383 protein-coding genes, 8 tRNA genes, 8 rRNA genes, 4 pseudogenes, 6 CRISPR repeat arrays and 15 riboswitches (1 of these 424 cut by a window edge) are annotated in these 461,373 nt (G+C 50.3%); of the genes and pseudogenes, 333 read left to right on the forward strand and 70 right to left on the reverse strand.

Annotated elements, in window-relative coordinates:
* The first annotated feature begins 28 nt into the window (after positions 1-28).
* The 40 genes and pseudogenes from rplB (at position 29) to SPTER_RS00505 (ending at position 25,548) form a co-directional block, all read left to right on the forward strand.
* Positions 29-853: a 50S ribosomal protein L2 gene (gene rplB / locus SPTER_RS00305; RefSeq protein WP_144348533.1), complete on the forward strand. Its 825-nt coding sequence runs from the start codon at positions 29-31 to the stop codon at positions 851-853.
* A gap of 105 nt (positions 854-958) precedes the next feature.
* The gene (gene rpsS, locus SPTER_RS00310; RefSeq protein WP_144348534.1) at positions 959-1,240 is read left to right on the forward strand and encodes a 30S ribosomal protein S19; all 282 of its coding nucleotides are present in this window, start codon (positions 959-961) and stop codon (positions 1,238-1,240) included.
* Positions 1,241-1,290: 50 nt separating this feature from the next.
* Positions 1,291-1,623 (forward strand): 50S ribosomal protein L22, encoded by a 333-nt coding sequence (gene rplV, locus SPTER_RS00315; protein WP_144348535.1) that lies wholly within the window; start codon positions 1,291-1,293, stop codon positions 1,621-1,623.
* A gap of 25 nt (positions 1,624-1,648) precedes the next feature.
* The gene (gene rpsC, locus SPTER_RS00320; protein ID WP_144348536.1) at positions 1,649-2,326 is read left to right on the forward strand and encodes a 30S ribosomal protein S3; all 678 of its coding nucleotides are present in this window, start codon (positions 1,649-1,651) and stop codon (positions 2,324-2,326) included.
* On the forward strand, positions 2,326-2,802 hold the full coding sequence (rplP, locus tag SPTER_RS00325) for a 50S ribosomal protein L16 (protein ID WP_144348537.1): 477 nt from the start codon (positions 2,326-2,328) through the stop codon (positions 2,800-2,802). Before rpsC ends, rplP begins: the two co-directional genes overlap by 1 nt.
* Entirely contained in the window at positions 2,792-2,989 is a 198-nt protein-coding gene (rpmC, locus tag SPTER_RS00330) for a 50S ribosomal protein L29 (protein ID WP_144348538.1), read from the forward strand. The genes rplP and rpmC overlap by 11 nt, the downstream gene beginning before the upstream one ends.
* Complete coding sequence (gene rpsQ, locus SPTER_RS00335; RefSeq protein WP_144348539.1) at positions 2,989-3,288, forward strand: 30S ribosomal protein S17; 300 nt, start codon at positions 2,989-2,991, stop codon at positions 3,286-3,288. Before rpmC ends, rpsQ begins: the two co-directional genes overlap by 1 nt.
* An 82-nt stretch (positions 3,289-3,370) precedes the next feature.
* Positions 3,371-3,739 carry a 50S ribosomal protein L14 gene (rplN, locus tag SPTER_RS00340; protein ID WP_144348540.1) on the forward strand — a complete coding sequence of 123 codons (369 nt, stop codon included), beginning with the start codon at positions 3,371-3,373 and terminating at the stop codon, positions 3,737-3,739.
* Between the two features lie 18 nt (positions 3,740-3,757).
* Entirely contained in the window at positions 3,758-4,096 is a 339-nt protein-coding gene (gene rplX / locus SPTER_RS00345) for a 50S ribosomal protein L24 (protein WP_144348541.1), read from the forward strand.
* Between the two features lie 30 nt (positions 4,097-4,126).
* Complete coding sequence (gene rplE / locus SPTER_RS00350) at positions 4,127-4,669, forward strand: 50S ribosomal protein L5 (RefSeq protein ID WP_144348542.1); 543 nt, start codon at positions 4,127-4,129, stop codon at positions 4,667-4,669.
* Between the two features lie 124 nt (positions 4,670-4,793).
* Positions 4,794-4,979 (forward strand): type Z 30S ribosomal protein S14, encoded by a 186-nt coding sequence (locus SPTER_RS00355; RefSeq protein ID WP_075752846.1) that lies wholly within the window; start codon positions 4,794-4,796, stop codon positions 4,977-4,979.
* Between the two features lie 31 nt (positions 4,980-5,010).
* Positions 5,011-5,409, forward strand: a complete 399-nt coding sequence (rpsH, locus tag SPTER_RS00360; RefSeq protein WP_144348543.1) for a 30S ribosomal protein S8 — start codon at positions 5,011-5,013, stop codon at positions 5,407-5,409.
* A gap of 131 nt (positions 5,410-5,540) precedes the next feature.
* Entirely contained in the window at positions 5,541-6,092 is a 552-nt protein-coding gene (gene rplF, locus SPTER_RS00365; RefSeq protein ID WP_144348544.1) for a 50S ribosomal protein L6, read from the forward strand.
* Between the two features lie 38 nt (positions 6,093-6,130).
* Entirely contained in the window at positions 6,131-6,493 is a 363-nt protein-coding gene (gene rplR / locus SPTER_RS00370) for a 50S ribosomal protein L18 (RefSeq protein ID WP_144348545.1), read from the forward strand.
* A 17-nt stretch (positions 6,494-6,510) separates the two neighbouring features.
* Positions 6,511-7,011 (forward strand): 30S ribosomal protein S5, encoded by a 501-nt coding sequence (gene rpsE / locus SPTER_RS00375; protein ID WP_144348546.1) that lies wholly within the window; start codon positions 6,511-6,513, stop codon positions 7,009-7,011.
* Between the two features lie 12 nt (positions 7,012-7,023).
* Positions 7,024-7,209: a 50S ribosomal protein L30 gene (gene rpmD / locus SPTER_RS00380; RefSeq protein ID WP_144348547.1), complete on the forward strand. Its 186-nt coding sequence runs from the start codon at positions 7,024-7,026 to the stop codon at positions 7,207-7,209.
* Positions 7,210-7,254: 45 nt separating this feature from the next.
* On the forward strand, positions 7,255-7,695 hold the full coding sequence (gene rplO, locus SPTER_RS00385; RefSeq protein WP_144348548.1) for a 50S ribosomal protein L15: 441 nt from the start codon (positions 7,255-7,257) through the stop codon (positions 7,693-7,695).
* The gene (gene secY, locus SPTER_RS00390; protein WP_144348549.1) at positions 7,696-8,952 is read left to right on the forward strand and encodes a preprotein translocase subunit SecY; all 1,257 of its coding nucleotides are present in this window, start codon (positions 7,696-7,698) and stop codon (positions 8,950-8,952) included.
* A 13-nt stretch (positions 8,953-8,965) separates the two neighbouring features.
* Positions 8,966-9,619, forward strand: a complete 654-nt coding sequence (locus tag SPTER_RS00395) for an adenylate kinase (protein ID WP_144348550.1) — start codon at positions 8,966-8,968, stop codon at positions 9,617-9,619.
* Positions 9,616-10,362, forward strand: a complete 747-nt coding sequence (gene map / locus SPTER_RS00400; protein WP_144348551.1) for a type I methionyl aminopeptidase — start codon at positions 9,616-9,618, stop codon at positions 10,360-10,362. Before SPTER_RS00395 ends, map begins: the two co-directional genes overlap by 4 nt.
* A gap of 319 nt (positions 10,363-10,681) precedes the next feature.
* The gene (gene infA, locus SPTER_RS00410) at positions 10,682-10,900 is read left to right on the forward strand and encodes a translation initiation factor IF-1 (RefSeq protein WP_084577080.1); all 219 of its coding nucleotides are present in this window, start codon (positions 10,682-10,684) and stop codon (positions 10,898-10,900) included.
* Positions 10,901-10,990: 90 nt separating this feature from the next.
* Positions 10,991-11,104 carry a 50S ribosomal protein L36 gene (gene rpmJ, locus SPTER_RS00415; protein WP_094607412.1) on the forward strand — a complete coding sequence of 38 codons (114 nt, stop codon included), beginning with the start codon at positions 10,991-10,993 and terminating at the stop codon, positions 11,102-11,104.
* A 26-nt stretch (positions 11,105-11,130) separates the two neighbouring features.
* The gene (gene rpsM, locus SPTER_RS00420) at positions 11,131-11,502 is read left to right on the forward strand and encodes a 30S ribosomal protein S13 (RefSeq protein WP_144348553.1); all 372 of its coding nucleotides are present in this window, start codon (positions 11,131-11,133) and stop codon (positions 11,500-11,502) included.
* 14 nt (positions 11,503-11,516) lie between these two features.
* The gene (rpsK, locus tag SPTER_RS00425) at positions 11,517-11,909 is read left to right on the forward strand and encodes a 30S ribosomal protein S11 (RefSeq protein WP_144348554.1); all 393 of its coding nucleotides are present in this window, start codon (positions 11,517-11,519) and stop codon (positions 11,907-11,909) included.
* A 24-nt stretch (positions 11,910-11,933) separates the two neighbouring features.
* Positions 11,934-12,566, forward strand: a complete 633-nt coding sequence (gene rpsD, locus SPTER_RS00430) for a 30S ribosomal protein S4 (protein WP_144348555.1) — start codon at positions 11,934-11,936, stop codon at positions 12,564-12,566.
* Between the two features lie 64 nt (positions 12,567-12,630).
* Positions 12,631-13,590 carry a DNA-directed RNA polymerase subunit alpha gene (locus SPTER_RS00435; protein WP_144348556.1) on the forward strand — a complete coding sequence of 320 codons (960 nt, stop codon included), beginning with the start codon at positions 12,631-12,633 and terminating at the stop codon, positions 13,588-13,590.
* 14 nt (positions 13,591-13,604) lie between these two features.
* Positions 13,605-13,943 carry a 50S ribosomal protein L17 gene (gene rplQ, locus SPTER_RS00440; protein ID WP_144348557.1) on the forward strand — a complete coding sequence of 113 codons (339 nt, stop codon included), beginning with the start codon at positions 13,605-13,607 and terminating at the stop codon, positions 13,941-13,943.
* 90 nt (positions 13,944-14,033) lie between these two features.
* Positions 14,034-14,864 (forward strand): energy-coupling factor transporter ATPase, encoded by an 831-nt coding sequence (locus SPTER_RS00445; protein WP_144348558.1) that lies wholly within the window; start codon positions 14,034-14,036, stop codon positions 14,862-14,864.
* Positions 14,855-15,724, forward strand: a complete 870-nt coding sequence (locus tag SPTER_RS00450) for an energy-coupling factor transporter ATPase (protein ID WP_144348559.1) — start codon at positions 14,855-14,857, stop codon at positions 15,722-15,724. The genes SPTER_RS00445 and SPTER_RS00450 overlap by 10 nt, the downstream gene beginning before the upstream one ends.
* The gene (locus tag SPTER_RS00455) at positions 15,714-16,523 is read left to right on the forward strand and encodes an energy-coupling factor transporter transmembrane component T family protein (RefSeq protein ID WP_144348560.1); all 810 of its coding nucleotides are present in this window, start codon (positions 15,714-15,716) and stop codon (positions 16,521-16,523) included. Before SPTER_RS00450 ends, SPTER_RS00455 begins: the two co-directional genes overlap by 11 nt.
* Positions 16,520-17,260, forward strand: a complete 741-nt coding sequence (truA, locus tag SPTER_RS00460) for a tRNA pseudouridine(38-40) synthase TruA (protein WP_144348561.1) — start codon at positions 16,520-16,522, stop codon at positions 17,258-17,260. The genes SPTER_RS00455 and truA overlap by 4 nt, the downstream gene beginning before the upstream one ends.
* Before the next feature lie 184 nt (positions 17,261-17,444).
* Positions 17,445-17,882: a 50S ribosomal protein L13 gene (gene rplM / locus SPTER_RS00465; RefSeq protein ID WP_144348562.1), complete on the forward strand. Its 438-nt coding sequence runs from the start codon at positions 17,445-17,447 to the stop codon at positions 17,880-17,882.
* A 23-nt stretch (positions 17,883-17,905) separates the two neighbouring features.
* Complete coding sequence (gene rpsI / locus SPTER_RS00470) at positions 17,906-18,298, forward strand: 30S ribosomal protein S9 (protein ID WP_144348563.1); 393 nt, start codon at positions 17,906-17,908, stop codon at positions 18,296-18,298.
* Between the two features lie 360 nt (positions 18,299-18,658).
* On the forward strand, positions 18,659-19,600 hold the full coding sequence (locus tag SPTER_RS00475) for a Bug family tripartite tricarboxylate transporter substrate binding protein (RefSeq protein WP_425474312.1): 942 nt from the start codon (positions 18,659-18,661) through the stop codon (positions 19,598-19,600).
* Between the two features lie 363 nt (positions 19,601-19,963).
* Complete coding sequence (locus SPTER_RS00480; protein ID WP_144352674.1) at positions 19,964-20,935, forward strand: Bug family tripartite tricarboxylate transporter substrate binding protein; 972 nt, start codon at positions 19,964-19,966, stop codon at positions 20,933-20,935.
* Between the two features lie 115 nt (positions 20,936-21,050).
* Positions 21,051-22,010: a Bug family tripartite tricarboxylate transporter substrate binding protein gene (locus SPTER_RS00485; RefSeq protein ID WP_246105589.1), complete on the forward strand. Its 960-nt coding sequence runs from the start codon at positions 21,051-21,053 to the stop codon at positions 22,008-22,010.
* Positions 22,011-22,668: 658 nt separating this feature from the next.
* A pseudogene (locus tag SPTER_RS00490) lies at positions 22,669-23,617 on the forward strand (Bug family tripartite tricarboxylate transporter substrate binding protein).
* A gap of 136 nt (positions 23,618-23,753) precedes the next feature.
* Positions 23,754-24,866 carry a recombinase RecA gene (recA, locus tag SPTER_RS00495; protein WP_425474313.1) on the forward strand — a complete coding sequence of 371 codons (1,113 nt, stop codon included), beginning with the start codon at positions 23,754-23,756 and terminating at the stop codon, positions 24,864-24,866.
* A gap of 393 nt (positions 24,867-25,259) precedes the next feature.
* Positions 25,260-25,466 (forward strand): DNA-directed RNA polymerase subunit omega, encoded by a 207-nt coding sequence (rpoZ, locus tag SPTER_RS00500; RefSeq protein ID WP_144348565.1) that lies wholly within the window; start codon positions 25,260-25,262, stop codon positions 25,464-25,466.
* Positions 25,467-25,472: 6 nt separating this feature from the next.
* Positions 25,473-25,548: transfer RNA gene (locus SPTER_RS00505), tRNA-Met, on the forward strand.
* A gap of 147 nt (positions 25,549-25,695) precedes the next feature.
* Here SPTER_RS00505 and SPTER_RS00510 read toward each other — a convergent pair.
* Entirely contained in the window at positions 25,696-26,490 is a 795-nt protein-coding gene (locus SPTER_RS00510; protein ID WP_342787111.1) for a transglycosylase domain-containing protein, read from the reverse strand.
* A 102-nt stretch (positions 26,491-26,592) separates the two neighbouring features.
* Between SPTER_RS00510 and SPTER_RS00515 the strand changes: the two genes are divergently transcribed.
* The 18 genes from SPTER_RS00515 to SPTER_RS00600 all read left to right on the forward strand — a co-directional run bounded on the left by SPTER_RS00515 (position 26,593) and on the right by SPTER_RS00600 (position 47,652).
* Complete coding sequence (locus SPTER_RS00515; RefSeq protein WP_144348566.1) at positions 26,593-27,309, forward strand: N-acetylmuramoyl-L-alanine amidase family protein; 717 nt, start codon at positions 26,593-26,595, stop codon at positions 27,307-27,309.
* A gap of 91 nt (positions 27,310-27,400) precedes the next feature.
* The gene (gene amrB / locus SPTER_RS00520) at positions 27,401-28,234 is read left to right on the forward strand and encodes an AmmeMemoRadiSam system protein B (RefSeq protein WP_144348567.1); all 834 of its coding nucleotides are present in this window, start codon (positions 27,401-27,403) and stop codon (positions 28,232-28,234) included.
* A gap of 12 nt (positions 28,235-28,246) precedes the next feature.
* Entirely contained in the window at positions 28,247-28,762 is a 516-nt protein-coding gene (gene amrA, locus SPTER_RS00525) for an AmmeMemoRadiSam system protein A (RefSeq protein WP_144348568.1), read from the forward strand.
* Between the two features lie 19 nt (positions 28,763-28,781).
* Positions 28,782-29,771: an AmmeMemoRadiSam system radical SAM enzyme gene (amrS, locus tag SPTER_RS00530; protein WP_144352677.1), complete on the forward strand. Its 990-nt coding sequence runs from the start codon at positions 28,782-28,784 to the stop codon at positions 29,769-29,771.
* Positions 29,772-30,014: 243 nt separating this feature from the next.
* Positions 30,015-31,055: an N-acetyl-gamma-glutamyl-phosphate reductase gene (gene argC, locus SPTER_RS00535; protein WP_144348569.1), complete on the forward strand. Its 1,041-nt coding sequence runs from the start codon at positions 30,015-30,017 to the stop codon at positions 31,053-31,055.
* A gap of 12 nt (positions 31,056-31,067) precedes the next feature.
* Positions 31,068-32,279, forward strand: a complete 1,212-nt coding sequence (argJ, locus tag SPTER_RS00540) for a bifunctional glutamate N-acetyltransferase/amino-acid acetyltransferase ArgJ (protein ID WP_144348570.1) — start codon at positions 31,068-31,070, stop codon at positions 32,277-32,279.
* A 106-nt stretch (positions 32,280-32,385) separates the two neighbouring features.
* Entirely contained in the window at positions 32,386-33,291 is a 906-nt protein-coding gene (gene argB, locus SPTER_RS00545) for an acetylglutamate kinase (RefSeq protein WP_144352678.1), read from the forward strand.
* Between the two features lie 34 nt (positions 33,292-33,325).
* Positions 33,326-34,480, forward strand: coding sequence for an acetylornithine transaminase (locus SPTER_RS00550; RefSeq protein ID WP_246105590.1), 1,155 nt, complete (start codon positions 33,326-33,328; stop codon positions 34,478-34,480).
* Between the two features lie 21 nt (positions 34,481-34,501).
* The gene (gene argF, locus SPTER_RS00555) at positions 34,502-35,434 is read left to right on the forward strand and encodes an ornithine carbamoyltransferase (RefSeq protein WP_144348572.1); all 933 of its coding nucleotides are present in this window, start codon (positions 34,502-34,504) and stop codon (positions 35,432-35,434) included.
* 330 nt (positions 35,435-35,764) lie between these two features.
* Complete coding sequence (locus SPTER_RS00560) at positions 35,765-36,988, forward strand: argininosuccinate synthase (RefSeq protein ID WP_144348573.1); 1,224 nt, start codon at positions 35,765-35,767, stop codon at positions 36,986-36,988.
* A complete protein-coding gene (argH, locus tag SPTER_RS00565; protein ID WP_144348574.1) occupies positions 36,981-38,396 on the forward strand; it encodes an argininosuccinate lyase in 1,416 nt (471 codons plus the stop codon). The genes SPTER_RS00560 and argH overlap by 8 nt, the downstream gene beginning before the upstream one ends.
* Positions 38,397-38,432: 36 nt before the next feature.
* The gene (locus SPTER_RS00570) at positions 38,433-39,506 is read left to right on the forward strand and encodes a branched-chain amino acid aminotransferase (protein WP_144348575.1); all 1,074 of its coding nucleotides are present in this window, start codon (positions 38,433-38,435) and stop codon (positions 39,504-39,506) included.
* A gap of 358 nt (positions 39,507-39,864) precedes the next feature.
* Complete coding sequence (cdaA, locus tag SPTER_RS00575) at positions 39,865-40,680, forward strand: diadenylate cyclase CdaA (RefSeq protein WP_144348576.1); 816 nt, start codon at positions 39,865-39,867, stop codon at positions 40,678-40,680.
* Positions 40,680-41,621, forward strand: coding sequence for a CdaR family protein (locus SPTER_RS00580; RefSeq protein WP_144348577.1), 942 nt, complete (start codon positions 40,680-40,682; stop codon positions 41,619-41,621). The genes cdaA and SPTER_RS00580 overlap by 1 nt, the downstream gene beginning before the upstream one ends.
* A gap of 15 nt (positions 41,622-41,636) precedes the next feature.
* Entirely contained in the window at positions 41,637-43,232 is a 1,596-nt protein-coding gene (locus SPTER_RS00585) for an NAD(P)/FAD-dependent oxidoreductase (protein WP_144348578.1), read from the forward strand.
* Positions 43,233-43,279: 47 nt separating this feature from the next.
* Entirely contained in the window at positions 43,280-44,620 is a 1,341-nt protein-coding gene (gene glmM / locus SPTER_RS00590; RefSeq protein ID WP_144348579.1) for a phosphoglucosamine mutase, read from the forward strand.
* A 426-nt stretch (positions 44,621-45,046) separates the two neighbouring features.
* Positions 45,047-46,876, forward strand: coding sequence for a glutamine--fructose-6-phosphate transaminase (isomerizing) (glmS, locus tag SPTER_RS00595; protein WP_144348580.1), 1,830 nt, complete (start codon positions 45,047-45,049; stop codon positions 46,874-46,876).
* Positions 46,877-47,001: 125 nt separating this feature from the next.
* Positions 47,002-47,652, forward strand: coding sequence for a trimeric intracellular cation channel family protein (locus tag SPTER_RS00600; protein ID WP_144348581.1), 651 nt, complete (start codon positions 47,002-47,004; stop codon positions 47,650-47,652).
* A 33-nt stretch (positions 47,653-47,685) separates the two neighbouring features.
* Here SPTER_RS00600 and tsaA read toward each other — a convergent pair whose 3' ends face one another.
* Positions 47,686-48,165, reverse strand: a complete 480-nt coding sequence (tsaA, locus tag SPTER_RS00605) for a tRNA (N6-threonylcarbamoyladenosine(37)-N6)-methyltransferase TrmO (protein WP_144348582.1) — start codon at positions 48,163-48,165, stop codon at positions 47,686-47,688.
* A gap of 141 nt (positions 48,166-48,306) precedes the next feature.
* On the opposite strand from tsaA, the gene SPTER_RS24445 reads away from it, so the two are divergent.
* The 5 genes from SPTER_RS24445 to SPTER_RS00625 all read left to right on the forward strand — a co-directional run bounded on the left by SPTER_RS24445 (position 48,307) and on the right by SPTER_RS00625 (position 53,673).
* Positions 48,307-48,450: a hypothetical protein gene (locus SPTER_RS24445; protein ID WP_170233079.1), complete on the forward strand. Its 144-nt coding sequence runs from the start codon at positions 48,307-48,309 to the stop codon at positions 48,448-48,450.
* A 33-nt stretch (positions 48,451-48,483) separates the two neighbouring features.
* Positions 48,484-49,257 carry a polysaccharide deacetylase family protein gene (locus SPTER_RS00610; protein WP_144348583.1) on the forward strand — a complete coding sequence of 258 codons (774 nt, stop codon included), beginning with the start codon at positions 48,484-48,486 and terminating at the stop codon, positions 49,255-49,257.
* Between the two features lie 543 nt (positions 49,258-49,800).
* Positions 49,801-51,093 carry a dicarboxylate/amino acid:cation symporter gene (locus SPTER_RS00615; protein ID WP_144348584.1) on the forward strand — a complete coding sequence of 431 codons (1,293 nt, stop codon included), beginning with the start codon at positions 49,801-49,803 and terminating at the stop codon, positions 51,091-51,093.
* A 211-nt stretch (positions 51,094-51,304) separates the two neighbouring features.
* Complete coding sequence (locus SPTER_RS00620; RefSeq protein WP_144348585.1) at positions 51,305-52,207, forward strand: NUDIX hydrolase; 903 nt, start codon at positions 51,305-51,307, stop codon at positions 52,205-52,207.
* Positions 52,204-53,673, forward strand: coding sequence for a nicotinate phosphoribosyltransferase (locus SPTER_RS00625; RefSeq protein ID WP_246105428.1), 1,470 nt, complete (start codon positions 52,204-52,206; stop codon positions 53,671-53,673). Before SPTER_RS00620 ends, SPTER_RS00625 begins: the two co-directional genes overlap by 4 nt.
* Before the next feature lie 93 nt (positions 53,674-53,766).
* Here SPTER_RS00625 and SPTER_RS00630 read toward each other — a convergent pair whose 3' ends face one another.
* From SPTER_RS00630 to SPTER_RS00645, 4 genes are all read right to left on the reverse strand, one after another.
* The gene (locus SPTER_RS00630; protein WP_144348587.1) at positions 53,767-55,176 is read right to left on the reverse strand and encodes an amino acid permease; all 1,410 of its coding nucleotides are present in this window, start codon (positions 55,174-55,176) and stop codon (positions 53,767-53,769) included.
* Between the two features lie 214 nt (positions 55,177-55,390).
* Entirely contained in the window at positions 55,391-56,713 is a 1,323-nt protein-coding gene (gene gabT, locus SPTER_RS00635) for a 4-aminobutyrate--2-oxoglutarate transaminase (protein ID WP_144348588.1), read from the reverse strand.
* 186 nt (positions 56,714-56,899) lie between these two features.
* Positions 56,900-58,111, reverse strand: a complete 1,212-nt coding sequence (locus SPTER_RS00640; RefSeq protein WP_144348589.1) for a PucR family transcriptional regulator — start codon at positions 58,109-58,111, stop codon at positions 56,900-56,902.
* Between the two features lie 39 nt (positions 58,112-58,150).
* Positions 58,151-59,569, reverse strand: coding sequence for an aldehyde dehydrogenase family protein (locus SPTER_RS00645; RefSeq protein ID WP_144348590.1), 1,419 nt, complete (start codon positions 59,567-59,569; stop codon positions 58,151-58,153).
* A 588-nt stretch (positions 59,570-60,157) separates the two neighbouring features.
* Between SPTER_RS00645 and SPTER_RS00650 the strand changes: the two genes are divergently transcribed.
* From SPTER_RS00650 to SPTER_RS00670, 5 genes are all read left to right on the forward strand, one after another.
* Positions 60,158-61,696 carry a glycosyltransferase family 39 protein gene (locus SPTER_RS00650; RefSeq protein ID WP_170233080.1) on the forward strand — a complete coding sequence of 513 codons (1,539 nt, stop codon included), beginning with the start codon at positions 60,158-60,160 and terminating at the stop codon, positions 61,694-61,696.
* Between the two features lie 24 nt (positions 61,697-61,720).
* Positions 61,721-62,653, forward strand: a complete 933-nt coding sequence (locus SPTER_RS00655) for a glycosyltransferase family 2 protein (protein WP_144348592.1) — start codon at positions 61,721-61,723, stop codon at positions 62,651-62,653.
* 113 nt (positions 62,654-62,766) lie between these two features.
* A complete protein-coding gene (locus SPTER_RS00660) occupies positions 62,767-62,946 on the forward strand; it encodes a hypothetical protein (protein WP_211367378.1) in 180 nt (59 codons plus the stop codon).
* Positions 62,947-63,218: 272 nt separating this feature from the next.
* The gene (locus tag SPTER_RS00665; RefSeq protein WP_144348593.1) at positions 63,219-63,692 is read left to right on the forward strand and encodes an acyl-CoA thioesterase; all 474 of its coding nucleotides are present in this window, start codon (positions 63,219-63,221) and stop codon (positions 63,690-63,692) included.
* Positions 63,693-64,156: 464 nt separating this feature from the next.
* Positions 64,157-64,909, forward strand: coding sequence for an ATP-binding protein (locus SPTER_RS00670; protein ID WP_144348594.1), 753 nt, complete (start codon positions 64,157-64,159; stop codon positions 64,907-64,909).
* A gap of 59 nt (positions 64,910-64,968) precedes the next feature.
* Here SPTER_RS00670 and SPTER_RS00675 read toward each other — a convergent pair whose 3' ends face one another.
* The 5 genes from SPTER_RS00675 to SPTER_RS00690 all read right to left on the reverse strand — a co-directional run bounded on the left by SPTER_RS00675 (position 64,969) and on the right by SPTER_RS00690 (position 68,696).
* Positions 64,969-65,358: a hypothetical protein gene (locus SPTER_RS00675; RefSeq protein ID WP_144348595.1), complete on the reverse strand. Its 390-nt coding sequence runs from the start codon at positions 65,356-65,358 to the stop codon at positions 64,969-64,971.
* Positions 65,359-65,413: 55 nt separating this feature from the next.
* Positions 65,414-65,542, reverse strand: a complete 129-nt coding sequence (locus tag SPTER_RS25515) for a hypothetical protein (protein ID WP_281289484.1) — start codon at positions 65,540-65,542, stop codon at positions 65,414-65,416.
* A 47-nt stretch (positions 65,543-65,589) separates the two neighbouring features.
* Positions 65,590-66,573, reverse strand: a complete 984-nt coding sequence (locus tag SPTER_RS00680) for a PdxA family dehydrogenase (RefSeq protein ID WP_144348596.1) — start codon at positions 66,571-66,573, stop codon at positions 65,590-65,592.
* Positions 66,574-66,726: 153 nt separating this feature from the next.
* Positions 66,727-68,238: a tripartite tricarboxylate transporter permease gene (locus SPTER_RS00685; RefSeq protein ID WP_144348597.1), complete on the reverse strand. Its 1,512-nt coding sequence runs from the start codon at positions 68,236-68,238 to the stop codon at positions 66,727-66,729.
* A 14-nt stretch (positions 68,239-68,252) separates the two neighbouring features.
* Complete coding sequence (locus tag SPTER_RS00690; RefSeq protein ID WP_144348598.1) at positions 68,253-68,696, reverse strand: tripartite tricarboxylate transporter TctB family protein; 444 nt, start codon at positions 68,694-68,696, stop codon at positions 68,253-68,255.
* 599 nt (positions 68,697-69,295) lie between these two features.
* Here SPTER_RS00690 and SPTER_RS00695 point away from each other — a divergent pair.
* The 6 genes from SPTER_RS00695 (at position 69,296) to SPTER_RS00720 (ending at position 75,587) form a co-directional block, all read left to right on the forward strand.
* A complete protein-coding gene (locus tag SPTER_RS00695) occupies positions 69,296-71,212 on the forward strand; it encodes a sigma 54-interacting transcriptional regulator (RefSeq protein WP_144348599.1) in 1,917 nt (638 codons plus the stop codon).
* A 291-nt stretch (positions 71,213-71,503) separates the two neighbouring features.
* Complete coding sequence (locus tag SPTER_RS00700) at positions 71,504-72,226, forward strand: 4Fe-4S dicluster-binding protein (RefSeq protein WP_144348600.1); 723 nt, start codon at positions 71,504-71,506, stop codon at positions 72,224-72,226.
* A 2-nt stretch (positions 72,227-72,228) separates the two neighbouring features.
* Positions 72,229-72,855 carry a hypothetical protein gene (locus SPTER_RS00705; protein ID WP_144348601.1) on the forward strand — a complete coding sequence of 209 codons (627 nt, stop codon included), beginning with the start codon at positions 72,229-72,231 and terminating at the stop codon, positions 72,853-72,855.
* A gap of 52 nt (positions 72,856-72,907) precedes the next feature.
* The gene (locus SPTER_RS00710) at positions 72,908-73,900 is read left to right on the forward strand and encodes a Bug family tripartite tricarboxylate transporter substrate binding protein (RefSeq protein ID WP_170233081.1); all 993 of its coding nucleotides are present in this window, start codon (positions 72,908-72,910) and stop codon (positions 73,898-73,900) included.
* 60 nt (positions 73,901-73,960) lie between these two features.
* Positions 73,961-74,812, forward strand: coding sequence for a 3-methyl-2-oxobutanoate hydroxymethyltransferase (panB, locus tag SPTER_RS00715; protein WP_144348603.1), 852 nt, complete (start codon positions 73,961-73,963; stop codon positions 74,810-74,812).
* A 79-nt stretch (positions 74,813-74,891) separates the two neighbouring features.
* Complete coding sequence (locus tag SPTER_RS00720; protein ID WP_144348604.1) at positions 74,892-75,587, forward strand: TerC family protein; 696 nt, start codon at positions 74,892-74,894, stop codon at positions 75,585-75,587.
* Here the strand turns inward: SPTER_RS00720 and SPTER_RS24450 are convergent.
* The 3 genes from SPTER_RS24450 to SPTER_RS00730 form a co-directional block, all read right to left on the reverse strand.
* Positions 75,584-75,787 (reverse strand): hypothetical protein, encoded by a 204-nt coding sequence (locus tag SPTER_RS24450; protein WP_170233082.1) that lies wholly within the window; start codon positions 75,785-75,787, stop codon positions 75,584-75,586. The two genes, SPTER_RS00720 and SPTER_RS24450, sit on opposite strands and share 4 nt — an antisense overlap.
* Before the next feature lie 29 nt (positions 75,788-75,816).
* Positions 75,817-76,047 (reverse strand): helix-turn-helix domain-containing protein, encoded by a 231-nt coding sequence (locus SPTER_RS00725; RefSeq protein WP_246105429.1) that lies wholly within the window; start codon positions 76,045-76,047, stop codon positions 75,817-75,819.
* A 371-nt stretch (positions 76,048-76,418) separates the two neighbouring features.
* The gene (locus SPTER_RS00730) at positions 76,419-77,063 is read right to left on the reverse strand and encodes a LexA family protein (RefSeq protein ID WP_144348605.1); all 645 of its coding nucleotides are present in this window, start codon (positions 77,061-77,063) and stop codon (positions 76,419-76,421) included.
* Between the two features lie 146 nt (positions 77,064-77,209).
* Between SPTER_RS00730 and SPTER_RS00735 the strand changes: the two genes are divergently transcribed.
* From SPTER_RS00735 to SPTER_RS00760, 6 genes are all read left to right on the forward strand, one after another.
* Complete coding sequence (locus SPTER_RS00735; RefSeq protein ID WP_144348606.1) at positions 77,210-77,419, forward strand: helix-turn-helix transcriptional regulator; 210 nt, start codon at positions 77,210-77,212, stop codon at positions 77,417-77,419.
* Between the two features lie 164 nt (positions 77,420-77,583).
* A complete protein-coding gene (locus tag SPTER_RS00740; RefSeq protein WP_144348607.1) occupies positions 77,584-78,711 on the forward strand; it encodes a hypothetical protein in 1,128 nt (375 codons plus the stop codon).
* A gap of 421 nt (positions 78,712-79,132) precedes the next feature.
* Positions 79,133-79,636, forward strand: coding sequence for a hypothetical protein (locus SPTER_RS00745; protein WP_144348608.1), 504 nt, complete (start codon positions 79,133-79,135; stop codon positions 79,634-79,636).
* A 33-nt stretch (positions 79,637-79,669) separates the two neighbouring features.
* Entirely contained in the window at positions 79,670-81,166 is a 1,497-nt protein-coding gene (locus tag SPTER_RS00750; protein WP_144348609.1) for an Nramp family divalent metal transporter, read from the forward strand.
* Between the two features lie 558 nt (positions 81,167-81,724).
* Positions 81,725-82,960, forward strand: coding sequence for a group II intron reverse transcriptase/maturase (ltrA, locus tag SPTER_RS00755; RefSeq protein ID WP_144348610.1), 1,236 nt, complete (start codon positions 81,725-81,727; stop codon positions 82,958-82,960).
* Positions 82,961-83,286: 326 nt separating this feature from the next.
* Positions 83,287-84,036 (forward strand): Bug family tripartite tricarboxylate transporter substrate binding protein, encoded by a 750-nt coding sequence (locus SPTER_RS00760; RefSeq protein ID WP_170233083.1) that lies wholly within the window; start codon positions 83,287-83,289, stop codon positions 84,034-84,036.
* Positions 84,037-84,179: 143 nt separating this feature from the next.
* Here SPTER_RS00760 and SPTER_RS00765 read toward each other — a convergent pair whose 3' ends face one another.
* Complete coding sequence (locus SPTER_RS00765) at positions 84,180-84,590, reverse strand: hypothetical protein (protein ID WP_144348612.1); 411 nt, start codon at positions 84,588-84,590, stop codon at positions 84,180-84,182.
* Positions 84,591-86,116: 1,526 nt separating this feature from the next.
* Positions 86,117-86,544: a CRISPR direct-repeat array (repeat unit 30 nt; unit sequence GTTTTTAGGCTACCTATGAGGATTTGAAAC).
* A 73-nt stretch (positions 86,545-86,617) separates the two neighbouring features.
* Here SPTER_RS00765 and SPTER_RS00770 point away from each other — a divergent pair.
* From SPTER_RS00770 to SPTER_RS00850, 17 genes are all read left to right on the forward strand, one after another.
* A complete protein-coding gene (locus SPTER_RS00770; protein WP_211367380.1) occupies positions 86,618-87,622 on the forward strand; it encodes a DUF6602 domain-containing protein in 1,005 nt (334 codons plus the stop codon).
* 23 nt (positions 87,623-87,645) lie between these two features.
* Positions 87,646-89,229: a Cas10/Cmr2 second palm domain-containing protein gene (locus tag SPTER_RS00775; RefSeq protein ID WP_144348613.1), complete on the forward strand. Its 1,584-nt coding sequence runs from the start codon at positions 87,646-87,648 to the stop codon at positions 89,227-89,229.
* Positions 89,186-89,914, forward strand: a complete 729-nt coding sequence (locus tag SPTER_RS00780) for a hypothetical protein (protein ID WP_144348614.1) — start codon at positions 89,186-89,188, stop codon at positions 89,912-89,914. Before SPTER_RS00775 ends, SPTER_RS00780 begins: the two co-directional genes overlap by 44 nt.
* A complete protein-coding gene (locus SPTER_RS00785; protein WP_144348615.1) occupies positions 89,892-91,544 on the forward strand; it encodes an RAMP superfamily CRISPR-associated protein in 1,653 nt (550 codons plus the stop codon). Before SPTER_RS00780 ends, SPTER_RS00785 begins: the two co-directional genes overlap by 23 nt.
* Entirely contained in the window at positions 91,522-92,334 is an 813-nt protein-coding gene (locus tag SPTER_RS00790; RefSeq protein WP_144348616.1) for an RAMP superfamily CRISPR-associated protein, read from the forward strand. The genes SPTER_RS00785 and SPTER_RS00790 overlap by 23 nt, the downstream gene beginning before the upstream one ends.
* Positions 92,331-92,972 carry an RAMP superfamily CRISPR-associated protein gene (locus tag SPTER_RS00795; RefSeq protein WP_170233084.1) on the forward strand — a complete coding sequence of 214 codons (642 nt, stop codon included), beginning with the start codon at positions 92,331-92,333 and terminating at the stop codon, positions 92,970-92,972. The genes SPTER_RS00790 and SPTER_RS00795 overlap by 4 nt, the downstream gene beginning before the upstream one ends.
* Positions 92,969-93,400 (forward strand): hypothetical protein, encoded by a 432-nt coding sequence (locus SPTER_RS00800; protein WP_144348618.1) that lies wholly within the window; start codon positions 92,969-92,971, stop codon positions 93,398-93,400. The genes SPTER_RS00795 and SPTER_RS00800 overlap by 4 nt, the downstream gene beginning before the upstream one ends.
* Positions 93,387-95,687 (forward strand): hypothetical protein, encoded by a 2,301-nt coding sequence (locus SPTER_RS00805; protein WP_144348619.1) that lies wholly within the window; start codon positions 93,387-93,389, stop codon positions 95,685-95,687. The genes SPTER_RS00800 and SPTER_RS00805 overlap by 14 nt, the downstream gene beginning before the upstream one ends.
* 294 nt (positions 95,688-95,981) lie before the next feature.
* Positions 95,982-96,339: a CRISPR direct-repeat array (repeat unit 30 nt; unit sequence GATTTTAGGCTACCTATAAGGAATTGAAAC).
* A gap of 288 nt (positions 96,340-96,627) precedes the next feature.
* Positions 96,628-97,434, forward strand: coding sequence for a MetQ/NlpA family ABC transporter substrate-binding protein (locus tag SPTER_RS00810; protein WP_144348620.1), 807 nt, complete (start codon positions 96,628-96,630; stop codon positions 97,432-97,434).
* A gap of 134 nt (positions 97,435-97,568) precedes the next feature.
* Positions 97,569-98,120 (forward strand): 4Fe-4S dicluster domain-containing protein, encoded by a 552-nt coding sequence (locus SPTER_RS00815; RefSeq protein WP_144348621.1) that lies wholly within the window; start codon positions 97,569-97,571, stop codon positions 98,118-98,120.
* Positions 98,117-99,553, forward strand: coding sequence for an anaerobic carbon-monoxide dehydrogenase catalytic subunit (locus SPTER_RS00820; RefSeq protein ID WP_144348622.1), 1,437 nt, complete (start codon positions 98,117-98,119; stop codon positions 99,551-99,553). The genes SPTER_RS00815 and SPTER_RS00820 overlap by 4 nt, the downstream gene beginning before the upstream one ends.
* Entirely contained in the window at positions 99,550-100,791 is a 1,242-nt protein-coding gene (locus SPTER_RS00825) for an NAD(P)/FAD-dependent oxidoreductase (protein WP_144348623.1), read from the forward strand. The genes SPTER_RS00820 and SPTER_RS00825 overlap by 4 nt, the downstream gene beginning before the upstream one ends.
* An 11-nt stretch (positions 100,792-100,802) precedes the next feature.
* On the forward strand, positions 100,803-101,543 hold the full coding sequence (locus SPTER_RS00830) for a 4Fe-4S dicluster domain-containing protein (protein ID WP_144348624.1): 741 nt from the start codon (positions 100,803-100,805) through the stop codon (positions 101,541-101,543).
* A gap of 3 nt (positions 101,544-101,546) precedes the next feature.
* Positions 101,547-102,185: a hypothetical protein gene (locus SPTER_RS00835; RefSeq protein ID WP_144348625.1), complete on the forward strand. Its 639-nt coding sequence runs from the start codon at positions 101,547-101,549 to the stop codon at positions 102,183-102,185.
* A 455-nt stretch (positions 102,186-102,640) separates the two neighbouring features.
* On the forward strand, positions 102,641-102,880 hold the full coding sequence (locus SPTER_RS00840) for a hypothetical protein (protein ID WP_144348626.1): 240 nt from the start codon (positions 102,641-102,643) through the stop codon (positions 102,878-102,880).
* A complete protein-coding gene (locus SPTER_RS00845) occupies positions 102,859-103,473 on the forward strand; it encodes a DUF6036 family nucleotidyltransferase (RefSeq protein ID WP_144348627.1) in 615 nt (204 codons plus the stop codon). Before SPTER_RS00840 ends, SPTER_RS00845 begins: the two co-directional genes overlap by 22 nt.
* A gap of 439 nt (positions 103,474-103,912) precedes the next feature.
* Positions 103,913-104,677: an aminoglycoside phosphotransferase family protein gene (locus tag SPTER_RS00850; protein ID WP_144348628.1), complete on the forward strand. Its 765-nt coding sequence runs from the start codon at positions 103,913-103,915 to the stop codon at positions 104,675-104,677.
* A 445-nt stretch (positions 104,678-105,122) separates the two neighbouring features.
* Here the strand turns inward: SPTER_RS00850 and SPTER_RS24455 are convergent, their stop codons facing one another.
* A complete protein-coding gene (locus tag SPTER_RS24455; RefSeq protein ID WP_170233085.1) occupies positions 105,123-105,443 on the reverse strand; it encodes a hypothetical protein in 321 nt (106 codons plus the stop codon).
* A 945-nt stretch (positions 105,444-106,388) separates the two neighbouring features.
* Positions 106,389-106,879: a CRISPR direct-repeat array (repeat unit 30 nt; unit sequence GTTTTTAGGCTACCTATAAGGATTTGAAAT).
* A gap of 630 nt (positions 106,880-107,509) precedes the next feature.
* On the opposite strand from SPTER_RS24455, the gene SPTER_RS00865 reads away from it, so the two are divergent.
* From SPTER_RS00865 to cas2, 15 genes are all read left to right on the forward strand, one after another.
* On the forward strand, positions 107,510-108,517 hold the full coding sequence (locus SPTER_RS00865) for a DUF6602 domain-containing protein (protein ID WP_211367382.1): 1,008 nt from the start codon (positions 107,510-107,512) through the stop codon (positions 108,515-108,517).
* Positions 108,518-108,533: 16 nt separating this feature from the next.
* A complete protein-coding gene (locus SPTER_RS00870; RefSeq protein WP_144348630.1) occupies positions 108,534-110,087 on the forward strand; it encodes a Cas10/Cmr2 second palm domain-containing protein in 1,554 nt (517 codons plus the stop codon).
* Positions 110,047-110,775 (forward strand): hypothetical protein, encoded by a 729-nt coding sequence (locus tag SPTER_RS00875; protein ID WP_144348631.1) that lies wholly within the window; start codon positions 110,047-110,049, stop codon positions 110,773-110,775. Before SPTER_RS00870 ends, SPTER_RS00875 begins: the two co-directional genes overlap by 41 nt.
* Complete coding sequence (locus SPTER_RS00880) at positions 110,753-112,405, forward strand: hypothetical protein (RefSeq protein WP_144348632.1); 1,653 nt, start codon at positions 110,753-110,755, stop codon at positions 112,403-112,405. The genes SPTER_RS00875 and SPTER_RS00880 overlap by 23 nt, the downstream gene beginning before the upstream one ends.
* Entirely contained in the window at positions 112,383-113,828 is a 1,446-nt protein-coding gene (locus SPTER_RS00885; RefSeq protein WP_144348633.1) for an RAMP superfamily CRISPR-associated protein, read from the forward strand. The genes SPTER_RS00880 and SPTER_RS00885 overlap by 23 nt, the downstream gene beginning before the upstream one ends.
* Positions 113,825-114,232 (forward strand): hypothetical protein, encoded by a 408-nt coding sequence (locus SPTER_RS00890; RefSeq protein WP_144348634.1) that lies wholly within the window; start codon positions 113,825-113,827, stop codon positions 114,230-114,232. The genes SPTER_RS00885 and SPTER_RS00890 overlap by 4 nt, the downstream gene beginning before the upstream one ends.
* A gap of 16 nt (positions 114,233-114,248) precedes the next feature.
* Positions 114,249-116,360, forward strand: a complete 2,112-nt coding sequence (locus tag SPTER_RS00895; protein ID WP_170233086.1) for a TIGR03986 family type III CRISPR-associated RAMP protein — start codon at positions 114,249-114,251, stop codon at positions 116,358-116,360.
* Positions 116,361-116,666: 306 nt separating this feature from the next.
* A CRISPR array of direct repeats spans positions 116,667-117,291; the repeat unit is 30 nt; unit sequence GATTCTAGGCTACCTATTAGGATTTGAAAC.
* A gap of 320 nt (positions 117,292-117,611) precedes the next feature.
* Positions 117,612-118,301, forward strand: a complete 690-nt coding sequence (cas6, locus tag SPTER_RS00900; protein ID WP_211367384.1) for a CRISPR-associated endoribonuclease Cas6 — start codon at positions 117,612-117,614, stop codon at positions 118,299-118,301.
* A 167-nt stretch (positions 118,302-118,468) separates the two neighbouring features.
* A CRISPR array of direct repeats spans positions 118,469-118,760; the repeat unit is 30 nt.
* Between the two features lie 416 nt (positions 118,761-119,176).
* Positions 119,177-121,228 (forward strand): hypothetical protein, encoded by a 2,052-nt coding sequence (locus SPTER_RS00905; RefSeq protein WP_211367386.1) that lies wholly within the window; start codon positions 119,177-119,179, stop codon positions 121,226-121,228.
* Positions 121,215-122,165 carry a CRISPR-associated protein gene (locus tag SPTER_RS00910; RefSeq protein WP_144348638.1) on the forward strand — a complete coding sequence of 317 codons (951 nt, stop codon included), beginning with the start codon at positions 121,215-121,217 and terminating at the stop codon, positions 122,163-122,165. Before SPTER_RS00905 ends, SPTER_RS00910 begins: the two co-directional genes overlap by 14 nt.
* Before the next feature lie 12 nt (positions 122,166-122,177).
* On the forward strand, positions 122,178-122,864 hold the full coding sequence (gene cas5 / locus SPTER_RS00915) for a CRISPR-associated protein Cas5 (protein WP_144348639.1): 687 nt from the start codon (positions 122,178-122,180) through the stop codon (positions 122,862-122,864).
* Positions 122,852-125,281, forward strand: a complete 2,430-nt coding sequence (gene cas3 / locus SPTER_RS00920) for a CRISPR-associated helicase Cas3' (protein WP_144348640.1) — start codon at positions 122,852-122,854, stop codon at positions 125,279-125,281. The genes cas5 and cas3 overlap by 13 nt, the downstream gene beginning before the upstream one ends.
* A gap of 36 nt (positions 125,282-125,317) precedes the next feature.
* Positions 125,318-125,827 carry a CRISPR-associated protein Cas4 gene (gene cas4 / locus SPTER_RS00925; protein ID WP_144348641.1) on the forward strand — a complete coding sequence of 170 codons (510 nt, stop codon included), beginning with the start codon at positions 125,318-125,320 and terminating at the stop codon, positions 125,825-125,827.
* Positions 125,828-125,844: 17 nt separating this feature from the next.
* The gene (cas1b, locus tag SPTER_RS00930) at positions 125,845-126,840 is read left to right on the forward strand and encodes a type I-B CRISPR-associated endonuclease Cas1b (protein ID WP_144348642.1); all 996 of its coding nucleotides are present in this window, start codon (positions 125,845-125,847) and stop codon (positions 126,838-126,840) included.
* A gap of 61 nt (positions 126,841-126,901) precedes the next feature.
* Positions 126,902-127,165 carry a CRISPR-associated endonuclease Cas2 gene (gene cas2, locus SPTER_RS00935; RefSeq protein WP_144348643.1) on the forward strand — a complete coding sequence of 88 codons (264 nt, stop codon included), beginning with the start codon at positions 126,902-126,904 and terminating at the stop codon, positions 127,163-127,165.
* Positions 127,166-127,310: 145 nt separating this feature from the next.
* Positions 127,311-127,605: a CRISPR direct-repeat array (repeat unit 31 nt; unit sequence GTTTTTAGGCTACCTATGAGGAATTGAAACC).
* A gap of 157 nt (positions 127,606-127,762) precedes the next feature.
* Here the strand turns inward: cas2 and SPTER_RS24460 are convergent.
* From SPTER_RS24460 to SPTER_RS00945, 3 genes are all read right to left on the reverse strand, one after another.
* Positions 127,763-127,924: a hypothetical protein gene (locus tag SPTER_RS24460; protein WP_170233087.1), complete on the reverse strand. Its 162-nt coding sequence runs from the start codon at positions 127,922-127,924 to the stop codon at positions 127,763-127,765.
* A gap of 82 nt (positions 127,925-128,006) precedes the next feature.
* The gene (locus SPTER_RS00940; RefSeq protein WP_246105430.1) at positions 128,007-128,339 is read right to left on the reverse strand and encodes a Coenzyme F420 hydrogenase/dehydrogenase, beta subunit C-terminal domain; all 333 of its coding nucleotides are present in this window, start codon (positions 128,337-128,339) and stop codon (positions 128,007-128,009) included.
* A 407-nt stretch (positions 128,340-128,746) separates the two neighbouring features.
* Complete coding sequence (locus SPTER_RS00945) at positions 128,747-129,787, reverse strand: M48 family metallopeptidase (protein ID WP_144348645.1); 1,041 nt, start codon at positions 129,785-129,787, stop codon at positions 128,747-128,749.
* 185 nt (positions 129,788-129,972) lie between these two features.
* On the opposite strand from SPTER_RS00945, the gene SPTER_RS00950 reads away from it, so the two are divergent.
* A complete protein-coding gene (locus SPTER_RS00950; protein ID WP_144348646.1) occupies positions 129,973-130,734 on the forward strand; it encodes a transposase in 762 nt (253 codons plus the stop codon).
* Positions 130,735-130,753: 19 nt separating this feature from the next.
* Here SPTER_RS00950 and SPTER_RS00955 read toward each other — a convergent pair whose 3' ends face one another.
* Together SPTER_RS00955 and SPTER_RS00960 are read right to left on the reverse strand one after the other, a co-directional pair.
* Positions 130,754-131,743: a pyridoxal-phosphate dependent enzyme gene (locus SPTER_RS00955; protein ID WP_144348647.1), complete on the reverse strand. Its 990-nt coding sequence runs from the start codon at positions 131,741-131,743 to the stop codon at positions 130,754-130,756.
* 165 nt (positions 131,744-131,908) lie between these two features.
* Complete coding sequence (locus SPTER_RS00960; protein WP_144348648.1) at positions 131,909-132,802, reverse strand: LysR family transcriptional regulator; 894 nt, start codon at positions 132,800-132,802, stop codon at positions 131,909-131,911.
* A 205-nt stretch (positions 132,803-133,007) separates the two neighbouring features.
* Here SPTER_RS00960 and SPTER_RS00965 point away from each other — a divergent pair, with 205 nt between their 5' ends.
* The 3 genes from SPTER_RS00965 (at position 133,008) to SPTER_RS00975 (ending at position 137,471) form a co-directional block, all read left to right on the forward strand.
* On the forward strand, positions 133,008-134,222 hold the full coding sequence (locus tag SPTER_RS00965) for an MFS transporter (protein ID WP_144348649.1): 1,215 nt from the start codon (positions 133,008-133,010) through the stop codon (positions 134,220-134,222).
* Between the two features lie 271 nt (positions 134,223-134,493).
* Positions 134,494-136,617, forward strand: a complete 2,124-nt coding sequence (locus tag SPTER_RS00970; RefSeq protein ID WP_246105431.1) for a TonB-dependent receptor — start codon at positions 134,494-134,496, stop codon at positions 136,615-136,617.
* Positions 136,618-136,688: 71 nt separating this feature from the next.
* Entirely contained in the window at positions 136,689-137,471 is a 783-nt protein-coding gene (locus SPTER_RS00975) for a TonB family protein (RefSeq protein ID WP_144348650.1), read from the forward strand.
* A 42-nt stretch (positions 137,472-137,513) separates the two neighbouring features.
* Here the strand turns inward: SPTER_RS00975 and SPTER_RS00980 are convergent, their stop codons facing one another.
* From SPTER_RS00980 to SPTER_RS00995, 4 genes are all read right to left on the reverse strand, one after another.
* Positions 137,514-138,065, reverse strand: a complete 552-nt coding sequence (locus tag SPTER_RS00980) for a flavodoxin family protein (protein ID WP_144348651.1) — start codon at positions 138,063-138,065, stop codon at positions 137,514-137,516.
* Between the two features lie 196 nt (positions 138,066-138,261).
* Positions 138,262-139,254, reverse strand: coding sequence for a D-cysteine desulfhydrase family protein (locus SPTER_RS00985; RefSeq protein ID WP_144348652.1), 993 nt, complete (start codon positions 139,252-139,254; stop codon positions 138,262-138,264).
* Positions 139,255-139,404: 150 nt separating this feature from the next.
* Entirely contained in the window at positions 139,405-140,769 is a 1,365-nt protein-coding gene (locus SPTER_RS00990; protein WP_144348653.1) for a uroporphyrinogen decarboxylase family protein, read from the reverse strand.
* Between the two features lie 50 nt (positions 140,770-140,819).
* Positions 140,820-142,004, reverse strand: coding sequence for an MFS transporter (locus tag SPTER_RS00995; RefSeq protein WP_144348654.1), 1,185 nt, complete (start codon positions 142,002-142,004; stop codon positions 140,820-140,822).
* Positions 142,005-142,887: 883 nt separating this feature from the next.
* On the opposite strand from SPTER_RS00995, the gene SPTER_RS25810 reads away from it, so the two are divergent.
* From SPTER_RS25810 to SPTER_RS01020, 4 genes are all read left to right on the forward strand, one after another.
* Complete coding sequence (locus SPTER_RS25810) at positions 142,888-143,127, forward strand: group II intron maturase-specific domain-containing protein (protein ID WP_144348655.1); 240 nt, start codon at positions 142,888-142,890, stop codon at positions 143,125-143,127.
* Positions 143,128-143,550: 423 nt separating this feature from the next.
* Positions 143,551-143,997 carry a nucleoside diphosphate kinase regulator gene (gene rnk, locus SPTER_RS01010; protein ID WP_246105432.1) on the forward strand — a complete coding sequence of 149 codons (447 nt, stop codon included), beginning with the start codon at positions 143,551-143,553 and terminating at the stop codon, positions 143,995-143,997.
* A 97-nt stretch (positions 143,998-144,094) separates the two neighbouring features.
* On the forward strand, positions 144,095-144,385 hold the full coding sequence (locus SPTER_RS01015; protein WP_144348656.1) for a hypothetical protein: 291 nt from the start codon (positions 144,095-144,097) through the stop codon (positions 144,383-144,385).
* 197 nt (positions 144,386-144,582) lie between these two features.
* Complete coding sequence (locus SPTER_RS01020; protein WP_144348657.1) at positions 144,583-146,091, forward strand: GGDEF domain-containing protein; 1,509 nt, start codon at positions 144,583-144,585, stop codon at positions 146,089-146,091.
* A gap of 42 nt (positions 146,092-146,133) precedes the next feature.
* Here SPTER_RS01020 and SPTER_RS01025 read toward each other — a convergent pair whose 3' ends face one another.
* The 3 genes from SPTER_RS01025 to SPTER_RS01035 all read right to left on the reverse strand — a co-directional run bounded on the left by SPTER_RS01025 (position 146,134) and on the right by SPTER_RS01035 (position 149,938).
* Positions 146,134-147,012, reverse strand: coding sequence for an AEC family transporter (locus SPTER_RS01025; RefSeq protein ID WP_144348658.1), 879 nt, complete (start codon positions 147,010-147,012; stop codon positions 146,134-146,136).
* 64 nt (positions 147,013-147,076) lie between these two features.
* A complete protein-coding gene (locus SPTER_RS01030) occupies positions 147,077-148,984 on the reverse strand; it encodes a sigma 54-interacting transcriptional regulator (RefSeq protein ID WP_170233088.1) in 1,908 nt (635 codons plus the stop codon).
* Between the two features lie 111 nt (positions 148,985-149,095).
* On the reverse strand, positions 149,096-149,938 hold the full coding sequence (locus SPTER_RS01035) for a methyl-accepting chemotaxis protein (RefSeq protein ID WP_144348660.1): 843 nt from the start codon (positions 149,936-149,938) through the stop codon (positions 149,096-149,098).
* 631 nt (positions 149,939-150,569) lie between these two features.
* Here SPTER_RS01035 and SPTER_RS01040 point away from each other — a divergent pair.
* The 9 genes from SPTER_RS01040 to SPTER_RS01080 all read left to right on the forward strand — a co-directional run bounded on the left by SPTER_RS01040 (position 150,570) and on the right by SPTER_RS01080 (position 159,153).
* The gene (locus SPTER_RS01040) at positions 150,570-151,892 is read left to right on the forward strand and encodes an MFS transporter (RefSeq protein WP_144348661.1); all 1,323 of its coding nucleotides are present in this window, start codon (positions 150,570-150,572) and stop codon (positions 151,890-151,892) included.
* A gap of 39 nt (positions 151,893-151,931) precedes the next feature.
* A complete protein-coding gene (locus SPTER_RS01045) occupies positions 151,932-153,140 on the forward strand; it encodes a CaiB/BaiF CoA transferase family protein (RefSeq protein WP_246105433.1) in 1,209 nt (402 codons plus the stop codon).
* A gap of 42 nt (positions 153,141-153,182) precedes the next feature.
* Entirely contained in the window at positions 153,183-154,085 is a 903-nt protein-coding gene (locus tag SPTER_RS01050) for a hydroxymethylglutaryl-CoA lyase (RefSeq protein ID WP_144348662.1), read from the forward strand.
* Positions 154,086-154,158: 73 nt separating this feature from the next.
* Positions 154,159-154,362, forward strand: coding sequence for a 4Fe-4S dicluster domain-containing protein (locus tag SPTER_RS01055; RefSeq protein ID WP_144348663.1), 204 nt, complete (start codon positions 154,159-154,161; stop codon positions 154,360-154,362).
* An 18-nt stretch (positions 154,363-154,380) separates the two neighbouring features.
* Positions 154,381-155,445, forward strand: coding sequence for a 3-methyl-2-oxobutanoate dehydrogenase subunit VorB (locus tag SPTER_RS01060; RefSeq protein ID WP_144348664.1), 1,065 nt, complete (start codon positions 154,381-154,383; stop codon positions 155,443-155,445).
* A gap of 1 nt (position 155,446) precedes the next feature.
* Positions 155,447-156,196 carry a thiamine pyrophosphate-dependent enzyme gene (locus SPTER_RS01065; RefSeq protein WP_144348665.1) on the forward strand — a complete coding sequence of 250 codons (750 nt, stop codon included), beginning with the start codon at positions 155,447-155,449 and terminating at the stop codon, positions 156,194-156,196.
* Complete coding sequence (locus SPTER_RS01070) at positions 156,193-156,741, forward strand: 2-oxoacid:ferredoxin oxidoreductase subunit gamma family protein (protein ID WP_246105434.1); 549 nt, start codon at positions 156,193-156,195, stop codon at positions 156,739-156,741. Before SPTER_RS01065 ends, SPTER_RS01070 begins: the two co-directional genes overlap by 4 nt.
* A gap of 126 nt (positions 156,742-156,867) precedes the next feature.
* A complete protein-coding gene (locus SPTER_RS01075; protein WP_144348666.1) occupies positions 156,868-157,554 on the forward strand; it encodes a P-loop NTPase family protein in 687 nt (228 codons plus the stop codon).
* 360 nt (positions 157,555-157,914) lie between these two features.
* The gene (locus SPTER_RS01080; RefSeq protein ID WP_144348667.1) at positions 157,915-159,153 is read left to right on the forward strand and encodes a M20 family metallo-hydrolase; all 1,239 of its coding nucleotides are present in this window, start codon (positions 157,915-157,917) and stop codon (positions 159,151-159,153) included.
* Positions 159,154-159,199: 46 nt separating this feature from the next.
* Here SPTER_RS01080 and SPTER_RS01085 read toward each other — a convergent pair whose 3' ends face one another.
* Entirely contained in the window at positions 159,200-159,619 is a 420-nt protein-coding gene (locus SPTER_RS01085) for a CBS domain-containing protein (protein WP_144348668.1), read from the reverse strand.
* A gap of 197 nt (positions 159,620-159,816) precedes the next feature.
* Here SPTER_RS01085 and SPTER_RS01090 point away from each other — a divergent pair, with 197 nt between their 5' ends.
* The gene (locus tag SPTER_RS01090; protein WP_144348669.1) at positions 159,817-160,635 is read left to right on the forward strand and encodes an RMD1 family protein; all 819 of its coding nucleotides are present in this window, start codon (positions 159,817-159,819) and stop codon (positions 160,633-160,635) included.
* A 243-nt stretch (positions 160,636-160,878) separates the two neighbouring features.
* Here SPTER_RS01090 and SPTER_RS01095 read toward each other — a convergent pair whose 3' ends face one another.
* Positions 160,879-161,427, reverse strand: coding sequence for a site-specific integrase (locus tag SPTER_RS01095; protein ID WP_144348670.1), 549 nt, complete (start codon positions 161,425-161,427; stop codon positions 160,879-160,881).
* A gap of 301 nt (positions 161,428-161,728) precedes the next feature.
* Here SPTER_RS01095 and SPTER_RS01100 point away from each other — a divergent pair, with 301 nt between their 5' ends.
* A complete protein-coding gene (locus SPTER_RS01100) occupies positions 161,729-163,417 on the forward strand; it encodes a methyl-accepting chemotaxis protein (RefSeq protein ID WP_144352686.1) in 1,689 nt (562 codons plus the stop codon).
* Positions 163,418-163,514: 97 nt separating this feature from the next.
* On the opposite strand, the gene SPTER_RS01105 is transcribed toward SPTER_RS01100, so the two are convergent.
* Genes SPTER_RS01105 through SPTER_RS01120 form a run of 4 tightly spaced genes read right to left on the reverse strand, consistent with a single transcriptional unit; the run spans position 163,515 to position 167,244 of the window.
* Positions 163,515-163,964 (reverse strand): DUF441 domain-containing protein, encoded by a 450-nt coding sequence (locus SPTER_RS01105; protein WP_144348671.1) that lies wholly within the window; start codon positions 163,962-163,964, stop codon positions 163,515-163,517.
* 20 nt (positions 163,965-163,984) lie between these two features.
* A complete protein-coding gene (locus SPTER_RS01110; RefSeq protein WP_144348672.1) occupies positions 163,985-165,010 on the reverse strand; it encodes a phosphoglycerate dehydrogenase in 1,026 nt (341 codons plus the stop codon).
* Between the two features lie 16 nt (positions 165,011-165,026).
* Positions 165,027-166,037 carry a 2-hydroxyacid dehydrogenase gene (locus SPTER_RS01115; protein WP_144348673.1) on the reverse strand — a complete coding sequence of 337 codons (1,011 nt, stop codon included), beginning with the start codon at positions 166,035-166,037 and terminating at the stop codon, positions 165,027-165,029.
* Positions 166,038-166,053: 16 nt separating this feature from the next.
* Positions 166,054-167,244 (reverse strand): pyridoxal phosphate-dependent aminotransferase, encoded by a 1,191-nt coding sequence (locus SPTER_RS01120; protein WP_144348674.1) that lies wholly within the window; start codon positions 167,242-167,244, stop codon positions 166,054-166,056.
* Positions 167,245-167,871: 627 nt separating this feature from the next.
* On the opposite strand from SPTER_RS01120, the gene SPTER_RS01125 reads away from it, so the two are divergent.
* The 5 genes and pseudogenes from SPTER_RS01125 (at position 167,872) to SPTER_RS25525 (ending at position 172,531) form a co-directional block, all read left to right on the forward strand.
* Positions 167,872-169,191, forward strand: coding sequence for an FAD-dependent oxidoreductase (locus SPTER_RS01125; protein ID WP_144348675.1), 1,320 nt, complete (start codon positions 167,872-167,874; stop codon positions 169,189-169,191).
* Entirely contained in the window at positions 169,188-170,570 is a 1,383-nt protein-coding gene (locus tag SPTER_RS01130; RefSeq protein WP_144348676.1) for a hypothetical protein, read from the forward strand. Before SPTER_RS01125 ends, SPTER_RS01130 begins: the two co-directional genes overlap by 4 nt.
* 154 nt (positions 170,571-170,724) lie before the next feature.
* Positions 170,725-171,438, forward strand: coding sequence for an FCD domain-containing protein (locus tag SPTER_RS01135; protein ID WP_144348677.1), 714 nt, complete (start codon positions 170,725-170,727; stop codon positions 171,436-171,438).
* A gap of 297 nt (positions 171,439-171,735) precedes the next feature.
* A pseudogene (locus SPTER_RS25520) lies at positions 171,736-172,212 on the forward strand (SDR family NAD(P)-dependent oxidoreductase); the annotation flags it as partial.
* 70 nt (positions 172,213-172,282) lie between these two features.
* Entirely contained in the window at positions 172,283-172,531 is a 249-nt protein-coding gene (locus tag SPTER_RS25525) for an SDR family oxidoreductase (RefSeq protein ID WP_281289485.1), read from the forward strand.
* Here SPTER_RS25525 and SPTER_RS01145 read toward each other — a convergent pair whose 3' ends face one another.
* From SPTER_RS01145 to SPTER_RS01155, 3 genes are all read right to left on the reverse strand, one after another.
* A complete protein-coding gene (locus SPTER_RS01145; protein WP_144348678.1) occupies positions 172,532-173,557 on the reverse strand; it encodes an ABC transporter substrate-binding protein in 1,026 nt (341 codons plus the stop codon). It lies immediately after the preceding gene.
* Positions 173,558-173,611: 54 nt separating this feature from the next.
* Complete coding sequence (locus tag SPTER_RS01150; RefSeq protein WP_144348679.1) at positions 173,612-174,712, reverse strand: FecCD family ABC transporter permease; 1,101 nt, start codon at positions 174,710-174,712, stop codon at positions 173,612-173,614.
* Between the two features lie 181 nt (positions 174,713-174,893).
* Positions 174,894-176,822 carry a TonB-dependent receptor plug domain-containing protein gene (locus SPTER_RS01155; protein WP_246105435.1) on the reverse strand — a complete coding sequence of 643 codons (1,929 nt, stop codon included), beginning with the start codon at positions 176,820-176,822 and terminating at the stop codon, positions 174,894-174,896.
* A 990-nt stretch (positions 176,823-177,812) separates the two neighbouring features.
* On the opposite strand from SPTER_RS01155, the gene SPTER_RS01160 reads away from it, so the two are divergent.
* From SPTER_RS01160 to SPTER_RS01170, 3 genes are all read left to right on the forward strand, one after another.
* Entirely contained in the window at positions 177,813-179,315 is a 1,503-nt protein-coding gene (locus tag SPTER_RS01160; protein ID WP_144348680.1) for a methylenetetrahydrofolate reductase C-terminal domain-containing protein, read from the forward strand.
* Positions 179,316-179,461: 146 nt separating this feature from the next.
* Entirely contained in the window at positions 179,462-181,690 is a 2,229-nt protein-coding gene (locus SPTER_RS01165) for a vitamin B12-dependent ribonucleotide reductase (RefSeq protein ID WP_144348681.1), read from the forward strand.
* Between the two features lie 72 nt (positions 181,691-181,762).
* Complete coding sequence (locus SPTER_RS01170; RefSeq protein WP_144348682.1) at positions 181,763-183,769, forward strand: molybdopterin-dependent oxidoreductase; 2,007 nt, start codon at positions 181,763-181,765, stop codon at positions 183,767-183,769.
* Here SPTER_RS01170 and SPTER_RS01175 read toward each other — a convergent pair.
* A complete protein-coding gene (locus SPTER_RS01175) occupies positions 183,766-184,728 on the reverse strand; it encodes an ABC transporter substrate-binding protein (RefSeq protein WP_246105436.1) in 963 nt (320 codons plus the stop codon). The genes SPTER_RS01170 and SPTER_RS01175 overlap by 4 nt on opposite strands.
* 461 nt (positions 184,729-185,189) lie before the next feature.
* Between SPTER_RS01175 and SPTER_RS01180 the strand changes: the two genes are divergently transcribed.
* The 20 genes from SPTER_RS01180 (at position 185,190) to SPTER_RS01275 (ending at position 209,663) form a co-directional block, all read left to right on the forward strand.
* A complete protein-coding gene (locus SPTER_RS01180) occupies positions 185,190-185,378 on the forward strand; it encodes a Com family DNA-binding transcriptional regulator (RefSeq protein WP_144352689.1) in 189 nt (62 codons plus the stop codon).
* A gap of 205 nt (positions 185,379-185,583) precedes the next feature.
* Positions 185,584-186,267: an energy transducer TonB gene (locus SPTER_RS01185; RefSeq protein ID WP_144348683.1), complete on the forward strand. Its 684-nt coding sequence runs from the start codon at positions 185,584-185,586 to the stop codon at positions 186,265-186,267.
* 43 nt (positions 186,268-186,310) lie between these two features.
* Positions 186,311-187,288 carry an ABC transporter substrate-binding protein gene (locus tag SPTER_RS01190; protein ID WP_144348684.1) on the forward strand — a complete coding sequence of 326 codons (978 nt, stop codon included), beginning with the start codon at positions 186,311-186,313 and terminating at the stop codon, positions 187,286-187,288.
* Positions 187,285-188,289: a FecCD family ABC transporter permease gene (locus tag SPTER_RS01195; RefSeq protein WP_144348685.1), complete on the forward strand. Its 1,005-nt coding sequence runs from the start codon at positions 187,285-187,287 to the stop codon at positions 188,287-188,289. The genes SPTER_RS01190 and SPTER_RS01195 overlap by 4 nt, the downstream gene beginning before the upstream one ends.
* Positions 188,286-189,092, forward strand: a complete 807-nt coding sequence (locus SPTER_RS01200; RefSeq protein ID WP_144348686.1) for an ABC transporter ATP-binding protein — start codon at positions 188,286-188,288, stop codon at positions 189,090-189,092. Before SPTER_RS01195 ends, SPTER_RS01200 begins: the two co-directional genes overlap by 4 nt.
* A complete protein-coding gene (locus SPTER_RS01205; protein ID WP_170233089.1) occupies positions 189,064-189,825 on the forward strand; it encodes an ABC transporter ATP-binding protein in 762 nt (253 codons plus the stop codon). Before SPTER_RS01200 ends, SPTER_RS01205 begins: the two co-directional genes overlap by 29 nt.
* On the forward strand, positions 189,822-190,559 hold the full coding sequence (locus SPTER_RS01210) for an ABC transporter permease (RefSeq protein WP_144348688.1): 738 nt from the start codon (positions 189,822-189,824) through the stop codon (positions 190,557-190,559). Before SPTER_RS01205 ends, SPTER_RS01210 begins: the two co-directional genes overlap by 4 nt.
* Positions 190,560-190,581: 22 nt before the next feature.
* Positions 190,582-191,100: a flavodoxin family protein gene (locus SPTER_RS01215; protein WP_144348689.1), complete on the forward strand. Its 519-nt coding sequence runs from the start codon at positions 190,582-190,584 to the stop codon at positions 191,098-191,100.
* A gap of 7 nt (positions 191,101-191,107) precedes the next feature.
* Positions 191,108-192,514, forward strand: coding sequence for a heme anaerobic degradation radical SAM methyltransferase ChuW/HutW (gene hutW, locus SPTER_RS01220; RefSeq protein WP_144348690.1), 1,407 nt, complete (start codon positions 191,108-191,110; stop codon positions 192,512-192,514).
* Between the two features lie 99 nt (positions 192,515-192,613).
* Positions 192,614-194,596 carry a TonB-dependent receptor plug domain-containing protein gene (locus tag SPTER_RS01225; protein WP_144348691.1) on the forward strand — a complete coding sequence of 661 codons (1,983 nt, stop codon included), beginning with the start codon at positions 192,614-192,616 and terminating at the stop codon, positions 194,594-194,596.
* A gap of 31 nt (positions 194,597-194,627) precedes the next feature.
* A complete protein-coding gene (locus SPTER_RS01230; protein ID WP_170233090.1) occupies positions 194,628-195,491 on the forward strand; it encodes a ChaN family lipoprotein in 864 nt (287 codons plus the stop codon).
* A 473-nt stretch (positions 195,492-195,964) separates the two neighbouring features.
* Positions 195,965-197,554 carry a PAS domain-containing protein gene (locus SPTER_RS01235; protein WP_170233091.1) on the forward strand — a complete coding sequence of 530 codons (1,590 nt, stop codon included), beginning with the start codon at positions 195,965-195,967 and terminating at the stop codon, positions 197,552-197,554.
* Positions 197,555-197,826: 272 nt separating this feature from the next.
* A complete protein-coding gene (locus tag SPTER_RS01240) occupies positions 197,827-198,882 on the forward strand; it encodes an HD-GYP domain-containing protein (RefSeq protein WP_144348694.1) in 1,056 nt (351 codons plus the stop codon).
* An 11-nt stretch (positions 198,883-198,893) separates the two neighbouring features.
* A riboswitch (cyclic di-GMP riboswitch) is annotated at positions 198,894-198,983 on the forward strand.
* Between the two features lie 115 nt (positions 198,984-199,098).
* Positions 199,099-201,132 carry a methyl-accepting chemotaxis protein gene (locus tag SPTER_RS01245; RefSeq protein ID WP_144348695.1) on the forward strand — a complete coding sequence of 678 codons (2,034 nt, stop codon included), beginning with the start codon at positions 199,099-199,101 and terminating at the stop codon, positions 201,130-201,132.
* Positions 201,133-201,279: 147 nt separating this feature from the next.
* On the forward strand, positions 201,280-202,611 hold the full coding sequence (locus SPTER_RS01250) for an SGNH/GDSL hydrolase family protein (RefSeq protein WP_170233092.1): 1,332 nt from the start codon (positions 201,280-201,282) through the stop codon (positions 202,609-202,611).
* A 259-nt stretch (positions 202,612-202,870) separates the two neighbouring features.
* Entirely contained in the window at positions 202,871-203,230 is a 360-nt protein-coding gene (locus SPTER_RS01255) for a CidA/LrgA family protein (RefSeq protein ID WP_144348697.1), read from the forward strand.
* A gap of 5 nt (positions 203,231-203,235) precedes the next feature.
* Positions 203,236-203,928, forward strand: coding sequence for an LrgB family protein (locus tag SPTER_RS01260; RefSeq protein ID WP_144348698.1), 693 nt, complete (start codon positions 203,236-203,238; stop codon positions 203,926-203,928).
* 535 nt (positions 203,929-204,463) lie between these two features.
* Complete coding sequence (locus SPTER_RS01265; protein ID WP_170233093.1) at positions 204,464-206,263, forward strand: diguanylate cyclase domain-containing protein; 1,800 nt, start codon at positions 204,464-204,466, stop codon at positions 206,261-206,263.
* Positions 206,264-206,544: 281 nt separating this feature from the next.
* The gene (locus SPTER_RS01270) at positions 206,545-208,878 is read left to right on the forward strand and encodes a hypothetical protein (RefSeq protein ID WP_144348700.1); all 2,334 of its coding nucleotides are present in this window, start codon (positions 206,545-206,547) and stop codon (positions 208,876-208,878) included.
* A 14-nt stretch (positions 208,879-208,892) separates the two neighbouring features.
* Positions 208,893-209,663 (forward strand): amino acid ABC transporter ATP-binding protein, encoded by a 771-nt coding sequence (locus SPTER_RS01275; protein ID WP_144348701.1) that lies wholly within the window; start codon positions 208,893-208,895, stop codon positions 209,661-209,663.
* Between the two features lie 51 nt (positions 209,664-209,714).
* Here SPTER_RS01275 and SPTER_RS01280 read toward each other — a convergent pair whose 3' ends face one another.
* The 3 genes from SPTER_RS01280 to SPTER_RS01290 all read right to left on the reverse strand — a co-directional run bounded on the left by SPTER_RS01280 (position 209,715) and on the right by SPTER_RS01290 (position 213,014).
* Positions 209,715-210,317, reverse strand: coding sequence for a TetR/AcrR family transcriptional regulator (locus tag SPTER_RS01280; protein ID WP_246105437.1), 603 nt, complete (start codon positions 210,315-210,317; stop codon positions 209,715-209,717).
* A 159-nt stretch (positions 210,318-210,476) separates the two neighbouring features.
* Positions 210,477-211,253: an ABC transporter ATP-binding protein gene (locus tag SPTER_RS01285; RefSeq protein ID WP_144348703.1), complete on the reverse strand. Its 777-nt coding sequence runs from the start codon at positions 211,251-211,253 to the stop codon at positions 210,477-210,479.
* A 33-nt stretch (positions 211,254-211,286) separates the two neighbouring features.
* Positions 211,287-213,014, reverse strand: a complete 1,728-nt coding sequence (locus tag SPTER_RS01290; RefSeq protein WP_144348704.1) for an ABC transporter ATP-binding protein — start codon at positions 213,012-213,014, stop codon at positions 211,287-211,289.
* A 251-nt stretch (positions 213,015-213,265) separates the two neighbouring features.
* Here SPTER_RS01290 and SPTER_RS01295 point away from each other — a divergent pair, with 251 nt between their 5' ends.
* From SPTER_RS01295 to SPTER_RS01360, 16 genes are all read left to right on the forward strand, one after another.
* Entirely contained in the window at positions 213,266-214,201 is a 936-nt protein-coding gene (locus tag SPTER_RS01295; protein ID WP_144348705.1) for a hypothetical protein, read from the forward strand.
* A 153-nt stretch (positions 214,202-214,354) separates the two neighbouring features.
* The gene (locus SPTER_RS01300) at positions 214,355-215,770 is read left to right on the forward strand and encodes a sigma-54 interaction domain-containing protein (RefSeq protein WP_144348706.1); all 1,416 of its coding nucleotides are present in this window, start codon (positions 214,355-214,357) and stop codon (positions 215,768-215,770) included.
* Between the two features lie 295 nt (positions 215,771-216,065).
* The gene (locus tag SPTER_RS01305) at positions 216,066-217,478 is read left to right on the forward strand and encodes a hypothetical protein (RefSeq protein WP_144348707.1); all 1,413 of its coding nucleotides are present in this window, start codon (positions 216,066-216,068) and stop codon (positions 217,476-217,478) included.
* A 41-nt stretch (positions 217,479-217,519) separates the two neighbouring features.
* Positions 217,520-218,974, forward strand: coding sequence for a 4-hydroxyphenylacetate 3-hydroxylase family protein (locus SPTER_RS01310; RefSeq protein WP_144348708.1), 1,455 nt, complete (start codon positions 217,520-217,522; stop codon positions 218,972-218,974).
* Positions 218,974-219,255, forward strand: a complete 282-nt coding sequence (locus tag SPTER_RS01315; protein WP_144348709.1) for a NifU family protein — start codon at positions 218,974-218,976, stop codon at positions 219,253-219,255. The genes SPTER_RS01310 and SPTER_RS01315 overlap by 1 nt, the downstream gene beginning before the upstream one ends.
* Positions 219,242-219,583: a hypothetical protein gene (locus tag SPTER_RS01320; RefSeq protein ID WP_144348710.1), complete on the forward strand. Its 342-nt coding sequence runs from the start codon at positions 219,242-219,244 to the stop codon at positions 219,581-219,583. The genes SPTER_RS01315 and SPTER_RS01320 overlap by 14 nt, the downstream gene beginning before the upstream one ends.
* Complete coding sequence (locus tag SPTER_RS01325) at positions 219,552-220,847, forward strand: acetyl-CoA hydrolase/transferase family protein (RefSeq protein WP_144348711.1); 1,296 nt, start codon at positions 219,552-219,554, stop codon at positions 220,845-220,847. Before SPTER_RS01320 ends, SPTER_RS01325 begins: the two co-directional genes overlap by 32 nt.
* Positions 220,848-220,881: 34 nt before the next feature.
* Entirely contained in the window at positions 220,882-221,490 is a 609-nt protein-coding gene (locus SPTER_RS01330; RefSeq protein WP_144348712.1) for a hypothetical protein, read from the forward strand.
* Complete coding sequence (locus SPTER_RS25530) at positions 221,460-221,588, forward strand: hypothetical protein (protein ID WP_281289486.1); 129 nt, start codon at positions 221,460-221,462, stop codon at positions 221,586-221,588. The genes SPTER_RS01330 and SPTER_RS25530 overlap by 31 nt, the downstream gene beginning before the upstream one ends.
* Before the next feature lie 69 nt (positions 221,589-221,657).
* Positions 221,658-221,825, forward strand: coding sequence for a hypothetical protein (locus tag SPTER_RS24465; RefSeq protein ID WP_170233094.1), 168 nt, complete (start codon positions 221,658-221,660; stop codon positions 221,823-221,825).
* A gap of 9 nt (positions 221,826-221,834) precedes the next feature.
* Positions 221,835-223,016, forward strand: coding sequence for an acetyl-CoA C-acetyltransferase (locus tag SPTER_RS01335; protein ID WP_144348713.1), 1,182 nt, complete (start codon positions 221,835-221,837; stop codon positions 223,014-223,016).
* Positions 223,017-223,096: 80 nt separating this feature from the next.
* Positions 223,097-224,236 (forward strand): acyl-CoA dehydrogenase, encoded by a 1,140-nt coding sequence (locus SPTER_RS01340; RefSeq protein ID WP_144348714.1) that lies wholly within the window; start codon positions 223,097-223,099, stop codon positions 224,234-224,236.
* Positions 224,237-224,278: 42 nt separating this feature from the next.
* Positions 224,279-225,064: an electron transfer flavoprotein subunit beta/FixA family protein gene (locus SPTER_RS01345; protein WP_144348715.1), complete on the forward strand. Its 786-nt coding sequence runs from the start codon at positions 224,279-224,281 to the stop codon at positions 225,062-225,064.
* A gap of 14 nt (positions 225,065-225,078) precedes the next feature.
* Positions 225,079-226,278, forward strand: coding sequence for an electron transfer flavoprotein subunit alpha (locus tag SPTER_RS01350; RefSeq protein WP_144348716.1), 1,200 nt, complete (start codon positions 225,079-225,081; stop codon positions 226,276-226,278).
* Positions 226,279-226,304: 26 nt separating this feature from the next.
* Complete coding sequence (locus SPTER_RS01355) at positions 226,305-227,159, forward strand: 3-hydroxybutyryl-CoA dehydrogenase (RefSeq protein ID WP_144348717.1); 855 nt, start codon at positions 226,305-226,307, stop codon at positions 227,157-227,159.
* A 24-nt stretch (positions 227,160-227,183) separates the two neighbouring features.
* On the forward strand, positions 227,184-227,969 hold the full coding sequence (locus SPTER_RS01360; protein WP_144348718.1) for a short-chain-enoyl-CoA hydratase: 786 nt from the start codon (positions 227,184-227,186) through the stop codon (positions 227,967-227,969).
* A 118-nt stretch (positions 227,970-228,087) separates the two neighbouring features.
* Here SPTER_RS01360 and pruA read toward each other — a convergent pair whose 3' ends face one another.
* A complete protein-coding gene (pruA, locus tag SPTER_RS01365) occupies positions 228,088-229,719 on the reverse strand; it encodes an L-glutamate gamma-semialdehyde dehydrogenase (protein WP_144348719.1) in 1,632 nt (543 codons plus the stop codon).
* Between the two features lie 276 nt (positions 229,720-229,995).
* Complete coding sequence (locus tag SPTER_RS01370; RefSeq protein WP_144348720.1) at positions 229,996-230,916, reverse strand: LysR family transcriptional regulator; 921 nt, start codon at positions 230,914-230,916, stop codon at positions 229,996-229,998.
* A 260-nt stretch (positions 230,917-231,176) separates the two neighbouring features.
* On the opposite strand from SPTER_RS01370, the gene SPTER_RS01375 reads away from it, so the two are divergent.
* The 3 genes from SPTER_RS01375 to hpsH all read left to right on the forward strand — a co-directional run bounded on the left by SPTER_RS01375 (position 231,177) and on the right by hpsH (position 235,650).
* Complete coding sequence (locus SPTER_RS01375) at positions 231,177-232,040, forward strand: 4Fe-4S dicluster domain-containing protein (protein ID WP_144348721.1); 864 nt, start codon at positions 231,177-231,179, stop codon at positions 232,038-232,040.
* Between the two features lie 162 nt (positions 232,041-232,202).
* Complete coding sequence (gene hpsG, locus SPTER_RS01380; RefSeq protein ID WP_144348722.1) at positions 232,203-234,680, forward strand: (2S)-3-sulfopropanediol dehydratase; 2,478 nt, start codon at positions 232,203-232,205, stop codon at positions 234,678-234,680.
* Positions 234,681-234,717: 37 nt separating this feature from the next.
* Positions 234,718-235,650 carry a (2S)-3-sulfopropanediol dehydratase activating enzyme gene (hpsH, locus tag SPTER_RS01385; protein WP_144348723.1) on the forward strand — a complete coding sequence of 311 codons (933 nt, stop codon included), beginning with the start codon at positions 234,718-234,720 and terminating at the stop codon, positions 235,648-235,650.
* A gap of 98 nt (positions 235,651-235,748) precedes the next feature.
* On the opposite strand, the gene SPTER_RS01390 is transcribed toward hpsH, so the two are convergent.
* Positions 235,749-235,913 carry a DUF1540 domain-containing protein gene (locus tag SPTER_RS01390; RefSeq protein ID WP_144348724.1) on the reverse strand — a complete coding sequence of 55 codons (165 nt, stop codon included), beginning with the start codon at positions 235,911-235,913 and terminating at the stop codon, positions 235,749-235,751.
* 227 nt (positions 235,914-236,140) lie between these two features.
* On the opposite strand from SPTER_RS01390, the gene SPTER_RS01395 reads away from it, so the two are divergent.
* The 12 genes from SPTER_RS01395 (at position 236,141) to SPTER_RS01445 (ending at position 247,862) form a co-directional block, all read left to right on the forward strand.
* Positions 236,141-236,227 (forward strand) — tRNA-Leu (locus SPTER_RS01395).
* A 63-nt stretch (positions 236,228-236,290) separates the two neighbouring features.
* Positions 236,291-236,367: transfer RNA gene (locus SPTER_RS01400), tRNA-Pro, on the forward strand.
* 24 nt (positions 236,368-236,391) lie between these two features.
* A tRNA-Val gene (locus SPTER_RS01405) sits at positions 236,392-236,468 on the forward strand.
* 289 nt (positions 236,469-236,757) lie between these two features.
* A tRNA-Gly gene (locus tag SPTER_RS01410) sits at positions 236,758-236,832 on the forward strand.
* A 62-nt stretch (positions 236,833-236,894) separates the two neighbouring features.
* Positions 236,895-238,546, forward strand: a 16S ribosomal RNA gene (locus tag SPTER_RS01415).
* Between the two features lie 505 nt (positions 238,547-239,051).
* Positions 239,052-242,101 (forward strand): 23S ribosomal RNA (locus SPTER_RS01420).
* A 303-nt stretch (positions 242,102-242,404) separates the two neighbouring features.
* Positions 242,405-242,521: ribosomal RNA gene (gene rrf / locus SPTER_RS01425) — 5S ribosomal RNA — on the forward strand.
* Together the 16S, 23S and 5S rRNA genes with 4 tRNA genes alongside form the textbook arrangement of a ribosomal RNA operon.
* Positions 242,522-242,928: 407 nt before the next feature.
* Entirely contained in the window at positions 242,929-243,741 is an 813-nt protein-coding gene (locus tag SPTER_RS01430) for an SDR family NAD(P)-dependent oxidoreductase (RefSeq protein WP_144348725.1), read from the forward strand.
* A 241-nt stretch (positions 243,742-243,982) separates the two neighbouring features.
* Complete coding sequence (locus SPTER_RS01435; protein ID WP_144348726.1) at positions 243,983-244,924, forward strand: AEC family transporter; 942 nt, start codon at positions 243,983-243,985, stop codon at positions 244,922-244,924.
* A gap of 358 nt (positions 244,925-245,282) precedes the next feature.
* Positions 245,283-245,948 carry a formimidoylglutamase gene (locus SPTER_RS25535; protein WP_281289487.1) on the forward strand — a complete coding sequence of 222 codons (666 nt, stop codon included), beginning with the start codon at positions 245,283-245,285 and terminating at the stop codon, positions 245,946-245,948.
* Entirely contained in the window at positions 245,945-246,292 is a 348-nt protein-coding gene (locus tag SPTER_RS25540) for an arginase family protein (RefSeq protein WP_281289488.1), read from the forward strand. Before SPTER_RS25535 ends, SPTER_RS25540 begins: the two co-directional genes overlap by 4 nt.
* Before the next feature lie 679 nt (positions 246,293-246,971).
* Positions 246,972-247,862 carry a Bug family tripartite tricarboxylate transporter substrate binding protein gene (locus SPTER_RS01445; RefSeq protein ID WP_144352690.1) on the forward strand — a complete coding sequence of 297 codons (891 nt, stop codon included), beginning with the start codon at positions 246,972-246,974 and terminating at the stop codon, positions 247,860-247,862.
* A 305-nt stretch (positions 247,863-248,167) separates the two neighbouring features.
* Here the strand turns inward: SPTER_RS01445 and SPTER_RS01450 are convergent, their stop codons facing one another.
* On the reverse strand, positions 248,168-248,368 hold the full coding sequence (locus SPTER_RS01450) for a hypothetical protein (protein WP_144348727.1): 201 nt from the start codon (positions 248,366-248,368) through the stop codon (positions 248,168-248,170).
* Positions 248,365-248,553 (reverse strand): hypothetical protein, encoded by a 189-nt coding sequence (locus tag SPTER_RS01455; protein WP_144348728.1) that lies wholly within the window; start codon positions 248,551-248,553, stop codon positions 248,365-248,367. Before SPTER_RS01455 ends, SPTER_RS01450 begins: the two co-directional genes overlap by 4 nt.
* A 142-nt stretch (positions 248,554-248,695) precedes the next feature.
* On the opposite strand from SPTER_RS01455, the gene ilvD (SPTER_RS01460) reads away from it, so the two are divergent.
* The 28 genes and pseudogenes from ilvD (SPTER_RS01460) to SPTER_RS01600 all read left to right on the forward strand — a co-directional run bounded on the left by ilvD (SPTER_RS01460) (position 248,696) and on the right by SPTER_RS01600 (position 286,234).
* Entirely contained in the window at positions 248,696-250,360 is a 1,665-nt protein-coding gene (gene ilvD, locus SPTER_RS01460) for a dihydroxy-acid dehydratase (RefSeq protein WP_144348729.1), read from the forward strand.
* 80 nt (positions 250,361-250,440) lie between these two features.
* The gene (gene panB, locus SPTER_RS01465) at positions 250,441-251,274 is read left to right on the forward strand and encodes a 3-methyl-2-oxobutanoate hydroxymethyltransferase (RefSeq protein WP_144348730.1); all 834 of its coding nucleotides are present in this window, start codon (positions 250,441-250,443) and stop codon (positions 251,272-251,274) included.
* 26 nt (positions 251,275-251,300) lie between these two features.
* Complete coding sequence (gene panB, locus SPTER_RS01470; RefSeq protein ID WP_144348731.1) at positions 251,301-252,155, forward strand: 3-methyl-2-oxobutanoate hydroxymethyltransferase; 855 nt, start codon at positions 251,301-251,303, stop codon at positions 252,153-252,155.
* A 409-nt stretch (positions 252,156-252,564) separates the two neighbouring features.
* A complete protein-coding gene (locus SPTER_RS01475; RefSeq protein ID WP_144348732.1) occupies positions 252,565-253,845 on the forward strand; it encodes a nickel-dependent lactate racemase family protein in 1,281 nt (426 codons plus the stop codon).
* Between the two features lie 34 nt (positions 253,846-253,879).
* A complete protein-coding gene (gene larAH10 / locus SPTER_RS01480; protein ID WP_170233096.1) occupies positions 253,880-255,175 on the forward strand; it encodes an NPN-dependent 2-hydroxyacid racemase, LarAH10 family in 1,296 nt (431 codons plus the stop codon).
* A 450-nt stretch (positions 255,176-255,625) separates the two neighbouring features.
* Entirely contained in the window at positions 255,626-257,194 is a 1,569-nt protein-coding gene (locus SPTER_RS01485) for a histidine kinase (protein ID WP_144348734.1), read from the forward strand.
* Positions 257,195-257,232: 38 nt separating this feature from the next.
* A complete protein-coding gene (locus SPTER_RS01490) occupies positions 257,233-258,798 on the forward strand; it encodes a response regulator (protein ID WP_144348735.1) in 1,566 nt (521 codons plus the stop codon).
* A 39-nt stretch (positions 258,799-258,837) separates the two neighbouring features.
* Positions 258,838-259,731, forward strand: coding sequence for a dihydrodipicolinate synthase family protein (locus tag SPTER_RS01495; RefSeq protein ID WP_144348736.1), 894 nt, complete (start codon positions 258,838-258,840; stop codon positions 259,729-259,731).
* 121 nt (positions 259,732-259,852) lie between these two features.
* Positions 259,853-260,638, forward strand: coding sequence for an IclR family transcriptional regulator (locus SPTER_RS01500; protein WP_144348737.1), 786 nt, complete (start codon positions 259,853-259,855; stop codon positions 260,636-260,638).
* Between the two features lie 93 nt (positions 260,639-260,731).
* Positions 260,732-261,613, forward strand: coding sequence for an acetaldehyde dehydrogenase (acetylating) (locus SPTER_RS01505; protein WP_144348738.1), 882 nt, complete (start codon positions 260,732-260,734; stop codon positions 261,611-261,613).
* A complete protein-coding gene (gene dmpG, locus SPTER_RS01510) occupies positions 261,613-262,626 on the forward strand; it encodes a 4-hydroxy-2-oxovalerate aldolase (protein ID WP_144348739.1) in 1,014 nt (337 codons plus the stop codon). The genes SPTER_RS01505 and dmpG overlap by 1 nt, the downstream gene beginning before the upstream one ends.
* Before the next feature lie 22 nt (positions 262,627-262,648).
* Entirely contained in the window at positions 262,649-264,328 is a 1,680-nt protein-coding gene (ilvD, locus tag SPTER_RS01515; RefSeq protein WP_144348740.1) for a dihydroxy-acid dehydratase, read from the forward strand.
* A gap of 79 nt (positions 264,329-264,407) precedes the next feature.
* Positions 264,408-266,138, forward strand: coding sequence for a dihydroxy-acid dehydratase (gene ilvD / locus SPTER_RS01520; protein WP_144348741.1), 1,731 nt, complete (start codon positions 264,408-264,410; stop codon positions 266,136-266,138).
* A gap of 304 nt (positions 266,139-266,442) precedes the next feature.
* Positions 266,443-267,771: an MFS transporter gene (locus tag SPTER_RS01525; RefSeq protein WP_144348742.1), complete on the forward strand. Its 1,329-nt coding sequence runs from the start codon at positions 266,443-266,445 to the stop codon at positions 267,769-267,771.
* A 76-nt stretch (positions 267,772-267,847) separates the two neighbouring features.
* Positions 267,848-268,620: pseudogene (locus SPTER_RS25155) on the forward strand (SDR family NAD(P)-dependent oxidoreductase).
* Positions 268,621-269,126: 506 nt separating this feature from the next.
* Positions 269,127-270,395 (forward strand): TolC family protein, encoded by a 1,269-nt coding sequence (locus tag SPTER_RS01540; protein WP_144348745.1) that lies wholly within the window; start codon positions 269,127-269,129, stop codon positions 270,393-270,395.
* 21 nt (positions 270,396-270,416) lie between these two features.
* Positions 270,417-271,520 carry an efflux RND transporter periplasmic adaptor subunit gene (locus tag SPTER_RS01545; protein WP_144348746.1) on the forward strand — a complete coding sequence of 368 codons (1,104 nt, stop codon included), beginning with the start codon at positions 270,417-270,419 and terminating at the stop codon, positions 271,518-271,520.
* A gap of 33 nt (positions 271,521-271,553) precedes the next feature.
* A complete protein-coding gene (locus SPTER_RS01550; RefSeq protein WP_144348747.1) occupies positions 271,554-272,237 on the forward strand; it encodes an ABC transporter ATP-binding protein in 684 nt (227 codons plus the stop codon).
* Between the two features lies 1 nt (position 272,238).
* Positions 272,239-273,456 carry an ABC transporter permease gene (locus SPTER_RS01555; RefSeq protein WP_144352691.1) on the forward strand — a complete coding sequence of 406 codons (1,218 nt, stop codon included), beginning with the start codon at positions 272,239-272,241 and terminating at the stop codon, positions 273,454-273,456.
* 460 nt (positions 273,457-273,916) lie between these two features.
* Entirely contained in the window at positions 273,917-275,785 is a 1,869-nt protein-coding gene (locus SPTER_RS01560; protein ID WP_144348748.1) for a sigma 54-interacting transcriptional regulator, read from the forward strand.
* Positions 275,786-275,997: 212 nt separating this feature from the next.
* Positions 275,998-277,401, forward strand: a complete 1,404-nt coding sequence (locus SPTER_RS01565; RefSeq protein WP_144348749.1) for an FAD-binding oxidoreductase — start codon at positions 275,998-276,000, stop codon at positions 277,399-277,401.
* Positions 277,402-277,416: 15 nt separating this feature from the next.
* Positions 277,417-278,721, forward strand: a complete 1,305-nt coding sequence (locus SPTER_RS01570; RefSeq protein WP_144348750.1) for a (Fe-S)-binding protein — start codon at positions 277,417-277,419, stop codon at positions 278,719-278,721.
* A gap of 35 nt (positions 278,722-278,756) precedes the next feature.
* Complete coding sequence (locus SPTER_RS01575; RefSeq protein WP_144348751.1) at positions 278,757-280,022, forward strand: SLC13 family permease; 1,266 nt, start codon at positions 278,757-278,759, stop codon at positions 280,020-280,022.
* A gap of 29 nt (positions 280,023-280,051) precedes the next feature.
* Positions 280,052-280,819 (forward strand): sugar phosphate isomerase/epimerase family protein, encoded by a 768-nt coding sequence (locus SPTER_RS01580; protein ID WP_144348752.1) that lies wholly within the window; start codon positions 280,052-280,054, stop codon positions 280,817-280,819.
* Between the two features lie 187 nt (positions 280,820-281,006).
* Entirely contained in the window at positions 281,007-281,996 is a 990-nt protein-coding gene (locus tag SPTER_RS01585) for a GGDEF domain-containing protein (protein ID WP_144348753.1), read from the forward strand.
* Positions 281,996-282,823 carry an HD domain-containing phosphohydrolase gene (locus SPTER_RS01590; protein WP_211367388.1) on the forward strand — a complete coding sequence of 276 codons (828 nt, stop codon included), beginning with the start codon at positions 281,996-281,998 and terminating at the stop codon, positions 282,821-282,823. The genes SPTER_RS01585 and SPTER_RS01590 overlap by 1 nt, the downstream gene beginning before the upstream one ends.
* The gene (gene feoB / locus SPTER_RS01595; RefSeq protein WP_144348754.1) at positions 282,820-284,841 is read left to right on the forward strand and encodes a ferrous iron transport protein B; all 2,022 of its coding nucleotides are present in this window, start codon (positions 282,820-282,822) and stop codon (positions 284,839-284,841) included. Before SPTER_RS01590 ends, feoB begins: the two co-directional genes overlap by 4 nt.
* Positions 284,842-285,079: 238 nt before the next feature.
* Positions 285,080-286,234: a cation:proton antiporter gene (locus tag SPTER_RS01600; protein WP_144348755.1), complete on the forward strand. Its 1,155-nt coding sequence runs from the start codon at positions 285,080-285,082 to the stop codon at positions 286,232-286,234.
* 48 nt (positions 286,235-286,282) lie between these two features.
* Here SPTER_RS01600 and SPTER_RS01605 read toward each other — a convergent pair whose 3' ends face one another.
* Positions 286,283-287,668, reverse strand: coding sequence for an NAD(P)/FAD-dependent oxidoreductase (locus SPTER_RS01605; protein ID WP_144348756.1), 1,386 nt, complete (start codon positions 287,666-287,668; stop codon positions 286,283-286,285).
* 354 nt (positions 287,669-288,022) lie between these two features.
* Here SPTER_RS01605 and SPTER_RS01610 point away from each other — a divergent pair, with 354 nt between their 5' ends.
* Both SPTER_RS01610 and SPTER_RS01615 read left to right on the forward strand, forming a co-directional pair.
* Positions 288,023-288,421, forward strand: a complete 399-nt coding sequence (locus SPTER_RS01610; RefSeq protein WP_170233097.1) for an ATP-binding protein — start codon at positions 288,023-288,025, stop codon at positions 288,419-288,421.
* 558 nt (positions 288,422-288,979) lie between these two features.
* On the forward strand, positions 288,980-289,567 hold the full coding sequence (locus SPTER_RS01615) for a class I SAM-dependent methyltransferase (protein WP_144348758.1): 588 nt from the start codon (positions 288,980-288,982) through the stop codon (positions 289,565-289,567).
* A 351-nt stretch (positions 289,568-289,918) separates the two neighbouring features.
* Here the strand turns inward: SPTER_RS01615 and SPTER_RS01620 are convergent, their stop codons facing one another.
* Positions 289,919-290,773 (reverse strand): SAM-dependent methyltransferase, encoded by an 855-nt coding sequence (locus SPTER_RS01620; RefSeq protein ID WP_170233098.1) that lies wholly within the window; start codon positions 290,771-290,773, stop codon positions 289,919-289,921.
* Between the two features lie 2 nt (positions 290,774-290,775).
* Positions 290,776-291,384 carry an FmdE family protein gene (locus SPTER_RS01625; protein ID WP_144348760.1) on the reverse strand — a complete coding sequence of 203 codons (609 nt, stop codon included), beginning with the start codon at positions 291,382-291,384 and terminating at the stop codon, positions 290,776-290,778.
* Between the two features lie 479 nt (positions 291,385-291,863).
* On the opposite strand from SPTER_RS01625, the gene SPTER_RS01630 reads away from it, so the two are divergent.
* A complete protein-coding gene (locus SPTER_RS01630; RefSeq protein ID WP_144348761.1) occupies positions 291,864-292,286 on the forward strand; it encodes a DUF3842 family protein in 423 nt (140 codons plus the stop codon).
* A gap of 102 nt (positions 292,287-292,388) precedes the next feature.
* On the opposite strand, the gene SPTER_RS01635 is transcribed toward SPTER_RS01630, so the two are convergent.
* The gene (locus SPTER_RS01635; RefSeq protein WP_144348762.1) at positions 292,389-293,246 is read right to left on the reverse strand and encodes a class I SAM-dependent methyltransferase; all 858 of its coding nucleotides are present in this window, start codon (positions 293,244-293,246) and stop codon (positions 292,389-292,391) included.
* 345 nt (positions 293,247-293,591) lie between these two features.
* Positions 293,592-293,774: riboswitch (cobalamin riboswitch) on the forward strand.
* A gap of 283 nt (positions 293,775-294,057) precedes the next feature.
* Here SPTER_RS01635 and SPTER_RS01640 point away from each other — a divergent pair.
* The 25 genes and pseudogenes from SPTER_RS01640 (at position 294,058) to SPTER_RS01765 (ending at position 337,034) form a co-directional block, all read left to right on the forward strand.
* Positions 294,058-296,049, forward strand: coding sequence for a diguanylate cyclase domain-containing protein (locus tag SPTER_RS01640; RefSeq protein WP_144348763.1), 1,992 nt, complete (start codon positions 294,058-294,060; stop codon positions 296,047-296,049).
* Between the two features lie 141 nt (positions 296,050-296,190).
* Positions 296,191-296,369, forward strand: a riboswitch (cobalamin riboswitch).
* Positions 296,370-296,718: 349 nt separating this feature from the next.
* The gene (locus SPTER_RS01645; protein WP_144348764.1) at positions 296,719-297,651 is read left to right on the forward strand and encodes a sirohydrochlorin cobaltochelatase; all 933 of its coding nucleotides are present in this window, start codon (positions 296,719-296,721) and stop codon (positions 297,649-297,651) included.
* A 228-nt stretch (positions 297,652-297,879) separates the two neighbouring features.
* A riboswitch (cobalamin riboswitch) is annotated at positions 297,880-298,061 on the forward strand.
* A 494-nt stretch (positions 298,062-298,555) separates the two neighbouring features.
* Entirely contained in the window at positions 298,556-299,530 is a 975-nt protein-coding gene (locus SPTER_RS01650) for a TIM barrel protein (protein ID WP_144348765.1), read from the forward strand.
* Positions 299,527-300,492, forward strand: coding sequence for an ABC transporter substrate-binding protein (locus tag SPTER_RS01655; RefSeq protein WP_144348766.1), 966 nt, complete (start codon positions 299,527-299,529; stop codon positions 300,490-300,492). Before SPTER_RS01650 ends, SPTER_RS01655 begins: the two co-directional genes overlap by 4 nt.
* A 208-nt stretch (positions 300,493-300,700) precedes the next feature.
* Positions 300,701-304,417, forward strand: coding sequence for a cobaltochelatase subunit CobN (gene cobN, locus SPTER_RS01660; protein WP_144348767.1), 3,717 nt, complete (start codon positions 300,701-300,703; stop codon positions 304,415-304,417).
* 6 nt (positions 304,418-304,423) lie between these two features.
* Positions 304,424-305,503, forward strand: a complete 1,080-nt coding sequence (locus SPTER_RS01665) for a radical SAM/SPASM domain-containing protein (protein WP_144348768.1) — start codon at positions 304,424-304,426, stop codon at positions 305,501-305,503.
* Positions 305,472-306,248, forward strand: coding sequence for a carbon-nitrogen hydrolase family protein (locus SPTER_RS01670; RefSeq protein WP_144348769.1), 777 nt, complete (start codon positions 305,472-305,474; stop codon positions 306,246-306,248). The genes SPTER_RS01665 and SPTER_RS01670 overlap by 32 nt, the downstream gene beginning before the upstream one ends.
* A 76-nt stretch (positions 306,249-306,324) precedes the next feature.
* Entirely contained in the window at positions 306,325-307,434 is a 1,110-nt protein-coding gene (locus SPTER_RS01675; RefSeq protein WP_144348770.1) for an adenosylcobinamide amidohydrolase, read from the forward strand.
* A gap of 28 nt (positions 307,435-307,462) precedes the next feature.
* Positions 307,463-308,491, forward strand: coding sequence for a magnesium chelatase ATPase subunit I (locus SPTER_RS01680; protein ID WP_144352692.1), 1,029 nt, complete (start codon positions 307,463-307,465; stop codon positions 308,489-308,491).
* A gap of 19 nt (positions 308,492-308,510) precedes the next feature.
* Positions 308,511-310,379 (forward strand): VWA domain-containing protein, encoded by a 1,869-nt coding sequence (locus SPTER_RS01685; RefSeq protein WP_144348771.1) that lies wholly within the window; start codon positions 308,511-308,513, stop codon positions 310,377-310,379.
* A 39-nt stretch (positions 310,380-310,418) separates the two neighbouring features.
* Positions 310,419-311,054, forward strand: coding sequence for a MotA/TolQ/ExbB proton channel family protein (locus SPTER_RS01690; RefSeq protein ID WP_144348772.1), 636 nt, complete (start codon positions 310,419-310,421; stop codon positions 311,052-311,054).
* Positions 311,041-311,451 carry an ExbD/TolR family protein gene (locus tag SPTER_RS01695; RefSeq protein WP_144348773.1) on the forward strand — a complete coding sequence of 137 codons (411 nt, stop codon included), beginning with the start codon at positions 311,041-311,043 and terminating at the stop codon, positions 311,449-311,451. The genes SPTER_RS01690 and SPTER_RS01695 overlap by 14 nt, the downstream gene beginning before the upstream one ends.
* Positions 311,451-312,176, forward strand: coding sequence for an energy transducer TonB (locus SPTER_RS24480; protein ID WP_170233099.1), 726 nt, complete (start codon positions 311,451-311,453; stop codon positions 312,174-312,176). Before SPTER_RS01695 ends, SPTER_RS24480 begins: the two co-directional genes overlap by 1 nt.
* Positions 312,177-312,286: 110 nt before the next feature.
* Positions 312,287-312,469, forward strand: a riboswitch (cobalamin riboswitch).
* A gap of 197 nt (positions 312,470-312,666) precedes the next feature.
* Positions 312,667-313,674 carry an ABC transporter substrate-binding protein gene (locus SPTER_RS01705; protein ID WP_144348775.1) on the forward strand — a complete coding sequence of 336 codons (1,008 nt, stop codon included), beginning with the start codon at positions 312,667-312,669 and terminating at the stop codon, positions 313,672-313,674.
* Positions 313,649-314,680 carry a FecCD family ABC transporter permease gene (locus SPTER_RS01710; protein WP_144348776.1) on the forward strand — a complete coding sequence of 344 codons (1,032 nt, stop codon included), beginning with the start codon at positions 313,649-313,651 and terminating at the stop codon, positions 314,678-314,680. Before SPTER_RS01705 ends, SPTER_RS01710 begins: the two co-directional genes overlap by 26 nt.
* Positions 314,681-314,714: 34 nt before the next feature.
* The gene (gene cobN / locus SPTER_RS01715; RefSeq protein ID WP_144348777.1) at positions 314,715-318,440 is read left to right on the forward strand and encodes a cobaltochelatase subunit CobN; all 3,726 of its coding nucleotides are present in this window, start codon (positions 314,715-314,717) and stop codon (positions 318,438-318,440) included.
* A 91-nt stretch (positions 318,441-318,531) separates the two neighbouring features.
* The gene (locus SPTER_RS01720) at positions 318,532-320,478 is read left to right on the forward strand and encodes a TonB-dependent receptor plug domain-containing protein (protein ID WP_246105591.1); all 1,947 of its coding nucleotides are present in this window, start codon (positions 318,532-318,534) and stop codon (positions 320,476-320,478) included.
* A gap of 365 nt (positions 320,479-320,843) precedes the next feature.
* Positions 320,844-321,019, forward strand: a riboswitch (cobalamin riboswitch).
* 344 nt (positions 321,020-321,363) lie between these two features.
* Positions 321,364-325,152: pseudogene (gene cobN, locus SPTER_RS25780) on the forward strand (cobaltochelatase subunit CobN).
* A 41-nt stretch (positions 325,153-325,193) separates the two neighbouring features.
* Entirely contained in the window at positions 325,194-327,218 is a 2,025-nt protein-coding gene (locus SPTER_RS01735) for a putative cobaltochelatase (RefSeq protein WP_144348781.1), read from the forward strand.
* A gap of 18 nt (positions 327,219-327,236) precedes the next feature.
* The gene (locus SPTER_RS01740) at positions 327,237-328,271 is read left to right on the forward strand and encodes a magnesium chelatase ATPase subunit I (RefSeq protein WP_144348782.1); all 1,035 of its coding nucleotides are present in this window, start codon (positions 327,237-327,239) and stop codon (positions 328,269-328,271) included.
* Positions 328,272-328,373: 102 nt separating this feature from the next.
* A riboswitch (cobalamin riboswitch) is annotated at positions 328,374-328,554 on the forward strand.
* A 412-nt stretch (positions 328,555-328,966) separates the two neighbouring features.
* On the forward strand, positions 328,967-329,995 hold the full coding sequence (locus SPTER_RS01745) for a FecCD family ABC transporter permease (protein ID WP_246105439.1): 1,029 nt from the start codon (positions 328,967-328,969) through the stop codon (positions 329,993-329,995).
* Between the two features lie 7 nt (positions 329,996-330,002).
* Positions 330,003-331,262, forward strand: a complete 1,260-nt coding sequence (locus SPTER_RS01750; protein ID WP_144348784.1) for an ABC transporter ATP-binding protein — start codon at positions 330,003-330,005, stop codon at positions 331,260-331,262.
* 170 nt (positions 331,263-331,432) lie between these two features.
* Entirely contained in the window at positions 331,433-332,677 is a 1,245-nt protein-coding gene (locus SPTER_RS01755) for an efflux RND transporter periplasmic adaptor subunit (RefSeq protein ID WP_144348785.1), read from the forward strand.
* On the forward strand, positions 332,674-335,787 hold the full coding sequence (locus SPTER_RS01760; RefSeq protein WP_144348786.1) for an efflux RND transporter permease subunit: 3,114 nt from the start codon (positions 332,674-332,676) through the stop codon (positions 335,785-335,787). The genes SPTER_RS01755 and SPTER_RS01760 overlap by 4 nt, the downstream gene beginning before the upstream one ends.
* Positions 335,788-335,876: 89 nt before the next feature.
* Positions 335,877-337,034 (forward strand): adenosylcobinamide amidohydrolase, encoded by a 1,158-nt coding sequence (locus SPTER_RS01765; RefSeq protein ID WP_246105440.1) that lies wholly within the window; start codon positions 335,877-335,879, stop codon positions 337,032-337,034.
* Positions 337,035-337,104: 70 nt separating this feature from the next.
* Positions 337,105-337,286, forward strand: a riboswitch (cobalamin riboswitch).
* 567 nt (positions 337,287-337,853) lie between these two features.
* Here SPTER_RS01765 and SPTER_RS01770 read toward each other — a convergent pair.
* Positions 337,854-338,390, reverse strand: coding sequence for a flavin reductase family protein (locus SPTER_RS01770; RefSeq protein ID WP_144348787.1), 537 nt, complete (start codon positions 338,388-338,390; stop codon positions 337,854-337,856).
* Positions 338,391-338,671: 281 nt separating this feature from the next.
* Positions 338,672-338,853, forward strand: a riboswitch (cobalamin riboswitch).
* A 330-nt stretch (positions 338,854-339,183) separates the two neighbouring features.
* Positions 339,184-339,361: riboswitch (cobalamin riboswitch) on the forward strand.
* A gap of 219 nt (positions 339,362-339,580) precedes the next feature.
* Here SPTER_RS01770 and SPTER_RS01775 point away from each other — a divergent pair.
* From SPTER_RS01775 to cobO, 16 genes are all read left to right on the forward strand, one after another.
* Complete coding sequence (locus SPTER_RS01775; protein ID WP_144348788.1) at positions 339,581-341,551, forward strand: TonB-dependent receptor plug domain-containing protein; 1,971 nt, start codon at positions 339,581-339,583, stop codon at positions 341,549-341,551.
* A 188-nt stretch (positions 341,552-341,739) separates the two neighbouring features.
* Positions 341,740-341,922: riboswitch (cobalamin riboswitch) on the forward strand.
* Between the two features lie 218 nt (positions 341,923-342,140).
* Positions 342,141-344,102, forward strand: a complete 1,962-nt coding sequence (locus tag SPTER_RS01780; RefSeq protein ID WP_170233100.1) for a TonB-dependent receptor plug domain-containing protein — start codon at positions 342,141-342,143, stop codon at positions 344,100-344,102.
* Positions 344,103-344,166: 64 nt separating this feature from the next.
* A riboswitch (cobalamin riboswitch) is annotated at positions 344,167-344,350 on the forward strand.
* A 206-nt stretch (positions 344,351-344,556) separates the two neighbouring features.
* Positions 344,557-345,219: a redox-sensing transcriptional repressor Rex gene (locus tag SPTER_RS01785; protein WP_170233101.1), complete on the forward strand. Its 663-nt coding sequence runs from the start codon at positions 344,557-344,559 to the stop codon at positions 345,217-345,219.
* Between the two features lie 196 nt (positions 345,220-345,415).
* A riboswitch (cobalamin riboswitch) is annotated at positions 345,416-345,600 on the forward strand.
* Between the two features lie 164 nt (positions 345,601-345,764).
* Positions 345,765-346,655 carry a sirohydrochlorin cobaltochelatase gene (locus SPTER_RS01790; RefSeq protein WP_144348791.1) on the forward strand — a complete coding sequence of 297 codons (891 nt, stop codon included), beginning with the start codon at positions 345,765-345,767 and terminating at the stop codon, positions 346,653-346,655.
* A gap of 5 nt (positions 346,656-346,660) precedes the next feature.
* Positions 346,661-346,894: riboswitch (cobalamin riboswitch) on the forward strand.
* Positions 346,895-347,256: 362 nt separating this feature from the next.
* Positions 347,257-348,069, forward strand: a complete 813-nt coding sequence (locus SPTER_RS01795) for a nucleotide-binding protein (protein WP_144348792.1) — start codon at positions 347,257-347,259, stop codon at positions 348,067-348,069.
* On the forward strand, positions 348,056-349,351 hold the full coding sequence (locus SPTER_RS01800) for a nitrogenase component 1 (RefSeq protein ID WP_144348793.1): 1,296 nt from the start codon (positions 348,056-348,058) through the stop codon (positions 349,349-349,351). Before SPTER_RS01795 ends, SPTER_RS01800 begins: the two co-directional genes overlap by 14 nt.
* Complete coding sequence (locus SPTER_RS01805; RefSeq protein WP_144348794.1) at positions 349,344-350,636, forward strand: nitrogenase component 1; 1,293 nt, start codon at positions 349,344-349,346, stop codon at positions 350,634-350,636. Before SPTER_RS01800 ends, SPTER_RS01805 begins: the two co-directional genes overlap by 8 nt.
* A 99-nt stretch (positions 350,637-350,735) precedes the next feature.
* Positions 350,736-351,476, forward strand: coding sequence for an ABC transporter permease (locus SPTER_RS01810; RefSeq protein WP_144352694.1), 741 nt, complete (start codon positions 350,736-350,738; stop codon positions 351,474-351,476).
* Between the two features lie 9 nt (positions 351,477-351,485).
* Positions 351,486-353,138 (forward strand): MptD family putative ECF transporter S component, encoded by a 1,653-nt coding sequence (locus tag SPTER_RS01815; RefSeq protein WP_144348795.1) that lies wholly within the window; start codon positions 351,486-351,488, stop codon positions 353,136-353,138.
* Positions 353,139-353,141: 3 nt separating this feature from the next.
* Positions 353,142-354,833: an ABC transporter ATP-binding protein gene (locus SPTER_RS01820; protein WP_144348796.1), complete on the forward strand. Its 1,692-nt coding sequence runs from the start codon at positions 353,142-353,144 to the stop codon at positions 354,831-354,833.
* Positions 354,796-355,683 (forward strand): energy-coupling factor transporter transmembrane component T family protein, encoded by an 888-nt coding sequence (locus tag SPTER_RS01825; RefSeq protein WP_144348797.1) that lies wholly within the window; start codon positions 354,796-354,798, stop codon positions 355,681-355,683. The genes SPTER_RS01820 and SPTER_RS01825 overlap by 38 nt, the downstream gene beginning before the upstream one ends.
* Positions 355,684-355,690: 7 nt before the next feature.
* Positions 355,691-357,109 carry an outer membrane protein assembly factor BamB family protein gene (locus SPTER_RS01830; RefSeq protein ID WP_144348798.1) on the forward strand — a complete coding sequence of 473 codons (1,419 nt, stop codon included), beginning with the start codon at positions 355,691-355,693 and terminating at the stop codon, positions 357,107-357,109.
* A 63-nt stretch (positions 357,110-357,172) separates the two neighbouring features.
* A complete protein-coding gene (locus SPTER_RS01835; protein WP_144348799.1) occupies positions 357,173-357,850 on the forward strand; it encodes an ABC transporter ATP-binding protein in 678 nt (225 codons plus the stop codon).
* A gap of 262 nt (positions 357,851-358,112) precedes the next feature.
* Positions 358,113-358,556: a flavodoxin gene (locus tag SPTER_RS01840; RefSeq protein WP_144348800.1), complete on the forward strand. Its 444-nt coding sequence runs from the start codon at positions 358,113-358,115 to the stop codon at positions 358,554-358,556.
* Between the two features lie 77 nt (positions 358,557-358,633).
* Positions 358,634-358,814: riboswitch (cobalamin riboswitch) on the forward strand.
* A 475-nt stretch (positions 358,815-359,289) separates the two neighbouring features.
* On the forward strand, positions 359,290-359,787 hold the full coding sequence (locus SPTER_RS01845) for an HD-GYP domain-containing protein (protein WP_170233102.1): 498 nt from the start codon (positions 359,290-359,292) through the stop codon (positions 359,785-359,787).
* Between the two features lie 103 nt (positions 359,788-359,890).
* Positions 359,891-360,424 (forward strand): cob(I)yrinic acid a,c-diamide adenosyltransferase, encoded by a 534-nt coding sequence (cobO, locus tag SPTER_RS01850; RefSeq protein WP_144348802.1) that lies wholly within the window; start codon positions 359,891-359,893, stop codon positions 360,422-360,424.
* Here cobO and SPTER_RS01855 read toward each other — a convergent pair.
* Positions 360,421-362,184 carry an ABC transporter ATP-binding protein/permease gene (locus tag SPTER_RS01855; RefSeq protein ID WP_144348803.1) on the reverse strand — a complete coding sequence of 588 codons (1,764 nt, stop codon included), beginning with the start codon at positions 362,182-362,184 and terminating at the stop codon, positions 360,421-360,423. The genes cobO and SPTER_RS01855 overlap by 4 nt on opposite strands.
* A gap of 146 nt (positions 362,185-362,330) precedes the next feature.
* On the opposite strand from SPTER_RS01855, the gene SPTER_RS01860 reads away from it, so the two are divergent.
* The 35 genes from SPTER_RS01860 to SPTER_RS02020 all read left to right on the forward strand — a co-directional run bounded on the left by SPTER_RS01860 (position 362,331) and on the right by SPTER_RS02020 (position 402,575).
* Complete coding sequence (locus SPTER_RS01860; RefSeq protein ID WP_144348804.1) at positions 362,331-363,290, forward strand: ABC transporter substrate-binding protein; 960 nt, start codon at positions 362,331-362,333, stop codon at positions 363,288-363,290.
* A gap of 651 nt (positions 363,291-363,941) precedes the next feature.
* Positions 363,942-365,594, forward strand: a 16S ribosomal RNA gene (locus SPTER_RS01865).
* Positions 365,595-365,765: 171 nt separating this feature from the next.
* Positions 365,766-365,841, forward strand: a tRNA-Ala gene (locus tag SPTER_RS01870).
* A gap of 116 nt (positions 365,842-365,957) precedes the next feature.
* A 5S ribosomal RNA gene (gene rrf / locus SPTER_RS25815) occupies positions 365,958-366,071 on the forward strand.
* Between the two features lie 339 nt (positions 366,072-366,410).
* Positions 366,411-369,749: ribosomal RNA gene (locus tag SPTER_RS01875) — 23S ribosomal RNA — on the forward strand.
* A gap of 263 nt (positions 369,750-370,012) precedes the next feature.
* Positions 370,013-370,088: transfer RNA gene (locus tag SPTER_RS01880), tRNA-Asn, on the forward strand.
* Positions 370,089-370,285: 197 nt separating this feature from the next.
* Positions 370,286-370,440 (forward strand): 5S ribosomal RNA (gene rrf, locus SPTER_RS01885).
* 525 nt (positions 370,441-370,965) lie between these two features.
* Entirely contained in the window at positions 370,966-371,100 is a 135-nt protein-coding gene (locus SPTER_RS25545) for a hypothetical protein (protein WP_281289489.1), read from the forward strand.
* A 29-nt stretch (positions 371,101-371,129) separates the two neighbouring features.
* Complete coding sequence (locus tag SPTER_RS25550) at positions 371,130-371,489, forward strand: hypothetical protein (protein ID WP_144348805.1); 360 nt, start codon at positions 371,130-371,132, stop codon at positions 371,487-371,489.
* Positions 371,490-371,503: 14 nt separating this feature from the next.
* Entirely contained in the window at positions 371,504-371,776 is a 273-nt protein-coding gene (locus tag SPTER_RS25175; protein WP_144348806.1) for a methyl-accepting chemotaxis protein, read from the forward strand.
* Between the two features lie 65 nt (positions 371,777-371,841).
* Complete coding sequence (locus tag SPTER_RS01900) at positions 371,842-372,975, forward strand: uroporphyrinogen decarboxylase family protein (RefSeq protein WP_144348807.1); 1,134 nt, start codon at positions 371,842-371,844, stop codon at positions 372,973-372,975.
* Between the two features lie 118 nt (positions 372,976-373,093).
* The gene (locus SPTER_RS01905; RefSeq protein WP_246105441.1) at positions 373,094-374,554 is read left to right on the forward strand and encodes a sigma-54 interaction domain-containing protein; all 1,461 of its coding nucleotides are present in this window, start codon (positions 373,094-373,096) and stop codon (positions 374,552-374,554) included.
* A 314-nt stretch (positions 374,555-374,868) separates the two neighbouring features.
* Positions 374,869-376,443: an acyl CoA:acetate/3-ketoacid CoA transferase gene (locus SPTER_RS01910; RefSeq protein ID WP_144348808.1), complete on the forward strand. Its 1,575-nt coding sequence runs from the start codon at positions 374,869-374,871 to the stop codon at positions 376,441-376,443.
* A gap of 6 nt (positions 376,444-376,449) precedes the next feature.
* Positions 376,450-377,595, forward strand: a complete 1,146-nt coding sequence (locus tag SPTER_RS01915) for an acyl-CoA dehydrogenase family protein (RefSeq protein ID WP_144348809.1) — start codon at positions 376,450-376,452, stop codon at positions 377,593-377,595.
* Positions 377,596-377,625: 30 nt separating this feature from the next.
* The gene (locus SPTER_RS01920) at positions 377,626-378,765 is read left to right on the forward strand and encodes an acyl-CoA dehydrogenase family protein (protein WP_144348810.1); all 1,140 of its coding nucleotides are present in this window, start codon (positions 377,626-377,628) and stop codon (positions 378,763-378,765) included.
* A gap of 72 nt (positions 378,766-378,837) precedes the next feature.
* Positions 378,838-379,614 (forward strand): electron transfer flavoprotein subunit beta/FixA family protein, encoded by a 777-nt coding sequence (locus tag SPTER_RS01925; protein WP_144348811.1) that lies wholly within the window; start codon positions 378,838-378,840, stop codon positions 379,612-379,614.
* Between the two features lie 18 nt (positions 379,615-379,632).
* Positions 379,633-380,565 carry an electron transfer flavoprotein subunit alpha/FixB family protein gene (locus SPTER_RS01930; protein WP_144348812.1) on the forward strand — a complete coding sequence of 311 codons (933 nt, stop codon included), beginning with the start codon at positions 379,633-379,635 and terminating at the stop codon, positions 380,563-380,565.
* A gap of 37 nt (positions 380,566-380,602) precedes the next feature.
* Positions 380,603-381,886 (forward strand): FAD-dependent oxidoreductase, encoded by a 1,284-nt coding sequence (locus SPTER_RS01935; protein WP_144348813.1) that lies wholly within the window; start codon positions 380,603-380,605, stop codon positions 381,884-381,886.
* The gene (locus SPTER_RS01940) at positions 381,883-382,173 is read left to right on the forward strand and encodes a ferredoxin family protein (RefSeq protein ID WP_144348814.1); all 291 of its coding nucleotides are present in this window, start codon (positions 381,883-381,885) and stop codon (positions 382,171-382,173) included. Before SPTER_RS01935 ends, SPTER_RS01940 begins: the two co-directional genes overlap by 4 nt.
* 133 nt (positions 382,174-382,306) lie before the next feature.
* A complete protein-coding gene (locus tag SPTER_RS01945; RefSeq protein WP_144348815.1) occupies positions 382,307-383,584 on the forward strand; it encodes an MFS transporter in 1,278 nt (425 codons plus the stop codon).
* A 55-nt stretch (positions 383,585-383,639) separates the two neighbouring features.
* On the forward strand, positions 383,640-385,100 hold the full coding sequence (locus SPTER_RS01950) for an S-layer homology domain-containing protein (RefSeq protein ID WP_144348816.1): 1,461 nt from the start codon (positions 383,640-383,642) through the stop codon (positions 385,098-385,100).
* Between the two features lie 113 nt (positions 385,101-385,213).
* Positions 385,214-386,509: an MFS transporter gene (locus SPTER_RS01955; protein ID WP_246105442.1), complete on the forward strand. Its 1,296-nt coding sequence runs from the start codon at positions 385,214-385,216 to the stop codon at positions 386,507-386,509.
* A 331-nt stretch (positions 386,510-386,840) separates the two neighbouring features.
* Positions 386,841-388,265, forward strand: a complete 1,425-nt coding sequence (locus SPTER_RS01960; RefSeq protein WP_144348817.1) for a sigma-54 interaction domain-containing protein — start codon at positions 386,841-386,843, stop codon at positions 388,263-388,265.
* A gap of 371 nt (positions 388,266-388,636) precedes the next feature.
* Positions 388,637-389,275 carry a corrinoid protein gene (locus SPTER_RS01965; RefSeq protein WP_144348818.1) on the forward strand — a complete coding sequence of 213 codons (639 nt, stop codon included), beginning with the start codon at positions 388,637-388,639 and terminating at the stop codon, positions 389,273-389,275.
* Positions 389,276-389,290: 15 nt separating this feature from the next.
* Positions 389,291-390,091, forward strand: coding sequence for a methyltetrahydrofolate cobalamin methyltransferase (locus SPTER_RS01970; protein ID WP_144348819.1), 801 nt, complete (start codon positions 389,291-389,293; stop codon positions 390,089-390,091).
* A 33-nt stretch (positions 390,092-390,124) separates the two neighbouring features.
* Positions 390,125-391,342: an NAD/NADP-dependent octopine/nopaline dehydrogenase family protein gene (locus SPTER_RS01975; RefSeq protein ID WP_144348820.1), complete on the forward strand. Its 1,218-nt coding sequence runs from the start codon at positions 390,125-390,127 to the stop codon at positions 391,340-391,342.
* A gap of 51 nt (positions 391,343-391,393) precedes the next feature.
* On the forward strand, positions 391,394-392,818 hold the full coding sequence (locus SPTER_RS01980; RefSeq protein WP_144348821.1) for a trimethylamine methyltransferase family protein: 1,425 nt from the start codon (positions 391,394-391,396) through the stop codon (positions 392,816-392,818).
* Positions 392,819-392,835: 17 nt separating this feature from the next.
* Positions 392,836-393,627, forward strand: a complete 792-nt coding sequence (locus SPTER_RS01985; RefSeq protein WP_144348822.1) for an aspartate/glutamate racemase family protein — start codon at positions 392,836-392,838, stop codon at positions 393,625-393,627.
* A gap of 344 nt (positions 393,628-393,971) precedes the next feature.
* Positions 393,972-395,306, forward strand: a complete 1,335-nt coding sequence (locus SPTER_RS01990; protein WP_144348823.1) for an MFS transporter — start codon at positions 393,972-393,974, stop codon at positions 395,304-395,306.
* Positions 395,307-395,368: 62 nt separating this feature from the next.
* Positions 395,369-396,220, forward strand: a complete 852-nt coding sequence (gene panB, locus SPTER_RS01995) for a 3-methyl-2-oxobutanoate hydroxymethyltransferase (protein ID WP_144348824.1) — start codon at positions 395,369-395,371, stop codon at positions 396,218-396,220.
* A gap of 228 nt (positions 396,221-396,448) precedes the next feature.
* Positions 396,449-397,879 (forward strand): trimethylamine methyltransferase family protein, encoded by a 1,431-nt coding sequence (locus SPTER_RS02000; protein WP_144348825.1) that lies wholly within the window; start codon positions 396,449-396,451, stop codon positions 397,877-397,879.
* A gap of 253 nt (positions 397,880-398,132) precedes the next feature.
* A tRNA-Trp gene (locus SPTER_RS02005) sits at positions 398,133-398,208 on the forward strand.
* 315 nt (positions 398,209-398,523) lie between these two features.
* Positions 398,524-400,163, forward strand: a 16S ribosomal RNA gene (locus SPTER_RS02010).
* A 513-nt stretch (positions 400,164-400,676) separates the two neighbouring features.
* Positions 400,677-401,753 carry a S41 family peptidase gene (locus tag SPTER_RS02015; RefSeq protein ID WP_144348826.1) on the forward strand — a complete coding sequence of 359 codons (1,077 nt, stop codon included), beginning with the start codon at positions 400,677-400,679 and terminating at the stop codon, positions 401,751-401,753.
* A 447-nt stretch (positions 401,754-402,200) separates the two neighbouring features.
* Complete coding sequence (locus SPTER_RS02020; protein ID WP_144348827.1) at positions 402,201-402,575, forward strand: hypothetical protein; 375 nt, start codon at positions 402,201-402,203, stop codon at positions 402,573-402,575.
* Positions 402,576-402,788: 213 nt separating this feature from the next.
* Here the strand turns inward: SPTER_RS02020 and SPTER_RS02025 are convergent, their stop codons facing one another.
* A complete protein-coding gene (locus SPTER_RS02025; protein WP_144348828.1) occupies positions 402,789-404,417 on the reverse strand; it encodes an L-lactate permease in 1,629 nt (542 codons plus the stop codon).
* Positions 404,418-404,570: 153 nt separating this feature from the next.
* Here SPTER_RS02025 and SPTER_RS02030 point away from each other — a divergent pair, with 153 nt between their 5' ends.
* Genes SPTER_RS02030 through SPTER_RS02040 form a run of 3 tightly spaced genes read left to right on the forward strand, consistent with a single transcriptional unit; the run spans position 404,571 to position 407,424 of the window.
* A complete protein-coding gene (locus SPTER_RS02030) occupies positions 404,571-405,299 on the forward strand; it encodes a (Fe-S)-binding protein (RefSeq protein WP_144348829.1) in 729 nt (242 codons plus the stop codon).
* Positions 405,296-406,720: a LutB/LldF family L-lactate oxidation iron-sulfur protein gene (locus SPTER_RS02035; protein ID WP_211367394.1), complete on the forward strand. Its 1,425-nt coding sequence runs from the start codon at positions 405,296-405,298 to the stop codon at positions 406,718-406,720. The genes SPTER_RS02030 and SPTER_RS02035 overlap by 4 nt, the downstream gene beginning before the upstream one ends.
* Positions 406,717-407,424, forward strand: coding sequence for a LutC/YkgG family protein (locus tag SPTER_RS02040; protein WP_170233103.1), 708 nt, complete (start codon positions 406,717-406,719; stop codon positions 407,422-407,424). Before SPTER_RS02035 ends, SPTER_RS02040 begins: the two co-directional genes overlap by 4 nt.
* Positions 407,425-407,512: 88 nt before the next feature.
* Here SPTER_RS02040 and SPTER_RS24490 read toward each other — a convergent pair whose 3' ends face one another.
* Both SPTER_RS24490 and SPTER_RS02045 read right to left on the reverse strand, forming a co-directional pair.
* The gene (locus SPTER_RS24490) at positions 407,513-407,686 is read right to left on the reverse strand and encodes a hypothetical protein (protein ID WP_170233104.1); all 174 of its coding nucleotides are present in this window, start codon (positions 407,684-407,686) and stop codon (positions 407,513-407,515) included.
* Positions 407,687-407,777: 91 nt separating this feature from the next.
* Positions 407,778-408,683 carry a LysR family transcriptional regulator gene (locus SPTER_RS02045; protein ID WP_144348831.1) on the reverse strand — a complete coding sequence of 302 codons (906 nt, stop codon included), beginning with the start codon at positions 408,681-408,683 and terminating at the stop codon, positions 407,778-407,780.
* A 565-nt stretch (positions 408,684-409,248) separates the two neighbouring features.
* On the opposite strand from SPTER_RS02045, the gene SPTER_RS02050 reads away from it, so the two are divergent.
* The 6 genes from SPTER_RS02050 to SPTER_RS02075 all read left to right on the forward strand — a co-directional run bounded on the left by SPTER_RS02050 (position 409,249) and on the right by SPTER_RS02075 (position 415,293).
* On the forward strand, positions 409,249-410,514 hold the full coding sequence (locus SPTER_RS02050; protein WP_144348832.1) for a helix-turn-helix transcriptional regulator: 1,266 nt from the start codon (positions 409,249-409,251) through the stop codon (positions 410,512-410,514).
* A 237-nt stretch (positions 410,515-410,751) separates the two neighbouring features.
* Positions 410,752-411,936: an ABC transporter substrate-binding protein gene (locus SPTER_RS02055; protein WP_144348833.1), complete on the forward strand. Its 1,185-nt coding sequence runs from the start codon at positions 410,752-410,754 to the stop codon at positions 411,934-411,936.
* Between the two features lie 96 nt (positions 411,937-412,032).
* Positions 412,033-412,893 (forward strand): branched-chain amino acid ABC transporter permease, encoded by an 861-nt coding sequence (locus tag SPTER_RS02060; protein ID WP_144348834.1) that lies wholly within the window; start codon positions 412,033-412,035, stop codon positions 412,891-412,893.
* 22 nt (positions 412,894-412,915) lie between these two features.
* Positions 412,916-413,839: a branched-chain amino acid ABC transporter permease gene (locus tag SPTER_RS02065; protein ID WP_144348835.1), complete on the forward strand. Its 924-nt coding sequence runs from the start codon at positions 412,916-412,918 to the stop codon at positions 413,837-413,839.
* Entirely contained in the window at positions 413,826-414,596 is a 771-nt protein-coding gene (locus tag SPTER_RS02070; RefSeq protein WP_144348836.1) for an ABC transporter ATP-binding protein, read from the forward strand. Before SPTER_RS02065 ends, SPTER_RS02070 begins: the two co-directional genes overlap by 14 nt.
* Positions 414,589-415,293 carry an ABC transporter ATP-binding protein gene (locus SPTER_RS02075; RefSeq protein WP_144348837.1) on the forward strand — a complete coding sequence of 235 codons (705 nt, stop codon included), beginning with the start codon at positions 414,589-414,591 and terminating at the stop codon, positions 415,291-415,293. The genes SPTER_RS02070 and SPTER_RS02075 overlap by 8 nt, the downstream gene beginning before the upstream one ends.
* A gap of 137 nt (positions 415,294-415,430) precedes the next feature.
* Here the strand turns inward: SPTER_RS02075 and pdxK are convergent, their stop codons facing one another.
* On the reverse strand, positions 415,431-416,240 hold the full coding sequence (gene pdxK, locus SPTER_RS02080) for a pyridoxine/pyridoxal/pyridoxamine kinase (RefSeq protein ID WP_144348838.1): 810 nt from the start codon (positions 416,238-416,240) through the stop codon (positions 415,431-415,433).
* A gap of 161 nt (positions 416,241-416,401) precedes the next feature.
* Between pdxK and pdxR the strand changes: the two genes are divergently transcribed.
* From pdxR to SPTER_RS02130, 10 genes are all read left to right on the forward strand, one after another.
* Entirely contained in the window at positions 416,402-417,811 is a 1,410-nt protein-coding gene (gene pdxR / locus SPTER_RS02085; RefSeq protein ID WP_144348839.1) for a MocR-like pyridoxine biosynthesis transcription factor PdxR, read from the forward strand.
* Between the two features lie 134 nt (positions 417,812-417,945).
* Complete coding sequence (locus SPTER_RS02090) at positions 417,946-418,818, forward strand: DMT family transporter (protein ID WP_144348840.1); 873 nt, start codon at positions 417,946-417,948, stop codon at positions 418,816-418,818.
* 525 nt (positions 418,819-419,343) lie between these two features.
* Positions 419,344-420,924, forward strand: a complete 1,581-nt coding sequence (gene serA / locus SPTER_RS02095; protein ID WP_144348841.1) for a phosphoglycerate dehydrogenase — start codon at positions 419,344-419,346, stop codon at positions 420,922-420,924.
* Positions 420,925-421,086: 162 nt separating this feature from the next.
* Entirely contained in the window at positions 421,087-422,229 is a 1,143-nt protein-coding gene (locus SPTER_RS02100; RefSeq protein ID WP_170233106.1) for an FAD-binding oxidoreductase, read from the forward strand.
* Positions 422,230-422,250: 21 nt separating this feature from the next.
* Complete coding sequence (locus SPTER_RS02105; RefSeq protein WP_144348843.1) at positions 422,251-423,519, forward strand: (Fe-S)-binding protein; 1,269 nt, start codon at positions 422,251-422,253, stop codon at positions 423,517-423,519.
* Positions 423,520-423,529: 10 nt separating this feature from the next.
* On the forward strand, positions 423,530-424,906 hold the full coding sequence (locus SPTER_RS02110) for an FAD-binding oxidoreductase (protein ID WP_211367396.1): 1,377 nt from the start codon (positions 423,530-423,532) through the stop codon (positions 424,904-424,906).
* A 37-nt stretch (positions 424,907-424,943) separates the two neighbouring features.
* On the forward strand, positions 424,944-425,129 hold the full coding sequence (locus SPTER_RS02115) for a 4Fe-4S binding protein (protein ID WP_144348844.1): 186 nt from the start codon (positions 424,944-424,946) through the stop codon (positions 425,127-425,129).
* A gap of 27 nt (positions 425,130-425,156) precedes the next feature.
* Positions 425,157-426,293 carry a 2-oxoacid:acceptor oxidoreductase subunit alpha gene (locus tag SPTER_RS02120; RefSeq protein ID WP_144348845.1) on the forward strand — a complete coding sequence of 379 codons (1,137 nt, stop codon included), beginning with the start codon at positions 425,157-425,159 and terminating at the stop codon, positions 426,291-426,293.
* Between the two features lie 15 nt (positions 426,294-426,308).
* On the forward strand, positions 426,309-427,127 hold the full coding sequence (locus SPTER_RS02125; protein WP_144348846.1) for a 2-oxoacid:ferredoxin oxidoreductase subunit beta: 819 nt from the start codon (positions 426,309-426,311) through the stop codon (positions 427,125-427,127).
* 1 nt (position 427,128) lies between these two features.
* Positions 427,129-427,650: a 2-oxoacid:acceptor oxidoreductase family protein gene (locus tag SPTER_RS02130; protein WP_144348847.1), complete on the forward strand. Its 522-nt coding sequence runs from the start codon at positions 427,129-427,131 to the stop codon at positions 427,648-427,650.
* 150 nt (positions 427,651-427,800) lie between these two features.
* Here SPTER_RS02130 and SPTER_RS02135 read toward each other — a convergent pair whose 3' ends face one another.
* Together SPTER_RS02135 and SPTER_RS02140 are read right to left on the reverse strand one after the other, a co-directional pair.
* A complete protein-coding gene (locus tag SPTER_RS02135; RefSeq protein ID WP_144348848.1) occupies positions 427,801-428,217 on the reverse strand; it encodes an EamA family transporter in 417 nt (138 codons plus the stop codon).
* 151 nt (positions 428,218-428,368) lie between these two features.
* Positions 428,369-429,193, reverse strand: a complete 825-nt coding sequence (locus tag SPTER_RS02140; RefSeq protein ID WP_144348849.1) for a serine hydrolase — start codon at positions 429,191-429,193, stop codon at positions 428,369-428,371.
* Positions 429,194-429,487: 294 nt separating this feature from the next.
* On the opposite strand from SPTER_RS02140, the gene SPTER_RS02145 reads away from it, so the two are divergent.
* The 3 genes from SPTER_RS02145 to SPTER_RS02155 all read left to right on the forward strand — a co-directional run bounded on the left by SPTER_RS02145 (position 429,488) and on the right by SPTER_RS02155 (position 433,841).
* Positions 429,488-430,879 carry a hypothetical protein gene (locus tag SPTER_RS02145; RefSeq protein WP_246105443.1) on the forward strand — a complete coding sequence of 464 codons (1,392 nt, stop codon included), beginning with the start codon at positions 429,488-429,490 and terminating at the stop codon, positions 430,877-430,879.
* A gap of 233 nt (positions 430,880-431,112) precedes the next feature.
* On the forward strand, positions 431,113-432,075 hold the full coding sequence (gene pfkA, locus SPTER_RS02150) for a 6-phosphofructokinase (RefSeq protein ID WP_211367562.1): 963 nt from the start codon (positions 431,113-431,115) through the stop codon (positions 432,073-432,075).
* Between the two features lie 284 nt (positions 432,076-432,359).
* Entirely contained in the window at positions 432,360-433,841 is a 1,482-nt protein-coding gene (locus tag SPTER_RS02155; RefSeq protein WP_144348851.1) for a methyl-accepting chemotaxis protein, read from the forward strand.
* Positions 433,842-433,843: 2 nt separating this feature from the next.
* Here SPTER_RS02155 and SPTER_RS02160 read toward each other — a convergent pair whose 3' ends face one another.
* Both SPTER_RS02160 and SPTER_RS02165 read right to left on the reverse strand, forming a co-directional pair.
* Positions 433,844-434,179 carry a cupin domain-containing protein gene (locus SPTER_RS02160; RefSeq protein WP_144348852.1) on the reverse strand — a complete coding sequence of 112 codons (336 nt, stop codon included), beginning with the start codon at positions 434,177-434,179 and terminating at the stop codon, positions 433,844-433,846.
* Between the two features lie 114 nt (positions 434,180-434,293).
* On the reverse strand, positions 434,294-434,578 hold the full coding sequence (locus SPTER_RS02165) for a hypothetical protein (RefSeq protein ID WP_144348853.1): 285 nt from the start codon (positions 434,576-434,578) through the stop codon (positions 434,294-434,296).
* A gap of 217 nt (positions 434,579-434,795) precedes the next feature.
* Here SPTER_RS02165 and asnB point away from each other — a divergent pair, with 217 nt between their 5' ends.
* From asnB to SPTER_RS24495, 8 genes are all read left to right on the forward strand, one after another.
* Positions 434,796-436,640 (forward strand): asparagine synthase (glutamine-hydrolyzing), encoded by a 1,845-nt coding sequence (gene asnB / locus SPTER_RS02170; protein ID WP_144348854.1) that lies wholly within the window; start codon positions 434,796-434,798, stop codon positions 436,638-436,640.
* Between the two features lie 416 nt (positions 436,641-437,056).
* On the forward strand, positions 437,057-437,977 hold the full coding sequence (locus SPTER_RS02175; RefSeq protein WP_144348855.1) for a hypothetical protein: 921 nt from the start codon (positions 437,057-437,059) through the stop codon (positions 437,975-437,977).
* A 402-nt stretch (positions 437,978-438,379) separates the two neighbouring features.
* On the forward strand, positions 438,380-439,216 hold the full coding sequence (gene panB, locus SPTER_RS02180; protein WP_144348856.1) for a 3-methyl-2-oxobutanoate hydroxymethyltransferase: 837 nt from the start codon (positions 438,380-438,382) through the stop codon (positions 439,214-439,216).
* An 84-nt stretch (positions 439,217-439,300) separates the two neighbouring features.
* Positions 439,301-440,248 carry a bile acid:sodium symporter family protein gene (locus tag SPTER_RS02185; protein ID WP_144348857.1) on the forward strand — a complete coding sequence of 316 codons (948 nt, stop codon included), beginning with the start codon at positions 439,301-439,303 and terminating at the stop codon, positions 440,246-440,248.
* Between the two features lie 193 nt (positions 440,249-440,441).
* Positions 440,442-441,374, forward strand: a complete 933-nt coding sequence (locus SPTER_RS02190) for a ketopantoate reductase family protein (protein ID WP_144348858.1) — start codon at positions 440,442-440,444, stop codon at positions 441,372-441,374.
* 65 nt (positions 441,375-441,439) lie between these two features.
* A complete protein-coding gene (locus SPTER_RS02195; RefSeq protein WP_144348859.1) occupies positions 441,440-442,702 on the forward strand; it encodes a nickel pincer cofactor-dependent isomerase, group 22 in 1,263 nt (420 codons plus the stop codon).
* A 113-nt stretch (positions 442,703-442,815) separates the two neighbouring features.
* A complete protein-coding gene (locus tag SPTER_RS02200) occupies positions 442,816-443,592 on the forward strand; it encodes an IclR family transcriptional regulator (RefSeq protein ID WP_144348860.1) in 777 nt (258 codons plus the stop codon).
* Positions 443,593-443,779: 187 nt separating this feature from the next.
* Positions 443,780-443,953 carry a hypothetical protein gene (locus SPTER_RS24495; protein ID WP_170233111.1) on the forward strand — a complete coding sequence of 58 codons (174 nt, stop codon included), beginning with the start codon at positions 443,780-443,782 and terminating at the stop codon, positions 443,951-443,953.
* A 117-nt stretch (positions 443,954-444,070) separates the two neighbouring features.
* On the opposite strand, the gene SPTER_RS25820 is transcribed toward SPTER_RS24495, so the two are convergent.
* The 7 genes from SPTER_RS25820 to SPTER_RS02235 form a co-directional block, all read right to left on the reverse strand.
* On the reverse strand, positions 444,071-444,262 hold the full coding sequence (locus SPTER_RS25820) for a hypothetical protein (protein WP_425474341.1): 192 nt from the start codon (positions 444,260-444,262) through the stop codon (positions 444,071-444,073).
* Positions 444,241-445,077 (reverse strand): ABC transporter ATP-binding protein, encoded by an 837-nt coding sequence (locus tag SPTER_RS02210; protein ID WP_425474342.1) that lies wholly within the window; start codon positions 445,075-445,077, stop codon positions 444,241-444,243. Before SPTER_RS02210 ends, SPTER_RS25820 begins: the two co-directional genes overlap by 22 nt.
* Positions 445,078-445,084: 7 nt before the next feature.
* Entirely contained in the window at positions 445,085-446,122 is a 1,038-nt protein-coding gene (locus SPTER_RS02215; RefSeq protein WP_144348861.1) for a FecCD family ABC transporter permease, read from the reverse strand.
* Positions 446,122-447,174 carry a FecCD family ABC transporter permease gene (locus SPTER_RS02220; RefSeq protein WP_144348862.1) on the reverse strand — a complete coding sequence of 351 codons (1,053 nt, stop codon included), beginning with the start codon at positions 447,172-447,174 and terminating at the stop codon, positions 446,122-446,124. The genes SPTER_RS02215 and SPTER_RS02220 overlap by 1 nt, the downstream gene beginning before the upstream one ends.
* 23 nt (positions 447,175-447,197) lie before the next feature.
* The gene (locus SPTER_RS02225) at positions 447,198-448,922 is read right to left on the reverse strand and encodes an ABC transporter ATP-binding protein (protein WP_246105444.1); all 1,725 of its coding nucleotides are present in this window, start codon (positions 448,920-448,922) and stop codon (positions 447,198-447,200) included.
* A gap of 143 nt (positions 448,923-449,065) precedes the next feature.
* Positions 449,066-450,034: an ABC transporter substrate-binding protein gene (locus tag SPTER_RS02230; protein ID WP_144348863.1), complete on the reverse strand. Its 969-nt coding sequence runs from the start codon at positions 450,032-450,034 to the stop codon at positions 449,066-449,068.
* Positions 450,035-450,136: 102 nt separating this feature from the next.
* On the reverse strand, positions 450,137-450,967 hold the full coding sequence (locus tag SPTER_RS02235; RefSeq protein ID WP_144348864.1) for an AraC family transcriptional regulator: 831 nt from the start codon (positions 450,965-450,967) through the stop codon (positions 450,137-450,139).
* A 290-nt stretch (positions 450,968-451,257) separates the two neighbouring features.
* On the opposite strand from SPTER_RS02235, the gene SPTER_RS02240 reads away from it, so the two are divergent.
* Positions 451,258-453,474 (forward strand): TonB-dependent receptor, encoded by a 2,217-nt coding sequence (locus SPTER_RS02240; RefSeq protein ID WP_144348865.1) that lies wholly within the window; start codon positions 451,258-451,260, stop codon positions 453,472-453,474.
* Positions 453,475-453,599: 125 nt separating this feature from the next.
* Entirely contained in the window at positions 453,600-453,743 is a 144-nt protein-coding gene (locus SPTER_RS24500; protein ID WP_170233069.1) for a hypothetical protein, read from the forward strand.
* 518 nt (positions 453,744-454,261) lie between these two features.
* Here the strand turns inward: SPTER_RS24500 and SPTER_RS02245 are convergent.
* A complete protein-coding gene (locus tag SPTER_RS02245; RefSeq protein WP_144348866.1) occupies positions 454,262-455,071 on the reverse strand; it encodes a hypothetical protein in 810 nt (269 codons plus the stop codon).
* A gap of 498 nt (positions 455,072-455,569) precedes the next feature.
* On the opposite strand from SPTER_RS02245, the gene gcvT reads away from it, so the two are divergent.
* Complete coding sequence (gene gcvT / locus SPTER_RS02255; protein WP_211367398.1) at positions 455,570-458,212, forward strand: glycine cleavage system aminomethyltransferase GcvT; 2,643 nt, start codon at positions 455,570-455,572, stop codon at positions 458,210-458,212.
* A 440-nt stretch (positions 458,213-458,652) separates the two neighbouring features.
* On the opposite strand, the gene SPTER_RS25180 is transcribed toward gcvT, so the two are convergent.
* On the reverse strand, positions 458,653-458,994 hold the full coding sequence (locus tag SPTER_RS25180; protein ID WP_144348867.1) for a hypothetical protein: 342 nt from the start codon (positions 458,992-458,994) through the stop codon (positions 458,653-458,655).
* Between the two features lie 162 nt (positions 458,995-459,156).
* Here SPTER_RS25180 and SPTER_RS02270 point away from each other — a divergent pair, with 162 nt between their 5' ends.
* From SPTER_RS02270 to SPTER_RS02280, 3 genes are read left to right on the forward strand one after another with little or no spacing between them, the layout of a single operon-like run.
* On the forward strand, positions 459,157-459,537 hold the full coding sequence (locus SPTER_RS02270; protein ID WP_170233070.1) for a hypothetical protein: 381 nt from the start codon (positions 459,157-459,159) through the stop codon (positions 459,535-459,537).
* 35 nt (positions 459,538-459,572) lie between these two features.
* Entirely contained in the window at positions 459,573-460,352 is a 780-nt protein-coding gene (locus SPTER_RS02275) for a hypothetical protein (RefSeq protein ID WP_144348869.1), read from the forward strand.
* Between the two features lie 16 nt (positions 460,353-460,368).
* Complete coding sequence (locus SPTER_RS02280) at positions 460,369-460,827, forward strand: hypothetical protein (RefSeq protein WP_144348870.1); 459 nt, start codon at positions 460,369-460,371, stop codon at positions 460,825-460,827.
* 162 nt (positions 460,828-460,989) lie between these two features.
* Here the strand turns inward: SPTER_RS02280 and SPTER_RS02285 are convergent, their stop codons facing one another.
* Positions 460,990-461,373: the 3' portion of a cation:proton antiporter domain-containing protein gene (locus SPTER_RS02285; protein WP_144348871.1), read on the reverse strand. The gene runs 1,899 nt beyond the window's last position; only the last 384 of its 2,283 coding nucleotides appear in the window; its start codon lies beyond the right edge, outside the window — the gene reads right to left on this strand; the stop codon is at positions 460,990-460,992.

Raw genomic sequence — 461,373 nt, forward strand, 5'->3', positions numbered from 1 at the left:
CACAATTTCCTAAAAAGGAGGGGCACACATGCCAGTTAAAAGTTTTAAACCATACGCTCCTGGCAGAAGATTTATGACGGTAGCCGATTTTTCGGACCTTACCACAGATCGTCCCGAGCGTTCTTTGACCGAGCGTCTCCAAAAACACGCCGGTCGCAATCAGCAAGGCCGTTTGACTGTGCGGCATCAGGGCGGCGGTCATAAGCGCCTATACCGTGTGATTGACTTCAAGCGCAATAAAGACGGTATTCCTGCCAAGATTGCATCGATTGAATATGATCCTAACCGCTCAGCCCGGATTGCTCTGTTAAACTATGCTGACGGCGAGAAACGTTATATTCTTGCACCTAACGGTCTTAAGGTGGGCGATACCATCATGAGCGGTCCTGAGGCTGATATCAAGCCAGGCAATGCTCTGGCCCTTAAAAATATCCCGGTAGGTACCCAACTGCATAATATTGAACTGAAAATCGGCAAAGGCGGCCAGATGGTTCGCTCAGCCGGTGCTTCCGCCCAGCTTATGGCAAAGGAAGGCACCCATGCACTCCTCAGACTGCCATCAGGCGAGCTGCGTAAAGTTCATATTAACTGCCGGGCTACTATCGGTCAGGTAGGCAACCTTGAACATGAAAATATCACCATCGGGAAAGCCGGCCGTTCGCGTTGGCTCGGTATCCGTCCTGCTAACCGCGGTGTCGCAATGAACCCGATTGACCATCCGCATGGCGGTGGTGAAGGCCGTTCGCCTATCGGTCGGAAACATCCGGTTACTCCGTGGGGCAAATGCGCAATGGGTGCGAAAACCCGGAGAAGCAAAGCTTCTGACAAGCTGATTGTTAAGAAACGGAAGTAATTTCGATTGATCGATAGGTCGAGGTTCGGTTGTTCGAGAGGATTGGCCGTAGGGCGAATTCACGAATTAACGAATCCGCTAACGAAGCGAAAGGAGGCTATTTAAGTGTCAAGATCAATTAAAAAAGGACCTTATGTGCATGAAAGCCTGATCAAGAAAATTGACGCGCTCAATGCTAAAAATGATAAAAAGGTTATTAAGACCTGGTCGCGCAGCTCGACGATACTGCCAACCTTTGTCGGCCACACCCTGGCTGTCCATGACGGCCGCAAACATGTGCCGGTATATGTTACCGAAGACATGGTTGGCCATAAACTTGGCGAATTTGCGCCGACGCGGACTTATAAAGGCCACAGCGGCTCTGAACGGTCCACTGGGGTAAGATAACATACGCTTTGCAAAAATCCGGGATTAGAGGCCGGAAGGGGGTTAAATATATGGAAGCTAAAGCAATTGCCAGACATATTCGCATTGCACCCCGCAAAATCCGCATCGTGATTGACTTAATTCGCGGCAAAAATGTGGGCGAGGCTTTTGCGATTTTAAAATACACTCCGAAAGTTGGAGCGGAAGTTCTGGAAAAAGTGCTGAAATCAGCTATCGCTAATGCTGAACACAACTATGACCTGAATGTTGATGCTCTCTATGTGTCACAGGCGTTTGTTGATCAGGGGCCAACCTTGAAACGTATTCATCCGCGCTCACGCGGGCAGGCGTTCAAAATTTTAAAGCGTACCAGCCATGTAACATTGGTTGTGAAAGAAAGATAAGCTAACGACGAAGGAGGGAAATTTAGTGGGTCAAAAAGTTAATCCGCATGGTCTTCGTCTTGGCATTGTGAAAACCTGGGATGCGAAATGGTATGCCGACAAAGATTATGCAAAAAATTTGCATGAAGATATTAAAATGCGTGATATGCTGAAAGAAAAACTTTATACTTCCAATGTGTCGCAAATCATTATTGAACGTGCGGCTAACCGGGTTAAAGTTACTATTCACACTGCTAAGCCTGGTATGGTGATTGGTCGTGGCGGCAGTGGCATTGAAAACATTAAGAGATGGCTGAAAGACCTTACCGGCAAAAATATTGAAGTCAATATTGCCGAGATTAAGCAAGCCGAACTTGATGCGACTTTGGTCGCTGAAAACATTGCCGCTCAGCTTGAGAAACGTATTGCTTTCCGCCGGGCAATGAAGCAATCGGTAACCCGTACCATCCGTATGGGCGCCAAAGGGATTAAGGTAATGGTCGGCGGTCGTTTAGGCGGCGCTGAAATTGCCCGTACCGAAAGCTACCGTGAAGGCAGTATTCCCCTGCACACCTTGCGGGCCGATATTGATTACGGCACTGCCGAAGCTCATACCACCTATGGCCGGATCGGTGTAAAAGTCTGGATTTACAAGGGTGAAATCCTGCCTGAGGCTAAAAAGACTGTTGTCGCCGCTGCCGCCGTTGAAGGGGGCGAGAAATAATGCTGATTCCTAAGAGAGTGAAACACCGCAAGCAATTTCGCGGACGGATGAAAGGCAAAGCCACTAAAGGCAATATGGTTTCTCACGGTGAGTTCGGCCTGGTCGCTCTTGAACCGGCTTGGATTACCAACCGGCAGATTGAAGCAGCCCGTATTGCCATGACCCGTTACATTAAGCGTGGCGGTAAAGTCTGGATAAAAATATTTCCTGATAAACCGATTACTGCTAAGCCCGCCGAAACCCGCATGGGTAGTGGTAAAGGCTCACCGGAATACTGGGTTGCTGTCGTGAAACCCGGCCGCGTCATGTTTGAAATGGATGGCGTGCCGGAAGAAACAGCGCGTGAAGCAATGCGTCTTGCTGCTCACAAACTGCCGATTAAGACCAAGTTCGTTACGCGGGAGGAAACCGCGGATTTGGACATGGACGCACCTGGTGTCAATGCTAAAGCAGGTGGTGAAGTAAATGAAGGCTAAAGATATCCGCGATATGAGTGCAGCCGAACTTGAGCAAAATTTTACGAAGCTGAAAGAAGAACTGTTTAACCTGCGGTTCCAACATGCTACCGGCCAGCTGGATAACCCGATGCGGATTCCGGCCGTCAAGAAAACAATTGCCCGCATTAAAACTGTTCAGCGCCAGCGTGAACTTAAGGCTCAGTAATGGACCATGTTAGTGAGTATGAAGGGAGGCAATGCAGAGTGACCGTTGAAAGAAATGAGCGTAAAGTCCGGATCGGTAAAGTAGTTAGCGATAAAATGGACAAAACTGTAGTCATCGCGGTTGAGCGTTTGGTACGTCATCCGCTGTATCATAAATCAGTTAAACAAACGGTAAAGTTTAAAGCTCATGATGAGAATAACGAAAGCCATGTTGGTGATACCGTTAAAATCATGGAAACCCGCCCGCTGTCTAAGGAAAAACGCTGGCGTGTGGTGGAAGTTCTCGAGAGAGCAAGATAGTTGTTCCGCACAGTCAAGCAAGCTTCTAAAGCTCGAGGTCTTAAGCTGGCATCGAGTCACATAAGGAAGGAGGATAAGCACTATGATTCAACAACAGAGTATACTGAATGTTGCTGATAATACCGGCGCAAAGCAAATTATGTGCATCCGCGTACTGGGCGGCTCATATCGCCGCTATGCCAACATTGGCGACGTTATCGTGGCCGCTGTTAAAGACGCTACACCCGGTGGCGTTGTCAAGAAAGGCGATGTAATTAAAGCCGTTGTTGTTCGTTCCAGTAAGGGATTACGTCGTCCGGACGGTTCGTACATCAAGTTTGATGAAAACGCTGCCGTTGTTATAAAAGAAGATAAAAGCCCGAGAGGTACACGGATATTTGGACCTGTTGCCCGCGAACTCAGGGACAAAGATTTCATGAAAATTATCTCACTGGCGCCTGAGGTTATCTAGATTAAGGAGGTGTCCGGAGTGTCCGAAGCCCAAAAATTGCATGTAAAAAAAGGCGATAAAGTTGTTGTGTTGTCTGGTAAAGATAAAGGCAAACAAGGTAAGATCGTAGAAGCGCTGCCTAAAAAAGGCAAGGTTGTGGTAGAAGGTATCAATAAAGTAAAACGCCACACAAAACCCAGCCAAAAAGCGCCTCAAGGCGGTATTCTGGTAAAAGAAGCGCCGCTTGCTTCTGCCAAAGTTATGCTGGTATGTCCGGCATGCAGCAAACCTACCCGTATTAAAAAAGCCCAGGTTGCCGGCGGCGCATTTGCCCGTGCCTGCAAACACTGCGGTGAAGTTATCGATAAAGACAAGTAAAAACCATCTTCCCTGAAAGGAGGTTAACTTATGGCTACAAGGCTTAAAGAAAAATATATAAATGAAGTAACTAAAGCGATGATGGAAAAGTTTGGTTACAAAAATGTTATGGAGATTCCTAAAGTCGAGAAAGTAGTAATCAATATGGGGGTCGGTGAAGCAGTTGGCAACCCCAAAGTTCTCGACGCCGCAGTAGGCGATATGACAATGATTTCCGGGCAGAAACCGGTAATCACCAAAGCTAAGAAATCCATCGCTGCTTTTAAAATCCGTGAGGGTATGCCGATTGGTGCTAAGGTAACCATGCGCGGCGAGCGGATGTACCAATTCCTTGACAAACTCTTCAACATCTCGCTGCCACGGGTACGTGACTTCCGCGGTATAAGCCCTAAATCCTTTGACGGACGCGGCAATTACACACTGGGTATTAAAGAACAACTGATTTTTCCCGAGATCGACTACGATAAAGTAGATAAGATACGCGGCATGGATATCATCATTGTTACCACAGCCAAGACTGATGAAGAAGCCAGAGAACTGTTACGATTGATGGGGATGCCGTTTACGGCATAAGACTTCTGCCCGGTGACGCCCACCTGCGTCGTAAGTTTCAGGACATTGTCTGAGCCGCGGCGCGGCAGCGTCTTGCGGCTGAAACCTGTTTATAGTCAACAGTGGATAAAAAGGAGGGAATTCGGTGGCCAAAAAGGCTTTAATTGAGAAATGGAAAAACGAGCCTAAATTTAAAGTGCGTAAGTACAATCGCTGCAAAATATGTGGTCGTCCGCACGGATATATGCGCAAATTTGAAATGTGCCGGATTTGTTTCCGGGAACTGAGCTACAAAGGCGCCATTCCTGGAGTAACAAAGGCAAGCTGGTAAGCAGCAACATATAGGAAGGGGGTTCTAAACCATGGTAATGACCGATCCGATTGCCGACATGCTTACTCGCATTCGCAACGCCAACTCGGTTTTTCACGATAAAGTCGAGATTCCAGCATCCAACATCAAGAAAGCCGTAGCCCAGATTCTGAAAGACGAAGGTTTTATCAGAGACTACGACACACTGCAAGATGGCAAACAGGGAATGCTGCGGGTTAGCCTTAAATACGGGCCGAACCGCGAAAAAGTAATTACTGGCATTAAGCGCATTTCTAAGCCCGGTCTGCGCGTTTACGCTAAGAAAGAACAGCTGCCCCGCGTACTGGGCGGTCTCGGAATTGCGATTATCTCAACATCTAAAGGCATTATGAGCGATAAAGCCGCCCGTAAAGAAGGTCTTGGCGGCGAAGTACTGGCATACGTTTGGTAAAAATCGCGAGTTCGCTGAGTCGAGGTTCGAAGGTTCGAGAAACCATACATTTGGCTTGCATAGCAAAGTCAACGTAAGCCGAATTATCGAACATGCGAACGTAGCGAGCCCACGAAAACAGGAGGTGCAACATGTCTAGAATTGGTAGGAGTCCCATCACTGTTCCTGCTGGTGTTACCGTAACCATCGGCGACAGCAACCTGATAACAGTCAAAGGCCCGAAAGGCGAGCTGACCCGCCAACTCCATCCCGATATGATTATCGAAAGGGAAGGCGATATCATTAACGTCAAACGGCCTACAGATAACAAGCAACACCGTTCGCTCCACGGGTTAACCCGGACCCTTGTCAGCAATATGGTAACAGGCGTAACTAAAGGCTTTGCAAAGACTCTGGAAATTGCCGGTGTAGGTTACCGTGCCGCTAAATCCGGTCAGAAACTGGCCCTCACCTTAGGCTTCTCGCATCCACTGGAGGTTGAGCCGCCGGCAGGTCTGGCAATTGACGTTCCGGCACCTAACCGTATTGTTGTTTCTGGTATTGACAAAGAAGCTGTCGGCGCACTTGCTGCAAAAATCCGCGGCTATCGCGAACCAGAACCGTACAAAGGCAAAGGGGTCAAGTATGAAGGGGAAGTTGTTCGCCGCAAAGTTGGTAAAGCTGGCGGTAAAGGCAAGAAATAAACTTGTCAGAGGTAATTCAAGCGAAAGGAGTGAACACCTTGCTGCGTAAACCAAGTAAAAACATCGGGCGTCAAAAGCGTCAACTGAGAGCCCGGAAGACTCTGAACGGCAGCATCGAACGCCCTCGTCTCAACGTATTCCGTAGTTTGAAGCATATTTATGCTCAGATTATCAACGATAAAAATGGCACTACTTTAGTAGCGGCCAGTACCCTTGATAAAGACTTACAGGTTGAGTATGGTGGTAACATTGATGCGGCTAAAGCTGTAGGCGAGGCAATCGCCAAGCGGGCCCTGGAAAAAGGAATCACGAAAGTGGTATTTGATCGTGCCGGCTATATCTATCACGGCCGCATCGCCGCCCTGGCTGCTGCTGCTCGCGAAGCCGGACTTGAATTCTAAGAAAAGGAGGGAAATAAATGGCCAGAATTGATTACACCGGTCTTGATCTTAAAGAAAAAGTGGTATTCATTAACCGGGTCGCCAAGGTAGTAAAAGGCGGCAGGCGTTTTTCTTTCAGCGCTCTGGTAGTTGTCGGCGATGGCAACGGCCATGTAGGCTTCGGTTTAGGCAAAGCTGCTGAAGTACCGGAAGCTATCCGTAAAGGCGTGGAAGACGCTAAAAAAAGCCTGATTAAGGTTCCCATTGTCGGCACCACTATTCCTCATCAAATCTTGGGTGAGTTTGGCGCTGGCAGAGTGTTATTAAAGCCTGCTTCCGAAGGCACAGGCGTAATCGCCGGCGGCCCAGCCCGTGCTGTGCTTGAACTTGCCGGTATTCACGACATCCTGACTAAATCGCTTGGTTCGTCTAACGCCAACAATATGGTCCGGGCTACCATTGCCGGTCTCAGCCAGCTTAAACGGGCTGAAGAGGTTGCCAGCCTGCGTGGCAAAACCGTTCAGGAACTGTTGGGTTAAGGAGGTAACACAATGGCGAAGCTTAAAATTACTTTAACTCGCAGTCTGATTGGCAGACCTGAAGACCAACGTGCAACAGTAGCTGCATTGGGCCTCAGGAAAACCAACAGCACTGTAGTCAAGGAAGATAGTGCGGCAATCAAGGGTATGGTTCGCAAGGTAGAACACCTTGTTACCGTAGAAACAGTTGCAGAATAAAGCAAACAACAATAACCAATATATTAGTTCAAGGAGGTGCTGTTAATGAAATTACATGAATTAGCTCCAGCGCCTGGTTCAAAAAAGGTTCGCACCCGTATCGGCCGCGGTCTTGGTTCCGGTCTTGGCAAAACTGCCGGTAAAGGCCATAAAGGTCAGAATGCCCGTGCCGGCGGCGGTGTGCGTCCAGGTTTTGAAGGCGGCCAAAAGCCCTTGTACTTAAGACTGCCGAAACGCGGCTTTACCAATATCTTCGCTAAACAATACAGCGAGATTAACGTGGAAGTTCTCAACCGTTTTGACAACGGTGCGGTTGTGGATCTGGAAGCGTTGGTAGATGCCGGTGTAGTCAAAAAAGTGCTTGATGGTCTTAAAATTCTGGGCAATGGCGAGCTTACCAAGGCTTTAACCGTTAAAGCCAATGGCTTTACTAAGTCGGCCGCTGAAAAAATTCAGGCTGCCGGCGGTACAGTCGAGGTGATTTAATTGCTGTCACAGCTCTCGAACATTTTTCGGATTACTGAACTGAGGCAAAAAATTGCTTTCACCTTGGTCATGTTCTTGGTATTCAGGTTGGGTACACATATCCCGGTACCGGGAGTAAACGCCGCCGTTATCGAGCAGCTGTTTACCAGCGGTAATCTGTTTGGGCTGCTAGATCTGTTTTCCGGCGGTGCTTTGAGCAAATTCTCCATATTTGCCATGAGTATTACCCCCTACATCAATGCTTCGATTATTATGCAGCTACTCACCGTAGTTGTGCCGAAATTCGAACAATGGGCCAAAGAAGGCGATGAGGGCCGCAAGAAAATTACCCAGATTACCCGGTATGGTACTGTTGGTCTTGGCTTTATCCAGGCAATAGGAATGGCATTCGGTCTAAAAGCAGCAATTATTAACCCAGGTATTGGCTCCATATTACTTGTAGCGCTAACATTGACTGCAGGTACGACTTTTCTTATGTGGTTGGGTGAACAGATCACTGAAAAAGGTATTGGTAATGGCATATCACTCATTATCTTTGCCGGTATCGTTTCCAGTCTTCCCAGCGGCCTGTATACAATGTATGAATATGTCAGCGCCGGCACAATTAATATTTTCAACGTCTTTCTGTTCCTGATCATCGCTCTTGCTATGATTGTTTTCGTAATCGCGATACAGCAAGGTCAGCGCCGCATCCCCGTGCAGTATGCCAAGCGGGTAGTTGGCCGGAAAATGTATGGCGGTCATTCCACGCATATACCGCTTAAGGTTAACCAAGCGGGTGTTATTCCGATAATCTTTGCGTCATCTGTGCTGATGTTCCCGGTAACTATTGCCCAGTTTATTGAAGTACCCTGGGTAAAAACAGTGGCAGGGTGGTTTGCGTGGGGCACGCCGGTGCAAACGGTGTTGTATGCGCTGCTAATCGTGTTTTTTACGTACTTCTACACTGCGGTTACTATGAACATATCAGATATGGCAGAGAACATGAAAAAACACGGCGGGTTTATTCCCGGTATCAGGCCGGGTAAACCTACCGCCGATTATTTAGACCGGGTTATGACCAGAATTACTCTGGCCGGATCAATCTTCCTGGCCATAATCGCAATACTGCCGAATTTTGTTGGTGCAGTAACCAACGTCCAAGGGGTATACTTTGGCGGTACTGCCCTCTTAATCGTAGTAGGTGTGGCTCTGGATACCATGAAGCAAATAGAGGCGCTGGTACTCATGCGCCACTACCAAGGCTTCATGAAGTAGGAGGTAAGTGGTCATGTTTATTCTCTTAATGGGTCCGCCTGGTGCCGGCAAAGGCACGCAGGCGGCCAAACTGGTAGAAAACTTTAAAATTCCCCACATCTCAACCGGTGATATGTTCCGGGCGGCCGTCAAAGAGGGCACTGCGCTTGGCAAACAGGCGAAAGCCTGCATGGATGGCGGACAGTTGGTGCCAGACAGTGTGACCATCGGCATAGTAAAAGAACGTTTGGCTAAAGACGACTGCAAGACGGGATTTATCCTTGACGGTTTCCCCCGCACCATCGCCCAGGCCGAGGCCCTTGACCGCACCCTGACCGAACTTATCATCAAACTTGACCGGGTTATCAATATTACTGCCCCGGGGTCTGAGCTGGTTGGCCGTATGACCGGGCGGCGGATTTGCAAAAGCTGTGGCGCTACCTACCATGTAACCTTCAATGCCCCGCAAGCGATCGGTGTGTGTGATAAGTGCAGTGGTGAGCTATATCAGCGTGATGACGACCGGGAAGAAACAGTGACTCACCGTCTGGCGGTATATCAGACGCAAACCCAGCCGCTGATTGAGTACTATCAGGACAAAGGCCTGTACACCGAAATCAACGGTTTGCAGCCCATCGATGATGTCCTGCAAGACATTGTCAATAGCCTGAGAGGCGGGCAAGTATGATCATATTAAAATCACAAAGGGAATTAAACTACCTGCGTGATGCCGGGCGGATAGTGGCAGAGACGCTTGTTGAAGTTAAAAAAGCGGTAAAACCTGATGTCACTACACTGGCGCTTGACAGGATTGCTGAGCAGTATATCAAAAGCAAGGGCGCAGAGCCGGCCTTTAAAGGGTATCATGGCTTTCCCGGCAACATTTGCGCCTCGGTTAATGATGAGGTAGTTCATGGCATTCCTGGATTAAAAAGGTTAAAAAATGGAGATAATGTAAGTATTGACATCGGTGCCATCATCAATGGCTATTGCGGCGATGCTGCGATTACAGTGCCGGTAGGCGACGTGGATGCCGAAGTCGGAAAACTTATCGAAGTTACCGAACAGTCGCTATATAAAGGGATTGAGAAAGCTATTGCCGGCAGCCGTTTAGGTGACGTTTCGCATAGCATTCAAGCCTACGCTGAAGAACATGGTTATGGGGTAGTGCGTGACTTCGTCGGGCATGGTATCGGCAGAAATATGCACGAAGATCCGCAAATACCTAACTATGGGCTACCTGGACGCGGCCCGCGCTTAAAATCTGGTATGACATTAGCCATAGAGCCTATGATTAACGCAGGGACTCATGAGGTTAAGACCTTGAGCGACAACTGGACAGTAGTGACTGCTGACGGCAAGCGTTCGGCTCATTTTGAACACACGATTGCCATCACGGCCGATGGTCCGGAAATATTAACAAAACTATAGGAGGAGACGGCTTGTGCCGGATGGAACTATTAACCCGGGGCACATTGTGGTATCATTAGCAGGACGTGATGCAGGTCATGCTTATGTGGTACTAGGGTGGTCTAAGCCACAAACTCTTCTGATAGCTGACGGACGCGGACGTAAGGTCATAAGCCCTAAGAAAAAGAACGTTAAGCACGTAAAAAGGCATTCTATCGCTAACGATGTGGCGGAAGCTTTAACCGGCGGTTTAAAACCCACTGATGAAGAACTCCGTCAGGCCCTCGCTCACATCGGGGTGCCAGATAAGCTGTTAAAAGCGGACGAGGAGGGATAGCTCATGTCTAAACAAGATGTAATTGAAGTAGAAGGTACGGTCATTGAAGCGTTGCCTAACGCCATGTTTCAGGTAAAACTGGAAAACGGTCATATTGTATTGGCGCATGTATCAGGTAAAATCCGTATGAATTTTATCCGGATTCTGCCAGGTGATAAAGTTACCATTGAACTTACACCATATGATTTAAAACGCGGCCGTATTACCTATAGGTTTAAATAGCATGTGTTTGTGGGTTCGTAAGTTCGTTAGTCAAGTCGATGTGCGAACGCGGACTGGCGGGCGGCGGGCACACGATAAGGAGGTTTAATTATGAAAGTAAGGCCATCGGTTAAGCCTATATGTGAAAAATGCAAAGTCATTAAACGACATGGCAGAGTAATGGTGATTTGCGAAAATCCCAAACATAAACAAAAACAAGGCTAATGAAAAGATAGGGGGTGGATTAAACCATGGCACGTATTGCCGGTGTAGACTTACCGCGTGACAAACGCATTGAAATTGCTTTAACATATATATTTGGTATTGGTCTGACGATATCCAAAGAAATCCTTGCCAAGACCGGGATCAATCCTGATACCCGTACCCGGGATTTAACTGAGGAAGAAGTTGCCAAACTCCGTGAAAGCATTGATAAAAACTATCGCGTTGAGGGTGACCTTCGTCGTGAAGAAGCTCTTAACATTAAGCGGCTCATTGAGATCGGCTCTTACCGGGGCAAACGGCACCGCATGGGTCTGCCAGTACGCGGTCAGCGTACCAAGACCAATGCCCGTACCCGTAAAGGCCCGAAAAAGACTGTTGGCGCGAGGAAGAAGAAGTAAAGGAGGGATAACCATTGGTTGCTAAAAAAGTTGCCAGACCTAAACGTAAAGAACGTAAAAATATAGAACATGGTGTTGCCCATATCCGTTCCACTTTCAACAACACCATCGTAACCATCACTGATACCAGAGGCAATGCTATCTCCTGGGCTAGCGCCGGTGGCCTCGGCTTCAGAGGCTCGCGTAAAAGCACCCCGTTTGCTGCGCAAATGGCTGCTGAAACTGCTGCTAAGGCGGCTATGGAACATGGTCTTAAGCAAATCGAAGTATTTGTTAAAGGCCCTGGCGCCGGCCGCGAGGCTGCTATCCGGTCACTGCAGGCTGCCGGCCTGGAAGTAAACATGATAAAAGACGTCACACCCATTCCTCATAATGGATGCCGTCCGCCGAAAAGAAGAAGAGTTTAGGGAATTGGGAGGTGTTTGGTAAGAATGGCTAAATATACAGGTCCTGTTTGTAGATTATGCCGCCGGGAAGGTGCAAAACTGTACCTTAAAGGCGATAGATGCTATAGCGATAAATGCTCCTTTACAGGGCGCAGTTTTGCACCCGGCCAGCATGGCGCCGGTCAAACCCGCAAGAAAGTTTCCGAATATGGTATTCAGCTCCGGGAAAAACAAAAAACCCGTCGTATCTACGGCGTGCTTGAGCGTCAATTCCGGAACTACTTTGAAAAAGCAGAGCGCCAAAAAGGCATTACCGGCGTAAACCTGTTGGTTATGCTGGAAAGAAGACTTGACAATGTTGTTTACCGCATAGGGCTGGCTGAAAGCCGCAACCAGGCAAGACAACTGGTGCGTCATGGCTTAATTAATGTTAATGGACGCCGCGTGGATATTCCCTCTTTCCTGGTTAAAGCTGACAGCGTTGTTGCCGTACGGGAAGAGAGCAAAGAATCACCAATTATGAAGAAAATCGCTGAATCTCTTGGTCATAAGCAAGCTCCAGCTTGGATCGAACTTACGGCTGCCGATATGAGTGGTAAAGTTACGCGCTACCCCACCCGGGAGGAAATTGATATTCCTATCCAGGAACATCTAATTGTAGAATTGTACTCGAGATAATCTGCCCTCAACCGTGGCGAGGCGTAATCTAAGAGTTTGCGCAAATGAGGAGGGTTTTTTCCGGATGATTGAAATCGAAAAACCGAAGATCGAAATAGTGGAAGTAAGTGAAGACAACCGTTATGGTAAATTCGTATGGGAACCGCTTGACCGGGGCTTTGGCATTACGCTGGGCAACAGTTTAAGAAGGGTACTGTTATCATCATTGCCTGGTGCGGCTGTAACTTCGGTGAAGATTGATGGTGTTCTTCACGAATTTGCTACTATTCCCGGGGTTCGGGAGGATGTCACCGACATTATTCTAAACCTAAAAGAACTGTGTCTGAAAATGCATAGTGACGAGCCCAAGGTTTTATTGGTCGAAGCGTTTGAAGAAGGCGAAGTCACTGCCGGCGATATCAGAGCCGACGCCGATATTGACATCTTAAACGAAGACCTTCACCTGGCAACAGTTGGTGCGGGCGGCAAGCTCCGCATGGAAATCATGGTGGAAAAAGGCAAAGGTTATGTACCGGCTGACAAAAACAAAAAACCCGACCATGTAATCGGGATTATTCCTATTGACTCCATCTTCTCGCCCATTGTACGTGTCAACTATAACGTAACCGATACTCGTGTCGGTAACGTTACCAACTATGACAAGCTGACACTGGAAGTATGGACAGATGGCAGTATGCGTCCTGAAGAAGCGGTCAGTAAGGCGGCTGGCATAATGGTGTCGCACCTGAAATTGTTTCAAAATATTGCCGGAGAACCTCCTGAAGAGGATGAGGGTCAGGGTTTAGTCTCAGAGGAACCTGCAGAAGGTAAAAACAGGACCATGGAAATGACCATTGAGGACCTGGACCTTTCCGTGCGTTCTTACAATTGTTTAAAGCGGGCTGGAATCAACACCGTTTCCGAGCTTGTCCAAAAGAGTGAGGAAGATATGATGAAAGTTCGTAACCTAGGCCGCAAGTCCCTGGAAGAAGTTAAGAAGAAAATTGTTGAGATGGGCCTGGCACTTGCGGAACACGAAGAATAAGGGAGGGAAGAGTTGTGGCCTACAGAAAGTTAGGACGGGATACCAGCGCTCGTAAAGCGCTGTTTCGCAGTATGTTGACTTCCTTCTTTGCCTATGAGCGTATTGAAACAACAGAAGCTAAGGCGAAAGAAATCAGCGGCCTGGCCGATAAAATGATTACTTTGGCCAAGCGGGGTGACCTGCATGCCCGCCGCCAAGTGTTATCAAGCCTCTACGACGAAGAAGTTGTCACAAAACTGTTTGACGTAATTGCGCCGAAATATGCCGAGCGTCAAGGCGGTTACACCCGGGTGCTAAAACTGGGACCGCGCCGGGGCGATGCTGCTCCGATGGCGATTATCGAATTAGTGTAACAGGTTCAGAGACAAGGGCGACCCGGCGGGTCGCCTTTATTCTTACAATAGTTTTGGTTGTATTATTGGTAAAGGGGTGTGCAGCCTCATATGGGAGAAATTATTAAACTTGAAAACTTGCGTCATACCTACCAGGGCTATGAAGGTCAGGAGGTTATTGCGCTTACTGATATTAGCCTGACGGTAAGTCAGGGAGAATTTGTTGCCGTCATTGGTACCAATGGTTCAGGCAAATCGACATTGGCCAAGCACCTCAATGCTCTCATCCTGCCAACCAGTGGCAAATGTCTCGTAGGGGGCCTGGATACGGCTGATCCGGCTAAGGTTTGGGAGATACGGCAGCAAGTCGGGATGGTGTTTCAAAATCCCGATAACCAGATTGTGGCGGCAATTGTCGAAGAAGACGTAGCCTTTGGACCGGAAAACCTGGGTGTGGCTCCGGCTGAAATCTCCCGGCGTGTAACCGAAGCATTGGCCCTTGTCAACATGTCCGATTACCGGCATCATGGACCACATCTCCTGTCCGGCGGCCAAAAACAGCGGGTGGCTATTGCCGGTGTCCTGGCAATGCGCCCCAAGTGCCTGGTCCTGGACGAGCCGACCGCCATGCTTGATCCCCGGGGCCGCAAAGAAGTGCTTGATACTGTTTCCCGGCTTAACCGAGAAGGGATTACCGTTGTCTATATTACGCATTTCATGGAAGAAGCGGTTTCGGCTCACCGGGTAGTGGTTATGGAACAGGGCCGTCTTGCCCTGCAGGGGACCCCGGCTGAGATATTCAGCCAGGTGGACAGGCTAAAAACCATGGGGCTTGATGTTCCGGCAGCGGCTGAGGTGGCAGCCTGCCTGCGCAAACAGGGTCTGGAACTGCCAACAAATATAATAAGTGATGAACAACTGGTGGTGGCTTTATGTCCATAATCTTTGACAACGTTACCTACACTTATATGCCGGATACTCCCTACCAGCGGACAGCCATACAAAATATAAACCTGACCATCAATAAAGGCGAATTTATCGGGATTATTGGCCATACCGGTTCGGGAAAATCAACGCTTGTTCAGCATATGAACGGCCTGATTGCACCAACCACCGGTCAGGTTACCGTAGATGGGGCCGATGTCAAAGCCAAAAACGAAGCGGCCCGGAATGCCCGCCGGCGGGTAGGGATGGTTTTCCAGTATCCTGAGCATCAATTATTTGAAGAAAGCATTTATGAAGATATTGCCTTTGGTCCCAAGAATTTAGGGGTGCCGGCAGCCGAGCTGGAGGACCGTGTCCGGCGGGCTATGGCTTTTGTCGGGCTTGATTACCAGCTGTTTAAGGACCGTTCCCCCTTTAACCTCAGCGGCGGCCAGATGCGGCGGGTGGCCATTGCCGGGGTGATTGCCCTTGAACCTGATTATCTGGCATTGGATGAGCCGGCAGCGGGCCTGGACCCCCGCGGCCGGGATGAAATATTCGGTCAGATTGACAAGCTGCATCAGACCACCGGGATTACTGTGATCCTGGTATCTCACAATATGGAGGACATTGCCCGCTTTGCCAGCCGGGTACTGGTCATGAACGGCGGTCAAATCAGCCTTGACGGTACACCCCGGGATATTTTCGGCAGTGGCCGGTCGGCACTGAGGGCGGCCGGTGTTGATGTACCGCCGCTGACGGCGCTGATTGACCGCCTCCAGGCTAAAGGCTTACAGATTACCAATAGCGCGCTGTCGGCAGAGGCTGTGGCTGAGGAAATAATGGCAGCTGTGAGGGGGCGCAGAAATGTTAACTGATATCACCCTGGGTCAGTACTTTCCGGGCCGCTCACCTATACACCTGCTCGATCCCCGCACCAAGATTTTAAGTGTTATTACCTATATTTTCACCATTTTTTTAGCTGAGAATTACCTGGCCTATGGGATACTGGCTGCTTTTGCCGCGATGATTGTCGGCATTTCGGGAATTCCTGCCAAGATGGTGATCAGGTCACTCAAACCATTGTGGATTATTATCCTGTTGACGCTTGCCATTCATATCTTCAGTACCCCGGGCACCGTCATCTATCACCTGGGCCCGTTGTCTGTCACCCAGGAGGGCCTGCGCATGGGCATCCTCATGTCTCTGCGGCTGGCACTCTTAATTGCCGTATCATCCTTATTAACCTTCACAACATCCCCTATCGCCTTGACCGATGGCATCGAGCGGCTGCTTAATCCCTTCCGCCGGCTAGGGGTTCCTGCCCATGAACTGGCGATGATGATGACAATTGCCCTTCGCTTTATCCCCACCCTGCTGGAAGAAGCCGACCGGATTATGAAAGCTCAGATGGCCCGGGGCGCAGATTTTACCTCAGGCAATATTCTGCGCCGGGCCAAAAACATGGTGCCGCTGTTAGTGCCGCTGTTTATCAGTGCTTTCCGCCGGGCTGACGAACTCGCCGTTGCCATGGAGGCCAGGTGCTACCGGGGCGGGGAAAACCGCACCCGGATGAAAGAGCTAAGGCTGGGCAGCCGGGACATGGTTGCAGCAGCAGCCCTGGCAGGCTTGATTGTGGTGTTAGTGCTTGTAAGGGTATATAACCTGGCAATATGAGAAATATTAAACTGATACTGGCCTATGATGGAACTGCCTACCATGGTTATCAACGTCAGGCCAACGCCGCAATGACCATTCAGCAGGTGGTGGAAGAACGGCTGAGTCCAATATTTTGTCAGCCCATTAAACTTAACGGCGCTGCCCGTACCGATGCCGGGGTGCATGCCTATGGTCAGGTTGTCAGCTTTATTACGACCGGGACAATACCGGCAGAACGTATTGCGATGGCGGCCAAAGCCGTGCTGCCGCCAGATATTGTTATTGTCGGCGCCAGCGAAGAGCCTATGGACTTCCATGCCCGCCGTTCAGCCCAGAGTAAAATCTACCGCTACCGGATTTTAAATACCCGTCCCCCTAATCCATTTGAGCGCAACTATACATGGCATTGTATTGCCAAGCTTGACACGGCCTTGATGCACCAGGCGGCCCAGGCTGTTGTCGGCACCCATGACTTTTCTGCTTTCCGCGCCACCGGCGGGGCGCCGGTCAGCCCTGTGCGGACAATGCTGTCGGTCTCGTGCCGGGAAATGGGCAGCGCCATTATTGAGTTTGAGTTTTGGGGAACAGGCTTCTTATACCATATGGTGCGAAACCTGGTGGGGACACTGGTTAAAGTCGGGCAGCACCGGCTGACACCGGCGGATTTTGCCGGTATACTGGCTGGACGTGACCGCCGTGCCGCCGGGATGACCGCACCGCCGCAAGGCTTATTTCTGGTTGAAGTAAGGTATTAATACAAAGCAGACAAAATAATTTTGCCATGACAAGGGATAACGCTTGACATCCTTTAACTAATTTATTACAATAGTTTTATGAGTTTTTTGCCATGCATTCCATTAGCCCCGGAATTCAAGGTTAAATAATCTTAACTTGTCTCTCATAATTTTTATTCCTTTAGCTTGTATGAGGAGGATAGACATGAAAACTTTTATGGCAAACCCGGCCGACATTAAGCGCAAGTGGTATGTCGTGGATGCTGAGGGCCAAACCCTTGGTAGATTGGCCGTTGAAGTCGCGAAAGTTCTTCGCGGCAAAAATAAACCGATTTATACCCCCCATGTTGATACCGGTGACCATGTAATTGTGGTTAACGCTGATAAAATTGTATTAACTGGCAAGAAGCTGGAACAAAAGACTTATTTCCGTCATTCCGGCTATCCGGGCGGCACGACCTTTACCCCGGCCGGCAAAATGCTGGCCGACAAGCCTCAGCGCGTTATTGAGCTGGCTGTTAAAGGCATGCTTCCCAAGAACAGCCTTGGCCGTCAAATGTACCGTAAACTGAATGTTTACGCTGGTGCTAACCATCCGCATTCCGCGCAGCAGCCGGAAGTGCTGGAACTTAATATTAGGTAATACCGGAAAGGAGGAACATATATATGGCATTGGTTACTTACTACGGCACAGGTCGCAGAAAAACCTCGGTTGCCAGAGTTCGTCTGGTTCCGGGTGAAGGCAAGATCATCGTTAACAATCGTCAGCTTAACGAGTATTTCGGATTGAAAACCCTTGAGCTGATTGTGACTCAACCGCTTAACATTACCGACACTGTCGGCAAATATGATGTTCTGGCAAAAGTTGAGGGCGGTGGTGTATCCGGCCAGGCTGGTGCAGTCCGTCATGGCATTTCCCGCGCACTCTTAAAAGTTGACGGTGAATTCCGTCCGGCGCTTAAGAAAGCAGGTCTCTTAACCCGTGATCCGCGCGAAAAAGAGCGTCGTAAATACGGCCTCAAGAAAGCCCGTAAAGCCTCCCAGTTCTCGAAACGTTAATATTTACGAGAAACAAACCCCTGCAAACTCAGTGTTTGCAGGGGTTTTTGGTATTTTAAGAAAGCTCTGCGAATTGTTTTCTGTTTACAATATTAATGTTTATGGTTGGAATATGGTTTTATATGAAGTATGAGAATTCCAAATGTATATAGACTGTCTGCAGCTGAGCAGACAGTTTTTTCGTTTATGCCCTAAATGACAATTTATGACATGGAAATTATCATATAATTTATTTATAGTTTGTCTGAATTGTAGTATTTTGCAGAACGAGGAGGTAAGCGTGTAGTGCGGAAAAGAGTACTGGTCTTACTTGCAGTAGCATCCTTGATGATTTCTATCATAATAGGGGGTTGTAGTGAGGTGGAAAAAGTAGCAATACCTGTTCAAAAATATCCCGAGAGGCCTATTAATGTAATCGTTGCCGCCAGCGCTGGCGGCGGTATGGATTTGACAGCACGGTCATTAGAAAAATTCGCAATTAAGCATTTGGGACAACCCTTGGTTATTATTAATAAGCCCGGTGGCTCAGGCACGATTGGCTGGAATGAACTGGCGGGATCAAACTCAGATGGATATACTGTTGGTATAGTTGCCATTGATATAGTATTATCATCGCTTTATGATTCAAGCAAGTATTATTACTTAGGTGCACTAGGCCCGATAGCCCAAGTAACGTCAGTCCCCCTGTTGCTAGCAGTACAGGCCGATCAACCATGGCATACGCTGAATGACTTGGTTAAATATTCCAAAGATCATTCAGCGCAATTAAAATTTGGGAATGTAGGCGTGGGATCATTTCCGCATATACTTATAGAAATGCTTAATCGTGAGGCCGGAATTAATATTGAGCAAGTACCTTTTTCCGGCGGGGGTGAGACGGTACCCGCATTATTAGGTGGTCATGTTCAACTTATCTTGGTTAATCCCGTATCCATCAAAGAGCATGTAAAAAATGGTACGGTAAGAATCTTGGCCGTAACGGGTGAACCCCGCATAACTGACCCGGTATTTTCCCATGTGCCAACTTTTAAGGAACAAGGTTTTGACATCACTATAAATAACTGGCATGGAATCGCAGTTCCCAAAGAGACGCCGGTCGCGATAAAAAATAGGCTGGCAGAAGGGTTAAAGGCTATCATAAATGACCCCGAATTTAAGGCGAATATGGAGAGGGTCGGAAATCAGGTCGAATATTTAGGCCCCCAAGAGTCAACAGATAGATGGATTGCTGATAAACAAAAGCTTGAGAAAGCATTGCAAGAAAGCGGTATATTGGAGCAGATTAAGGCTCAGAAAAGATAAAAATTTATCGGCACTAGTCGAATGCGCCTTCCTCATCCTTCGGGGTAGAGCGGCTTTTAATTTCTGCATTTACAGAACATTGTTCCTGTAACTACAGGGTGCTCAGTTCTCGAAACGTTAATTCTGAAAAACCTGGAACCCCTGCAAACTCCGTGTTGGCAGGGGTCTTTACTTTTTAAGAAAGCTCTGCGAATTGCTGAGCAGACAGTTTTTTAGTTTATGCCCTAAATGACAATTTATGACATGGAAATTATCATATAATTTATTTATAGTTTGTCTGAATTGTAGTATTTTGCAGAACGAGGAGGTAAGCGTGTAGTGCGGAGAAGTGTGAGTATTTTATTAGCAGTAGCATTATTGGTTATGCCTATCATAATAGGAGGCTGTGGCGAGGTGGAAAAAGTAGCAATACCTGCTCAAAAGTTTCCTGATAAGCCTATTACTGTAATTGTTCCTTTTAGCCCTGGCGGAGGTTTGGATTTGACGATACGTTCATTAGAAAAATTCGCTTTTAAGCATTTAGGACAACCATTAGCCATTATTAATAAGCCAGGTAGTGCCGGAGCTCTTGGCTGGAACGAACTGGCGGGATCACCTCCAGATGGATATACCATAGGTGCGACTTCGGGTGAAATGCTGTTATTATCCCTCTACGGTTCAGGTAAATACAATTACATAACAGCATTAAGCCCGTTAGCACAAATAGCATCAGTGCCGATGCTGCTGGCAGTCCAGGCAGACCAGCCATATCAAACACTGAACGACTTAGTTGAATATGCCAAAAAACACCCAAAGCAATTAAAGTTTGGCAATGGAGGCATGGGATCATTATCTCATGTGCTGTTAGAAATGCTTAATCATGGTGCTGGCATTACTATTGAGCAGGTTCCTTTTTCCGGCGGCGGTGAGACGATACCCGCATTACTTGGAGGACATGTTCAGCTTATATTTATTAACCCTGTACCAATCAAAGAACATGTGAAAAGTGGTAAAGTGAAAATTTTGGCCGTCACTGGCGAGCAGCGTATAGCAGACCCCGTGTTTGCCCATGTTCCCACCTTTAAGGAACAAGGCTTCGACATTACTATAAACAACTGGCAAGGAATTGCAGTCCCAAAAGAAACGCCGGTTGCGATAAAAAATAAGCTGGCAGAAGGTTTCAAGGCTATCATAAATGATCCTGAATTTAAGGAAAATATGGAGAAGTTCGGAAATCAGATCGAATATCTAGGACCCCAAGAGTCAACAGATAAATGGATTGATGATAAACAAAAGCTAGAGAAAACATTGCAAGAAAGCGGTATATTGGAGCAGATTAAAACCCAGAAAAAATAATAACACCAACGGTTCGCGAGATTGGTAATATTTTTCAGAATGAGGAGGTAAGGGAGTAGTGCGGAGAAGAGGGAGTGTCTTACTAGCAGTAGCAGCATTGGTTATTTCTATCATAATAGGGGGGTGTGGCGAGGTAGAGGTAGTCGCGTTACCTGTTCAAAAATATCCCGAGAAGCCTATTACTGTAATTGTTCCCTACAATGCCGGGGGCGGTCTGGACCTGACAGCAAGGTCATTGGAAAAATTGGCTATTAAGCATTTAGGACAACCATTGACCATTATTAATAAGCCCGGGGGCGCTGGTGCCATTGGCTGGAATGAGGTAGCGGCCGCGCCGACTGATGGCTACACCACTGGCGCAACTGCGAGTGAATTGTTATTATTATCGCTATATGAGTCAGGTAAATACAATTATATAACCGCATTAAGCCCGCTTGCGCAGGTAACCGCAGTACCAATGCTGCTGGCGGTACAAGCCGATCAACCCTGGCAAACACTGAGCGACATGGTTGAGTATGCCAAAAAACACCCTGGGAAGCTAAAGTTTGGGAACAACGGCAGCGGATCATTTCCGCATATACTGTGTGAGATGCTTAATCATGACGCCGGAATTCAAATTGAGCAGGTTCCCTTCTCCGGTGCGGGTGAGACAATACCCGCATTGCTAGGTGGTCACATTCAGCTTGCTTTTGTTAGTCCTGTGCCTATCAAAGAGCATGTAAAAAGTGGCAAGGTAAAAATCCTGGCCGTGACCGGTAAGCAGCGTATGGATGATCCCTTGTTTGCTCAGGTACCAACCTTAAAAGAGCTAGGCATTGACATCACTATCGACAATTGGCATGGAATCGCAGTTCCCAAGGAAACGCCGGTTGCGGTTAAAAATAAGCTGGCAGAGGGGTTAAAGGCTATTATAAATGACCCTGAATTTAAGGAGAATATGGAGAGGGTCGGAAATAAGGTAGAATATCTGGGCCCCCAAGAGTCAACAGATAAATGGATTGACGATAGCCAAAAGCTCCAGAAAACATTGCAAGAAAGCGGTATATTGGAGCAGATTAAAAAACAGAAAAAATAATAGCTTTGTATGCCGGCAATCATCGGGTGATGCTGTACCCCTAACTGCGCCGTAATCGGCTGAAATACGGCCCTGCAGTAGTAATCATAACCTATCTGCTACTTTTTCCTGGGGTGACGATTAAATACGCTGTAGTGGCCTTAAATCGCCGTTTAAGGAAGGCAGGATCTTGGCGTTAATAGTACAGTCGATTTTGACCGGCTGGAAAAAAAGAACCCCAGGCAGTAGCCTGAGTAGTGCAGCCTGCGGGTTCGTCTTGTTGACTGAAGAAATTTTTATAAAAAAAGACAAAAATGGGTAAAGCTGCAAAATGTATGAAATTGGGACAAATAGTTGATGCTGAGGTAACAGTATTGACCAAGGTGACGGTGGATATCTAGCAGGTTGTCCCACATGCGGTAGTACGAAGTTATTATATGGATTACTTCCCCAGTGAAGCAGAGAACTCGGCTGTCTGCAGTTGCGCAGACAGCTTTTTGTTTCTATGCCTTAAATGACAATTTTTGACATAAAAATTATCATTTAATTTATTTATAGTTTGTCTGAATTGTAGTATTTTGCAGAACAAGGGGGTAAGCGTGTAGTGCGGAGAAGAGTACTGGTCTTACTATCAGTAGTAGCATTGGTTATTTCTATTATAATAGGAGGTTGCAGCGAGGTGGAAAAAGTAGCAATACCTGCGAAAAATCAAAAATATCCCGAAAAGCCTATTACTGTAATTGTTCCCTACAATGCCGGGGGCGGTCTGGATCTGACAGCACGGTCATTAGAAAAATTGGCTATTAAGCACTTAGGACAACCATTGACCATTATTAATAAGCCCGGGAGCGCCGGGGCCCTTGGCTGGAATGAGGTAGCGGCCGCGCCGACTGATGGCTACACCATTGGCGCAACTGCGAGTGAATTGTTATTATTATCGCTTTATGGCTCAGGTAAATACAATTATATAACGGCGTTAAGCCCGCTTGCGCAGGTAACAGCCGTACCACCGCTGCTGGCGGTACAAGCCGACCAACCCTGGCAAACACTGAACGATCTGATTGAATATGCTCGAAAGCACCCAGGACAATTAAAGTTTGGCAATGTAGGCACAGGCTCATTTCCTCATATACTGTGTGAGATGCTCAATCATGATGCCGAAATTGATATTGAGCAAGTTCCTTTCTCCGGTGGGGGGGGAGACAATACCCGCATTATTAGGTGGTCATATTCAGCTTATTTTTGTTAGTCCTGTGCCCATTAAAGAGCATGTAAAAAATGGTACGGTAAGAATCTTGGCCGTGGCCGGTAAACACCGCATGGCTGATCCAGTGTTTGCGCATGTACCAACTTTTAAAGAACTCGGCATTAACATCACTATAGATAATTGGCATGGAATCGCAGTTCCCAAAGAAACGCCGGATGCGGTTAAAAATAAGCTGGAAGAAGGGTTCAGAGCTATCATAAATGACCCTGAATTTAAGGAGCATATGGAGAGGGTCGGTAATCAGGTCGAATATTTGGGTCCCCAAGAATCAACAGACAAATGGATTGCTGATAGCCAAAAGCTCCAGAAAACACTGCAAGAAAGCGGTATATTAGAGCAGATTAAAGCCCAGAAAAAATAATATCGGTATTAAGAATAGTCGAATGCGCCGCCCTCATCCTCCGGGGAGGGTGGCTTTTTTTAATTTCCCCTATTTACAGAACGTTTGTTCTGTGGTATATTGGTATCAAACATATGTTCTAACAGGGGGATTGGGAATGGCTGATAAAACAAAGGACTTTGAAAAGAACCGGGAAATGGATAAGTTTAAGGCATTGGAAAATGCAATGCGCCAAATTGAAAAAGACTTTGGTGCAGGTGCTATTATGAAGCTTGGGGAAGCTGCCGCAAAAATGCAGGTTGAGATTATCCCTACAGGCTCGTTACCGCTAGACATCGCTCTCGGGGTAGGCGGGGTACCGCGTGGCCGGGTTGTGGAGGTATTCGGCCCAGAGTCGTCCGGTAAAACGACAGTAGCCCTGCATATTATTGCTGAGGCGCAAAAATTAGATGGGATTGCCGCCTTTATTGACGCTGAGCATGCCCTTGATCCCAGCTATGCAAAGAAGATCGGTGTTGATATAGACAACTTGCTAATTTCTCAGCCAGATAACGGTGAGCAGGCTTTAGATATTGCTGAGGCGCTGGTACGCAGTGCAGCTGTTGACATTATTGTTATTGACTCTGTGGCGGCCCTGGTGCCTAAGAATGAGATTGACGGTGACATGGGAGACTCGCATGTTGGCCTGCATGCCAGACTGATGTCACAGGCATTGCGTAAACTTACCGGTATTATTAGTAAATCGCGCACTAGCGTTATTTTTATTAATCAAATCCGGGAAAAGGTCGGTGTCATGTTTGGCAATCCGGAAGTAACTACCGGCGGTAGAGCCTTGAAGTTCTACGCATCGGTTCGTCTCGATGTGCGCAAAAAAGAGAGTTTGAAGCAAGGTAATGATGTTGTGGGCTCGCGTACCAAAGTTAAGGTTGTAAAGAATAAAATAGCTCCACCATTTAAGCAGGCTGAATTTGATATTATGTACGGAGAAGGTATCTCACGGGTTGGCAGTTTAATTGATTTAGGTGTCGAATTGGATATTATCGATAAAAGCGGTGCATGGTTCTCGTATCAGAGTCAGCGACTCGGTCAGGGCAGAGAAAATGTAAAAGCAACGCTAAAAGAAAATGCTGAAATTGCCAATCAAATCGAGCAGGCTATCAAAGATAAAATTGCGGGCGGCACCGCGGTGCCTATTGTGGTATCTTCGTCTGCTGATGGTATTGAGGAAGAATATGAAGACGTTCCGTTCAGCCTGGCGGCGGAGGCGTAGGAAGTTTTTTTACAGCAAAGTTCAGATAGTCTTTTAGGAAAAGTTTTCATCTGAGCTTAGATCGATATCTTCTGACATATTAATTATTGTCCTTTTCCTTTAGTAATGATTAAGCGGTTGTACAATACATAGTATGAGAAAATAGTAATGTTAGCCAATGAAGACAGTTTTTCCTATTTGTATTAAACACTGGTTGTAACTAAATACAAGGACAAGGATATTGGCCAATAGAGTCAGCACAAAACGATTCTGGCAGGGTTTTTATTTTAAACAATTAAGATAATTCTCGGCGATGTGTGTTATACTATATATAAGAGCATGTTGCTATCAAGACTTAGAAATAATATAAGAGGTGCAACTGGTTTAGAGGAATAACGAAATGAGGCAAATAGAATGATTAATCCACCATTAGAGGTCCTGTTAGACAAGGTTGGTGACAAATATACTCTTTCTGTTTTAGCGGCCAAACGCGCTCGGCAAATAATACAATGCGGCGAAATCTTAGTAGATGGAAAACCGCTAAAACCAGTTAGCGTTGCTTTAAAGGAAATAGCTTCAGGGAGAATCACTTTTGAGCGAACTAAAGTGGGTATTAAATAAAATTATCGCGGGGTAGAGCAGTTGGTAGCTCGTCGGGCTCATAACCCGAAGGTCACAGGTTCAAGTCCTGTCCCCGCAACCAGAAGGTTTGAGCCGTATCTATGGGTACGGCTTTCTTTTATTTTTTACGTGTACCGGCAATTTTACGCTTGAGAAAGTAAACTGATCCCTGTTGCCGCAGGGCTAGCTCAATAAGAAAAAGGATCTGGTCTATGCCAGATCCTTTTTCTTATTGAGCTAACAATATCGGGGTTAATTTAGCTTCCTGCGCCTGAACAGGGCCGATATAGCCGTTGCGGGCCATAGCCGCAAGCACAACAGCCTGACGTTGCTTCGCAGCCGCAAAGTCAACATAGGGCGAGGTAAGTGAGGGGGAATTAGGCAATCCTGCCAGCAGGGCACATTCGGCCAGATTCAAATGAAAGGGCTGTTTGCCAAAATAAATGGTCGCGGCTTCACCAACTCCATAAGCTCCGGATCCGAAATAAATAGAATTGAGATACATCTCAAGAATTTCCTCTTTGGAATAACACAGCTCAATGTCAATGGCCAGGACAAACTCTTCCAGCTTACGGCTCAGGGTACGTTCCTGGGTCAAGAATAAATTTTTAATAAGCTGCTGAGTAATTGTGCTGCCACCTTCAGAATAAGAACCTGTCTGGACATTGACCAGGGTTGCCCTGACAATTCCCTCAATATCAAACCCCACATGCTGATAAAAACGATTATCCTCGACCGCAATAATGGCCTGTTGCAAGGCCAGCGGCGTATCATTCAGGCTGACATAGCTTTTTTTGTCTAAGGCAGCATCAACAGCCTTTTTAAGAAATATGATCCGGTGGACTCGTTCCCATACGCTGACAGCCTCAGAAACCACCACCCCAGCTGCTGACGGCAGCACCGGCGTTTTGGGAATTACCGAACGCAGCATTAAATCGCCGCCGGCCCACCAAAACGTGATGGCAAAAATAATGAGCAATAGGGCTAATAATCGACCAAGCCGCACACGTTTACCGTTCACCATTTCACCTCCTGGCATAACCTTACCTATATTTTAGCATTTAATCAGGCAATAGAGAATACAGTGTAAATAGCAAAAGGTCATGAAAGAGGGGCAGGGGATAACATGCGTATATTAGTGGTACCACGGCGGCGATTAGTGAGTGCGGTGGTTTTCAGTATTGCCGTAGTAGTGTTAAACCTCCTGACATTGCATTATCTGGTATTGGACGATATTGAAAATACCAACATGTCAGTTCTTGCCGGCAAAATAGTTGCTATTGATGCCGGCCACGGCGGCATTGATGATGGGGCAAAATGGAATGGGATCGACGAAAAAAATATAAATCTGGCAATTGCTGTGAAATTAGCCAATATTCTGGCTGCAAACGGTGTAACACCGGTACTGACCCGGGAAGGGGATATTGATTATTACACTAAGGGGAAAGGCGGTAAACGTAATGACCTGCTAAAACGGGCTGAAATTATTGAGGGATCGGGGGCACATGCGTTTATCAGTATTCACTGCAATGCCATCAAAGGGGCTAACTGGTCTGGTGCCCAGGTTTTTTACCATCCCAAGCTGGCGGAGAACAAACAACTGGCGGAGACAATGCAGCATGCATTAAAAAATTTTCCTCCAGGAAACAAACGTCAAATCAAGCAGGATTCTGATATTATTATATTGAAATCTGTAAGTGTGCCAGGTGTACTTGTTGAAACCGGCTTTATCAGCAATCCGGACGAGGCAGTACGTCTTAACAGCGATGCTTATCAGCAAAAGCTGGCCGAATATATGGCCAAAGCCTTGGCGTATCATTTTACCCAAAATGTGGGAAGATAAGATAAGACTTGCTTCTACCGAGCCTGCGGGCAAAGGCAGAAGCTTTAGTCGTTCTTACAAGAATGCACCACTAACTTAAGGGAGCGATTATATGGACAACCTGATTGGCTGTGCGCTTATGCCGCACCCGCCGCTCATGATCCCGGAAGTGGGAAAAGACGAGTTACAGGGAATTAAAACTACTGTCGAAACAGCTAGCCAGATCGCTGAGCTATTAAAAGAAAGCAATCCGCAGACTATTGTCATCATCAGCCCCCATGGGCCTGTGTTTGAAGATGCGGTTACAGTCAGCATCCATCCCCGCCTGCGGGGGAGTATGGCCAGTTTTGGTGCTGCCGATGTAACCCTCGGCTTTGAGACCGACAATTTATTAATTAAGCATATTATCCGCAGCTGCCAGCGGCTGGGTATTAATTTATTGGAACTGACTGATGATATGGCGAAAAATCACCGCACCTCCTTAACTCTTGATCATGGTGCGTTTGTGCCGCTTTATTATCTGGCCAAAGCCGGGTTTAAAGGCCAGATCGTCAACTTATCGATCGGGATGCTAGCTTATGAAGAGATGTATACCTTCGGGAAAGCAGTGCAGGCGGCTATCGGCAATATGGACAAACGAGTTGCCGTCATTGCCTCCGGTGATTTGTCTCATCGCCTGACACCTACCGCTCCGGCCGGTTATAATCCGCGTGGGGCCGAGTTTGACCACCAGGTAGTGGCAGCTCTCAAAAATGCCGATGTCAAAGCTTTACTCAATATGGACCGAAAGCTGATTGAAGAGGCCGGAGAATGCGGACTCAGGCCGATCTTCTTTCTGCTGGGTGTTATGGGCGGTCTTGACGTTGAAGCAACCAATCTCTCGTATGAAGGCCCATTTGGCGTCGGTTATGCTGTTGTTCTTTATAGAATAAAAGGAAAAAAATAAAGAGGTGACAGTATGGTTGGACAACACCGAGTGCCGGCTCTTGCCCGGGAAAGTCTTACTTATTATCTGCGTTCTGGCCGGCTCATGGATAAACCGGCTGCCCTGCCCGATATCTTAGCGGGGCGCGCCGGGGCTTTTGTTTCCTTTAAGAAAGGCGGACAGCTGCGGGGCTGTATCGGTACTTTTGCCCCTACCCGGCCGACAATAGCGGAAGAAATTATTCAAAACGCCGTAAGTGCCGGGACTGAGGACCCGCGTTTTCCGCCCATTGCCTTGTCAGAAGTGCCAGAGCTTGAGATCTCAGTAGATATCCTGGCGGCGCCGGAGCCGATCGCCGGTATCGAGGCGCTTGATCCCCAAAAGTATGGCGTCATTGTGCGCAAAGGACGGCGTTCCGGCCTGCTGCTGCCTGCTCTGGCCGGCGTTGATACTGCCGCCGAGCAGGTGGCGATTGCCAGGGAAAAAGCCGGCATCGCCCCGGAGGCAGCGATTGATTTATATCGCTTTACCGTGACCAGGTATAAGTAAGGCAAAGCAGGTGAAACAGGTGCGCGAGGCGCTCTATTACAGGCAGGACGACAAGGGGATTGCCTGCAGCCTGTGCCCGCAAGGCTGCATACTTTCTGAGGGCCAGACCGGCCTTTGCCGGGTACGCCAAAATACCGGCGGTACATTATATAGTCTGAACTATGGCCAGGCGACAGCCCAGGCCCTTGACCCCATCGAAAAAAAACCGCTCTATCACTTTTATCCTGGCAGCCGCATCCTGTCATTGGGGTCCTGGGGCTGTAATTTTGCCTGCCGGTTTTGCCAAAACTGGCCGATCGCCCACGGCAGTCCACCGGTAACCAGCCTGCTGCCCGCGGCGGCGGCGGCACTGGCCGGGCGGCTGACCGGCAGGGGGAATATAGGGGTAGCCTATACCTATTCAGAGCCTAGTGTCTGGTATGAATATATCCTGGATGCCGCCGGTCTGGTACAGGCCGCCGGTCTCAAAAACGTACTGGTTACTAACGGCTTTATCAACCCGCAGCCCTTACAGCAATTGCTGCCATATATTGCGGCCATGAATATTGACGTTAAAGCGTTTAATAATCAATTTTATCAGCAAATATGTGCCGGCCAGCTTGAACAGGTCAAACAGACCGTCGAACTGGCGGCCCGGCACTGCCATGTAGAGGTTACCACCTTGATTGTGCCGGGGCTTAATGACTCGGCCGCCGAGATTAGTGCTTTGGCCGAATGGCTGGCAGGAATTAGTCCGGATATACCACTCCACCTCTCCCGCTATTTTCCCAACTATAAGCTGGACATCCCGCCCACCCCTGTCAGCACCCTGGCGCAGGCCTGCAACATTGCCCGTCAGGCACTTAATTATGTTTATCCCGGCAATGCGGGCAGCGAGGGATTGGCCACCTATTGCCCGGGCTGTGGCTGTCAGGTCATTGACCGCCTGCAGGCGTTGAGCCGGTTAAACGAAAAAAACTGCCCCCGGTGCGGGCGCAGCATACCGATTACCGGCGAAGTCAGGTTTTGAAGGCAGGAGGCTAACGGCGAATATCTGGGGCCTCTTTTTTTCTTTATAAACAACTATACCAATGTATTATAATTGCAGCGGCAAGCATGGTGATTAGGGCAATAGCCAGGTAGCAGTCCCCGCAGGGGGCTGAAATCAATTGCCACAGGTACCTCGAAAAAATTAATGTATACAAAACACGAAAATACTTGCATTAATATTCACTTATAATGTATTATTATAACATACGAAGGAGTGAGGCCGATGAAAATAAGCATTATAGGCGCAACCGGTTACACCGGTGCGGAACTTTTGCGAATTTTGGCATCCCATCCGGCGGCGGAAGTGCTTTATATTACCTCCGAAAGCCAGCCGGGTACTGCCATTAATGAAATATATCCTCATCTTACACGATTTTACAGCAAAAAACTAGTGAGTTTGGCTGAACTGGAGCAGATAGCAAAGCAGAGTGAGGTTTTATTTATCGGCTTGCCTCATGGTCATGCCATGGAGGTTGGCCGTAAGGCAACAGCTGCTAATCCGGATATAAAGATTATTGACCTTGGCGCCGATTACCGGTTTAAGGATTATGCTGTATATGAACAGTGGTACAAAGTTGCCCATACCCACAAGGAAGCACAAGCCGTGTATGGGTTGACAGAATTAAAGCGCAGCCAGGTCCGTGGAGCGTCAATTATCGGTAACCCCGGCTGCTACACAACCGCCAGCATCCTGGCACTGGCACCGCTGGTGCAGCACCGGCTGATCGACCTGGCTACCATCATCGTTGATGCCAAATCCGGGGTTTCCGGTGCCGGCCGTGGTTTGAACCTGGGGGCGCATTTCACCGAGGTATTTGAAAACGTCAAGGCTTACAATGTCGCCGGCCACCGGCACACGCCGGAGATTGAGGCGGTGCTGGGCGAACTGGCAGGCGAAGACCTTGTCATTAGCTTTACACCCCACCTGATCCCGGTGGCCAGAGGCATTTTAAGCACTTGTTATGCTACCCTGAAACAAGGAGTTACGGCTGCGGCTGTTGACAAAGCCTACAACTCACTGTATGGTGACGAATATTTTATCAGGCTGTTAGGTCCGGGCGGGTATCCTGCCACTAAAAACACCCGCGGCACCAATTTCTGTGACCTGGGCTGGCATATTGACCAACGAACCGGCCGGGTAGTTGCTGTTGCCGCTATCGATAACCTGGTTAAAGGGGCTGCCGGCCAGGCTGTGCAGAATATGAATGTACTGTTTAAGCTTGAGGAACGGACCGGGCTCGACAACGCGCCCTTATATCCGTAGGAGGGAACTGTAATGTTAACTAAAATCACCGGTGGCATTACCGCGCCACAAGGGTTTACAGCAGCCGGTGTTCATGCCGGTATAAAAAAGAATGGCCAAGAAGATGTGGGCATTATCTACAGCACAGTTCCCGCCGCCGCCGCCGCTCAGTTTACCACCAACAAGATGGCAGCGGCGCCGGTGCTTGTCTCCCGCCAGGCGATTACCCAGGGCAAGACCCGTGCCATTGTTATCAATTCCGGTTGTGCCAATGCCTGTACCGGCGACCAGGGGCTGACTGATGCAAGGACAATGGCTCATACAACAGCCACCGCCCTCAACCTGGACGACTGTGAGGTTTTGGTGGCTTCAACCGGGGTCATTGGTGTTAACCTGCCAATGGCTAAAGTCATTGCCGGCATCAATCAGGCCGCCGGCAGTTTAAGTGAGGCTGGCCACGAACCGCTGCTGGCCGCCATCATGACTACCGACACCTTTGCCAAGGCCTGTGCCTATCAGTTTACCCTTAACGGCAAGCTCTGTAAAATTGCGGGAATTGCCAAAGGGGCAGGCATGATCCATCCCAATATGGCAACAATGCTGAGCTTTATTACCACCGATGCTGCCATTGCTCCATTAATCCTAACACAGGCGCTCAGCCAGGCGGTCGAGTTGTCCTTTAATATGATTACTGTCGACGGCGACACCAGTACCAATGATATGGTAGCGGTAATCGCCAACGGGGAGGCCGGCAATGCGCCGGTCACCACAACTGACAGCCAAAGCTACCAGGAGTTTTTTACGGCCCTTAAAACCGTATGTACCGAACTGGCCCAGCTGATTGTACGGGACGGGGAAGGAGCGACTAAGTTTCTGGAGATTAACGTTACCGGGGCGGTGTCCTTTGCGGAAGCCAAATGCGCCGCAATGGCCATTGCCAAGTCGCCGCTGGTCAAGACCGCTTTTTTCGGCCAGGACCCAAACTGGGGGCGTATCTTGTGCGCAGCCGGTTATTCCGGCGCCCGGAGCCAGCCGGATAAAACCTCGCTGGTCATTGGTGGCTTAACCATTGTTGTCAATGGGCAGGGGGCTGTCGGCTTTGATACCGAGAAACTCAAAGCAGTCATGGCCGCTAAGGATATTGCCGTGACCCTCGACCTGGGGCTGGGGACGGCGGCGGCGACCGTATGGACCTGTGATTTTTCCTATGAATATGTTAAGATTAACGGCGAATACACCACCTAATATTTGGGGGCGGTTCTGCTGACATAAATGTTCGATTTTGATCTGTGTCAGAAGAACCGTCCCCGTGACAGCGATAGCAAGGTTAAAAGGGGAAGGGATGATGAATATGATTAATTCGGTAGAAAAAGCGGCTGTACTGATTGAAGCGCTGCCCTATCTGCAGCGGTTTGCCGGCAATACTATTGTGATTAAATACGGCGGCAACGCCATGCTCAATGAGGAACTCAAGAAAAATGTAATACAGGACATTATCTTTCTTAAATACGCCGGTATCCGGCCGGTGGTTGTCCACGGCGGGGGACCGGAGATTACCGGTATGCTGAAGAAGCTTGGCAAAGAATCGAGCTTTGTCAGCGGCCTTAGAGTCACAGACGCCGAGACTGTAGAGATTGCGGAGATGGTGCTTGTCGGTAAGATCAACAGCGAAATCGTTAAACTGTTGAACTTCCTCGGGGCCAAAGCGGTTGGCCTGAGCGGCAAGGATGCCGATCTGATTATGGCGTCCAAGCATCTGGCTAAGGTGCGTGAAAATGGCCAAATCAAAGAAGTAGATATCGGCTTTGTCGGCGATGTGCTGAAATTAAATACCAGCATTGTTGAGAAGCTGCTGGACCAGGGCTATATCCCGGTTATTTCACCGATCGGGGTTGGCAAAGACGGGGCTACGTACAATATTAACGCCGACTATGTGGCCGGTGAACTGGCAGCGGCCCTGGGGGCTGAGAAACTGGCCCTGATTACTGACGTGGAAGGGATTTATCGCGATTATAGCGATAAGAGCACCTTTGTTTCCACCCTGTCGCTGGCTGAGGCGCAGGAAATGATCAAATCAGGCAGTATTGAGGGCGGGATGATCCCGAAAGTGGAGGCCTGCGTAAAAGCATTGGCCGCCGGGGTAGCCAAGACCCATATCATTGATGGCCGCAAACCGCATTCGCTGCTGCTGGAAATCTTCACCACCGAGGGGATCGGGACCGAAGTGGTTAAATACAGGAGGTATATCAGTGGATAAGCAAACGGTAATTGATGTTGACAACGCCTGTTATATGCCGGTATTCGCCCGGTATCCCCTTGTCCTCAGCCACGGTGAAGGTCCCTATGTTTATGACAACGAAGGCCGTAAATACATAGATTTTCTCGCCGGCATTGCGGTTAATGTTCTGGGCCATGCCCATCCGAAGCTGGTGGCGGCGGTGGCGGAACAGGCCGGCAAGCTGATTCACTGCTCTAATCTTTACTATACAGAGGCGCAGGCCACCCTGGCCCGGACCCTGGTAACCGCCAGCGGTCTCGGCAAAGTCTTTATCGGCAACAGCGGGGCCGAAGCCAACGAAGGGGCGATTAAGCTGGCCCGCAAATACGGCAAGGCAATTCAGGCCGACAAGGTGCAAATCATTACGGCCGAGCAATCGTTTCACGGCCGGACGCTGGCGACCCTGACCGCTACCGCCCAGCCTAAATACCAGCAGGGCTACGAGCCGCTGCCAGGCGGCTTTACCCATGTACCATTTAATGATATCACTGCCCTGGAAGCCTTGATATCTGACAAAACCTGTGCCGTAATGCTGGAGCCCATCCAGGGCGAAGGCGGGGTTAACCTGCCTGATCCGGATTACTTTAACAAAGTGCGGGCACTGTGTGACAAATACGGGGCGCTCTTAATCCTGGACGAGATCCAGACCGGGGTTGGCCGTACCGGCAGGATGTTTGCCTATGAGCATTTGGGTATTACCCCTGATATAGTTACCCTGGCCAAGGGGTTGGCCGGCGGTGTGCCGATCGGCGCCTTTATCGCCACCGATAAGGCTGCCGCTGCCTTTGGGCCCGGCGACCATGGCTCCACCTTTGGCGGCAACCCGCTGGCCTGCGCCGCTGCCAATGCGGTTCTCGATACCATTCAGGCCGAGCAACTGCTGGCCAATGCCCGGGAGATGGGCGGATACCTGATGGCCCGGCTTAATCAGCTCCGGGAAAAATATCCGGCCCTGATCAGCGAGGTCCGGGGCCAGGGTCTGATTGTTGCTGCCAAACTCACCCAGCCGGGGCGGGATATTGTTAACAGCTGCATGCACCAGGGGGCCATTATCAACTGCACCGCCGGCGATGTACTCCGGTTTGTACCGCCGCTGATTATCAACAAAGGTCATGTGGACGAATTGACCGCCATATTAGATAAAACACTGGCGGCTGTACAACTATAATCATGGGGGAGTGTATGAGGTATGAGCCTTAAAGGAAAAGACTTTCTGTCAGTACATCATCTAACTGTTGATGAGATATATCAAATTTTTGATTTTGCCAGGATCTTAAAAGCCAAACAAAAGGCCGGTGAACCACACCCGCTGCTAAAAGGCAAAACGCTGGGCATGATATTCCAAAAAGCTTCGACCCGTACCCGGGTATCGTTTGAGGTCGGCATGTGGCAGCTGGGCGGTTCGGCGCTGTTCCTTTCCTCCAACGATATGCAGATTGGCCGGGGCGAGCCGGTCAAGGACACGGCCCGCGTATTATCCCGTTATGTTGACGGCATTATGATCAGGACCTTCTCGCACCTGGAGGTGGAAGAACTGGCCGAGTATGCCACCGTGCCTGTCATTAATGCCCTGACCGACCTGCTGCATCCCTGCCAGGCCATGGCGGATATTTTTACCGCCCTTGAACATAAGGGCGAGCTGAAGGGCCGCAAGCTGTGCTATATTGGCGACGGCAACAATATGGTCAACTCGCTCCTGCATATCTGTGCCAAGGTCGGCATGGACATCAGTGTGGCTACCCCGGCCAACTATGCGCCGGATGCCACCATTGTCGAGCAGGCCGCTGTGGCCGCTAAATTGTCAGGCAGTAAAATAACCATTTTGGATGACCCGTTGGCTGCGGCCCAAGACGCTGATGTATTATATACCGATGTGTGGGCCAGTATGGGCAAAGAGGGCGAACAGGCCATCCGCAAACAGGCTTTTGCCGGCTTCCAGATTAACAATACCCTCCTGCAGGCTGCCAAAAAAGACACTATTGTTATGCATTGCCTGCCGGCGCACCGCGGGGAGGAAATCACCGAGGATGTCATCGAAGGCCCCAACTCGGTGGTGTTTGATGAGGCGGAAAATCGCTTGCACGTGCAAAAAGCCATAATGGCCCTTCTCATGGCTGATTAGCTTAGTACAATAGAACTTGTTATAAACGCCCATCTGCTTCGTTGCTCCTCAAAACGATTGCTTGCGTACGCCAGTACGCGGCGCTGCCCGTTTTTCCGGTGCGCCTCGCATCTGGACATTTCTAACAAGTTCCGGCTGTTCGCGACTTTTTGGTTACGGGGGTACGCGAGAGTAGGCGGGAGTGTGTCAGGGGGACGGTTCTCTTGACACACCCGGAAAACAAGCGCACTTTTCAATTTCCTTTACCATATAGACAATTACACCCGGTTCCTGTAAACTTTACAATAGGAAAACCCCGGGAAACCATATCAACATAGGAGGCAATTTATAATGAGTGAAATCAAAAAGGTGGTCCTGGCCTACTCCGGCGGCCTGGATACCTCGGTTATTATCCCCTGGCTGAAAGAGAACTATCAGTGCGAGGTCATTGCGATGTGCGCCGATGTCGGCCAGGGCGATGAACTGGCCCCGGTGCGGGAAAAGGCCATTAAATCCGGGGCCAGCAAGGTATATATCGAAGATCTGACGGCTGAGTTTGTGGAAAGCTATGTCTGGCCGACCCTCAAGGCCGGTGCTGTATATGAAGGCAAATACCTGCTGGGAACCTCGTTTGCCCGGCCGATCATTGCCAAGGCCCTTGTGGACATTGCCCTGAAAGAGGGCGCTGACGCTATCTGCCACGGGGCGACAGGCAAAGGCAACGACCAGGTCCGCTTCGAGCTGACCGTCAAAGCCCTGGCTCCCCAGCTTAAAATTATTGCTCCCTGGCGGTTGTGGGACATCCGTTCCCGTGAAGACGCGATCGATTATGCGGAACAACACGGTATTCCTGTGCCTGTTTCCAAAGCCCGCCCCTACAGCATGGACCGCAATATCTGGCATCTGAGCCATGAGGGCGCTGACCTGGAAAACCCGGCCAATGAACCGGCCGCTGATGTGTATCTGATTACCACCCCGCCCGAGCAAGCGCCGGATAAGCCCCTCTACATTGAAGTAGGCTTTGAAAAAGGTACCCCGGTGTCGGTGGACGGCGTTAAACTAAATGCGGTGGCTCTCCTGACCAAACTCAATGAACTTGGTGCCGCCAACGGCATCGGCATTGCCGATATTGTCGAAAACCGGCTTGTGGGCATGAAATCCCGGGGCGTATACGAAAATCCCGGTGGCGCCATTTTGTATTTTGCTCACCGTGAATTAGAGTATCTGACTTTAGACCGGGCCACCATGCATTATAAGGAGCAGATTGCCATCAAATATGCCGAACTGGTTTATGACGGCATGTGGTTTGCGCCGCTCCGGGAAGCCCTTGATGCCTTTGTTGATTCGACCCAGCAGACTGTTACCGGTACTGTCCGCCTGAAGCTGTACAAGGGCAACATCATGAGTGCCGGCGCCACCTCGCCTTATTCGCTCTATAACGAAAAGATCGTAACTTTTGGTGATAGCGAGCAATTATATAACCATGGCGATGCCGAGGGCTTTATTAACCTCTTCGGCTTGCCGCTCAAGGTCCGGGCCATGATGAAAGCTGAGGCCAAGAAAACCAATGAGTAAATTATGGGGCGGACGTTTCGCCAAAAACACGGATGTTATGGTGGAGGAGTTTACCTCCTCCATTTCTTTTGACAGCCGCATGTACCGGCAGGATATTGCCGGCAGCATTGCTCATGCCAGGATGCTGGCCCAATGCGGCATCATCAGCCAGGACGATGCCAGGCTGATTACCGATGGGTTAAACGATATTCTCGCCGATATTGAAGCAGGCAACTTCAGTTTTGAAGTGTCGCTAGAAGATATCCATATGAATATTGAAAAACGCCTGACCGAACGCATCGGTCCGGCCGGCGGGCGTCTGCATACAGCCCGCAGCCGCAATGACCAGGTGGCGCTTGATACTCATATGTATGTGCGGGAGCAGGTGGCCGCAATCGGCGGGCTGTTATTTGACCTGGAGCAGGCCGTTCTCGACATTGCCAATAAATATCCGGAGACCATCATGCCCGGCTATACCCATCTGCAGCGGGCCCAGCCCATCCTGTTCGCTCACCACATGCTGGCTTATTTCTTTATGTTTGAGCGTGATTTCCGACGCCTGGGCGGCGTGTGGGAGTCGGCCGATATTATGCCCCTCGGCGCCGGGGCGCTGGCTGGTACCACCTTTCCCATCGACAGAGAGCTTGTTGCCAGTGAACTCAAGTTTGGCCGCATCTATGAGAACAGTATTGATGCCGTCAGTGACCGGGACTATATCCTGGAATTTTTGTCGTTTGCCTCTATTCTGATGATGCATTTGAGCCGGTTAAGCGAAGAGATCATTTTGTGGTCGTCAACCGAGTTCTCCTTTATTGAGCTTGACGATGCCCACTGTACCGGCTCGAGTATTATGCCGCAAAAGAAGAATCCGGATGTCGCCGAATTGGTGCGCGGCAAAACCGGCCGGGTTTTTGGTCACCTGATGGCCATGCTGACGGTGGCAAAAGGTCTCCCCCTGGCATACAACAAAGATTTGCAGGAGGATAAAGAGGGGCTGTTTGATACCATCGACACGGTAAAATTCAGTCTGACCGTGTACGCAGCCATGCTGCGCGGGCTGAAGGTAAATTCCGGTATTATGCGGCAGGCGCTAAAAAACGACTTTTCCAATGCCACCGATATGGCTGATTATCTTGTTAAAAAAGGACTGCCGTTCCGGCAAGCCCATGAAGTTGTTGGCAAATGCGTAGCTTATTGCCTAAATGAGCACAAAACGCTGGCAGATTTAAGCCTGGCCGAGTTTAAACAATTTTCGCCACTGTTTGACATGGATATTTTAGAGGCCATTACCATTGAAACCTGTGTTGCCGCCCGTAATTCTCTGGGTGGAACATCGCCCGCTCAGGTTAGACAGGCTGTCACTGTTGCTAAGTCCATTATGGAGAAACAGCAAAAACACCTTGACATGTATACAAAAATCAAACTATAATATCCATAAATATACAACCCAAGGAGGCCTGTTAACATGGCTGATATTGCTGTTACACTGGCTGATAAACGCGGCACTCTTCCGGCAGACGACAAACTTGGTTTTGGCAAGATTTTTACCGATCACATGTTTGTCATGGATTACGAAACAGGAAAAGGCTGGTTTGATGCCCGCATCGTCCCGTATGGCGATTTTGACATTTCGCCGGCAGCTATGGTGCTGCATTACGGACAAGCCATTTTTGAAGGCATGAAAGCCTTCCGCACGGAAGATAACCGCATCGTCGTGTACCGCCCTGTTGATCATCTCAAACGTTTCAATAATTCAGCTGACATTTTAAGCATCCCGCAAATGGATGTTGATTTATTACATGCCGGTTTGAACAAACTGATTGAAATTGACAAGGACTGGGTGCCGCAATCGCTGGGAACATCGCTGTACATTCGCCCCTTTGTTATTTCGGTCGATCCCTTCGTCGGCGTAAAAGTTGCCGATGAATACAAGCTGCTTATTATCCTCTCGCCGGTCGGCGCCTACTACGCCTCTGGATTTAAGCCTGTCAAAATCAAGGTGGAGGAGCATTTTGTACGGGCCGTCAAGGGCGGTCTGGGCGAAGCCAAGACACCGGCCAATTACGCTGCCAGTCTTAAGGCCTCGGAAGAAGCTCAAAAAGAGGGGTATACCCAGGTTTTGTGGCTTGACGCCCTGGAACAGAAATACATTGAAGAAGTCGGCACCATGAATATCTTCTTCAAGATTGATGACGAGATTATTACCCCCGAGCTAAACGGCAGTATTCTCAATGGTATTACCCGCCGTTCCGTCATTCAGGTGGCTCAGGACTGGGGGCTGAAAGTGACCGAACGCCGGATTTCGATTGATGAGGTATATGCTGTGCATGCTGAGGGCCGGCTGCAGGAAGTATTCGGTTCCGGTACGGCGGCAGTTATTTCCCCGGTGGGCGAGTTATCCTGGAAAGGCAAAAATATTGTCATTAATAATAACCAGACCGGGGCAACCTCCCAAAAGCTGTTCGACTATATTACCAGCATCCAGCAGGGCCGCGTAGCCGATAAATTTGGCTGGATTGGCGAAGTAACCAAAATATAATTTACAGCCCTGAAAATGGTATAGCGGAAATATTAGGCTTGTGCTGTGGGCACAAGCCTAATTTAGTCATTAGGACCAGAGTACCTTGATCACATTATTTTTTAGCTTGATGACGGCCAAAATGGCAAATGGCGGCGCCAGCCCCGCCTAGCAGACCCCTGCCGGTATGCGCCGTCGGTGCGTGCTTGCCCTTTGCCATTTTGTCTCGCCCTAAAACCAAAATCTAAAATGGTCAAGATACTAGGACTTTTACTTTATTTTTTTATAATGGACAATTATCTAAAAGGTTTTCCTGATATTGGGTAGAATAGAATTATAGTTATATTGGGAATTTTAACTCCTGTTTGAGGTGTGCAGAATGTTATTGCAAATACGGGGAATAATCTCTACAATTAGTTTCCTGGATATTATCGACATTGTAATTGTTGCCTATTTTTTATACAAACTCTACATTATGATTAGCGGGACCAGGGCTGTAGCCTTATTGAAAGGTCTTGTCGTGCTGCTGGTGGCTACGCTGATCAGCAAATGGCTGGAACTCAATGTGATTAACTGGCTGCTGCAGAAGACAATGACGGTTGTGCTTGTAGCCCTGCCGGTTGTTTTTCAGCCGGAACTCCGGCGCGCCCTTGAGCATCTGGGGCGGGGCCGCTTTTTCCACAACAGTGCCCAGCTGAACGCGGAGGAGAAAGCCAGCCTGTTTGATGAACTGGGGAGAACAGTTACCGATCTGTCTAAAAACAAGATTGGGGCCCTGATGGTTCTGGAACGGGAAACAGGGCTTAATGATTATATTGAAACAGGCATTAAGGTGGATGGTTTAGTCTCAAGCGAGTTTTTAATCAATATTTTTATTCCCAATACGCCCCTGCATGATGGTGCTGTCATTATCCGCGGGAACCGGGTACAGGCGGCAGGCTGTTTGTTGCCGCTGTCTGATGACCGCAGTCTCAACAAGGAGCTTGGCACAAGACACCGGGCGGCGATTGGCATCAGCGAGCAAACCGATGCAGTTGTTATTGTTGTCAGCGAAGAAACCGGTATCATTTCGCTGGCCAGGGGCGGCAGACTGCACCGGTATATGGATGCCGACAAGCTTAGGGAACAGCTTGCGCCGCTGTTTATAGCGAAAAGCACTTCCCTTAGCGATCTATTTAGCTGGAGGCCGTCATAATGTTTGATAAGTTTTTTAAATCACCGGGAGAAACAAAAAATATTACTCCGAAAATTTTGGCCGTTATCCTGGCGATTGTGTTATGGTTGTATGTCATAAATGAGCAAAATCCGCCCATTGAGTCATCGTTCACCATTCCGCTGGAAGTCCGCAATGCCGCCACTTCCTACGTTATTGTCAATGTGCCTGACTCAGTCCGGGTAAAAATTCGCGGTCCGCGCAGTATTGTTGCCGGTGTGCTCAATAAAGATCTTAAGGCCTATATTGATATCAAAGGTCTCACAGAAGGCAATCACGATCTTAAGGTCAGCGCCGCCATCCCGTCCAGCCTGGAATTGGTCGAGATCAATCCGGACAAAGTCCAGTTCAGGCTTGACACTACTGTAAGCCGCCAGGTACCGGTTGAGGTCAGACTGACCGGTGCTGCCGCCAAAGGGTCGGTGGTGGGCAACCCGGTGGCGGCCTATGAGCAGGTGACGATTGAAGGGCCCAAAAATATTGTGGGTATTGTTGAAAAAGTGATCGCTACCGTTGATCTGGCCGGAAAAAACGCCGAGTTTACGGTAGGGGCGCCACTGGTACCGGTTACCCAGGCCGGTAAGGGAGTCGAAGGGCTAACCATTTATCCGGAGAAAACCGGCGTTACGGTGAATATAACTGCCGGGCTAACCAAGAAGATACTTGATGTAAAACCCATGATTGAGGGGGAATTGCCGGCTGGTCTGGCTATAAAGAGTATGAGCACTAAGCCGGACAAACTGGAATTGCGGGAGCTTACAGCCGGCACGGGCCTTGACAAGCTTGAGGCTGTATATACCGAACCGATTAGCCTTAACGATATCAGCCAGAATATCACCAGGGAAGTAAAACTAATATTGCCGGAGGGTCTGGCCAGTACCCAGGAAACCGTCAGTGTTACCATCCAAGTCGGCCCCCGTTAAAGGAGACAGCGGCTATTGCTTAAAATCAGTAACTTTCGTATACCCTTAACTGAAGAAACACCCCTTGCGTATCTTGTTGCCAGACGTTTGCGGCTGGCACCGGAGCAGGTAAGCCAAGTGAACATTATCCGCCGGGCGATTGATGCCCGCCGGAAACATAGTATTACCTTTGTCTATACCCTGGCAGTCGAGCTTCTCATCCCGCCAGGGCAGGCATTATCCCGGCTGGCCGGTGACAAGGATGTCGTGCTCATAACGCCGGCGGCCGCCGAGGATATTGTGTTTGGTGCGATACCGCTGAATAACCGGCCGGTAGTGGTAGGGTCAGGACCGGCCGGTTTATTTGCTGCCCTGATGCTGGCCAGGTATGGCTATAAGCCGCTGCTGATTGAGCGGGGGCGGGATGTTGAACGGCGGGCCCGGGATATTGCTGATTTTTGGCGGACCGGCCAGTTGGCTGAAAATAGTAATGTGCAGTTTGGGGAAGGCGGGGCCGGCACCTTTTCCGATGGTAAACTTACCACCCGGGTTACGGATCCGCGGATGGCGGCGGTGCTTGACATTATGATAACAGCCGGAGCGCCGGCTGAAATAAAGTACCTTCATAAACCCCATATTGGTACTGATAAACTGCGGCAGGTTGTCAGGAATATCAGAACCGAGATTATTAAACTGGGCGGCGACGTTGAGTTCGAAGCCTGCCTTACAGGTATCGCCACTAAGGCGGGACAGCTCACCGGCATTACCGTAAATGGTAGCCGCCATATACCCTGCGAAATATTGTTTCTGGCCATTGGCCATAGTGCCAGGGACACCTATCAGATGTTGCATGAACACCAGGTGGCCATGGCAGCCAAACCCTTTGCGATTGGTGTCCGGATTGAGCATCCCCAGGAACTCATCGATACAGCCCAGTACGGTGTTGCGGCCGGTCATCCCCGGCTGGGACCGGCTGATTATGCGCTGGTGTACCAGGATAAGGCGGCAGGACGGGCGGCCTATTCGTTTTGCATGTGCCCGGGCGGACTGGTGGTGGCGGCCGCCTCGGAAGCGGGGGGAGTCGTGACCAACGGCATGAGCCTGTACAAACGGGACTCGGGCCTTGCCAACAGTGCCGTGGCTGTAACTGTGAATCCGGCTGATTATGGTCCTAATGTTCTTGACGGTATCGAATTCCAGCGCCGTTATGAACGGCTGGCCTTTGCCCTGGGCGGGAATAATTACAATGCGCCTGTGCAGACAGTAGGCGATTTCCTGACCGGAAAAAGCGGCAGTGCTCAATATCTGGCCGCATCCAGTTATCGTCCCGGCACAACACCTGCCGATCTCCGGCAATGCTTGCCAGGGTTTGTAGCTACTACACTGGCGAAGGCTTTGCCTGATTTTGGCCGTAAGCTGCGAGGGTTTGATCATAGGCAGGCCGTACTTACCGGCGTTGAAACCAGAACCTCAGCGCCGGTGCGGCTGGTGCGAGGGCCGGATTTTGTGTCAATTAACACAACCGGCGTATACCCTATTGGTGAGGGTGCCGGTTATGCCGGCGGCATTATGAGCGCTGCCCTGGACGGGGTAAATGCAGCAATTAGTTTTGTGCAAGTCTATAAGGCCTGATCTTTGTATAAATGTACACTTACAATTTGGAAGGAGCATTTTCATATATGGCGAGACTGTTTGGAACAGACGGCGTGCGGGGGTTAGCCAACGTCGAACTTACGCCTGAACTGGCTTTTAAGATGGGGCGGGCAGCCACCTATTACTTTGGGAAAGAATCGAAACGGCCGGTATTTTACATTGGCCGCGATACCCGGGTTTCCGGACAGATGCTGGAGGCGGCCTTAGCGGCAGGCATTTGCTCGGCCGGCGGCGAGGCCGTACTGCTGGGTATTGTTCCTACCCCGGCTGTTGCTTATTTGACCAGGCAGCACGGCGCTCAGGCCGGTGTTGTTATTTCAGCATCACATAACCCTTATCCTGATAACGGTATCAAATTTTTTGCCGGTACCGGCTACAAACTGCCTGATGCCGTAGAAAATGAGCTGGAAGAGCTTATCGACGCCGCACCGGACGGGATGCCCCGGCCTACGGCCGACAGCGTTGGTTTTATAACTACCAGGCATGATCTGCTGACAGAATATGTGGAGTATGCCGTTAGTACTGTTGAACAGTCCCTGCAGGGTCTTAAGATTGTTTTAGACTGTGCTAATGGTGCGGCCTACGAGGCGGCTCCCGCCGCTTTCCGGCAGCTGGGGGCCGACGTTATTGTCCTTAATGACTGTCCTGACGGTATTAATATTAATGCCGGCTGCGGCTCAACCCATCTGCAGCAGCTGCAGGCTGCCGTAGCTCAGCATCAAGCCGATCTGGGACTGGCCCATGATGGCGATGCCGACCGTTGTCTGGCTGTCGACGAAACCGGCGAAATGATTGACGGTGATCAAATTATGCTGATTTGTGCGCTGGAAATGCTCAAGCAAAATACACTGACGGAAAAAACGCTGGTAGCCACCGTGATGAGCAATATCGGGCTGCATCAGGCCATAAAAAATGCCGGTGCCAAAGTCCTGGTGACACCGGTGGGGGACCGCTATGTACTGGAAGCTATGTTAAAACATAACCTGGTATTGGGCGGTGAACAGTCCGGCCATATTATTTTCAGTCAATACAGCACAACCGGCGACGGGCTGATTACGGCGCTGAAACTGGCGGCCGCGCTAAAACAAAGCGGCCAGAAAATGTCGGCTCTGGCTAAAGTAATGACAAGATTTCCCCAACTGCTGGAGAATATCCGGGTTAAGAGTAAAGCCGGCTGGGAAACCAATGCGAATATCGCTGCTGCCATTAAGGCCGGTGAAGCCGAACTAGGTGATAATGGCCGGATACTTGTCCGCCCTTCCGGCACTGAGCCGCTCATCCGGGTAATGGCCGAAGGCCCGTCCCTGCCTGACCTTGAACGTATCGTTGGCAGTATTGCCGAGGTTGTCAGACAGGAACAGGATTAAACGCCAATACCGGTTATTGACCAATGCTATAAACTGTATTAAAATAAGATAGATATGGCAGGAGCACTATATAGTGCTCCTTTGCATATCTATGATTATTAAGGGAGGTGAGAATATGCCAAGTACAGGATAATAACAACTGCGGCCGCAAAAACTATCTACAGCGCTGGTGCTTGACGTTAAGTCAAGCAGACGAGGAAGAGGTTCATCGAGCAGTCAGCGGATACCTCTCGGCACCTGCAGCCGTGAGCTGGCCGACAAAACCACAGGGTGACCTGCGGGACAAAACGGCAGCGGCAGAAAAGAACAATGGGAAGTTGCTGAAAACGTGATAAAGGGTTAGATGCCTGGCGATGCTCAGCGCGGCCGCTCCGGCCGTATGCAGATGAGCGTTTATTAGTAGTGTAATTTAGGAGGTTTATATATATGTGTGGTATTGTTGGTTATATAGGTCCTGATCAGGCGGCACCATTTTTGCTGGAAGGTCTGAGCAAACTTGAATACCGGGGCTATGACTCGGCCGGTATTGCCGTGTTTGACGGCGATAAAATTCATGTGACTAAAAGCGTGGGCCGGTTGAATGTGCTGGCGAAGAAGGTAGAAATCAGTCCCCTTCAGGGCAGTCTTGGCATTGGCCATACCCGGTGGGCGACCCATGGCCGTCCGTCTGATGCCAACTCCCATCCGCATACGGATTGTGCCGGTAAGTTTGTTGTTGTCCATAACGGCATCATTGAAAACTATATGCACCTCAAGGAACAACTGATTGCCCAAGGCCATACGTTTACCTCGGAAACGGACACCGAGGTTGTGGCCCACCTGATAGAAGAGTGTTATGCCGGTGACTTTGAAGCGGCAGTTAAGCAGGTACTTGAACAGATCGAGGGTTCTTATGCGCTGGTGTTTATGTGCCAGGATGAGCCGGGAAAACTGATCTGCACCAAGCAGGACAACCCGCTGGTTATCGGCCTGGGCGAAGGGGAAAACTTCATTGCCTCCGACATCCCGGCGATCATCAGCCGCACCCGGAAAACCTATATCCTAAGCGACGGCGAAATGGCCATTGTAACCGCTGATTCGGTATGGGTCATGAACCGTCAGGGGATACCGGTAACCAAAAAAGTCTTTGAGGTTAACTGGGATGCGGAAGCAGCTGAAAAAGGCGGCTATGAGCATTTCATGATTAAAGAAATCTATGAACAGCCCAAGGCCGTCCGGGAAACAATGACCAGCCGTGTGGCTAAAGATAACAGCGGCATAACCTTTGAAGAACTCAACTGGACCAAGGATGATGTTTCCCCCATTAAAAAGATCGCCATTATTGCCTGCGGTACCGCCTATCATGCGGGGATTGTGGGCAAGTACCTGATCGAAAACCTGTCCCGGATTCCGGTGGAAGTGGATGTGGCCTCAGAATTCCGCTACCGCTCACCGCTGATTGATGAACAGACGCTGGCTATTGTTATCAGCCAGTCCGGCGAAACCCTGGATACACTGGCGGCCCTGAAAGAAGCTAAAAAATTGGGGGCCCGCACCCTTGCTGTTACTAATGTTGTCGGCTCCTCCATCGCCCGTGATTCTGATCAGGTTATCTATACCTGGGCGGGACCGGAAATTGCAGTAGCCTCTACCAAAGCCTATACTACTCAGCTTGTGGTTATGGCGATGCTGGCCATTTATATGGGAGCAATTAAAGGCACTTTGACCACGGATAAAGTGCAGGCACTGTGCCAGGCCCTGCGTGAACTGCCGGCCCAGGCCTATGAAGTGTTAGAGGATGTTGAGCCGATTAAAACCTTCGCCCAGCAATACGGCTTTAATGAAGATGTGTTTTTCATCGGCCGTTCCTTAGACTACGCCGTGGCCCTGGAAGGCTCTTTGAAACTAAAAGAGATATCCTATATTCATGCTGAGGCTTATGCGGCCGGTGAACTCAAACACGGTACCCTGGCCCTTATCATTGAGGGGGTACCGGTCATTGCCCTGGCTACCCAGCAGGATGTATACGAAAAAACACTCAGTAATATTAAAGAAGTCAAAGCCCGTGATGCTGTAGTTATTGGGCTTGGTCTCAAAGGTGATCAGCAGCTTGAAAAATATGTTGACCATACTATCTTTATTCCTGCCACCAATAAATTCCTCACGCCAATCCTGTCGGTCATTCCGCTGCAGCTGTTAGCTTACTACGCGGCAGTTACCCGGGGCTGCGATGTTGATAAGCCCAGGAATTTGGCCAAGAGTGTGACCGTAGAGTAGAATAAACAAAAAAATATAGAGCAGAGACCGGATTATAGAATAATAGCCAGCAGGAAACCCCTATAACACGCTGTGGTTATAGGGGTTTCCGTACCTGTACAGTTAATTTTAGGAGAGAATAAACAATGACTGCCTGGAGTGTATTTGAGATTACAGGGATTATCGCTTTCGCCATCTCCGGCGCCCTGACCGGAATACAAAAGAAGCTTGATGTTTTTGGTGTTTTGGTACTGGCGATTACGACCGCTATTGGCGGCGGTATTCTGCGGGATGTGATTATCGGCAATACCCCGCCGCTCACCTTTCGCGATCCCACTTTTTTTATTATTAGCGCCATAGCCACGATTGGCGTTTGTTTTACCTATCGCTGGCTTGATAAATTCAAACATACTATTCAAATATTTGACGCCATCGGCCTGGGGGCCTTCACGGCGACCAGTGCCAAACTGGCATTACACCAAAATCTTGATTCGGTGGTTATCGTAACAACAGTGGCCGTCATCACCGGTATCGGCGGCAGCATCATGCGGGATGTATTTGTCAAAGAGATTCCGTATGTTTTCCGGCAGGAAGTCTACGCCATCACGACCATTGCCGGGGCGATCAGCTTTTATTATTCGCAATTTTATTTTACCGGCAATATTCCCTTGTATCTCTGCTTTGTCATTACCACCGGCCTGCGCATCTGTTGCATCAAATACGGCTGGAACTTCCCTGTTATCGGTATCAGCGCCGGGAAAAAAGCGCCACCGGACAATCAGCAGCCAGGCACATAGATAAAGAATTTTATGTATGAAACCGGTGTTGGGTTATTTTATGAATCTCCCGTCATCTCTGGTAGCAGGCAGCTTATGAACATTTTTTTCAAACCAGCCGTTTTTGGCAGTGGGTCTGCAATCAAATTCCGGCACATAGGGCTTAATATCCAAAAGCGGGGTTTTGTCAATAATATCCACATCCAGGATATGGAGCCTGTTGGCGTCAATTTTGTCAAGACGTACTACGGAAAAGCCGATAAAATTCGGCCTGGCCGGTGAACGGGTGGCAAAGATTCCGTGCAGTTCCTTGTCCAGAAACGGTTTTACTAAGAGCGAAGAATTTTTTACCAAATGAAAATGGTAAATTAGAATCAAATGAGAAAAACCTTCTAGATCTTTCAAGCCGGCAGCATATGCGGGATTGATTTCAATGATGCCGGCAACATCCAGTGCGGCTGTCGGCTGAATGGGTGTGCCCTGAGGTTCTTTAAAGGGCGAGTGAATAATGCCAATGGGCGTATAATTGATCATAATTGCACCTCTTTTACTAGTGTTGCAGAATATAGGTAGCATTCTCTTGCCGCCGGATAATTTCCTGTGTATACTCCGGTTGTTCTTGCTTGCTTAACCGTTGTAATCTTTGGGCCGGCAAAAAAATCGGCATAATCGCTGATGCCTATTCGTACATTTATACCGGAGCAGTTTTTTTATCCTGCTGCCCAAAAGACGGTAAGGGTAAAAATGGGCGACAAGCAAGTTAGTATAATCAGTGACAGTGGGCTTTATATGCGTAAAATAGGGATAGCTTATGAGTAATTTGGACTTCCAGCAGTTGAGGAGATGTATGTAATGATTACCAGGCGTAGGTTTATAACAGGGGGACTAGGCGCGATCACAGCCCTGTTTGGCCTGTCTTTGGTTCCGGAATATAAAATTATTGATCAACTCGTTAACAGTATCCCGGTGCTGCTTTATCATCGTGTCGGCCCGGAAGCAGATGACCTGACAATCAGCACCACCCGGTTTGAGCAGGATATGGCAAGCCTGGCCGAAGAGGGGTATCATACCCTGTCTCTTGCCCAGGTTGCCCGGCGTTTGCAGGAGCAACAGCCGCAGCTGCCGGATAAACCGCTGATTATTACCTTCGACGACGGGTATCTCGACAATTACACCAATGCCTTGCCGGTGCTGCAAAAGTACTCTATGAAAGCCAGTTTCTATATAATCACCGGGATGATGGGCGACACGGACCGCCTGACAGGGGCCCAAATCCGGGAGATGGCGGCGGCCGGCATGGACTTTGGGTCCCATACCGTTACCCACCGGCAATTGGCAGAGCTAACGCCGCAGGAGGTTGCCGATGAGCTGCATCAGTCTAAATTTGCTTTGGAGCAGACGCTGGGCAAGCCGGTGAATTTTATCGCCTATCCCTGCGGCAGCTACCGGCCGGATACGATCCAGGCTGCCGGTCAGGCCGGCTATATCGGCGGCTTTTCCACTCAATGCGGCTTGGCCATGTTTAATAATCATTTCACCATCAAAAGAATCCCCGTATTCCATTTTGACCGCTCGATTGCCTATGTACTATTAAGAAAAGGCTTAATCCCCAGTATGCTGGGCTAACCGATAACACAACCCCAATCATGCTTAATGGGAACAGGAGCGGCGGCCTGATTGTATATTTAATAGCGCTGCTATGCCTTATTCTGCCGCTTTACCGGTATGTATCGGCCGTGTAGACCCAGACCCCGGATGCCCTGCTGTGCCGGACATAATCTTGGGTTGTGAGCAATAATGCCGGCAGCGGATCAGTAAAAAGCTGATCTGTTTTTTTTTGTAAAAAAAAACTTAAAAATTTAATAAATATACAAAAGTAGTGAAGGAATTTAGCCCCCTATTGCCGAATGGAAATCTCTTACTATTCAAGGAAGGAGGATAGCTGGGTTATTTGCAATTGCACAGCTGGAGTTGTGACGGTAACATCGCGAAGACGCGGCAACATAGCCGCAGGAAGACCCTGTGTTGACCGCTGAAGCGCCATCGATGGCTTCACGACAGGATGTGCAAGTGGTTCCAAGGGTCGACCATTCTAATTTACTTATAAATTAGTGGTTGGTTCCCCGAAGACCGTTATTGTTAGCCAACATTAACAAGGGAGGAACAACTATGAAACAACCATGGTATAAAATCCTGTATGTTCAGGTGCTGATGGCAATTACAGCCGGAGTGCTGCTGGGGCATTTCTATCCTGCCGCCGGCGCCAGCATGAAACCGTTGGGAGACGGGTTTATTAAACTCATTAAGATGATTATTGCCCCCATTATCTTTTGCACAGTTGTCCTGGGGATAGCAGGCATGGGCGATATGAAAAAAGTGGGCCGCGTCGGCGGCAAAGCCTTGCTCTATTTTGAGGCCGTATCCACCCTGGCCCTCATCATCGGCCTGACGGTAGTCAATCTGGTGAAACCCGGAGCGGGGATGAATGCCGATATCAGCACTTTGGATACCCAAGCAATCGCTAACTATGCCGCCAAAGCGCAATCACAAAGCACTACTGATTTTCTCCTGAACATCATCCCCAACAGTGCGGTGGATGCTTTTGCGAAAGGGGATATCCTGCAGGTACTGTTCTTTTCTATCCTGTTTGGCACCGCCCTGTCTCTTATGGGGCAACGGGCAGGCAATATCATTAAAATTATTGACGAAGTGTCCCACGGCTTTTTTCAGGTTGTCGGGATTATCATGAAAGCGGCACCGATCGGGGCTTTTGGAGCGATTGCCTTTACGATCGGGCAGTATGGGCTGGCCTCCCTGATCCCGCTGGCGAAACTGATGGGCAGTTTCTATCTGACCTGCCTGCTGTTTATCTTTGTCGTGCTGGGCCTGATTACGAGGATCGCCGGCTTCAGCATTATTAAATTTATCGCTTATATCAAAGAAGAACTGCTCATTGTCCTGGGGACCTCCTCTTCTGAGAGCGTGTTGCCGCGCATGATGGATAAAATGGAAAAACTGGGCTGCTCCAAGTCGGTGGTGGGGCTGGTTATCCCCACCGGCTACTCTTTTAACCTGGACGGAACCTCGATTTATCTGACGATGGCCGCTGTGTTCGTGGCGCAGGCGACGAACACAGACCTGACTATGGTGCAGCAGCTGACGATGCTGGCCGTGCTGCTTATCACCTCCAAAGGGGCGGCAGGTGTTACCGGCAGCGGATTTATTACCCTGGCCGCAACCCTGTCGGTGATTCCGACCGTGCCGGTAGCCGGTCTGGCTCTGATTTTGGGCATTGACCGGTTTATGTCCGAGGCCCGGGCGCTGACGAACCTGATTGGCAACGGGGTGGCAACCGTTGTTGTTTCGCGCTGGGAGAATGAGCTGGATGCCCGGCAGCTGGCCCTCGGCTTAAACAAAGGCGACCTCGAAACCGGGCGGATTGAAGAACAAATCGGCGGCTAATAGCTTGTCAACCTTAACACTGTAGGATAATGTCTCCCGTCAGTATCCACAGGATTAGGGTTGTCAAGGTACTAGCAACATGCCGGCGGCACAAACGTGTCTCCGGCATGTTTTTTCTATTTTTCGACAAACTTTACTTGACAGAGTAAATAGATATTATTAAAATGATATTAACATTTAGATAATATTAACAGGCAAAGGTGAATGGTTGATGAGTGAGACCAATAAGCAGGGCCTTACGGAAGAACAATTCCTGGCAAGCTATGACGCCAGCCAGTATGACCGCCTGTCAGTTACGGTGGATATGCTGATTTTTACTGTAACAGAAGAGGAGGAAAAGAATTACCGGCGGTTACCGGAAAAATCATTGCGGTTATTGCTGATCCGGCGGAGCAATCACCCCTATAAACATCAGTGGGCGCTGCCCGGCGGTTTTGTGCAGCTGGGGGAAAGTATTGATGAGGCGGCAAGACGAAAGCTGAAAGAGGAAACCAATATCGGCGACATCTACATGGAACAACTGTATACCTGGGGGGATGTGGCCAGAGATCCCCGTACCAGGGTTATCTGCGCTTCTTATATGGCGCTTGTCGATCATGCCAGCCTGCAAATTGAGGCCAGCCGGCAAGTGGCCGATGCGGCCTGGTTTACGGTTGGCTGCAAACTATATCAGGAACAAAAAACAGTTACGCCCACAGGTTATATTTTACAGCAGCTATTCCATCTGACGCTGTCTCAGGCTGATCAGCAGCTTGCCGCTACAATAAAAACAGTAAAAAAGGTAGAGACTAAAGTAACGACGGTAACAAGAGAGATTGTCGAATCCAGCGGTATTGCTTTCGACCATGCAAAAATTATTGAGTATGGTATCCAAAGGCTGCGCAACAAGATTGAGTATACCGATATTGCTTTTAATCTGATGCCGGAACGGTTTACACTGACGAAACTGCAACAGGTTTATGAAGTCATTCTTGATACGGAGCTGCTGAAGGCAAATTTTAGAAGAAAGATCGCCGACATGGTGGTTGAAACAGACGAATATACCAGGGATGCCGGGCACCGGCCTTCTAAGTTATTTAAGTTTAACCCCAAATGGATGAAGATTATCGAATGAGAGGGGAAGAGGGCATGGGGGACGCAGACGGGAAAAGAATGAACCTGACGATGCTGACTGACTTCTATGAGATTACGATGGGCAACGGGTATTTTCAAAACAAGTTACAAGACAAAATCGCCTATTTTGATATGTTTTTCCGCAGAGTTCCCGATGGCGGCGGCTTTGCCGTAATGGCCGGGGTCGAGCAATTGATCCTTTATCTGCAGGAACTAAGCTTTACTGACGCCGACATCGAGTTTCTGAGCAAGAAAAATCTGTTTAATGAGGAGTTTCTGAACTATCTCCGGCATTTCCGGTTTAGCTGCGACGTTTGGGCCGTGCCTGAGGGCACGCCGATTTTCCCCAATGAGCCGATCGTTACCGTGCGAGGGCCGATTATTGAAGCCCAATTGGTGGAAACCATGATCTTGCTGACAATCAATCACCAGAGCCTGATTGCGACCAAGGCCAACCGGATTGTACGCGCTGCCCAGGGCCGGGCGGTTGTGGAGTTTGGCTCAAGGCGGGCCCAGGGGTATGACGGGGCCATGTTTGGGGCGCGGGCGGCTTTTATTGGTGGCTGCGCCGGCTCGGCCTGCACAATCGCCGAACGGGACTTTGCCATACCGGCTGTGGGGACTATGGCTCACAGCTGGGTGCAGACCTTTGATCACGAAATCGACGCCTTCCGGGCTTATGCCCGGACCTATCCCGAAAACTGCCTGCTGCTGGTCGACACCTATAATGTGCTGAAATCCGGTATCCCCAATGCCATTCAGGTATTTAACGAAGAGGTGGTCACCCGGGGGTTCCGTCCCAAAGGCATCCGGATTGACAGCGGCGACATTGCCTATCTGTCGAAAAAAGCCCGGAAGATGCTGGATGATGCCGGCTTCCCCGACTGTAAGATCCTGGTCTCCAACTCGCTGGATGAGTATATTATTCGCGATATTCTCGTACAAGGGGCCGAAGTGGATTCATTTGGTGTCGGCGAACGTCTCATTACCTCCAAATCCGAACCTGTTTTCGGCGGCGTGTATAAGCTTGTTGCCATTGAAGACAATGGACAAGTTATTCCTAAAATAAAACTCAGTGAGAATGTCGAAAAAATTACCCTTCCCGGCCGCAAGCAATTGTGGCGGTTGTTTGAACAGGGCAGCGGCAAAGCTATTGCCGATGTCATAACCCTCGCTGACGAGACGATTGATGAGACTTATGTAATATTTGATCCCGTACATACCTGGAAGCGTAAGACAGTCACCGGCTTCTTCGCTAAAAAACTGTTGATTCAGATCTTTGATAAAGGGACCTGTGTGTATAAAAATCCTGACTTAAAAACAATTCAGAACTATTGCCGGCAGCAGATTGAAACCCTGTGGGACGAGGTGCTGCGCTTTGAAAATCCCCATAACTATTACGTCGACTTATCCCAGGCCTTATGGGATGTCCGGGAAAAGCTGCTTGTCGATTGTTCGGTCAAGTAGCAGTACCTTCCTTATAGCATTGCCCAGGCAGAGCGGTCAATGACAGATGAGGCCGGGAGCAACCTCCCGGCCTCATCCTGTTTATGCAGCTGCTTACCACTCGGTGCGGATATTCAGATCCGCTTTTTGCTGGGCTTCCCCGATTTTGAATAACCGGTAAAGAATATACAGGGAAGCGTACCAGGCCGGGGCCACATACAAGGCTACCAGATTATCCTGGTCGTAGCCCATGCCGAGGGTTACCGCCAGCATAAACGCGCCAACAACATAATTAGCATACGGATAACAGGGCATCGGATATTTCAGCCTGGCAAGCTGCTCACTTGTCAGGTTTTTTCGCCATTTATACTGAATATACATAATCAGCGACCAGGTCCACATGCAGCCTGTTGTTGTAATCGCCGACATGTAATAGAATACATTGTCAGGAGAGAGGTAATTTAAATAAACGCCGATCAGACAAACCGCACCGGAAAATAGAATCCCATTGGCCGGTATCTGGCTGGCCGACAGCTTGCCCAGAAAGGCCGGGGCCTCATGCCGGAGCGCCAGGCCATAGAGCATCCGGCCGCAGACATAAATGCAGCTGTTAAGGCAGGAGGCGGCCGAAGACAGAATAACCAGGTTGATGATAGAGGCCGAATAAGGAATACCTGCTTTCTCGAAGATCAGGACAAACGGGCTGACCCCTGAGGGCAGGGTTTCATAGGGGAATATGGCTAAGATCGCCACCATCGAGCCGACATAGAAAATCAAGACCCGCCAGAAGACCTTGTCAATCGCTGATTTGAGAGAGCGCTCGGGATCAACCGCCTCACCGGCGGTAATGCCGATTAGCTCGACCCCGGAATAGGCAAATACGACCATGACCAGGGCCATGGCCACCCCGGTCCAGCCAAAGGGCATAAACCCGCCATGAGCCCAGAGATTGGAGAACCCGATCGCCACACCGCCGTTGCCAAACCCGAACAGTATCATCGCAAAACCGACTGCCAGCATGGCAAGAATCGTAACCACCTTAATCAAAGCAAACCAAAATTCAAACTCCCCATAGTATTTAACGGCAATGAGGTTGACGGCCATGATAACACCCAGACAGACAAGGGCCGGAATCCATTGCTCAAGGTCCGGCGCCCAATATTTCATATACATACTGACCGCCGAGATCTCGCACATAGCCAGAACAACCCATTGGTACCAGTAATTCCAGCCGGTAATGAAGGAAACCAGGGGGCCGCAGAAAACCCGGGCGTAGCCGGCAAAGGATGAGGCTACCGGGTTTTCCACAGCAACCTCGCCCAGGGCCCGCAGCACAAAGTACATGACAACCCCGCCAATCGCGTAGGCCAGCGTGAGCGCCGGGCCGGCCAGTCTGCTGGCCTGGGCGGAACCCATAAACAGGGCAACGCCGATCACGCCCCCGATGGCGATCAACTGTATATGCCGGTCTTTGAGATCCTTTTTGAGATTTTCTTTTGCCAGGTCGAGCGTATTTGCTTTCATTTGCCTTGCCTCCTTTTGTAGCTACAGAAAAACCCTGGCTTATGCCAGGTCCACTTGAGGACGCCGGCAGCAGGCCAAGATAAGAAAAGATTGGCTTGTGCCAAGCCTCTCAGGGACGTCGGCGGAAACCGATATACTTTCCGAGCATGTAAAAAAGCGCCGGCCGGCAACCTTCTGGTTGCCGGCAAGCGCCTTTGCTTGCAATTATCTTGTTTTAACAGGCTTCGGCTGCTGCCCGCAGGATACTCTGCTCCAGCACTGTCAGCCCCCGGTCCAGCTGTTCATCCGTCACTACCAGTGGTATCAACAGGCGGATTACGTTGCTGAAAATACCGGCACTGATCAATATGACCCCCTGGTCTAAACAGTATTTTACTACCTTTGACGTCAGCTCTTTGGCCGGTTCTTTGGTATTCCTGTCTGTAACCAGCTCAATACCGATCATGGCCCCAAGTCCCCTGATATCGCCAATGACCGGACACTGTTCCTGCAGGATTTTCAGTCTGGTCATCGTGGTGCGGCCAATGGCATCGGCCCGGCTGCACAGCTGGTAGTCCTCAATATACCTGATTGTCTCCAGGCCGGCCACACAGGCCAGCGGGCTGCCGCCATAGGTGCCGCCGATATTGCCGGCCTCGGGTGCATCCATATACTCAGCCTTGCCTGTGACCGCACTTAGCGGAACGCCGGCAGCAATTGATTTGGCCGTAGTCATGATGTCCGGCTCGACCCCCCAGTTTTCCACCGCAAACATTTTGCCTGTACGGCCAAAACCGGTTTGCACCTCGTCGGCAACAAACAAGATACCCTTCTGCTCGCAAATGGCCTTAAGCCCTGGCAAAAATTCCGGCGGCGGCACGATAAAGCCGCCTTCTCCCTGGACCGGTTCGATAATCATGGCCGCAATATGTTCGGCGTCAATTTCCGCGGTAAAAAACCGTTCGAAGTTTTCCAGGCAGTGCAGGCCGCAGGCCGGATAGGCGGAACAATAATGACAGCGGTAGCAGTAGGCGGAAGGGACCTTATAAATCTCGGGCGCCAACGGGCCAAAGCCATATTTATACGGCTTTACCTTACTGGTAAGGCTCATGGTCATAAAGGTCCGTCCGTGAAAAGCCGCCTCAAAAGCGATAATGCCTGTTCGCCTGGTTGCATGGCGGGCAATCTTAACGGCATTCTCGACCGCTTCCGCGCCGCTGTTGGCAAACATTGTTTTTCTGGGACCGGAACCAGGCATCAGCGCATTCAGTTTTTCGGCCAGTGCCACATAAGGTTCATACATGGCAATGGCAAAAAAGGAATGGAGCAGTTTGTCTGCCTGGTCCTTAATTGCCTCGACCACCGGCTTAGGACAGTGACCCACATTAAGCACCCCGACACCGGCATAGAAATCGAGATACTCCCGGCCGTCCACGTCAGTAATGACAACACCGTCGGCTTTTTCCACAAACACACCGGTGGAATTGGCAATTCCCCGGGGAACGGCATTATTTTTTCTTTGTATCAGTGCGGCTGATTTACCTTGCGTATTACTCATCGTCATGTGCCTCCCTGGCCTGAATCATCAAAAAAACGCTGAGTATATATATCCTGTGATATATACATTCAGCGCCTTTGCCAAATGAATAATTCAGCGTTTGTTTATAATCACATAGTAACAGATGCATGGAAGTGCGTCTATGTGAGCATATCACAAGCTATACCGGCCGGCATTGTGAGATCGTTATAGCTCCAGCTGCCGGCCAACAATAACGCCTAACTGCAACGTCAGGCGATCATAGGGATCAGATAAATTTCTGCCCGAGATTTCCTCGATTTTCTTTAGCCTGTAATCCAGGGTATTGCGGTGGACAAACAGACGCTTCGCCGTCTTCACCGCATTGCCGTTCTCCTCAAAATACACAAACAGAGTGTCCACCAGCTCCATCTGCTGTTTGGCATCATAGGCCAGCAGCGGTTCAATGACCTCCTGGTGATAGGCAGCCAGTTTGCCGGGGTCCATTTCAAACAGCAGCTTATAGATGCCTAGCTGCTCGTAGACGTGGATCTGTCTGGCGGCCGGCTGCCGGGCAGAAAAACGCAGGACCTTGACCGCCTGGAGATAACTGCCTCTGGCATCAGGCAATTGCTCAAACCGGCCGCCGACACCGGCGACAACTGCTAACCCCGGTATTTTTACGGCAAGCTGTGCCAGTATTGCCGACAGTAACTCAGTATTCGAACAGGTGCCGCCGGTTTTGTCCTCACAGGGCATCAGCAGGATAATATCATCGACCCGCAGCAGGGACAGAATCTTTTGCGGGCATATTGCCGTCACATCACGGACAATTTGCTCAAAACGGATCTTGAGGGCAACCAGGTCTTTTTCGGCTTTGGTTTTCTGACTTTGCACAAACTCCAGCAAGCGGACCGGGCTGATAATGGCTACCTGATGGGGTTGGGTTAGATCATAGCCATAATAAGCGGCCCGATGGCTGATGACGTCCGGATCAGAGGAGGGCTGAAACAATAATTGCTCCAGAAAATCGCTGATTGACCGTTCCTCAGTTTGTTTCATAATAATATGCCGGCAGATGTCGCCGGTGACCTCGACCAGCTTTACCTCCCAGGGCAGCTCAAAAACCGGGAATTTTGCCTGATCGGCCAGACTGATAACCTCAGGCGGCACTGTTTGGATATAAGGACCGACATTTACAATCAGCCCGGCCAGCTTTTTTTTGATAATGCCGCGCACGATCGCTTGCAGCTTATGTACATCCCCGTTTAAACCGATGCCGGTGATGATCAGCAGCTCGCCGCCCTGCACCCAGGGAATAACATCAGGCAAATCGATAAAATGCACCCACCGTAGCCGGCGGTCTAAGCCTGCTTTGCCGGCAACAAGGGTCAGTTTTTTTAGGGAAGGCAATGTAAACAGTTCCTGGCAGCTGATCATAGCTGGCAGCCTCCTCCCGGTTTGACGTGGCTTTATATGCTAAAATTTAAAGACAACCAGTTTTTCCTCAGTCATTTCTTTTACCGCATACTGGGGGCCCTCACGGCCAATGCCACTTTCTTTGATGCCGCCGTAAGGCATGTTATCTGTGCGGAAGGTGGCGCCGTCATTGATGATAACCCCGCCTGTCTCCAGCTTCAGGGCACATAAGCGGGCAATCTCCAATGAACCGGTAAACACCCCGGCCTGCAAGCCGTAGACAGAATCATTGACCATGGCAATCGCCTCTTCAATAGTATCATAAGGGATGATCGAGAAAACAGGGGCGAAGGCCTCCTGGCAGACAATACTCATAGTGGCGTCCACATCGGTCAGAATGGTTGGCTCAAACCAGGCCCCGCGCCGGTTGCCGCCTGTCAGCAACCGGGCTCCCCGGGCCACGGCCGCCTGCACCCAGGTTTCTGCCCGGGCGGCCTCCTGCCCGCTGATCATGGGGCCGATGTCAGTGGCGGGATCAAGCGGGTCACCCATAACCAGCTTCCGGGTATAGGCTACTGCCTGGTCGCAGAATTCACTATATACACGGCGCTGCACATATACCCGCTGGCAGGATATGCACACCTGGCCGGCATTGGCGAAGGCATATTGGGCACACAGCCCGGCCGCGGCCGGAATGTCGGTATCGTTGTGGACAATATTAGCCGAGTTAGAGCCTAATTCAAGGGCTACCCGCCGGAAGCCGGCATTCCTGAGTAAATCTTTGCCGACCGCGGGACTGCCGGTAAAGCTGTAAAAGCCGATCCGTTCCTCCGCGGTCAATAGTTGTCCCAGTTTGCCGCCTGCGCCTGTTAGCAGATTCAGGTGGCCGGCCGGTAAGCCGGCCTCGGCAAAGATCTCGCACAGCAATACCGCCGATAAGGGAGTTGCCGTCGCTGGTTTGTACACGACCGTATTGCCCGCGGCTATGGCCGGGCCCAGCTTATGGCAGGCCAGATTGAGCGGGAAGTTGAAGGGCGTAATGGCACAAACAATGCCCACCGGCTGCCGCAGGGTAAAAGCCCAGCGGTTTTCACAGCCCGGCGCCCCGGCCAGCGGTACCATCTCGCCGGTCAGGCGTTTGGCTTCTTCCGCCGACAGAATCAGCGTCTGTTCCGCCCGGGCCACCTCGGCCAGGGCTTCCTTGATCGGCTTGCCGACCTCCTGGGTAAGAAATTCAGCCATTTTTGTCTGGTTTTGCCTGAGCAGCCGGCTGGCTTTCAGCAATATCTCATAGCGCCGGTACGGCTCCAGTTTACCTGTTTTAAACGCTTGTTCAGCCGCATCAACCGCCTTTGTTACCTCGGCGGCGCCGGCGGCGGAAATCCGGGCAATTTCCTCACCTGTGGCTTTATTGAGAACACTGATTTTTTCCCCGGTTGTACTCCAGACTCCATCGATGAATAAACCATATTCCTGCATGAACGTACCTCCTTAGTGATGACTGAGTTGCCGTATAGCAATGAAGACTGGAATGTAATGCCGGCGGCGCATTACATTCCAGTCTTCATTGACTAAGCATTCCTAACCGGAATGGGATGACTATTCTCAGAATAACAAACTTTCTATAGCCAGTCAATACACAGGCATTGTGAGATATTCACAATTTATTTCATTGGATTTATGCATTGTTTACAATACATCTCCGGCAAAAACGGCTGGCAGATACAGGCCGCGCCGGCGCGGCCGCCAAAAAAGCTGCCAAAGATATTGGCAAGAGAGCGGGATATTAGAACAGATCAAAGCACAGCGGCAATAATCATCTGGATACAGTACGCCGGCCGCTTCAGCCTTAGGACGGCGGCACTCATTATCATTGCTCATAACAAAACAAATTCCCTGTCCCCCTGTTTTATTTTGTCCCCCTGTTTTATTTTCAGAAGGGGAGGGCTTTACCGCCGGCATGGAGAATTATGCTAATAGCAGCCGGATTTATTACGGTTATTAGTTTCGTATGGAAGATGACGGTAACGGTGATATTAATGACAGGAGAGGATGTTAGCAAATTTTATGCAAAATAATTATTGTAATTTGTTTACATTAACAAATAGGTCAGACCGGTACTGGCAGCTAGGCTATGCAGGGCTGTTGCTCGCAGGGCTTGTATTTTTCGTCTCCTGTGCCTTTTATAAGGAAATGTGGTTTGATGAGGCGTATACAGTGGCCATGATCAGGCATGATTTTTTTAGAATTTGTGAAATCACAGCCCGGGATGTCCATCCGCCTTTGTATTATATGCTTGTTAAGCTGGCTTCGTTAATCTGGGGGCAGGACATCGTAGTCTACCGGCTGGTGTCGGCAGCCGGGATGATGTTATTCCTGCTGCTGGGTTTTTTTCATATCCGCAGGATCTGCGGGAACGCAGCCGGCTTCTACTATACCTTTTTTGCGGTATTCTTGCCGGTAATGCTGGAGTATTCAGGAGAAGCCAGAATGTATTCCTGGGCCATGTTTTTTACTACCAGTGCCGGAATATACGCTTATCTGGCCTACCGGCAAAACCAGCGGCAGCATTGGGTACTGTTTGCCGTTTTTTCGCTGTGCAGCGCCTATACCCATAACTATGCCCTGCTTGGCGCTTTTTTCATTAATCTGAGCCTATTAACCACTGCATTTGCCAGGAAAAGATATTTGCTGAAACCCTGTCTTTTGACGATTCTGGCGCAGGTGATTCTCTATCTGCCGTGGCTGCTGGTATTAATCAGCCAGGTAGTTTCGGTGACCAAAGAATACTGGATTGTCATCAATTATCAGCACCTGCTGCGGGATCTGCTAGTATTCTATTTTGCGGAAAATTTGCCGGGCATTGCCGTCAAGCTGCTGAGTTTTGGCTGGCTGGCTGTCTGCGGCTGGGGGCTGTACACGGCTCTTACGCAGAACCGGCAATATGCCGGGCTGGCGCTTATCAGCCTGGCTGTTTATCTGGCCGTGATTGGTTTGGCCCTGCTGTTATCCCAGGTGAAGCCAATTTTTATCACCCGGTATTTAATGCCGAATTCGGGCTTTTTATTCATTGCCCTGGCTTGCGGGCTGGCGGCCGTCAGGCGGCAGAGAGTGGCTGTTGCCTTATGCACGGCGATTTTTATTGCTTCCTCCGTTAACTTTTATTTGCATTACGATAAAATTTACAGCCCCCGGAACAATGCCTTGCGGGCTGATATTACTTACAGCCTCAACCCTGACGATATCTTTTTGTACACCGACATTCACCCGGCGGGGATCTATATGGTTGCCTTTCCTGACCATCAGCACTATGTGTTTTTGCCAGGCGGGCAGGAAGACTCCAAACCCAATCCCTTCCAGCCGGAGCTTAGACTTATCTATGATTTAAACGTCCTGGCAGACTACAAAGGGCGGATTTGGCTGATCGAAAGCGCCAATTCCCAGCTGTTGTACGGCCATTTGGGCAAAAGCGAACCCCTGTTTACGGTTATTGATTTTGCCCGTATTTACGATATGCCCTATTTAAGTCACAAAGGCTTTGTATTTGTCGGATCACTGCTGCAAAAAGAACCGGGGCCGGTGCCGCCATTGCCTGCCAAGGAGTAATACAGATGCCAAGGAGGCTGACGAATGAAACCCTTAATTTCCATTGTTGTGCCCATGTATAATGAAAGCCAGAACATAGACTTTTTTTATCAAAAAATATCGGAGGTAATGAGCGGGTTACCCGCTTATGACTATGAAATCATATGTGTCAATGACGGCAGCACGGATAATACACTGGAAAAAATTGAGCTGCTGGCCGGGCGGGACAGGCAGCTCAAGGTAATTGAACTGTCCCGCAATTTCGGCAAGGAAATCGCCCTGACTGCCGGCATCTGTGAAGCAAAGGGCGACGCCGTCATCCCCATTGATGCTGATCTGCAGGACCCGCCGGAACTAATCCCCGCTTTAATAAAAAAATGGCACGAAGGCTATGATGTTGTTTACGCTACCAGGCTGGTCCGGGAAGGCGAAAGCAGTCTCCGGAAAGTGACCGCCTTCCTGTTTTACCGGGTCATGCACCGCCTTGCCAAAGTGGACATACCGCCCGATACCGGCGATTTCCGGCTCATGACCAGGCAGGTGGTGGAGGCCGTCAACCAGTGTAACGAATACCACCGGTTTATGAAAGGGCTGTTTAGCTGGGTAGGGTTCAGGCAGACCAGCATTCCCTACCTCCGGAACCGCCGCCATAAGGGAACAACCAGTTTCAACTACTGGAAACTCTGGAATTTTGCCTTGGAGGGGATTACCTCTTTCTCCTTTGTTCCATTGCAGCTGGCAACCTATGTTGGCTTTCTGACAGCGTTGTTTTCCGGTGTGTATATCAGCTATATTATCGTGAAAACCTGGCTGTTTGGCGATCCGGTACCAGGTTATCCCTCCACAATGGTGGCAATATTCTTCTTTGGCGGCACTCAGCTGATGACCTTGGGGATCATTGGCGAATATATCGGCAGGATCTATAATGAGTCCAAGCGCCGGCCCCTATATTTTATCAGGAAGAAGACCAACTTCTAACACTGACAGGCTGGCAATCAACTCTGTAAATCAGGCGGCTTCCTATCCAGCATTTGGCCGGAGCGGGAGCCTGAAACAAAGTCCCTGTCCCCGAGTTTCTCAGCTATATTATCGTGAAAACCTGGCTGTTTGGCGATCCGGTACCAGGTTATCCCTCCACAATGGTGGCAATATTCTTCTTTGGCGGCACTCAGCTGATGACCTTGGGGATCATTGGCGAATATATCGGCAGGATCTATAATGAGTCCAAGCGCCGGCCCCTATATTTTATCAGGAAGAAGACCAACTTCTAACACTGACAGGCTGGCAATCAACTCTGTAAATCAGGCGGCTTCCTATCCAGCATTTGGCCGGAGCGGGAGCCTGAAACAAAGTCCCTGTCCCCGAGTTTCTCACAAACAAGGTTTCCGTGTTTGGCCCTAATGGGCATTAATTTAATTAGAAGCAGGATCAATTTTTAGGATATAATAGTATAATAGTCGTTAGAGGGCTTTTTTCTTATCAGCATACAATGATACAAGGGATGCAAAAATTTTGGCAGTTATTAAGAAGGAGCGTAGTGAATATGAAAAAATCATCGTCTGATTCGCGGTTGGTTATCAGTGAGGTTATGATGCCCAGCCAGGCCAATGTCGCCGGCAATATCCATGGCGGCGAGATTATGAAGCTAATGGACTCCACCGCCTATGCCGCTGCCAGACGGTATGCCCGTTCCAACGTGGTTACCGCCCGGGTGGACGAGCTGGAATTCCATCTGCCGATTTTTATCGGCGATCTGGTGATCTGCACAGGGCAGGTGGTGTTTGCCGGTAAATCCTCAATGGAGGTGGCGGTCACCGTTGAGGTTGAGGATTTGGAGTGCGAAGACCGGAAAAAGGCGCTGTCGGCATTTTTTACCATGGTGTCACTGGATAAAAAAGGAAGACCCAATCTTGTCCCGGAACTGATACTGGATACGGCGGAAGAAAAAGCTGCTTTTGAAGAGGGGAAACGCAGATATGAGGCCGGCAAAACCAAGAAACAGGCACCGACCAGTTAGCTGGCCGGGCCCGGAGTATATTGCACGCCTAAAATCTGCGTGAAAAGTAAAATAGTCGAACCGGCCAGGGGGCCTCTTTGGCTGGCTGCGCTGCCGGCCGTTAAAAATTTTGCCCGTGCTGGCTTACCATCCTTACATACCCCTAAGTAAATAACGGCCGTATTCCAATGTACACTGGAATACGGCCGCTTGTTCTCCAACCGGTCAGCAATGGTTTGATCTAATTTTTACAGCCTCTCAGTATGCTTGGCAAAATTGTCATTTTTTCTGCTGCCATCCTTATTGTTGGCCTGGAATGCTCAGTGATGCGGAAAAGTTGATATTCAACAGGCAATTTTGCTATAATGAATGCAAACACAAAAGGCAGAATAGTTAGGCATGTTCCTAAGCTGAACTGCCGGATACATCTGTCAGGATATCTTTGTTTGTAGAAAGAGAACGTTTTTTTTATGGGGGGACTTTAAATGATCAAGAAGATAGCTGTAGCCGGCAAGGGTGGCGTTGGCAAAACAACATTCACTGCCTTGCTGATTAAAGAATTGATCCGGCAGGAAAAGGGCATGATTTTAGCGGTTGACGCCGACCCCAACTCGAATTTAAACGAGGCGCTGGGGCTGGAGATAAACGATTCTATCGCCAATATCCTGGAGGAAGTCAGAATCGGCGAGGATATCCCCGATGGCATGGGGAAGGATTCCTACACCGAATTCCGCTTAAGCCAGGTCATTCAGGAAGCAAAAGGGATGGACCTTATTCTGATGGGGCTGCCCCAGCAAAATGGCTGTTACTGCTATCCCAATAATCTAATCAGGATGTATCTGGAACGGCTCCAGAAAAACTATGAATATGTTATCATTGACAACGAGGCGGGCATGGAGCATTTAAGCCGGCGGATTGTTGCCGATATTGATATGCTGTTCATCATCAGCGACACCTCGGTCCGCAGTATCCGTTCGGCGGCCAAGGTAGCTGAGCTTATCCGGGTATTGAAAATCACAATCCCGGAAGTGCACCTGATCATAACCAAAACCGGCGCCGCAGGCATTGACGGCCTCAAAGCGGAAATCGCCAAAACCGGTTTACCTCTAATCGGTACGATTCCCTATGATGAACAGGCCGTTGCCTTTGATGCGGCCGGCAAACCATTAGTTGAGTTGCCTGATGACTCGCTGTCGGTCATAGCGGTTAAGGACATCCTGCAAAAAGCCGGTGTTTGACGCAGTTAACCGCTGCAATAGTTATTTGGCAATTTACTGAAACCGCCCCTGTTGCATGTTTACAAGCGGAATCGCTGGATGGCATTTTGCAATTCCTGCGCCATTTTGGCCAGGGCTGCGCTGGCAGCGGCGATTTCTTCCATAGAGGCCGATTGCTCTTCCGTGGCGGCCGAGACAGTCTGGGTATGGCCGGCGGCAGCTTGGCTGACTTTGTCGATGGCGCGTATCGAGTCGACGATTTGCTGGCTGCCGCCGGCCAGTACCGCTGCCTCTTCTTGCTGGAGCTGCCGTAAAGGAATGACTTTCTCGCCGGCAATGATATCAAATTGTTCATCTAGTTCTTTTAATTCAGCTATGAGTTTTCTGTCTGCCTCCGTTTTGGCACTGGCCAGTAAGTCTGCCTCCAGTTTCGTATTCTCAATACTCAACCGTTGGTAGTTGAAGAGCATTTCCTGCGTTCCGGCCGTGATAAAACCGCGAACCTCAGCCGCCTGGGTAGCGGTATTAAACTTCGCTGATTTGATAGCCGGTGATTCCTAACCCAATGGCATTGACCAGGACAACCAGCAGGAAAAAAGCAATGGTTTTGATTTGCAAACTTATTTTCATAATTTTAATTTTTTCCTCTCCCATACTCATTCACCCTGGCAGCCAGAGCGGCCGGGGCAGCAGCACTGGCCTCAGCCGGACAGCTTGGCGGCAATCATTACGGCTTGTTCGGTTGCCGCCGGATTGGCAATACCCTGACCGGCAATATCAAAGGCGGTTCCATGGGCCGGGGTCGTAATGGCGTATGGCAAACCGGCAGCAACCGTCACGCCAAACTGGAAGCCCATCAGCTTCAGCGCAATCTGCCCCTGGTCGTGGAACATAGTAACCACCGCATCATAATGGCCCTTAAAAGCGTTAATGAAAATGGTATCCGACGGATAGGGACCCAGGGCGTTTATGCCGTCCGCCCGGGCCAGCCGGACCGCCGGAGCGATGATCTCAATTTCCTGGCGTCCGCACAGGCCCTCCTCGCCCGCGTGCGGGTTTACGGCGGCGACAGCAATACGCGGCTCCTGGCAGCCTGCCTTTTGCAGGGTTTGCCGGGCTATGCGGATAGCTGTCAAAATGCTGTCAATGGTTAGACTGGCACATACCTGCGCCAGCGGAATATGGCTTGTCACCCGTGAGGTCCATAAATTCTTTAAGACATTCATTTCGCTGCTCGGACCAGGCCAGTCCAGATAATGGGCAAATAGTTTTTGCTCATCCTCGAAATCATAGCCCCCGTATTGCAGCGCTGCTTTATGCAGCGGGGCATAAACAAAGCCGTCAAGATCGCCCCGGCGTAGTAAATTTATTGCGGTAACCAGCATATCGCCGGTGACTTTTCCGGACAGCTTGTTGATTTTCCCTAATATCAAATTAGCAGGATCAAGGTTTCTTTGGTCTAATAAAGGAAGGCCGTCAGCCCAGCTGGCCTGAGCTATATCATCAATTACAACTACCGGGAAGTCTGCTTTGGCAATCTTTTTTCCCAGCGCCAGCACCCGCAAATCGCCAATCAATACCGGCCGGCAATACGCTTGCAGCGTAGCGGTATTACATACCTTGGCAACGAGCTCCGGCCCGATTCCTGTTGCATCACCTAATAAAATACCTAACAACGGTTTCATTGCTTTATCCTCCTCAATGAGCTGTTTCGTATTAAATAACAGGGACTGAGATCCGTAAGCGGATACCAGTCCTTGCAGTCTCTTTGCTGTTAGCCAGCCCGTATATTTTGTATAGCCAGATTACGGTATGGCAGATCTTAATACGGCTATAGGCTACATGTCTGTTTTTATCAAGCAGGTTTTGCCAAATTTGAAACATGGGGGCACAACGAAGAAGAGGAAAATAGCAGCTAAAAATGCCAGTGAAATTGGTTTTTCAATAAAAATCATCGCATTGCCATTAGAGATGTCAAAAGCCTGCCGCAGCGATGTTTCCAGCCGGGGCGTCAGGATAAAAGCCATGAGAAACGGGGCGACCGGGTATTTGTAGCGGTTAAAGAAGTAGCCGACAATGCCGATGGCAATCATCACCCAAATATCGAACAGGCTGTTATTGACAGCGTAGGCGGACACAATACAGATTACAATGATAATCGGGGTCAGGATGGCGGGGGGAATCCGCAGCGCATGGACCATCAGGGGAATGCTGAGGGCCGCGATGATCATACAGACGACGTTGCCGGTGTACATGGAGGCAATCAGGCCCCAGGCCAGGTCCGGGTGGTCGGTGAACAGCAGTGGTCCCGGCGTAATGCCCCACATCATCAAACCGCCCAGTAATATGGCTGCCGTGCCCGAACTGGGAATTCCCAAAGACAGCAAGGGGGCAAAAGCCCCGGCCGCCGCCGCATTATTGGCCGCTTCCGGCGCGGCTACCCCTTCCAGCGCTCCTTTGCCCATGTTGTCTTTATTCTTGCCGGTACGTTTTTCGAAAATATAGGCTAAAAAAGAGGCGGTTGTCGTGCCTGCGCCCGGAATACAGCCGACGAAAGTTCCCATGAAGCTGCTGACAATGGTTGGCCGGAAGATTTGCTTAATTTCCTGCCAGTTAAGATAGTTGCTGCGCAAAGACAGCCTTTCGGTTGTTTTCATCTGATAGCCGCTTTTATTCAGGGCCATGGTGATAATTTCGTTTACCCCTAACAGGCCGATAACCAGGGGGATGAAGTCAATGCCGCTTAAGAGTTCATTTACACCGAAGGAAAAACGGGGCATCGCGACAGCTAAATCGAGTCCCACCGTCGCCAGCAAAATTCCCGTGCAGGTGGAAAGCAGCCCTTTGCGGGGCTGGTCGCCCAGCAGCCAGGCAATCGCCATAATTGCCAGCAAAATAACCGACGCCATTTCGGCCGGCCCAAAAGCCAGCCCCACGTTGGCCAGCAGGGGACCCATAAAGGTAAGGATGACAACACCGATAAAGCCGGCGACGAAAGAAGACCAGTTGGACACCGCCAGTGCTTTGCCAGCCTTGCCCCTCAGTGTCAGCTGATAGCCGTCCATGGTGGTCATTACCGCCGGCGGATCGCCCGGGATGTTGATTAAGATCGCCGTAAATGATCCGGCATACATGGTTGAGTAGTATAAAGCGGCCAGCATAATAATCGCTGTGGTTGGATCCATTTTGAAAGTCAGCGGCAGGAGCAGGGCAACTCCCATCACCGAACCGATACCGGGCAAAGCGCCGACAAACATACCCATAACGGCCCCGGCCAGGGCGGCCAGCAAATTGTTTTCTGTCAATGCGAGCGCAAAGCCGTTTAGCAAATGCGTAAATATTGCTTCCATAATCTAGCTCCTTTCTATAATAATGATTTTATCAGGCCGCCGGGAAAGGGCACTTGCAGCCAGCATTCAAAAATTCCCCAGATGAGTCCGGTCGTTATTGCGGCCAGAGAAACGGAAAAAGTACGGGAATACGAACCCTGAGTGACCAGCCAGATGACCATAAACAAAAATACGGTAGCCAAAAAGCCGATGATACTGACACAGCCGGCAAAAGCAATCATGGCGGCAATCGGCAGTATCGCTTTTATGTCTACCGGCTCGGCCTCTTTATCATAATTTACTGCTTGTGCAGCAGCGAGAACACATGTTGCCAGACCGATAATCACCGGAATAAACCCCGGACCGGGGCCTTTATTTACCCAAAAGCCGTAATTAAACCAGCCGGCATAGGCCCAGAATCCTCCCACAAGGCCACAAATAATTGCTATTACCCGATCCGCGTTCAGAGCAATCCTCATAATCCTCTCCCCCTCGTAAATTATTTTTTGATATCAATGAATATTGTGCCTATTCACCTCCCTTTGCGTACTAATGCCGGACAAGCGCCGCTATAACCGCTGTATAAGCCTTCAGCTCTCAGGGGAATATTCCCGGTGAATAGGCGCGTACTGATACGGTGATAATTATTTCTTATGCATAAACTATGCCGGCGTTAAAATAAAAAAGAAAAACGTGAAAATACTGACTTATTTGACAAATAATATACAAAGGCTGTTTGTTCAAAAAAAATTCTATGTTTCAATGAAACAATTTGTTCTATTTGTTGCAAGCAAAATCTGGGCCGTACTGATGCCGGCAGCGTCCTTGGGGCATTATCGACAAGGATTTGCAAATTTTTTATCGAAATTATAGCAATATTCAGAGTTGTTCTGGCAGCTGCAGCTGTTGAAATGGAACAAAATGCCGATAACTTACAGCCGGTTGGGTATTATGACGCTTCCTTTGGGTAAATCAAAACAAAAAACAGATTTTTTCGACAATTATTATTAAAAATTTGACGTTTAGTGTCGAAATCCTACTTGATGTGTGTTAAGGTGCAACTTAATGGGGTGAAAAAATGGCTAAAATCACTTTTATGGTTCCGTACTCAGACATTTTTGAGGATATTCAAGAGGTTTTTACCCAACAAAACGATTGTAACTGGACGATTGAGCTTGTGGCCATCGACGGGGTACCGCGGCGGATTGACTACAAAAAAATCAAAACAGATGTTGTTGTTGCCCGGGGGATTACGGCATCGCTGGCCGAGCGGGTTATGGAGGATATTCCGGTGATTCGCCTGCCTGTCAGTGGTTATGATGTTATCCGGGCGGTTTTGGAATGCCGGACCCGGTATAAATCGCAGAAAGTGGCTATTGTCGGTACGGAAGACATGGTGTATGGCGCCCGCAGCATTAATGAAATCACCGGCATTGAGATTGTCACCAGCATTGTAGACAATGAGGAAGATGCGCGCCGAAGCTTAACAGCCATTAAAGATGACGGCATTACTATCATCTGCGGCGGGGTTGTGTCAACCTGTATTGCCGATCAGATCGGTCTGCAAACGGTTTTCATAAAAACCGGGCGGGAAGCGATTTATCAAGCTCTGATTGAGGCGAAAAGGACCTATTTTGTCAAAAAGCAGGAACAGGAACGCAGCGAGAGATTCCGCACGATTCTTGATTATTCCATCGAAGGCATAGTGGCCGTAAATGAACAGGGCAATATCAATTTAATCAATGCGGCCGCAACGGACATAACCGGCTTAAAGGGCACCATGGAAGGGAAAGCGGCAGATAAGGTTTTTCCCGAATTGCGGCTGGGCAGGGTTTTGTCGACAGGAACAGCCGAAGTCGGCGAAATTAAAACCTTGAGCGGCCGGCAGGTAGTAATCAATAATGCCCCCATTACTGTTAAAGGCCAGGTCGTAGGCGCTATTGCCACGTTTCAGCCGGTTGCGAGCATTCAGGAAATGGAAGGAAAAATAAGACGGAAGATTTACCCCCGGGGGCACAGCGCCAAATTTTCATTTTCTAATATTTTTGGTAAAAGCAAGGCCCTTCAACGGGCGATTGGGATCGCCAAAGAATACAGTACAGTTGACTCTAATGTTCTTATTGTCGGCGAAACCGGCGCCGGCAAGGAAATGTTTTCCCAAAGCATCCACAGTGCCAGTGACCGGGCCGCCGGTCCGTTTGTAGCGTTTAATTGCGCGGCGCTGCCGGAAAATCTGCTCGAAAGCGAACTGTTTGGGTATGTCGAGGGAGCATTTACGGGCGCGGCCAAAGAAGGCAAGGCCGGTTTATTTGAACTTGCTCACCGGGGGACTATTTTTCTTGACGAAATATCAGAAATTTCAATTAAAGTGCAGGGGCGGCTGCTGCGGGTACTGCAGGAACGGGAGATCATGCGGCTGGGGGATCGTAAGATTATTCCGATAGACGTACGGGTCATAGCGGCCACGAACCGTGATCTGGGGGAATTGATCCGGGAAAAGGCTTTTCGCTCCGATCTTTACTACCGGCTGGATGTGCTGGAACTGCATGTTCCGCCGTTGCGGGAACGGACCGGGGATGTACTGCAGCTGTTTGCATATTTTCTGCACTCCTATTGCTCACGCTTTGGTAAACCGAACAAAAAGATTGAGCCGGAGGCGCAACAACTGCTGGACCGGTATTCATGGCCGGGCAATGTCCGCGAGTTGATGAATATTGCCGAACGCCTGGCGGTCATTGCCTACAGCGACAGGATCACAAAAGAGGATGTGTTATCGGCCTTCAATCCGGAGAAGGACGCCTTGACTGCCGGCCTGGCGGTAAAAAGCTCCAACCGCAGTGAGAACCCGGCCCATACCGGCACCAAGCAAAAACTGGATAAAGCCGTTCTGCTCGCGGTTCTCCAGGATGTAAATTATCATTATGCCAAAGCAGCAGCCAAACTTGGCATCAGCCGGACGACACTGTGGCGGTGGTTAAAGGAACTGGAAATGTAACATAGTGAACAGATTAAACAAAAAGTTGCGAACTAGCCAGGATATATAGTCAGTCTTTTGCGATAATTTTGTAAATTAAATCAATATAAATAGGAGAAGCCGGCAACTGCCGGCTTCTCCTATTTATATTGGCACGGATTTTGCAATCCAGTGCTACTGAGCCCGTGGACTGATGCCAACTGCGGTAAGATGCATAAGGTGTGTACTGAATTTTATTAAAGGAGGCGAGCCATTCCCGGCCAAGCTGCTGCCGAACCGGCAGACATTAAATTTTAAAGAGGGGATGATCCAATGGAAATTAACAAAGAAACATGCATCAACTGTGGTTTATGCATAGCAAAATGCCCGGTTGCAGCGATTGGGAGAGACGCAGCCAAGCAAGTGCAGATTGAATTTGATGAGTGTGTGGAATGCGGGGTGTGCCGGCGGTTGCGAGTATGTCCGACCGACTCCCTTTATCAGCAGGAGCTAACCTGGCCACGGACGATCCGGAGCATTATGAGCGATGTGCTTACTATTGCCGAGGAATCCCAGATATCCGGGCGCGGCACCGAGGAAATGAAGACCAATGATGTTACGGGCCGCTTTAAACAGGGCTGGGTCGGCATCGCTATCGAACTGGGCCGCCCGGGCGTTGCCACCCGGATGTATGATGTGGAAAAAGTAGCTAAAGCAGTTGCCCGGGAAAACGTTGAATTTGAAAAAGAAAACCCGATTACCAGTATGATGGCTGATCCGGCTACCGGCAAGTTTAAAGACGAACTGCTCAATGAAAAGGTCCTTTCCGCCATTATTGAATTTGGCGTGCGGGAAGAGCAAGCGCCGGTCATTTTGCAAATCCTTAAGGACGTGACGCCGGCCCTGGATACGGTGTTCAGCCTGGATATCTGTTCCAAGGTCAGCGCTGGCGGCGTTGTCCCCCATGTAAAAATCGTTGAAGAGAATGGGCTTTGGCTGTCGCCTAACGGCAAAGTAAATATTGGCCTTGGCCGGCCGCTAGTGAGGGAGGCATAGTCATGACACATACACTGCACCGGGTAGGAAGCCGGGAAAGCCTGCAGGGAGACTGGGTTTTTCTCTGTATGCCCAGCAAGGATATCAATCACGAACAGTCAGGGCCCAAACTCAGAAGATTTCTGGAGTTATGCCTGAAAAACAACTGTGTGACGTTAGGCGATTGCCGGAAGGGGAATGAATATCACCAGCTCAGCCGGGAAAATATGCTGAATAATGTGGAAGACCGTGCTGTTGTTACCGCAACCTTTAATAATAAGGATGCAGTAATTGCCATGATTGAAGACTTAAAACAGGCCGATCTGGGGCTTTCCATCGTAATTTCCGGCTTAGTGGATGAGGTGGGAGAATGTTGTGCGCAAACAGGCCTTAAACCACATACCGTAGAACACTCGCTGGGCAGATGGGGAAAAACAGAAAAGCTGCCACCCCAGGCAATACTGGAGATTGCCACCATGTGCGGGCACTCGATGATAGCGGTGAATTTTATTAATGAAATGATCGAAAAAGTAAAAAAAGGAAAAACAACGGCGCCGGCGGCAGCAGCCGAATTATTTAAACCCTGCATGTGTGGTATATTTAATACAGACCGTGCGGCCAAGCTTATCGCCGAAATGGCCAAACGCTAAAGCACGGTTTTTCTTAGTGATCTTTATTATAAGCATTACGAGGAGGATGGACATGAAAAAGTGGTTGGCAGTAGTATTGGCCTGTCTTATGTTGGCTGGATTGGTGGCTGGTTGTGGTTCGCAGGAAAAGGCGGCGGACAAGCCGGCCGCCTTTACTCCTAGCAAAAACACGGAATTTATTGTCCCCTACGCTCCCGGGGGCGGCAGCGACCTGTTTGCCCGTATCCTGGCCGATATTATCCAGAAGAACAAATTTGCTGACGAAGCGCTGATGATTGTCAACAAACCGGGTGGGGCCGGCGCGGTCGGCGATGCGTACACCTTTTCAAAAAAAGGGGATAATCATGTCATTACCGCTTACGTTTCCGGGCAGATGACCTCCAATCTGATGAATAAGACAGCTGTAAGCTACGACAAGCTGACTCCCATCGTCAACCTGGCCTTGGATGAATACCTGCTTGGCGTGTTGGCGGGCAACTATAAAGCCTTCGATGAACTGCTCGCCGCGGCTAAAGCCGCTCCCAATGAAATCACCATCGGCGGTTCGGGCAAAGGTACTGAAGATGAGTTATGTGTCGGGCTGCTTAACAGGCACACCGGGGCCAGGTTTAAGTATGTTCCCTTTAACAGCTCCGGCGAAGTCATGAGTGCCATGCTGGGCGGGCACATAAAAGCCGGCATATTCAATCCCAATGAATGCAATGCCCAGATAGCAGCGGGAAAAGTAGCCACGATAGGCGGGTTTGGCGTAAAGAGACTGGCCAGCGTATTTAAGGATACTCCCACCTTTGGGGAGCTTGGCTATCAAGAGGTGGTCTTTCAACAGTTCCGTGGCATAGCCGGGCCGCCTGACATGTCGCCGGCGGCGGTCAAATTCTGGGTTGAAGCCTTCAGAAAAGCAACTCAGACCGCCCAGTGGCAACAAGACTATCTGGCGAAAAACAGTTTAACCGAGCATTTCCTGGAGCCGGAAGCCTTCAAAAAGTTTTTGGGCGAGGAAAACCAAAAATATGCCGACATTCTTAACGATATCGCCGCCCAATAACCAAAGTTGAAACGGCCGGCAATACAGCCGGCAAATTAAACAAGGAAAGGAAATAAAATAATGGCTAAAAAAACGATTTTGGATTTTCAAAGCATGGTCAGCAAAGGCGAAAAAATTGTTTATCTGACCGCTTACGATTATCTCACGGCCAAGATGCAGGAAAAAGCAGGCGTGGACATGATTCTGGTCGGGGATTCCCTGGGGATGGTTTCCCTGGGCTATGATACCACTTTGCCGGTAACCATGGCGGATATGATCCGTCATTGCCAGGCTGTCCGCCGGGGCGCTCCCCAGACGTTCATTATCGGCGATATGCCCTACATGTCTTATCAGGCTGCCGATGTTGCCGCTATTGAAAATGCGGGCCGGTTTATCAAGGAGGCCGCCGCGGATTGCGTTAAGCTGGAAGGCGGCGGCCCCAGGATTTTAAACCGCATCCGGGCGATAAGCGAGGCCGGGATACTTGTCATGGGGCATATCGGGCTTACGCCGCAATTCATGGGCCAGATCGGCGGCTATAAAGCCCAGGGAAAAACGGCGCAGGCGGCAATGAGCCTCATCCGCCAGGCTAAGCTGATTGAAGAGGCGGGCGCCTGCAGTATTTTAGTGGAAGGGGTGCCCACCGCTGTTGGCAAAGCAATTGCTGACAGGGCGGCTATTCCCATCCTCGGCATCGGCGCCGGCTCGTTTACCCACGGGCAACTGCTTATATACGCCGATATGGTCGGCCTTTATGACAACTTTACCCCTAAATTCGTTAAGAAATACGCCAAGGTGGGTGAGATCCTGACCACTGCTTTCCAAGAGTACACACTGGAGGTACGGGCCGGAAAATTCCCGGTCGATACTGAGCATACCTATACGATGGAGGCGCAGGAAATTGCCGAACTGGATAAGCTGTTAGCTCAGTAAAGAAGGCGGGCTTGTTTTAAACCAGGCCCGGCAGCCGGTACAGGCGGCTGAAGCAAGCATGATAAAAGGAGGGCAGTACATGGACTTTTTAGTAGCGCTGGCCGGTATCATGATGGTCAACATCGTGCTTAGCGGCGACAATGCAGTGGTTATTGCCATGGCCAGCCGTTGTTTACCGCCGCAGCAGCAAAAAATGGCTATCCTGTGGGGCAGCGCGGGCGCAATCGGGCTACGGCTTATTTTAACCCTTGTGGCCGTGGTCCTGTTGCAAATACCCTATGTGCAGTTTGCCGGCGGTTTTCTGCTGGTCTGGATTGCCGCCAAATTGCTTATGGAAGAAGACAAGTGCGAAGACATTGCCGCCGGCGCTTCTTTTGCAACGGCGATTAAAACAATCATTGCCGCCGATTTGGTTATGAGTCTTGACAATACCCTGGCGATTGCCGCGATCGCCAAGGGCGATTATGTGCTGCTTGGCTTAGGTCTGGCTTTCAGTATTCCGCTTATTATCTTTGGCAGCCAGATTATTATTAAAATTATGGATAGATATCCGGCGGTTATCTATGCCGGGGCGGCGCTTATAGCGTGGACAGCCGGTGAAATGATGGTTGGCGATGCTAAAATCGGCCCTGTAATTGACAATATTCTTCCGGGCTGGTTAGTGCCGGTTGTCATTACCGCCGGTGTATTGTCCATTGGCTTTTGGCGCAATAAGTCGCAGAAGGAGCAGCGCCATGACCGGCGCCAAACCAAGCAGGCCGACACACCAAACTAAATCAGCCCAAACGCCAAAAGACACCGTTTTGCAACGGCGTCTTTTGGCGTTTGCCCGGCATGGGCAAAATCCAGGCGGTGAAATTCCTTTATAGGCTTGAAGTGGGAACCATCTGGCAAGGGTGTCCAGCGTGGGGAGAATCTGAAGGGTTTATAGTATACTGTCACCATGGTGGTAAGATGTCCGTGTTCTTTTTTCATCTGATTGGTCCGGCTGTTATTACTCTCTGTTATTTCCGATTGCTTTGCGCTTCATCTGACCTGCCCACTAAATAATCAAGCGAGACGCCAAAATAGTCGGCTAGCGTGATAAGAGCTGGCAGCGGCGGGGTATCCTTACCATTTTCATAGTATGAGATCTGCCGTTGACTGACGTTTAATAGATTAGCTAAGACCGTTTGATTGATTTTATGCTTATTGCGCAGAGTTTTCAGCCGGTCTGAAAAAAATATTACATACAACCCACCTTTAATACTTGGCTTTTAGAAGCAATACTTCTAAAATAGAAATAAAGATAATTGTAGGCCAACCCATTTTTAGAATTTAAAGCCAACGAGGGGGAGAAAAGGAGAAAGATTTGTTTGCCGGACTGCCTGTGCGGAAACACAGACATAAGTCTGCCTAAAACTGTGTCATCGAGACACCTGTCGCTCATTGTCACACAGGCCTGCGCTGTAGCAGCAACGGAAAACAGGGGGGTTCCGTGCGATTTGTTTCCATTATAGTATAGCGCGGCAGACAAGTGTCTTCAAGGCACTAAGTAAAAGTCTGTGCCTAATGGCAGCGATTTGGTTAGAATGACAATTACCTGCCCGCTTGCTTGGCGGGTTTGTTAATTATGCTGCCGGTAGGTCATTGTCAGCAAGCCGTAGATGCGGACCTTGCCGCGGGCGACCTTTTTGCGCCTGTACTTAGGGTTGTCAGGCACCAGCTCCACAAACTGCTCATCAAGATCATACACGTATTTCAGGGTTGCGTATTCCTCTTCATCGCCGGCAATGCCGACCGCGCAAATCTGACCATTGTCAAAACAGCTTTGCTTGCGGATGAGGGCTTTATCGCCGTCAAAAATTCTGGCGCCCTCCATGCTGTCGCCGACCACACGCAAAATGAAAAATTCCTCCGGGTGGTTGCTCAACCAGGAGCCGGGAATATCCTCGTAGCTTTCGAAACTCTCCAGGGCCAGCACCGGACAACCTGCCGGGATGCGGCCAATGACCGGCACGCGGTAAAAGGCCGGCTGGTCATCGGCGTTAAGGGGGATGGCCGGTAGTTTCCCGGTCTCCTCGACCCCGAATAAACGGCTGAGGGGGATATCGAAAAGAGCCGCCAGCGTGGGGATCAGGGCCGTATCCGGCATGGCCTTGCCTGCTTCCCATTTAGCGACGGCCTGCTGGGTAACGCCGACAATTTTACTGAGTTCCTCCTGCGTAAGTCCTTTTTTTGTGCGTTCTGCTTTAATAATTGCCGCCAACATCTTATCACCTACTTATCTTCATATTACAACTGACTGTTGTAAAAGAAAATAGCAACAACTAAACTTTGTGGAAACAATTGACAACAACATGCGGTTGTATTATCATAAAAGAGACATGAACAACCAGAAGTTGTCGGGGTGAGCATGTGAGAACAAAGCTTATCGAATTTCGCAGCGGGCGGACCCAGGCGGAAATGGGGGCCCGGTACGGTGTGTCCCAACAGTCCTGGAGTTATTGGGAGCGCGGCGTCAAGTGCCCTTGCCCGTTTATCATGAAAAAGATTGCCGATGATGCGGGCGTGCCGATGGAGATTATTTTCGGCGATGTGTTTAACAATAGAAAGTTGTTAAAATGAACTGAGCAGGTTGGCCTGCCGGCGGAGGGAGGAGTCTGTCCCGAAAGTGTCATTATGACACTTTAGGTTGAGGATGTAGTTTTCACGACAACAGCTATCATAACACTGGCCTGCCGGTCGACCCGGGCGGGGCTCAAAGCAATCATCTGGAGGAGGGTTGGTAAATGCCAAAGGGAGATTTGGATACTATGGCCTGGCCGGCGCTGAATTACCTGTATGGTGCCGTACCTGCCGGCAATTATCTTCATACTATTGACTATGCCGGTGGGGCCATTGTCACTGTGGCCATGGCCGGCAATGCCTTTGCGGAAGCGGGAACGATGCCTTTTCCGGCGTACTTTAACGCCAGCGAGGGCCCTGACCGCCCGCCGCTGGCGCCGGCCGGCCAGCAGCACAACGGGGTGGCCCTGCTGAAGGTGGGCAATTCCCTGCTGGCCCTCTTTACCAGCGTGGATGAACCCTGGGGCGCGGCTGCCTACCAGGCCAGTACGCTTGTCAGGCTGCGTATTGAGCCCACGACCGGCGCTCTCAGCTACACCGCCGGCGACTATGTCAAAGTCGGCAAAAATGCCCTGGCTCTGGAGCCGTTTGCCTTTACCTTTAATAACGGCGACTACAACAACATCTATGTTCCCTGTATTGGCGGCCCCCAGCACTTCGGCCGCCATAATCCCGACTCCCGGCTGGACATCGTTGATCTCAGCACCATGACTGCCAGGACTGTCTTCCAGGCGGGACCGGCCGGCAGTACCAGCGATCAGTTGGACTTCCGCGACATTGTCATCGGTAACCGCGGCGACACGTATATCCTGGCCGGCCGCTATAACGAAGACTATGCGACCTTCCGGGGCCGGGTATACAAAACCACCGCCGCCGTCCTCCAACTGCAGGTCAATTCCTCGCCGGCGCCCGCCTTGCTCAGCCAGCTGACGGAAGCGGTGGATGAGATGGCAGCCGCTCCCGGTTTCCTCTGGGCGCTGCTGTATGAGAATGCCCTGCCTGTAAACAATGACCGGTTATGGTTTGTCAGAGGCAACCAGATCGACATCTACAACCCGCCGCCGGCCAGCCTCAAAGACGCACCTTGCCGAACCCTGAGACCGGCGGCTGACCTGGGTTTTGCCAATATTAACTCCGTGACCCCCCTCTGGCAGCCGCCGCTCATCCGGAGCACACAACACCAGGCTTCCCGGTCGCTGGCCGCTCAGGCCCGGCTGGCCTGGCAGGCCCGGGCGGCGGCGCTGAAAGCCAGGGGGGAGCTGCGGACGGACGCAGAAAACAAATCTGTATAGGAATAATAGGTACAGGCGAGGAGGGAGTTATAATTTGTGGGCGAATCAGGTTGCTGACAAAGAAAACACAGCTCATGCAGCCAGGTAGAGGCCTGACTGCATGAGCCGTACTGTTTATTGGACTGTTTGCCTGTGCAGGCGCTAATCATGGCTTGAACATTGGCCGGTTTGGCATTGTCTTACTCTTTTTTTTATATTTACACTATTACAAAAAATACTGCTTGCATTTTTCACATTTTTGTATTAATTTAATATTATCATATAATTAAAAATATTATAATTATATTAAAAGATTTTTCATTACTCTGTTGAGTCCGTTATATTAAATAACTTTTCCTCCGATTGGGAGGAAAAATTATTGTTCTAATGTATGAACACTGTTCTTATATATGTATTTAAATAACTTTGGAGGAATGACGGTATGATTTTTAAAACTATTAGTGAACGCTTAAAAGGACAACCGCAGGGGCAGATTGCTGCACGCAGTATTGCAATTACAGGTTTTGCAACACTTACAGCCATGGCAGTCCTGGAGAAAAATGTTGTTTTTGCACCCTTGTTCTTTTTGCTTTGCCTGTATTATCTTCGAAAATTATTATCAAAAAAACCGCACTTCCCCAAAGATCCTTCTATGAGCTCACGGCCAGTATCCAGCTCTGCGGAGACTAAAGAAGAACTTTTACATATGCTTGGTTACTATAGAAAGCTATTGAATAGCTGGAAATGGATAGCAGTTTTTGGGTGGGTCCTTTCCCTTTGCTTGCTCATTTATGCCCGAAGTATAGTAGTCATACTTCCCATAGGACTTGCCTGCTATTCCACATATGCACTCTTCAGATGCCACCAGGCTGTACATCTGATTGTGACATCACCATCAATGATGGAGAGGAGAGAGGAGGGGAAAAGGCTGAGGCGTCAGCACTAAGTCATTAGTTTAAAAAAAATTGGAGGTGTAATCATGCCCGACACTAAAATTGTTATTAACCCAAGACCTGCAAATCCTGTGACTCCTGCATCAGCTAATGACCCCAAAGAAGCTTTGTTTAGTTATCCTGAACCTGACAAAAAGCTATTATTAGGCTGGAGAGGGCTATTAGGATTTCTTGGGCCTGGTATTATACTTGCTTCAGCAACTGTCGGCTCCGGTGAAGTATTTTTTGCCCCCCGCGGAGCTGCAATATTTGGTTATAGCATTCTTTGGTGCCTATTATTAGGTGCTCTTTCCAAAGGCTTTATGAGTTACACCGGTACCCGTTATATTGTTTTAACAAGTGAGCATCCCATCACCCGCTGGGGACGTATTTTCCCCGGTCCCAAAAACTGGTTTCCTATCTTACTGGGTGTATTAGCGGTGCTAAGTATGCCTTCCTGGGTTGGCGGAGTAGCTAATTTACTTGCCAATATGATGATGTACCTCACGAACGGGGCATTATCTGTTCCGATATGGGCAACAATCTATATCGTGGGAACTCTTGCCATCGTGGCATCAGGTACCTACCAGCATGTTGAGACAACACAGACCTACATTGTAATTGCCAAAGTGATTACATCATTTGTAGCTCTTTTTGCCGTTAACCCTGACTGGGGTCAACTTCTGCTTGGACTTATTCCCAACATGCCGACTTATGAGCCATGGATAGCCACCAAATACCCAGAAATCGCCAGTCGCAGCATTGGTATGGAAATGGTGGCATATGTGGGTGCCATAGGTGGTGGCACTTATGATTACATAGGTTATGTCGGGTTGTATCGTAACAAAGGCTGGGGCGCAATGGGTTTGCCTAATCAAAAAGAGATTGAAGAGAAGCTCCACATTATTGAGGGCCAGTTCCCCTTGCCTACATCCAAAGGAGAAATTGCCAAAGCCAAAACCTGGCTTAAGGCCGCACAAATTGATACTATTGTCAGTTTTGGTACATTACTCTTAATTACTGTGGTTTTCACAGCTCTCGGTTCAGCAGTGCTGCATACGCAGCAGCTCATACCTTCCGGCATGAAACTGCTTGAACATCAAAGTGCCTTCCTTACGGTTATTCACCCCGGACTTGTTTACCTGTACTGGCTGGCAGTATGGTGTGCATTATGGGGAGTTCTCTCCAGCATTTATGAGCTATACCCGTCAACCGTCTACGAAGCCTTCAGACCCGCCTCCAGCTGGGTACGAGAGAAAGGCAAGACCGGTGTCGCCAAATATGTCTGGATCTATATGAGCCTTGGTGGTTTAGCCTATAATTGGGCAGGTTTCAATGTGGTCACAATTGTAATGGTCGGCTCAATCCTTGGCGGGGCATTATCTTGCGGGCTTTGGTGCTTAGCACAAATTTATGCTGAACGCAAAGTATTGCCGCCTGAATACAGGATGTCTTCCTGGGTTGTAGTTTGTGTAGCATTATCAGGTATCTTCCTAATTGCAATGGCTGTCTTCTCGGTTCTGGATCAATTCAAGTTAGTTTAAGCGCTGGGACAAGTGACCTGTCGTGCGCCACGAAGGCGATGGTTGAGAACAACAAGCATCGCTAAGCTTAACTAGAGATGGAGGAAGGCCCTCCGAACCGCCATTCAGGTGGAGGACTCAAACCACCGTAAGCTGCTGTGGACAAAAGCCATGGTAGTGAGCGTTACGGAAAAGGCGAACTGAGAGTTTGTCAGGTAAGTGCCAATGGAGACGAATAAAAATGAACCGCTGTTGAAGTATCGAAACTTGCAGGAGTCGTCAAAACCAGGAGCAGACAGGTATCCTGGGAAGAGTCTGGAGGAAACCTGATTACCGACCAGAGGGCGACCGGTATAGAGGCGGCGTGAATGTGGTACAGGCTTTAGTTAGGAACGTGGGAACCTACGACCCTGATGAGAAAGGAAAACTCCAAGCGGAGACCCCGCAAGGAGGAAAGTACGGATGCGGGGTATAGGGGCGGAATAGCTCGTAGTAGTGAGGAAACTTTTGTAATGAAAGCAGAGCGAAGGAGCTATGTTATCTGGTTTTGAAAATTGGTCAACCAATAGGGAGGAACTAATGGACAAAACAAAATCGTTTGTAATTCCCCGAGAAGCAGTAAAACAAGCATACGAACAGGTAAAAGCGAACAAGGGGTCAGCCGGTGTTGATGGGCAATCCATAGAAGGATTTGAAGAAAACCTGTATAAGCTGTGGAACAGAATGTCCTCTGGAAGCTACTTTCCACCGCCAGTCAGAGCGGTAGAAATACCGAAAAAGAGTGGCGGGAAAAGAATGCTAGGAATACCGAGTGTAAGCGACAGAATAGCACAAATGGTCGTGAAAATATACTTGGAACCCATGGTAGAACCACATTTTTGTCAGGATTCGTATGGCTACAGACCAGGGAAATCGGCTATAGATGCAATAGCGATAACCAGACAGAGATGTTGGAAATACGATTGGGTATTGGAGTATGATATCAAGGCATTATTTGACGCGATAGACCATGAGCTACTCATGCGGGCAGTAACGAGACATACGGATTGTAAGTGGATAATATTGTACATCAGGAGATGGTTAGCAAGCCCATTTCAAACAAGAGATGGAAAAATAATGGTGAGAAAAGCGGGAACGCCACAAGGCGGGGTAATTAGTCCGGTACTAGCGAACCTATTTTTGCATTATGCATTTGATAAATGGATGGCGCGAAACAATCCACAAAATCCATGGGCAAGATATGCAGATGATGGAATAATCCACTGCAAAACCAAAGAAGAGGCAGAAAAGCTACTCAATAAACTAGACCAGCGATTCAGAGAATGCGGACTTGAACTTCATCCAGATAAGACGAAGATTATTTATTGCAAAGACAATAAACGTACAGGGAATAATCAGGAAATAACATTCGATTTTCTAGGATACACCTTTCGGCCAAGAAGCGCTCAAACAAGAGAGGGAGAGCGGTTTCTTAACTTTTTACCAGCAGTCAGCAGGAAAGCAAGCAAAGCCATGCATCAGACGATACGCGGGTGGAAACTTCACCGGAAAACCGATAAAGAACTTGCTGATATAGCCAAAGTAGTAAATCCAGTAATTAGAGGCTGGGTTAACTACTATGGCCGCTTCTACAGGTCTGCGATGTATCCAATCCTGCGAAAATTAAACCAGAGCTTAATTAGATGGGTAGCAAAGAAGTACAAGCGAGTCAATGGCCGCCAAAAGCAAGCGCAAAACTGGTTGGCAAAAATAGCGCAGTGTGAACCTAGTCTTTTTAGCCACTGGCAAATGGGAATTATTCCAATGATTAGATGATGGGAGCCGTATGAGTCGAGAGGCTCAAGTACGGTTCTGAGAGAGCCTGGGGGTGGAACTCCTCCGGGCTACTTACCCCCTTGTCCCGGCTCAAATAGCCCGGCAGGCCGAATCGGCCGTCACCGGCAAAATCCGGATAGGGATTTTAGATAGGTTGGAGTACCAGCTGTTATCTAAGGTGCTGAAAAGCTTTAGAAGAAAATATCCCAATTGAGCAGACAGTTTTTGTTGTGCGCCCGGCATGGGCGGAGTCTAACAGGTGAAAGTCCTGAGCGCGGGTAGATAGTGCCAAGCGCATAGCTAAAGGCAAGGGTGTCCATCGCGAGGTGGAATCTGAAGGAAGCCGGCGGCAAAACTCTGGCCTGACGAACAGAAATCACATAAAAGGCAGAACCAGACTGGGTAAGATTGCGACACAAATCAAAGCCCAAAACTATCCGAAAGTCTGTTCAGTCCCCCTGTTGCTGGCAGTACAGGCCGATCAACCCTGGTATACGCTGCAGGACTTGGTTGAATCTGCCCAAAAACGGCCGGGACAAGTAAAGTTTGGGAATGTAGGCATGGGTTCCTTTCCCCATATACTTGTGGAAATGATTAATCGTGAGGCCGGAATTAATATTGCGCAAGTGCCTTTTTCCGGCGGGGGTGAGACGGTGTCCGCATTATTAGGTGGTCATGTTCAACTTATTTTGGTTAATCCCGTATCCATCAAAGAGCATGTAAAAAATGGTACGGTAAGGATTTTGGCCGTAACGGGTGAACGCCGTATAGCAGACCCGGTGTTTGCCCAGGTGCTAACTTTTAAGGAACAAGGTTTTGACATCACTGTGAATAACTGGCATGGAATCGCCATTCCCAAAGAGACGCCGGTGGCGATAAAAAATAAGCTGGCAGCAGGGATAAAGGCCATCATAGATGACCCCGAATTCCAGGCGAATATGGAGCGGGTTGGCAATCAGGTCGAATATTTAGGCCCCCAGGAGTCGACAGATAAATGGATTGCTGATAGCCAGAAGCTGCAGAAAACATTGCAAGAAAGCGGGATAATGGAGCAGATTAAAGCTCAAAAAAAATAATAACTTAATGATATTTGTGTATTAAGCCCCAACAGGGATTAGAGAGGGAAGTGCAGGCCAATAAAATGCAGCAGGCAATTTTTTGTCTGCTGCATTTTATTGCCGGGGTTTCCGGCGCGACGGCCTGCCGGCGCCGCTGCGCTTCAGTCCTGCTGCTGCTGGAGATAGGCCATAAACTCCTGGCGGAGCTGGCTGCTGTCCCGCAGCCCCTGCCTGTAGGCGATTTCCGCCGCCTTGCCGGACTCCAGTCCGGCCCAAGACTCGAAATCCATGACCAAACCGAGCATTTCCGGCTGCTGGGTCTTCAGCCTGCGGGCCAGTGCCAGCAGCCGGTCCAGGGCGTTGCTGGCATCCTTGACGGTTTGCCGGTAGCCGTCATCATCCGCCTCGGCCAGGCTGAGGATATGGTCGACCCTGGTAAAGACGTACTGATCAAAAGTCTGCGCTAAGACACTTTTTAGCCCGTCGCCGGCGTCCCCGGCCTGCTGCCTGACGCCTGCGGCCAGGGCAGTGTGGACCGTTGGCCTGAGCCGGGTTGTTTTTTCGTGACCCACATGTATACCCCCCCTATAGTAAGGCTGGGGCAGGCTGCTGCCGGTCAGCCCTGCCGCCAGCTTTTACAGGGAAAATCAAAAGCGCATGCGAGGTTGTTACCCTACACATGCGCTTGGCTTCGATGGTTGCTAAAGCCTCAATACCCAATAAGCCGGACCAGGCCGGCCAGGACAGCTGGTCAGACCTGGCGGTCAGGCTGGCCTGCCGCCGCTAATGGCTAGAGAGGAGAGAAGCAATGTGCTGCTGTGTTTAGTCGCACTCACAGCCCGCCCGGCCACCGCCTTTATCGCCGCGCGCTCCCGCTTGTGCAGCGGCGAAAGCCCGGTGTATAATAGACATGTCGTCGTGGACAGCTTGGCTGTTACGTGTAGGTGTTGTACTCACCTTGCGCGGGCCTGGAAGTGCTGGGAACACTTTCAGGTCACGGCGACTTTTGAATTTCCACCTATTTTTAATTGTGCGCACGTGGTGCGCTTCATATATATTTCATAGAAATCATCGCTCCTGCGTTGCGATGTAAGACAACCGACTTACCTTATGCGAAAGCCGCTGGGGGACAATAGCATGTCGGTAAAGTCAGGATTAGACAGCAATTGCTATCGAGTAGCCTGGCGAGTCAGGCCATATATGGTAAAGCCTGTGGGCTGAATCCGGGTCTGTGGCTGTATAGGCGCTGCCGGACGCAAACTCCGGTATCAATGGGTATCTCCAATATTAATTAGATTGGGTATAAGCAGGCCTATTGACGCACCCGCGGTAAGCGGGGTAAACGACCAACCGGGTACCTACGTATGGAGACACTATATGGAGCTGTCAAACGTGACCTGCCTAAGTACCGGCTGACGGTATATGGCAGAGAGCCCTAATAGTAGCCTAACGGCCTTCTGTAATGGAAGGCACATGGTGAAGGCGGGCAGTATTCCAAGTTCCAACCTTGAAAGGAGTTGCTTTGGATGGAGCAATCAAAACTCATGGAAAGACTGGAAGGTTATCGTCGTCGGAATAACGCTGACGATCAACCGGCGTCAGATACCCTTATGCAATCCCTGTTTTGCCAATGTCGAAACCAACAGGTTTCAGCTTAATCAACTCAGTCGACGATAACTCATTTGGAATATGGAGAGCCGTATGCGGTGAAAATCGTTTGTACGGTTCGGGAAGGGGCGGATTTCTAATCCGCCTATTTCATATAGCTTGTCTGCGGGAATTTGCAAGTACAGACCGGCTCGGCCGACCGGGGTTTTTCTGGGGGGCGAGGAAAGATGAGCCGTAAATATGCGAATAGTTCGGGAATTTTTATTTTTTTGCAGGATTTGCCAGAGTAAAGTCGAAAAAACCAAAAATAACCACAACGTTGATCTAAGCCCTGCCAGCCGGGAAGTTTGTCGTCGATCAGTAATAGCGTAAAAATGCCTGGAGAGCGACGACAAGATACTTAGCGGGAAATAAAGGTTTTGCGCCGCTAAGACCGCATATGGTTTTAAAGGCCTGATTATAAAAGGCCGATTCCAGGCGGTGAAGATGGGTTTTTAGGCTACCTATGAGGATTTGAAACATTAAACCAGCAGAAACGGTAATTACATTGTCACCCGTTTTTAGGCTACCTATGAGGATTTGAAACATACGTATGCAACTCTAAAAATAGATCATCTGGAAGTTTTTAGGCTACCTATGAGGATTTGAAACTTATGGATTCCAACTATGCGCAACGAAGCGAATTAGGAGTTTTTAGGCTACCTATGAGGATTTGAAACCCGATATAGGGCATCCGCAGCAGCCTGTGCGCGTCAGGTTTTTAGGCTACCTATGAGGATTTGAAACCTGTAGTAAATCACTATGGTCTGCCATGTGTTTTACCGTTTTTAGGCTACCTATGAGGATTTGAAACGCAAACACGTCAGATATTTCATTTTGAGTGAGTCCGTCTTTAGGCTACCTATAAGGACTTGAAATTATCCGAATAATCTATTTTAACCCCTCTTTTCCATTTTAGCCTGATTATAAGACGTTATATTGCAGCTTTCCGGTGAAAAGGGGTAAAGCGAGGGATGAAGCATTGGCAGATGAGAAGGAAGAAACGAAAGAGCTGAGTGGAAGGGAAGTTTTTGAAAAAATTTATGAGAACTATCAGGATTTGAACCGGAAGATGGTGAATGAGCTGAAGCTGTCCTCGATACAAGGTGGTTTGACCGGCCATTGCCGGGAGGAAATGTGGCTTAAATTTTTCCGGGATATTATTCCGCAGAAGTTTTCTCTGTCCCAGGGGGTAATCATTATTGATTCCTATGGCAATGCATCGCGGGAAGTGGATATCGCCGTTTACGACGAACAGTATACGCCCTATGTGTTCCGGTATAACACGCTGAAGTTTATTCCAATTGAGGCGGTGGCGGTAGTCATTGAATGTAAGAGCGTTAAGCCGGGGAGTACACAGTTGACGAAGTGGGTGGAAAGAATTGACGCTTTACGGACATGCCAGGCAGGCATTGCCAGAATAGCGACCGGTTATGTTATGGGTTTGAACAATCGCATACAGACCGGGACCCGTCCAATCAAGATTTTAGCCTGTTTGCAGAAAGGTTACGGAACTAAAAAATTGCAGCAAGCTTTTGATTTTATTATTACCAGAAAAAAGGACGAGGCTGTTCACTTTCAGCTTAATGTTGCCAATAAGCGGAAAAGCTTGGGTTGGTGGGGGCAGCAGTTAAATTGCACCGGTTCTGCGGACAATGATTCACAGTGCCTTGTTTTAAAAGAGGCGGCTATATCTAACAATGATCCCGATTCCTGGCAGGGGCTTAATTTCACGAATGAATCTAATGAGATAAACAATACTCTTGCCGATTTAGAAATTGAAGATAACCCGGTATTGTCACTGAATTTACAGCTTAACCAACTGCTGATGCTGATTAATAACCCGATGCTTTTTCCTCATTTTGCCTATGCGCGGCAATTTAACAAAATAGCCGGAATAATCAAGGAAAAACGCCGCAAACAGCCGCACTGTGAAGTAGAACAGAATGATGCGTAGCGTAGGGAAGAAGGAGGTTTTTTATGGCCGTCTATGCCTATATTGATGTCGCCCGTAAGCAGGAGTTTATCTACAAGAATAATAAGCTGCGGGACAATCTGCATAATTCGTTTATTATTAAGGCCATCACGGAAGAACTGGACCAACCGGAACGGCCGGAGGGGTTTTGTCTCAGCGCTTATTTAGAGCAAGCGCATCCGGGACAGTTTACGTTTGTTTATTCCGGCGGCGGCAACAGCATTATCCGCTTTGCTTCACCGGATATAGCGGAAGTATTTGTCAAGAATTTTTCCAGAGAGGTTCTCTGCCGGCATCCGGACCTGGAGCTTTATATCAGTCTGGTTGGGGACGACGAAGTTCCTGACCGGTGCCCCGGCAATGATAAACAACTGCTTGAGAAATTGCATAGGGCGGCAGATAAACAAAAAAACAGGCGCCGGTCCCGTTTCCGGCGATGGACCTATGGTGTGGAGAAAATTGATGAAACCGGACAGGCCGTGCGGCGTGAAGCGAAGAGTTCCCCGGAAACGAAAGCAGCCCGGGAGTATTTAAAGGAGAAATTCCAGGCGCTTGTATCGTCGCAGCATTTTGTTGTTACCACCGAGCTGAAAGATTACCAAAAGGCGGAAGAGGGAAAAAGCTATATCGGCGTCATTGCCCTTGACGGCAATAAAATGGGTGAAATGGTCGCAGGCGCCGGCTGCTTTGCGGAGATAAAGGAATTAAGCACTACCATCGAAGCTATCTATAAGGAAGCGGTCAGGGAAGCTCTGTGTACCTGTGCTGCTAGCTTCCGGGAGCAGGGCCGGCCGATTTGCATCACTCCGGTGCTGATGGCCGGTGATGATATATGTCTGATTGCGGAGGCGGAGCATGCTATTGCAATCGCGGCCGCTATTCTCCAGTCAATCCAAACGGTTTCCGGCCGGCAGAAACAAAATAATGCCCTGTTGGGCCGGGTGATAGCGGGTGGTTATCTGACGGCCTGCGCCGGAGTGGCGATTGCCCGCTATCATTATCCGTTTTTTGAATTGGTGCAGGCAGCGGAAGGCTTGTGCAGCCGGGCAAAGGAAGGACTTTATCATGTTCCGGCCGGCAATGGCAGCTTTATCGACTGGGAGGTGCTGCAGGGGCCGGTGCCGGTTGCTCAGCCTTATAAGCAGTGCCGGCGGCCGGGTCCGGTGAAGGAAATCTTCCATGTTAAGCCCCTGCGCGTGGACCGGTCAGAGCCGGCGGCGCCGGTAACGGTCCAGGGGATTTGTCATTATGATGCGTTTATTGACTTTTTGCGGAACGTCCGCAAGCATGTCAGCACTTCGCTGCTGGCGGAGTGCCGCAAGCATTTTTATTGCGGCTGGGAACCGTACCGTCTGTTTTTTGAGTCTCACCGGGACAGTGGTAAGCTGACGGAGCTGGCCGAGCGGATTTTTGGCTCACACGCCGGAGTCTGGGAACATGCCGTTCTGACTACCGCACAAGAGGGTGTGCCGTTTTCCCGGACCTATATCTTGCCCGATATTTTGGAAATCAGCCCCTTTATCGCTGTACAGGAGGAGGAAGCATATGGCGGAAACAACCTATCAGATCGAGGTGCGGCTTCGCAGTGAAGCAATCTTCAGCAGCGGGGAAAAGGAAAGCAATCAGGTGCAAGACCGGGTGCTGACCGACCGGTACGGGCTGGTATATTTACATGCCAAAACTTTAAAGGGCCAGTTAAAACGGCAGGCCTTTTGGCTCCTGGAGCGCTACCGGAGTTTTGATCAGGCCCGGGCACAGGCGTTTTTGAAAGCTATGGCTGTTTTATTTGGCATGAACGGGGAAGAGGCTTCCCTGACAGGCCTTTCACCGGACCGCCGGCTTTTGTATCAGCCGGGCATTATGCAATTAGGGCATTTGGCGCTGGATGAACGGCTCCGGCAGTATCTGATTGGTTTGCAGGACGGCGGCGGGGAGGGCCTTCTTGGCCCGCTGGATTTAATTGAGGCCCAGACCCATATCCGGACAGGCATTCAGCTTGAGGAAGGAACGGCGAAGGAGGGGCGGCTGACAACCTATCATACGGTAAAACCAGGGTTGACATTTTATGCAACTGTTCGGTTTACGGCCGACCCGGAGCCGTACTTGGACGACTTACAGCGGATTATCTGTTCGCTGAAAAGACTGGGGGCGGGCATCCACCGGGGACGGGGCCTGGTGGATTCACGGTTGTTGCTCAATGGGCAAAGCGTACCGTTCACAAGCGGTAAAGGCCGGGAAACGGAGGTGCATCATGGAATGTTATCTGGTTATTGAGATTATTAATCAGGAACCGCTCAAAATCGGGGCCGGCGGTAGTAAGGCCAGCCAGCGGGAACCGGCGAAAGACTATATACCCGGCTCGACCATTCGCGGCGCCTTTATTGGACGTTTAAAACAGCAGGGCTTGTTTGCGTCCGCCTGGCAGGACATTTTGCTTAAAGCAGCCTGCCATAATGCGTATCCCTACCGCAACGGCCGTCTCTATTTGCCGGCACCGCAGCATTTGCGGCTGAATAAACACGACTGGCGGCGGCAAAAGGCGCTTGGCGACCAGACGGCACAAAGGGCGGCGGTTGTCCAATTAGCGGCCGGGCCGGCAAAGGACCGGAAAAACACCCTGCCTTACCGCTTTTTGGCAACTTATGACGGGGTAAGCCTGAGCGGGCTGCAAGTGGCTAAGGAATACCGGCTGCATCACAATACAAGCAGGAACCCGGACCGGGAGGAACGGGACAATCTCTTCCGTTATGAGGCGATCGCCGCCGGCCAGGTTTTCCGTACGGTGTTTCGCTGCGACCAGGTGCTGGCGCCTTTGTTGCCGGCGGTATTTCCGGAGGAGGAAACGACGATCTATCTGGGCGGCTCCAAAAGCTCCGGCTATGGCCTGTGCCGGTGGAAAAAAATCGACGATGTGCGTGAGCGTTATCAGGATATCAAGCCGTTGCTGGGGCTGCCGGCTCAGGACCGGCCGCAGGCGCCGGGGCAGGAACTGTGGCTTACCTGCCTGTCGGATGTCCTGGTGCGCAACCGCTATGGCCAGCCGGAGAATGATATACCTGCTGCGTATATCGAGAGCATCAGCGGTGAGCCGGTCAGTCCGGCAGAGCACTTTGTCCATACCGGCATCAGCGAGGGCTACAATGCCACCTGGCAGGCCCGGTATCCGAAGGAGACCACAATAAAGGCCGGCTCAGTACTGCATTATACTTTTGACCGGGAACTGCCGGGAGAGCAGCTGCAAGCCATTGCGGATCAATTGGAAGGCCGGCTGGTGGGAGAACGAACGCAGGACGGATTTGGCTGGTTAGGCGTCAATCTTTTTTATCCGGAGGCATTGCAGATTGCCGAGCAGGCGGCAGAGAAGGAACCGGACAGCAGCGGGGTTCAGGCAAGCTGGCGGCAATTGGCGGCTGCCATGGAAGAAAATGAACATGTCCGGAATACGTGGAAGCTTCTGGCTGCCGGGTTAGACCGAGCAAAAAAACGCTGGCTGCAAAAAATCTTTTTGACGGATGAACAGACGCAGGAACCGGCGGCAGATCGCTTTCTGCTTTCCCCGCAATTAAAAAGACATCATCTGCAAAATATGAACCAGCGGCTGAACAGACGGGATTCGTCGCCAGACCGGCCCTATATGCAGGATAGCCGCCTGTGTTCTATAGCAGACTGCCCTTTTATCGCTGTATTGGCTTACGTGACCGGAGCGGAGAATGCAAAGCTTGCCTGTTATGGGCAGCGTTATTTGCAAACTGCATCGGGGCAGTTGTTTTATGCCGGGGAAAGCGAAACCGCGGCACCTGGAAGCGATAAACAGCGCGAAAGAAAGTTCATCCTGGAACTGCTGGCAATGGGGCTGGCGATCCGTATAGGGAGGAAAACCGATGTGGCAAAGGCTGATTTTTGAGTTTGCAATCCGGGCTGTTTCCCCGGTCCGCTGCGGCGCTGTCGAGAGCGAGGTGGTCAAAGATCCGAACGGCAAGCCGGTGCTTTTGGGGAATTCACTGGGTGGGGCGCTGCGGGACTACTTGCGGCAGGGGGGTGTAGGAAAAGAGGCGATTGAAAAAATAATGGGCGGCGAGGGCGAACCCGGGAATAGAAAGGGCTTCAAGCCAAGCTCTATTCACATCAGCGACGGGACAGTGGAAAATTATGCGGATGAGGAAAGCGACCCGCTTCCCCGCCGGCAAGGGACAAAAATCAACCCTGTTTATGGCGCGGCTGAGCAAAATCAGAAATATGAATTGGAGTATTTGCCGGCAGGGACAACGGTCAGCTTTACAATTGAGAGTGATGTGTGGGCCGGCCATGAAGCTAAGGCCGGGCTGCAGCTCCGGGAACTGGAGAAGGTTGTTGCCACCTGGGCCAACGGATTTGCCGGCGGGGCGATAGTGCTGGGAGGACGAAAAAGCAATGGTTTTGGCCGGTTTACGCTGGACTCGCTGCAAAAGAGGGTATTTTCTCTGAGCAGCAGCCAGGCGCTGGACAGGTTTATTTTTGACGGCGATGAAAGCCGGCCCCGGAGGAGGTGCTCTGGCAGACGCTGCCGCACTATACCTTGTTGCCCAGGAGAGCCGCTACTTTCACTTTGCAGGGCGAGTTTCCCTACGGCGTGTACCAGGCTTTTCCCCTGGCGGATACGGATGCAGGCGCCCGGGCGGTGGGTTCCGGGCGCGGACCGCTTACCGGTTTGTTGAAAAAAAGAGATCGGGCTAATGGCGGTCGTACGGCTGGCGCGGAGTATTATATTCCGGCCGCCAGTTTGAAGGGTGTGCTGCGGCATGAGGTCCGCCGTCTGCTTGGACGCATGGCGCATGCTGCACCGGCGATGGCGGCGGACCAGTTGCCCGGCAAGATTGAGAAACATCTGGCGGATTTGTTTGGCAGTACCGACAGTACCGGTAAACTGACCGTACATGATATAGTGGTTACAGGGACCCCGGTCACCGTAGCCCGGGACAGTTCGCAGACAGACCAGCCTGTTTATACTAAAATTGACCGGCTGACTGGCGGCAGTTATGTTAGCGCGCTGAAGCGGCAGCAGGAAATTCAGGGAACGGCTGTCATCAGCCTGGAACTGGCCGTTAAGCCTGCTGCAGACGGATATTTTCACTATATATTCCCGCTGGTTTATGTCCTGCGGCGTCTGGGGGCAGAACTTGTGCCGCTGGGCGGCCGGACGGTGGCCGGTCTGGGGCAGTTTAAGGCGCCGACGGTGAATATTGACTGTGGTGGAGAAACCTGGAATATAGAAACGGGTCCCGATTTGTCGGCCGGCAATCGCCGGCAACTGGAAGTATGGTGGGAAGCTTTTGCAGGGTGGTGCAGGCAATGAATGAACTTGCCGCTTTTGATATTACCAGGCTGGCTATGGATGATGATTATTATTTTATTGCCCATACGCTGGACTGCGTGCTGCTGGGCCGGCCGGGGGAGTCTGATCACCGCAGACTGCTGGCAGCCATACAAAACGGAACGCTTCTGGAAGCGCACTTTTTTAATGCTGCCGGGGAAATCTTTGTGACCCGCAGCCAGGACCGGCTGGTGCAGTATGAGCCGCTGCTGCATGACCGGAATGGTTTTGCGGCAGGCGAGGTTATTGCCCGCGAATATGAGCTGGAGGAGAAGTTCCGGCAGCAGAGCGGATATCACTCGCTGACGGTAAAGGAATACATTAAATATGATGAGGACCATTTGGCTTATGTGGAAAAAACGGTGCTGTTTACATTGAATAAGGCAGGTGATGCGCATGGCGGAAAATAGGCGCGGCAGCAGAGCCGGAAAGGCAGATAAGCTGCTTCCTTATGACTTTGTTCCCTTTGCCGAAACCGCATACTATCCCTATCAAAAGCCAGGGACAGAGAACAGGCCGGATGGCCGGGGCGGCGATCTTCCCGGGCATGACTGCAGGCAGAACGATAAGCTATCCGGCTTTATTGAATACACCCTCACCCCTTATTCGGACCTCGCACTGGAGATCCGGCAGCGGCTGGGCGGCGGCTATTTCATGAGCGGCAGTCAGATCCGCGGCCGGGTAAGGGCGAATCTGGAAATTCTGAGTGCCAGCTATCCGGAGTTTATTGACACGACACCGTTGCTGTACCGGGACTTAACAGGGAAACATAGCAAGGACTATAGAGAAAGAATCAATCCTGACAGTGAGCAAAGAGGCATCGAGTATGCTGTGCAGGCCGGATTTCTGGTTAAGGAAGACGATGCTTTTTACATCATTCCTGCTCCTAAGATTGGCGAAAAATATTTTCTGTCTATTAAAGAGCACCGTTTACTGCAAATGGGAATGGCTCAGCCGGGGAAATGCTTCCGTTCCTTGTATTGCTGGGAACCGGAAATGCTGGAGCGTTTTCGGCAATTGCAGGAGCAAATTGATGCTTTTACCAAAACCATTAAAATGCTGCGAGCCCGGTTAAAGTCCGCATTGCAGCCCATTGAGGGCAAGATAGCGGATAAATTCCGGAGCAACTATGGTTTTCAGCAGCGATTAAAAAATATTCTATATGACATTAGAGCCAAGAAAAATTATTCCTTGCCTGACGAACTGGCAGGATTTAAGCGGAAACTGCTGGCAGAGCTACGGCCTGTGGGCGGGCAAGGCAATGTAGAGGAGTTTTTCCAGAAGCTGGTTGACCGCTGGGGATTGAAAGCAGAGCTGTACATTAGCTATCAGCAGTTAAGAAAGAATCGGGATTTTCGCCCTTATCAGCAGAAAGTTTTTTTGCAAAAAGATGAAAATCAGGGAATTATAAAAATCTCTTATCAGACTGGGCCGGAACCTGCTTATTTATTCAACTCCACCAATGCTTCCTCCAAAAGAAGCCATTATTTGGTGCTGGCACCCGGCAACAGTGGCAGCCTGCCGGAATCCTACAAGGTACCTGCCCACGTCATTGCCGCTTATAGGCGGAATCTGGATAAATTCCGGCAAACGGACAAAAATACATCAGTAAAAGAGTTTTACAATATTTTTGAAAAATATGATGAAGTTTGCCGGCAGAATAACGCGCTGGCAGGGCTTATCGTATTTTTCCAACAGGAGCAGGGAGAGGTGCGTCACGTTGGCCGGACCCCTTATTTTAAAATTCCTTACCGGCATCAATTAACCACTCTGCTGGGGCGGCGTGAACCGGAGAAAGTGGATTACGCCGGTGCCTTATTCGGTTTTGTTGCAGAGAAGACGGCAGCTGAGCCGGCAGAGCGGCAAGCTCAGGCCGGTTTAATCACTGCTTATAAATCACGCTTGCGATTTACGCCGGTAGATATTGAGCCTGGCGATACGCAAACCCCGGACTTGCACAAACCGCCATTGCAGCCATTCCTGCTGCCAACGCCGCGTGCATCGGCTTGTGCCATGTATCTTGAGCAACCGGCAGGGGGAGACTTGCAGACTTATGAGCAATTGGAGCGCCCACGTTTAAATGGGTATAAATACTATCATATTTTTCCGCCAACGTTAAAAAAAGGGAAACCGGAAAATTGGCTGAATCCCGGTATGCTGAGCAATAAACCGATCATCCAACGCGATAGCGTGAAGTTGCTGCGAGGGAAGATCTATTTCCATAATCTCACCCAAGCGGAATTGGGTCTTTTGCTTCTCAGCCTGGAACCTAAACAACTGTTAAAAACCCGGCAGTATGGCCCGCAGGCGGAGCAATACCGTTGTGAGTTGGAACAGGCGTACGATCTCATTGGTGGGGCCAAGCCTTATGGGTATGGAAAGGTAAAAATTGAAGTGCGGAAACTGGAACTTGAGAAAAGCGGCTGTGATTTTGCATCGCTGGTTCTGGATACGGAAGAGATAATTGCCGCCGGCACCTGGGGTGAGTATATTGACACCTTTATTGCAGGCATGGGGGGCAGCAAATACTTTGATACCGTCCATTTCCGCCAATACCTGCAAAGTAAACTGGAACTGCCCGATGACAATGAACTGATCACCTGGGACCAACTGCCGACAAAAATAGCGGAAGAAAAATCCTCACAGGTTGGCTATCCGAAACATTGGCGTTTGCAGAGAATAGGGAAAAAGCATTAACTTAATTTACGGATTTGGATTGTACAGTAACTGGCAGGATGGGAAGAATGTATAATACTTACATATTTATGCAGGACCTGAGCTTATACAAGCCGAAAATAGTAAAAATGTGTTTTATGTACTCAGTGATTAGTTTTTTGCCTAGTTAAAAACTGTCGTCGATGTCCAGTAAGGTAAAAATACCCGGAGATCGACGACAGAATAATCTGCGTAAAGCAAGGCTTCTTTAGCAATGGTGTATTATGCATCTCTAAATCTGAATTTAAAAACGCTTATTTCATGCGGTAAAAATGGGATTTTAGGCTACCTATAAGGAATTGAAACGACTTACCCGGCTTATGAAGACACGATAACACAAGTCGATTTTAGGCTACCTATAAGGAATTGAAACCTGCGTCACCCTCTTTTGCATCCGGCAGGGCCAGGATTTTAGGCTACCTATAAGGAATTGAAACCCGGACTGCGTATAACGAACCTCAACATCTTTTCCGATTTTAGGCTACCTATAAGGAATTGAAACCAAAAATGGTCAGAACCCTGCAACAGCCCAAAAGAGGGATTTTAGGCTACCTATAAGGAATTGAAACTCAATTGTAACTGCAAGATGTTTAGCATCTTGAATGATTTTAGGCTACCTATAAGGAATTGAAACTGGACAAGTGGGACCGTGACGAAACCATAGACCGCGATTTTAGACTCCTATAAGGAGCTTGCAGGCTACGTACCATAAACAAGAGAATTTCTCTTAAGGTGAAGTAGTAGCCTGTCTTTTCTATGCCTGCAGGGACCGGCACTTGATAACATAAAATGTCTTGACAAGTTTGACCAGAGCGAATAGAATAATAATCAGATTGACTGACTGGAAAACCAGAGGTGAGTAGCAGGGGGCTATTCGCCTTTTTTTGTTTCTATTATTAAATCTAATACATAGGGGGATATCATGAAAAAGTTACTTGCTCTATACCTGGTAATCATTGCGGCCCTATTCCTCGGCGGCTGCGGTTCGGCCGAAGCTCCCCAACAGGAGGCTAAGATTCTTAAGGTCGGCGTCACCTCCGGGCCCCATGCGGAAATCCTGGAACAGGTTAAAACTGTGGCAGAACGCGACGGGCTCAAGATTGAGATCGTGGAGTTCAACGACTATGTGCAGCCCAATACGTCCCTCGATCAGGGCGAAATTGACGCTAACGCCTTTCAGCACCAGCCTTTCCTGGACAATCATGTAAAAGACCGGGGCTATAAGCTGGTATCGATCGCCAAAACCGTTATTTTGCCGATGGGCATCTATTCCGATAAAGTGAAAAAACTGGATGAACTCAAGGACGGCTCTGCGGTGGCGATACCCAATGACCCGTCCAACGCCGGCAGAGCACTGCTGCTATTGGACCAGGCCGGTTTAATCAAGCTGAAGCCGGGAGTGGGCGCGGCGGCGAGTGTCCTGGATATTGTGGAGAATCCGAAAAATCTTAAGATCAAAGAACTGGAAGCGGCTTTAATCCCCCGGGCGATCGCTGATGTGGATATTGCGGCGATTAATACCAGCTATGCCCTTAAGGCGGGCCTGGTGCCGGCCCGCGACGGCCTGGCGCTGGAGAACTCAAGCTCGCCGTACACGAATGTTCTGGCAGTCAGGGAAAAAGACAAGGATAATCCCGTGTTCCAGAAACTGATCAAAGCCTATCATTCGGAAGAAGTCAAAAAATATCTGGTGGAACACTTTCAGGGGTCGATTCTGCCGGGCTGGTAAGGCCGCGGTAAAATATCCCGCAGTTATAAATAGCAAAAAAAAGCCTTGGTTGAGTGCTGAATTTCCGGTTCCTCAATCAAGGACTTTTCTGTTATTATCTATATACCACACGCTGAAGGGGAAGGGAGCAAGGTATGAAACGAATTTGGATTGACCGGGAAAAATGCCTGGGCTGCAAATCCTGTGAACTGCAATGTGCGATCGAACGTGATTCGGTCAGCAAAACGCTGCTGGGGGCCGTACAGGAAACCCCTAAGCCCATGGCCAGGGTAAGTGTGGCCGGCAGGACCGGCCGCAGCTTTCCCCTCCAGTGCCGCCAGTGCCAGGACGCACCCTGTAGCCGGGCCTGTCCGGCCGGCGCCCTGCAGCGGGAGCCCGGAACCGAGGTCATATTCCTGGACCAGGCAAAATGCCGGGGCTGCTGGATGTGTGTCATGTCCTGCCCCTTCGGGGTAATCGTTCCGTCCGATACTTACAAAGTGGCCGTCAAGTGTGATGCCTGTATTCACAGGGAAGAACCGGCCTGTGTCAATGCCTGTCCCACTGGCGCTCTCAGTCAGGGGGATAGTGCTGATTTTCAGAAAATACTATTGAAAAAACGGGGACGCCTGGCGCTGTTTGCGTTGCAAAACGCCGAACCGGGCCAGGTTAGTCTGGAGTTTGCCGGAGAGGATGACAAGCTATGAAAGCCGTACATAAAAAATCAATCGATCCTGCTGTCAATCAGGTATTGGTGGCAGCCTACCGCAGCCAGACGCCCCTGATCTGGGACCGGGCGGAGGCGCTGCAGCCGCAGTGCGGCTTTGGCCGGCTGGCTATCTGCTGCAGCGACTGTCAGGAGGGGCCCTGCCGGACGAATCCGTTTGCGCAGGAAACGCAGCATACCATCTGCGGCCAGGATAATCAGGCTTTGCTGACAGGCAAGTTCCTGAAAAAAGCGGCCGACGGCGCTGTGGCGCTCACGCAGCTCGCCGGCCAGTCCGGCAGCGGTTTCGGCGCCGAAGCCATTCGGCAGCTGGTGGTAACTGATGATGAAATGCCGGTGTTTACGGATGGGCCCGGGCGGCTGCAAACCATTGGCCGCTGTACCAATGCGGCCCTGGCGGAGCTGGGCCGGTATCAGCGGGAAACCGGCGGGGCCTGGCAGCCGGCGGTTGTCGGGGTGAATCTGGGTGTATTGCCGGCTGATACTGTCAATATTGTGTTTCACGGCCATGTGGACCGGCAAGTCGTGGCCCAATTCAAGGCGGCTGCCCAGGCTGAAAATATCGCCGTTACCCTGGCCGGGATGTGTGGCAACGAATTTAGCGGCAGCCTGCAGCTGCCGGTGGTAACCAATTATGATTCGCAGGAGGCGCCGCTGCTGACCGGTCGGGTCGACCTGCTGGTGCTCGGCCGCCAGTGCGTGCTGCCGTCACTCCGCCAACTGGCCGGACAGCAGGGCATTGCCGTTCTCCAGGCCACACCGGCCATCGACTATCAGGCGGCTGTGCATGCGGCCCGCCAGGCCAGCCGGCGCCGCCCACGGGCCGCTACGGCACCGTCTGCTGTTACTGAGGCCTGGATCGGCTATACGGCTGATAACAGTGCGGCCCTGCTGGCCCGGGTGGCGGAGCAGTACGAACAGGGGCAGCTCCAGGGAATTGTGTACCTGGGCGGCTGCGGGCTTGTGGCCAATACCCAGGATGAGCAGCCGGTCAAACTGGCGGCCGCCCTCGTTGCCGCCGGTTATCTGGTGGTAACCGCCGGCTGTGCCGGCACGGCCCTGGCCAAAGCCGGCTTGTGCCGGCCTGACTGGCGCCACGGCGATTATCCGCTGCAGGCGGTGTTGCCGGCTTCTGTGCCGCCGGTGCTGCATCTCGGCTCCTGCCATGACGCGGGCGAACTGCTCGGCCTGGCGGCGGTGCTGCCGCCGCGCCTGCCGCTGGCTGCGGTTTTTCCGGAAATCAATCACAATAAAGTGCTGGCAACAGCCGTCGGTTTTGCCGCGGCCGGCATCCCGGCCTGGCTTGGTTACGATGCTATCCCCGGCAATGCCGCTCTGCCGGGAAGCAATATCCGGCCATTGCCGGCGGTGCCGGAGTTATTGCAGGCGCTGGCGGCAGCGGCCGGGAAATGATGAATACAGGGAAGGCCAAACCCGCCTGGCTGATCATCGGCCAGGGCGCCGCCGGGGCGGCGGCGGCCAATGAATTAAGGCGGCTGGACAGTGAGGCGGCGATTACGGTAATTGCCGGTGAACAGGCCGGTTTTTACAGCCGGATTGATCTGCCGGATATCATCAGCGGCAAACGCCGGCCTGAAGAGGCGGTACTGCAATCGCCGGCGCAGTTTCAGGCAGCAGGCATCCGGTGTCTTACCGGCGTGCAGGCCGTCACTATCCGGCCGGAGGACCACTACGTTGAGCTGGCCTCCGGCCAGCGGCTGCCCTATGACCGGCTGCTGTTAGCCACCGGGGCTCAGCCTGTGCTGCCCGGACTGCCGGGCATGACCGCAGCCGGTGTGTATACATTGTGGACGCTGGAACAGGCGGCGGCCATCGCGTTGGCTGCCGCCGGGGCCCGGGCGGCCGTGGTGATCGGGTCGGGTCTGATCGGCTTAAAAACAGCCCTGGCCCTCCGGCAGCGGGGCCTGCAGGTGACGGTTATTGAAAGAATGAACCGGGTCCTGCCGCAGCAGCTGGATGAAACCGGGGCGGCGCTCCTGGCAGCTGCTCTCAGGAACAGGGGGATTGAGGTATTGACCGGTGTGCAGGTGGCGGCGGTGGCAACAGGCGGCGGCAAGGTTGCCGGTATTCAAGCCGGTTCAAGGCTGGTGCCCTGTGAACTCGTGCTGTGCGCTGCCGGCGTAAGGGCCGATACGGCTCTGGCCCGGACGGCCGGGCTGGCAATCGGGGCCGGGATTGTGGTCAACGAATTTTTGCAGACCTCCCAGGCCGATATCTATGCCGCCGGCGACGCGGCCGAGGTAATAGCCGTATTGGCGCAGCAGCGCTGCCTGTCGGCCGGCTGGCCGGCAGCGGTCGAACAGGGGATCATTGCGGCCCGCAACCTGTCAGGCCGCTCAACAGAAGCCTATGGCGGCTATCTGGCGAAAAACAGTGTGGAAATCGCCGGGGTCCCGCTGGTGTCAGCCGGCAATGTGCAGGGCGGCGACGGGGCTGAAGTCCTGATCCGGCGAACCGGCCATGGCTATAAACGGCTGGTCATTAAGAATAACCGCCTGCGCGGCTTTTTATTAATGGGCGATATCCGGCAGGCCGGGGTACTGGCCGGGGTCATGGCCCGGACGGACGCCGGCGGCTATGGAGACGCAGCCGGCGCGGCCGGCAGCTATGTTGACCTGCTGGCATTTTAAGGAGGGCTGAAATGCGAATCGATAAAGATAAATGTGCCGGCTGCGGCCAGTGTACGGAGTTTTGCACCCTCGGCCGGATCGCCGTTTGCCGGCGTGATCCCCGTACGGGCAAGCTGTATTATGAGATTAATGAAGATGAATGTGTGGACTGCGGCGTTTGCCTGCGGGCCGGGGTGTGTTCGGCCGGGGCCCTGTATATGCCGGCCTACGCATGGCCCCGCACCGTCCGGTCGGCCTTTAGCGATCCGACGGTCGAGCATCGCGATACCAAAGTCGCCGGCCGGGGTACGGAAGAGATCAAAACCAATGAGATCACCGGCCGGATTAAGCGGGGCTTTGTGGGCATTTCCTGTGAAATGGGCCGCCCCAGCGTCGGCGCCCGCTTCTATGATATAGAGAAGGTGGCAATGGCCCTGGCGCGGCTGGGGGTGGAGTTTGAGCCCAATAATCCCTGCACCCGGCTGATGGCCGATCCGCAAACCGGCCGCTACAAGGCAGAAGTCCTTAACGAAAAGGTCCTGTCGGCGATTATTGAGATGATTATCCCGCTCGCACAGCTGCCGGCGGTCCTGACCGCTATCCGCGGCGCTGCCGCCGGGGTGGACTGTGTTTTTTGCGTTGATCTGATTACCGTGCTGGAACCGGGGAATGCCATACCGACCCTGCCCCTGCTGCAGTCGCTGCAGTGGCCGGTTTCCCCAAACGGCAAAATGAATACCGGCCTTGGCAGGCCGCTGGCAAAGGAGGGGTAACCCGTGTCTCATACCTTGCACCGGCAGGGAACGCCGGCAAATCTGGATAATGATTTCCCCATGCATGCCTTACCGGCCCGGGGCTTCAACCATGAAGGCGCCTTGCCCAAGCTGAAGCAATTCCTGGCGATTGCCCATAGGCATAATCCGGTTAACCTGGGCGATGTTAAGCTGGGAAATAAATATGTGACAGCGTATGACGAGCTGTATGAGCAGCTGACCACCAGCAGCACTCATGCCGTTCTGGCCGACAAAGACGACCTGACGGCGCTGCTGGCCGAGGTAAAAGCGGCTGATCTGGGCATGTCGCTGACTATTTCCGGCTTGTTTGCCAGACTGTTCGCCTGCTGCGACCAGGCCGGGATTCAGCCCCATGCCGTGGAGCACTCCCTGGGCGTCCTGGGCAAAACGGAGCAAATGCCGGAAGCGGAGATAGCGCAGATCACGACAATGTGCGGCCATGCCATGGTGGCCCAGGGCCTGGTCCGCCGGCTGATCGGCAAGGTGAAAAAGGGCGAAATGACACCGGCCGAGGCCGGTATTGAGCTGGCCAAGCCCTGCCGCTGCGGCATCTTCAACCCGGCCCGGGCGGCTATGCTTATTGATGAATACTGTGCCTTGTTTACAGTTACGGTTAGGTAACGGGAAGGCTCTCGGGCGCTTCTCTGTTTTTCCCGGCAGGACTTGCCGGCGATCCTCGGCGAAAGCCTTATAGACAGCGGCTTGATGCCCCTGTTGTGAACAATTGCATTATGACCGGCTGCACTTGGAAAATATTGAGAGAACCCTTGAATAGGCTGGGTTTGTGAGATTGTGCTGTTTTGAAGAAGTCAGTATTTCTCTTGGGGCAACGAACACATTAGATGTATTTTTACCTAAATTTGGTTACGATAAATATAAGCTGTAATAAAGAGTAGTATAGGTAGAATAGTGATTTGCCGAACAGTAACCTTGCCCCATAATCCTGCCGTTTTTTGGGGAATTAAAACAGCCGCTTTGGCGGATTCTTTTATTTTAAGAACAGGTTTAGAAGGAAAAAATGTATTAAATTACGAACAATTATTTATTCTCTTAAACACCCGGGAAGGAGGTCCGGTATGATAAAAAAACCAATAAGTTTGGACATTGCCATTCAGGAAACACGTAAGCGGTTTAACCAAATTCCTCCCTCATTGCGGCCGAAAAAAAATAAACGTCCAGCCGGCAGACGTTCTGAGGAGGAAGCTACGGCTTTAGCTCGGTCAGTGTACTATTCGGTTAAAAAAGCGGAAGAAGAAGGCTATATTCAAAAAAATTCAGGAGGGTATCGAATGCTATGGACAGCCGTGCAAAAATAGTCCTGGCGGCGCAAATAGAAGATCCCTTAAAGCGGCAAATGCGCGTTGCCGCTATTATTGCTACTGAATTGGAGCAGAAAGGCACACAGGCAGTATTGGTGGGGGGTTCGGCAGTGGAGTTCTATACTGTGGCCAATTATTTAACCCGTGATATTGATTTTGTTGTGACTAAGCCCGATCATATCGGTGAGGTAATGACAGGACTAGGCTTTAAAAATGACTCCGGTACATGGTACTTACCCGAGTATCAACAGGTGGTAGTCGAATTCCCGAAAGGCCCGCTGGATGGCAGCTGGGAGCGGGTACAGAAGGTTATTGGCCCTGATGGAACAAGTGTCAATATTATCAGTGTGGAAGATATATTAATAGACCGTGCTTCAGGAATTAGGTTTTGGAACGACCCGGATGAATGGGTAAAATATATTATGGTGGGAAACTATGACCGTATTGACTGGGAATACCTTGAGCAACGCGCCCGGGATTTGCAATGTGATGCTGTGATTCAAACTAGCAAGGAATGGGCTAAAGAAAAACGAGAAATTTTTCGGCAAGATTCGGGTGATCTGCAGGCGGAGGCAGAAAAGAAATCATAGGGAATAACGGGCGGATGCCGAAATAATGGCCTAATGTAAAAAGAGTAGTTTTAGGGACTGCTCTTTTTTTATTGGTTTTTCCAGGCAGGACTTGCGGGCCAGGCCGGCGAAAGCCTTATAAATAGCGGCTTTATGAGACTTTTTTATTGAAGCTGCAAAATGACCGGCTGCGCTTGGAAAAACACTGAGAAAACCCTTGCATATGCTGGGTTGCGGAGATATTACTGTTTTGAAGAAGCCAGTATTTTTCTTGGGGCAACGAATACATTAGATGTAATGGGGATAGAGCCATTTTGTCAGAAGCTTACTAATCCATGTAATGCAAAGAAACGTAATTGGCCGCTGAAAGCAGGACCTCTGCTGCAATATCATTTCTAATTTTTTATGAGAACAGGCAATTCGACCAGCACTACCAAAACTATAGATCGGATGCTAACCTATGAGAATTAATGATTTGGTAAATAGAATTGGCTTTGGCAGTAAAGCAGTTGTCTTCCGGCATGAAAACAAAGCAATTAAGCTTTTTGAACCTGGATATTTAGAGACTAACGCATATTTTGAAGTGAAACTACAACAACTGGCTTTAAATGCAAGCCTTCCTGTACCAATGGTCTATGGTGTAACAGTAAGTAATGACCGTGTTATGATTGAAATGGAGTATATCAAGGGAAAAACACTTGGCGATCGTATGCTTGCTGATATGCGGCATATTGCTGATTTTATAAGCAGATCTGTTGAGTTGCAAATTGAAGTACACAAAGTAAAAGCAAAAGATTTTCCTTCTCAGAAAGATAAATTAATGCGAGATATTGAAGCTGCAAAGTTGCTTAATAAAAATCAGAAATTAACCTTGCAAAATATGTTACATAGTTTTATATCAGAGGATTTGCTTTGCCATGGAGATTTTCATGCTTTCAATATTATTCAGTCCAATCAAGGCTTAGTGATCATTGATTGGGTAGATGCTACTTGCGGTTGTATCGCAGCTGATGTTTGCCGGTCATTTCTTCTCTATTTACTTACGAATAAGGAAGTTGCTAACCTCTATTTACAACATTATTGTGAAAGATCAACATCTGTAACTAAAGAAGAAGTGCTAAAATGGTTACCTATCATTGCAGGAGCAAGATTATCTGAAAATAATTTACATGATGCTGTTAATGTTCTTCTTCATATTGTTGAAAATGGAAGGTTGCCTTCTTAAATTAATGAAAAGCTTTTTTGCTGGATAAACAAGGAACAGGGATATTTTTTCAAGTTTTTGAGGAAAAGTATCGCGGTAGAACTTCTTTCTGATGTGAATCAGAAGCGTTAGACGACTGCTGGCGGCAGTCGTCGTTATTATAATCATCGTCGTATTAAGGCAAGTATTAAAGGGAATGAGTCCTGTAAACGACAGGACTCATTCCCGGAAAATTGTTTAATATAATTAAATTATGCCTAACTTTTTTTGGTCATTTTACTATCAAATGAGATTGATCGCGGAAAACTATGTGTAAGCCCAGCCGTGTCGTCGATACCAATAGCGCAAAAAAAACTGGAGACCAGCACAGGATAGGATAACTTCTAGACATAGCGCGCCTTCAACGGGTTCTTATCCTACCTATAAGAATTTTATAAGCGAGGAGTCCTGGCGGAGCCGTTGGCCTTCAATCATATTGCTGCTGCAGGAAGGTCATAAACTCCTGGCGGATCTGACTGCTGTCCCGTAACCCCTGTCTATAGGCAATTTCCGCCGCCTGGCCGGACTCCAGCGCCGTGAGCGCCTCGAAATCCATAACCAGATCGAGCAGCTCCGGGTGCTGGGCCTTCAGCGCCCGGGCCAGGGCCAGCACCCGGTCCAGGGCGGCGCTGACCTCCCCGCCCGTCTTAGTGTAACCGGGGTCATTGGTACCGGCCAGGTTAAGGATATTATCCACCCTGGTAAAGACGTACTGATCAAAAGCCGCATGCAACATCCCTTTTAGCACAAGCCCGTCCTCCTGTCCTGTCCCGGGCCGGCAGCGTGGCCGGCCAGCGGGGACGCGGCGCTTTGGGTACTGGGCAGTTGGCAGGAGCCGGGTTCCTGGTTTGCAAGACATATGTATACCCCCTATATTTAGGCTGGGGCAGCACGCTATGGGCACTGCCGCCAGTTTTTTACAGGGGGAAATTAAAAAGCATGCGAAGGTTTTACCCTACACATGCTTTTGCTTCGATGTCTGTTACAGCCTCCATGCCAATAAGCCGGACAAACCCGGCCGGGTCAGCGAAGCGGTCACCCTGGCAAGCCAGGTTATTCCTGGTGCTGACCATTGGCGAGTGAGGAGATCCTGAATGCTTTGCTGCGTCTTGTCGCCCTCACAGCCCGGCGCCGCGGCAACGTCTATTAAGCCCGCGTCCCGCCGGCTTGTCTTGCGGCGGAGGACCGGTGTATAATAGAAATGTCGTCGTGGACAGCTTGACTGTTACGTGTGTAGGTGCTGTATTCACCTTGCGCGGGCCTGGAAGTGTTGCCGCACTTTCAGGTCACGTCGACTTTTTAATTTCCACCTATTTCTAATTATAGCCTGTTTGCGGTAAATTGCAAGTGCGGATCGGCTGGCCGGCCGGGATTTTCTGGCGGGACGGGGCTGAAAGGCGCACTGTAAGCATGGGAGTATTTTGGTAAATTTGTATTTTGGGCAGGATTTGCAAGAGTAAAGTCGAAAAGACCAAAAATAACCAAATAACCACAAGATTGATCCACCCGTGAGATAAGCGGCGGCTATATGCCCTGCCTGCTGTGAAGTTTGTCGTCGATGGGTAATAGCGTAAAAACGCCTGGAGAGCGACGACAAAAAAATTAGCGAAAATAAAGGCTTTGGCGGCCGGTAAGACCGTGTATGGTTTCATAAGCTTGCTTATAAAAGGCTGATTCTAGGCGGTGAAGATGGGTTTTTAGGCTACCTATAAGGATTTGAAATCAGAATAAAGCTATCGGTCAGGATGCACTGCTGGCGTTTTTAGGCTACCTATAAGGATTTGAAATCCGCTCATGAGAAAATGGCCAATGCCGCGGAGGCCGTTTTTAGGCTACCTATAAGGATTTGAAATGCTTCTGCTACTGCGACTGCCAGCATTTCAGCATTCGTTTTTAGGCTACCTATAAGGATTTGAAATGGATATCGCCTGTATCTGCTATAGCCAACGTCAGGAGTTTTTAGGCTACCTATAAGGATTTGAAATTAAATATGAATAATCGTAGACGCAATCTATATCGTGTTTTTAGGCTACCTATAAGGATTTGAAATCTGTAACTTGCGGACGTACTGTAAATTCCACCTTCTGTTTTTAGGCTACCTATAAGGATTTGAAATGCAGCCAGCTCGCGCATGAATTCCCGTTGAGTTCGACCGTTTTTAGGCTACCTATAAGGAGTGGAACTGTGTGGGCAATAGCCTTGCAGAATTAGCCGAAAGTAACCACAACTTATTAAGCAGCAAGTTGTGGTTACTTGCTGCTTAATAAGTTGTATTTCCGGCTCTGTTGACAGAGTTGATATCAAAGCAGAATTCTGTTCCGGCATTGGCGAAAAAGAAAAATGGATTCGCTTGATGAAGCGTTTAGCTTTTAGTTCGAATAATGAAATGTAGCGGGCAATCTTTGCCTGCTACATTTCATTTAGGGTGTTTCAAGCGCAACGGCCTGGCGGGCGCCGTTGCGCTTTAATCAGATTACTGTTGCGGGAAGGCCATAAACTCCTGGCGGATAGACTGTTGTCCCGTTTGTAGGCAATTGCCGGCGCCTGCCCGAATCTAGCGTCGTAAGCGCGTGAGCCATGGCCAGACCGAGCCATTATGAATGTAACAATGCAAGAATTTTTGTAAAAATTGTATTTTATTGCAGGATTTGAGAGCATGAAGTCGAAAAACCAAAAAATAATCATATGGTTTGAATGTTTTTTAGTACCTATAAGGAATTGAAATTACTCAATAATCTATTTAAACCCCTCTTTTCCATTTTAGCCTGACTATAAGGCGTTTTATTACAACTCTCCGGTGAAAAGGGGGAGAAAGTGAGGGCTGAAGCATTGGCGGATAACAAGGAAACAAAGCAAGAACCGGACGGAAGTGAGGTTTTCGAAAAAATCTATGAGAATTATCAGGATTTAAACCGAAAAATGGTGAACGAGCTGAATTTGTCCTCTATCCACGGCGGTTTAACCGGTCATTGCCGGGAAGAAATGTGGCTTAATTTTTTCCGGGGCATTATTCCGCAGAAGTTTTCTCTGGCCCAGGGAGTAATCATTATTGATGCCTATGGCAATGCCTCGCGGGAAGTGGATATCGCCGTTTATGACGAACAGTATACGCCGTATGTATTCCGGTATAATATGTTGAAGTTCATTCCGATTGAGGCGGTGGCAGTAGTCATTGAATGCAAGAGTGTTGACCCGGGGAATAAACAATTGACGGAGTGGGCAAAAAGCATTGATGCTTTACGGACTTGCCGGGCGGGCATTGCCAGAATGGCGACCGGTTATTTTGCGGGCTTGAACAATCCCACCCAGACCGGGACCCGTCCAATCAAGATTTTAGCCTGCTTAAAGGAAGTAGTCCGCGACGGGACCTGGGAAGCATGCTGGCAAGAATTACAGCAATCTTTTGACTTTATTATTGCCAAGAAAAAGGATAAGGATAAGTACTTTGAGCTTGTTGTTGCCAATAAACAGAAAAACCTGGGCTGGTGGGGGCAGCAGCTAAACGGAATCAGTTCTGCAAGCAATGATTTGCAGGGCCTTGCCTTGGAAAGGGACATACCTGAAAGTGATCCCGATTCCTACAAAGGGCTTATCTTTGCAGCTGATTCCTCTACCTTAGTAAAAAACACTCTTGCAGATTTGGAGATTGAAGGCAATCCTATATTGTCTTTAAATTTACAGCTTAACCAGCTGCTGATGTTGATTAATAACCCGATGCTTTTTCCTCACTTTGCCTATGCGCAGCAATTTAACGATATAGCCAACTTAATAAAGGAAAAACGCCAAAAACAGCCGCACTGTGAAGCGGAACAGAATGCCTAGGAGAAGGAGGCTTATCATGGCTGTCTATGCCTATATTGATGTGGCCCGTAAGCAGGAGTTTATATACAAGAATAATAAGCTGCGGGACAATCTGCATAATTCCTTTCTTATTAAGGCCATCACGGAAGAACTGGACAGACCGGACCGGCCGGAGGATTTTTGTCTCAGCGCTTATTTAGAGCAAGCGCATCCGGGACAATTTGCGTTTGTTTATTCCGGCGGCGGCAACAGCATTATCCGCTTGGATACGCCGGATATAGGCAAAGAGTTTGTTAGAAAATTCTCCAGTGCCGTTCTCCGCAGGCATCCTGATCTGGAACTCTATATCAGTCTGGTTGGGGACGATGGTACAGATAAACAACTGATTGAGAATTTGCATAAGGCGGCAGATGAACAAAAAAACAGGCGCCGGTCCCGCTGCCGGCGGTGGACCTATGGAGTGGAGAAAATTGATGAAACCGGCCAGGCAGTGCGGAAGGAATCAAAGAATTCTTCGGAAACGAAAGCAGCCCGGGAATATTTAAAGGAAAAATTCCAGGCCCTTGTGCCACCGGCGCATTTTTTCATTACCACCGAGCTGAAAGATTACAAAAAGGATGAAGAGGGGAAAAGTTACATCGGTGTCATTGCCATTGACGGCAATAAAATGGGCGAAATGGTTGCCGGCGCCAGTGGCTTTGCCGAGATAAAAGAATTAAGCAATACCATCGAGGCCATCTATCGGGAAGCGGTCAGGGACGCTTTGTTTTCCTGCTTTGCTCCCGATAGGGAGCGAACCAGGCGGATCTGCATCACCCCGGTGCTGATGGCCGGTGATGATATATGCCTGATTGTTGAGGCCGAGCAGGCCATTGAAATCGCTGCCGCGATTCTCCGGTCAATCCAAATGGTTTCGGGCCGGAAAAAACAAAATAATTCTCTTTTAGGCCGATTGATAGCGGGTGATTATCTGACCGCCTGCGCCGGAGTGGCGATTGCCCGCTATAATTATCCGTTTTTTGAATTGGTGCAGGCGGCGGAAGGGTTGTGCAGCCGGGCGAAAGAAGCGCTATATAAAGTACCGGCCAACAAGGGCAGCTTTATCGACTGGGAGGTGCTGCCGGGGCCGGTGCCGGTTGCCCGGCCACAGTACGCACGGTCCGGCCCGGTGAAGGAAATATTCCATGTTAAGCCGCTGCGCGTGGACCGGACAGTACCGGCGGAGCCGGTAACTGCACAGGGGATCTATCATTATGATGCGTTTATTGACTTTTTACGTTGTGTCCGGCAGCAAGTCAGCACTTCGTCGCTGGCGGAGTGCCGCAAGCATTTTTATGCCGGCTGGGAACAGTACCGTCTGTTTTTGGAGTTTCACAAGGACAGTGGGAAGCTGACGGAGCTGGCAGAGCGGATTTTTGGCGCAAAAGCCGGAGTTTGGGAATACGCCGCTCTGACTACTAAGCAACAAGACGTGCCATTTTCCCGGACCTATATCTTAAACGATATTCTGGAAACCAGCCCATTTATTGCTTTGCAGGAGGAGGAAGAATATGGCGGAACCGACCTATCAAATCGAGGTGCGGCTTTGTAGTGAAGCGATTTTCAGCAGCGGGGAAAAAGAATGCAATCTGGTGCAAGACCGGGTGCTGACCGACAAGTACGGGCTGGTATATTTACATGCCAAAACCTTCAAGGGTCAGTTGAAACGGCAGGCCTTTTGGCTCCTGGAGCGCTACCGCAGCTTCGATCAGGCACTGGCGCAGGCGTTGCTGGCGAATATGGCTGTTATATTCGGCATGAACCAGGAAGAAACGTCTTTGGCCAGGCTTTCGCCGGATCGCCGGCTTTTGTATCAGCCGGGCATCATGCATTTAGGACATTTGGAGCTGGATGAACGGATTCGGCAACATCTGATTGGTCTGCAGGCCGGCGGCGAGGCAGCGCTTCTCAGTCCGTTCGATTTAATTGAGGCGCAGACCAATACCCGGACAGGCATTCAAATTGCGGATGGAGCAGCCAAGGACGGGCGGCTGACAACCTACCATACCGTAAAACAAGGAATGGTGTTTTATTCAACGGTTCGGTTTACGGCAGATCCGGAGCCGTATCTGGCTGACTTACAGCGGATTGTCTGCTCGCTGGACCGGCTGGGGGCGGGAATTCACCGGGGGCGCGGTCTGGTGAAGGCGCAGTTTTTGATTAATGGGCAACGCATACCGTTAACAAGCAGCAAAATCCAGGAAACGGGGGCGCCGCATGGAATGTTATCTGGTTATTGAGATTATTAATCAGGAACCGCTGAAAATCGGTGCCGGCGGCAGTAAGGCCAGCCAGCGGGAACCGGCGAAAGACTATATACCCGGATCGACCATTCGCGGCGCTTGGATTGGACGGTTAAAACAGCAAGGCTTGTTTGCGTCAGCCTGGCAGGATATTTTGCTTAAAGCAGCCTGCCACAATGCTTATCCCTACCGGAACGGACGCCTTTATTTACCGGCGCCGCAGCATTTGCGGCTGAATAAACACGACTGGCGACAGCAAAAGGTGGTTTGCGCCCACGCGCTACAAAGCGCGGCGGCGGTTGTCCCATTAGCGGCAGGGCAAACAAAGGAGCGGAAAAATACCCTGCCTTACCGTTTTTTGACAACGTATGACGGGAAAACGCTGAGCGGGCTGCACGTGGCTAAGGAATACCGGCTGCATCACAATACCGGCAGGAACCGGGACCGGGAGGAAAGGGACAACCTGTTCCGCTATGAGGCGATCGCCGCCGGCCAGGTTTTCCGCACGGTGCTTCGTTGCGACCCGGCGCTGGTGCCTTTGCTGATGGCAGTGTTTCCGGAAGAGGAAACACCGGTCTATCTGGGCGGCTCCAAAAGCTCCGGCTATGGTCTGTGCCGGTGGAAAAAAATCGGCAATGTGCTTGCGTGTTATCAGGAGGCCAAGGTATTGCTGGGGCTGCCGGATCAGGACCGGCGGCAGGCACCGGGGCGGGACCTGTGGATTACCTGTCTGTCTGATGTTTTGGTGCGCAACTGCTACGGCCAGCCGGTGAATGCTATACCGGAAGAATATATCGAGCGCATCAGCGGCGAGCCGGTCAGTCTGGAAAAACGTTTTATCCACACCGGCATCAGCGAGGGCTACAACGCCACCTGGCAGGCCCGCTATCCGAAGGAAACCACATTAAAGGCAGGTTCAGTGCTGCATTATACCTTTGCCGGGGAACTCCAGGGAGAGCAGCTGCAAGCCATTGCGGACCGCTTGGAAAGCCGGCTGGTGGGAGAGCGGGCGCAGGACGGATTTGGCTGGTTAGGCGTCAATCTTCCCTATCCGGATGTGCTGCAGATTGGTGAACGGCCGGCAGAGCAAGAACCGGAGCGGATGTTTGAGTCCAACTGGCGGGAATTGGCGGCCGCTATTGAAGGGGACGAACATGTCCGGGATACGTGGGAGCTTCTAGCCGCCGGTTTGGCTGGAGCAAAAAATCGCTGGCTGCAGAAAATATTTTTGATGGATGAATTGGCGCAGGGTCCGGAGTCGGAGCGCTTTATTCTTGCCGCGCAATTGAAAAAACATCATCTGCAAAATATGAAGCGGTGGCTGAACTGCCGGGATTTGTCGCCCGACCGGCCCTATACACGCGATAACCGCCAGTGTTCCATAGCAGGCTGTCATTTTGTTGCTGTGCTGGATTACCTGAACGGAGCGGAGAACACACAGCTTGCCTGTTATGCGCAGCGGTATTTGCAAACCGCGCCGGGGCGGCTATTTTATGCCGGGGAAAAAGAACAGGCAGAAAGGACAGAAGTAACGGGGAGAGAAAAAAGGTTTATTTCTCAGTTGCTGGAAATGGGCTTGAAGATCCGGATAGGGAGGAAAGCCGATGTGGCAAAGACTGATTTATGAGTTTGCAATCCGGGCGGTTTCGCCGGTCCGCTGCGGCGCCAACGAGACCGAGGTGGTCAAAACGCCGGATGGCAAGCCGGTAATTTTGGGAAATTCTCTGGGCGGAGCCCTGCGGGCATACTTACAGCAGGGGGGCGTACGGACAGAAGACATCGAAAAAGCGATGGGCGGCGAGGTTGAGTCGGCAGAGGAAAAGAAGAAATTCTTGCCAAGTCGTATTTATATCAGTGACGGTATGATAGAAAACTACTCTGATGGGGAAAAACAGGGGCTTCCTCGCCAAGAAGGAACTGCGGTCAATCCTGTATATGGCGCGGCGGAGCCCCATCAGAAATACATGCTGGAATATTTACCGGCAGGCACAACGGTTAATTTTAAAATTGAAAGTGATGTATGGGCGGGAGCGGGCAAGGAACATAATGATGCGCTGCAGCCTGCGGAACTGGAAAAGCTTGTTGCCACCTGGGCCAACGGGTTTGCCGGCGGCCAACTATTGCTGGGCGGGCAAAAGAGCAATGGTTTTGGCCGGTTTACGCTGGATTCGCTGCAAGCAAGAGTAGTTTTCCTGGACAACAGTCAGGCGCTGGACAGGTATATTTTCGGCAGCCGGGAAAAGCCGGCCATGGAGGATGTACCCTGGCAGGCAATGCCGCAATATCCTTTAGTGCCACAGTGTGCGGTTACGTTTACTTTGCAAGGAGTTTTTCCTTACGGCGTCTATCAGGCTTTTCCAGTGACTGCAGATGCAGGTGCCCAAGCGGCAGGGGCCAGGCGCGAGCCGCTTACCGGTTTGTTAAAAAAAAGAGATAATAAGGATAACGGCAAACATAAGGAAGGGCAGGAGCAGGCGTATTATATTCCGGCCGCCAGTTTGAAAGGAGTGCTGCGGCACGAGGTTCTTCGTCTGCTTGGGCGTATGATGAGCGACACGGCCGACCAGGGGTGCGGGAAAAACCTGACGGACTTGTTTGGCGGCACCGGTAGCCCCGGCAAGCTGACCGTGCACGATATCGTGGTTACAGGAACCCCGGTCGCTGTAAATAGGGATAGCCGGCAAACAGACCTGCCCATATATATTAAAATTGACCGGCTGACCGGCAGCAGTTACGATAGCGCACTTAAGCGTCAGCAGGAAATTCAGGGAACGGCTGTCATCAGCCTGGAGCTGGCCGTTAAGCCTGCTGATGACGGATATCTGAACTATATATTCCCGCTGGTTTATGTCCTGCGGCGTCTGGGAGCAGGCCTCATACCGCTGGGCGGCCGGACAGTGGCGGGACTGGGGCAGTTCCTGGCGCCAACGGTGAATATTGGCGCTGGTGAAGAAACTTGGCAGATAGAAACTGGTCCGGAATTGTCAACAGGGAATCGCAGGCAGCTGGAGATGTGGTGGGAGTCTTTTGCAGGGTGGTGCAGGCAGTGAATGAACTTTCTGCTTTTGATATTGCAAAGCTGGATATGCATGATGATTATTATTTTATTGCCCATACGCTGGACTGTGTGCTGCTTGGCCGGGCGAAGGAGCCGGCTCACGGCAGGCTGCTGGCAGCCATACAAGGGGGAACACTGCTGGAAGCACACTTTTTTGATACGACCAGGGAAATCTTTGTGACCCGCAGCCAGGACAGGCTGGTGCAGTACGAGCCGCTGCTGCATAACCAAAATGCCTTTGCGAAAGACGAGATTGTTTCCCGCGAATATGAGCTGGAGGAGAAGTTTCGGAATCAGAGCGGGTATTACTCGTTAACAGTAAAAGAATATATTAATTATGATGAGGACCATTTGGCCTATGTGGAAAAAACGGTGCTATACTGCCTTGGACGGTGAAAGGGATGGGGATAAAATGGAAAATGAGAGGCCGCGAAATATGGATAATAGGCTCAATCAGTTAAAGGCCTATAAAGAGGTCATACTTCCTTATGACTTTGTACCTTTTTCTGCAACGACATACTATCCTTATCAAAAAACGCGTACTGGTTCTAAGGGCAATCGTCAGGCCGGCAATCTCCTTCCCGGTCATGATCGTAAGGAAAACAACAATGTATCCGGCTTTGTTCAATACACATTGCAGCCCTGCTCTGATCTGGTACTGGAAACCAGGGAAAAGCTGAAAGGTGGCTACTTTGTGAGCGGCAGTCAGTTTCGTGGCAGGATACGGGCTAATCTGGAAATTCTGAGTGCTAGCTACCCGCAGTTTGTTAACACGACGCCTTTGTTGTACCGGGATTTGGCGGGAGATCTCAGTAAGCTTTACAGAGAGAAACTGGGATTAGTCAAAAATAAGGGAATCGAGCATGTGGTTCAGGCTGGATTTTTGATAAAAAATGAAAATGATTTTTATGTGATTCCAGCGCCCAAAATAGGTGATAAAAATTTCTTATCTATTAAAGAACACCGGTTGATCCAGATGCAAATAGACAAATCAGCTAAACAATTTTCTCCCTTGTTTTGTTGGGATAGTAACAAGATAAGCACATTTGCCAGGATTCAGAAACAGATTGATGATATGAACGAGAAGGTTTTGCAGCGGAGACAACTGCAATTTGAAATGAAGAAGAAGTATTTTGGTCTGGTGCCGAATGATTCTTTTATTCCTTATCAACAGCGCTTATTTGCCCAAGTTAATGAGAATCATACAGTTGATAACCTTTCTTTTGCCAAGCTGCCCGAAGAAAAGTGTCATTTGGCCTATTTATTTAACTCGACCAATGCATCATCAAAAAGATCCCATTATTTGGTATTGGAACCTGGACAAAATGACAGGAATAGAAATCATTCCAACCAATACAAAGTATCTGATGCTTTGATTGCTGCATATCAGCAGAATCTGAAAAAAAATCGCGCATTCGATGAAGAAACAGAAATAGGAATTATGAAAAAGCAATTCTATGATATTTTTGGCAGCTATGATAATATTCTGATGAGGCATAGTGGTTCTGTTGGTCTGGTTGTGTTTTTTCAATTAGACGGAGAAAAACTGAAAAATATCGGCCGGACGCCATATTTTAAAATTCCCTGCCGACATCAATTGACCAGCTTATTAGGAATAAGAAAACAGGAAAAAGTCGATTGCGCTAGTGCTCTATTCGGATTTACAGCGGAAAAGGAGCCCGCGGATCAACGCAAGGATGTTTCAATTGACACGATACCCTCGTACAAATCCAGGCTCCGGTTTACTTCGTTGGACATTGAACTCGCCGATGCACAAACGTTAGAATTGCAAAAACAGCCATTCTTATTACCGACGCCTTACGCCTCGGCCTGTGCCATGTATCTTGAGCAGCCGGAAGGGAAAAGTCTGCAGACTTATGAGCAGCCGGCGCGTCCGCAATTAAATGGCTATAAATATTATCATATCTTACCCAAGCAGTTAAAAGTTCAGAATCAGGCGGATTGGCCGAATCCCAATATGCTAAGCTATAAACCGGTCATCAAATACGGCAGTGTGAGGCTGTTGCGGGGGAAGATTTATTTTCATAACCTCACCAAAGCGGAACTGGGGGTTCTGCTTCTCAGTCTGGAACCTAAACAGCTGTTAAAAACCCGGCAATATGGCCCGCAAGCCGAACAATTCCGCAGTGAACTGGAACAGGCTTACGATCTCGTTGGCGGGGCCAAGCCCTATGGGTATGGAAAAGTAAAAATCGAAGTGCGGCAACTGGCGCTGGAGAAAAGCGGCCGCGATTTTACATCCCTGGTCGTGGATACGGAAGAGATAATTGCTGACGCCACCTGGGGCGAGTATATCGATGCTTTTATTGCAGACATGGGGGGCGGCAACTATTTTAACACCGTCCATTTCCGTCAATATCTGCAAAGTAAACTGGAACTGCAGGATGCCAGCGAGCTTATCACCTGGGATCAACTGCCGAAAAAAATAGCAGCAGAAACAAATTCCTCACAGGGTGGTTATCCAAAACATTGGCGCTTGAAGAGAACAGGGAAAAAAAGTTAACTTAATTTACGGATTTGGATTGCAGAGCAACTGGCAGGATTGGAAGACTGCATAATGTTTACGTATTCATGCAGGACCTGGGATTATACAAGCCGAAATATCAAGATGAAATGTATTTTATGATCAATATAGTAACCGATTAGTTTTTTTGCATAGTTAAAAATTGTCGTCGATGTCCAGTAATGTAAAAATACCCGGAGATCGACGACAAAAGAATCTGCGTAAAGCAAGGCTTCTTTAGAAATGGCGTACTATGCATTTCTAAATTCCCAATTTAGAAACACTTATTTCGTGCGGTAAAAATGGGATTCTAGGCTACCTATTAGGATTTGAAACAACTAAATCCGGAGTATTGCGCTATGGCTGAACGAGATTCTAGGCTACCTATTAGGATTTGAAACTCTGTGTACGGAAGAACAGAGCCTACTGGTCCTCTGGATTCTAGGCTACCTATTAGGATTTGAAACCACATCCGGTAGGACGATGATAATTTTCCTGTTACGATTCTAGGCTACCTATTAGGATTTGAAACTAGAAATAAAGGAAAAGTGTAACACTTATCTGTTTTGATTCTAGGCTACCTATTAGGATTTGAAACCACGCCTATGTACGTTTGGGCGTGATTTTATCTAAGATTCTAGGCTACCTATTAGGATTTGAAACTCTATACCTGAAATTCCAAGCATTGAGGGGCTATGCGATTCTAGGCTACCTATTAGGATTTGAAACTCATGCTCAGTAAAGGCGATGATTTAAGTATAGATGTGATTCTAGGCTACCTATTAGGATTTGAAACTCAGTACAGAGGCGGCGGCCGTGCAGGTGGTGGTGAGGGATTCTAGGCTACCTATTAGGATTTGAAACAAGTAATCTTTCTGGTTTTTCACCTGCTCCTGATCCGATTTTAGGCTACCTATAAAGAATTGAAACTTAATATCAGAAAGACCAAGTATTGAGAGACTTATGCGTTTTTTAGGCTATTTATTAGTTTTGTCAATGCAAAAGTTGACCACCCTTGATTTGCTTTGCCGGGGGACAGTATTGGGAAGGTTATGGCCTTTTTACGATCTATTCCCGCGTGAGGCTTTAAGGCTATCAACAATGCCGCTTGGCTGCGTTTGGGAATAATATTGGGCCGGTCTAAGTAAATTCTTTAATGAAAAGAACAGCCAGAATTTATCAAGTGGATACAAGGAGCGGTATGCAATGCATTTGGATATTCATTTTAAACCTGCCGGCGGGAGGTTGGTTTTGCCTATTAGCTATAATTATCTTTTGCAGGGGGCTTTATATCATTCTCTCCATAAAGAACTGGCAGCCTTTTTGCATGAGAAAGGCTACACAGATGGGAAACGCAGTTTTAAACTGTTTAGCTTCTCTTTGCTGCAAGGAGTTTATCAACTGGACCGGGTTAAAAAAAACATTGCCTTTGACGGCGAAATAAAGCTGACAATTTCCTCGCCTATGCAGGATTTTTGCCACTCTCTGGTCAATATATTGCTTGCTACGGGAAATATGCGCCTGGGAACGCAGGCAACGGAGATAGAAAAAATTAATGTCAGGCAGTTAAAGGTTACCGGAGATCAGGCTGTAGTAAAAACCTTGTCGCCGGCTGTGCTTTACAGCACTTTGCTCAGGCCGGACGGCAGGAAATACACGGTATATTTTCAGCCGGGGGAAGCAGATTACGGGCGTTTGTTTAGTGAAAATCTACAAAAAAAATACCGGGCTTTTTGGGGCACCGATGCACCGGCAGGGAACGTGACGGCCAAAGCGCTGGGCTTGCCAAGGCTAAAGGTGGTTAATTATAAAGATATAATCATTAAAGGATACGCTGGCAAGCTGTTGGTAACCGGGCCGCAAGAACTGCTGCAATTAGCCGTGGATGGTGGCATCGGCAGCAAGAACAGTCAGGGATTTGGCTGTGTGGAGTTGCAGTAACCATCAGAATTAAGCTTGTAATTTTGTCGTCGATATCCAATAGCGCAAAAATCCCCGGAGACCGACGACAAACCCAATATAGACCTATCGCGGGTTTAAGGGAATGATGATAATTCGAGAGCTCAGCATGAGTGGGAAAAACCTCAACAATATCGCACTTTCAATGGGTTTTTAGGCTACCTATAAGGATTTGAAACTGAGTAATTTCTTATGAGCGGCGCTGCCAACGAACTCGTTTTTAGGCTACCTATAAGGATTTGAAACCCCTTAGTCCGGGCCTGACAGTTATCACCGGTCCGGTTTTTAGGCTACCTATAAGGATTTGAAACCCGTCTGATTCTATAGCAAGAAACTGAACATCACCGTTTTTAGGCTACCTATAAGGATTTGAAACATAGCGACCAGGGAAGCAACCAGCGCGTTCATGGCGTTTTTAGGCTACCTATAAGGATTTGAAACCGACATACCACAGTCTTCTCTCCTCGTCCATGCTACGTTTTTAGGCTACCTATAAGGAATTTGAGGCCGTGGGATTGGGAGCTTTAGGGCAATCAGAAAAAACGGATTTAAATAGGGTAACTTACATAGGTAATAATTACCCATGTTTATAAAACGTGGCTAATTTTACCAAAGGTGGTGGTCAGGGTCAAGTCGGCTGGGAGGACTGGGTTTTCTCAACTGGATGGCATTGAAATACTAGGTTGGGAGTTAAAATTGGCAAAAAATTCTTAATTTGTAAAATAATGAATATTCATGCAGGAAATGGATGAAATTTCCCGAAAAAAGACAAGGATAAAAAAACTAAAGTTTTGTCTTTTTTTAATTCATTATGTAAGTTCAGCGGTTACTCATTGCTAATTGAAATCAACAAGAAGGTGATACAATTGCTCGCTGAGTCAATCATCCGCATAGGCCGTCCCATAAAAGACGGGGGGATGCCCTGCCGGGAAAAAATCCGGCTTCTTACCGACGTGAGCAGTGAAAACTGCAAAAACTTTTTTCGCCATGTATTCTTAATTGAATTGGCTGGAGGGGATAGCTGTTTACAACAGCTTGAATTAGGGGATATGGCTTTGGAGAACAACAAAGAAACCTTTACGGTAGATTCTCAACGCAATGTGACGTTTCCTATTTTTTATCCTAACGGCGGCAATCCTCTTCATGCCCAGGGAATTTATCCTTTGCCATGCTACCTTCTGTACGATCCTCACCTTAAGGCTTTAGGCGAGAAGGAGCAGTTTAAAAAAGAGTTTCTTAGTCCTCGCTTGAACAATACACTGCAGTACAGAGATATGACACTGTCTGAAAAGGAATTGCTGGCAGATCAGGTTGCTGTCTTATTGGCAGCGCAGGCAACTGAATTTATTAGTGAAGACAAGCAGTTAGGGATCCTGATGATTTATGATGCAAGGTTGAATGTATTCCAGGAAAAACAAGACTGGATGGGTGAGGATGAAACCCTCATGTGGATTAACGAAAGCCGGTTGCAGCCTGGCCGGCAGCTTTATTTAGACGGGGAAGAGGTACTGCAATGCATTAATCAGGCCAAATTTTATGAGGCGGCTGAGTTGGGCAGTGAAAAAAATGCAGTATCCACTTTCTCCAACCAACCGGCAGCGGAAGTGGTATCTATCTACAACAAAGCCTGGCTTTGGCTGTCCCCGACCTGGGACATGCCCCGCTCTATCTATTGGCAGGATGATGAATGGACGAAAGGCATCAAAGTAGATGCGGAAAGTTATGCTGCCTATTTCTATGGGGTGCAGTTCCTGAAAGAAATTCAGGTTCCCGTTGCCAGCGCGGTACTAAAAGAAATGTTTGCCCCTGTTACCAGTGTAGAAGCCAAAAAGAATATGAAAGCAACAAGCTTTGAGTCAATTTATGGCATCCCGCTAGTCTTGCCGCTGACGGACGGCGGATCGCAGCAGCTTTTCGCGAACTACCGGCGCATGCTGAAAAAGGACAGTGAGAAACAGAGTAACAGTGACCTGCACTTGAAGGTGCTGGCCGGAATTGACCGGGTTGTTCCTGAAATAGGGGATGAGCACCGTCTGACTATCCTGTATTACTCCGGGGATTTGTCCCGGGGGAATATGCATATCCGGGCAGTGATTGAGGATATTGTGCCCAGTGTGGCCGGAAAAATTGAGCAAATATTGCATGATCTTAAAGTGAGTGAGACGGGAAAAATTCAGCTGGCTTTTGGGGTTGCAGAACAGGCGGTTTATAAAACCCAGACCCTGCCGGCGCTGCTGGCCAATGCCTTTGGACCGGGATATGTGTGGGAAACTCTGCAGGCCGCCTTGCACAAGGAACCGTTGCGCCTAGAGCGGCTGCGGCTGACAACCGCCCGGCGGTTGAATGAACTGGCCAATAAGGAAGACACCTGGCAAATGGTGCAGGAACTGATCTTCTATTATAGCTTTCTGTATTTTTTACACCAATATGAACAGAAAATTTTACAGAAACAAGGGGGCGTGATGATATTGTCAGACTGGGATGAATTTAAGGCTCTATACAGCCAGGGCCGGCTGGACCTTTGTCATCTGGCATCGGTAGAGCAATTGGGCTTTACGGCGGGGTTATTGCTCAGACAGTTTCATAATTCGTATTACCAAAAGACCGGCAAAGATTTTGTTAAGCAACGGGTGATGAAATTCGGCAGTAAGCTGACCCCGGCGATGATCTGGAAGAATGGCTTATTGCGCTGTGAAGAACTGGCTCAGCAATGGAATATGAAGCTTGGCGCCAATTTTCGTCCGGTACTGGCCCAGGCGTTGCTGGGCTTTCTGGCAAAGCAGGATCAGCTGGTGCCGGAAAAAGATAGTTTTATGACGGCCTTTTGGTCCGGGTACTTACTCTATAAAGCCGATAAAAAGAATGATAAAACGGAAGAGGATGGAGGCAATGACAATGAACAGCAGTGAAATCTTATTTATTAAAGCGGTAAAAGACGGCATTCCCAACCGGGACCCCTTAAATGACAGTGATGCCAGAAGATTATTTCCCGAGGAGGACGGACGGATCTCCTTGAGCGATGTCAGCATAAAGCGGGATGTGCGGGACTTTGTCATTGCCTATGAGAATAACGGCGGGGCAACGCAGAAAAACCATATCTTTGTCCAGGAGAAGATAAATGATAAGGGCAAGCTTTTGGGGCGGGGCAGTCTGGCCGAATTGATTGCCAGAAGCGTGGGCGCCGAAAAGCAAGCCAAGGATGACATGAAAAGTGTCCTTAAAGATCACTGCTTTGATGTCCGCACCTTCGGTATTGTATATTCGGTTAAACCGAAATTCCATTTGACCGGTCCGGTGCAGTTCGGCTGGGCTCACTCCCTGCACCCGGTTGACACGCAATATGTGCAGGGCACGGTGGTTATGCCCAGTACCGACTCCAACGACGAGGGCGAAGGAAAAACCCAGGGGACGATCTGGACGAGCTATACCCTGCCGTTTGCCGTGTTTGCCATGCCGGCGGTGATTAATGCCAAGGCGGCCGAGCATTCCGGGATGACGACGGCGGATCAAGAACTCCTGCTGCGGGCTTTATGGCAGGGAACGCAGCATCGCCAGGCCCGCGGCCGGGGCCAGCAGCAGCCCCTGATTTTAGTACATATTGAGTATAACGATCCTTTTTACCGCATCGGTTATCCGGAGGATTTGATTGCAATGGCGCCTGACGCAGCCGCCTGGAAGGCAGCCGGTAAACAGCCCTCTTCTCTGCAGGACGTAGTGTTTGATCTGACTAGACTTTTGGCAGTTGTTGCCGAAAAGCGCGAGAAAATCGCCCGCTGCCGGATTTGGCTGCATCCCGGGGTGAAAATCAGTGGTACTGTTGAGCCGTTTGTGCAGCCATTGTGGTAAGAGGAGGAGACCATGAAAGGACTAGCATTTGATGTCAGGGGAAGTATCGGCCATTTTCGCCGCCCGGATACAACGGCAACGCAAATGACCTACCCTTTTATCACGCCTACTGCCGCCAAAGGCCTGGTGGGCGCGATCCTGGGCGTTGAGGATTTTGTGACTGCCGATCAGGTAGGGATCGAACTGTTGCGCCCGGTGCGGACGGTAGCCCAACAGATGTCCATGCTGGGCAAGGGTACCGGGGCGGCTTTCAACCGGCCCACCACCATTGAACTCTTGGTCAATCCGGCTTACCGCATTTACTATACCGGCGAAGAATATACGGAGCAACTGGCAACAGCGCTGGCTGAGGAGCGGTCTGTATATACGACCTATCTGGGAGCCGCTTATGCACTGACAAAACCGGTACTACACCGGATTTATCCGGAGGTGGTCCGGGCGGCGGCCGCAGAACAGGAAATTGAGAGTAAATCAGTTGTGCCGACCGCGCTGATCAGGGAGATTTCTTTAAAGACCGACCGTTACTATTGCCGGGCCGGCGGCTATTTACGGCACTATAAAGGTGGCCGCACCTTTGAAAAATCAGTTGATTTTCTCTATGAAAAGGATGGAAAATCAATAACATTTATCCCCAGGGCGGATGCGTCACCTGAGCTTATGCTGGCCAAATTCGGGGAGGAGTTCATATGCCTGATTTAGTTCCCTTTGCCCAATGCATCGCCCGACCGGAGGAGCAGGGAAACCAGAACTGGCTGACAGACCATTTGCTGGGCGTAAGGGCTGCGGTCGAAACCAGGTTAAAGCAAGGCAGATCCCCCTTTGCCAAGGATCAACTGAGTATCCGGCTGGCCGGTTTGGCCGGAATTTGTCATGACCTGGTAAAATCCCATGTCCAGTGGCAGCTATATATCAGAGGCAAGCGTGGCCGGGGGCCTAATCACGCCCCGGAGGGGGCTTTTCTTTTTTCCTATTTGGGTTATCATTGGCTGCAGGCTGAAAAGCGGTGGCCCGAATATGCCGGCATCTGGCTGTGGTTAATCAGGGATATTGCCGATCACCATGGCGCTTTAAAACGCTTTGGTGAAGAACAGTGGCTGCGGGCCGGGCAGTGGGATAAAATGGACTTACCGGGCATGGCAGCTTTTCTCCGGCAAGTCTATCCTGAGTTTACCATACCGCACCTAGCGGCAGAGCCCCTGGTGCAATGGGCAAAAGACCTGTATCACATTAAGAAAGATGCGGCAGATAGGCTGGATGCCGGGTATTCTGCTAGCCCCCTGGAATTAATGAAGCAATTAAGCTGCTGGCGGGAAATGACTACTGCCCTGATCGCCGGGGACCGTTTTCATGTTACACCGACAGAAGGGGGCAGCTTCCATAAGCAGGACCATGCCAGGCATGACCGGTTGCTTGACGATTTTTGTCAGGCGGCTGGCGATAACTCCATGGCGGTTGTCCGCAATAATGCGCAGCGGCAAATCCTCAGTCAGCTGGCCGGTGATCCCTGGCGCCGTGTGTATACATTGGAGATGCCGACCGGTTACGGCAAGACAATCACCGCTTTGCGGCTGGCGATCTGGCTGGGGAAGGAGCAGGGGTATGAAAAAATTATTTATGTGGCTCCCTATCTGTCTATCCTGGAGCAAACCAGCAGTGTGATTGAAACCGTACTACAGGCTTCGGTGCTGGAACACCATTCTTTAGCTGTTCTGCCTATTGATCAGACTGAACAGGCAGATAAGGAAATGGAAGCGGTAGAGGAGGAAGGAAAGCTGCATTCCGGACAACTAATCATGGAGGCCTGGGCCAGTCCTATTGTTTGCACCAGCTTCCAGCAATGGTCGAAAGCCTTGTTTCCGGGGCGAGCCCAGGATACTCTGCGGCGGGCCTTTTTGCACAACAGTGTGGTGATTATTGATGAACCGCAGATTTTTGCCGCAGCCAGCTGGAACGTTTTTTTATGCGGCCTGGAGTCGCTGGCGGAGCTGTATAACCTGCGTATCATCTTTTTGTCTGCGACTATGCCGCCTTTTGCCTATGGTCTGTCCAAGCAAAACCTGCCTGGCTGCCTGGCCGTTAAACCTGTTGAGAGACTCGAACGCTATCAGGTTAAGCAAGCGGGCGAGATGGATGAGCAAGCGGTTGCCGATTATTTAACCGGCTATTTACCGGGCAAAAACAATTTATCGCAGGCGGCTATTTTAAATACGATTACAGACGCCTATCTGGTGTATAAAAAACTGGCGGCCAAGGTGGAAGGTTCGGCGTTAAAGTTCCTGCACGGACTGATGATTCCCCTTCATAAACGGGTGGAAATTGAAAAGATTAAAAGGTTCCCTAACAGGGAAAAGCCGGAACGTTTGTATGTGGTCTCCACGCAAATCATTGAAGCCGGCGTTGATCTGAGCTTTAACCATATCATGCGGGCCCTGCCGGTCCTGCCTTCGATCGTACAGGCCGCCGGACGGGTTAACCGGAACTTTGTTGGTGATTTAGGGCTTCTGACCTTGATGCTGTTTTTACGGAATGGGGAGAAAAACACCCGGAGCAGCATTTATGATGTGTGTTTGCAGAGACTGACCGATAATCTGTTACAAGAAAAAGAGGTATGGCTGGAATCAGAACTGCTTGAACTTATAAAGGTATATTATCAAAGAATGTTTGCCCGTAATTCCTACGAGACAGGTAAACAAGCCATTCAGGCTGCCTATGAAGGTGACTGGCCTGCACTGGGGCAGCAGTTTAAACCTTTTGGCGAGGATTATTATAAATTACCGGTGTTTGTACCCTGGCAGGCGGGCGAGGGTGATGCAATTTGTTTTCCCGAACGGTTTGTAGAACTGCAGCGCCGTTTGCAGCTTGATTCGCCGGCGCGCATTTATGAACTCTATGAGGATCGGGATTATTATTCGAAAATGTCATTTCAGAGCAAGAAAGAATTTATGATTCTGATGAACCACTATGTGGTTAATGTTCCGGCCAAACTGGCCTTTTCCCTGGTAGGTAAGGAGCCGTATCTTGCCAACCGGATACCTTGCCTGCTCAATAATAGTGATTACGATCCTGTGGCCGGATTAGCAAAACGGAATGTGGAAGGTTTCGATCAATTTATATAGGCCGCAAAGTTACACAACAGGCAGGTGAAGGAAAGCGTGGACGACTTTGAATTTAATATCACCGGCACGCATATCTGGTACTATTACTGCTGTCCCCGGGAGGTCTGGCTTATGCTGCATCAGGTTAATCCGGATGAAGATGACGCCAATATGGACCTTGGACGCTTTATTCATGAGATGACATATGGCCGGGATAAGAGCAAGGAGATTTCTTTAGGTAACATCCGTCTGGATATTGTGCGCCAGGATAAAGAGGGCCTGGTGATTGGGGAGGTGAAGAAAAGCTCCAAATACCTAAAAAGCGCCCGGATGCAATTGGCTTTTTATCTAGCAGAACTCAAACGGCGGGGTATTGAAGCCACCGGGGAGTTGCTTTTTCCGAAAGAAAAGAAAAAAGAATCAGTTACATTAACAGCGGACATAGAAAAGGAGTTAATGAAGGCTATCGCGGCAATTCATTGTATTGCGGCGGAAAGCCGGCCGCCGCAGGCGCGAAAAATAGGGCTATGTAAAAACTGTGCGTACAAAGAGTTTTGCTGGGCCTAAGAGAAGGGGGCAGATCAATGAAAAAGACATTGTATATCTTTTCCAACGGGCAGTTAAGGCGGAAGGATAATACCATCTTTTTTATGAATGAGGAGGGGGAGCAAAAATATATTCCGGTTGAGGATACCGCCGAGCTTATGGTATTCGGGGAGGTTGATATTAATAAACGGTTTCTGGAATTTTGTTCTCAACAAGAAATCATCGTTCATTATTTTAATAATTACGGCTATTACAGTGGGACATTTTATCCCCGCGAGCACTATAATTCAGGGTATATGATTTTGCGGCAGGCGGAGGCTTATCTGAACATGGAGTCCAGAGTTAGCCTGGCACAAAAATTTGTCACCGGCGCAGCTCAGAATATCCGGCAGGTTTTGAAATACTATCAAAACCGGGATAAAGAAGTAGGGCGGCAACTGCAGGAGATTGAGGAACTTAGCACCAAAATAAAGGAAACGTGCGATATTTCGGTATTAATGGGCATTGAGGGGAATATCAGGGAGTATTATTACAAGGCTTTTGATGTGATTCATGGGCAGAGTGAGTTTGTTTTTGAAGGAAGATCCAAGCGACCGCCTCAAAATGCGATGAACACATTGATCAGCTTTGGCAACTCCATTGTTTATTCAACGGTGTTAAGCGAGATTTACAAAACCCATCTCGATCCCCGCATCGGCTATCTGCATGCGACGAATTTCCGGAGATTCAGCCTGAATCTGGATATTGCTGAAATATTTAAGCCCATTCTGGTTGACAGGGTTATTTTCACTTTGATTGGCAAGAAGATGATTAGCAAGAGGGACTTTAAAAAAGACTCAGGCGGGCTGATGCTGAAGGAAAATGGGCGGCGTGTGTTTGTTGAGGAACTGGAAAACCGGCTCAAAACGACGATTACCCATCGGGGGATTGGCAATCCTGTATCCTACCGAAGGTTGATGCGGCTTGAATTATACAAATTAGAGAAACATCTGATGGGAGAAAGTGTTTATGAACCTTTTGTTACGCAATGGTAATGTCAAATAGAGTTGTAAATAGTTTAATGGACTTTGTAAAAGATTGATATGAGGTATAGCTATGTTTGTTATTGTGGTATATGATGTAGGTGAAAAGCGTGTGGTAAAGGCACTGAAGCGATGCCGTAAATATCTGAACTGGGTACAAAATTCGGTTTTTGAAGGGGAGATATCGGAGGCGAATTTGACTAAGCTTAAAATGGAACTAGACAAGATTATTGTGCCTGACGAAGATTCGGTTATTTTTTATACTTTAAGAAGCACCCGTTATTCCGACCGTCAAATTATGGGGTTGCGTAAAGGCGGGCAGGATTTGATTATCTAAAACTTGTCGTCGATCGGTAATAGCGTAAAAATGCCTGGAGATCGACGACAGCAGATTTGGCCTAAACAGCAGGTTTGCGGCTAGAAAGTGTTGTATGTTTTTCAATGGGACTATTAAAAAGTCTTATTTTATGCGGTAGAAATGGGTTTTTAGGCTACCTATGAGGAATTGAAACCGGTGTAAGGCTTACCACATATAGTACATAGGTCTGTTTTTAGGCTACCTATGAGGAATTGAAACCTTTCTGAACAGTGGATACCGCGAAAGCATTGGATTGTTTTTAGGCTACCTATGAGGAATTGAAACTTAGTAAGGAAAAGGCCGGGAAGATCAAAGCTCTGGTTTTTAGGCTACCTATGAGGAATTGAAACTTCTCCTATATGTGCTAAAGCTGGCCAGTAATAATTCCGTTTTTAGGCTACCTACGAGGATTTAAAAACCCGTATTGCTTAAAGGATAGCTTATCGGCGCGATTTTGTTGCAGCAAAAGCAATTGCCGCCGATTAGGCGGCTAAAGCGGCTTTCCTGGCTTCCACTGTTTTGCAGCCTGTCCTCTGGATGGGGCGCTGTTTATTTAGTCTTTCATTTTTCTTAGCTTTAACGCAGCCAGCGGCTGCAGTCTGTCCAAATGGCAGTGCCAATAAAGCCGCCGATAAAGAGTCGCTCCCAGTTGAGGCCGCTATAGCACTGGTCAATAAGTATAAATACTACGATGATAATACAGACAGAGCTGCAGGCGCGCATTGGTTTTCCTTCCAATGAAGCAGTGTGGGGCCGTTGGTTCTTCGCTGAAACATGAGAGCAAGAAGAGGCCGGCGAACTTGTTATTCCAGTTTCCCAATCACATATTCATAGCCGAAACGTCGGTAATCCTCCCAAAACAGGCTGCGGTTTTCAGGCAAGGGGGCGGGTTCACGCAGACGTTTTTGTCGTTCAGTGTTTCTTCCTTGGGCCGCTCTTCCGTATGCAGGTCTTGCCGGCACTGCGCAAACAGGGCTGCCCCTTGCGGCGAGTTTACCAAAATCACCGACACCCCCAAGAGGTCAAACCATGCCGGGCTGTATTTCTCGATCCCGAAATAATCGGCCATCGTCAGATCGGCAACACGGTGAATATCGGTAAAACGGCACTGCGAGCAGCAAGGGCGGGCGATAGTACCAACTGTAATGAACAACCGGTGAAACCGGTCATCCTCATGGATTTCTGGGCTTTTGTCGGTAGTAAAGAAACCCCTTATATTCTTCCCAGATTAACGGGCTGGGAATACTGTGACAGATCAAATCGCAAAGATACAACCGCTCCATAAACGGTGATGGGCCCAGAAAGCCGCGCAAGCCCGCTGCCTAGCACGGGGTGCCGGTAAAAGAACCATGCGCCTCTGCAGCCTCGTAGAAACGCAGGGACAGGGAGAGTGTTTTAGCTTTAAGCATATTGCTGGAACAGAAAGGAGATAGTTGTAGTATGGTCAAACTACAACTATCTCCTATTAAAATTAAAAAGTCCCTTCCGGCTTAAAACAAAAACCGGAAGGGGACTTGCGCCGTTAAGCGCAGCTCATATTTTTTCTCAGCCGGCGGCCTTTTAGCGTTTGGGCGCCCATTCCTTCAGCTTGCTTATGAACTCATTGGTCAGTTGGTTCAGCGTCAGGCCGCGGGCGGCTGCGTCCTCGGGGCTGAGGGTGGTGATTTTTTGGTCTTTGTAATAGATGACAGCCCCGGCAGCGGTGTGGGTAACAGTAAAACGGCTGCTGCTAAACCCTGGATCGGCTGCTGCCAGGTACAGGGCGCCGGCTGTAAAGTAAGCACGGTAAAGCGGCTTATACCCATTGAGGCTGACAGTGAAGGCCGGCAGCCGCCAGCCATTATCGACCACTTCGGCTTTTTTGCCGTCTGTAATCACCTCGGGGGTAATCTTAGCATCCTTCATATACTTTTGGACCAGCTTTACGCGGGCTCCCGGTTCGGGATGGCTGGAGAACAGCCCGTAGGAGCCTTTGTTGGGCAGATCATCGAGTTTTTGCAGGGTGAGCAGCATGCTGTAGGGGTTATAACCGGCCAGATGAGTTTGCTTAAAGCCCTGCTGGTCGGCTTCCCGTTCGTCTTTACGGCTGTACCCGGCCATAATGGCATTTTGCGCAAGGTTTTGCAATAGCGGTCCGCGGTCACCGAAGGCAGCCCCGAATAACACACTGACAGCCAGGGATTTTTCAATTTGTTTCACACTGTGGCGTCTGACAATATGTCCGATTTCATGGCCAATGACCCCGGCCAGCTCCTCATCGGACGGCATATAATCTACTAGACCTTTAAATATGTAAACAAAGCCTCCCGGCGCCGCCAGTGCGTTCACGTCTTTGGAGTTAAGCACTTTAAAGGAATATGTTAAGTCTTTACGTTCCGATACGGCCACCAGTCTGGTGCCAATCCGGGCTATCCGTGCCTGCAGGGCGGCATCATCAACCAGCCCGTGCTTTTTTTCCAGTTGCTCGGCAACCTTCGCGCCGATCGATATCTCCTGATTTGTGCTGATGATCGCGGCCGCCGCCAGCGGCAAGCCGTATATATTGATCATAATGACAAAACAGATCAGGAGGCCTGTGATCCGGCGGAGATAAAGCGTCATCACCAGTCCCCCCAGTTATCTAACATATTTGGGTTTTAATAGGTAGTTCGACCTAATTGTTATAAAATCCTGTTTTTAAATTCTGGAAGGTACAAAAGATTCCCCCCTGACAGCGAAAAAAACAGGGGGACAGGGAATTGTTTTGGTTAACCGGCCATGGTATAATTTGGCCAGAGGTGAGGGTTATGGCCAGAAAGCCGAGAGAAAAAAGCAGCAGCGGCATCTATCATATCTTACTGCGGGGGATTAACCGGCAGAGTATTTTTGAAGAGGACGAAGACCGGCTGAAATTCCTTGAATCGCTCGTAAAATGCAAGGAAATCAGCCAATGCCGGATTTTTGCCTACTGTCTGATGGATAATCATATCCATATTCTGCTGCAGACCGGCCGGGAGCCTCTGGGGCGGATGGTCCAGCGGCTGAGTTCCAGCTACGTGATCTGGTATAACGGCCGGCATGACCGGTGCGGCCACTTATTTCAGGAGCGGTTTAAGAGTGAGCCTGTAGACACCGACAGCTATTTCCTGACGGTTTTGCGATATATCCACCAGAACCCGGTCCAGGCCAAAATTGTCGGCGATGCGGCTGCTTATCGCTGGAGTAGTTATCATGAATATACCGGCGACAAGCAGTTTGTGGACCGGGAATATGCCCTAGCTATGTTCGCAGACACGACCGCCGCGGCGATTGCGCGCTTTGTGCGGTTTTCGAACACCGCCAACAGCGACAGCTGCCTTGAACTTCCTGCCAGCAAAATCAGCGTGAGTGATGATGATTTCCGCAATATGATCAGGCAGCAATTTGGCATTGAGCCTATCCAGGTCGCCCGGCAAACCAGAGAACAACAGGATGCGATCCTGCGGGCGTTGAAAGCGGTGGAAGGCGCAAAAATCCGTCAGCTGGCCCGCATTACAGGCCTGGCGGCCACACGGGTCTGGAAAGCCTGAGTCAGGCCTTGGACGGCACCTATTTTTTTAAGCCGCTGCCTGTTAGGGGGACGACGATTTTTAGGTCCTTATCATGCCCTGTTGCGAAGTACTGAAGCATACCGGCGACAGTTACGCCGGCCGTAGGCTCCACATAGATCCCCATTGCGCCCAGCCTGGCCTGGGCTGCCAGCACCTGCTCATCGCCAACGGCAATAAAATCGCCGTTGCTGGCCTTCACGGCCGCAATCATTTCGTGCAAACGCCGGGGTTCCCGGATGGCAATGCCCTCGGCCACCGTCGGCGCGAAGTCTTCGGCCGGATGGCCATGGAAACGGCTCACAACCGGAGCGCAGTTCCGGCTTTGCACGGCGATAATCCGGGGCAGCCTGCCCAGCTCCCTGAAGCCGATATAGGCGCCGAGCAGCATGGTGCCGTTGCCGGCCGGCACAAAAATATAATCAGGGACGCCGATCTGCTCCCAAATTTCGTAAGCCAGGGATTTCGTTCCCTCGAAAAACAGCGGATTATATACATGGGAGGCGTAGTAAGCGGTTTGGGCGGCTTGTAAAATCGCCCGGGCCGTATCGTCACGCGTTCCCGGCACTTTGACAATGTTGGCCTTATAGGCCGCGGCCTGTTTAATTTTACCGGCCGAGGTGTCGGCCGGCAGGTAAATGCTGCATTTGATGCCGGCGGCGGCACAGTAGCCGGCGATAGCGGCCCCGGCATTGCCGGAAGAGTCCTCCACCACCTCCCGGATACCGAGTTCCTGGAGTTTGTTAATCAGTGTGAACGCGCCGCGGTCCTTAAAAGAGCCGGTTGGCTGCAGATAATCCAGTTTCAGGTACACTTCCGTATGCAGCAGTTTTCTTCTCAGGACAGGGGTGGGCATTTCCCCCAGGGACACGCGGGTCCTGACCGTTTCCCCCGGCGCTTTCATCAGGTTAAAGAGGCCGCCGCACCGGCACTGGTAATCCAGGCCGGCCAGCGGATACTGCTGACCGCAGTCCGCACAGTAAAAGTTCATTCAGCATGCTCCTTTGCTATATTGATCAGGTACGATAGGTATCGTGCTTTTTTATTGCCTTTTACGGGCAACGGGGTCTCAGCCTGGTTGGTTTGCGTAATTGCTATAGCGTTACGCTTAGGGTTGAATATCCCCGGCGGCATTAGTGTCAGACTGCTAAGCAGTTTACCGCTTGTCCGGGTTTGCCGGAAACGAACTGAGCACAAAATCGCGGAATTGCAGGGTGGCCGGGGCGGCATAGCGGCCCTTAATCCAGGCTAAGCCGATTGTCCGGTAGCAGGGCGGGGAAGAGATCGGCAAAAAGGCCAGCCGGCTGTTGCTGAGCCCAGGCAGGCGGGGAATAACAGCCACGCCAAGTCCGGCTTCCACCAGGCCGGCGACAGTGGGAATCTCCTCCCCCTCAAAGGTGATATCAGGCGTCAGCCGTGCTTCCCGGAACAGCTGGTCTGTTAAAATCCGCAGGCTGAAATTGCTTTTCAGGGTGATAATGGGTTCGGGGGCGATTGCGGCCAGGGCAATGCTTTTTCGCCCGGCCAGCCGGTGGTCGGCAGGCACAACAACAAATAATTCTTCCGTATATAACGGGGTCCATTCCATATCCTCCCTGCTGCCCGGCGGCGTGGACAGGCACAGATCAATATCGCCGGCCTCCAATTGCTCCAGCAATAGGTAGGAAGGATTCTGATAGAGCCTGAACCGGATATTGGGGTGTACAGCGCGAAACCGGCCCAGGAGGTCAGGCACAATATGGGCCCCCTGGGAATGTAGAAAGGCCAGGGAAACGGTTCCCTGATCAGGATGGATAATGCTTTCGATTTCCCGTTTGGCTGCGCGGATTTCCTGCATGGCCTGGCTAATGTGTTGTAAAAAAATTTTGCCAAACTGGTTTAACCTGATATTTTTGCCCCGCCGCTCGAATAAAGGCACTCCCAGTTCAGCTTCCAGCCTGGCAATAGAGCGGCTTAATGCCGGCTGGGAGATGGAAAGCTGCCCGGCTGCCCGCGTGAAGTGCTGCAATTGAGCAACAGTCAGAAAGTATTCCAGTTGATGCCACTCCATGGATGTTAAACCACCTTTGTCAACAGGCTATTGGTTATATATGGATTATCATAACCCGGTTCCCTGACAGCGTCAACTAACTGACGGCAAAATTTTATGATCTGAAATGCATCGATTTTATTAAAATGATGCATTGGACAGATGGCAATAGGGCGGTTATTATAAGAGAAGAAGTTCAGTTATTGTTGGGGGAGAGGAATATACTATGCAGTCTATTCAAGATAAAAATCAAATTCCTTGGCCGACCATTTCCGCCCTTTTTTTAGGCAGCTTTGTGACTTTTGCCTGCCTTTACAGTACGCAGCCGCTCATTCCGCTGTTTTCCGAGCAGTTTCAGGTCAGCCCGGCGGCCGCCAGTCTGTCTGTTTCGCTGGCAACCGGCTTTATGGCGGTTTTTATGCTGATTGCCTCCTGGCTTTCTGATGCCAGAGGACGCAAGGTGATCATGGGCGGCTCCCTGCTGGCCACCGCGGTGCTGCAGGTCTTTATCGGCTTTAGTCCCAATTTTACCTGGCTGCTGGTACTGCGGGCCGTACAGGGAATCATGGTGGCCGGTTTTCCGGCCATCGCCATGGCTTATATTGCGGAAGAGTTTGATCCTGCCATCAGCGGCCTGGTCATGGGCATTTATATTAGCGGCAATTCTGTCGGCGGGTTGACCGGCAGGATGGTCGTCGGGGCTGTGACCGATTTTTTTTCCTGGCAGAGTGCAATGCTGAGCCTGGGCTTTATCTGTTTGGCCGCCGGGCTGTGGTTTTGGTTTACACTGCCGGATTCGCATAATTTTTCGCCCCGGCCCCGAGCGGTGCTGACAATCCTCAGGGTAATGGGGAACACGATCAGAAAGCCGCCGTTGCTGCTGCTTAATCTGATTGGTTTTCTGGTAATGGGCAGCTTTGTTACGGTCTATAATTATATTGGCTACCCGTTGATGGCGCCGCCTTACAACTTAAGTCATACGGTTGTGGGCCTGATTTTTGTCATTTATCTGGTCGGTACCTTTAGCTCAACCTGGCTGGGGCGTCTGGCCATTACCTGCGGCAGGGCCAGGGTCTTGCTGCTGGCTATTGGCATTATGGCAACAGGCGGCCTGATTTCGTCAGGCACTGGTCTGGCTTTGAAAATTGGCGGGGTGGCGGTGTTCACGTTTGGTTTTTTCGGCTGCTATTCTGTGGTCAGCAGCTGGGTAGGGCAGTGTGCCGGCAACGATAAGGCCGCCGCTTCCTCCTTGTATTTGCTTTTCCACTATACAGGGGCCAGTGTGATTGGCGCCTGGGGCGGGCAGTTCCTGGGCGAGTATGGCTGGAACGGCATTGTGGCCCTGACGGTCGCGGCTTTGCTGCTGGCTTTGTTGCTGTTGGCTGTATTATTCTTATATACCAGGAAAAAGGAGGCTGCCGTTTATCCTCAATTAAGATAGGGTGAAATTTTTTCAACAATCAATTGACAATGATTATCAATTTCATGTATTATTTAATTAAGGACATAGAGGGCCGGGAGCTCCTTCACTAACTTAGCGTAGAGAGGGGGCTTTTTTGTTTTGTAAAAAAATGGCTATGATAAATGAGTTTGCTGGTCCAGGGTCACTGATGCCGGCTAAACTAAAGCGGCAGCGTGAATTGTTTAAAGCCGGAACGGTCGTGTAACCGAAGCATGATAATTAAAAGGGTAGACCATACAGGAGGTATATTATGAAAAGAAAGATGGTAGTTCTTGCGGCAGCCATCATGATGGGGATTTGCGGACCGGTGTCGCCGGCTTCTGCAGAAGAAACAACGATTGAACTGCAGGATTTATATGTGAATCCGGATTACGTGGAGATTGAGCGTTTAAGAGATACTAAACAAATTATTGTCATCAAAAAGGAAGAGATCCGGGAAAAAGGCTATAAGGGGGTCTCCGATGTTTTAAAAGATATCCCGAGCATCTCCGTAGGGGCAACGGGTTTGGGCGACATTGATATTCGCGGGCAGGGATCGGACCAGTCGGTAAGAAATATCCAGGTTTTGCTGGATGGAGCGCCGATCACAACCTTTGTCAGTCATCCGTTAAGCACAAATTATGACGTTGTTCCGATTGAGCAGATTGAAAAAATTGAAATCATTCTCGGCGGCGGTTCGGTTCTTTACGGCTCGGGCGCTGCCGGCGGAATTATCAATATCACGACGAATCTGCGCAGTATGAATAAACAGAACAAGACAATTTCGTCAGAATGGAATACAGATGGCTATCGCCTCAATTTCAATTACGGTGAGAAAATCAATGATAAACTGACGACAGAAATCGGCTATTTCAAGCAGGACAGGGATTTATATTTTAAAGATACGTATAAGGACAGCGAGTATTTTTCCGCCGGCGTTCAGTATGACGCCGGCGAGGGTCAGCGAATAACGTTTCGGATGAGCCATCTGGCGGAAGAAGGTCAGTATATTGCCAATATCCAGCCCTACAAAGTGGCGCAGGCGGGAAGAGGCTATGTGCCTGATTATGAAACCTATACCATTGGTTTGGATGCGGACGGACACAAAATAACGGCAACAAGGAGGCCCTATTTATTTGCCGACAGGTCAATGGATTCATACAACCTTGGCTATCAAAAGAATTTAAGCAGAACGTGGAAATTCAGCAGCGATCTTTTTTACAATACCGGCGATTTCATGAACAGCAAGTATGAAGATAAAAGAATGGATCATGAAACCAAAGGGGCAAGACTTAAATTTGACCATGCCTATAGCGAAAAAGGCAACCTGCTGTTTGGGCTGGATATTTACGAACAAACGGCAGAGATTGGCTATAACGACTATAAGCTTGTCAGTTCGGCCCAGAAGACTTATCGGGCAGTTCCTTTATCTTTTAATTATAATAAAAAAACGAATGCAGCTTATCTGTTACATAATGCAACCAGGGGAAAATACACGTTCACGCAGGGGCTGCGGCGAGAGAAAATAGACTGGAATTTTGATAAAGTTGGCAATAACATTGACGGGGCAGGAACCTCCGAGCGTTGGAATACGGCTAAAGAGCTGTCGCTGGCTTACCATTACAATGATACGGGCCGGGTTTATGCCCGGTATGAAAGAGGCTATACCACGCCGGACGGAATCCAGATTACGGACGAAGTAAGGGTTAATGGCAGCAAAAAATACGTTGGCACCGCGGCCAAAGATGAAATTTTTGATCTCTATGAAATTGGCTTGCGGGATAAGCTTGGCATATCCACTGTTAATCTGACTCTGTTCCATTCCAATACGGACAACCAAATGAATCGTCTATACCTTTTTGATGCCAACGGGTCGCTGACGATGCAGACGCTTAATATGCTGCAAACCAAGCGTAAAGGCCTGGAACTTTCCCTGCGCCAAAGCTTTGGCAAGCTGGCTGTGCAGGAAGGCTATGCTTATTTGCATGGACAAAGCGATTACACCAGCTTCGGCCGCAATTTCCTGGAAGAAAATAACGGGAGTATTATTGACTGGACTAAAAGTGGACTTAAAAAGGTTCCCCGGCATAAAGGCATATTGAAAGCCGATTATGCGTTTGACGATAAGTTGGCGGTAGGGCTTAAATATACCTATTTCGGGAAATACAACAATTTTCTTAAGGATGCCGACAAAGCGGACGGCGGAGTTATGCAGGCCCATTCGCTGGTTGATCTGGATATGAAATATAAGGTTAGCGAAGATACGGAAGTATATGGCGGCGTAACAAATCTTACCAACCGCAGGTACTATGAATATGCGGGTGATTCTTTTGGCACGATTGTTCCAGGCTCTGAGCGTACTTATTATCTCGGCCTGAAATATGCTTTTAATTAGGCAAACAGGAGTAAGATAGGCACGGGATAATTAAATTTCGATTGTTACTGATAGTAAGTAGGTGGTATGTTATGGTGGAATGTGGACACTGGAAGAAATCTTTTTTGTTTTCCTTAGGGCTGCATGGTGTGGTTATTTTCTTGCTCGCCGGGCTTGGTTTTCCATTTTCGCCGCCGAAAATCAACAATACCGGGGAAATTAATATACAGTTTATCCATGTAGGCGAGGAAAGCATGGATGGCAATGGCGGCCTTGCGGAACAGGCACAACATGTTGCCGCTCCGGTCATAGGCAGGCGTGCTGCAGCACCAACCACGGTTCCTGGGCATGAAACAGAAAGCAGGGAACGCTTCATACAGCCGGACAACGGAGCGGAACCGGTTCCGCCGGCAGAAAAAAATGCCGGCGCCGGTGAAATAACCGGCACTAACGCAAATTCAGCCGCGGCAGCAGGCCTATATACCGGTGGCGAAGCGGGAACCGCCACTCAAGCCGGGGGGCAGGGTGCGGGCAAGGGAATTTTTGGCAACGGCAATTTTTTGGCCAATGGCGATGGCAGTTATACGGCATTGCAGGCCGAAGGAATATCGTATACGATTATCCGCGATGCTGATGCCAAGTATCCGGAAGAGGCCCGTTCTATTGGCTACAGCCGTGTTGTAAGTGTCCAGGCGAAAATTTTAGTGGGCTTGGACGGCTATGTGGAAAATGTAGAAATATTAAATTCCGTTCCCAACCTTGGCTTTAAGGAGTCCGCATTAAAGGCCCTGCGGAGCATGCAATTTGACCCGATTTATTACAAAAGTCATAATGTGAAAATGTATTTTACTAAAAAGATATATTTTCAGCCTTAAGATAAAAGCCGCCGTTTATTCTCTTGCAATAGGGCAAGACAATTAGATCTCTGCTCCCAGCTTTTCCGCCTGCTTCAGGGCCTCGGTATGAACAATAGCACCTTTGGCGGACACGCTGGGGACAGCCAGTATGCCTTTATCCTGCCATTTCATATAATCGACAATGCCCTTATAGGTTTCGATGGCACCGGTAAACACGCCAAGGCCTTCGTCGGCGCCGCAGATTAAAAGCAGGCTTTCTTTAATCTTCAGCGGCCGCTTACAGCCAGGCCTGGTATAGGCATAAAACTTATCAATCGCCGCTTTCAAATGTGACGATACCCCAAACCAGTACAAGGGGGAGGCCAGCACAAGGGTAGCGGCGCTTTCCAGCAACGGCTCCAGTTCGGCAAAATCGTCCTGGATCGAACAGGCGGTGTTTTTGCTCCAGCAGGCCTCACAGGCCCGGCAGCCGCCAATCTTCTTTGCTGCTGTGGCGAATTTGGCTACCGTATGCCCGCCGGCCCGGGCGCCTTTAATAAAAGCATCGGCCAGCATGTCGCTGTTGCCGCCTTGTCTGGGGCTGCCGGTGAGAACAAGAATATTTTTGCCCATAGTAATCGCTCCTTTAATAATGGAATTTGTTTCCTGCTGGCATTATTATAACCTTTTGTTGATGAATTTTAAAGTACGCACATTTACCTTCCGTACAGTAAAAAAATCCATACTATCGTTAATGATAGTATGGATTAAAATGAAAAACAGCCCAGCCTGTTTTTCAGGGGCCGGTATTGGTTCGGACCGGCATAAGTCAGCCGAGCTCAAATTCGTGTCCCTGCGGGAACAGGCCAAATAAACCGCCGGTGTGGATAAACAGGAGGGTATTCAGCTCCCGGCAATGGCCTTTTTTTATTTCCTGCACCAGTCCGTAGAAGGCCTTGCCTGTATAGACCGGGTCCAGCAGGATTCCTTCCAGTTTTGCCAATTCATGAATAAACTGTCTTTCCTCCGGCCGTCCCAGTGCATAACCGCGGCCAACATAACCGTCGATAATATGCGTATTTCTGGCGGCGAAGGGGACCGGCGCCGCCAGATAAGCACTGCTGGCCTGCAGTATTTGTTCTACTTCGTGCCGGAAATAGGCGGCATCATTGCAGACATTGAACCCGATGATCTTATGCTCTGTTTGCAGCAGTTCCCTGGCCAGTAACAGGCCGGCATAGGTTCCGCCTGAGCCGACGGCTACTACTATGGCGTCAAACCTTACCTTTTGTTCCTGTTCCTGCCGAATGATTTCCGCCAGGGCGGAATAATAGCCGAAGGCCCCCAGACCGCTTGAGGCCCCTTCGGGGATGACATAGGCGTTATGTCCTTGCCGGCTTAGTTCAGCTTTGATATTGTCCATAATGTCATGCCGGTGGTCCCGGTACTCAGCCTCGGTTACCCACCGGATGTCAGCTCCCAGCAGCCGGTCCAGCAACAGATTGCCGGCAACGGCGGCAGCGGGGCTGCCCCTTAATACCAGGGTGGCCTTTAGGCCGAGCCTGGCAGCGGCAGCGGCGGTGGCCCGGCAATGGTTGGACTGAACACCGCCGCAGGTAATCAGCGTATCTGCCCCCTGCTGCAGTGCTTCATGGATAACGTACTCCAGCTTTCTGACCTTATTGCCGGAAAGTTCGCTGCCGGTTTGGTCATCCCGTTTCACATAGATTGTGGGGCCGCCTAATTGGGCGGATAATCTCGCCAGCTTGTCAATGGGGGTAGGTAAATTCGCCAGGTTTATGCGTTCCGGAATTTTGGTCATGAGAGTTCACCCCTTATGCATTATAAATTAAGCAGATTATAGTTCATTCTCCCCTGACCGTCAATCAATAATTTCCAGCTCGCCCGAAAAAAGGGAAACCCCTGCTGCCGTGATAGGACAGAAGGGGTTTTGTTTGTTGCGGGTATAGACTTACATAGACCAGGACCATAACCAGTTAAAGGCCATGCCTTCAATAGTTTCCCAGGGTTTCCGGATAAGCTCCTCATCGCCAAGGACGCCGCCCATTTCAGCATTCTTAACCGCCCAGGGGGTAAGGACATGCTGCTCGCCCAAGCCGGGTATCTGACTGCTGACAGGCAGGGGCGGCAGCGGGCGGGCTTTAATGCTCTTATCATACCAGCCGTATTTCATTACTGCGTCCACCATGGCCCGGACGTTTTCCGGTTTGGAGTTTCCTGGCAGATAGCAGCCGCCGCCCATGATGTAGCCGCCGCCTGGGCCCAGTTTTTCGCAGAGGAGTTTGACCCGGGCATCGATTTCTTCCGGTGTTCCCAGAATGAACATCCGGCTGAGAATGCCGCCGGCGATACACATATGATGGCCAATATCCTCTTTGGCTTTAAAAATATCTCCCTGGTCATCAATATCACAGAGGATCGTGCCTTTCGGCAGCTCTAACACATGATGCCAGTGTTTGCCCCAGTCGCCTTCCATATACATTCTGATTTTATAGCCGGCAGCGATAATCATCTCCATTGTTTTCTTAAACGATGGCCAGTAGAAGGTGTCAAATTGTTTAGGCGACATGAATGTGGGCTTATGGGTCGGCACAAATATCGGGTAGCGGCGCAGCGGATCTGCCGTCGACAGGGCGAACCGAGCCATAATGGGGGCCAGAACATCGCACGCCTCCAGTACTTTGTCAGGGCAGCGGCGGATATCACGCAGCACTCCGGTCAAACCGCGCAGCACATCGCCGATCGCGTCAAAGGGAGCGAGAAATGCCCCGGTGACCGGTTGCGGCATGCCGCACTGATTTTGTAATTGAATGCTTCTGTTGCGCATGATCTCGGCATACATGCCCTGGGCTAAACCGGCTTTGAGGAAGGCGAAATGAGAGCGGGCCGAGTCTTTGTCCATTTCACTAAATACCCGTGGTAAAAATTTTTCCAGCATAAACTGGCCCGGATTGGCAATTAAGGCATCATATTCGTCGGCAAGCATATATTCAGACTCTACAAACTGGGTAGCAACATGGGGAGCCAGGTCGCGGCCGGGGAACTTGTAGGTTCTGACCCCCAGCGCATCATACATGGGGGCCCAGAAGCGATTATTCCGCAGGGCATCAAATTCGGGAAAATCCCGGACAAAGTCCAGCTCGCTCTGCAGCCATTTCTGTGGATTATAGATGACTTCCTGCAGGCTGGCCGTATAGGATTCGGCAAAATTATTACTGCCGATGGCAATGGGAATCCGGTCAACCGGTTGCAAGGCAATCGCATTTTGATATCTGCCAAGGCGTTCCTCATAAAGTTCTTTAACATCGTTGCTCATGTACATCACTCTTTCTTTATAAATTTTTAATCAGCACTGCTACCTGGTGGCTATACCTGGTTTGTCAGCGGACGTAATGGCAGGAGGGCCAGGATGCCGACTATCGGACCGGCCGCCATCATGTACCAGACAGTACTGAAGTTGCCGGTTAAGTCAATGACGCCGCCAAGTACCAAGGGGCCAATCATGGAGGCCAGCTGGAAGATAAAGTTTGTTATGCCGTTAGCCGTGGCTGCCCACTCTTTGCCGGCAAACTCCGAAACCATAAGGCTTAAATGAGGATTGGCGAGGTAGGAGCAGAAGCCGTAAACGAAACCGGCCATATTCAGCATGGATAGGGTGGTTTGGGAGCCGAAATAGACAGTTAAAGGGGCACTGATGAGATAGGCCGCAATTACCAGATGTTTGCGGTTGCCCAGCCGGTCTGATACCCAGCCTGATATGACCGGCGCAATTACACCGCCGACACTGTACCAGATGAGAACAGTTCCGGCTTCTTTAACAGTAAAGCCAAGGTTTTTAATATACACATTCGCCCAGGTGGCCACCCCTAATTCCATCCACATCAGACAGAAACCGGCAACAGCTACCAGGACGATATTCCTGTTGGCAAAGAAAACTTTAAAGCCGCCGAAAAATGACTTTTCCCCTTTGGGTTCATCTGAAGTCTTGACCAGCAGGTAAATTAATACCCCCAGGATGGCGGTGGCAATACCAATACCCTGAAAAGCTCCCTGCCAGGAAAATAGGGCATTGAGTGTCGGCACGATATAGTTTGCCAGCAGTAACCCGCCGGATGGCGCTGCCAATAGCAAGCCAAAGGCCGTTCCTCTTTCGTGCGCCGGAAACCATTCCATTAGCGCCCGTGCGCAGCAGGCCATAATTGCGCCTGCCCCCAGGCCGGTCACAACCCTTAACACGAAGCCCATATCAAAAGAGGTGATTGAGCCCATGGCCCAGGTTGAAATTCCTTCAATCACTAAACTGACACCGAGAATCGTACGTACTCCAAACCGGTCGGCAAGCATACCTGCGGGTATTTGAGTAATTACATAACCGATATAAAATGCCATCATGTAGGCCCCGGCCTGCGACATATTCATATTCAGCACCGGAACAACCACCGGAATGAGTGGCGGCCATGCAAAACGGGCCAGAAAAGTTAAGACAAAACTGGAAAACATTAACAACATAATTACCCAACGATATTGGCTGTACTCTTGTTGACGTTCCATACATTCCCTCCTTTTTTATGCTCTCGTTGCAGCTCCTTGTGTATTCGCCTATACGTCTATACAAGTTGTATTCTTCATTATTACCCAAGTTCCTGCCTGTCATTGCACCAATTTTAAAATTATTTTAAACTTTCTCATATTAGGCAGCGAACATGTCAAGGGGACGGTTCTTTTGACATTGCTTTTCCCCGGGCCTTGACAATTCATTATTCGGGGGCAGTGCAAAGGCGATAGATTGATGAACATAGATAGACTTGCAGGAGCTGCCAGTGTTTACAATTGCGCCTTTTGTTATGGCGATGCCCGGACCAAACACGTTTATATGTCATTAGCCGCGGGGTAACTCAAGGCAAAGAGCTGCGCTGATCTCGGCGTTTTGTGCAAGTCTGAGCCAGCTCTTATATGTAGTATCTACAGCTTTAGGGTTGATTATAATTCTACAGCAGCCGGCAACTGCCTATAATGTGATCAAAATATTTGGGGCCTTATTTCTGATAATGTAAAACAAGGAACCTGTCGTGCGCCACGAAGGCGATGGTTGAGAACAACAAGCATCGCTAAGCTTAACTAGAGATGGAGGAAGGCCCTCCGAACCGCCATTCGGCAAGATATGCAGATGATGGAATAATCCACTGCAAAACCAAAGAAGAGGCAAAAAAAGCTACTCGGTAAACTAGACCAGCGATTCAGAGAATGCGGACTTGAACTTCATCCAGATAAGACGAAGATTATTTATTGCAAAGACAATAAACGTACAGGGAATAATCAGGAAATAACATTCGATTTTCTAGGATACACCTTTCGGCCAAGAAGCGCTCAAACAAGAGAGGGAGAGCGGTTTCTTAACTTTTTACCAGCAGTCAGCAGGAAAGCAAGCAAAGCCATGCATCAGACGATACGCGGGTGGAAACTTCACCGGAAAACCGATAAAGAACTTGCTGATATAGCCAAAGTAGTAAATCCAGTAATTAGAGGCTGGGTTAACTACTATGGCCGCTTCTACAGGTCTGCGATGTATCCAATCCTGCGAAAATTAAACCAGAGCTTAATTAGATGGGTAGCAAAGAAGTACAAGCGAGTCAATGGCCGCCAAAAGCAAGCGCAAAACTGGTGGCAAAAATAGCGCAGTGTGAACCTAGTCTTTTTAGCCACTGGCAAATGGGAATTATTCCAATGATTAGATGATGGGAGCCGTATGAGTTGAGAGGCTCAAGTACGGTTCTGAGAGAGCCTGGGGGTGGAACTCCTCCGGGCTACTTACCCCCTTGCTTTCCCATTGGTTTTCCGGGCAAAACAGTTTGGGCAGTACTATAAAAATAAACCTGTGAAAAGGTTTATGTGTCAAAAGAACCGTCCCCTTGACAATTATACGTTATCTTGCTTGCAGCTTTACTTGTTAGGAGAAATATCTTATAATGGATATAATTGGATTATTCCCAGCTGTATATTACTTGAATGTCAGAAGCTATGCAGCATTGTTTGGATACGATGACGACTATCTTATTACAGGTAGTCGTTCTATCTTTGTTATATATGGACAGGCTGAGTGCGTAAAATAACAATGAAAGGGCTGATCCGGGTGTCAAAAACCATATTTATTACCAGTTCGGATAAAGAGAAACTACTGAAAATGATTGGTTTGGAAAAAGAATTCCATGTCGGCGACAAAGATTATCTGCAAAACCTGGGGCGTGAGCTGGAGCAGGCTGTTGTCGTGCAGCCTGAAGAAATCCCCGGTGATGTGATTACCATGCGGTCCCAGGCGGTCCTGCAGGATCTGGATAATGATGAGCAGATGACCTGGACACTGGTCTACCCGGCAGAAGCCGATCTGGCGGAAAACAAAATTTCGGTATTAGCGCCGGTCGGAACGGCGATGTTAGGGTACCGGGTGGGGGATGTGGTTAACTGGGAGATTCCCAGCGGCCTGATTCGCCTGCAGGTGAAGGAAATATTATTCCAGCCCGAAGCCAGCGGCAATTTTGAACTATAACGCAAGCTTAGCAGCTGGTGCCGGCGGTTAAGCAAAAGGCCTGATCATAAAATCGGGTCTTTTATTTGATTGGCTGGCTGCCCAGAGGTCATTAATCATGGCTGGACAAAGCAGAATAATTAAGGAAAGTAAAGCCGGGGTCATGGACCTGGTTCAGGTGGCCGCGTCCCAGCAGGCTCCGCCTCGCTATATTGCTCCGCCATTGGGTTTATCTCCGGTATTTTTAGGCTGGGGGACAAATGCCCGGCCCGGGGTTGCCGGCATCATTAATAAGCATTATTGCGGCTTTGCCGGCGCATATCTGTTTGGTGCCAGTTGTATGGTATCTGTCCGGCTTTGTGTTTTTTCCTTAAGTGAAGGCCTGAGGCCGTCTCTCCGTGGTAGCTGACCTGATTCCGGCGCTTAAGCGGGCGGAGAACCGGCAACCCAATTGCTGCATGGGCGGCTGGTTTTTTCTCGGCAATTTTATTTCCAGAACCGGGTATAATTTGTTATAATAAGCAATCATATATATATAATATATTTCTGTAACCGCAGCTTTATAGGCGGATACAGAGTCAAAATTTCCGGGAGTGGAGTCGTGCAATGCGCTTTTTACATAAGTTTACGCTATTGCTTAGTATATTGATTATCGCCAGTAGCTTTATTCAGTTTGGTATTTTTGAGCGCTCGTTTATCGCTACTACTAATTCTTTATTCTTGGCAACAAATGAAAAAGCAGCATTTAATGTCGGAGAGCAGCTTGTTGCTTATTTTAATAAGATTGAGACTTCGCTGAAGGCGATCGCCACCAGTAAACAAATTAAAAATAATCAGGTGTTGTTTGATGATGTTAATTCTTTTATCCCGGAATTGGATCTGATCTTTATTATTGACAAACAAGGCCGTGTTTTGCTGGCCAGCGGGGTGGACGGGGACCGGACCGGTTTTGACGTGTCCCAGCGGGATTACTTTCAGCAGGCCATCCAGGGGCAAACCTACATCAGTGGTGTTTTTGCAGCCCAGAGCGGGCGGAAAGTGATCTCCATTGCAACTCCCATCATTGAGAACGGCAGCATTACCGGGGTGGTGTTTGGCATTGTCCGGCTGCATGGCGATACATTAGCGTCCATGTTTGATGATAAATCATTCGGCCGGGGCGGGTTTATTGCTATTTTAGACAGACAGGGGACTATCGTTTACCATAACGATAGGAGCCGCATCGGCCAGCAGGGCCGGGATTTTTTGCAGCTGCAGGACGTGACCGGCTCGGCAATTATGCAGTACGATTCAGGTGCCGATTATTATCTTGGTTACAGCAAGGTGCCTGGGTTGGACTGGACTGTGATTGTGAATACCCCGGCGGCAGAGATGACACTGTTGCGCAATAGGATTATTTATGAGATTCTGGCGGTATCCTCCTTAGTGATTCTTGTCATTATTGCGATCGGCAGCTATACTGTGCGCCGTTATACCAAACCGCTTGATAAACTGGTGGAAGCCTTCAGCGCCGTCCGGAAAGGGAAATATAAGAAGATTGCGCCTTACGGCTATGCAGCCGAATTTAGCGAGATGATTCAGGTTTATAATGATACCATTGAAAAGCTGGAAGAGGTGCATGCCGCACTGGAAGATGCGGCCGATATAGATGAGCTGACCAAGGTGTATAACCGGCGGTCTTTTGATAAAATACTGGGTATTATTGAGAGTGAGATCAAGGCCAATTCGCTGGAAAGCATCGGCATTATGATTCTGGATATTGATAATTTTAAGCTGACAAATGATACGCAGGGGCATCTGGCCGGCGATGAGGTGCTGAAAGAATTTGCGGCGATTATTGTGTCTGTCGTGGGGGGGCGGGCCGTATTCCGGTTTGGCGGGGACGAATTCGCAGTTATTGTGCGGAACTGTACCTGTGAACGGATTGCCTTCATGGCTGAGGAAATCCGGCTGCGTTGTGAAGAATCTTTCCATGGTTACACGGTAAGTATTGGTACCGCCGTTTATCCCGATAATGCTGATTCGGTCGGGGCCTTACTGGAACGGGCCGATAAAGCCCTGTATATCAGTAAGGAGATCAGGAACAAAGTAACCGCCTATAAAGAGGGTTATTAAGAAAAAAAGGCAGCCGGTGAGCCGGCTGTCTTTTTCTGACGGTTACGGGAACAGCAGTGTTGCCGAATACACGACCAAGGTTAAGGTGATGCTGCTGAGTAAGGTGGTTACCAGTACAACCTGGGCGGCAAATTCGGGCTCATTGTTATATTCCAGGGCCAGGGCAGCACTGTTGCGGGAGGTTGGCATGGCACTGGCAATCCACAATGCCTGGGCGATAACCCCCTGTAAATGGAGCTGGCTGATCAGGAAAAAACCAATAACCGGCGCGATAATCAGCCGGATGAAGCTGCTGGTTAGTACGGTTGCCGTGTTCTGATTCAGGTTTATGCGGGCAATCTGGGCCCCGATCGAGAGCAGCGCCATCGACAGCATGCCATTGGCGATCGTGTTGACCGGTGTCCAGATAAAGCCCGGCAGCTGCAAATGAAACAGGTTGAAACTCAGGCCGGCAACAAAACAGAAAAAAACCGGTGTTTTCAGAAAACGGACGGCTGTTTGCTGCAAACCGGTGCTGCTGGCGCTGGTATTCAGAATACCAAAGGTAAAGGTGACGAAAATTTCAAAGAGCACAACCACCATTTGCACTGACATAGCCAGCGGATTGTGATGAAAAACCAGGTCATTCACCGGAATGCCGATGTTGCCGTTGTTCGAAAGGACAATGCTGTTGGTGAAACTGGCCGTCATGGGGCTGCTTAGTCGGCGGATGCCGGCAATGATCCGGGAAAGTGAGTACAGGATAATAAACTGCATGACCAGGAAACCAAAGACCAGCAGCAACAGTGTCGCTGATGTTTTTGCCTCGTAGATTTTTATAAAAGTAAGGGCGGGAATGTAGTAATAAAAGAGAAGCTTGGAAAATGTCCTCATCTCAAAATTAAAGGTCCGGTGCAGGATGATTCCCAGCCCGACCAGCACAATTACCGGGAAGATAACCTGCTCAAGGATGTCCAGGAGAACCAGCGGGAACCACCTTCATTTCTTAGATTGTTAGCTGCTTTTCACGAATGCTTTTTAGTTTGCGGGTCAGTGTTGACCGGCCGATGCCCAGATAGGCCGCTGCTTTTTCCAGCGTGTCGTGTTCGGCAACCGCCCTGAGGATCAATTCATGCTCAAGATCTTTTACCTGCGGGCGAATCTGATGGCTGTCGTCAACCGGCGGGATTGACAATGCGCTTAAAATATTGGGGGCTACTAATTGCAGATAGCCTTCGATATCCTGCTCCTGTGCAAAGGAATCGACGAAGAAGGCAAACCGCTGCACAATGTTTTGCAGTTCACGGACATTGCCGGGCCAGCTGTATTTTTCCAGGTAAGGCAGTGTTTTGGCGATAATCGGCAACAGCTGCTGTTTCTTGCCGGGGGGCAAAAAGTGTTCACAAAGATGTTTAATGTCTTCCCGCCGTTCCGACAGGGTCGGAACCTCTAACCACAGTACATTAAGCCGGTAAAACAGGTCCTCCCTGATCATATTTTTGTTTAATAAATCTTCCGGACTTTTATTGGAGGCGGCGATAACCCGGATATTTACAGGAATAATGGATTCACCGCCAATCCGCAGGACCTCCCGCTCCTGCAGCACACGCAGAAATCGTCCCTGCACCTCCAGGGGCAGGGCGTCAATTTCATCGAGAAAGATTGTGCCGCAGTGCGCCAGTTCAAACAAGCCGTATTTGCCTTTGCGGCGGGCGCCGGTAAAGGCTCCCTCCTCGTAACCGAACAGTTCGCTTTCCAGCAGGGTGGGAGGCAGGGCACCGCAGTTGACGGCCACAAAGGGATTGGCATAGCGTTCGCTGGCATTATGGATACTCTGGGCAAACAGCTCTTTGCCGGTGCCGGAAGCACCGTAGAGCAGGATCGTCAGGTCGGACTGGGCAAAGTTTGCCGCCACTTTTTTCTTAACTGCCAAAATTTTGGATACACCGATGATGTCTGAGAAGGTGGCCTTAGCCCTAAACTGGCTGTTGCCTGTTAATTCTTTGCGGATTTTATTCTCGGCTTGTACCACTTTGGATGATTCCTGAAAGGTGGCTACTGCGCCCACAATTTCCGAGTCGCATTTGACCGGTACCCTGTTGGTGAAGATCCGGGCGTGCCCGGTATCCTGCAGTTCGCCGATTTCAGCCAGACCTGTCCGGAGGATGTGATCCAGGCGGGAGTTGGGGACAACATCGGCGATGTTTTTACCGATGACACTGGCGGCATCGAGTTCAAGCACTTTTTCGGCGGCCTGATTAAAGATCTCCACTGCCCCGCTGGCATCAACAGCAATGATTCCGTCATAAGTTGCATCAAGTATGGCCTCCAGGCGGCGTGACTTGCGTGATTCCTCCTTGCGCAGGGTTGCCAGCTTGTCGGCCTCCAGAAAAGCGGAGTGCAGTGTGGTCCGGTTTGTCCGGAGAAAAACGTTAGCCAGCCCGTAATTCTTTGCGTACTGCACAGACGGTCCTCCACCGACAACGCAATACTCGCCTGAATGGGCAAGAGCCCGCACTTTTTCCTCCAGATCTTCCAGGCTGTGAAACAAAAGTTCGGTAATGGAAATGCCAAGGACTTTTTCCATGAGATCCAGTCCCAGCAGCGGGGCGTCGAAGGTGGTTATGGCAATATTTTTATTAATCTGCCTGGCTTCGTCTAACCCTTCCAGAATATCATAAGGACTGGTGTTGACCCGGACAACCGGGACTGTGAAGGTGTTGGCCAGATACTTGGCCGTTCCGCCCCGGCTGATGATTACATCAACGGGGGGACCCTCCAGTTTCCGGAGTATTTCGGCGGCCTCTTCCAGCCAGCCTTCATAAAACTCAACCTCTAAGTCGATCCCGGCTGCGACGGATTGTGCCAGAGTGGATAAATCCCGGTAAGGAGAAACAAAGACAATACGATTCACAATACCCCGCCCTTTCATAAATAGTGAGCAAACGGTGCTGCTGATGTGCTGTGGCTGTAAAAATTCAGATAGCTGCTTAGGCAGTGATATCAATATTCTTTTATCCAATCATTAGAGATCGTTCAATTCTTTGGTGACAAGGTCCAACTCATTAGCCAGCACACAAACTTGCTGGCTAACGGCAGACAGGTTCGTCATGGCATTGGCTATCACGGTTACGGCCTGGTCGACGGTGTGCACCTCAGCTGTAATTCTGGTGCTGTTGGACTGAATCATACCGACGGTGGTAACGCCGCTTTTTACGGATTCAGCTCCCTGGCCGGCAAGTTTTCTCATTTCTGCAGCAACGACGTGAAACCCTTGTCCGAATTTTCCGGCTCTTGCTGCTTCAATACTGGCATTTAACCCCAGCAGGTTGGTCTGACTGACAATTTCTTTCAGGGAGAATAACAAATCTCCCGTATTCTTAGCATATGTCTGTGAACCCTGAACTATTTGCAATAGTGTTTTAATGACGGCGGCAATTTCTTCGGCCTGGGCAGCCACGTTTTCACAGGTTGCGGCGATGCAGCGCATCTGCCTGTGAAGTTCGGTGGACATTTCCCGGGTCTTTTCATATTTATCGACAGGCAGGGAGATGGCATAGGCGCCTACCACCTCGCCGCCATTGTCGATAATCGGGTTTGCACAGCCAATATAAGGCAGGCCACGGGCTGATTTATCCACTTTCATAAAAATTTTCCGTTGTTCCTTCATAGCCCTGTCAACTAAGCTGCCTTCCCGGATCGGCTGGCCTACCGGGATTTGCAGATTAAGGTTTTCAGGCGGCACAAAGGCCAGGTATTTTTCCCGGTCAGTAATGGTTACGCCGATATTATAGGGGAGGGTCTGCAGAAAAATTGGGTAAGTGCGCAAAACGGAGGCCAGGATATCTTCTTTAGTGTTGGGTTGCATTATTTTTCCTCCAGGTTAATACTTCCTAATTATATAATTTTAATGCAATTTTTATGCCAATATTCAGAGAATAAGCCTGCTCCCGCTTGCGAAACAATCGGGATTGAGGCGGGCTCCTGGCGAAAATAACAGAATATTAATGTTTTTAATCAGTTTAATGGCTTGAAAAAAAGCTAAGTATTCACTGGCTGTAAGCTAAAAACTCCTGGTTATGCTGTACTGCCCACAGTCATTTTTGCACATGTTAGCTCATATGTGAGCCTGAATTAGCCAATTTCAGGCTCGCATATGAGCTGGTTTTTTTAACTTTGCCGATCTTCGGCCGATTAACGAGAGTGAATTTGAAGCTAGGCTAACCTGGAGAGGCAGCGCAGCTTTTACCGGGCGAAGTTCACAGGCGAGCCTAATGCTGGCGCAGGAGGCTCAGATATAAGCCTGATTGCCGGTTGCAGATCAGCGAAAAACGGCCTATATTAGGGAAGTTAGATGATTGGCACAATTCTTGCTAATGGTATTGGCGTGAGCAAGAGCTATTTGTGATGGAGGGAGGGATAATTGGTCAGTCTAAGAACACCACATACTCAGAGACGTTGTCGATACGGTAACTAATTATCAATAGGAGGGATTTTGAATGAGTGGTAAGACAAGTAAATATCGTTGGTTTGTATTGGCGTTGCTTTTCATTCTCTATACGGTGGCTAATGCCGACCGGGCAAATATTGGTTTTGCACTGCCTTATCTCCGGAAAGAATTTGCAATGTCGAATACGGAAGCCGGAGCCATCATCAGTTTGTTTTTTATTGGGTACGCGGCTTTGCAAATTCCGTCAGGTTTTCTCGTCAAGAAGTTTGGGGCCAGAAAGATGTTTACCCTGGGCATGCTTCTGACATCAGTATTTACAGGGATGGTTGGTATGGCGAATTCTGTATTTGCCCTTAAGGCCCTGCGGATGGGGGTTGGCGTTGCCGAAGCGCCGGTTGCCATTGCTTGTACGGCGACAATCAACAGTTGGTTTCCGGCTAAAGAGAAAGGCACGGCTTCCGGCATTTTTCTGGCCGGTTCCAAACTCGGGCCCCTGATTGTTCCGCCGCTGTGCGCCTGGATTATCTCGGTCTGGGGCTGGCGGGAGATTTTCTACTTCTTTATGATCCCGGGAATGCTGCTGGCGATTGTCTGGTTCTTTCTGGTCGCTGACAAACCAGCTGAGAGCCGGTTTGTCTCGGCGGCGGAAGCTCAGTATATTGCCAATGAGACTACTGATGCGACTGTAAAGCAAAACCAAGGGAACAAACGGGAATACAAACTCTGGTGGTTGGATAAAATCGTCCGCGCTAAAAAGGTCGAGCCCCTTGTCAGCTCGGCCCAGGTCTTCCGGTCCTGGGATATTTTTGGGGCTGCTTGCGGTTATTTCTTTATGGTTGGTATTGTCAGTGTACTGATGTCCTGGCTGCCGACCTATCTCGTAACAGTCAAACAATTTGCGATTATGAAAACAGCTTTTGTTTCGGCCGCGCCTTTTGCCGGGACGGTTGTCGGCAATTTCTTCGGCGGCTGGGTGTCGGACAATGTTTTAAATAAGCGCCGTAAACCGCTCATGATGATTACCGCCCTGTCAACAACGATTATGATGTATTCGCTGATTAATGCACCGGCTGACCCTTATGCCCTGGCTTTTCTGTTGTTTATTACCGGTGTTCTGCTTGCCTTGGGGTATTCGGCGTTTATGGTGTATCCAATGGGCCGTACCAATAAAGAAACCTATCCGGTTGCTTTCGGTATTGTCAATACCGGCGGTCAGCTTGGCGGTGCCGGTGCCCCGCTGTTTGTGGGGATGATCCTGGACAAGTTCAACTGGGATGCGGTGTTTTTGTCTTTGGCCATTGGTTCATTGATCTGCCTGGCTGTTGTGGCCACAATTGTTGAACCTGTGGAAGACCCGTTAGAACGGGCTTAACTATTTAAATAATTAGAATCAATCAGAGGAGGAATAGGGATGTTGGAAAATTCAACTATGCCAGGAGCTTTACAAGGAATTACAGTACTTGACCTAACACGGGTTTTGGCAGGCCCTTTCAGTACGATGATGTTGGCCGATATGGGGGCCAATGTCATCAAAATCGAGGAACCGAAAAAGGGAGATGACACCCGCCATTTCGGACCGTTCAGAAATGGTGAAAGTATTTACTATATTACCAATAACCGCAACAAAAAAGGCATTTCTCTGAACCTGAAGGACCCTAAGGCCAAAGAGATGTTCAAAGAAATGGTTAAAAAAGCCGATGTCGTTACAGAAAACTATCGTCCGGGGACAATGGAAAAACTGGGACTTGGTTATGACGTGCTGAAGGAGCTTAACCCCAGAATTATTTATGGCTGCATCTCCGGCTTTGGCCATTATGGCCGCTATAAAGACCGGCCCGGCTATGATATTATCGCCCAGGCCATGAGCGGGCTGATGAGCACCACCGGCTGGCCTGACTCACCTCCCACCCGGACCGGTACGGCCACCGGCGATGTATTAGGCGGGCTGTATATGACAATTGGCATACTGGCGGCTTTGCAGGGCCGGCATATAACCGGTCTGGGCCAGAAAGTCGATGTGGCGCTGGTAGACTCGGCCATTGCCGCTATGGGCAATGTTAATATGCTGTATCTGGCTGACGGCAGCATTCCCAAGCGCATCGGCAACCGCTATGAATCAACTTATCCGTATGATTCCTTTGAGTGCAAAGACGGCAGTTGTGTGATCGGGGCGGCTAATGATAAATTCTGGCAGATACTGTGCAGCCTGATGGAGAAACCGGCCATCGCGGAATTACCTGAGTACCTTCGCATCCGCGACCGGATACAAAATCATGTTGCGGTAAAACGGGAGATTGAGGAGTGGTCCAGGACCAAAACCGCCAGCGAGGTTGTTGACGCCTGCCTGGGCGCAGGCATACCGGCCGCCCCGGTGTATGATGTGGCTCAGGTCGTGGCTGATCCCCATATTTCCCAGGACCGGGAGATGTTTGTTGACCAGGAGCATCCCATTGCCGGCAAAGTGACGGTTACCGGCAGCCCGTTTAAACTGTCAGGCACCCCGGCTACTGTCAGAACCCCCTCGCCGGCGCTGGGGCAGGATAACCTTGCCGTCTACCAGGAATTATTGGGCCTGGATGAACAGCAATTGGCCGAATTAAAGGCCGCAGGCGTAATTTAGCAAATAAGTGTGTCCGAAAAGTAATGTGAAAGAGGCGATCGTATGCAGCTTCCTGAAAAAGTTGAAATTATCGAGGTTTGCCCCCGGGACGGCCTCCAGAATATAAAAACACCAATCCCGACTGAGGTAAAAATAGCCATTATTGATCAATTAGTGGATTGTGGCTTTAACTGGATTGAAGCAACTTCGTTTGTCCATCCCCGGGCGATTCCGCAAATGGCGGATGCGGCTGAGGTATTGACGACGGTTAAAGCCCGTCATGGCAGCAAGGTCGGTTTTATCGCCCTGGCGCCTAACCTGTTTGGGGCGAAACGGGCGATTGAAGCCGGGGCCGACGCGATTACTTTCGTTGCTTCGGCCAGTGAGAAGCACAACCTGGAAAATACCCGGCAAACCATTGAGCAGTCTATTGCCGCTTTTGCCGAGGTTTGCAAGATCAAAGCCGACCGTAAAGTGCGCTTGGCGATTGCCACTGCCTTTGACTGCCCTTTTGCCGGGGCCGTGGCGCCGGCGCAGGTGGTCAAACTGATTGAAGCCGGCCTGGCGGCCGGAGCTGACGAATTTTTGCTGGCCGATACCATTGGTACGGCCAGCCCCCGGCAGATGGATGCCCTGCTGAGTCTGGTACGGGTGAAGTATCCGCAGCTTTCGTTTATCCTGCATATTCATGACACGCAGGGCATGGGGCTGGCCAATGTGTTAACAGCCCTGAATTTTGGTGTGACGCGGTTTGAGGGCTCGGCGTTCGGGCTGGGCGGCTGCCCCTTTGCCCCCGGTGCCGCCGGCAATATTGCGACCGAGGACCTGGTCAATATGCTGCACAAGCTGGGGGTGGACACAGGCCTCGATTATGAAAAGATTATTCAGGTAGCCCATTTTATCGAAGCTAAGCTGGGCATTTTGCCTGTGGGCCATATGGCCCGTGTGGCCTGCCCTCAACAATAATTTGTATCCTCCTTTCCTTGCGGTGGGGCGGATGGACGGAGCGCTGACTGTTTTTAGAGAAAGGAGGTGCAATATGCCCAGACCGGTATTTAACGGCGAGAAATGCAAGGCTTGTGAAATGTGTGTGCAGGCTTGTCCCAAGAAAATTCTGGAGCTTGGTGAGACTTTTAACGGCAAAGGCTACAATATCGTTCGCTGCCAGGACGAGGCAGCCTGCATCGGCTGTATGATGTGCGCTAAAATGTGCCCTGATAGCGTAATTGAAATCCATAAATAAACATTGGGAGAGAAGAAGATGAGTGAAAAGATATTGATCAAGGGCAATGAGGCGATCGGGGAAGCGGCCATCCGCGCCGGCTGCCGCTATTACTTCGGTTATCCGATAACGCCGCAAAGCGAGCTGCCTGAATATATGGCCAAAAAACTGCCGGCCGTAGGCGGCGTGTTCCTGCAGGCGGAAAGCGAAGTGGCGGCCATTAATATGGTTTATGGCGCGGCCGCAGCCGGAGCGCGGGCCATGACTTCATCCTCAAGCCCCGGGTTTAGCCTCAAGCAGGAAGGCATCTCTTATATTGCCGCTGCCGAGCTTCCCTGCCTGCTGGTCAATGTCCAGCGGGGCGGCCCCGGTCTTGGCACTATTCAGCCGGGTCAGGCCGACTATTTTCAGGCTACCAAAGGCGGCGGCCATGGCGACTATCGCCTGCTGGTCCTGGCCCCTAACAGTGTGCAGGAATTATTTGATTTGACAGTGGAAGGCTTTGATCTTGCCGATAAATACCGGATGCCGGTGCTTATTCTGGCTGACGGGGCGCTGGGACAGATGATGGAGGCCGTTTCCCTGAATGTTAAAACAGCTCCGCCGGTGGCGAAGCCCTGGGCTGTGACCGGACGGCAGGGACGAAAGGAAACCAATGTGGTCAATACCCTTTCCTTTGACAAAGACGCCTCCGAGCAGACCAATCGGGACCTGAAGCAAAAATATGACCTGATCAGCCGGCAGGAAACACGGTGTGAGGAGTTTTTCACCGATGATGCCGATGTGGTGCTTGTCGCTTATGGCATAACCGCCCGGATTGCGAAATCGGCGATGGAAAAAGCCCGCGCCCAGGGGTTGAAAGTCGGGTTGCTGCGTCCGGTTACGCTGTGGCCATTCCCCGCCGCCGATCTGCTGCGGGTTGCCGGGACCGCCAAAGCCTTTCTGGTATCTGAACTGAGCACCGGCCAGATGATTGAAGATGTCGAACTGGCAATCCGCTGCCGGAAGCCGGTTTATTTCTATGGCCGGACAGGCGGCAACATTCCTTCTACCGAAGAGCTGTATCAACAGATTGTAGAGATTGTAAACAAGGGAGGTAACTAGGATGCAGGAGAAGCTGTTTGCGATAACCCCGGGCCTTACAGAGGCATCAACCCATTATTGTCCTGGTTGCCATCATGGTATTATTCACCGGCTGGTGGCCGAGGTCCTGGATGAGCTTGGCGTACTGGACAAAGGCATCCTGGTTGAGCCTGTCGGCTGTTCGGTGCTGGCTCATAACTATTTCGCAATGGATACCATTCAGGCCGCTCACGGGCGGGCCCCGGCGGTAGCGTCGGCTGTAAAGCGGGTACACCCGGAGGCGGTGGTTCTGACGTACCAGGGGGATGGCGACCTGGCAGCTATCGGCTGTGCGGAAATTGTTCATGCCGCCATGCGGGGTGAAAAGATTACCACAATTTTTGTCAATAATGCGATCTATGGCATGACCGGTGGTCAGATGGCGCCCACAACCCTGGAGGGACAAGTGACCGCCACCTCGCCTTTTGGCCGGAAAAATGCGGAAGCCGGCCGGCCGATCCGGGTAGCGGAGATGCTGGCTACCCTGGACGGGCCTAAATATATTGCCCGGGTTGCTGTTAACAAACCGGCTAATGTCAATAAAGCCAAGGCGGCCATTAAGGAAGCGTTTACCCGGCAAATCAGAGGTGACGGTTTTACCCTGGTGGAGGTTTTGTCAACCTGTCCGACCAACTGGGGCCTGAGTCCGGTAAAAGCCAATCAATTTGTTGAAGAAAGCATGATGCCGTACTTCCCTCTGGGAGTGTATAAGGATGAGGAGGGCAAGCAATGATGACCCATGAAGTGCTGTGTGCGGGTTTTGGTGGACAAGGTGTATTACTGATTGGCCGTCTGGTAGCCTATGCAGGCATGCTGGCAGGCAAAGAGGTATCCTGGATGCCTGCTTACGGGCCGGAGATGCGGGGCGGCACGGCAGCGTGCTCGGTCATTGTTTCGCCGGCGGCCATCGGTTCGCCGGTGATTGCCCAGCCAACCCTGTTTGTAGCTATGAATAAGCCGTCTCTTGATAAATATGCACCGTCCGTCCGGGCCGGCGGCGTGGTGATTGTCAATCAATCGCTGATCGGGGAGCCTGTGACCCGCACCGATGTTGAGGCCTATTATGTGCCGTTAAATGAACTGGCGCTGGCGGCCGGTAATGCCCGGTACGCCAATATGATTGCCCTGGGGGCGCTGATTGGGGCGACCGATATGGTTCCGCTTGATGCGGTCCGGGCGACCTTAGCCAAAAATTTCGCCAAAAAACCGGAAGTGGTTGAACCGAATATGCAGGCTGTGCTGCGCGGCCGGCAGTTTGTGCTTGATCACAAACAATAGCAGCAGGATCAACAGCTTACTATAGCGTTTGGGTTATAGCCGGGGGCAGGTGGCAGCACCGTACCCCGGCTGTTCTTTTGCGGCCGGAAACTATGGCACAGTAAAAATATGTAAGGGGGTGCGGCCATGCAGGCTGGCAGTAATTTTTTACAACAGGGCGCGCGGATCAAGGTTTTTCTGGGGGAGTTCGGCAGCGGCAAGACCGAGCTGGCAATCAACTGGGCTCTGCAAACCAGGCAGCTTGGTTATAAGACAGCCATTGTCGATATGGATCTGGTAAAGCCCTTTTTTCATACCCGCGACCATAGAGCACTATTAACAGCCAACGGGGTCGAGGTTATTGCGGCCGATCAACGCTTTGCCCAGGCTGAGCTGCCGGTATTGCCCCATGATCTGAGTCGGGTGCTATCCCGGCAGGATTACCAGGTTGTTATGGATGTTGGCGGGGGGGAAGCGGCTATTGTGCTGGCCCAGTTTCAGCAGCGGTTTGCCGCTAATCCGTACCAGGCGCTGCTGGTCGTCAATGGTTACCGTCCGTTCACCAATACTGTGGACGGTGTTATTGCCATGCTGCAGAGAATTGAGGGGGTGTCGGGGCTGAAGATGGCCGGACTGGTCAGCAATGCCAACCTGGGGGCTGAAACAACTGTTGAGCATGTCCGGGCCGGCATCATCCTGGTGGAGGCGGTGGCCGCCCGCCTGGCTCTGCCTGTTACCTGCATTGTGGTGCCGGAGTGGCTGGCCGGCCAGGTGGATACGCTATATCCGGTATTCAGCCTGCACCCCTATAACCGGTTTCACTGGCAGGGTTAGCAATCGGTGCGAGAACTTTTTGCTGATTATGCGGGAATTATACTCATACCCCAGTTGTTGAATTTGTCTTAAAAGCTTGGAACTGGCTATTGAGAGGCGTCCGGGCGGGCAGGCAGGCTGAAATGGAAGACGGTTCCCTGGCCGGGGCGGCTGGATACTGTTATGAACCGTCATTGCCCGCCTGACAAGGCTGACATTATAGATTAGCGGTTTGTTGTGCTTTATTACAAAAGTAAGGAATTTTGCCGCGGTTTTGCTTGCAAAGTTACATAAACCGGTGTATGATAGTAAAATAGAAATAGCAAGGCGCCTTGCGGGTTACCCGCCAGGTGTCTTTTTTCCATCAGGGAGGGGATATAGTTGGTATCAAGTAAACGGTTGCAGGCTAATCTGCATAAATTTGCTGCCATTGGTGCGACCAGGGAAGGCGGTATTACCAGGCTGGCTTACAGTGATGCTGACTGGCAGGCGCGCTCTTTGGCCATCCAGCTTATGGAGCAGGCCGGTCTGCAGGTCCGCTGCGATGCCGCCGGCAACCTGATTGGCCGGCGGGAAGGGCGTAATCCGGCCGCCCCGCCGGTTATGGCCGGTTCCCATATTGACAGTGTTCCCAATGGCGGCAATTTTGACGGTCTTGTCGGGGTTCTGGGCGCCATTGAAGCAGTACAGGTGTTGTCTGAGGCGGGGATCAGGACCGAGCACCCTATTGAGGTGGTGGTATTTGCTGCCGAGGAATCCAGCCGCTTCGGGTTAGCTACCGTTGGCAGCAAGGCTTTTGCCGGCACCCTGCCTGCTGGTGCTTTGCAACTGCGGGATAAGGCAGGGATTACGCTGGCCGATGCTATGCGCAGCAGGGGACTTTCCCCGGCAGCGATAGGGGAAGCGCGTTATTCCTCACCGATTAAGGCTTTTTTGGAGCTGCATATTGAGCAAGGCAAGGTCCTGGAGAAGGCCAACAGCTTAATTGGGATTGTAACCGGCATTGCCGCGCCAACCCGGATACGGGCCAGCATTAGCGGCCAGGCCGATCATTCCGGTGCCACCCCCATGAATCTGCGGCAGGATGCACTGGCCGCCGGGGCTGAACTTATTTTACTTGTTGAGCAGCTAGCCTGGGCGGAGATGGCGTGGGGAACTGTCGGTACAACAGGCATTGTCAAAGCCGAGCCCGGCGTTATGAATGTTATTCCCGGCCAGGTAGAGCTGGGCATTGATATCCGCAGCATTTCTCAGGACAGCAAACAACGGCTGGTTGATAAACTCGGCCGCGAAATCGAAAAAATGCAGGTGCGGCGGGGTGTGGCCGTTAAGCTGGAGATTGTTGGCAATGAAGAGCCTGTACAACTGCCGGCTGAGATGGTAAGCCGGCTGCAGGGGATCTGTGGCGAGCTGCAGCTGGACTGTATGACAATGCCAAGCGGTGCCGGCCATGATGCCATGCACCTGGCGAAAATGGCACCTACCGGTATGATCTTTATTCCGTGCCGGGGCGGGATTAGCCATAACCCGGCCGAATGGGCCGAGCCCGGCGATATTACCGCCGGGACTGAGGTTTTGCTGGCGGCGATCAGGCAGCTGGCAGAAGCAGGGCCGCTATAGAAAAAAACCGTCCGGATCCGGACGGTTTTTCTATTGGAAAAATCATTTAGATGCTATATTCATTTGAGGCCGGCAGCTTTGTATAGTATTCGATAATCTCCCGGCGGCGAATAATGCCGATAAAAATACCGCTGTCATCAACTACCGGGACAAAGTTTTGCACAATTGCCAGCGACAGCAGATCCTCTATTTCGGCATTAATTCGTACCGGTGTATTGGTCATGCGCTGGGGAATATCCTTGATCATAATGCGCTCTGTGCCGGGAAAGGTTAACTCCGGGGTATTTTTCATTGTCCACAGCAGATCGCCTTCAGTAATGGTACCGGCATATTTTCCCTGGCTATCTATAAGTGGTACTGCCGTATAACGGTGGTATTCCATTTTCTCGAGTGCCTGTCGCATAGTACAATTTACCGGCAAATGGATTACTTCATTTTTGGGAATGAGGAAAAAAGTTATATTCATGGGAATTCTCTCCTCCAGTAGCTTACTAGTATTTTATATTCAACATCCAATTTAGTTTCCCTTCGTCTGCATATACTTGTTCAACACTTACTATCTGGTAAAACTTCGAGTATAATAGAGATAATCCATTTTCTTCAATTTATTTAATCGGTCAATAACAATAGAAGGTGTTATTTAATTAAAGTGAGGGTATTTTCATGACGTCTGAGTTTAAGGCCATTGTATTATGTAAAGAATTAAACCTGAATAAAATTTCCCAGCATTTTGGTATCAGCCGCAAGTACAAATGGGAAGATTTCCTGGTGCTTAAAGGCGAGCAGCTGCAAGGCATTGTCAACGATACCGAAGATAAAATCATTTATATCTTTTACTTCGGCAGCATGGTATTTATCAATTTCCAGCATCATCAAATCATGGATGTTGTCAAATATATAAAAAAACTGGAACCGGAAATTAATGATGTTAATGTTTTTGCCTATGAGGATGATTACAAACTGGAGATTAGCCCTGATGAGACGCCGGCAATCAATAACGATTATATGATTGACAGTGTTCCAAGTGATTATCAGCTGGACATTGTCGCCATCATTCTGGCTAAATCTGTTTCTTTAGAGAAAAATGAAATCCAGGTAGATACCTTGCTTGACCGGATTGAGAATGTCGTTAACAATCTAAACCGTGGCGAACTGGGGGTCTCGGATGAGGAGCTGGCCAAGATGTCAGCTAATATCCTTAGCTTCAAACTTAATACTATTTCTTATATCATGCTGCTGGATAATCCTGATATTACCTGGAGCAATGAGGAGGCAGCAGCTTTATATGATGAACTGTCGGTGGTTTTTGAGCTGAAAGACCGTTATGAAAAACTCCGGCAAAAGACTGAGATCCTGCTTGATATTACAGAGGCGTTTTCCAATCTGGTACATGCCAAACGCGGCACACGGCTGGAATGGGCGATTATCATTTTAATTTTTATTGAAATAATTTTGTCACTGTACGACATGTTTTTCCGGTGATTAGCCGGATAAAACATGAAAACAGCTGTTGTCTGTAACGGCAAGCAGCTGTTTTTGTGTGTAAACAAAAATGTATTTATGAAGTCCATGGACTTACTGTTAAAGTACGCCTTTTTCGGAACTGTTGCTGACCAATTATGGTAACACAATTGATTTGTGTTACACGTTTTAAACTAAACTAATATATAAAATACGCGATTTTCACCATTTTTCCTCTTTTTTTATCAAAATTTGCTATTTTATTTACAAATTTAAGTTGATATATATATTATCTAACTCGTCCTTGGTAATGCCTATGTAGGCCAAGGTCACGCTGGGAGCCGAATGGTTAAGCAGTTTTTGAATTTTTGTTACGTCTGCACCACTCTTATAGGCCCAGTAGCCAAAGGTTTTTCTTAATGTGTGTGTGCCGATAGCGCCATGAATTCCTACGGCCCGGGCAGCCCGGTTCATGATCCGGTAGGCCTGAATGCGAGTAATCGGCTGCTCGCCTTTTTTGCTTTTAAAGAGCCAGTCGTTGTCGCTGCTAATATTGGCAAGATATTCATTTATTGTCTTTTTACAGGTATCAGAAAGTGGAAAATCCTTTTTTTTGCCTGTTTTCTTTTCGCGAATGATCACCCTATCCTTTGTTTTTACATCACTTATTTTTAAAACCAATAAGTCAGAGATCCTTAAACCGCTATTAATCCCTAGAACAAAAAGAAGATAGTCACGCAAGTTCTGCTTTTTTAAATAATTTTTTACGGCATCAATTTGCTGCTTATCGCGAATCGGTTCAACATATTCCATGGCGTCTCACATCCTCATAATGTTTCTAACTATGTAATTATATAATAACTTACCATCATAAGGCCAAAAAAATGTAACACAAATCAATTGTGTTACATTACTTCTTTAGAAATGGGCTAAATATCATGATAGTAAAGCTCGGAGGGGGTTTTGGTTGCAGGGGGTTATTGCTAACGACAGCTAGGAAACGTGTTGCGTAGAGCAGACAGACCTAATTGACAGTGAGCCGGATGGCGGGTAATGTTGCGAAATAAAAGGAGGCGAAGCCGTTTCTAGTAATTTAGGAGCGGGAACTATGAAGATGAATTTAGCGACAAAAATGATTATTTACTTTTTACTGGTGGTAGCAGTGGCCGCCGGCGGATTTATGTACACAATATGGATGGTGGATGATGCTGTGAGCGAAAATCTTGAGCTCAAAAATACAATGCTGCCCCTGTTATTGCAAACGAATGAAATTACTTATAATGCCACATCCCAGGTAGCGTATCTGCGGGGCTGGTTTATTTACGGTGATCGCCAGTTTTATGATGCCTGGCAGCAAGCCAGTAAGGCGTCGACTGCCAATGAAGAGGAACTGATCAGGATGTCGGTTGTCTCCGAAGAAGGCCGTAAACATGCAGAGGAAACTAAAGCTTTGGATAGTAAATATACAGAACTGGCGGAAACGAAGTTTATTCCGTTGATCCAGGCCGGTAAGCGCGATGAAGCCCTCAAAGTCATGACTGAAGAAATGGGGCCTATTTCCCAGCAGCTTGATGCCCAGCTTATAGAACATACTAAGTTCAGAACCAAACAAATTAATGATGCCCTGGACGGGGCTGTTGCCAATGCCCGGCAGGCGGAGACGGCAGCAATTATTGCAGCTGTGCTTGCTACGATAATTGGAATTATTATCGGCTTTTTGGCAGCCCGCAGCATATCCCGGCCGGTTAATGCCCTGGCCGTGGCAGCCCGGAAGGTTGCAGCCGGCGACCTGACGGAGAATGTAAAAATTGAGCGGCAGGATGAGATTGGTCAGCTGGCTTCAGCTTTTAATACGATGGTATTGCAGCTTAAGGATTTGATCAGGCAAGTAACCATCAATGCCGAGCAGGTAGCCGCCGCTAGTGAGGAGCTTACGGCTAATGCTGAGCAATCGGCTCAGGCCTCCAACCAGATTGCTACCGCAATTACCGATGTAGCGGCCGGGGCTACGGCCCAAATGGAAGCAGCCAATGAAACCTCGGCCGTTGTGGAGCAGATGGCGGCGGGGATTCAACAGATTGCCGCCAATGCCAATCAGGTATCTGATCAGTCGGCTCAGGCCGCGGATAAAGCCAAAAATGGTGACCAAGAAGTGGGAAAAGCAGTCAGTCAGATGAAACAAATTGAGGATACTGTCAATACCTCTGCCCGGGTAGTTGTTAAGCTGGGCGAGCGCTCCCGGGAGATTGGCCAGATTGTGGACACTATTTCCGGTATTGCCGGCCAGACTAATCTGCTGGCGTTAAATGCTGCCATTGAGGCGGCCCGGGCCGGCGAGCAGGGCCGGGGTTTTGCCGTGGTGGCGGAAGAGGTGCGGAAACTGGCTGAACAATCCCAGGAGGCGGCCAAGAAGATAGCCGAACTCATCGGCGAGATCCAGGGAGATACCGAAAAAGCGGTAGTGGCGATGAATGAAGGTACGCAGGAAGTCCGGCAGGGAACCGAGGTGGTTAATGCCGCCGGGAGCGCCTTTAAAGACATTATGGCGGTAGTGGATCAGGTATCTGATCAGGTAAAGGAAATCTCCGCGGCGATTCAGCAAATGGCTACAGGCAGTCAACAGATTGTGGCCTCAGTTAAGAAGATTGACGATCTTAGTAAAAAGTCCGCCGGCGAGTCGCAGGGAGTCTCGGCAGCTACCGAGGAACAACTGGCGTCTATGGAGGAAATTGCCACCTCCAGCCAGGCCCTGGCATCACTGGCGCAGGATTTGCAAACAGCAGTGACTAAATTCCGGGTGTAGTTACTGACAGAAAAAAGCACCTCAAAAGAGCGGCTGCTGAAGCCGGCTTTTACAAGGTGCTTTTTCAAGTTACAGGTAAAGTGCTGCCGGGAGCCGGTCATTTGCCGAAAAGACCCGCCACCAGTGAGAGCATGCCGGCGGCAATGAGCGGACCGACGGCAATCCCCTGGAAAAACGATATGCCGACAATGGTTCCCAGGATCAGGGAGGTAATTGTATCGGGCGAGGCTTTGAAAAACATTACCCCCCTGCCGCCCAGCCAGGCGGCAAAAACACCGGTTATTACGGCCAGCAGGCCTATCGGACTGACAACCGCATCATACATATCGCGCAAGGTGATTTTACCTGAAGCCAGCGGGGCCAAAATAGCGATGGTGAGAATGGTTATGCCAATATTTATCCCTTTGCTTTCCAGGACAGAAAACCATGAACTAAAACCAAGCAACTTAATGATTAGCAATATGGCGGCAGCCATGGCCACCGACTGATTCTTGGCAATAAGCGCCAGTACCAGAATGATAAGAATCGGTATATTATCGAAAGACAACCCTGTCACTTCCTTGCTGATCAGCTAATTTTCAACTCGGAATAATTATTTTTATTGAAATTTGCCGGCGAACGGGCCGGTTTGGCAGTGGCATTGGCAGTGACTATGTTTTCAGCTACCAGAAAATCCATGCGCCTGATCGAGTCAAAGGTGTATGAGCCCACATGCGCCGTCGCGACAACATTAGCAAGATTTTCTTTAAGCAGCAGGTCGTTAACCGCCGGTTCAATATCAAACACATCCAGGGCGGCACCGGCGATTTGTTTAGTCTTCAGAGCGTTAAGCAGGGCGGCCTGGTTAACAAGGCCGGACCTGGCAGTGTTAATCAGATAGGCGGTGGGTTTCATCAGGGAGAAATCCCTGGTATTGATCATTTCCCGGGTTTGTTCATTTAATGCAGCGTGCAGCGTGATGAAGTCCGCCTGGGCAACCAGCTCTTCTTTAGAGCAAAGCGTAATCTTGTTGGCCGTAAAATATTCCTGATCAGGATGACCGGTGCAGGCTAATAGTTTCATACCAAATCCCTGCGCCCGGGTAACAACAGCCTTGCCTATACGCCCCAGGCCGAGGATACCCAGTGTTTTTCCCCAGACATCGCTGCTGACAGGACGATACCACTTATTCTGGCGTAATTGGGCATCAATTATGTGTATTTGCCGGGCAATAGTGAGCATGAGGGCAAAAGTCAGATCGGCAACCGTTTCGTAGCCCGGCATGTCGGCCGTTGTTTTTATTTGGACGCCGGCTTTTTGCGCTGCCGCCAGATCAATGTTTTCGACGCCGACACCATGCCGGGATATTACTTTTAGGTTGTGGCAATGTTCAAATACGGCACTGCTGAGCTCATCCGAGCTGGAATAAACCGCAATCGCTGCCAGCGGCTGTTCGGCATTTATTTTTATAATATCAGCCGCACTCATGGCCTGCTCGCCGGGGTTCCAGATAATCTGCCAGCCATTGTCGGCAAAGTAGCTTAGGAGCTGTTGGCGATGTTGGTTATCAAGCTGACTGCCAAAGGCCTTGGAGGTAATTAATACATTTTTCATATCGTTAATCCTTCCGCTAGGTATAGTCTTTATTTTTTACTGCAACACCATTGACCACATTATGTGGGGGGGTATGGGCCAGGACCCGGCCAATGTTCTCGAGCGCCCCGAGGAGCATATCCCGAAAAGCGCCAATGGTAACACCGGCGATATGCGGTGTGATCAACAGCCGGTCCCGGGCGGCCGGCGAGAGTGATAGCAAGGGATGATCCGGCGGCGGTGGTTCAGGGGCTACTACGTCCACGGCCGCGCCGCCCAGATGTCCTGTTTCCAGCATTGCCGCCAGTGCCTGCTGATCAATGACCTCGCCCCGCGCGGTATTGACCAAGAGACTGCCGGCCGGCATCAGGCCAAGCTCATAGCGTCCGATTAATCCCCGGGTGTCGGCGGTTAACGGTACATGGACGCTCACAATATTGCTAATCGCCAGCAGTTCGTGTAAAGGTTTGTAGGTTATTGCCAATTCTGGTACCAGCGCCGCAGCGCTGCCGGAACGGCTATAGTAGCACACGGAAGCCCCCAGAAATGTCATGATTCTGGCTACCTGGCAGCCGATAGCCCCTAGTCCTACCAGGCCGATAACACTGCCGCTGATCTCGTTTAGTCCGGTTTTAAGCAGTGCCTGCCGGATGGCAGCATAGTGGCCGGCTTTTGTTTCCCGGTCGGCGGTGCAGAGCTGCCGCTGCAGGGCGATGATTAGTCCTACCGTAAACTCCGCCACTGATTTTGCATTGGCTCCCGGTACGTTTGCCACCGGAATGCCAAGCTCGGCCGCGGCCATACTGTCGATGAGGTCATAGCCGGCGCCGACTGTCTGAATCAGCTGCAGGTGCGAAAGCTGGCGGAGCATGGCGGCATTGATAACGGGGAAGCTGGCCGGCACCAGCAGGCAATCAGCCTGCCGGCAGGCGTTAATTAATTCGGCATCGGTGGCCGGATTGATAAACTGAAAATCCCAGTGTGGCGGCAATTCGACCCGGGAGGTATCGAATCGCCATTTAGGCATGACACTAACAATAACTGCCATTTACAATCCCTCTTTTTCAGCCGTATTTTTTCTGGAAATCGCTCATAACAGCGGCAATACGTTCCAGCCCTAACCGGCAGTCTTCGTAAGATACCGCATAAGAAATACGGAAATGGCCGTTGCCGCCTTCACCAAAGGCCAGTCCGTCCACCACGGCCACGCCCGCATCATTCAGCAGGTAATCGGCAACCTGGGCCGAGGTTACCCGGGGCAGTGTAATACGCGGAAACGCATAAAAGGCACCCTGGGGAATCCCGGGCAATTCGAGCCCCGGTATCTGCCGGATCATTTCCAGAACAAGCTTGCGGCGCCGGGCAAATTCCTGCATCATGGCGGTAACGCAGGCCTGCGATTCTGTGAGCGCTGCCACCGCTCCGTGCTGGGCAAAGGTACACAGGGACAACATAACATTTTGCTGGGCCCGGACGGCCGCCCCAACCACTGCGGCCGGAGCGGCGATATAGCCTACGCGCCACCCTGTCATAGCAAAGGTTTTGGAGAGTGTGCCGCAAACGATGGTCCGTTCCTTCATTTCCGGCAAGCCGGCCGGCGATATATAGCTGTTTTCATACAGCATTTTGTCATAGGCTTCATCGGAAATAAGCAGCAAATCATGAGTAATTGCAAAATCGGCGACAGCGGCTAATTGTTCTTTGGTTAAAACACTGCCTGTTGGATTGTGGGGAGAATTGACGATAATTGCCTTGGTCCGGGGCGAAACCGCCTGTTTGGCGGCGGCTAAATCGTAGGCATAGTTATTCTCAGGCTGCAGCGGCACCCTTACAGGCACACCGCCTGCCAGTATAATCCCCAGGGCAAAAGGGCCAAAGCACAGATCGGGAATAATGACCTCATCACCGGCATTGAGCAGCGCGAGAAATGTTAGATATAAGGCTTCCTGGCCGCCGGCTGTTACCATAATCTCATTGTCGGCGTCGTAATTGAGCCCTTTATCAACCTGGAGCCGCATTGCCAGGGCTGTGCGCAAGGCCGGTATGCCGTTATTGGGCGCATAGTGGACATGACCCTGGTCCAGGGCAACCTTTACTGCCTCTTTAATGTGCGCGGGTGTATCAAAATCGGGCCGGCCAATCTCAAAGTGAACAACTTTTTGGCCCTGGGCCTCCAGTTCGTTGGCCTTTTGAAATACTTTCCGGATTCCGGCATAAGGAATGTGATCAAATTTGCTGGCAATAACAGGTGCCATAGGGGAAACCTCCTTTAATAGCCCGGTTTTGGGCGGGCAGTTTTACTTATGGACAACCAATGACCTCATCAATGATGAGTAGTTAAGCGAAATAATCCCCCCTTAGTACGGTAATAATTCAATCCGGGCTGCAGTTCCGGCTTCTTAATCCCAACCGGCCCCCTGTTGCTTATCTGCTGTAACTAAAAATACCGACTCAGGTCTGTTCTGAGTCGGCACGTCATTGTGACCGCTAGCTGTAAGTTCATGCTATAGCATATAGCTCATTAATGATGAGGAGCGATGTAACTTTTTAATATCTTTATTCTACACAAAAATAGCTGACTCTGCAAGAATTATTTTTTGTTTATTGCTAAAAATTTATGGATTAAATTACCATAATATATTTTCTCTGTTTTTATAAATGTAAGCAGGATTTTGTCGTTTTGAGTAGAATTTAATCAACATTCGATCATCAATGATGAGTGGCAATGTCGCCAAATTACAGCGGCATTGCTGTTTTTATTTACCGGCAACCACTCAGCATTACGATTGCAAACTAAATATTTACTCAGCGCAGAGTAGATTTGGAATTCTTTCTAAATCTACTCTCATTTTATTTTAACAATACTTTAGGGGGTTCTTATTATGAAAAAAGTTGTAATTGTTGGTGGCGGCTGGTCGGGGACGGCGGCGGCTCTCGCAGCCCGGAAGGCCGGTTGTGAGGTACATCTGCTTGAAAGGGCGGATATGCTCCTGGGTACCGGGCTTGTTGGCGGTATTATGCGCAATAACGGCCGCTTTACCGCAACCGAAGAGATGATCGCCATGGGCGGCGGCGAGCTGTTCAAGATCTGTGACGCTAATTCCCGGCACAAGAACATTGAGTTTCCCGGCCACAAGAATGTTAATTTGTACGATGTATCCACAATTGAACCGGCTGTTAAGAACGCCCTGCTGGCCGCCGGCATCAATATTTATTTAAAAACCCGCGTAAAAGACATTGATCTGGCCGGTGGCCGCATCGGGAAAGTTTTTGCCGATGTCTTTCCCGGCAACGAAACTATAGAATTGACAGGTGATGCCTTTGTTGATGTATCAGGCACTGCCGGCCCTCAGGGCAACTGCATGAAGTACGGCAATGGCTGTGCCATGTGCATCTACCGCTGCCCTACCTTCGGACCCCGGCTTAGTATTGCGGCCAGAGCCGGTATTAAAGAGATTATCGGCGAAAAGCCGGACGGGACATTCGGCGCTATGAGCGGGTCCTGCAAGCTGCATAAGGACTCCTTGTCACCTGCGGTCAGGGAGGAACTGAACAGAACCGGGGTTTGCGTTATCCCGGTGCCGCCGGCTTTGCGCAAAAGTATGGACTCTCTCGGCCAGAAGGCCTGCCAGCAGTATGCATTAAAGGAATTTGCCGAGAACATAGTCCTGCTGGATACTGGTCATGCTAAGCTAATGACTGCTTATTATCCGCTGGCGATATTGCGGCAGATTCCCGGCTGTGCCAATGCCCGCTACGAAGATCCCTATGCCGGCGATATCGGCAACTCTATGCGTTATTTTGGCATGCTGCCCCGGGATAATGCCCTGAAGGTAGAGGGACTGGCCAATGTATTCTGCGGTGGTGAAAAGGCCGGTCTGCTGGTTGGGCATACGGAGGCTATTGTTACCGGTACGGTCGCCGGCCATAATGCCGCCCGGTTTGCGCTGGGGCATAAGCCGGTTGAACTTCCGGCCAGTATTGCCTGTGGGGATGCCATTGCCCATGTCCGCGAAAGGATGCAGACTAAAGAGGGGATTACCAAGAAATACACCTTTTCCGGGGCCAATTATTTTCAACGGATGCAGGCCGAGGGTTTATACACCACGGATATAGCGGCAATTAAAGCCCGGGTTGAAGCGGCCGGCTTGACCGGCCTGTTTGCCACACCCATCAGCGGCAATGAGGAGGTATGGGCATGACAGTAGAATTGACAACTGCTCATTGGTTGTTTTTGTTTTGGGTCGGCGTTGTCATTGTGGTTATGGCTTTCAGAAAAGATCCGGTCATACCCTGCATTGCAGGGCTGCTGTCCGTAGGCTGGCTGGTAAAAAACAGTTTTATCAGCGGCGTCAGTACGGTCTTTAATGCCTTGATTGTAGCCGGCAATGAGTTTTGGGGCATTATTGTTGTCATTTCGCTGATTGTGGCCTTGTCCAAATTGCTTAGTGACACCGGCGCCGACTATTTGGTGATGCGGCCTGCGGCCCGGCTTATGATTAACCCTGATATTGCCTTTTGGACAATTGGTTTTGCCATGCTGCTGACGTCCTGGTTTTTCTGGCCGTCACCGGCCACTGCTCTCATTGGCGCTATTATGGTGCCGGCGGCTATCCGGGCCGGTCTGCCGGCCATGGGCGCAGCCGTGGCGATGAATCTTTTTGGGCATGGGATTGCTCTCTCCACCGACTATGTGATCCAGGGGGCGCCGACGATAACGGCTAAAGCGGCCGGCTTTGCCGATCCCTCGCCAGTCATTGCCGCCAGCATTCCGCTGGCCGTTACCATGGGGTTAGTGACTACTGTTACGGCCTATATTATGCTCAAACGCAGCATGGCCCGCAATCCTGTGCAGATTATCACCGAACAGGCCGCCCTGACCGCCCGGGAGGTCGAACGGGAGCTGGACTGGGTATCCTATTTCCTGGCGATTCTCACTCCGGTCGCTTTTGCTTTGGATGTTGCGGCTATGTGGGCCTTTCAGCTCCGCGGCGGCGATGCGACCGCGCTGCTGGGAGCAACCGCCGTTTTAATCCTGGCGCTGGGCACTTTGTTAAAATACCGCTGGGCCGGGTTTGAGAAAATTACCGACTATGTCCGTGAAGGGTTTATGTTCGGTATTAAGATTTTTGCTCCGGTCATTATTATCGGCGGTTTCTTTTTCCTCGGCAAGGGGGAGCTTGCCAAGACGATCCTTGACACCCAGGCGGCCACCGGATTTCTGGAAGACTTTGGTTTAGCCTTATCGCAGGCTGTACCTCTTAATAAGGTGTTCGTGGCCATAGTCAGTCTAACGACAGGTATTGTCGTCGGTCTGGATGGTTCCGGTTTTTCGCCGCTGCCGCTTGTTGGCGCTGTTGCCGCCACTTTTGATAAAGCGATTCAGCTTGATAAGGCAACGTTGGCTGCACTGGGACAGATTGCCGGGGTGTGGACCGGGGGCGGGACCATCATCCCCTGGGGGCTGATTCCTGTTGCCGCCATAACCGGTGTTAATCCCATTGATTTAGCGCGCCAGAATTTTTTCCCCGTCATTTTAGGTTTTATTGCAACAACGATTGTGGCGATACTCCTCATGTAACCAGGCAGCTAAATCTCTCATGCAGATTGCTTGCATGAGAGATTTTTTTTGCTTATAGCAGATATATGAACCTTTAGCCGCTACCAGGCGAGAAGGAATTAGCTTACGTTATCTAGAATGTAACCACCAAGTACTATTCCTAGGGGGAAAACGCGTGGCACTTAGTGATAAAGAAAATCTGGAGTATGATATACTCTCCATCATAAATGAATCTAACGGCCGGCCGATGGGGTGCGGCTCTATTGCCGTCAAGCTGCAGTCGCTGGGGTATTCCTTCAGTGAGGCTACTGTCGGCCGAATCCTGCGGGACATGGATATTGCCGGCTGGACGGAAAAGGCCGGATTTCAGGGCCGGAGGCTGTCAGGGAGCGGGAGTGAACGGCTTGAGGATTTGGCAGGCAAAGAGCGCCGGCAAAAGCAGGGCGAGGAATTGCTGGCGGCCGTGCAGGGCCATACCCGGGAGCAGCTGCTGGAGGTGTTAATCGCCCGCCGGGCTATCGAGGGTGAACTTGCCTACCTGGCTGCGCAAAACGCTAAGCCGGAGGAGATCCAGGCTTTGCAGGCGGCCCTGGCCGCGGAAGATGTTGTATTTCATGGCATTATTGTCAACATGGCCCGGAATCGCGTGCTGGCCGCAGCCATCAGTCTGATCAGGCAGGATACCCAGTTGTCGCCGGTACTGGAACATATCCGGCTCCAGGTCCACAGCCTTGTGCATGTGGATCATCAAAAAATTGCGGAAAGCATCAGGAGCGGTAATGGCGACAAAGCCCGGGCAGCCATGATTGAGCATATCAACAACCTGATCAGCGACGTGGAGAAGTACTGGCAGCCGCAAATAGGCCAGCGGTCAGACCGGGGACGGTAGTTGCCTTTGTTCAAAAAAACATAGCATATGAACAAATTGCCGCAGGTGAAACTACAGGCAAGGAGAATAAAGAACCGGGGACGGTAGCTGCGTCTTGCCAAGACGCAGCTACCGTCCCCTTGTCTTGCGGGAAGGTGTTACATAATATTTAAATGCGCATAAGATAAAATAAAAAGGCGTAAGGAGCAATGTTATGTATCCGAAGTATCCCTATTATGGTATGAAAAAAAATGCACAGACCAACCGCTTTCGTTTCCGCCGCAGCAGCAGGCGGTGCAGCCCGGCCTGGAATATGAGATGGTACCGCCGCCTATCGCGGAAAATCGGGAATATTGCGGCAGCGGCAAGCTGGAGGGAAAGGTGGCAATCATTACCGGCGGTGACAGTGGCATTGGCCGGGCGGCGGCGATTGCTTTTGCCAAGGAAGGCGCCGATGTTGTCATTGTTTATTTAAATGAGCACCGGGATGCAAAAGCAACGAAGGAGCGCATAGCAGAGCTGGGGCAGCGGTGTCTGGCGATTGCCGGTGATTTGCGGGATGAGGCGGTCGCCGGCCAGGTAGCTGCAAAAACCATGGATCGTTTTGGCAGGATTGATATTCTTGTTAATAACCACGGCGTTCAGTTTCCCCAATGCAGCATCCTGGATATTACGGCTGAGCAGCTGGATAATACATTCAGGACCAATATCTATGGCTTTTTCTATCTGACTAAGGCCGTGCTGCCTCATTTGTCACCTGGCAGTGCAATCATCAATACTACATCGGTTACTGCTTATGAGGGCAATCAGTATCTGATTGACTATTCGGCAACCAAAGGGGCCATTAGTCAGCTTTACCCGTTCGTTGTCAATCTCGCTGGCTGGGCAGCAGATTCGTGTCAATGCCGTCGCGCCGGGGCCGGTCTGGACCCCGCTGCAGCCGGCCAGCTGGCCGGCCGGTTATATTACCACCTTTGGCACCGAAACACCAATGCGCCGGGCCGGGCAGCCGTTTGAGCTGGCGCCAGCCTATGTATATCTTGCGTCTGACGATTCCCGCTATGTCTCGGGCCAGGTGCTGCATGTAAATGGCGGCACAATTACAGAATCCTAATTAGTTGAACTTAGCGGGATATAAATGGGCGGCGATCTTTTCAATCCCGTCAATCGTGCGAATGCCGGCATTATTGACCGTGAAAAAAGGCAGATTTATGATATTGCCCTGTTGGATGGCCTGCAGGCCGCGCAGCTCGGTAACGGCCTGCAGGCTTTTTATTGCTGCCTCATCACTTAGATCTTCGGCAAAATTATTTCTATCGACAGATACAAAGATAATAAAATCCGGATCATAAGCCAGTATTTTTTCCGCACCGACAAATGAGGTCCGGCTTTCGCACAGATTGATACCACCGGCCAGTTCAACCATGTGACTGATTAAGTGCTGGCTGTCGTAGAGGGAAAAGGTGCCGTTAAAATGGTCTTGCAGGACGAGCACTGTTTTTTTCCTGGTCACGTCCTGGAGTGAATTCCGGATAGTAGCCACCCGGGTCCTAAGTTTCTCGATATAGGGACCGGTGACCGGCTGGATGTTAAAAATTCGGCCCATATCGGCAATATTGCTGTAAACCATGGTTTCCAGCGATGGTCTGGCTTTTACCAGTGTGCTGGGCAGAATGTAGGTGCCCACCTTCCGGGCTTGCCAGGTTTTAACCTGGCCCATACCGGTTGGCGAAAACTGGTGAACCCAGCCGATAATCATATCAGGCTGCATTTCCAGCAATTCTTCTTCTGTCGGCATATACGGGGCTTTAAGGATATTCAGGCCGGCATATTTTTCCGCGACCTGCGCCACCGGCCTGCCATAGGGGGCTGTTGTCGCCAGTATCCGCGATTCCAGCCCCAGGTCCAGTAACAGCTCAGTAGCCCCGGGATGAGTGACAACGACCCGGGCCGGAGGTTGCTGATAGGTAAAGTAAATTTGGTTTTCAGCATAATCATAATTTGTTATCGTAACAGGATAGGCGGCGGAACCGGTCTGAACCGGCGGGGTTTTCGTCACTGGTTGGTTTAAGCCGCACGCTGCGGTCAGTACTGTAAAGGCAATAGCCAGGATAATGCCTGGGCATAGATGTCTGTTCATCTGTCAGCTCCTTCCGTGTGCGTCGGCAGGCAGGGGCCATGTTAATACATTCGCTTACTGACCGCCAAAATTTAATGACTGTTTAACGAGAATATACATGAAAAAGGGAGCTCCGACCAGCGCGGTAAGAATGCCGATCGGCAATTCGCCGCTGGCGAGGACAATCCGCGCCAGCACATCGGCCCAAATTAAAAAAATTGCACCGGCCAGGATTGTCGCCGGTATTAACCGCCGGTGATCGGCCCCGACAACACCCCTGACAACATGGGGCACAACTAAACCGACAAACCCGAAAATACCGCAGGCCGCAACAATTAAGCCGGTAACCAAAGCGGTAATGACAAAATAAAGGCGGCGGACCTTATCCAGATCAACGCCCAGGGAAATCGCCGCTTCTTCGCCCAGCAGCAGTGTGTTCAGCGTGCGGAACTGAGTGAGAAAAAAGATACAGCAGGCGGCAACGCCGGCTGCCGGCAACGCCAGGGTATCCCACTTGGCTGCCGCCAGCGACCCCATGGTCCAGAAGGTGACGGTGCGCATGCCTTCCGCATTGCTGGCAATATAGATAATGAAATTGGCAAGAGCAATAAATAAAGCACTGGCGATCGAGCCGGCCAGCACCATTTTAACAGTAGACGGCCGGCCGCCGATACTGGCTAAGGTCATAACAAACAGCGAGGCTGCCAAAGCGCCGATAAAAGCCCAGACAGCCGTACCCAGACCGAACAGTATCCCGGCTAAGCCGCCCAGCAAAATCGAGAAGGTTGCGCCAAGTGAGGCGCCGGCGGATATACCCAGAATATAAGGCTCGGCCAGCGGATTTTGCACAGTTGCCTGCAGGACGGCCCCGCATACCGCCAGGCCGGCGCCGACAAAGGCGGACATGAGCACACGGGGCAGGCGGATTTCCCAAATAATATCCAAGTGCGCCAAAGATGCCTGCTCGGCAATATGATTGATATTCAGATGAAATGCTTTATACAAAATGATGCGGTAGGCTTCACCGGCTGTAATTTTAGCTGATCCCAGACTTACTGCCAGCAATAGGGAAAGCACCATAATGGCCCCCAGGCAAGTCAGCAGCAAAACAAAATTCCGCTGTTGTTGAATGATACCGTCAGGCTGAGCTACAGAATACATTTTACCTTGTCTCATCTAATTTCTCCTGCTTCTTCTTTTCTAAATTATCAGCTTGCAAATGAAACAGATTATCATTATCGTTATTATTGTAACTCTTAATCAGGGTTTAGCAAATACTATTTTTTATCCTGGTTCAAAAAAAGAACATGCACTGCCCGCTAATGCCACTGAGCAGTGCATGTCTTACCTTTCCGGATTACATCCGGTGTTCCATACCAATAAAGAAGTTGCGCCCTGCCATCGGGTAAGAGCCGGGTTGATACCAAATGTTGCCAATGAGCTCGTAAGATTCATTGGTTAAGTTGTAAGCATTTGCATAGATACGGGTAGTTGGCGTGACCTGATAGTTAACAGTCATATCCATGGTCAGATAGGATTTAGAGGTGAATTTTTCTAAACTGCGGTTGGTTGCCGCCCGGAGGGTAAGACCGGCGTCCCATTTGTCCTGATTGTAGTTAAAGCCCAGATGATAGCCGTTGGGCTGGCTGTTCTTCGGATCATTTTTATAGCCGCTGGGGCTGTCGGCAGTGGTTTTTATCCGGGCGTAGGCATAGCCGGCGGTTACATCCCACTGGGGTGATAATGTCTTGCTTAAGGTTATGTCCAGCCCTTGTCTTTTTTCCCGGTCGATGTTTTCATAATAGCCCGGATCAGGCAACGGCCAGAAGCCTTTCCATTGGATCGCATTTTTCAGGCGGCTGCTATAGACACTTGTCTGCAGTTTCGTGCCGTCACCCAGCTCCGTATTAACCCCCACGGTGACGGTATGGCCTTCTTCCGGCTTAAGGCGCGGATTGCCGACCCAGAAGGTTGTATTGCTGAATAGCTGGGCGACGGTGGGGTTGCGGACATATTGCCCCCAGGAGGCGTAGATATTGGTTGTGTCGTTAAGCTCACGGTTTATTGACAGCCGCGAGGTGGTATTGGCACCAACAATACTCTGGTCGTCATAGCGGGTGCCGGCAGTAAGCAGCCACTTGTCCGGCAGGCGCCAGCTATTTTCCAGGAACACCGATTTGGTGGTAACGCCCCGGTTAATCGTGTCCTGGTCATCCAAATGCTCCTGCAGCCAGCTAACGCCGCCCACCAGGGTCTGCTTATCACTGAGTTTCCAGCTTTGCTGCCATTCGGCGCCATTGGCATAGAGGTCATAGGTATAGGGACTGACTCCGTCCGATTTTACCAGCGACTTATAAAGGGTACCGGTCGAGGTGTTGCGGTATACCCGCAAAAAATTGCCTGTCCCGCTGTCCTGGTTCCAGCGGTAGGTTAAGGCAATATTATTGCTTGTAAGATCCTGCCGTCCTTCCGGGTTGGCGGCGCTGCCCGTCTCTGTTAACGCGGCGCCAAAGCCTGTCTGGTCATTGGTATGCTCCCATTGGAGGGAGAGATCGCGGCCGGCGCCCAGCTCTTTATCAAGGCGCAGGGTTACCAGATCCTGATCCAGCTGGCTGGCGGCATGGGTTTTGGTTTTGCCGGTATTGGCTTCTTTATATTCGAAATTATTCCGTTTCTTCTGTTCGGCAGTAAGGAAATAACTAATGTCATCGGTTTGGCCTTCGGTGGTGAGGTTATAACGTTTAAAGCCCCAGTTGCCAAACTCCGCGGCGATGGAGGTACGGTTGCCCTCGGCTTTTTTGGTGATAATGTTAACCACCCCGCCGACAGCATCGCTGCCGTATAAGGATGAACCCGGTCCGCGCAGGATTTCAATGCGTTCAATATTTTTGACCGATATGCCGTCAATATTAATGACATGGTCGTTGCCGCTAAACATCAGATGCGGCCAGTTCATTTTACGCCCGTCAACAAGCACTAAAACGCGGTCGTCACCATTCAGCACCGGAAATGAACCAAAGCTGGTTGAGCCGGTATTGATGTTGTTATCCCGTAAAACATCCGATATCCGCGTAAAGCCGCCTTTCTCAATTGTCTCGCCGGTTATGACGGTTACGTTGGCCGCTACCTCTGTTGTTTTTACCGGCATGCGGTTGGCAGTGACCACATATTCGGCAAAATGATACTCCTGCTCAGCCTCCGCGGCCGCCGCCGGTCCGGTCATACTGAACAGTACTGCACTGCTGAGCAGTGAGCAGACTATTTTTTTTCGCTTGCTGTTAATCATAATCTTCCCCTCCCAATATTGGTGTTCACAATTTAAGCCCCTTGCGGCAACACCGTTTACCTCAAGAAAAACGCTAACTTACGGTATAATATGTACTTGTCACGCAATACTGACTGATATTAGTCAGTCGAGGGTAAAAAAATTAACCTTTAATTTTTCATGCTACATCGCTCCTGTCACTTTGCGTAGTCAGCCGGGCTCCTTTGTCTGACGGCGGTTGATATAAGTATTACGTCAAACTCTAATTTTTGCGGATTTATTATAAATAAGCAAAGCTGAGCTTACGTATTTTATCAGTTACATAAATTGACTGACAACAGTCATATAAAATCAACTTATCATTGATTTTGATAATCATAATCAATAAGATTATAATCCCTGCCAATAAGCAAGTCAATACATTAATTAAAAATAAATATTGCCAGTAGCTGCAAAGCTTAAGTTAATTTTTAACAAGCGTCCAGTCGCCAAAGTGTTTGCTTGATCATACTATATAGTATCTTCTCAGTAACATACTACAAAGGAGGCCTCCTTATGGGATTTGGTGGATTTGGCGGTCGCGGAGGTTCAAGTTGGATTATCATTATCTTGATCATTATCCTGCTGTTCTTCTCATTTGACAATGATCGCAGCTCAAACTGTTTATAGGGGTTAAAAACTGCATTAAACACAACTATCTATAGGTGCCGCCCGCTGAATAGTTCGGTTGTGTCAGGCCGGTTCCGGCTGGAACCGGCTTTTTTCTCCCCGCCGAAGTTATAAAAATTCGATGCTATTATCAAGGGCTAAGAACAATCTTTTACTCTCAAGGGTACAGGCGGCCTTAAGGACTTGGCATAAGCCAAGTTTTTCTAATGTTTTGATATTGACAGGATGACAGGCCTGACAGGGGTTGTATTTTTCTGTTTTTATAGTTAAAATGACTACTAATGAGAATACTTTTAAAAGTGGTATAATGCAAGCAAAAATGCGGCAAGGGGTGACACTATCATGACGGTAAAACTCTCTTTCAGCGAAGCGCTGGCTGACCCGGCACAACTGTCCGTAACCTGGGAACTGGTGCCAGGCCGGGGGGCACGGGAAAAAGCCCAGGAGCATCTGGTGAAAATGGCTGAACTGGCAGCAAAAGACCCCAGAATCAATGCAATTACGATAACTGACAATCCGGGCGGTAAATCGGCTATTGCCGCCTATGCAATGGCTGTTGAAGCTAAACAGCGGGGGATTGACCCACTTGTCCACTTTACCAGCAAAGATAAGAACAGGAACGCCCTGGAGAGTGAATTATATGCTCTGGGCAGGGCCGATATACAGAACCTGCTGGTCATGACCGGTGATTATCCGGGCGCAGGCTATGCCGGCAGTGCCAAGCCGGTTTTTGATTTTGATGCGGTACACGCACTGCGGATGATTACGAAAATGAATGCGGGTGATTACTCTAAGCTCCCGGCCACTAATTTTTTTGCCGGCGCTGTCGTATCCCCTTTCAAATCGACCGAGGCGGAAACCATGGCCCAGTATTATAAACTGCATAAGAAGCTTGACAATGGCGCCAAATTTATTATTACTCAGCTGGGCTATGATGCCAGAAAGTTTGATGAGTTAAGAAAATATGTTGACAGTAACCGGCTGGCGGTAGCGCTGGTTGGTAATATTTTTGTGCTGTCTTTGCCTGTTGCCAGGCTAATGAATCAGAATCTGATTCCCGGCTGTGTGGTTACCGATTCCCTGGTGGACAAGCTGGCGGCCGAAGCGGCGCAGAGCAATAAAAAAGAGCTGCAGTTGCTGCGGGCAGCCAAGCTGTATGCCGTGCTCAAAGGTCTTAAATACGATGGCGTCAACATTGGCGGTCATGGACTCGGGTATACTGAGGTACAGTATATTATGGAAAAAGGTGAGGAGCTAAGCGCTGACTGGCAGGAGATTGCTGCTGCCGAATTTGATCATCCGCAGGCCGGGGGCTTCTATTTCTTTGAGAAGGATCAGGCAACAGGCCTTAATACCTGTCAGCCTGCCAAACGCAGTCAGACCGGTTCGTCGCTGAAACAGTCGCTGATGGACGTGGTGCATGGGGTGGCATTCGACCCTAAGGCGCCCCTGTATCCTGTGAATAAGGCAATTGCTAAATTTGTTGACAAGTCCTGGCTGAAGCAGCCGTTTACTCTTGCCGAGTATACGACTAAAACGGTGACGAACGAATGCCGGTTTTGCGGCGATTGTGCCATGCATGAACTTGGTTTTATCTGCCCGATGTCCCAGTGCCCCAAGCAGCAGCGGAATGGAGCCTGCGGCGGCAGCCGCGACGGCTGGTGTGAGGTTTATCCCGGCCAACAAAAGTGTATTTATGTCAAAATGTACGAGGGTTTTAAAGGCCAGGGTAAAGAAGAACGGATGAAGTCCAAGTATATGGCGCCCTGTAACTGGGATTTGCACCGGACATCGTCCTGGTTAAATTATTTTAATGACCGGGATTATAACAGTAGCAAGGACTGACCCCATTGCTCCTGCCGTCAGGCGGGAGCATTTTTGCTGGCAGAGCCAATTTTTTCTTGACGCTTTTCTTGATAATCGATACAATATATTGTATCGATGAAAATAATATATACTAAATATAGTGTTTGATCAGGAGGTTGTTATTAATGATTTTGTCAGATAATGCAATTAAGGTACTGGAAAAACGCTATTTTGCCAAAGATGAAAATGGTCAGCTGCTGGAAGACAGTGCCGGGATGTTCCGCCGGGTTGCTAAAGCGGTCGCTGCTGCCGATGCCCCCTATGTTTCAGCCCTGGCTTTACAGACGATTGAGGATGAATTTTATGAAATGATGTCCGGTCTGGAGTTTCTGCCCAATTCACCGACCCTGATGAATGCCGGCCGGCCTTTGGGGCAATTAAGCGCTTGCTTTGTGCTGCCGATAGAAGACTCAATGGAAAATATTTTTGAAACCCTGAAAAATGCCGCTATGATTCATAAAAGCGGCGGGGGGACAGGGTTTAGTTTTTCCCGGTTAAGGCCGAAAGGGTCGGCAGTAAATTCAACCGGCGGGGTTGCCAGCGGCCCGGTTAGTTTTATGAAAGTTTTTAATGCCGCAACCGAAGCGGTAAAACAGGGCGGCACCCGCCGGGGGGCCAATATGGGCCTTCTCCGGGTGGATCATCCTGATATTATGGATTTTATTACTGCTAAGCAGGATAACGCCGATATTACCAATTTTAATCTCAGTGTTGGCATTACCGAAACGTTTATGAAAGCGGTGGCAGCAAACGCGGATTATGATTTAATCGACCCTCATAGTCAGACTATAACCGGGAGTTTAAACGCCCGGGCGGTATTTGCGGCGATTGTCGACATGGCCTGGCGCAATGGCGAGCCGGGAATCATCTTTTTAGACAGGCTGAATCAGGACAATGTGACACCGGAACTCGGGGATTTTGAAAGTACCAATCCCTGTGGTGAACAGCCGCTGCTGCCTTATGAATCCTGTAATCTCGGTTCGATAAATGTAAGCCTGCTGGTAACAGACCAGGGAAACGGACCGGTTCTTGATTTTGAACGGCTTGTGACTGTTGTAAAAAAAGCCGTTCATTTTCTCGATAATGTGATTGATGTCAATAAGTATCCCTTGCCTGAAATTGAGCAGATAACAAAAAGCACCAGAAAAATCGGGTTAGGGATTATGGGTTGGGCTGATTTGTTATTCCGGCTGAACATCCCGTATAATTCGCAGCCGGCACTGGACCTTGCGGAACAGCTTATAGGTGTTATCCGGGAGCAGGCCAGAGAAGCGTCAGCAGAACTGGCCGAACGCAAAGGCGTGTTTCCCCAGTTTGAAAAAAGCACACATTGCCAGCACGGAATCAGGGTTCGCAATGCCACCACAACAACGATCGCACCAACCGGTACATTAAGCATTCTGGCCGGCGTCTCCAGTGGTATTGAACCATTATTTGCGTTGGCCTATATCCGGAATGTTATGGACAATGACGAATTAATGGAGACAAACCCGTTTTTTAAACAAGCGGCCCTAACCGGTGGCTTTTACAGTGAGCCATTGATGCGGACGATTGCGGCCCGGGGAACAATAAAAGGCCTGGCTGCCCTGCCGGCTTCCGTGCAGGCGGTTTTTGTTACTGCCCATGATATTTCCCCGGAATGGCATGTGAAAATGCAGGCCGCATTCCAGAAGCACACCGATAATGCTGTCTCGAAGACTGTTAATCTCAGTAGTAAAGCTACCCGGGAAGATGTTAGCGATATATTTACCCTGGCTTATGAAACCGGTTGCAAGGGGGTAACGATTTACCGGGATGGCAGCAGGGATTTGCAGGTGCTGAATATCGGCAAGGTTAACGGTAAAGAACCACCTGCACCGGCAGAAACAGTGACTGAACCAAAACAGGGTTTCTTTGCCCCCAGAGCCAGGCCGGATATAACCACCGGCTTTACGGAAAAGGTTAAGATCGGCTGCGGCACGATATTTATCACTGTTAATTATGATCAGCATGGCATCTGTGAGGTGTTCACCAACACCGGCCGGGCCGGCGGCTGCCCGTCCCAGTCCGAGGCTACGGCACGGCTGGTTTCTATTGCTTTGCGGTCCGGTATGGATGCTAATTCGATCATTGACCAGTTAAAAGGCATCAGATGCCATTCGACAATCAGGCAAAACGATTTGCAGGTATTATCCTGCCCTGATGCGATCGGCAAGGTTATTGAAAAAGTAATGAAACTCCAAAATGGGGATCAGGCGGAAGGGAATGTCACCCTCAGAGCCGGGGAAAATGGGTGCCCCGAATGCGGCAAGCTGGTAGAGCATGAAGGCGGCTGTGTCATTTGCCGGCACTGCGGCTTTAGCAAATGCAACTAAGCCCTTACAATCTTCAATCCGGGAGACAAGAGGGCAGATACCATCCCGGCAAGAACCAAGGAGGAAATCGTTATGGAGGTTGTACGCTCGGTTTGTCCTTATGATTGTCCTGATGCCTGTGGTCTCCTTGTATTAGTAAAGGCGGGGAAAGTGGTCAAAGTCCAGGGCGATCCGGATCACACTTTTACCAGGGGCACGCTGTGCCCGAAAATGGCCCATTATGAGCGAACCGTCCACTCGCCGCAGCGGCTCACAACCCCGTTGCGGCGGCGGGGTGCCAAGGGCAGCGGCAGTTTTGCGCCGGTTTCCTGGGACGAGGCAATTGCCAGCATAACGACAAAATGGCAGGCGATTATTGAACAGCACGGGCCGGAAGCTATTCTGCCCTATTCTTATGCCGGCACGATGGGGCTTGTACAGCGCAATGCCGGCCACCCGTTTTTTTACAGTCTGGGGGCTTCACAGCTTGAACGCACAATCTGTTCGCCGGCCAAGGGCTGTGGCTGGAGCGCGGTTATGGGGCAGACAATGGCGCTGCATACCCGGGAAATTCATGCCAGCGACCTTATTATTCTCTGGGGCCTTCATGCGCTGGCAACAAACCTTCATATTATGCATGATATACGTATAGCCCGCAAACAGGGAGCCCGGGTATGGCTGATTGACACATATGAGAACCCCACTGCCAGGGCCGCCGACTGGCTGATTGTTGTCCGGCCGGGGACAGACGGCGCCCTGGCGCTGGGAATGCTGCATGTCATCGCCCGGGAAAACCTGGCAGATCAGGATTTTGTCAATCGGTATGTACAAGGGTATGAGGAACTGAAAGCCACTGTCCTGCCTGAGTATACCCCGGCCGCAGTCAGCCGGATCACCGGCCTTGCCGCTGCGGACATTGAGGAGCTGGCCAGGCTGTATGCCTCGGCCCGGGCCCCGTACATTCAGTTAGGCAGTGGTCTGTCCCGTTATAGCAACGGGGCCATGACCGTGCGGGCTATTGTTTGCCTGCCGGCTGTTGTCGGTGCCTGGGCTAAACCCGGGGGCGGACTATTCGCCGGTACTTCCACCGGTGCTGCTTTTGACACGCAGGGCGTGACCCGCGAGGATTTTATAAAAAAACCGGCCCGGATCATTAATATGAATCAACTGGGCCAGGTGTTAAATGAGACAGGCAAGCCCCCGGTCATGAGCCTGTATGTGTATCACTCCAATCCGGCGGCCATAGCGCCGGATCAGAATCAGGTGCTGGCGGGACTGGCCCGGGAGGATTTATTTACGGTTGTGCATGAGCGCTTTTTAACAGATACGGCTAACTATGCCGATATTGTTTTGCCGGCAACGACCTCGCTGGAGCATAGTGATATTTACCGGTCCTACGGACATTACGGTGTACAGCGGGCCCGGGCGGTGATACCGGCGGTCGGGCAGGCCAAATCCAACTGGGAGGTATTCTGCCTGCTGGCAGCAGCCATGGGATTGCAGCAGTCTTTCTTTGCCCAGTCGGCCGATGATCTGATTGACAGTATGCTGGCCCGGCCGACGGCGTGGCTGGCCGGTACGCCGCTGGCAGCGCTGCAGGCCGGATTTCCGGTTGAATTGCCGCTGCCGGCCGGGTATAAGACTGAGTTTAAAACCCCATCAGGCAAGATCGAGATTTTAAATACAAGCCAGGCTGAGCCATTGCCGAGGTATACGAAACCCCATGGCGATAAGGCCGGCTTCTGGCTGATCAACGCCCCTGATCCGCGATTGTTGAACTCTTCCTTTAATGAGCGGGAGGATCTCACCAGGAATGGCAAGATGCGGCTGAAGATGAATCCGGCCGATGCCGGCGGCCAGGGCCTCCGGGACGGGCAGTTGGTTGTGGCCTATAATGAACGGGGGGAGGTAGCCTTTACCCTGGAAGTCTCATCCGCTGTACCGGCCGGGGTTGTTGTCGGCGAAGGAGTTTGGTGGCTGCAGCATGTTCCCGGCAGCCGTTCAGTCAATGCCCTGACCTCGCAGCGCCTTACTGACCAGGGGCGGGGCAGTACTTTTTATGATGTCAAAGTAAACGTCCGGGCCGCGGCCGTGTCTTAGTGTCCGGACTCGGGATAAAACAGATTGGACAGGTAATCGATGGCTTCATCCGCCCGGCTGGCCGGGTTGACGGCGAACAACTGGTAAGGCAGCTGGTATACCTGTTTTTGCTGCACCGCACTGAGTGTTTGCCAGGAGGGGTGTACCAGCAGCTCATTGCGGATTTTATCGCTGACTTTGGCTTCATAGCTGTGGCTGATCAGGAGAATCAGGTCCGGCCTGGACCGGGCCGCGAATTCCAGGTTCAGGGGCAGATACTGCAGGTCCTCGCTGCTCATGGCTGCGGCCACATTGACGGCATTGAGCCGGCGGATGAGATCACCGATAAAGCTGTTGGGCAAGGCCATATAGAATTTTTCCGGCGAGCCCCAGATAATCAGGACCCGGGGTGAAGGCCTGTTTTTACTTTTGGCCTGGGCTTGCTGTAATCTGCTGTCTAACCGTTCAATAACCCGGCTGGCCTGGCTGGGGTGATCCGTCAGTTCGCCGTAAAAGCGTAAAGTCTGACTGATATGCTGGAAATTGTCCAGCCGCTGCAGATAGACCGGAATGCCGGCTTGTTTCAAAGTCGAGAGAATCGGCTGGCGCAGATGAATGTCTGTTGCCAATACGAGGTCGGGTTTTAAAGCGATAATCTGCTCAATATCCGGGCAGGGTGTCTCACCCACCACCGGGACATCCTTGATTTTTTCCATTAAGTCCGGTGGCAGGGCTGCCGTATTAGGGCGGCCGACCAATTGTCCGCCGGCAGCGTAATATAAATCAACATTAGAAGGGTTGAGCGCAACCAGCCGCAACGACCTCCCTTTTTTGATTGTCTGTACCAGGTTGCATTTGGGGCACTGGATTTCCACATATTTGACCTGGCCTTTGAAAAGCAGCCTGTTGCACTTGGGACAACGGCACTCGTTCATAGCTGCCGTATTTAACCTGCCACTGCCGTTAACTGGGGGATGCATATAATACAATACCTCCTTTACTTTACAGTAATAAAGAAAACACGGCTGGCGCCGGGCCTTTGGCGAAAGCGTAAGCCAAGGTTGCCCCTTATCCGGGGAAAGTTATACTTTCTTTCAGGATAAAAAAATTCCGCGTGAAATAACATTCACCCGGAGCTCAAGGCCCTCTTAATAATCATTCTCAATGTTATTATAAAAAAGCCGGAACATTCTTGTCAAGCGGGCTGGCGGCGTTGCGGCCGCAAAATGTGGCCGACGGCCAAAAAAGCAGGCAGAGCAGCTTTGTGCCATAGGTTAAAAAAACATTTGACATTGATAATGGTTATCAATATACTATAACTATAAGAGAGCCACTGAGAGCTCCGTGACGGGTAATATGGCACGGGGCTTTATTGTTAGGCACTATTTCTTTGTGACTGCAGGAATCCTGATTCCCCTGATTAATTATTGGAGTGATGCACATGGAAGTCAAACCCAAAAATCTGCGGCAGACAAAATCAAAATTGCCGGAAGTGCGTTGTTTTCAGTGCAATAAGTTATTGTTCCTTGGCATTGCTGAGAATGTCGAGATCAAGTGCTCCCGTTGCGGGACTGTTCAGTGTATCGGCAGTTGCAGGCAAGAGGCGAAAGTACATATCAGCAGCTGGTAAGTTGTTAAACTAGCGGTAGTCATTTACATAACCTCAGAGAGCCTAGAGCTCCGCGGCCGTACAGTGCCCGGAGCTTTATTTTATCCTGCAGGAAAGTATAACTTTCCCCGGATAAGGGCACCAGCGGCTTCCGCCTTCGTTAAGACTTGGCGCAAGCCGTATTTCTTTATTTTTCCTAAGATGTTCATTAAAGTGAGGTGATAGTGTGACCTATCAGCCATGCTGGTACAAAGCAGTCAGTCTTTCCTGTGCTGTCCATCTGGTTTTCATTTTGCTGCTGGTAATGGTTATGGGGCAGTTAGACCGGCCGTTAGCATTGCCTGAACGGTACCTTACTGTTGAACTTACTGAAATAGCCGGCTGTACCTATGCTGACAGTGTACCGGCACCGGCGGCTGTTTCCCCGGTGAGTCCTCAGCTTGATCAGCCACAGCCAAGTGCGGCCCGCCCGGCGGCCGACCCCGCCGCTGCGCCGGCGCCGGCTGCCGGGGCAGAGATAGCTGCGGTAACCGCAACCGCCGGGACTGCCGGCAGCGGCGAAGGGCCGGCCCCTCAGACTGCTGCCGCTGTTGCGGGACCGGCGGCTCCGGCAGCCAGGACGGCGGGCGGCAGGGAGCTTGACAGCATTATTAACGGCTTCCTGTCGCAAATTGAAAAATATAAAGAATACCCGTATATTGCCAGGCGCCGGGGACAGGAAGGGACCGTTACGGTGGCAGTTCGCCTGAGTGCGGCCGGTGAACTGGCCGGAGCGCAGGTGGTGCGTTCCTCCGGGATCGCGGCTCTGGACGAGGCGGCTTTGACACTGGTACGTAAGGTTTGCCCTTTTGCGCATAACGCCGGCCGCAGCATTGCGATGAACATCCCGATCGCTTATCAGATTGAGTAAACAGAGAGTGAATTAGCGGCCAACGCAGGAATGAGGTAGAGATATGAGTCAACACAGCAATAGAATAACGTTCGGCATGATTGGTTTATTATTGGTGGTCAGCATCCTGTTTTTATTAAAAGGCCAGGCACAGCCTGCGGATAATCAGGCACCGGCCCGCTACCAGGTAACCGACAGTGCCGGCCGACAAGTGGAAATACCCCGCCGGCCCCAGCGGGTGATTGTTTTAAATGCATCAAACCTGGAACTGTTTTATGCTGTCGGCGGGACTGTGGTTGGACGTCCCACGACTGAGGCGCTGCCTGAGGCTGTTAAGGCTGCTGTTCGGCAGGTGCCGGCAATTGGTATTACTCCCAATCCCAATATTGAACAAATTGTGGCTCTCAGGCCGGATTTGATTCTGGGAGTAAATATGCCTTTTCATCACAACCTGATCCCGGTGCTGAATAAGGCCGGTATTCCCATCCTGCTGCAGGCCCTGGAAAATTATCAGCAGATTATCGATACATTGCATTTTTATGGTGAATTAACAGGTCAGCCGGAACAGGCTGCTGCTGTCATTGCCGGGATTGAAGCCCGTTATGAGACGGTTGTCAAGAATACTAAAAACCATCCGGCCCCTAAGGTTGTGATCGTGTGGGGGTCGCCGGAAAGTTTCCATATGGCAACCGCCCGCAGTTTTACCGGTGATCTGGTTAAAAGGCTGGGCGCAGTCAATGTGGCCGATGCAGGGGACCATAGTGGCGGACAGATGGGCTATGTGCCGTTAAGTATGGAGTATGTGGCCAAGCAAAATCCGGATAAGATTTTTTTGATAACCCATAGCCCGGACGAAAAAACCAATGGTAAAATCCGGAACGATCTGGTAAACCATCCTGCCTGGCGGGGGTTAAAGGCAGTAGCAACCAACCAGGTCCACTTGCTGCCCTATAACCTGTTTGCCGTAAATCCCGGTACTCAGGTGGGCGAGGCGCTGACCGTGCTGGCCGGTTTCTTATATCCGGAGGTGACTCAACCGTGAGGGAATTAACCACAGATCCCCGGGCCGGCCGGCGGACGGCTATCAGTATTTCAGGCCTGGCAGCGTTGGTGGCGGCCCTGTTAATCGGGATCAGGGTGGGGGCTGTGCCTGTCAGTATGGGCGATATCTGGCATGTGTTCAGTGCCCCGGCCGGTAACGAGGCTTACCAGATTATTTATAACATCCGGGTGCCGCGGGTGCTTACCGGTGCCTTGACCGGGATCAACCTGGCGCTGGCCGGCTGTATCCTGCAGGGGGTATTGCGCAACCCGCTGGCTGATCCCGGCATTATCGGTGTATCGGCCGGAGCCGGTCTGGCCGCGATGGCGGTAATGATTTTATGGCCCGGGTTGACGGCATTGGTGCCGGCCGTTGCTTTTGCCGGCGCGCTGATGGCTGCCGGTATCGTGTTTATGTTATCCTGGGACCGGGGCGTACAGCCATTGCGGCTGATCCTGGCCGGCGTGGCCCTGGCAGCATTTTTTGGCGGCGGCATGAGTGGGCTTATGGTTTTTCATTCTGACAAAGTACAGGGGGCCGTCAATTGGCTGGCCGGGGGTTTCCAGGGGCGAAGCTGGGATCATGTCAGCATGATCCTGCCTTACAGTTGTATCGGCATAGTGGGGGCGCTGCTGTCTTACCGGTATCTGAATGCGCTGCAATTGGGGGACGATATCGCGAAAGGACTGGGCATTAAGGTGGAAACTGCGCGGTTTTCCCTGGTTGCGCTGGCGGCCCTGCTGGCGGCTTCGGCTGTTAGTGTGGCCGGTCTGCTGGGCTTCGTCGGGCTGATCATTCCTCATATAACCCGGATGCTGGTCGGCTCGGATTTTGAATACCTGCTGCCCTGTGCGGCGGTACTGGGGGCTACGCTGGTGGTAGCCGCCGATACGGTAGCCCGCACGGTATTCAGCCCGGTGGAAGTACCGGTGGGAATTTTTATGGCGTTCCTGGGGGCTCCGTTTTTTATTTTTCTACTGCAAAGGGGGATGCGGCGATGAAACATACACTGGAAGCTCAGGCTGTCAAACTCGGTTATGGCGACAAAGTCATTGCTCCGTCTATCGATCTGGTGCTCAACAAACCGGAGATTATTGCTATTATTGGCCCGAACGGCTCCGGCAAATCGACGCTGTTAAAAGCATTGAGCCGGTTATTGACGCCCTTAGCGGGGTCCGTATTGCTGAACGGTAAGGATATTCACCGGCTGCCTCCCCGGGAGGTGGCCCAAGTTATGGCCATTCTGCCCCAGTCGGTACAGGCGCCGGGGGATATGACTGTCTGTGATCTGGTCGCCTATGGGCGTTTGCCTTATAAAAAGATGTTTGAACAGCTGGCAGATACGGATAAGGCTTGCATGGCGGCGGCGCTGGCTGCTACCGGCATGCAGACCATGCAGCAGCGCCGGCTCGACAGTCTGTCAGGCGGCGAACGGCAGCGGGCCTGGCTGGCTATGGCGCTGGCCCAGCAGCCGCGTTTGCTGCTGTTGGATGAGCCTACAACCTATCTGGATATTCATCACCAGCTCGAATTAATGAAACTGATCCGTAACCTGCACCGGGACCGAGGGATTACTATTGTGATGGTACTGCATGATTTAAACCATGCCGCCCGGTTCAGTCAGCGCATTATTGCCGTTAAAGAAGGGATAATATTTGCCGACGGGCCGGTGCCGGCGGTCTTTACCGCTGAAAATCTGCAGGCGCTGTATGGGGTTGAAACCACGGTTATGGCGGTTGAGCAAGGAGGTAGCACGCATCTTGTCTGTTTGCCCCATGATACCTGCCTGGCCCCGGGAGCCTGATGCGGCCCTGTCCTTGCACTGTCTTTGCAAAACCTATGACCGGCAACAGGTGTTGTCTGATATCTCCCTGGCGGTAGCGCCAGGTGAGGTTTTTGGGCTGCTTGGTCCCAACGGTGCCGGCAAAACCACGCTGATGAAGCTGATTGCCGGCCTGAGCCGGCCTGATTCCGGCCGGCTCACTATCTTTGGCCGGGATGGCGGCAGGGGCCGGCAGAGCATCAAGCATATGCTGGCGCTGGTAGCCCAGGACAATAATCTGGAACGGGAATTCACGGTGCAGGAGGCCCTGCTTACCTATGCCTGCCTGTATGGAGTTGCCAGCCCGCGGCAGCGGGTGGCCGAGATTGTGCAGGAGTTTGACCTGACAGCCATGCTTGCCAAGCGGGTGGCTGTGCTATCCGGCGGCATGGCCCGGCGCTTGTTGATTGCGAGGGCACTGCTGCCTGCCCCCCGGTTAGTGCTGCTGGATGAGCCGACAGTGGGGCTTGATCCGGATGTGCGGCAGGATATCTGGGCGGTGATCAGACGGCTGGCGGCGGCCGGGACGACTGTGTTCATGACAACCCATTATATGGAGGAAGCGGAGCAGCTTTGCCGGCGGGTGGCCCTGTTAAAAGCAGGCCGGGTTGTTGCTGCCGGTACGCCGGCGGCGCTGGCCCTATTGGCTGACACCGGTGAGCCGCCAAGCCTGGAGGCCGCTTTTCTCCGCCTGGTGCGGGAGGCAGGGGTATGAGCGGCTGGCTGGCTGTGTACGGGCGGGAAATGCTGCTGATGCAGAAAAAAATCGGCAAACTGGGTTATGTTTTTTCCTCGGTGATGTTTCCGGTTATTTATTTATTTGCTTTTGGTCTGGGGCTGGGCTCCCGGCTGGAGGTCAGCGGCGGCTATGTACCATTTCTGGCTACCGGGATTGCCAGCCTGACCGTGATGCTTAATGCCTTTCAGCAGACCTCCCTGTCTGTAAGTGCCGGGCGCCTGTATTTTCATACCTTTCAAACCGTGTTTTTAAGCCCTGTCCCGCCGCTGCAGGTTGTTGGCGGTATTGCCCTGGCCGGTATAACCCGCGGGTTAATCATGGGAGGCCTGGTGTATGCGGTTGCCTGGCTGGCATTCGGTGTGCCGCCGCTGTCCGGCATTGCCGTAACTGCCCTGCTGTTGTCGGCCTTCTGTTTTTCCGCGCTGGGTATTGTTCTCGGCTTGGCTATTGCCGATCCTGATGAAATATCACTTGTTAATAATTTTCTGATCACGCCGATGATTTTCTTCTGCGGTTCCTTTTTTCCTGTTCAGAATTTACCGGTTGCTCTGCAGGCGGTTGTGTCGATATTGCCGTTAAGTATGGCTAACAGCCTGGTACGTCTGACCGCCTGGAACGGCCACGCTGCCGGCCAGGCCGCGGCCTTGGCGTTAATGGGGCTGGGCCTGCTGCTGTGGGGGGCCGGCAGCCTGAAAAAATACAGTGAATAATAATTTTTGCGGGGGGTTAAAAATGAAGACATTGATTGCCTATTCCAGTTTGACCGGCAATACCCGGAAAGTGGCGGCAGCCATCCAGGCGGTGTTCGGCCCGGCGGCGGATTTGTATCCGGTTGAATCGGCACCGTCACCGGCAGAGTATGATTTTGTGGTTGTTGGTTTTTGGGTTGACAAAGGCACGGCCGATAAAAAGGCCCAGGATTTTTTAAAAACAATTGCGAACAAGCCTGTCGCCTTATTTGCCACGCTGGGGGCCTATCCTGATTCCGAGCATGCCGCTGACAGCCTGAAGAACGCGGCGGCATTTCTGGCCGGCAGCAACCGGCTGGCCGGCACCTTTATCTGCCAGGGGAAAATCGATCCCCGGTTAATCGAGCAGTTCAAAAATATGCCGGCCAACCACCCCCATGCCCTTACGCCGGAGCGGCTGGCGCGTTATGAGGAAGCGGCCAAACATCCTGACAGCGCGGACCTGCAGGCTGCCCAGGCGGTTTTTACAGATATAAAAAGGCAATGGATGAAAGCGAGGTGATGGATGCTTGCGGGAAACCAAATTAAAGCAGATTCTGGCGGCAATGGATGCGCAGCAGTACGCCCTGACGGTCGGGACGGCAACCGGTGAGGCCCTGGCGGCTGCGTTTGCCAAACGCCGGGTGGTCCATGCCGGGGTCCGGGGGAAACCGCTGGGCCCGGGGGAATGGCAGACTGCCTGGCAGTCTTTGCTGCGGCAGGCAACAAAAGCTAAACAGCGGGCGGCCTACATCCATATTCCGTTTTGCCGGCACCGCTGCCTGTATTGCGGCTTTTTTCAAAACTATGCGGATGAAGACCGGGAAACCGCGTATATTGACAGCCTGATTAAAGAACTGCAGCTGAGCCGGGACTGCCGCTATCTGGCCAGCGGGCCGGTCAACGCGGTATTTATAGGCGGCGGCACCCCCAGTACACTGGCACCCCATAATATTGCCAGACTGCTGGACGCTGTCCGCGCTTGCCTGCCGCTAGCCAATGATTATGAGTTAACCCTCGAAGGCAGGATTAATGATCTGGAACCGGCCCGGATTGAAGCCTGGCTGGCGCATGGGGTAAACCGCGTTTCCATCGGGGTACAGTCCTTTGATACCGGGGTGCGGCGTTCGGTCGGCCGCCTGGATGACACGGCCACTATTTTGAAGCGGCTGGAACTGTTGTCCGGCTATAATCAGGCCACGGTAATTATTGATTTGATTTATGGCCTGCCCAACCAAACAAATGAAGTTTGGGCCAGTGATATCAATTTGCTCAAGACGGCGGCGATTGACGGCTTAGACCTGTATCAGCTGAATATTTACCAGGGCAGCGCCCTGCAGCAGGCCATCCAGGCCGGTAAACTGCCGCCGGCAGCAACCACGGCCGAACAAGCCGGCATGTTTGCCGCGGCCGGGGCAACCTTAACGGCTAATGCCTTTTCCCGGCTCAGTATCTGCCACTGGGGAAAAACAAACCGGGAGCGCAGTATGTATAATACCCTTACCAAAGCCGGACGTCATGTAATCCCGTTTGGCGCCGGTGCCGGCGGCAATATTGGCGGGGCAACCATGATGCTGAACCGTGACGTGGCCGCCTATATTAAGAGTATTGAACAAGGTCATAAACCGATTGCCGCCATGCTGCTGCTGCCAGCCGGCAGTGAGCTGCACAACGCTGTTGTCGGCCAGTTGGAGCGGGGGTATTTAAATCTTAAGGGGCTGGCAGTCCGCTACGGGCCCGAGGTTCTGGAATTAGAACCGTTGCTCGCTATCTGGGAGGCCCGCGGCCTTATCGAAACCGGCCCGGCTGTTGCCCGGCTGACGGTAGCCGGTCAGTTCTGGTATATGAATATCACGCAATCGGTATTAGAATGCCTGCAGGCCCTGACATCAGGCCGCCATGCGGTGGCAGTGCAGCCAATCGCAGCCCAGGGATAATGCCTGGCAGGTAGAGAGCCTACGAGCTCCATGACGATGTAGATCGCATGGGGTTTTATTATTTTTACATAAATATAAATTAAGTAAGGAGTAGTGGTTATGAACAGAATAGGTAAGACCCCCGGAAAACTGGCCCTGTTGAGTCTGTCGGTGCTAACCGCCCTGGCGATGCCGGCCGGCGCCGCTGAGGAAGCGGTTGCTACGCGGGATGTGGTAGTCACCGCCAGCAGAACGGAACAGGACATTAAGGAAACGCCGTCGGCGGTTGAGGTGATTACCCGCGCAGAGCTGGATACACTGGGGGCCAACAATCTGGCCGATGCTCTAAAGCTGGCCACCAGCATCAATGTCAGCAGTCCGGCCATGGCGGGCAGCAATGTAACGGTCCGGGGCATGTCCACAAGGCATACACTGATTATGATTAATGGCCGGCGTCTGGTGTCGGAAGGCAGCTACTCCACCGCCAATTCCTATGAATTGGAACGGATCAATATGCAAAATGTCGAACGGATTGAGATTGTCCGGGGGCCGGTCAGCTCACTATATGGGTCAGATGCGCTGGGGGGTGTCATCAATATCATAACCCGCAGGCCGGAGCAGGAACAATTGACATTTTCTTTAAGCCCCCAGCGCTACACCGATAAGACCAGTATCGGCAGCGATAACTACTCGTTGCGCTATGATACCGGTAAAAACAATAAATGGGGCTGGATTATCAGTGCCGACCGGACAGAGACAGACGCTTATGCCAATGCCGACAATACCACCAAAAATCAATTTGGCCGTAAAGAAAATCTGAATCTGGACGGCACCTATGATTTGGCTGACGACAAGTTTCTTGATGTTGCCGTCAATTTGCTGCGCGAGGATTTGAATGGCCGCAGTACAGAAACCTCCGGGGCCCTGCGGAACGACAGCTACGATAATACCCGGGATCAGTACAGCCTGGGACTGCGGGGCAAAACGAAAAACGGTGACTATCAGATCCGGACCTATTACGGGGAGCACGATAAGGTCAACAAGGGTTTCCTGGTTAATAACGGCCAGTTAGTTGACTTTGATGTTTCCAACCGTAAAACCTGGGCTCTGGAAGGGCATGTATCGCAGCAGCTTGGCACCAATCACCTGCTGACGACCGGCGGCGAATTCCGGACGGAAACATACCGGGGTACAAGGATTGGTACCGGGGATAAGGTTTTTGACATTACTTACGGCAGCATCACTAAGCAAGGGTCGGAAGCCGATATTGATTACTCGGCATTATACGTCCAGGATGAATGGCTGGCAAGTGAGCGTTTACTGGTTATTCCCTCTTTACGCTATGATAACAGCAACAGATTTGCCAGCAATATCAGTCCTAAGCTGGGTATGACCTACAAAATGAATGCGAATTACCGCCTGAAGGTGAATGTGGGCAAGGGCTTTAAAGCGCCGACTCTTGATGATATGTATATGGAAATGACTAAAATCATGGGCGGCATGACCGTGCATGTGACCGGCAACCCGGACCTGAAACCGGAGAAGTCGACAAGCTATGAACTGGGTATCGAAGGGGAGCAAGGCAGTACCTTTGGCAAGTTAACCTATTTTGTTAATGATGTGACTGATCTAATATCGACTAAAACCAACGTCTCTTTTGTGCCGGGGGTGGGTATGCGGGCCGACTCAACCTATTTAAATGAGGATAAGGCTGATATTGACGGCATTGAGTTTGAAATTGGCCGGCATTTAAGCGACAAACTCAGCCTCAAGCTGAACTATACCTATCTGGAGGCCACCGGTAAAACCGGACAGAGACTGGAAGGCCGGGCTAAACAGCAGGGGACGGTCCAACTGCATTATGACAACATCCGTGCAAATGGCATCAGTGCTGTGTTATGGAATGAGTGGAAGAAAGACTATCTGTATGCAGCCAGCAGTAATACGAATAAAACCTACGCGTTGTGGAATGTATCGGTCAATAAGAAGTGGAATGATAATTTTAGCAGTTATGTGGGCGTTGAGAATATCTTCAACAAAAAGGACATAGAACTCAACCTGTTGGGAGCTATGGTCCAGGCCGGCATGACTTTTAAATTATAAGATGAAATTATGTAAAATAATTATGGCGATAATGTTGCTGCTGGCAGGAGCAAACGGAGCCCACGCCGGTCAGGCTGCCTGCCAGATTTATACTGCCGGCGGGCAGCAGGTAACAGGTGAGGCACTGGCCGCATTGATTAATCACTATGATGTACTTGCGTTTGGCGAATATCACGATGATGCAGTTTTACACGCGCTGGAACTGGAACTGTTACAACAGGCATTTAAGAAACAGCCGCAGCTGGCTATATCGCTGGAGATGTTTGAGCGCGATGTGCAGGAATATCTTGATGAGTATTTGTCAGGCCGGATTACCGAACAGGAATTTCTCGCCAGGTCCCGCCCCTGGAAAAACTATCAGGAAGCTTACCGGCCGCTGGTGGAGTTCGCCGGCGTCAACTCTTTGCCGGTTATTGCCGCCAATATTCCCCGGGCGCTGGCGGCCCAGTACGCCCAAACCGGTTCACTGGCCGACGTGCCGGCAGCAGCAGGCCGGTATCTGCCGCAGGTTCATCTGGCCCCGGCGGGTGAATACCGGCAGCGATTTATGGCTTATATGACAGAGGCCGCGACCAGGGCCAGGATGCCGGTTGCTCCCGACAAGCTGGATAATTACTACAAGGCCCAGTGCCTGAAAGATGACACCATGGCGGAAAGTATTGTCAACTTTCTTCAGCTGCACCCTGATTTTAAAATTATTCACTATCAGGGCGATTTTCACAGCCGGGGACGGCTGGGGGTTGTGGAAAAGCTGCAATTGCTGAACCCGGCGTTAAAGGTCGCGGTTATCACACCGGTGTATACAACAAACAGGGAGGAGCTGCCGGAGTTGCTTGTTCAATACCGCAATGCCGGTGATATTCTTGTGTTTTTGGACCGGGACAGTAAAACCTAAAAGCCGGGCAAAGAGGGCAGGCGGGGTGCCGGCAATATTAAAGGAATTTATTTAACATTATAGTAGCAACAGACTGAGTCAGCAGAGGAAACCAGCACAAAGATTGTAACTGGTTTCCTCTGTTTCTTATGGTAAGGTAATGCTTGCGGTCGCCAGGGGGGGAATGAGAATCCGCAATGCTTACAGGTATATTCAGTTTGTATCTGCTATTAAAATTAACAGGGCCATAGCCTTTAAGCGGTAGATTTGCTCACAAACAAAGTGTTTCGCGTGTTAGGCAGGGCTTTGTATTGTTTTACAGAATAATAAATAATGTAACAATTTCCGACGAACTTCGTTATATTATTGCAATGAACCAAGAGGCAAGGAGGGGACCTTACTATGCAGCAGCTTTGGCATATCTGGCCGGCAGTAGTGACTTAGTTATTGAAATGGTATTATATCGTCAAATTTGTTTTTGGGAGATCAAGAGGATGCCTGATAATCGAGCAGAATACAACGGAGATAACATGCCTGTTTTGGTAACACGCTGGGATTGTAACGGATATATTTTGAATATTCTGTATAATGATTTGTGTCTGGGCAGGCCGCCAAATCAGTTTCTGGGAAAAAATTTCCGGGAACTGGGGTTAGAGAAAAAAATATATGAAAAATGTGAACATTATTTTAAGCGGGTTGTGGCAACGGCTGCTAAAGTGGTTTTCCAACTGCGCAGCAGTACCCGGTATTATCATATTTCATACCTGCCGGAGAGTAACTGCCCGGGCGATGTGGCAACAATACTGGGAATTGTCCGTGATATGACGCAGGAGCAGTGGGCAAAAGATGAAATGAACCTAGCCCACCGCAAATTTAGCACGGCCCTGAATATTGCCAAACTGGGGTACTTTGAATGGGACTTTGTTAACAATGAGCTGCACTGGTCTGATCAGCAGTATAAAAATTTTGGCTATATGCCCCAGTCCTTTATACCAACAATGGAGTTTTACCTAAGCCTGGTTTATCCGGAGGATTTAGAAATCGTAAATATGACAAATGAGGTGGCCCGCCAGGGATTTGTCGAATCCGAATTTAGAATCATTAGACCCGACCGGACTGTTGGCTGGCTATGGGCCCGGGTCGAATCAATTGCCAATGAGCAAGGCGCCTTTACCAGTTTATTTGGGACGACCCAGGATATTACCGAACAGAAGCAGACGGAAAACCGTATTTTAAGAGTAGCGAAGGATTTAGTGTTTTCCAACCAACTGAACACTCGCAGTGCCTATCTAAATAGGTTGCTGGTCAATGCTTACTCACCAGAATATATAACCAAGGCTCTCAATGAGTTTGGTATTGAAACAAAAGCAGAGCATTGTTGTTTTGTGATGCAACTGACTCATAAGCCGGCAGGTGCTGCTGAGCCGCCGGCTGCTGCTGCAACTGCTAAAATGGCAGGCAAGCAGGCCGTATTAGTCTGGGTGGCAGAAAAAGAGATTGGCTGCACCTGGAAATTTAACGATGATATTATTCTGCTGGTGATGGTGGCAGCAGCCGGTCTAACCAGCAAACAAAGGCAAATTGATTTTGCCAATCAGCTGATTAGCGAAATGAAGGTGCTTTTTCCTCATATCAGTGCCAAAATCGGCATTTCCGGTACATCCGGGACTCCCATCAGGTTCAGGGACAGCTATGAAAAAGCAAACCGGGCGGTTATTGTCGCCGCTTCCAATTGCGCGCAAGTGGTGCATTGTGATGATATCGGGATTTATGAAGTCGCATTTCAGCTGCTCCATGATGAAAATACCTGCGCGCTTGTGCAGAATACGATCGGTCGTCTTGCCGAATATGACCAGGTACGGGGCAGTAATCTATTATTTACGCTGGAATTGATACTGGAGGAGATAAATCTCAAGGCCGTATCACAGAAGCTTTTTATCCATCATAATACGGTCATTTGGCGAAAAAGGCGGATTGAGGATTTTTTGGGGATGTCGCTGGATAAAATGGAGACTAAGGTGTTGCTGATATTGTATTTAAAGATTTGGAAATTACAGAAAGCGGAAACAGGTGAGAACAGATGAATTCATCGCAAAACAGTTTATTGTTATACGGCAACAACAGGTACCGGTTTTTTTTGTACCATACTCCAATAGTATTAGCAAAGAAAGTATTGTAGAATTATGTATGAATTTGAAATAATATGCGGGATTTTGATTGTTCCCGGGCATGCCGCTTTACCACATAGCTGTAATAGCAGAAAATCTACAATAGGCGGGTTGAAACTCACTCGGAATAATTAAGTACCTGGCTGTTGTGACTAGTTAGGTACTATTTTATTTGAACGGAGGATAAGATGTTTCCGAACCAACACTTATTACGGCTAGAAGAACTTAAGCCAGGTATGATAGTCGCGCAGCCGGTTCTGTCTGATACAGGACAAGTTTTGTTGGAACAAGGTGTATTTTTGACAGAGGACTATATTGACAATCTTAGCAACTGGAAAATATCACAGGTTAGTATTGTGTTGCCTAATAAAAGCTTATCGTCAAATTGCCGGTTTTTTAGTATATATAAAGATACCCTTGCATCAGTAGAGGAAACCTTTAAAAAAGTCAGGGCTTTTAAAGAAGTGCCAATTGCCGAGTGTAAGGAATTAGTCGAAAACTACATTGAACTGATGGTCAACATTACCGGGGTCATAGATGATTTGCATAATGTTAAAGCCCACAATGAATATACCTTCAAACATTCTCTTAATGTGGCAATCATCGCCGGCATTATTGGCAAATGGCTGGGATTTACCGAAAAAAATCTGAAAGACATCATCTTAGCAGGACTGTTACACGATATCGGCAAGGTTCTAATCCCTGAAGACATACTGGATAAGCCGGGCAAGCTTACACCGGAAGAGATGGCGGTTGTCAGAGCCCATCCTACCCACGGGTATCATTTACTGGACGACTGCTTTGACATAACGGAAGAAGTAAAGCTGGGGATATTGCAGCATCATGAACGGGAAGACGGCAGTGGTTATCCGCTGGGTTTAGCCCGGGAAAAGATCCATACCTACGCAAAAATTGTTGCTATTGCCGATATTTATGATGCAATGAGTACCGAGCGGGTGTATAGGAAGAAAGTGCTTCCCTTCACCGTCGTGGAGGTTATTCTAGATCAGATGTATGATAAGCTTAATCCCCAGATCTGCCTGATCTTTCTGGCTCACATCCGTGGCTTTCTCATCGGCAGCTCGGTGCTGTTAAATGATGGCAGCAAGGCCAAGGTAGTGCTGTTAAACGGACTGTTAAAATTAAGGCCGGTCGTTCAACTGGAAAGCGGTGATTTAATTGATCTTGACAGGGAAAAAAATCTTGAGGTTGTTACCATTCTGGATGAAGTAAACGCCGTATAATGCAGTTCCCAACAAAATATTGGCAAACTTACTGAAAGGTAGGGACGCAAAGCCATGGGTCTAATGGATGGGTGACATTCTATGACTGCCAGGTTGCTATTGTTCTAACGGAAATATTCGTCAGCCTTGGCAACAGGCATATGACGATTTTTTAATTTGAGCATGTTGCTCATGTGCTGTTGACAATATTAAATTAATTTAGAGGGAGACGTAAAAATGAAAATAAAAAAGATTCAATCACGCCTATTGCTGGTATTGCTGCCACTTGTGGTAGTAGCCCTAAGTGTATTAGCCGGAGTTAGTTATTATCTTTCCAACAAATCACTGTCAGCAAGCATTGATGAAACTGCTATGTCAATGGGAACTGACTATGCCCGGCGGGTGCAGGCCGACATGAGCCTCCTGATTTCCCAGCTGGAGGGTCTGGCCAGTGTTCAGCAGGTGAGTGCCGGGACTGATAAGACTCAGATTGGGCAGGTGCTGGCAGAATTCCAAACACGGATTAAGAGTTTTGATGCCGTTATTTTTATCTTACCCGATGGCGCCGGTATTTCCGGTACCGGCGATGCGGCTACCTATGGTGAACGCGACTATTTTAAAAAGGTATTGGCAACAAAGGCAGCGGTCGTCTCCGATCCTTTGGTATCCAAGGCAACCGGGAAGCTGGCGGTCGTTCTGGCGGTACCGGTTACACAGGAAGGCCGTCTGACCGGGGTGCTTGTCGGCACATTTTCCATGGCAAGGCTGACAGACATGATTAAAGACCTGCAGTTTCTGGATACCGGTTATGGTCAGCTTAGTGATGATTCGGGTATCATTATTGCCCATCCCAAACGGCCTGAACTTGCCGGTAAACTGAATATCGCAGAGAAGAAGGTGAATCCCGAGCTTAAATTGCAGCAACCCGAACTTGATGATCGTCTGATTAATTTGTTTAAGGAGGCAGTTCAGTCAGGGCAGCAGGCCCGGGGGGTATATCGCTTTAATGATAATGTGGAGAGGATCAGTGTCTCCACACCGGTCGAGCTGCCTGGCGGTAAACGCTGGGTAATGATGGTGGCAGCACCGCAAGCCGAGGCTACCAGGCCAACCGATGCTCTGGCGAGGACTATGCTGATTATTGCTGTTTTATGTATAGTTATTGCTACCGCCGGTATTATTATAATTGCCAGATATATTGCCAAACCTATTTCCCTGATTCGAGATGAATGCCTGCTGCTGGCGCAGGGGGATTTACGGGAGCGGGAGGCTAAAATTTTTTCTGAAGATGAGATTGGTCAATTGGCCAAAGGCTTCAGGGAGATGCGGGAAAACCTGCGTACGCTTGTCGTCAGGGTCCACTCTCAGTCTGAGCAGGTAGCCGCTTCCAGTGAAGAGCTGACGGCCAGTGCCGACCAATCGGCACTGGCTGCCACTCAAGTCGCGGTCGCCATCACGGCTGTGGCAGCCGGGGCGGGAGACCAACTGGCGGCAGCAAATGAAACGGCAGCAGTGGTTGAAGCAATGTCCGCCAGCATTCAGCAGGTGGCGGCAACCGCCAATGGGGTAGCCGGCCAATCCTCACAGGCAGCCGGTAAAGCCAATGAAGGCAAGGCTGCGGTCGATAAAGCGGTGTATCAAATGACGCAAATCGAAGAGACTGTCAATAATTCAGCCCAGGTAGTGAGTGAGCTGGGGGAACGGTCACGCGAGATTGGCCAGATTGTTGCTACTATTTCCGGTATTGCCGGCCAGACCAATTTGTTGGCTCTTAATGCGGCTATTGAGGCGGCCCGGGCCGGTGAGCAGGGACGGGGCTTTGCCGTTGTGGCTGAAGAGGTACGCAAGCTGGCCGAGCAGTCCCAGGCCGCTACGGAGCAAATTGCCGCCTTGATTGGCGGCATTCAGGGGGACACCGGGAAAGCGGTACAGGCGATGGATGCCGGTACCCGCGAAGTCAAACTGGGAGCAGCGGTGGTCAATGCTGCCGGCCAGGCTTTTCAGGAAATCGTGGTGCTCGTAACCCAGGTATCCGAGCAGGTAACAGAAATATCCACCGCGATTGAGCAGATGAAACTTGGCAGCCAGCAGATTGTCGGCTCGGTAAAGCGGATTGACAACCTGAGCAAAACCGCCGCCGGAGAAGCTCAGGTTGTGTCGGCGGCCACCGAGGAGCAGTCGGCAACGATGGAGGAAATCGCCGCTGCCAGTCAAAGCCTTGCCCACCTGGCAACAGACCTGCAGGAAGCTGTGAGAAAGTTCCTTGTGTAACATATGCCTGCTCTGCCAGCCTGCAGTGTCCTGAAAAATTTGACAGGGTGTAATCCACTCTGCTAAAATGTACCTGATTATGATAAGGTTATTATAATTTGTGCTGTACAGATGGATGCCGAAATATATGTGAGGCAGGTACTTCCAATGACACTTTTTAAAAGTAATCGACGGTTACGTCACAATAATACCTGGTGGGTGCACAGGGGGGCTTTTCTCCTAAAAACTGCCGGTATTATAGTCTGTCTGGTGCTAGTGACTCCTTGCCTGCAGTCAGCGCTCTCCGAGCCCAGCACCTCTGAAGCCCATGCCGGCGAGCTTGCAGGCGGGAAAATTCGTCTGGTGTGGGAGCCGATTCCGGATGCAGTAGCCTACCAAATTGTGTTTAGCAACGAACAGGGCGGGATGAGTGAGGCGGCCAATCTTACTGACGGTATTGTGCGTAAGGAAATATATACTCCCGGTGTTGAACTGGATATAGCCCTCTTGCCTAAGGGAGAAACAATTTGGTGGCAAGTCCGGGCTCTAAATCTAGACCGGGAACCGGTTTCCGGGTTTACTGCCTTGCAGGAATTAACAGCCGGAGAGATTGACCCGGCTGCACCCTATATTACCGCCCATTTGGCGGCTTTGCCCAGACTGCCTTTATATCCCGTTTATGCCTGGATTCCGGTGTTGGGGGCAGAGGCCTATGAAGTTCAGATTTTTTCCGGGCCAATCCAGTCCGGCACCCTCAAACAGCGTTATGTGATAAACGGGGCGTCGTCCTTTGACTATTATGATACTGACGCGTTTACCGTCGCCGGAGACTACTGGTGGCGGGTTATAGCTCTGGACGCGAAGGGACAGCCTGTGGGAGCATGGTCAGAGGCCCAGCCTTTTACGGTACAACGGGAGGGGAATAATGTGGCTGCACTGGGTGACAGTGTTACCCATGGCGGCGGCGCGATTTCCAATCCCCCCAGTGATCCGGTTTATGACTGGACAAGCTATGTTGATATGCCTGTTAAAAATTTAGGCCGGAGCGGGGATACAACCAGTACTATTTTGGCCCGGTTTGATGAAGATGTATTGCCTTTCCGGCCGACAATACTTGTTATTATGGGCGGGATTAATGATATTCGCGGTGGAACACCGGCGGCAGAAGTGATTAACAATCTAAGCCAAATCGGGGAAAAGTGCCGGGAGAATAAAATCACGCCCGTGTTCCTGACACTCACCCCCGTAAACCCGGCCCTGATAAAACGCGCTTTTAATGAGGATACCAGTGAGACCTGGCAGGAAGAGTGGCATAAAGTAAATGAATGGGTCAGGGGCCAAGCCCACTATGTGGATATTGCGCCACTGTTCACAACCGCTGAAGGGGTTATGCCCGGCCACTATGCAACTGACGGATTGCATCCGGACAGCCAGGGGAAGGCACTCATCGGCCAGGCTGTTGACCAATGGCTGAGAGCAACCTTTGGCGACAGCTATTAATAAATGCAAAACAGCCCTCTACTTGACAGGGAGCATATCAAGTGGGGGCTGTTTTGCATTTGTTTTCGCATACTATCTATTTTAGTTATACTGAATATCTAAACTATCTATTTTACTTATAGTTTGTCTGTAGGTAAAATAATATTCAACTACTTTAGCTTCTGATAAAGAAACACGGCTTGCGCCGAGCCTTAGCGAAAGCGGATGCCGATGTTGCCAAAGTTATACTTTCTTACAGGGCAAGAAAGGTGGGCATAAGATGGCACTAAAATTAAAAGCGATAACCTGGCAATTGTGTGTACTGTCGTTAATTTCATTTACGGGGGATAGCATCGTTCAGTGGTTTCACCTGCCGCTGCCGGGCAGTGTTTTAGGTATAGCCATTTTATTTGCTTTATTAAGCCTGGGGATTGTCAAGGCAGCGCAATTGCAAATGGTCACCGGTTTTTTACTTAAGCATATGGCGTTCTTTTTTATACCCATTACCGTAGGCCTGATGAACTACTGGGATTTCTTTTGCGTTAATGGAATCGGATTGTTTGGATCAATGGCAGTGAGCTTGCTGATTGCATTTCTGGTTTTTAGGATAACCGGGCCAAAAGAGAAAAAGGGAGAATAAAGAAGATGGACTATATAACTACATTGTTACTGATTATACTGACTTTCGCGGCCTATTTGTTCAGCCGTTTTCTGTTTATGCGCTACCAAAACCCCTTGCTGAATGTAGTTATTATAAGCTCGGCATTCATTGTGGCCGTTCTGTTTACCCTGCATTTGCCTTATGCGGCTTACCGGCCGGGGAAGGAGATTATGACAATTCTACTGGGGCCGGCCACGGTTGCTTTGGCAGTGCCGTTATACAACAACCGGGCTGTTTTGCAGAAAAATCTTGTGACAGTGGTTGTGGGCGTTTGCCTGGCTTCCCTGTTGACTTCGCTGACGGCAATGGGTATTACCCGGCTGCTGGGGATGCCAAAGGATATCGTTGTTGCGATTGGTTCCAAGTCAGTTACCGCTCCCATTGCCGCCCAGGTGGCAGCGGTTAATGGCGGCGATCCGGAGATGGCGATCGCCTTTGTGGTCGTGACCGGCGCGTTAGGAGCCATTGCCGGACCAACGCTGTTAACATTATTGAAAATTACCAATCCAATCATTCGTGGCCTGGCCATGGGTACGACTGCCCACGGACAAGGGACTGCAACTGCTCTGATGGAGGGTGAACAGCAGGGAATGATGGCCGGCATCGGTATGACCTTGTCGGCGATAATCACATCAGCCTTGTTACCAATATTGATTTCCATATTGTGGCATAGCTGACAAAAAACATCAAAAAAATTGACACTGATGATATATACTAGCAATAGAAGCGAAAACATAACGGAGTGTGATGGATGCCTATGATGTGGATTTTATGTTTGCTTAACTTATCGGTAATTATTTATGTACTCAGTATTATTGCCAAACTGAAAGCCAGGGAGGAAGGTTAATACCGCAAATCCGTTTTACTGTGTTATGTGTAATAGCCAGTAAAACGGATTTTTGCTTAGGGGCGATAGTGTGGCTGTGTTGGGGTATTGGCAAAATTCAGCGGCTGTGTGTCAGTGAGGCGGCTGGTGTCTTGGCAATCCACTCCCGTTATTTGCCTTTTAGTAAACCTGCTACAAAAAGCGCATTATATTATTGTCGTAGAATTATTTCGATATATGCGACAAAATCATTTATCAAAAAAAGTTCTGAACCAGCAAAGTTGGCGCTTTTCTGAGAGAATGCCAAGAATGGTGCGAATATAGTTTGCAAGAAAAGAGTTGTATAATCTATAATACTGTTAAGTGTTAAGATGAGGAAAGTTGCTATGAGAGGAAGTCATGCTATGGAGTTCCCGGAGTTGGTTGATATCGCGAAATTACAGCAATTGCTTGATTCTATGTATGCTGTAACCGGAATACCTTCGGCAATTTTGGATAATCATTCTGTGGTTTTAATTGCCAGTGGCTGGCAGGATATATGCCAGAAATTCCACCGTGTTTTTCCTGAGACCGCGGCAAGATGCCATGATAGTGATCAGCGGATATACCAGCAGCTGCTGGCCGGGCAGTTTGCCGGCTACCGGTGTGAAAATGGCCTGATCGACTATGCCTGCCCGATTATCATTGAAGGCAGGCATTTAGCATCGCTTTTTGTCGGCCAGTTCTTCATGGAAAAGCCGGATGAAGAATTTTTCCGGAATCAGGCCCGGAGGTTTGGTTTTAAAGAGGACGAATATCTGGCCGCTTTGCACAAGGTACCGGTAATACCCCAAGAAAGCGTAGCCAGTATTATAGAATTTTTTTCGCAGCTCGCGTCAATAATTACTCATCTTTGTTATCAGGTGCTGCGCTCTAAAACCGCAATGAACTTTAAAGATACCTTGATGGAGGCTATCCCCAACCCGATTTTTTATAAAGATCAAAATGGCCGCTATCTTGGCTGTAATAAAGCCTTTACTGACTTAACCGGGTTGTCTAAGGCCGAGATTGTGGGCAAAACTGCAAGCGAAATTTTACCAATGTGTTACTCGGCGGAGGAGCAGGTACCGGAACCGGAACCGGAACCTGGCCGCCGGCCTCACACCTGTGAATGTGTGGTCCTCGATGCGGCCGGCGCGGTACGGAATGTTATTTTTAATAATGCCGTGTTTACTACTGGAGACGGGTCAAAGGGGTTAGTAGGCAGCATACTGGATATCACGGCCCATAAACAAATGGAGGCTAAACTTAAAGAAAGTGAAGAAAACTATCTTTTATTGTTCAAACATATGATAAATGGCTTTTTGTTTCTTCAGGCCACCCCCGGACTGGACGGCGCCTTGCCGGATTTTGTTATTCTTGATGTAAACGAAGGTTATGCCGAGATTATTGGCCAACCGAAAGCAGAAATCCTTGATCACAAGATAACTGATGTTTTACCATTTACTACCGCCGAGAATCCGGAATGGCTGTTCATTTTACACAGGGTTTTGCAGCACGGTGAGGCGACGTTGCTGGAACATTATTCAAAACAGTGTTTAAAGTGGCTGCGCCTCTCGATTTATAGCCCGAAACAGGGATATTTGGCCATTGTAGTATCTGATATAACCGGACAAAAGCGGAGTGAGGAGCAGGTCCAGCAGTATGCGTATCATGATCATCTGACAGGACTGCCTAACCGGCGTCTGTTGGATGACAGACTGTCGATTGCTATTGCCCGGGCGAAAAGGTCAGCTGAACAGATTGCCGTAATTTTTTTAGATCTGGATAATTTTAAGCCTGTTAACGATACCTACGGCCATGATGCAGGGGATGAGCTGCTTCAGCAACTGGCTAACCGGATCGTGAGTAATGTCCGGGAAGGAGATACGGTCTCACGGGTCGGCGGGGACGAGTTTGTTATTATTCTCCCTCAGATTAGAACAAAAGCAGAAGTTGAGCAGCTGGCCCTAAGACTGCTAGTCGTCTGCAGACAACCGTTTATGATCAGGAATCATGAAGTATTCGTCTCCGCGAGTATTGGAGTCAGTATGTTCCCTGATGACGGCATGGATATTGCTGATCTCATCAGGAGTGCTGACATTGCGATGTATCACTCGAAAAGAAATGGCCGGAATCAGGTCTGTTTCGTTCATGGCTGTTTGTAAGCCCGCGGGGTGTCAAGTGGATCACTGTGATGTAAAACATCACCAAGCTGCCCTGAGCTTTACTGGCGATAAAATGGTACCCCGCTTGTCCCTTAGGGAAAAATCTGAACAAAACACGATTGAACTGCCCTGGCGGTCAATCGTGCTTTTTCTAACCTTTTTCCTCAATTTACACGCTGCACCCGGAAAGACTGTATGAATGGCTGGCCAGCATGGAATTATATGAGGAGGACATATGGGAATGTTAGAAGGAGGTATATACCCTGGCACATATTCGCAAAATGCTCGTACGTACCTTCATTGCCAATTCCTTTAACCGGGATCTGATACTGCTTATTATTATCAGTGTGGCTATCGGGGCTTTCTTAGCCAGCTTAGTATCAATGGCGGCCAACTCTTACTTTTCCGAAACAATTTCGACCCTGGTTGGCGATTATGGTGAATTTGACGTGATTATCAATGTACGCGAAGAAATGAAAGCGGAGGGACGGGCGCAAATTGAAAAAGTGTTAGGCCAGGTCTATCCCGGCGCTCAATTAAAGGAGGGGCCGACCCTAACCGGCTTAACCAGTTTTTTTGTCGGGCTGCCGGCTGAATATAAGACAAAGCCAACCTATGAGGCGCTGAGTAATACCTTTGGCAGTGTTCCCGGCCGTTCCGGCATTAGTATTATGACCGAACCGCGCGTTACCGTTAAAGGTGTGCCGGAGGGTGCCAGAAATACTGTTATTGACCAGATCATGCCCATAGATGGGGTGTTATTTGCCTTTCGCGATGGCGGTTCAGTGACAGTAATTATTTCCACACTTGACAAATCAGCTTATGTTAACGATGAGGTTGAGAAGCTGCTTAAGCAATATCAGCTGATTGAGATTGCCTTTCCTGTCGGCAGTGAACCGGATAATCCGATCAGACTGGGTGAGCAAATTGCCGAAGGCATCCGCAACGACCAAGCAGTTGGTTTTGCCGAGAGCGTAGCTGCGGACACCAATAACAATGAAATGGTCTATTTGGTAAGTACCATGCTGGAACTAAAGCGTTTTCTTGCCGCTTATATTACCCAGGTTGCAGTTACACCGGCTGCGGGCGTTACCTTTACTCCCGGTGATATGATTGCTTTTCAGGGGACGGCTGCCAATGAGCCGGCAGCCGCAGGCACACCGGAGTCAGGCCATGTTCTAGTCCAGGTAACAGAGGTTGGCGGCGACGGTTTGGCAAAAGGGATGATTACGCAGGGCGATGGTAGCCAGATGACTAATAAACAGGGATATGTAGTTATCAACAATACGGTGGGGGGCCCGGCCGGTACAGCGTCGATTCATAATCCGCGACAACAGTTAGGGAATGCCCTTACGGAAACCGCCAAGCTTGTCGGACAGATTCCCGGGTTTGCTCAGGATGCTGAACAAATGACCGCTGTCGCCAGCAGTGCTCTTAACAACTATGGCAGCAGTCTTGGCGCTATTGATCAGACCCTGTCGGGTCTGGAGGGCGCCGGTGCCACTATTCAGGCGGCTACCAGCGGTTTGGCTAACATTAATACCAGCGGCATTCAGGCCCAGCTGGATAATTCCTCGCGGGCTCTGGGCGGACTTGTCGGGACATTTCAAGTAATTAAGGTGATAAGTCCTGATATTGCCACCTCAATCAATGAGTTAACAAATACCCAGCAAAACCTAAATAATCTGCGGGCCGGCTTAATCGAACTGGATAATGTAGCCGCCAATGCCCGGCAGGCCCGCACGGCAATTGATAATATAGTTGCCGATGGCCGCAGCACTGTAGCCACTCTGCGGGCCTTTGACGTGGATAGTGCCCGCCAGACCCTTAGTAACGCCAGTACCCATCTGGCTCAGGTTCAGCAGTTTGACACCCCCCTGATTGCGGCCCAGTTACAGGTATTGGGAACAGCGGTCCCTAATTTGCGGGATGATGAGATTAGCCGTTCCATAAAACTTCTCGATCAGGTCATTTCCGGGCAGGTGAGTCCCAGTCAGCGCATTCAGATCCTGACGAACGGCAATGTCAGTCCGGATTTTGTTTCCCCGGTTATTTATCGGGAAGTGGGTCATAATAATCTTTCTTTATATCAGTCTGAGCTGGGGATTGTCGAGCCTGATCCCCGGGCGGAGGTGATGACAATATTGATGCAGGTCAAAGCCATACTTGCCGGCATGATCGCGCTTATAGCCGCTGTTTTATTCCTGGTACTTGATCATACAGCCGTCATGTCTGTCATCCGCCGCCAACGATCAGCGAATACCGTGCAGGCCAAAGGCTGGCGCCGGTTTTTTCACTGCTTAAAAAATACCCTGACTGCCCCCGAGTGCCTGTACGGCATGGCGGTCGGCGCCACCCTGCTTACCAGTATGTTTATTTTGGCTGGCGGCGGCATTCCCTATCTGCCCTGGCTTGGTGTACCGCTGCTCGGGGCCTTGTTTGGGCTGCTTGTTGCCAATAATACAGAAAAGATCAGTCCGGTTGCTGTTGATGAAGTAACCGCAGGCGAAGCGCTGGGTCTGTCCTTTGATGAAGTTATGCGGGAGATTGTCATCCCCAATGGCCGCCCCGGCCTTCTCCAACAACTTAACCGGCGGAAAATGAAATTTAAATAAGCGGAGCGATGGGCATGCTTGCTATACATAATCTCTATAAACAGTTTGGCAATCTGATAGCGGTTAATGATCTCAGCCTTACTGTAAATAAAGGCAAAACAGTGGTACTCATGGGACCGTCAGGCTGTGGAAAATCCACCACGATCCGGGCGATAAACCGTCTGGTGGAACCTGACCGCGGTTCCATCATTCTGAATGGGGCCAATATCCTGTCTATGCAGCCTGACGAACTGCGCGATATTCGTAAGCGTATCGGCTTTGTATTTCAGCACTTTAATCTTATCGGTCGCTTAACAACAGCCGAGAATGTCATGCTCGGCCTGGTCATGAGCGGTATGGATAAAGAATTGGCAAGAGCGAAAGCCGTTGAGGCCCTGGACAAGGTTGGGCTTGAGCAGCATTTAGGCCATAAGCCGAGTGAGCTGTCCGGCGGGCAGCAGCAGCGGGTGGGCATTGCCAGAGCCCTGGCTTACGAACCGGAGCTTATGCTCTGGGATGAGCCGACCGCATCCCTGGACCCTATTCTGGTGCGCGAGGTATTAATTGTTATGGAGGAGCTGGCCCGCTATCGCGCGAGCACAATGCTTGTTGTAACGCACGAACTGCCGTTTGCCCTGCGTGTTGCCGATGAAATTGTCCTGATGGATCAAGGGTCCATTGTTGAGGTAGGTGCGCCGGCGCAGGTATTTGTTAAGCCTGTATCAGATATTGGTAAAAAATATAAAGAACTTATTGAATATCAGATGAATACCAGTGCCCAGAGCCTGGCCGGCAAGGCAGAGTGACAAAGTAAAAAGCACCATAGAACTGTTCGCATTCACAGTTCTTGGTGCTTTTTATTCCTCAACTGTTGGTATTTCCAGATGAATACTGCCTGGCGGTGTCCCAAATAGCGTGGCTATTAGTTTCTCGGCAATCTCCAGTTTATTCTTGATGATTGCCGGATCTGACTCATGTTCGAATTCTGCGGGAGAACTGGCTTCCAGTAAGGCGGCAATAATACCGGCAAAAAAAGCAAGGGTTTCATCCACATGCATCACATGGGTTACACCCTCCTGATTACCCTGTTCCAGGATGCTTCTAAAAAGCGGAGCCGCAATAATCTGCAGCTGACGCCAGAGTTTATTGATCAATTCACCTTGCTTTTCCCGGTATAAAACAGCAGCAATCAGGCCCGGTTCACCATCGTAGCACAGTTTATAGAAATGGCTGATAAGTAATTGTAATTTTTCCAGGACGGTTACGTTGTCAAGATGACAAGACTGAATGTGAGTGACCATATTTTTGGCATAGCGGGCAAAGATGGCTTCAAGGAGGGCGTCTTTTGATGCAAAGTAGTAATAAAAAGTGCCCTGGGCCACACTCACTTTTTTGACGATATCCTGGACGGTAGTTTTTTCATAACCTGAAGACAGAAATAACTCCAGGGCTGTATCCATTAACTCAGCCTGGCGCACCTGGGGATCCTTGGAAATCCTGGCAATCGGAAAACACCTCGCTTATACTGACTGATGTCAGTATAAATTGTAAATTAAAACAATTATGTTGTCAATGCGGCCGGCCACAAAAACTTATTCAGATTCGCTATTATACTAGTTTTAAGCGGAACAATGACAGGGATGATAAGCAATGGCCAAATAGCCGGTAGCGGCATTTTCCTGCACTGTGCAATCGATTTCATACACAGCGCGGATCAATTGGGAGGTAATAATTTTATTTGGCGGTCCGTAAGCCACAAGCGAGCCGGCTTTCATGACATACAATTTATCACAGTACATGGCTGCCAGGCTAAGATCATGCAAAGCGGCCAGTACGCCGATACCCAGTGACTTTACGATTGACAGCAGTTGCAGCTGATATTTAATGTCCAGATGGTTTGTTGGTTCATCCAGCACCAGTAGCTGCGGCTGCTGGGCCAGAGCCCTGGCTAATAGGATGCGTTGCTTTTCCCCGCCGGAGAGGGTGGCAAAACGGCGGTCGGCATAGTTGGCCATACCGACCTTACGCATGGCCGTTAACGCAATTTCATAATCTTCGGCATTATCTGTCCCCAGGAAGCCTTTATGAGGTGTGCGGCCGATAATAACCATTTCCCAAACGCTGAGATCGAAGTCCAGCTGATTAAATTGGCTGACTACCGCCGTTTTTTTAGCTGAATCTGCCAGCTTGATTTGCCTCAGATCCCGGCCATCAAGGAGAATTGCCCCGCAGTCAGGTTTTATAACCCGGTAGATGGTGCGCAGCAGGGTCGATTTGCCGCTGCCGTTGGGGCCGATAATACCAATAAATTCCCCCATTTTGGCATCAACTGAAACCTCGCTGATAATTTTTTTATTGTCTAAGGTCACACCGATGTTTTTTAGTGACAAATCCATGCTGTCCCTCCTGGTTTATGTTTTTGTATGAGGCTAGGCTATCTGGGAGGCGCACAAGCGGGCATAGAGGCCGTTGGCTGCCAGTAATTCGTCATGGCGGCCCTGCTCCACAATCCGGGCATTTTCGAGGACGATAATTTTATCGGCCCGGCGGACTGTGGACAGGCGATGGGCGATAACCACCAACGTACGGTTGCCGGCCAACTGCTGGATTGCCTGTTGAATTTTTGTTTCCGCTTCCAGGTCGACGGAGGCGGTTGCTTCGTCGAGGATCAGGATTGGTGTGTCACGGAGCAAGGCCCTGGCAATAGCCAGGCGTTGTTTTTGCCCACCCGATAAAAGCACGCCCCGTTCACCAATTAGTGTATCGTAGCCTTTGGGAAGCGAGATAATAAAATCGTGAATGTAGGCTTGTTTAGCAGCCCGGATAATGTCAGCCCGGGTTGCCGCCTGTTTGCCATAGGCAATATTTCCGGCGATGGAATCATTAAACAGGAAAACATCCTGGGGCACAACGCTGATCTGATCACGCAGCGAGGCCAGTGAAATATGGCGTAAATCGGTACCGTCTATAGTAACCTTGCCTGCTTCCGGGTCATAGAAGCGGGTAAGCAGTGCAGCCAGCGTAGTTTTACCTACACCTGTCGGGCCGACAAGCGCCACCATGCTGCCTGCCGGTATGTCAAAGGTAACATTATCCAATACCGGCGAGCGCTGGTCATAACAAAAGGTTACATTATGAAAGGCCAGATGGCCTGAGGTTGTCGCCAGGTTAATAGCATCCTGTTTATCCTGGATATCAGGTACTGCGTCCAGCAGGGAAAAAACACGCTTGGCGCCAACGGCAGCCTGCAGGAGGTTGTCGACGGAGGCAACCAGGGTGGCGATCGGAGCATAAAAGAGGCTTAGGTATAGTAAGAACCGGACAATATCGCCAATACTCAGCAGACCATCCAACGCCATAATACCGCCAAAGCCAACCACAATGACTGTGCCTATGGATAAAATGCTTTCCACTGTCGGATGATAGAGCCCGCCCAGCCAGACGACCCTCATAACTGCGTCCCGCCATTGATAGGTTTGATTGCTGAATAAGCGGGAAGCGCAGGCCTGCCTGCCGAACAGCTGGATTTCTTTTAAACCGGAGAGGTTATCCTGCAATACGGCATTCATGTCTCCTAGCCGGGCCTGGTGGTCGCTATAGGCAGGATAAATTCTTTTAGTATAATAGAGGCTGAAGACTACCATTAACGGAACAGGCGCGAAGGTTAACAGCGCCAGCCAGGGATTGATCAGCAGCAAGAGTATGGCGACCCCGAGCACAATGAGAACGCTGCTCAGGATGTTGGGAATAGCATGGGCAATAAGCAGTTCGAACTGGGCGGTGTCATTCAGTACCTGACTCATAATCTGGCCTGTTTGTTTATCGCTGTAAAAACGCAGGGATAATGTTTGCAAGTGGTTATACACTTTAACCCGCATTTCCGCAACAATATTCCAGGCAGCGTAATGGGCCCAATAATCACTGGCCAGGCGGAAAACGGCCCTGATCAGATAGGTTCCTGCCAGCAGGAAGGCCAGGTGCCGGACGGTAGCGATATCGGCTTTACTGAAATCCCCTGTCAGTAGGTCAATAAGCCGGCTAATTAAACTGGGGCCGATAAGGTTAATGGCTGTATAGCCGACAATGCCGATTACTGCCCCGGCCAGCTGCCAATAATATTTTTTGGCTTCATAGAGTAAACGCACAATACATCTCATAAGCATGTCTCTCCCTTTGCGTTGACGGCGTGGTTTTCCGGCTGTTATGCCGCGAACTAGAAAATTGGCTTTATTATTTGACTGACAACAGTCAGTCAAATAATAAAAAAATATATATACTGAAAACAATTATCAATAAGATTATAACCGTACTGCCAAATTTGGTCAATACAAAAATGAATCGCTAACGTTACTTTTTCACCGGCTGCACGTTTAAGTCTATAGAGAATTATGTTGAAAAGGGGATAACAATGACTAAATGCAAGCGTAAGGCATTTACAACTGTCACTTTGCTGCTGCTGCTGAGTTTTTTTGCCGGCTGCGCCAGCGGCCCCGGGCCGTTACCGGAGCAGGCACAGCAAGCTCCGGCCGAGAACGGAGCCAGCCGCGAGAAGGCGGTTATGGCTGAGTTTGATAAACTAACCAGCAAAAATAATGTCAGGGCGGAGGAAATCAGCGCATTTATCAATGCCAATCTAAACGCTGTTTCTCCGTCCGGCCTGTCGGTGATGCTGATGGCTCTTGAAAAAAATCAACAGCGTAATCTGCTTAAACTACAGGATAAGTACGCCGAGGAGGATGTTGTCCAGAAAACACTGGCGAAGGATTACGCCGGTGAATTAACCGACAATTATCTTAATGAGATCAAGGAAAAAACGGTAAGAGACCTGTTAATTTCTACTAAAAACAATGGATACAAAATTGAAACGGCAGAGGGCTTCTTTTTTCCGGTAATCGACTATTCTTTGTATAAGCAGTACCGGCAAAAGGTAACGCCGGACATGACTGCCTATCTTGATCTCATGGCTGTGGAATCAGGCCAAACACCGATTAAGGATGCTGCTCTCGTCATTGGCTGGCAGGAAATTTTACGGCGGTCCCTTAAGCAAGAACAATTTATCAAAGAATATGGCAACTCTGCCAAAAGTGAAGATGTCAGACAACTGCTTAAACGTTACCTTGCCTTTACGCTCTATGGCGCAAATAATACACCGCTATTTGGCTATGAAGACAGGAAAATGATGCCGGCAGCCAAAAAAGCATATCTTGAAACTGAATTTAATGCTGACAATGGGGCGTTCTCTAAGCTGATGCAGGAATACCTGACAGTTTTACAGAAAAATGACTTTACCTTAACCCCGGAAGTAGATGAATACAGAAAAAAGGCAGAAGCTGAGTTTCAGTAGTGTAGTTTGTTACCTGCAGCTGCATCCGCATAGCCGGGTGCAGCTGTTTTTCGTATCGGGCCGAACGAATTTATTAACCTATGCAGGTAAATGTCGAATAATATCGAAAAACTGAAAATAATGATTATATTGATGAGGACTGGAGGAATGTGAATGGGCCGTGGCAGCGAAGATGCCAAGCAAGCACCCAGCGAGTTGGATTCCAGCAAAGAACTGCTTAAAGAATTAGGAGCAATCATCAGATCTTCCTATGATGGTATGTTTATTACCGACGGTGATGGTGTTGTATTGCGCTTAAATGATGCTTATGAGCGGATTACAGGCATTAAGGCCAGTGAAATTATGGGTAAGAATATGAAATGTCTGGTGGAAGCAGGCTATTTTGACGAATCAGTGACTTTGCATGTTATCGAAAAACGCACAACAATTACTATTAATCAGACAGTAAAAAAAGACCGTAAGATTTTAGTCACAGGCACACCCCTGTTTGATGAGCAGGGCAAATTATTCCGGGTTGTGACCAATGTACGCGACATTACCGAATTAGTCCAACTGCAAAACCAGCTCCTTAAAACAAAAGCGCAAACCCTGAAATACAAAACAGAATTATCCCATTTGCGGGCCATGCATATTCAAAATCATGAAATGGTTACCCGGAGCCCTAAGATGGCAAGGGTTATCGAGCTGTCCATGAAAATTGCCGATGTGGATTCCAATGTGCTGATTACCGGCGAGTCCGGTACCGGTAAAGAGTTAATCGCCAAGCTGATTCACAAACATGGCAAAACCACTGCCCGTCCTTTTATAAAAATAAATTGTGCTGCCATTCCGGAACAACTGCTGGAGTCGGAATTGTTCGGGTATGAGGGCGGGGCGTTTACAGGTGCCAAAAAAGAAGGGAAGCCCGGCCTGTTTGAGCTGGCTCATAACGGGACACTGTTTCTGGATGAGGTGGGGGATCTGCCGCTCTTATTACAGGTAAAACTGTTACGGGCGATTCAGGAAAAAGAGATTATGCGCGTGGGGAGTACCCGGTCCATTACGGTTAATGCCCGGATTATTGCCGCAACCCACCGGGATATCGCCAAAATGATCCAGCATGGAACCTTCCGGGAGGATTTGTATTACCGGCTGATGGTTGTACCGATCAACCTGCCGCCGCTGCGGGAACGCAAAGAAGATGTACCGTTGCTGATCATGCACTTTATCGAAAAGTTCAATAAGCATTTTGGCTACAATAAGCGGATTTTGCCGGAAGTGATTGACAAGCTGGTGGAATACAGCTGGCCCGGCAATGTCCGCGAACTGGAGAACGTAATTGAGCGGATGATGGTAACCGCCGCCGGGGAAGCGCTTACTGCGGATCTGGTGCCGGAAACCATCTGGAACAAAAATTTTCTGCCCAAAAAGGGGACAAAACTCAAGGAGGCTGTCGCCCAAACCGAGGCCTACCTGCTTACCGAATGCTACAAAGAATACCGGTCCTGGCAAAAGGTGGCTGAGGTACTGGGGATTGACAGAACGACCGTCTTTCGCAAGGCGGTCCGATATGGCCTGGAAAAAAAATAATGTTGCAAAAATGCAATAGATGCAATGATGCACAAACCAGCCTGTTAAAGAAATGAATGCTATTAACAGGCTTTTTTGTTGCATTTTTGCAATAGTGCCTGAATATGTCGCAACAGTCGAATATATAGGAAAAATGGGAATAATGCTGCTTTTCGATCTCTTGGCATGAATCCTGCAATATAAAGTGAGTGCTGGCATTAAAAGCTCAATGCAAAGGAGGTTGGGGTTACAAGCGCAGAGTGGTGCTAATTCAGGTACATTATTTTCTCTGTAAAATAGGTTGAGGAGGTAAGCTATGAGCTGGTTAGGTCCAAGGTATCAACGTAAATTCGGTGAGGTTCAGCCTTATATCCCGCTTGGTCCGTTTCAGTTACGATTTCCCTTTATTCATTACCGGTTTGAAATACCGGATTTTATTCAGGGTCTGCTCATGTGCGCAGTGTGCCTGGGTATCATTCCGGTATTGCAGGAATATCTGGGGATGCCCTTTGAGATTGCCATTACTGTTGTTATTTTAAACGGATTCTTCTATTTATGGCATGCTCACCTGGGCGATCCGGTTATCCCGGGCTGGATTACCCCGGCGGTGCCCCTGCTGCTGCTGTGGCTCAAAACCTTCCCGGAGGGGGTTGCCAGGATGCATGCGCTGATTGCTTTTGAAATGGAGCTGGGTATTTTTGCCCTGCTGCTGGGAGCAACCGGACTGGCGAAGAAGTTTGTCGATATTGTCCCTGATGCGCTGAAGGCGGGGATTTTAATCGGGGCCGGTGTGGCGGCTGTCCGGCTGGTTTTTGAAACAGGGGGACGGTTTGACGCTTATCCCTGGACAATTACCATCGCCATTGGCTTTGCTTTTTACATTTTGTTTTCCAATCATTTCAAAACCTTACGCAATAAACATGTATTCTTTAAATACCTTTCCGATTTAGGCTTAATGCCCTCGCTGGTGCTGGCCATCATCGTTGCACCACTGGTGGGAGAGCTGCCCTGGCCCACTATTACCTGGGGCATTACAGTGCCGCAGTTTTATACACTGTTCACAGAGTGGACACCTTTTGCCGCCAATATCGGCTGGCCCCCGCTCAGCCTGTACTTAAGTGCGTTTCCGCTGGTGGCAGCCACCTATGTTGTCCTGTTCGGTGAGCTGATTCAGGCCGAAGCCCTGATTGACGAAGCCCGGGAGTTCCGTCACGGGGATGAAAATGTGCATTATGATGCCAATCGCAATAACATTATCTGCGGTATCCGTAATATCAGCATGTCAATGCTGGGGCCGGATTTATCGATGTGCGGCCCGCTCTGGGCGGCCATGCAGGTGGTAACCTGTGAACGGTACAAACATGGCCGGGAAGCAATGGACAGTTTGTTCGGCGGGGTAGCGTCCTTCCGACTGGGAACCTTCGCCAGCTACTTTTTGATGCCGATCGTTACCCTGGTTAAGCCGATTCTGCCGATTTCCCTGTCACTCACCATGCTGGTCCAGGGTTATGTGGCGATCCGGGTAGGGGTATTGAAGGCCCGCACCTTTAATGACCTGGGGGTTGCCGGTATTGTTGGCTCAGTGCTGATTTCCCGCGGTGCCGCTTATGCCTTTGGCGTTGGTGTTGTGCTGTGCCTGCTGATTTATGGCAAGGACTTCATTCGCGACTGGTCCACTTATGATACAACCAAAGACCCGGTATTTAACAAACGGTCTGAGGGTGAATAGGCAGTAATGCCACAAATAATTAATTTTAGGAGGATTTAACAATGGCTTTAAAAACAGCTGCTCAGTATGAAGAAAGTTTACGGAAATTGAATTTTAAGGTTTACCTGCAGGGAGAGCTTGTAGAAAAACCGGTTGATCATCCAATCATCAGACCATCAATGAATTCAGTGAAAATGACCTATGAACTGGCTCAGGACCCGCAGTACGAGGAGCTTATGACGGCTACTTCCCATCTAACCGGTAAGAAAGTTAACCGCTTCTGTCATTTGCACCAAAGCAGCGATGATCTGGTGAAAAAGGTAAAGATGCAGCGGCTGCTGGGCCAAAAAACAGCCGCCTGTTTTCAGCGTTGCGTGGGGATGGATGCGATCAACGCTGTTGACAGTGTTACTTTTGAAATGGATCAAAAATTAGGTAGCAATTACCATGAACGTTTTAATAAATTTCTGCTGCAAATGCAGGAGGAAGACTGGACGGTGGATGGGGCCATGACCGATCCCAAAGGGGACCGGAGCCTGTCGCCAAGCAAGCAGGTTGATCCTGATTTATTTGTGCACATTGTTGAAAAACGAGCAGACGGCATTATCGTTTCCGGGGCCAAGGCCCATCAAACCGGCGCGATTAACTCTCACTGGATATTAGTTATGCCCACTATCGCCATGGGTAAAGACGATGTTGATTATGCTGTTTCCTTCTGTGCTCCGGCCGATGCCCAGGGAATATTCTATATTTACGGCCGGCAGTCCTGCGATACCCGCAAACTGGAAGGCGGCGACATTGATGTAGGCAACAAGCAGTTTGGCGGCCATGAAGCCCTGATGGTTTTTGATCATGTATTCATCCCCTGGGACAATGTCTTTATGTGCGGGGAGTTTGAATTCAGCGGCGCTCTGGTAGAACGGTTTGCGGGCTATCACCGCCAGAGTTATGGCGGTTGTAAGGTTGGGGTTGGTGACGTCCTCATCGGTGCTGCCGCGCTGGCTGCCGATTATAATGGGGCCAACAAAGCCTCGCATGTCAAAGACAAGCTGATTGAGATGATGCATTTGAACGAAACCCTGTATGCCTGCGGCATTGCCTGTTCGGCTGAAGGCCATAAAACAGCTTCCGGCAATTATATCATTGATCTGTTACTGGCCAATGTCTGCAAACAGAATGTTACCCGTTTCCCCTATGAGATTGCCCGCCTGGCGGAAGATATTGCCGGCGGCCTGATGGTGACCATGCCATCGGAAAAGGACCTGCGCAGTCCGGAAATCGGCAAGGTGGTTGAGAAGTATTTCCGCGGGGTTGCCGGCGTATCCACCGAGAACCGCATGCGTATCCTGCGCCTGATTGAAAACATCACCCTGGGTACGGCCGCCGTCGGCTACCGGACAGAATCAATGCATGGCGCCGGTTCGCCGCAGGCTCAGCGGATCATGATTGCCCGCCAGGGAAATCTGGAACAGAAAAAAGAACTGGCAAAATCCATCGCCGGAATTGTGCAAAAATAATGCAGGCACTGCAACAGGCAATTGCAGCCAGGGTGCGGCCGGTACTGGCTGCCCACGGCGGGGATATTGAGATTGTGAATATAACAACCGACGGGTTTGTAAAGGTAAGGCTTACCGGGGCATGTGCAAACTGCCCCGGGGCCCGGCAAACCATTGCTGAGGTGGTTGAAGCAGCCTGTAAGGAAGCCTGCCCGGAGATAGAGGGAGTTATTCCGGTGCATCAGGTGAGCGATGGTCTGATTCAGGAAGCGCTCCGGCTACTGCGCCATGACAAAACCTGACAGGAATGATCGGTATATTGGTATTGTCTTCTGCGGCGGCTGCAACCCCCGGATTGACCGGGGGAAAATTGCGGCCGGGATACAGGCTGCCCTGGAGGCAGACGGCTGCCGGGTTGCAATTAATTCAACCGCGGTTGACTATATCATCTATTTAAGCGGCTGTACGGCCAACTGTGCGTTAAAGTATACCTGCGGCACAGCTCCGGCTACGGTAGTTGCGGCGGCGACGATCGATACCGCGGTGGTGGCAGCAGGGGATCTGGTCACTGAAATTGTGACGAAGGTGAGGAGTTTCTATGAACAACTGGAGAGACAGGTATCAGAATAAAATTGTCGCAGCCGGACAGGCATTAGAAAATATTCAATCAGGAGACCGGGTGGTTACCGGCCATGCCTGCGGGGAGCCGGGGGCGCTGGTCGAAGCCCTGGTGGCCCGGGCCCCGGAACTAAACAATGTTGAAATTGTGCATATGGTGGCCATGGGGCCGGCTAAATATGCGCAGCCGGGCATGGAGAAAAGTTTTCGGCATAATGCCCTGTTTGTCGGTGGTACAACCAGAAAAGCGGTGGAAGAAAGGCGGGCCGACTTTACCCCTTGCTTTTTCTCTGAGATTCCCCGGCTTTTCCGCGACGGCATTTTACCGGTAGATGTAGCTTTGATTCAGGTAGCACCGCCTGATGCCGACGGGTATTGCAGCTATGGTGTGTCGGCCGATTATACTAAGCCGGCCGCCGAGAGTGCCCGGCTGGTCATTGCCCAGCTAAACAAAAATGTGCCGCGCACCGGCGGTGCCCGGATTCATTTAGATGCCATTAATCTGATTGTGGAGCAGGATGCGCCGCTGATTGAGCTGCCGCCGCCGAAAATTGGCGATGTGGAAAAGGCCATCGGCGAGAATGTGGCCCGGCTAATTCCCGACGGTGCCACCCTGCAGCTGGGGATTGGCGCTATTCCGGATGCGGTGCTGCTTTTTCTGACCAATAAAAAAGATCTTGGTATCCATTCGGAGATGTTCTCGGACGGAGTGGTGGTGCTGGCTGAAGCCGGGGTCATTACCAACCGGAAAAAAACCATTAACACCGGTAAATTTATGGCTGCTTTCCTGATGGGGACCAGAAAACTATACGACTTTGTCGATAATAACCCGGCAGTGGAGCTGCACTCGGTAGATTATATTAACGATCCCTACATTATTGGTCAGCATGACAGCATGATTTCGATTAACTCTGCCTTACAGGTGGACCTGATGGGCCAGGTCAATGCCGAGATGATTGGCTCCCGACAGTTCAGCGGGGTGGGCGGACAGGTTGATTTTATCCGGGGCGCCAGCTGCTCGCTCCAGGGCCGGTCTATTATTGCCTTGCCCTCAACTGCCGCCGGCGGAAAAATATCCCGGATTGCCAGTGAACTCGACCGGGGCGCTGCGGTAACCACCTCACGCAATGACGTACATTATGTTGTCACCGAATACGGTGTGGCTGAGTTGCGCGGCAAAACCCTCAGAGAACGGGCTCAGGCCCTGATTGCTATCAGTCATCCCGATTTCCGCAGCAGTCTAACGTCAGCTGCCGCAGCCAGAGGTCTCATTTAATCAGCTCCCATTTTAATGTTATGGAGGTATGACTGTGCCGATTATCACCTGTATCAAAGATATTTTTGCCGCGGCCAAAGGTCCTTATCACCGTAATGTGGGGCGTCATACTCAGCGGTTTTGCGCCCGGGCAGCCAAGATTGCCGGCAATGAGGTGCAGCGGCGGATCTTTCTTGTTGCCGCCATTTGCGCCGACGAATATATGGCGGCAGTGGCCGGGGTGGATAACCAGCGGCAGGTTGCTTTCCCCCGCCGCCAGCGAAAAAAGAAGATCAGCAAACAGCAGATGACTGCCGCCTTACGGGCTTATGTATCGGCCGTGCTTGTAATGATCAGCACCCATAAAGAAGGGCTGTTAACGCAGGCCGGCCTGACGGAAGCGGAATTGCTGCAGGCCTGGTGTGAGGTGTTTGAATACCAGCCTGAGGATATGCGGCTGTTTGATGAAGTATTGCTGCCGGCCTACCGCCAGGGCGGCACGGCGGGCTTAGCCGCCGGCCTGGCCCAGGCAGTCTTTGATCAGGTTATGGCAGGCGGAGAGGCTGTGGGCGCCGGGGAATCGGAGGCCCTGCAAGCCGTTTTGCTGGACGATGCCGCCGCCGTTATCAGGGTGTGGCAGCCAGGAAGCGAGGCCGCATCCTGATTACAATCACGCTGGACCGCGAGGCGGCAGACTATATTAGCAGGCGTGCCGCCGGCATTGTGATCGAACTGAAGCTGGAGCCGGCCACCGGCGGCTGAATCTGCCAGGGTAAAAGCGTAACAGGTAGTTACGTACCGGCAGTTGTTCTCGGAGAACCGGCGGCAGCAGTGCGAGACCGATACTGCTGCCTGGAAACCGGTTCAATTAGTGTCTATTACCCGGCAACCCTTGTGACCAGGCCGGGTTATGCGGCGGTCAGAATCAAACTGAAAAAGTTTTTATTTTTTAAATGGCTGGAAATAGAAGGGGCGAAGGCCCTGGTACTCTATCATTAGGGGGTTAACATGAAAGAAGTAGTTATTGCCAGTGCTGTCAGAACACCAATTGGTGCTTTTAATGGCTCCTTAGCCTCGTATTCTGCTGCTGATCTGGGGCGCATTGTCGTGCAGGCAGCAGTCAGCCGGGCCGGTATTCAGGCCGAAATGCTTGATGAAGTCATTATGGGCAATGTGCTGCAAGGCGGCCAGGGGCAGAATCCTGCCCGGCAGGCAGCCATTCAGGCCGGCGTGCCGGTGGCGGTTCCTGCCTATACCATCAATAAAGTATGCGGTTCCGGGATCAAGGCCGTCAATCTGGCAGCCCAGTCCATCCTTACCGGTGATGCGGAGATCGTGGTTGCCGGCGGCATGGAGAGCATGACCAACGCCGCGTATGTACTTGACAGCAAAGCCCGCTGGGGTTACCGGATGGGCGATGCCAAAATTACCGACAGTATGGTGAAGGACGGGCTGTGGTGCGCCTTTAATGACTACCATATGGGGATTACTGCCGAGAATGTGGCCGCCGAGTATGGCATTACCCGGGAAGCCCAGGACGAGGTGGCATTTGCCTCGCAGCAGAAAGCCGCCAAGGCTATTGAAACAGGCGCTTTTGCGAAAGAAATTATTCCTGTTGTCATCAAAAGCAAAAAAGGTGACAGTATTTTTGTGACCGACGAATATCCCAAAGCAGGTACTACCCTGGAAAAGCTGAAGGCTTTGAAACCGGCCTTCAAAAAAGACGGCACCGTCACTGCCGGCAATGCTTCCGGCATTAACGACGGGGGGGCGGCACTTGTTGTCATGTCAGGGGCTAAAGCGCAGGAACTGGGCATTAAGCCGCTGGCCCGCATCCGCGCTTACGCTGCCGGCGGGGTTGATCCCCGGGTTATGGGGATGGGGCCTGTACCGGCCACCCGCAAGGCGCTGGCCAAGGCCGGTTTGACAATTGCGGATATCGATCTGATCGAAGCCAACGAGGCGTTTGCCGCGCAGTTTCTGGCTGTTGGCCGGGAGCTGGACTTCACAAAGGACAAGGTTAACATTCACGGCGGGGCGATTGCCCTCGGGCATCCCATTGGCGCCAGCGGCGCCCGGATTCTGGTTACTTTGCTCCACTCCATGGAGCAAAAAGAAGCCCGCCTTGGCCTTGCTACCTTGTGCATCGGCGGCGGGCAGGGAATTGCCATTATTGTTGAGCGTGGCTGATAGACCGGGATTAGTGAGGGAATGCAGCCGGTCTTACAAGTGAAAAGAAGCACGATGAATGGGATGAGGAGGCGGGATTTATGCAGTTCCAGCTTACGGAGGACCAGTTAATGATGCAGAAACTGGTGCGCGATTTTGCTGAGAAAGACGTTGCGCCAGGGGCCGGGGAACGGGATGAAAAAGAAGAATTCTCCCGGAGCATTGCCGATGCCATGGGGGAAATGGGCTTTAGCGGTATTTGCTTTCCCGAAGCCTACGGCGGTGCCGGCGCCGATGTTTTGAGCTATATTCTGGCGGTGGAGGAATTGTCACGGGCCGACGCCGGGGTGGGCATTACCCTGTCGGCGACGGTGTCCTTGTGTGCCTGGCCTATTTACGCCTACGGAACAGAGGAACAGAAGCAAAAATACCTTGTGCCCCTGGCAGCAGGGGAAAAACTGGGCGCTTTCGGTCTGACAGAGCCCAGCGCCGGGACTGATGCCGCCGCCCAGCAAACGGTGGCAGTTTGTAAGGATGACGGCTATGTACTTAATGGCAGCAAGCTGTTTATTACCAATGCCGGCGAGGCCGAAATCTATGTTGTCTTTGCCATAACCGACAGAAGCAAAGGGGTTAAGGGGATTACGGCCTTTATTCTTGAAAAAGGCATGCCTGGTTTTACCTTTGGGAAGAAGGAACATAAGCTGGGCATCCATTCCTCAATAACCAACGAACTCATCTTCCAGGATGTCAGAGTGCCCAAAGAAAATGTACTGGGCAAAGAGGGCGAGGGCTTTAAAATTGCCATGAGCACCCTTGACGGCGGCCGGATTGGCGTAGCCGCCCAGGCGCTGGGCATTGCCCAGGCGGCGCTGGAGCATGCGGTCAAGTACGCCAAAGAACGGGTTCAGTTTGGGAAGCCGATTGCGGCTAATCAGGCCATTGCTTTTATGCTGGCCGATATGGCGACAAAAGTGGATGCCGCCCGGCTGCTGGTTTACCGCGCCGCCTATCTGAAAGATCAGGGCCGGCCGTATTCAAAGGAAGCGGCGATGGCCAAACTGTATGCTTCCGATGCGGCGATGGCGGTTACTATCGATGCGGTGCAAATCTTTGGCGGCTACGGGTACAGCCGCGAGTATCCGGTGGAACGGCTGCTGCGCGATGCTAAGATTACCCAGATTTATGAAGGCACAAATCAGGTCCAGCGTATGGTTATCGCGGCCGGTGTGCTGAGGTAACGCCGCTGGGCTGTGTAGCAGATGACAGGGGGAGAGAGAGTAATGGAAATCGTTGTTTGTGTCAAGCAGGTGCCTGACACGGCCGAAGTAAAAATTGATCCGGTGACAAATACCCTCATCCGCCAGGGGGTGCCGAGTATTGTCAATCCTTTTGACAAAAACGCGGTGGAGGCGGCTATCCAGCTCCGGGAAAAATACGGGGGCCGGGTTACTGTTATTTCGATGGGGCCGCCTCAGGCTCAGGACGCTCTGAAAGAATGTATAGCTATGGGGGCCGATGAGGCCCTGCTCATTAGTGACCGGGCTTTCGGCGGTGCCGATACCCTGGCCACCAGCTATACGCTGGCGGCTGCCATCAAAAAAATCGATAAAGTGGATATGATACTCTGCGGCAAGCAGGCCATTGACGGGGATACCGCCCAGGTAGGGCCGGAGATGGCCGAGCATCTGGGCAGGGCCCAGGTCACCTGCGTTTCGCGGATTGAGCTTGACGGGCAGACAGTGCGGCTGGAGCGGGAACAAGAAGAAGGCTATGAGGTGATTGAAACCAGCCTGCCTGTGCTGCTTACCGTGACTAAGTCCATCAATGAGCCGCGTTATCCTACCGTAAAGGGGACAATGAAGGCCAACCGCAGGCAGATTCCGGTCTGGACAGCAGCCGAGCTGACGGTTGACCCGCAGCGGTTGGGGCTGAAAGGCTCGCCAACGCAGGTCAGGCGGATTTTTACTCCCCCCCAGCGGGTGCAGGGAGAACTGATTCAGGCCGATACCGCCCGGGAAGCGGCAGGTATGCTTATTAATAAATTGGTAGAAGCTAAGCTTGTGTAGCGGAGGGGAGAAACATGGCAGTAAAAGTTAATGCGGAAGAATGTGTCGGCTGTGGGGCCTGTGTTGCTTCCTGTCCGTTCGGCGCCTTGGTTATGCAGGCTGACAAGGCCCATATTACCGAGGCCTGTACGGCCTGTGGCGCCTGTGTGGAAATATGCCCGGTGAGTGCCATTACCCGGGAGCAGGAAGAAAAAACAGCACAAATCGATGTGGCCGCTTATAAAGACGTCTGGGTATTTGTGGAACAGACAGAGGGCCAGGCCAAAAACGTGGCTTATGAATTATTGGGCGAAGGCCGTAAGCTGGCCGATGCCATGGGACAGAAGCTGGCCGGTGTTCTGATCGGCGACAGCGTACAGCCCCTGGCCCGGGAGGTATTTGCCCGCGGGGCGGATATTGTCTATACAGTGGAAGGGCCGGAATTAAAGAACTATTCGACCGACGGTTACACCGCTGTATTTACGGACTTGATTCAAACCTACCAACCGGCTGTTGTGCTCATCGGTGCAACCAATGACGGGCGGGACCTGGGGCCCCGAGTGGCCTGCCGTGTGGGTACAGGCTTAACCGCCGATTGCACCAATCTGGGGATTGATGCCCAAACCGGGCTTGTTGCCTGGACACGCCCCGCCTTTGGCGGCAATATCATGGCAACGATTCTCTGCCCTGATCACCGGCCGCAGATGGGCACTGTCCGTCCCAAAGTATTCAAGCAGCCGGAACCGGATTATTCCCGCAGCGGGCAACTCGTACAGGTGGAAAACAAAGTAAAGGCGCAGGATATTCGCACAAGGCTCATAGAGGCTGTACGGGTTTGTACGGTAGCCTGCAATCTGGAAGAGTCGGAAATTATTGTTTCCGGCGGTCGTGGCATGGGTAAGGCTGAAAACTTTGGCCTGATTGAGGAGCTGGCCAACGTCTTAGGCGGCGCCGTAGGCGCGTCACGGGCCGTGGTTGATGCCGGCTGGAAGCCGCAGCCCCATCAGGTAGGCCAGACCGGCAAAACGGTTGGCCCCAAGATTTATTTTGCCTGTGGTATTTCCGGTGCCATTCAGCATATGGCCGGCATGTCCTCTTCCGATATCGTGATCGCCATCAACAAAGACGCTGACGCCCCGATATTCAAGGCGGCTGATTATGGGATTGTCGGTGATGTCCTGGAGATACTGCCGGCGCTTATTGAGGAATTTAAAAAAATTAAGCAGGCCTGTTAACAGGCCTGTGCAGGTGGGGGATGATTATGGAATTTAAGAAAGTGCTGATTATTGGCGCAGGCCAAATGGGCAGCGGGATTGCCCAGGTTATGGCCCAGGGCGGCTTAACCGTAATCCTGCGTGATATTAAGGCCGAATATGTACAAAAAGGCTTAACCGGGATTGAACGGAATTTAAGCAAGGCTGTGGAGAAAGGGAAGCTGGCGGCCGGGGATAAAGAAAGCATTATGGGCCGTATCTCAGGTACGGTTGAGCTGGATGCCGCTGTCTGCAATGTCGATCTGGTCGTGGAAGCGGCTGTTGAGAATGCCGATATTAAACGCAGCATTTTTCAAACATTGGATCAACAATGCCCACCTCACACCATCCTCGCAACCAATACCTCGTCTTTGCCAATCACCTCGATTGGCGCCTTCACCAAGCGCCCGGACAAAGTAATTGGCATGCATTTTTTTAATCCGGCGCCGGTTATGAAGCTGGTAGAGATTATTAGCGGCCTGGCTACCGGGGCGGATACCCTGGCGGCGGTAGCCGCGCTGGCGGAGAAATTGGGAAAATCACCGGTCAGAGTGGCCGATTCTCCCGGCTTTGTGGGCAACCGCATTATGATGCTGATGATTAATGAAGCAGTATTTACGCTGATGGAAGGGGTGGCGAGCGCCGAGGACATTGATCAGGTGGCTAAACTTGGCTTTAACCATCCGCTGGGTCCACTGGCGTTATCTGATCTCATCGGCAACGATACGGTGCTGTATATTCTGGAAGTGCTTCATAACGGGTATGGTGATCCCAAATACCGGCCATGCCCGCTGTTAAAGAAGATGGTGCAGGCCGGTTATCTGGGCCGCAAATCAGGTAAAGGGTTCTATGATTACAAGTAAATAAAAATAGTATGGAGGTATGACATGACACAATATGCTAACCTTCTGTTTGCAAACGACGCCGGGATCGGTATTATTACCTTAAACCGCCCGCAGGCGTTAAATGCCCTTAATCAGGCAATGCTGCAGGAATTGGACAGCCTGCTGGACGTGATTGCCGGGGATGATACGGTCCAAACAGTTATTATTACCGGCACCGGCGAGAAAGCCTTTGTTGCCGGCGCCGATATCACGGAAATGCTGCCCTTGTCGGCGCTGGAAGGGCGTAATTGGGCCAAGTTCGGTCAAAAGGTTTTTAATAAGATTGAACAGCTGCCCCAGCCGGTGATTGCTGCTGTCAACGGTTTTGCACTGGGTGGCGGTTGTGAGCTGGCTATGGCCTGCGACCTGCGTATTGCCTCAGACAAAGCCAAATTCGGCCAGCCGGAGGTAACCTTAGGCATAGTGCCGGGTTTTGCCGGCACGCAGCGTTTGTCCCGTCTGGTCGGTAAAGGACGGGCCAAAGAACTGATATTTACCGGCGATATTATTGATGCGCAGGAGGCCTACCGTATCGGCCTTGTTAATAAAGTGACGGCAAGCAGTGACCTTATGGCCAGTGCCAGGGCGCTAGCTGAAAAAATCATGTCCCGGGCCGGGATTGCCGTAAGATTAGGTAAGGCTGCGGTCAATGAGGGAATGGATATGGATTTGGAGTCTGGCATTGCCTATGAGGCCGAGGTTTTTGGCTTATGTTTCGCTACCAAAGATCAAAAAGAAGGTATGACGGCTTTTGTTGAAAAGCGCAAGGCCCGTTTCACTGCTCAGTAAAGCCTAAATATCAGGCTGTTACAAACATAACCGGCGATTAGCCATACCGACAGCAACAAGGGGCTGCCTCAGTATAACTGAGGCAGCCCCTGTGCAGGTTGGGATAATCTCCCGGTTTTTATTTCTCTGTCATGTACGGGTAGTTTACAACGGTGCGCGGCACCAGGGTTTCTTTAATCGCCCGCTGATTCATCCAGCGGTACAGGTTGATTGCGCTCCCCGCTTTGTCATTGGTGCCGGAACCGCGGCTGCCGCCGAAGGGCTGCTGGCCAACCACCGCACCGGTCGGCTTGTCGTTAATATAGAAATTGCCGGCGGCATGATCAAGGGCTTTGGCCAGCTTGATTATGGCGGCTCGGTCCTGGGCGAAAACTGCACCGGTTAAGGCATAGCCGGTTGCCGTATCGCACGATTTTATGGTTTCCTCCAATTGGTCATTAGGATATACATAAATGGTGATTACCGGGCCAAAGATCTCCTCCACCATGGTTTTGAAGGTTGGTGTTTTGGCCAGGATCACAGTGGGCTCGACAAAATAGCCCACACTGTCGTCGCAGCCGCCGCCAATGAGGATTTCCGCATCGGCAGACTGCCGGGCATAGTCAAGATACCCTTTGATGTTATCGAAGGAATTTTTATCAATAACCGCATTCATAAGATTGGTAAAGTCACGGACATCGCCTAGTTTAACTTTGCTGATTTCCTCTTCAAGGCGTTTCTTTACGCTGGGCCACAGGCTTGCCGGGATGTAGGCGCGGGAAGCGGCCGAGCACTTTTGGCCCTGGAATTCAAATGCTCCCAGGACGATGGCGCAGGTCAGTGCGTCCACGTCAGCCGACTCATGGGCAAAGATAAAGTCCTTGCCGCCTGTCTCGCCAACAAGCCGCGGATAGGTAACATAGTTGTTAATGTTTTGTCCGACCTGGCTCCAGATTTCATTGAATACGGCGGTGGAGCCGGTAAAATGAAAACCGGCCATACGGGGATGGGGGACTACCACTCGGCCGAAATCGGTTCCCCGGCAGGGTACAAAGTTGATAACCCCTGCCGGCAGGCCGGCCTCGATGAGGATTTGCATGAAATAATAGTTGGACAGGACAGCGGTTGAGGATGGTTTCCATAAAACAGTATTACCGCACATCGCCGGGGCTGTGGAAAGGTTGCCGCCGATGGAGGTAAAGTTGAACGGGGTGATGGCGGCAACAAACCCGTCAAGGGCCCGGTACTCCACACGGTTCCAGACGCCGTCGGTGCTCAGCGGCTGCTGTTTATAGATCTCCTGCACGAAATAAGCATTAAAACGGAGGAAATCTGCCATTTCGCAGATAACGTCAATTTCCGACTGGAACGGGTTCTTGCTTTGTCCCAGCATACAAGCGGCCGACAATTTTGCTCTATACTTTCCTGTTAATAAATCTGCTGCTTTTAAGAAAATAGTAGCCCGGTGTTCCCAGGACATATTCTCCCATTCTTCTCTTGCTGTTTCTGCGGCAGTAATGGCCATCAGCAGTTCTTGTTCACCGGCTATATAATACTGCCCAAGTACTTTTTGATGATCATGGGGGCAAATCATATTGGCTTTGTTTGCTGTGCGAATTTCTTTGCCGGCAATAATAAGCGGTACTTCAACCGGATTTGCTAATTGTTTCTCCAGCTCTGCCTTTAGGGCAACACTTTCCGGTGATCCCGGCAGGTAACCTTTAATAGGTTCATTGACCGGAGGTTTGACTTGGAAATAAGCATTGTTCATTTAAATTCCTCCCTGGTTTATTTTGATACAAGGTCTGAAAATACCCAAGCGCCGTCTGGTCTTACTCTTGCTGTTTTCTGACCTGCTGATTGATTGAAAACTTATACAGGCATAAAACCTGCCTAATATCAGCTTACATTAAAAACAGGACTAAGTAAATTCAAATTATCTAATACATTACTTCACTTTTTTTGAACTATCGGCTGCCAGCCTGGTATGCTTAGAAAAAATAGCCTGGCTCGGCAGTAAGCAGAACCAGGCTAGCAGCATTTTCTTCTAAGAGGATGCCCGTTTAGCGGCATGACTATTATCAAAATCAAGCATATTATTCTCCTGCAACCAGGATCGGATACAATTCAGAAACTTTTTAGCGGCCGGAGATATATTTTTTAGAGACAGAGCCGCTATGCCAATAATCCGATAATCCTGCTCCGCCAAATCCACGACATGGACGTTGTCAGGCACATTCACTAAAATTAGTTCCGGCAGAATGCTGATACCCAAGCCCTTTTGGACCATGGCCAGAATTGTTCGCTCCTCCATTAGCTCATACCTGATTTGCAGGTTTAATTTATGTTCATTCAAAAGGCGTTTAATATTATCGTCACTGCCCCACTGGGGCATAATAAAAGATTCATCTTTGATCTGGGCATAGGCAATAACCTGCTGATGGCGCAACGGGTGATCCGGGGGCAGGATAACAACCAGTTTATCCTTTTTCAAAGGAATTGTTTCAAACGGTTTGGAAATCGGCAAGGATACAAACCCAAAATCGACAGTGCCGCCGGCTATCCAGTCATTCATTTCATCATAGCAGCCCAGATAGGTTTTAACCTCAATCTGGGGATGGCTTTCGCTAAACCGGGCTAAAATCTCAGGCAGCCACTGCATGGAGACACTGGACAGTGTTCCTAAACGGACGGTGCCGGTGTCAAACCCTTTGATCGCTGCTGTTTCCTGTCGCAAGAGCATTTCTTCATGCAGGATTCGCTGGACATGCTTAAGAATGCGTTCGCCGTTGCTTGTCAGGCTAATGCCTGAACGATCGCGTTTAAGCAAAGCAAATCCCAGCTCGGCTTCCAGGGTGGAGACGGCGTAGCTGACCCCGGACTGAGTCAGGTTAAGCTTCTCTGCAGCCTTGGTTAAACTGCCTGCTTCAACAATTGTGCTGAATATCTCATATTTTGAAAGTGACAAGAGTGCCAACCTCCCAGGCTGCAAATTTTTACTCCCTCAGACAAGCAATGCCGGTTTACACCTTAGCTTAAATATACTATATACAGGCCACACATGCTACTTAATTTTACAATTTTAATGTTATTTGTTCAGGTAAAATGTGAGAAGGCAAGGCTGATTGTAAACCATGTTTTCTTTATTTTCCCAGCATACAGAAGTTGACAAAAACAGGAATAGCCCTCTATAGTAGATAATAAGAGGACAGGGGAGGAGAAAATGTAATGAGCAAAAAACCGGATTTTAAAAAATATGGATTTATTCCGCAGCGTCAGCCGGGCTTGCTGCTTATGCGCCTGCGCAACCGGGCCGGCAATATTACTGCCGCCGACTTGTGTAAAGTGGCTGAACTGGCCGAGCGGTTCGGGACCGGCAAGGTCCATGTGACCATCCGCCAGGGGATGGAAATTCCCGGGGTAAAAGAAGAACAGTTTGAAGAAGCCCGTCAGGCTGTACTGGCTGCCGGCCTGCTGCCGGCGGTGTGCGGCTTGCGGATACGGCCGGTGGTTGCCTGTCCCGGCACGAACACCTGCCCGTACGGCTTAGTGAATACCGAGGCCCTGGCAGCCCGGCTGGATGCTGAATTTGTGGGCCGCGATTTGCCGGCGAAAACCAAATTTGCCGTCAGCGGCTGTGCCAATGCCTGTACGAAACCCCAGGCCCATGATATTGGCTTTAGGGGGGCCGCTGAACCGGTCGTTGACCATGAGCTTTGTGTAAAATGCGGCGCCTGTGTAAAGCGCTGTCCGGCGCAAGCGATGGCGATTGACAATGAAACATTAGCCATCGATTATGACCAATGTCTGGCCTGCGGCGTTTGCGTACGGCTGTGCCCGAAGCAGGCGCTAAAGACAGGCCGGGTGGGTTATCACATTTTTGCCGGTGGTAAAGGGGGCCGTTACCCTAACGACGCTGCGCTTATTGCCACTTTTGTGGCTGAGGAAGAGGTTATCCCTTACCTGGAAGCAATCCTGGCGGTGTATCAGGAACTGGCCGATAAGGGACAGCGTCTAAGCATGGTTATGGCCAGACACGGAGCAGCAGCCATTGCCGCCCAGGTGGAAAAAGTGGCGGCTGCGGCCGAATAAGGATTGACATAGCCGCTATCTGTTGCTATACTTTCACTAATTAAATGATAATTGGTTGATCAGAAAGCTGAAGACCTAGTACGCCATGTTTGTGGCGTCTTAGGCTTGAGCTTTTTTTGTTTCTTAACTTAAAGTTACTAGATACAGAGAGGACGAAGAAATATGCCGGATATTGTCTTGTCACCCCAGGAACGGCGGCTCCAGGCCGAGATCGCAGGCAATCCCGTGCTGCACACGCGGCAGCGGACCTATAACATCCTGAATACATTTGCCGCCACTAAGCCGCGTGTTGATGTGGAGCGGGCTAAATATTTTACCGAGTCTTTTCGGCAAACCGAGGGAGAACCGCTTATTCTCCGCTGGTCGAAAGCGTTGAAACATATTGCCGAACATATCACTGTCTATATCGATGACCATCAGCAGCTGGTAGGCAGAGCCGGCTCACCCGGGCGGTATGGCATTTTATATCCTGAGCTGGATGGTGATTTCCTTGGTCAGGCCATTGAGCAAATGCCAACCCGGGTTGAGTCGCCCTTTAACATAGCGGCGGCTGATGCCCGGATTGTTATTGAGGAGATTGCCCCGTACTGGCAAGGGAAAACTTTTCATGAAAATCTGGCCAAAGCCCTGCCGCAAGAAACGCTGAAATATACCTATGATCCGGAAGATCCGCTGAAATCAAGGTTTATTGTTAACGAAACAGCGTCTTTCCGATCTTCAATTCAATGGGTACATGACTATGAAAAGGTATTGAAACGCGGTTTTAAAGGCATAAAAGCAGAAGCCAGAGAAAAGCTTTCCCGGTTAGACCCCTTAAGTCCGGTTGATACCATGGAAAAAGCCCCTTTCCTGCAGGCCGTGGTTATTGCTTGTGAGGCAATTATTCTCTGGGCTAACCGGCATGCCGACCTTGCCGAAAAACTGGCTGCACAGGAAGCCGACCTGTCACGCCAGGCGGAGTTACGGCAGATTGCGGACATATGCCGGTGGGTGCCGGAAAACCCGGCCCGTAATTTCCGGGAAGCGATGCAAGCCCAGTGGTTTACCCAAATGTTTTCCCGGCTGGAGCAAAAGACCGGGACCATTATATCCAACGGCCGTATGGACCAGTACCTGTATCCCTTTTACCAGCAGGATATCGAAGCAGGCGTGCTGTCAGCAGCAGCCGCCCTGCAGTTACTGGAATGCATGTGGCTGGCGATGGCTCAGTTTATTGACCTGTATATCTCGCCAACCGGAGGCGCCTTTAATGAAGGCTATGCCCATTGGGAAGCCGTAACCATCGGCGGGCAGACGCCTGAAGGCCGGGATGCCACCAACGAGCTGACTTACCTGTTTTTGCAGTCTAAACGCGAATTTCCCCTGCATTATCCCGATCTTGCCGCCCGCATTCATGGACGGGTGCCGGCGCGGTATCTATACGAGGTGGCGGAAACAATCAAGGAAGGCTCAGGGTTTCCCAAACTGATTAATGATGAAGAAGTGGTTCCTTTGCTGCTGGCAAAAGGGGCAAGCTTGGAAGAGGCTTTTGATTATGCCGTGTCCGGCTGTGCCGAATGCCGCATGCCGAACCGGGATACCTATACAAGCCCCTGTGCCTATATTAATTTCCCGGCTGCTGTGGAAATGACAATCTACAACGGAAAAATGCAACTCCACGGGAACGAGCAGATTGGGCCGGAAACGGGAGATCCCCGGGATTTTGCAACCTGGGAAGAGTTCTGGCAGGCCTATTTAACGCAGCATATTAATTTTCTGAAACATGCCTTTATTCAACAACAGGTCATTATTAATCTGCGGGCGCGGCATTTCGCCTGGCCGCTGGGATCGGCCCTGCATGATCTGTGCATGCAGCACTATAAGGATATTCACACCCCGGTTATTGAAGGCGGCATTGATTTAGGCTATTTTGAATTTATGGGCTATGGCACGGTCGTGGATTCGCTGGCAGCCATTAAAAAGCTGGTTTATGAAGAGAAAACAGTAACGATGGCCGAACTGGTTGCGGCGATGGAATGCAATTTTGAGGGCCGGGAAGTAATCCGGCAATTACTCCTTAATGCGCCTAAATATGGCAATGATGACCCTTATGCGGATGCGATTGCCAAAGAACTGGACCGTCAGTGCCTGCAATTTACCAGAAAATATTCAAAAGAATTGGGTGTACACCTGGATCTGCGCCTGGTGCCCTTTACCTCCCATGTGCCTTTTGGCAAAGTGGTCAGTGCAACCCCTAACGGCCGAAAGGCTTATACGCCGCTGTCTGACGGGTCTTCAGCCTCGCAGGGGGCTGATGTGAATGGCCCTACAGCCGTGCTGCTGTCAAACTACATGTCCAAAAATACCGGCTTTAGGGAACGGGCGGCCCGGCTGTTAAATGTGAAATTGAGCCCTGCGTGTGTGGCCGGTGAGGGGGGAACCGATAAGCTGGTTGCTTTTATCCGGACCTGGTGTGATTTGAAATTATGGCACCTGCAGTTTAATGTAATTAACCGGGCAACCCTGCTGGCCGCGAAGAAAGATCCGGAGAAATACCGCAATCTGATTGTGCGCATAGCCGGCTACAGCGCCTATTTTACCGATTTATCCCCCGATTTGCAGGATGATCTTATTGCCCGTACCGAGCATACTGCTATCTGATAGATAATAGCTGCAATAATCCCCGGGGAGAGACAAGATGTTAACTAATGATACAAATGGCAGCAGCGGCTATGTTTTTAATATTCAACGTTATTCGCTGCATGACGGCTTAGGCATCCGGACCGTCGTCTTTCTTAAGGGCTGCCCGCTGCAATGCCGCTGGTGCAGCAACCCTGAATCGCAGCGGTATACGCCGGAGCTTGCCTACAACAGGAGTAAATGTATCGGGTATGAGGCCTGCTCCCGGTGTCAGACAGTATGTGAATATGCTGCTGTGGCTAAGAGTCAGGACGGCATGATGACAATTAACAGGGATAAGTGCCGGCAATGCCACCGCTGCGCAGACAAGTGCCCTGCCAAAGCCTTGCATACCTTTGGGCGGCAAATGTCGGTGGCCGACATCCTAACCGTGGTGGAAGCAGACAGTGCTTTTTACATGCGTTCCGGCGGCGGCTTGACAATCAGCGGCGGTGAACCGCTGGTGCAGGCTGATTTTGTAATCAGCATTTTAAAGGAAACAAAAAGAAAACGCATTGATGCCACAATCGAAACCTGTGGCTATGCCCCGTGGGCCGACCTCAGCCGGGTAGGGGCTTATTTAAAAACCATCATTTTTGATATAAAGTCGATGGACCCGAATAAGCATAAAGAATTCACCGGACGCAATAATGATTTGATTTTAACTAACCTGACCGGCCTGCGGCGCGCATATCCCCAGTTGCAGATTTTGGTCCGTACCCCGCTAATTCCCGGCTTTAACGATTCCGAGCAAGACATCGGTGCTATCCTGGATTTTATTAAGGGCTGGCCTAACACCAGCTATGAGCTGCTGTCATACCACCGGCTGGGCCAACAAAAATACGGCTATTTAGGGCGGGACTACCCTATGGGGGATAGTCAATTAGACAACGGCAAGCTGCAGACGATCAATGCCTATATAAAATCCCGGACCGGAAGGGGCTTGGCCTGACAGCAGCAGGCAAGCCTATTCCTTTTAAGTGATCTTGAATAGCTAGAGGGAGCTGCCCTTAATGGACCGCTCCCTCTAGCTTTATTCTGGAATTGGGTTTAGGAATGCTTGGCTTCAAAAGTATGGCAGTTCGTTTGATCACTTTGCCGGGCATGGGCGGCACCGCCATCAATGTTGACCTGGATCCCAGAAGCCTCACATTGCTCGCCTTGTTTCCAATACTTACAGCAGGATACAGTACATTTTACTCCTGATAATGACATATGCATTCACCTCCTTGAATTTTGCCAATGATAGTATCTCACCACCTGATGAAATCATGTATAGGGTGATCAGAACAATATGTGCCAATAACTTTAGAAAATGCTCACTTAAGAACGGAGTTAATTATCCAGGTGAAAGTGTAGAAGCAGGGGGACGTTCATTTTGCTTCTGCAGAAATATGGTTGTTGACAAATTATTTGACAGCGAGTATAATTAAAAATCCAGTGCCGGAGTGACGTAATTGGCAGACGTAGCAGACTCAAAATCTGCCGGGGGTAACTCCGTGTCGGTTCGAGTCCGACCTCCGGCACCATAAACAGAGAGCCAAGAAGGCGAGCTGTGAGGCGAAGACTGAATCAATTATCAATAACAATTTCGGGGCGTGGCTCAGTTTGGTAGAGTACCTGGCTTGGGACCAGGGGGCCGCAGGTTCGAATCCTGCCGCTCCGACCAATTATGTTAATTAATTGTTTCAATGGGACTATAGCTCAGTTGGTTAGAGCGCTACGTTGACATCGTAGAGGTCACTGGTTCGAATCCAGTTAGTCCCACCATTTTTTTTGAAAAAATCAGTTGACATAGTATGGATAACTATGATAATCTATATAAGTCGCTGTCGGCAGCTGTCAGTTGCCGAGGCAAAGCGTATCGTCCTGATACGTCTGTGATCCTAGCGCATCCATGCGCGTCGGTCCCGGGCAAAGCGTATCGTCCATGATACGCCCGTGATCCTAGCGCATCCATGCGCGTCGTTCCCTGAAAACTGAACAATGTAAAGAAATGCATCATACAAATGCCAGATGTGCGGTGGCGATAACAAGCCACATAATATTCGTAAGGGATGCGGAAGTAGCTCAGCGGTAGAGCATCGCCTTGCCAAGGCGAGGGTCGCGAGTTCGAATCTCGTTTTCCGCTCCAAAAAGATAATGAGCCGATAAACGGCTTCAATATACTGCAGTCACTGAGTGATTGCAAAGACTTTATTGGAGAGTTTGATCCTGGCTCAGGACGAACGCTGGCGGCGTGCCTAACACATGCAAGTCGAACGGAGTATACAGTAATGGATACTTAGTGGCGAACGGGTGAGTAACGCGTAGACAACCTGCCTCTAAACTGGGGACAACACCGCGAAAGTGGTGCTAATACCGAATGTGGTATCTTAGCTGCATGGCGAAGATAAGAAAGGTGGCCTCTCTAAAGAAGCTGCCGTTTGGAGATGGGTCTGCGTCTGATTAGCTGGTTGGTGAGGTAACGGCTCACCAAGGCGACGATCAGTAGCCGGTCTGAGAGGATGAACGGCCACACTGGGACTGAGACACGGCCCAGACTCCTACGGGAGGCAGCAGTGGGGAATCTTCCGCAATGGACGAAAGTCTGACGGAGCAACGCCGCGTGAGTGAAGAAGGCCTTCGGGTCGTAAAGCTCTGTCGTTTGGGACGAACGTGGTCTATGTGAATAATGTAGACTAATGACGGTACCAAAGGAGGAAGCCACGGCTAACTACGTGCCAGCAGCCGCGGTAATACGTAGGTGGCAAGCGTTGTCCGGAATTATTGGGCGTAAAGGGCGTGTAGGTGGCCTGGTAAGTCGTGTGTCTAAGTGCGAAGCTTAACTTCGTATGGGCGCAGGAAACTGTCAGGCTTGAGTGCAGGAGAGGAAAGTGGAATTCCCAGTGTAGCGGTGAAATGCGTAGATATTGGGAGGAACACCAGTGGCGAAGGCGACTTTCTGGACTGTGTCTGACACTGAGGCGCGAAAGCCAGGGGAGCGAACGGGATTAGATACCCCGGTAGTCCTGGCCGTAAACGATGGGTACTAGGTGTAGAGGGTATCGACCCCTTCTGTGCCGGAGTTAACGCAATAAGTACCCCGCCTGGGGAGTACGGCCGCAAGGTTGAAACTCAAAGGAATTGACGGGGGCCCGCACAAGCGGTGGAGTATGTGGTTTAATTCGACGCAACGCGAAGAACCTTACCAGGGCTTGACATTGAGCGAAAGGTTCAGAGATGAATCCCTATCTACGGATACGCGAAAACAGGTGGTGCATGGCTGTCGTCAGCTCGTGTCGTGAGATGTTGGGTTAAGTCCCGCAACGAGCGCAACCCTTATCCTTTGTTGCCAGCGCGTAAAGGCGGGAACTCAAGGGAGACTGCCGCAGAGAATGCGGAGGAAGGCGGGGATGACGTCAAGTCATCATGCCCCTAATGTCCTGGGCTACACACGTACTACAATGGGCTTAAACAAAGCGAAGCAAGCCTGCGAAGGTAAGCAAAACGCAGAAATAAGCTCTCAGTTCGGATCGGAGGCTGCAACTCGCCTCCGTGAAGTCGGAATCGCTAGTAATCGCAGGTCAGCATACTGCGGTGAATACGTTCCCGGGCCTTGTACACACCGCCCGTCACACCACGAAAGTCAGTCACACCCGAAGCCGGTGGGGTAACCGGTCTGGATATTAGACTTTAGATTTTAGACATTGGATGAACAGAATACGCAGTATTCTACCATAATCCAACATCCACCATCTAACGTCCAATATCCAGACAGGGGCTAGCCGTCTAAGGTGGGGCCGATGATTGGGGTGAAGTCGTAACAAGGTAGCCGTATCGGAAGGTGCGGCTGGATCACCTCCTTTCTAGGGATAAGCAGAGAGCCCAAGAAGGCGAGCCGCGAGGCGAAGTCTGATTGGTGCGAATCGCTTAGTTCTGAGCGTAAGCGAAGAACATCATTAAGCGAGCTCCATTCCAGGTCGGTACATTTGGCAGATGCATTAAATTTACATTGTTTGGTTTTGAGGGAATGGCTGTGTTAGTAAAAGTTACTTGTTGCAAAACACAAGCAACGATGCTAACATAGATATTCCTGAAAACATGTTCCTTGAAAACTGCACAGAAGAAAGCAAAAGTAAAATTACCTCTCATATGCAAATATGTGAAGTAACTTAACGAAGCGCAATTAGGATTTATGTAAATGACTTAATCTTAGTCACAAGCAAAGTTTAAGTTGAGGCGGAGACTGGCTAGAAGGTGTCAGCTGCTAGGCGCCCCGGAAACCCGAGCCGTGCCGCGTACTCGCGTACGCAAACAATCGGGTTGAGGAGCAACAACGCAGATGGCGGCTTATAGACAGTCGGAGCAAGAAGTCAAGTTAGTAAGGGCATACGGTGGATGCCTAGGCGCCAAGAGCCGAAGAAGGACGCGGTAAGCTGCGAAAAGTCATGGGGAGCCGCAAGCAGGCCCTGATCCATGAGTCTCCGAATGGGGGAACCCAATGGTGGTCATGCACCATTACCTAACTTAGGTTAGGGGGGCACCCGGGGAACTGAAACATCTAAGTACCCGGAGGAAAAGTAATCAAATGACGCAGCCGCAAGGCTGCTAATGCTGGAGGCCCCCAAAGGGCCAACAGTGCGAGATTCCCTAAGTAGCGGCGAGCGAACGGGGAAGAGCCCAAACCTGTTTGGATGTTGGAGATTAGACATAGGACATTGGATAAAAGGAACGTAAAATATTCTTAGACTTCCAACATCTAAAATCTAACATCCAACATCCAAACAGGGGTTGAGGACTGACAACAATCAAATCAGGCTTAGCCGAATCATCTGGAAAGATGAGTCGCAGAAGGTAACAACCCTGTAGGCGAAAAGCAGAGTTTGAGGGTCAGAATCCAGAGTACCACGGGACACGAGGAACCCTGTGGGAAGCAGGGGGGACCACCCTCCAAGGCAAAATACTCGTGGCGACCGATAGCGCATAGTACCGTGAGGGAAAGGTGAAAAGCACCCCGGGAGGGGAGTGAAAGAGAACCTGAAACCGTATGCCTACAAGCAGTCGAAGGCCCGTATGAGGCTGACGGCGTGCCTATTGAAGAATGAACCGGCGAGTTACAGTATCCAGCAAGGTTAAGTGGCAGACACGGAGCCGAAGCGAAAGCGAGTCTAAAGAGGGCGAAAGTTGGATATTGTAGACCCGAAACCGCAGTGATCTATCCATGGCCAGGTTGAAGCGCAGGTAAAAATGCGTGGAGGACCGAACCCGTGAGCGTTGAAAAGCTTTGGGATGAGTTGTGGATAGGGGTGAAATGCCAATCGAACGCGGAGATAGCTGGTTCTCCCCGAAATAGCTTTAGGGCTAGCCTCAGGAAATTAAGTACAGACGGTAGAGCACTGATAGGGCTAGGGGCCTAATGGGTTACTGAACCTTGTCAAACTACGAATGGATGTACTCGAACCCTGGGAGTCAGACTACGAGTGATAAGACCCGTGGTCAAGAGGGAAACAGCCCAGACCATCAGCTAAGGTCCCGAATGCCGTACTAAGTGGCAAAGGATGTGGAGATACAAAAACAACCAGGATGTTGGCTTAGAAGCAGCCACCATTGAAAGAGTGCGTAATAGCTCACTGGTCGAGTGTCGCTGCGCCGAAGATGTCCGGGGCTAAAGTACGGAACCGAAGCTATGGCATTCCTAACGGAATGGGTAGGGGAGCGTTCTATACCCGGAGAAGGTATACCGTAAGGAGTGCTGGAGAGTATAGAAGTGAGAATGCCGGTATGAGTAGCGAAAAGACAAGTGAGAATCTTGTCCACCGAAAGCCTAAGGATTTCTGAGGAAGGATCGTCCGCTCAGAGTTAGTCGGGCCCTAAGCCGAGGCGAAAAGCGTAGGCGATGGACAACTGGTAAAAAGTCCAGTACCACCTGGAATCGATTGAGCGAGGGAGTGACACAGGAGGGTAGGCAAGCGCGAGGATGGAAATTCGCGTCTAAGCTTGTAGGGTGCATCACAGGCAAATCCGTGATGCTAAAACCTGAGGAGTGATGGGCAGCTGTTAGAGATAATGGCGAAATTGCTGATCCCAGACTGTCAAGAAAAGCTTCTAGTGAGAGACCAGGTGCCCGTACCGTAAACCGACACAGGTAGGCGGGGAGAGAATCCTAAGGTGCGCGGGAGAACCCTCGTTAAGGAACTCGGCAAAATGTCCCCGTAACTTCGGGAAAAGGGGAGCTTGTAAACCGTGTAGATCAGAAGCGAACGAAGCGGGAATGAGTTGCAAAAAAGAGGCCCAAGCGACTGTTTACCACAAACACAGGTGCCTGCTAAAGCGAAAGCTGACGTATAGGTGCTGACACCTGCCCGGTGCCGGAAGGTTAAGAGGAGAGCTTAGAGCAATCGAAGGTTTGAATTGAAGCCCCGGTAAACGGCGGCCGTAACTATAACGGTCCTAAGGTAGCGAAATTCCTTGTCGGGTAAGTTCCGACCCGCACGAAAGGTGTAACGACTTGGGCACTGTCTCAACGAGGGACCCGGTGAAATTGAAATACCTGTGAAGATGCAGGTTACCCGCGACTGGACAGAAAGACCCCATGGAGCTTTACTGCAACCTGACATTGAGTTTTGGTAAATGATGTACAGGATAGGTGGGAGACAGGGAAGTGCGGACGCAAGTCTGTATGGAGTCGATGTTGGGATACCACCCTTTATTTACTGGAGTTCTAACTCAAGGAGTAACGAAACTGAGGACAGTGTCAGGCGGGCAGTTTGACTGGGGCGGTCGCCTCCGAAAGAGTAACGGAGGCGCCCAAAGGTTCCCTCAGCGCGGCTGGAAATCGCGCGAAGAGTGTAAAGGCAGAAGGGAGCTTGACTGCAAGACAGACAAGTCGAGCAGGGACGAAAGTCGGGCTTAGTGATCCGGTGGTACCGAGTGGAAGGGCCATCGCTCAACGGATAAAAGCTACCCTGGGGATAACAGGCTAATCTCTCCCAAGAGTCCATATCGACGGGGAGGTTTGGCACCTCGATGTCGGCTCATCACATCCTGGGGCTGAAGTAGGTCCCAAGGGTTGGGCTGTTCGCCCATTAAAGTGGTACGTGAGCTGGGTTCAGAACGTCGTGAGACAGTTCGGTCCCTATCCATCGCGGGCGTAAGAGACTTGAAGGGAACTGCTCCTAGTACGAGAGGACCGGAGTGGACGGACCGCTGGTGTACCAGTTATCCCGCCAGGGGTAGAGCTGGGTAGCTACGTCCGGAAAGGATAAACGCTGAAAGCATCTAAGCGTGAAACCAGCCTTAAGATGAGGTCTGTCATTCGCAAGAAGTAAGGCCCCTTGAAGAAGACAAGGTTGATAGGCCAGGAGTGGAAGTGGAGCAATTCATGGAGCGGACTGGTACTAATAGGCCGAGGACTTGACTTAAACCCTCGTTTGCACGACGTGCAAACATAAGCAGCGAACCAGCTTGCCGCGAGCGAAAGCGAAACGGGAAGATGTGTGAGTCGCTTAGTTAGAGCGGAGCGATAACATCCATAATGTATGTTGTAACTCCGAGCTGGCAACCAGTAAATTACTATTGCGCAAATCTTTCTTCTGTGAAGTTTTCAGGGAACAAAGAGATAATTAGGAGGTTCCGCGCTCCGCTTGGAACTAAGCGATTCACGCAGGTTTCCGCGTCGCTATCGCTCCTAAAAACCTGGTTCTCTGCTTATGGTTCTCTGCTTATCCAGTGACGATAGCTGTGGGGCTCCACCTGTTCCCATACCGAACACAGCAGTTAAGCCCACAAACGCCGAAGGTACTTGGCTGGAAACGGCCCGGGAGAGTAGGAAGTTGCTGGTTAAAGAAAAGCACTCACTGTTGTGGGTGTTTTTTTCTTTTTCCTGTCCGGGATTTGCTTGTTGGCTAAATGGTTTCCGGCATGTTAAATTTGTCGCTGCTTTGTAGCGTTTTTTTCATTGATTATGGGACAGTATAAAACAAATCCGAAACTTTATATATTTTTAACATTTAGTTTTATCTTATTTCTTGGTGCTTAATGTTGAATTATAGTGTTTGGCAGCAGATAGGCAGGTATTATTATTTAAAACTTTAAAAAAACAAGCTATTTTTATTACTTATAACTTGGCACACTACTTGCTTATTTAAACAGCGAAAAGGAGGGAAGCAAAATACCGGAAGTTATCCGCGTAAGTCGGCTTCAATGGGGGCATGAAAACACGATTTCAAAAAGACAGGGGGTTTTTAGGATGTCATTACAGGGAAAGGTTGCTTTAGTTACCGGGGGCGGAACTGGTATTGGCAAAGGGGTGGTGGCGGCTTTGGCGCGTGCAGGGGCACAAATCGCTATTGCGGCAGTGGATTTCGTCGATTCCAGCGCCAATCAATATGGAACTAAACATATTGGGGGATATATGGCAGCCCAAAAATTGGCGGGCGAATTGCAGGCACAAGGCGTTGAGGTTATCGTTATTGACGCCAATATTACAAAAACGGCGGACATGGATCAGGCCGTTAGAACTACGGTAGAACGTTTTGGCAAACTGGATATTCTGGTCAATGTTGCTGGTCTCATAACTTGTAAGCAGGTGGTTGACTTAACAGAAGACGACTGGGATTCTGTTGTCGATACCAACGCCAAAGGTACTTTTGTTGCCAATAAGGCAGTGCTGCCGCAAATGAAAAAACAGGGCGGCGGCAGGATCATAAACTTTACATCGATAGCAGGTAAAACCGGTTACCCGGGTCTTGCCCATTATTGTGCCTCCAAGTTTGCGGTAATAGGTTTTACGAATGCGTTAGCTAAAGAACTGGTAAAAGATAACATAACCGTTAATGCCGTCGCTCCCGGCATTGTTGCTACGGAAATGTGGGTTAATCTTCGCAAAGCATGGGCCCTGCCCGGAGAAACGGAGGAAGAAAGCTATAAACGTTGTGTAACCAGCATGATTCCTCAAGGCGTGGATCAAACTCCGGAAGATATGGCGAAAGCCGTACTGTTCTTTATTGATAATCCCTGTGTTACCGGACAGACTCTAAATGTTGACGGCGGCTGCTCTTAGAATAAATCCTGGTTTTTAAAAGGAGACTGAAAAAATAGCTTTTGCAGGAAGTTAAAAATGGGCACAGCCAAAAAGCCGGCAATCATGCTAAGCTTTCCGCATGATTGCCGGCTTTTTAACATAATAGAATAATAAGCTGGGTATTTTATTCTTTTGCATAACGGTAATTTTAATGTTAAACTAGGAAACATACGGAAAAAATTGATATGTATTATTCATTGTAAAAGATGAGAAGGTATATATGGATAGTAAAGTAAAATTAGCTTATTTTTTTATCGATTTATTAGTACCCTTGGGTGTGGGCTATTTGTTACGCATTAAACCTATGTTTGGTGAAGGTTTTTTTGTCAGTATGGCCAACTATAACATGCTGCTGTTGTACCCGGCTCTTTCCGTATTGAGTTTTTGGGTTCTGCCGTTTAGCTGGGAACTAATATGGCTACCGTTATTCGGCATAATTCTTTGCATTATTCCCGGCTTGGCTGCCTATTTAATCTCAACCAACAAATATAGCAGCATGCTTGACACGGGGAGCTATATTTTGTCGGCTATGTTATCCAATATTGGCACATTAGGCGGCTTGTGCGTCTATATTCTGTATGGTGAAATCGGTTTTGCTTATACACAATTGGTGGTGTTACTGCAAGTGGCGGTAATTTTTTTAGTCTGTTATCCTTTAGCTCAGTATTATTACCGACGCGCACAAGCGGTAAGTTTGGACAAAATATCTTTTTCGAAACTATTTTTAAACCGGAATCAATTGCCGGTACTGGGCTTGGCAATTGGTTTTGCCCTATATTATCTCAATATACCGCGCCCGGTCATACTAGGTAAGCTGTTTGACCCGCTGGTCCATATCGCGGCCTGGACTGCATTGATGCCAGTAGGCCATTCCCTTGATTTTTCAGCAATCAGGAAGTATTATTTGAGTACGTTTGACCTAGTCCCGATAAAATTCATCGTTACCCCGCTAGTGGTCTATATCATCGCTAGGCTGGTATTCGATGATCCTAAAATAATCAATACGGTATTGATCCTGGCCAGCATGCCAACGGCGATCAGTGCGGTTATTGTGGTAAAAATTCATCATCTGAACATTCATATTGCCAATGCTTCTTTTATCCTGACTACGGCCTTGTTTCTCCTGGTTGTATACCCTCTCCTTTTTTGGGGCTTACAGTGAGATAGCTAGAGATACGGCCCGGCGATAGCGTTAGGCAAAGTATTATAAGGCTCTTGGCCCAATCGGTGTTAGCCACCGGCTGGGCCAAGAGCCTTTTTTTGCCGGGAGAGTGGTTTGACGTTTAGTTGACGCAAATATGGTACATTGTTTTCTAAAGCTAGTACTTCATCTTTCTTAAAACCGATGGAATAGTTTGCGTAGATTTTTTCGCAATGCAAGGCGGAGGACCCGCGCATATCGGACATATGTAAGGCGACGACAACGCAGCAGTGCGGGAAAAGATGCGCAAACTTTCCTTGGTTTTGAGGGAGTGAAGTACTAGTACTTTTTTCAGATTAATGGAGAGGCTTGGTAAGAGATGAATAATCAGTATAGGCCTGCAGATATGAGTCTGTGGGCAGGACGCACTGACAGCAGGGAGAATTATGATGCTTTCCGGTGGCATCAGTGGATGCGGGAACTGAATCTAAACAATACCGGCAGTTTACGCTTTGCGGGCAAGCTGAGCTTTGTCCTGTTGGGTTTTTGTTGTGATGAGGGTGTCAGACGCAATCATGGCCGGACAGGGGCTGCGAAGGGGCCTGATGCTATCCGCCGGGAGCTGGCTAATCTGCCCTGTACATTTAGCCCGGAGGTTATCCTGTTCGATGCCGGCAATATTACCTGTACCGATGGCAACCTGGAAGCAAGCCAGGCCGCCCTGGCGCGGGCGGTAACCCAAATCCGCCGGCTCGGTTTTTTTCCTTTAATACTGGGGGGCGGCCATGAACTCGCCTTAGGGCATTATCGCGGTCACCGGGATTATATGACCGACCGTAAGCAAATACCGGATATCGGCATTATTAATTTTGATGCTCATTTTGATCTCCGCCCGTTTACTAACGGCAGCAGCTCAGGGACGATGTTCAGGCAGATTGCGAAGGAGGCGGGCAATTCGGGCTGGCCATTCCATTACCTATGTATAGGGATTCAGCGGTTCAGCAACACGTTGGAACTTTTTAAAACGGCCGCACAAACGGGGTGATTCACATACCGGCGGCGGAGGTCATTGGTACAGGCGACTGGAATGTAATTAAAAAGCTGGATGTATTCATGAAATCAACCAAGCATATCTACATAACCATATGTGCTGATGTTTTTTCCACAGCCTTCGCCCCTGGCGTCAGTGCCGCCCAGCCGCTGGGATTGCATCCCGAAGATGTTTTAAAATATCTTAAACATATCTTTCGTTCGAAAAAAGTAATTGGCTTTGATATTGCCGAAGTATCACCAAGGTTTGATCATGACAGCACAACTGCCAGTCTGGCAAAAGTGTTGATCTTCTCAGTAGTGAACACAATTTGCAGTATGCAAGGGCTTTCCCGGTAATTAGGCTGAAATTCATCAAATACAAATGCAAGCCGGTGCCGGGGACAACAGGTGGTATGGGTTTGACATCCGTTTTTGCTAACTGCCTGCCGGGCAACTGGTGGGCGGCTTTTTATTTTGAGAAAAACTCATTGTCTTAACGAATCACCTTTTTATTGTTTATTATAAATGTCGAAATTATAATCTTTATGGTATAATTTTAGCAGATATCAGAAAGTGGATGTGATGCATTCTGAAATGGATAATCGGTTGTATTCTGTCAGGAATAATGGTTTTAGCGGGAGGCGTAGCTGTACTGACTTCTGAAATAGGGGAAAACTCTGCGAATACTTTTCTGTTTACAATATTAATGTTTTTGGTTGGCATATGGTTTTATATGAAATATGACAATTCCAAATGATAAAAAATGTCTGCTATTAAGCAGACATTTTTTTATTTCCATATCTCACCTCAGATGACAATTTATGACACAAAAAATATCATATAATTTAATTGCTAATTTGTCCAATTGTGAAAAAGGGTAATATTTGTAGAACAAGGGGGTAGGCGTATAGTGAGGAGCAGAGTAAGGGTCTTACTAGCAGTATCATTTTTGATTATTTCTATCATAGCAGGAGGTTGCAACCAGGTGGAAAAGGTAGCAATACCTGTTCAAAAATATCCCGAGCGGCCTATTACTATGATTGTTCCATTCAGTGTTGGCGGTGGTTCTGATTTAATAGCACGTTCATTAGAAAAATATGCTTTCAAGCATTTAGGACAGCCATTAGTAATTATTAATAAGCCTGGTGGTGCTGGCACGATTGGCTGGAATGAACTGGCTGGAGAAAATCCGGATGGTTATACTATTGGTATAACTGCCAGTGACTTGCTGCTATTATCACTTTATGAATCAGGCAAATACCAGTACACAACTGCACTAGATCCTCTAGCGCAAGTTACAGCACTGCCTATGGTACTGGCGGTTCAAGCTGGTCAACCCTGGCATAAGCTAAATGATTTAATTGAATATGCTAAAAATCATCCGGGTGAACTCAAATTTGGCAATGCCGGCATAGGCGGGTTTACACATGTTCTCAGTGAGACTTTCGGCCAAACGACAGATATTGTGATTAAGCATGTACCTTTTTCGGGAGCGAATGAGACGACTGCCGCATTACTAGGTGGCCATATTCAGGTTATTTTTGCTAATCCTATGGTAGTCAGAGAACATGTAAAAAGTGGAACAGTCAGAATTCTGGCTGTAAACAATGAACAGCGTATGGTTGATCCAATATTTAATTCGGTACCAACATTTAAAGAACAAGGGCTTGAGATTACTTTAAGTAATTGGTACGGAATAGCCGCTCCCAAAGAAATGCCAGCCAACATAAAAAACAAACTTGCTAAGGCACTTAAGGAGGTTATTACTGATCCAGAGTTTCGAAAAGATATGGAGGGTATGAGTATGTCAATAGAATATTTAGACCCCCAGGAATCACAGCTCAAATGGATTAATGATAGTCAGATGTTGCAGAAAACATTGCAGGAAAGCGGTATATTAGAGCAGATTAAAACCCAGAAAAAATAACGTCGTCAATAAGAATCGCTGAACATGCCGCTTTGTCCTCCGGGGTAAAGTGGCTTTTATTTTTGTGGGATGCAGTGTTGCAAGAGGATGGTTCGCTGGCAGTCAACGGCTCAAAATATCGTTAGAAGAGTCGGGGATCATGGAGCAGATTAATGCTCAGAAGCAATAAGCTTTTAGCTGTATAGGTGAATATTTCACACTTTACGTTGCCGCCTGGCTTCCGGGGTGGGCGTTTTGGTTGGATGTATTGTTGCAAGAGGGGACAGGGATGTTGTTTTTGATTTTTAAACAACGATGCATTAGGATTACAATAAATATAAGCTGCCTTCGAAAGGCTGCAATAGCATAATTTTAATGTTTAGATATTGAAACATAATCCCTGTCCCCTGTGTTTCGCAGATCATCTCTTTTTCCAGGCAGGACTTGCAGGCAAGGCTGGCGAACGGCTTATAGATAGTGGCTTGCTGAGGTTTTTGTGAGCATTTTCCTCTTCCGTGCCGAATCATACGCTTGCCTCCATTTCGATAAATAAAATCGCTAGTGGCCAACGGCTGGCAATGGCGATTTTTTTGCTTTGACCGGCCTTGGTCCGGGCCTGCCGGCCGGCGGGCAGCTGAAATTTGCCGGCAGACCGGTAGGCAATGGCGCCCCGGGCAAGGCAGGAACCTGCTAATATGACAAGATTCCTCATGCTAATGTCAAAAAATTCAGAAGGTGAAAATATTGTTTTCAAGGAATAAGCTTATTCAAGATAAGAACACCAATCTAGTGCCTGCGTTTGTGTGTGGCATCAATGGAAGATAGGCAATTAACAAGAGGAGGCAGTTATTACTATGAGGAGTCATATTACCACAAGGGGATTAGAGCGGGCAACACACCGCGCCTTATATTATTCTATGGGGCATTTGCCGGAAGATCTGGATAAGCCGTTAATCGCTATTGTCAATACGCAAAATGAAACAATGCCCGGGCATATGCATTTAGACAGCATAGCCAAAGCCGTCCGAGAGGGGGTTATTGCCGCCGGCGGTACACCGATAGAGTTTTCGACCATCGGTCTTTGTGACGGTATTGCCCAGGGGAACTACGGCATGCATTACCCCCTGGCCAGCCGGGAATTAATTTGCGATTCGGTGGAATGTATGGTCAACGGCCACCAATATGACGCCATGGTGCTGATTACCAACTGTGATAAGATTACCCCGGGCCTGTTGATGGCGGCGGTCCGCCTGAATATCCCGGCCATCATGATCAGCGGCGGCCCCATGGCTACCGGCTGTGTTGACGGGCAGGAAATCGGTTATACAGACCTGATGGCCGCCCAGGGGGATGTGGCCAGAGGGATTATCACCCGCGAGGAGTTGTCAAAAAGGGAAAGAGATGCCTTGCCGGGCTGCGGTGCCTGTAATCTGCTGGGAACAGCCAATACGATGAATTTCCTGACCGAAGCCCTGGGCATGTGCCTGCCGGGTTCCACCTGTCTGGCCGGAACCGGCCGGCGGCTGGCTTTGGCCAAGCAAACGGGTATGAAGATTATGGAGCTTTACCACCAATCGATTCTGCCCCGTCAGATTGTAACTAAAGAAGCCATCGAAAATACAATTACCGTTGATTTGGCTATCGGCGGGTCAACGAATACAATTTTACATTTAACCGCTTTGGCCAAAACAGCCGATATTGATTTTGATATTAACTGTTTTGCTGAGCTGGCCAAGAAAGTTCCCCATTTAGTAAAAATTAAGCCGGCCAATAACGGTCATTACCCGGCTGATGTTCATAATGCCGGCGGCATAACCGCCTTGATGGGGCAGTTGTGCCAGGATGGATTACTGCACAAGGATGTGTTAACCGTTACCGGCCAAACCGTCGAGGCGAATGTACGGGCTGCCAAAGTAATTAACAACACGGTAATCCGGCCGCTGGACAATGCTTACTCGGCCCAGGGCGGCCTGCAGCTGCTGTATGGCAATCTGGCCCCGGCAGGCTCGGTGTGCAAGAGTGCGGCGGTTGTGCCGGAGATGCATCACCACAAAGGTCCGGCCAGAATTTTTAATCAGGAAGAGCCGGCGGTGGCTGCCATTTATGGGGGCCAGATCAAACCTGGTGATGTTGTCGTAGTGCGGTACGAAGGTCCGAAAGGCGGCCCGGGCATGCGGGAAATGCTCACAGCTACCGCCGCAATTGTCGGGATGGGATTGTCCAAAGAAGTGGCATTGGTCACTGACGGCCGTTTTTCCGGAGCTACTGCCGGCGCGGCGGTAGGTCATGTTTCGCCTGAAGCCGCCGAAGGCGGTCCCATTGCCCTGATTGAAGAAGGGGATATAATCGAGATTAATATTCCTGAAGGCAAAATCCATCTGCATGTAGCGGCGGAGGAGCTGACTCGCCGGAAAGCGGCCTGGCAGCCGGTAGCTCAGGATCATGTGATTAAGGGCAGCTATCTTGACCGGTATGCGAAAATGGTATCGTCGGCTATGGATGGTGCTGTTTTTAAGTAGGCGTCTAGAGTAGGGTCTACAGTTTTAAGATTGACACGCTACTAAAATAAAACATCAAAAAACAGGAGGGAATATAACTTATGGCGAAAGTAAAAATTACAATCCCGGAGATTCTTGCAACCAAGCATAACGGTAAAAAGTTCAAAATGATCACAGTCTATGATTTTCCGATGGCAGGCATTGTGGACCGCTCAGCTGCAGAACTGATTCTGGTCGGCGATTCTCTGGGCATGGTTATCCAGGGGCATGACGGCACAATTCCGGTAAATCTTGAAGATATATTATATCATCTCAAGCTTGTCCGCCGGGGAGCGCCCAATACCTTTGTTGTCGGTGATATGCCGTTCCTGTCCTACCAGGTTAACAAGGATGAAGCCATCCGCAATGCCGGTACCCTGCTCAAAGCCGGCGCTGATTGTGTAAAGATGGAGGGGGATATTAAGATTGCGGCCACTGTCAAGGCTGTAGTCGATGCCGGCATCCCGGTTATGGGCCATATCGGCTTAACCCCGCAAACAGCGGCCATGATGGGCGGCTTTAAGGTCCAGGGCAAGAGCGCCGAAGCGGCTGAGAAGCTGATGGAAGCGGCAATTGCCATCGATAATGCCGGTGTATTTGCCATGGTTCTGGAGTGCATGCCGGCGTCATTATGCAAGCTGATTACAGAACGCGTCAAGTGCGCGACCATTAGTGTCGGCGGTGGCAAGGATTGCAACGGCCATAATCTGAATGCCTATGATCTTGTCGGTATTTTTGATAAATTTGTGCCGAAGTTTGTTAAGCAATATGCCCAGATGGGGCCGCAAATGGTCGAAGCGTTTGATACCTGGTGCCAAGAGATTGATGACGGTACCTTCCCGGAAGAGAAGCATTGCTTTACCATGAACGATGAGGATCTGAAACGGTTATACTAATTTATTGAAAAAAGAGGTGCTGAAGAATGGCTAGAAAAACAATTAATGATTTTGCCCAAATGGTGAGCAAAGGGGAAAAAATTGTCTACCTTACGGCTTATGATTACCTGACAGCTAAGATGCAGGAAAAAGCGGGCGTGGATATGATTCTGGTTGGCGACTCGCTGGGGATGGTTACGCTGGGGTATGATACCACTTTCCCGGTCACCATGGATGATATGGTCCGCCATTGCCAGGCTGTGCGGCGCGGTGCCCCCAATACCTTTGTCGTCGGCGATATGCCCTATATGTCATATCAGACCTCCAATGAACAGGCCATTGCCAATGCCGGGCGGCTGATTAAAGAGGCCGATGTCGATGCGATTAAACTGGAAGGCGGCGGCCCCATGATTGCCGAACGGGTTAAAGCGATTCAGCAGGCCGGGATACTGGTCATGGGACACATCGGTCTGACGCCGCAGCTTATGGGCCAGATCGGCGGCTACAAAGCGCAGGGCCGCAGTGCCGCGGCGGCGATGAAGATTGTTGATCAGGCCAAAGTGGTGGAGGCAGCCGGGGCCTTCAGCATTCTTGTAGAAGGGGTGCCTGCCGCTGTCGGCAAAGCCATTACCGAAAGAGCCGGTATCCCCATTCTGGGCATTGGCGCCGGTTCCTATACCCATGGACAGCTGCTGATATATGCTGATATGGTGGGGATGTATGATAACTTTACCCCGAAATTCGTCAAAAAGTACGCTAATGTGGGCGAGGTTCTGACAAACGCCTTTAAAGAATATGTGGCTGAAGTCCGGGCTGCTCAGTTCCCGGTGGATGCCGAGCATACGTATGGCATGAAAGAAGCTGATGTGAAAGAGTTTCTGGCGGCGCTGGACAAAGAATAGAAAGCGGGAGTTTTCTGACCGGCTGCATATTTTTCGACAAAATTAATTAGCAATTCTTCGGGAATGAGTTCTGTAAAAAACAGGACTCATTCCTTTTAATTTCGCCTAATACGGCGGTTATTGAGTCATGCAGTGCTTGAAACATATTTTATATTAATCGCACAGCTATTTGTTCGGGCATGGCTGAACAAAGGCTGGCTGTACAATATTTTTATGGTAATGGTCAATAAATTAGGCAGGAATTGATAGACAATTTAAAAAACTAATACTAATATGAAAGTTAGGAAAAGGATGGCGGTGCTGCCCCCAGTTATGGAGCCGTCTGCGCGGGCAGCTGCCGGTGCCCGCAAGTAAAAAAGTATAGGCAGCACATTATGTCTGTGTCTATGACGAGAAAGGATGGGAGTTTGTGCAAGGTACAGTAGTTGAATTGCCTTATGGCCAGGAAACGGTACAAGTAACTGTTCCCCCCAATAATCTGATCGGTGTATTTTCGCCGCAGGCTGTGGCGGTCGTAACTGATATCAGGCAGGAAATTATTCGGGCTCTCAACAACCCGATCGGCACTAAAAAGCTGCCGGAATTGGTTAAAGGTGCGAAAAAAGTGGTCATTGTTGCGGATGACAATACCCGTTTAACACCGACGGCGGCGATTATCCCGGTATTGCTTGATGAAATGAACGCGGCCGGCATTGCCGATGAGCAGATAACGATTATTATTGCGCTGGGCACCCACCGGTTTATGACTGAGGAAGAAATACTCGTTAAATTTGGTGAGGCAGTTGTTAAGCGGGTTACAATTAAAAATCACGATTTCAAGAATCCGGCCGCCCTTGTCGATCTGGGCCAGACACCGAACGGGACAAGTGTCTGGGTGAACCGCGAGGCTTATGAGGCTGATTTTAAAATCGGGATTGGCAGTATCGTGCCACATCATATTCCCGGGTTTGCCGGCGGGGCCAAAATTGTTCAGCCCGGTATTTCCGGGGAACACACTACGGCCGCGACCCATTTGCTCAGTGTCCGGGCACCGCGTTCGTATTTAGGCGTGGCAGATAATCCGGTACGGCGGGAGTTAAATATGATAGCAGGCAAAATTGGCCTGCATACAATTTTTAATACGGTGTTAAACCGGCACGGTCAGGTAGTGGGGGCCTTTTTCGGCGATGTGGAGGCGGCTTTCAGGCAGGGAGTGGCTTTGTCCAGAGAGGTATATGCGGCAGAAATTCCGGAAGCGGCCGACATCGTGATCGCCGGCTCCCATCCCTGTGATATTGAATTCTGGCAGGCCCATAAAACGCTATATCCTGCCGACCTTGCCGTAAAAGCGGGGGGGACCATTATTCTGGTTACGCCCTGTTATGAGGGCGTGGCCGTTACCCATGGCGATATGCTGGATATTACCTGCCATACGGCTGATTGTTTAAAGAAAATGGTAACCGATAAGCAGGTGCCGGATGAAGTGGCCGCGGCCTTAGCCATTGCCTGGGCCCAGGTGAAAGAACGGGAGGCAGTATTTATCGTTTCTGACGGTATTGTAGCTGACGCTGCCAGGCGCCTGGGGTTTACCCCGTTTGCCACCGTGCAAAACGCCTTGGCGGCCGCTGTCGCCAAACATGGCCGGAATGCCAGGGTAACAGTGCTGACCCATGCGCCGGATATGCTGCCGATTATTAAGCCAGGGCGTTGAGTACAGTAATTTTTTCGAGAAAGGGTGTTTAACGGTGAGAGAATTTAATCTGAAATACGGTACCGGAGAACTAAGCTTTTCCATCCCTAAAAAGCAGGTCGTGCATGAGATTATTGGCAATGAATATCCGCCTGTAGCGGATATCCCTCAGGCTGTCCGGGCCGCGCTGGCAGCGGCTATTGATTCACCACCCCTGGGCGAGATTGTAAAGCCAGGCGAAAAAGTAGTAATTTCTGTCAGTGATATTACCCGCTCCTGGCAGCAAATGCCGCTGGTATTGCCTGAGATTATTGAGATGCTGAATAAAGCCGGTGTGCCTGATGAAAATATTACTATTATTATTGCGGTAGGCGGCCACCGGCAAAACACCGAGCAGGAGTTTATCCAGCTGTGCGGCCGGGAAACCTGCCATCGCATCAGAGTAATCAATCATGATGCCTGGGATACCGACAATATGGTCTATCTGGGAAAAACCAGCCGGGGCACCGAGGTTGCCATCAATAAGCTGGCCCATGAGGCCGACCGGCTTATTTTGACAGGCGGCATCGTTTATCATTATATGGCAGGCTACGGCGGCGGGCGCAAGAGTGTGGTGCCCGGGATCAGCTCTATCAGAACAATCAGACAAAATCATCTCTGGGGGCTGGGCCCCGCAGAAGGGGCCGGCTCCAACCCGAATGCCGCCTCCCGTAAAACAAAAGGCAATGAATTGCATGAGGACATGATGGAGATCGCCGGTTTTGTGCAGCCCGATTTTATTATCAATATGGTGCCCACACCGGACGGACAGTTCGGCGGGATTTTTGCCGGCAACTGGGTGTCGGCCTGGACCGAGGGCTGTAAATTGGTGGATAAGCTGTACGGGGTTGAGATTGATGAATTAGCCGATATTGTGATTGCTACTGCCGGCGGGTTCCCGAAAGATATTAATCTCTATCAGACCGGTAAAACCATGGACAATGCATACTATGCGGTTAAAAAAGGCGGGGCCGTAATCATTTTAAGCGAGTGTTCGGATATTTATGAGCCGCAGGAGTTCTCCCGCTGGTTCCAGTTTGACGACAAACTGGCGATGGAGAAGGCGCTGCGCAAATCCTTCGGCATACCCGGCTGGGTGGCGTTAAAAGAGGTAGAATGCAGCGACTATGCCACCTATATCCTGGTAACCAGGGCCGAAAATGCCGGGTTTCTGGCCAAAACCAGCATGATTCCGGCAACTACCATGGAGGCGGCCCTGCAGATTGCCCGGGAAAAATGCGGAGCAGGCCAGCCGACCTATACGGTGATGCCACAAGGGGCCAATACCCTGCCGATTTTACGGCAAGGTTGATTAGCTAAATTAAGCCAGTATTGCATTTTCATAGGCTTGATAAAAAAATCCCGGGAAAACAATGGGAGTGAGCTATAATATAGCCTAAAAGACTGGAGGGAGACCTCACCGCCTTTTAGGCTAAAGCACCTAATCAGTGAATACTGACGGTCTATTTTCGCAAACCTTCGTTGTCGTCAGCCCGCATACGTACGTCCGGTATGCTGGCTGGCGCGAAAAAACAGCCTCGCCATTGTTCTACCGTTTTAGAGCTGACAAGGCACAAGACACTAGCTTGTGAAATTTATTACTTGACAAATAAAGTCAGACAAATTTTACAGAATAGTTGAAGGATTTTTACGACAGGATGAATAAGTATAGGAGTAATTATATACCCTTTTAGATAACGTTCTGCAGCTGGCTGGATATTTTTCAGTTTTTATACTGGCAGTAAGGTATGAGGGATTTATAATGACAATAGATGTGATTAATAACATAAGAGATTTATTTCAACTGGATATTATTGGCGACCAGTATTATGACTGGGGTGAACAGCACTGGCTGCAATTAGACCCTGACAACCCGGAGATTCAGCCGATTGTATCAGTGGCGACCGTATATCCCGGCGAAGAGCAGCTGCCCCACGTGCATTCAGGGTATATTGAAATTATTATCGGTCTGGAGGGGCTAACAACCCATTGGTGCAATGACCGGGAAATTAAGCTGAGCAAAGGCAAGCTCGGGTATATCAGCGAGGGGGGCAAGCACCGGCATATTAACACCTCGGATAAACCGGCCTCTTTTATCAGCATCGTCTATTCGACGATCCCCAAGACATTGAAGGAATTATCCACCGGTGCGGACATTGAGCTTATGGAAATGGCCAAGGTGATTAACCTTGATGCCATTGCCGAAAAATTTTCGCAAACTGTCAATATGACGGTGACCCTGATTGATGTAGCCGGCAATTTCCTGACAGAAAAGAAGAACCTGCCGGACCTATGCCTGCTTTGTATCATGGAAAAATGCGGCAATTGTGTTCTGCATTGCGCCTCGCCGCAGTGGCCCTATTCCGAGAAAAAAGTATTTCGCTGTAAATTCGGCGTATCGGCAATCCAAAGCCCTGTTGTTGTTAATGACCGGATATTAGGCTATCTCGGCTGCGGCTATGGGCGAATATCGATTGTTATTCCCCAGACTGAGTTAACGGCTCTGGATAAACGCAAGGCTCAGGCTGCTTACCTGAATCTTAATTTTATGACCCGGAACCAACTGATTACTGTGGCGGAAACGCTGTCGCTGGTTAGTGCTTCGCTTGTGCAGCTAATGGATAATTCGCTGAAGGAAAAAGAATTAAGCAGTTACCGGGTCAGTTTGTCGCAAGAGCGGGAAATGCAGGCCAGGCTGCATAATTCCCTGAGTCAGGCCAAACTTAAATTTCTGGAATCGCAGGTTAATCCTCATTTTTTATTTAATACGCTCAATACAATTGCCCAGCAGGCCGAGATGGACGGGGCGGCCACACTGGCGTCACTGACGTATTCACTCTCCAATTTACTGCGTTTAAGCCTGGGCAAGGCGGAGTCGCTTGTGACCCTGGAAGAGGAATTAAGCTATATTAAAGATTATTTGTTTATACAAAAGACCCGCTTCCCCGGCAAATTTGCGGTCGACATCGGGATGGACCCTGATACGCTGCAGCTTAAGCTACCGTTCATGACCGTCATGGTGCTAATAGAAAACTCAATTCTCCATGGCTTCCGGGATATTCGCCAGCAGGGCCGGCTGCATGTCAGCAGTTATAAGCAGGGCAAGTCGGGGGTTATCGAAGTACGTGACAATGGCTGTGGTATACCTGAACCCATTGCCGCGGCCGTGAGGGAATTACCTCATGCTGATTATGATCCACCCAGTCTGAAGGGAATTGGCATCAGAAACATTTTTCTGAGATTAAAGCATTATTACGGCGACCTATTTTCCCTAACACTTACCCGTCTGGAGGAGGGCGGGACTTTGGCCCGGATTACCCTGCCGCTGTAGCTTTGTTTTCGACTCTAAATGAAGAGGGGGAGAACAAAATGTATAAAATGATTATTGCCGATGATGAACCTGCGGTGCGACAATACCTTCGCTATATTGTCAAGCAGTATCATCTGCCGTTTCATATCTGCGGGGAGGCCGAGGACGGTGAGCAGGCTGTCCGGCTGACCGAGCTGCATAAGCCGGAATTTGTCATTTTGGATATTAACATGCCATTTCTAAACGGCCTCGATGCTGCCAAACAGATTAGGGAAAAGTATCGTGACACCGTCATCTATATCCTGACGGCCTACAGTCACTTTGACTATGCCCATCAGGCGGTCCAGACCCAGGTAGCCGGTTATTTGCTTAAGCCGATAAAGCCGGCTGAACTGGCCGAGACACTCAAGAAAGGTATTGCCAATGTTCTCAGTCAGCGGATAGCGTCCCAGCGGCTGCAGCGTATGGAGCGGCAAATAGCGAAAGACCGGCCTGTTGTTACCAAGCAAAAATTATTTGAGTTGTTAAAAAACGATAAAGATAATCCCACGGCATTAAATCTGCTGCAGAGTATAGCCAAACAGGAAAACTTTTATCCGGCCGCAATCATTTCTGCTTCGTACTGGCCGATAGCAGCAACACCGGTAATTGACGGGCTGGAAGAGCGCCTGACCTGGGAATGTGCCGGACGGTTTGGCGATTATGCAATTGTGGCGGCCTTTAGCCAGGAATTAGTGATCATTTTCGGCCGGTGGGGTAATGAGCTGCGGTGTGAACTGCAGGCTCAGCTGGAAGAATGGGAACATTTGTATAACATCACCTTTTGCGCCGGTATAAGCCTGGTTGCCAGTCCGGCGCGCATCGGCCGGGATTACCGTAATGCTGCTAAAAAACGCGAAGTAGGCCTTTTTTGGCAGCAGCAGGGGCTTTTGGTTTCAGATAGTTCTATAGCAGGCCGTACCGATATTGAATGCGCGGCTGTGCAAAAACAGATTCAGGATTGTCTGCTGGAACGCCGGGCCGACCAGGCGAAAGTAATTTTACGGCAGTTTTTAGGTGAGTCAATGCACAATGTCTGCCAGCCCGAATATATTTATGCTGCCATTATTAAGATCGCCAATACTATGATTGCGAAATATGCGGAGTATCTTATTTCCACCGAGGAAGCCGGCCGGTACCGGCAGATTTTTATCAGTCAGTTAAATAAAACAGCTTCCGCCGGTGAACTGGAACAATGTTTGTATGACCTGATTGATAAGCTGGAAAGCAATACCTGCACTTGTGAACAGAATCAGGCTGAACAGTCAGTAAAATGGGCCATTGAGTATATTAATAATAATTATCATAAAGATCTAACGCTGGAGCAATTTGCCGAAAAGCTGTTTATGAGTACAGGCTACTTCTGCCGGAGTTTCAAAAAATATGCCGGCGAAGGGTATGCTGCTTATTTGACTAAAATCAGATTAAAAAAAGCCAGGGAAAGACTAATGAGCGGTAAGTATACAGTGGCCGAGGTAGCCCGGATGGTAGGCTTTCGCGATGCCAGTTATTTCAGCAGTGTTTTTAAGAAACATTACCAGCAATCCCCCAGTAATCTGGCGGCGGCAACGCGGCAAAGCTGCTGACCCAGTGTGAGTTAGCAGAAAAATAGATGGAGGCACAACATGTTCAAAGGAATACTTTCGCCTGTGGTTACGATTCTTGATGAAAACGGAAATTTAGACTTACCTGGCAATGAAATGGTCATTAACCGGTTAATTAGCCAGGGGATTAACGGGCTGCTTTTTATGGGCAGTATTGGTGAGTTCTTTGCTCTCTCAACCGCCGAAAAACAGGAATTTATCAGCTTTGCGGTCAAAACAGTGGCTAAAAGGGTCCCTGTGCTTATTGGTACAGGGGGAACCGTACAGGCTGAGGTTATTGCGCTTACCCGGTTTGCCGAACAGGCCGGCGCTGATGGCGTGGTAGTTATTTCGCCTTATTATTTTAAGCTTGATCCTGAGACCATTTACCGTTATTACGCAAGTCTGGCCCAGACTACGACATTGCCGATTATGCTGTACAACTACCCCGATCGGACTGCTGTTGATTTAGGGCCGGAGCTGGTTCTGCGTTTAGCCAGAGAATTTAAACATATTGTCGCGATCAAAGATACGGTTGATAATATCAGTCATACCAGGCGGCTGATCCAGGCAGTAAAGGCCGAACGGCCTGATTTTTGTGTGTTATCCGGTTTTGATGAATATCTGATACCCAATTTAATGGCCGGCGGCGATGGCATTCTTGGCGGCTTAACCAATGTTATCCCCCATGTTTTCTTTAGCCTGATGACCGCCTATGAGGCCAAGGATCTTACCGGCGTTGCGGCAGCGCAGGCCAAAATATCGGTGCTGATGAACCTGTATGATGTATCTCAGCCCTTTGTGGCCGCAATTAAAGGCGCTGTTGTTCAGATGGGGCTGCCGGTTATTCCCAAGGTCAAGGAGCCGGCCGCAGATGTAACAAGCCAGCAGATGCAGCGGATTCAGCAACTATTAATACAAGCGGAGGTTCTCTAGAAAACACCAAGCCCCGAAAACGAGTAATATATTTGAATAGTGCAGGAATAGCCACGGCCAGAAGAAAATTGTCGCAATAAACAAGAATGGTGTTTGACAATATAAAACAAGGGGTGATGCTATGACCGGACAAGCTGGCGGTGACAGTGAGAGAATGATTCAATCAGTATTCCGTGCTGTTAAAATATTGGAATATATTGCCCTCCACCGGGGTATTGCCGGCCTGACGGAGATCAGCAAAGGGATTGGCATCCATAAAAGCACTGCCCATGGTCTGATTGCCACCCTGGAGAAATGCGGTTACCTGCAGCAGGACCCGCAAACCGGGAAATACGCGCTGGGGATCAGGGTTTTTGAAATGGGGCAGGCCTATATTGCCAATCTTGATTTGCGTGAGACGGCATTAGCCTATCTTAAAGAGCTGTCCCTGACCTATCAGGAAACAGCTCATCTGGCCGTACTTTCCGCTGAAGAGATAGTCTATATTGATAAAGTGGATGGTTCCCGCTCTATTGGCATCCGGTCTCAGGTCGGCGGCCGCAACCCGGCTTACTGTACCGGCGTTGGCAAGGCGCTGCTGGCGGGGCTTGACGAGCAACTGATTCAAAAGATGTATGCCGGTAAAACCTGGCGGCAATATACCCGAAATACAGTGGCAGACCTGGCAGAACTGCTGGCTCAGATCCGGCAGGTGCGTGGGCAGGGATATGCGCTCGACCTGGAAGAGTTTGAACTTGATCTGCGCTGTGTTGCCGCTCCGGTAAAAGACAGTACAGGCGCTATTATTGCTGCGATTAGTCTTTCAGGCCCGGCCCATCGCCTATTGGACACGGATATACCGGCTATCGCCGCCAATGTAATGGAAACTGCAAGGAAGATCTCTGTTCGTTTAGGCTATAAGCAGTAATGGGGCTGTCATGGCCTAAACATGCCTATATATGCAAACGCGGTTTGATAATATAAAACAAAATAAAATTAACGATAGGAAGGATGATGACGGTTGGCGCAAAAAAAACTGCGGTCCGCAATTATTGGCCCAGGCAATATTGGTATTGACCTAATGCTGAAATTAAGGAAGAGTAAGGTGCTGGCGCTGGTGCTGATGGCTGGCATTGTTCCGGATTCCCAGGGCTTGAAAATGGCGGCTGAGGCCGGTATTGCCACGACCACAGCCGGGATTGAAGGGGTACTGAAATTTGGCGGCCTGGATATTGTTTTTGACGCCACCGGAGCCACGCCTCATCTGCGCCATGCGCCGCTGCTTAACCAGGCTGGTATTTTTACGGTCGATATGACGCCGGCGGCTGTTGGGCCGTATATCGTGCCGGCGGTGGGGATGGATGCCCAGCTTCTGCAAGAATCCAATGTCAACATGGTGACCTGCGGCGGCCAGGCAACAGTACCGATTGTCTATGCGATTAATCAGGTTACGCCGGTAAGGTACGCAGAAATTGTGGCTACCATCAGCAGCCGCAGTGCCGGGCCCGGTACACGGCAAAATATTGACGAGTTTACGCAGACTACCCGCAATGCCCTGATTAAGGTAGGCGGAGCCCAGGCCGGCAAAGCGCTGATCATTTTGAACCCTGCCGACCCGCCGATTTTAATGCGTAACACGATTTATACGAAATGTGACTCAACCCGGATTGAAGCGATTATTCATTCAGTCAACAATATGGTGGGCAGGCTGCAGCAATATGTGCCGGGGTACCGGCTTAAGGTTTCTCCCTATGCGGACGGGGAAAGTGTTGTAACGATGGTTGAAGTGGAAGGCGCCGGGGATTATCTGCCAAGGTATTCGGGCAATCTGGATATTATTACGGCGGCGGCGGTGGCTGTGGGCGAACGTTATGCCGCACTAAAGCCGGAGGGGGCGAGCTAATGAAGTCAATCCGCATTTTAGACAGTACGTTACGGGACGGGATGCATGCCGTAAGCCATCAGTTAACGCCTGCGCAGATGGCAATTGTGGCCGCGAAGCTGGATGAAGCGGGCGTGGACAGTATTGAGGTCGGCCATGGCGACGGTCTGGGCGGCTCATCCTGCCAATATGGTTTTTCCCGGGCCCCGGAGGCTGAGTATTATCAGGCTGTTGCCCAGGTGTTGACAAAGACCCGGCTGGCTGTTTTATTAATCCCGGGCATCGGCACAGTGGAAGATCTGGAAATGGCCATGGCTCATGGGGTAAAAACTGTGCGGGTTGCCACTCATGTCACTGAGGCTGATACGGGTGAACAACATATTAAATTTGCCAAGGCCCATGGCCTGGAGGCAATCGGCTTTTTAATGATGTCGCACAAGGCGCCGCCGGCAAAGGTGCTGGAACAGGCCAAACTGTTCGCAAGCTATGGCGCTGATATCGTTTATGTCACTGACTCGGCCGGGGCAATGCTGCCCGCCGATGTAGCCGCCAGAATCAGTCTTGTCGCCGGGGCGCTGTCGATACCGGTCGGCTTTCATGCTCATAATAATCTGGGTTTGGCAGTCGGCAATACGCTGGCAGCCATTGCGGCCGGCGCGACAATTGTCGATGCTTCCGTTTGCGGGCTGGGAGCCGGAGCCGGCAACACCCAGCTGGAGGTGCTGACAGCCGTGTTAGACAAAGCCGGTTATCACACCGGTGTTGATTTATATAAAGTAATGGATTTGGCGAAGGATGTCGTGGAGAAGCTGATGCACCGGCCTCAAACGGTAAATACCGATGCTCTGGCCATTGGTTATGCGGGCGCCTATGGCAGCTTTCTGCTCCACAGCCGCCGCGCGGCGGAAAGGTTTGGCGTTGATTCCCGGGATATTCTGCTGGAGCTGGGACGGCGCCAAACAGTCGGCGGCCAAGAGGATTTAATTATTGATGTTGCCATTGAACTGGCTAAACAAAGAAATAGTTCATTATAAAAGCAGTGAAAGGGGATTTAGCATGGAACAACGGAGCAGTACAATTTTAAGCAAGCCTGACTGGAGCTTTAACCGGAGTGTTTTTAAATCGGTGGGCTATTCTGACGATGATCTTAACCGGCCGGTTATTGGCATTGCCAACTCCTGGAACGAGCTGGTGCCCGGTCATGCCAACCTGCGGCAGGTTGCCGAGCATGTCCGTAAAGGGATTTACCGGGCCGGCGGCGCTGTCGCCGAATTTGGTGTGATTGCCGCCTGCGACGGCACTGCCCAGGGGCATGCCGGCATGCACTATATCCTGCCATCGCGGGACCTCATCGCCAACGATATTGAAGTGATGGTGGAGGCCCACCGGCTGGACGGCATTGTTCTGCTTGGCTCGTGCGACAAGATTGTGCCGGGGATGCTGATGGCGGCAGCCAGGCTGAAAATTCCGGCAATCTTCCTGCCCGGCGGGCCGATGCTGGGCGGCGTAACCTTTGACGGCCGCAAGTCGGATTTAACGACAATGTCGGAAGCATTAGGGATGCTCAAAAGTGATAAGATTGATGCAACGTCTTATGAGCAGCTGGAAGAGCTTTGTGGTCCAACCTGCGGTTCCTGTGCTTTTTACGGCACCGCCAATACGATGTGTTGCCTGGCGGAGGCGCTGGGGATGTCCCTGCCGGGAGCGGCGCTGGTGCCGGCGGTCTATGCCGACAGGCTGCGGCTGGGGGAAGAAACCGGCAGGGCGATCGTGGCCTTGGTAAACAGCCGGATAAGCGCCGAAAAAATTATAACCTATCAGTCTCTGGAAAATGCTATCCGGGTGTTAATGGCTACCGGTGGTTCGACCAATGCGGTATTGCACCTGTCGGCGGTCGCCGCCGAGCTGGATATAGCGGCGGCAACGATGATGGCTGCTTATGACAGCCTCAGCCGGTCAACCCCGCAGATTGCCAAAGTAAATCCCGCCTCCCGCTACGATATGGAAGACTTTCACCGGGCGGGAGGAATTCCCCGGGTGCTGCAGGAGATCAGCTCGCTGCTGCATGAGGACTGTATTACTGTGACCGGGAAAACGGTCGGGCAGAATATTGAGACCTACCGGTTTAAGTATCCGCCCGATACCAATGTCATTACCAGCCTGGACAAGCCGTTCAGCAAACAAAAGGGATTAGCCATCCTGCGGGGCAATCTGGCGCCCGCTACGGCAGTAACCAAGCCGGCGGCGATTGCGCCGGAGATGCATGTATTTACAGGCAGTGCCAGGGTCTTTGACTGTGAGGAGGCAGCCGAGGCGGCAATACTGAAGGGTGGTATCAAAGCCGGCGATGTTGTCGTTATCCGCTATGAAGGTCCTAAAGGCGGTCCCGGCATGCGCGAAATGTATAAGGCGATGAAATATCTGTATGGCATGGGGCTGGCGAAAAAGACGGCGCTGATTACGGACGGGCGTTTTTCCGGTACCAACAACGGTTGTTTTGTCGGGCATATTTCACCGGAGGCCGCTGAAGGCGGGCCCCTGGCTGTTGTCCGGGACGGGGACCGGATCACGATCGATATTCCCGGGGGGAACCTGCAACTGCACCTGTCTGACCAGGAGATCAGTACAAGGCTGGAATTATGGCACAGACCGGAGCCGAAGTTTACCCGCGGTTACTTGGGGATATACTCCAAGCTGGCAAGTTCCGCTGCCGAAGGGGCGGTCATAAAGCTATAGCCGGGCCGGGTTTCGTTGCAGAAAGCAGTGGAGCTGCTATAAAGCAGAAATAAAGGTAAAGATGTTAGGGGGATTACTAATGAGCTGTGGTTGCAGTCGCAGTCAGTATTTACGGACAGTGAATTACCAGGGAGACGGTCTCAGGGCCGGTATGCAATGGGATGACGCGGATCTTGGCAAGATGCAGATTCTGATTGATACCGTTCATGGTGACAGTCATCCGGGCAGTAGTCATTTAGGCGGGCTTGCGGAGGAAGCCAAGATTGGTGTATATGAATCGCAGGGCAAACCGGCAGTGTATGCCGTTACCGATATTTGTGACGGTATTGCCATGGCCCATGACGGCATGAACTACTCGCTGGCCAGCCGGGAGATTATGTCCTTTATGTTTGAGATTCATGCCCTGGCATCACCTTATGACGGCAGTATATTTATGTCCTCCTGCGATAAATCGGTACCGGCCCAATTGATGACCATGCTCCGTCTGGACATGCCGACACTGCATGTCTGTGGCGGTTCAATGCTCAGCGGCCCGAATTATATGTCATCAGAGATTCTGTATGGGGCCGGGGATAAATATGCCCAAGGCGAGCTTAGCGAACAGGAGCTGCTGTATTATTCCCGGAACTGCTGTCCCAGTGCCGGGGCCTGCCAGTTTATCGGCACGGCCAGCACCATGCAGTGTATGTCGGAGGCGCTGGGCCGGGCATTGCCAGGCAATGCCCTGGCGGCGGCCTATACCACCCATCTGACCCGGTTTGCCCGCCGGGCGGGACGGCAGATTACGGAAAACGTGAACAAGGCCGTGATTCCCCGGCAGTTTATCAGCAAAAAGAATTTTGTCAATGCCTTAATGGTCCATGCCGCTTTGGGGGGATCAACCAACGCGCTGCTGCACTTGCCGGCGATTGCCCGTGAGGTCGGGATTGCCATTGAGCAGCAGGAATTTGACGCAATCAACCGGGAAATCCCGGTGCTGGTCAGCCTGAAAACAGGCGGGCACTGGCCGACTGACCTGTTCTGGTATGCCGGCGGCGTGCCGGCCATCATGCGGGAGCTCAAAGATTTGCTGTATCTTGATGCCATGACGGTGACCGGCAGGACGGTCGGGGAAAACCTTGAGCAGCTGGAAGCGACAGGCTGGTTTGGGGAAGTGAACAGCTATCTGACTAACTATAAATTGTCGGCCGGCGATATTGTAAAAACCCGGCAAGACCCGGTGAAACCGCAGGGAAATATTAAAGTCCTCAAAGGCAATCTGGCGTCGGCAGGAGCTGTAATCAAGCTGTCCGGGGTTGACGAGGCCATCCACAACTTTACCGGCACAGCGCGCGTCTACGATTCCGAAGAAGCGGCGGTTGCCGACCTGCTGGGCGGGAAAATTGGCCCTCAAACCGCTGTTTTTATCCGGTTTGAAGGCCCTAAGGGCTCTGGTATGCCGGAGATGTTAAGAACAACAGAGGCCTTGTGGAATATGCCGGAGCTGTCCGGCAGTGTGGCGCTGTTCACTGACGGCCGCTTTTCCGGGGCCACCCGGGGACCGGCAGTAGGCCATATTGCGCCTGAAGGCATGGAAGGCGGTCCGATTGCTTACCTTGAAGATAATGACATAATAAAAATGGATGTGGCGGCCCGGACGCTTGATATTGTCGGTCTGAACGGTAAACCCGCAACCCCGGCCGAGGTGTCGGCCGCTCTCGCAGCCCGTAAGCAGACCAAGGTCTTCCCGGTTAAAGAGGCCACGCCTTTGCTTAAATTATATAAAAAATTGGCCCGTACCTGTACCGAGGGAGCAGGTTTGGATATCTAAGCTGCATAAAGCATTAATTAGCGGATTAGGCAAGGCCCTTGTCCTGGCGCCTTGCCCTCAGCGTACTCAACCTGTCAGCGTTGGCCGTAGCTATGCCGGTTAGTTATGTGCAATATATTTATGATGGATGTAAATAAAATCCGGAGGGAATAAGCAAAATTGATAGAATTGATAGAATTGTTGAAGAAATTGCAGAAGGAGGTTGATGACTAAAAGATTCGCAGAATTGAAAAAACGGAATATTTAAGCGCACTATCTGCAGAAGTAATCGAATGTTAGGCAAATTAAATGGAGGTGTAGTTGATTGACAACCGTAAAATTTTCTGAAGAACGCGAAAATCAGCTCATGAGCAAAATACGGTGGCAGCTTGTCCCTTATGTTATGCTGCTGTATATTGTGGCCATGCTGGACCGGGTTAATATCGGTTTTGCCGCCCTGCAAATGAACAAGGACCTGGGGATCAGTGCCAGTATGTTTGGTATGCTGGCAGGCATTTTCTTCATAACGTATTTCTTTTTTGAGGTTCCCAGTAATGTTATTATGCACAAAGTCGGCGCCCGGAAATGGATTGCCAGGATTCTTGTCAGCTGGGGCCTGGTGACTGTTTTCATGGCTTGGGCCCAGAATGCAACCCATGTTGCTATTCTCCGGGGGCTGCTTGGCGCCGCGGAAGCCGGGTTTTATCCTTGTATTATCCTGTATTTTACCTTCTGGTTTCCGACGAAACATTTTGCCAAAACCATGTCGATGTTTATGTGCGGGATGGCGCTGGCCAATATCATCGTTGGTCCCATATCGTCCTGGATCATGGAAAATGTAACCTGGATGGGGATGGCCGGCTGGCGCTGGATGTTCATCCTGGAAGGCCTGCCGGCAGTCATCCTTGGTGTTGTCACCCTGTTTGTCATGGTGGACCGGCCTGATCAGGCCAAGTTCCTGACGGCGGAGGAAAAGCAATGGCTGCTGGCCGAGCTGGAGCGCGAGCATGTGGCCAAGCAATTGAAAGTTAAGGTCGCCAATAAGTGGGAAGTATTTAAAAACAGCCGCGTATGGCATCTGTCCTTCTGCTATCTTTGTTATGTGCTGGCGCTCTATGGCCTGGGCATGTGGATGCCGCAGATCCTGAAAGGTCTGGCGCAGGCTATGAGTCTGTCAAGTATTGGGCTGATCTCCACAATCCCTTATATGTGCGCTATTATCGCGATGGTGTATGTTGCCAGACGTTCTGATGCCGCCCAGGAACGCCGGTATCATACGGCTTTGCCGATCGGGCTGGCATTTTTCGGGCTAATCGGTTTAACCCTGACCAATAATCTGATTTTTTCCATGCTGCTGTTATGTGTAAGTCAGGCTGCCATTTACTCGTTTGTCGGTACCTTCTGGTCGCTGCCGAATATGTATTTGTCGGAAGCTACGGCCGCAGTCGGCATCGCTATTATCAACTCGGTCGGCAACCTGGGTGGTTTCTTCGGCCCCTATATGGTCGGGTTCCTGAAAGACATGTCCGGTTCCAACGACTTTGGCATGTACTTCTTAGCCTCTTTTGCCCTCCTGGGTACGATCTCCGTGCTGTTAATCCCCAAAAAAGAAGCAGCGGCGGAATCTCTGAAATCACCTGGAATCAAGGCTTAAATCCGGAAAGGGCTGTGGGGAATCTCACAGCCTTTTCCATTATGAAGCGACAGACTAAAAGTGGAGGTTTGGGAGTATGGACTTGAACCTGGCAGGAAAAGTAGCGGTCATCACAGGCGGGACGGCGGGGATTGGTGAAGCCTGTGTCCTGGCCTTTTTGCGGGAAAACTGTAAAGTGGCGGTCTGTGGCCGCAGCCGGGACAAACTGGACCAGCTTAAAAATAATATGGCTGCCAGGGGCTATGAGATTTATATTCAGCAGGCTGATGTTTCCCGGCAGCAGGAGATCAGAGACTTTGCGCAGGCAGTCTATGAACATTACGGTAAAATTGACATATGGGTCAATAATGCCGGGATTGCCGCCAGGGCCAGGCTGATTGAGATGTCCGAGGAAGACTGGGATCTGGTGCTGAATACTAATCTTAAATCAGTTTTTCTTGGTTCCCAGGTGGCCGCTCAGTATATGGTTAAGGGCGGTGGCGGGGTCATTTTAAATGCTTCCTCCTATGCTGCTGTCATTCCTCAGCCGGCAGTGGCGCCTACGGAGCCGCCAAGGCCGCTGTTTCTAATCTGACGCGGACCCTGGCCGCCGAGCTGGCACCCTGCCATATCCGGGTCAACGGCTATATCCCCGGGGTAATCGACACGCAGATGAACACCAGGCGTCTGGCTGAACAGGGCGAGGAAACAATCGGCCAGATCGCCCTCCGGCGGGCCGGGGCTGCGAAAGAGGTTGCCGCCGGTATTGTTTTCCTGGCCTCTGCTGCCGCCAGTTATGTTACCGGGACAGAGCTGGAGATCAGCGGCGGGAAATTTGCCGTTCAGATGCCTGGCGATTGCTGGGAGTAATTACTAAGTGGAGAAGGTGAAGGCCTGATATTTGGTAATTTGCTGACTACGCCATTTCCCGGAATGATTACAGTGCGGCAAAAAATTGCCGCCTTGCAGATGCAGGACCGGCCTATCCCCTGCAAATTGATACTGACGGCAGCCTCGGCCCGTTAGCCCCGCATTACCGTGGCCTAGCCGGCCGGCAGCCATAATTTCAAAATAATGGTCCATGAAAACAAAGCACTTGCCGGGAGCAAGTGTTTTGTTTTATATTTATGTTTATTTAATGAGAGCTAAAAGTTATAATGCTTAGTAGGACTTTTTTTGTTTTAGCCTGTGTCCCCTGGCTTAGACGAATGAAATCTAAGGAAATTCAAAAAAAAAATGATTAGAATAATATTTAAAGTTTATTCTGGCAGGATTCAGCAACATCCTTTGCCGACTGCTTGGCTTTGCGGATTCATTGCCTGGAATCTTTACTGCCGGTTTGCAACGATTAAATATACTTAGGAGGCAATAATATTATGCCATGCTTTAAAAATAAGGCTGCATTGATTACCGCTGGTTTACTTTTTTTGCAGAACACTTTCGTCTTGGCTGCTCCTGTCGAACTTTCTTTAGAACAAAGTGTTGAAATTGCCCTGAAAAATAACCCGTCAATCCAGATTGCCGCCGAAGACAGGGCGCGTTCCGTGTGGGAGGTTGATGCGGCTAAAGCCGGTAAAAAACCAAGTGTTTCCCTGGGCAGTCGCTATAGTTATCAGGATCAGGGCCAAAGCCAGGATAAAGATAGTTTTAGCAACAGCATAAACATGAACTGGCAGCTGTATAGCGGCGGTCAGACAGAGGCCCAGATTGATCAGGCCAAGCTTGGCGTTATGACCGCCGATTTGGATGTGATCAAAGCGAGACAGCAATTAAAACAAGAGGCAACAACCGGTTACTACAGTGTCCTGGAAACGAAGAATATGGTGGCTGTTAATGATGAGAGTGTAAGTAATTTACAAACTCACCTGACCATCGTGCAGGCCAAATACGAAGCCGGGGTTGTAGCCAAGTCGGAGGTGCTGCGGTCGGAAGTGGAGCTTGCCAACGCTGAACAAAATCTGATAAAAGCGCAAAATCAATATGCTTTGGCCATATCAAGTTTACTTAATACCATGAATATGGATGCTGCTACGGAAATCCAGCTGGCAGGTGAACTTAAGTATGAGGCTGACACCAGGACATTGGCGGATGCGATTGCCCTGGCCAGGGAGAACCGTCCCGAGATTGCCCAGGCTAAGGTAAGTGTTGAAAGTGCTGCCAAAGGCATAAAAATTGCTGAAAGCAATAAGCGGCCGTCTGTTTCTGTGTCGGCTTCCACCGGCTGGGATGATACGCTGCTGCCTAATGATGATCAGAACTGGTCGGTTGGGGCTTCGGCCAGCTGGAATATTTTTGATGCCGGTGTGACCAAGTCGAAGATTAATCAGGCCCAGTCTTCCTTAAATAAAGCCAAATTGCAGTCTGAGCAAACCCAGGTTGCTGTCGAGCAGGAAGTGCGTCAAAGCTACCTTAATATGAAAGAAGCGGAAAAACGTCTGCAAACTACCGAAGTGGCTGCCAATAAAGCCAACGAGGATTTGTATATTGCCCAAGAAACCTATCGGGCTGGTGTTGGCACCAATCTGGATGTTCTTGATGCGCAGCTGGCACTTACTCAGGCTAAGACGAATCATGTCCAGGCCCTTTATGATTACAACGTAAATAGAGCCAGTCTTGATACAGCGATAGGCTTGGAGGCCGAGTAGATAAGTGGTGGAGGTAGAAGAATGCAGAACCTGTGGTGGAAAGCAAATAAGAAACGCTTGTTGATTGGTATTTTTGTTCTGGCGGCTGCCGGGGCCGGCGGTTATTACTTTTATAGCAAAAGTATGGCAACATCTGCCGAGCCGCAGCCGTCTGTCCAGGTGGAACGGCGTGATATCAGCTCCGTTGTCGCCGCAACAGGCACAATTCAACCAGTAAATATGGTGGATATCAGCTCGAAAATTACTGCCCAGATCAAAGAGGTTAAGGTTAAAGAAAATGAACGGGTAACGACCGGGCAGGTGCTGGTGGTTTTAGAGGATACGGGTCTGCAGGCTCAGGTTACCCAGGCTAAAGAAAAACTGGATAATGCTGCTGTTAAATATCAAAGAACAGTCAGACTCAATGCGATTGGCGGCTCGTCCAACGAAGCGCTTGATAATGCCAGCATGGATTATAATATTGCCAAGGCCAATTATACTGAAGTCATATCTAAATTAAATGATACAGTCATCGCTGCGCCCATTGACGGCATTGTTATCGGTAAACCGCTTTCCGCCGGTGAGCTGGTGGCCCAGGGGGTTAATAACCCCACTGTTATCCTGACTGTGGCCGATATGTCCACAATGCAGATTGCAGCAGATGTTGATCAAACAGACATCGGGAAGATCCAGCTTGACCAACAGGTTGTTTTTACGGTTGACGCTTACCCGGGCAAAGAGTTTACCGGTACGGTGACTACAATTTCCAGGAAACCTACCGTGTCCCAGAATGTTACTTATTATCCGGTAACAATCGATGTTAATAATGCGGAAAACCTGCTCAACCCGGGGATGGTGGCCAGGGTATCTGTCACTATCAGCCAAAGCCAGAATGTGCTGACTCTGCCGCTTGCGGCCATACGGACAGATAAAACAGGTAAATATGTTGTTGTTATCGGTGCTAACGGGCAAACCGGCAATGTTGCTATCACTACCGGTAATACCGGCGATGACCGGGTTGAGATTACCAGCGGGCTTAATGAGGGCGATAAAGTTGTAGTTGCCCAGCCTAAAACACAGAGCCAGGCAGGCGGCGCTCAACAGGGATCACGCCAGGGCGTCGGCGGCGGCCGGCGGATGTTCTAATATGGATGCGGGGTTGCACAAGGGGGCGAATACATGACAATAGCATTGTCTGATGTAAAAAAGATCTATCAGATGGGTGATACACCGGTCGCGGCCCTGGCGGGGGTAACGCTTACGATTGGCGCCGGCGAATTTACGGCTATTATGGGTCCTTCGGGCTCTGGTAAATCAACCTTAATGAATATTCTGGGCTGTCTTGACCGCCCAAGCAGTGGTTCCTATATGCTTGACGGTCAGGAAGTGTCGACCTTAACGGACGACGAACTGGCCTTGACACGCAATAAAAAAATCGGGTTCGTTTTTCAAAACTTTAATCTGCTGCCACGGATTACAGCCCTCGATAATGTTGCCTTGCCGCTTGTTTATGCCGGTGTTGAGGTAAAAGAACGCAAACGGCGTGCAGCCGAAGCACTGGCGTCCGTGGGGTTGGAGAATAGAATGGATCATGTGCCTAACGAATTGTCAGGGGGGCAGCGCCAACGGGTTGCCATCGCCAGGGCACTGGTTAATGAACCAACGATTATTATGGCTGATGAACCGACCGGCGCCTTAGATACTAAGTCCGGCACTGAGGTAATGGAAATATTTAAAAAACTTAACAACACCGGCCGGACAATTATCCTCGTAACCCACGAACCTGATATTGCCGCCCATGCCAAAAGGGTGATCCATGTCCGCGACGGGCTTATTGTCCGGGACACAGAAAGGGATGAGTAATGTGTTTTGGGAAAGCGTAAAGATTGCCTTAGATGCATTAGTCTCCAATAAACTCCGTTCAATCCTTACCATGCTCGGTATTATTATCGGGGTTGGTGCGGTTATCGCCATGGTTTCCATTGGCATGGGCGTTCGGGATCAAGTGCAAAACTCAATCGCGAGTCTGGGCAGTAATCTGATCATTGTTACGCCGGGGGCAGCTTCCACTTCCGGCGTAAGGCAGGCAGCCGGGACCAATACCACCCTGACGCTGAAAGATGCCCAGGCCATGTCCCGGGAGATTGCCGGCATCGGGGCTGTAGCTCCCAGTGTGGGCAAGCAGTATCAGCTTGTTGCCGGCAATATGAACTGGACGACGAGTATACAAGGTACAACCCCGGAGTTTCTGGAGGTACGTAATTTAAGTGTGCAAAGCGGCAGTTTTATTACTAATGACGATATTGAGACCAGAAACCGGGTTGCCGTCATTGGCTCGACGGTAGCCGAAAGCCTGTTTGTGAACAGCATAAACCCGGTGGGGCAGCAGGTGCGTATTGGCAATGCTCCTTTCACCGTCATTGGGATACTGGCAAGCAAAGGCCAGTCTGCAGGGGGGCAGGACCAGGATGACATGGTGATTATTCCCATAACCACAGCCCAGGAACGCATGATGGGGATTGATTATGTTCAGACAATTAGTGTGCAGGCCGCCAGTTCCGAGGTTGTCGATGACGTTCAGGAGGGGATAACCACTTTATTGCGGTCACGCCACGGCATTACCGGTGACAAAGCCGATGATTTCACGGTGCGCAATCTTGCCAGTGTAATGGCGACAGCCCAGGAAACAACGGCCACCATCACTATGCTGCTTGGCAGCATTGCCGCCATTTCCCTGCTGGTTGGCGGTATCGGCATTATGAATATTATGCTTGTATCGGTGACTGAGCGGACGCGTGAGATTGGCATCCGCAAAGCGCTGGGAGCCAGATATGCCAATATTCTGATGCAATTCCTGATAGAAGCAGTTGTTATCGGGGTAATTGGCGGTGTCATCGGTATCGTCGTGGGTATAAGCAGTTCCTATATAATCTCTTCTTTTGCCGGCTGGAATACCGTAATTACATCCATGCCCATTCTGGTTTCATTCGGCTTTTCCGTAGGTATCGGTCTGTTCTTTGGCTTGTATCCGGCGCGCAAAGCAGCGCTGTTAAATCCGATTGATGCCCTGCGCTATGAATAAGCAGTAACCCCGAAATCAGTCTGTAAAATTTGGTAGCAAGTCCTGAAAATTGATGGATAAAGGCCGCCTTGAGGTAACCTGTAAAGGTCTCAAGGCGGCCTTTGTGTGTGTGCTAAGGTCTACTCACGGTCCGGAGGAGTAAATCGCTGGCGTTCATGGCTAAATACTCAGTGCCCGCTGGTATTTCCTCAATATCTCCCTGAAGTTCACCGAGGACACCAAGGGTAAACTTGACGTCTGTCTTTAGTTCGGTATAATTTGCTGTTGAGGCTACCATTAGGATTAATTTCTATTGGTGGTTTATTTAGAGGAAAGCGGCAGCAGGAATCGAAATAGAGATATAATCAGGTAAGCGCTATGCATGCCCTGGTCATAATAGGGAAAATTAAAATGCTTCCGGTATTGGTATAATGCATAACCGCCCAGCCGGGTTATTTAGAAACAGCAGGAGAATGGTTACATGTCAGATATAGTATTTATTTCCCCCAGCCGGGAGGCGGCCGCTTTGGCTGTGAGGATGACTGCCGGGCAGAATGATATTACTATTGTTGCCGCCCGCCTTCAGGAAGGGGTTAAGGCGGCCCGGGCGGCCGTGGAAAATGGCGCGCGGGTGCTCGTTAGCCGGGGGTTTACCCATTATATGATTTCGGAAAAAATGCCGCATATCCCGCTGGTTGAGGTTGAGTTTAGCGGCTATGATATTCTGCGGGCTTACCTTGAGGCCCGGCAAACTGGCAAACCGATAGCCATAGTTGATTCCAGTGCTATTGTTGAGGGTGCTGCCAGTATTGAGGATATTCTTGGTATCGCGGAGCAAAGCGTGAAGGTGATTATTGATAATTATCAGGACTATACCCTGGGGATTGAACGGGCTGCCGCCGCCGGGGCGGTGTGTATTGTCGGCAATCAGGCCGTAGGGCAGCAGGCCACCGCCCGGGGGCTGTGCGGTATTGTTATCAGTTCAGGGCAGGAAGCCCTGAACCGTGCTTTTATGACGGCCCGACACCTATTGGCGGTGGAACGCTTGCGGGATGCCAATGTACAGCAGATTGAGACGATTATTAATTCCGTTGATTACGGCATTTTAGCGATAAATAAAGAAGCCGGCATTACCGCCGTAAACAGCGAGGCCGAACGGATACTCAGCCTGGCCCGCGCCGACAGTGCCGCCAAGGAAAATCTGATTGCCAGGCTGCGCCAGTGTATGGCCGCCGGAGACAGGCAATTTGGCGTTATCGAAAAATTTGCCCCCGGGGTGGAGGTGGTAGCCAATTACCAGTCGATTATTTCCAATGGCGAAGTCATTGGCGGTGTGGCCACCCTCCAGGAATTGCGGCATTTTCAAGCGGTGGAGCGAAAAACAAGAGAAGAACTGGCGCGCCGGGGCCGGGTAGCCAAATACAATTTTTTTGATATTAAGTCTGCCTCACCGGCGATGCTTACTGCCATTGCCGATGCCAAACATTTTGCCAAGTATGACGCGACTGTACTTGTTTTAGGCGAGACCGGGGTCGGCAAAGAATATTTTGCTCATGCCATTCATCTGGCCAGCAGCCGGAAAAACGGTCCGTTTGTGGTTGTTAATTGTGCTGCTATCCCGGAAAATATTTTGGAAAGCGAGCTGTTCGGTTATACCGAGGGCGCTTTTACCGGCGCTAAGAAAGGCGGGAAAACCGGTTTGTTTGAACAGGCTCACGGCGGCACGATTTTTTTAGATGAAATTGGGGAGATGTCGGAAAACCTGCAGGCCAGGCTGCTCCGGGTATTACAGGAACACGAAGTCTACCGGCTGGGAGACGAACGGGTCACACCGATTGATATCCGCGTGATTGCAGCTACCAACCGGGATTTGCATGAGATGGTGCAGAAGGGGCGGTTCCGGGAAGACCTGTATTACCGGCTGGATGTCCTGACGGTCGAGATTCCGGCGCTGCGGGAGCGCAAAGAGGATATCCAAGCGTTTGTGCAGCTTTTTATTGCTGAGTTTAATGCCCAATACCGTACCTCAGTCGAGGGAATTGCCCCCGCGGGCTTGCAGCAGCTGCAGCAGTATGACTGGCCGGGAAATATTCGTGAATTACATAATATTATTGGCAGGCTGTCGGCTCAAACTGCCGATGCCACTATTTCCGAAAGTGACGTCAAAAGGGTTTTAAAATACCGCTTGCGCCAGCCGCCGGCTCAGGCAGTAAGCCCAGCCGCGCGTTCTGTTGATGCGGCCGCTATCAGGGAGGCTTTAGTTAAAACCGGAGGCAATAAACAAAAGGCCGCTGAATTGCTCGGTATCGGCAGGGCGACCTTATGGCGCAAGCTTAAGAATATGGATTAATGTATCACTTGGTGAAAAGGGAAACTGTTTCATTTGAAACAGTTTCCCTTTTGATTACCTGCGTTTGCCGGGAGCCCAGCAGTGTATGTTCAGAATTTATCATAGTTTTACGGTGTAACTGAGCGTAGTTGCTGCCCAACAAATAGTTGGCATGAGATTTGCGTAATAAGCATAAAGAAAGACTTTTCTAACTATAACGGGAGGTAACTGCTTTGAACCAAAGTCATATTCAGCAACTAATAAAAATTGCCGGGCAGGACAGAATCTGTACCGAACAGGCTGACCTGATGTGTTACGCCTATGATTCCTCTTTGGATTCCCAATTGCATAGGTATATGCCTGCTGCTGTCTTTACACCTAAAAACGCAGCCGATGTTTCTCCGGTATTAAAGTATTGCCATGAGCATACTATCGCTGTTACTGCCAGAGGGGCAGGCACCGGGCAATGTGGCGGTTCGGTCGCTCCGGGCGGGGGTCTGGTGATTGACCTGTCGGCCCTTAACCGTATTGTTGAGATCGATACCGACAACCTGCAGGTGATTGTCGAGACCGGTGTTGTTCACGCCGAGCTTAATCAGAAACTGGCAGCACTGGGGTTTTCCTTCCCCCCTGATCCCGGCAGCACCAAGATGGCAACAATCGGCGGCATGATTTCCTACAATGCCAGCGGGATGCGGGCCATGAAGTATGGCACGACCCGTGAGTACGTTCTGGGGCTGGAAGTGGTGATGGCGGACGGTCAGGTGATTACTACCGGTGGTATGAATTGCCGGTCGCTCAAAACTGCCTCCGGCTATGAACTGACCAAATTGTTTGTCGGTGCCGAAGGCACCCTGGGGCTTATTACCAAGGCCCGTTTGAAAATTATGCCGTTGCCGGAGAAAAAGGGGATTGCCGTGGCCTCTTTTGCTAAGCTGGGCGATGCCGGTAAGGCGGTTGTCGAGGTATTCCGCCATAAAATTGTCCCCTCGGCCATTGAAATTCTTGATAAGTCGGCGATTAAGGCCGCTACTTTATACAAACCGTCCATTAAGTTGCCGACAGACGCTGCAGCTGTACTGTTCTTTGAGGTCGATGGTCCGCCGCCGGGGGTTACGTATCAGGCCCAGAAAATTGCCGAGGTATGTAAATCCATTGCTATCGAAGTAAACTGGACGGATGAGCCGTCGCAGGTAAAAACCCTGTGGGAAGCCCGCAGTGTTGTCGGCGCCGCCAGCGGCCGGGTGCGGCCGGGTGCTACCAGGGTATATATCGGTGAAGACATTTGTGTGCCGATAACCAATGTTGGCGCAGCGCTGGAAGGCATTCAGGAAATTGGTGAAAAGTATAATACGATTATTGTAACCTATGGTCATGTGGCTGATGGCAATTTCCACTCCGCGCCGGTTATCGATCTGGACAGCCCGGAAGAGATTGAACGGGTGCAACAGGTCGGTGATGAAATCCATGAGATGGCCTTACGCCTGAATGGCACAGTAACCGGCGAGCACGGCGTCGGTATTGTCAGAGCCAAATACATGGAGCGGGAACATGGTCCGGCCCTTGCTGTCATGCGGACAATCAAAAAGGCGCTTGATCCCCGGAATATTTTAAATCCCGGTAAAATGGGGCTGTAGAAGGAGGTGAAACATATGAACGCGGATGCCTTACGCAAGCTTGTCAACCAATGTGTGCGCTGCGGCCAATGCCGGTCGGTGTGTCCTGTATTCCAGGAAATCAGCATAGAATCGGGCGTTGCCCGAGGTAAACTGGCACTGCTGCGGAGTTTCCTTGAAGGCCAGGAAGTGCCGGCGGAAGAACTGCAGGGGCTGCTGAATAAGTGTTTATTGTGCAAGACCTGTGGCTCCCAGTGTCCCAGCGGGGTAGCTGCCGATGAGCTGATTCTGGCAGGACGTGAACTTATGGCGCAAAAGAGAGGTCTTTCCCCTGTGAAGAAGGCCGTGTTTTCCGTGCTGAAAAACCGGAAAGTCTTTGATTTTTGCCTGAGTATGGCTTCGCTTGGCCAGGATTTTGGCATCAAACGCCTGCCGGGAAAACGGCTTGGCGCTATTTCCCGGTTTCCGATGCCGGGACTGGCCAGACGCCGGGTTATTCCGCCTTTTGCCGGTAAATCACTCCGCAAACAATATCCGGAGGTTATTAAGGTCAATCAGCCCCAGGCAAGGGTGGCCTTTTTCACAGGCTGTATGGCTAATTATATCTATACCGGCTCAGGTAAAGCGGCGATTGATGTATTGGTTGCCAATCACATTGAGGTTGTCCTGCCGAAGAAGCAGCATTGTTGCGGCTATCCGGTCTTTACCGCCGGGGACGCTGAGGACGGCCGCCTGCTGGCCAGGCATAATATTGATATCTTCTCCGAGGTAACAGTAGATGCCGTTATTACGGTCTGCGGTTCCTGCGGCAGCGCCTGGCGCCATGAATATCAGCGGCTGTTAACCGATGATCCGGTATATCTGAAAAAACTGGCGGTTATTGCCAGGAAAACCTATGATATTGCCGAGTATCTGACTGAGGTCAAGCCGATCAACAAAAATGATTTAGGGGAAGTTAACGCCCATATCACCATCCATGATCCCTGTCATCTGGGGGCCAGAGGTATGGGGGTAACCAAGCAGGTCCGCCAGTTGCTGTCGGCGATTCCCGGTGTTAAGATTTCTGAGATGAAGGAACCGGGACGCTGTTGTGGATCAGGGGGAAGTTTCAATCTTGGCTACTATGATATAGCCCGGGGAATCAATGATAATAAAGTAGCCGACATCGCCCAAACCGGTGCCGATATGGTTGTTACCGGCTGTGGTTCCTGCCGGATGCATCTGATTGACGGCCTGGTACAAAATAGGCAGGAGCACAATGTAATGCACACCATTGAACTGCTGGCCCAGTCTTATGCCGCTAAGCAGGCCGGCGGCAAAACCCAAAAAAGTATCTCCTGAGGATTGTAGCAATATAAATAATGGAGGGTTAAATAGTGGATGTATCTGTATTGTCATTAGTAGCATTGCTCATTGCTATCATCGTTAGCTGCATTTCACCCAAGAACATCGGTATTATGGCCATTGGTCTGGCGTTTATTGTCGGTCATGTTATGGGCGGTATTAAGCCGGATAAGATTATTGCCGGCTTTCCGCTCGGCCTGTTTATGACGTTGGCCGGGGTGACCTATTTGTTTGGTATTGCCCAGGTCAACGGCACCATTGATAAAATTACCAAGTATGCTGTTAAAGCAGTGCGTGGAAATGTCGCCCTTCTGCCTATTGTTTTATTTTTTGTGGCCTTTGCCTTGTCGGCGATCGGCCCGGGCCATATTTCCATCATTGCTCTTATGGCGCCGGCAGCCATGCTGCTGGCTGAAGAAGTTGGCATATCGCCTTTCCTTATGGCGCTTATGGTTGGTAACGGCGGTCAGGCCGGTGCGCTGTCGCCCATTGCGCCGGCCGGTGTCATTGCCAACGGCCTGTCAGCTGACCTGGGTTTTACCGGTATCGCTTTCCCGGTGTTTTTTAATACCTTCCTGGGCCATTTTGCCGTAGCTATGCTGGCTTATGTAATGTTTGGCGGTCTTAAGCTGTGGAAACAAGGGGCTGCAGGTCATGGCAATGCAAGTGCCCTTGCTAATATCAGGGTTGACGCTTTCACCAAACAACAGCTCATGACCCTTACCGGTATTGGTGTGCTCATGGTATTGGCTTTAGGGTTCAAATTTGATGTTGGTCTCACCGGCTTCACGATTGGCGCGATTTTGACACTGCTTAATGCCGGAGATGAGAATCAGGCCGTAAAAAGCATGCCCTGGAATACAATCCTGATGGTCTGCGGGGTAACCGTACTTGTTGGCCTGATGAAAAATGTTGGCGGCATGGCGTTGTTCTCCAACATTATTGCTGAATTTTCTACCCCGAACACCGCAACCCTGGTGGTTGGTTTTGTTGCCGCCGTTATTTCGGCCTATGCCAGCACCTCCGGTGTTATTATGCCGGCTTTTATTCCCCTGGTGCCTGATCTTGTCGCCAAAATGGGCGGCGGCGATCCCTTGGCCATTATTTACAGTATCATATTGGCCGGTCACCTGGTTGACGTCAGCCCGCTGTCCACAACCGGTGCCCTGCTTATTGGCGCTGCCGGTCCGAAAGCGGATAAACAGAAACTATTCCGCAGCATGCTCATCTGGGGCTTTGCGATGGCTGTTGTCGGGTCGATATTAAGCTGGCTGTTCTTCACGGTACTGAAGGTCTAATTTGCGAATCACTGACGGAGGTAATATAAATGACGCTTATTATTAGCGCTGCAACCTGGGATAAAGAACTAAAAGCCGGCATGCGTCAGGCAGAATTAATCTTGTTAGCTCAGGAGGCCGGTTGTGCAGGTGTTGAATTCCGCCCATACTGGCAAAACAGCGAGGAAGAAATTCCGTTAATCAGGGAAGTTTTACGGCAGTATGATATGGTGTGTGCCTATGCTTCGAATGAAGCATTACTGGCCGGGTCACAAGCAGAAACGCTGCAGGCAATCGACTCCCTGCAGGCTGGCCTCCAGCTGGCTGACCGCCTTGGCGCCAAGGTTTTGCGGTTTAATGTTGCCAGTGGGGCCTATGATGCCAGCTTTGTGCATACCACCTGGTGGGCGGAAGCAATGAAACCGGTGCTTGCGTCAGCTAAATCGCTGGGGCTTGTACTTGCTGTTGAAAACGGGCCTGATGCCGCCAAAGGCAATCCCCGGATATTTAAAGAACTCTTTGCTGTACTGCCTGAACTGGCCTTGACCTATGATACCGGTAACTGGCTTTATGCCAACACCAAGCCGGAAGAGGCCTTAGACTGGTTTCTGCCCCGGGTGGGTTATGTTCATCTGAAGGATATCATCTGCGAGAATGCGGCTTTGCAACACGGGCATCCAGGCACAGGCCTTGTTGATGTGAAGGGTTTGAAAGCGCGGATTCAGGCCAGCGGCTATACCGGCATTTTTGCCCTGGAATTTCCTGGCGGTGATAAACCAATGGAACGTATTTTTCAAAGCTTAACCTATTTGGGTTAGGGTCTGAACCCCTGAATACCTTAGGGTATCCGGGGGTTCTTAAATAAATAATAGTTGACAAAAAAGACCAATTAAAATAAAATGATAATGAAAACCATTATTAAATGTACTGGCTTGGGGCCGGTACTTTTTTTAGAATTTAAATTGATAACCATTCTCAAAATATTTAAAGTTTGGAGGTTATCGGGTGAAAATAACTACAAAGCTGCAAATTCTGATGACTGTGGCGGCAGAAGTGCCTGTTATAGTCATTATCTTTATGGATCAGGCGGTTGCTGCCGGGGCTGGCGTAGCCGCACTGGTTGGTTTACTGGGCCCGTTTATGACCGCCCGCTGGCTGGTAACCAAGGATTTAGGTGCTATCAGGGCGTTATGCAAGCTGGTTAAGGAAGGGAAATACCGGGTTCATACGGCATTGCCCAATGAAGCAGCAGATAACGGGGAAGAGAATGAGTTTGTTTCCGTGATGCGGGATATGAACTGGATGGCCCGCGAAATTATGCTGCGGGAAGGGCAATTGAACGAGGCCATTAATGAACTGGACGGGGCTCAGCAGGAATTGATCGAACAGAAACAAGCACTGGAAGTGGCCAATAAGCGTTTAAATGAGATGGCTATGACGGATCCGTTAACAGGATTATCCAACAGGCGGCATTTTTTCGACCATCTGGAACAGGAGATCTGCCGGGCAAATCGTAATGAGCAGCCGCTGTCGCTATTTATCCTGGATATCGATTATTTTAAACAGGTAAACGACACCTATGGACATCAGGCCGGTGATGTTGTCCTGAAAGCCATTGCCTATATTCTGCGCAACCGGTTGCGACGCAGTGATATGGTAGCCCGGATTGGCGGTGAAGAGTTTGCCGTTTTGCTCTCAGATACTAATCTGTCGCAAACACTGGAACTGGCGGAACAAATACGCCATTGTATCAAAGAATATGTGTTTCAATCCTGCGATGGCAAAAGTATAAATATTACCTGCTCTATCGGCGCCTTCAGCGGTGACCGGCCCGATTATACCAAGGCGGAATTATTGTACAAATATGCTGATAAGGCTCTCTATGTGGCGAAGAATTCCGGGCGGGACAAGGTCGCTTATTTTGACTGTGCCCAACAAGGACAAGACAACGATGAATTGTTTGCGCAACTAGGGCCAAGAGGAGTGACTCATTAATGGAAGCATTGCTCCAGAGTGCCGGGGTGCACGAGTTTGTCGAGGCGTTTACGGCTGCACTTGATGCTAAGAATACATATACGCGGGGACATTCTGACCGTGTGGCCGAGATCGCAGCCGCTGTTGCCAGACAGTTGGGTATGAGCCGGTCCAATCAGGATACGATTCATGTGGCCGCCCATCTGCACGATATCGGCAAGATTGGCATACCGGATCATATCCTGCTAAAACCTGACAAGCTGTCTACCGAAGAGTTTGAGGTAATTAAAAGTCATTCCCAGGTGGGTTATGATATCCTTAACAAGGTAACGATGCTAAGGCCAATTGCCAAGCTTGTCCGTTACCATCATGAACGGTGGGATGGTCTGGGCTATCCGGCGGGGCTTGCCGGGACAGCCATTCCGTTAGGGGCCAGGATCATTGCCCTTGCCGATGCATTTGATGCGATGACCAGTGAACGCTCATACCGCCCCTGTAGATCGCAGGAGGAAGCAGTGCAGGAGGTGCTGCGCTGCCGGGGGACGCAATTTGATCCGGAAATTGCCGACGCTTTTGTCCGGCTTTGTCAGGAGGGGAAACTGCCTGGAGACACCGAGGCTGTGAAATGGCTGAGTGAAATGCTGCCCGGCGAGCAGGGACGAGTAACCAAAGTAACCGGCCGGGGTTCGATTAAACAGCGTCTGGTCGATATGGGCATCATCACCGGCACGCGCGTAGCCGTACAAAAATTTGCTCCCCTGGGAGACCCCATGGAGATTAAAGTTAAGGGGTTTAATCTATCCTTACGAAAAAAAGAAGCCCGATTAATTGAGGTGGCGATAGGGTGACGAATTCGCAGCTAACCCTCGCTCTCGCCGGTAATCCCAATTCTGGCAAGACCACAATCTTTAATAACCTCACAGGCTCTAAACAGCATGTGGGCAATTATCCCGGTGTTACGGTAGAGAAGCGGGAGGGGTTCAGAAAATACCAGGACAAAGAGTTCATTGTCGTGGATTTGCCGGGCACCTATGGGTTAATGGCGCATTCAACCGATGAATTGGTAGCCCGTAGTTTTATTGTTCACGATAAACCTGATATCATCGTAAATGTCGTCGATGCGGCCAACCTGGAGCGTAACCTGTATCTGACCCTGCAGCTATTAGAACTGCAAAGGCCGGTGGTTATAGCCCTGAATATGGTTGATGCGGCGGCCGGCAAGGGGATACAGATTGATGACAAGCGGCTGGCGCAGGTTCTGCATACGCCGGTTGTGCGTTGTATTGGCAGGCAGAATCAGGGAACCGAAGATATTCTGACATTGGCGGCGGCAACTGCCGAATATGGGCAACCGGGCGGGGTTACTCTTCTTTATGACAGCAAAATTGAAGAAGCGATCGACGAGATCAGCCAGTTACTGGCTCAGATCAAAGGCGGAGTTCGTTTTCCCCGGCGCTGGCTGGCCTTAAAGCTCCTGGAAGGCGACAGTGAAGCAAGCCGGTATTTAACCGGTATTGCCGGCAGTGAACCGGTGGCTAAGGCTGCGAGGCTGCGCCGGCAGGCTTTGTTTGAGCAAGTAGGGGACCCGGCCTTCCTTATTGCTGAACAGCGACACCGGTTTGTTGCTGCCGTATATACCCATGCCGTGACAATCAGGGCCGATGACGGCATGACCACTTCGGATAAACTGGATGTCGTCTTAACCGGAAAGTTCTCCGGCTTGCCGATTTTTCTGGGCCTGATGTGGCTGCTGTTTAATCTGGTATTTACTATTGGTGCCTATCCACAGGCCTGGATTGAGGCTGGCTTTAGCAGTTTGTCACAATTAGCCGGTGACTATCTGGCTGACGGTGAATTACAGTCTTTTATCATTGATGGCCTTTTAGGCGGTGTTGGCAGTGTCATTGTTTTTTTACCAAATATCCTTATTTTATTTCTTGGTATTTCCTTTATGGAGGATACCGGCTATATGGCGCGGGCGGCTTTTATTATGGACAGGATTATGCGGGCTGTTGGTCTGCACGGCAAATCCTTTATCCCGCTCTTATTAGGGTTTGGCTGCAGTGTTCCTGCCATTATGGGAACCCGGACGCTGGAAAACCCCCGTGACCGGCTTGTCACAATTTTGGTGGCCCCTTTTATGAGCTGCAGCGCCAGGCTGCCTGTATATACGGTGCTGATTGGGGCCTTCTTTGCGGACAAGGTCGCCGGCACAGTCTTGTTTTCTATTTATTTCCTGGGTATTTTACTGGCGGTTCTGCTGGCCAGCGCTTTCCGCACGCTGCTCTTCAAGGGGGAGAGTGAGCCCTTCGTTATGGAGATGCCGCCTTACCGCTGGCCGACAATGAAAAGCATGATTATCCATATGTGGGAACGGAGCCTGCTTTATTTGCGCAAAGCCGGAACGATTATCCTGTCTGTTTCGATTTTAATATGGTTTCTGGTAAACTATCCAACCACAGACAACATTGCGCTAAGTTATGCCGGTCAATTGGGCAAGCTGGTAGAGCCGTGGATTGCGCCCCTCGGCTTTGACTGGAAGATTGGTTTGGGATTGGTATCGGCCTTTACCGCTAAAGAAGTGCTTATCAGTACCTTAGGGATGATTTACCATATTGATCAGACCGGAGAAACGGCAGTAGCCCTGCAGGCGGCTATCAGCAATGATCCGGCTTTCAGCCCGCTTGTCGCCTATTCTTTAATGGTCTTTGTTTTGGTTTACTCGCCCTGTCTGGCGGCAATTGCCGTCATCAAGCGGGAAACCAACTCCTGGCAGTGGGCATTATTCAGCCCTGTTTATACAACCGGATTAGCCTGGATTTTGTCTTTTATTATATTCCAGGGGGGAACCTTGCTGGGCTATTAGCTGCATGCCGGCGAATAGAGTTTTATCCACATTAGAAAAATAATACGCTATCTCACTTGGAAGTCAGCTGGGTGTATAATTATAGACCGCTGGCTTGACATTGGCCGTAGCTTTGTTTATTATATAACTTATATTACAAATAAATATTGTTGGTGTTTTTAAGGAGGAGCCTGTCACCAGGGTTCCTCCTGTCTATTTTTAAGAGACGATCAATGTAATTTTAAAAAGGAGAATGCCGATGTTCCTGTTCCTACAGATGTTGATTATTTTGCTGACAACCAAGCTCGCCGGGGAACTAAGTATCAGATTAGGGCAGCCCGCCGTACTGGGAAAGCTAATAAGTGGGATTCTGATCGGACCGGCCGTGCTGGGCTGGATTGATAAATCAGAGACGATTATGCAAATCAGTGAAATCGGCGTATTACTGTTAATGTTTCTGGCCGGTCTGGAAACTGATATTCAAGCTCTTAATCAAAACTGTAACTCATGTATTGCAGTAGCCGTAGGCGGGGTTATCCTGCCGTTGACTTTTGGTTATTTTGCTGGCTTAGGCATCGGGCTGGAGCCGTCTCATTCGTTGTTTTTAGGGCTGATACTTTCAGCTACGTCAGTAAGCATTTCGGCCCAGACTCTCAAAGAGTTAGGCCAGTTAAAAAGCCGTGAGTGTACAACCATATTGGGAGCAGCAGTGCTGGATGATGTTTTGGTTGTAATCATACTGGCCATCATGATGAGTTTTCTTACGGGGGAGCAAGTCAGCCTTAGTCTGCTCATTGGCAAGAAAATCCTGTTTTTTGCGGTAATTGGATTCTTAGGCTGGAAGGCTGTACCATGGCTATTGAAAAAATTTGCGCCTTTGCGTGTTTCCGAGCCGGTAACAAGCGCAGCAGTATTAATTTGTTTCTTTTTTGCCTATTTGGCGGAATCACTGGGCGTAGCAGGAATCATTGGCGCCTTTGCCGCCGGGCTCGCTATTGCTCAAACGAAGTTTAAACACCAGGTGGAGCGCAAAATTGAGCCTATGGCCTATGCTTTTTTTGTGCCGGTATTCTTTGTTAGTATTGGCCTGTCGGTTTCGTTTGCCGGGACTGGCAGTCAAATAGGGATCATAATAGGGCTTACCCTGATTGCCATATTAACCAAACTGTTTGGCTCTGGGATTGGCGCCAGACTAACCGGCTGTAATAATAAATCTTCCCTGCGGATCGGGGCCGGGATGATATCACGGGGCGAGGTTGCGTTAATTATTGCGGCTATTGGACTGGAAGCGAATTTACTGGAAGCAGAGCTTTTTACGGCTGTCATTATTGTCGTGATTCTCACGACCTTAGTGACCCCTCCCTTGTTGAAAACACTATTTGCGGGTCAAAAATGTGAGAACCAAGAGTTATAGCTGTATTGAAGAACCCGCCAAAACCTTGTGCAGGTTTTGGCGGGTTCACTAGTTGTGTTTCATCCGGGCATTAATAATTCTGGCGGCATGCACGCCGCTGGCACTGGCCTGGGATAAACCGCGGGTAATGCCGGCCCCGTCGCCAATGGCAAACATGTTCTCAATCTCTGTTTCCAGCTCCCCGGTCAGTTTCAGGCGTGAGCTGTAGAACTTGACTTCAACCCCATACAGCAGGGTGTCATCATTGGTCATACCGGGAGCAATATTATTAAGGGCGTAGATCATTTCAATGATGTTATCCAGGTGGCGTTTGGGCAATACCAGGCTTAAATCACCCGGGGTTGCTTTGAGGGTTGGCTGCGTGAAGCTTTGGGACAGACGGTGCTCATTGGTACGGCGGCCTTTTAACAGGTCTCCAAAGCGCTGCACCAGGACGCCGCCGCCCAGCATATTGGAAAAGGAAGCGATACGTTTACCGTATTGATGGGGTTCGGTGAAGGGCTCGGTAAACTTGTTGCTGACCAGGAGGGCAAAGTTGGTATTTTTGCTGTGCAGCTTTTCATCCCGGTAGCTGTGGCCGTTGACGGTAACAATCCCGTCGGTATTTTCAGCAACGACATAGCCTTTGGGGTTCATGCAGAATGTCCGGACCAAGTCGCCGTACTGCTTTGTCCGGTATACCAGCTTGGCTTCATATACCTCATCGGTAATGTGCTGAAATACCTCGGCCGGGATTTCCACGCGAACACCGACATCGACCTGATTATTGGTCAGCGGCAGGTCCAGTTCGCGGCACTGGTTGGCAAACCATTCCGAGCCGGCCCGTCCCGGCGCGGCAATCAGGTAGTCGCATTCAATCCGGCCGCTGCTGGCTGTTTCCAGAACAAAGGTGTTATTATGTTTTTGGATTGTGGTTACCATTACGCCAAACAGCATGGTTATCTTTTCTTGTAAATGATCATAGACGGCCTCAAGAATTTTTAAATTGTTTTCCGTGCCCAGGTGCCGGACCCGGGCGTCCAGCAGATGCAGGTCATGCTGTAAAGCCACTTTGCCCAGACCGCTGTTTTGAGTGCTGAAGTATTCAGCCGGGGCGCCGTATTTTATATTGATTTGGTCAACATAATCAATCAGGTCCAATACCTGCTGGTCTGACAGGTATTCATTCAGCCAGCCGCCAAATTTGGTGGTAAAGTTATATTTGCCGTCAGAGAAAGCCCCGGCGCCGCCGAAACCGCGCATAATGGCACAGGGATTGCATTTAATGCAGGAGGGAACTTTTTTATCCGAGATGGGGCAGTGCCGCGAATAAATGTCGTGTCCGGCCTCTAATAAAGCAACCTTGATGTCCGGATTGCTGCTGACAAGTTCATAGGCGGCAAATACACCAGCCGGGCCGCCGCCTATGATGCCGATGTCAAATTTTTCAGCCATGAAAAAAAACCACCTCTCGATATGATTGTGGCACGAACCGTAACACATTATACTTTACCAAATAATGTTTGTAAATAGGAAATCGGTTGAAACAGAGAGATTAAAACTGTAAAATAATAGATATGCAGTGTTCAAATCACTAGACAGTGTTTGTTGTATATGATAGAATTTTGTCAAAAGACTTAATTTCCTACTTCACACCAGTATTCTTAGCCAGGCTCTCTACAGCGTGGTTTTTTCTGTTATCAGGAAAGCCATGGCAGCTGACTAACATGGCGGTTATGCATATCAGGCAGGGAAAGAATTAAAAGCTGTATTGTAAAGGATGGGAATATTGCCGTGAGTATTGAGGTTATGACACAGGAAGTCAATGGAGCTGAGGCTCTCACGGAACTCAGGCCGCGGATGCGGCAGCTGTTTACTGTGCTTGCCGGTGAGGACACTGGCAAGGTTGAGGTTATTTTTAATGAAGCCGTTAATAACGCCTTTCGCCAGGGGAGTAAGGTGCGTGTTAAGATTAGCCGCATTGGCGGAAAACTGATCCTGCGGGTCAAAGACTCAGGCCAAGGCTTTGCCGGTAATCTATTGTTACACTCCTTGTGCAGCCAGGACCTGGCTGAGTTGTTTGATGAGAAGCTGATTGATGAAAGCGGCCGGGGGCTGTTAATCATGAAAGCTATGGCTGATGAGGTTTGTTTTAACCACCAGGGCAATGAGATTATGCTGGTAATCAAGCTTGGGTATAATAATTAAGCAGAGCAGTGTTTAAGCGGTATCATTGTGTGATTATTACTACGCCCCCGGTTTTTGCGGAAGGGTTTGAGGTTAACGAATACCTGGGCATGGTGACCGGTGAGGTTGTCATGGGGACGGCGGTAAAAATCCGAAAGAAGTAATAAACGCATGTTAGTCATTGATCAATGCTGTATTTCCTAAGCAGGAATAGTGAGTTTAAATCAACATCGTAAACTATGGCTATGAAGGTTATAACGGTTATGAATTTTGACGTTACCTTTATGGTCTTTATTTTTGGGCTATCTCTACACTAAAGAAAATTCATACAAACAGTATCTGGATAAGTTGTGGACTGAGACTGCATAGTTCACCACCGCCGCTTACAGATAAAATCCCGGTTATCACAGGGCTGTGAAACCGGGAGAGGGCAGAAGTTATAAGGTGGGGGCCGAACAAAAGGCCGTTCCTGTTATATCAGTCTGGCTCAAAACAGTAAGGTATAGTCAGGCTGGAAGAGGAATTGCGGTTAATGAAAACTTCGGGTTAAGTAGTACCCTGTGAGGCAGGTGAAAAGCAATGGGGGATGAACTTTTTTTCGACCGCATTGCCGGTCAGTGGGATGCAACACGGGCAGCCGATGCCGGTAAGATCGGCAAACTGGTGGAGCTGATCGGGATAGCGCCGGGATCCAGAGTGCTTGATGCCGGCAGCGGGACTGGTGTATTGTTGCCGTATATTCACAAGGTTGTTGGCAATGAGGGGCAAATTACAGCTGTCGATTTTTCTGCCAATATGCTGCAGCAGGCCAAAACTAAATATGCGGCCCTGAGGAATATTGAGTTTGTTGTTGCCGATATCATGAATTTTTCAACGGCGCCTGGATTTGATCATGTGATTTGTTTTAATTTTTTTCCGCATGTTAAAAACAAGTCCCTGTTTTTGCAGCATATTCGTAATGCACTTAACAGCGGGGGTATGCTGACGATCATGCATGATCTGTCGCGCCAGCAGGTAAATGCCGTTCATCAGGCCAGCGCCGCGGTAAAAGAAGACCGTCTGGCCTGCGGGGAGACGGTAAGCCAATGGCTGACCGGGGCTGGGTACGAGGTAATATGCAGGATTGATGACAGTGATTGCTATTTTATCAAGGCCCGGAAAACATAGAGGTTTCTTGCGATATGCTTTTGATAGCCTAAGCATATAGCGAATGATTTTGTAAACGGCAAAATAAGCTCATTTTGCCGTTGTATCTTTACGAGGAAAATTAGCACATTATCAACTGTGGTTACTGCAATAGCCGCATTTGTGAATAGGACTGGCGATTAATCACAGCTTTTGCTGGCATTGTTCCGGAGGAAAAGGGAGGTAAGCTGAGAAGTATCTGTAGAATAATGCCAGCCCTTATCCGTATTTAGCTGCGAAAAGTATTTTGACCAGAATAAGAGTAAGTCTTACGGTCGATTAATGTCATTTCCCGGGAAATGTAGCAACAAGAGTCCAATAAATGTGCAGAGCTTATACCTGCCACCACATAATACCAACAGTTGTTTCCGATGTTTCGGCACAATAACCATCAATAGCGATGCTTGCAAGGATAGTGCGAATCGTGTTTTCGGTCTCAGCGCCGGTAACGCCCAGTACGCTAAAATAACTGATATAGTGATCAATCAGATAGGGAAGCGGTTCCTGCGTGGTTTGACCGTAAGTGGTGAAGGTCAGGTTGGGGCGGTAGCCTTCCTGATACAGGATGTTAAGCGGATAGATGATATCAAAGGATGGCCCCGGTGCCGGCTCCTGCAAGAGTTTTTCCCATAAGAGACGGCGTAAGCTAATATCATGTTTACCGGCAAAGCCGATCAGGCAGCAGACTCTGCGGGCTACTTTCGTCATTTTCATCAGGCTGTCATAGTTATTAATAGCCGGGCTCTTAGCGGCAAAGGTTATGTCATAGGCCGGACTCGGGGCAATGTCCTGCCAGTCGGCCAGCAAAGGAGTGATGTTTTTCTCCAGACCGGCTTTTCCTGCCTGGCCGGACAAGGCTGCCAGCATACCCGGGGAGGTATCAAGGCCGGTGACTTTAACATCATATGCTGCCAGCGGCAGGGCGTAGGTGCCGGGACCACAGCCAATATCCAACAGTGTATCGCCTGGTTTAATTGTCCCGTGGGCAACCAACCTGGCAATGATGTCTTGGTGGACTGTTTTGCTGGTTTCATTATGTTCGGCATAGCGGCTGGAAAAGCTGTTCCAATATTCCTGCCACAGCTTAGGGTCAGGCGGGCGCCGACCAGCCTTTTTATTGGCGTTTTGCCAGGCTCTATCCCAAAACCGGACATTATTTAACGGCTCGTCCGCAAGCTGACTGTCCAAATTTACCATCCCCGGCTGTATTCTTCGGTACAGGCTAAACAAGCGATTTTACCGTTTTTTAAACGGGCCCGGGCTTCCATAACTTTTTCACCACAATACGCACAGATGACAGAGTTAAAGATTTTGGCCTCTGGCGGCAGTGTAAGCTCAACATCCGTAATCTTAAACAGGTCTGCCAAGGGGGTAACCAACAGCTGAGCAATTCGTTTTTCCTGGATTTTTTGCCAGGCAGTCTCCTGCTCGATTGTGGCCTGGCCACTAAACACTGTGTTTTTAAGGCTTTCCTGCTCCGGGGACAGGGGGCTGCTTTCACCGGTCACCGCAACCCGTACGGCTTTACCTGTCTGGCGGTTGCCGATCGTATAGGCCTGTTTGCCATGGTCTTTGTAAATAAGGTTGCCTTTGCCAATGGTGCAGCCCAGCAGCACTTGAACAGCATCAATGCCGCAGCCGTCAGACTCAACAATTGCGACAAGCTCCTCGTCATTGGCCCGGGTTACATTAAGGCGCTCAAGGGCGGCTTTGGCAGCCAGATAGCCAATGGTAAGTCCTGGGCAGCAATGGCCGTGGAATTCAACAGCCTTCTGGTAGTCGGCAGCTCGGTTAGTCATTTTCTCTTCCTCCTCGGCAATGTTCTGGATCCAGAGTAAGGATTGGCCCGGTAATTTACCGGGCACGATAAGATTTGTACCTTACTTTAAATTTTTTAGTGCAAATTAACTATATTATCAGTTATTTGTCCAATACTGTCAAATGCGGAGCTGTTTTTTATAACCAAATATTTTGCAGATTTTTTGCATAATTAATTGACACAATTAGTGAAATTTGGTACAATTCAAGATATTAAACGATAGTTGAAATTATCGTTTGCCGTAGAATGCGGCAGTTTATCTGGGCTCGGCAATACTTTTATCTTCTATAGATTTTTTAAACAGCCATGAAGGCTCTGCTTGTTGCAGTTGTCTTGATGGTTAATTTACTTTGAGGGGTATAATAGCGGTAGTGGTTCCCGGTAATAACGAAGGAATTTTCAATTTATTGCCGAATTAATAATCAATCGTCCATTTTTGTGGAAGGTGGTAGGGTCTGTATGGTAATTGCAGTTATTGATGGTATGGGCGGGGGGCTTGGTGTGCAGTTGGTGACCCAGCTTACGTCACAGCTGGGTCAAAAAGCAGATATTATTGCTTTGGGGACAAATGCACTGGCGACCAATAATATGGTACGGGCCGGAGCGATGCGTGGCGCTACCGGTGAAAATGCCGTGGTCGTTTCAATCCGCAAGGCAAATATTGTAGTAGGTCCGATTGGTATTATAATTCCTAATTCCTTAATGGGGGAGATCACCCCCAAAATTGCCGAAGTAATTGCCTCTTGTGATGCGCATAAGGTATTGGTGCCGGTAAATCAAAGCCATTTCGATATCGTTGGCCTTGAAAGCCGGCCGCTGGTGGTTTCTATTAAAGAGGCAATTGCCAGGGTAACCGAGCTTGTTCTAGGCAAGACCTGGTAGCCTTGTAACGCCAACTTAGTAACTAATCATGTAAAGAAGAACAACCCGGTTGTGTGCCGGGTTGTTTGTGTGTTTGGAGCTGCTGCCATTCAGCTGAGCCTGTTATTCCAGTACTGTGGTCTTGCGGTCAGCCCGCCACCACAGCACGCCGATAGTCGAGTTAATCAGTTCGGTGCAGTAATCTTCCACTGACCGGTTAGCCAGGAATTCAGTAATTTTAGCTGACGTCTCCGGGCTGTCCAGACCAAACAGCTTGAAATAACTGGTGTAATATTCAATCATAAAAGCCAGTGTCTCCCGGTAGCGCTGGCGGTAGCTGTAAAATTTAATATTAGGCAGATACCGGTCCTGATACAGGATATTAAACGGGTATTGGATATCAAACGCCGTTTGCTCAGGCGGTGTGCCGATCAGGTGCTCCCATAACAGTGTCCGCACTTTGATGTGATAGGTGCCGGCAAAGCCGATCAGGCAGCAGGTACCGCGGGACAGTTCATTCATTTTCATTAAGCTGTCATAATCGTTAATAGCGGTAGTGTTGGCGGCAAACACCACATCATAAGCAGGTTCGGCCGGCAGGTCCAGCCAGTCGGCCTGGAGGGCCGTAATCCGGTCGGAAATCCTGTCGTGAGCGGCCTCGGACTGCAGGACAGACAGCATTTGTGCAGCTGTATCCAACCCTGTTGCCTGTTTGGCCCTGGCGGCCAGCGGCAAGGTAAAGGTACCGGCTCCGCAGCCTATGTCCAGTACTGTGCTGGCCGGGGTTATTACACCGTCGGCAACTAAGCCGTCAATAATTGCATTATATATCGGCCGGCTTTGGCGGTTGCGCAGGGCGTACTGCTCGGCAAAATCATTCCAAAACTGCTGCCAGCCTTGTTTGTTGCCATAACTTGGGGCCTGATGGGAACTCTCACGCGCTTCCTGCCAGGCCTCAGTCCAAAACTTGGTATTGCACATGGCTTGTCATCCTTCCTGCTATGTAAATTAATAAAGTCCTTTAGGCGCCGGCAGAAGCCTTAGGCTCTGAATATTATCAGACAGGGGATAAACTTTCTGATAATGTAAAAAAAGCATGAAGTCCAAGGAATTATCCCTTAGGTTTCATACCGGAGTGTTTGAATCTTCATGATTCAAGCTACTAGTTTAAATATAAATTGTTTTGCAGTAATTGTCAATTAGCAATAGCATTGCTTGTATGCTGAAAACAATAAAATAAAACAGTAAATTACCAGCAATTACGCAATAGGCTAAGTTGTTGACACTATTTACAATAAAGCTTATACTAAAATTGTCATCAACTTAATTACATACGGCGAGTTGGGTGCCCTGCGGGGCTTAATAGGGAAGTCCGGTTAGAAACCGGCGCGGTCCCGCCACTGTAACGGGGAGCAAGCTTAAGATATACCACTGGGATAATTGGTCTTGGGAAGGTTTAAGCAAGCTATGATCCGGAGCCAGGAGAACTGCCTAGCTGACAATCACCGTTTTTACCCACGAGGTATGGGGAGGGGATTACAGTAGGCGCTTGGTTACAGACTCATTGCGTCGCTTGAATTCACTCCTGGTATAATGAGGTACCAGGAGTTTTGTTTTGGCAAACTGTTATTACTATTCCCGGCTTAAGCAGCGGGAGTTTTTTGTTTGGGAAAATACAAGCTGCCAGCTTGATTCATCAGTTGTGCTGCCTGTTTATCAATGTACCGAAGCGGGAAAAACATCCGGTATGCTTTGTAAATACAGCTAACATAATAAGGCGGTGTGTGCGAAGATGAGTTTTACCACACAGGACAACGGACTATTAAAGTGCGTTTATCAAGAGTGGGGACAACGGGAAGATTTTAATTTCTATCTGTCCATCTTATCCCATCAGTTTAATTTTGTATTTAACCACTCGCAAAGGGTGGCATATTATGCGGTTAGGCTGGCCCAAGCGACCGGCTGCCGTGATACTGAGATTGTGAATATTGGTGCAATGGCGTTGCTGCATGATATTGGTAAAATAAATGTACCGATCAAGGTTTTATATAAACAGGGTACTTATGATCCGTATGACCGGAATGAAATGGAGCGCCATCCGGTCTATGGCAGCCAGATGCTGCTGCGATCCAAAGAGCTGCGGGAGCTTATTGCCGGGGTACTGCACCATCACGAGCGTTATGATGGCAATGGCTACCCCAATAAACTCAAAGCCTTGGAAATCCCCTTGCCAGCCAGGATCATTCATATTGCCGAAGCCGTTGATGTTATGACGACAATCCAGAATTATCAGCAGGTAAGAAGCTGGCATGAAGCTATGGGTGAGCTGGAACGGGCGGCTGACAGTCAGTTCGACCGGGCTCTGGTAAAAGCCTTTTTGGCATTAGAACCGGCTATGTTTGCTGCCGGCAGGATGGGCGCCGGCCAGGCAGCGAGACAGGAAAAGCAGCAGCTGGTTTTATCTGCCGGCAGTGTTGGGCATTACCTGGAGAATATAGCAAATTTAGGGGTCATTTGTTTGGATAAAAACAATACAGTTGTATTTTGTAATGCCTGTGCAGAGCAGATACGGCAATTGCCTGAAGGTACTTTATTAGGTAAAAACTTTTTAGACAGTTATCCCCAGCACCGGCGAAAAATTCTCGAGGACAAGCTGGGGCAGCTGCGGGCTGGTAAAAAAAAGGCATGGTATCGCCTAATGGGCCGTAATGGGCGGTTTATTGAGAACCGGTATTCACGGGTAACGGATGCCAGTGGTAAGTTTATCGGCACTGTTTTGGTCACAATTGATGTGACCGAGCGGGAGAAAGTGGCCCGCAGTCTGAATGCCGCCCTGGAAAGGCAGGCCGCCTTGTATCAGGCAGCCCAGATCATCACCTCCTCGTTAAGTATTGCCGAGATCATTGACGGCATCCTGAGGATTATAAGAAAGACGATGGTGGTTAACAAGGCCGAAATTTATTTATCAAGTGAAACCAACGACGGTATCCCGGCTATGCATACGCATGAGTACAGCCGCAGTGAGCCGATTGAAGGCCAGGAGGGTTACCGTGAGGCGGCAAACCAGGTTTACAGTACTTTGCGGACAGTCATGGCTGCTGATGAACAGGGCAAGCTGGCAAAATATTATGTCCCGCTTATCTACCGGCGTGATTTACTGGGGATATTATATATTGAAAGAACCAGTCCGGGTGAGGAGTCGCAGGAACGGCTGGAGCTTCTGGAAGCACTGGCCAGCCAGACTGCGATTGCGATTAGGAATGCCCGCCTGCACGAGGAAGTCCAGTACCTGGCCGAGTATGATAAATTGACAGGCTTACTGAACCGCCATTCCTTTGACCGGTTTTTTGCAGAGCAGTGCCGGCAGGCCGCAGAGCAGCCGGCGCCGGTTACACTGCTGATGATTGACATTAATGGCCTAAAGCTTGTCAATGACCAATATGGGCATGTGGCCGGTGATATGTTAATTAAGGCTGCTGCTCAGGTTGTGAAAAATAGTATCAGCAGTGACGACCGCGCTTTTCGCTATGGTGGTGATGAGATTGTTGTGCTGCTGCCGGGGGTTTCTCTCCCGGAAGCACAGATTATTATTAAGCGGATACAACGCAATAGCAAATGGTGGCAACCGGGCATTGTTGCTAATGTGTATGCTGATTTGACTCTCAGTGTCAGCATTGGCGCCGCCGCGAGCAGCGAAGTCAGTCTGGAATGCCTGATTCAGGAGGCTGATAAACGCATGTATGAAAGTAAGCGTCTTTATTATAAGTCGCTGGATGTAAAATGATGGATCGATTTGGCATAACAGGCCTTTAGTGGCGGATGCTGCCGCATGATAAATTTAGAATAGAGTGATAATTGCAGACAATCATTTTTTAAGGATTGACAATCATTTCTTGAGGTGTTATGCTAATTTCACAGAGGACAACTTAATATGTTTGAAATAGGTGCCTAAAGGCTTAATAGGGAAGTCCGGTTTAATGCCGGCGCGGTCCCGCCACTGTAACGGGGAGCTAGCTTAAGATATACCACTGAGCATTTGTCTTGGGAAGGTTTAAGTGAGCCATGAGCCGGAGTCAGGAGAACTGCCTATTTGACAATCGCCGTTTATTACCCACGAGGCATGGGGAGGGGATTACAGTAGACGCTGGCATAAAATAGCGTATCTGGCTTAATTCACTCCTGGTTAACAGCCAGGAGTTTTTTTATAAGACTACTGTTTATTACTCCCAACTTTAACGGTTGGGAGTTTTAATTTAATGACATTCTTCTCAACGCTCCTTTTGAATTGCGCATTGGCGCGGGTCTCTAGCAGACCTTTCTTTTTACAGTTTTACTATCATATAAATATTTTATTGCAGTGAGGAGGCTGCCTATGAGGTAATCAGCAGGTGAAGAATTGCGGGGATTTTCTCCAGGCATTCGTTATGTAAAATTTAAAGGAGTTGTTTTATTTATGAAAAAAATTTTTTCCTTACTTACCACGATCTGTATGCTGGCCGTATTTGGTTGCGTCAGCCTGATCCCGTCGCTGGCTGCGGCTGCACCGGCTGCGGCTGGTAAAAAGGCTATTTTGGTTGTGAGTTTTGGTACAACCTACCACGACACACTGAAAGCAACTATTGAAGCAGTTGAAAATAAAATACAGGCTGAATTCCCTGATTATGAAGTGCGCCGGGCATTTAGCTCCCGGATTATCATTAAAAGATTAGCCGAACGTGACGGTATCAAGATTGATACTGAGAAACAAGCGCTTGACCGCCTCAAAGCCGAAGGCTTTACTGAAGTTATTGTACAACCTATGCAAATTACCGCCGGTGAAGAATATGAGCTGATTAAAAGTGCGGTGGCCCATGCGCAAGCGGCTAAAACCTTTGAAAAGCTTACAATTGGCAGACCCCTGCTTTACTATATGGGCCAGGAAGACACCACCGATGATTATCAGGCAGTAGTCGAAGCATTAGCAACCCAATACCCGAAACTTAAGAAGAATGAAGCTGTCCTGCTGCTGGGCCACGGCGGGCTCCACCCTGCCACTGCTACCTATCCTGCCCTGCAGGAAAAACTACAGGATGCAGGCTATAAAAATGTATATGTTTATACTGTAGAAGGCTATCCTACCCTGGAAGGTACGATTGACAAGCTGAAAGCCAATAAAGTCAAAAAAGTAACCCTGATGCCGTTAATGCTGGTAGCCGGCGATCATGCCGTCAATGATATGGCCGGTGACGAAAGTGATTCCCACAAAACTCAGCTTATTGCCGCCGGTATTAAAGTTGACACCTATATCCATGGCTTAGGCGAAAATGAAAAAATCCAGGATATCTATGTTCAACATATAAAAGATGCGATTGATGAACTTAATAATCCTGAAGCTAAAAACCATTAAAAACAGGCAAACTGTAAAAACACATCTCCAATGTTTTTTGGAGATGTGTTTTGCTTTGCATATAAAAAGCAGCATAAATAATACAAGCAGGTTATTGTCTTCCTGATGCAAGCAAAAAAGAAAAAAATATCTGAAAATTACGGATTGTTGGAATATATGCAAAATCCCGCGGAAACTATTGACAAGCTTCTTACTGTTCGATAAACTAAAATCGAACCTGTTTTGTAATTTAATACTGTTGAGTTGGGTGCCCAATGGGCTTAATAGGGAAGACCGGTGAGAAACCGGCGCGGTCCCGCCACTGTAACGGGGAGCAAGCTTAAGATATGCCACTGGGGATAAGATTCCCGGGAAGGTTTAAGCAAGCGATGAGCCGGAGCCAGGAGAACTGCCTAGCTGACAATCGCCGTTAGAGACCCACGAGGTATGGGGAGGGGATTACAGTTAAGCGCGTATCTTCTCGGGTATACTCAAGAAGTTAGCGATCTGCTGAATTCACTCCTGGTATTAAGTACCAGGATTTTTTTATTGCCATATTGTAGCTATACCCCCGTAGGCCCTGACCATGCGGGGGACGGTTTAAGGAGGGAAATGAAGTGTCACAATATGTTCCAGCTAATTGGCCGGTTGACAAACTTAATTGGTCAGCGCGAGGTTGTTACAGGTTATCGGACTGTGTACCTAGTGGTAATACTTCCATCCTGAAAACATATGAAACATTGACGTTAAACAGAGCGCAGAGCAAAAGTGTGCGGTTGCCCTTATCAGCGGGTAAGGGCTGAGTCTAAGTCATATGCTTACCGGCTTACGCCATCGAGTAGCTAAAAAATAAAAGCTTTAGAGGCAGATGCCAACCTTTCGCAGGCGGCATCTTTCTTCTTCCGGCACAGTAAAGGATGTACATATGCTACAGCTTGTAAATTTGTCAAACTATACGACTGATAATGATCTCATCAACAATAATGGGGAATGTCTGCAGAGATTTTTGCATTGTCACCATTTAGACGGCATTGAGATGATGTTTTGCGGGCCGTTGGATGAAACTCTCCATAAAAAAGAATGGATCCATGGCGTTCATCTCCGCTTCTGGCCCTGGTGGCTCGATTTTTGGCGTGGCGATCAGTGTGCATTATTAAAGCAGTTTGGCAATGAGGCTGCTATCAGGGACTGTTATGGCGGTATAACCAGGGAAGAGTGGCTTACTGTTTACCGGGAGAACATTATGGCCGCCAAGCAGGCGGGAGCTAAGTATGTTGTGTTCCATGTCAGTCATGCCCGCATCTCCGAATTGTTTACCTGGAAATTTCATGCCTCCGACCGGGAGGTAATTGAAGCAACGGTAGAGGTTATTAACGCACTCCACAGCTCGATACCTGCAGATATGACCCTGTTGTTTGAAAATCTGTGGTGGCCGGGGCTAACCTTGCAGAGCAAGGAACTGACAGCGTATCTGCTGGAGGGCGTAGCTCACCGGAATGTTGGCATTATGCTGGATACGGGGCACCTGATGAATACCAATCCGGCCTTACGAACCCAGGCCGAGGGCATTGACTACATTCTTAGAACAATATCCCGGCTCGGCAGCTACAGCCAGTATATTAAGGGGATTCATCTGCATCACTCCTTGTCGGGCGAATATATCAGGGAAAGTCAAAACAGGCGGCAGCACCAGGAGCAATATTCAATGACTGAACTTATGCATCATGTACTTAAGATTGATGAGCATCTACCGTTTAGTGTGCCCGAAGCAGGGCGCATTGTGGATTATATACAGCCTGACTACCTGGTACATGAGTTTATGAAAAATACAATGAGTGAATGGATTGAGAAAATTAACTGCCAGCAACAGGCATTAAGCAGGGTGAGGTCAGATATATGAGATATTTTCAGATAATCAAACCGATCGTATTTTTACTCTGCCTATTGCTTTTGTGCGCAGGCTGTGCTAATCAGCAGAGACCCCAGGCCGAGCCGTCGGCGGCCGGCTATGAGGTAAGAGACGGCCAGGGAAATGTACTGAAATTGCGGGGGAAACCCCAGCGGATTATATCTTTGTCGGTCAGTACCGATGAAATTCTGCTGGGCCTGGTACCGTCAGGGCGGATTGCCGCCCTGACTTATCTGGCAGATGACGGCGGCCTGTCCAATATTACCGAACAGGCTAAGGCCGTACCGGCGAGAATACGGGCTAACCCGGAAGTTGTCATTGCCCTGCAGCCTGATCTCGTGATTGTGCCGGACTGGCAGCCGCTAGAGTTTGTGCAGACAGTCCGGGATGCAGGTTTTCCCGTCTATATTTATCAATGGCCTAATTCCATTGAAGAAATCAAAAACGTAATTTTGGAGATTGCCCGGGCGGTCGGCGAACCGGAGGCGGGAGCGAAGCTGGTTGCCGATATGGACAATACGCTGGCCGAGGTTGTTGACAGGGTCAGGCCGATACCTGACAGCCAAAGGCCGGTGGTGGTCCGTTTTTCCCTGATGGGTGGCAGTGACGGTAAAGGCACGACTTTTGACGATATCTGCCAGTATGCCGGCGTGAAAAACGGGGCCGCCCTTGCCGGGCTGGGGATGAATGATATATTGTCCAAGGAACAGCTGGTCAAGGTGAATCCTGACATACTGTTAATGCCAACCTGGGATTACACCGGCAAAACCGATATGGCGCAATTTGCCGCCGATATCCAGAATGATCCGGCCCTGCAGTCGGTTAAGGCCATTCGCCGGCAGCAGCTTGTCTCAATACCTGAACGGTATTTGGTTTGTACATCGCAGTACATAGTTTGGGGTGTAAAAAACCTGGCCAGCTATGCCTATCCTCAATATTTCCCTGAGAAGTAACGTAGTGGTCCGCCTACATTGAAAGCGTAAAATAATTCACGGGAATTTTTTCGCAAGACGAGGCGGAGGAGGCGCACATATCGGACATATGTAAGCCGACGACAACGAAGTATGGCGGAAAAAGGCCCATGAAGTAATTATGATTTCAGTGTAGGCGGACCAGTAGTGCCGACAAGGGAAAATGCAAGCAGCAGTGGGGGAAAACCATATGGGAAACATAATATTTTTAACGAATATTGACCGCCAACACAGCATGCTGGTAAAGGCAAGCCGCCGGCTGCAAGAAGCAGGCCGGCTAGCCAGCAACATCGACATTGTTTTTCTTAACGACAGTATGGTATGGGGACCGGAATGGCAGCAGCGCTTCCGTGTCTGTGACGTCGTGCTGTTTTCCTGGATGGGGATGGGGCGGGATACGCACTTTTTGCAAAAGGCCGGCGATTTCCTGCGGCAAAAAGGGATAACCCATACTATGCTGGCAACTGAACCTCAGCCCGAAGACACTCTTTACGGCGTAACAGCGGCGGAACGGGAACAGCTGCGCCGGTATTTAGTCTATAGCGGCCTCGATAATTATTGTAATTTCTGTTTGTACCTGAGCAGCCGCTATGGCCGGGATACCTGCGAATTCCAACAGCCGCAGCCACTGGTATGGAACGGTATTTTTCATCCCCGGGCCGCCGGCATATATACGGATGTTGCCGAATACCGGCAGCACCATTGCCAGGCAGGCCGCCCGACGATAGGCCTGTTGTTTCCGCGGGATGAATGGATATGGGCCGATCTGGCGTACCCAACAGCGCTTATTGATGAGATTGAGGCCCGGGGCATGAATGTAATCGCCGCGTTCAGCCACTGGGCGCGCAGTGCTGAGTTTGGCGCTCAGGGGATCGATGACGCTTTCAAAAGCTATTTTTATGATGATGGGTTGCCCGGCATTGATGTGCTGATTAATACATTTAAGTTTTCCTTGACGGTCGGCCGGCCGGTGGAGCCGGATTTTTTACAACAGCTGGGAGTGCCGGTTTTGCAGGCCTATGCCCTATTGCGCTCCCCGGCAGAGTGGGACCGGAGTAGTGAGGGTCTGACCCCCATGGAGATATCCTGCAGTATTGCCTTGCCGGAATTCGACGGGGTTATTCACTCTCTGCCTGTGGCCGGTAAAACACAGGCAGCCGATGGAATGACCAGCTACGAAACTATGCCTGAACGCATCAGTCAGGTTGTGCGTAAAGCCGGCAAGTGGGCTAACCTGCGCCGCAAGCCCAATCGGGAGAAAAAAATTGCCGTTATTTTTCATAATTACCCGGCTACTAATGCCAATATCGGCAGTGCGCAAGGCCTGGACTCACCTGCCAGTATCCGGCTGCTGCTGGAACGGATGGCCCAGCAGGGATACAAGGTGGATCATATTCCCGACGACAGCAGGGCGCTTATGGAGGAATTGCTGGCGGTGGCCACCAATGACCGGCGCTTTCTGACGGATAGCCGGATTGCCCGGGCGGCGGGCAAGGTAACCACCGGGCAATACCGGGAATGGTTTCAGGGCTTGGAGCCTGGGACCCGGACGCAGCTAACCGAAGACTGGGGCCAGGCTCCGGGCGATGTTTTCCATTATGAAGGCCAGCTGCTTGTTCCGGGCCTGCTTAACGGCAATATTTTTATTACCGTACAGCCGCCGCGCGGCTTCAGTGAGGACCCGGGCAAGCTGTATCATTCGCCGGACTGTGCGCCCACCCATCACTATTTGGCGTATTATTACTGGCTGCGGGATATCTGGCAGGCCGACGCGGTTGTCCATGTCGGCACCCATGGCACCCTCGAGTGGCTGCCCGGCAAAGCGGCCGGGCTTGCGCGGACCTGTTACCCGGATCTGGCTATCGGCGATTTACCGAATATTTATCCTTTCCTCATTACTATCGTCGGTGAAGGTATCCAGGCTAAACGGCGCGGCGCCGCCTGCCTGATTGGTCACCTGACGCCGCCGGTGAGTCAGGCCGGCACTTATGATGAACTGGCTGAGCTGGAGAAGCTGCTTGATGAATATTGCCACTTTCAGCAGAACCAGCCGGCCAATGCGGAAGTGGTTGCCGGCCAGATCAGGGAGCAGGTTATTGCCGCCAATCTGGCAGCAGATGTCAGTCAACAGCCGGATGAGGCTTTCGGCAAATACAGCCAGCGTCTGCATGTCTATCTCACCGACCTCAAAAATATGCAGATCAGGGTAGGCTTGCATGTTCTGGGCTGTCCGCCCCAGTCGGATTCACTGCCGGAATACCTGCTGGCTCTTACCCGGCTGGCCAACGGGACCGTACCATCCCTAACGGAAACCGTGGCGGCGATTCACGGCTATGACTATTACGAGCTGCTTGCGCATAGCGGCAAACTGGTGTCTGACGGCAGCAAAACCTATGGCGCGCTGGCCGCTGAGATTTGGCAGCAGTGCCGCGAGGCTGTCGGCCGGCTGGAGGAGCATGATTTTGAACCCGCTGCGGCCGAGGCGGTAGTAAACCTTGCCTGGGCTGCCGGGGCCGGACCAGAGGCTAAAGACCGGCTGCGGCAGATAGCCCGGTATATCTGCACGGTATTAATACCAAACCTCTATAAGACAGAACAGGAGCTTACTAACCTGCTGGCGGCGCTGGGGGATCGTTTCGTCGAGCCGGGGCCGGCCGGGGCGCCCACAAGCGGAATGGCCGATATTTTGCCGACTGGGCGCAATTTCTTCGGGGTCGACCCGCGAACCCTGCCCACGGCGGCAGCCTGGGAACTGGGAAAAATGCTGGGAGACAGTGTTATTGAGCGGTTTATTGCCGAGGAAGGCCGTTATCCGGAGAATATTGGCATGGTCTTTTGGAGTGGGGCCAATATGCGCAGCCATGGCCAGTGTATTGCCGAATTCCTGTATTTGCTGGGGGTGCGGCCGGTATGGCAGCGAGGCAGCCGGCGGGTTGCCGGGCTGGAAGCCATCCCCCTGGACGAGCTAAAGCGGCCGCGGCTTGACGTTACGGCCCGGATCGGCGGTTTATTCCGCGATTCCATGCCGATGGCGGTTAAATGGATGGATAAGGCGGTTAGTCTGGTCGCCGGCCTGGAAGAAAGCAGCGAACTGAATTTTGTCCGTAAGCATGTATTGGCCGATGCCCGGCTGATCAGTGAACAGGGTCTTGACAGCCAGACGGCCTGGGAACAGGCCTGTTACCGGCTGTTTGGCTGTCCGCCGGGCAGTTATGGCGCCGGTGTCAGTCATTTGTTAGAGGAAAAGAACTGGGAAACTGTCGATGACCTGGCAAGGGTGTATGTACGCTGGGGCGCGCATGCTTACGGTGCCAAAGCCGGCGGCGTTTTCGTGCCTGAACTTTTCAGCCGGCGGCTGGGCTCACTTGATGTTACGGTCAAAAATGAAGATAACCGGGAAGTCCATATGCTTAATTCCGATGATTTTAATTCCTATCATGGCGGCATGATTGCGGCTGTCCGCAGCCTGAAAGGGAAGGCTCCCCGCTCGTACTGCGGCGACAGTTCCAACCGGCAGCAGGTGATGCTGCGGAGCCTTGATGAGGAATTCAAGCGTCTGTTTCGCGGCGAGGTTATGAATCCCAAATATATTGAAGGTATGAAACAGCACGGCTATAAAGGGGCTGCCGATCTGGCCGGGGTTGTGGCCCATTGCTATGAATGGGATGCTACCAGTGGGGTTATGGCCGACTGGATGTACCAGGGACTGGCGCAAAAATATGCGCTTGACGCACCGATGCGCGCGTGGATGCGCTCTGTCAATCCCTGGGCTTTGCAGCGGATTGCGGAAAAATTGCTGGAAGCGGCGCAGCGTGGTTTGTGGCAGGCTGACGAACAGACAAAACGTCAGCTGCAGCAAATTTATCTGGAGATTGACGGTGAACTGGAAGAACGGGGTGACAACTAGACAGCTATGGTAAAAATGCTGATATTAGGTTTGACCGGACAATGTAATTTTGCCTGTACATATTGTTATGCCCATGAACATCCGGCCGAAACCATGACTGCCGGTACGGGCATTGCGGCTGCCGAACTGGCGGCAGCCGGCGGACAGCCCTTTGTCCTGCAGTTCAGCGGCGGTGAACCGCTGCTGAACTTTCCGGCCATGCAGGCGATTATCCGGCATGTACGGGAGCAGGGGCTGCCGGCCGTCATGCAGGTTCAGACCAATGCCTCTCTTATGACACGGGAAAAAGCGGCTGTCCTTAAAGCCGGGCAGGTAGGCATTGGTATCAGCCTGGATGGGCGGCCGGACATGAACGACAGGCAGCGCTGCCTGTCTGACGGCCGGGGCACCTGCCGGCAAATAGTGAAAGGCGCTGCTGAGCTGGCGGCAGTGGGGGTTGAGACCGGGATTACCTGTGTCGTAACCAATGAAAATGTCAGCAGTCTGGCCGGGATTGTGGAAATGGCCTATTATCTGGGCAATGTGCGGCGGATTGGTTTTGACCTGCTCCGTACCCAGGGGCGGGGCGGCGAGGTTGCCCCGCCCCAGCCTGAGGCGGTGTGGCAGGGGGTGAAGGAAGCCTTCCAGCTGGCCCGGCGCTTAGGCCGGGAGACCGGCAACACCATATTGTTTTCTCAGCTTGAGCGGGTCGCTTTTCTGACCAGGGGGCAGATGCCGGGGTTTGCCCACTGTCATGCCATGAAGGGGGAGGCTGCTTTTGTGGATGCCAGGGGCCAGCTGTATGCCTGCGCGTCCCTGGCTGGCAACCCTGATTTTTATCTCGGCCATGTTACTACCGGGATTGAAGAAAGCCGGCGGCAACGAGTTGCCGCTTTGATTCAGGCCAGCATGGCCTTTTGCCTCAGATGTCCCTCCTTTGCCTTATGCGGCGGTGCTTGCTTTGCCCGGTGGTATGGAGCCGACTGCGGCGACCGGGGATATGACGCCGAGTGTGCGTTAAAACAGGTATCGATAGAATGGTATCAGGAACTTCAGGGACAGGAGAGGAAAGAAAATGAGAGTTGCATTACTGCATGTAGATGTTAGCGGTGGTCCGGAAAGCCGTAATCTTGAAATTCTGACGCAAGCGGTACGGCTGGCGGCTGAACAGGGGGCCCAGTGGATTATTACTCCTGAGACCGCCGTACAGGGATATTTCTTTGCCTGCGAGCGGGAGCTAAAACCGGTGGTGATTCCGGTGCAGCCGGCGCCGGCGATTCAGCCGATCAGGCAGCTGGCGGCGGCGTATGCGGTTACGGTGTTTTTAGGCTGCGCCGAACAGGATGAGTATAATGGGCATTGTTACAACAGCTGTCTGGTGATTGGCCCTGATGGCAATATTATCGGCCGTCACCGGAAAAAACACGCCCATAGCGGCGTATCCGAGGGCTGGGCGAACCGGGGTGAGCAGCTGGAACCGGTCGTTTGCGGCGATATCCCGGCCGGTATTCTGATTTGTTCTGATACCTGGTATGAGGAAAATGCTGTAACTATGGCCGATAAAGGGGCTCAGGTCATTATCGTGCCGGCTGCCTGGCCGCCGGGCGGCTGCGGCGGTCCGCCGGAAAATGCCTGGAAAAAAGCATCAGCGGTCAGCGGCTGTTCCCTCTGGGTTTGCAACCAGACCGGCAAACAGGAGCGGCTGGATTTTACCCAGGCCCAAAGTACGGTAATTGCCAGGGGGGAGATGCAGTTGGCCTACAGCGGTCCCGAACCGGCGGCGCTGTTATTCGACTGGGATTTTAAACAACAGTGTGCCCTGACCGGTGAATTTACCGTGCTGCCGTTATAAGCGCAAAGGCTGAGGTCAGGAGATAGTGAAACAGAAGCCAGAAATGAGCTTTAGGATAAAGGGGAGGGACCAGGCTGTGAAACTTTGTACCCTGTCTACCGGCGATCATGTATACCGGTATTATAAAAGCATTGTCATACCTTTCGAACAGCCCCGGAAAGTGGCGAGTACCGCGATTGTCAACGGTGGCTACCGCGAGGACCTGACGGCAGTATTCAACAATGACTGTAACCCGGGAGCAGGGATGTCCAGCATTATGCGCGGGCCAACCTACCAGGAACACATGCGGATTATTACTGAGGAAATCGGGCTTGACCCCGCGACAACCGCCGGCATGGGAACAGCCGCTTCGATGCAGAATGTGGCAATTCATAGCCTGGCCTATGAAACGCTGACGGTAACCGCGATTGTAACCGGCGGGGTCGAGGTTAACGGCGGCCGGGTTGGTGATCCGGCCGACTATTTCCAGCCGCTTGATAAAAATACCCGGGAAAAACCGGGAACCATTAATATCATTCTGGTTATTGATGCTGATTTACCGCCAGGGATGCTGAACCGGGCCATGGTAACCTGTACCGAAGCCAAGACCGCAGCCCTGCAGGAGCTGATGGCCGGCAGCAACTACTCCAACGGGCTAGCGACCGGTTCCGGCACAGACCAGACGATTGTTGTGGCCAATCCGGCCTCGCCACTATATCTGGAAAGCGCCGGCAAACACTCGAAGCTCGGTGAATTGATTGGCCGCACCGTGCTGCCGGCTGTCAAGGAAGCGTTACTTAAACAGACCGGTCTTTCGCCCCGGCACCAGCATAGCCTGCTGCGGCGGCTCAAACGGTTTGGCATTACAGAAGAATCGATATGGCAGGTTTACATCACGGGGGGCGAGCAGGTAATAAAGCTGAAGTTTCTGAGTCAGTTGTATCAGCTCGACAGTGACAGCCACCTGGTAACCTATACCACGTTATACATCCACCTTTTGGATCAGCTCCAATGGGAACTGTTATCCGGGGATGAGGTGCGCGAGGCCGGCAATGAACTGCTTGCCGCCGCCGCCGCCAGGTTTGGCGTGGCCGCGCCGGCAATAACAACCATTGGCCTGGACTCTTGCCTGCAAGCCTGGCAGACCCTGGTACTGGCTATTGTCAGAACTAACCTACAGACTACCTGTACTGATGACAGCAATTGATAATCAATAATAGGAGATGAACAGACATTTGAAGCATACTGCCGTATATCCATTTACAGCGATTGTCGGTCAGGACGATATGAAACTGGCGCTTGTCCTGAATGTAATTAATCCGCTGTTGGGCGGGGTACTGATCAAAGGGGAAAAAGGCACCGCCAAATCAACAGCAGTCCGCGCCATAGCCGATTTACTGCCGGCGATGGAGGCCATTACAAACTGTCCTTTCCACTGTGACCCGGGTGATGAAAACCGGTTATGCGATGATTGCCGGGAAAAAACCGGGGCCGATAAAGCCCTGCCGGTCCATTCAATTAAGATGCGGGTCGTTGAACTACCGGTCAGTGCCACCGAGGACCGGGTTGTCGGGACGCTGGACATTGAGCATGCCATTAAGCATGGCGAGAAAAAATTTGACCCCGGTATTTTGGCCCAGGCCAACCGTAATATCCTGTATGTGGATGAAATTAACCTGTTGGATGATCATGTGGTTGATGTACTGCTGGATGCAGCCGCTATGGGGGTAAATACAGTTGAGCGGGAGGGCGTTTCTTACTCTCACCCGGCCCGGTTTGTCCTGGTCGGTACGATGAATCCGGAAGAAGGGGATATCCGGCCTCAACTGCTGGACCGTTTTGGTTTATCGATCGAAGTGGTAGGTGAGAATCAGCCGGAACGGCGGGTGGAAGTGATCAAACGCCGCTTAGCTTATGAGCAGGATACCGGCGAATTTGCCCAAATATTTCAGGAAGAACAGGGAAAACTGGCGGCAAGCATTTTGCAGGCCAGGCGTTTGCTGCCGGAGGCAGTTATTGACGACAGGCTGCTGTTATTAGTGGCGAATGTGGCTATTGCCCTGGATGTGGACGGTCACCGGGCCGATATTACCGTGATTAAGGCAGCCATGACCTTAGCGGCTTTTGCAGGGCGTGCTAACGTTGAACCCGATGATGTCCGGCGGGCGGCCAAGCTGGTTCTGCCGCACAGGATGCGGCGGCGGCCCTTTGAGGACGGGACACTGGACTGGGACAAAGTCGAGGCATTGTTTGCCGGGCTGTAAGCGGCAGGAGGGAAGGAAGATGGTACAACGAACGGTATTTCCGTTTGCTGCGATAGTTGGCCAGGATTCTGTCAAACAGGCTCTCTTAATTGCCGTGGTCAACCCGAAAGCCGGCGGAGTTTTGGTAGCCGGGGAAAAAGGTACGGCTAAGTCGACCCTGGTGCGGGCTTTGGCAGAGATTACCGGCAAGGTACAGATCTTAGAATTGCCGCTAAGTGCCACCGAGGATATGGTGTTTGGCGGCCTGGACCTGCAGCAGGCGGTGGGGTGTGGTGAGCGCCGGTTTTTGCCGGGTATTCTGGCCAGGGCGCATCATCATGTTCTGTATATTGACGAGATTAATTTGCTGCGCCGCGAGTTTGTCAATGCCCTGCAGGAGGCGGTTATAACCGGTGTTCACATGGTTGAACGGGAGGGTATTTCCTGCCGGCATGAGGCTGTGTGCAGCCTGATTGGCACAATGAACCCGGAAGAGGGAACCTTATCACCGCCAATAATAGACCGTTTTGGTTTGTATGCTGCTGTTAACCGGGAGCTGGATGCCCCGGCGCGGGCGGAGATTGTGCGGCGAATTCTGGCCTATGACCGGGACCCGGCCGGATTTCGGCTGCAGTATGCAGCACTAACTGAGGGAATCAGGCAGCAGGTGGCGGCCGCCAGGCAGCTGCTGCCGACAATTGTTATACCGGAGACGATGGTGTTATTGGCTGCCCAGATGTGTGCCAAAGCTCATTCTGCCGGCCACCGGGCCGAGCTGTTTTTGCTGGAGGCGGCTCGCACGATTGCGGCTTTGGCTGGCCGGGATTATCTGCTGCCTGCCGATATGGAAGCGGCAGCCTGCTATGTTTTGCCGCAGCGTATGCGCCAGGAGCAGGAGCCGCCGCCACCGGCGCCACCGGAACAAGCGGAAGGGGAACAAACTCAGGATCAGCCGCAGGAGCAGCAGCAAGAGCCGCCGCCGTTTGAACAGCCGGAGAATCAGCAGCCGGAGGATCAGTCTGATTCCTCAGCAGCGGAACAACCGCCGGGAGAAGGCCGTGATCAGGAGAAGGTGGCTGATATTGATACCCAGTTTCCCTTTGTCCGGATGGAGTTATCCTTGCCGCAGGACCGGCAGGAGCGACGCGGTAACGGGAAACGCAGCCTGACGCGCACTGATACAAAGCAGGGGCGGTATGTACGGGCCGGAATACCCCGTGGGGCTGTGACCGACCTGGCTTTTGACGCCACCCTGCGGGCGGCAGCACCGCACCAGCGGTTCCGGGATAAAGGGAACTGCTGTATTGCGATTGAGCGGGCCGACCTGCGGCAAAAGATTCGGGAAAAGCGAATTGGCAATACCTTTTTGTTTGTTGTCGATGCCAGCGGCTCCATGGGCGCGCGTGAGCGTATGCGGGCCGTGAAAGGCGCCGTGTGCGCCATGCTGCAGGATGCTTACCAGCAACGCGATCAGGTCGGATTAATTGCTTTCCGGCGCCAGACCGCGGAGGTATTGCTGCCGGTCACCCGCAGTGTGGATTTGGCCCAAAAATGTTTGCGGCATTTGCCGACCGGGGGCAAAACCCCGCTGGCGGAAGGGCTGGCTGCCGCTCTGGCAGTACTGGCTGCGCGCCGGAAGAAAGAACAGGATATGCAGCCGGTGCTGGTGCTTGTTACCGATGGACGGGCCAATACGGCGGCAGACGGGGGCAACGGTATTGACGAGGCGCTGGCGATTGCCGCAAAGATTAAAAAGGCCGGTGTTCATAGTGTGGTCATTGATACCGAAAGCGATTTTGTCAAGTTAGGGCTGGCGCGGACTGTCGCCCGGGCAATGGGCTCCAGTTATTATAGCCTGGGTGAGCTTTCCGATAAAAATATTATGCATATTGTCAGGAATTTGCCTTAAATAATACCGGCTTAGCCGGAAAAAAACGGAGGAGTAGTTATGGAGTTTGTCGCCGAGAGCGTTAGTGTGTTTTATAAAGGCGGACCGGTTATGTATCTGATTCTGGCCTGTTCCTTGCTGGTAGCGGCCATTGGGGCCGAGCGTTTTCTCTATTACAAAAAAATGAACACCGACATGGAGGGGTTTACGGCCCGGCTTACACCGTTACTGGAACGGGGCGACTGGGAGACCGCTTATGAACTGTGCCGGGAAACCGATGGCATTGCTGCTGCCGTTGCCGGCAAAGGCATTCATTATTTACTGCGCGGCTGCGCCAACCTTGAGAGTGTGCTGGAGGGGGAAGCCGCCTTGGCGGTAGCCCGGTTACGGACAAATTTAAGCCATTTGGATACAGTGGTGACAATTGCCCCCTTGCTGGGCCTGTTAGGAACGGTAATCGGCATGATTAGCTCCTTCAGCGTGATGAACATCAAAGCCGGCCAGCCGCAGGCAATCACCGGCGGGGTGGGGGAAGCGCTGATTGCTACGGCTTCCGGTCTGTGTGTGGCTACGCTGGCGATGATCATATACAGCTATTTTAATCACCGCCTGGATGGATTGATTACAGATATCGAGCGTGTCTGTGTTTTGTTGATGGGGCAGATGAAGCGGGAGAAGCGCCATGAAACTGCGTAATCTGCGGCAGGACCGCCAGCCTAAACTGATGATTATTCCCCTGATCGATATCATCTTCTTTCTGCTGGTGTTTTTCATTATGAGCACTCTGTACATGGTTGATCAGCAGACGATTGCGGTAAATTTGCCTCAGGCTGCCTCGGCTCAGTCGGACAGACCCCAGAGCGTGGCCGTTGCGGTCACCAAAGAAGGGCGGATTTTGTTTGAGCAGGAGGAAATACCGCTGGACTTGGTGAAAAGGCGTGTCCAGATAGAATTGGGCAAACAAAACGACGTGGTTTTTGTATTGCGGTCTGATAAACAGGCGGAATACGGGCAAGTCGTGGCGGTACTTGATGAAATGAAACTGGCCGGGGCCCACCGGGTAGCGATTGCAACAGAAAGGAAGGATAAATAATGGAATGGGCGACAGGATTGCGCTGGCGCAAGGCGATAATTATTTCACTGGTCTTTCACGGTTTCGTCTTGCTGGGGGTTGGCTGGCTGGGTTTCAAGGCCCTCCTGCCGGTGGAAGTTCCTGAAACGATAATTGAACTGGAATTAGCCAGCGAGCCTGAAGGGGCGCCGATGGCGGCGGCTCCGGCCGCTGCGCCGGCACAAGCCAGCGAGCCGGTTGCCGAGCCGGTTGCCAAACCGGTTATCCGCCAGGTACAGCCTGAGGCGGTTGTAGCTGACGAAATTATTCCTGAACCGGCAGTGGAAGCCAGCAATATGGCGGTTGTGGCTGCTGATACTGCCGCCGCCGGCAGTGGCGAGTCGTCAGCGACGGGTGGCACCGGCACCGGCACTGGCACCGGTGCTGCCGGCAGCGGTACCGGGGCCGGGGGAACCGGTACCGACAAAGGCATTATCCCCCCCAACGTTTTAGCCGGCAAAGAACCGCCCTATCCGGAAAGCGCCCGGCGTAATGGTCTGGAGGGGACCGTGGTGTTACGGATTGAGATCAGGGAGAATGGGCGGGCCGGCGCGATCAGCATTCAACAATCAAGCGGTTACGAATTGCTGGATAAAGCAGCAGCCAACTCAGTGCAGGGCTGGCGTTTTGTTCCAGCCAAAATCCGCAGCACCGGCAAGGCCATTGCCTGCTCTACTACCCTGCCGATCGTATTCAGACTGCGTTAATAAACAATAGGTATCGCTATGGCAGGCCTACTGCTGCCGACCAGCTGTTTTCTTATGGGAATATCGGCTGTAACAGCGGTATAGTGAATAACGGCGGAGTTGTCAGCTAATTAAATATTATGGAGACAGGTGCCCTTCGGGGCTTAATAGGGAAGTCCGGTGCAAAGCCGGCGCGGTCCCGCCACTGTAATGGCGAGCGAAACCAGGATATACCACTGAAACGGGGCGTTTTGGGAAGGTCTGGGGGAGTGATGAGCCAAAGCCAGAAGCACTGCCTGTCTGACGGTCACCGGTTTACTCACGCGCGATGAGGAGGGGATTAGAAAGCATGTATTTTGGCTGTTATTCCAGCCAGATAAGGTTTCTTTATGTTTGCAAAAACCCTCCCTGGTCCTGGCCGGGAGGGTTTATTTTTACGGAATTCCGGGGGTCTTACGAACCTGAATATAGTTAGAGAGTTGCCGGCAATGACGGAAATAAGAGGGAAAAAATGAAACAGCTGTTGTGTTTATTAATAAGTGGCCTGCTTTGTCTGCTCCTGTCAGGCTGCCCTGCCAGGCCGGTTGCTGATCAGAGCTTCGGCACCGGGCCGGGCTATACTGTAACCGACGATACCGGGTACACCATGGTGCTGCCGGCCAAGCCGCAACGTATTGTATCACTGGCCTATAGTGTTGATGAACTGCTGGTAGACCTTGTTGCCACAGAGCGGATTCTGGCCTTTAGCCGCTGGGCTGATGACCGGGGCATTACTTTTATTACCTCTGACCAGGCCGCCGCTGTTGCCAACCGGGCCGTTCCCTATGCCGAGTCCCTGATTGCGCTCAGGCCGGATTTAATCATAGCGGCAGCCGGCACTATGCGGCCGGAAGCGGTACAAACCCTGAGAGATACCGGCATTGCCGTATTTATATCCCAAAGCCCCAAAAACCTGCCGGCAGTAAAAACAAGAATAAAAACGGTTGCCGCCGCGGTAGGCGAGGAAGACAAAGGGCAGATACTCATTGCGCAAATGGAACAACGTTTGCAGCGGCTGGAAGCAACGCTGGCCCCGGTGACCGCCGATAAGAGAAAATGTGCTATGGCTTTTGACTTTACCGGGGTTATCGGCAATCGCCACAATCTGCTGGCCGATATATTCAATTATGCCCATGTGCGTAACGGTGCTGCCCGGGCAGGGGCCGGCAGTATTGAACAGGGCGAAAACCGCCTGTCCAAAGAGCAGATTATTGCCGTAAATCCCGACATATTCTTGTTACCCACCTGGAATTTTGACGGTCGCAGCGATATTGAGGCCTACCGACGGCAGATCATGACAGACCCGGCCTTGCAGCAGGTGGCCGCAGTCCGTAATAACCAGGTGAAACTGATTCCTGACCGCTATCGTTATGTCGGTTCGCACCATGTTGTTGAAAGTGTCGTAATACTGGCCACAGCCGTCTATCCAGAGCTTTTTTACAAAGAAGGGCATCATGCTGAAGCTATGCAAACAAAATAAGAGTAAAATTCTGGTATTAATTATTTCTTTTTTGCTGGTGACATGTCTGTCGCTTACATTTGGCCAGGTTGATATTCCCTTAACCGGGACGGCGGCGGTGCTGGCCTATCAACTATATATACCAGGCGTTAGTGCCGCTGATTTTACCTTTGAGCAGCAGGCGCTCCTTTGGTATATACGGATGCCGCGGACCCTGGTTGGTTTGCTGGTAGGGGCCGCCCTGGCCGTAGCCGGAGCTGTCCTGCAGGGGGTTTTTAGCAATCCCCTGGCAGATCCCGGCCTGCTTGGTGTCGCCAGTGGTGCGGCTACAGGTGCTGTTATTGCCATTGCGGCCGGTATTGGTTTTTGGCAGCTGTTCGCGCTGCCGGTTTCCGCCTTCGCCGGCGCGACTGCCGCTGTCAGCTTAACGGTTTTGCTATCTGTAAGGCCGGGGAAAATTCCGGTTATGCCGCTCCTGCTGGCAGGGATGGCAGTCAGTATCCTGGCCGGGGCACTGACTGCCGGTATTTTAACTTATATAAATGAACAGAAACTGCAGCAGTATCTGTTTTGGCTGGTGGGCAGCCTTGATTTCCGGCGCTGGGAGCATGTTTTTATAGCGTTCTGGCCGATTGGCGCCGGGATAACCGTCCTGTTTTTCCTGGCACGCCAGCTGAATGTCCTCGCCCTGGGCGAAACCGAGGCCCGGGCTGTCGGGATGGCGGTTGTGCCCTTCCGGCTGCTGATCCTGCTGATTGCTTCCCTGATTACGGCAGCGGCGGTCTGTGTCAGCGGCAATATCGGGTTTGTCGGCCTGATCATACCCCATATCGCCCGGCTGCTGGTGGGGCCGGACCACCGCCTCCTGCTCCCCGTTAGCGCCTTGGCCGGCGCCACCTTTTTAGTGCTGTGCGATACGCTGGGGCGGGTGCTGATCGGCCCGTCCGAGATACGCGCCGGTATTATGACCGCCCTGGTGGGAGTGCCTTACTTTTTATATCTGTTAAGAACAATACCGAGACAGTAGGCCCACGGCGACCGAAAATAAAGGAGTTGGGGTTATGGTAATTATTTTTACAAATGTCGAGCGGCAATGGACCATGCTGCAGCAGGCCGGCCGGTATCTCGCCGATCGTAACCTGCTGTTGGCAGAGATCCGGATTTTTTTCTTCAATGACCATGTTGCCTGGTCGCAACACTATGCAGCCTTGCTGAAAAAAAGCGACACCGTTATTTTCCTGTGGCAGGGGCCGGTTTACGAATGTGAGCTGTCGGCAAAGGCCTTTCAATTGTTAGACAGTGAAAATAGGTGTTTATATGCCTTTATGTCGACTGCCGACAGTACCGCAGACCGCATTAATGGCTTTAGGGCTGAGGAAATAAAGCAAATCCGCGATTATATCCTGTTTAGCGGCAGCAGCAACTATCAAAACCTTTTATTATGGCTGAACCATAAAACCGGCCGGGAAGCGTGCGCCTATCAGCCGCCGCAGGCGCTTGCCTGGCAGGGGCTCTATCAGCCTCAGGCCAGGGAAAAAGATGGCCTGCTGTCCACAGCGGAGTATGTGAACGCATTTTGCCGCCAAAACCGCCCGCTTGTCGGCATTCTATTTTCCCGTGAGTCCTGGATATGGCAGGATACAGCCTATATTGACGCCATCATCAGCGAACTGGCCGGCCGGGGGCTGGCTGCGCTGCCTGTATTCGGGTTGTGGGAGGATAATCAGGAACTGGCGGCGGCGGGGATAAGCAGGGCAGTAGAGAAGTTTTTTTATCGGCAGCATGAGGTTATTATTGCCGCTGTAATCAATACCTTTAAGGTCAGCCTGACAACAAGCAGGCAGAACCAGACCGGCTTTTTAGCCAAGCTGAATGTGCCTGTTATCCAGGCCTATAATCTACTGCGCTCCCAGGCGGAGTGGCAGGCTGGTTTTGTCGGCCTGAACCCGGTTGAGCTGTCAGTCAATATTGTGCAGCCCGAATTTGACGGTATTATTCATGGCGGGGTGGTTTCCAGTAAAGAAGCCGGCAGCTATGGTGAGTCCCGGTATCTGCCTGTGCAGGAACGGGTAACGGCGCTGGCCGGCAAGGTGGAAAAATGGGCTAAACTGCGGTATTCGGATAATGCCCGCAAAAAGGTCGCCATCATTTTTCACAATTATCCACCGACCAATGCCAATATCGGCAATGCCCAGGGCCTCGATTCCCCGGCCAGCGTGGCTGCTTTACTACAGGCAATGGCGGCAAACGGGTATCGTATTGATACCCTGCCGGCCAGCGGCTGTGAGCTTATGGCAGACTTAGTGGCCGGAGTTACCAATGACCGGCGGTTTCTGACCGATGAACAACTACAGCGCGTGGCCGGCAAGGTGAGACAGGATGATTATAGGAACTGGTTTGCCGGTCTGGCGCCGGCGACCAGGGATGAGTTGATCCGCGAGTGGGGATTGCCGCCCGGTGATGTGTTTTTTGCCAAGGACAGCCTGCTCGTGCCGGGAAAGATCAATGGCAATATTCTGATTACGGTGCAGCCGCCGCGGGGGTTTGGTGAGGATGCCGGCAAGATTCTGCACTCCCCGACCTGTCCGCCGCCGCATCATTATTTTGCTTTTTATACCTGGATACGGGACGTGTGGCAGGCCGATGCGGTTATCCATGTGGGGACGCATGGCTCGCTGGAATGGCTGCCGGGAAAAAATGCCGGCCTGGCCCCGACCTGTTATCCTGAACTGGCCTTGCAGTCCTTGCCGAATATTTATCCCTATTATGTTACGATTGTCGGCGAAGGCATTCAGGCCAAACGGCGCGGCGCCGCCTGCCTAATCGGCCACCTTTGCCCGCCGGTGAGCCAGGCCGGTACGTATGAAGAGTTAGCCGAGCTGGACGTATTGCTGGATGAATATGCGCATTACAAAACCACGCAATCAGCCGGCGCCGTGCTGGTCTTGGAGCAGATTGAAACAAAAATAACGTCTCTGCATCTGGCCGAGGATGTGCCCCGACTGGCCGGTGAGCTGTCTGACGATTATATTCTGCGTGTCCATATGTATCTTGAAAACTTAAAGCACATGCAGATCCGGGCCGGGCTTCACACGCTGGGACAGGCGCCGCAGGCGGAAAATCTTACCGAATATATTCTGGCCCTTACCAGAGTGGCCAACGGATCTGTACCGTCGCTGCCCCAAGTGCTGGCCCGGGCCTATGGCTATGATTATTATCAGCTGATAGAAAAAAGCGGCGAGCTGGTGCCTGACGGCAACTGCACTTATGCTGAGCTGGCTGATGTTATCTGGCATACATGCAGGGTCATTGTTGAGTATCTGCAGGCAAATCAGTTTGCTGAAACGGCTGTTGTTGAAGTATTCAAGCTGCCGCAGCTCCGTGAACTCAATCTTACCGGTACCGCGACCGGGGACCTCACCCTGGTGTTACGGTATATCTGCGGGGAACTGTCTGTCAAGCTGGCAGCTACAGCCCAGGAAATTACCAACACCCTGCGGGCTTTACACGGGGAATATGTCGAACCCGGTCCGGGCGGGGCGCCAACCAACGGCCGGGCGGATATCCTGCCGACAGGCCGTAATTTTTACGGAACCGACCCCGGGAACCTGCCGACTCCCGCTGCCTGGGAAATCGGCAAGACCCTGGCCGAACAGGTCCTCTGCCGCTATATTGCCGAAGAAGGGGTGTATCCGGAAAGCATCGGTATGGTAATGTGGTCTGATTCGAATATGCGGACCAACGGCCAATGCCTGGCCGAACTGCTTTATCTGCTGGGGGTAAGGCCTGTCTGGCAGCAAGGCAGCCGGCGGGTTACCGGGGTAGAGGTTATTGAATTGCGGGAATTAAAACGGCCGCGGATTGATGTGCTGGCCCGGGTCAGCGGTTTGTTTCGCGATACGCTGTTTAATGCCATCCAGTTGATGGAAAAAGCGACCGCCCTTGTCGCCGCCCTGGATGAACCGGCTGAAATGAATTTTGTCAGAAAGCATATGAAACAGGATAGCGCCGCCCTGGCAGCGCAGGGGGTTGACCATGACCTGGCCTGGCAGCAGGCCGGCTACCGTATTTTCGGCTGTCCGCCCGGCGGTTACGGGGCCGGTGTGGCCGCGCTGCTTGAGGCCCGAAGCTGGGAGAATGTGCATGACCTTGCGGATGTATATGTGCGCTGGGGGGCACACGCCTATGGCGCAGGCCGGCAGGGGGAGTTTCTGCCGCACCTGTTCCGGCAAAGGCTGGGGACGCTTGATATTACGATAAAAAATATTGACAATCATGAAGTCCATTTACTCAGCTCCGATGATTTCAATGCCTACTGCGGCGGCATGAATGCCGCTGTGCGCAGTATCCGCGGCCGGGCGCCGCGCTGTTATATCGGCGACAGCACCGATCAAAGCCATACGGAAACCAGGAGTCTGGGGGAGGAATTCAGGCGTGTATTGCGCGGTGAGTCCTTAAACCCGAAATTTATTGAGGGTATGAAAAAGCATGGCTATAAAGGCGCGGCCGATTTGGCAGCCTTGGTTTGTCACTGTTTGGGCTGGGATGCGACCAGTGAGGTTATGCGCGACTGGATGTATGAAAGCCTGGCGGCGAAGCTGGCTCTTGACAATAGTATTCAGCAATGGATGCAGGCGGTTAATCCCTGGGCCCTGCAGCGGCTGGCCGAAAAATTGCTGGAGGCGGAACGCCGCGGCCTGTGGCAGGCTGAGCCGGCAACAAAACAGGAGCTGGAGCGATTGTACCTTGCAATTGAGGGGGAACTGGAGGAACGGGCAGATCCGTGACCGGATAAGAGAAAATAAGAGCTATACTGCTGCCGGGAAAAGGCGGTAAAAGGGCTTTATTTTAATATTTCTGAGAGAGGTTTTGATAGTGATGAAGCAAAAAAAAACGACACTGCCGGTGTCGTGGGAAAAAATGGTATTAGGTCTGCTGCTAACCAATATCATGTTGGTGCCGGCCGGGGCCGCGCAGGCGGCACCAGACGAACAAGCAGCAAACTTTACTTTGGACTCAGTGGTGATTACGGCGCAGCGGCGTGAAGCCACCGACCTGAATACGCCGGCATCGGTAACGGTAATTACTGCCAAAGAACTGCAAGCCACCGGTGCCCTTACGATTGCCGATGCCCTGGATCACACACTTGGTTTTAACAACATGTCTTTTGGACCGGCAGGCACTGAATATGGCATGTCTGCCGGCAGAACTATTATTCGCGGTCTTGATAAGGGGACCCTGGTTTTGGTCAACGGCGCGCCGGCCAACTTATTAAATTATAACAGCTCCACCGGGATTCCGCTGGCCGCAGTCGAGCGAATTGAGATCCTTAAAGGGGCGGGCTCTACGCTGTATGGGGCGGAAGCCCTGGCCGGTGTGGTCAATATTATTACCAAAAAACCGGGAGGCAGCCAGCAAAATACAGTGGGCGTGACCGGGGGCAACTATAATAAAAGCTGGTCTGCAAGCTCGGAATTCGGCAACAGCGCCATCTATATAAAACGCGAATATATCGGTGCTGTTGACAGGACATCAAGAGACAAGCTAACTAATGCCAAGAATGCCGCGGTTTTGCCCTTTGGCCTGGACAAAAGCACCAAGGACAGCTTTTATTTTACAACCCAGTTAAATGATAGACTCGACTTTAACTGGTCCTATACCGACTTGCAGTCCAACCGCCCGCGTTTTAATGTGAATGGTTCCCGCTCTCTATTGTATAAGTATGACGATGTGCGTAATAATATAAATCTGATTTATGATAATAAAGACAATAATCTTAAATCGGTTTTAGCATTTAATAAAAGGCATTCTTTTGCTGACCAATATACTTATTCAAACAAAACATGGAAGCGTAGTGAACGCTATGATATGTATGGTATAAACTGGGATAGCCAGAAAACCTGGTATATGCGCGATGCTCTTGATACATTTGTTGCCGGCGTAACCCTGGCGCGGGAGCACTATAACGGTCTGGCAAGCAGTACTGCGGTCAACAAGAATAATACCCTGCGCAACAGTCTGGCGGTCTATGGGGCCTACACCTCTGCAGTCAATCCCCGCCTTAGTACAACTCTGGGCCTGCGGGAGCAGTTGATTGATGATCATGCCAAATCAGAATCAGTCTTCTTACCGCAGATCCAGACCCTGTACAAAATCAATGACCGTACCTCCTGGTACACCAATATCGGCAAGTCTTTCCAAATGCCGGCGATCAACCAGTATTTTAGCAAACAGGGTGCTGATTTTAACAGATTAAAACCTCAGCAGGGCTGGAACTATGAAACAGGGCTGAAAAAGATCATTGATGCCAGTCAGTCTGTTAAGTTGGCCATTTACCATCTGGACATAAAAGATCAATTTGTCTGGAAAAAAAATGATGACCTTACCGACTACATGACTAACGCCGGCGATTTCCGCAATACCGGTGTGGAAGCGGAATATGTAAAAATTATTAATGACAACTGGAAATATAATGTCGGCTTCAGTTATTCTAACCCTGAGAACAATGAAAGTGGAGCCTGGGTGCAATGTAACAGCAGAATCCAGACCACTGCCGGCGTAACGCATAATAAGGATAAATGGCTGACCAACCTGAATTTATTATATTTAGGCGACCGGGAAGAAAGTTATTATAAAATCAACGGGGCTGTCAGTGCTGTCCCGGACCGCATCCAGTTGAACGCCGCCGTCCGGTATCAGCCGGAGGCGGATCAAACCGTTACCTTGAACCTTTATAATATTCTGGACCGTGATAACTCGCTGAATAAATATGAAAACCTGGACCTGCCTTTTAGCTGGGGGCTAAGCTATAATTACACTTTTTAAGTAATTGACCAATTGCAGCTATTGCTCCGCTCAAAAGCTGGTGATTGGGAGCAAGCGGAAGCCCATTGGCAGATTAACAACACTTTAGGCATGGCATTGGGCCATGCCTATTGGCTATGTAAAAAATCGCCCAGTGAGCGGGTAACGGTACCTGATCGTTACAATCGATAATGCTATTTAATTTGTTACTCTTGACTGCATGGCCGCCAGATAGCGTAGCATTTAACTGGGAGATCAGCCGGCATGTTTTCAAAAAAGTTCGCAAGATGCAATGGCTGTTTAAAAAAGGCTTGACTATACGACCGGTATATAGTTTACCCTTTAATTAGGGTAAAATTATAATGGATAATTCTATATTTTAATTAAATATTGCTGAGAAGATAGGTGCCGCAAGGCTTAATAGGGAAATCGGTGAAACGCCGGTGCGGTCCCGCCACTGTAATGGGGAGCAAGTCCGGCAAAATCACCGGGAGATATCTTGGGGAAGGCGGGGCTGAGCAGTGATCCAGAGCCAGGGTACTGCCTGTTCTTTCTTTACTAAAAATCCTACAGGCGATAGGACGGTAATTTAAGGTATTAACAATGCTTATTTGCCAGCCTTTTAGTGCAGATTTGACATAGTGGTAATACTAAAAAAACCTTTCTCAGGCCTTGGGAAAGGGTTTTTCAGTATTATCATTGTTTAATTTCTTGTATGAGGTTGCTACCTTCAGCAACCTCATAACAATGTTGGCAGGAGAGCTGCCTGGCTGATAATCACCTACATGGTTGTCCGGAAAATGATAGACGGGGAGGAAGCGTATGAAAGTCGGGGCTATCGTATTAACAAGCTATATGCCGGCATTTTTGGAGGCTATGGGGGAGATCCCCGGCTTGGAGCTGAAAATGTGCGGTACCTGGGATCTGGAGAAGCGGGATTTCAGGCAGGAGTTTTGCCAATATCTCCGGCAGCAGGCCGATGTACTGCTATTGTCGCCGGCGACCGACAGGATATGGGACACAATAGCGGAGGAAATTCTCCATATCGTGCGGGAAAAACCAACAGTAGCTTTTGGCTATGAGCCGGGCCTTGCTGTTTATAATACGGTCAGGCCGGAAATTGCGCTGACAGTGCAACGATATCTGACTTTCGGCGGCCGGGAGAACACCAAAAACGCCCTTCTATATATTGAGAAAGAGGTGCTGGGCGCCGCGGTGGCAGTGCCGCCGCCGGCAATAGTCTCCTGGCAGGGGATCTATTATCCCGGCAGTGACCGCATTTATGAGAGCGCCGCCGATTACCGGGAGAATTGTCCCGGTTACCGCCCTACGCGGCCCACGGTGGGCGTGCTGTTTTACCGTCACTCCTGGATCTGCCGGAACACCGAGGTCATTGATGCTCTTGTCAGTGAACTTGCAGAGCAAGGGTGTAATGCGCTGCCGGTGTTTAGTACCGATCAGCGGGACCCGGATACCGGAGCTGAGGATAATAGCTATGTCGTCAACACGTATTACCTGCACAACGGTACAGCGGTAATTGATGCGCTGATTGATTTGCAGTCCCTGTTTGTTATTACCAAAGAAGACAAGCGAACCTCGAACAGCCCTCCCGGCTATGAACTGCTAAAACAGCTGGATGTGCCCATTGTGAAGGGCCTGCTGGCTTATGGTAAAACCGAAAGCGAATGGCGGGCCGATCCGTTTGGTGTTGCCGGTCCGTCAATGGTAATGTCGGTGTCCATGCCGGAATGCAGCGGGGTAATTGAACCCGTGATCATCGGCTGTTTAAACCGTACCTATCAACAAGGCCTTGCCGGGACACTGGAGCAGTATTTGCCGCTGCCGCAACGCGTTAATTTCCTGTGCCGCCGGGTAAAAAAGTGGCTGGCCCTGAAAGCGAAAAAGCCGTCAGACAAAAAGATTGCCTTTATCCTGCACAGCAGTCCCTGCCACGGCGTGGAACTGAGTGTAGGCAGCGCGGCTAACCTTGATTCACTGGACAGTGTGGCCCGGCTGATGGCTGTCATGCAGCAAGAAGGTTATTATATTGAAGACCTGCCGGCCTCAGGCCAAGAAGTCATTGACCGCATTATGGAACGCAAGGCGATTGCTGATTTCAGATGGACACCAATTGCGGAAATTGTGGCTAAAGGCGGTGTCTGGCAATCATTAAGTGAAGCAGAATACCGGCAGTGGTTTGACCGCTTCCCGGAGACCGTACGCTCAGCGATGATTGAGACCTGGGGTAACCCGCCGGGAGAAGAAAAAGAGGAAGTGCCGCCGGCGATGGTTTATGATGGCAGGATACTGATCACCGGTGTCCAGTATGGCAACGTGGTGGTTTGTGTTCAGCCGAAGCGGGGGTGTGCCGGTTCGCGCTGTGATGGTAAAGTGTGCAAAATACTGCATGATCCGGAATGCCCGCCGACGCATCAATATGTGGCAACCTACCGGTACCTGGAAGATGGCTGGGGGGCAGATGCCTTAATCCATGTGGGTACGCATGGCAATCTGGAATTTTTACCCGGCAAGTCACTGGGGCTTTCTGAGGCGTGTTATCCGGAGCTGACACTGGGCACTGTCCCTAACCTCTATATTTACAACACCGATAATCCGGCCGAGGGAACAATTGCCAAACGTCGCGGTTATGCAACCCTAATCGGCCATATGCAAACCGTTATGGTTGCAACCCGGGCCTACGGACCGATGGCGGAGCTCACTCAGCTGCTGGATGAATATTCCCAAGCCAAAACCAGCCATCCGGCCCGGGCCTGTGAGCTGGAAACCCTGATCAAAGAAAAAGCGGCAGCAGGCAAATTTCTCGCAGACAATGGCGAAATTGAGGACTTTGGCCTGGTGGCGGAGAAACTGCACGGGCAACTAAGCCGGCTAAAAAACAGAATGCATCAGGATGGCATGCATATCTTCGGTCAGGTTCCGCAAGGCGAGCGCCGGGTGAGTTTCCTTAACGCCATCGTCAGGCATGAGGCTGGCGATGACGGCAGCTTAAACCGCCTGGTGGCAAAACTGATGGGGCTGGATTATGATCTGCTGCGGGATAGTCCGCATACCTGGCATGAAAAATTCGGCAAGAATTATGGCGGATTACTTGACGATGTCAACGACTACGCCAAAGAATTTATTAAAGAGTTTATCGCTTAACGACGGGGGAGGGGAAAAGTTATGGCAGTGCACGTGCAACATGCGGCCATGCTAGTGCTGGCCGGCAGGGTTATGGGCAAAAATCTGGTTAACGCGGCGGCCGTGGCGGAACTGGAGTACTGGCAGGATAAAATACGTGATATTGATGCCAAGCTTACGGTTTCGCTGGAGACCGAGGGGCTTTTGCATGGTATGCAGGGAGGTTATCTGCCGGCAGGCCCTTCCGGCCTGATTACCAGGGGGCGCCCGGATATTCTCCCCACCGGCCGGAATTTTTATAGTGCTGACCCGGAATGCATTCCAACCCGGGCTGCCTGGAAAGTCGGGCAAAAACTGGCCGGGGCCCTGCTGAACCGCCACCATGAGGATACCGGGCGGCTGCCGGAAAATTGCGCCATGGTGTTATGGGCCTCAGACTGCATGTGGACAGACGGTGAGCAGGTTGCCCAGATTCTGACCCTGCTGGGGGCTGAACCAAAATGGGAGGAGGGCGGCAAGGTCAAGGGTTTTCGCATTGTACCGCTCACAGAACTTGACCGTCCCCGTATTGATGTTACCCTCAGGATTAGCGGTGTGATCAGGGATTGTTTCCCGGGGATTGTGGATTTGGTGGATGAAGCCGTCCGGCAGGTGGCCGCCCTCGATGAACCCTGTGAACAAAACTATGTGCGTAAACACACCCTGGAACAACTGACTGATGATTCACCTGAGGCCTGGGAGCAGGCGACAGCCCGGATTTTTGGCTGTAAACCCAGTACCTACGGTGTGGGTGTGGACCTGGCGGTGCTGGCCTCCGCCTGGAACAGCGATCAGGATCTGGCCGATATTTTTCTTACCTGGAGCAGCTATGCTTACGGCCGGCAACGGGGCGGGCAGGCCGCGGCGGCACAATTCAAACGCCAGCTGGCCACCGTCGATCTGGCGTACAATAAGGCGGCTACCGATGAATATGATTTGTTTGGCTGCGCCTGCCATTTTGGTTTTCTCGGTGGCTTGACCACCGCTGCCCGGCTGGCAAAAGGCAGTGAGGTCAAAACCTATTATGGCGATACCCGGGACCCGGGGCGGCCGGCTGTCGTCAGTCTGGCAGAAGAAATCGAGGGTATCATTCGCATCAAAACCCTTAATCCGGCCTGGATTGAAGGGATGAAACGCCATGGCTACAAAGGGGCCGGCGACATGGCCAAGCGCATTACCAATGTGTATGGCTGGGATGCCACAACCGGCGCAGTGGCCGACTGGGTATTTGACGAGCTGGCTAAAACCTATGTGCTGGATGAAACGATGCGTAAATGGTTTGAGGAGACTAATCCCTGGGCAATGGAAGAGATTAACCGGCGCCTGTTGGAGGCGGCACAGCGCGGCCTGTGGCAGACTGACCCCGAGTTGTTGCAGAGCCTGAAAGAAACCCAGGTGGAGATTGAAGGCTGGATGGAAGAGCTGATGGGCGATGTCCAGGGAGAATTCCAGGGTGGCGCCGTTGATATTTTTACGGCCGATGATGTCCCGGCCTGGAAAGCAAAATTGGTGTAAGTCAGGGTTAGTTATAACCAGTTGGGAATTGAGGCGATATTATGCAGGCAGTAACAAAACAGCGGCGTACTATCTATCCGTTCGCGGCTTTAGTCGGCCAGGAGAATCTGCAACTGGGGCTAGTGCTGCATGCCGTAAATCCGCAGCTTGGCGGTATACTCATCCGGGGCGAGAAAGGCACGGCCAAATCCACGGCGGTGCGCGGACTGGCGGAAGTATTGCCTGTTATGGAAACTGTACAGGGCTGTCCATACCATTGTAATCCAAGGGATGCCGGGAAGGCCTGTGAGCACTGCCGGACCACAAACAGCAACCGGAAAACTACGGTTATGCCGGTCCCTGTGGTCGAATTGCCGATCTCGGCTACCGAAGACCGGGTCGTGGGCAGCCTGGACTTTGAGCAGGCGATTAAAACCGGCAGGCGGGTGTTCACCCCCGGCTTAATGGGCGAAGCCAACCGGGGGATCATTTATATTGATGAAATCAATTTGCTGGACGATCATATTGTGGATGTGCTGCTGGATGCCGCCGGGAACGGTATCAATGTCGTTGAGCGGGAAGGCATTGGGGTAACGCATCCGGCAGCGTTCATTCTTGTCGGCACTATGAACCCCGAAGAAGGTGATATCAGGCCCCAGCTGCTGGACCGCTTTGCCCTCTGTGTGGACATCACCGGGGTGACAGATTTGCACGACCGGGTGAAAATCCTCAAACGCCGGGAGGCCTTTGATCTTGACCAGGCCGCCTTTCTCAGCCAATGGCGATCCCGGCAGCAGGAACTGCGGGAGAAAATTGTCATAGCTAAAAAACTGTTGCCGCAGGTGGTAGTTACAGACGCCATCTATGCCTTTATTGGTGAACTCTGCACCCAAGCGTTTGTTGCCGGTCACCGGGCCGATGTTGTGCTTGTACGGGCGGCCATTGCCCTGGCCGCCTGGCGGGGGCATCGTCAGGTGACCCCGCGGGATGTGACAGATATTGCCCCGCTGGCACTGGCCCACCGGCGGCGTGAGCCGCCCCAGCTGCAGCAACAGGAACCAGAGCCGCCGTGTACCCAGGAGGCTGAACCACCACCACCGCCGCCAGCGCAGACCGAGCCGCCGCAGGAGCCTGGGCGTCAGCCCCAGGACCGCCCGGACACCGGATCACCGGCTCAGGAGCAGCAACCTGAGCAGCAAGCCGGACAGGACAATCAGGCTAGCAGCGCCCAACCGGCTCAAGAAGTGGTTTATGCTGTGGGCAACCCTTTTGCAGTAAAACGTGTGGCTCATGATAAAGACCGCCTGGTACGGCGCGGGTCTGGCCGCCGGTCACGCACCAGGACCGATTCCCGGGCCGGCAGGTATGTCAGAAGCACCTGCCGCCGTGACTGCAATGATCTGGCGCTTGACGCCACTATCCGGGCGGCGGCCCCCTGCCAGCGTCAGCGCCGGCAGCGCGGGCTGGCAATTGTTATTGAGTCCGGTGATATCCGGGAAAAAGAACGGGAAAAGCGTATCGGGAACTTTATTTTGTTTGTCGTCGATGCCAGCGGTTCGATGGGGGCCCGGCAAAGGATGATTGAAACCAAGGGTGCCATTCTCTCGCTGTTGCTGGATGCTTATCAAAAGCGGGACAAAGTGGCGATGATCGCCTTTAAGGGTGCGCAGGCCGAGCTGCTGCTGCCGCCTACCAATAGCGTGGAACTGGCCCAAAAGTGCCTCAGTGAGCTGCCGGTAGGCGGAAAAACGCCCCTGACTGCCGGTCTGGTCAAAGCGACTGAGGTTATCCGGCAGCAGCTTAAGCGCAGTCCGCACATGCGTCCTATCCTTATTTTACTTACTGACGGCAAGGCGACCACCGCAATGGCGGGCGGCAGCCCGCTGGCCGAAGCGCGGCTGGCAGCGGCTAATATCAGAGAAGAGCTGGATATCACCTGTCTGGTGATCGACACCGAGAAAAAAGATCTGCTGTCACTGGGCATCGCTCAGGAGTTAGCGGCAAGCATGGGTGCCAAGTGCTATACTGTTGAGCAGCTTAAAACCGACAGCCTTGCGGGTCTTGTCCGCGGGCAACTGGCTACTTAACGATACAAGGAGGATATTATGAATAACCATAAGCTGCAGCAGTATCCGTTTGCCGCCATTGTGGGACAAACCATTATGAAAAACGGCCTGATCCTGAATGTCATTAATCCCCGGCTTTCCGGCCTGCTTATCCGGGGAGAAAAGGGCACCGCTAAATCGACAGCAGTGCGGGCCCTTGGCGAACTTCTGCCGGAAATTGCAGTCGTCGCCGGCTGCCCGTATAGTTGCGATCCCGACAATGTTCAGGCCTACTGTCCGTATTGCCGGCAGCGTCAGGCTGCAGGGGAGGCTTTGCCCCGCCGGCACCGGCCGATGCGGGTGGTTAATCTGCCGGTATCGGCGACCGAAGACCGCGTTGTTGGCACCCTGGATATTGAGCAGGCCATCAAAAGTGGCGAGAAAAAATTTGAGCCGGGGGTGCTGGCTGAGGCCAATCGCGGCATTTTATATGTAGATGAGGTCAACCTGCTGGATGACCATATCGTCGATGTGCTGCTGGACGCAGCCGCCATGGGCATAAATACAGTGGAACGTGAGGGCGTGTCCTTTTCTCACCCGGCGCAATTTATTCTGGTGGGAACGATGAATCCGGAAGAGGGCGAACTGCGGCCGCAACTGCTGGACCGGTTTGGGCTCTGTGTGACAATTGCCGGTATTTATGATGCCGCTCAGCGCGTTGAAGTGATTAAACGGCGTGCCGCCTTTGAAGAGAATCCGGCAGCTTTTACCGCCGGCTGGGAAGCCGCGCAAATACGCCTCAAAGACCAGATTGCAGCTGCCCAACAATTGCTGCCGGCTGTGCGCGTTGATGACAATATCCTGTATAAGATTGCCGGCACCGCAATTGAGGTCGGTGTGGACGGCCACCGGGCCGATCTGGTAATGCTTAAGGCGGCTAAGGCCCTGGCTGCCTGGTACGGCAGTAATCAGGTCAGCGTAGAGCATGTGGCGGAAGTTAGTGAATTGGCGCTCATGCACCGTATGCGCCGCAAACCATTCCAGGAAGTCGGCACTGAGCAGCGGAAGCTGCAACAGATTATGAGTAAAATTTGATATTCTTTTATGTACGGCAGCAAGTAGACAGCAGCGAAAACTATTGACACAGTTCGAGATAAATTATATATTTATACCAATTAAAGAAAATATTTCATCGAAAATTGAATAAATAAGTCAGGTGCCAATAGGGCTTAATAGGGAAGAACGGTGCAACACCGGCGCGGTCCCGCCACTGTAATGGGAGCGAATCCAAGATATGCCACTGAAACAATTGGGTTTTGGGAAGGTTTGGAGGAGCAATGAACAAAGCCAGGAGAACTGCCTGTCTGTCAATCACCGTTTTACTCACGAGCGATGAGGAGGGGATTTAAGGAACACGTTGTTTCCGGTTGGGTTGTACGTCCGGCGATAGTGGCAGTTCTGTATTGTATGATATTAACCTCTTCGCATGCAGCGGAGAGGTTTTTTGTTCGCGCGTTTTTCTAGATAAGGTGCTGGCGAATCAGGTGCAACCAGAGTACCCGGTTCGCCAAACTTGTGTACAGGCTAGCCTGTGGCCGGGCTTATAGGAAAGCCAACAAAGACGACTAAGCTTTATTGGCTTTCCTATATAGTAAAATTGTCCGGGGTAAGCTAGAGGAGCCGGCATCTGTGCTGCCATACCCGCTTGGATTGGATCATTTGCTACCGGAAGGCTAATCACAATGGACCGTGGCGGCGAATTGTGCACCTGTAGATAAAGGAGTATGTTAATGAATAAATGGAGTAACCGAACCAAATGGAGCCTGTTAGTGGCTGTTTGTATCCTCACTGCTGTAGGCAGCCTCTGTTTTGGCCAGACTTTTTACTCGCCCGGCACGGTCTACTCGGCTATTGTGGCCGGCGGCACCGATTTTAGAAGCGGTGATTACACAAAGCAGGCTGAGGCCTATGCTGTGATCTGGCATATCAGACTGCCCCGGATTATTGCCGGCTTGCTGGTTGGCGCCGCGCTGGCCGTGGCCGGGGCCGTTATGCAGGGGATTTTTTCCAATCCCCTGGCGGAGCCGGGCATAATCGGCCTGTCCAGCGGGGCGTCCCTGGGGGCCGTTATTGCCATTGCCCTGGGAATTACGGGAGTAAGCTTATATGTGATGCCCCTGTTTGCCGTGATCGGCGCTGTTTTGGCGTTAGCCATTATTCTGCTGCTGGCCGTCCGGCAGGGCCGGATTCCGGTCATGGTTCTGCTGCTGGCCGGGGTCGCGGTCAATTCTTTTACCGGTGCCCTGACGAACGCGGTGCTGATGGTCTTGAACGAGCAGCGGCTGCGGGAATATCTGTTCTGGATCGTCGGCGGATTGGACTACCGGCGGTGGGAGCATATTACCCTGGCTATCGGTCCCATCCTGGCCGCTGTTATTATTTTATTTCTTATGGCCCGGCATTTGAATATTCTGGCCCTGGGGGAAACCGAGGCCCGCAGTGTCGGCCTCCATGTCATCCGCTACCGCTTGATTTTTCTCGGGCTAGCGGCTACGGCCACCGCCGCGGCGGTCTGTATCAGCGGCAGCATTGGTTTCGTCGGGCTGGTGATCCCCCACATGATGCGGTTTATTGTCGGACCCGACCACCGGCAGCTGCTGCCGGCGTGTACTTTGGCCGGCGGCACTTTTCTTGTCGCCTGCGATACGCTGGGGCGCAGCCTGTTCGGCGTTATCGAGATTCGCGTCGGTATCATCACCGCATTGTTGGGAGCCCCGTATTTTCTATATTTACTGCGCCGGTCGCAGCGAAAGGAGTAATGGGGCTATGAAGCGTGCTATTGTCAATGTGCAGGCCTTACGTGCCGGCTACGAGAAAAAAATTGTGTTGCAGGACATATCCTTCTCTGCCGGACAGGGAGAGCTGATTGGTATTATTGGTGCCAACGGCGCGGGTAAAAGCACCCTGCTGCGGACCATGCGGGGGCTGCTGCCCCGCCAAGGGGGCCGGGTAGAGCTGTTGGGCCGGGAAGTGGGGACTATCCCCGAGAAGGCACTGGCCAAGCAAGTTGCTTTTTTGCAGCAGGCAGTCGAGATTGGCTTCGGCTACACCAGCAAAGAGGTTGTTGCCGCCGGCCGCTATCCCTATCTCTCCTGGTGGCAGGGCGAAAGCCCGGAAGATGAAAAAATCATTCGCGAAAGTATGGAGTATACGGATGTGCTCAGCCTGGCCGATACCCCGCTGGCCAACATATCCGGCGGTCAGAAGCAGCGGGTGCTGCTGGCTAAGGTTTTGGCTCAGCAGACCCCGATCCTGTTCCTGGACGAGCCGATGACCGGCCTGGATGTTGTGTATCAGGAAGAGATATTCCGGTTTTGTCAGCGCCTTTGCCATCAGGGCAAAACCATATTGCTGGTGGTGCATGATCTAAGTGCGGCCGCCCGTTTTTGCTCGCGGCTGCTGTTGATTGGCCGGGGCGGCTTGCTGGCTGACGGTCCGCCCACCGCGGTGCTGACAAGGGAGCATTTGTCGCAGGCGTACGGACTGCCGGTGCAGGTCGTCCATAACCCGGTTACCGGCAGTGTGGAGGTGTTTGCCGGCCTGCGCCGGAACAAAAACGAACAGCTGCCGCGGGTGCACGTAATTGCCGGCGGCGGCTGCGGCTGTCCGGTAATCCGGCGGCTGGCGACCGCCGGTTTCGAGGTCAGCGTGGGGGTGGTGGCCGAAGGGGACAGCGATGCGGAAGCGGCCAGGATTTTTGCCGAAGACTACGTAATTACCAAACCATTCGCCGACAACGATGCGGACGCTGCCGTTGCAAATGGCAAGCTTGTGGCCCGGGCGGATGTGACGGTATTATGCAGTTTGCATGTTGGCAAAAATAATCTCGGTAATCTGGACGCGGCGATGAAGGCGGAAAAATTAATTATTCTTGAAGACAGCCCCATCGACGGACGCGATTATACCGGCGGCAGGGCAGCCGCGCTATACCGGCAATTGCTGGCTAAACATGGTGTGAAGGTCATGTCCACTTCTGCCTTCTATCATGAGATGTACAGCCTGCATGAGGACGAAAAAACTGTTTAATCAGCAACTGCAGCCTCTTTATCTATTTTATGCAAACAGAGTCAAGGAAGCTCCATGACAAGGAATATATTAAGTAATATAAGCAACGTTTACTGATTATGGGACCGGCATTACAATGTTCAGTTGATTTACAAAGCCTATGAGGTAAAGCTGCTGCTGGAGTGAACATTTTGGCAATACGAAAGATACTGGCGAATAAAAAACGGTGGTTATTGGCGGCAGTTGCGCTGACGGCGGTAATTCTTGCCGGCATTGGTCACTTTTTTAACTCCCAGGGCAATGTTGCCCGGAATGCTGCCCGGGGCGGCGTAGTCAGGCCGCTGGTGACGGCGGTGACTGTTGAACCCCGTGATATGCTGACAAGAGTGCTATTGAGCGGGCAGACGGCAGCGGCGGCGCAGGTGGATATAGCAGCAAAATATTCCGGCCGTATTGCTCAGGTCCGGGTGGAGCTGGGGCAGGTTGTGGCTGCCGGTCAGGTGTTAGCGGTCCAGGATATGCAGGACATCCTGCTGTCAATTGCCCAGACCGAAGCTGTGATCAGGCAGGCCCGGGCTGAGGGCACCGAGGCTAAAGCCGCTTATGACGCCGGCTATCAACAGGCTGATGCTGATTATCAGCGCAATCTGGCCAATTATCAGCGTTATGAGGAGTTGTACCGGACAGGGGCAGTTTCCCGCGAGGCGCTTGATGGCGCCAGGCAGCAAATGATTAATGCCCAGACCGCCTTTGCCGCCTTACGCGAGCAGGTTATGGACGGTGGGCAGCCGGCGGTGCTGGCCGCGAAACAGGCCGCGCTGGCCAGGGCCGAATACAGTCTTAATCTGCTGGAACAGCAACGTGCTGATCTGGTGCTGCGGGCGCCCCGGGCCGGTATTGTCGGGTACAGGCAGGTCGAGGCTGGTGAATTTGTCGCAGCAGGCCAGAAACTACTGACCATCGTTGACAACAGCACGATTTACATCGATTGTCAGGTTTCCGAGCAATATGCAGCCCATATCCGGCCCGGTATGCAGCTGGAGTTCATGATTGACTCCCTGGGGCGGCGGTTTCCCGGAACCGTTATTTATATTAGCCCGGCCAGTGACAGCACCACCCGGGTATTCACTGTCAGGTCCCTGCTGGCGCAAGCGGACGGGGCAATAAAAAGCGGCATGTTTGCCCAGGCCCAGGCAGCGATTATGCTCAAACCTCATACCCTGTTTGTGCCGAAAAACGCCGTGCTGCAAAAAAACGGCAAGCATTATCTGTTTGTCATCAAGGAGAATAACCAGGTTGAACAGCGCCTGGTAACACCTGGCCAGCGCAATGATGATTTTATCGAGATACTGACTGGAATCCGGGCCGGCGAACGGGTCGCAGCCAGCAATATATCCCGTCTCAAGCCGGACAGTTTCGTTGAGGTGGATGCATGAACATCACCCGCTTCTCGATTCAGCGTCCGGTGGGCATCACTATGATTGTCCTGTTATTTGTCGTTCTTGGCCTGTATAGTTTCCTGCGGATCGGCGTTGAGTTATTGCCGGCTCTGAATAATCCCTATGTTACCGTTACTGTTGACTATGCAGGCGCCAGTGTGGAAGAGATGGAGGAAAGTGTCGTCAAGCCGCTGGAACAAGGCCTCTCCTCCCTCGCCCATCTGCGGCGGATGGTTGCCATCGCCAGGCCGGAAAAGGCTACTGTTATTCTTGAATTTGATTTAATGGCTAATGTTGATGTGGTTTCCATTGATGCGTCCAAGGCGGTCAGCCGGGTGCGAAAAAACTTGCCTGATGAGATTAATGAGCCGGTGGTTATCCGGCGTGATGCCAATGCCATGCCGGTTATGGAAATCGCCGTTAAAGCCAAATATGATCTGGCGGATATCTATGGCAAGGCCGATCAGGTGTTTAAAGAGCGGCTGCAGCGGGCTGACGGGGTTGCCGAAGTAACCCTCGGCGGTGGCCGGGAGAAAGAGCTGGCTGTGCTGGTAGAACGGGACAAACTGGTATTGTACAAGCTGACGTTAGCCCAGTTTGTCAACCGTCTCAAAGAAGAGAACTTACTCATGCCTGCCGGTCTGGTATATACAGACAATACGGAAAGCGATGTAAGACTGGCGGCACGTTATACATCACCGGCCGAGATCAGGCGGCTGTATGTTGCTAATGCCGCCGGCGCCGCCGTTCCGTTAACTGAAATCGCCGAGGTGAGCGCACAGGACAGCCGGCCAACCCAGTACAGCCGGGTTAACGGTGATGAAGCGGTTGCCCTGCAGATCTATAAAAACAGTGATGCCAATATTGTCCGGACCGTGCAGGCGGTGCAGGAACAACTGGCCTCCTTGCGGGATGAATACCCGGACTATCAGTTTATCGTTGTGGCCAATGACGCCACTTATATAGACAATTCCCTGAAAAATACGCTGACTACCCTCGGTGAGGGGATTATAACCACCGGCCTGGTTCTGTTCTTATTTTTGCGCGGCTGGCGGTCAACGGTTGCCGTAATGGTTGCCATACCCACCTCGCTCATTGCGACATTTCTGGTCATGTACCTGGCCGGTTTCACCTTCAACATGATGTCTTTGATGGGGATGGCGCTTTGTATCGGGATATTGGTTGACGATTCGATTGTAGTGCTGGAAAACATCCATCGCCATCTGCTGATGGGCGAACCGGCCGCTTTGGCTGCCGAAAATGGGCGTAATGAAATCGGCCTGGCCGCGATTGCCATTACCCTGTGTGATGTGGTCGTGTTTTTACCAATTGCATTTATGACCGATATTACCGGCCAGTACTTCCGGCAGTTTGCGCTGACGATTGTATTTGCCACACTGTTTTCTTTGTTTATATCCTTTACTTTAACCCCGATGCTGGCGGCCCGTCTGTACTCAGACCGGAAAACCCGGGGCAATGCTGCCTTGTGGCTGTATATGGACCGGCTGGAACAAACAGCGATTGCGGGTTATGAGCGGCTGCTGCGGTGGAGCCTGGCCCATGGCCGGCAAATTGCCGCCGCCATATTTATCCTGCTGACGGCTACTGTTGCTTTAATCCCAGCCGGCATTATCGGCGCCGAATATATGCCCCGGACTGACGAAAGCAGTTTCCGGGTCAATGTGGAGCTGCCGGTGGGGCAAAATCTGGAGATGACGGATGCGGTTGTGGCTGAACTGGAACAATATATTCTGACGATCCCGGAGGTCACCTATTGCCTGAGCTATGTGGGTGAAAGCAACAGCAATACCGCCCGCCTGACAGGGCAGCTGGTGAATAAGCGGGAGCGCAGCCGCAGTGTCTGGCAGATTACCGATCAAATCAGGGACTTCGCCCGCCAGAATCTCGGGCAGGCCTCAGTGCGGATTGCCGAGACCGAGTCTTCAGTGGCCGGCGTTTCCATGGGCGGCTCGCTGGAACATTCACCGGTACTGATTTATTTGCTGGGAGCGAATATGGAGGACCTGATTGAGGCTTCTAACAAGGCCCAGACGCTGCTGGGCGGGATCAGCGGCCTGAAAGATATCCGCAGTAACTACCGGGTTGGTGTCCCGGAATATAAGCTGACGGTTGACCGGGAAAAAATGAAATTTTTTCATACCTCGGTGAATGAGGTCAGGGAGGCCTTCGCCGGTGCCATCAACGGCAAAAAAGCCGGGGTACTGGCCAATGACCGGCACAATAACGGCCGGGATACCGATATTGTTGTCCGGTTGAAAGGCAGCGACAGCTTCAAGGCTGCTGATCTGGGGGTAATTCCGGTAAAAACAGCAGGCAATACCGTGTTCCTGGGGGATATAGCCCGGATTGAGGAAGGGGTGGGGCCGACGGCGATCACCCGGGTCAATAAACAGCGGTCAGTGCTGGTCCAGGCCAGTATCACCGACCGTCCGCTCAAGGAAGTCCTGGCGGAGATTGACCGGCAGTTTAAACACGAGCCGCTGGCAACCGGTGTTACCTACCGCTTTGGCGGTCAGGCGACCAACATGGACAGCAGCTATCACGAGATCATTCAGGCGCTGGTGTTATCCTTACTGCTGGTGTATATGCTGCTGGCTGTGTTATATGAGTCGGCTTTCACGCCGGTTATCCGGATGCTGTCGCTGCCGCTGGGGCTGATCGGGGCGCTGCTGTTCCTCCTGTTTACCCATAATACCATTAACGTGTATTCCCTGATTGGCTTTCTGGTTATGGACGGCCTGGTGGCGAAAAACGGCACCTTGCTGCTTGATTATACCCTGACGTTGATGGGACGGGGACTGAGTGCCTATGATGCCCTGATTGAGGCCGGCAAGGCCCGGTTTAAACCGATTTGTATGACCACCCTGACAATGGTTGTCGGTATGCTGCCCACCGCCCTGGCCCTCAATGAAGGGGCCGAGACCCGGGTCAGCATGGCCTGGGTGCTGATTGGCGGCCTGCTGTCCTCGACCGTGTTTACCCTGATTGTTATCCCGATCGTATTCCTGTTTTGCGAACGCCATCCGGTACGGACCTGGCCGGCCGGCGCCATTGGCTGTGTAAAGAAACTGGCCGGCTACAATTAGTATGGGTAATTAACTGATACCGAGAAGTGGTTTTATTATGGGTACAGGAAAATAAGCCGGGTAACCGGCCAATTTAGGGGAGGCAAACAATGAAAAGTTATTTGCGGCTGGGACTACTGCTGGTTGTTATTTTATGTTATAGTTTTGTTCCCTGCTTCGGCAGCGAGCGGGTGAACCTCTATACCCTGTCAACCGGTGACACCGTTTACCGGCAGGATACGAGTATTGTAGTTGCTTTTAATAAACCCCGGGATGTGCTGAGCACCTCCCTGCTTAATGGCGGCTACAGCAGCAATCTGAAAGCGGTGTTTAATCATGACATGAAAGGCGCGACCGATGTTGATGCCGCTACATATCTTGATTATCTGGGGAGCGTAGCCGGCACGCTAGGGTTTAAGCCTGGTCAGGTCACCGGTATGGGGACGGCTGCGTCTATGACCAATGTCGCCATCCAGGCCGAAAGCTACCAGAACCTGACGGTGACAGCCATTGTCACCGGCGGTGTGGAAGGCAATGGCGGCCGGGCCGGTGACCCTGCCGACTATTTTAATCCCGGGAAAAAGACAACCCTGCATAAGCCGGGGACGATTAACATTATGCTGGTTATTGATGCTGATATTCCCCAAGGCAAAGTGGCCCGGGCCCTGGTGACCTGCACTGAGGCTAAGACTGCTGCTTTACAGGAACTGCTGGCCGGCAGCAGGTATTCGACCGGATTGGCTACCGGTTCGGGGACAGATCAGACGATTGTGATCACTAATCCGGGGTCTTCATTATATCTGGAAGATACAGGCAAGCATTCGAAACTGGGAGAACTGATCGGCCGTACGGTAAAGCAGGCAGTTAAAGAAGCCTTGCTCCGGCAGACCGGACTATCGCCGGCAAGACAGCATAGTGTGCTGCGGCGGCTGAACCGTTTCGGCGTGACGGAGGAGACGCTGTATCAGCATTATCAGCAGGAATACGGGCTTATTGACAAACAGCGTTTCGTAACGGCCCTGCGTCAAGTGGACAAGGACCCGGACCTGGTAACCGGCACGTCGCTGTATGTGCACCTGCTGGACCAGTTTCAGTGGCAGTTGCTGAACGGCGCTGAACTGACCCGGACCGGCAATGATATCTTACGGCTGACAGCCGGTAAATACCAGGTTTTATCGCCGCTGACGGCCGCCGATGAGCTGGAGCCCAGCGTCCGGGCCTGGTCCGGACTGGTGGTGAGGATTGTGGCCGACCGGATGCCCCGGTAAAATTTTTGTTGACAGGTCCATAGCCAACATGGTAGGATCATAATAGTTAGTGAAAAAAACCACGTTTTTTAATTTAATAATGGAGTTAGGTGCCCTGCGGGGCTTAATAGGGAAGACCGGTGTAAGGCCGGCGCGGTCCCGCCACTGTAATGGGGAGTGAAGCCATAATATGCCACTGGGAGGTTACGTCCCGGGAAGGTTTGGTGCGCTATGATCCAGAGCCAGGAGAACTGCCTAGCTGACGGTTCCGTTTTTACCCACGGGCGATGGGGAGGGAATTACAGTGCATTTCACTGAATTTTACTCCTGGTTATTAACCAGGAGTTTATATTTGGCATTCTGTAGAATCTCTCCCGGCAGCTAATGGCAGCCGGGAGTTTTCTAATATATACTCCTCCTTCTTGTGATTCATAGATGTTGTGCCCTCTTGGCACGGGGTCATTGCGACCCTTTCTTTTTTTGCCAGCCGCCCCTGCAAGGCAGGTATGGCCAGGGGAAAAATAAAATTGACTTACCGGCAAGTTTGGGTTAGTATGTTCCCGGTGTAACTGCCGGCGCGGTCCCCGCCACTGAAATGGCGAGCAGATCACTGGGAGAGGACTCCCGGGAAGATATAGACAAGCGATTAATAATTATATGGGAACACGGGGGATAAACATTATTTGCTTGCAGCAGAAATAATCAAACCGGCCCCATCTCTCCCGATGTGGCCGGTTCTCGGCTATACTAGCAAATGCTACATTAACGATAACGATGAAATTCTATTATGATCATATATGCTATAACGCTGCTTGTAAACTAAAGGAATTTTAAGATATACTATTCGATAATATACGCACTAACAATCTCCCCGTAATAAGCAGTATGAAAATCCTTGTTTGAACCGTGAAATAAGCTATCAACATCCTGGGGGTAAAATGTTTTCCTGTTTTCTGCGGTAATTTGGCGCTCATCCTGTGTTTGCTTGTATATAATCCGGCACTCAAGCGTTAACGGCAGTTCCTTAACAGCAGGAACCGAAATATGATTCGGTTTTTCCAGCGTCAGGTTAAGCTCTTTGATTTTATCAAGTTCACGACCGGATTTTGTCCCGCAAATCCCCAATATCTTTTTGTCAAAAGCACCATATGGTATATTTATTGTGAATTCCGGATTTTGTTCAAGTTGATGTTTGGTAAAACGGTTTTCTCTAACGAAAACCGTAAAAATCGGCTTCGACCATTCAATGCCGAGAGTACCCCAGCCAATAGTCATAGAGTTCACTTTGTCAGCTACTTTTGTGGTCAACAAAACGCCTGTTTGGACCGCTTTGATAATCTCATTAGCATAATCAAATACTTCAATTTCTTTTTTCATGGTGTTATCCTCCTTTAACATTCGTTGTCTCTATGATACACTAATAGGTAACTAGCAGAAAGTACGTACTTTTTGGTAAGATACTATCTAAAAGGGTAGTGTAAAGAAGCAGGCGGGACTGGACCTGTTCTTAATACTGCAGTGAAGAGCGGCAGGACCGGTGCGGCTGTGTGGCAGGTGGGGGAGCCGGCTAGTGATTATTATAATCTTTAGAAAATAACGGCAGTAAATATTGACAAGGGAAAAGATGTCCTGTATAATATGTACCATAACAACGTAATTGAATATTGTTTGAGTTGGGTGCCCTTTAGGGCTTAATAGGGAAGTCCGGTGCGATGCCGGCGCGGTCCCGCCACTGTAACGGGGAGCAAGCTTAAGATATGCCACTGGGATAAAGATCCTGGGAAGGTTTAAGCAAGCGACGATCCGGAGTCAGGAGAACTGCCTAGCTGACAATCACCGTTTTACCCACGAGGTATGGGGAGGAGATTACAGTAAACACTTTTGCGCCTGGATTTTATTCAGGTTGACAGTGTCCTTTTGCTGAATTTGCTCCTGGTATTTTACCAGGAGTTTTGATTTAGTCACCACTGTAGAATTTCTCCCACCTGCAACAGCAGCTGGGAGTTTTCTTATTAGTTGCCATTTTTCTAAACTCCTTTAAGTTATGCGCCTATTGGCACGGGTCTTTATGACCCGATTTTTTTTTCCAAGAGGCTAAATTTTCAACCGGTCCAAGGTACTAGACGGCATAGGCTGACAGTATATGTTGCAAAAAATATTGACAAAAAAATTTATAAAGACGAAGATAGGCGCCCTAAGGGCTTAATAGGGAAGCCGGTGTAATCCCGGCGCGGTCCCGCCGCTGTAAAGAGGAGTATTGTTCAGCTAGGTGTCACTGGCTTGTGCCGGGAAGACAGAGCAATATGATGAATCTGAGCCAGAATACCTGCCTGATCTTATTACACACTGCACTTACGAGCGATTAAGGAGGTGGGTTATGCCATACATAAATAAAGCTTTCCCGGTATTTCCATGATTGGCCTGACCTGTAAAATACCCCTTGCTGTCACCGGTAAGGGGTATTTTTTACGGGTAGTGCCGGGTGGTGGCTCAACATTGCCGGCTGCCATCAGGCCAAAGCAAGCAGCTAATAGCAAAGGTAGACTAAGTAAGAGGAGAAGAGAAAAATGAGATTAAGCAAGCACAACAGAAACATTGGTTTAGCGGCACTGTTTTTTTCCACGCTGGCGGTGACTTCGCCTGTCTATGCGGAGGATATTGAAGCTACAGAGGAATATGTCTGGGATACGATTCTGGTTACGGCGCAGCGTTATGAAAAAAAGGATCTGGATATCGGGGCGACAACCGATGTATATACAAGCGAGCAGTTAAAGAACACCGGCGCCAGAAACCTGCAGCAGGCATTGGCCATGGCCACAGGGATAATTTACCAGGCCAAAGGTCCCGGCGGGGCTTCGCTGGGATCTATGACCAGTAAAATTAGTATCAGGGGTGTGGAAAAAGGAACGCTGCTGCTGATCAACGGCACGCCGGCCAACTTAAGAGGGTTGTATAATCTCGAAGATATGCCTCTGGAAAACGTGGAACGCATTGAGGTTGTCAAGGGCGGGGGAGCCATTTTATATGGCAGCGAGGCTACCGGCGGTGTTGTTAATATTATCATGAAGAAGGGAATGCCAAATACCGTTACGGTCGGCGGCGGCAACAAGGGGCAGCAAAACTATGCCCTGACTACCCAGGCCGGTAAGCTGGGTTTCAGCTATACCTATGATAAGTGGGGCGATGTTGGCAAAATTTCTTCCAACTTGGCCACCCCGGAAATGTATAATGTATTTAATGGTTCGGAGAAAAATAATATTACCCTCACTTATGTTTTTGATGAAAACGTTGACTTAATGTACAGTCATAATGAATCAATCAGCCGATTCACCTATACCTTTGGTAAGGGCTATGACGCTAAATATGATTATCCTTATTCCATTGATGACAAGGCGCGCTATAATCGCAAGCATGATAATACCAAGGATTTTGTCCAGCTTAATGTGAAGCAGGGCGATTTAAAAGGCAATTTATACTATAATGCCAACAGTTTGCATTCTACCGGGATGGACTATTACAGTTCAACCGGCGAGAGCGACAAATATCCGCAATTGAAAGATTCCAAGGAGAAGAATCGCACGTATGGTTTCGACCTGCAAAATATCTGGCAGACGAGCGGGAGTACGCTGTTATTTGGCGCAACCTATCAAAATGAAGACTATACGCCGGAAGTGAAAGAAAGCACTCGCTATGAGCGCAATAATTATTCGCTTTACGGCCAATGGGAAGTGCCGCTGCAGGAGGCCGACACCTTTACGCTGAGTGCCCGGAAAAGCTGGACAGGCGGGGCTGCTGAAGATAAAAATTATCACAACTTCAGCGCCCAGGGCCAGTTTGTCCATAAGCTGTCGGCAGACGCCAGTGTGTATGCCAGCATTGGCCAGTCCTATGTAATGCCAACTTTCGGCCAGATGTACTCCACTGGTGGTGGCATGGTGGTGGGCGATCCCAATCTTCGCCCCCAGACCGGTATTCATTATGAAATTGGCTGGAAGAAAAATCATAATGGCCACAAATGGCGGGCGGCATTATTTAATTATGAGATTGAGGATAATATCAGCTTTAGCAAACAATCCAATCAATATTACGCCGTCAATGAGGATCTGAAAAATACGGGAATAGAGTTAAGTGCCGATATTCAGGGACATAACGGCTGGTCTTATCAGTACGGACTGACCTATAGTGACCCCAAGGGTAGGGCAAAATCCGAGAAACCCGGGGTTAAAACCTATTGGGACAGAAACTTCGGCCGGCTGCAGCTAAATGGCGGGGCTACGTACCAGATGGATAAATGGACGGCCAGCCTATCGGCGAACTACCTGGCCAAGCGGGTGCTTACGCCAAGCAGTGCACACTCTTTTGCAACCAAGCCTTATTTATTAACAAGCTTACATGTCAATTATGCCGTTGATGCAGTCAGTGAAATTAATTTGAGTATTGACAATGTGCTGGACAGGCAGGACAATGTCAACCATACCAGTTCGGCCTATTACACAACCCCTATTAATTACATGCTGAGTTATAAATATAAGTTCTAATATATAGGTGATAGATGAGCAAATACCAGTCGCTTAAGCGCTGGTATTTGTTTTTGAAACCACGGTGTATGGAGCAGTGTCAGCTTGAAGAAGCGGAATCTCAAGAGTATTGGAATTTTATTAACTGGAAGAAATATGTTTGACAACCCTAACCGGGCGATGTTATTATTAGGATTATATTTACAGAAAATTTAATATGATCAATAGGTGCCCGTAAGGGCTTAATAGGGAAGTCCGGTGCAATACCGGCGCGGTCCCGCCACTGTAATGGGGAGTAAATCCAAGAGATACCACTGAGACAAAATGTCTTGGGAAGGTTTGGAGGAACGATGATCCGGAGCCAGGAGAACTGCCTATTGTGAATCACCGTTTAACCTACGAGCGATAGGGAGGGGATTATTGAGCAGTTGATCCTTCCTGGCTATGTGGCCGGGATTTTTTTATTAATAGGGTTGACTTGTAAAATCTTTCCCGGGCAGGCTTGTGTGATTAATCGCCGTAAGGAGATAAGCTAGTTTTCCGGGGGAGGGGATAAGGCAGCGCTTGATGGAACGGGCAAGGGAATTTATAGATGAATGGAGAGTACATAATGAAGGAGACAAAATCAATAAAAAAAATCAAAGCCCAGGCACTAGTATGTATGATTGTAGGCGGGGTTATGTTTTTTCAAGCGCCGGTAATGGGCCAGGCTGCAACCGATGAAGAGTATTCTTTGGATAAAGTGGTTGTAACGGCTAATCGTGTTCCTACACAGGCTGCTAAATCAGGCGCTAATGTGACAGTGATAACCCGGGAGCAGATTGAAAATGGTCAATATCTGAATCTTGGGGATGTTCTTAGAGACGTAAATGGTGTGATTGTAAGTGGTAAGGGTTTTTTAGGAGCTGCACAATCTGTTCGATTGAATGGCGATGATCGCGTTTTGTTTATGATTGATGGTCGCAAAATTGGTCGGCCGGAAGGAGGAGGCGGGCGCTCCACCTTTGATCCCAACACAATAATTTCTATGAATAATATCGAACGAATTGAAATTGTTAAAGGTGGAGCTTCTGCGCTTTATGGATCAGATGCTGTCGGGGGTGTTATCAACATTATTACCCGTAAAGGAGCAGAAGATAAGACTACTTTAGATTTTACAACAGGATCGTGGGGTACCCGCAATTATAAAATGAGCACGCAAGCACAAGCAAATGGCTATAGTCTGTATATTACAGCCGATAAAAAACATCAGGACTATAGTGAATATAATGTGGTTAACCCTTCGCTAACTGGCGGCAGCAACAAGGGGGACACCTACCGCTGGTCTAACAGTGAATTTGATGGTCAAGGTATAACCTTACGGCTGGACAAGGAAATTGACGCTAATCATTCCTGGACAGTTAATTTTGAACATTGGAATGATGAAGGGGGGCAGCCTAATAGGGTTACTACCCAGTCGTCTAACAGATCTACGCATCTTACTAATAATATTGCATTAACTTATAATTTTAACCAAGTCAAGGAAGTGCCCGGATTTATCCGAGCGTACTCTAATTATCAAAATATGGATTTTTCAGGAACTTATAAAAGTCGTACCCAAGGGCTTGAATATCAGACTGGCTGGCAGTTAGATGAAAATAATACATTAGTTGCAGGTCTGGATTGGATAAAAGGAACTGTACTTGAGAATACAGGCGGTGGTTATGCAGATAAAGCCATTACCAATCAGGCTTTATATCTGCAGGATATTTATCATGTTACTGATAAACTGATTATTACTCCCGGGCTCAGATATGACCACCATAGTAAATTCGGCGGTCAGACAACGCCTAAACTGAATGCCAGCTATAGTGTGGATAATACCACTGATGTCTATGTTGCTTATAACCGGGTATTTAATGCCCCTAACTTAGATGACTTATATTATTATTCTCCTCCGGGAGATTCTTGGGGAGGAATGGTTGGCAATCCAGACTTAAAGCCGGAAAGCGGGCATGTGATTAGTGCCGGTGTGAATAAAAAAATCAGTGATGCCACCCTTTTGAAGCTGTATTATTTTGCAAGTAAGTTATCTGATGCTATTGCCTGGAAAGCAGATGATCCAAATGATTATTTAACAGATTACCGGCCACAGAACATCGATAAGCAAAAAAAACGTGGTTTTGAGATTGATCTTCATCATAAGATTTCAGAGAAATATTATACCGAAGTAGGTTACTCTCATGTTCATATTGAAAATAATTCAGATGGTGCAGGTTATGTTGTTGATTCTACTAACAGTCAGCCCAATGGTTACCGTGTAAAATTGGGCTATAGCAGTGATCAATGGAATTTCAATATTAATGGGCAAGGCGTTTCCGGGCGTGATACCAGCCGGTTTATAGAACGGGGTCACTGGGTTTGGAATATGGCGGTTAATTATAAAATGAATGATAGTGCCGATATATATATGAATGCTTTTAATATCACTAATGAAGCTTATGAGTTACTTTCCGGCGGGACGAACAATAGTCGGGGCAATTACCCAATGGCAGCCCGCAATGTTCAACTGGGTGTAAAGTATTCATTCTAAGATGTTTGACAACTCCTGTCACAAATGGTATTATTAACATGTATATAATATTCAGACATTATAATTGAATATGAATGAGTTAGGTGCCCTTAATGGGCTTAATAGGGAAGCCGGTTAAAAACCGGCGCGGTCCCGCCACTGTAATGGGGAGCAAAACCAAGATATGCCACTGAGACATAACCGTCTTGGGAAGGTTTGGTGGAGTGATGAGCCAGAGCCAGGAGAACTGCCTAGCTGACAGTCACCGTTTTACCCACGAGCGATGGGGAGGGGATTACAGTCGCACCGGCTTGCTGTGGCATTAAATGTCAGGTTAGTTTTGTGTTTTGCTGCTAAATTCACTCCTGGTCAACGACCAGGAGTTTTTATTAAGTGCGCTGTAAAGGTTCTCCCGGCTGCCGTGGCAGCCGGGTATTTTATTTCAATTCATTTTTCGGGAAAGGGAGAGGGCGAAATGATAAAAACAAGAGATGATGTATCTAAACTGACGATAACCAGGATGGCAATCTATTATAATGCCCTGAAAAGAATGTTGGAGGATGGAGAAACAATGTGCCTGTCCAGCCAAATAGGCCAGCATACCGGCATAAGTTCTTCAATAATACGCAAAGACCTATCTTCTTTCGGCGAGTTCGGCACTAAGGGGGTCGGTTACAGGATTGATTTTCTGCTCCGGTGGATTGGTGAGATCCTGGGCTACAATACTGTTTGGAATACAATTGTAGTCGGCATGGAGATGCCCTTATTATCAATAAGCTGTTATCAGAATTTCTTGCCGCCCGGCTTCCGGATCGCTGCGGTTTTAGATATGGATGAGCGGAATTACGGCGCCATGATCCCTGAATTGGGCTTATCCCTTGAATCCATCCGGAATCTGGAGGCTGTGGTATTTAAGAAGCAGGTGAGTATCGGGTTGGTGGCGGTGCAGCCTGAACAGGCCCAGTTTGTTACTGACAGGCTTGTTGCTGCCGGTGTTGCCGGTATAGCCAACTTCACCCAGACTCAGGTAACAGTACCTGAAAGCATTGCCCTGACCCAGATTAATGCCGGACCGATGATCAGTCAGCTTTCGTATGATCTGGCCCGTTCTGTACCTGTTCTGCAGTCCATCGTTTAGGTGGCGGATTGGCTAGAAATCCCGGTTGCTAAGGCGGCTAGGATTTTCCTGTGTCTGCCTGGAAAGCGAGGGACCTGAGGGCCTTTGTTGGGGCCGGATAAAATTCGCTATTTTCTGTATAAATCAGGATGTGTTTGACAATAGCTGATAGCGGATGCTATTATTGGTAATAAATATAGCTGTTTTTCTGAATATAATTAAATATTAGGAGCCAGGTGCCTTAAAGGGCTTAATAGGGAAGTACGGTTAAATGCCGGCGCGGTCCCGCCACTGTAATGGGGAGTTAGCCTAAGATATGCCACTGAGACGCAAGCGTCTTGGGAAGGTTTGGGTGTAACGATGAACCAGAGTCAGGAGAACTGCCTGTCTGTCAATCACCGTTTTTACTCACGAGCGATGAGGAGGGGATTTAGAAGAGCTGTATTTGGCTAATTGTTGACGATTATCTGAATTGATTTCTTCTGAACAGAACCCTCCCGGCCTGCGCCAGAGAGGGCTTTTATTTTTGTAATACATATGTGGGAGATTATGAGGAGGCAACAAATATGGAGCAAGAGCAAAACAATTCATCAAAAAAGGCTATTGTCGTTGTTAGTTTTGGCACTTCTTATCAGGACACCCTAAAACTGAACATTGAAACTATCGAAAATAAAATCCGGGACAATTTTCCGGAATATGTGGTGCGGCGGGCTTTTACCTCCCGTACGGTTATCAAGCGTTTAGCCGCTGACGGTGTCCGGGTTGATAATGAAATCCAGGCCCTGAAACGTCTGCAGGATGAAGGCTATCAGGAAGTGTATCTCCAGCCCTTGCATGTAGTGGCTGGGGCCGAATATGAAAAAATCAAGGTCCTTGTTGCCCATTACGCTCATGCCCAAGAAAAAGCTTTCGAAAAAATCCGTTTGGGCCGGCCTTTGTTGTATTGTATGGGGCAGGAGGATCATCCCGATGACTACGAAATTGCCATTAATGCGTTAAGAACGCAGCTGCCGGCCGATGATGGAGCCAGCGCTGTTGTGCTTATGGGCCATGGCGGCATGCATCCGGCTAATGCTGCTTACTCGGTGTTACAGCTAAAATTAAAGGATGCAGGCTTAAAGAATGTTTTTGTGTATACTGTCGAAGGCTTTCCGCCTCTAAACCGTATAATTGACAACCTGAAACAGCAGCAGGTAAAGAAAGTTACCCTGATGCCATTTTTGCTGGTGGCTGGTGATCATGCAACCAACGACATGGCCGGGGATGAGGAAGATTCGGCGAAGTCGCAGTTGTTAGCGGCCGGCTTCAGTGTTGATGTATATTTCCATGGGTTAGGGGAGAATGCAGCCATTCAGGATATCTATGTAAGCCATCTCCGCGCTACTATTGCCCATCCGCCCCATGGTCACCGCCATGCCTGCGGTAAAAGTCACGGTCACCGACACGGGCAGTCATAATACAACTAAATACAGCTGAGACAGGTGCCCTGCGGGGCTTAATAGGGAAGTCCGGTGAAAAACCGGCGCGGTCCCGCCACTGTAATGAGGAGCAATTTCAATTATGCCACTGCGACGCCGCCGAAGGAGGCTAGTGCCGGACACCCGGAATGTGTCGACGGTGCGTCAAACAAGTCGTGGGAAGGTTTGGAGGAGCGATGAGCCAGAGCCAGGAGAACTGCCTGTTTGACAATCACCGGTTGACCTACGAGCGATGGGGAGGGGGATTTTTTGCGATAACGCTTATTTAAGCGGCAATGAACTCCTGAGTTGAGCATAGGAGTTCATTTTTATTTACTGAGTCATCCTGGAATCCCCCGGTTTTTGAGTCTACCAGAATTTATAAATAAATTCTGTGGACATAAGAACGACTATACCCTAAAGGACACAAGCGGCTTCTGCCGTCGTCCTAAAGGACTTGCACAAGCCATGTCTTTTCTTATCCTGATAGAAAGTATAATTTTCTTTGGATAAGGGCAGCATCGGCTTCCGCTTTCGCCAAAGGCTCGGCGCAAGCCGTGTTTTCTTATGAATTGATTGAGAGAGGAATACAAGAAAAACAATGAAAAAAATTGCGTTTTATGGCAAAGGCGGGATTGGGAAATCGACAACCGCTGCCAATGTATCGGCGGCTCTGGCTGAACAGGGTCAGGCTGTGTGCCAGATTGGCTGTGATCCGAAAAACGATTCTACCAGACTGCTGCTTGGCAGCACGTGCAAGCAAACAGTGCTCGATATGGTCAGAAAATATGGTGATGATGTAACCACCAGTCATGTGGTCCATAACGGTTTCCAGGGTGTTAAATGTGTGGAGGCCGGCGGTCCGGAGCCGGGGGTAGGCTGCGCCGGCCGCGGGATTATTGTCGCTTTGGAGAAGCTTAAAGCCCTGCAGTCGATTGCAGAAGATCATATTATCTTATATGACGTACTGGGCGATGTGGTGTGCGGGGGTTTTGCCGTACCCATTCGTGAAGGCTATGCTACGGATATCTATATTGTCTCCTCCGGTGAGTTGATGTCGCTGTATGCTGCCAATAATATTGCCAAAGGGGTAGCAAGGTTTGCCGGCCGTGGCCAGGCCCGGCTTGGCGGTATTATTGGCAACAGCCGTAACATCATGCATGAGCAGGCTTTATTGGAAGAGTTTGCCGCTAAACTGAATACCCGCCTGGTTGCTTTTATCCCCCGGGAGCAGACTGTTCATCAGGCTGAAATTCGCCGGCAGACTGTTATTGAATGGAAGCCGGACTCGCCTCAGGCCGCTGTGTACCGGCAACTGGCCACGCTGATCATGGGCAACAGGGAATTGTCTATCCCAACGCCGCTGGAGTTTGAAGACCTTGAGGAGCTGGTGTTACGCTATGGTGAAGAGTAAGCGCCCGGTTGTCTCCCTGAAGAGCGGCTGCAGTTGCAGTATGCCTGGCGTATGGCGGGCTGTAGCCCACAGCGATGGCGCTGTAGTGATTTTTCACAGTCCTAAAGCCTGTGCCCATATCACCCAGGAGATGGGGCTGGGTATTCATTACCGCCTGGTAGCCCGGCAGGAATTTGTGCCCGGGCGCTATAGAGCACCACTGATCAGCAGTGAATTAAATGATGAGCATTCGATCTTTGGCGGGGCGGAGCAGCTGCGGGCGTGCATCAGGTCTGTAGCCGGCCGTTACCGGCCAAGTTATATTGTGATTGCCAGTTCCTGTGTGGCCGGCATCATTGGCGATGATATTGCCGAGGTGGCCGCTCTGGCTGAACAGGAATTTACTATACCGGTCATTGCTTCCCCCTGCAGCGGGTATTTGGACGGGGAATATCATGCAGGTTATTATCACACGGCCATGGCTGTGGCCGAACGTTTTATTACTACCCAGCCCACGCTGCCGGACACGGTTACACTTTTGGGTGACCGTGGCGGGCCTGACAGCGAAGATTGCCAGGAAATGGAACGACTGCTCCACTATTTTGGCTTAGAGGTCCATGCTCATTTTCCAGGGTATGCCTCGCTTAACGACATGCGGCGGGTGGCCGCATCATCACTGAATATCCTGATTGGCGGCAGGGCCCAATCCTATGCCTGGATCCGCAGGCTGGCCGTCGGGCTTGAAGCAAGGAGCGGCACTCCGTTTTTCGACAGAGACCATCCGGTAGGCTGGCTAGGGACCACGGCGTGGCTGGCTGAACTGGGAGCATTACTGGCCCGCCCTCAGGCCGCCAGGCAGGCAATTGCGGCTGAACAACAGCGGTTGCAGGCTGCCGTATTCGAGAGCCGCCGGACCCTGCGCCTAGCCAGGGTTGCGTTAGTTATCGGCCGGCCGCTGCAGTATTTTGAACCAGGCTGGGTGCTGGAACTACTAGCTCAGGCAGAAATCGAATTAGTGGCTGTTGTCTTATTGCAGGGGCTGACCGGACAGCAGCAGGAAGTATTGCGGCAGGCCCTGCCAGCGTATACGCAGATACCTGTCTTGCTGCAAAGTCAGGCAGATGCGACTCTCCGTACAGCCGAGCTGGTAATGACTACGCATGAATTAGACGATGAAAACCTCCGTCAGTTCTTTATACCGGTATTACCGCCTATCGGGGTGAGCGGTTTCCTCAGACAGCTGCAAAAACTGGAGCGTCTGGCCCAGCGCCCGGCCCTGCGGGGAGGAATATTGTATGGCTGATCCACAGTGGCATGATGTCCAAAGCTGTTTCAATGCCTGTGCGCTGACCGGGGCGGCGGCGTTTTTTGCCGGTATTGAGGATGCGGTTATTGTCGGTAACGGCCCATTGTGGTGCTACTTTTATGCCCTCCGGTTTCTGGAGCATTCCTGCCCCGACATTGCCAACCGCTTTTTTTGCTCACAGGTTGATAATAATGCAGTGATCTACGGTACCGAAGAGGCCCTGCTGGCGACCTTGCAAACTGTCAAGGAGACCACCCGGCCGTCCGTGGTATTTATTGAAAGCAGCTGTTCAGTCAGTCTGATCGGCGATGATCTTGCGGCAATTGCCCGGCAGGCCGCTATGCCCTGTCCGGTAATTTGCCTGGAAAGCGGTGGCTTGAGCGGGGGCTTGCAAGAGGGGTACCGGGCTGCGGCGAAAGCCTATTTTTCAGCAATACCGCTGCCCCAAGGCCTGCCAAGAAAGGCCGGCACCGTTAATTTGCTGGGGGCAACCTACGGTTACTATAATGCCGTCAGTGACGTACAGGAAATTAAGCGGCTGCTGGGGGCGGCCGGTTATCATGTGCTGGCCTGTCCGGGGGCAGGTTCCTGCCAGGACGATATAGCGGTGATGGCTCAGGCCGAATTGAACGTTGTCTTACACGCCGAACTGGGGCTGGAAACGGCTTTATTGCTGCAAGCTCAGTATGGAATTCCTTATGTGGCTGGGCTGCCGCCTTATGGGGTAGAAGGCTCCTGGGACTGGCTCTGTTCGGTCGCGCAGGTTAGCGGCAGGACCAAGCAGGCTTTGGCAATCGCCGGCCAGGAGCGGGCTTTGCTGGAGCGCCGGCTGCGCAACGCTACCCAGGAGATGGAGCGTATTTGGGGTGAGATGTGGTTTAACCAGGTGCTGGTGGCAGCGCCCGCGTCTACCGCCCTGGGGATAGCACAGGCAGTACGGCGGGAATGGGTGGATACCACTAGGCTGACAATCATTGCTCAGGGTGGTATTTTGCAGCCACAGATACCGGCCGGTTTAGGCCGGGTAATTGATGCCCAAAAAGACGGCCAGGCCCTGGCAGACTGTCTGAATCAACTGACGGCAGGGTTGCTGCTTGCCAGCAGCAATGAGCGGGCCTGGCTGTACCGCAGCCAACAGCAGGCGGTGGTTTACCAGAATATTGCCCTGCCCGTATATGACGAAATCCGGCTCAGCCATCGACCGTTTATGGGCTTGCAGGGAGCCGTTCATCTGCTGGAGTGCTTGTGGGAACGGTATATTGCTGTTTGTCAGCACCCTTGATCGGTGATAATTAGGAAAAAGAGGGCGAATATGAAGGACCAGCCGCATTGCAACCCGGAAGATGTTATAGTAATTGACAGGAAGAAAGGTGAGCGGACCATGATGCAGGATATCGGGACCGTTTTTTGGCGGGACTGGATTGTGCTTTACCGGCGCATCGGTGCTTTTATCTTATCCCGGATGGTTGCACCTGTACTCTATCTGGTGGCCTTTGGCTGGGGTATGGGCCGCAGTATCCAGGTCAGTCAGGGCAGTTACATGGATTTTATTGTCCCCGGAATCCTGGCGCTAAATTCCATGAATATTAGTTTTAACTCTGTGGGCGGGCCACTGCATACCGGCAGGCTGTATCACAAGACTTTAGAAGAGTATCTGGTAGCTCCTATCAGCTCCTTGTCTTTTGTTTTGGGGAAAATTGCCGCCGGTGTTGTGCGGGGGCTGATATCGTCAGTCATTATTGTTGCTTTGGCCTGGCTTTTTGGGGCCAAGGTTGCTGTTAACGGCATGTTTATTCTTATTTTGATGCTGAATTGTATTGTTTTTTCCGCTCTGGGTTTTGTCGTGGCCATGTTGATTGACTCGCATGAGGACATGGGTAATTTCAGCACATATGTGCTGCTGCCTATGTCGTTTTTATGTGCTACTTTTTTTAGCACCGACAAACTCCCGGCTGTGGTCCGCTGGCTGTTGGAGCTTTTGCCGCTGACGCATGCCAGTGCCGCTTTGCGGGCTATTACCTATGGCGGTGAGCCGGCCGGGGTTTCCTGGCTGGTGCTAGGCAGCTATGCTGTGATATTGCTGGGGGTCAGTGTCTGGACAATGGAAAAGGTACGGGAGTAAAAGAAACTTATGAAATTAACAGCATTGCTCAGTTTATGTCTCATCGCCCTTTGCCTGCTGCCACCATTAGGCGCAGGGCAAACAGGTGACGATGTTACTATTTCGTTGCAGGTACCTTACTATTTGGGGAAACCGCGGGAAGGTGTCGGGCCGGGGAGTCAGCTGCAGGCCTTGTACAGCATAGAAAATCGCAGCCAGGCTGCGGTTGCGGCCACAATTTCAATCAAGCTGCCGCCCGGGTTTGCTCTAGCCGACAGGTCAACTGTCTGGCAGGTGGAACAATACCCGGAGGGGGATATTCTGCAGCGGCATATTGACTTAGCCGGCGGCTACAGCCAGTGGTTCGATTTATTGACAATCCAGGCTGCGGCAGACATTATACCCGGTACATATGCTATCATCATCAGCGATGGCCGGCAGACCCGGCAGGTACCGGTTACAGTAGTTACAACAGGCCGTAAGCTTGGCAATGAGCCGCCAGTTATTGAAGAAATTATCCTGCCGCTGGACCGGGATGGCAAAAATGACGAGCGATTATCGCGCAATACCCTGGTCATGCGTGACAAAAGCTGGGATTATTATAAAAATATCATCAATGGTAAAGGGGCCTCCAATCTGGAGGTCGAGGCGCTGCATCCGCTTACTCATATGCGGCTTATTGTCAAAAATCCGTCTGAACAGCAAAAACTGGTGGTTATTACTGCCCGCTTGCATGATGCTCATAGCCGTGAGCCGGTGTCCGGCCTGTTTACACCGGGAACAACCGGTGAGGATAAGGATGCCGGCTCACTGGGCGGGCATGAGGACAAGCTGGTCGCTTTTGCGGCGCTCACCGGTGAGCCGAGGCAGACTGTTCAACTGCCTGTTTATATGAACGAGCAGGCGCTGGCAGGGGGGCAGTACATCCTGCGAGTGGTTATGGAAGATGAGTTTGCGCCGCCGGTGGTGCAGGAAACAGTGATTACTGTTGTTAAAAAGGATTGGAAAGCCCTGGCTGTTATTGGCGGGGCGGCAGTCATTTTACTGGCAGCGCTGCTGCTGGCTGTCAGGCGCGTCAGATCTGTCCTGGCAACGCTCAAAACCCGCTGGCTGGTGACGGTGGCCTTATTTGGGGCGGCGGCGTTTGCGGTTGTTACGGTGCCGTCAACGCTGCTCAATGATTTCTTTCATATCCTGATGGGGCCTTTCGGGTTTCTTGTTACCGGCTTATTTCACAGTATTATGTTGTATATGATGATCATAGCGCTGGTTATACTCATTCCCCGGCCGGGGGTTATTGCCCTGATGATTATTGTGCGCCTCCTGCTGGGAATGCTGGCCTTCGGGCAGGTTTCACCGATCAGTTTATTGTCCTATGGGATTAATGCCCTGTTACTGGAAACGCTGCTGTACAGCAGCGGGCTGTACAGCCACCTGCAGTCGACTGATGCTGCAGCCGGCCTGAACTGGCAGAAGGTTGCCTGCCTGGCCTTGATCTGCGGGGTTGCCGACAGTATTGCGACCTATGTCACTCTGCAGGGCCTGTCGGTATTGTACCGGATGTATTATGCCGACTGGTATATTTATCTGCTGTTACTGATCAACGGCTTCTTATATACAGCAATTGGTGCGGTCTGCGGCGTACGGCTTGGCAGCCGCTTATGCCGGGTAGGGGGGGACTGAAAGATGCAGGCTTTTGTGGAATGGCAGAATGTAACCTTTACTTATAAACATGCGAGTCAGCCCAGTGTCGATCAGTTCAGCCTGCAGGTTGCGGCCGGTGACTTCGTATTGATTACCGGTTCGACAGGCTGTGGCAAAAGTACATTGTTAAAAATGCTTAACGGTCTTATCCCGGAAGAAAGCGGCGGGGTGTTGTGCGGTACTGTGCTGGTGAATAGGCAGGACACCCGCCAGCTTAGTGTTACCCAGCTGAGCCGGACGGTGGGAATGGTGTTTCAAAGCCCGGAGGATCAGATTTTTTCGACCACGGTGTATGATGAAACTGCTTTTGTTTTGGAGAATATGGGCATGGCTGCTGCTGATATTAACCACCGGGTTGATGAGGCCCTGGCGCTGGTGGGGCTGCTCAATAAACGGGAAGCCAGTGTGCATGCCTTATCAGGCGGGCAAAAACAGCGGCTGGCTGTAGCCTCGGTATTGGCTGCCAGGCCAGCTATTCTGGCCCTGGATGAACCTATCAGCCAGCTTGATCCCCGGGGAGCTACTGAATTGCTGGCCGTACTGGAGAAAATCAACCGGGAACTTGGTATTACTATTATTCTGGTGGAACACCGCCTGCATGAGGTTATGCCACTGTGTAACCGGGTTGTTGTTATGGATGCGGGAAAACTACTGTGGGAGGGTACGAGAGCGGCGGCGTTTGGCTGTCCGGAGCTGTTTGCCGGCCATGGTCTCAGGGTACCGCAGCCGGTGGATATATGCCGGCGGCTGGGGCTGGTATCCTCGTCGGCCGGGGTGGAGGAGGCTGTAGCCGCTATCCGGCGGCGGTATCATGTGCCGGCAGTGGCAGGAACGGCGTGTATACCGGCAGCAACCGGCAGCGGTTCGGAGCCTGCTATGGAGATTCAGAATTTGTCTTTTTGGTATGAGCAAAGCCCGCAACCGGTCCTGGATCATATTGACCTGTTTATTCCCCGGGGGCAGTTTGTTGCTCTTATGGGCAACAATGGGGCCGGGAAATCAACCTTGCTACAACAGATAGGGGGCCTGCTGACACCACGGCAGGGGACCGTGCGGGTGTTAGGCCAGCCCCTGGCCGCCGTACGCCGCCAGGTGGGGATGGTACTGCAAAATCCTGACCTGATGCTGTTTAACAGTACGGTAGCCGAAGAGGTGGCCTTTGCTCCCAGGCAGCAGCAGGCAGGAAATGGTCTTACGCCTTATTGCCGGGAACTTATATTGAAAATGGGGTTAAACGGCCGCGAAGAAGAATTCCCGCTGGCTCTTAGCCGCGGCCAGCGCCTGCGGTTGGCCCTGGCAGCCGTATTGTCTTGCCGGCCGGCGGTATTACTGCTCGATGAGCCGACAACAGGACAGGATATCGGTCATATTGAAGATATTATTGTTTTGCTGAAAGAGTATGTGGTTCAGGGAGGAACAGTGGTGTTTTGTACTCATGACACCGAGGTTGCCGCCGGTCATGCCGACCGGGTTATTGTTCTGTGCCAGGGGCGCCTGACTGCGGACGGGCCGCCGGCCGTAGTCTTCAATCAGGATGCTATGCTGCGCCGGGCGGGTTTGAAGCCGCCGGCTGCTTTGCTGGTGGCGCGGCAACTGTATGGCGGTGTGGCCATGGGGGTAGAGGAGGTGGTGCGGTATGTCCGTCAGGGATGTCTGGGAAGCAACGCCGGGTGATACCCTGGTGCATAAACTTGATGTCCGGACTAAAGTAGTGTTGTTAGCCGGGTTTGCAGTAGCCGTGATCCTGATTGACAGTCCCCGTACCTTATATTTGTTGTTTTGCCTGACATTGGCCCTGCACATCCTGGCCCGGTCAAGCGTGCCGCGGTGGCGGATCCTGATTATTTTTGTCCTGCTGGGTTTATGGGGATCAATGGTCAGTCAGGCGTTGTTTTATTCCCGCGAGCCAAGAACCATTGTGGCGTGCCTTATACCGCCGTCCCTGCCGGTGCTCGGGACTTTGACCGGCGGCGTGTTTGTCTACCGCGAGGGACTGGAGTATGGCGCCGTCCAGGCATTGCGCTCGGCGAGTATGCTGTCGTTGGGGTTGCTGTTGAGCTGGACGTCAGATCCCCGGCAGTTGCTTAAGAGTTTTGTCTCCTGGAGAATGCCGTATGAGCTGGCCTTTATGCTGATCAGCGGCCTGCGTTTTCTGCCGGTTATTTTTCAGGAAACTGCCGTTGTCCTGACTGCCCAGCGGCTGCGGGGGTTTGAGCCGTTAAAGGCATTAGTGCCCCGCCGGCTGATTCAAACTGCCTTTCAGACCCTCTTTCCGATTCTGGCGAGGACGCTGCGGCGGGCAGCAACCCTGGCGGCCTCGGTTGAAAGCCGTGGTTTCGGACGGGAAGCGCGGGTTACGGAAATAAAGCAGTGGCCGGCAAGTGAACAGAGGTTATGTCTGGGGGTTTTTACCGCAATTATCCTTCTGCTGGGACTAAAAATTCTGGATGTGTTGCAGTTTAACGGCCTGTTTTTTATTCCGGCCTGGCGTGACCTGTATGATGTAATGAAAGTATGGATGTGAAATATACATGAAAAAGCTGCAAACCGCGGGCTTTATTTTACTGTTCCTGGTAACCTTATACCTTTTGGCAAGCCATATTTTTGATAATGCTGCTTCCGGGCCGGCGTTATCATCCAGGCAGACCGGGACACAAACCGGTGCTTTTGTACAAGTGGCCGACATTTCGCTGGGAAAAGTAGAAGTACATAATTTTCAGAGGATGGGTTTCACGAAAGGGTTTATCAAGTTTTCACCAGATAGCCGGAATTTGGCCATTGGCACTGAGAACGGTGAACTGATGCTGCTCAATCTCAAGGGACAGGTACTGTGGCGCAAAAATATGGGATTAGGTAAGTTATCGGCCTTGGAATTCTCGCCGGACAACCGGTATTTGTATATTGGCGAAACCAGTCAACAGGGATACCTGCTGTGCATAAACCGGGAGGATGGCCGGGAAATCTGGCGGCAGTCCAGTGTCGGCGAACTGGGGGTCAATATTCAGGATAAAACCTATCCTGGTATTATCGCTGTCAGGAGTGATGCGAACGGGATGGTGTACGCAGTCGGGCAGCGTTATATCCGTTATGCCGACGGGCGAAATGAGTACCGGGGCCGCATTTATAAATTTAATGCCGCAGGGGTGCGGCAGGCAATTTTTCCGGTTGACCACAATCTGGACGCCTGGGTCAGCTGGGTAAGCGTCGATGCCGGCGGCAGCAGGGCAGCCTTTGGTACGGCAAATTGGGACGAGGGCTCAACTAACCGCTATACAGACAGCATGTACTGCCTGGACGGGGCATTGCGGCAAATTCTGTGGAGTACAGAGATTCCCCCGGCTCCGCCCTATCAGAACACAACCATGCGCAGCAGCCCGGAGTTTGCGCCCAGCGGCAGGCATGTTGCCGGTGTGGCCAGCGATGGCCGGTGTTTTTTGTATGACGGCCAAGGCCATGAATTGTGGTTCCGAACCATCAGCCAGCCGCAGAAAGTAGGCGGGGTGTATATAAATGCTGTCGGTAATTATGTGCATCTTACCGAAGAGCATGCTGCGTTTACAACAGGCAATACCTACAACCGGGCTAACTGGCAGCTGCCGACACCGGTAGAACATCCAGGCTCTAACAGTGTATTTGTTTTCGATCTGTCAGGCAAGCTTGTCAGTCGTTATAAACTGGGCGGCATGGTCGAGCAAATCAGTGGCACAGAACAGACAATGGCCATTGCTATCGGCCGTAATGTCCGGTCCCGGGATGTCGGGGTGCATGGTTTGTATCTTTTATCCCTGCCTGACGCCCGGCTGCTTGATTATGCTGCTACTACCGGCCCTTGCGTAGGGTCGGCCATCAGTCCGGACGGACGTTATGCTGCGGGGGTGGAAGCCCCATTGCAGTTAGATGATGGTCAGGTCATAGGTGCATATCGTTTGTTATTGTTGCAAAGAAATTAGTTGCACCTGGCCCGGAGCTGGTACGACAGGGCGCTAATAAGGCTAAATAAGGGAGGGCTTGATATGACGATCGCCTTGGTAGATGTAAGGAAAGCATATAACATTGGTGGCAGTGAGGTATTTGCCCTGGCCGGGGTTAACCTGACCATCCCAACCGGGGAATTTACCGCGATTATGGGACCTGAGGGTTCGGGTAAATCAACACTTATGAATATCTTAGGCTGCCGGGACCGGCCGACCATTGGCTCCTATACCCTGGACGGCCAGGAAATCACAGCCCTGAACGATGTTGCATTAGCTGCCACCCGGAACCAGAAAATTGGTTTTGTGTATCAGCACTTTAACCTGTTGCCGCGCATGTCGGCTTTACAGAACACTACGCTGCCATTGATCTACGCCGGCGTTGATAAACAAGAACGCTACGAGCGGGCCGAACAGGCGCTGCTGACGGTAGGACTGGGTAAAAATATGCGGCAGCGCCCACATGAAATGACCGGCGGTCAACGACAGCGCGTGGCCATTGCTCAGGCACTTGTTAATAATCCGTCCATTATTCTGGCTGATGAACCGACCGGCAATCTGGATACTAAAGCAGGTAATGAAATTATTGATGTTTTTAGCCGTCTTAATCAGCAGGGCCACACCGTTGTCATCGTCACCAATGCCGCTGAGATTGCCCGGCGCACAGGCCGTGTTATTCATGTGTGCAATGGGCGTATTTTAGGGGAGGAGAGCGTGTGAAGCCCCGTAAATCCAGCCATTTCCGGGGAAAAACGCCGGGCGTGGCTGGATTTACGGGATTGTTTACAATTTAAAATAAATAATAAATTAAGCACTGGGAGATATTGACTAAAAGGTAGTTTAGCGTTATATTAATGATAAAGATTATCATTTTCACTAATAAGATTTATATGTGGAGGTGAGCAGCAGCTAAACTAAAAGCTTTGGCTGATATTTTTTTGACAAGTGATGAGAATCTATTTCAATTATGGAGGGATTAAGCATGAAAAAGCTAGCTGTTATTTATTGGAGTGGTACAGGGAATACTGAGCAAATGGCTGTGGCCGTAGCGGACGGTGCTAAAAGCAATGCCGGGGTTAGTGTTGAATTAATTGCTGTCAATAATGCGAATAAAAATAGTGTTATTGAAGCCGATGCCGTTGCTTTAGGCTGCCCGTCCATGGGGGATGAGGTGCTGGAAGAGACTGAAATGGAGCCATTTGTAACAACCTTACAGGCCGCTGAGTTAACCGGCAAGCCGCTGGCTTTATTTGGTTCCTACGGCTGGGGCGACGGACAGTGGATGCGGGATTGGGAAGAAAGAATGAAGGGTCTTGGGGCGCAGTTGGTCGCAGACGGCTTGATTGTTCAGGAAAGTCCTGATGAACAGGGGCTTGGCCAGTGCAAAGAGCTGGGGGCAAAATTAGCCCAGGCGGCAGTAAAATAATAATCTGACAGATAGTTATTGACAGATTTTTGGCTACATGCTACATTTAATTTAAAGTTAGAGCAGATACATATAACAATTTAATATTTGAGACAGGTGCCCGCAAGGGCTTAATAGGGAAGAACGGTGTAAAACCGGCGCGGTCCCGCCACTGTAATGGGGAGTAGACCCAAGATATACCACTGAGACTAAGTCTTGGGAAGGTTTGGGCGAGCGATGATCCAGAGCCAGGAGAACTGCCTGTCTGACAGTCACCGTTTTACCCACGTGCGATGGGCAGGGGATTACTATGAGAATCACTTAGTAAGACAAATTGCTTTTTTTCAGTTCGACCCTCCCGCATTTTTCAAGGGAGGGTTTCTTTATTACGCTCAAAGATGAATCGTCCGACTATTTACTTAAGACTGATTTGATTGAGTGGCCGGTTGCTCTATACATATGCCGTGAGTCTTGTCTGAACTGTACGGTAAAATGTTTGTTACCGGTGTAGTGTCCCAGGACAAAACTCCTGAGCCAGGCTCAGGAGTTTTGTTTTCCGGATGGCAAGCTTGACCTTCCGGATACGGGCCTGCTGTGTTTACTGCCGTGGGGTTTGATCGCATCAGGGTGAGCGGGTTATACTAATAAAATATAACATAGGGACGGTGCAAATAAAATGCAAAAAGTCGCTAGCTTACTGTCGCTTCTTGGAAAACATGATCCCAGTACCCTTAGTCATTGCCAGAGTGTTGCCATGCAAATGTTTGAATGGGCAGCCTGTATGGATTTTTCTGAGCGGGAAATGCAAAAATCCCTGACCTGCGGCATGGTGCATGATATCGGGAAGCTATGCTTATCCAGTACAATCCTGAACAAAGCTGAACCATTATCAGAGCATGAAGAAACGATGGTTAAATTCCATCCTCTCTATGGTGAAGCAATCCTGAATGCCATGGGGTTAGCGGAAATCAGCCGGGTTATTCGCTATCACCGTGACCGCTATGATGGCTGTGGATCACCGGACGGTCTTAAAGAAGCCGAACTTCCCTTTTTAAGCCGAATGCTTGCTGTTTGTGATGCCTTTGACGAAATGACAAACAGACGGCAGGAAACTAGCCGGAATTTAAATACTCAGCAGGCTTTGCAGGCAATAAAACGCTGTGCCGGTACCCGGTTTGATCCTTGGTTGTGTCAGCAATTTAACAGTTATATGGAAAGAATAGAAGCAACAAGGGATGAGTATCTTAGCTGAAGCATTGTTACCGTAAGCCAGAGCAGCAGGAGAATAGGTTGCTGGCGGGAAATATAAGTGAAAGCTATGATAAGGAAATGACATACACGAAGGGGCGGAGAGTATGAAAGAGCGCCACGGATTAATTATTGTAAACACCGGCAATGGTAAAGGAAAAACAACAGCGGCGTTAGGGCTGGGAATGCGGGCCTGGGGGCAGGGTTTTAAAGTACTTGTCTTACAATTTATTAAAGGCAATTGGAAATACGGCGAATTACAGGCTGCGGCGAGGATGGGGGAAGATTTTGTCATTCGTCAGTTAGGTGAGGGGTTTGTACGGCATGCTAAAGACGATGCGTTGGCCGATCATAAAGATGCGGCTGCAGACGCACTCCTTGACGCCAGGGAAGAAATGTTCGCCGGCAAGTGGGATATGATTATTCTGGATGAAATTAACTATGCTATTAAATACGGCCTGGTTCCGATAGCGGAAGTATTAGCACTGCTGGCAGCAAAACCCCAGCCGCTGCACCTTGTGCTCACCGGCCGGGATGCTCTGCCGGAAATTATTGATAAGGCTGATTTAGTTACAGAAATGAAAGAAATTAAGCATCCTTATAAAAAGGGAATACTTGCCCAAAAGGGGATAGAATTTTAGCTGTAGTTAGCGAACCACGTCCCGGTACCTGCTGCTGATAGTTGGTCAGAACAATGCCATAAGCCGGTTTCTTCTAAATGTAATATCCACCGGTGATAGGCTTTCAGGGTGCCCCGGTGGCCGATACTGATGAAAGCTGTTTGCGGTAGTTTTTCTTTGAGAGTCCGATACATAGCCTGCTCCATTCTGGTATCAATACAGGAGGTTGTTTCATCGAGAAACAGCCATTCAGGCTGATGCAGTATGGCCCGGGCAATGGAAAGCCGCTGAAGCTCACCCATGGAAAGTAGTCTTGACCAGTCTGCTTCCCGGTCCAGGTGTTGCTGCAGTGAGCATAAACCACAAATTGTCAGCAGTTCCTTGAGTGTCAGGTTAGGTACATTTGTCAGGCTGTGCGGGTATAAAATAGCTTTGCGGAGTGAACCAATAGGTAAGTAGGGTTTTTGGGGCAGAAACAGCATTTTTTCTGCTGGCGGTAAAGTGATTTTCCCAGCAAAAAACGGCCATATGCCTGACAATGTCTTTAGTAATGTGGTTTTCCCACAGCCGGAAGGGCCGGTAATAAGAATGCTTTCTCCCGGTTTTAGCTCCAGTGTCAAATTGTTTATTAAAATCTGACCTGCGGGCGATAATACTGTAAGGTTTTTCATCGCAACAGTTTTATACTTGTTTGATGTAAAGACTGCCGGTCGTGGTTTGGTTTCCCTATGACTGGCAGCCAGCTGGGTGTAGAATTCTCTTAAGCGGTCCGTGACTGCCTGCCACTGCGCTATTTTACCAAAGCTGTCGATCAGGTACGAAAGGGCAGAGTGCACATACCAGTATGCGCCTGATATCTCAAATAATTGGCCAAGCAGTAATTCGCCATTGAAATACCGGGGCGAGGCAATCAGGAAGGCAAAAACGATGGATAACTGGGAATAAATTGATGATATCCAGGTAATTGTTCTGGTCGTTTTAATTATAGACAGATAAGTAGCAACAATCCGGGCCAGGTGCTGCATTAAATTAACTTTTTCCTGCTGATCCCCTTTATAGAGGGCAACACATTCACCATATTCCTGCAGACGGATTAGGCAATAGCGGAAATCAGCCTCATTGCTTTGCTGAACATTACTTTGCCTCATCAGCGGGTGGCCTGCCTGCACGGTGATCCATGTCCCGCACGCAGAATAAATTAAGGCTGCTAAAACCAGATAACCGGGAAGAATAAATTCAGTGCCGGCCAGGGAAACGGTGATCTCACCGGACAAATGCCACAATACAGCGGCGAATACTGTGAGCGATATAATCTGACGCAAAAAGCCTGTTGCCAGTTCTAAGGAGTGAGTGACAAACAAATTAATATCTTCGCCAATTCGCTGATCCGGGTTGTCAACAGGATCAGGGTGTACACTCATACGAAAATAGGTTTGGTTATGCAGCCACAAGCTAATATATTTATCTGTTATCCACTGACGCCAGCGTATCTGCAGCATCATTTTAAAATGCGTCTGGCTGCCTGAAGCTGCAACCAATACCAGCGACAGAATAATAAATTGTGTTAAAGAGGTTGTAAAGCCGGGATAACTGAGTTGTTGCAAGTTTGTATAAAAGCCTACCTGCCAGCTGTTAAGCTGCATAGTTAATAAAACGATCAGCCCGGTACAAATAATAAGTGCACAGGTTAGAGCCCAAGCCTGTAAGCTTGCTGATGACCACCAATAGGACAACAATACTCTTATTAAATTGCCATTGGTTTTGGCGGCAGAGTTGATCATAGTTTTCCTCCTCCCAGGGCAGGACAAATGACCTCGCAAAAAGCAGGTATGGCATTTATATGCCCCTGTGGGTATAGATATGTAAGCAAATGCAGGAAGAATTGCAATACTATATTATGATGCAGCTAAATTTTAGGAGGTGCGAGATGAAGCGTCGGGCAGCTACCGGCCTATTGATAGCAATTCTAAGTTATATTTTTTTGCTTACTACCGGCTGTGGCAACAGTCCCAGGGAGCAGACCCCACCGCCGCTTGGGGGCTACAGCGTGACAGATAGTCACGGGTATGTTGCCAAACTGGCCCATAAACCGCAGCGGCTAGTGTCTTTAACCATTGGTACAGATGAAATGCTGACAGGACTTGTGCCAGCTGAGCGGATTGCAGCCCTGACATATTTAGCGGATGACAGCAGTATTTCCAATATTTCCGAAACTGCTAAGCAGGTTCCAGGCAAGATACGCGCTAATGCCGAAAGTGTGGTGGCCATGTCGCCTGATTTGGTTATCACGGCCGATTGGCAGGCTATTGAGCTTATTCAAAGCATAAGAGATGTTGGCATTGCTGTATATGTATATAAAACACCGAATAATATTGCCGAAGTTAAGCAGGTAATCAGTGAACTTGCCCATGTTGTCGGTGAGGAAGCGGCAGGAGCCAGAATTATAGCCGATATGGAGGCCGAGCTTCTGGCGACCGGCAGGATAATCGAGCAGGTGCCGCCTGATAAGCGGCAGGTTGTTGTTAACTATTCCTTAATGGGCGGTATGGGGGGGAAAGGCAGTATGTTTGAGGATCTGTGCCGGTATGCCGGTGTCATCGATGGTGCGGCCAGTGTAGGGCTTAACAAAGACGGTCTGCTAGCCAAAGAACAGATTATTAAAATAAACCCGGACATTCTTCTGACCCCGGACTGGGATTACACCGGTAAAACAGATTTTAAGCAGTTTGCCACTGATTTAGAGAATGATCTGGCATTACGGCAGATAAAAGCTATCGCCAACAAGAAGCTTGTTCAGATTCCTGACCGCTATGTATATTCTACATCGCAATACATAGTTTACGGGGTTTCCAGGATGGCTAAGGCCGCCTATCCGCAATACTTCTGACTGAACAGTATAAGTGCAGCAGATGAAAAAGTTTGGGCAGATGGTTGACAATATTATTATTGCTGGCTATTATATAAAAGTCGCTTGTCGATAACAGGTAGTAAATGTTGTAAATAGTAATAAATACTTTAAAAACATATTGACAATGCTAAAATCAATATGTTAATATGTAAAAGTCGTCACAAAGCGACAATGTACCAAATGATACCAGGTTAATGTATCATTCCGGTACGTCCCGTGACACTAGCGCATCCGTGCGCGTCGGTCACAGACAAAGCGTATCGTCCTGATACGCCCGTGACACTAGTGCATCCATGCGCGTCGGTCCCGGGCAAAGCGTATCGTCCATGATACGCCCGTGACACTAGCGCATCCATGCGCGTCGGTCCCGGGCAAAGCGTATCGTCCATGATACGCCCGTGACACTAGCGCATCCATGCGCGTCGGTCACAGACAAAGCGTATCGTCCTGATACGTCTGTGATCCTAGCGCATCCATGCGCGTCGTTCCCTGAAAACTGAACAATGTAAAGAAATGCATCATACAAATGCCAGATGTGCGGTGTGCTACTTGCAGCACAAGCAAAACAAATTTGATTTAATTGAGCCGATAAACGGCTTCAATATATATAGTCGTAACCGACTATGCACTTTATTGGAGAGTTTGATCCTGGCTCAGGACGAACGCTGGCGGCGTGCCTAACACATGCAAGTCGAACGGAGCAGTTAGCAATAACTACTTAGTGGCGAACGGGTGAGTAACGCGTAGACAACCTGCCTCTTAGCTGGGGACAACACCGCGAAAGTGGTGCTAATACCGAATGTGGTAACTCGGTTGCATAACAGAGTTAAGAAAGATGGCCACTCTAAAGAAGCTATCGCTAAGAGATGGGTCTGCGTCTGATTAGCTGGTTGGTGAGGTAACGGCTCACCAAGGCGACGATCAGTAGCCGGTCTGAGAGGATGAACGGCCACACTGGGACTGAGACACGGCCCAGACTCCTACGGGAGGCAGCAGTGGGGAATCTTCCGCAATGGACGAAAGTCTGACGGAGCAACGCCGCGTGAGTGAAGAAGGCCTTCGGGTCGTAAAGCTCTGTCGTTTGGGACGAACGTGGTCTATGTGAATAATGTAGACTAATGACGGTACCAAAGGAGGAAGCCACGGCTAACTACGTGCCAGCAGCCGCGGTAATACGTAGGTGGCAAGCGTTGTCCGGAATTATTGGGCGTAAAGGGCGTGTAGGTGGCCTGGTAAGTCGTGTGTCTAAGTGCGAAGCTTAACTTCGTATGGGCGCAGGAAACTGTCAGGCTTGAGTGCAGGAGAGGAAAGTGGAATTCCCAGTGTAGCGGTGAAATGCGTAGATATTGGGAGGAACACCAGTGGCGAAGGCGACTTTCTGGACTGTGTCTGACACTGAGGCGCGAAAGCCAGGGGAGCGAACGGGATTAGATACCCCGGTAGTCCTGGCCGTAAACGATGGGTACTAGGTGTAGAGGGTATCGACCCCTTCTGTGCCGGAGTTAACGCAATAAGTACCCCGCCTGGGGAGTACGGCCGCAAGGTTGAAACTCAAAGGAATTGACGGGGGCCCGCACAAGCGGTGGAGTATGTGGTTTAATTCGACGCAACGCGAAGAACCTTACCAGGGCTTGACATTGAGCGAAAGGTTCAGAGATGAATCCCTATCTACGGATACGCGAAAACAGGTGGTGCATGGCTGTCGTCAGCTCGTGTCGTGAGATGTTGGGTTAAGTCCCGCAACGAGCGCAACCCTTATCCTTTGTTGCCAGCGCGTAAAGGCGGGAACTCAAGGGAGACTGCCGCAGAGAATGCGGAGGAAGGCGGGGATGACGTCAAGTCATCATGCCCCTTATGTCCTGGGCTACACACGTACTACAATGGGCTTAAACAAAGCGAAGCAAACCTGCGAAGGCAAGCGAAACGCAGAAATAAGCTCTCAGTTCGGATCGGAGGCTGCAACTCGCCTCCGTGAAGTCGGAATCGCTAGTAATCGCAGGTCAGCATACTGCGGTGAATACGTTCCCGGGCCTTGTACACACCGCCCGTCACACCACGAAAGTCAGTCACACCCGAAGCCGGTGGGGTAACCGGTTTGGATGTTAGACGTTAGAAATTGGATATTGGAAAAAAAGAATACGAAGTAATCGATAAAAAGTCCAATAGCCAACGTCCAGGGTCTAACATCCAAACAGGAACTAGCCGTCTAAGGTGGGGCCGATGATTGGGGTGAAGTCGTAACAAGGTAGCCGTATCGGAAGGTGCGGCTGGATCACCTCCTTTCTAGGGAGAACCGTTTGGGGTAACCCCTAAACTACTTCCAAGGTCGGTACATCTTGGCAGATGCACAGCATTTACATTGTTTGGTTTTGAGGGAATGGTCGTGTTACCAAAAGTTACTTGTGGCAATACACAAGCAACAATGATAATATAGATCTTCCTGAAACAAACTATGGGGGTATAGCTCAGCTGGGAGAGCGCTTGAATGGCATTCAAGAGGTCAGCAGTTCGATCCTGCTTATCTCCACCACAAATCCAGTGACGATAGCTGTGGGCAAGAGGAAGGTACTCACGTACCTCTGAATTGTACACTGTATGTTCTATGACGCAATAAGAGTCTTCGTAGAAACCATGAGATATTAGATATCTAGTGGCGATAAGACGTTTGACCTGTTCCGCATACCGAACACAGTAATTAAGCCCACAAACGCCGAAGGTACTTGGCTGGAAACGGCCCGGGAGATTAGGAAGTTGCTGGTTCTGGAACAAAAACTAGCACAATCTACTTGTTGAAATATACAAGTGGCTGTGATAAAGATAGATGTTCCGATGTTCCTTGAAAACTGCACAGAAGAAAGCAAAAGTAAAGTATGCTTCTTAAAAGTAATTTTGAGAAGAGCAACTTAACGAAGCGCAATTAGGATTTATTTAAACAAACTTAGAATTAGCATAAGCTAAGTTTAAGTTGAGGCGGAGACTGGCTAGAAGGTGTCAGCTGCTAGGCGCCCCGGAAACCCGAGCCGTGCCGCGTACTCGCGTACGCAAACAATCGGGTTGAGGAGCAACAACGCAGATGGCGGCTTATAGGCAGTTGCAGCAAGTCAAGTTAGTAAGGGCATACGGTGGATGCCTAGGCGCCAAGAGCCGAAGAAGGACGCGGTAAGCTGCGAAAAGTCATGGGGAGCCGCAAGCAGGCCCTGATCCATGAATATCCGAATGGGGGAACCCAATGGTGGTCATGCACCATTACCTGACTCCGGTTAGGAGGGCACCCGGGGAACTGAAACATCTAAGTACCCGGAGGAAAAGTAATCAAACGAGATTCCCTAAGTAGCGGCGAGCGAACGGGGAAGAGCCCAAACCAGTGGACTTCGGTCGACTGGGGTTGAGGACTGACAACAAACAAACGAGCTCTAGCCGAATCATCTGGAAAGATGAGTCACAGAAGGTAACAACCCTGTAGGCGAAAGAGAGAGTTTGCGGGTCAGAATCCAGAGTACCACGGGACACGAGGAACCCTGTGGGAAGCAGGGGGGACCACCCTCCAAGGCAAAATACTCGTGGCGACCGATAGCGCATAGTACCGTGAGGGAAAGGTGAAAAGCACCCCGGGAGGGGAGTGAAAAAGAACCTGAAACCGTATGCCTACAAGCAGTCGAAGGCCCGTATGAGGCTGACGGCGTGCCTATTGAAGAATGAACCGGCGAGTTACAGTATCCAGCAAGGTTAAGTGGCAGACACGGAGCCGAAGCGAAAGCGAGTCTAAAGAGGGCGAAAGTTGGATAATGTAGACCCGAAACCGCAGTGATCTATCCATGGCCAGGTTGAAGCGCAGGTAAAAATGCGTGGAGGACCGAACCCGTGAGCGTTGAAAAGCTTTGGGATGAGTTGTGGATAGGGGTGAAATGCCAATCGAACGCGGAGATAGCTGGTTCTCCCCGAAATAGCTTTAGGGCTAGCCTCAGGAAATAAGTACAGACGGTAGAGCACTGATAGGGCTAGGGGCCTAATGGGTTACTGAACCTTGTCAAACTACGAATGGATGTACTCGAACCCTGGGAGTCAGACTACGAGTGATAAGACCCGTGGTCAAGAGGGAAACAGCCCAGACCATCAGCTAAGGTCCCGAATGCCGTACTAAGTGGCAAAGGATGTGGAGATACAAAAACAACCAGGATGTTGGCTTAGAAGCAGCCACCATTGAAAGAGTGCGTAATAGCTCACTGGTCGAGTGTCGCTGCGCCGAAGATGTCCGGGGCTAAAGTACGGAACCGAAGCTATGGCTTTTTGGATGTTGGACTTTGGACATTGGACGTTAGAAAAGGACGTGTAAAAAGTGTCATATGAGAACTTAGAAATATATAAGTTAGCCTATGAACTGGCTTTAAAAACACACAAACTAACGACAAACTTTCCGAAACATGAAACCTGCGAAATAGGAAGCCAGTTGCGAAGGGCGGCTGTATCCATAGTGCTAAACCTAGCGGAAGGATATGGACGCAAAGAGCATCAACAAGATTTAAAAAACTTCCTGATAACAGCAGTAGGCTCATGCAACGAGACAACCGTTTTAATCAAAATGGTGAGAGATTTGGGATATATAAGTGAAGAAGAGAGCAAAGAGATGCTCAATTCTTACGAGCGCTTGGGAAAACAGACCAACAAATTTATCCAAGCAATAAAAAATCCAAAATCCAGCGTCTAAAGTCCAACATCCAAAAGGGGTAGGGGAGCGTTCTATACACGAAGAAGGTATACCGTAAGGAGTGCTGGAGAGTATAGAAGTGAGAATGCCGGTATGAGTAGCGAAAAGACAAGTGAGAATCTTGTCCACCGAAAGCCTAAGGATTTCTGAGGAAGGATCGTCCGCTCAGAGTTAGTCGGGCCCTAAGCCGAGGCGAAAAGCGTAGGCGATGGACAACTGGTAAAAAGTCCAGTACCACCTGGAATCGATTGAGCGAGGGAGTGACACAGGAGGGTAGGCAAGCGCGAGGATGGAAATTCGCGTCTAAGCTTGTAGGGTGCATCACAGGCAAATCCGTGATGCTAAAACCTGAGGAGTGATGGGCAGCTGTTAGAGATAATGGCGAAATTGCTGATCCCAGACTGTCAAGAAAAGCTTCTAGTGAGAGACCAGGTGCCCGTACCGTAAACCGACACAGGTAGGCGGGGAGAGAATCCTAAGGTGCGCGGGAGAACCCTCGTTAAGGAACTCGGCAAAATGTCCCCGTAACTTCGGGAAAAGGGGAGCTTGTAAACCGTGTAGATCAGAAGCGAACGAAGCGGGAATGAGTTGCAAAAAAGAGGCCCAAGCGACTGTTTACCACAAACACAGGTGCCTGCTAAAGCGAAAGCTGACGTATAGGTGCTGACACCTGCCCGGTGCCGGAAGGTTAAGAGGAGAGCTTAGAGCAATCGAAGGTTTGAATTGAAGCCCCGGTAAACGGCGGCCGTAACTATAACGGTCCTAAGGTAGCGAAATTCCTTGTCGGGTAAGTTCCGACCCGCACGAAAGGTGTAACGACTTGGGCACTGTCTCAACGAGGGACCCGGTGAAATTGAAATACCTGTGAAGATGCAGGTTACCCGCGACTGGACAGAAAGACCCCATGGAGCTTTACTGCAACCTGACATTGAGTTTTGGTAAATGATGTACAGGATAGGTGGGAGACAGGGAAGTGCGGACGCAAGTCTGTATGGAGTCGATGTTGGGATACCACCCTTTATTTACTGGAGTTCTAACTCAAGGAGTAACGAAACTGAGGACAGTGTCAGGCGGGCAGTTTGACTGGGGCGGTCGCCTCCGAAAGAGTAACGGAGGCGCCCAAAGGTTCCCTCAGCGCGGCTGGAAATCGCGCGAAGAGTGTAAAGGCAGAAGGGAGCTTGACTGCAAGACAGACAAGTCGAGCAGGGACGAAAGTCGGGCTTAGTGATCCGGTGGTACCGAGTGGAAGGGCCATCGCTCAACGGATAAAAGCTACCCTGGGGATAACAGGCTAATCTCTCCCAAGAGTCCATATCGACGGGGAGGTTTGGCACCTCGATGTCGGCTCATCACATCCTGGGGCTGAAGTAGGTCCCAAGGGTTGGGCTGTTCGCCCATTAAAGTGGTACGTGAGCTGGGTTCAGAACGTCGTGAGACAGTTCGGTCCCTATCCATCGCGGGCGTAAGAGACTTGAAGGGAACTGCTCCTAGTACGAGAGGACCGGAGTGGACGGACCGCTGGTGTACCAGTTATCCCGCCAGGGGTAGAGCTGGGTAGCTACGTCCGGAAAGGATAAACGCTGAAAGCATCTAAGCGTGAAACCAGCCTTAAGATGAGGTCTGTCATTCGCAAGAAGTAAGGCCCCTTGAAGAAGACAAGGTAGATAGGCCAGGAGTGGAAGTGGAGCAATTCATGGAGCGGACTGGTACTAATAGGCCGAGGACTTGACTTAAACCCTCGTTTGCACGACGTGCAAACATAAGCAGCGAACCAGCTTGCCGCGAGCCGAAAGGCGAACCGGGAAGTTGCGTGAGTCGCTTAGTTAGAGCGGAGCGATAACATCCATAATGTATGTTGTAACTCCGAACTGGCAACCAGTAAATTACTATTGCGCAAATCTTTCTTCTGTGAAGTTTTCAGGGAATGATGATGTCAGTATTTGCAAGTTGAAAAACAACGAGTGAATAGGATAATATATAGTTCCGTGAGAAATATTCCTCGATAGCTCAGTTGGTAGAGCAATCGGCTGTTAACCGATCGGTCGTAGGTTCGAGTCCTACTCGAGGAGCCAATTTCATTTAAGGCTCAGACAGTTTAGAGTATTCCATATGCTAGGCGGAAGGAGGACGTGACCGTAGTCGTACTGGGAAGTACGTCGGAGGGAACGCCCGGACTGACAACAACGCAGATGGGATGCTATCAACTGTCGTAACTCGGCTGTTGACCGATCGGTCGCTAGTTCGAGTCCTACTCGAGGAGCCATACATATCCAGTGACGATAGCTGTGGGAAAGAGGAAGGTACTCACGTACCTCTGAATTGTACACTGCATGTCCTATGTCGTAATAAGAGTCTGCAGTTAAGCCCACAAACGCCGAAGGTACTTGGCTGGAAACGGCCCGGGAAATTAGGAAGTTGCTGGTTAAATTAAACACCTACTAAATGTAGGTGTTTTTTTATTGCCATAAAATTTAGATCTTCAGAGTACCCAGGGGACAGCGTTCTGATTACAAATGCTATCAAAGCAGTGAAGGTTACAAATTTGGTTTGTTCATATTGTGCGGGCCGGCGGCTAGGCTTACCTTGCAGCAGGAATGACATCTATCCTCACCAATCCTCCTGACTAACGACATAGCCCAGTTTGTAGTGTAGCTAAAAACCTGAATATAAAAAATAGGAATTTGACTGGAGTTTTCGGTAATGTACCTTTTTAGGTACATTGCCGTTTTTAAAACTCTTAAAAAATGTTGCAAAATAGTAACATACAAACATTACTAAGGCGGCTAAAATGCCGGTATGTTTGATGTATTCTCAATTTTAAGATATTGGCATAGAAATTGCTTATATATCAATAGAGGTGTGAATTATTTTGTACTCGTGTCTTGACCATGTTAGATGTTAGATAATGTGGTCAAGACACTAGGAATAGTTAAAGGAGCATAGCTGATTATGACGTTGGACGAGATTATTAGCTCAGCCGAATTCTTCCGGGATCTTAATGCCTTCGACTGTTCTGTCATGGTATGTGATCCTCAGGGAAAATTCTTCATTATGTACCGGCTGCCACGTTCCATGCCAATGTAAAGATTGGTGAGATCGCACAGGGTGGAGCAATGTCTGAATGCATTAAAAGCAAACAAAAGGTCGTTAAAGCGGTGCCCAAAGAGGTATACGGTATTCCGGTAAAGGCGATTATTAAACCCGTATTTGCTGAGAATAACGAGTTTATTGGTCTTGTTGGTACTGCCATCAGCATGCATACCCACGAGGTTTTGCAAAATGTTGCTCATACAATTGCTGCGACTACGCAGCAACTGAGTGTAACCTCGGAGAACCTTACGGTATCTGCCGCCAGACTGGCGGCAGATTTAACCCAGGTACGAATCGGAGGGGAAAGGGTATTGGCTGATATCAATAAAACGACAAATATTTTGCGATTTGTTAGTGAGATTGCCGCCAACTCCATTTATTAGGTCTTAATGCCGCCATTGAGGCGGCCAGAGCCGGCGATCATGGCCGGGGTTTCGCTGTGGTCGCTGAAGAAATCCGCAAGATGGCTGTTAATAGCAGCAATTCGGTCAAAGATATTGCCGGCATTTTAAAAACAATTCAGCATGATACCAGTTATGTTGTTGACACATTAGCCAAAACTGCCGAGCTGGGCACCCTTCAGGCAGCAGCCACCAGTGAGATTTCAGTATCAATGCAGCAATTAGCCTCAACCGCCGGGGACGTGCAAAGGGTGGCTGAGACGGTTTAGAGGGCTTTGTAATTATAGGCAGTAAAAAAATATATATATAAAATCTAAATTGGGAGTGAAGTTAAATGGCTGATGTAATGACAGCAGAAGAAAGAATGGTAGCAACAATTAATCTTGAACCGGTGGACCGGGTGGTCTGTGCACCGATCATCGAACAATATGCCGGCCAGTTTGTAGGGATGCCCAACAAAGAATTTCTCTGGGATTGGGATAAGGCCCAGGACGCTATGCAAAAAGTCTGGGAGGCTTTTCCCGTTTGGGACAGCAATGCATATATGCTGCACGGACGGATTGGGCCGGTGGCGACTAAATGCGGCCCGGGGCGTTTCAAGATGCCGGGGGTGGAGCTGGAGGATAATGCCCAGTATCAGATCCATGAATACGAAGCAATGACCCGCGAGGACTATCCTCTGCTCAAAGAAAAGGGCTGGGCGGAATTCCGGATGATATTTTTGGAGCGGGCCCATCAGGTCAGCCGGGAAGAAGTAGTAAAGGGCATGCAGGAAATGGCCCGGCTGCGTCAGGATGAGATTGACCGTTCCCTGGCCCGCGGGCAGAGTATGACCTGGGGGGCAATTATGGGGACGATTCCCTTTGATGCCCTGTCGATAGTCCGTTCAATGGACCGGTTTTATAAGGATATGTTCCAAATCGGCGACCAAATAGAAGAATTATTGTGGATTGTCAATGATGCTGTTATTGCCGGCAGTGAAGCTGCTGTGAAAGCAACCGGCGTCAACCGGGTATTTGTCGGCGGGGTCAGGGGTTCGGGGCAATTCATCGGCAAGAAACATTTTGAACGGTTTGTCTGGCCGCAGCTTAAAGTGATGGTAAATCGTCTGGTAGAAAAAAACATTGTTCCTATCCTCCATTTTGATGCCGACTGGACAAAAAATCTGGAATACTTCCTGGATTTGCCGAAAGGAAAGTTTGTGCTTGAACTGGACAGTGCCACCGATATTTTTAAAGCTCACGAAATCCTGAAAGGCCACTGCTCAATTAAGGGGGATGTAAGTGCGTCATTATTTACGGTGGCTGCCCCGAGTGAACTGGATGAGTATGCGAAAAAGCTGATTAATACCTTCCGCAACGGTGAAGGGCTGATGTACTCATCAGGCTGCAACCTGCCAATGAATGCCAAACATGAAAATGTTAAAGCCTTCTTTGATGCTGTGGAGAAATACGGAAGATATAATTAGTACTATTGACTGCAAAACAGTTTCACTTAGCGAGGTGAGACTGTTTTTGCCTTTTTTCCGCCATTGTTCAACTATTCGAAATAGATGGATTAGAAGGAATAATGTTGATTTATGTCGAATGATGCGAAAGAAAAAAGCAGAGAGGGTGATGCGATTGCCGCGTAAATCCCGGAAAGCAGGGCATAATTATCAGTTTTCCAAACAGAATCTAGACCGCCTTTTTGATATGCTACCCAATCCGATATTTGTAACTGACAGGCATGGCAATGTGCTGCTCTCTAATTCTACGACTGCATTGACAATGGACATGTCGGTGGATCAGCTGTTAAAATCCAATGTGCGCGACCTTGTCAGCAATGGCTATTATACTAAATCCTATGCACTGGAAGCAGCGGAAAAAAAATGTGTGATTAAAGGGGAACTAACCACCAAACTTAATTTTAAGCAGCTTTCAACAAGTACACCGATCCTGGATGAGGATGGAAATGTTATCCTGGTGCTCACAACCGGGAGATCGATTGATCCTGGCAATATGTGCAGCAGCCCGGAAAAACGTGAACTGCTTAATCGCCGCAAGCGCGAGGTTGAGTATTTGCGCAGCTATGTCCTGGACAGGGATACTGTGGTCGCCGAAAGCAAGTCTATGCGCCAGCTGTTGCTGCAGGCCCATACTGTCGCCCAGACCGACAGTACTGTTGTCCTGCATGGTGAGACAGGTACAGGCAAGGAAATCCTGGCTAAGTACCTGCACCGGCACAGCAAACGGGCCGGTGAGGCGTTTATTGCCGTTAATTGTGCCACTTTGCCTGAACATCTGGTGGAATCGGAGCTGTTTGGTTATGAAAAAGGGGCGTTTACCGGGGCCAGTGCAGACGGAAAAATAGGCTTATTCGAAGCTGCCCATCGCGGTACCCTGTTTCTGGATGAGATTGCCGAAATGCCACTGTCCCTTCAGTCGAAGCTGCTGCGGGTTTTGGAGACATACGAAGTAAGGCGTCTGGGCAGTCACGTGAACCGGAAGCTGGATTTCAGGCTGATTGCGGCAACCCATAAGGATTTGCACAAGATGACTGTTGATGGGACTTTTCGAACGGACTTGTTTTATCGTCTTAATGTTATTCCCCTGCAGCTGCCACCGCTTAGAGACAGACCGGAAGACATTGTGGCGTTGTCTTTTAAGTTCTTTGAGGATTTTAAAAAAAAATACGGACCGGAAGTCCAACTGATGCCTGATACCTTAAGTTCGTTGCAAAAATACAACTGGCCGGGTAATGTCCGTGAATTAAGAAATGTGGTTGAACGGCTGGTTATCAGCAGCCTGCAGAATTATCCCTCAGAACAGCTGCTGGATGACAATAAGGTTTATGAGTTGGGCTCTCAATATGATCCGTTCCGGTTAGCCGGACTGAATGGCACCCTGAAGCAAGTAACGCGGGCTGTGGAAGAACGGTACATATATCAGGTGCTGAATGAGTGCGGGGGCCGGATGGGGGAAGCGGCTGAACGGCTAGGCATTTACCGGACGGTATTGTACCGGAAATTAAAGTCTTTTGAGAAAGAGAGAAACGAAAAAAATTAGCAGGCGTAACTGGGTGTGCTGCTTAGGTACATCCAGTTATTTATTTTGCCTGTTTCGCCTGCCAGTGGCCTCGCGGCCAGCTGCAAGCAAGGCAAACAGGGGGCAGCTTAATTGAATGTACCTAATTAGGTACATTCAATTTTTTAAATTTTATAAATTGTTGCAAAAAAGGTACTTAAAACCTCCCGGGAGATTAACTCCTGACCGAAATCCCGGCTAATTCCGCCGGCATTTTGCTCTATATTGTTATTGGCACAAAATTTGCTTATACATTATTTGTGACAATGGTTAAAAACAGAAAGGGGAGATTTATCATGTCAAAAGTTATAACCGCCGATCAGGCTGCGGCTTTGATTCCCGACGGCGCAACCGTGGCTGCGACCGGGTTTGGTCTGGCCGCCTGGGCTGAAGAGGTTGCGCAGGCTATTGAAAAGAGATTTGTGGAAACCGGTCATCCCCGGAATATAACGCTGACCCATGCTTCGGCAATCGGTGACTGGAAAGAGCGGGGGACAACCCGCCTGGGGAAAGAGGGGCTTGTCAAGCGGTGGATCGGCGCGCATATCGGCTCATCGGCCGGAATGTCCAAACTGCTGGCGGAAAACAAGATGGAGGCGTACTGCCTGCCACAGGGGGTCATTGTGCAATTGTTCCGGGAAATCGCCGCTAAGCGGCCGGGCCTTATTACAAAAGTCGGCCTGGGAACGTTTGTTGATCCCCGGGTGGATGGCGCTAAAATGAACTCGGCAACAACGGAGGATACTATAAAAGTTGTGGAGTTTGAAGGCGAAGAGTGGCTCTTCTATAAGACTTTCCCTATTAATATAGCCATTATCAGAGGGACGACCGTTGATGAACATGGCAACCTGACGATGGAGAAAGAGGGCGTGTTTATGGAAGCGCTGCCCTTGGCCCAGGCAACCAAAAACTCCGGCGGTATTGTTATTGTGCAGGCTGAATATCTGGCTAAAGCCGGCTCCTTGCATCCCAAACAGGTAAAAGTCCCGGGTATCCTGGTTGATCATATTGTGGTAGCAACCAAACCGGAGAGCTGCTGGCAGACCGAAGGCCTGTACTTCAATCCTGCTTTTGCCGGTGATATCAAAGTGCCGTTAAACAGCATCCCTGAGCTGCCTATGGATGAACGGAAAATTATTGCCCGCCGGGCAGCCCTGGAATTAGCGCCTAATACCATTGTGAACTTAGGTGTGGGCATTCCCAGCGATGTTGCCGCGATTGCCGCGGAAGAGAACCTGACAGAGCTGCTGACTTTAACTACCGAAGCCGGCGGCATCGGCGGGGTTCCGGCCAGTATACCCCATTTCGGCCATTCTTATAATGGCGAGGCTGTAGTCGAGCACCATGCCCAATTTGACTATTACGACGGCGGCGGCATTGATGTGGCTTTCCTGGGGCTGGCGCAAACAGATAAAGACGGTAATGTAAATGTAAGCAAGTTCAAAGGCCGGCCGATGGGCTGCGGCGGTTTTATCAATATCACCCAGAGTTCCAAGAAAGTAGTGTATTGTGGTTCTTTTACCGCCGGCGGTCTGGAGGTTGCCGTCCAGGATGGCAAGCTGGCCGTTCTTAAGGAAGGCAAAAATAAAAAATTTATCGACATGGTTGAACAGATTACTTTTAGTGGCAAATATGCGCAAAAAGTCGGGCAGCCGGTGGTTTATATCACGGAACGGGCCGTATTTATCCTGAAAAATGGGCAAATGACCCTGACTGAAATTGCCCCCGGCATTGACCTGGAAAAGGACGTCCTGGCGCTTATGGACTTTAAACCTGTCATTTCGCCGGCTTTAAAAACGATGGACAGCGGGATTTTCGCGCCTAAATGGGGACAGCTTAGACAACTTGTCGAAGCCAAAACGAAAGGGTGATAAAACATGGTTGATATGACACTTACCCCGCAGCAGCAGCAATTGCAGCAGGTGGCCAGGGAGTTTACGGCCGAGCATATTATCCCGGTCGCCGAGGAATGGGATGCCAGAGGGGAATTTCATGAATTTATTCTGGCTGAGGTTAAAAAGGCCGGCTTAAATTGTATGGCAATACCGGTAGAGTATGGTGGTCCCGGTTACGACGCCGTTACTCAGGCTGTTGTTGTTGAAGAATGGGGTTATGGCTGCGCCGCTTTTGCGACGACCCTGGGCGGTAACGGACTGAGTTCTTATCCGCTGGCCATTGCCGGCACGGAAGAGCAAAAGAAATTATATTACGGCCGGCTGGTGGCCGGCGGTATGGGCGGCTTTGCCCTAACTGAGCCGGGGGCGGGTTCCGATGCGGGTGCCTGCGCGACCACTGCCAAGCTGGAAGGTAATGAGTGGGTGCTGAACGGGACAAAATGCTTTGCCACTACTTGCGGCTATGCTGATATCATGGTTATATTTGCGTCCACCGATCCCGGCAAAGGGGTTAAAGGCCTTAGTGCGTTTATTGTGGAGAAAGAGCGCGAGGGGGTTATTATCGGGGCTGTTGAACACAAGATGGGTATCCGCAGCTCCAATACGGTGGAGATTATCCTCAAGAATGTGAGGATTCCGCAGGACCATCTGCTGGGTAAAGAAGGCGAAGGCATGAAGCTGGCCATGAAAACCCTGGATATGGCCAGACCGATTGTGGCTTCTATGGCGGTGGGGATTGCCCGCCGGGCTCTTGAGGCGGCCCTTACCTATGCTAAAGAATTCCTGGACATTAATGGCAAGCCTATCGGTACTCATCAGGCTGTTGCTTTTAAACTGGCCGATATGGCAACCCAGGTGGAGGCTGCCAGGCAGCTGGTCCGTAATGCCCTCCGGCTGAAGGATGCCGGCGTGCCCTATACCAAGGAAGCCGCCATGGCCAAGACTTACGCCACCGATACTGCGATGCGGGTGACCGCGGAAGCTGTGGAACTGATGGGACATTATGGCTATTCCCGCGATTCCTTTGTGGAAAAGCTGATGCGTGATGCCAAGGTTACTCAGATTTATGAAGGCACTAATCAGGTTCAGCGGATTGTTATATCCGGGCTGCTGCTCAATTCTAAATAAGCGGCGGCAGAAAGAAGAGGAGGGGTACGCATGAGTTATCCATTAACAGAAGAGCAACAACTGATTCAGCAGAATGCCCGGGAATTTGCGCAAGAGTACGTGGAACCGGCAGCAGCCGGGATTGACAGCACAGGCGTATATCCGGCAGAAATAGTGCAAAAAATGGCCGAACATGATTTCCTCGGCATTTTTATGCCCGGTGAGTATGGCGGGGCGGAGGCCGGCTATCTCAGCTATACCTTGCTGGTCGAGGAAATATCACGGGTGAGCGGTGCTGTGGCGGCTATCCTCATTAACCATGCCTCGCTGGCGGCCTATGCCATTAACAGGTATGGTTCGGCTGAACAGAAACAAAACTATTTGCCTTTTTTGGGCAACGGACAGAAACTGGGGGCTTTTGCCCTGAGTGAGCCGGGGGCGGCGCCGGGAGCGGGCGCGCAGCGGGTTGTGGCGGTTAAAGACGGCGACAGCTACATCCTGAATGGCCGTAAATGCTATGTTGCCAACGGTGGCGCCGCCGGTATTTATATTGTCTTTGCCCTGACCAACCCGGAAGCCGGGGCTAAGGGAATAAGTGCTTTTATTGTTGACGGCAAGACTGCCGGCCTGGCGGTAGCCAGGACTATCGGCAAAATGGGGCTCCGTGGCTGCCCGTCGGCCGAGTTAAGCCTGGAGAATGTCAGGGTTCCGGCCGCTAACCTGTTAGGGCCGGAAGGAGCTGGGCTGACAATTGCCCTGGCAGCCCAGGCTGCTGCCAGTGTGGCGGAAGCCGCCATGGTGATTGGTATTGCCCAGGCCGCCATGGAGGATGCCGTCAAATACGGCAAACAAAGAATCCAGTTCCGCCGCCCCATTGCCAGTTTTCCTGCCATTCAGACCATGCTGGCCGAGATGGCTACCAACATTCATTTGGCCCGGCTGGCAGTGTATGATGCAGCCAAGCTGATTGAAAATGAAGCAGCCTTTACGACGGAAGCGGCGATGATAAAACTGTTTGCCGCCCGGATCGGACAAAGCGCATTGATTGATGTGATTCAGATTGAAGGCGGTTATGGCTACAGCCAGGAAATGGTTGTATCCCGGCTGTACCGCGATGTTAAGGGCGCAATTATTAAGGAAAGCTCCGTCGATTTTCCCGAGAAAGCAATCGTCGAAGCTTTGCTTGCCTAATGTTTAAGTAACCTGAAATATTGACAAAGAGAGGGTGCCGCACCCTCTCTGCCAAGAAGAAAGGGGAAAATCATGCAAAAGCTTCTTGTCTGCTACAAGTGGGTATTAGACGAACAAGACATTAAAATTACCGGGGATTTGTCCCTCGACACCAGCAAGGCCAAGTACAAAATCAGCGATTATGACAAAAATGCAATCGAAGCGGGCGCACTCTTGGCAGAACAGCACGGAGTCGCCGTTGAAGCCCTCACTTTTGGGAATGCTGCGGTAAAGCAGTCGCTGAAGGATGCATTGTCCCGGGGTTTGGACAAAGTGTTCTGGATTGGCGATGCGGCGGCAGAACAGGCAGATGCTTTTGTGACCGCCAACGTATTGGCAGCCGCTATCAAAAAAGCCGGACAATTTGCTCTTATTCTTTGCGGAGAAGGCAGCGCCGATGCTTACAGCCAGCAGACAGCCTCCCGGCTGGCGGTTTTACTTGGCATACCGGCCATTACCTTTGTTCAGCAGTTAAGCATCACTGACGGCAAGGTTACGGCTATCCGTAAACTGGGCGATTGCACGGAAGCGGTGACAGTTACCGGCCCGGCAGTGATCAGTGTTTTGCCGGAAATCAACAAACCACGGATACCGGGCCTTAAACAGGTTATGGGGGCTGCTAAGAAACCTGCGGCAGAATGGAAGCTGAATGACCTGGGGCTTGCTGCCGGCGACCTGACGCCGAAGGTGCGCAAATTGTCGGTACAAGGTTATGTTATGGACCGGAAAAAGGTCATCTTCAAGGAAGCTGATCAGGCCGATAATGTTGCCAAATTAGTTGCCAGCCTTGCCCAAGAGGGCCTGTGCTAGAGGAAAGGGGTAAAAAATATGCCGGGAATTTGGATTTATTCAGAAGATAGCGCAGTTGCCAGACAACTCCTGACCGCCGGTCTCGAACTTAAAACCAGTATGAATCAGGCTGTTGGTGTACTTACGCCCAACAGTGAGGATGCACAGTCCTTTGTTGCCGCCGGTGCTGACAAAGTTTATGTAGTAAGGGGCAGCAACCCCTGGCCTGAGAGCTATGCCGGTGCTGTAGCCGATATTCTGGGCCGGGAGGAGGCAGCCGTTGTTCTGGCAGGCGGAACCCTGCGGGGCAAAGATCTTGCCGCCAAAGTGGCGGCCGCTATGCAGGCCGGCCTTGTTACCGATGCTGCAACTATAACTTACGCCAATGGCAATATTGAAACAAGCCGTTTAATCTATGGTGGCCTGGCTGTCTGCACAGAAGCGGTGGCGCTGCCGGCATTTGTCACCATCCCGCCCCGGACGTTCGCGGAAGCGCCGGCGCAGGGGAACGGGGCCGGCGAGGTGGTGACTGTTGAGGCGGCTAATGAGGATGAGCGAATCTCCGTTACTAACGTCTGCCCCATTGTCCGTCAGGGGACGGATATTGCCGGCGCCAGCCGCGTGGTTTGTGTGGGGCGGGGCTTAAACAAGCAAGAGGACCTGTCCCTGGCGGCAGCGCTGGCAGCGGCCGTGGGGGCTGAAATTGGCTGCACCCGCGGTATTTCCGAGGATTATCACTGGCTGCCCAATGACCGGTATATCGGTATTTCCGGTCAGAAGGTTAAACCCGAACTCTACATCGGTATGGGAATTTCCGGCCAGGTGCAGCATGTGGTAGGGGTTAGGGACGCCAAGGTTATTGTGGCGATAGATACCAATGAAAAATCCCTGCTATTTGAAGCCGCTGACTATGGGATTGTGGGCGATCTGTACGAAGTGGTGCCCTTATTGACCAAAGCGCTGCAAAAATAGGGGCGGCGGTGCCGTTTACCACAGGAGGCTTGAAAGTATGTCAGCTGATGAAAAATTTGATGCGGTTATTATCGGCGCCGGTCCGGCCGGCGCTGCCTGCGCTTACGTATTAGCCAAAGCCGGTAAAAGTGTTTTACTGGTAGAGCGGGGCGCCAGCGCCGGCAGCAAAAATGTTACCGGCGGTCGTCTGTATACCTATGCACTGGAACTGGTTGAGCCTGGGTTGTATCAGCAGGCGCCACTGGAACGGAAAGTGGTCAGGGAGCAAATCATGATGCTGGGGCAAAACAGTGCGGTGACCATGGATTATGTTGATTATAGCTTCGGCGAGGGGGTTCCCCAGTCTTACTCGGTGCTGCGGGCTCCTTTTGACGAATGGTTCGCCGGCCAGGCCGAAGAGCAGGGGGCCATGGTGGCGCCCGGCATTGTCGTCGATGAGCTAATTGAAGCTGACGGCAAAATTGTCGGCATTAAGGCCGGTGATGATGAAATCTGCGCAACCGTTGTTATTGCGGCCGACGGAGTGAATTCCCTTATTGCCCAGAAGGCCGGTTTACGGCAGGATATCGCCGGTCATAACGTAGGTGTTGGGGCGAAAGAAATCATCGAGCTGCCGGAAAAAGTGATTGAAGACAGATTCAGCCTGCAGGCGGGCGAAGGTGCGGCCCGGGTACTGATCGGTTGTTCTGGCAGTGTGCTCGGTGGTGGCTTTCTTTATACCAATAAAGACAGTATTTCTTTGGGGGTGGTGCTAAACCCGGAAGACCTGGCCAGACAACACAGCAAGATTCATGAGATTCTCCAGACTCTAAAAATGCATCCCGCAATCTATCCGTTGATCAAAGACGGCACAACGGCAGAGTATGGGGCCCATCTTGTGCCGGAGGTGGGTTATCATGCCATGCCGAAGCGGCTGTATCGGGCTGGGCTGGTGCTGGTTGGCGATGCTGCCGGCCTGGTCGTAAACAGCGGGACGATTCTGCGCGGCATTGACCTGGCTATTGTCAGCGGTGTTGCTGCGGCGCAGGCCATTCTCCAGCAGGCGGATGAGAGTCAGATTGGTCCGGCTTATGTTCAGCAGCTGGAGCAGCTTTCGCTAATGGCGACAATGAAGCTTTATGCCAATTTCCATGAGCTGATGAGCAACCGGCGGCTGATATCCGTGTATCCGGCCATGGCCAATGACCTGATGAAAACATTGTTTGCTGTTGACGGCGGCTTGCCTGAGCGCATGGATAAGGCTATGTTCAAGGTATTGAAAAAGCATGTAACAATTGGCCAGCTCATTGCTGACGGCTGGAAGGGGTTTAAAGCAATATGACTGTAAAAAAACTTTCGCCGGAAGAGCTGCTGGGATTAAACAAATTCGTTGTTGATGAAGAAGAACCGCACATTGTTCTTGATAAGACGGTTTGTGCCCGGTGTCAGGAAAAGCCTTGCCTGTATGTTTGTCCGGCAGTGCTTTACACCCTGAAAGAGGGCGAAATGAATTTTGACTATGCAGGCTGTCTGGAATGCGGAACTTGCCGGGTTGTCTGTAAAGACAAGGGGATTATTAAATGGACTTATCCACGCGGTACCTTTGGGATTGCCTTTCGCTACGGTTAAATGAACGCTGAGCATAGCTGCTGTTATGTATTTGGTCAAAGTCAAATGATCAGATACATAACCGGAAAAATTATCAGAACCGTAAGAAAATAGCGGCAATAGGTTCAACATTAATTTAGAGGGGATTGAGGAAATGGAAAACAAGCAACAGTTTTATGGCTGGAGACTAGTAGGGGCATTATGGTTCCTGTATCTGTTAAACATGGGTTTTCCTCTGTACGGTGGGGCAGTTATTAATACATATATGTTAAAAGAGATTACCATGGAACGCAGTGTCTATGGCATGGGCTTTACCTTATTGAACTTTTTCGTCGGTGTTCCTTCCATTATGGTGGCTGCCGCCATTGGCAAATGGGGTGTCCGGTCAACCTTTGGCATTGGCTCGGCATTGATTCTGATCGGGACATTGTGGATGGCTTTTTTTGCCTCCCAGCCCTGGCATTATCTGGTCGGCTTCGGTGTAATCATTGGTTCCGGCATTGGTTTTGGCACCATTGTGCCGTTATCAACGGCAGTAACCCGCTGGTTTAAAAAATATCGCGGCCGGGCGATGGCTATGACTTTAACCGCGTCAGGCTTTGCCGGTTTCCTGGGGGCGCCGCTGATGAACAAGGTGCTTGCCGCCAACGGCGGCGACTGGCGCCAGGCCTGGCTGATTGTTGCCGGCATCGCTATTGCGGCGGCGGTTGTTGCCTTTTTAACAGTTAAAGAAAGACCGGAGGACCTGGGGCAGCTGGTTGACGGCATTGAGGAACAGGCCGGGGCTCAGGCCGGGCCTGTCAATTCCCTGGCTACCAAGTTTAACTGGACTCCCGGTGAAGCTTATGGCACCCGCTCTTTCTGGATGATTGTTGTTGGTTCCTTCGCCTGCCAGTTTCCCTTCTTCTTTTTTACCGCTCACTGGATCCTGCACTTACGGGGTCTGGGCATTAACCCGGCTGATGCCGCCTGGGCCATGGGCCTCTTTACTATGGGTGGTATCGGCGGCCGCCTGATCGGCGGCTGGCTAATGGACAAAATGCCGGCCCGCTTTGCCTTTATGATGGGCATTTGCTGCTACTTTGCGGGCTCTTTCCTGGCAATCAATGTTACCGCCGGTTCGCTGATGGTGGCTTTTGCGGCCGCTATCCTGTACGGTGCCGGCTTTGGCTGGACCTTTGTCTGCTTAAACACTATGGTCGGCAACTATTTCGGACCGGTTGCCTTCCCCAAAGTCAATGGCATGATGCTGCTGCTATCAGCCCTTGCCTGCTCACCGGCCGGGCTGGTCGGCGGGAAGCTGTTCGATATGTTTAAGAGCTATACACCCGCTTTTTATTTAAATGTCGCTATCTGCATCGTGGGGATATGTGCCTTGTTCTTTGCCACCATGCCGCAGAAAAGAACTGCTGATTCAACAATCAAAGCATAACAGCAAATAAAGCCAGATGTAAAATCACTAAAATAAAAAAAGGTGGGCGATAATTATGGAAAAAATGAAAAACACCAAAAAATGGCTGGCCATTGTACCCCTGGCGCTGCTGTCGGTTACGATGGCCGGCACCCCGGCATTGACCAATACGGTGCAGGCGGCCCCGGTGCAGTCCTTTGGCGATGTCCCTGCCGGCCACTGGGCCTATGAGGCTGTGGGCAAGCTGGCGAAAGCGGGCTTGGTTGACGGGTATGGCGATCAGTCCTTCAAAGGCGACAGGACCCTAAGCCGGTATGAGTTTGCCTTTGTTGTGGCTAAAGCGATGGATAAGTTCGAAAAAGCCGACGAGGATAATCAGCAGCTGATTGATAAGCTTTCGGTGGAATTTGCCGCCGAGCTGAACCGCCTGGGAGCCCGGGTGGCGAAAGTGGAGAGCAAGACCAACACCTGGATTGCCGGTGAGACCCGGGTCCGGTACTTCGGCAACGACCCTAAGGCCCCCAATACTAAGAAACTACATGGCTCCGACAACTTTGACTTCCGCCAGCGGATCAAATTCCAGGGCACGATCAACGAGGATATCTCATGGATGGCGCGGCTTTCCGCCAGCTCCAAGTTTGGCAATTATAATAACGGCAGTGAGGGCACCAATGCTTCCTTTGACCTGCTGGCGGTTACGGCGAAAAATGTCCTGGGGATAGACCGGGTCCGGATTGGCCGTTTCCCGTATGATAACTTTACCCATGGCCTGTTCGGCAAAGCGGTTGGTGTTGACGGCATCCGCATTGATGAGGGTTTCGGCAAGGTTACTTTTACCGCTTCGGTCAATAACATCAAAGGTAATGGCACCGCTACTAACAGCAGCACCGGTGACAGCGGTGATGCCAATACGCTGACTACCGCCCAGTTGTCCGGCAAGGCGAGTGATACGCTGGGCTGGAAAGCCGGCTATTATTGGTCTGATGTTCCCGGCGGCAGTAATTCTGGCGGGACAGGTTCATTAAACACCAATATCGGCTCCTTCACACAGTCTAAAGGCTGGGCCGCCGGCTTTGACGTAAAACTGGGCGGTGTGGTGCTGATTGGCGATTATGTGGCTACCAGCCTCCAGGGCGCAAGCAATCTTCCCACCTCGCCCAAAGGCTGGGCTGTTGAATTAAGCAGCGCGACCAAGCAGCAGCCCATCTTCTTCTCGGCCAAATACCTGGTCGACGCCAAAAAAGCAGGCGATTTTGGCTGGTCGGTCGCTTACCGCAAACTGGATGCCGGTGCCATTCCCTCCGGCGCCGGCGGTTTTGACGCCCAGGCCGTCGGTTATCCCAGCGACCGCTACTCGACCTTTGTCAAAGGTACCGATAATATCGAAGGCTGGTTTGTTGCCCTGCAAAACACGGTAAGCAAAAATGTAATCTGGACAATTGAGGGGCAGGACCTCAAAATCAAAAATACCGATTTGACCGGTGGCGTTGGGAAACTCGGCACAACCTATATGACTAAATTAGAGTTCTTCTATTAAAATTAACGATTCTCAGGCCATGGTAAGCAACGGGGCCCCGACTTGTCGGGGCCGTCTTGCCACAATCTGGTGCTGCTTATTTCAATTACTATAGAGCAGGGGAGGCAACAACTGTGAGTGAAAAAGCATTGGTGCAGCAGGCCGAGGCGGCCGAGCAGCCGACTAAACAACGGGTGGTTGTAATCGTTGTTTTACTAGTGACATTATTAGTTGCATACCTTGACCGGGTTAACGTATCGGTACTTGTGGCCGATGAGGCCTTTTTGGCGGCGATGGGGATTAAGGGCAATGCCGTGGCGATGGGGTCGCTGATGTCATTGTTCCTGGCAACCTATGCCATTGCCAACAGTGTTCTGGGACCGCTGGGCGACTGGTGGGGGCCGCGCAAGGTCATGGCTTTGGCCATTGTATTATGGGGCTTGTCCTGCATTTATGGCGGTCTGGTAACAACCTTTGCCGGCATGCTTGTGGCCAGATGCATTCTGGGCCTGGGGGAAGGCATGCATTGGCCGATGCAGATGAAGTTTGTCCGGAACTGGTTTCCGCCCAATGAGCGGGCCCGGGCCAATTCCACCTGGCTGCTGGGGCTGGCGGCCGGACCGGCGATTGCCATGCCTTTATTCGTCTGGATTGTCGGCAACTGGGGCTGGCGGTCAAGTTTTTTCGCCTTAGCGGCTATCGGCATTATACCGTTAATTCTGATCTGGTTTTTTACTACAGATTATCCGCGGGAGAGCAAAAGAATCAACCATCTGGAGCTGGAATATATCGAGAACGGGCTGCAGGCCGAAGCGTCAGCCAAACAGCAAGCGGAGCCGGTGTCAACCTGGGAGGCGTCCAAGGGCTTCCTGTTTAATCTGGATTACTGGCTGTGTGTGTTGTTTTATATTTGCAGCTCTGCGGCCTGGTGGGGGCTGATGACCTGGATTCCGTCCTACCTGAAAGAGGCTATGGGTTTCTCCTGGAAAAGCATGGGCTTCTGGGCTAATGCCCCGTATGCGGCCGCCGTTGTGGCGCTTGTGGCTGTCGGCTATCTGACCGATAAGGTGGAACGGAAAGCCACTTTCGGTATTTTACATATGCTGGGCGGGGCGGCGGGGATCTATTTTGCCGCTCATGCAACAGATCAGATAGAAGCAGCATTATGGCTTGTTGTGGCCGTATCGGCCCTGGTCATCGGCCTGCCCGGTCATTGGTCGATGATTCAAAAAGTTGTGCCCGAGAAAGCTCTGGCAACAGGCAGCGGGCTTGAAAGCGGCCTGGGCAGTGCCGGCGGGGCGCTTACACCGGTTATAGTCGGATATTTTATTGATGCGACCGGCAGTTATGCCGGCGGGCTGATGTCGCTGGTCATGTTTTGCCTGATCGGGGCGGTGGCAATGATCGCCCTTTGGTTTAGGAAGGTGTAAGGTATAGTATTACTTAAGCTATATTGCAAAAGCAATATAGCTTATATTTAGGTTTAGCAGTCCTGGCGGCCTGCTCCCGCAACCATGCCGGTAATGCCAAATGAGGAAAATACCTTATTTGGCATTTTTATTTGTCACATAAAAATAATTTTATAAGATTTTATTAGCAATGCCCTGAACTTCAACTATTAGGCTCTGCTAGAATCTTTCATGCTGGAGGAAATCAGATATATGGCTTAGTATTATATACAGAAACAGATTAAGTTAAATCAATGGTGATTACAGCGTGCGGATTAACCATAATCTAAACTACTGGAAAGGGGGAGTATGCTTGCGGGAATCTAAGTATGTATCGGTTCATAATAAACAGCTGAGTAGAGAGCTACTGCTTAAAATTTTAGACAATTCTTATGACGCCATTTTTGCTACTGATAGTACGGGAATAACTATTTATGCCAATAAGGCTTGTGAGCAATATTATGGAATCAGGCCAAGTGATATGATCGGCAAAGACCCATGGCAATTTATGGAGCAAGCCGGATGTTACCCGCCTACTGCGCCGATTACGCTTCACAGCAAGGCTAGAAATACGTTGGAGCAGTCAACGCGGACAGGCGCTAAAATGGTAGTAACCAATACTCCGATTTACGATCAGAATGGTAATATTGAATTTCTGGTGCAAAATTGCCGTGATGTAAAACAATTGGCAGATATAAAACGTGATTTTGAACAAACAAAAGAATTATTAGCGCGGATGGAAGAAGAAGTTGTAGTATTAAGCAAAAAAGAACTGCAAAATGTCAAGCTTGTGGCTCACAGTGCGCAAATGAAAGAGTTAATGACATTAGTGGAAAAAGTGGCACCTGTCGATATAAACATTTTAATTCTGGGTGAGACAGGGACTGGCAAAAGTGCCCTTGCCAAGAATATTCACAGGATTAGTTCACGCCAGAACGGGCCTTTTATCAGCATTAATTGTGCGGCTATTCCGGAAGAACTGATGGAGTCGGAATTGTTTGGCTATATGGGAGGGGCTTTTACCGGCGCGCTGCAAAAAGGCAAGACAGGTCTTATCGAACTGGCTGATGGCGGCACCTTGTTTTTGGATGAAATAGCGGAATTGCCGCCACGTCTGCAGGGCAAGATTCTCGATGTTATTCAAGAACGGCGCTTTATACCGATCGGCGGCCATCAGGTCAAGACGGTGGACTGCCGGATTATTTCGGCTACAAACAGGAATATGAACACTATGATAGAGCGGGGACTTTTTCGTGAAGACCTCTATTACCGGCTTAATGTAATTGAATTAGAATTACGGCCTTTGCGGGAACGTCCTGAGGATACGCTGGCGTTAATCTATTATTTCTTGAACAAGTTTCATAAGAAATACAAAAAAGATCATAGCATATCGCCTGAGTGCAGGGACATATTGCTTGACTATTCCTGGCCAGGCAATATCAGGGAACTCGAAAACATGATAGAACGGCTGGTCGTAGTTGTAGAGGATTCAACCATTGAAGTGTGCCATTTGCCCAAAATTTTTTCTGAAGCATTTTCAAAGAGCATACAGTTTCCTGCGACGGAGAAACCGCAAGTCAGGACATTGGATGAAGCTATTTGTCAGTTAGAACGCAGAATGATTGTGGAAGCATTGCATAAGTATGGCAGTTCCCGTAAAGTTGCTCACGCATTACATATTAGTCAGAGTAAAGCCTATCGACTGATTGAAAAATATTGCAACAATAAATTGTTTTGATTTTATTATAAGTAAAGAAGAGTTTCCCCAAAACTTGATGTGAACCATAGATGACTCAGCGAGTTATTCAAATCTGAAGCAAAAAAATAAAAGCGATCAAAATTAAATCAAATATTCAATCAGGTTACTTTTAACTTTACTGAATATTTTAAATAGATACTGGAAAGACAAGAACTTTCCAGTATCTATTTTTTTACAAAAAGATATTTTGACATATTTAACAAAATGGCATGAAAGATGCATTTATAGTTAAGCGTAACAATAAGACAGCGATTATTACTCATGCCGGGAGGTGGTGTATCAGGTAAACATAGCAACTTTAACAAAAGCTGGACTTACAACTTTATATTACATGATAGGAGGAGTTTTAGATGAGTAATTTTAAAGAATTGGCAGCAGCAGTACTTGAAGGTGATGACGAAAATGTTCAGGCAATTACCCGGCAATTGATTAATGCCGGCACAGCTCCATTAGAGATTGTTAACAAGGGGTTGCTGGCAGGTATGGATATTGTAGCGCCAAAATTTAAAGCCGGTGAAATGTTCATTCCTGAAGTTATGATGTCCGCAAAAGCTTTGGCAGAAGGTATGAAATTAGTAAAGCCACTGCTTTCAGCAGATGATTCCGCTGATGTGTCTACCTTTTTAATGGGAACTGTAAAAGGCGATTTACATGATATCGGCAAAAACCTTGTTGTCATGATTGTAGAAAGCGGTGGCTTTAATGTTGTTGACTTAGGCATCGATGTAGCTCCCGAACAATTCGTAGCCGCCATTAAAGAGCATAAGCCGCACATTGTCGGCATGTGTGCACTGTTAACAACTACGATGATGGGGATGAAAGACACGATTGAATTGATTACGGAAGCCGGGCTCAGGGACAGTGTTAAAATTCTGGTTGGCGGTGCGCCGCTCTATCCTGAGTTTGCCGAAAAGATTGGGGCAGATGGCTATTGTGTCGATGCGGTGGCTTGTAAGGAAATGGCGACGGCAATGGTAGCGAAAAACTAACTGGGGGGAATAGCATTGGTCATCGTTGGCGAACTGATTAATACCAGCCGCAAGGCTATTAGCGAGGCGGTAGATAACAAAGACGCCCAGTATATTCAACAAGTGGCTAGAGAACAGGCTGAAGCCGGAGCCGATTTTATTGACGTTAACTGCGGTAGCAAAGTGTTTAATGAGGTTGAGAGTATGCGGTGGCTTGTCAGTACGATTCAGCAAGCCGTTCAGACTCCCTTGTGTATTGACAGCCCTAACCCTGAGGCATTAGAAGCCGGCCTGGAATTGATCATGCACACAGTACCGATGATTAATTCGATCACCGATGAAGGCCCGCGTTTTGAGGCCGTGATACCGCTCGTGCAAAAATACAAAGCCAAAATAGTAGCATTGTGCATGGATGAATGCGGCATGCCTGATACAGCAGCCGACCGTATGCGGGTAGTCGGAAACTTATACGTTAAACTCAAGGCTGCCGGCGTTGACGACGATGACCTGTATTTTGACCCGCTGGTAAAACCGGTCAGCAGTGTGGCTTCGGCTGGTGCGGAAGTGCTTGATACAATCCGCTTGATCAGAGAGCAGTATCCGCAAGTACACTTTATGTGCGGACTCAGCAACGTATCATACGGCCTGCCTAACCGCAAATACTTAAACAGGCTGTTTGTAGCACAAACGATGGCGGCCGGTATGGACGGCTATATTCTTAACCCGACAGATCAGGGCATGATGGGACTGATTTGTGCGGCTAAGACACTCTTAGGGCAGGATGAATTTTGTATGGGCTATCTCAAAGCCCACCGTAAGGGGTTCTACGGCGAATAACAGGCAACTTAAACTATGAGGGGGATATTTTCGATGAAAAACATGGAATATTTAAAAATTAAACCGATAGCCGTCCTTGGTGCCGGGGCTGTCGGCAAAGCGATTGCCGGCGACTGTGCTTTAGGCGGGGCTCAAGTCCGTCTTTGCGACTTGCCGCCGTTTGCCGAAAAGACGCTATTTGGCATCAAAGAAACAGGGATTAATTTTTTTGGTGATCAGCTAAATTTATACGGGTTTGAGCGGAACGGCATGGCCCAAATGGAACTTGTTACGACAAATGTGGCACAAGCTGTCAAAGGTGCAGGGTTGGTCGTCGTCGCTACCCCTTGTGCCGGTCACAAACCCTTCTTTGAAAAATTAATACCTGCGCTGGAAGACGGCATGGTCATCCATATTTTCCCTGACAACTATGGATCACTGATCTTAAGAAAGATGATGCGGGAAGCCGGCTGCATGAAGAACGTTATAATTGGCGGCTGGTCTAGTTCCACTTATGGCAGCCGCGTAGAAATTAAGGGTGGCGTTATTTTGCCGAAGATCCGTGTATACTACCGGGCGATAACGTTAAGAGGGGCTGCCCTGCCGGCCGCTGATACCGAGGCTTTTCTCGAAAGCTCCAAATATCTGCCGTCGATGGACGCAGTAACAAACGGCCAGGGTGCCGTTGCCGGCGATACTGTCATGGATACCGGGTTTAGCAATGTTAATCCTGTGCTGCATTGTCCGGGAACAATTCTTGGGGTAGGCGTCATGGAGAACTTCGGGGTAATATTCGGTGAGGACAAATATAAATACAGCATTTATTCCCACGCTTATTGTCCATCAATTTCTGAAGTACAGTACGCCTTCTATCAAGAGGAATGTTCTCTGGCGGCAGCTATGGGTGTCGGCATTCAGCCTTACCGGAAAGAACAGTTCTTCTCCCGTGAAAACGTATTAGGGGCAGAATACATGGGTGAGGATTATGTCATACCGTTTGACCAGCAAGATCCGATTCAATTCGGCACGGGCCCGTTCACTATGGAAAACAGGTACATTACCGAAGATATTCCGGTAGGTTGTCATGTTTACCATGAATTAGGCAAGAAGTTTGGCGTCCGTACCCCGGTCATTGATTCGATGATTAATCTTGCCTCAGCCATCTTAAAAAGAGATTTTTATCAACAGGGCTACACTCTGGATTACCTGGGCATCGGCCATATGGATAAAGCGGAAATGAATGCTTATCTGCGCGACGGCGTGTATAAATAGACAAGTGAGCGGTGCAAAGTCGGAAATCAGAAAGGAAAGTGAGACAAATACATGGTTACGCCAATTAAACGTAATATAGGCTTTTCGGTCCTGAACCAGGAGAAGATCAGTAAGATTCACGAAAAAAGCCTATATCTTATGGAACATGTCGGCATGCGGATAACGGGTGAGCGGGCCGGAAAGCTGCTGACCGCTAATGGGGCTACCATGACAGCCGAGGGTCTTATCCGCATTCCACAAAAACTGGTTGACAAAGCACTTAAAACTGCCCCGAAAGAACTGACACTGTATAACCGTGAGGGGCAGCCGGCGATGCTGATCAACAGTCAGGACCAGGTGTATTTCGGTACACATGCCGACCAGTTGGAGTTTGTCGATCCCTTCAGCAATAAAGTACGCCAATTCCTCAAAAAAGACATCCAGACAATGTGCAAGGTAGCCGATTATCTACCTAACATCTATTTTGTCTTATCGGTAGGGATGACGGCCGATGTTGACCCCAAAGTCCAGACCCAAAGTACTTTTATCGAAACAATAAAAAACTTTAGCAAAACGATTAATTTTTCTACAAATGATATTGAATCACTGCAGGATATCATCGACATTGCGGCCGATGTGGCCGGCGGCTTGGCAAACCTGCAGCAAAAGCCCTTCATTTTTAACTACTGCGAGCCTATCCCGCCTCTGACTCACCCGCTGGAAAGCACTGAGAAAATATATATCAGCGCCGAAAATCGCATACCTTTTGTCTATATGCCGTATTGCATGATGGGGGGCACATCGCCGATGAGCAAGGCTGCGACGCTGGCCCAGTGCAATGCCGAAGCCCTGGCAGGCTTGGTCCTTACCCAACTAGTTAGCGAAGGCGCACCGTTCATTTATGGCGCAATGCCGTCTGTACTTGATATGCGCACAAGTATTGGCAGTTACGCAGCGCCTGAGTTCCATCTCAATATTGCCGCTATGGCCGACTTAGTCGCCTATTACGGTCTTCCCTTCTATGGTACAGCAGGTTGTTCGGATGCCAAGGTTATTGACGAGCAAGCTGTGTCAGAGGCGACGATGGAGATTTTCTCCACCATGTTAAGCAAAGCCAATATCATTCATGATGTCGGCGTAATGGACCATTGTAAGAGTGTTTCGCCGGAATTAGTTGTTTTGGCGAATGAGATTATTGAAGGACTAAAGCACTATACTGCCGGTATTGAGGTGGCTGATGCGGACTTTGCCCTTGCTGTCATTGAAAAAGTAGGGCCAGGCGGCCACTACCTGACCGAAATGCACACCAATAAGAATTTCCGCCAGATCTGGTATCCCAGCCTGTTTAGCCGCAAGATGAATAATGAGGATTATTCGGAAGTCAGCGGCAAGATTAAGCAAAAGATCAAAGATATTCTCGAAGGGCACGAGGTGGCAAAACTTGAGGCATCTGTAATCAAAGACCTAGCAAAGTGGGAACGTAAACTGGGGCTATAGAAGGGAGGATACCAGGCATGATTTTTTGGCAGAACCGTGATGCTGGCATCAATCATATAAAAACCCGCAAAAACCATGTGTGCTATGGTATGGGGTTAGGAATAGTGCTGCTAAATGATGCTTATCCCGGGTTTCCAGGAGATGTGCGCAATGCCAGTGCTTTTCCGTATCCGATTCAATATGAAATTGCCGAAGGTGTAACAAACAAGACGTTAGTCTATGATGAGAATCCGGCTCAGTGTCGCGAGGCGGTCATCGCTGCGGCGACAAAGCTGGAACGGCTGGGATGCCGGGCCATTGCGGCTGAATGCGGCTATTTTGCCTTTTTTCAAAAAGATGTGGCCGTTGCCGTCGATGTACCGGTGTTTATGTCTAGTCTATTGCAAGTACCGTTTATTCAGCAGGTAATTAGTCCGAGTAAAGCAGTGGGCATCATTTGTGCGCAAAAGCAGTTTTTAAGTAAAGATCATTTAAAAAATGTCGGCATTGACCCTAACAGCAATTTAGTAATTGCCGGTGCGCAGGACGAATATGGCTGCACAGAATTCGATAATTTATGGAATCCTCTCAAGCGCCCTGATTGCCCGGAAGCCTATTATGATAAAGCCGAGCAGCAAATGGTCCGGACAGCTGCCGAATTTGTCAGCAAAAATCCCGATATAGGCGCTATCATGCTTGAATGTACCGGTATGCAGCCGTTTGCGCGTGCTATCCAACGGGCAGTAAATCTACCGGTATTCGACTGGGGTACGCTCTTAGATTACGCTTTTTCCGTAGTTGCTCATCGCGACTACTATGGGCACGTCTGATGTTTTCTGATGCGTAGCTAGTTGTGCTGACATGTGTCGAGTGATTCGGTTGGAGATTGTAATTTTAAAAAAATCTGAATTATCAAATTATTTTAGTGCCAATCTAAAGCCTACGCAACTTCCCCCGCCGCAGGGGACGTGGGCCGCTGCAGACTGCCGCAGGGACTCCCTAGGCGAAGGTACAATGCACTCAAGTGTCTTCTGTCGAAATGTGAATCTGTCCCAGCTAAAGCTGGATGCCGCAACCGCAGTGGGAGGCTTTTCCCACTGATGGTTGCGCGGAGACGTTCCCGCTTAACGAAGTGGGTACCGTCATAAAAGAAATACCAGGAGGTTATTTAATAATGACTACGAGCAATTTAATAAAATTTGACGATGTGCCATTAAATAAATTTCACTTAAAAATGACTGGAATTACATTTGCAGCCCACTTTACAGATGGATTCTCACTCGGTGTTATTGGCATAGCGCTTACTGTTATCACGCCCCAAATGGGACTTTCCCCTTTTTGGCAGGGCCTTATTGGCAGTTCTGCTTTAATTGGGCTGTTTTTAGGAAGCTTGGTGCTTGGCTGGGTCTCTGACTATGTAGGGCGGCAGAGAATTTTTATGCTCAATTTTGTTCTTATTGCCACCGCAACATTTTTTCAATTTTTTGTGCAAACGCCTGAGCAACTATTCCTGTTGAGGATTCTAATCGGCATTGGTCTTGGCGGTGACTATAGTGTTGGACATACGATGTTAGCCGAGTTTTTACCGCGAAAACACCGCGGCGCTATCTTAGGCTCCTTTAGTGTTATCTGGACGTTTGGCTATGTGGCCGCAAGCTTTCTGGGAGTATACCTGCAAAGCACACTGGCAGATTCGTGGCGGTGGTTGCTCGTATCGGCATTTCCGCTGGCGATGTTTGTCATCTTTTACAGAATCGGAAGTCCTGAATCGCCTAGATGGTTGTTAAGACAAGGGCGTACCGAAGAAGCACATGCCATCGTTAAAAAATATCTGGGGCCTACTGTTGTGCTTGATGATGAGACAGTTGCACAAGGCACGGGTAAATTCATCGACTTGTTTAGTCGCAAGCTAATCAAGCGCACGCTGTTTAACTGCATCTTTTTTATGTGTTTAGTCATTCCGTATTTTGCCATTTACACATTTCTGCCCGATATTCTAAAAACAATGGGACTATCTGAAAATTTTTCTACTAACATGCTGTTAAATGCTCTGCTGGTAGTTGGCGCTTTCTGCGGCATTTGGTGGACAATAAAATTCTCCCGTCGCGGCTTTCTCATCAATTCCTTCATTTTTCTGGGCATTTCACTGCTGGCCCTCGGACTGTTGCCGCCAAGCGCTAAAACTCTGATGATTATCACTTTTGCCGCCTTTACGTTAGTTATGTCGGCTGTGTCCAACTTGGTCGGGGTTTTTCCAGCAGAGAGCTTTCCTACAGATGTCCGTTCATCCGGCGTAGGGTTAGCTACGGCTGCCAGCCGGCTGGGAGCAGCGGTAGGGACATTTTTACTACCGATGAGTATCGCGAATTTGGGCATGAGCTACACACTTCTCTGGCTGACAGGCACGCTAGTCGTCGGCACTATCGTTTCTATTGCCTGGGCGCCGGAAACAAAAACATTAACACTTAGTGAAGCCAGCACACCCGATAAACCAATTCACTCAGCATAAAGAGTACTTAGCGGCAATCTTGAGCCAGGCAGAGGATAATTTAAAAAATGGGGGAATAGAAAATGACAAGAGCAAAAGTAACGATTCCGTATCTTATGGACAAGAAAGCAAAACACGAACAAATCTCGATGATGACTTGTTATGATTACCCTATGGCTTTGCTGCAGGAGCAAGCCGGCATCGATATTATTTTGTGCGGTGATTCGCTGGGTATGACCGTATATGGCTATGACGGGACTTTGCCGGTCACGATGGACATGATGGTTGTTCATTCGGCAGCCGTCAAGCGTGGCGCACCAACCGCTTTTGTCATTGGCGATATGCCGTTTTTATCCTACCAGGTATCGCCGCAGGAGGCCGTGCGCAACGCCGGCCGGTTGATGCAAGAAGCCAATGTTGACTGCATCAAGCTGGAAGGCGGCACCGTGATGGCGGAAACTGTAAAATGCATCGTTAACGCCGGTATTCCTGTTATGGGCCATCTGGGACTGACGCCGCAGTCTACGTCGGCGCTGGGCGGTTTCAAAGCCCAAGGCCGTTCGGCCGAGGCCGCTTACCGCATCATTGAAGATGCCGCCCTGTTGGAAGCGGTTGGTGCTTGTTCAATTTTACTGGAGGCTATTCCGCCCGAGGTGGCTAAAATCATTACCGCCAAGAGCAAAGTGCCTGTCATCAGCATCGGCGCCGGCATTCACTGTGACGGACAGTTGTTGATTGTACATGATATGCTTGGTTTTTTCGACCGCTTTGTGCCTAAGTTTGTCAAGAAATATGCTAATGTCAACGGCGTTATTTTAGCAGCGCTAAATCAATATAAAGATGAAGTGGAAAAAGGAGTATTCCCGGCCAAAGAACATTGCTACGGTATGCCGGCCGAAGAAATCAGCAAACTGAGCGATATGATGAAAGGGTAGTACGGCGACAGAGTAGCATTTAATTGACTAAGGAAGGGATAATGAATGGTGCTGAAGAGGAAGCCCCTTTTTTCCTGATCAAAACAGGCGATACCGTCATTGTCAACGGCGATGACGGCTATATAGAAATTTGCTAGGAGGATGCTATGAGTAATCTGCATCATGCCGTGGCGCAAAAGCCGTATAATGGATTTAGGTAATAATATCAGATACGAAGGGGGATGTAAAATGAAATTTGAGCAAATGGATGAAGATTTGAGGCAGATTCACGAAGCCTCTATGGAAATACTGGCAACAACCGGCATGAAATTTCATCACCCGGAGATTATTGAGCTTTTACAGCATAAAGGCGTAAAGGTTTGTGGGCAAACTGCTTTTTTTACCAGGGGGCAAATTGCCGAATGGGTGAGTAAGGCACCGTCTACGTTTACTCTGTATGCCCGTAATCCGGTCTACGATATCGTTGTCGGCGGGGACAACGTTGAATGTTGTCCGGGGTCGGGGTCACCGGCTATTTCTGAAAGTGATGGCAGCAAGCGTCCGGCCACGCTGACCGATTATATCAACTTTGTTAAGCTATACCACCAAAGCCCTCACCATAAATTAAATGGCGGCTTTGTTGTCAGTCCGGAATCGTTGAGTGGCAAAGATAGCATTAGTGTCATGCTGTATGCGGCATTACTCTACTCCGACAAAGGCATTGTGGCCGGTACGGGTAGTGCGGCAGAAGTTCAGGCGTTAATCGATATACTTGGTATTGTTTTTGGCCGGGAAGAACTGCTGCAAAAGCCCAGAGCGATAACGATTACGAATACAAATACTCCTCTGCAGTTTGATAAAAATATGTTGGAAACGATGATGGTGTTTATTAAACACGGGCAGCCGGTTATTATTGCGGCCGCTTCGATGGCCGGAACTACGGCACCGGTTACGTTGGCAGGCACGATTGCGTTGACAAATGCCGAAGTGCTGGCTGGTATTGCCGTTGCCCAAATGTTACGGGCAGGGACGCCAGTTGTTTACGGGTCGCAGAGTACGACCGCCGATATGAAGACCGGTAGTATTGCCACTGGTTCGCCTGAGGGGGCTTTGTGCTACGAATATGCGGCGCGTCTGTCCAAGGCTTATGGACTGCCCTGCCGCGGCGGCGGCTCGCTCACAGACGCAACATCACTATCTGTACAGTCGGGCTATGAAAGCATGTTGACCCATTTAGCCACCCATCGCGCAGGAACTAACCTCATTTTTCAGAGTGCCGGCATTATGGACGGATATTTGACGATGTCGTATGAAAAATTTATTGTCGACCTGGAGATTATCGGTATGGTCAAGCGATATCTGGGAGGGGTCAAGGTGAACTCCGGCACACTAGCAGTTGATGTCATTCATAAGGTCGGTATTGCCGGGGAATTTCTTACGAACGAACACACCATGCAACATTGCCGGAAAGAGCCGTTTATTCCCGACGTCAGCCTTAGAGGCAATGTAATTGGTGATCCGTCAGCTAAACTGTTGGCAAGAATAAGAAATAAGCGCGATAGGATGCTGGAAAGTTATCAACAGCCTGAGCTTTCCCAAGAAGTAAAGCAACGACTGGTCGATTATCTGGTTGGCATAGGGTTCGATAAAAAATATATTGAAGCTTTAGATGACATGTAACAAAAGAATGAAATCAGATATGCTGCTGTAATAATTTCAGAAAAAAGGGCGTGCCGCAAAACGTTTTAAGAATGAAATGCGGCACGATATTTTTTAAACAGAGAGTAGGGAAATTTTGTTTTTTAAAGCGGGTTTAGCACGAGTCCTTTATATTAAAGTCTTGACGGCAGGAGAAGGTTTAAATGCATGTGGAATAAAATTATTCTTGCTTATTAATAAAATATATAGTATAATAAATATCTGTGGTAATCATAGGGGTATAGCTCAATTGGTAGAGTAGCGGTCTCCAAAACCGTTGGTTGAGGGTTCAAGTCCTTCTGCCCCTGCCATAATATTCTATTGACAGCATTATTTGATGATGTGAATATAGTATTCGGTCCCGGGCAAAGCGTATCGTCCTGATACGCCCGTGACACTAGTGCATCCATGCACGTCGGTCCCAGACAAAGCGTATCCCCCTGATACGTCTGTGATCCTAGCGCATCCATGCGCGTCGTTCCCTGAAAACTGAACAATGTAAAGAAATGCATCATAACAAATGCCAGATGTGCGCTGTGCTGCTTAGCAGCACAAGCAAAACAATTTTGATTTAATTGAGCCGATAAAACGGCTTCAATATATATAGTCGTAACCGACTATGCACTTTATTGGAGAGTTTGATCCTGGCTCAGGACGAACGCTGGCGGCGTGCCTAACACATGCAAGTCGAACGGGTGTTTTGGATGTTGGACTTTGGATATTGGACATTGGAAAAGAGAGCGGGGGTTACCCTGGCGGCTCATCCAACATCCAGCGTCTAAAGTCCAATGTCCAGACACTAGTGGCGAACGGGTGAGTAACGCGTAGACAACCTGCCTCTAAACTGGGGACAACACCGCGAAAGTGGTGCTAATACCGAATGTGGTATCTTAGCTGCATGGCGAAGATAAGAAAGGTGGCCTCTCTAAAGAAGCTGCCGTTTGGAGATGGGTCTGCGTCTGATTAGCTGGTTGGTGAGGTAACGGCTCACCAAGGCGACGATCAGTAGCCGGTCTGAGAGGATGAACGGCCACACTGGGACTGAGACACGGCCCAGACTCCTACGGGAGGCAGCAGTGGGGAATCTTCCGCAATGGACGAAAGTCTGACGGAGCAACGCCGCGTGAGTGAAGAAGGCCTTCGGGTCGTAAAGCTCTGTCGTTTGGGACGAACGTGGTCTATGTGAATAATGTAGACTAATGACGGTACCAAAGGAGGAAGCCACGGCTAACTACGTGCCAGCAGCCGCGGTAATACGTAGGTGGCAAGCGTTGTCCGGAATTATTGGGCGTAAAGGGCGTGTAGGTGGCCTGGTAAGTCGTGTGTCTAAGTGCGAAGCTTAACTTCGTATGGGCGCAGGAAACTGTCAGGCTTGAGTGCAGGAGAGGAAAGTGGAATTCCCAGTGTAGCGGTGAAATGCGTAGATATTGGGAGGAACACCAGTGGCGAAGGCGACTTTCTGGACTGTGTCTGACACTGAGGCGCGAAAGCCAGGGGAGCGAACGGGATTAGATACCCCGGTAGTCCTGGCCGTAAACGATGGGTACTAGGTGTAGAGGGTATCGACCCCTTCTGTGCCGGAGTTAACGCAATAAGTACCCCGCCTGGGGAGTACGGCCGCAAGGTTGAAACTCAAAGGAATTGACGGGGGCCCGCACAAGCGGTGGAGTATGTGGTTTAATTCGACGCAACGCGAAGAACCTTACCAGGGCTTGACATTGAGCGAAAGATTCAGAGATGAATCCCTATCTTCGGATACGCAAAAACAGGTGGTGCATGGCTGTCGTCAGCTCGTGTCGTGAGATGTTGGGTTAAGTCCCGCAACGAGCGCAACCCTTATCCTTTGTTGCCAGCGCGTAAAGGCGGGAACTCAAGGGAGACTGCCGCAGAGAATGCGGAGGAAGGCGGGGATGACGTCAAGTCATCATGCCCCTTATGTCCTGGGCTACACACGTACTACAATGGGCTTAAACAAAGCGAAGCAAACCTGCGAAGGCAAGCGAAACGCAGAAATAAGCTCTCAGTTCGGATCGGAGGCTGCAACTCGCCTCCGTGAAGTCGGAATCGCTAGTAATCGCAGGTCAGCATACTGCGGTGAATACGTTCCCGGGCCTTGTACACACCGCCCGTCACACCACGAAAGTCAGTCACACCCGAAGCCGGTGGGGTAACCGCAAGGAACTAGCCGTCTAAGGTGGGGCCGATGATTGGGGTGAAGTCGTAACAAGGTAGCCGTATCGGAAGGTGCGGCTGGATCACCTCCTTTCTAGGGATATAAGCATAAGCAGAGAACCAGGTTTTTAGGAGCGAAAGCGACGCGGAAACCTGTGTGAATCGCTTAGTTCTGAGCGCAAGCGAAGAACCTCATTTAACCGAGCTACCTCCCAAGGTCGGTACATTTGGCCGATGCAAAAAATTTACATTGTTTGGTTTTGAGGGAATGCGGCTCGTATGTATCAGAAACTTTAAGAAAGGCCGGCTAAAAAAGCAGTAGCTTTAGCCGGCCTTTTCTGTTTTTATGCGTTATAGGCAAGTTTTCAAGCTGATGGCAAGTCAGGGGAATGTTATAAGCAACAAACAGTAGATAATTGAGCTGCAAGCGGTAAATGAAAAAAAATAAGGACTTAAGTCCTTAAAAAAAGGGAAAATAGTTTAATGATAATGATTTTTATTATCATGTATAATAAAATGAATAAATGAAGCAGGCCGGCAATGTGCCAAATGGAGCTGCTTTTTTGCCCGTATAAGGCTGCAGGGCAAGCGGAGAGGGGAAAAAGCCGTGAATGTAAAAAAAATTATGCTGTTCATGCTCTGCCTGACAATATGGCTGAGTCCGGGATGTGCTGAAGCTTTTGGTTATAATGTCGATGGCAGCAATATCTATGGGCATCAAAGCCCGGATGGCGCGATTTCTTATTTTGTGACCGATGAAAGGGGCACATGGAGCCTGAAAGGGGATTATGCAAGGCTGTCGCTGTACAAAGTATTTCCTGCAAACGGCAGCGAGATTTTGTATTATTTTTTTGTCGAAGCTGCCGATGCTAAGGTAAAAAAGAATCCGGTGACTGATGTCGTTTTTTTTATCAACGGGAGGGCGGTGGATAGTGAGCCTTTCCCGGGAACGGCGGCGATAACCAGGGACAAAATTTTTCGCGGGTGGTATAAACTGCCGGCCGGGATAGAAAAAGTGCTGGCACTGGAGGGATTTGAAAACGTTGACCGCAGTCAATATTCCTTCGTGACTATTGCCACCCGGCCCTACCAAGACGGAGTTTGGGTCAATATGAGTCTTATGCGTAAAAAATATGGAAAAAACAAGCATTATTACCTGGAGTACGATGCAGGCAGCTCCGGTCTGGTGAGTATGAGGAGTTACTGGCGTTCGAAGGCCGAGGATTGGGCGCAGCTTTTGCTGGATGTGCAGCATGAATTTCATGGGCGCTATGACTATGGAATTACCTGGAAAAAAGAAACCGACGCAGAAGGAAAGGAAGGCAGCCTTTTCCGGATACAGGCAGTGGATGCAGTGGGCTTTCCCGCGCTGAACGACATTGCGGCAGGTGATGCACTTGTGGCGGTCAACGGTGTGGCAACCAGTTTTATGAAGCCGCTTGATTTAAATTATTTGCTTGATGCCAATGGGGAACCCGTAGTATTAACAATTAAAACAAAAAACAATGAAGAGAAAAAGATTGCCGTCACCCCTCAGTTTAAACCGTCTCCGCCAATGGCCAAGGACTATAAAACAATGATTGGGCCTGTATCCAAGAGATTTGTAAAGGTGGAAAAGCGCGGCCTGAAATTTGCTGTTGAACCTTCTTTCTACCCGCTTGAAATTGCATGGGGTTTACCATAGAAATTGGTAGCGTTATCTGTGAGAAGGTAATATACTGAAAACAGGCGAGGGTGCAGCTGGTGGGATTAGTAGCTTATGGAAATGAGTTTACTCAGCTCTGGGATGCCGCCCCCGTTTTGTTGTTATCCGTGACATTTACGGAAATGAAAATTAGGCAAGCGCTCAGCAAAATGCGCGGCCGGCCCGACGGAAAATGTCGAACAGCACCTCAACGGCTGGACAAGCCGGTGGTGCTATGGTAGGATGGAAGTAATAGGAAAAACAAAAACATGATCAGAAAATATCTCGGTTTCTGATCATAAGTAAGAACGACTATACCCTAAAGAGCATAGGCGGCTTCTGCCTGCGTCCCTGAGGGATTGGCATAGCCAGGTCTTTTCTTAGCCTGCGGCGGCAGATAGCGCCGCAGGCCCAATTTGACTAATACAGGAAAGGAAGATGAATACCATGAAACAAAAACTTTATGTCCTGCTGCTGCTGGCAGCACTGGCTGCCTTGAGCCTGAGTGTGGCAGCGGCCGAGCCGCCGGCCCAGCCTGCGCCTGTACCGGCTGCAGCAGCTACCAATCTGCCGGCCGAATATCCTGCGGCTCAGGCTAAATTGCCGCCGCTGCCGGTGCCCCCGGCTTCCGTCCAGGACGCCAAAGCCACGGCCGCCTACATTGCTGCCGTGGACGCCTATGTTAAGGCGTCGCAAAGCTACATTGACGCCGCCACCAATGATGCCAACCGGGTAATTCAGGAACGGAACGCGGCCATTGAAAACGCAAATCAGGTAGTGGCTGCGTATAATGCCTTTTTCAAATTGGCTGAAAAAAAATAGTGGCCGCGGGGCCGGGTGCGGAATAGGAGCATAATGTTTAGACCGGCAGGGCTGACGTGTAAGGGAGAAGCAGGGGGACGTTCATTTTGCTTCTTTTTTTCGTCCGGGCAGAAAAGAAAAGGAGGTCAATTTAAAACTGGCTGAAAAAATAATCGGCGGCCAGAACCGGAGCCAACAAAAGCCGCCGCCATTTTTGGCAGGCGGCACAGTGTATTATGGAATCATCCAGGCCAGGATGTAGGCCTGTAAATAGGTCATGACGCCGACAATGACCGCCAATGCGAGGGAGTGCATGACAGTGAAGCTGAATAAGTCTCCCTCTTTGCCCACCAGGCCTGTGGCCGCAGTTGCCACAGCGATACTCTGGGGCGAAATCATTTTGCCGGTAACACCGCCGGAAGAGTTGGCGGCAACCGTCAGAATCGGGTCAACTCCCACCTGTTGGGCGGTTACTGCCTGCAGGTTGCCGAACAGGGCATTCGCCGAGGTGTCTGAGCCGGTAAGAAATACTCCCAGCCAGCCCAGCCAGGCCGAGAAGAAGGGAAAGAATGAGCCGGTTCCGGCCAGAAACAAGCCAAGGCTGGAACTCATGCCCGAGTAGTTCATAATATAGGCCAGGCCAAGTACGGCCGGAATTGTAATTAAAGGCTTGGTCAGCTGCTTAAAGGTTTTACCCAGAATACTAAAGAACCGTCCAGGCCCTACGCCCAGGATCATAGCCGAAAATATGCTGGCAATAAACAGGGCCGTTCCGGCCGCGCTCAGCCAGTTGAGCTTGTAAGCGGCCGCCATTGCCACCGGGGTTTTGGCAATAGGGGCAACCTGGGTAACCATATTGTGCAGGCCCGGCACGTAAATGGAGAGGGTCGGGGCTTCAATAAGGGCTTTAACCGGTTTTAAGCCCCAGAGAATAACCATCACAGTGAGGATAATAAAAGGGGACCAGGCAGTAATCAATTCCCTGCCTGAATAGGTTGGCAGGGTGGCAGCCGCCGTTTTGTTTCCCTGCTCACCGGGGAAACGCCAGACTGATACCGGTTTCCAGCTCTTCAGAAAAAAAGTCAGGGCCAGTATGCAAGCCAGAGAAGAAAGGATATCGGGCAGTTCCGGTCCCAGGTAGTTTGAAGAGAAGAATTGGAGGACGGCAAAGGAAACGCCGGCTATCAAACAGGCAGGCAGTACCTCCATCGTTGCCTTCCAACCGGCCATTAGCATAATCAGCCAAAAAGGGATAAAAACCGAGATAAAGGGGAGCTGCCGTCCTACCATCTGGCTGATTTTCATCGTATCAAGGCCTGTAACCTGGCCGGCGACAATAATGGGAATACCAATACCGCCAAAGGCTACCGGGGCGGTGTTGGCAATAAGGCACAAGCCGGCTGCATATAAGGGGTTAAAGCCAAGACCAACAAGCATACCTGCCGATATAGCCACCGGGGTGCCAAAGCCTGCCGCTCCCTCCAGAAAAGCCCCGAAAGCAAAGGCGATCAGCAGGGCCTGCAGGCGCCGGTCATCGGTTATAGTGGCAATGGAATTTTTAATAATCTCAAATTTACCGGTTTCGACCGTCATATTATAGATAAATATCGCGGTTATTACTATCCAGAAGATGGGGAAAATGCCGTAGGCAATACCCATAAGCGCTGCCATCAGGGTGGTGGTGAAAGGCATTTTATAGACCAATACTGCTACCAGGAAGGCAGCTGCCAACGCTGAAATCCCGGCAACCTGTCCAGGCGCCCGGCGGATAGCCAATAAGTAAAAAATCACGATGATTGGAATGGAGGCAGCCAAGGCAGACAGTGCCAGATTGCCTAACGGTACATATTCCTGAGTCCACATTGTATTATTGTCCCTCCTGCTGTTAAACAACTAAAAATTCTATTTTATTATTTACAAGAGCGATTTGAAAAAAACAGGATAATGCTGGATGATCTGCACAGACTATAAATGACCGCTTGTCAGATATTATTAGATTTGTGGAGGCCACTGGGGATGAAAGCATCGATATTTATTACCTGCATCTGCGACAGTATGTACCCACAGGTTGGTGACTCCATGGTCAGGGTGCTTGAGAAGCTGGGCGTGACCCTGGATTTTCCGCCGGAGCAGACCTGTTGCGGCCAGCCGGCATTGAGCAGCGGTTATTGGGAAGATGCCAAACCGGTGGCCGAGACCATGCTCACAGCCTTTAAAAACAGCGAGTATGTTGTTGCCCCGGCAGGCTCATGCATCACGGCCATTAAGGAGTATTATCCGGCCTTATTTGAGCAGAACCCTGATCAGTACCGGCAAGCCAAAGAACTTATCGGCAAAATCTATGAATTTAGTGAATTTGTTGTAAAGATATTAAAGAAAGAAGATGTTGGCGCCAGCTTCCCGCATCGCGTTACCTACCATTCAAGCTGCCATGCGCGCCGGTTTCTGAATACTGACGAATATATCCTTGCTTTACTTAAAAATGTACGGGAGATAGACTATGTGCCGTTGCCGCATGAGGAGGCCTGCTGCGGTTTTGGCGGTACTTTTGCTGTTAAATTACCGGAAATATCCGAGGCTATGGTGGATGAGAAGGTGAGAAATATCTTTGAAACCAAGGCTGATGTGCTTATTGGCACCGATTTAAGCTGTTTAATGAACATTACCGGCCGTCTGAGAAAGCAAAAGTCCAATATACGGGTAATGCATATGGCTGAGTTATTGGATGAGGGGATGAGAACGTGAGTGAGAGACCGGCTCTCCAACTGCGGGACCGGGCAGTTAAAGCCTTAAAAGATGACCAGATGCGTCAGGCTGTCCGCAATGCAGTGGACCGCTTAAGCGGCAACAAGGAGAAAGCAGCCCGCGAGCTTCCCCACTGGGAGCAGTGGCGGGAACAGACGAGGCTTATTCGCCAGCATACGATTGACAACCTTGATTACTATCTGAAAATGTTAACAGATAATGTGCGTAAGGCCGGCGGCCAGGTTCACTTTGCACTGACGGCGGAAGCTGCGAGGGGGATCATCACCGGCTTATGCCAGCAGTATGAAGCCAAGCTGGTTGTTAAATCCAAGTCCATGGTGACCGAGGAAATACACCTCAATCCTGCCCTGGAAAAGGCCGGGATGGAGGTTGTTGAAAGCGATCTGGCCGAATATATTCTGCAACTGGCCGGTGAGACGCCCTCACACATCATTGTGCCGGCGATTCATAAGAACCGGTACCAGATTGCCGACCTGTTTTCGCAGGTGGCCGGCGAAAAGGTGGAATCAGATACGCCGGCCCTCACCCGCTTTGCCCGTCAAACCCTGCGGGAGAAATTTATGGAGGCCGACATTGGCATTACCGGCTGTAATTTTGCGGTTGCAGAGACAGGCTCGGTTACGCTGGTTACCAATGAAGGCAATGCCCGGTTATCAACGGCCTTACCCCGGGTTGTTATCAGTGTTATGGGCATGGAACGGCTTGTGCCGGCATTTGAGGACCTGGAAACCGTATTATCTATGCTGCCGCGCAGTGCCACCGGCCAAAAACTCACCAGTTATATCTCGGTTATCAACGGTCCCCGCCAGGCAGCCGACATTGATGGCTGTGAGAAATTCCATCTGGTTATTGTCGATAATGGCCGTTCCCGCATTCTGGCTGATGAAGAATACCGTCAGTCCCTGAACTGTATCCGGTGTGGGGCCTGCTTTAACGTATGTCCGGTGTACCGGCAGATCGGCGGCCATGCCTACGGGTCGGTATATGGCGGGCCGATAGGATCGGTCATCACCCCCCTGCTTGAAAATGATTTCGCGTTCTGGGGTGAATTACCTTATGCGTCGACGTTATGTGCCGCTTGCACCAGTACCTGCCCGGCGAAGATCCCGCTGCAGGAGTTGCTGCTTAAGCTGCGGGCCCACCGGGTCAGCGCCGGGTATACCAACACCTTTGAGAAAATTGCCTTTGGCCTGTGGAAACGGTTTTTCAAGCTGCCCGGCACCTATAAATTTGCGATGAAGGCTGCCTCACTGGGGCAAAAGCCGTTAGTTAAAAATGGGTATATTACAGCCCGGATACCGCTATTAGCTAACTGGACTAACTCGCGCTATCTTCCGGCTGCGGCGGATGAGACTTTCCGTGACAGATGGAAAAAGCGCAAAAAGCAGGTGAGCCCATGACAGTAATCCATGGAGACCTTTCCCGGGAAACGCAATTCCTGCAAACAGTGGCTAAAGCCTTGGGCCGGGATAAGGCCCTTTCTGTGGCGCCTACCCGTCAGGAAGCAGGACCGCCGGCCTTTTGGCGGGAACAGCAATTTGAGAATACGCAGCCGTTGGCACTCTTTAAGACTAATCTTGAGGCCCTCACCGGCAAAGTAGTAATCGTTCGTGACGGCAGCGAAGCAACTAATCAGATAAAGCTCTGGCTGAAGGTTCTAAATGCAAAATCAGCCATCCTCTGGGATCACCCCACCCTGCGTAAGTATATAGAACCGGCCCAGTTGGGGGTTAAGGCCGTCTTTTGGAATAATGAAAGATCCCGCGAGGAATTGATCGAAATTGCCGAGCAGTCGGATGTGGGCATTACCTGGGTGGATTATGCAATCGGCTATACGGGAACCGTGGCTCTGTTTAACGGAGCTGCTACCGGACGTTCTGTGAGCCTGCTGCCGCCCACCCATATTGCCGTGATGAGGCAAGCAGATATTGTACCCACTATGTCCACCGTGATGAGAGAGCTGCTGGCGCGGTGCGGCCAGGGGAATTTGCCTTCGGCTATTGATTTCATAACCGGTCCCAGCCGGACTTCAGACATTGAGATGGATTTATCGATCGGGGTCCACGGCCCGGTCCGCATCTGGGCAGTTGTCATTGAAGACTAATATACAAATAATCCCCAGCCTCTGAGCCAAGGCTGGGGATTTGTCTATTATTATTAATAGCGGTCCTATATCCTATGTGTTCTTAAAGCTAGCTGTGTTTTCTGTGCCTAAGTTTATACCGCAGCCAGTGCTCACAATCCGTCCAGATGGCAACAGCCACGAATCCGCCGATAAAGAGCTTCTCCCAGCTAAGTCCGCTGTAAAACTGGTCAATAAGTAAAAACACTATGCCTACGGTACATACCAGACTACAAGCCCGCATGACTGTTCCCTCCCCGTGTTGCTGTTTGCATTATACCGTACAGGCCGGCGGGAAGGAAATCGTGGTTGTCTATGGTAATGATAAAAATCTTTTATGGTTTAGTGTTAAGATAGCAGTACAGATCACTCCGGATAGTGGCATGTTCTGCGAACAGCAACAGCAGTGACCGCAGGGCTGATGTCAATACCTTGTTTTTATGAAAGGCGACAGAAATAATGAAAGTGAGTTGTGGTTTACCGGTTAATTCCACAAGGGTACCGTCCTCTAAATATGCTTCCACTAATACATGCGGCAGTATGCTTGCGCCTAATCCATCCAGCACCGCTCTTTTAATAGCCTCGGCATCGCTGTATTCAATAAGAGAATGAACATCCTGCTCCTGCACGACCTCTTCATATTTACTTCGATATACACAGCCGGGGCGAAAATTAATGAAAGGGTAATGACTAATGTCGTGACAATGGTGATGAGTGACAAATAAATCCCGCTTAGCCACCCAGACTAATTTTTCTTTAGACAGGTTGAACTGTAAGATTTGGTTATGGCTAATGTTATCATGGACGATAGCTAGATCAAAAGTGTTATCCAGGAGCCCTTTTACTGTCATGGGGAGATTGGTGCAAATATCGACAAGGATTGAGCCGGCGGGGCAGCGCTCCTGAAAGTCCAGCAATATTGGGGACAGGATATAGCTGGCCGCCGTGGTCGATGCCCCTAAGTTTATCGGGTTGGCAGCGGCGGAAAAGCGCTGCATGCCGGTATTCATATCATTATATGCGGTTAACAGCCGGCCGGCATGGATGATCAGTTCCCGGCCGGCGGCAGTAATATAAAGCTTTTTGCCAATACGCTCAAACAGGGCAGCGCCAAAATGTTCTTCCAGTGTTTGAATTTGGGCCGTGACTGTCGGCTGGGTAAAATTCAGCTGCTCCGCAGCCTGCGTGATGTTATTCAGCTTTGCCACCAGCAGAAAGGTGCGAAATAATTGAATATCCATTAGTTAATTCCTCCAGGCCGTATACATTATTATTAGCATATAGTAAATGCTTTTACAATACTTATCCCGGAACTATTGTCAGGATTTGCGGCAGGATGTTTTCAGGATATTCATTATGTTCACAGATAAGTACAAATAGAGAAAAGAAGCTCGTTGTCGGAGCTTCCTTTCTATCCTTATTTGGGGTTGGAAAAATTTTCATTTACCATTGGCAAGAGAATTGCAACTGCGAAGAATATAAGCATTTCCATCGCCAGTCCTCCTTTTCCATCCGGTATGCAAGCTGTGCTGGGAAGGAGTGCCGCAGGCTATTCAGAGAGCAGTAATTTATGAAGCATAAAGTTCCTTGATACCGTTCTTAGTAAAATTATAGGTCTTTTCCGGCTCCCTGTGAAATTGGCAATAATTATTGATTGCATAGACTTTTTCTATATAGAGGCCAGAACAGGTCAGGCCAGGGTTAAATATAGGTACCACAACCTGCTTGCAGGAGGAATATATTGTTTGCATAGCCAATTAATAGTTAACTCACTCTTTGCAGCAAACTAAGTAAAGTCAGGTAGATATGATGGATACTGATCTGTGGGGCTTAAACAAGACATTTTTAGCCAATAAACACCGGCAGCTGATTAAAGAGGCTGTCAGACGCGAGTTTGCCTTTGAAGCAATATTTGGTAATGCCGAAACTGATATGGCTGAGTTTCTGTCTGTTTTTAATATCCAGCTGCTCCCGACCGTGGCCATTGTGATTCAGGCCGATAATGCCGGCACCGCCTGTTTTGACCACACAATTATTCAGCGGCAGCAGAAAGATATTTATAGCCGGGTACTCGCTATGCTGCAACAGGATGTGGAAGGTATTGTTACCGTGGTTGGCCAGGACAATATCTTTGCGATTACTGTTGGCGAGCGGGACATTGCTTTGCTGTTGCCTGTTGATATAAAGAGAAGCCAGGCGGAGGCCGGGATTGCGGCGAAGAGATATGGCCGGCATATCAAAGCCCATTTATCAAAAAAGATGAATTATAGTATCAGTTTAGGCATCGGCCAGGGGTACGAATTTAAAAATATCCGGCAATCCTATTTTGAAGCCTGCGCCGCCTTAAAATATAAGTTTTATCAGGGCGATGGCACTGTCATCCATTATAGTGAGGTTTCCTGGGGCGACAGGGCCAGTCAGCAAATATTCATTGATTACGAGACCAAGCTGCTGTCAATTGTCCGCAAGGGCGAGTGGCAGCATGCGGCGGTTGTGGTCGCGCACATGCTTGACACAATTGGCAACACCATGCGTGTACATCCTGATGTACTCAAGGTACGGGTACTGGAGCTGTTGACTGTCATATCCCGCGGCATTATGGATCTGGGGGGGGACCCGGATACCTTACTGGATATCAAGATCCGGTCAGGCGATGAGATCGGCAGGGTAACCACCCTGAACGAGATGAAAGCCTGGCTGCCGGCGCTGATCATCGAGATGTGCGCATTATTTAAGGAAAAGCAACAAGCGGCTATTGTCCGGGCGGTTACTAATGCCAAGCAGTTTATTGCTGAAAACTATCAGCGGGACATATCGCTGGAGGACCTGGCCAAGCGGGAGTATCTGAGCCTGTCATACTTTAGCAGGGCTTTTAGCGAGGTGGTGGGGACGAGTTTTACCGACTATCTGAAGGCGGTGCGGGTAACCCACGCGCAGACCTTACTGTTAACCACCGATAAGGGGGTAGCCGAGATCGCCGCCAGAGTCGGGTATCAGGACCCCAACTACTTCAGCCGGGTATTTAAAAAGGCCACAGGCAAAAGCCCGCAGCGGTACCGGCTGGGCGAATAAATGCAGGTCGTGTTTTCTTTGCCTGATCAGAAGATATGTCGGTTTCTGATCATAAGTAAGAATGACTATACCCTAAAGGGCACAGGTGGCTTCTGCCGGCGTCCTAAGGACTTGGCACAAGCCAAGTCCTTTCTTTATTTCGTCAAAACTGTGCTAATTGTGACATAATTCTGCAGAGGTTTTTTGCAAAGTATGCTAAATAATACATATTAATCTAATATTAAAGGAGGGAATTGCATGACCCAGAAACGTATGTTTACTCTGCTGGCACTCTTTGTTACAATGGCCCTGCTGGTAACCGGCTGTGGCGGCACACAAAGTGCTCAGTCCGACAACAAGGGGCCGGTAAAAATTGGTTTCTTTGCCCCGGTAACCGGGCCGGCGGCAGCTGACGGGGAAAGCGTACTGAATGCAGCGAAGCTGGCGGTGGAGACAATTAACAATGACGGCGGTATTAACGGCCGCAAGGTAGAACTTGTTAATTATGATGATGCTCTAGACAGCAAGCAGGCAGTAAGCATTGCGCAAAAGCTAACCACCAAAGACGGTGTTGTAGCCGTTGTCAGCGGCTCCTACAGCGGTACTACCCGCGCCTCGGCCAAGATTTACCAGGATGCCAAAATTCCTATGATTTCCGCCTATGCGCTTCATCCTGACATTACGAAAACCGGCAACTATATGTTCCGTCAGTCCTTTGTCGGCCCTGTTCAGGGCAAAGCCGGCGCCAAAGTGGCGGTTGACATGCTCAACGCCAAGAAAATATCAATTCTCCAGGTGGATATTGATTTCGGCAAGACCTTAGCTGCCGGTTTCACAGAAAAAGCGCAGCAGCTGGGAGCAGAAATCATATCTGTTGATTCTTTCTCCACCGGTGAAAAGGAGTTTACGCCGGTTCTGACTAAAATCAAACAACTTAACCCTGATCTCATTTATATTCCCGGCTACGCCGCCGAATGCTCGCAGATTGTCCGCCAGGCCAAAGAACTGGGGATTACGGCCAAAATACTGGGCACAGAAGGGGCTGACTCAACGGTACAGTTTCTTGGCGTTGCCAAGGACGCCGCTAATGGTGTCATTATTACCACCAATATGAACCGTGACAGTGACCGCAAGCTTGTACAGGACTTTATTAAAGATTACAACCAAAAATACGGCTATAAACCGGATATGGTGGCTGCATCAACCTATGATGCCTTCATGGTGCTGGCGAATGTAATGAAAACCAAAGGCACAGAGCCTGATACAATTCGTCAGGGTCTGACAGAGGTAAAAGATTATGAGGCTGTAACCGGACTGATTAAAGGCTACAATCAGCTTGGTGAGGTTAAAAAGTCCGTCCAGGTCCAAATCGTTAAAGACGCCGAATTCCATTATTTTGGCGAGATTAGTGATGATGACATTATAACCCCTCCGAGCGAATAAGTGAATCAGGGGCAATTAGCGGGATCGGGGCGCGGCCTCTATCCCCTTCTTCCCCTGGCTGCTTTTTGCTAAACGCAGACAAAGGAGTATGAATTTATGATCATGCAGCAAGTATTAAACGGCCTGGTCATCGGGGGTGTATATGCACTAACCGCTATGGGCGCGGCTATGGTGTACGGCATCCTGAGAATCCTGGACCTGGCCAGCGCCGGTGCCTATGCGATCGGGGCCTACGCGGGCTTATTTCTCTATCTGGCAACCGATAATATTGTTCTGTCCTTTACGGGTGCCATTTTACTTACCGGTTTTTTTGGCACAGCCGTTCAGAAACTGCTCTATATTCCCATGCTGAACCGTCCGCCGATTGTGCCGCTTATTGCCAGTATCGGCCTTTTCATTTTTATTCAGGATCTGCTGCGCCTGATTGCCGGTCCCCGCATCAGGGTATTTAATGTTCAACTGCCATTTTCAGCCTGGAGAACAGAAAACCTGACGGTAAATCCAACGTGGATATTGATTATTCTGCTGGCGGCTGCCTTTTTGGCTTTGTTATGGTATATCCTCACCCGGACGCGGATTGGCCTGGCCTGGCGGGCGACAGCCCAGGATCTGGAGATAGCCAAAGCCATGGGTGTTAATATTAATAAAGTTGTGGCCCTGAATTTTTTCCTGGGTTATTCTTTTGCCGCTGCTGCCGGCATTATGGTCGGTATGTTGTATAGCTCAGTCTTTCCCACCATGGGTGATGTTCCGGCCTATAAAATGCTGGCCTTAATTGTGCTGGGCGGCCTGGGCAGTCCGGTAGGCACGGTAATTGCCGCCTTGTTGATTGGTTTGATCGAGACATTGGTTGCCGGTTATATCGGTTTTTTCCTGCCCCGGGATGCCATCGCTTTCGTCGCGTTAATTATTATCCTGTTAATTAAGCCGGAAGGGCTGATCAGCAAAAAAGCCTAATACGTAAGAAAAGGGTGTTGGCATGTACGAATTAGTTGTAGGCATTAATATTGGTATTTTTATTCTGCTAGCCCTCAGTCTGAATGTGATTACAGGTTATGCCGGACAACCGTCGATGGGGCATGCCGCTTTCTTTGGCATCGGGGCCTATACCGCGGCTGTCATGACGGCAAAACTGGGTCTCAGCTTCTGGCTGTCGCTGCCGGTGGCCGGTATTGCCGCCGGGGTTGTCGGCGTGCTGCTGGGCTTGGTAAGTCTGCGGGTACGGGATGATTTCCTGGCAGTGACTACAATTGGGGTTAACTTTGTGGCTGTGGCCATCTTTCATTATACGCCGTATCTTGGCTCGTCCTATGGACTGGAGGTCAACAAGCCGGTATTGTTCGGCACTGAGCTTGGCAATCCGGAATTTTTCGCATTAATTGTTGTGCTGATCATTCTTGTCTGCCTGTTATGTGTTAAAATTCAAAATTCCTGGCTGGGCCTGGCGTTAAGCGGCATCCGGAATAACGAGGAGGCGGCCGCTTCGCTGGGAATCGATGTCAGCCGGTTTAAGATTATCGCTTTTACCATCGGCACGGCGATCGCCGGTTCAACCGGCGCTGTATATGCCCATTACATGGGGTTCATTTATTCCAGTGATTTTGCTTTTATTACCTCGATATCCATTCTGTCGATGATCGTAATTGGCGGGATGGGGACCATTAGAGGGGCAATTACGGGGGCCATTATTCTAGGCCTTATGCCGGAGATTTTCCGTTTTATCTCAGATTACCGGATGCTGCTGTACGGCGGGCTGCTGGTCTTTATGATGAGATTCCAGCCTGAGGGTCTGCTGGGTGAGAACAGCTTTGTCTGGCGAAAACTCTCGCCCTGCCTGAATAAAGCCGCAGCCATGATGGGACTAAGCAGCCAGAGGAGGATCAGCGGTGATGGCAAACACTAAAGAGAAAATGCTGCAGGTGTTAAACCTGAAAAAATTCTTCGGTGGTCTAAAAGCTGTTAATGATGTCAGTTTTGATGTATATAAAGGAGAAACCTTAGCGTTAATTGGCCCTAACGGGGCCGGTAAATCGACGCTCTTTAATACGGTGTGTGGTGTTTACGCCCCCACTGCCGGGCAAATACTGCTGTCAGGACAGGAGATTCAGGGGTTGAAACCGCACGAGATTGCCCGGCGGCGGGTGGCCCGGACCTTTCAAATCTCTCACCCGTGTCAGGACATGACTGTGCTGGATAATATCATCATGGCTATGGGGCTCAGTCAATATAGCTCGCTGACAGGCATCTTCGGCAACAGCCGGACCAAAGGGAATATTGAGAAAGCGGAACAGCTGCTGGACAAAGTGGGGATCCTGGCGCAGCGGGACCGGCGGGCCGGGGATTTAAGCCTTGGTTATATGCGCAGGCTGGAGATTGCCAGAGCTTTAGCGCTTGAGCCGCTGCTGATTCTGCTGGATGAACCCTGCGCCGGCTTAAGCAATAATGCGGAAGCAGAGTTCATTGAGATAATTAATCAGCTCAAAGCGCAGGGAACGACGATTATGCTGGTTGAACATAATATGTCCATTGCGATGACAGTAAGCGACCGGGTCGTCGTCATCAGTTACGGGGAAAAAATTGCCGAAGGGGTGCCCCAGGAAATTCAGAGCAATCCCTATGTAATTGAAGCTTATCTGGGAAAGGACGATGACTGTGCTTAAACTAGAGAATATCAATACTTTTTATGGTCATTCCCAGGCCCTGGAAAATATAGCTATCGATGTACAGGCCGGCGAGTTTGTCACGATATTAGGGGCGAATGGTGCCGGGAAAAGCACCATCATGAAGACGATTATGGGGTTGGTAAAGGCTAAAACCGGCACCATTTATTTTAACGGCCGGGATATTTCCCAATTGCCGCCGTGGGATCGGGCCGGCATCGGCATTGGCTATGTACCCGAGGGGCGCAGGGTATTCCCTGATCTGTCGGTGGAAGAGAACCTCCGGATGGGGGCCTACAGTGTCCGCGACGATAAAGTGATTGCGGCCAATATTGAAAAATCATATGTCCTTTTTCCCCGGCTTAAGGAACGGAAAAGCCAGCTGGCTAAGACCATGAGCGGCGGTGAGCAGCAAATGCTGGCGATTGCCAGGGCGCTGATGTTAAGCCCTAAACTACTTCTGATTGATGAAATCTCAATGGGGTTAATGCCTATTCTGGTTAATCACTCGCTGAGTATTGTAAAAAAACTCAACGACGCCGGACTTACCATTCTTATGGTAGAACAAAATGCCAACAAGGCGCTGAAAGTAGCGGACCGGGGTTATATTTTGAAGACAGGAAAAATTATTATGCAGGATACCAGCGAGCGTCTGCGCAATAATGCCGAAGTGATCAAGGCCTATCTCGGGGAATGACTGAGTATAAGCAGAAAGAGCATGGCCTGTACACTGGCAGGCTGTTATTAAAGCCAAATGAGGCAACCTCTCATTTGGCTTTGCTTATGAGCGCCAATAAAAAAAGACTTGCTATTAAAACAAGTCTTTTTACTCCGTTAATCTGATAACCGGTGGGCCGCATGCCAGGTGGGACCAACGTACTGGTTAAGCCGAAAGGAATGCTTGAGGGCGGTGGTTATAAACTCCTTGGCTTGCCGGACAGCTTCGGGAACGGCAAAGCCTTTGGCAAGGCCGGCGGTAATTGCCGCCGCATAGGTGCAGCCGGCGCCGTGGGTAAATTTTGTAGCCACTTTGGGGTTTTCCAGGATGATAAACTCTGTACCATCATAAAGTACGTCAACTGCATTGGCGGTGTTGAGTTTAGAGCCGCCTTTTATCAACACATTTTTCGGGCCCAGGGTATAAATTTTAGCGGCGGCTGCTTTCATATCAGCCACTCTGGCAATCGAGCGAATGCCGCTTAATTGTTCAGCTTCAAAAATGTTGGGCGTAATAACGGTCGCCCGGGGCGCCAGTTGTTCTTTCATGCTGACTGTTGATTCAGGATGTAAAACCTCATCTGTCCCTTTACAGACCATGACCGGATCAATCACTATATTTTTAACCTGGTATTGGTCGATTTTTTGGGCAACAAGCTCAATGACCTCGCTGGAGGCCAGCATTCCCGTTTTCAGGGCATCGACCCCAATACCGGCCAGCACTGTTTCCAACTGGGCTTCTAGGGCTGCCAGCGGCAGGGGATACACATCATGGGACCAATTGTTGTGCGGGTTTTGCGCGACAACGACTGTGAGTGCGGTCATGCCATAAATCCCAAGCTCCTGAAAAGTTTTTAGATCGGCCTGCAGACCGGCGCCGCCGCTTGTATCGGAACCAGCCACTGTAAGTGCTTTAACTACTGTCATGATAAGTCCTCCTTGTACTTGTACTTCAAACTATTCTAGCGGTTTAAGAAAGATGAAGTAGTGGGGCTTTAAAAAATTATAGTTGTAGTATAGAATATAATTGGTTATATTGAAATATACAGAATGAAGATATTTAATAGGTACAGTTTTAGGAGGACAGTATGTTAGAGCTGCTTATGCTTAACCCGAACAGCAAAGAACCCTTATATATACAGCTTTACCAGCATTATAAGAATGCAATTGAGCAAAACCGGATTGTCAAAGGGGAAAAGCTGCCATCCATCAGGGGCTTGGCTAAAAGCCTGGCGGTGAGCAAGATCACGGTTGAGAAAGCATACCAGCAGCTGCTGAGTGAGGGTTATATCAGCAATTATGACCGTTCACGGTACACTGTCAATAAATTCGAGGATATACGGTGCGAGACGGGGGCAGCAACTGCTGCCGCCGCCCCCGCTTATCAGCCGCTGCCGGCAGAAGAGGCCACGATACTTTATGACTTCGCCAGTGGCGAAATGGATATTAACGGGTTTGATTTCTCGTTATGGAAACGATACATCAGTAAAGTCTTTTTGAATAAAGAGCGGCTGGTTGGCTATGGCCATATTCGCGGCGAACCGGAGCTGCGTACTCAGATCGCTAAATATATCCAGAAGTCACGCGGCGTTTATACCCAGCCGGACCAGATCATTGTTGGCGCCGGGGTCCAAAACCTCCTGAATATTCTTTGCAGCCTGTTGAAACTGGAGCACCAAAGTATTGCTTTTGAAGAACCGGGCTTTAAGAACGGGAGACGCATATTTACCGACCATGCTTTTGCCATAATACCGGTAAAAATGAGGCAGGACGGCATTGCTATTGAGGAGCTGGTTAAAAGCGGCACCAAACTGGTGTACCTAAGTCCCTCCCATCAGTTCCCGACCGGGTATATAATGCCTGTTGGCAAAAGAACAAGGCTGCTAAAGTGGGCCCAGTCGGTTGACGGCACGATTATTGAGGATGACTATGACAGTGAATTCCGCTATTTCGGACGACCGATTCCCGCCTTAAAAGGCTTGGACAATGCCGGACGGGTGGTATATCTGGGCTCATTTTCCAAAGTTATACCGCCGTCAATACGGATCAGCTATCTGGTGCTGCCGGAACACTTGCTAGCTTTATATCACCAGAACTCTTCCTTATATAATCAGGCCGCTTCCACAATCGAGCAGCTGGCTTTGGCTAAATTTATGGAGGATGGTCATTTAGAGCGGCAGATTCGCCGGTTGCGCAAACTGTATGCGGAAAAGAATGTGCTTTTGTTTGACGCCATTAGAAATATTCTGGGCGAGCATGTTGAGGTGACTGATACTGAGTCAGGGCTGCATACCATCCTCAGTGTCAAAGCAGAGCTAACGGCTAAAGACCTGGTGGAAAAAGCATTGGCTCAGGGCTGCCGTGTGGCGCCTGTGCAGGATTACTATTTAGAATCATCGCAGGAAAAACTCCCGCAAATCATACTCTATTTTTCAAAAATACCTGCCAACCAGATCGCTACGGCTATCAGGCGCCTGCATCAGGCCTGGTTTGCCTAATTTTAAGGTGCGAAAAATAGCCTGGCAGTGCTGCTAAACGGTCTTGGTGATGCTATAATAAAAAAATACGCACAGATAGGACTTAGATTGGAATGGGCGGGGGCTGCGCGTGAATATTGGATGAGTGGGTATTTATGTTGAACTGGTTGCAGAGTTTTACGCTTTCAGAACGGCTGAAAGGTGTGTTTTTGCTGGCCGTAACCGCTGTCCTGTTGAGTACCAGCGGCCTCGGCATCAAATGGATTGACTGGAATCCGCTGGCAATTGCCGGGGCGAGGAGCGGGGTTGCCGCCCTCGTTATTTGGGCCGCTTTCCGGCATTCGCCGATCAGCTGGAACAAGGCTGCGGTTATTGGCGGGGTTGCTTACGCGGCCATGATGCTAACTTTTGTTACGGCCGTCAAGCTGACCACTGCGGCCAATGTCATTTTGCTGCAATATACCTGTCCGGTCTATGTCGCCATCCTGGGCGCTGTTTTTCTGAATGAGAAGCCCGGCTGGCAGGATCTGGTGACAATTGGGGCTGTTGTCGGCGGGATGGTGCTGTTTTTTCAGGAGCAAATGTCGGCAGACGGACTTGCCGGCAACCTGCTGGCCATCCTCAGCGGGGTGTCGATGGCCGTCATGACTGTAGCCATGCGCCTGCAAAAGGAAGGGTCGCCGTTCGGGTCCGTGCTGCTGGGGAATGGACTGACCTTTTTCTGCGGCCTGCCGTTTATATTTTCAGGCTCACCCGGCGCCGGCGGCTGGGCTGCTATTGTGGCCCTCGGCTGTGTCCAGATTGGGTTGGCCTATGTCCTGTATTCCCTTGCCATCAAATATGTAACCGCCCTTGAGGCTTCCATCATCACCATGATTGAACCGATCCTCAACCCCCTGTGGGTATTCCTGCTGCTGGGGGAGGGGCCCGGCTTTTGGTCGCTGGTCGGCGGCGGCATTATCCTGCTGGCTATTGCGGGCCGTTATATCATCCCGGCAATTAAGCCCCAGGCCGCTGCCGGTGGTTAAGCCGGCGGGTAGCAGGGAGAGTTAATTATTGGCTTGGCACTTTTGGGGAAATCCGGCCTGATTAAAGACTAAAATGTATAATGACTGCTGCTGAAAAAGACACTTGACTTGTACTTGCGAACACATTATAATGATAACAAGTTTATATCATACACGATGAGCAGGAAGCCTAATGCAAGGTGGCCAGAGAGACGGCGGTTGGTGCGAGCCGTTACACCGAACAGCATGGTTCCGCCTGGGAGTGGCTGGTGATGAATCAGAACGGGATCCGCCCATTACAGCGGCTAAAGTTGGCCGTAAGGCAACATGGGTGGCAACGCGGGAAAGTTCTCGTCCCTATTGGGATGGGAACTTTTTTTTGTCTACCAGAATTTATAATAAATTCTGTGGACATAAGAACGACTAAGGCTTCTGCCGACGTCCTGAAGGACTTGGCATAAGCCAAGTCTTTTCTTATTTGCCGGGCCAGGCATTTTTGATCCCCTGCGAGGATATAATTGTACAATTAATAATGGAGGTAAGAATATGAAAGTATTAGTTTCTGAGCAAATAGCCCAGAAAGGACTGGAAAAACTCACGGAGGAAGGGGCTGTAGTTGATATAAAAACCACTCTGACCCGCCAGGAGCTGCTGGAGGTTATTGGCGATTATGAGGCCCTGATTGTGCGCAGCAATACTAAAGTCAATGAAGAGCTGTATCAAAAAGCCACCCGCTTAAAAGTGGTGGGCCGGGCCGGCAACGGTGTTGATAATATTGATATGGAGGGAGCCACCAAACGCGGTATTATTGTTGTCAATACGCCGGAATCGAATGTTGTATCGGCCGCAGAGCTTACCCTCGGATTGCTGTTTGCAACCTGTCGCAATATCCCGCAGCTGCATAACCGGCTCAAAGACCGGGTATGGGATCGCTCCGGTTTAAAGGGCATGGAGCTGCAGGGAAAAACTGCCGGTATCGTGGGGTTGGGCCGGATCGGATCGCTGGTGGCCACCCGCCTGAAATCGTTTGGTATGAATATTATCGCCTATGACCCTTATATCAGTGATACCCGCTTCAAAAATCTGGGGGTGGAGAAAAAGGAAAAGCTGGCAGATCTGATGGGCGCCTGCGATATTTTGACCGTCCACACCCCCAAAACAGAAGAGACCTATGGCATCATCGGCAAGGAGCAGTTTAAGGCGGCGAAAAAAGGGCTTACGGTTATCAACTGTGCCCGGGCGGGGATTGTAAATGAGGAAGCGCTGATGGAGGCGCTACAAGCCAAAGTTGTCAAGCGGGCCGGTATCGATGTCCTCGAAGGGGAACCGCAGGCCACTTCCCCCCTGCTTGAATTTGATAATGTGATTGTCACACCTCATGCCGGTGCTGATACAGTCGAAGCCCAGGACAATGTCGGCATAACTGTGGCCCAGGAGGTAATCTCCGCCTTGCGGGGCGAAATGGTTCCCAATGCTGTCAATCTGCCTACCCTTCCTATTCAGGCTATGGATACCATCAAATCGTACTTACGGTTAGGTGAGACTCTGGGTAAAATGTATTATCAACTGGAGAAAGAAGCCGTTGACAAAGTGGAGATCCTGTACCGGGGCGAGGCAGCGGCACTGGAAACCTCAGTGATCTCCCTGGCGATATTAAAAGGTCTGTTCGAGCCTGTGCTCAAGGAACGGGTGAATTATGTGAATGCCAGCCTCATCGCCAAAAGCAGAGGGGTGACGGTAACCGAAAGCAAAGAATCCACGACAAATAATTACCTGACGTTAATTACACTTAAGGTTGGGTCAAAGGGTAAAGTGTTTACGATCAGCGGCACAATATTCGGCAAAGGGGAATTAAGAATTCTTGAAATCAACGGCTATGAGTTTGATGTCAATCCGATGCCCTATATGCTGATTGCGGAGAACATTGATAAGCCGGGGGTTGTCGGGCAGATGGGCACCTTATTGGGGGCCGGCAAAGTGAATATTGCCACTATGCAGCTTGGGCGCAAGACAACTGATCAGCGGGCGATGATGGTTTTGACTGTGGATTCGGAAGTGTCGAAAGAGACCCTCGATTTTCTTGGCGGCATCGAAGGGATATTGAAAGTCCGCTTTGTGAAAATATAGAGTTTATGTAAATAATATCTAATCGCCTAAGGTACTATGGCGTAATGAGCAGCTTTAGGTGGAGTGGAATAGCTAAAGGTAAAAAAAGCACTCAATCGAGTGCTTTTTTTACCTCCTGACAGACAGCAGCATCAGGATTATGGTTTTGAAGGAGGAAGTAATGTGAGCCATTCAACGTCACCACGGTCTATAGAAGAATTGCAGCATTTGCTCCGGCTCTCATCAGAGGCCGGCCGCCCGTTGTATGTCTACCGGCAGGGCAATGATGACGGTCTCACTGTCGATTTGCAAGAGTTAAATAAAATTATCGAGATTGACGCCGCTAACCTTGTCGCAACCGTTCATCCTGGTGTCAAACTTGGCACTCTTGCCAGCCGGTTAGGTGAGCAGGGCCTGCGTTTTATGCCGGCAGATACTCCATTCTATCATGACAAGACAATCGGCCAGCTGTTTTATGAAGGCTGCTCCAATATATCCAGTTTAAAATATGGCTATACCAAGCATTTTCTTATGGGCTCGGAGATTGTTTTACCAACAGGCGAGTTATTAAAAACCGGCGGGAAAACGGTTAAAAACGTTACTGGTTACGATTTTACCCGCTTCTTTAATGCCCCTTATACGGATTATGGCATTGCGGTAAAATTTCTGCTTAAACTGCTGCCTTTGCCGGAGAGCCGCAGGGGACTGGCTGCCACCTTTGCCGGTTTGGAACAGCTGTTGGCGTTTATGCGGAAGCTAAGGGACAGCCGGCTGGTTCCCGCCTACTTATTATGGATTGATCCTGGTGTGCAAAATCTATATCAGGCCGGTGGGCAGGGGCCGCTTGTTCTGCTGGAGTTTGACGGCTTAGCGGCAGAGACTGCTGAACAGGCCCAACATACGCTGGCCCTGATAGAAACATATGGCGGTACCATCCGGGCGGCGGCTGACAGCTATGGCCGGCTGGCCTCACAATGGGCCGCGTTATATCGCCCCGGCGGCAATTATGTATTAACAGATGAATATAAATTGGCATTTACCCGCCAGGAAGAGTTCATAAAACAATTTTATGCAATAGCCGAAAAATTCGCTGTACAAGCAGGTCTATTTGGCCAATTGGCCGAAGGTAAGCTAAATATTGCCTTGTCCAGGCCGGAGCCGGAGCAAGGTTTCATTGACGCGGTCCTACAGGCTGTTATTCAGGCCGGGGGGATTGCCGCCGGTAAATATGACCGCCTGGCCGGCCGCCGCGGGCGTGGTGCGCTGGCAATGCTTGAGCAGCGGGCTAAAGCCGCCTTTGATCCCAAAATGATATTAAACCGCTGACGGCAGAGGGGTGACGACAATATGGATAATAAGTATGATGAGTGGCAGCAACAACTGGTTAAGTGCATCCGCTGCGGTACCTGCCGCTCAGTTTGTCCGGTTTTTCAGGCTTCAGATAATGAAAACACCACTGCCAGAGGGAAAGTTAAGCTGCTGGAGGCAGTCAGTGAAGGAAAATTGGCTCTTACTCCCGAACTTCAAACAAGAATGTCGAAATGTTTGTTATGTAAAGCCTGTGTCACCGGCTGTCCGTCGGGTGTGAAAACAGACGAACTGTTTTTAAGTGCCAGGCGGGTATTAGCGGCTGCCAACGGCTTGCCGCTGGCTAAAAGGCTGGCTTTTACCGGGCTTACCTATCGCCGGCTGTTTGACCTGGGCCTCAGGACTGGCGCCGTTTTTCAAAATATAGTCTTTAAAGATGCCCCTGACGGCATCGGCAAAATGGCCCGGGTTTCCCTGCCGGGGGCCGGACTCAGCCAGCGGCGGATTATTCCGCCCTTAGCGACAGTGCCGTTAAGGGCGCGCCTGCCTGAAACCAGCCGGGTGGTTTCACCCCAGGCCAGGGTGGCTTTTTATACGGGCTGTATGCTCAACTACGTCTATCCGGCGGCCGGTGAGGCGATTGTTAAGCTTCTTAAGGCCCACAATGTCGAAGTTGTCCTGCCGTCCAGGCAAAGCTGTTGTGGCACGCCGGCTTTTACCGCTGGCGATTATCGGGTTGGGCGATACCTGGCCGAAGAAAATGTGAAAATTCTGGCAGCCGGCAATTATGACGCTGTCATAACCGGCTGCGCGTCCTGCGGGGCGGCCTTAAAGCATGAATATGGTTTTATTATTGAAGATCCTGAGCTAAAAAAAGCCTGGCAGCTGCTGGCCGGGAAAGTGCAGGATATTACCCAGTTTATTGCTGACACCGGGATCAAGCAGGACTTGCGGGCGGTAAAGGCTAAGATTACTTACCATGATCCCTGCCATCTTGTCCGGGGCATGGGGGTGGCGAAAGAACCACGGCAGCTGTTAGCGGCTATACCCGGTGCGGAATTTGTGGAAATGAAAGATGCCGCCAAGTGCTGCGGGGCCGGCGGGACTTTCAGCATGACCTATTATGATGTGGCCCGGACGATCAATGACTGGAAGCTGGATAATGCCGCAGCGACAGGCGCCGCCATCCTGGCAACAGGCTGTTCGGCCTGCCGGATGCATATTGCCGACGGGCTTGGCCAGCGGCGGAGCCCCATGCAGGTAGTGCACACGGCGGAAATCATGGCCCGCGCTTACGGGCTGGAATAGGGGGGAGAAAGTGGAGCAGCAAGTCATTACCGAGCTAAAACAACTGCTTGGCCGGCAATATGTTATGGATCGGCTGGAGGACCGGATCTGTTATTCTTTTGATGCCACTTTCCGGGATTTTCCGCCCGATGTGGTCGTGAAGCCCGGCAGCGTCGAAGAGGTTGCCGCCATTGTCAAGCTGGCCGGGCAGTACAATATCCCGGTAACCGCCAGGGGCGCGGCCACTGGTTTATCAGGCGGCTCCGTGCCTGTAAGGGGTGGTATTAGCCTTGTGTTGACCCGTTTGAACCGGATTATCGAGATTGATGCCGCTAACCGGGTGGCGGTGGTCGAGGCCGGGGTTATTACCGAGGATTTCGTAAACGCAGTCAATAAGGCCGGTCTTTTTTACCCCCCTGACCCGGCGAGTGCCAAAACCTCAACTATCGGCGGCAACATTGCCGAGTGCGCGGGCGGGCCCCGGGGGGTTAAGTACGGCATTACCAGAGACTATGTATTGGGGCTGGAGGTTGTGCTGCCAGACGGCAGCATCATTGAAGCCGGCAACCGATTTGACAGTGAAATGGCCGGCCCTGACTGGGGAATGCTCTTTGTCGGGTCGGAGGGTACTCTGGGGATTGTGACTAAAGCCTATCTGCGGCTTGTTGACAAACCGCAGGCTAAACAAACCCTGCTGGCCATTTTTAACAGTTTGGACGATGCCGCCCGCACGGTTAGCGGGATGATTGCCGCGGGGACGATTCCCACCACACTGGAGATCATGGATAATCAAACTATTTGTGCGGTAGAGGATTATCTTCAGGCCGGGCTGCCGGTGAAGGCCGAGGCTATCCTCCTGATTGAGGTGGATGGGAATGCGGTGTCGATCAGCACACAGGCGGAACATGTCATGAAAGCGTGCCGGCAATGGGGCGCAACCGAAATCCAGGTAGCTTCGACACCGGCAGACAGTGATAAACTGTGGCGGGCCCGCAAGGCTATTTCGCCGGCTTGCGGCAAAATCAACCCGACTAAAATTTCGGAAGACGCCACGGTCCCCCGCAGTCAGATTCCGGCGATGGTGCGCCGGCTGCGGGAGATCGCGCAGAAATACGACCTGAAGATGGTCATTTTCGGTCATGCCGGTGACGGCAATCTTCATCCCAATATTTTAAGCAACAAACACAATCACCAGGAAATGGAACGAGTCGAGCAAGCGGTCGAAGAACTGTTTAAAGCAGCGCTGGACCTTGGCGGTACTCTGTCAGGTGAGCACGGTATCGGTTATATGAAAGCACCGTTTCTCAAATGGGAAACAGGAGAAACCGGTTTTGCCGCCGGGCAAAAACTTAAAGCAGCGGTCGATCCGCAAGGGGTGTTAAACCCCGGTAAGTTGTTTACTGCCTGATCATGGCTTGTTTTAAATATAAAAAGGAGTGGATAAAATGCTGAAAACTAAGCCCCGGTTTTGCAAAGGATGTGGCATTTGTGTTGAGTTTTGTCCCAAGAAGGTACTGAAGCTGGATGACCTTGCCAAAATAGAGGTCGCTCAGCCGGATGACTGTGTGGCTTGCGGGCAATGTGAATTAAGATGTCCTGATTATGCTATTTTTGTCATTGCTGATAAGTAATAAGTTATAAACGGAGGAATGTATTTTATGGCTAAAGCAGTACTTATGCAGGGGAATCATGCTTGTGCAGAAGGCGCGCTTGCCGCCGGCGCCAGGTTTTTTGCCGGCTATCCGATTACACCGTCCACTGAGGTTGCTGAGCTGCTGGCAAAGCGGCTGCCCCAGGTTGGCGGGACTTTTATTCAGATGGAGGACGAAATTGCCGGCATGGCCGCAACGATCGGTGCGGCTTTGACCGGCGTTAAGTCTCTGACGGCAACCAGCGGCCCCGGCTTTTCTCTGAAACAGGAATTAATCGGCTATGCGTCCATGGCTGAGGTTCCCTGCGTAATTGTAAATGTTCAGCGGGTTGGCCCCAGTACCGGTCAGCCGACTTCACCGGCCCAGGCCGATATTATGCAAGCCCGGTGGGGTTCCCACGGGGACCGGGGGGTTATTGCCCTTAGTCCTGCCAGTGTGCCGGAATGTTTTAGCCTGACCATAGAAGCCTTTAATCTGGCCGAGCAATACCGGACACCGGTGGTATTGCTGCTTGATGAGATTATTGGCCATATGCGGGAAAAGATTGAGATCCCGGCTGCGGACAGCCTGACAATTGTTAACCGCAAAAAACCGGTCCTGCCGCCGGGCGAATTTTTGCCGTACCAGCCTGAGGCCGACGGGATACCGCCGATGCCTGCCTATGGCGACGGCTACCGGTTTCATGTTACCGGGCTGGCCCACGACTATACCGGTTTTCCCAGCGGCGCCAACAGCACATCCCAGGAGCTTATTGCCCGGCTGCATACCAAAATCACCGACCATGCTGACAAGATTGTCACCTTTGAAGAACAACAGCTTGCTGATGCCGAGATTGCCGTTATTGCCTTTGGCGGTACGGCCCGTACAGCCTATGCCGCCGTGGAAATGGCGCGCCGCCAGGGAATTAAAGCCGGTTTGTTCCGGCCGATTACCATCTGGCCGTCGCCGGCCAAGCAGCTTAAGGCGTTGGCGCAAAAGGCCAAAACTATTATTGTGGCCGAACTGAATTATGGCCAGTATGTGCAGGAGGTTGAACGCATCGTGGCCGGGCAGGCTAAGGTGGTTTCACTGGCCAAGTGGAATAATGATCCGATTACACCGCAGGAAATGCTGGCCGCCATTACCGGAGCCCAGGCCAATTAAGGAGGAGGGAAATCCATGGAACAATTATTGGAGAAGTATTACCGGCCCAAGCTGCCGCACATCTGGTGTCCCGGCTGCGGGAACGGCATCGTAACCGCAGCGATAGTCAGGGCCATTGATAAACTGGGGCTTGATCAGGATAAAACAACCATCGTGTCAGGAATCGGCTGTTCGTCCCGGGCTTCGGGCTATTTGAATTTTGACACCCTGCATACCGCTCATGGCCGGGCCCTGCCGTTTGCCACCGGGATTAAGCTGGCTAAGCCTGACCACAAGGTGCTGGTAATCACCGGTGACGGGGATGCGACCGCCATCGGCGGCAATCATTTTATCCATGCAGCCAGACGTAATATAGACCTGACGGTCATTGTCTATAATAACAATATCTATGGTATGACCGGTGGTCAGTATTCACCCTTAACACCGCAGATGGCCAGGGCGACTACCGCGCCTTACGGCAATATCGACCGGGCCTTTGACTTGAGCGAGCTGGCTAAGGGCGCCGGGGCAACCTTTGTTGCCCGTTCCACTACCTATCATGCCAAGCAGCTGGCCGAGCTTGTGGCCAAAGGGATTGCCCATGAAGGCTTTGCCGTAGTCGAAGCGCTGACCGGTTGTCCGATTTCTTACGGCCGGCAGAACAAGCTGAGCAAGCCTGCCGCCCTGTTAGCCTGGCAGCGGGACCATACCGTGCCGGTTGAGGCTGCGGCCAGGCTCAAGCCGGAGCAACTGGCCGGAAAAATTAAGATCGGCGTGCTTCACCAGGAAACAGCGCCTGAATATTCTGCTGAATATGGCAAGGTAATCAAACAGGCGATGGGAGGGCGTAGTTAGTATGATGGAGGTCAGATTAAGCGGTTCCGGGGGACAAGGGTTGATCCTTGCCGGCATCATTCTTGCCGAGGCCGCTATTGCCGACGGCAAAGAAGCAGTACAATCCCAGTCTTACGGTCCCGAAGCGCGCGGCGGTTCCAGCAAGTCGGAGGTTATTATCAGCAACGACCGCATTCATTACCCGAAAGTGGCAGCGCCGGACCTGCTGCTGGCCATGACGCAGGAGGCACTTGACAAATACGGTGCCGACTTAAAAGCAGAGGGCATCCTGGTTGTTGACAATACCTTTGTCCGGGAGGTACCGGCTGCCTATAAGCATGTCCATGCTATTCCGATTACTCAACTGGCCCGGGAAAAATGCGGGCGCGAATTATTTGCCAACATTGTCGCCCTGGGCACGATTGCCAAACTCACCGGCTCGGTCAGTTTTCCCGCCCTGGAGGCGGCGGTGCTGGCCCGCGTACCCAAAGGCACGGAAGAGATGAATAAGCTGGCGCTGCAGATAGGCTATCAGGCCGTCTAAAAGCCGCTATCAGAACCAACAGCTGCTATTTCCATGTATTGTTTATGGAGATAACAGCTGTTGCTTTTAACCATCAGAATTTTTAAGGTTCAATGCTGTGATCTAAGGATAAAAAAGATACCCTCCAGGGCGCCGGCAGAAGCTTAGTTTCTAAAGGCTAATTAATACTAAGCCAATCGTTATGAACACTGCACCGATAAGCTGGCTGCCGGTAATGACCTCGTTTAACAGGAAATAGCTTAAGCTGATTGTCACCAGGGGTGCACAAGACATAATAAGTGACACTTCATTGATATTACCGTCTTTTAAGGCATAAAAATAAGCCAGATCACCAAGCAAGGCTGCCAGAACGGCTTCAATTGTAATAATAATCCACAGTGAGGGCGGAACAGTCAGCAATTCATTAAAGCCTTTGGCACTAAGAAACCAGGCGGCGATAATAACTGCGGCAATCATCGTCCGTAAGACAAAAGCCGTAACCGGGTTGACGGTGTTTAACACTGTTTTGCCGAATAACGGTGCCAATCCCAGGCAGAAAACGCCGGCCAGAGCATATACCAGAAACATGGTTCACTCCTCATTTCCCACAGGCCTGCTGTAAGATAAGTATGCTAAACCATGCTGAAAAATGAATAGGCTTACGCAGGCAGCGCCGGAAAGTTCAGTAATGCCAAACAATGCCACACCCGGGTGTGGCATTGTTTGCTGCCGCTGGCACTCACTTAGTGCGAAGCAGGTTATAGGCTTTGGCGGAAATAGCGGCAATAAAATTGCTGGCATAGGGAGGCGGCCGGCGGGTTGTCGTATAGGCGCTGATCAATATCTGGTCGCGGCCGTCATCGACGATACCGACATCACACTGTACGCCAGGCAGTTCACCCACTTTATGCAATACCTTGCTGTTTTGCATGAAACGGGGAATTTCTTCCGTAAAGATTGTTTTCGACAATTCTTCTTTTAAGATTGCTGAGAACTCCTGGCCAAGATAGGCTTCGTTGTAGATTGTTTCAAAAACGGCGGCCATTTCCCCGGGGGTGGTGACGCTGTGGTAACCGTATTGACTGAAGGCCTCGCGGCTGTGAATCCTGGTGTGAACAAGCTTGAGGTCAGCTAATACGCGGGTCAGGGCATCCGGTTTTTTCTGTTCAATATCGTCTAAAAGTTCATAAAAGGCTTCATTGTCACTGACTACCAGCATGTTCTTAATACCGACGTCATAACGTTTTTTATCTGCGGCTGCCGCTTCTGCATACAGATATTTGTAGACAGCCAGGGCAACCACCAGTTTATGGGTTGACGCTGTAGGGAAGATAGTATTCTGATTGAAACTGAAGGTTTGGCCTGTTTTTAAATTTTTGGCAAACAGGCCGGCTTGGCCATTAAACTGCTGCAATTGGCTGTTAAGCTGGGCCGACAGGTCCGGCTGCGCTGACGGTTGATTTACCGCCGGCTGTTTAGCGGCTTCCGGTTTGGCCTGTGGTTTATTAAGGGTACCGCAGCCGCTTGCGAAAAACACCGACAGCAGCAACAAGAAGATTAGCATTAGCTTTGGCAATTATATCACCCGTACTTAGGATGACACGGCGCAGTGCAGACTATCCGCGGAGATTTTTGGGTAGTCTGTAAAATTTTTATTGGCCAGCACCTTGTCAGCCTAATCCAGTGAATACTGACGGTCGCCTTGGTTTGCGAAAAATAGCCTCGCCATTATTCTACCGTTTTAGAGCTGACAAGGTGCTAGAACAAAATGACTAAATTCTTCTTTTGCGCATATTCTGTAGAGATTATAAAGCACAGGAGGGAGAGCGATGGGGTAGAGCTTACTGCGCTGCACTATGTGTACTTACTGTTTATTGTTGTGATTATGGGTGTAATGATTATGCGGCGTGATACTTCTCTGGTATGCATTATAGGGATTTTTACTATCGGTTTAATTGTCAAAGGCTCAGTTTATCTGGCTCTCAGCGGTATTTTTCATAGCTTTATATATGCAATTACTGAATTGCTGGGAACCATTCTGATTATCTCCATCATTGTCGCTATGAGCCGGATTTTGCTGATCACAGGTATTAATGAGGTTATGGTGGCGCCCATAACGACCCTGATTTGCACACCCTTTCAGGCATATTGGATAACAGGCTTATTAATGATGGTTATTTCCTGGTTCTTTTGGCCATCACCGGCAGTGGCCCTGCTGGGAGCGGTACTGTTACCGGCGGCGGTAAGAGCCGGGCTGCCGGCCATGGGCGTGGCTGTGGCCATGAATCTGTTCGGCCATGGCATTGCTTTATCCAGTGATTTCGTGATTCAGGGCGCCCCCAGACTGACGGCAACGGCCGCCGGTATTCCTGTGCAGAGTGTTGTAAGTGCCAGCGTACCCTTAGTCTTTGTCATGGGGTTGGTGGCCACAGCTACCGCTTATTGGCTGCTGAAGCGGGATATAAAGGAACAAGCGGACTTCAGCAGGTGTGAAACTGCTGAACTGTCCTACGCCAGCTATGCGCCGCCTGGCGAGGAGCAGGGGGCGAACCTGCGCAATATACTGCCGGTGAGGGTGAAAAAGGTGTTGGCCGTCCTTGTACCGGGGCTGTTTTTTTTGGATGTCGCGATTATGTATGCGGCTGATTTACAAGGCGGGGACGCTACGGCGCTAATTGGCGGCACCGCTGTATTTATTCTGGTATTAATCACTTTATTGGTGTACCGGAACCAGAGTTTAGAGAAAGTAACGGCATATCTGATTGACGGTTTTACTTTCGGCTTTACTATTTTTGGCCCGGTCATTCCCATTGCCGCTTTTTTTTATCTGGGTGATGCCGGCATCAATCATATTATGGGGCAGGTACTGCCGCCGCCCTCCGAGGGGATTGTCAATGATATCGGTTTGGCAATTGCCGGTCTGGTACCGCTTAATCCCGCGGTTGGCGCCGTCACTTTAACCCTTGTGGGAGCAATAACAGGCCTGGATGGCTCAGGGTTCTCCGGCATAGCCTTAGCCGGTTCGATTGCCCATTTATTCGCCACGGCCATTGGTTCCGGGATTGCAACCCTGACCGCGTTAGGCCAGATTGCGGCCATCTGGGTAGGCGGCGGGACACTGGTTCCTTGGGCACTCATACCAGCTGCTGCTATCTGTGGTGTCAGTCCCTTTGAGCTTGCCAGACGCAATTTGCTGCCGGTGCTGGCCGGGTTGGCGGTGACGACGATTGTGGCCATGTTTTTGATTTAACAAGATATATATAATAGAATAGAAATGATTCGGGTTTCCGGTGTATAAAAGAAAACTTTGGCTTTGCAACCTTTCCTGGCAGGCAATTGGAGGTAATTGCCGAATATATAGCATATTTTAACACTGGGTTAAGTTTTAGACAGACTTGGCTTATGCCAAGTCCTTCCGGGTGCCGGCAGAAGCCGTACAGCATTGAACTTTATAAAATCCGATAGGGGAAGAAAGGCAGGGTCATTATGAAAAAGATTGCAGTGATAACCAGTGGTGGCGATTGTCCGGGCATGAATGCGGCCATCAGGGCGGCAGTCCGTGTCGCCCTGGCACACGATGCTGAGGTGTGGGGGATTAAAAACGGCTATGCCGGCATGATCGCCGGCGATATGAGAGTGCTGGATTCCAGGTCAGTGGGCGATATTATTCAAAAAGGCGGTACTTTCTTGGGCACCGCCCGCAGCGAGGAATTTAAGACCCTGGCCGGCCGGCAAAAAGCAGCCGCCAATTTAACAGCCCGCGGCATTGAAGGGTTGATTGTTATTGGCGGTGACGGCTCGCTGACCGGTGCCAGGCATCTCGGGGAACTGGGCATTAAGTTTGTGGGTTTGCCCGGGACCATTGACAACGATATTTGGGGTACTGATTATACGATCGGTTTTGATACCGCGGTCAATACCGCCCTTGACGCGATCAACAAACTAAGGGATACGGCCTCAGCCCACGGGCGGGTCATGCTGGTTGAGGTAATGGGGCGTGCCTGCGGCTGGATTGCCCTTACTGCCGGTTTGGCCGGGGGGGCCGAGATTATCCTCATCCCGGAAGAACCATTTTCGGAAGAGGAAATTTGCAAAAAATTATTGGAATCCAGAACCAAAGGCAAACAATATAGTATTGTGGTTGTGGCGGAAGGGGCCGGCAGCGCCATTGACCTGGGCAAGTCCATCCGGGCTAAAACCGGCCTGGAGACGCGGGCATCTGTCCTTGGACATATCCAACGCGGCGGGGCACCCACCGTATCGGACCGGTTGCTTGCCAGCCGCCTGGCGGAGACTGCGGTCCGGGCCCTGCTGAACGGCAGGACCGAGATCATGATCGGTTATCAATGCCGCCAGTGTGTTGAGGTGGCAATTGAGGATGCTGTCGGCAAGAAAAAGGCTATTGATCCGGAACTGTTCCGGCTGGCGCAGGTTTTATCCCAATAAACGCAAGCCCGCATTATTTACTGGGAAATGATGCGGGATTTTGTCTAACTCCGGTATATTGTACGGTGAAAATGTGTAAAAATAGCCGAACCGGCAATTTGGAACGTCCTGGCAGCGCAAAAATGGACAAAATGTACACTCAACATAGATGTGCAACACAGATGTCCAATAAAATGTTAATTTGCTTTTATTTACTCTTGCCCTGCCAATCTATTTTATAGTATATTTATTTGGAAAAATAAAGAAATTGCAGTTTGCAGCTCAGAGACAGGAGTGGGGCGTTTATGTCATTGTGGTTTGGGAAAAATAAAGCTATTGCTAAGCTAAGCAGACTGACTGCCCAATATGCAGCCGGAAATATGTCTGCCAGGATTGATCCGGATGAGTATCCGGCAGAATTACAGCCTTTAGCAAAAAATATTGCTTCCCTGGCAGGCATGCTGAGAACCTTCGGGCAGGAAACACAGGTGTCATCCAGTCAGGTTTCCGCAGCAGTAAGCCAGGTTAACGCCGTTATCGGCCAGGCTGCCTGCCTGGCGGAACAGGCCTGTAAGGAGGCCGGCACTGCCGACCGGCTGACCCAGGATATAGCGGCTGCGACTAAGCATGCAGCCCGCCAAATTGATGATATTATGGCGGCAACGCAAACCATTACCGCCGTGGCCGGTGATATTTATCAGGACAGCCTGGCTTCCAAAAATATTGCGGCCCAGGGTTATGAGGCGGCAGCCAAAGTAACGGTGGCGATGGATTCTATCCGTCAGGCTTCAGCCGAAGTAGGGGAACGAATTACCGCCCTGACCCAAATGGCCAGGGATATCGACAGTTTTCTGACTGCCATCCGGGGGATATCAGCGCAAACCAATCTTCTGGCGCTTAACGCCAGTATTGAGGCCGCCAGAGCCGGGGAGCACGGACGTGGTTTTGCGGTTGTGGCGCAAGAGATTCAGAAGCTTTCCGATGCCAGTGCCGCTGCCGCAAATTCAGCCAATAAACTGCTGGCCGAAATAGACGGCGGGGTCCTGGCAGCGGCAAAAGCAGCGGCAACCGGGACCAACGCCGTGGCAACAGGCGCGCAGGAAATGCGGGAAGCGGATGCCAGCCTGCAGGCGATTTTAGCAGCCAGTTCCCAGGTGGAGGCAAAAATGGCGGAGGCCAGCGCTGCCAGGCAAAACCAGTTTGCCGCTACCCAGAAAGCAGCAGATTTTCTCGGCCGGATTGCCAGCATGGCGGACGAAGCGGCCAGCCGGATGACGACCGTAACCAGTTCTCTTGGCCAGCAGGATCAACACCTGGGCGATACGCGGGGCATGGGGGACGTTTTGGCTAAAGTAGCCGAGCAGCTTGTGGCTACTACCGGCAAGCTGACACTTATTGATATCAGCAGCCGCCAGCAGGCCGAAATTGACGCCAGGATAGCAAAACTGCGCAAGCTGCTGGAACGTACCGTGAAAAATCAACAGGTGACAGGTATGAATAGGGCTGAGCATAAAGAAATACTGAGCGGCCTCTTAGCGCAGAATCCTGAGCTTGAGGCCGCCTGGACAAATTTAACAGATGGGCAGTTTGTTGCTTCCCTGCCTCCGGCCGGCATTGCCAATGCCTCAACCAGAGAATGGTTTAAACAAGCCAGGCAGGGGAAGTTCTACGTATCGCAGGTATATGTTTCGTCCATATCCCATCAGCCTTGTTTAACCATTTCCCTGCCGATTACTGACGGCACAGGGACTCTGCTTGGTATATTCGGGGTAGATCTAAAACTGTAAAATCACATAACAACGACCAACAGCATTTTAAAATTTTCCACAGCCTCAAGGCCGTGGGGAATATTGGCAGGCATAACGACCACCTGACCGGCAGTGGCGGTGATTTTCTCACCGCCGATGCTAATATCGGCCCGGCCGTCAAGGATATATACCAGGGCATCGCCAGGGGCCGAGTGCGTGCTGATTGCTTCGCCCTGCGCAAAGGCAAACAGGGTTATACTGAGGGTTTGGTTTTGTGACAAAGTCAGGCTTACGACTTTGCCAGGCTGATAATCGACCAGGTTAACCAAATCATGTGCTTTGCTGAACTCAATATTTTTTATCAATTGCTTTTTCATACATAAACCTCCTCGGGGGAATATATCTTTAGGCTTAGTTTAACAAATCAAAGCACTATACGCTGTGATAAAAGTCACTGTTAAAGAAAAAACAGGCCGGATTCGGCCTGTTTTTTAACGTACATCATCATTTAAATCCAAAGAGCCATCTTCCGACACGCGCACATTCAAATTAACTTTTTCTTCATGCCCCCATAACATTCTTGCGACCAGACTATCGGTTGCATGCTTGTTGCCTGGCTTGAGCTCCTCCGACCGGAGCGCATCCTGGGTGGCATCAAGACCGCTTTCCTGATATACGGCACCGGCATTGTCAATATCGGCCCCTTGCTGATAATCAGGATTCGTCTGGGCCTGGGGCGTGTTTAAGTTTGTTTCCGACTGTTTGCTTTCAGCCATAATCATTTCCTCCCTGCATAAATCAGTTAGTCCTTAATTTAGCGTATCCGCTGAACCTCTGCAGCATACATATTTTCTTGGCCGCCTGTGACAATTGTTTGCTAAGACGCATATTTATAAGCATGCAAACAGCATGTGGGCAAAGGCGCCTGCGGTACGCCGGCATAGCAAACCGGGCGTTCACAGGCTATATTCTTTTATGGGAGATGATTAAAGCATGTGCGGAATTACTGGTTGGATTGACTGGCAGGAAGATCTAACAGAAAGCAGCCATATCTTATCAGCTATGATTGCAACACTGGCGGCACGCGGACCAGACGCGCAGGGAGCCTATATTACACCACGGGCGGCATTGGGGCATCGCCGCCTTAGTGTTATTGATCCTGTGGGCGGGGCCCAGCCTATGATCCGGTTTCGCGGTGAGCAGAAATTCATCATCACTTATAATGGTGAGCTGTATAATACATTAGAAATCAAACAGCAGCTGGAAGACCGGGGCTATGTATTCAGCACCCGCTGTGATACGGAGGTACTGCTCGTAGCTTTTATCGAGTGGGGGCCTGCCTGTGTCGAACGGTGTAACGGCATATATGCCTTTGGTATTTGGGATGAGGCCAATCAGAGCCTGTTTCTGGCCCGGGACCGGATTGGGGTTAAGCCTCTGTTTTACACAGAATACGGCAGTAGTTTTATTTTTGGATCAGAACTTAAAACCCTGCTCGCTAATCCGTTGGTGCGGCCTGAGCTTGATGCCGAAGGCTTAGCCGAGGTTTTTATGATTGGGCCGGCCCGGACACCCGGGCATGGCGTGTTTCGTAATGTCAAAGAGCTGAAGCCGGGCCATTGCCTGACTTACAACCGCCAGGGCAAGCTGATCAGTCAATACTGGAAACTGGAATCGCAGCCGCACCTGGACAGTTTCGACAATACCAAAGCAAAAGTACGGGAATTGCTTATTGATACGGCCGAACGCCAACTGGTATCAGATGTGCCCATCTGTACACTGCTTTCCGGCGGACTGGACTCCAGTGCGCTCACTGCCCTGGCCGCCATGTCCCATAAAAGAGCGGGTCTGGGAAGCCTGCATACCTATTCAGTAGATTATGTAGATAATGATTTGCATTTTAAAGCCAACAGTTTCCAGCCTAATCCGGATGGACCTTTTGTTACCCGGGTAGCAGAGCATTTTGACACAGTTCACCACAATATACTCTTAGATACGCCGGAATTGGCAGCAAGTCTCAGGCCGGCCGCACTGGTCCGTGATTTACCGGGTATGGCTGATATTGATACCTCGCTTTATCTATTCTGCCGCGAGATCAAAAAAGGCGCCACTGTGGCCTTGTCAGGCGAGTGTGCCGATGAGGTTTTCGGGGGGTACCCCTGGTTTCAGCGGGAAGAAATGATCAATGCCACGACATTCCCCTGGTCGCCGCGGCCGGAAATCCGTATTCCCTGGCTAAAACCTGAAATCCAGGCCAGGATAAAACCGGCTGAATATGTAGCCCAGCGTTACAGTGAGGCGCTGGCGGAAGTGCCGCGCCTGCCGGGTGAGGATGTCCGTTCAGCCAGGATGCGCGAAATCTTTTATCTCAGCCTTACCCGGTTTATGCCGACCCTGCTGGACCGGAAGGACCGCATGAGCATGGCGTTTGGTCTGGAGGTTAGAGTGCCTTTTTGTGATCACCGCATTGTAGACTATGTCTGGAACGTGCCCTGGAGCATGAAGAATGCGCACAACCGGGAGAAAGGCTTGCTGCGGTACGCCTTGGAAGGAATCTTGCCGGAGGACGTATTATGGAGGAAGAAAAGTCCTTATCCCAAAACTCATAATCCGGCCTATACCAAGGTCGTTGTCAATGAGGCCCTGGCTATTTTACAGGACCCGGCATCCCCGCTGCAGGCCTTGCTGGATATCGAAAAACTCAAAGAGATTGCCCGGACTGATTTGTCTGCTTCTAACATTCCCTGGTTTGGGCAGCTGATGAGCGGCCCCCAGCTTTTCGCCTATCTGATCCAGGCTGATCACTGGCTGCGCGAATATAAGGTCCAGGTGTTATAGAGGTTAAAAACTGACGTGCCGCTGACTGAAGCGGCCTGTCAGTTTTGTTTTTGTCCTGATAGACAGTCATGCCGTTACAGCGGCACCAGCAAAGAATGAAAAATGCTATTTTTCAGGATAGACAGTATAACTCTCCCGGCATAAAGGCAGCTTAGCGACTAAGATTGCTGGTAATAATTACTAAAAGAAAATAAATATTTGACGAATTTTGTTATATGCACTATAATACGTTGTATGTATAAAACTTACTGATCATGCCAGATTATTATTGACTGCTACAGTATAGTCAGGTATAAACTGCAGAGCTTCTACAGGGGCAACCAGGTGAGTCATTCTTTTTCGGGGAAATTTCAGGAGGCTTTCAGAAAGATCCACAGTTACCGTCAGGAAGAACTTAAATTAGGGGGTAATCAGGATTGAAGACAGTTAGCTTGCGGATATTACTGGTTTTGAGTTTGTTGATAGGATTAGGCACTGCCAGTCCGGTTTGGACAGCTTCCGCTGACACACCGCCGGCAGATATAAAAATCGAGAAGTGGCAGGGCCAGGTCTTTACTTTTCTTGCTTTGCCTGCCGATAAGCAGTCTGACGGCTATGAGATTTTTACAGTCGATCAGGCTGATAAAGGCTTCCAGGGCGACCGTTCGGTCCGCATTCCCTACGCTGAACATGCTGGCAAACAGGTTACAGTCACTGCCGTAGTGCCTTTTCCCGCCGGTTATAATCAGCAGGAGTATACGATTAGCATGACTGTCAATGATACCGGCGAAAAATTGCTTGGCCGTACTATTCGCGGGCAATTAGAAGGTCTTGTTTTGGCCTCCGACCTGGAGAATGCCCGTAAACAGTTTCTGGGCAAAACTATTTATCCCAAGTTTAGAGAATTGTCAGGGCTATATGTCCCTGATGGAAATACGGTGCCAAAGTCTGTAGCTACTGACATTGGCGCTCCCGTTACGGTGGTTGATGTATATCTCGGTAATCAGTCGCAGGAACCTGTTTGGCTGATTGTTTCAGTAAACGGGGAGAAAGCGGTTTTACCCATCGCCTACAGTTGGACTAATATGCCTGTTCAGGCCTGGACCGAGTCTCCTCCCTGGCAGGGTGCCCTGTTTACGGAAGACCCCAGAAAGAGTCTGGGCGGGTCTTACGAATTGTGGGGCAAGATTCAAAACGGAAGTGTCGAAGCCGGCATGACCAAGGGGCAGGTTGAGCTTAGCTGGGGCAAGCCATTCCGTACGGAAGCCAATGATTCAGTTTGGATCTACAATACTGAGAAACTGAGTTTTGACGGTGATGTGCTGCATTTGGTTGAAACTCTCGCTGCAAGTAAATAAAAGCTTTATATGCCTAAGCCATATAGTATGAAAAGCAGTATAGGTCTATCCAAACAGTCCGCCCACATAACCGTGGGCCGGACTGTTTTGGCGTCGTCCTGCCGGCAAAGGGCGCTGGGGTATGCTGCAATATTAGCAGACTTAAGCATATAATGAAAGAAAAAAATATAAGATATTGACAGAATATACTGAATGAGATAGAATTTACACAAAAGACAGAAAATAATACATATTTAACAAGGGCAGTAAAATTGTTATACTTGGTTAACCAAGTAATTTTTTTATAAAATATTCGAAACGATTGTTCCGAAATAATGAACACTTACCTGGTATATTTTTTGGCACCGGTGTTTCGCCCCGAGCGAGACAAAAATAAATTTATTTAAAGGAGAGGTTTGTACAATGGGAAAGGTTAAAATGACAATTCCCCAATGCCGGGAAATGAAAGGCAAAACTAAGAAGTTTACCATGATTACTGCGTATGATGTTTTATTGGCTTCGGTAATTGAGAAAACACCGATTGAAATGATTCTGGTGGGTGACTCGCTGGGCATGACAGTGCTGGGATATGACAGTACGGTGCCGGTTACCATGGAAGATATTATTCATCACACCAAACCGGTAGTCAAGGGGGCCCCCAATACTTTGATTGTTGGGGATATGCCTTTTGGATCTTATAATACCGGGATTGGGGACGCAATCCGTAATGCCAACCGGATTATGAAAGAAGGCGGTGCCGATGCTGTTAAACTGGAAGGTGGTAAAAATGTTGCCCCTATCGTGGCCGCAATGGTCAACGGCGGTATTCCGGTGATGGGGCATATTGGTTTAACGCCGCAAACCGCCGGCCAGCTGGGCGGGTTTAAGGTTCAGGGTAAAGATGCCGAAGCTGCCAAACAGTTGCTGGAAGATGCTAAAGCGCTTGCCCAGGCCGGCGCCTTCGCTATCGTACTGGAGTGCATTCCCGCCCCTGTAGCCAAAATGATTACTGAACAGCTCAATATTCCCACTATGGGTATCGGTGCCGGCCCCTATTGTGACGCCCAGGTATTGGTTACTCAGGATTTATTGGGCATGTTTGACCGCTTTGTGCCCAAAATGGTCAAACAATATGCCCAGCTTAACAAACAAATGGTAGATGCCCTGAACAGTTTTTATCAGGAAACGCAGGACGGAGTATTTCCCGGGCCGGAACATTCTTTTGGCATGAAAGAGGAGGATTTGAAGCGTTTATATTAACAAACAATGCAACCGCTGTTGTGGCGTGACTACAGGTGCTGTAATTCTGCTCCAGCTGGATAATGAAAAACGGAGGGATCTTAAATGGCTCTGTTAGAAAAAATTGCTTTGGCAATTACCAAGCTGTTTCCGGTATGGCTTATCCTGTTTTCCGGGCTGGCGTTTCTGTTCCCGGATTCCTTACAATCACAGGGGTATCTGGTTACTTATTTACTTGGCACGATTATGCTGGGGATGGGGCTGTCAATGTCGGTGGAAGATTTCAAACTGGTATTGTCCAGGCCCAGGGACGTTGTTATTGGCATTGTGCTCAGATATCTCATCATGCCTTTAGTCGGCTTTGGTGTGGCAAAATTATTGGGATTACCGCCGGCTTTGGCCGCCGGGCTGATTTTGGTCGGCTGCTGCCCCAGCGGCACCGCTTCCAATGTAATGAGTTTTTTAGCAAAAGCGGATACGGCGTTATCGGTTACGGTATCCAGTTTTAACATAATTTTGGCGCCGCTGCTGCTGCCCGCGACATTTTTGCTGCTGGCCGGGTCGGAGATACAAGTTGATGCTACGGCCATGTTTCTGGATGTAGTAAAGATTGTATTGCTGCCGGTACTAATCGGTATGGTACTGCGCGGCCTGTTTAATTCTTTTGTGAACCGCATTATGAAAATTGTGCCTGTTATCTCGGTCATCGCTATTATTTGGGCGATCGCCATCGTGGTGGCCTTAAGTGCCGCCAAGCTGGTTACAGTAGCGGTTATTGCCCTCATTGCCGTTGCCCTGCACAATGGGCTGGGCCTGGCTTTGGGGTATGGCGCATCCAAAGCTCTGGGCATGGGGGAGCGGCAGGCCAGAGCGATTACATTTGAAATTGGTATTGAAATGTCCGGGCTGGCAGTAGTATTGGCACTGGCTCATTTAGAGCCGCTTGCTGCCGTTCCCGGGGCAATATTCAGCGTCTGGCATAATTTTACCGGCTCAATCCTTGCCGGTTACTGGGCGAATAAGCCTGCGCAGGACAACAACACCCCTGTTTGATTTATGAACTGCCCCCGGCCGGCATACGCATAATGCAGGGTACATAGCTTTATAAAATTTGCATAATAGATGAACAATGCTCCAGCATTTATGAGCATTGTTCATCACCGGCGGGGTGCGCGCAAGCGGTGCCCAGGGAATGAATTCCATAATTACTTCCTCGAAACCAATACATACAAGGGAGGGGCTTATTTTGCAGATTGCCGTTGTTGGTTCAGGGGCGATTGGCGGTTTATTTGGGGCATTTTTACACAAAAGCGGTGAAGATGTAACCTTTGTTGATATTAATACAGAACATGTGGCGGCTATGCAGGCAAATGGCCTGACAATTGTCCGCCAAGGCGGCGTGGAGGTACTGCCGGTCAAAGCCGTTAGCCGAATTGAGGCCGCCGGTACACCGGATTTGATACTGTTTGCTGTTAAGGCTTACGATAACGAACAGGCGGCGCGGGATTGTCTGAAAATTGCCGGTCAAGATACGAGCATACTTACTGTCCAGAATGGGGTAGGGAATGTAGAAACTATCGCTGCCATTTTGGGCGCTAACCGCATCCTGGCCGGTACGACCGCCTTTGGCTGTACTGTATTAGGACCGGGCATCATTAAACCCAGCGCAACAGGGTCAATTTCAATCGGGGAACTGAATGGAACAATAACACCACGGCTGCAGCAAGTGGTTGCTGCCTTTACTAACGCCGGGGTGGAGATGCATGTCAGTCAGAATGTGGACAGCCTGATCTGGACAAAGCTATTAGCCAATGTGGGCATTAACGCTCTTGCTGCCATTACGATGCTGACCAATGGCCAGCTACTGGAATATAAGGAAACAGAGAGGCTTCAGGCGGCAGTGGTGCAGGAAGGTGCTGCCGTGGCCAAGGCTAAAGGGATTAAGTTTATGGTGGCTGATATTTTGGAACATGTCCGGGGCATTTGCCGTTCCACTTATGATAATAAGGCTTCTATGAGGCAGGATATAGAGCGGGGACTAAGGACTGAGGTGCTTGCCATCAATGGGGCGATCGTGGACGAAGGCGCAAAACTGGGTATTCCCACTCCTGTTAATGAAACACTGACTAACCTGCTTAAGGCAATTGAAAGGCGCGGCAAACTGCCGCCGCAGCGCTGAAGCGGTCTCCCGGCCGGGAACGGCGTAGTCCCGGCCGCGCAAAGTAAAAAAAGGAGGGGAGGTCCATGAAGTTTCCCAGAGTGGTCTTGGTCAGGCAACGCTCGGATGTACCTGCCTTACAGGATATGGCTGCGGTTGTTAAGCAGGAAATAGCCGGGTTAAACCTGGCCGTGACAGCCGGGGCCCGGATCGCCATCGCGGTGGGCAGCCGGGGCATAGCCAACCATGCCTTAATTGTGCGGGCCGTTGCTGAAGAATTACAAAGGCTGGGCGCTGAACCCTTTATTGTGCCGGCGATGGGCAGCCATGGCGGGGCTACCGCCGAAGGGCAGGTTATGGTGCTGGCAACGCTGGGAATTACGGCCGAGAGTATTGGTGTGCCGATACGGTCCTCGCTGGAGGTGGTCCGGATTGGCACCACCGAATCAGGCATCCCGGTTTTAATTGATAAAATTGCTATGGAAGCAGACGGCATTGTTCTGGTTCACAGGGTCAAAGCGCACACGGATTTTATCGGTCCTGTCGAAAGCGGGCTGATGAAGCTGATTACGATTGGTTTAGGCAATCATCAAGGCGCACAAACAGCGCATAGATTTGCGGTTAAACGGGGGTTTAACAATGTTATCCCGGTAGTAGCACGCTATGTGCTGCAAACGGCTCCTGTTTTATTCGGGCTAGGGATAGTGGAAAACTTTTACCATGAGACCGCGATTATTAAAGCGGCAATAGCGGCGGATATTGAAAAAAGCGAGCAGCACTTGTTGCAGGCTGCCAAGCAGATGATGGCAGTGATTCCGTTTGCCACGCTGGATGTGGTGATTGTGCAGCAAATTGGCAAGCAGATATCCGGCACCGGTATGGATACCAATGTTGTTGGCAGAATCTATAATGCTGCGGAACCGGAAGCCGAGTTCCCGCAGTACACCAGGATTGTGGCTCTGGATTTGGCCGATGACAGCTATGGCAACGCCGTAGGTATCGGCATGGCTGATTTAACGACACGGCGGCTGGTGGCTAAGATTGATTTTAAGGCCACAGCAATCAACTGCCTGACCGGTGCCGCCCCGGAAAAAGGACGGGTGCCTATCGCACTGGAATCGGATAAAGAGGCGATTGCCGCCGCGCTTATGATCTGCGGACCAACAGCGCCGGAGGCGGCGCGGCTGGTTTGGATAAAGAATACGCTGGAATTAGAGCATTTTTATCTTTCGGAGGCCCTGCTGCCCGAACTTGCCGGCAATCCTAAGCTGGCCGTGCTGTCCGCCTTGGCGGAACTGCCTTTTGACGGGGACGGCAATCTGGTTTGGCCGGCAGCAACTATGAATTAATATCCTGCATAAAATAATCAAGTTATAAAATAGATTGGAAATATAAGAGGGCCGTAATTTTTTAGCCAAGCGAGGTTGAATAAATTACAATTTACTGTTTCAGGAGAGTTATCATGAGTGAATCCGTTACTGCAGTACACTCAGTAGAAAAATCATTAAAAATTTTAGAGACTTTGAGCCGGGTGGAAGCAATGGGGATCAGTGAATTAAGCAGAGAACTCGGCTGGGGAAAGGGTACGGTCCACCGCATCATTACCACCCTGCGCATTCATGGCTATGTAGAACAGACCGCCAACGAAAAATATAAACTGAGTTTTAAGCTTTTTGAACTGGGGAACCGCATGGTGAATCATATCGGCATTCGCAAGACGGCCCATCCGTATTTGGAACAACTGGCCGGGATTACAAACGAGACGGTGAATCTGGCCGTCTTGGATTTTAATCAGGTCATTTATATTGACCGGATTGAGAGCCGTGAGCCTTTGCGGATGGGACTTGACGTGGGGACACGATTTCCGGCCTACTGTACCGCGCTGGGGTTAGCTATCCTAGCTTATCTGGATACGGAAAAACTTAATGCCTTGCTGGCTGAGTTCGAACGGCAGGGTCAGTTTCTAAAATATACAGATAAAACGGTTGTTGAGTTGCCTTTAATCAGGGAGCAGCTGGCGACGGTCAGGCAGCGGGGCTATTCTATTGATGATGAATACTATCTCCCGGGCATCCGCGGGGTGGCGGCGCCGGTATTTAATCATTCCGGCACCGTAAAAGCGGCTATCAGTGTGGCCGGACCGGCCATCAGGATGACTGAGGCGGTGATGGCTGAATTTATGCCTGTAGTCAAGGAAACAGCCAACAGGATTTCGGTACAGCTTGGTTATAGCGGGTAATTTTTGCAGCCGGCGGCCAGAACCGGTATCTAGTGGATGTAACTGTCAGCAGTGCTGCTGGCAGCCGCTGTTAATTGAATAGATTTTCCCAATATGTATCTTAATCTGACATGAGTTTTGTGGTTTTATCCGGAAAATAAAGAGATCAAATAAATAGTGTCGGATAACTCCGTCCCGTTGGCACGTAGTGATGATTGATGGAACTGCAGGGGGAATTGGCCGCACTGGTCAAACTGAATTTAAGACTGGTATTGATGATATGATTTATGGTGAGAAGTATAACAGGATTGCCAGCAGGATGGAGGAGCTGAAAACAAGAGGTCCGGCCATATTAGCAACCATTGCGGAGATACCTGCTTAGAATAATCATACCAGTTCCAACTGCATTACAGACACGAACGAAGCCGGACAACCAGGCTTCGTTTTCTTTATTTTCATTTTATTGGGCAGGCCGTCTCGGAACAAATCCTTTGGTATGTCAGAGGGACAGGTTCATTGACACGAAGAGAAGTGAAATGATTAGAAGATTGACTGTGGCGAAGGACCTGTCCCTCTGACACCTCGTGACGGTCAGCCCCATTGTCGCCGATACATTGGATATGATGATGGATTTTCCGATGCCGCCCTTGCCGTAAATCGCAATTTTCTTCATCCACACACTTTCTCGCATATATCGCAGCTATCCTCGACCGGCCGGATCAGGTCGTAGGAAACACAGGTGGGGCGGCCCGTGCGCGTTTCCTTCACGATTTCCGCGTCGATGTGGAAGGTTTCGCGGAGAACCTCTGTAGTCATGACTTCCTCCGGCGTACCGTGCTTGATAATGTCACCGCAGCGTAGGGCAATCATGTAATCCGCAAAACGGGCGGCCAAATTAAGGTCATGCAGTACCATCACAATCGTGCAGCTTTGCTCCCGGTTCAGGCGGTAGAGCAATTCCAGAACCTCTAATTGATAAGCCAGATCAAGATAGGTCGTCGGCTCGTCCAGCAGGATCAGGTCAGTCTGCTGGGCAAGGGCCATTGCAATCCACACCCGCTGCCGCTGGCCGCCGGAGAGATTGTCCACCGCCGTGGTTTCAAACTCGACGAGGCGCGTTACCGCCAGCGCCCACTGGATAATTTCCTTATCCTCGGGTTTCAGCTTCCCCAAGCCCCGCTGATGGGGGAAACGCCCGTAAGCCACAAGCTCGCCCACGGTCAGCCCTGCCGGGGCCTGCGGGGATTGAGGAAGGATGGCCATCTTCTGCGCCACCTCTTTCGTTGTCAGGCGGCGGATATTATCTCCATTCAGGTACACCATGCCGCCCTTGGGTTTTAAGATTCGGCCCGCAGCCTTTAATACGGTGGATTTCCCGCAGCCATTCGGCCCGATGATGGCCGTAATTTTCCCCTTTGGGATTTGCATATCCAGATCGTCCACCACAAGGTTTTCATCGTAGGCGACGGCTAAGTTTTCTGTTGCAATACTGTGCATGTTCATCATCCTTTCGTTACTGCCTGCTCTTTGCCAACAGGTAGAGGAAATACGGTGCGCCGATGATGGCTACCATGATGCCGGTGGGTATCTCAGAGGGCTGCACGATCACCCGCGCGATGGTGTCTGCTACCGCTACCAGCACCGCGCCCGTTAGGGCGCAGGCGGGCAGCAAAATGGCATGCTTAGGCCCTACCAGCCGTCGCGCCAGATGGGGTGCGATCAGCCCCACAAAGCTGATGCTGCCGCTCACCGCCACGCAGGAGGCGGCAAGGGCAACAGACGCCGCCAGCAGCCCGCGCCGTTCACGTTCCACCGACGCACCTAAGCTGTACGCCACGTCATCGCCCATGTTCAGCACGTCCAAAACACGGGCCTTGTACATTACATAGGGAATCAGGAGCAGCAGCCACGGAAGTAACGCCAACACGAATTTCCAGTTTGAACCCCAAATGCTGCCCGCCTGCCATGTCGCCACGAAGGTAAACTGCGTTTCGTCCAGTTTCACGACCAGCAAGGTAGTCAGGGCAGAAATACCGGCCTGTAGCGCCACGCCGGTCAAGATCAGACGCAGGGGAGCGATGCCCTCACCCTTCTTGAAAGCCAGCGCATAAATCAAAATGGCCGTCACGCCCGCGCCTGCCAATGCCAGAAAAGGTAAGGTAAAGACCGAGAGAAAGGACTGAGCGCCGAAAAACATCACATACAGGATGACCGTAAGCCCGGCGCCCGCGTTGATACCGAGCAAGCCGGGGTCGGCCAGCGCGTTCTTTGAAACACCCTGGATGATACAGCCGGAGAGCGCCAACCCTGCGCCAACGAGGATAGAAACAACAATGCGGGGCAGCCGGAAATCGAACAAAATCAGGTTTTCTTTAGCCGTGCCGCCACCGAACAGGGTGCGCAGGGTATCCGGCGGAGTGAGCTTCGTATATCCTGTATTCATGCTGATCATAAAGGAAATCACAAGCAAAGCCGCACATCCGGTGACGATGGCCGTGTTTCGGATGGCGATTTTTCTTTTATACGCTTCGTTTTTCTGCCGTATGTCCATTACAACGCCCTCTTTTGCTTGCGGGATAGATATAAAAAGAAGGGCACGCCGACCAGCGCAGTCAATACACCGATGGGCGTTTCAAAGGGCGGGTTGAGCATTCTCGCACCCAAATCCGCCGCAACCATCAAAAGTGCCCCCAGTACCGCCGAGGACGGTATGATCCAGCGGTAATCCACCCCCACAAGGGATCTTGCCAGATGGGGAATAATCAGGCCTACAAAGCCCACCGCGCCCACCACGGATACCGAAGCCCCCGCCAGTATCAGAACAATGAGAGAGCAAAGGGCGTTGACTATGGCCGTATTGAGCCCCAAGCCCTTGGCCACGTCTTCGCCCAGACTTAACAGAGAAATGGAACGAGAGAGAGCAATCGCCCCCAGCAAAGCGGCGAGTATCCACGGCGTCATAATTTTGATTTGCTCCCAATTGGAACCGGCCATGCCGCCTGCCGTCCAAAACATGAGGTCCTGAGCCACAGCGAAATACAGTGCGATGCCCTGACTGAACGCCGCCAGCAGCGCGCTGACCGCAGCGCCCGCCAGAACCAGGCGCATCGGTGTTGCGCCGCCACGCCGCCGGGATGCGATGCCATTGACCAGCCCCGCCCCCAATGCAGATCCTGAAAAGGAGAATAGGATAATCTGCATATACCCCATGCCGGGAAAAAACGCAAAGCAGATGGACAGGGCGAAGCCCGCCCCGGCATTTAGCCCTAACAGCCCGGAATCAGCCATCGGATTTCGGGTCGTTCCCTGCATAATGGCCCCGGCCACGGCAAAGGCCGCGCCCACAAGGGCGCTGGCGATGACCCGGGGCAGACGCAGGTCAACCACGATCAGCTGCCGGGTGTTCTCCGCATCAAAGCGGAACAGGGCGTCCCACACTGAGGAAAGCGGAATTCCCGCCGCGCCCTTGGTAATCGAAAAGGCCATGAGCAGGACCAACAGCCCGCCGCCGCATAGGATAATAAGCCACGCCGCCCAAGCGCGGTCTTTTTTCTTTTGTTCTATATCCTGAACCGGCTGTACCGCTTCTTTTGGCTGATTCATGTTTTTGGTTTGCCTCCTCGACCCTACGCTCCGGCCTGCCCCCGATGCAGGCGGCTGTATATCCCGCCTTGTTGCAATAGTTGTTCGTGACTGCCTTGTTCCATGATGCCGCTTTCCGTCAATACAACGATGCGGTCGGCGTTGCGCACCGTCGCCAGCCGGTGGGCGATAACCAGTGTCGTGCGTCCCTTGGACAGCTCAGCCAGCGATTGCTGGATTGCCGCCTCGGTCTGGGTATCCAGCGCGGAAGTGGCCTCGTCCAAAATGAGAATGGGCGGGTTCTTCAAGAACATCCGGGCAATGGAAAGCCGCTGCTTCTGCCCGCCGGAGAGCTTCACTCCGCGCTCCCCGATGATGGTGTCAAGCCCGTCCGGTTGCTCCCGGATGAACGCGTCAAGCTGGGCTCGCCGGGCTGCCGCCCATATCTCCTGCTCCGTGGCGTCCAGCTTGCCGAACTGGATGTTTTCCCGGACCGTACCGGCAAACAGGAAAACGTCCTGCTGCACCACACCGATCTGCCGTCGCAGGGAATACAGCGTCATATCCCGGATATCCATGCCGTCGATGGCAATGTGCCCGGCCTCTGGTTCGTAGAAGCGGGGCAGCAGGCTGCACAGGGTGGTTTTACCCGAACCGGAGGCTCCCACAAAGGCGACCGTTTCACCGGCGCAGACGGACAAATTGATATTCTCCAGCACGGCCTGTCCCTGGTTATAGCCGAAGGTAATGTTTTCATATCTGATATCGCCCCGCAGAGAGCTCACCTCTACAGCACCGGCAGCATCCTTGATTTCCGGCTCGGTGTCCATGATTTCAAGGAAATTCTTAAAACCCGCCATGCCGTTGGGAAAGCGGACGGAAAAGGCGGCCAGCATCTGAACGGGCGTCACCATCACAGTTGCCAGCAGGATGAAGCTGAACAGCCCGCCGCTGCTCATGCCTCCGTTTAAGGTAAACCAGCTCCCTCCCAGCAGGGCCAGAACCGGCAGCAGGTTGATGAAAATATAGGTAACGGCCTCATTTTTGGCAGTATTCTTGAAACCCTCGATTTTCGCCTCACAGAATTTTTGGTTGTCCTTCATAAACAGCTTTCTCTGATAATTTTCGTTGGCAAACGCCTGCACCACGCGGATACCGCCGATGCCGTCCTCCAGCCGGGATATAAAGCCCCCAATGGCTCCGAACATACGCCCTCTGGCCGCCACCAGCCTTTGCATAAAGTAGATGTTCATGGCCAGCAGCATCAGGACAAAGACACCCAGTAAAAGCGCAAGCTGCCAGTTGGCGCAAAACATCAGGAACAGGGAGCCGATCAGGGTAAATACCGCAATCAGGAAATGCTCCGGCCCGTAGTGGGCCATGTTTCCCACATCCAGCAAATCATTGGAAATCCGGGAAGCAAGCTGCCCTGTCTTATGATTATCAAAAAAGCGGAAGGAAAGCTTCTGCATGTGGGTATAAAGCTCCGTGCGCAGGTCAGTTTCGATATACAGGCCCAGCCGCTCCCCCCAATAGTCCACCACATATTTGAGGGCGGTATTGACCAGGTAGACGCCCGCAAGTGCGGCGCAGGAAGATAAAATCAAGCCCCAGTTTCCGGCGGGCAGGAGGGTGTCCACGATGCGACTCACTGTGAAGGGAAAAAGCAGCCCCAGCAGAGCCGCCGCCACCGCACAGAACAAATCCAGAAAAAACAAGCCTTTGTAGGGGCGGTAGTATTTTAGAAAGCGTTTCATGTTTTTAACCATTTTACCTCTCCTTTCAGCGGCAGTAGAGTAATTTGGGCAATAAGAAACCAGGCGCAGGCCGCGCCCGGCTAAAGGGCAGAGATATATAATGTTCTTTTGCGCAATTCTGTCCATCTATGCAGCACTTAGGGTTACCTTGACGCCTAATGCAAGACAACACTGTCCGCAATCGTTTCAATCGCCAGTTTTATACCCAGCGGCGAGCCCGTCATGCAAGCGGGGTCAAGGAAATACGCATTTCCTGCTTGCACGGCTTTTAACGATTTCCAGATATTCGAATCTGCGGTGCCCGCCTCCAAAAAAGTTGGTTCATAGCCTGTTTTCTCCGAGCCGAGCTTACCAATAATAAAGATGTAATCAGGGTCGAACTCCGCTAATGACTCCAGCGCTATCTGCCCAAATTCCTCCGGGCTTCCAGCCGGCGCCGTCAGACCAAGTCCGGTTTCATCGTCAAAGAAAACCTGCTGCCTGGTTACCTTTGTACCAATAGCGCCAAAGGTGTTTTTGCCAAGGTCAAAAGCAATAAAGAAGGTTTTGTCTTTATATTCGGACAGTTTTTCTCTGGCATCCGTCATTAAGGCATCCACGTCGGCGATATATTGCTCTGCCTCTTTCTCAGCACCCAGGCATTCTGCATAGTCGTACAGATTGGCTGCCCAGTCTTCGCTGTTAAACAAAACGGTAGGCGCTATTTTACTAAGATCATCATAAGCCCCGGTATGTGTCGCCGTACCAATAATCAAATCGGGAGCAACTTCCAGTATTCGCTCCAAATTAGGTTTTGACGGATCCCCTACGTCAATGATTTCAATTTTATCCGCATACCGTTCGAGTGTTTCAAATCCGCGCATTGCCGTGTGGGCCAGCGCCGCCCCAACCGGGGGGTGACCGAGCACAATAAGGGTTTCAATGTGGCCGTAATACAGCACCACGACTCGTTCGGGCTTTTCTGCAAGCGTAATGCGATGCCCGTAATCATCCTCCACTGTTCTGGGCCACGCCGCTTCCCCGGCGGCGCCGCTTGTGCTATCCTTCGCAGGCGCCCCGGCACAGCCTGCCAGAAGCCCTGTCAATAATGCGATTGCGACTAAAAGTCCCAGCGATCTTTTCATTGTTCATTCCTCTTATATCGATTAGTTAGTCTTATCGAACTCAGCATCGGTAAGTATAACAAAGCACGCCGGGCAAGTAAATGGACTTTTTTCGGCTCGAAGCTATACTTTTCCCGCTTTCGCTTCTACCCGAAAATCCGTCGGTGAAATCCCTGCAATTTTCTTGAATATTCGGCTGAAATAATAGGAATCAATATAGCCTACGCACTCCGCCACCTGCATAACAGGGCAGTTGCTTATTCTCAAAAGCTCCTTGGAACGCTCGATACGAAGATCGGTCAAATAACGGATCGGTGGCATACCGATATGTCTTTGGAACAGCTCTGCAAACCGTTTCCCATCCATGCCATATTGCGCGGCAAGCTGAGCAATAGTAAACTGTCGTGAATAATTTTCCTGAATAAAAGCAACGGCATCATCGATTAGTTCGCCGACGTTGTCCCGGTGCTCCCTTTTTGCCGACACAACGATTTCTTCAATCAGATGATAAAACAGGGAGCGGCGATGCAGAGCCGCCTGCCCGCCCTGTGTGGCATCGCTCACCAGCAACTGCAGCATCATGTTCATTAAGCGGGGATTCGTCCCCACAGGAATATTGAAATGCCTGTGATAATAGGGAAAGGAAGCGTATTCGTGCTCCGGGATCTTATAGTGAACCAATGCGTAACGCCAAGTTTTGTTTCCAATCACCTCTTTGTCCAAGCGCATATCCGGCCCGGCATGAATGACCATACCGGGCGTCATCACATAAGGCGTACCGTTGAACGTAAAGCAGGCGCTTCCCTCAATAGGAATGATAATACCGCCTGCTTTGGGGTATGTACGCCACCCTTCGCCCTTAAGCCCACTCGGAACGGCATCAGAAACTGTATCAAAAAATGATATTGTTGCCTTAGAATAATAGTCCATGAGTTCATTTGCGTTAATTTTCATGCTTTCCCCCTGCGAAACAGATTTACGCCGCGCTTCAGGTTATTGAACGGTCAAAGACCCGGGAAAAATCCAGGTGTTTCAGACAGATATCCATTTACTTAAATTTTATTGCTTGCTATGCTGTAACCATTAGTTTTTTTGATATTGATAATCATTATTATATCAAAAAAAAGCCATTATTTAAAAGTATTGCCAAATTTTTGTGTTATAGCGCAATGACCAAACGGTCCTGTGGCTGGAAGCAGCCAGGCAGACAATGTATTTCCACCAACAGAAGGAGTTGACACAGCATGAAGAAAAAATTGTCCCCCGCCAGAAAGCGTCTGCTTTACGCCCTGATCGGCAGCAGCCTGTTCTGGCACACGCCGGTAACCTATGCCGAGGATACGGCGGCAACGGCCGCAGCTGCCGGTGAGACGGATAGCAAACCGGATTCTGCCGCTCAGCGTGAATTCACCCTGGAAAAGATTGAAGTGACCGCCGGCAGGGATACTCTGCCCCCGCCCTACGCCGGCGGCCAGGTGGCCCGGGGCGGCAACGTTGGCATTCTGGGCAACAGGGATTTCATGGACACGCCCTTCAGCATCACCAGTTATACCGTCCAGACTATGGAAGATCAGCAGGCCAGTACCTTGTACGACGTGCTCAGCAACGATTCCTCCATCAGGTTCACCACCTCCAACGGACATTTTGTCGAAAATTATAAGATCCGCGGATTCGATGTAAGTTATCAGCATCTTTATTTTAACGGCATGCAGGGTTTGGCACACTTCGATCATATTCCGGTTGAATTTCTGGAACGGGTGGAGGTGCTCAAAGGACCCAGTTCCTTTCTCTACGGCGGCGTGAACACCTCGGTGGGCGGCGCTATCAACCTGGTGCCCAAGCGCGCCGGGGAGGAAGACTTTGCTTCTTTTACTGCCGATTATACCTCCTCGTCTCAGTTAGGCGGCCATCTTGACCTAGGGCGCCGCTTCGGCAAAAATAAAGAATTCGGTGTCCGCTTCAACGGCGTATATGCGGACGGCGACACCGAAACCGACGGACAGTCTAAGAAACGTCAGTTGGGCGCCCTGGGGCTGGATTACCGTCACGACAGATGGCGTTTATCCCTGGATGCCTTCAGTTCTGAGGAATCGTTTGACAACGGCTCCGTTGCCATGTATGGTCTAGCCGGCGGCTACGTGAAGGCGCCGGACGCTTCCGCCAACCCCTTTCCAGGCATCTATGGCAAAGGCCGGAATAATGGTTTTCTTTTTAAAAGCGAATACGACGTTAGTGACAATGTAACCGCTTATGCCAGTATGGGCAAACTGGCAAACAGGGGAACCGGTTTTCTCTCCGGCACTAACGTCGTCGGTTTCAAGTCAAATGGCGACGGCACGATCAGTATGCTTAAGCAAAACTGGTGGCAAGACAGCGTTGCGGCCGAACTGGGCTTGCGCGGCAACTATCGGACCGGCGCGGTTAACCATCAACTGGCCGTAGGCTACAATGCTATGGATACGGAATCCGCCTTTGCCTGGAACCGGATAACCGGCATTGCGACAAATATTTATAACCCCACATCTCTCGCGTCCTATCTAGCCGCACTGCCGACCCCGTCCAAGTCGGCGAAAACCAGTGAAACCAATCTCTCCAGCCTGTTTATCGCCGACACGCTTGCTTTTAACGAGGAAAAAGTTCAGCTGACACTGGGGGTACGGCAGCAAAATGTGAAAACCAAAAGCTTCAACGCCACAACCGGCGCCGTGACTGCCAAGTATGATGAAGACGCCACCACGCCGGCAATCGGGCTGGTAGTCAAGCCGTGGGCCGCTCCGGTATCGCTGTATGCCAACTATATCGAAGGGCTGAGTCCGGGGTCGGAAGTAACCGATACGGAGGCAGATAACTACGGGGAAGTATTTGCGCCGTACAAGAGCAAACAATACGAAATCGGCGCAAAATGGGACCGTGGTACCTTCGCCAATACGCTGAGCTTTTATCAGATCGAAAAACCCAGTGTGATTACGCTTACCCGAAGTGATGGCAAGAAAATTGTCAGTGACGACGCGGAGCAGCGCAACCGCGGCATTGAATGGAACGCTTTTGGCGCAATCAATGACAAAGTGCGGCTGCTGGGCGGCATCGCCTATACGCGCGCCGAATATACCCGCGATGTAAGCACTAAGCAAGGCAATACACCGTGGGGCGTCCCCAAATATCAGGCCAATCTGGGCGTGGAATGGGATACTCCCTGGAATCCTGATTTAACCTTGAGTGTCCGGGCAATTTTCAGCAATTCCCAATATGTCGATTCCGCCAATACGGTAAAAATACCGAGCTGGGTGCGCTATGACATCGGCACGAAGTATAAAACCGTCATTAATAAAGTCCCGGTCACCTTCCGGGCCAGCGTGGAAAATGTGTTTGACAGGAATTATTGGAGCGGCTTATTTGCCGACGGGTATGCCACGGCAGGCGGGCCCCGCGCCTTTAAATTGTCAGCGTCCATGCAGTTGTAAGCAAAAGGGGGATCAGCCATAAATCCCCCATACATTTTGCTATTCAGATATTTCTTGAAAAAACTTACATTCCTTTCTCGTTTTTTGTGGTTATTAATTATGGGAGAAGCAGCAAAAAAGGTTATGTGCGAATATCTCATTGGAGCGACGTGACCACCGGTGAAGTTGGTTCGATGGTCAGAGAAGCAATAAAACGCGGTGAAGATACCATGGCGAAAGAAGCAAAAGCAAATAAGAACAATGCCCGGAACAAAATGTTCTGGGCATAATTCATATGGGGTTAAGTATGGATGGAATTTGGCTTACGTAACCTGCCAAATTTAAGGTATACCACCGAATTGCCGGATAACTTCGGTAGCGATGTTCATAAGTTTTGGGTTGGTACCAATCTGGATGTATTGGCGAAGGGCGGTAACGGCCTCTTGCGTGTGGCCAAGGGTTGCCAAAGCTAACCCATTAATAAACTACGCATCCGCGTACCGGGGGTCAATAGAAATGGCGGAAGAAGCAAAAGCAAATGGTGCTGTTCATCAGCATGCGGAATAAATGCAAGGTGTCGCGGAGCTTGTACTGAGCTTCGCGACACCTTGTTTATAATGGATGGTAGTCCGAATACCGAATAGGCTGCTGAGGTAGTTTATTTACCTTTGGGGCTGTTAAACTCCTATAGGGTAGTTAATTTGCAAATTTTATTATGCCATATCGGCTCATCGAACTCTGCAAGGCAAATCCGTCATCAATTGACTTTGGTCAGGATGACGGATTTTTTATTGAGTAGCTCTGACAGTTAATTCACAGCGCTTGTTGCATTCGAAGCCTTTACAACAATGCCTTGATCATCAAATTCTACCGTAGTACCAGCTTCATAAACTTTAATGCCGCCTGCTGACAAAATACTGCCTGCTGACAGCAGCTTGGTATTTTTGTTTAATGTGCCCTGGAGTACTTCGCCTTTCTCATTTAGACTAATTGCTTTACCAGCCTTAAATTCAACAAGCCCCGAGCAAGCCGAGTTATCTGTGTAGTTTTCAGTTAAAATTTGCAGCCACCCGACAGGCCGCAGATAGGAATCACTGGCCAAATTACACGTTGCTACCATCCCGTTTTTATGAAAACTTATCTCGCCACTAGATACAAGTATTTGATTTGTTTGATTTAGGGTGATACTTTCTTTAGAACCTTTAATTGTACCATTAATCACTTCACCCTTATCATTGAATGTAATTTTTGTGCCCCCCTTAAAGGGAAGAACCCTGTTTGTCGGTTCCTTAGTTGCATAAGAGTAAACATAGAATGGAACAGGCGTGTAGCCTGTCCTGACAGCAGCCTGCGATGTCCCGGTTTCATATGGCAAGCTTATATCTTCAGCTAATGTGCCCTCAAAAACCTCGCCATACTCGTTAAGCGTAACAACAGTTCCTTTCTTAAACTTGGGGATATTGGACCAGGTTGCCACTATAACCCCAGTCGGCGTTATTCTTGTATTCTCCGTTAAAGTTCTGGTATATTGCGCCGCCTCAACACTTGCAATATAACTGAAAAGTAAAAATGCACTAAGTATAATCCCGATTAAACCCTTTAGTAAAATTTTTTGCATATAAATCCCTCCATCATTTAGTACCATAAATTCCCTTTCGCTATATACCGCACGATCCCTTCCGCCTTATGCGGCTTTTTCTAACTGGCAACTCATTGGAGCGACGTAACCACCGGTGAAGCCGGTTCGATGGTCAGAGAAGCGATTAGGCGTGGTGAGCAGGCCATGGCCGAAGAAGCAAAAGTAAATGGTGCAGTTCATCAAACTGCAGAATAAATGAAAGATGTCTCGGGGCTTGTATTGAGCTTCGAGACATTTTGTTATATGGGTGGTCTTCTATTGGCTAAGTCTCTAGTTGGCTGAAATAATTCTGAGGAAGGATTAGACAGCTTTGAACTTAGTAAAGAATTTTGCTTATCCGGATAAAGGATTTTATTTCTGGAAGGAGAATACTCTCACCTAAATACCCCAATATTTACCATGTTTAGTAGTTATTTAGGTATGAAAACGCGGAGCTCATCGCCGGTTTTCTGCAGGAAAATGATGGAGGTTGATAATATGACAGCGTTAAAAAGGACAGTACTTTATGACAATCACCTAAAAGCAGGCGCAAAGCTGGTGGATTTCGGCGGCTGGGAGATGCCGATCAATTATAAAGCGGGAATCATCGAGGAACATATTTATACCCGAAAAAAGGCCGGCCTATTTGATGTGTCCCACATGGGAAGATTCGTTGTCGCCGGTAGGGAAGCTGTCGGTTTTCTCCAGTATGTTTTAACAAATAATGTGTTGGCCCTTGACCTGAAGCAGGCGCAGTATACCATAATTGCGAACGAGAACGGCGGCGCGGTGGATGATGCGTATCTTTACCGCTTTTATGAGGATGAGTATTTGCTTGTTGTCAATGCGGCCAACGCGGAGAAGGATTGGGAACACCTGCAACGGGAAATAGCCCAATTTGACGCAACGGTTACCGATAAGTCCGGCGAGCTGGTGATGATTTCCCTGCAGGGACCGGACTCGAAGAACATCCTCAGTAACCTGACCGGCAGCGTTTCGCTTACTGAACCGGTAAAGAACGCCCTGGAAATTCTAAAAATCGACGGGCAAGAAGTGCTTGTTGCCAGGACGGGTTATACCGGCGAGCCCTTAGGCTTTGAATTGTTTATTAACGCCTCTGCGGCTGCCGCTGTTTGGGAGACTCTGCTGGCGTACGGGGCCATGCCTATCGGTCTGGGCGCCAGGGATACACTGCGGCTTGAAGCCGGACTGCCTCTGTATGGACATGAATTGGGTTTAGGTCTTGACGGCAGGGAAATCCCGATTTTTTCGTGCCCTTTGGCTAAATTTGCCGTAAGCTTTGCGGCAGTCAAAGGCAATTATATCGGCAGAGAGGCTTTGGCCAAGCAATATGAAGGCTATAAAAAGATCATGGCCAGAGTTTATGCCGGCTTGGCGGCTTTGGCCAGAATTATAAAACCGATTGCTTTGCTTGATAAAGGGGTGGCCAGGGCCGGCTGCATGGTATTCCAGGGGGATAAGGAAATTGGCTACATAACAAGCGCCACCATGGTGCCTTATCTAAAGACCGAAGGCTATGGGCTGGCAAGCACAATTACCGGGGATAAAGCAACGAGAGCCATCGGCCTGGCCCTGCTTAACGGCGATGTAGAAGTGAACGACAAGGTGGCGGTAGAGATCAGAGGCAACAGGGTGCAGGCTGTTATCACGCCGTATCATCTCAAAAGCGATGCTCCGCCCTTTGCCAGGCCGATTATTTATGGCGTGGAAGCAGGCGGCACCTTCGACAGTCCGGCAGACTACAAGACCAAAGCGTTGCAGCTTATCGAAAAAAGCTGCCGCAATACTGCCTGGCGGCAGCAAGCAACCATTAACCTGATTCCTTCTGAACAGACCTCTTCGGCTGCTGTCAGACTGTTGTCGGTAATGGACCCTGCCTGCCGGTATGCGGAGCACAAGAAAACGAAATCGTTCTATGACTACGATGTTTTTTACTATCAAGGCACCGGTTTCATTAATGAGATCGAACAGTTATTAATGGCAGAACTAAGAAAATACCTCAATTGCACGGCGGTAGAAACAAGAGTTGTCAGCGGGCAGATGGCAAACGCGGCCGTTTTTAGTGCAATTATGGATTTTAAAAACCGGGTAAACAGAAAAAAGGACCCTTCCCGCCTGGGCTATGTACTGAACAATCACATCATCAGGGGCGGGCACCTGAGTGCCCAGCCGATGGGCGCTTTGCATGACTACATCGCCATTGATCCTGTTACCGAGAAAAACGCCGTTGTCAGTTTCCCGGTAGAAAAGGATAATAGTTTCAAAATTGATGTGGAGGCAACGAAAAAAGTCATCGAGAAATATAAACCGGAGCTGATCATTTTCGGCAAGAGCATGGTATTGCATAAAGAACCGGTAAGAGAAATCCGGCAGTTCATCGATGACCAGAACATCAATGCCGTGATCATGTATGACATGGCCCACGTGCTTGGCCTGGCCGGCGATTACTTCCAGAATCCCTTTGCCGAAGGGGCGGAAATTGTCACCGGTTCAACCCATAAGACCTTCTTCGGCACCCAAAGAGGCATCATTGCCGGTAATTACGACAAGGATGATTATAAATTCGGCTTATGGGAGACCATCGAAACCAGGGCTTTTCCCGGCAGCGTAAGCAATCACCACCTGGGTACTATGCTGGGGCTGTTGATGGCCGCCTATGAAATGAACAGCTTCAAAGATGAATATCAGCAGCATGTAATCCAAAATGCCAAGTATTTTGCAAAATGCCTTAAGCAGGCCGGCCTGGATGTTGCCGGTGATCCTTCCCTGTCTTACACGGAGACACATCAGGTCATTGTGAGGGTGGGATACGGCACCGGGCCGGAAATAGCAAACAGGCTGGAAAACAACAATATCATCGTCAACTATCAGGCTACACCCGAAGAAGAAGGCTTCTCGGCTGCCGGCGCCATCAGGCTCGGCGTTGCCGAAATGACGAGATTCGGCTTCGGGCACCAAGAGTTTGAACAGACGGCAGAATACATAGCGGACATCGTTCTAAAGAATAAAAACCTCAAGGAAGAAGTTGCAAAACTTAGGGGTAATTTTACCGACCTGAAATACTGCTTTACCGATGCGGATATTACGAAAAGCCTTGCAAACCTGATGTCCACTTTCTGAGGGAGAATTAAAATTCGGAGAAAACCCTGACAACTATCGAACATTCTTCTGGGGTTATGAGTGCTGGCATAATGAACCCCATAAGTTAATGCCCCCGAAAGTCTCGATATGAGACTTCGGGGGCATTCTTTGGTTATAGTTCTATCCCATGTCAGTGGTGACAGTAGGCAAGATCGTAAATAACGCCGAAACATCGTCAGCTTATCAGGCTTTAAAGTGGTGATAATTCAGGAAACTATTCATGTCTTCCATTGTCTTGATCTTCGGGTACTGGCTTGGTTGCTGCCGGCTGTAGCTTCGAAGAATAGTTAGCTGATTTGATTTCAGAAGGCGCGAGAAATTTTTCTTGCCACATTTGATAACCATATGCTAAAACACCATCGAAAGTAACAATTAACACGTTTAGTAAAGGAGTAATACCGACCTCGTGAAAAAGCCCTCTACTGCCAAGGAAATAGATATGAATTAAATATACGAATCCAAAGTTTAGTACTATATCTATTGCGATATAGCGCCAAAATCGGCCATATGAAAAATAGAAACAACCATATAGTAACGACGATATTTAATCCAAAAATAATATATGAAGATGTCCTTAGGGGATAAGCAGCTTCTTCATAAATAAACCACCCCAGATTTTCTCCTAATTCTACAGCTAATACACTCGTGAGCGCGGAGAATAAAGCAACAGGCATCCACCTTTTGATAGTTTCTTTCGGCATAAAGAATAAAGTTAACCAAGGTAAAATCAATAGCGACCATAAAAATGCTTGATTACTCATTATGCAGTCCCCCGAATTTTCTTTCTAAGTATATTATTTCTGGCTATGTGCTCTTTATGCTTTTGGGAATATTTACCTAAGATGGTCAAGACACTAGTGTGTAGGAAAAGGTTATTACAAATATCTCATTGGAGCGACGTTGCATCGGGTAAAGTTGGCTCCATGGTACGGGAAGCGATCAAACGCGGTGAACAGGCACTGGCCGAAGAGCTAAAGCAAATGGTGCGGCGCATCAGAATGCTAAATAGTAAAAAATGCCCCGAATTTTGTTACAGCAAAACTTCGGGGCATCTTTGTTGCATACCATTGCTGTCAGCAGACAGTATCCTGATAGTTTCAGTTCCTTTTCATGTGTTATTGACGTCCCAAGCCCTGCGTTCCATGCGTAAACCGGAACCTGTAAGGCAGGTAGCAATACCGAAGCCCGACAGAGGAAAGGAAAAACTTGGAGTACCGGCGGTAATCGACCGGGTGATCCGCAAGCTACCCATAGCTAGCCAATATTGTTTAAATTTTCAATTATTGGATATAATGGCTATATAACCCAAAAATAGAAACTACACGGGGTGGTGTTGTTTTTGAAGCTGGCAGATATTAGTCCGACAACTCTGACCCGACGGCCCAAAGCCTATTCTTATACCTATAATATCAGTTTGATACACCTCCGGAACCCGTGGGTGACCGCGTGGTGGTCGGCATCCTTCCCTGGTTTTGGCCATATATTTTTGGGCAGCTATATCAAAGGGTTTATGCTCGTTTTTTGGGAGATCATTATAAATACCACGTCCCACCTGAATCTTGCCATCTATTATACGTTTACAGGTCAGTTCCAAGCGGCAACACAGACACTTGACCAGCGGTGGCTGCTTCTCTATATCGGCGCCTATATTTACGCCATATGGGATGGATTTCGGAGCACAATAGAGCTAAATAAATGTGCCATTCTGGGGGAGCGCGAAGGCGCTCAACTCCTTCCTGCCCGGATGGGAGCCTTCGAAATCAATATTATGAGCAAACGAATTCCTCTCCTGGCAGCCTTTTGGTCGGCGACGATGCCCGGTCTGGGACACCTTTATACCCATCGTTTGCCTTCGGGGTTCTTTTTTTTCATTTGGTGGGTTGTCATATGTTATCAGTCACATGTACTGCCAGGAATACATCTTACGCTGACCGGTGACTTCGCAGCGGTGGCGCAGGCCGTCGATGTCCAGTGGCTGCTCTACTTGCCTTCCCTGTATCTGTTTGCCGCCTATAGCGCCTATAACCATACCGTTGAATTCAACAAGTTGTTCGACGCCGAACAAGCAAATTACTTGCAGCGTCGTTACCAGGACTCCCGCTTCGAGCTGCCGGTATGACTGCGAGGGGAACTGTATGCACATTTTTGCCATCTTTGACCACAACCTGTACATCGAGCTTGCCATCTCGGACCTTGAAATAAGAGGTATCGCCAGGGAGAAAATTTTAGCGGTGCCGCTTGAAAAGGAAACACGGGAGATGGCGGTTCTGGACACCATCCACCGGGCCGACGGGGTAAGTCTTATTGACGGTGGCGCGGTGCTGGGCACTATTCTCATGCTGCTGGGAACAATCTGGGGCTTTCATTGGTATTGGGGGCCGATTGTAGGCGGGCTTATCGGACTTGCCCTCGGAGTAGCAAGCGGGATCGGCCTTGACTGGGTAATGACCAAGAGACAAAATCGGCCGAGCAATTTGTCAAGGAAAGCGGAAGTCGTTTTAGTGGTGCACTGTACAGAAAGCGAAGCGGGAATGGTAAAAAAGACCTTAAAAGACCACTGTGCCATTGGTGTCGGCCTTATCCACCAAGGTTAGGCCCCATATCCGAAGCTGTGAATTAAAGCTTCTTCTCAGCGGCATAGGCGTGACAATTGTCTAAAAAGCAGACTTATTGGAATGAAATATTCAGTAAATTAAAGTATAAAAAACAGGGGAGCTTTGCAACGGCAAAGCCTCCTGTTTTTTTATAGTTTCCTGTTACAGCAGGTCGTCTTTAGCCAGCTGCCCGGCCATTCTCTGCGTACCTAAAATCCAGACCAAATCATTTTCTTGAATATACATATTAATATCCGGAGCCAAAATTGGGTAAAGATCTCTTTCTAAGCCAAGCAAAAACCCGCCCCACTCGCCTTTTATCTTAGAATCTTTAATCGCCACGCCGGCCAGGTCCGAATCTTTTTCAACGGTTACAGCATAGCAGAGCAGCTGGTCATCTTCTGCATAGGCTTCCTGGTTTTTGATAAACTCGCGCAACGTCGCATAACAGCCGTCTGCTTTTTTATCTAAATTCACCTGCGTCAAAATAGCAAAGGAGTCGAGCACCTTGTCGTTGCCGGCAACAAAAACAATATCATTTGCCCG

Origin of the sequence: Sporomusa termitida (genome assembly GCF_007641255.1) — a bacterium.
GTDB classification, from domain to species: domain Bacteria; phylum Bacillota; class Negativicutes; order Sporomusales; family Sporomusaceae; genus Sporomusa; species Sporomusa termitida.

Bases quoted from the DNA above. Each gene is read 5' to 3' on its own strand.
- SPTER_RS02135 (WP_144348848.1), bottom strand. From the start codon at position 428,217: ATGTTTCTGGTATATGCTCTGGCCGGCGTTTTCTGCCTGGGATTGGCA.
- SPTER_RS01020 (WP_144348657.1), top strand. From the start codon at position 144,583: ATGCGCTTTTTACATAAGTTTACGCTATTGCTTAGTATATTGATTATC.
- SPTER_RS02030 (WP_144348829.1), top strand. From the start codon at position 404,571: ATGAAAGCATCGATATTTATTACCTGCATCTGCGACAGTATGTACCCA.
- cobN (WP_144348767.1), top strand. From the start codon at position 300,701: ATGGGAAACATAATATTTTTAACGAATATTGACCGCCAACACAGCATG.
- SPTER_RS00910 (WP_144348638.1), top strand. From the start codon at position 121,215: ATGAACAGCAGTGAAATCTTATTTATTAAAGCGGTAAAAGACGGCATT.
- cas1b (WP_144348642.1), top strand. From the start codon at position 125,845: ATGAAAAAGACATTGTATATCTTTTCCAACGGGCAGTTAAGGCGGAAG.
- SPTER_RS00975 (WP_144348650.1), top strand. From the start codon at position 136,689: ATGGTGGAATGTGGACACTGGAAGAAATCTTTTTTGTTTTCCTTAGGG.
- recA (WP_425474313.1), top strand. From the start codon at position 23,754: ATGGCTGATAAAACAAAGGACTTTGAAAAGAACCGGGAAATGGATAAG.
- SPTER_RS01640 (WP_144348763.1), top strand. From the start codon at position 294,058: ATGAGTTTTACCACACAGGACAACGGACTATTAAAGTGCGTTTATCAA.
- panB (WP_144348856.1), top strand. From the start codon at position 438,380: ATGGGAAAGGTTAAAATGACAATTCCCCAATGCCGGGAAATGAAAGGC.
- infA (WP_084577080.1), top strand. From the start codon at position 10,682: ATGTCTAAACAAGATGTAATTGAAGTAGAAGGTACGGTCATTGAAGCG.
- SPTER_RS01645 (WP_144348764.1), top strand. From the start codon at position 296,719: ATGAAAAAAATTTTTTCCTTACTTACCACGATCTGTATGCTGGCCGTA.
- rplB (WP_144348533.1), top strand. From the start codon at position 29: ATGCCAGTTAAAAGTTTTAAACCATACGCTCCTGGCAGAAGATTTATG.
- SPTER_RS24450 (WP_170233082.1), bottom strand. From the start codon at position 75,787: ATGAAAAAAGAACACGGACATCTTACCACCATGGTGACAGTATACTAT.
- ltrA (WP_144348610.1), top strand. From the start codon at position 81,725: ATGGACAAAACAAAATCGTTTGTAATTCCCCGAGAAGCAGTAAAACAA.
- SPTER_RS00810 (WP_144348620.1), top strand. From the start codon at position 96,628: ATGAAAAAGTTACTTGCTCTATACCTGGTAATCATTGCGGCCCTATTC.
- SPTER_RS02140 (WP_144348849.1), bottom strand. From the start codon at position 429,193: ATGCTAATCTTCTTGTTGCTGCTGTCGGTGTTTTTCGCAAGCGGCTGC.
- SPTER_RS00685 (WP_144348597.1), bottom strand. From the start codon at position 68,238: ATGGAAGCAATATTTACGCATTTGCTAAACGGCTTTGCGCTCGCATTG.
- SPTER_RS00645 (WP_144348590.1), bottom strand. From the start codon at position 59,569: ATGCAGGAATATGGTTTATTCATCGATGGAGTCTGGAGTACAACCGGG.
- SPTER_RS01260 (WP_144348698.1), top strand. From the start codon at position 203,236: ATGGACTATATAACTACATTGTTACTGATTATACTGACTTTCGCGGCC.
- SPTER_RS00780 (WP_144348614.1), top strand. From the start codon at position 89,186: ATGGCGGAAACAACCTATCAGATCGAGGTGCGGCTTCGCAGTGAAGCA.
- rplM (WP_144348562.1), top strand. From the start codon at position 17,445: ATGAAAACTTTTATGGCAAACCCGGCCGACATTAAGCGCAAGTGGTAT.
- SPTER_RS00455 (WP_144348560.1), top strand. From the start codon at position 15,714: ATGTTAACTGATATCACCCTGGGTCAGTACTTTCCGGGCCGCTCACCT.
- ilvD (WP_144348729.1), top strand. From the start codon at position 248,696: ATGAGGAGTCATATTACCACAAGGGGATTAGAGCGGGCAACACACCGC.
- SPTER_RS01180 (WP_144352689.1), top strand. From the start codon at position 185,190: ATGGAAGTCAAACCCAAAAATCTGCGGCAGACAAAATCAAAATTGCCG.
- gcvT (WP_211367398.1), top strand. From the start codon at position 455,570: ATGACAGCGTTAAAAAGGACAGTACTTTATGACAATCACCTAAAAGCA.
- SPTER_RS00625 (WP_246105428.1), top strand. From the start codon at position 52,204: ATGAGAGGGGAAGAGGGCATGGGGGACGCAGACGGGAAAAGAATGAAC.
- SPTER_RS01900 (WP_144348807.1), top strand. From the start codon at position 371,842: ATGGCTGATGTAATGACAGCAGAAGAAAGAATGGTAGCAACAATTAAT.
- SPTER_RS01610 (WP_170233097.1), top strand. From the start codon at position 288,023: ATGACACAGGAAGTCAATGGAGCTGAGGCTCTCACGGAACTCAGGCCG.
- SPTER_RS00880 (WP_144348632.1), top strand. From the start codon at position 110,753: ATGGAATGTTATCTGGTTATTGAGATTATTAATCAGGAACCGCTGAAA.
- rplV (WP_144348535.1), top strand. From the start codon at position 1,291: ATGGAAGCTAAAGCAATTGCCAGACATATTCGCATTGCACCCCGCAAA.
- rpsH (WP_144348543.1), top strand. From the start codon at position 5,011: ATGGTAATGACCGATCCGATTGCCGACATGCTTACTCGCATTCGCAAC.
- SPTER_RS01785 (WP_170233101.1), top strand. From the start codon at position 344,557: ATGATAAAAACAAGAGATGATGTATCTAAACTGACGATAACCAGGATG.
- SPTER_RS00480 (WP_144352674.1), top strand. From the start codon at position 19,964: ATGCCTATCATAATAGGAGGCTGTGGCGAGGTGGAAAAAGTAGCAATA.
- truA (WP_144348561.1), top strand. From the start codon at position 16,520: ATGAGAAATATTAAACTGATACTGGCCTATGATGGAACTGCCTACCAT.
- SPTER_RS01775 (WP_144348788.1), top strand. From the start codon at position 339,581: ATGAGATTAAGCAAGCACAACAGAAACATTGGTTTAGCGGCACTGTTT.
- glmS (WP_144348580.1), top strand. From the start codon at position 45,047: ATGTGTGGTATTGTTGGTTATATAGGTCCTGATCAGGCGGCACCATTT.
- SPTER_RS00620 (WP_144348585.1), top strand. From the start codon at position 51,305: ATGAGTGAGACCAATAAGCAGGGCCTTACGGAAGAACAATTCCTGGCA.
- cas2 (WP_144348643.1), top strand. From the start codon at position 126,902: ATGTTTGTTATTGTGGTATATGATGTAGGTGAAAAGCGTGTGGTAAAG.
- rpmC (WP_144348538.1), top strand. From the start codon at position 2,792: ATGAAGGCTAAAGATATCCGCGATATGAGTGCAGCCGAACTTGAGCAA.
- SPTER_RS00850 (WP_144348628.1), top strand. From the start codon at position 103,913: ATGAGAATTAATGATTTGGTAAATAGAATTGGCTTTGGCAGTAAAGCA.
- SPTER_RS01165 (WP_144348681.1), top strand. From the start codon at position 179,462: ATGATTTTGTCAGATAATGCAATTAAGGTACTGGAAAAACGCTATTTT.
- cas5 (WP_144348639.1), top strand. From the start codon at position 122,178: ATGAAAGGACTAGCATTTGATGTCAGGGGAAGTATCGGCCATTTTCGC.
- SPTER_RS01980 (WP_144348821.1), top strand. From the start codon at position 391,394: ATGGTTACGCCAATTAAACGTAATATAGGCTTTTCGGTCCTGAACCAG.
- SPTER_RS01345 (WP_144348715.1), top strand. From the start codon at position 224,279: ATGGAAATCGTTGTTTGTGTCAAGCAGGTGCCTGACACGGCCGAAGTA.
- SPTER_RS02280 (WP_144348870.1), top strand. From the start codon at position 460,369: ATGCACATTTTTGCCATCTTTGACCACAACCTGTACATCGAGCTTGCC.
- SPTER_RS00515 (WP_144348566.1), top strand. From the start codon at position 26,593: ATGCGTATATTAGTGGTACCACGGCGGCGATTAGTGAGTGCGGTGGTT.
- amrB (WP_144348567.1), top strand. From the start codon at position 27,401: ATGGACAACCTGATTGGCTGTGCGCTTATGCCGCACCCGCCGCTCATG.
- SPTER_RS00395 (WP_144348550.1), top strand. From the start codon at position 8,966: ATGTTTATTCTCTTAATGGGTCCGCCTGGTGCCGGCAAAGGCACGCAG.
- SPTER_RS01100 (WP_144352686.1), top strand. From the start codon at position 161,729: ATGAATTTAGCGACAAAAATGATTATTTACTTTTTACTGGTGGTAGCA.
- SPTER_RS01090 (WP_144348669.1), top strand. From the start codon at position 159,817: ATGACGTCTGAGTTTAAGGCCATTGTATTATGTAAAGAATTAAACCTG.
- SPTER_RS01720 (WP_246105591.1), top strand. From the start codon at position 318,532: ATGAAGCAAAAAAAAACGACACTGCCGGTGTCGTGGGAAAAAATGGTA.
- SPTER_RS01500 (WP_144348737.1), top strand. From the start codon at position 259,853: ATGACCGGACAAGCTGGCGGTGACAGTGAGAGAATGATTCAATCAGTA.
- ilvD (WP_144348740.1), top strand. From the start codon at position 262,649: ATGGAACAACGGAGCAGTACAATTTTAAGCAAGCCTGACTGGAGCTTT.
- SPTER_RS02220 (WP_144348862.1), bottom strand. From the start codon at position 447,174: ATGAATCAGCCAAAAGAAGCGGTACAGCCGGTTCAGGATATAGAACAA.
- SPTER_RS02200 (WP_144348860.1), top strand. From the start codon at position 442,816: ATGAGTGAATCCGTTACTGCAGTACACTCAGTAGAAAAATCATTAAAA.
- SPTER_RS00825 (WP_144348623.1), top strand. From the start codon at position 99,550: ATGATGAATACAGGGAAGGCCAAACCCGCCTGGCTGATCATCGGCCAG.
- SPTER_RS01930 (WP_144348812.1), top strand. From the start codon at position 379,633: ATGCCGGGAATTTGGATTTATTCAGAAGATAGCGCAGTTGCCAGACAA.
- SPTER_RS25180 (WP_144348867.1), bottom strand. From the start codon at position 458,994: ATGAGTAATCAAGCATTTTTATGGTCGCTATTGATTTTACCTTGGTTA.
- SPTER_RS00665 (WP_144348593.1), top strand. From the start codon at position 63,219: ATGAAAAAATCATCGTCTGATTCGCGGTTGGTTATCAGTGAGGTTATG.
- panB (WP_144348824.1), top strand. From the start codon at position 395,369: ATGACAAGAGCAAAAGTAACGATTCCGTATCTTATGGACAAGAAAGCA.
- SPTER_RS25810 (WP_144348655.1), top strand. From the start codon at position 142,888: ATGCATCAGACGATACGCGGGTGGAAACTTCACCGGAAAACCGATAAA.
- SPTER_RS01780 (WP_170233100.1), top strand. From the start codon at position 342,141: ATGAAGGAGACAAAATCAATAAAAAAAATCAAAGCCCAGGCACTAGTA.
- SPTER_RS01560 (WP_144348748.1), top strand. From the start codon at position 273,917: ATGTCAGATATAGTATTTATTTCCCCCAGCCGGGAGGCGGCCGCTTTG.
- SPTER_RS01245 (WP_144348695.1), top strand. From the start codon at position 199,099: ATGAAAATAAAAAAGATTCAATCACGCCTATTGCTGGTATTGCTGCCA.
- SPTER_RS01120 (WP_144348674.1), bottom strand. From the start codon at position 167,244: ATGGCACCTGTTATTGCCAGCAAATTTGATCACATTCCTTATGCCGGA.
- SPTER_RS00875 (WP_144348631.1), top strand. From the start codon at position 110,047: ATGGCGGAACCGACCTATCAAATCGAGGTGCGGCTTTGTAGTGAAGCG.
- SPTER_RS00435 (WP_144348556.1), top strand. From the start codon at position 12,631: ATGATTGAAATCGAAAAACCGAAGATCGAAATAGTGGAAGTAAGTGAA.
- SPTER_RS01655 (WP_144348766.1), top strand. From the start codon at position 299,527: ATGAGATATTTTCAGATAATCAAACCGATCGTATTTTTACTCTGCCTA.
- SPTER_RS01935 (WP_144348813.1), top strand. From the start codon at position 380,603: ATGTCAGCTGATGAAAAATTTGATGCGGTTATTATCGGCGCCGGTCCG.
- SPTER_RS01325 (WP_144348711.1), top strand. From the start codon at position 219,552: ATGAACAACTGGAGAGACAGGTATCAGAATAAAATTGTCGCAGCCGGA.
- SPTER_RS00640 (WP_144348589.1), bottom strand. From the start codon at position 58,111: ATGATCAGCTGCCAGGAACTGTTTACATTGCCTTCCCTAAAAAAACTG.
- SPTER_RS00800 (WP_144348618.1), top strand. From the start codon at position 92,969: ATGAATGAACTTGCCGCTTTTGATATTACCAGGCTGGCTATGGATGAT.
- argC (WP_144348569.1), top strand. From the start codon at position 30,015: ATGAAAATAAGCATTATAGGCGCAACCGGTTACACCGGTGCGGAACTT.
- SPTER_RS02230 (WP_144348863.1), bottom strand. From the start codon at position 450,034: ATGAAAAGATCGCTGGGACTTTTAGTCGCAATCGCATTATTGACAGGG.
- SPTER_RS01855 (WP_144348803.1), bottom strand. From the start codon at position 362,184: ATGATCAACTCTGCCGCCAAAACCAATGGCAATTTAATAAGAGTATTG.
- SPTER_RS00730 (WP_144348605.1), bottom strand. From the start codon at position 77,063: ATGTTGGCGGCAATTATTAAAGCAGAACGCACAAAAAAAGGACTTACG.
- SPTER_RS01390 (WP_144348724.1), bottom strand. From the start codon at position 235,913: ATGTCATTATCAGGAGTAAAATGTACTGTATCCTGCTGTAAGTATTGG.
- SPTER_RS01450 (WP_144348727.1), bottom strand. From the start codon at position 248,368: ATGATTCGGCACGGAAGAGGAAAATGCTCACAAAAACCTCAGCAAGCC.
- SPTER_RS01310 (WP_144348708.1), top strand. From the start codon at position 217,520: ATGGCTTTAAAAACAGCTGCTCAGTATGAAGAAAGTTTACGGAAATTG.
- argF (WP_144348572.1), top strand. From the start codon at position 34,502: ATGAGCCTTAAAGGAAAAGACTTTCTGTCAGTACATCATCTAACTGTT.
- cobN (WP_144348777.1), top strand. From the start codon at position 314,715: ATGGTAATTATTTTTACAAATGTCGAGCGGCAATGGACCATGCTGCAG.
- SPTER_RS01095 (WP_144348670.1), bottom strand. From the start codon at position 161,427: ATGGAATATGTTGAACCGATTCGCGATAAGCAGCAAATTGATGCCGTA.
- SPTER_RS25820 (WP_425474341.1), bottom strand. From the start codon at position 444,262: ATGCGAGAAAGTGTGTGGATGAAGAAAATTGCGATTTACGGCAAGGGC.
- SPTER_RS01250 (WP_170233092.1), top strand. From the start codon at position 201,280: ATGACACTTTTTAAAAGTAATCGACGGTTACGTCACAATAATACCTGG.
- gabT (WP_144348588.1), bottom strand. From the start codon at position 56,713: ATGAGTAATACGCAAGGTAAATCAGCCGCACTGATACAAAGAAAAAAT.
- panB (WP_144348731.1), top strand. From the start codon at position 251,301: ATGGCTAGAAAAACAATTAATGATTTTGCCCAAATGGTGAGCAAAGGG.
- panB (WP_144348730.1), top strand. From the start codon at position 250,441: ATGGCGAAAGTAAAAATTACAATCCCGGAGATTCTTGCAACCAAGCAT.
- SPTER_RS01690 (WP_144348772.1), top strand. From the start codon at position 310,419: ATGGAGTTTGTCGCCGAGAGCGTTAGTGTGTTTTATAAAGGCGGACCG.
- SPTER_RS01055 (WP_144348663.1), top strand. From the start codon at position 154,159: ATGCCCAGACCGGTATTTAACGGCGAGAAATGCAAGGCTTGTGAAATG.
- SPTER_RS00740 (WP_144348607.1), top strand. From the start codon at position 77,584: ATGCCAAAGGGAGATTTGGATACTATGGCCTGGCCGGCGCTGAATTAC.
- glmM (WP_144348579.1), top strand. From the start codon at position 43,280: ATGGCGAGACTGTTTGGAACAGACGGCGTGCGGGGGTTAGCCAACGTC.
- SPTER_RS01770 (WP_144348787.1), bottom strand. From the start codon at position 338,390: ATGAAAAAAGAAATTGAAGTATTTGATTATGCTAATGAGATTATCAAA.
- SPTER_RS02065 (WP_144348835.1), top strand. From the start codon at position 412,916: ATGTACGAATTAGTTGTAGGCATTAATATTGGTATTTTTATTCTGCTA.
- SPTER_RS01570 (WP_144348750.1), top strand. From the start codon at position 277,417: ATGAACGCGGATGCCTTACGCAAGCTTGTCAACCAATGTGTGCGCTGC.
- SPTER_RS01130 (WP_144348676.1), top strand. From the start codon at position 169,188: ATGACAGTAGAATTGACAACTGCTCATTGGTTGTTTTTGTTTTGGGTC.
- SPTER_RS00600 (WP_144348581.1), top strand. From the start codon at position 47,002: ATGACTGCCTGGAGTGTATTTGAGATTACAGGGATTATCGCTTTCGCC.
- SPTER_RS01190 (WP_144348684.1), top strand. From the start codon at position 186,311: ATGAGTCAACACAGCAATAGAATAACGTTCGGCATGATTGGTTTATTA.
- SPTER_RS01430 (WP_144348725.1), top strand. From the start codon at position 242,929: ATGTCATTACAGGGAAAGGTTGCTTTAGTTACCGGGGGCGGAACTGGT.
- SPTER_RS00695 (WP_144348599.1), top strand. From the start codon at position 69,296: ATGGCTAAAATCACTTTTATGGTTCCGTACTCAGACATTTTTGAGGAT.
- SPTER_RS01300 (WP_144348706.1), top strand. From the start codon at position 214,355: ATGGGCCGTGGCAGCGAAGATGCCAAGCAAGCACCCAGCGAGTTGGAT.
- SPTER_RS01805 (WP_144348794.1), top strand. From the start codon at position 349,344: ATGGCTGATCCACAGTGGCATGATGTCCAAAGCTGTTTCAATGCCTGT.
- SPTER_RS02235 (WP_144348864.1), bottom strand. From the start codon at position 450,967: ATGAAAATTAACGCAAATGAACTCATGGACTATTATTCTAAGGCAACA.
- rplP (WP_144348537.1), top strand. From the start codon at position 2,326: ATGCTGATTCCTAAGAGAGTGAAACACCGCAAGCAATTTCGCGGACGG.
- SPTER_RS01605 (WP_144348756.1), bottom strand. From the start codon at position 287,668: ATGGCTGAAAAATTTGACATCGGCATCATAGGCGGCGGCCCGGCTGGT.
- SPTER_RS01965 (WP_144348818.1), top strand. From the start codon at position 388,637: ATGAGTAATTTTAAAGAATTGGCAGCAGCAGTACTTGAAGGTGATGAC.
- SPTER_RS01665 (WP_144348768.1), top strand. From the start codon at position 304,424: ATGGTAAAAATGCTGATATTAGGTTTGACCGGACAATGTAATTTTGCC.
- SPTER_RS01550 (WP_144348747.1), top strand. From the start codon at position 271,554: ATGACAATAGCATTGTCTGATGTAAAAAAGATCTATCAGATGGGTGAT.
- SPTER_RS00570 (WP_144348575.1), top strand. From the start codon at position 38,433: ATGGCTGATATTGCTGTTACACTGGCTGATAAACGCGGCACTCTTCCG.
- SPTER_RS25545 (WP_281289489.1), top strand. From the start codon at position 370,966: ATGACGTTGGACGAGATTATTAGCTCAGCCGAATTCTTCCGGGATCTT.
- SPTER_RS01910 (WP_144348808.1), top strand. From the start codon at position 374,869: ATGTCAAAAGTTATAACCGCCGATCAGGCTGCGGCTTTGATTCCCGAC.
- SPTER_RS01600 (WP_144348755.1), top strand. From the start codon at position 285,080: ATGTTCCTGTTCCTACAGATGTTGATTATTTTGCTGACAACCAAGCTC.
- SPTER_RS01735 (WP_144348781.1), top strand. From the start codon at position 325,194: ATGCAGGCAGTAACAAAACAGCGGCGTACTATCTATCCGTTCGCGGCT.
- SPTER_RS00775 (WP_144348613.1), top strand. From the start codon at position 87,646: ATGGCCGTCTATGCCTATATTGATGTCGCCCGTAAGCAGGAGTTTATC.
- SPTER_RS01800 (WP_144348793.1), top strand. From the start codon at position 348,056: ATGGTGAAGAGTAAGCGCCCGGTTGTCTCCCTGAAGAGCGGCTGCAGT.
- SPTER_RS01230 (WP_170233090.1), top strand. From the start codon at position 194,628: ATGTTGCTGCTGGCAGGAGCAAACGGAGCCCACGCCGGTCAGGCTGCC.
- SPTER_RS01695 (WP_144348773.1), top strand. From the start codon at position 311,041: ATGAAACTGCGTAATCTGCGGCAGGACCGCCAGCCTAAACTGATGATT.
- SPTER_RS01040 (WP_144348661.1), top strand. From the start codon at position 150,570: ATGAGTGGTAAGACAAGTAAATATCGTTGGTTTGTATTGGCGTTGCTT.
- SPTER_RS01985 (WP_144348822.1), top strand. From the start codon at position 392,836: ATGATTTTTTGGCAGAACCGTGATGCTGGCATCAATCATATAAAAACC.
- SPTER_RS24490 (WP_170233104.1), bottom strand. From the start codon at position 407,686: ATGCGGGCTTGTAGTCTGGTATGTACCGTAGGCATAGTGTTTTTACTT.
- tsaA (WP_144348582.1), bottom strand. From the start codon at position 48,165: ATGATCAATTATACGCCCATTGGCATTATTCACTCGCCCTTTAAAGAA.
- SPTER_RS01825 (WP_144348797.1), top strand. From the start codon at position 354,796: ATGTCCGTCAGGGATGTCTGGGAAGCAACGCCGGGTGATACCCTGGTG.
- SPTER_RS00560 (WP_144348573.1), top strand. From the start codon at position 35,765: ATGAGTGAAATCAAAAAGGTGGTCCTGGCCTACTCCGGCGGCCTGGAT.
- SPTER_RS01085 (WP_144348668.1), bottom strand. From the start codon at position 159,619: ATGAATATAACTTTTTTCCTCATTCCCAAAAATGAAGTAATCCATTTG.
- SPTER_RS01905 (WP_246105441.1), top strand. From the start codon at position 373,094: ATGATGCGAAAGAAAAAAGCAGAGAGGGTGATGCGATTGCCGCGTAAA.
- SPTER_RS00720 (WP_144348604.1), top strand. From the start codon at position 74,892: ATGGACTTTTTAGTAGCGCTGGCCGGTATCATGATGGTCAACATCGTG.
- SPTER_RS01615 (WP_144348758.1), top strand. From the start codon at position 288,980: ATGGGGGATGAACTTTTTTTCGACCGCATTGCCGGTCAGTGGGATGCA.
- SPTER_RS01705 (WP_144348775.1), top strand. From the start codon at position 312,667: ATGAAACAGCTGTTGTGTTTATTAATAAGTGGCCTGCTTTGTCTGCTC.
- rpsE (WP_144348546.1), top strand. From the start codon at position 6,511: ATGGCCAGAATTGATTACACCGGTCTTGATCTTAAAGAAAAAGTGGTA.
- rplE (WP_144348542.1), top strand. From the start codon at position 4,127: ATGGCTACAAGGCTTAAAGAAAAATATATAAATGAAGTAACTAAAGCG.
- rplN (WP_144348540.1), top strand. From the start codon at position 3,371: ATGATTCAACAACAGAGTATACTGAATGTTGCTGATAATACCGGCGCA.
- amrA (WP_144348568.1), top strand. From the start codon at position 28,247: ATGGTTGGACAACACCGAGTGCCGGCTCTTGCCCGGGAAAGTCTTACT.
- SPTER_RS00550 (WP_246105590.1), top strand. From the start codon at position 33,326: ATGCCGGTATTCGCCCGGTATCCCCTTGTCCTCAGCCACGGTGAAGGT.
- SPTER_RS00815 (WP_144348621.1), top strand. From the start codon at position 97,569: ATGAAACGAATTTGGATTGACCGGGAAAAATGCCTGGGCTGCAAATCC.
- SPTER_RS02045 (WP_144348831.1), bottom strand. From the start codon at position 408,683: ATGGATATTCAATTATTTCGCACCTTTCTGCTGGTGGCAAAGCTGAAT.
- SPTER_RS01320 (WP_144348710.1), top strand. From the start codon at position 219,242: ATGACAAAACCTGACAGGAATGATCGGTATATTGGTATTGTCTTCTGC.
- SPTER_RS01160 (WP_144348680.1), top strand. From the start codon at position 177,813: ATGACGGTAAAACTCTCTTTCAGCGAAGCGCTGGCTGACCCGGCACAA.
- SPTER_RS01860 (WP_144348804.1), top strand. From the start codon at position 362,331: ATGAAGCGTCGGGCAGCTACCGGCCTATTGATAGCAATTCTAAGTTAT.
- SPTER_RS01110 (WP_144348672.1), bottom strand. From the start codon at position 165,010: ATGAAAAATGTATTAATTACCTCCAAGGCCTTTGGCAGTCAGCTTGAT.
- SPTER_RS01590 (WP_211367388.1), top strand. From the start codon at position 281,996: ATGGAAGCATTGCTCCAGAGTGCCGGGGTGCACGAGTTTGTCGAGGCG.
- SPTER_RS00870 (WP_144348630.1), top strand. From the start codon at position 108,534: ATGGCTGTCTATGCCTATATTGATGTGGCCCGTAAGCAGGAGTTTATA.
- SPTER_RS01285 (WP_144348703.1), bottom strand. From the start codon at position 211,253: ATGGATTTGTCACTAAAAAACATCGGTGTGACCTTAGACAATAAAAAA.
- SPTER_RS01945 (WP_144348815.1), top strand. From the start codon at position 382,307: ATGGAAAACAAGCAACAGTTTTATGGCTGGAGACTAGTAGGGGCATTA.
- SPTER_RS01375 (WP_144348721.1), top strand. From the start codon at position 231,177: ATGAGCAAAAAACCGGATTTTAAAAAATATGGATTTATTCCGCAGCGT.
- SPTER_RS00690 (WP_144348598.1), bottom strand. From the start codon at position 68,696: ATGAGGATTGCTCTGAACGCGGATCGGGTAATAGCAATTATTTGTGGC.
- rpsQ (WP_144348539.1), top strand. From the start codon at position 2,989: ATGGACCATGTTAGTGAGTATGAAGGGAGGCAATGCAGAGTGACCGTT.
- SPTER_RS01925 (WP_144348811.1), top strand. From the start codon at position 378,838: ATGCAAAAGCTTCTTGTCTGCTACAAGTGGGTATTAGACGAACAAGAC.
- SPTER_RS00805 (WP_144348619.1), top strand. From the start codon at position 93,387: ATGGCGGAAAATAGGCGCGGCAGCAGAGCCGGAAAGGCAGATAAGCTG.
- SPTER_RS00820 (WP_144348622.1), top strand. From the start codon at position 98,117: ATGAAAGCCGTACATAAAAAATCAATCGATCCTGCTGTCAATCAGGTA.
- panB (WP_144348603.1), top strand. From the start codon at position 73,961: ATGGCTAAAAAAACGATTTTGGATTTTCAAAGCATGGTCAGCAAAGGC.
- SPTER_RS01145 (WP_144348678.1), bottom strand. From the start codon at position 173,557: ATGAACAGACATCTATGCCCAGGCATTATCCTGGCTATTGCCTTTACA.
- SPTER_RS00995 (WP_144348654.1), bottom strand. From the start codon at position 142,004: ATGGAACGTCAACAAGAGTACAGCCAATATCGTTGGGTAATTATGTTG.
- SPTER_RS00950 (WP_144348646.1), top strand. From the start codon at position 129,973: ATGGCCAGAAAGCCGAGAGAAAAAAGCAGCAGCGGCATCTATCATATC.
- SPTER_RS24445 (WP_170233079.1), top strand. From the start codon at position 48,307: ATGCCTATTCGTACATTTATACCGGAGCAGTTTTTTTATCCTGCTGCC.
- SPTER_RS00710 (WP_170233081.1), top strand. From the start codon at position 72,908: ATGAAAAAGTGGTTGGCAGTAGTATTGGCCTGTCTTATGTTGGCTGGA.
- SPTER_RS00630 (WP_144348587.1), bottom strand. From the start codon at position 55,176: ATGAAAGCAAATACGCTCGACCTGGCAAAAGAAAATCTCAAAAAGGAT.
- SPTER_RS02055 (WP_144348833.1), top strand. From the start codon at position 410,752: ATGACCCAGAAACGTATGTTTACTCTGCTGGCACTCTTTGTTACAATG.
- SPTER_RS01685 (WP_144348771.1), top strand. From the start codon at position 308,511: ATGGTACAACGAACGGTATTTCCGTTTGCTGCGATAGTTGGCCAGGAT.
- SPTER_RS01745 (WP_246105439.1), top strand. From the start codon at position 328,967: ATGAATAAATGGAGTAACCGAACCAAATGGAGCCTGTTAGTGGCTGTT.
- SPTER_RS01355 (WP_144348717.1), top strand. From the start codon at position 226,305: ATGGAATTTAAGAAAGTGCTGATTATTGGCGCAGGCCAAATGGGCAGC.
- SPTER_RS01920 (WP_144348810.1), top strand. From the start codon at position 377,626: ATGAGTTATCCATTAACAGAAGAGCAACAACTGATTCAGCAGAATGCC.
- SPTER_RS01750 (WP_144348784.1), top strand. From the start codon at position 330,003: ATGAAGCGTGCTATTGTCAATGTGCAGGCCTTACGTGCCGGCTACGAG.
- SPTER_RS00675 (WP_144348595.1), bottom strand. From the start codon at position 65,358: ATGCTCTTCAACTACCAACGGTTGAGTATTGAGAATACGAAACTGGAG.
- SPTER_RS00445 (WP_144348558.1), top strand. From the start codon at position 14,034: ATGGGAGAAATTATTAAACTTGAAAACTTGCGTCATACCTACCAGGGC.
- dmpG (WP_144348739.1), top strand. From the start codon at position 261,613: ATGAAGTCAATCCGCATTTTAGACAGTACGTTACGGGACGGGATGCAT.
- SPTER_RS00650 (WP_170233080.1), top strand. From the start codon at position 60,158: ATGCAAAATAATTATTGTAATTTGTTTACATTAACAAATAGGTCAGAC.
- SPTER_RS02115 (WP_144348844.1), top strand. From the start codon at position 424,944: ATGCTGAAAACTAAGCCCCGGTTTTGCAAAGGATGTGGCATTTGTGTT.
- rpoZ (WP_144348565.1), top strand. From the start codon at position 25,260: ATGATTAATCCACCATTAGAGGTCCTGTTAGACAAGGTTGGTGACAAA.
- SPTER_RS00705 (WP_144348601.1), top strand. From the start codon at position 72,229: ATGACACATACACTGCACCGGGTAGGAAGCCGGGAAAGCCTGCAGGGA.
- SPTER_RS01050 (WP_144348662.1), top strand. From the start codon at position 153,183: ATGCAGCTTCCTGAAAAAGTTGAAATTATCGAGGTTTGCCCCCGGGAC.
- SPTER_RS01840 (WP_144348800.1), top strand. From the start codon at position 358,113: ATGAAAAAGCTAGCTGTTATTTATTGGAGTGGTACAGGGAATACTGAG.
- cas3 (WP_144348640.1), top strand. From the start codon at position 122,852: ATGCCTGATTTAGTTCCCTTTGCCCAATGCATCGCCCGACCGGAGGAG.
- SPTER_RS01490 (WP_144348735.1), top strand. From the start codon at position 257,233: ATGTATAAAATGATTATTGCCGATGATGAACCTGCGGTGCGACAATAC.
- SPTER_RS01125 (WP_144348675.1), top strand. From the start codon at position 167,872: ATGAAAAAAGTTGTAATTGTTGGTGGCGGCTGGTCGGGGACGGCGGCG.
- SPTER_RS00990 (WP_144348653.1), bottom strand. From the start codon at position 140,769: ATGAGCAACGATGTTAAAGAACTTTATGAGGAACGCCTTGGCAGATAT.
- SPTER_RS01445 (WP_144352690.1), top strand. From the start codon at position 246,972: ATGATTGTTCCATTCAGTGTTGGCGGTGGTTCTGATTTAATAGCACGT.
- SPTER_RS00510 (WP_342787111.1), bottom strand. From the start codon at position 26,490: ATGGTGAACGGTAAACGTGTGCGGCTTGGTCGATTATTAGCCCTATTG.
- SPTER_RS01270 (WP_144348700.1), top strand. From the start codon at position 206,545: ATGCTCGTACGTACCTTCATTGCCAATTCCTTTAACCGGGATCTGATA.
- rpsD (WP_144348555.1), top strand. From the start codon at position 11,934: ATGGCTAAATATACAGGTCCTGTTTGTAGATTATGCCGCCGGGAAGGT.
- SPTER_RS02070 (WP_144348836.1), top strand. From the start codon at position 413,826: ATGGCAAACACTAAAGAGAAAATGCTGCAGGTGTTAAACCTGAAAAAA.
- SPTER_RS00745 (WP_144348608.1), top strand. From the start codon at position 79,133: ATGATTTTTAAAACTATTAGTGAACGCTTAAAAGGACAACCGCAGGGG.
- SPTER_RS01290 (WP_144348704.1), bottom strand. From the start codon at position 213,014: ATGAGATGTATTGTGCGTTTACTCTATGAAGCCAAAAAATATTATTGG.
- SPTER_RS01045 (WP_246105433.1), top strand. From the start codon at position 151,932: ATGTTGGAAAATTCAACTATGCCAGGAGCTTTACAAGGAATTACAGTA.
- SPTER_RS00960 (WP_144348648.1), bottom strand. From the start codon at position 132,802: ATGGAGTGGCATCAACTGGAATACTTTCTGACTGTTGCTCAATTGCAG.
- SPTER_RS01845 (WP_170233102.1), top strand. From the start codon at position 359,290: ATGCAAATGTTTGAATGGGCAGCCTGTATGGATTTTTCTGAGCGGGAA.
- SPTER_RS01035 (WP_144348660.1), bottom strand. From the start codon at position 149,938: ATGCAACCCAACACTAAAGAAGATATCCTGGCCTCCGTTTTGCGCACT.
- cobO (WP_144348802.1), top strand. From the start codon at position 359,891: ATGAAAGAGCGCCACGGATTAATTATTGTAAACACCGGCAATGGTAAA.
- SPTER_RS01350 (WP_144348716.1), top strand. From the start codon at position 225,079: ATGGCAGTAAAAGTTAATGCGGAAGAATGTGTCGGCTGTGGGGCCTGT.
- SPTER_RS01915 (WP_144348809.1), top strand. From the start codon at position 376,450: ATGGTTGATATGACACTTACCCCGCAGCAGCAGCAATTGCAGCAGGTG.
- SPTER_RS25535 (WP_281289487.1), top strand. From the start codon at position 245,283: ATGAATAATCAGTATAGGCCTGCAGATATGAGTCTGTGGGCAGGACGC.
- SPTER_RS00965 (WP_144348649.1), top strand. From the start codon at position 133,008: ATGCAGTCTATTCAAGATAAAAATCAAATTCCTTGGCCGACCATTTCC.
- pruA (WP_144348719.1), bottom strand. From the start codon at position 229,719: ATGAACAATGCTTATTTCCAAGTCAAACCTCCGGTCAATGAACCTATT.
- SPTER_RS01485 (WP_144348734.1), top strand. From the start codon at position 255,626: ATGACAATAGATGTGATTAATAACATAAGAGATTTATTTCAACTGGAT.
- SPTER_RS02210 (WP_425474342.1), bottom strand. From the start codon at position 445,077: ATGATGAACATGCACAGTATTGCAACAGAAAACTTAGCCGTCGCCTAC.
- SPTER_RS01670 (WP_144348769.1), top strand. From the start codon at position 305,472: ATGAGAGTTGCATTACTGCATGTAGATGTTAGCGGTGGTCCGGAAAGC.
- SPTER_RS01265 (WP_170233093.1), top strand. From the start codon at position 204,464: ATGAGAGGAAGTCATGCTATGGAGTTCCCGGAGTTGGTTGATATCGCG.
- SPTER_RS00700 (WP_144348600.1), top strand. From the start codon at position 71,504: ATGGAAATTAACAAAGAAACATGCATCAACTGTGGTTTATGCATAGCA.
- SPTER_RS01240 (WP_144348694.1), top strand. From the start codon at position 197,827: ATGTTTCCGAACCAACACTTATTACGGCTAGAAGAACTTAAGCCAGGT.
- SPTER_RS01630 (WP_144348761.1), top strand. From the start codon at position 291,864: ATGGTAATTGCAGTTATTGATGGTATGGGCGGGGGGCTTGGTGTGCAG.
- SPTER_RS02120 (WP_144348845.1), top strand. From the start codon at position 425,157: ATGGCTAAAGCAGTACTTATGCAGGGGAATCATGCTTGTGCAGAAGGC.
- ilvD (WP_144348741.1), top strand. From the start codon at position 264,408: ATGAGCTGTGGTTGCAGTCGCAGTCAGTATTTACGGACAGTGAATTAC.
- pdxR (WP_144348839.1), top strand. From the start codon at position 416,402: ATGTTAGAGCTGCTTATGCTTAACCCGAACAGCAAAGAACCCTTATAT.
- SPTER_RS01235 (WP_170233091.1), top strand. From the start codon at position 195,965: ATGCCTGATAATCGAGCAGAATACAACGGAGATAACATGCCTGTTTTG.
- hpsG (WP_144348722.1), top strand. From the start codon at position 232,203: ATGCCGGATATTGTCTTGTCACCCCAGGAACGGCGGCTCCAGGCCGAG.
- SPTER_RS25515 (WP_281289484.1), bottom strand. From the start codon at position 65,542: ATGGGAGAGGAAAAAATTAAAATTATGAAAATAAGTTTGCAAATCAAA.
- SPTER_RS01835 (WP_144348799.1), top strand. From the start codon at position 357,173: ATGACGATCGCCTTGGTAGATGTAAGGAAAGCATATAACATTGGTGGC.
- SPTER_RS01820 (WP_144348796.1), top strand. From the start codon at position 353,142: ATGCAGGCTTTTGTGGAATGGCAGAATGTAACCTTTACTTATAAACAT.
- SPTER_RS00615 (WP_144348584.1), top strand. From the start codon at position 49,801: ATGAAACAACCATGGTATAAAATCCTGTATGTTCAGGTGCTGATGGCA.
- SPTER_RS01540 (WP_144348745.1), top strand. From the start codon at position 269,127: ATGCCATGCTTTAAAAATAAGGCTGCATTGATTACCGCTGGTTTACTT.
- SPTER_RS00785 (WP_144348615.1), top strand. From the start codon at position 89,892: ATGGAATGTTATCTGGTTATTGAGATTATTAATCAGGAACCGCTCAAA.
- rplF (WP_144348544.1), top strand. From the start codon at position 5,541: ATGTCTAGAATTGGTAGGAGTCCCATCACTGTTCCTGCTGGTGTTACC.
- SPTER_RS02025 (WP_144348828.1), bottom strand. From the start codon at position 404,417: ATGTGGACTCAGGAATATGTACCGTTAGGCAATCTGGCACTGTCTGCC.
- SPTER_RS01280 (WP_246105437.1), bottom strand. From the start codon at position 210,317: ATGGATACAGCCCTGGAGTTATTTCTGTCTTCAGGTTATGAAAAAACT.
- SPTER_RS01075 (WP_144348666.1), top strand. From the start codon at position 156,868: ATGCAGGCTGGCAGTAATTTTTTACAACAGGGCGCGCGGATCAAGGTT.
- map (WP_144348551.1), top strand. From the start codon at position 9,616: ATGATCATATTAAAATCACAAAGGGAATTAAACTACCTGCGTGATGCC.
- SPTER_RS01950 (WP_144348816.1), top strand. From the start codon at position 383,640: ATGGAAAAAATGAAAAACACCAAAAAATGGCTGGCCATTGTACCCCTG.
- SPTER_RS01830 (WP_144348798.1), top strand. From the start codon at position 355,691: ATGAAAAAGCTGCAAACCGCGGGCTTTATTTTACTGTTCCTGGTAACC.
- SPTER_RS02215 (WP_144348861.1), bottom strand. From the start codon at position 446,122: ATGGACATACGGCAGAAAAACGAAGCGTATAAAAGAAAAATCGCCATC.
- SPTER_RS01975 (WP_144348820.1), top strand. From the start codon at position 390,125: ATGAAAAACATGGAATATTTAAAAATTAAACCGATAGCCGTCCTTGGT.
- SPTER_RS00610 (WP_144348583.1), top strand. From the start codon at position 48,484: ATGATTACCAGGCGTAGGTTTATAACAGGGGGACTAGGCGCGATCACA.
- SPTER_RS24480 (WP_170233099.1), top strand. From the start codon at position 311,451: ATGGAATGGGCGACAGGATTGCGCTGGCGCAAGGCGATAATTATTTCA.
- SPTER_RS01710 (WP_144348776.1), top strand. From the start codon at position 313,649: ATGCTGAAGCTATGCAAACAAAATAAGAGTAAAATTCTGGTATTAATT.
- SPTER_RS01175 (WP_246105436.1), bottom strand. From the start codon at position 184,728: ATGCATCCCCCAGTTAACGGCAGTGGCAGGTTAAATACGGCAGCTATG.
- pdxK (WP_144348838.1), bottom strand. From the start codon at position 416,240: ATGACAGTAGTTAAAGCACTTACAGTGGCTGGTTCCGATACAAGCGGC.
- SPTER_RS00655 (WP_144348592.1), top strand. From the start codon at position 61,721: ATGAAACCCTTAATTTCCATTGTTGTGCCCATGTATAATGAAAGCCAG.
- SPTER_RS00945 (WP_144348645.1), bottom strand. From the start codon at position 129,787: ATGACGCTTTATCTCCGCCGGATCACAGGCCTCCTGATCTGTTTTGTC.
- SPTER_RS01545 (WP_144348746.1), top strand. From the start codon at position 270,417: ATGCAGAACCTGTGGTGGAAAGCAAATAAGAAACGCTTGTTGATTGGT.
- SPTER_RS00845 (WP_144348627.1), top strand. From the start codon at position 102,859: ATGGACAGCCGTGCAAAAATAGTCCTGGCGGCGCAAATAGAAGATCCC.
- SPTER_RS00580 (WP_144348577.1), top strand. From the start codon at position 40,680: ATGTTTGATAAGTTTTTTAAATCACCGGGAGAAACAAAAAATATTACT.
- SPTER_RS02105 (WP_144348843.1), top strand. From the start codon at position 422,251: ATGGATAATAAGTATGATGAGTGGCAGCAACAACTGGTTAAGTGCATC.
- SPTER_RS01335 (WP_144348713.1), top strand. From the start codon at position 221,835: ATGAAAGAAGTAGTTATTGCCAGTGCTGTCAGAACACCAATTGGTGCT.
- SPTER_RS01760 (WP_144348786.1), top strand. From the start codon at position 332,674: ATGAACATCACCCGCTTCTCGATTCAGCGTCCGGTGGGCATCACTATG.
- SPTER_RS00680 (WP_144348596.1), bottom strand. From the start codon at position 66,573: ATGAAACCGTTGTTAGGTATTTTATTAGGTGATGCAACAGGAATCGGG.
- argB (WP_144352678.1), top strand. From the start codon at position 32,386: ATGATTAATTCGGTAGAAAAAGCGGCTGTACTGATTGAAGCGCTGCCC.
- SPTER_RS02160 (WP_144348852.1), bottom strand. From the start codon at position 434,179: ATGAAAAAGCAATTGATAAAAAATATTGAGTTCAGCAAAGCACATGAT.
- SPTER_RS02225 (WP_246105444.1), bottom strand. From the start codon at position 448,922: ATGGTTAAAAACATGAAACGCTTTCTAAAATACTACCGCCCCTACAAA.
- SPTER_RS01495 (WP_144348736.1), top strand. From the start codon at position 258,838: ATGTTCAAAGGAATACTTTCGCCTGTGGTTACGATTCTTGATGAAAAC.
- SPTER_RS02020 (WP_144348827.1), top strand. From the start codon at position 402,201: ATGAAACAAAAACTTTATGTCCTGCTGCTGCTGGCAGCACTGGCTGCC.
- rpmJ (WP_094607412.1), top strand. From the start codon at position 10,991: ATGAAAGTAAGGCCATCGGTTAAGCCTATATGTGAAAAATGCAAAGTC.
- SPTER_RS01225 (WP_144348691.1), top strand. From the start codon at position 192,614: ATGAACAGAATAGGTAAGACCCCCGGAAAACTGGCCCTGTTGAGTCTG.
- serA (WP_144348841.1), top strand. From the start codon at position 419,344: ATGAAAGTATTAGTTTCTGAGCAAATAGCCCAGAAAGGACTGGAAAAA.
- cdaA (WP_144348576.1), top strand. From the start codon at position 39,865: ATGTTATTGCAAATACGGGGAATAATCTCTACAATTAGTTTCCTGGAT.
- SPTER_RS00790 (WP_144348616.1), top strand. From the start codon at position 91,522: ATGTGGCAAAGGCTGATTTTTGAGTTTGCAATCCGGGCTGTTTCCCCG.
- SPTER_RS01990 (WP_144348823.1), top strand. From the start codon at position 393,972: ATGACTACGAGCAATTTAATAAAATTTGACGATGTGCCATTAAATAAA.
- SPTER_RS01115 (WP_144348673.1), bottom strand. From the start codon at position 166,037: ATGGCAGTTATTGTTAGTGTCATGCCTAAATGGCGATTCGATACCTCC.
- SPTER_RS01315 (WP_144348709.1), top strand. From the start codon at position 218,974: ATGCAGGCACTGCAACAGGCAATTGCAGCCAGGGTGCGGCCGGTACTG.
- SPTER_RS00450 (WP_144348559.1), top strand. From the start codon at position 14,855: ATGTCCATAATCTTTGACAACGTTACCTACACTTATATGCCGGATACT.
- SPTER_RS01580 (WP_144348752.1), top strand. From the start codon at position 280,052: ATGACGCTTATTATTAGCGCTGCAACCTGGGATAAAGAACTAAAAGCC.
- SPTER_RS01275 (WP_144348701.1), top strand. From the start codon at position 208,893: ATGCTTGCTATACATAATCTCTATAAACAGTTTGGCAATCTGATAGCG.
- SPTER_RS02245 (WP_144348866.1), bottom strand. From the start codon at position 455,071: ATGCAAAAAATTTTACTAAAGGGTTTAATCGGGATTATACTTAGTGCA.
- SPTER_RS00750 (WP_144348609.1), top strand. From the start codon at position 79,670: ATGCCCGACACTAAAATTGTTATTAACCCAAGACCTGCAAATCCTGTG.
- SPTER_RS02040 (WP_170233103.1), top strand. From the start codon at position 406,717: ATGACAGTAATCCATGGAGACCTTTCCCGGGAAACGCAATTCCTGCAA.
- SPTER_RS01015 (WP_144348656.1), top strand. From the start codon at position 144,095: ATGGCTGGACAAAGCAGAATAATTAAGGAAAGTAAAGCCGGGGTCATG.
- argH (WP_144348574.1), top strand. From the start codon at position 36,981: ATGAGTAAATTATGGGGCGGACGTTTCGCCAAAAACACGGATGTTATG.
- SPTER_RS00670 (WP_144348594.1), top strand. From the start codon at position 64,157: ATGATCAAGAAGATAGCTGTAGCCGGCAAGGGTGGCGTTGGCAAAACA.
- SPTER_RS02165 (WP_144348853.1), bottom strand. From the start codon at position 434,578: ATGGCTGAAAGCAAACAGTCGGAAACAAACTTAAACACGCCCCAGGCC.
- SPTER_RS02060 (WP_144348834.1), top strand. From the start codon at position 412,033: ATGATCATGCAGCAAGTATTAAACGGCCTGGTCATCGGGGGTGTATAT.
- SPTER_RS01625 (WP_144348760.1), bottom strand. From the start codon at position 291,384: ATGACTAACCGAGCTGCCGACTACCAGAAGGCTGTTGAATTCCACGGC.
- SPTER_RS01810 (WP_144352694.1), top strand. From the start codon at position 350,736: ATGATGCAGGATATCGGGACCGTTTTTTGGCGGGACTGGATTGTGCTT.
- SPTER_RS01215 (WP_144348689.1), top strand. From the start codon at position 190,582: ATGAAGACATTGATTGCCTATTCCAGTTTGACCGGCAATACCCGGAAA.
- SPTER_RS02195 (WP_144348859.1), top strand. From the start codon at position 441,440: ATGAAGTTTCCCAGAGTGGTCTTGGTCAGGCAACGCTCGGATGTACCT.
- SPTER_RS01200 (WP_144348686.1), top strand. From the start codon at position 188,286: ATGAAACATACACTGGAAGCTCAGGCTGTCAAACTCGGTTATGGCGAC.
- SPTER_RS01255 (WP_144348697.1), top strand. From the start codon at position 202,871: ATGGCACTAAAATTAAAAGCGATAACCTGGCAATTGTGTGTACTGTCG.
- SPTER_RS00830 (WP_144348624.1), top strand. From the start codon at position 100,803: ATGCGAATCGATAAAGATAAATGTGCCGGCTGCGGCCAGTGTACGGAG.
- SPTER_RS02125 (WP_144348846.1), top strand. From the start codon at position 426,309: ATGGAACAATTATTGGAGAAGTATTACCGGCCCAAGCTGCCGCACATC.
- SPTER_RS01650 (WP_144348765.1), top strand. From the start codon at position 298,556: ATGCTACAGCTTGTAAATTTGTCAAACTATACGACTGATAATGATCTC.
- SPTER_RS02240 (WP_144348865.1), top strand. From the start codon at position 451,258: ATGAAGAAAAAATTGTCCCCCGCCAGAAAGCGTCTGCTTTACGCCCTG.
- SPTER_RS01795 (WP_144348792.1), top strand. From the start codon at position 347,257: ATGAAAAAAATTGCGTTTTATGGCAAAGGCGGGATTGGGAAATCGACA.
- rplO (WP_144348548.1), top strand. From the start codon at position 7,255: ATGAAATTACATGAATTAGCTCCAGCGCCTGGTTCAAAAAAGGTTCGC.
- SPTER_RS02270 (WP_170233070.1), top strand. From the start codon at position 459,157: ATGGTACGGGAAGCGATCAAACGCGGTGAACAGGCACTGGCCGAAGAG.
- SPTER_RS01060 (WP_144348664.1), top strand. From the start codon at position 154,381: ATGAGTGAAAAGATATTGATCAAGGGCAATGAGGCGATCGGGGAAGCG.
- SPTER_RS01170 (WP_144348682.1), top strand. From the start codon at position 181,763: ATGGAGGTTGTACGCTCGGTTTGTCCTTATGATTGTCCTGATGCCTGT.
- SPTER_RS01635 (WP_144348762.1), bottom strand. From the start codon at position 293,246: ATGTGCAATACCAAGTTTTGGACTGAGGCCTGGCAGGAAGCGCGTGAG.
- SPTER_RS00980 (WP_144348651.1), bottom strand. From the start codon at position 138,065: ATGGGCAAAAATATTCTTGTTCTCACCGGCAGCCCCAGACAAGGCGGC.
- SPTER_RS01295 (WP_144348705.1), top strand. From the start codon at position 213,266: ATGACTAAATGCAAGCGTAAGGCATTTACAACTGTCACTTTGCTGCTG.
- SPTER_RS02155 (WP_144348851.1), top strand. From the start codon at position 432,360: ATGTCATTGTGGTTTGGGAAAAATAAAGCTATTGCTAAGCTAAGCAGA.
- rpmD (WP_144348547.1), top strand. From the start codon at position 7,024: ATGGCGAAGCTTAAAATTACTTTAACTCGCAGTCTGATTGGCAGACCT.
- SPTER_RS01740 (WP_144348782.1), top strand. From the start codon at position 327,237: ATGAATAACCATAAGCTGCAGCAGTATCCGTTTGCCGCCATTGTGGGA.
- asnB (WP_144348854.1), top strand. From the start codon at position 434,796: ATGTGCGGAATTACTGGTTGGATTGACTGGCAGGAAGATCTAACAGAA.
- SPTER_RS02185 (WP_144348857.1), top strand. From the start codon at position 439,301: ATGGCTCTGTTAGAAAAAATTGCTTTGGCAATTACCAAGCTGTTTCCG.
- SPTER_RS00985 (WP_144348652.1), bottom strand. From the start codon at position 139,254: ATGACCAAAATTCCGGAACGCATAAACCTGGCGAATTTACCTACCCCC.
- SPTER_RS01765 (WP_246105440.1), top strand. From the start codon at position 335,877: ATGAAAAGTTATTTGCGGCTGGGACTACTGCTGGTTGTTATTTTATGT.
- SPTER_RS01305 (WP_144348707.1), top strand. From the start codon at position 216,066: ATGAGCTGGTTAGGTCCAAGGTATCAACGTAAATTCGGTGAGGTTCAG.
- SPTER_RS00840 (WP_144348626.1), top strand. From the start codon at position 102,641: ATGATAAAAAAACCAATAAGTTTGGACATTGCCATTCAGGAAACACGT.
- SPTER_RS01210 (WP_144348688.1), top strand. From the start codon at position 189,822: ATGAGCGGCTGGCTGGCTGTGTACGGGCGGGAAATGCTGCTGATGCAG.
- rpsM (WP_144348553.1), top strand. From the start codon at position 11,131: ATGGCACGTATTGCCGGTGTAGACTTACCGCGTGACAAACGCATTGAA.
- argJ (WP_144348570.1), top strand. From the start codon at position 31,068: ATGTTAACTAAAATCACCGGTGGCATTACCGCGCCACAAGGGTTTACA.
- SPTER_RS25550 (WP_144348805.1), top strand. From the start codon at position 371,130: ATGTCTGAATGCATTAAAAGCAAACAAAAGGTCGTTAAAGCGGTGCCC.
- SPTER_RS00955 (WP_144348647.1), bottom strand. From the start codon at position 131,743: ATGAACTTTTACTGTGCGGACTGCGGTCAGCAGTATCCGCTGGCCGGC.
- SPTER_RS01435 (WP_144348726.1), top strand. From the start codon at position 243,983: ATGGATAGTAAAGTAAAATTAGCTTATTTTTTTATCGATTTATTAGTA.
- SPTER_RS00970 (WP_246105431.1), top strand. From the start codon at position 134,494: ATGAAAAGAAAGATGGTAGTTCTTGCGGCAGCCATCATGATGGGGATT.
- SPTER_RS01815 (WP_144348795.1), top strand. From the start codon at position 351,486: ATGAAATTAACAGCATTGCTCAGTTTATGTCTCATCGCCCTTTGCCTG.
- SPTER_RS01150 (WP_144348679.1), bottom strand. From the start codon at position 174,712: ATGAGACAAGGTAAAATGTATTCTGTAGCTCAGCCTGACGGTATCATT.
- SPTER_RS01455 (WP_144348728.1), bottom strand. From the start codon at position 248,553: ATGAGGAATCTTGTCATATTAGCAGGTTCCTGCCTTGCCCGGGGCGCC.
- SPTER_RS01155 (WP_246105435.1), bottom strand. From the start codon at position 176,822: ATGATTAACAGCAAGCGAAAAAAAATAGTCTGCTCACTGCTCAGCAGT.
- hpsH (WP_144348723.1), top strand. From the start codon at position 234,718: ATGTTAACTAATGATACAAATGGCAGCAGCGGCTATGTTTTTAATATT.
- SPTER_RS02050 (WP_144348832.1), top strand. From the start codon at position 409,249: ATGATGGATACTGATCTGTGGGGCTTAAACAAGACATTTTTAGCCAAT.
- SPTER_RS01360 (WP_144348718.1), top strand. From the start codon at position 227,184: ATGACACAATATGCTAACCTTCTGTTTGCAAACGACGCCGGGATCGGT.
- SPTER_RS00895 (WP_170233086.1), top strand. From the start codon at position 114,249: ATGGAAAATGAGAGGCCGCGAAATATGGATAATAGGCTCAATCAGTTA.
- SPTER_RS00885 (WP_144348633.1), top strand. From the start codon at position 112,383: ATGTGGCAAAGACTGATTTATGAGTTTGCAATCCGGGCGGTTTCGCCG.
- SPTER_RS01790 (WP_144348791.1), top strand. From the start codon at position 345,765: ATGGAGCAAGAGCAAAACAATTCATCAAAAAAGGCTATTGTCGTTGTT.
- SPTER_RS02130 (WP_144348847.1), top strand. From the start codon at position 427,129: ATGATGGAGGTCAGATTAAGCGGTTCCGGGGGACAAGGGTTGATCCTT.
- SPTER_RS01940 (WP_144348814.1), top strand. From the start codon at position 381,883: ATGACTGTAAAAAAACTTTCGCCGGAAGAGCTGCTGGGATTAAACAAA.
- SPTER_RS01205 (WP_170233089.1), top strand. From the start codon at position 189,064: ATGATACCTGCCTGGCCCCGGGAGCCTGATGCGGCCCTGTCCTTGCAC.
- SPTER_RS01065 (WP_144348665.1), top strand. From the start codon at position 155,447: ATGCAGGAGAAGCTGTTTGCGATAACCCCGGGCCTTACAGAGGCATCA.
- rpsI (WP_144348563.1), top strand. From the start codon at position 17,906: ATGGCATTGGTTACTTACTACGGCACAGGTCGCAGAAAAACCTCGGTT.
- SPTER_RS02090 (WP_144348840.1), top strand. From the start codon at position 417,946: ATGTTGAACTGGTTGCAGAGTTTTACGCTTTCAGAACGGCTGAAAGGT.
- SPTER_RS02000 (WP_144348825.1), top strand. From the start codon at position 396,449: ATGAAATTTGAGCAAATGGATGAAGATTTGAGGCAGATTCACGAAGCC.
- SPTER_RS01070 (WP_246105434.1), top strand. From the start codon at position 156,193: ATGATGACCCATGAAGTGCTGTGTGCGGGTTTTGGTGGACAAGGTGTA.
- SPTER_RS01340 (WP_144348714.1), top strand. From the start codon at position 223,097: ATGCAGTTCCAGCTTACGGAGGACCAGTTAATGATGCAGAAACTGGTG.